Annotated in this window: 410 protein-coding genes, 1 other RNA gene, 22 pseudogenes and 1 riboswitch (2 of these 434 cut by a window edge); of the genes and pseudogenes, 231 read left to right on the plus strand and 202 right to left on the minus strand. The window is 63.1% G+C overall.

Going from position 1 to position 461,373, the window contains the following annotated elements; all coding sequences use genetic code 11:
- Together RX329_RS09160 and RX329_RS09165 are read left to right on the plus strand one after the other, a co-directional pair.
- Positions 1-1,488: the 3' portion of an ISL3 family transposase gene (locus RX329_RS09160; RefSeq protein ID WP_317245716.1), read on the plus strand. 69 nt of this gene lie to the left of the window's left edge; only the last 1,488 of its 1,557 coding nucleotides appear in the window; the start codon falls outside the window, past its left edge; it ends in the stop codon at positions 1,486-1,488.
- An 80-nt stretch (positions 1,489-1,568) separates the two neighbouring features.
- Positions 1,569-2,255 (plus strand): annotated as a pseudogene (locus RX329_RS09165) (cytochrome-c peroxidase); the annotation flags it as partial.
- Between the two features lie 86 nt (positions 2,256-2,341).
- Here the strand turns inward: RX329_RS09165 and RX329_RS09170 are convergent.
- Together RX329_RS09170 and RX329_RS09175 are read right to left on the minus strand one after the other, a co-directional pair.
- Positions 2,342-5,662, minus strand: a complete 3,321-nt coding sequence (locus tag RX329_RS09170) for an adenylate/guanylate cyclase domain-containing protein (protein WP_317245717.1) — start codon at positions 5,660-5,662, stop codon at positions 2,342-2,344.
- Positions 5,663-5,771: 109 nt separating this feature from the next.
- On the minus strand, positions 5,772-6,572 hold the full coding sequence (locus RX329_RS09175) for an ABC transporter substrate-binding protein (protein WP_317245718.1): 801 nt from the start codon (positions 6,570-6,572) through the stop codon (positions 5,772-5,774).
- 648 nt (positions 6,573-7,220) lie between these two features.
- On the opposite strand from RX329_RS09175, the gene RX329_RS09180 reads away from it, so the two are divergent.
- On the plus strand, positions 7,221-10,577 hold the full coding sequence (locus tag RX329_RS09180; protein WP_317245719.1) for an AAA family ATPase: 3,357 nt from the start codon (positions 7,221-7,223) through the stop codon (positions 10,575-10,577).
- Between the two features lie 345 nt (positions 10,578-10,922).
- Here the strand turns inward: RX329_RS09180 and RX329_RS09185 are convergent, their stop codons facing one another.
- From RX329_RS09185 to RX329_RS09215, 7 genes and pseudogenes are all read right to left on the minus strand, one after another.
- Positions 10,923-12,068: a response regulator gene (locus RX329_RS09185; protein WP_317245720.1), complete on the minus strand. Its 1,146-nt coding sequence runs from the start codon at positions 12,066-12,068 to the stop codon at positions 10,923-10,925.
- Positions 12,065-12,430: a response regulator gene (locus RX329_RS09190; protein WP_085394089.1), complete on the minus strand. Its 366-nt coding sequence runs from the start codon at positions 12,428-12,430 to the stop codon at positions 12,065-12,067. Before RX329_RS09190 ends, RX329_RS09185 begins: the two co-directional genes overlap by 4 nt.
- A complete protein-coding gene (locus RX329_RS09195) occupies positions 12,427-14,022 on the minus strand; it encodes an ATP-binding protein (protein WP_317245722.1) in 1,596 nt (531 codons plus the stop codon). Before RX329_RS09195 ends, RX329_RS09190 begins: the two co-directional genes overlap by 4 nt.
- Positions 14,006-15,019: an ABC transporter substrate-binding protein gene (locus RX329_RS09200; protein WP_317245724.1), complete on the minus strand. Its 1,014-nt coding sequence runs from the start codon at positions 15,017-15,019 to the stop codon at positions 14,006-14,008. The genes RX329_RS09195 and RX329_RS09200 overlap by 17 nt, the downstream gene beginning before the upstream one ends.
- 30 nt (positions 15,020-15,049) lie before the next feature.
- A complete protein-coding gene (locus RX329_RS09205) occupies positions 15,050-16,075 on the minus strand; it encodes an ABC transporter substrate-binding protein (protein ID WP_317245725.1) in 1,026 nt (341 codons plus the stop codon).
- A 508-nt stretch (positions 16,076-16,583) separates the two neighbouring features.
- A complete protein-coding gene (locus tag RX329_RS09210; protein ID WP_085394093.1) occupies positions 16,584-17,078 on the minus strand; it encodes a YybH family protein in 495 nt (164 codons plus the stop codon).
- Positions 17,079-17,341: 263 nt separating this feature from the next.
- Positions 17,342-17,576 (minus strand): annotated as a pseudogene (locus tag RX329_RS09215) (integrase core domain-containing protein); the annotation flags it as partial.
- Positions 17,577-18,754: 1,178 nt separating this feature from the next.
- On the opposite strand from RX329_RS09215, the gene RX329_RS09220 reads away from it, so the two are divergent.
- Together RX329_RS09220 and RX329_RS09225 are read left to right on the plus strand one after the other, a co-directional pair.
- Positions 18,755-18,958 carry a hypothetical protein gene (locus tag RX329_RS09220; protein ID WP_143275300.1) on the plus strand — a complete coding sequence of 68 codons (204 nt, stop codon included), beginning with the start codon at positions 18,755-18,757 and terminating at the stop codon, positions 18,956-18,958.
- 909 nt (positions 18,959-19,867) lie between these two features.
- Positions 19,868-20,065 (plus strand): annotated as a pseudogene (locus tag RX329_RS09225) (hypothetical protein); the annotation flags it as partial.
- A gap of 127 nt (positions 20,066-20,192) precedes the next feature.
- Here the strand turns inward: RX329_RS09225 and RX329_RS09230 are convergent.
- A complete protein-coding gene (locus RX329_RS09230) occupies positions 20,193-20,813 on the minus strand; it encodes an NYN domain-containing protein (RefSeq protein ID WP_317245727.1) in 621 nt (206 codons plus the stop codon).
- 528 nt (positions 20,814-21,341) lie between these two features.
- Entirely contained in the window at positions 21,342-21,779 is a 438-nt protein-coding gene (locus RX329_RS09235) for a response regulator (protein ID WP_317245728.1), read from the minus strand.
- A 129-nt stretch (positions 21,780-21,908) separates the two neighbouring features.
- Here RX329_RS09235 and RX329_RS09240 point away from each other — a divergent pair, with 129 nt between their 5' ends.
- Positions 21,909-22,118, plus strand: a complete 210-nt coding sequence (locus RX329_RS09240; protein WP_085393918.1) for a hypothetical protein — start codon at positions 21,909-21,911, stop codon at positions 22,116-22,118.
- Positions 22,119-22,372: 254 nt separating this feature from the next.
- Here RX329_RS09240 and RX329_RS41880 read toward each other — a convergent pair.
- Positions 22,373-22,441 (minus strand): annotated as a pseudogene (locus RX329_RS41880) (hypothetical protein); the annotation flags it as partial.
- A 536-nt stretch (positions 22,442-22,977) separates the two neighbouring features.
- Positions 22,978-23,514, minus strand: a complete 537-nt coding sequence (locus RX329_RS09245) for a site-specific integrase (RefSeq protein WP_161495081.1) — start codon at positions 23,512-23,514, stop codon at positions 22,978-22,980.
- A 97-nt stretch (positions 23,515-23,611) separates the two neighbouring features.
- Here RX329_RS09245 and RX329_RS09250 point away from each other — a divergent pair.
- Positions 23,612-24,678: pseudogene (locus RX329_RS09250) on the plus strand (IS1182 family transposase); the annotation flags it as partial.
- 1,266 nt (positions 24,679-25,944) lie between these two features.
- Here the strand turns inward: RX329_RS09250 and RX329_RS09255 are convergent.
- From RX329_RS09255 to RX329_RS09280, 5 genes and pseudogenes are all read right to left on the minus strand, one after another.
- Positions 25,945-26,163: a hypothetical protein gene (locus RX329_RS09255; protein ID WP_317245729.1), complete on the minus strand. Its 219-nt coding sequence runs from the start codon at positions 26,161-26,163 to the stop codon at positions 25,945-25,947.
- A 2-nt stretch (positions 26,164-26,165) separates the two neighbouring features.
- A pseudogene (locus RX329_RS09260) lies at positions 26,166-26,524 on the minus strand (hypothetical protein).
- A gap of 350 nt (positions 26,525-26,874) precedes the next feature.
- Positions 26,875-27,141, minus strand: coding sequence for a hypothetical protein (locus RX329_RS09265; RefSeq protein ID WP_317245730.1), 267 nt, complete (start codon positions 27,139-27,141; stop codon positions 26,875-26,877).
- A gap of 606 nt (positions 27,142-27,747) precedes the next feature.
- Positions 27,748-28,813 (minus strand): annotated as a pseudogene (locus RX329_RS09275) (IS110 family transposase).
- 443 nt (positions 28,814-29,256) lie between these two features.
- A complete protein-coding gene (locus RX329_RS09280) occupies positions 29,257-30,375 on the minus strand; it encodes an IS110 family transposase (protein WP_085362079.1) in 1,119 nt (372 codons plus the stop codon).
- 279 nt (positions 30,376-30,654) lie between these two features.
- On the opposite strand from RX329_RS09280, the gene RX329_RS09285 reads away from it, so the two are divergent.
- Entirely contained in the window at positions 30,655-33,705 is a 3,051-nt protein-coding gene (locus tag RX329_RS09285; protein ID WP_317245732.1) for a GAF domain-containing protein, read from the plus strand.
- Between the two features lie 1,304 nt (positions 33,706-35,009).
- On the opposite strand, the gene RX329_RS09290 is transcribed toward RX329_RS09285, so the two are convergent.
- Positions 35,010-35,462 carry a DUF992 domain-containing protein gene (locus tag RX329_RS09290; protein ID WP_245329383.1) on the minus strand — a complete coding sequence of 151 codons (453 nt, stop codon included), beginning with the start codon at positions 35,460-35,462 and terminating at the stop codon, positions 35,010-35,012.
- A 309-nt stretch (positions 35,463-35,771) separates the two neighbouring features.
- Here RX329_RS09290 and RX329_RS09295 point away from each other — a divergent pair, with 309 nt between their 5' ends.
- Entirely contained in the window at positions 35,772-37,763 is a 1,992-nt protein-coding gene (locus RX329_RS09295; protein ID WP_317245733.1) for a protein-L-isoaspartate(D-aspartate) O-methyltransferase, read from the plus strand.
- 305 nt (positions 37,764-38,068) lie between these two features.
- The gene (locus RX329_RS09300; protein ID WP_317245734.1) at positions 38,069-38,431 is read left to right on the plus strand and encodes a hypothetical protein; all 363 of its coding nucleotides are present in this window, start codon (positions 38,069-38,071) and stop codon (positions 38,429-38,431) included.
- Positions 38,432-38,519: 88 nt separating this feature from the next.
- Here the strand turns inward: RX329_RS09300 and RX329_RS09305 are convergent, their stop codons facing one another.
- The 4 genes from RX329_RS09305 to RX329_RS09320 form a co-directional block, all read right to left on the minus strand.
- Positions 38,520-38,846: an SPW repeat protein gene (locus tag RX329_RS09305; RefSeq protein ID WP_410706281.1), complete on the minus strand. Its 327-nt coding sequence runs from the start codon at positions 38,844-38,846 to the stop codon at positions 38,520-38,522.
- Positions 38,847-38,923: 77 nt separating this feature from the next.
- Positions 38,924-39,409 carry an Hsp20/alpha crystallin family protein gene (locus RX329_RS09310; RefSeq protein WP_085350910.1) on the minus strand — a complete coding sequence of 162 codons (486 nt, stop codon included), beginning with the start codon at positions 39,407-39,409 and terminating at the stop codon, positions 38,924-38,926.
- 99 nt (positions 39,410-39,508) lie between these two features.
- Positions 39,509-39,961 carry an Hsp20 family protein gene (locus tag RX329_RS09315; protein WP_317246398.1) on the minus strand — a complete coding sequence of 151 codons (453 nt, stop codon included), beginning with the start codon at positions 39,959-39,961 and terminating at the stop codon, positions 39,509-39,511.
- 344 nt (positions 39,962-40,305) lie between these two features.
- Positions 40,306-41,457 carry an MFS transporter gene (locus RX329_RS09320; protein ID WP_317245735.1) on the minus strand — a complete coding sequence of 384 codons (1,152 nt, stop codon included), beginning with the start codon at positions 41,455-41,457 and terminating at the stop codon, positions 40,306-40,308.
- Positions 41,458-41,618: 161 nt separating this feature from the next.
- Here RX329_RS09320 and RX329_RS09325 point away from each other — a divergent pair, with 161 nt between their 5' ends.
- Positions 41,619-41,924, plus strand: coding sequence for a hypothetical protein (locus RX329_RS09325; protein ID WP_317245736.1), 306 nt, complete (start codon positions 41,619-41,621; stop codon positions 41,922-41,924).
- A gap of 16 nt (positions 41,925-41,940) precedes the next feature.
- Here the strand turns inward: RX329_RS09325 and RX329_RS09330 are convergent, their stop codons facing one another.
- Together RX329_RS09330 and RX329_RS09335 are read right to left on the minus strand one after the other, a co-directional pair.
- Complete coding sequence (locus RX329_RS09330) at positions 41,941-42,138, minus strand: hypothetical protein (protein ID WP_085351032.1); 198 nt, start codon at positions 42,136-42,138, stop codon at positions 41,941-41,943.
- Positions 42,139-42,290: 152 nt separating this feature from the next.
- Positions 42,291-42,929, minus strand: a complete 639-nt coding sequence (locus RX329_RS09335; protein ID WP_317245737.1) for a MarC family protein — start codon at positions 42,927-42,929, stop codon at positions 42,291-42,293.
- Between the two features lie 14 nt (positions 42,930-42,943).
- Between RX329_RS09335 and RX329_RS09340 the strand changes: the two genes are divergently transcribed.
- On the plus strand, positions 42,944-43,075 hold the full coding sequence (locus RX329_RS09340; protein WP_317245738.1) for a hypothetical protein: 132 nt from the start codon (positions 42,944-42,946) through the stop codon (positions 43,073-43,075).
- A 178-nt stretch (positions 43,076-43,253) separates the two neighbouring features.
- Complete coding sequence (rpoH, locus tag RX329_RS09345; RefSeq protein ID WP_410706479.1) at positions 43,254-44,183, plus strand: RNA polymerase sigma factor RpoH; 930 nt, start codon at positions 43,254-43,256, stop codon at positions 44,181-44,183.
- 75 nt (positions 44,184-44,258) lie between these two features.
- Here rpoH and RX329_RS09350 read toward each other — a convergent pair whose 3' ends face one another.
- The gene (locus tag RX329_RS09350) at positions 44,259-44,423 is read right to left on the minus strand and encodes a hypothetical protein (protein WP_317245739.1); all 165 of its coding nucleotides are present in this window, start codon (positions 44,421-44,423) and stop codon (positions 44,259-44,261) included.
- Between RX329_RS09350 and ftsH the strand changes: the two genes are divergently transcribed.
- Positions 44,422-46,269 carry an ATP-dependent zinc metalloprotease FtsH gene (ftsH, locus tag RX329_RS09355; protein ID WP_317245740.1) on the plus strand — a complete coding sequence of 616 codons (1,848 nt, stop codon included), beginning with the start codon at positions 44,422-44,424 and terminating at the stop codon, positions 46,267-46,269. The two genes, RX329_RS09350 and ftsH, sit on opposite strands and share 2 nt — an antisense overlap.
- A gap of 33 nt (positions 46,270-46,302) precedes the next feature.
- Here the strand turns inward: ftsH and RX329_RS09360 are convergent, their stop codons facing one another.
- From RX329_RS09360 to RX329_RS09370, 3 genes and pseudogenes are all read right to left on the minus strand, one after another.
- Positions 46,303-46,524 (minus strand): hypothetical protein, encoded by a 222-nt coding sequence (locus RX329_RS09360; protein WP_317245741.1) that lies wholly within the window; start codon positions 46,522-46,524, stop codon positions 46,303-46,305.
- A 1,642-nt stretch (positions 46,525-48,166) separates the two neighbouring features.
- Positions 48,167-48,409: pseudogene (locus RX329_RS09365) on the minus strand (hypothetical protein); the annotation flags it as partial.
- A complete protein-coding gene (locus RX329_RS09370; RefSeq protein ID WP_317245743.1) occupies positions 48,354-49,343 on the minus strand; it encodes a tripartite tricarboxylate transporter substrate binding protein in 990 nt (329 codons plus the stop codon). The pseudogene RX329_RS09365 and the gene RX329_RS09370, both read right to left, overlap by 56 nt.
- 144 nt (positions 49,344-49,487) lie before the next feature.
- On the opposite strand from RX329_RS09370, the gene RX329_RS09375 reads away from it, so the two are divergent.
- The 3 genes and pseudogenes from RX329_RS09375 (at position 49,488) to istB (RX329_RS09385) (ending at position 52,853) form a co-directional block, all read left to right on the plus strand.
- Positions 49,488-50,309 (plus strand): IclR family transcriptional regulator C-terminal domain-containing protein, encoded by an 822-nt coding sequence (locus tag RX329_RS09375; RefSeq protein WP_317245744.1) that lies wholly within the window; start codon positions 49,488-49,490, stop codon positions 50,307-50,309.
- A gap of 253 nt (positions 50,310-50,562) precedes the next feature.
- Positions 50,563-52,045 (plus strand): annotated as a pseudogene (gene istA, locus RX329_RS09380) (IS21 family transposase).
- Positions 52,042-52,853: pseudogene (gene istB, locus RX329_RS09385) on the plus strand (IS21-like element helper ATPase IstB). The pseudogenes istA and istB (RX329_RS09385) overlap by 4 nt, the downstream one beginning before the upstream one ends.
- A 158-nt stretch (positions 52,854-53,011) precedes the next feature.
- Here the strand turns inward: istB (RX329_RS09385) and RX329_RS41885 are convergent.
- A complete protein-coding gene (locus RX329_RS41885) occupies positions 53,012-53,488 on the minus strand; it encodes a helix-turn-helix domain-containing protein (protein ID WP_410706481.1) in 477 nt (158 codons plus the stop codon).
- A gap of 68 nt (positions 53,489-53,556) precedes the next feature.
- Positions 53,557-53,946, minus strand: a complete 390-nt coding sequence (locus RX329_RS41890) for an AraC family ligand binding domain-containing protein (RefSeq protein ID WP_410706282.1) — start codon at positions 53,944-53,946, stop codon at positions 53,557-53,559.
- Positions 53,947-54,040: 94 nt separating this feature from the next.
- Here RX329_RS41890 and RX329_RS09390 point away from each other — a divergent pair, with 94 nt between their 5' ends.
- Positions 54,041-54,520: a YybH family protein gene (locus RX329_RS09390; RefSeq protein ID WP_161495083.1), complete on the plus strand. Its 480-nt coding sequence runs from the start codon at positions 54,041-54,043 to the stop codon at positions 54,518-54,520.
- An 843-nt stretch (positions 54,521-55,363) separates the two neighbouring features.
- Here the strand turns inward: RX329_RS09390 and RX329_RS09395 are convergent.
- The 3 genes and pseudogenes from RX329_RS09395 to RX329_RS09405 form a co-directional block, all read right to left on the minus strand.
- On the minus strand, positions 55,364-55,936 hold the full coding sequence (locus tag RX329_RS09395; RefSeq protein WP_317245746.1) for a hypothetical protein: 573 nt from the start codon (positions 55,934-55,936) through the stop codon (positions 55,364-55,366).
- Positions 55,937-55,964: 28 nt separating this feature from the next.
- A complete protein-coding gene (locus tag RX329_RS09400; RefSeq protein ID WP_317245747.1) occupies positions 55,965-56,921 on the minus strand; it encodes a hypothetical protein in 957 nt (318 codons plus the stop codon).
- Positions 56,922-57,156: 235 nt separating this feature from the next.
- Positions 57,157-58,340, minus strand: a pseudogene (locus RX329_RS09405) (helix-turn-helix domain-containing protein).
- A 349-nt stretch (positions 58,341-58,689) separates the two neighbouring features.
- On the opposite strand from RX329_RS09405, the gene RX329_RS09410 reads away from it, so the two are divergent.
- On the plus strand, positions 58,690-58,959 hold the full coding sequence (locus RX329_RS09410) for a hypothetical protein (protein ID WP_018453910.1): 270 nt from the start codon (positions 58,690-58,692) through the stop codon (positions 58,957-58,959).
- 104 nt (positions 58,960-59,063) lie between these two features.
- On the opposite strand, the gene RX329_RS09415 is transcribed toward RX329_RS09410, so the two are convergent.
- The 4 genes from RX329_RS09415 to RX329_RS09430 form a co-directional block, all read right to left on the minus strand.
- Complete coding sequence (locus RX329_RS09415; RefSeq protein ID WP_317245748.1) at positions 59,064-59,792, minus strand: DUF72 domain-containing protein; 729 nt, start codon at positions 59,790-59,792, stop codon at positions 59,064-59,066.
- Between the two features lie 43 nt (positions 59,793-59,835).
- The gene (locus tag RX329_RS09420) at positions 59,836-60,762 is read right to left on the minus strand and encodes a Ku protein (RefSeq protein WP_317245750.1); all 927 of its coding nucleotides are present in this window, start codon (positions 60,760-60,762) and stop codon (positions 59,836-59,838) included.
- Positions 60,763-61,730: 968 nt separating this feature from the next.
- The gene (locus tag RX329_RS09425; RefSeq protein WP_317245752.1) at positions 61,731-62,630 is read right to left on the minus strand and encodes an SMP-30/gluconolactonase/LRE family protein; all 900 of its coding nucleotides are present in this window, start codon (positions 62,628-62,630) and stop codon (positions 61,731-61,733) included.
- Positions 62,631-62,688: 58 nt separating this feature from the next.
- The gene (locus tag RX329_RS09430) at positions 62,689-63,348 is read right to left on the minus strand and encodes a GntR family transcriptional regulator (protein WP_085348502.1); all 660 of its coding nucleotides are present in this window, start codon (positions 63,346-63,348) and stop codon (positions 62,689-62,691) included.
- 226 nt (positions 63,349-63,574) lie between these two features.
- Here RX329_RS09430 and RX329_RS09435 point away from each other — a divergent pair, with 226 nt between their 5' ends.
- The 7 genes from RX329_RS09435 (at position 63,575) to RX329_RS09465 (ending at position 68,770) form a co-directional block, all read left to right on the plus strand.
- Positions 63,575-64,591: a TRAP transporter substrate-binding protein gene (locus RX329_RS09435; RefSeq protein ID WP_018453915.1), complete on the plus strand. Its 1,017-nt coding sequence runs from the start codon at positions 63,575-63,577 to the stop codon at positions 64,589-64,591.
- Positions 64,592-64,667: 76 nt separating this feature from the next.
- Positions 64,668-65,177: a TRAP transporter small permease gene (locus RX329_RS09440; protein ID WP_085383159.1), complete on the plus strand. Its 510-nt coding sequence runs from the start codon at positions 64,668-64,670 to the stop codon at positions 65,175-65,177.
- 61 nt (positions 65,178-65,238) lie between these two features.
- Positions 65,239-66,519 (plus strand): TRAP transporter large permease subunit, encoded by a 1,281-nt coding sequence (locus RX329_RS09445; RefSeq protein WP_085383158.1) that lies wholly within the window; start codon positions 65,239-65,241, stop codon positions 66,517-66,519.
- Between the two features lie 32 nt (positions 66,520-66,551).
- A complete protein-coding gene (locus RX329_RS09450; RefSeq protein WP_026232626.1) occupies positions 66,552-67,046 on the plus strand; it encodes a type II 3-dehydroquinate dehydratase in 495 nt (164 codons plus the stop codon).
- Positions 67,047-67,060: 14 nt separating this feature from the next.
- Complete coding sequence (locus RX329_RS09455; RefSeq protein ID WP_026232627.1) at positions 67,061-67,717, plus strand: hypothetical protein; 657 nt, start codon at positions 67,061-67,063, stop codon at positions 67,715-67,717.
- 335 nt (positions 67,718-68,052) lie between these two features.
- Positions 68,053-68,214, plus strand: a complete 162-nt coding sequence (locus tag RX329_RS09460; RefSeq protein ID WP_018453920.1) for a DUF2934 domain-containing protein — start codon at positions 68,053-68,055, stop codon at positions 68,212-68,214.
- 268 nt (positions 68,215-68,482) lie between these two features.
- Complete coding sequence (locus RX329_RS09465; protein WP_085394208.1) at positions 68,483-68,770, plus strand: DUF2934 domain-containing protein; 288 nt, start codon at positions 68,483-68,485, stop codon at positions 68,768-68,770.
- Positions 68,771-69,055: 285 nt separating this feature from the next.
- Here RX329_RS09465 and RX329_RS09470 read toward each other — a convergent pair whose 3' ends face one another.
- A complete protein-coding gene (locus RX329_RS09470; RefSeq protein ID WP_018453922.1) occupies positions 69,056-69,787 on the minus strand; it encodes a DUF3750 domain-containing protein in 732 nt (243 codons plus the stop codon).
- Between the two features lie 121 nt (positions 69,788-69,908).
- Between RX329_RS09470 and RX329_RS09475 the strand changes: the two genes are divergently transcribed.
- Positions 69,909-70,169: a hypothetical protein gene (locus RX329_RS09475; protein WP_007595982.1), complete on the plus strand. Its 261-nt coding sequence runs from the start codon at positions 69,909-69,911 to the stop codon at positions 70,167-70,169.
- A 160-nt stretch (positions 70,170-70,329) separates the two neighbouring features.
- Here the strand turns inward: RX329_RS09475 and RX329_RS09480 are convergent, their stop codons facing one another.
- Positions 70,330-70,560, minus strand: coding sequence for a hypothetical protein (locus tag RX329_RS09480; RefSeq protein ID WP_094183527.1), 231 nt, complete (start codon positions 70,558-70,560; stop codon positions 70,330-70,332).
- On the opposite strand from RX329_RS09480, the gene RX329_RS09485 reads away from it, so the two are divergent.
- Positions 70,559-73,675, plus strand: a complete 3,117-nt coding sequence (locus RX329_RS09485) for a DEAD/DEAH box helicase (protein ID WP_317245753.1) — start codon at positions 70,559-70,561, stop codon at positions 73,673-73,675. The two genes, RX329_RS09480 and RX329_RS09485, sit on opposite strands and share 2 nt — an antisense overlap.
- Before the next feature lie 3 nt (positions 73,676-73,678).
- On the opposite strand, the gene RX329_RS09490 is transcribed toward RX329_RS09485, so the two are convergent.
- The 4 genes from RX329_RS09490 to RX329_RS09505 form a co-directional block, all read right to left on the minus strand.
- A complete protein-coding gene (locus tag RX329_RS09490) occupies positions 73,679-74,950 on the minus strand; it encodes a DUF892 family protein (RefSeq protein ID WP_018453925.1) in 1,272 nt (423 codons plus the stop codon).
- Positions 74,951-75,097: 147 nt separating this feature from the next.
- Positions 75,098-75,391 carry a hypothetical protein gene (locus RX329_RS09495; protein ID WP_317245754.1) on the minus strand — a complete coding sequence of 98 codons (294 nt, stop codon included), beginning with the start codon at positions 75,389-75,391 and terminating at the stop codon, positions 75,098-75,100.
- A 105-nt stretch (positions 75,392-75,496) separates the two neighbouring features.
- Positions 75,497-77,734, minus strand: coding sequence for a glycogen debranching protein GlgX (glgX, locus tag RX329_RS09500; RefSeq protein WP_317245755.1), 2,238 nt, complete (start codon positions 77,732-77,734; stop codon positions 75,497-75,499).
- A gap of 43 nt (positions 77,735-77,777) precedes the next feature.
- Complete coding sequence (locus tag RX329_RS09505) at positions 77,778-78,035, minus strand: DUF3606 domain-containing protein (protein WP_018453928.1); 258 nt, start codon at positions 78,033-78,035, stop codon at positions 77,778-77,780.
- 278 nt (positions 78,036-78,313) lie between these two features.
- Between RX329_RS09505 and treZ (RX329_RS09510) the strand changes: the two genes are divergently transcribed.
- The gene (treZ, locus tag RX329_RS09510) at positions 78,314-80,125 is read left to right on the plus strand and encodes a malto-oligosyltrehalose trehalohydrolase (protein ID WP_317245756.1); all 1,812 of its coding nucleotides are present in this window, start codon (positions 78,314-78,316) and stop codon (positions 80,123-80,125) included.
- A 63-nt stretch (positions 80,126-80,188) separates the two neighbouring features.
- Entirely contained in the window at positions 80,189-81,046 is an 858-nt protein-coding gene (locus RX329_RS09515; RefSeq protein WP_317245757.1) for an SDR family oxidoreductase, read from the plus strand.
- Positions 81,047-81,137: 91 nt separating this feature from the next.
- Here RX329_RS09515 and RX329_RS09520 read toward each other — a convergent pair whose 3' ends face one another.
- Positions 81,138-81,653, minus strand: coding sequence for a ferritin-like domain-containing protein (locus RX329_RS09520; protein ID WP_317245758.1), 516 nt, complete (start codon positions 81,651-81,653; stop codon positions 81,138-81,140).
- A gap of 86 nt (positions 81,654-81,739) precedes the next feature.
- Between RX329_RS09520 and RX329_RS09525 the strand changes: the two genes are divergently transcribed.
- The 4 genes from RX329_RS09525 to RX329_RS09540 all read left to right on the plus strand — a co-directional run bounded on the left by RX329_RS09525 (position 81,740) and on the right by RX329_RS09540 (position 82,755).
- The gene (locus RX329_RS09525; RefSeq protein WP_007614011.1) at positions 81,740-81,934 is read left to right on the plus strand and encodes a hypothetical protein; all 195 of its coding nucleotides are present in this window, start codon (positions 81,740-81,742) and stop codon (positions 81,932-81,934) included.
- 119 nt (positions 81,935-82,053) lie between these two features.
- Positions 82,054-82,236 carry a hypothetical protein gene (locus tag RX329_RS09530; protein ID WP_143273038.1) on the plus strand — a complete coding sequence of 61 codons (183 nt, stop codon included), beginning with the start codon at positions 82,054-82,056 and terminating at the stop codon, positions 82,234-82,236.
- Positions 82,236-82,448 (plus strand): hypothetical protein, encoded by a 213-nt coding sequence (locus tag RX329_RS09535; RefSeq protein ID WP_143273036.1) that lies wholly within the window; start codon positions 82,236-82,238, stop codon positions 82,446-82,448. Before RX329_RS09530 ends, RX329_RS09535 begins: the two co-directional genes overlap by 1 nt.
- Before the next feature lie 121 nt (positions 82,449-82,569).
- On the plus strand, positions 82,570-82,755 hold the full coding sequence (locus RX329_RS09540; RefSeq protein WP_018453934.1) for a hypothetical protein: 186 nt from the start codon (positions 82,570-82,572) through the stop codon (positions 82,753-82,755).
- A gap of 47 nt (positions 82,756-82,802) precedes the next feature.
- Here RX329_RS09540 and RX329_RS09545 read toward each other — a convergent pair whose 3' ends face one another.
- A complete protein-coding gene (locus RX329_RS09545; RefSeq protein ID WP_085348497.1) occupies positions 82,803-84,590 on the minus strand; it encodes a peptide ABC transporter substrate-binding protein in 1,788 nt (595 codons plus the stop codon).
- A 390-nt stretch (positions 84,591-84,980) separates the two neighbouring features.
- On the opposite strand from RX329_RS09545, the gene RX329_RS09550 reads away from it, so the two are divergent.
- From RX329_RS09550 to RX329_RS09590, 9 genes are all read left to right on the plus strand, one after another.
- Positions 84,981-85,775, plus strand: a complete 795-nt coding sequence (locus tag RX329_RS09550; RefSeq protein ID WP_317245759.1) for a MetQ/NlpA family ABC transporter substrate-binding protein — start codon at positions 84,981-84,983, stop codon at positions 85,773-85,775.
- 136 nt (positions 85,776-85,911) lie between these two features.
- Positions 85,912-86,946, plus strand: a complete 1,035-nt coding sequence (locus RX329_RS09555) for a putative FMN-dependent luciferase-like monooxygenase (protein ID WP_204512174.1) — start codon at positions 85,912-85,914, stop codon at positions 86,944-86,946.
- A 28-nt stretch (positions 86,947-86,974) separates the two neighbouring features.
- Positions 86,975-87,601, plus strand: a complete 627-nt coding sequence (locus tag RX329_RS09560; protein WP_204513992.1) for a CMD domain protein — start codon at positions 86,975-86,977, stop codon at positions 87,599-87,601.
- Positions 87,602-87,613: 12 nt separating this feature from the next.
- Positions 87,614-88,198, plus strand: a complete 585-nt coding sequence (locus RX329_RS09565; protein WP_085348494.1) for an alkylhydroperoxidase domain protein — start codon at positions 87,614-87,616, stop codon at positions 88,196-88,198.
- Positions 88,199-88,258: 60 nt separating this feature from the next.
- Positions 88,259-89,416: an ABC transporter substrate-binding protein gene (locus RX329_RS09570; protein ID WP_026232631.1), complete on the plus strand. Its 1,158-nt coding sequence runs from the start codon at positions 88,259-88,261 to the stop codon at positions 89,414-89,416.
- 13 nt (positions 89,417-89,429) lie between these two features.
- Entirely contained in the window at positions 89,430-91,253 is a 1,824-nt protein-coding gene (locus RX329_RS09575; RefSeq protein WP_317245760.1) for an ABC transporter permease, read from the plus strand.
- The gene (locus RX329_RS09580; protein WP_162496263.1) at positions 91,253-92,095 is read left to right on the plus strand and encodes an ABC transporter ATP-binding protein; all 843 of its coding nucleotides are present in this window, start codon (positions 91,253-91,255) and stop codon (positions 92,093-92,095) included. The genes RX329_RS09575 and RX329_RS09580 overlap by 1 nt, the downstream gene beginning before the upstream one ends.
- A complete protein-coding gene (locus RX329_RS09585) occupies positions 92,092-92,832 on the plus strand; it encodes an ABC transporter ATP-binding protein (protein WP_085357560.1) in 741 nt (246 codons plus the stop codon). The genes RX329_RS09580 and RX329_RS09585 overlap by 4 nt, the downstream gene beginning before the upstream one ends.
- A 284-nt stretch (positions 92,833-93,116) precedes the next feature.
- Positions 93,117-94,148 (plus strand): HoxN/HupN/NixA family nickel/cobalt transporter, encoded by a 1,032-nt coding sequence (locus tag RX329_RS09590; RefSeq protein ID WP_247401791.1) that lies wholly within the window; start codon positions 93,117-93,119, stop codon positions 94,146-94,148.
- A gap of 13 nt (positions 94,149-94,161) precedes the next feature.
- Here the strand turns inward: RX329_RS09590 and RX329_RS09595 are convergent, their stop codons facing one another.
- Together RX329_RS09595 and RX329_RS09600 are read right to left on the minus strand one after the other, a co-directional pair.
- Positions 94,162-95,664: an ATP-binding protein gene (locus RX329_RS09595; protein WP_317245761.1), complete on the minus strand. Its 1,503-nt coding sequence runs from the start codon at positions 95,662-95,664 to the stop codon at positions 94,162-94,164.
- 282 nt (positions 95,665-95,946) lie between these two features.
- Positions 95,947-97,011 carry a ketopantoate reductase family protein gene (locus RX329_RS09600; RefSeq protein ID WP_317245763.1) on the minus strand — a complete coding sequence of 355 codons (1,065 nt, stop codon included), beginning with the start codon at positions 97,009-97,011 and terminating at the stop codon, positions 95,947-95,949.
- An 850-nt stretch (positions 97,012-97,861) separates the two neighbouring features.
- Here RX329_RS09600 and RX329_RS09605 point away from each other — a divergent pair.
- On the plus strand, positions 97,862-98,944 hold the full coding sequence (locus RX329_RS09605) for an alpha/beta hydrolase (protein WP_247337728.1): 1,083 nt from the start codon (positions 97,862-97,864) through the stop codon (positions 98,942-98,944).
- 97 nt (positions 98,945-99,041) lie between these two features.
- Here the strand turns inward: RX329_RS09605 and RX329_RS09610 are convergent, their stop codons facing one another.
- Positions 99,042-99,521, minus strand: coding sequence for a MarR family winged helix-turn-helix transcriptional regulator (locus RX329_RS09610; protein ID WP_247337729.1), 480 nt, complete (start codon positions 99,519-99,521; stop codon positions 99,042-99,044).
- A 505-nt stretch (positions 99,522-100,026) separates the two neighbouring features.
- Between RX329_RS09610 and RX329_RS09615 the strand changes: the two genes are divergently transcribed.
- The 3 genes from RX329_RS09615 to RX329_RS09625 all read left to right on the plus strand — a co-directional run bounded on the left by RX329_RS09615 (position 100,027) and on the right by RX329_RS09625 (position 103,374).
- Entirely contained in the window at positions 100,027-101,601 is a 1,575-nt protein-coding gene (locus tag RX329_RS09615; RefSeq protein WP_085348489.1) for a porin, read from the plus strand.
- A gap of 781 nt (positions 101,602-102,382) precedes the next feature.
- Entirely contained in the window at positions 102,383-102,544 is a 162-nt protein-coding gene (locus RX329_RS09620; RefSeq protein ID WP_317245765.1) for a hypothetical protein, read from the plus strand.
- A 299-nt stretch (positions 102,545-102,843) separates the two neighbouring features.
- A complete protein-coding gene (locus RX329_RS09625) occupies positions 102,844-103,374 on the plus strand; it encodes a DUF1269 domain-containing protein (protein WP_317245766.1) in 531 nt (176 codons plus the stop codon).
- A gap of 680 nt (positions 103,375-104,054) precedes the next feature.
- Here the strand turns inward: RX329_RS09625 and RX329_RS09630 are convergent.
- On the minus strand, positions 104,055-104,564 hold the full coding sequence (locus RX329_RS09630; RefSeq protein WP_317245767.1) for a hypothetical protein: 510 nt from the start codon (positions 104,562-104,564) through the stop codon (positions 104,055-104,057).
- A gap of 1,020 nt (positions 104,565-105,584) precedes the next feature.
- Here RX329_RS09630 and RX329_RS09635 point away from each other — a divergent pair.
- Positions 105,585-106,541 (plus strand): 2-dehydropantoate 2-reductase, encoded by a 957-nt coding sequence (locus RX329_RS09635; RefSeq protein ID WP_317245768.1) that lies wholly within the window; start codon positions 105,585-105,587, stop codon positions 106,539-106,541.
- Between the two features lie 192 nt (positions 106,542-106,733).
- On the opposite strand, the gene RX329_RS09640 is transcribed toward RX329_RS09635, so the two are convergent.
- Complete coding sequence (locus RX329_RS09640) at positions 106,734-107,159, minus strand: cupin domain-containing protein (protein WP_317245769.1); 426 nt, start codon at positions 107,157-107,159, stop codon at positions 106,734-106,736.
- Positions 107,160-107,462: 303 nt separating this feature from the next.
- Here RX329_RS09640 and RX329_RS09645 point away from each other — a divergent pair, with 303 nt between their 5' ends.
- Positions 107,463-108,509 carry a transporter gene (locus RX329_RS09645; RefSeq protein ID WP_317245770.1) on the plus strand — a complete coding sequence of 349 codons (1,047 nt, stop codon included), beginning with the start codon at positions 107,463-107,465 and terminating at the stop codon, positions 108,507-108,509.
- 129 nt (positions 108,510-108,638) lie between these two features.
- Here RX329_RS09645 and RX329_RS09650 read toward each other — a convergent pair whose 3' ends face one another.
- The 6 genes from RX329_RS09650 to RX329_RS09675 form a co-directional block, all read right to left on the minus strand.
- Positions 108,639-109,391, minus strand: a complete 753-nt coding sequence (locus tag RX329_RS09650) for a substrate-binding domain-containing protein (RefSeq protein WP_317245771.1) — start codon at positions 109,389-109,391, stop codon at positions 108,639-108,641.
- A gap of 211 nt (positions 109,392-109,602) precedes the next feature.
- On the minus strand, positions 109,603-110,379 hold the full coding sequence (locus RX329_RS09655; protein ID WP_317245772.1) for a hypothetical protein: 777 nt from the start codon (positions 110,377-110,379) through the stop codon (positions 109,603-109,605).
- A 165-nt stretch (positions 110,380-110,544) separates the two neighbouring features.
- Positions 110,545-110,895 carry a hypothetical protein gene (locus tag RX329_RS09660; RefSeq protein WP_317245773.1) on the minus strand — a complete coding sequence of 117 codons (351 nt, stop codon included), beginning with the start codon at positions 110,893-110,895 and terminating at the stop codon, positions 110,545-110,547.
- 335 nt (positions 110,896-111,230) lie between these two features.
- Positions 111,231-112,136 (minus strand): hypothetical protein, encoded by a 906-nt coding sequence (locus tag RX329_RS09665; RefSeq protein WP_410706483.1) that lies wholly within the window; start codon positions 112,134-112,136, stop codon positions 111,231-111,233.
- Entirely contained in the window at positions 112,136-112,675 is a 540-nt protein-coding gene (locus tag RX329_RS09670) for a hypothetical protein (protein ID WP_317245775.1), read from the minus strand. The genes RX329_RS09665 and RX329_RS09670 overlap by 1 nt, the downstream gene beginning before the upstream one ends.
- Before the next feature lie 533 nt (positions 112,676-113,208).
- The gene (locus RX329_RS09675; protein ID WP_317245776.1) at positions 113,209-113,520 is read right to left on the minus strand and encodes a helix-turn-helix transcriptional regulator; all 312 of its coding nucleotides are present in this window, start codon (positions 113,518-113,520) and stop codon (positions 113,209-113,211) included.
- 244 nt (positions 113,521-113,764) lie between these two features.
- Between RX329_RS09675 and RX329_RS09680 the strand changes: the two genes are divergently transcribed.
- The 13 genes and pseudogenes from RX329_RS09680 (at position 113,765) to RX329_RS09745 (ending at position 128,514) form a co-directional block, all read left to right on the plus strand.
- Positions 113,765-114,430, plus strand: a complete 666-nt coding sequence (locus tag RX329_RS09680) for a hypothetical protein (RefSeq protein ID WP_317245777.1) — start codon at positions 113,765-113,767, stop codon at positions 114,428-114,430.
- A 169-nt stretch (positions 114,431-114,599) separates the two neighbouring features.
- Complete coding sequence (locus RX329_RS09685; RefSeq protein ID WP_317245778.1) at positions 114,600-114,893, plus strand: hypothetical protein; 294 nt, start codon at positions 114,600-114,602, stop codon at positions 114,891-114,893.
- A gap of 6 nt (positions 114,894-114,899) precedes the next feature.
- Entirely contained in the window at positions 114,900-116,561 is a 1,662-nt protein-coding gene (locus RX329_RS09690; RefSeq protein WP_317245779.1) for a bifunctional DNA primase/polymerase, read from the plus strand.
- The gene (locus tag RX329_RS09695) at positions 116,558-117,643 is read left to right on the plus strand and encodes a DEAD/DEAH box helicase family protein (RefSeq protein WP_317245780.1); all 1,086 of its coding nucleotides are present in this window, start codon (positions 116,558-116,560) and stop codon (positions 117,641-117,643) included. Before RX329_RS09690 ends, RX329_RS09695 begins: the two co-directional genes overlap by 4 nt.
- Positions 117,579-118,865, plus strand: a complete 1,287-nt coding sequence (locus RX329_RS09700; RefSeq protein WP_317245781.1) for a hypothetical protein — start codon at positions 117,579-117,581, stop codon at positions 118,863-118,865. Before RX329_RS09695 ends, RX329_RS09700 begins: the two co-directional genes overlap by 65 nt.
- Before the next feature lie 157 nt (positions 118,866-119,022).
- The gene (locus RX329_RS09705; RefSeq protein WP_085393992.1) at positions 119,023-119,559 is read left to right on the plus strand and encodes a hypothetical protein; all 537 of its coding nucleotides are present in this window, start codon (positions 119,023-119,025) and stop codon (positions 119,557-119,559) included.
- 73 nt (positions 119,560-119,632) lie between these two features.
- Positions 119,633-120,199, plus strand: coding sequence for a hypothetical protein (locus RX329_RS09710; RefSeq protein WP_317245782.1), 567 nt, complete (start codon positions 119,633-119,635; stop codon positions 120,197-120,199).
- The gene (locus RX329_RS09715) at positions 120,162-120,347 is read left to right on the plus strand and encodes a hypothetical protein (RefSeq protein WP_143275309.1); all 186 of its coding nucleotides are present in this window, start codon (positions 120,162-120,164) and stop codon (positions 120,345-120,347) included. The genes RX329_RS09710 and RX329_RS09715 overlap by 38 nt, the downstream gene beginning before the upstream one ends.
- A gap of 1,958 nt (positions 120,348-122,305) precedes the next feature.
- Positions 122,306-124,549, plus strand: coding sequence for an adenylate/guanylate cyclase domain-containing protein (locus RX329_RS09725; RefSeq protein WP_317245783.1), 2,244 nt, complete (start codon positions 122,306-122,308; stop codon positions 124,547-124,549).
- Between the two features lie 47 nt (positions 124,550-124,596).
- The gene (locus tag RX329_RS09730) at positions 124,597-125,451 is read left to right on the plus strand and encodes an SDR family NAD(P)-dependent oxidoreductase (RefSeq protein ID WP_009859318.1); all 855 of its coding nucleotides are present in this window, start codon (positions 124,597-124,599) and stop codon (positions 125,449-125,451) included.
- 28 nt (positions 125,452-125,479) lie between these two features.
- Positions 125,480-125,866: a YybH family protein gene (locus RX329_RS09735; RefSeq protein WP_085393990.1), complete on the plus strand. Its 387-nt coding sequence runs from the start codon at positions 125,480-125,482 to the stop codon at positions 125,864-125,866.
- Between the two features lie 793 nt (positions 125,867-126,659).
- Positions 126,660-127,535, plus strand: a complete 876-nt coding sequence (locus RX329_RS09740; RefSeq protein ID WP_317245784.1) for a tyrosine-type recombinase/integrase — start codon at positions 126,660-126,662, stop codon at positions 127,533-127,535.
- 12 nt (positions 127,536-127,547) lie between these two features.
- Positions 127,548-128,514: pseudogene (locus RX329_RS09745) on the plus strand (IS91 family transposase).
- Here RX329_RS09745 and RX329_RS41895 read toward each other — a convergent pair.
- Positions 128,511-128,777 (minus strand): hypothetical protein, encoded by a 267-nt coding sequence (locus RX329_RS41895; protein ID WP_410706283.1) that lies wholly within the window; start codon positions 128,775-128,777, stop codon positions 128,511-128,513. The pseudogene RX329_RS09745 and the gene RX329_RS41895 sit on opposite strands and share 4 nt — an antisense overlap.
- Before the next feature lie 623 nt (positions 128,778-129,400).
- Between RX329_RS41895 and RX329_RS09750 the strand changes: the two genes are divergently transcribed.
- The 4 genes and pseudogenes from RX329_RS09750 (at position 129,401) to opgC (RX329_RS09770) (ending at position 132,822) form a co-directional block, all read left to right on the plus strand.
- Positions 129,401-130,213: a Crp/Fnr family transcriptional regulator gene (locus RX329_RS09750; RefSeq protein WP_317245785.1), complete on the plus strand. Its 813-nt coding sequence runs from the start codon at positions 129,401-129,403 to the stop codon at positions 130,211-130,213.
- A 537-nt stretch (positions 130,214-130,750) separates the two neighbouring features.
- Positions 130,751-131,188, plus strand: coding sequence for a hypothetical protein (locus RX329_RS09755; protein ID WP_317245786.1), 438 nt, complete (start codon positions 130,751-130,753; stop codon positions 131,186-131,188).
- Between the two features lie 510 nt (positions 131,189-131,698).
- Positions 131,699-132,423: pseudogene (gene opgC / locus RX329_RS09765) on the plus strand (OpgC domain-containing protein).
- A 13-nt stretch (positions 132,424-132,436) separates the two neighbouring features.
- Positions 132,437-132,822 (plus strand): annotated as a pseudogene (gene opgC / locus RX329_RS09770) (OpgC domain-containing protein).
- A 358-nt stretch (positions 132,823-133,180) separates the two neighbouring features.
- Here the strand turns inward: opgC (RX329_RS09770) and RX329_RS09775 are convergent.
- The gene (locus tag RX329_RS09775) at positions 133,181-134,533 is read right to left on the minus strand and encodes a transposase (protein ID WP_085384478.1); all 1,353 of its coding nucleotides are present in this window, start codon (positions 134,531-134,533) and stop codon (positions 133,181-133,183) included.
- 32 nt (positions 134,534-134,565) lie between these two features.
- Positions 134,566-134,775, minus strand: coding sequence for a hypothetical protein (locus RX329_RS09780; protein ID WP_317245787.1), 210 nt, complete (start codon positions 134,773-134,775; stop codon positions 134,566-134,568).
- 383 nt (positions 134,776-135,158) lie between these two features.
- Here RX329_RS09780 and RX329_RS09785 point away from each other — a divergent pair, with 383 nt between their 5' ends.
- Both RX329_RS09785 and RX329_RS09790 read left to right on the plus strand, forming a co-directional pair.
- Positions 135,159-135,422 (plus strand): hypothetical protein, encoded by a 264-nt coding sequence (locus RX329_RS09785; RefSeq protein ID WP_317245788.1) that lies wholly within the window; start codon positions 135,159-135,161, stop codon positions 135,420-135,422.
- Between the two features lie 58 nt (positions 135,423-135,480).
- Positions 135,481-135,711: a hypothetical protein gene (locus RX329_RS09790; RefSeq protein WP_007595383.1), complete on the plus strand. Its 231-nt coding sequence runs from the start codon at positions 135,481-135,483 to the stop codon at positions 135,709-135,711.
- A gap of 197 nt (positions 135,712-135,908) precedes the next feature.
- On the opposite strand, the gene RX329_RS09795 is transcribed toward RX329_RS09790, so the two are convergent.
- A complete protein-coding gene (locus tag RX329_RS09795; protein ID WP_085394024.1) occupies positions 135,909-136,868 on the minus strand; it encodes a c-type cytochrome in 960 nt (319 codons plus the stop codon).
- A 336-nt stretch (positions 136,869-137,204) separates the two neighbouring features.
- Between RX329_RS09795 and RX329_RS09800 the strand changes: the two are divergent.
- Positions 137,205-137,819 (plus strand): annotated as a pseudogene (locus tag RX329_RS09800) (transposase); the annotation flags it as partial.
- A 544-nt stretch (positions 137,820-138,363) separates the two neighbouring features.
- Here RX329_RS09800 and RX329_RS09805 read toward each other — a convergent pair.
- The gene (locus RX329_RS09805; RefSeq protein ID WP_085394022.1) at positions 138,364-138,543 is read right to left on the minus strand and encodes a hypothetical protein; all 180 of its coding nucleotides are present in this window, start codon (positions 138,541-138,543) and stop codon (positions 138,364-138,366) included.
- Positions 138,544-140,685: 2,142 nt separating this feature from the next.
- On the opposite strand from RX329_RS09805, the gene RX329_RS09810 reads away from it, so the two are divergent.
- Positions 140,686-141,492 carry a hypothetical protein gene (locus tag RX329_RS09810; protein ID WP_317245789.1) on the plus strand — a complete coding sequence of 269 codons (807 nt, stop codon included), beginning with the start codon at positions 140,686-140,688 and terminating at the stop codon, positions 141,490-141,492.
- Positions 141,493-142,365: 873 nt separating this feature from the next.
- On the opposite strand, the pseudogene RX329_RS41900 reads toward RX329_RS09810, so the two are convergent.
- Positions 142,366-142,701 (minus strand): annotated as a pseudogene (locus RX329_RS41900) (winged helix-turn-helix transcriptional regulator); the annotation flags it as partial.
- Between the two features lie 322 nt (positions 142,702-143,023).
- Here RX329_RS41900 and RX329_RS09820 point away from each other — a divergent pair.
- Positions 143,024-144,058, plus strand: coding sequence for an IS110 family transposase (locus tag RX329_RS09820; protein ID WP_247287488.1), 1,035 nt, complete (start codon positions 143,024-143,026; stop codon positions 144,056-144,058).
- Between the two features lie 351 nt (positions 144,059-144,409).
- Here the strand turns inward: RX329_RS09820 and RX329_RS09825 are convergent, their stop codons facing one another.
- Together RX329_RS09825 and RX329_RS09830 are read right to left on the minus strand one after the other, a co-directional pair.
- Positions 144,410-144,664, minus strand: coding sequence for a hypothetical protein (locus RX329_RS09825; RefSeq protein ID WP_317245790.1), 255 nt, complete (start codon positions 144,662-144,664; stop codon positions 144,410-144,412).
- 189 nt (positions 144,665-144,853) lie between these two features.
- Positions 144,854-145,126: pseudogene (locus RX329_RS09830) on the minus strand (transposase domain-containing protein); the annotation flags it as partial.
- Positions 145,127-145,143: 17 nt separating this feature from the next.
- On the opposite strand from RX329_RS09830, the gene RX329_RS09835 reads away from it, so the two are divergent.
- The 4 genes and pseudogenes from RX329_RS09835 to RX329_RS09850 all read left to right on the plus strand — a co-directional run bounded on the left by RX329_RS09835 (position 145,144) and on the right by RX329_RS09850 (position 148,321).
- Entirely contained in the window at positions 145,144-145,476 is a 333-nt protein-coding gene (locus RX329_RS09835; protein ID WP_317245791.1) for a Mu transposase domain-containing protein, read from the plus strand.
- A 20-nt stretch (positions 145,477-145,496) separates the two neighbouring features.
- Positions 145,497-146,241 (plus strand): annotated as a pseudogene (gene istB, locus RX329_RS09840) (IS21-like element helper ATPase IstB); the annotation flags it as partial.
- Positions 146,242-147,422: 1,181 nt separating this feature from the next.
- A complete protein-coding gene (locus RX329_RS09845; RefSeq protein ID WP_317245792.1) occupies positions 147,423-147,905 on the plus strand; it encodes a phasin family protein in 483 nt (160 codons plus the stop codon).
- A 206-nt stretch (positions 147,906-148,111) separates the two neighbouring features.
- A complete protein-coding gene (locus RX329_RS09850) occupies positions 148,112-148,321 on the plus strand; it encodes a hypothetical protein (RefSeq protein ID WP_085394021.1) in 210 nt (69 codons plus the stop codon).
- 119 nt (positions 148,322-148,440) lie between these two features.
- On the opposite strand, the gene RX329_RS09855 is transcribed toward RX329_RS09850, so the two are convergent.
- The 4 genes from RX329_RS09855 to RX329_RS09870 form a co-directional block, all read right to left on the minus strand.
- On the minus strand, positions 148,441-149,073 hold the full coding sequence (locus RX329_RS09855) for an NYN domain-containing protein (protein ID WP_410706284.1): 633 nt from the start codon (positions 149,071-149,073) through the stop codon (positions 148,441-148,443).
- A gap of 368 nt (positions 149,074-149,441) precedes the next feature.
- Positions 149,442-150,077, minus strand: coding sequence for a hypothetical protein (locus tag RX329_RS09860; protein ID WP_317245793.1), 636 nt, complete (start codon positions 150,075-150,077; stop codon positions 149,442-149,444).
- On the minus strand, positions 150,074-150,235 hold the full coding sequence (locus RX329_RS09865; protein ID WP_317245794.1) for a hypothetical protein: 162 nt from the start codon (positions 150,233-150,235) through the stop codon (positions 150,074-150,076). Before RX329_RS09865 ends, RX329_RS09860 begins: the two co-directional genes overlap by 4 nt.
- 29 nt (positions 150,236-150,264) lie before the next feature.
- Positions 150,265-150,624 carry a hypothetical protein gene (locus RX329_RS09870; RefSeq protein WP_317245795.1) on the minus strand — a complete coding sequence of 120 codons (360 nt, stop codon included), beginning with the start codon at positions 150,622-150,624 and terminating at the stop codon, positions 150,265-150,267.
- A 251-nt stretch (positions 150,625-150,875) separates the two neighbouring features.
- Here RX329_RS09870 and RX329_RS09875 point away from each other — a divergent pair, with 251 nt between their 5' ends.
- Positions 150,876-151,037: a hypothetical protein gene (locus RX329_RS09875; RefSeq protein WP_210192156.1), complete on the plus strand. Its 162-nt coding sequence runs from the start codon at positions 150,876-150,878 to the stop codon at positions 151,035-151,037.
- Here the strand turns inward: RX329_RS09875 and RX329_RS09880 are convergent.
- Both RX329_RS09880 and RX329_RS09885 read right to left on the minus strand, forming a co-directional pair.
- Positions 151,034-151,183, minus strand: coding sequence for a hypothetical protein (locus RX329_RS09880; RefSeq protein WP_161495085.1), 150 nt, complete (start codon positions 151,181-151,183; stop codon positions 151,034-151,036). The genes RX329_RS09875 and RX329_RS09880 overlap by 4 nt on opposite strands.
- A 352-nt stretch (positions 151,184-151,535) precedes the next feature.
- A complete protein-coding gene (locus tag RX329_RS09885; protein ID WP_085394020.1) occupies positions 151,536-151,730 on the minus strand; it encodes a hypothetical protein in 195 nt (64 codons plus the stop codon).
- A 1,109-nt stretch (positions 151,731-152,839) separates the two neighbouring features.
- Here RX329_RS09885 and RX329_RS09890 point away from each other — a divergent pair.
- Positions 152,840-153,043 (plus strand): cold-shock protein, encoded by a 204-nt coding sequence (locus RX329_RS09890; RefSeq protein ID WP_027520167.1) that lies wholly within the window; start codon positions 152,840-152,842, stop codon positions 153,041-153,043.
- A 261-nt stretch (positions 153,044-153,304) separates the two neighbouring features.
- Here RX329_RS09890 and RX329_RS09895 read toward each other — a convergent pair whose 3' ends face one another.
- From RX329_RS09895 to RX329_RS09910, 4 genes and pseudogenes are all read right to left on the minus strand, one after another.
- Complete coding sequence (locus RX329_RS09895; protein WP_317245796.1) at positions 153,305-153,511, minus strand: hypothetical protein; 207 nt, start codon at positions 153,509-153,511, stop codon at positions 153,305-153,307.
- A gap of 837 nt (positions 153,512-154,348) precedes the next feature.
- Positions 154,349-155,535 (minus strand): annotated as a pseudogene (locus RX329_RS09900) (alpha/beta hydrolase family esterase).
- 4 nt (positions 155,536-155,539) lie between these two features.
- Complete coding sequence (locus RX329_RS09905) at positions 155,540-155,959, minus strand: CopG family transcriptional regulator (protein ID WP_085394018.1); 420 nt, start codon at positions 155,957-155,959, stop codon at positions 155,540-155,542.
- Between the two features lie 245 nt (positions 155,960-156,204).
- The gene (locus tag RX329_RS09910) at positions 156,205-157,173 is read right to left on the minus strand and encodes an alpha/beta fold hydrolase (RefSeq protein ID WP_085394017.1); all 969 of its coding nucleotides are present in this window, start codon (positions 157,171-157,173) and stop codon (positions 156,205-156,207) included.
- A 151-nt stretch (positions 157,174-157,324) separates the two neighbouring features.
- Between RX329_RS09910 and RX329_RS09915 the strand changes: the two genes are divergently transcribed.
- On the plus strand, positions 157,325-158,002 hold the full coding sequence (locus tag RX329_RS09915) for a phasin family protein (RefSeq protein ID WP_245329373.1): 678 nt from the start codon (positions 157,325-157,327) through the stop codon (positions 158,000-158,002).
- Between the two features lie 1,984 nt (positions 158,003-159,986).
- On the opposite strand, the gene RX329_RS09920 is transcribed toward RX329_RS09915, so the two are convergent.
- On the minus strand, positions 159,987-160,301 hold the full coding sequence (locus tag RX329_RS09920) for a PilZ domain-containing protein (protein ID WP_085394172.1): 315 nt from the start codon (positions 160,299-160,301) through the stop codon (positions 159,987-159,989).
- Between the two features lie 547 nt (positions 160,302-160,848).
- Between RX329_RS09920 and RX329_RS09925 the strand changes: the two genes are divergently transcribed.
- Both RX329_RS09925 and RX329_RS09930 read left to right on the plus strand, forming a co-directional pair.
- A complete protein-coding gene (locus tag RX329_RS09925; protein ID WP_317245797.1) occupies positions 160,849-160,983 on the plus strand; it encodes a hypothetical protein in 135 nt (44 codons plus the stop codon).
- 248 nt (positions 160,984-161,231) lie between these two features.
- The gene (locus RX329_RS09930; RefSeq protein ID WP_085394173.1) at positions 161,232-161,441 is read left to right on the plus strand and encodes a hypothetical protein; all 210 of its coding nucleotides are present in this window, start codon (positions 161,232-161,234) and stop codon (positions 161,439-161,441) included.
- A gap of 111 nt (positions 161,442-161,552) precedes the next feature.
- Here the strand turns inward: RX329_RS09930 and RX329_RS41905 are convergent.
- A pseudogene (locus tag RX329_RS41905) lies at positions 161,553-161,765 on the minus strand (hypothetical protein).
- 37 nt (positions 161,766-161,802) lie between these two features.
- On the opposite strand from RX329_RS41905, the gene RX329_RS09935 reads away from it, so the two are divergent.
- Positions 161,803-162,306, plus strand: coding sequence for a hypothetical protein (locus tag RX329_RS09935; protein ID WP_317245798.1), 504 nt, complete (start codon positions 161,803-161,805; stop codon positions 162,304-162,306).
- A 173-nt stretch (positions 162,307-162,479) separates the two neighbouring features.
- On the opposite strand, the gene RX329_RS09940 is transcribed toward RX329_RS09935, so the two are convergent.
- From RX329_RS09940 to RX329_RS09990, 11 genes are all read right to left on the minus strand, one after another.
- Complete coding sequence (locus tag RX329_RS09940) at positions 162,480-162,920, minus strand: hypothetical protein (protein ID WP_143275336.1); 441 nt, start codon at positions 162,918-162,920, stop codon at positions 162,480-162,482.
- A 206-nt stretch (positions 162,921-163,126) separates the two neighbouring features.
- Positions 163,127-164,146: a calcium-binding protein gene (locus RX329_RS09945; RefSeq protein ID WP_317245799.1), complete on the minus strand. Its 1,020-nt coding sequence runs from the start codon at positions 164,144-164,146 to the stop codon at positions 163,127-163,129.
- Between the two features lie 16 nt (positions 164,147-164,162).
- Positions 164,163-164,300 (minus strand): hypothetical protein, encoded by a 138-nt coding sequence (locus tag RX329_RS09950; RefSeq protein ID WP_161495100.1) that lies wholly within the window; start codon positions 164,298-164,300, stop codon positions 164,163-164,165.
- 655 nt (positions 164,301-164,955) lie between these two features.
- Positions 164,956-165,126 (minus strand): hypothetical protein, encoded by a 171-nt coding sequence (locus RX329_RS09955; protein WP_201263783.1) that lies wholly within the window; start codon positions 165,124-165,126, stop codon positions 164,956-164,958.
- A gap of 176 nt (positions 165,127-165,302) precedes the next feature.
- Entirely contained in the window at positions 165,303-165,668 is a 366-nt protein-coding gene (locus RX329_RS09960) for a response regulator transcription factor (protein WP_410706285.1), read from the minus strand.
- Positions 165,669-165,760: 92 nt separating this feature from the next.
- Positions 165,761-165,967, minus strand: coding sequence for a DUF992 domain-containing protein (locus RX329_RS09965; protein WP_245329402.1), 207 nt, complete (start codon positions 165,965-165,967; stop codon positions 165,761-165,763).
- A 1,309-nt stretch (positions 165,968-167,276) separates the two neighbouring features.
- Entirely contained in the window at positions 167,277-167,483 is a 207-nt protein-coding gene (locus RX329_RS09970; protein WP_317245800.1) for a hypothetical protein, read from the minus strand.
- Between the two features lie 19 nt (positions 167,484-167,502).
- Positions 167,503-167,844, minus strand: a complete 342-nt coding sequence (locus RX329_RS09975; protein WP_317246401.1) for a PilZ domain-containing protein — start codon at positions 167,842-167,844, stop codon at positions 167,503-167,505.
- Positions 167,780-168,076 carry a hypothetical protein gene (locus tag RX329_RS09980; RefSeq protein ID WP_162496259.1) on the minus strand — a complete coding sequence of 99 codons (297 nt, stop codon included), beginning with the start codon at positions 168,074-168,076 and terminating at the stop codon, positions 167,780-167,782. Before RX329_RS09980 ends, RX329_RS09975 begins: the two co-directional genes overlap by 65 nt.
- A 655-nt stretch (positions 168,077-168,731) precedes the next feature.
- Positions 168,732-169,760, minus strand: a complete 1,029-nt coding sequence (locus RX329_RS09985; RefSeq protein ID WP_317245582.1) for an IS110 family transposase — start codon at positions 169,758-169,760, stop codon at positions 168,732-168,734.
- Between the two features lie 109 nt (positions 169,761-169,869).
- The gene (locus tag RX329_RS09990) at positions 169,870-170,070 is read right to left on the minus strand and encodes a hypothetical protein (protein WP_317245801.1); all 201 of its coding nucleotides are present in this window, start codon (positions 170,068-170,070) and stop codon (positions 169,870-169,872) included.
- Positions 170,071-170,241: 171 nt separating this feature from the next.
- Here RX329_RS09990 and RX329_RS09995 point away from each other — a divergent pair, with 171 nt between their 5' ends.
- From RX329_RS09995 to RX329_RS10010, 4 genes are all read left to right on the plus strand, one after another.
- Positions 170,242-170,430, plus strand: coding sequence for a hypothetical protein (locus RX329_RS09995; RefSeq protein WP_085394180.1), 189 nt, complete (start codon positions 170,242-170,244; stop codon positions 170,428-170,430).
- A 215-nt stretch (positions 170,431-170,645) separates the two neighbouring features.
- A complete protein-coding gene (locus RX329_RS10000) occupies positions 170,646-170,813 on the plus strand; it encodes a hypothetical protein (protein WP_161495101.1) in 168 nt (55 codons plus the stop codon).
- A 765-nt stretch (positions 170,814-171,578) separates the two neighbouring features.
- The gene (locus RX329_RS10005; RefSeq protein ID WP_161495102.1) at positions 171,579-172,118 is read left to right on the plus strand and encodes a hypothetical protein; all 540 of its coding nucleotides are present in this window, start codon (positions 171,579-171,581) and stop codon (positions 172,116-172,118) included.
- 68 nt (positions 172,119-172,186) lie between these two features.
- On the plus strand, positions 172,187-172,672 hold the full coding sequence (locus tag RX329_RS10010) for a hypothetical protein (protein WP_143275339.1): 486 nt from the start codon (positions 172,187-172,189) through the stop codon (positions 172,670-172,672).
- Positions 172,673-172,677: 5 nt separating this feature from the next.
- Here RX329_RS10010 and RX329_RS10015 read toward each other — a convergent pair whose 3' ends face one another.
- The 4 genes from RX329_RS10015 to RX329_RS10030 all read right to left on the minus strand — a co-directional run bounded on the left by RX329_RS10015 (position 172,678) and on the right by RX329_RS10030 (position 177,211).
- The gene (locus tag RX329_RS10015) at positions 172,678-172,965 is read right to left on the minus strand and encodes a hypothetical protein (RefSeq protein ID WP_317245802.1); all 288 of its coding nucleotides are present in this window, start codon (positions 172,963-172,965) and stop codon (positions 172,678-172,680) included.
- Positions 172,966-172,988: 23 nt separating this feature from the next.
- Positions 172,989-173,165: a hypothetical protein gene (locus RX329_RS10020; protein ID WP_201263784.1), complete on the minus strand. Its 177-nt coding sequence runs from the start codon at positions 173,163-173,165 to the stop codon at positions 172,989-172,991.
- 888 nt (positions 173,166-174,053) lie between these two features.
- Positions 174,054-175,457 carry a site-specific integrase gene (locus RX329_RS10025; RefSeq protein WP_317245803.1) on the minus strand — a complete coding sequence of 468 codons (1,404 nt, stop codon included), beginning with the start codon at positions 175,455-175,457 and terminating at the stop codon, positions 174,054-174,056.
- Between the two features lie 575 nt (positions 175,458-176,032).
- Positions 176,033-177,211, minus strand: coding sequence for an IS481 family transposase (locus RX329_RS10030; RefSeq protein WP_317244478.1), 1,179 nt, complete (start codon positions 177,209-177,211; stop codon positions 176,033-176,035).
- A gap of 112 nt (positions 177,212-177,323) precedes the next feature.
- Here RX329_RS10030 and RX329_RS10035 point away from each other — a divergent pair.
- Positions 177,324-177,758: pseudogene (locus RX329_RS10035) on the plus strand (dienelactone hydrolase family protein); the annotation flags it as partial.
- Between the two features lie 7 nt (positions 177,759-177,765).
- On the opposite strand, the gene RX329_RS10040 reads toward RX329_RS10035, so the two are convergent.
- A complete protein-coding gene (locus RX329_RS10040; protein WP_317245804.1) occupies positions 177,766-178,620 on the minus strand; it encodes an SDR family oxidoreductase in 855 nt (284 codons plus the stop codon).
- A gap of 144 nt (positions 178,621-178,764) precedes the next feature.
- Here RX329_RS10040 and RX329_RS10045 point away from each other — a divergent pair, with 144 nt between their 5' ends.
- A complete protein-coding gene (locus tag RX329_RS10045) occupies positions 178,765-179,481 on the plus strand; it encodes an HAD family hydrolase (protein WP_317245805.1) in 717 nt (238 codons plus the stop codon).
- A 68-nt stretch (positions 179,482-179,549) separates the two neighbouring features.
- Here RX329_RS10045 and RX329_RS10050 read toward each other — a convergent pair whose 3' ends face one another.
- On the minus strand, positions 179,550-179,957 hold the full coding sequence (locus RX329_RS10050) for a nuclear transport factor 2 family protein (protein WP_018453996.1): 408 nt from the start codon (positions 179,955-179,957) through the stop codon (positions 179,550-179,552).
- A 99-nt stretch (positions 179,958-180,056) separates the two neighbouring features.
- On the minus strand, positions 180,057-181,526 hold the full coding sequence (locus tag RX329_RS10055; protein ID WP_317245806.1) for a mannitol dehydrogenase family protein: 1,470 nt from the start codon (positions 181,524-181,526) through the stop codon (positions 180,057-180,059).
- A 145-nt stretch (positions 181,527-181,671) separates the two neighbouring features.
- On the opposite strand from RX329_RS10055, the gene RX329_RS10060 reads away from it, so the two are divergent.
- The 7 genes from RX329_RS10060 to RX329_RS10090 all read left to right on the plus strand — a co-directional run bounded on the left by RX329_RS10060 (position 181,672) and on the right by RX329_RS10090 (position 189,099).
- Entirely contained in the window at positions 181,672-182,481 is an 810-nt protein-coding gene (locus tag RX329_RS10060; protein WP_317245807.1) for a FadR/GntR family transcriptional regulator, read from the plus strand.
- A 105-nt stretch (positions 182,482-182,586) separates the two neighbouring features.
- Positions 182,587-183,546, plus strand: coding sequence for a sialic acid TRAP transporter substrate-binding protein SiaP (locus RX329_RS10065; RefSeq protein ID WP_018453999.1), 960 nt, complete (start codon positions 182,587-182,589; stop codon positions 183,544-183,546).
- Between the two features lie 136 nt (positions 183,547-183,682).
- Positions 183,683-184,261: a TRAP transporter small permease gene (locus RX329_RS10070; RefSeq protein WP_018454000.1), complete on the plus strand. Its 579-nt coding sequence runs from the start codon at positions 183,683-183,685 to the stop codon at positions 184,259-184,261.
- A 4-nt stretch (positions 184,262-184,265) separates the two neighbouring features.
- Positions 184,266-185,672 (plus strand): TRAP transporter large permease, encoded by a 1,407-nt coding sequence (locus RX329_RS10075; RefSeq protein WP_085351941.1) that lies wholly within the window; start codon positions 184,266-184,268, stop codon positions 185,670-185,672.
- Entirely contained in the window at positions 185,669-186,718 is a 1,050-nt protein-coding gene (locus RX329_RS10080; protein ID WP_085351940.1) for an L-idonate 5-dehydrogenase, read from the plus strand. Before RX329_RS10075 ends, RX329_RS10080 begins: the two co-directional genes overlap by 4 nt.
- Positions 186,719-186,733: 15 nt before the next feature.
- The gene (uxuA, locus tag RX329_RS10085) at positions 186,734-187,924 is read left to right on the plus strand and encodes a mannonate dehydratase (protein WP_018454003.1); all 1,191 of its coding nucleotides are present in this window, start codon (positions 186,734-186,736) and stop codon (positions 187,922-187,924) included.
- 263 nt (positions 187,925-188,187) lie between these two features.
- Positions 188,188-189,099 (plus strand): lipase family protein, encoded by a 912-nt coding sequence (locus RX329_RS10090; protein WP_085361526.1) that lies wholly within the window; start codon positions 188,188-188,190, stop codon positions 189,097-189,099.
- Positions 189,100-189,156: 57 nt separating this feature from the next.
- Here RX329_RS10090 and RX329_RS10095 read toward each other — a convergent pair whose 3' ends face one another.
- Positions 189,157-190,095: a LysR family transcriptional regulator gene (locus RX329_RS10095; protein ID WP_204512151.1), complete on the minus strand. Its 939-nt coding sequence runs from the start codon at positions 190,093-190,095 to the stop codon at positions 189,157-189,159.
- Between the two features lie 210 nt (positions 190,096-190,305).
- Here RX329_RS10095 and RX329_RS10100 point away from each other — a divergent pair, with 210 nt between their 5' ends.
- The 6 genes from RX329_RS10100 (at position 190,306) to RX329_RS10125 (ending at position 196,203) form a co-directional block, all read left to right on the plus strand.
- Positions 190,306-191,388 (plus strand): ABC transporter ATP-binding protein, encoded by a 1,083-nt coding sequence (locus RX329_RS10100; RefSeq protein WP_317245809.1) that lies wholly within the window; start codon positions 190,306-190,308, stop codon positions 191,386-191,388.
- Positions 191,389-191,424: 36 nt separating this feature from the next.
- Positions 191,425-192,141, plus strand: coding sequence for an HAD family hydrolase (locus RX329_RS10105; protein WP_018454007.1), 717 nt, complete (start codon positions 191,425-191,427; stop codon positions 192,139-192,141).
- Positions 192,142-192,156: 15 nt separating this feature from the next.
- Positions 192,157-193,464 (plus strand): FAD-binding oxidoreductase, encoded by a 1,308-nt coding sequence (locus tag RX329_RS10110; protein WP_317245810.1) that lies wholly within the window; start codon positions 192,157-192,159, stop codon positions 193,462-193,464.
- Between the two features lie 22 nt (positions 193,465-193,486).
- Entirely contained in the window at positions 193,487-194,536 is a 1,050-nt protein-coding gene (locus tag RX329_RS10115; protein WP_317245811.1) for an ABC transporter substrate-binding protein, read from the plus strand.
- Between the two features lie 72 nt (positions 194,537-194,608).
- Complete coding sequence (locus tag RX329_RS10120; RefSeq protein ID WP_039798931.1) at positions 194,609-195,421, plus strand: ABC transporter permease; 813 nt, start codon at positions 194,609-194,611, stop codon at positions 195,419-195,421.
- Positions 195,418-196,203, plus strand: coding sequence for an ABC transporter permease (locus tag RX329_RS10125; RefSeq protein ID WP_018454011.1), 786 nt, complete (start codon positions 195,418-195,420; stop codon positions 196,201-196,203). Before RX329_RS10120 ends, RX329_RS10125 begins: the two co-directional genes overlap by 4 nt.
- 83 nt (positions 196,204-196,286) lie before the next feature.
- Here the strand turns inward: RX329_RS10125 and RX329_RS10130 are convergent, their stop codons facing one another.
- Positions 196,287-196,412 carry a hypothetical protein gene (locus RX329_RS10130; protein ID WP_317245812.1) on the minus strand — a complete coding sequence of 42 codons (126 nt, stop codon included), beginning with the start codon at positions 196,410-196,412 and terminating at the stop codon, positions 196,287-196,289.
- Between the two features lie 204 nt (positions 196,413-196,616).
- On the opposite strand from RX329_RS10130, the gene RX329_RS10135 reads away from it, so the two are divergent.
- The 6 genes from RX329_RS10135 (at position 196,617) to RX329_RS10160 (ending at position 202,586) form a co-directional block, all read left to right on the plus strand.
- The gene (locus RX329_RS10135; RefSeq protein ID WP_085351933.1) at positions 196,617-198,278 is read left to right on the plus strand and encodes a thiamine pyrophosphate-binding protein; all 1,662 of its coding nucleotides are present in this window, start codon (positions 196,617-196,619) and stop codon (positions 198,276-198,278) included.
- Between the two features lie 3 nt (positions 198,279-198,281).
- Positions 198,282-199,547: an NAD(P)/FAD-dependent oxidoreductase gene (locus RX329_RS10140; protein WP_085351932.1), complete on the plus strand. Its 1,266-nt coding sequence runs from the start codon at positions 198,282-198,284 to the stop codon at positions 199,545-199,547.
- A 9-nt stretch (positions 199,548-199,556) separates the two neighbouring features.
- Entirely contained in the window at positions 199,557-200,300 is a 744-nt protein-coding gene (locus tag RX329_RS10145) for an aspartate/glutamate racemase family protein (protein ID WP_085351931.1), read from the plus strand.
- Positions 200,301-200,624: 324 nt separating this feature from the next.
- The gene (locus tag RX329_RS10150; protein WP_085351930.1) at positions 200,625-201,164 is read left to right on the plus strand and encodes a thiamine pyrophosphate-binding protein; all 540 of its coding nucleotides are present in this window, start codon (positions 200,625-200,627) and stop codon (positions 201,162-201,164) included.
- Positions 201,164-201,754: a thiamine pyrophosphate-dependent enzyme gene (locus tag RX329_RS10155; protein ID WP_143273367.1), complete on the plus strand. Its 591-nt coding sequence runs from the start codon at positions 201,164-201,166 to the stop codon at positions 201,752-201,754. The genes RX329_RS10150 and RX329_RS10155 overlap by 1 nt, the downstream gene beginning before the upstream one ends.
- A gap of 58 nt (positions 201,755-201,812) precedes the next feature.
- Complete coding sequence (locus tag RX329_RS10160) at positions 201,813-202,586, plus strand: SDR family NAD(P)-dependent oxidoreductase (RefSeq protein ID WP_085351929.1); 774 nt, start codon at positions 201,813-201,815, stop codon at positions 202,584-202,586.
- A gap of 1 nt (position 202,587) precedes the next feature.
- Here the strand turns inward: RX329_RS10160 and RX329_RS10165 are convergent, their stop codons facing one another.
- From RX329_RS10165 to RX329_RS10175, 3 genes are read right to left on the minus strand one after another with little or no spacing between them, the layout of a single operon-like run.
- Positions 202,588-203,382 (minus strand): IclR family transcriptional regulator, encoded by a 795-nt coding sequence (locus RX329_RS10165; protein ID WP_317245813.1) that lies wholly within the window; start codon positions 203,380-203,382, stop codon positions 202,588-202,590.
- Positions 203,383-203,399: 17 nt separating this feature from the next.
- Complete coding sequence (locus RX329_RS10170; protein ID WP_085351927.1) at positions 203,400-205,127, minus strand: FAD-dependent oxidoreductase; 1,728 nt, start codon at positions 205,125-205,127, stop codon at positions 203,400-203,402.
- Between the two features lie 7 nt (positions 205,128-205,134).
- A complete protein-coding gene (locus RX329_RS10175) occupies positions 205,135-206,349 on the minus strand; it encodes an ABC transporter substrate-binding protein (RefSeq protein WP_085351926.1) in 1,215 nt (404 codons plus the stop codon).
- Positions 206,350-206,701: 352 nt separating this feature from the next.
- On the opposite strand from RX329_RS10175, the gene RX329_RS10180 reads away from it, so the two are divergent.
- The 10 genes from RX329_RS10180 (at position 206,702) to RX329_RS10225 (ending at position 218,457) form a co-directional block, all read left to right on the plus strand.
- The gene (locus tag RX329_RS10180; RefSeq protein ID WP_247370136.1) at positions 206,702-208,003 is read left to right on the plus strand and encodes an MFS transporter; all 1,302 of its coding nucleotides are present in this window, start codon (positions 206,702-206,704) and stop codon (positions 208,001-208,003) included.
- Positions 208,004-208,198: 195 nt separating this feature from the next.
- The gene (locus tag RX329_RS10185; RefSeq protein WP_018454023.1) at positions 208,199-209,548 is read left to right on the plus strand and encodes a PotD/PotF family extracellular solute-binding protein; all 1,350 of its coding nucleotides are present in this window, start codon (positions 208,199-208,201) and stop codon (positions 209,546-209,548) included.
- 55 nt (positions 209,549-209,603) lie between these two features.
- The gene (locus tag RX329_RS10190) at positions 209,604-210,521 is read left to right on the plus strand and encodes an ABC transporter permease (protein WP_204512142.1); all 918 of its coding nucleotides are present in this window, start codon (positions 209,604-209,606) and stop codon (positions 210,519-210,521) included.
- Entirely contained in the window at positions 210,518-211,420 is a 903-nt protein-coding gene (locus tag RX329_RS10195; RefSeq protein WP_018454025.1) for an ABC transporter permease, read from the plus strand. Before RX329_RS10190 ends, RX329_RS10195 begins: the two co-directional genes overlap by 4 nt.
- 8 nt (positions 211,421-211,428) lie before the next feature.
- Entirely contained in the window at positions 211,429-212,535 is a 1,107-nt protein-coding gene (locus tag RX329_RS10200) for an ABC transporter ATP-binding protein (RefSeq protein WP_317245815.1), read from the plus strand.
- Positions 212,536-212,556: 21 nt separating this feature from the next.
- Complete coding sequence (locus RX329_RS10205) at positions 212,557-213,048, plus strand: (2Fe-2S)-binding protein (RefSeq protein WP_201263837.1); 492 nt, start codon at positions 212,557-212,559, stop codon at positions 213,046-213,048.
- Between the two features lie 2 nt (positions 213,049-213,050).
- Positions 213,051-215,438, plus strand: coding sequence for a xanthine dehydrogenase family protein molybdopterin-binding subunit (locus RX329_RS10210; RefSeq protein WP_317245817.1), 2,388 nt, complete (start codon positions 213,051-213,053; stop codon positions 215,436-215,438).
- Between the two features lie 11 nt (positions 215,439-215,449).
- Positions 215,450-216,247, plus strand: coding sequence for an FAD binding domain-containing protein (locus tag RX329_RS10215; protein ID WP_204512138.1), 798 nt, complete (start codon positions 215,450-215,452; stop codon positions 216,245-216,247).
- Between the two features lie 17 nt (positions 216,248-216,264).
- Positions 216,265-217,755 (plus strand): amidase, encoded by a 1,491-nt coding sequence (locus RX329_RS10220; protein ID WP_247475587.1) that lies wholly within the window; start codon positions 216,265-216,267, stop codon positions 217,753-217,755.
- A 240-nt stretch (positions 217,756-217,995) separates the two neighbouring features.
- On the plus strand, positions 217,996-218,457 hold the full coding sequence (locus RX329_RS10225; protein ID WP_018454031.1) for an Hsp20 family protein: 462 nt from the start codon (positions 217,996-217,998) through the stop codon (positions 218,455-218,457).
- 262 nt (positions 218,458-218,719) lie between these two features.
- Here RX329_RS10225 and RX329_RS10230 read toward each other — a convergent pair whose 3' ends face one another.
- Positions 218,720-218,929: a hypothetical protein gene (locus tag RX329_RS10230; RefSeq protein WP_317245819.1), complete on the minus strand. Its 210-nt coding sequence runs from the start codon at positions 218,927-218,929 to the stop codon at positions 218,720-218,722.
- Here RX329_RS10230 and RX329_RS10235 point away from each other — a divergent pair.
- Positions 218,922-219,047, plus strand: a complete 126-nt coding sequence (locus RX329_RS10235; RefSeq protein ID WP_317245820.1) for a hypothetical protein — start codon at positions 218,922-218,924, stop codon at positions 219,045-219,047. The two genes, RX329_RS10230 and RX329_RS10235, sit on opposite strands and share 8 nt — an antisense overlap.
- Before the next feature lie 27 nt (positions 219,048-219,074).
- On the plus strand, positions 219,075-220,187 hold the full coding sequence (locus tag RX329_RS10240) for a trypsin-like peptidase domain-containing protein (RefSeq protein WP_018454034.1): 1,113 nt from the start codon (positions 219,075-219,077) through the stop codon (positions 220,185-220,187).
- A 105-nt stretch (positions 220,188-220,292) separates the two neighbouring features.
- Here RX329_RS10240 and RX329_RS10245 read toward each other — a convergent pair whose 3' ends face one another.
- The gene (locus RX329_RS10245) at positions 220,293-221,192 is read right to left on the minus strand and encodes a LysR substrate-binding domain-containing protein (protein WP_018454035.1); all 900 of its coding nucleotides are present in this window, start codon (positions 221,190-221,192) and stop codon (positions 220,293-220,295) included.
- A 198-nt stretch (positions 221,193-221,390) separates the two neighbouring features.
- Here RX329_RS10245 and RX329_RS10250 point away from each other — a divergent pair, with 198 nt between their 5' ends.
- A complete protein-coding gene (locus tag RX329_RS10250; RefSeq protein ID WP_085361511.1) occupies positions 221,391-222,188 on the plus strand; it encodes a fumarylacetoacetate hydrolase family protein in 798 nt (265 codons plus the stop codon).
- Between the two features lie 186 nt (positions 222,189-222,374).
- On the opposite strand, the gene RX329_RS10255 is transcribed toward RX329_RS10250, so the two are convergent.
- Both RX329_RS10255 and RX329_RS10260 read right to left on the minus strand, forming a co-directional pair.
- Positions 222,375-223,226 carry an HpcH/HpaI aldolase/citrate lyase family protein gene (locus RX329_RS10255; protein ID WP_317245821.1) on the minus strand — a complete coding sequence of 284 codons (852 nt, stop codon included), beginning with the start codon at positions 223,224-223,226 and terminating at the stop codon, positions 222,375-222,377.
- Positions 223,226-223,678 (minus strand): MaoC family dehydratase, encoded by a 453-nt coding sequence (locus RX329_RS10260; protein WP_026232656.1) that lies wholly within the window; start codon positions 223,676-223,678, stop codon positions 223,226-223,228. Before RX329_RS10260 ends, RX329_RS10255 begins: the two co-directional genes overlap by 1 nt.
- Positions 223,679-223,908: 230 nt before the next feature.
- On the opposite strand from RX329_RS10260, the gene RX329_RS10265 reads away from it, so the two are divergent.
- A complete protein-coding gene (locus tag RX329_RS10265; RefSeq protein ID WP_085351921.1) occupies positions 223,909-225,075 on the plus strand; it encodes an acyl-CoA dehydrogenase family protein in 1,167 nt (388 codons plus the stop codon).
- Positions 225,076-225,144: 69 nt separating this feature from the next.
- Here the strand turns inward: RX329_RS10265 and RX329_RS10270 are convergent, their stop codons facing one another.
- From RX329_RS10270 to RX329_RS10280, 3 genes are all read right to left on the minus strand, one after another.
- Positions 225,145-226,728 carry an AMP-binding protein gene (locus RX329_RS10270; protein ID WP_085351920.1) on the minus strand — a complete coding sequence of 528 codons (1,584 nt, stop codon included), beginning with the start codon at positions 226,726-226,728 and terminating at the stop codon, positions 225,145-225,147.
- Positions 226,729-226,761: 33 nt separating this feature from the next.
- Positions 226,762-227,397 (minus strand): uracil phosphoribosyltransferase, encoded by a 636-nt coding sequence (gene upp, locus RX329_RS10275; protein ID WP_085351919.1) that lies wholly within the window; start codon positions 227,395-227,397, stop codon positions 226,762-226,764.
- Between the two features lie 214 nt (positions 227,398-227,611).
- Complete coding sequence (locus RX329_RS10280; RefSeq protein ID WP_410706286.1) at positions 227,612-228,079, minus strand: hypothetical protein; 468 nt, start codon at positions 228,077-228,079, stop codon at positions 227,612-227,614.
- Positions 228,080-228,569: 490 nt separating this feature from the next.
- Between RX329_RS10280 and RX329_RS10285 the strand changes: the two genes are divergently transcribed.
- The 6 genes from RX329_RS10285 to RX329_RS10310 all read left to right on the plus strand — a co-directional run bounded on the left by RX329_RS10285 (position 228,570) and on the right by RX329_RS10310 (position 236,718).
- Complete coding sequence (locus RX329_RS10285; RefSeq protein WP_018454042.1) at positions 228,570-228,659, plus strand: K(+)-transporting ATPase subunit F; 90 nt, start codon at positions 228,570-228,572, stop codon at positions 228,657-228,659.
- 31 nt (positions 228,660-228,690) lie between these two features.
- Positions 228,691-230,394 carry a potassium-transporting ATPase subunit KdpA gene (gene kdpA, locus RX329_RS10290; RefSeq protein WP_317245822.1) on the plus strand — a complete coding sequence of 568 codons (1,704 nt, stop codon included), beginning with the start codon at positions 228,691-228,693 and terminating at the stop codon, positions 230,392-230,394.
- A 49-nt stretch (positions 230,395-230,443) separates the two neighbouring features.
- Positions 230,444-232,558 (plus strand): potassium-transporting ATPase subunit KdpB, encoded by a 2,115-nt coding sequence (gene kdpB, locus RX329_RS10295; protein WP_085385319.1) that lies wholly within the window; start codon positions 230,444-230,446, stop codon positions 232,556-232,558.
- A 110-nt stretch (positions 232,559-232,668) separates the two neighbouring features.
- A complete protein-coding gene (locus RX329_RS10300; RefSeq protein WP_018454045.1) occupies positions 232,669-233,271 on the plus strand; it encodes a K(+)-transporting ATPase subunit C in 603 nt (200 codons plus the stop codon).
- Positions 233,272-233,308: 37 nt separating this feature from the next.
- Entirely contained in the window at positions 233,309-236,032 is a 2,724-nt protein-coding gene (locus RX329_RS10305; protein ID WP_085361509.1) for a sensor histidine kinase, read from the plus strand.
- Complete coding sequence (locus tag RX329_RS10310; RefSeq protein ID WP_018454047.1) at positions 236,029-236,718, plus strand: response regulator transcription factor; 690 nt, start codon at positions 236,029-236,031, stop codon at positions 236,716-236,718. Before RX329_RS10305 ends, RX329_RS10310 begins: the two co-directional genes overlap by 4 nt.
- Before the next feature lie 144 nt (positions 236,719-236,862).
- Here RX329_RS10310 and RX329_RS10315 read toward each other — a convergent pair whose 3' ends face one another.
- Positions 236,863-237,747, minus strand: a complete 885-nt coding sequence (locus RX329_RS10315; RefSeq protein ID WP_317245823.1) for a Ku protein — start codon at positions 237,745-237,747, stop codon at positions 236,863-236,865.
- 116 nt (positions 237,748-237,863) lie between these two features.
- On the opposite strand from RX329_RS10315, the gene ligD reads away from it, so the two are divergent.
- Complete coding sequence (gene ligD / locus RX329_RS10320; protein WP_317245824.1) at positions 237,864-240,551, plus strand: DNA ligase D; 2,688 nt, start codon at positions 237,864-237,866, stop codon at positions 240,549-240,551.
- Positions 240,552-240,654: 103 nt separating this feature from the next.
- Here ligD and RX329_RS10325 read toward each other — a convergent pair whose 3' ends face one another.
- Positions 240,655-240,819: a DUF3309 family protein gene (locus tag RX329_RS10325; RefSeq protein ID WP_007595743.1), complete on the minus strand. Its 165-nt coding sequence runs from the start codon at positions 240,817-240,819 to the stop codon at positions 240,655-240,657.
- 186 nt (positions 240,820-241,005) lie between these two features.
- Here RX329_RS10325 and RX329_RS10330 point away from each other — a divergent pair, with 186 nt between their 5' ends.
- A complete protein-coding gene (locus RX329_RS10330; protein WP_085351913.1) occupies positions 241,006-241,323 on the plus strand; it encodes a polyhydroxyalkanoic acid system family protein in 318 nt (105 codons plus the stop codon).
- A 3-nt stretch (positions 241,324-241,326) separates the two neighbouring features.
- Here the strand turns inward: RX329_RS10330 and treY are convergent, their stop codons facing one another.
- The 6 genes from treY to RX329_RS10360 are packed head-to-tail and all read right to left on the minus strand — an operon-like array spanning position 241,327 to position 255,330.
- Positions 241,327-244,113, minus strand: a complete 2,787-nt coding sequence (treY, locus tag RX329_RS10335) for a malto-oligosyltrehalose synthase (RefSeq protein ID WP_247370165.1) — start codon at positions 244,111-244,113, stop codon at positions 241,327-241,329.
- 1 nt (position 244,114) lies between these two features.
- Positions 244,115-245,869 carry a malto-oligosyltrehalose trehalohydrolase gene (gene treZ / locus RX329_RS10340; RefSeq protein WP_247370167.1) on the minus strand — a complete coding sequence of 585 codons (1,755 nt, stop codon included), beginning with the start codon at positions 245,867-245,869 and terminating at the stop codon, positions 244,115-244,117.
- Positions 245,866-247,944, minus strand: coding sequence for a glycogen debranching protein GlgX (gene glgX, locus RX329_RS10345; RefSeq protein ID WP_247370169.1), 2,079 nt, complete (start codon positions 247,942-247,944; stop codon positions 245,866-245,868). Before glgX (RX329_RS10345) ends, treZ (RX329_RS10340) begins: the two co-directional genes overlap by 4 nt.
- A 3-nt stretch (positions 247,945-247,947) precedes the next feature.
- Complete coding sequence (glgB, locus tag RX329_RS10350) at positions 247,948-250,086, minus strand: 1,4-alpha-glucan branching protein GlgB (RefSeq protein WP_018454055.1); 2,139 nt, start codon at positions 250,084-250,086, stop codon at positions 247,948-247,950.
- Complete coding sequence (treS, locus tag RX329_RS10355; protein ID WP_317245826.1) at positions 250,079-253,372, minus strand: maltose alpha-D-glucosyltransferase; 3,294 nt, start codon at positions 253,370-253,372, stop codon at positions 250,079-250,081. Before treS ends, glgB begins: the two co-directional genes overlap by 8 nt.
- Positions 253,373-253,383: 11 nt before the next feature.
- On the minus strand, positions 253,384-255,330 hold the full coding sequence (locus RX329_RS10360) for a maltotransferase domain-containing protein (protein WP_317245827.1): 1,947 nt from the start codon (positions 255,328-255,330) through the stop codon (positions 253,384-253,386).
- Positions 255,331-255,533: 203 nt separating this feature from the next.
- Here RX329_RS10360 and malQ point away from each other — a divergent pair, with 203 nt between their 5' ends.
- Together malQ and RX329_RS10370 are read left to right on the plus strand one after the other, a co-directional pair.
- Entirely contained in the window at positions 255,534-257,495 is a 1,962-nt protein-coding gene (gene malQ, locus RX329_RS10365; protein WP_317245828.1) for a 4-alpha-glucanotransferase, read from the plus strand.
- Positions 257,496-257,537: 42 nt separating this feature from the next.
- The gene (locus RX329_RS10370; protein ID WP_018454059.1) at positions 257,538-259,340 is read left to right on the plus strand and encodes a glycoside hydrolase family 15 protein; all 1,803 of its coding nucleotides are present in this window, start codon (positions 257,538-257,540) and stop codon (positions 259,338-259,340) included.
- 1 nt (position 259,341) lies between these two features.
- On the opposite strand, the gene RX329_RS10375 is transcribed toward RX329_RS10370, so the two are convergent.
- From RX329_RS10375 to RX329_RS10400, 6 genes are read right to left on the minus strand one after another with little or no spacing between them, the layout of a single operon-like run.
- On the minus strand, positions 259,342-260,154 hold the full coding sequence (locus RX329_RS10375) for an HAD family hydrolase (protein WP_085385328.1): 813 nt from the start codon (positions 260,152-260,154) through the stop codon (positions 259,342-259,344).
- Between the two features lie 34 nt (positions 260,155-260,188).
- Positions 260,189-260,719, minus strand: coding sequence for a gluconokinase (locus RX329_RS10380; protein ID WP_026232661.1), 531 nt, complete (start codon positions 260,717-260,719; stop codon positions 260,189-260,191).
- Positions 260,706-261,458: a 6-phosphogluconolactonase gene (pgl, locus tag RX329_RS10385; protein WP_317245829.1), complete on the minus strand. Its 753-nt coding sequence runs from the start codon at positions 261,456-261,458 to the stop codon at positions 260,706-260,708. The genes RX329_RS10380 and pgl overlap by 14 nt, the downstream gene beginning before the upstream one ends.
- The gene (gene zwf / locus RX329_RS10390) at positions 261,455-262,966 is read right to left on the minus strand and encodes a glucose-6-phosphate dehydrogenase (RefSeq protein ID WP_018454061.1); all 1,512 of its coding nucleotides are present in this window, start codon (positions 262,964-262,966) and stop codon (positions 261,455-261,457) included. The genes pgl and zwf overlap by 4 nt, the downstream gene beginning before the upstream one ends.
- 28 nt (positions 262,967-262,994) lie before the next feature.
- Entirely contained in the window at positions 262,995-263,993 is a 999-nt protein-coding gene (gene gnd, locus RX329_RS10395; RefSeq protein WP_085351901.1) for a phosphogluconate dehydrogenase (NAD(+)-dependent, decarboxylating), read from the minus strand.
- Between the two features lie 13 nt (positions 263,994-264,006).
- A complete protein-coding gene (locus tag RX329_RS10400) occupies positions 264,007-266,856 on the minus strand; it encodes a bifunctional transaldolase/phosoglucose isomerase (protein WP_317245830.1) in 2,850 nt (949 codons plus the stop codon).
- A 308-nt stretch (positions 266,857-267,164) separates the two neighbouring features.
- Here RX329_RS10400 and RX329_RS10405 point away from each other — a divergent pair, with 308 nt between their 5' ends.
- The 4 genes from RX329_RS10405 (at position 267,165) to RX329_RS10420 (ending at position 272,887) form a co-directional block, all read left to right on the plus strand.
- The gene (locus RX329_RS10405) at positions 267,165-267,815 is read left to right on the plus strand and encodes a hypothetical protein (protein ID WP_085351899.1); all 651 of its coding nucleotides are present in this window, start codon (positions 267,165-267,167) and stop codon (positions 267,813-267,815) included.
- Between the two features lie 299 nt (positions 267,816-268,114).
- Positions 268,115-270,058, plus strand: a complete 1,944-nt coding sequence (locus tag RX329_RS10410) for a PrkA family serine protein kinase (protein ID WP_018454065.1) — start codon at positions 268,115-268,117, stop codon at positions 270,056-270,058.
- Between the two features lie 19 nt (positions 270,059-270,077).
- On the plus strand, positions 270,078-271,355 hold the full coding sequence (locus RX329_RS10415) for a YeaH/YhbH family protein (protein WP_026232663.1): 1,278 nt from the start codon (positions 270,078-270,080) through the stop codon (positions 271,353-271,355).
- Positions 271,352-272,887 carry a SpoVR family protein gene (locus tag RX329_RS10420; RefSeq protein WP_007613791.1) on the plus strand — a complete coding sequence of 512 codons (1,536 nt, stop codon included), beginning with the start codon at positions 271,352-271,354 and terminating at the stop codon, positions 272,885-272,887. Before RX329_RS10415 ends, RX329_RS10420 begins: the two co-directional genes overlap by 4 nt.
- A 215-nt stretch (positions 272,888-273,102) precedes the next feature.
- On the opposite strand, the gene RX329_RS10425 is transcribed toward RX329_RS10420, so the two are convergent.
- The 6 genes from RX329_RS10425 to RX329_RS10450 all read right to left on the minus strand — a co-directional run bounded on the left by RX329_RS10425 (position 273,103) and on the right by RX329_RS10450 (position 275,744).
- Positions 273,103-273,540 carry a DUF1801 domain-containing protein gene (locus RX329_RS10425; RefSeq protein ID WP_317245831.1) on the minus strand — a complete coding sequence of 146 codons (438 nt, stop codon included), beginning with the start codon at positions 273,538-273,540 and terminating at the stop codon, positions 273,103-273,105.
- A gap of 2 nt (positions 273,541-273,542) precedes the next feature.
- A complete protein-coding gene (locus RX329_RS10430; RefSeq protein ID WP_026232665.1) occupies positions 273,543-273,761 on the minus strand; it encodes a hypothetical protein in 219 nt (72 codons plus the stop codon).
- A gap of 44 nt (positions 273,762-273,805) precedes the next feature.
- Entirely contained in the window at positions 273,806-274,237 is a 432-nt protein-coding gene (locus RX329_RS10435) for an SRPBCC domain-containing protein (RefSeq protein ID WP_317245832.1), read from the minus strand.
- The gene (locus tag RX329_RS10440; protein WP_018454071.1) at positions 274,234-274,560 is read right to left on the minus strand and encodes an ArsR/SmtB family transcription factor; all 327 of its coding nucleotides are present in this window, start codon (positions 274,558-274,560) and stop codon (positions 274,234-274,236) included. The genes RX329_RS10435 and RX329_RS10440 overlap by 4 nt, the downstream gene beginning before the upstream one ends.
- 81 nt (positions 274,561-274,641) lie before the next feature.
- Complete coding sequence (locus RX329_RS10445) at positions 274,642-275,091, minus strand: DsrE family protein (RefSeq protein ID WP_317245833.1); 450 nt, start codon at positions 275,089-275,091, stop codon at positions 274,642-274,644.
- 32 nt (positions 275,092-275,123) lie between these two features.
- Positions 275,124-275,744: a hypothetical protein gene (locus RX329_RS10450; RefSeq protein WP_317245834.1), complete on the minus strand. Its 621-nt coding sequence runs from the start codon at positions 275,742-275,744 to the stop codon at positions 275,124-275,126.
- A 297-nt stretch (positions 275,745-276,041) separates the two neighbouring features.
- Here RX329_RS10450 and RX329_RS10455 point away from each other — a divergent pair, with 297 nt between their 5' ends.
- Both RX329_RS10455 and RX329_RS10460 read left to right on the plus strand, forming a co-directional pair.
- Entirely contained in the window at positions 276,042-277,592 is a 1,551-nt protein-coding gene (locus RX329_RS10455; RefSeq protein WP_317245835.1) for an SUMF1/EgtB/PvdO family nonheme iron enzyme, read from the plus strand.
- A 17-nt stretch (positions 277,593-277,609) separates the two neighbouring features.
- Positions 277,610-278,053 carry a DUF4399 domain-containing protein gene (locus RX329_RS10460; protein ID WP_018454075.1) on the plus strand — a complete coding sequence of 148 codons (444 nt, stop codon included), beginning with the start codon at positions 277,610-277,612 and terminating at the stop codon, positions 278,051-278,053.
- A gap of 4 nt (positions 278,054-278,057) precedes the next feature.
- Here the strand turns inward: RX329_RS10460 and RX329_RS10465 are convergent, their stop codons facing one another.
- The 10 genes from RX329_RS10465 to pqqA form a co-directional block, all read right to left on the minus strand.
- Positions 278,058-279,113, minus strand: coding sequence for a 2-oxoacid:ferredoxin oxidoreductase subunit beta (locus RX329_RS10465; protein ID WP_317245836.1), 1,056 nt, complete (start codon positions 279,111-279,113; stop codon positions 278,058-278,060).
- Positions 279,110-280,957, minus strand: coding sequence for a 2-oxoacid:acceptor oxidoreductase subunit alpha (locus RX329_RS10470; protein WP_085385335.1), 1,848 nt, complete (start codon positions 280,955-280,957; stop codon positions 279,110-279,112). The genes RX329_RS10465 and RX329_RS10470 overlap by 4 nt, the downstream gene beginning before the upstream one ends.
- A complete protein-coding gene (locus tag RX329_RS10475) occupies positions 280,927-282,726 on the minus strand; it encodes an FAD-dependent oxidoreductase (RefSeq protein ID WP_317245837.1) in 1,800 nt (599 codons plus the stop codon). Before RX329_RS10475 ends, RX329_RS10470 begins: the two co-directional genes overlap by 31 nt.
- Positions 282,727-282,959: 233 nt before the next feature.
- On the minus strand, positions 282,960-283,637 hold the full coding sequence (locus tag RX329_RS10480; RefSeq protein WP_317245838.1) for a DUF4286 family protein: 678 nt from the start codon (positions 283,635-283,637) through the stop codon (positions 282,960-282,962).
- 12 nt (positions 283,638-283,649) lie between these two features.
- Positions 283,650-284,636 carry a prolyl aminopeptidase gene (gene pip, locus RX329_RS10485; protein ID WP_317245839.1) on the minus strand — a complete coding sequence of 329 codons (987 nt, stop codon included), beginning with the start codon at positions 284,634-284,636 and terminating at the stop codon, positions 283,650-283,652.
- The gene (gene pqqE, locus RX329_RS10490) at positions 284,626-285,825 is read right to left on the minus strand and encodes a pyrroloquinoline quinone biosynthesis protein PqqE (RefSeq protein ID WP_018454081.1); all 1,200 of its coding nucleotides are present in this window, start codon (positions 285,823-285,825) and stop codon (positions 284,626-284,628) included. Before pqqE ends, pip begins: the two co-directional genes overlap by 11 nt.
- Positions 285,822-286,133 (minus strand): pyrroloquinoline quinone biosynthesis peptide chaperone PqqD, encoded by a 312-nt coding sequence (pqqD, locus tag RX329_RS10495; protein WP_007613770.1) that lies wholly within the window; start codon positions 286,131-286,133, stop codon positions 285,822-285,824. The genes pqqE and pqqD overlap by 4 nt, the downstream gene beginning before the upstream one ends.
- 10 nt (positions 286,134-286,143) lie before the next feature.
- Positions 286,144-286,911: a pyrroloquinoline-quinone synthase PqqC gene (gene pqqC, locus RX329_RS10500; protein ID WP_377789043.1), complete on the minus strand. Its 768-nt coding sequence runs from the start codon at positions 286,909-286,911 to the stop codon at positions 286,144-286,146.
- Between the two features lie 20 nt (positions 286,912-286,931).
- Positions 286,932-287,861 (minus strand): pyrroloquinoline quinone biosynthesis protein PqqB, encoded by a 930-nt coding sequence (gene pqqB / locus RX329_RS10505; protein ID WP_317245840.1) that lies wholly within the window; start codon positions 287,859-287,861, stop codon positions 286,932-286,934.
- Positions 287,862-287,979: 118 nt separating this feature from the next.
- On the minus strand, positions 287,980-288,060 hold the full coding sequence (gene pqqA, locus RX329_RS10510) for a pyrroloquinoline quinone precursor peptide PqqA (protein ID WP_007595659.1): 81 nt from the start codon (positions 288,058-288,060) through the stop codon (positions 287,980-287,982).
- A gap of 250 nt (positions 288,061-288,310) precedes the next feature.
- Here pqqA and RX329_RS10515 point away from each other — a divergent pair, with 250 nt between their 5' ends.
- The 5 genes from RX329_RS10515 (at position 288,311) to tarD (ending at position 292,120) form a co-directional block, all read left to right on the plus strand.
- Entirely contained in the window at positions 288,311-288,568 is a 258-nt protein-coding gene (locus tag RX329_RS10515; protein ID WP_007613759.1) for a DUF6894 family protein, read from the plus strand.
- A 104-nt stretch (positions 288,569-288,672) separates the two neighbouring features.
- Positions 288,673-290,073 carry an amidase family protein gene (locus RX329_RS10520; RefSeq protein ID WP_085395718.1) on the plus strand — a complete coding sequence of 467 codons (1,401 nt, stop codon included), beginning with the start codon at positions 288,673-288,675 and terminating at the stop codon, positions 290,071-290,073.
- A gap of 2 nt (positions 290,074-290,075) precedes the next feature.
- Positions 290,076-290,552: a glutathione peroxidase gene (locus tag RX329_RS10525; protein WP_018454085.1), complete on the plus strand. Its 477-nt coding sequence runs from the start codon at positions 290,076-290,078 to the stop codon at positions 290,550-290,552.
- Positions 290,549-290,806: a DUF3297 family protein gene (locus RX329_RS10530; RefSeq protein WP_007613756.1), complete on the plus strand. Its 258-nt coding sequence runs from the start codon at positions 290,549-290,551 to the stop codon at positions 290,804-290,806. The genes RX329_RS10525 and RX329_RS10530 overlap by 4 nt, the downstream gene beginning before the upstream one ends.
- A 144-nt stretch (positions 290,807-290,950) precedes the next feature.
- Positions 290,951-292,120 (plus strand): D(-)-tartrate dehydratase, encoded by a 1,170-nt coding sequence (gene tarD, locus RX329_RS10535; protein WP_085361487.1) that lies wholly within the window; start codon positions 290,951-290,953, stop codon positions 292,118-292,120.
- Positions 292,121-292,309: 189 nt separating this feature from the next.
- On the opposite strand, the gene RX329_RS10540 is transcribed toward tarD, so the two are convergent.
- From RX329_RS10540 to RX329_RS10550, 3 genes are all read right to left on the minus strand, one after another.
- Positions 292,310-293,662 carry a malonyl-CoA decarboxylase gene (locus RX329_RS10540; RefSeq protein ID WP_085351884.1) on the minus strand — a complete coding sequence of 451 codons (1,353 nt, stop codon included), beginning with the start codon at positions 293,660-293,662 and terminating at the stop codon, positions 292,310-292,312.
- Between the two features lie 234 nt (positions 293,663-293,896).
- Entirely contained in the window at positions 293,897-294,913 is a 1,017-nt protein-coding gene (locus RX329_RS10545) for a methyltransferase (protein ID WP_085361486.1), read from the minus strand.
- Positions 294,914-294,934: 21 nt separating this feature from the next.
- Positions 294,935-295,915: a Bug family tripartite tricarboxylate transporter substrate binding protein gene (locus RX329_RS10550; RefSeq protein WP_085395684.1), complete on the minus strand. Its 981-nt coding sequence runs from the start codon at positions 295,913-295,915 to the stop codon at positions 294,935-294,937.
- A gap of 165 nt (positions 295,916-296,080) precedes the next feature.
- Between RX329_RS10550 and RX329_RS10555 the strand changes: the two genes are divergently transcribed.
- Entirely contained in the window at positions 296,081-297,631 is a 1,551-nt protein-coding gene (locus RX329_RS10555) for a winged helix-turn-helix domain-containing tetratricopeptide repeat protein (RefSeq protein ID WP_317245841.1), read from the plus strand.
- A 95-nt stretch (positions 297,632-297,726) separates the two neighbouring features.
- Here the strand turns inward: RX329_RS10555 and RX329_RS10560 are convergent, their stop codons facing one another.
- The gene (locus RX329_RS10560) at positions 297,727-298,527 is read right to left on the minus strand and encodes an AraC family transcriptional regulator (RefSeq protein ID WP_162496546.1); all 801 of its coding nucleotides are present in this window, start codon (positions 298,525-298,527) and stop codon (positions 297,727-297,729) included.
- A gap of 59 nt (positions 298,528-298,586) precedes the next feature.
- On the opposite strand from RX329_RS10560, the gene RX329_RS10565 reads away from it, so the two are divergent.
- Both RX329_RS10565 and RX329_RS10570 read left to right on the plus strand, forming a co-directional pair.
- Positions 298,587-299,759: an MFS transporter gene (locus tag RX329_RS10565; RefSeq protein ID WP_018454089.1), complete on the plus strand. Its 1,173-nt coding sequence runs from the start codon at positions 298,587-298,589 to the stop codon at positions 299,757-299,759.
- Positions 299,760-300,191: 432 nt separating this feature from the next.
- The gene (locus tag RX329_RS10570) at positions 300,192-302,459 is read left to right on the plus strand and encodes a cation:proton antiporter (RefSeq protein ID WP_317245842.1); all 2,268 of its coding nucleotides are present in this window, start codon (positions 300,192-300,194) and stop codon (positions 302,457-302,459) included.
- Here RX329_RS10570 and RX329_RS10575 read toward each other — a convergent pair.
- Together RX329_RS10575 and RX329_RS10580 are read right to left on the minus strand one after the other, a co-directional pair.
- Positions 302,456-305,614, minus strand: coding sequence for a multidrug efflux RND transporter permease subunit (locus RX329_RS10575; protein WP_317245843.1), 3,159 nt, complete (start codon positions 305,612-305,614; stop codon positions 302,456-302,458). The genes RX329_RS10570 and RX329_RS10575 overlap by 4 nt on opposite strands.
- A gap of 24 nt (positions 305,615-305,638) precedes the next feature.
- The gene (locus RX329_RS10580) at positions 305,639-306,832 is read right to left on the minus strand and encodes an efflux RND transporter periplasmic adaptor subunit (RefSeq protein WP_317245844.1); all 1,194 of its coding nucleotides are present in this window, start codon (positions 306,830-306,832) and stop codon (positions 305,639-305,641) included.
- Positions 306,833-307,087: 255 nt separating this feature from the next.
- On the opposite strand from RX329_RS10580, the gene RX329_RS10585 reads away from it, so the two are divergent.
- Positions 307,088-307,882 (plus strand): ABC transporter substrate-binding protein, encoded by a 795-nt coding sequence (locus RX329_RS10585; RefSeq protein ID WP_018454093.1) that lies wholly within the window; start codon positions 307,088-307,090, stop codon positions 307,880-307,882.
- A gap of 36 nt (positions 307,883-307,918) precedes the next feature.
- On the opposite strand, the gene RX329_RS10590 is transcribed toward RX329_RS10585, so the two are convergent.
- From RX329_RS10590 to RX329_RS10605, 4 genes are all read right to left on the minus strand, one after another.
- A complete protein-coding gene (locus RX329_RS10590) occupies positions 307,919-309,094 on the minus strand; it encodes a YncE family protein (protein ID WP_317245845.1) in 1,176 nt (391 codons plus the stop codon).
- A 154-nt stretch (positions 309,095-309,248) separates the two neighbouring features.
- Entirely contained in the window at positions 309,249-310,322 is a 1,074-nt protein-coding gene (locus RX329_RS10595; protein WP_085385345.1) for a hypothetical protein, read from the minus strand.
- 102 nt (positions 310,323-310,424) lie between these two features.
- Complete coding sequence (locus RX329_RS10600) at positions 310,425-311,915, minus strand: flavin-containing monooxygenase (RefSeq protein WP_085351881.1); 1,491 nt, start codon at positions 311,913-311,915, stop codon at positions 310,425-310,427.
- A gap of 106 nt (positions 311,916-312,021) precedes the next feature.
- Complete coding sequence (locus tag RX329_RS10605) at positions 312,022-312,471, minus strand: cupin domain-containing protein (RefSeq protein ID WP_018454097.1); 450 nt, start codon at positions 312,469-312,471, stop codon at positions 312,022-312,024.
- A 187-nt stretch (positions 312,472-312,658) separates the two neighbouring features.
- On the opposite strand from RX329_RS10605, the gene RX329_RS10610 reads away from it, so the two are divergent.
- Positions 312,659-313,678, plus strand: coding sequence for an AraC family transcriptional regulator (locus tag RX329_RS10610; RefSeq protein ID WP_317245846.1), 1,020 nt, complete (start codon positions 312,659-312,661; stop codon positions 313,676-313,678).
- 177 nt (positions 313,679-313,855) lie between these two features.
- On the opposite strand, the gene RX329_RS10615 is transcribed toward RX329_RS10610, so the two are convergent.
- The gene (locus tag RX329_RS10615; RefSeq protein ID WP_317245847.1) at positions 313,856-315,715 is read right to left on the minus strand and encodes an ATP-binding protein; all 1,860 of its coding nucleotides are present in this window, start codon (positions 315,713-315,715) and stop codon (positions 313,856-313,858) included.
- Between the two features lie 142 nt (positions 315,716-315,857).
- Complete coding sequence (locus RX329_RS10620) at positions 315,858-316,490, minus strand: cupin domain-containing protein (RefSeq protein WP_085385349.1); 633 nt, start codon at positions 316,488-316,490, stop codon at positions 315,858-315,860.
- Between the two features lie 218 nt (positions 316,491-316,708).
- Between RX329_RS10620 and RX329_RS10625 the strand changes: the two genes are divergently transcribed.
- From RX329_RS10625 to RX329_RS10655, 7 genes are all read left to right on the plus strand, one after another.
- Positions 316,709-318,400, plus strand: coding sequence for a peptide ABC transporter substrate-binding protein (locus RX329_RS10625; RefSeq protein WP_317245848.1), 1,692 nt, complete (start codon positions 316,709-316,711; stop codon positions 318,398-318,400).
- A 27-nt stretch (positions 318,401-318,427) separates the two neighbouring features.
- Positions 318,428-319,378: an ABC transporter permease gene (locus tag RX329_RS10630; protein ID WP_317245849.1), complete on the plus strand. Its 951-nt coding sequence runs from the start codon at positions 318,428-318,430 to the stop codon at positions 319,376-319,378.
- 2 nt (positions 319,379-319,380) lie between these two features.
- Positions 319,381-320,256 carry an ABC transporter permease gene (locus RX329_RS10635; protein WP_317245850.1) on the plus strand — a complete coding sequence of 292 codons (876 nt, stop codon included), beginning with the start codon at positions 319,381-319,383 and terminating at the stop codon, positions 320,254-320,256.
- Between the two features lie 58 nt (positions 320,257-320,314).
- Positions 320,315-321,643 (plus strand): FAD-binding oxidoreductase, encoded by a 1,329-nt coding sequence (locus tag RX329_RS10640; RefSeq protein WP_317245851.1) that lies wholly within the window; start codon positions 320,315-320,317, stop codon positions 321,641-321,643.
- A gap of 13 nt (positions 321,644-321,656) precedes the next feature.
- Positions 321,657-322,583, plus strand: a complete 927-nt coding sequence (locus tag RX329_RS10645; RefSeq protein ID WP_317245852.1) for a glyoxylate/hydroxypyruvate reductase A — start codon at positions 321,657-321,659, stop codon at positions 322,581-322,583.
- A 9-nt stretch (positions 322,584-322,592) separates the two neighbouring features.
- Positions 322,593-324,461: an ABC transporter ATP-binding protein gene (locus tag RX329_RS10650; protein WP_204512116.1), complete on the plus strand. Its 1,869-nt coding sequence runs from the start codon at positions 322,593-322,595 to the stop codon at positions 324,459-324,461.
- Between the two features lie 269 nt (positions 324,462-324,730).
- Entirely contained in the window at positions 324,731-325,657 is a 927-nt protein-coding gene (locus tag RX329_RS10655) for an AraC family transcriptional regulator (RefSeq protein ID WP_317245853.1), read from the plus strand.
- 2 nt (positions 325,658-325,659) lie between these two features.
- Here the strand turns inward: RX329_RS10655 and RX329_RS10660 are convergent, their stop codons facing one another.
- Entirely contained in the window at positions 325,660-326,586 is a 927-nt protein-coding gene (locus RX329_RS10660) for a catalase family peroxidase (RefSeq protein WP_317245854.1), read from the minus strand.
- Positions 326,587-327,148: 562 nt separating this feature from the next.
- Here RX329_RS10660 and RX329_RS10665 point away from each other — a divergent pair.
- Together RX329_RS10665 and RX329_RS10670 are read left to right on the plus strand one after the other, a co-directional pair.
- Positions 327,149-327,664: a hypothetical protein gene (locus RX329_RS10665; protein ID WP_018454109.1), complete on the plus strand. Its 516-nt coding sequence runs from the start codon at positions 327,149-327,151 to the stop codon at positions 327,662-327,664.
- A gap of 316 nt (positions 327,665-327,980) precedes the next feature.
- Positions 327,981-331,310 carry an adenylate/guanylate cyclase domain-containing protein gene (locus tag RX329_RS10670; protein ID WP_018454110.1) on the plus strand — a complete coding sequence of 1,110 codons (3,330 nt, stop codon included), beginning with the start codon at positions 327,981-327,983 and terminating at the stop codon, positions 331,308-331,310.
- Between the two features lie 127 nt (positions 331,311-331,437).
- Here RX329_RS10670 and RX329_RS10675 read toward each other — a convergent pair whose 3' ends face one another.
- Positions 331,438-332,661, minus strand: a complete 1,224-nt coding sequence (locus RX329_RS10675; protein ID WP_018454111.1) for a polyhydroxyalkanoate depolymerase — start codon at positions 332,659-332,661, stop codon at positions 331,438-331,440.
- 169 nt (positions 332,662-332,830) lie between these two features.
- On the opposite strand from RX329_RS10675, the gene RX329_RS10680 reads away from it, so the two are divergent.
- The gene (locus RX329_RS10680) at positions 332,831-333,487 is read left to right on the plus strand and encodes a glutathione S-transferase family protein (protein WP_085361466.1); all 657 of its coding nucleotides are present in this window, start codon (positions 332,831-332,833) and stop codon (positions 333,485-333,487) included.
- A 279-nt stretch (positions 333,488-333,766) separates the two neighbouring features.
- Here the strand turns inward: RX329_RS10680 and RX329_RS10685 are convergent, their stop codons facing one another.
- On the minus strand, positions 333,767-333,991 hold the full coding sequence (locus tag RX329_RS10685) for a hypothetical protein (protein WP_018454113.1): 225 nt from the start codon (positions 333,989-333,991) through the stop codon (positions 333,767-333,769).
- A 182-nt stretch (positions 333,992-334,173) separates the two neighbouring features.
- On the opposite strand from RX329_RS10685, the gene RX329_RS10690 reads away from it, so the two are divergent.
- Positions 334,174-334,530 carry a hypothetical protein gene (locus tag RX329_RS10690; RefSeq protein WP_018454114.1) on the plus strand — a complete coding sequence of 119 codons (357 nt, stop codon included), beginning with the start codon at positions 334,174-334,176 and terminating at the stop codon, positions 334,528-334,530.
- Positions 334,531-334,539: 9 nt separating this feature from the next.
- Here the strand turns inward: RX329_RS10690 and RX329_RS10695 are convergent, their stop codons facing one another.
- Positions 334,540-335,643, minus strand: coding sequence for a mandelate racemase/muconate lactonizing enzyme family protein (locus RX329_RS10695; protein ID WP_085385356.1), 1,104 nt, complete (start codon positions 335,641-335,643; stop codon positions 334,540-334,542).
- A gap of 177 nt (positions 335,644-335,820) precedes the next feature.
- Between RX329_RS10695 and RX329_RS10700 the strand changes: the two genes are divergently transcribed.
- The 4 genes from RX329_RS10700 to RX329_RS10715 all read left to right on the plus strand — a co-directional run bounded on the left by RX329_RS10700 (position 335,821) and on the right by RX329_RS10715 (position 340,090).
- On the plus strand, positions 335,821-336,654 hold the full coding sequence (locus RX329_RS10700) for an AraC family transcriptional regulator (RefSeq protein ID WP_162496389.1): 834 nt from the start codon (positions 335,821-335,823) through the stop codon (positions 336,652-336,654).
- 135 nt (positions 336,655-336,789) lie between these two features.
- Positions 336,790-337,716 carry an SMP-30/gluconolactonase/LRE family protein gene (locus RX329_RS10705; RefSeq protein WP_085385358.1) on the plus strand — a complete coding sequence of 309 codons (927 nt, stop codon included), beginning with the start codon at positions 336,790-336,792 and terminating at the stop codon, positions 337,714-337,716.
- Between the two features lie 117 nt (positions 337,717-337,833).
- Positions 337,834-338,427 (plus strand): GNAT family N-acetyltransferase, encoded by a 594-nt coding sequence (locus RX329_RS10710; RefSeq protein ID WP_018454118.1) that lies wholly within the window; start codon positions 337,834-337,836, stop codon positions 338,425-338,427.
- A gap of 16 nt (positions 338,428-338,443) precedes the next feature.
- Complete coding sequence (locus RX329_RS10715; protein ID WP_018454119.1) at positions 338,444-340,090, plus strand: GMC family oxidoreductase; 1,647 nt, start codon at positions 338,444-338,446, stop codon at positions 340,088-340,090.
- A gap of 408 nt (positions 340,091-340,498) precedes the next feature.
- Here the strand turns inward: RX329_RS10715 and RX329_RS10720 are convergent, their stop codons facing one another.
- Positions 340,499-341,341 carry an AAA family ATPase gene (locus tag RX329_RS10720; protein WP_007600695.1) on the minus strand — a complete coding sequence of 281 codons (843 nt, stop codon included), beginning with the start codon at positions 341,339-341,341 and terminating at the stop codon, positions 340,499-340,501.
- Positions 341,342-341,589: 248 nt separating this feature from the next.
- Between RX329_RS10720 and RX329_RS10725 the strand changes: the two genes are divergently transcribed.
- The 3 genes from RX329_RS10725 to sseA all read left to right on the plus strand — a co-directional run bounded on the left by RX329_RS10725 (position 341,590) and on the right by sseA (position 344,295).
- Positions 341,590-342,765, plus strand: a complete 1,176-nt coding sequence (locus RX329_RS10725) for a vWA domain-containing protein (RefSeq protein ID WP_018454121.1) — start codon at positions 341,590-341,592, stop codon at positions 342,763-342,765.
- 42 nt (positions 342,766-342,807) lie between these two features.
- Complete coding sequence (locus RX329_RS10730; protein WP_018454122.1) at positions 342,808-343,221, plus strand: rhodanese-like domain-containing protein; 414 nt, start codon at positions 342,808-342,810, stop codon at positions 343,219-343,221.
- 222 nt (positions 343,222-343,443) lie between these two features.
- Positions 343,444-344,295: a 3-mercaptopyruvate sulfurtransferase gene (gene sseA / locus RX329_RS10735; RefSeq protein WP_085361463.1), complete on the plus strand. Its 852-nt coding sequence runs from the start codon at positions 343,444-343,446 to the stop codon at positions 344,293-344,295.
- 2 nt (positions 344,296-344,297) lie between these two features.
- Here sseA and RX329_RS10740 read toward each other — a convergent pair whose 3' ends face one another.
- Entirely contained in the window at positions 344,298-345,140 is an 843-nt protein-coding gene (locus RX329_RS10740) for a hypothetical protein (protein WP_317245855.1), read from the minus strand.
- 321 nt (positions 345,141-345,461) lie between these two features.
- On the opposite strand from RX329_RS10740, the gene RX329_RS10745 reads away from it, so the two are divergent.
- Together RX329_RS10745 and RX329_RS10750 are read left to right on the plus strand one after the other, a co-directional pair.
- Positions 345,462-346,652, plus strand: coding sequence for a L,D-transpeptidase (locus RX329_RS10745; RefSeq protein ID WP_317245856.1), 1,191 nt, complete (start codon positions 345,462-345,464; stop codon positions 346,650-346,652).
- Positions 346,653-346,808: 156 nt separating this feature from the next.
- Entirely contained in the window at positions 346,809-347,777 is a 969-nt protein-coding gene (locus RX329_RS10750) for an NAD-dependent epimerase/dehydratase family protein (protein ID WP_317245857.1), read from the plus strand.
- Positions 347,778-347,781: 4 nt separating this feature from the next.
- Here the strand turns inward: RX329_RS10750 and RX329_RS10755 are convergent, their stop codons facing one another.
- On the minus strand, positions 347,782-348,744 hold the full coding sequence (locus RX329_RS10755; protein ID WP_317245858.1) for a D-2-hydroxyacid dehydrogenase family protein: 963 nt from the start codon (positions 348,742-348,744) through the stop codon (positions 347,782-347,784).
- A 104-nt stretch (positions 348,745-348,848) separates the two neighbouring features.
- A complete protein-coding gene (locus RX329_RS10760) occupies positions 348,849-349,064 on the minus strand; it encodes a hypothetical protein (protein WP_018454129.1) in 216 nt (71 codons plus the stop codon).
- Positions 349,065-349,296: 232 nt separating this feature from the next.
- Between RX329_RS10760 and ettA the strand changes: the two genes are divergently transcribed.
- Positions 349,297-350,946 carry an energy-dependent translational throttle protein EttA gene (gene ettA, locus RX329_RS10765; RefSeq protein WP_018454130.1) on the plus strand — a complete coding sequence of 550 codons (1,650 nt, stop codon included), beginning with the start codon at positions 349,297-349,299 and terminating at the stop codon, positions 350,944-350,946.
- A gap of 7 nt (positions 350,947-350,953) precedes the next feature.
- Positions 350,954-352,180 (plus strand): lytic murein transglycosylase, encoded by a 1,227-nt coding sequence (locus RX329_RS10770; protein WP_317245860.1) that lies wholly within the window; start codon positions 350,954-350,956, stop codon positions 352,178-352,180.
- Positions 352,181-352,267: 87 nt separating this feature from the next.
- Here the strand turns inward: RX329_RS10770 and RX329_RS10775 are convergent, their stop codons facing one another.
- Positions 352,268-352,552: a hypothetical protein gene (locus RX329_RS10775; protein WP_007613695.1), complete on the minus strand. Its 285-nt coding sequence runs from the start codon at positions 352,550-352,552 to the stop codon at positions 352,268-352,270.
- Positions 352,553-352,763: 211 nt separating this feature from the next.
- Positions 352,764-353,096, minus strand: a complete 333-nt coding sequence (locus RX329_RS10780) for a hypothetical protein (protein WP_317245861.1) — start codon at positions 353,094-353,096, stop codon at positions 352,764-352,766.
- A 132-nt stretch (positions 353,097-353,228) separates the two neighbouring features.
- Here RX329_RS10780 and RX329_RS10785 point away from each other — a divergent pair, with 132 nt between their 5' ends.
- From RX329_RS10785 to bfr, 3 genes are all read left to right on the plus strand, one after another.
- A complete protein-coding gene (locus RX329_RS10785) occupies positions 353,229-353,516 on the plus strand; it encodes a hypothetical protein (protein WP_317245862.1) in 288 nt (95 codons plus the stop codon).
- 161 nt (positions 353,517-353,677) lie between these two features.
- Complete coding sequence (locus RX329_RS10790) at positions 353,678-353,950, plus strand: bacterioferritin-associated ferredoxin (protein WP_317245863.1); 273 nt, start codon at positions 353,678-353,680, stop codon at positions 353,948-353,950.
- A gap of 133 nt (positions 353,951-354,083) precedes the next feature.
- Positions 354,084-354,572 (plus strand): bacterioferritin, encoded by a 489-nt coding sequence (bfr, locus tag RX329_RS10795; protein WP_018454135.1) that lies wholly within the window; start codon positions 354,084-354,086, stop codon positions 354,570-354,572.
- A gap of 83 nt (positions 354,573-354,655) precedes the next feature.
- On the opposite strand, the gene RX329_RS10800 is transcribed toward bfr, so the two are convergent.
- The 4 genes and pseudogenes from RX329_RS10800 to RX329_RS10815 all read right to left on the minus strand — a co-directional run bounded on the left by RX329_RS10800 (position 354,656) and on the right by RX329_RS10815 (position 357,147).
- Entirely contained in the window at positions 354,656-355,258 is a 603-nt protein-coding gene (locus RX329_RS10800; protein ID WP_026232674.1) for an MSMEG_1061 family FMN-dependent PPOX-type flavoprotein, read from the minus strand.
- A 51-nt stretch (positions 355,259-355,309) separates the two neighbouring features.
- Positions 355,310-355,501 (minus strand): annotated as a pseudogene (locus RX329_RS10805) (hypothetical protein); the annotation flags it as partial.
- 64 nt (positions 355,502-355,565) lie between these two features.
- Positions 355,566-355,910: a hypothetical protein gene (locus RX329_RS10810; protein ID WP_085351861.1), complete on the minus strand. Its 345-nt coding sequence runs from the start codon at positions 355,908-355,910 to the stop codon at positions 355,566-355,568.
- A 145-nt stretch (positions 355,911-356,055) separates the two neighbouring features.
- Positions 356,056-357,147, minus strand: a complete 1,092-nt coding sequence (locus RX329_RS10815; protein WP_018454138.1) for an alpha/beta fold hydrolase — start codon at positions 357,145-357,147, stop codon at positions 356,056-356,058.
- Between the two features lie 126 nt (positions 357,148-357,273).
- Here RX329_RS10815 and RX329_RS10820 point away from each other — a divergent pair, with 126 nt between their 5' ends.
- Positions 357,274-357,540, plus strand: coding sequence for a DUF2277 domain-containing protein (locus RX329_RS10820; protein WP_317245864.1), 267 nt, complete (start codon positions 357,274-357,276; stop codon positions 357,538-357,540).
- A gap of 96 nt (positions 357,541-357,636) precedes the next feature.
- Entirely contained in the window at positions 357,637-357,852 is a 216-nt protein-coding gene (locus tag RX329_RS10825; protein ID WP_018454140.1) for a hypothetical protein, read from the plus strand.
- Positions 357,853-357,861: 9 nt separating this feature from the next.
- Here the strand turns inward: RX329_RS10825 and RX329_RS10830 are convergent, their stop codons facing one another.
- The 3 genes from RX329_RS10830 to RX329_RS10840 form a co-directional block, all read right to left on the minus strand.
- The gene (locus RX329_RS10830; protein WP_085351859.1) at positions 357,862-358,377 is read right to left on the minus strand and encodes a collagen-like protein; all 516 of its coding nucleotides are present in this window, start codon (positions 358,375-358,377) and stop codon (positions 357,862-357,864) included.
- 111 nt (positions 358,378-358,488) lie between these two features.
- Entirely contained in the window at positions 358,489-358,737 is a 249-nt protein-coding gene (locus tag RX329_RS10835) for a helix-turn-helix domain-containing protein (protein WP_018454141.1), read from the minus strand.
- A gap of 216 nt (positions 358,738-358,953) precedes the next feature.
- A complete protein-coding gene (locus tag RX329_RS10840) occupies positions 358,954-359,721 on the minus strand; it encodes an SDR family NAD(P)-dependent oxidoreductase (RefSeq protein WP_317245865.1) in 768 nt (255 codons plus the stop codon).
- A 111-nt stretch (positions 359,722-359,832) separates the two neighbouring features.
- On the opposite strand from RX329_RS10840, the gene RX329_RS10845 reads away from it, so the two are divergent.
- Both RX329_RS10845 and RX329_RS10850 read left to right on the plus strand, forming a co-directional pair.
- Positions 359,833-360,318, plus strand: coding sequence for a J domain-containing protein (locus RX329_RS10845; RefSeq protein WP_317245866.1), 486 nt, complete (start codon positions 359,833-359,835; stop codon positions 360,316-360,318).
- Between the two features lie 61 nt (positions 360,319-360,379).
- Entirely contained in the window at positions 360,380-360,922 is a 543-nt protein-coding gene (locus RX329_RS10850; RefSeq protein WP_085361453.1) for an REP-associated tyrosine transposase, read from the plus strand.
- 229 nt (positions 360,923-361,151) lie between these two features.
- On the opposite strand, the gene RX329_RS10855 is transcribed toward RX329_RS10850, so the two are convergent.
- A complete protein-coding gene (locus RX329_RS10855; protein ID WP_007613673.1) occupies positions 361,152-361,412 on the minus strand; it encodes a hypothetical protein in 261 nt (86 codons plus the stop codon).
- A 151-nt stretch (positions 361,413-361,563) separates the two neighbouring features.
- Complete coding sequence (locus RX329_RS10860) at positions 361,564-361,950, minus strand: RidA family protein (RefSeq protein ID WP_317245867.1); 387 nt, start codon at positions 361,948-361,950, stop codon at positions 361,564-361,566.
- 450 nt (positions 361,951-362,400) lie between these two features.
- Here RX329_RS10860 and RX329_RS10865 point away from each other — a divergent pair, with 450 nt between their 5' ends.
- Both RX329_RS10865 and RX329_RS10870 read left to right on the plus strand, forming a co-directional pair.
- On the plus strand, positions 362,401-362,835 hold the full coding sequence (locus tag RX329_RS10865; RefSeq protein WP_018454147.1) for a hypothetical protein: 435 nt from the start codon (positions 362,401-362,403) through the stop codon (positions 362,833-362,835).
- A gap of 117 nt (positions 362,836-362,952) precedes the next feature.
- Positions 362,953-363,681 carry an SDR family oxidoreductase gene (locus RX329_RS10870; RefSeq protein WP_317245868.1) on the plus strand — a complete coding sequence of 243 codons (729 nt, stop codon included), beginning with the start codon at positions 362,953-362,955 and terminating at the stop codon, positions 363,679-363,681.
- Here the strand turns inward: RX329_RS10870 and RX329_RS10875 are convergent.
- Positions 363,678-364,331 (minus strand): glutathione S-transferase family protein, encoded by a 654-nt coding sequence (locus tag RX329_RS10875; RefSeq protein ID WP_204512105.1) that lies wholly within the window; start codon positions 364,329-364,331, stop codon positions 363,678-363,680. The two genes, RX329_RS10870 and RX329_RS10875, sit on opposite strands and share 4 nt — an antisense overlap.
- A 265-nt stretch (positions 364,332-364,596) precedes the next feature.
- Here RX329_RS10875 and RX329_RS10880 point away from each other — a divergent pair, with 265 nt between their 5' ends.
- On the plus strand, positions 364,597-365,034 hold the full coding sequence (locus tag RX329_RS10880; RefSeq protein WP_204512104.1) for a VOC family protein: 438 nt from the start codon (positions 364,597-364,599) through the stop codon (positions 365,032-365,034).
- Positions 365,035-365,227: 193 nt separating this feature from the next.
- Here RX329_RS10880 and RX329_RS10885 read toward each other — a convergent pair whose 3' ends face one another.
- The 8 genes from RX329_RS10885 to RX329_RS10920 form a co-directional block, all read right to left on the minus strand.
- Positions 365,228-365,740 (minus strand): mismatch-specific DNA-glycosylase, encoded by a 513-nt coding sequence (locus tag RX329_RS10885; protein WP_317245869.1) that lies wholly within the window; start codon positions 365,738-365,740, stop codon positions 365,228-365,230.
- 296 nt (positions 365,741-366,036) lie between these two features.
- On the minus strand, positions 366,037-366,345 hold the full coding sequence (locus tag RX329_RS10890; RefSeq protein WP_018454152.1) for a hypothetical protein: 309 nt from the start codon (positions 366,343-366,345) through the stop codon (positions 366,037-366,039).
- Positions 366,346-366,468: 123 nt separating this feature from the next.
- A complete protein-coding gene (gene thiC / locus RX329_RS10895) occupies positions 366,469-368,367 on the minus strand; it encodes a phosphomethylpyrimidine synthase ThiC (protein WP_247294956.1) in 1,899 nt (632 codons plus the stop codon).
- Between the two features lie 202 nt (positions 368,368-368,569).
- Entirely contained in the window at positions 368,570-369,178 is a 609-nt protein-coding gene (locus tag RX329_RS10900) for a thiamine phosphate synthase (RefSeq protein WP_085349131.1), read from the minus strand.
- The gene (locus RX329_RS10905) at positions 369,165-369,947 is read right to left on the minus strand and encodes a thiazole synthase (RefSeq protein WP_204512100.1); all 783 of its coding nucleotides are present in this window, start codon (positions 369,945-369,947) and stop codon (positions 369,165-369,167) included. The genes RX329_RS10900 and RX329_RS10905 overlap by 14 nt, the downstream gene beginning before the upstream one ends.
- A gap of 175 nt (positions 369,948-370,122) precedes the next feature.
- Positions 370,123-370,320 (minus strand): sulfur carrier protein ThiS, encoded by a 198-nt coding sequence (gene thiS / locus RX329_RS10910; RefSeq protein ID WP_085349129.1) that lies wholly within the window; start codon positions 370,318-370,320, stop codon positions 370,123-370,125.
- Entirely contained in the window at positions 370,311-371,336 is a 1,026-nt protein-coding gene (locus tag RX329_RS10915; RefSeq protein ID WP_085349128.1) for an FAD-dependent oxidoreductase, read from the minus strand. Before RX329_RS10915 ends, thiS begins: the two co-directional genes overlap by 10 nt.
- Positions 371,324-371,452, minus strand: a riboswitch (TPP riboswitch). Its footprint overlaps the gene before it by 13 nt.
- A 52-nt stretch (positions 371,453-371,504) precedes the next feature.
- A complete protein-coding gene (locus tag RX329_RS10920; RefSeq protein ID WP_166517604.1) occupies positions 371,505-372,053 on the minus strand; it encodes a lytic transglycosylase domain-containing protein in 549 nt (182 codons plus the stop codon).
- A gap of 235 nt (positions 372,054-372,288) precedes the next feature.
- Here RX329_RS10920 and RX329_RS10925 point away from each other — a divergent pair, with 235 nt between their 5' ends.
- Entirely contained in the window at positions 372,289-372,504 is a 216-nt protein-coding gene (locus tag RX329_RS10925; protein ID WP_018454159.1) for a hypothetical protein, read from the plus strand.
- A 372-nt stretch (positions 372,505-372,876) separates the two neighbouring features.
- Positions 372,877-373,422, plus strand: a complete 546-nt coding sequence (locus tag RX329_RS10930) for a PRC-barrel domain-containing protein (RefSeq protein WP_085349125.1) — start codon at positions 372,877-372,879, stop codon at positions 373,420-373,422.
- 100 nt (positions 373,423-373,522) lie between these two features.
- Here RX329_RS10930 and RX329_RS10935 read toward each other — a convergent pair whose 3' ends face one another.
- From RX329_RS10935 to RX329_RS10970, 8 genes are all read right to left on the minus strand, one after another.
- Positions 373,523-374,734, minus strand: a complete 1,212-nt coding sequence (locus tag RX329_RS10935) for an ABC transporter substrate-binding protein (protein ID WP_018454161.1) — start codon at positions 374,732-374,734, stop codon at positions 373,523-373,525.
- Between the two features lie 157 nt (positions 374,735-374,891).
- Positions 374,892-375,722 (minus strand): ABC transporter permease, encoded by an 831-nt coding sequence (locus RX329_RS10940; protein WP_018454162.1) that lies wholly within the window; start codon positions 375,720-375,722, stop codon positions 374,892-374,894.
- Positions 375,719-376,981 (minus strand): ABC transporter permease, encoded by a 1,263-nt coding sequence (locus RX329_RS10945; RefSeq protein ID WP_317245871.1) that lies wholly within the window; start codon positions 376,979-376,981, stop codon positions 375,719-375,721. Before RX329_RS10945 ends, RX329_RS10940 begins: the two co-directional genes overlap by 4 nt.
- A gap of 33 nt (positions 376,982-377,014) precedes the next feature.
- On the minus strand, positions 377,015-378,064 hold the full coding sequence (locus RX329_RS10950) for an ABC transporter substrate-binding protein (RefSeq protein ID WP_085361438.1): 1,050 nt from the start codon (positions 378,062-378,064) through the stop codon (positions 377,015-377,017).
- 80 nt (positions 378,065-378,144) lie between these two features.
- On the minus strand, positions 378,145-379,284 hold the full coding sequence (locus RX329_RS10955; protein ID WP_317245872.1) for an ABC transporter ATP-binding protein: 1,140 nt from the start codon (positions 379,282-379,284) through the stop codon (positions 378,145-378,147).
- Positions 379,285-379,419: 135 nt separating this feature from the next.
- Entirely contained in the window at positions 379,420-380,976 is a 1,557-nt protein-coding gene (locus RX329_RS10960; RefSeq protein WP_317245873.1) for a DUF4403 family protein, read from the minus strand.
- Positions 380,977-381,113: 137 nt separating this feature from the next.
- Positions 381,114-381,752 (minus strand): DUF5074 domain-containing protein, encoded by a 639-nt coding sequence (locus RX329_RS10965; RefSeq protein WP_085385379.1) that lies wholly within the window; start codon positions 381,750-381,752, stop codon positions 381,114-381,116.
- A 30-nt stretch (positions 381,753-381,782) separates the two neighbouring features.
- Positions 381,783-383,003, minus strand: a complete 1,221-nt coding sequence (locus RX329_RS10970; RefSeq protein WP_085385380.1) for a helix-turn-helix domain-containing protein — start codon at positions 383,001-383,003, stop codon at positions 381,783-381,785.
- A gap of 147 nt (positions 383,004-383,150) precedes the next feature.
- Here RX329_RS10970 and RX329_RS10975 point away from each other — a divergent pair, with 147 nt between their 5' ends.
- Positions 383,151-383,945 (plus strand): DUF899 domain-containing protein, encoded by a 795-nt coding sequence (locus tag RX329_RS10975; RefSeq protein ID WP_317245874.1) that lies wholly within the window; start codon positions 383,151-383,153, stop codon positions 383,943-383,945.
- Complete coding sequence (locus RX329_RS10980; RefSeq protein ID WP_039798961.1) at positions 383,938-384,231, plus strand: hypothetical protein; 294 nt, start codon at positions 383,938-383,940, stop codon at positions 384,229-384,231. The genes RX329_RS10975 and RX329_RS10980 overlap by 8 nt, the downstream gene beginning before the upstream one ends.
- Here the strand turns inward: RX329_RS10980 and RX329_RS10985 are convergent.
- Together RX329_RS10985 and RX329_RS10990 are read right to left on the minus strand one after the other, a co-directional pair.
- On the minus strand, positions 384,207-384,617 hold the full coding sequence (locus RX329_RS10985) for a c-type cytochrome (protein WP_039799008.1): 411 nt from the start codon (positions 384,615-384,617) through the stop codon (positions 384,207-384,209). The genes RX329_RS10980 and RX329_RS10985 overlap by 25 nt on opposite strands.
- Positions 384,618-384,730: 113 nt before the next feature.
- Positions 384,731-385,438, minus strand: coding sequence for a L,D-transpeptidase (locus tag RX329_RS10990; protein WP_085385382.1), 708 nt, complete (start codon positions 385,436-385,438; stop codon positions 384,731-384,733).
- A gap of 273 nt (positions 385,439-385,711) precedes the next feature.
- Between RX329_RS10990 and RX329_RS10995 the strand changes: the two genes are divergently transcribed.
- The 3 genes from RX329_RS10995 (at position 385,712) to RX329_RS11005 (ending at position 388,268) form a co-directional block, all read left to right on the plus strand.
- Entirely contained in the window at positions 385,712-386,764 is a 1,053-nt protein-coding gene (locus RX329_RS10995; protein ID WP_085385383.1) for a glycosyltransferase family 4 protein, read from the plus strand.
- A 30-nt stretch (positions 386,765-386,794) separates the two neighbouring features.
- Positions 386,795-387,484, plus strand: coding sequence for a class I SAM-dependent methyltransferase (locus RX329_RS11000; protein ID WP_085349115.1), 690 nt, complete (start codon positions 386,795-386,797; stop codon positions 387,482-387,484).
- A gap of 124 nt (positions 387,485-387,608) precedes the next feature.
- Positions 387,609-388,268, plus strand: coding sequence for a hypothetical protein (locus tag RX329_RS11005; protein ID WP_085349114.1), 660 nt, complete (start codon positions 387,609-387,611; stop codon positions 388,266-388,268).
- Between the two features lie 221 nt (positions 388,269-388,489).
- Here RX329_RS11005 and RX329_RS11010 read toward each other — a convergent pair whose 3' ends face one another.
- Complete coding sequence (locus RX329_RS11010) at positions 388,490-390,154, minus strand: aminotransferase class III-fold pyridoxal phosphate-dependent enzyme (protein WP_085385384.1); 1,665 nt, start codon at positions 390,152-390,154, stop codon at positions 388,490-388,492.
- 35 nt (positions 390,155-390,189) lie between these two features.
- Between RX329_RS11010 and asd the strand changes: the two genes are divergently transcribed.
- Complete coding sequence (asd, locus tag RX329_RS11015; protein WP_317245875.1) at positions 390,190-391,053, plus strand: archaetidylserine decarboxylase; 864 nt, start codon at positions 390,190-390,192, stop codon at positions 391,051-391,053.
- A 67-nt stretch (positions 391,054-391,120) separates the two neighbouring features.
- Positions 391,121-391,687, plus strand: coding sequence for an NUDIX hydrolase (locus tag RX329_RS11020; RefSeq protein WP_085385385.1), 567 nt, complete (start codon positions 391,121-391,123; stop codon positions 391,685-391,687).
- Between the two features lie 189 nt (positions 391,688-391,876).
- On the opposite strand, the gene RX329_RS11025 is transcribed toward RX329_RS11020, so the two are convergent.
- Complete coding sequence (locus tag RX329_RS11025; protein ID WP_085385425.1) at positions 391,877-393,295, minus strand: FecR domain-containing protein; 1,419 nt, start codon at positions 393,293-393,295, stop codon at positions 391,877-391,879.
- Positions 393,296-393,614: 319 nt separating this feature from the next.
- Entirely contained in the window at positions 393,615-394,385 is a 771-nt protein-coding gene (locus tag RX329_RS11030; protein ID WP_018454209.1) for a DUF2147 domain-containing protein, read from the minus strand.
- A 193-nt stretch (positions 394,386-394,578) separates the two neighbouring features.
- Here RX329_RS11030 and RX329_RS11035 point away from each other — a divergent pair, with 193 nt between their 5' ends.
- From RX329_RS11035 to RX329_RS11075, 9 genes are all read left to right on the plus strand, one after another.
- Entirely contained in the window at positions 394,579-395,427 is an 849-nt protein-coding gene (locus RX329_RS11035) for a DUF2147 domain-containing protein (RefSeq protein WP_085385426.1), read from the plus strand.
- Between the two features lie 305 nt (positions 395,428-395,732).
- Positions 395,733-396,938: an extensin family protein gene (locus RX329_RS11040; RefSeq protein ID WP_085385386.1), complete on the plus strand. Its 1,206-nt coding sequence runs from the start codon at positions 395,733-395,735 to the stop codon at positions 396,936-396,938.
- A 319-nt stretch (positions 396,939-397,257) separates the two neighbouring features.
- Positions 397,258-398,556 (plus strand): M20 family metallopeptidase, encoded by a 1,299-nt coding sequence (locus tag RX329_RS11045; RefSeq protein WP_085349107.1) that lies wholly within the window; start codon positions 397,258-397,260, stop codon positions 398,554-398,556.
- On the plus strand, positions 398,553-399,392 hold the full coding sequence (locus RX329_RS11050; RefSeq protein WP_085385387.1) for an ABC transporter permease: 840 nt from the start codon (positions 398,553-398,555) through the stop codon (positions 399,390-399,392). Before RX329_RS11045 ends, RX329_RS11050 begins: the two co-directional genes overlap by 4 nt.
- Positions 399,393-399,421: 29 nt before the next feature.
- Entirely contained in the window at positions 399,422-400,429 is a 1,008-nt protein-coding gene (locus RX329_RS11055; protein WP_026232686.1) for an ABC transporter substrate-binding protein, read from the plus strand.
- 62 nt (positions 400,430-400,491) lie between these two features.
- Positions 400,492-401,886: an amidase family protein gene (locus tag RX329_RS11060; protein ID WP_085385388.1), complete on the plus strand. Its 1,395-nt coding sequence runs from the start codon at positions 400,492-400,494 to the stop codon at positions 401,884-401,886.
- Positions 401,887-401,918: 32 nt separating this feature from the next.
- A complete protein-coding gene (locus RX329_RS11065) occupies positions 401,919-402,659 on the plus strand; it encodes a Crp/Fnr family transcriptional regulator (protein ID WP_085385389.1) in 741 nt (246 codons plus the stop codon).
- 271 nt (positions 402,660-402,930) lie between these two features.
- A complete protein-coding gene (locus tag RX329_RS11070; protein ID WP_085385390.1) occupies positions 402,931-403,119 on the plus strand; it encodes a hypothetical protein in 189 nt (62 codons plus the stop codon).
- 227 nt (positions 403,120-403,346) lie between these two features.
- Positions 403,347-404,132, plus strand: coding sequence for a potassium channel family protein (locus tag RX329_RS11075; protein ID WP_085385391.1), 786 nt, complete (start codon positions 403,347-403,349; stop codon positions 404,130-404,132).
- Positions 404,133-404,340: 208 nt separating this feature from the next.
- Here RX329_RS11075 and RX329_RS11080 read toward each other — a convergent pair whose 3' ends face one another.
- Entirely contained in the window at positions 404,341-404,682 is a 342-nt protein-coding gene (locus RX329_RS11080) for a DUF6665 family protein (protein ID WP_085385392.1), read from the minus strand.
- 53 nt (positions 404,683-404,735) lie between these two features.
- On the minus strand, positions 404,736-405,371 hold the full coding sequence (locus RX329_RS11085; RefSeq protein WP_085385393.1) for a TetR/AcrR family transcriptional regulator: 636 nt from the start codon (positions 405,369-405,371) through the stop codon (positions 404,736-404,738).
- Between the two features lie 193 nt (positions 405,372-405,564).
- On the opposite strand from RX329_RS11085, the gene RX329_RS11090 reads away from it, so the two are divergent.
- The 5 genes from RX329_RS11090 to RX329_RS11110 all read left to right on the plus strand — a co-directional run bounded on the left by RX329_RS11090 (position 405,565) and on the right by RX329_RS11110 (position 413,428).
- Positions 405,565-406,881 (plus strand): HlyD family secretion protein, encoded by a 1,317-nt coding sequence (locus RX329_RS11090; protein WP_085349099.1) that lies wholly within the window; start codon positions 405,565-405,567, stop codon positions 406,879-406,881.
- A 25-nt stretch (positions 406,882-406,906) separates the two neighbouring features.
- Complete coding sequence (locus RX329_RS11095; RefSeq protein ID WP_085349098.1) at positions 406,907-408,493, plus strand: DHA2 family efflux MFS transporter permease subunit; 1,587 nt, start codon at positions 406,907-406,909, stop codon at positions 408,491-408,493.
- A 326-nt stretch (positions 408,494-408,819) separates the two neighbouring features.
- Complete coding sequence (locus RX329_RS11100) at positions 408,820-410,619, plus strand: ABC transporter ATP-binding protein (RefSeq protein ID WP_085385394.1); 1,800 nt, start codon at positions 408,820-408,822, stop codon at positions 410,617-410,619.
- Positions 410,620-410,683: 64 nt separating this feature from the next.
- On the plus strand, positions 410,684-412,090 hold the full coding sequence (locus RX329_RS11105) for an MATE family efflux transporter (protein WP_085385395.1): 1,407 nt from the start codon (positions 410,684-410,686) through the stop codon (positions 412,088-412,090).
- A 69-nt stretch (positions 412,091-412,159) separates the two neighbouring features.
- Positions 412,160-413,428 carry an O-antigen ligase family protein gene (locus RX329_RS11110; protein WP_085349095.1) on the plus strand — a complete coding sequence of 423 codons (1,269 nt, stop codon included), beginning with the start codon at positions 412,160-412,162 and terminating at the stop codon, positions 413,426-413,428.
- On the opposite strand, the gene RX329_RS11115 is transcribed toward RX329_RS11110, so the two are convergent.
- Complete coding sequence (locus RX329_RS11115; protein WP_085349094.1) at positions 413,425-414,168, minus strand: sulfite exporter TauE/SafE family protein; 744 nt, start codon at positions 414,166-414,168, stop codon at positions 413,425-413,427. The two genes, RX329_RS11110 and RX329_RS11115, sit on opposite strands and share 4 nt — an antisense overlap.
- Before the next feature lie 230 nt (positions 414,169-414,398).
- Between RX329_RS11115 and RX329_RS11120 the strand changes: the two genes are divergently transcribed.
- Positions 414,399-414,656 carry a hypothetical protein gene (locus tag RX329_RS11120; RefSeq protein WP_018454225.1) on the plus strand — a complete coding sequence of 86 codons (258 nt, stop codon included), beginning with the start codon at positions 414,399-414,401 and terminating at the stop codon, positions 414,654-414,656.
- Between the two features lie 7 nt (positions 414,657-414,663).
- On the opposite strand, the gene RX329_RS11125 is transcribed toward RX329_RS11120, so the two are convergent.
- Positions 414,664-416,034 (minus strand): PLP-dependent aminotransferase family protein, encoded by a 1,371-nt coding sequence (locus tag RX329_RS11125; protein ID WP_085385396.1) that lies wholly within the window; start codon positions 416,032-416,034, stop codon positions 414,664-414,666.
- A 79-nt stretch (positions 416,035-416,113) separates the two neighbouring features.
- Between RX329_RS11125 and RX329_RS11130 the strand changes: the two genes are divergently transcribed.
- Positions 416,114-416,548, plus strand: a complete 435-nt coding sequence (locus tag RX329_RS11130) for a DUF983 domain-containing protein (RefSeq protein WP_240543943.1) — start codon at positions 416,114-416,116, stop codon at positions 416,546-416,548.
- A gap of 72 nt (positions 416,549-416,620) precedes the next feature.
- Positions 416,621-417,334, plus strand: coding sequence for an alpha/beta fold hydrolase (locus RX329_RS11135; protein WP_085385427.1), 714 nt, complete (start codon positions 416,621-416,623; stop codon positions 417,332-417,334).
- 53 nt (positions 417,335-417,387) lie between these two features.
- Here RX329_RS11135 and rnpB read toward each other — a convergent pair.
- Positions 417,388-417,867, minus strand: an RNA gene (gene rnpB, locus RX329_RS11140) — RNase P RNA component class A.
- Between the two features lie 149 nt (positions 417,868-418,016).
- Here rnpB and RX329_RS11145 point away from each other — a divergent pair.
- Positions 418,017-418,385: a YciI family protein gene (locus RX329_RS11145; protein ID WP_085385398.1), complete on the plus strand. Its 369-nt coding sequence runs from the start codon at positions 418,017-418,019 to the stop codon at positions 418,383-418,385.
- Positions 418,382-419,614, plus strand: a complete 1,233-nt coding sequence (locus tag RX329_RS11150) for an RNA polymerase sigma factor (protein ID WP_085395660.1) — start codon at positions 418,382-418,384, stop codon at positions 419,612-419,614. Before RX329_RS11145 ends, RX329_RS11150 begins: the two co-directional genes overlap by 4 nt.
- Positions 419,615-419,733: 119 nt before the next feature.
- Here RX329_RS11150 and RX329_RS11155 read toward each other — a convergent pair whose 3' ends face one another.
- Complete coding sequence (locus RX329_RS11155) at positions 419,734-420,516, minus strand: N-acetylmuramoyl-L-alanine amidase (RefSeq protein WP_085385400.1); 783 nt, start codon at positions 420,514-420,516, stop codon at positions 419,734-419,736.
- 523 nt (positions 420,517-421,039) lie between these two features.
- Between RX329_RS11155 and rsmH the strand changes: the two genes are divergently transcribed.
- The 19 genes from rsmH (at position 421,040) to ligA (ending at position 446,924) form a co-directional block, all read left to right on the plus strand.
- Positions 421,040-422,029 carry a 16S rRNA (cytosine(1402)-N(4))-methyltransferase RsmH gene (gene rsmH, locus RX329_RS11160; protein ID WP_085385401.1) on the plus strand — a complete coding sequence of 330 codons (990 nt, stop codon included), beginning with the start codon at positions 421,040-421,042 and terminating at the stop codon, positions 422,027-422,029.
- A gap of 3 nt (positions 422,030-422,032) precedes the next feature.
- Positions 422,033-422,425 (plus strand): hypothetical protein, encoded by a 393-nt coding sequence (locus tag RX329_RS11165; RefSeq protein WP_007600843.1) that lies wholly within the window; start codon positions 422,033-422,035, stop codon positions 422,423-422,425.
- Complete coding sequence (locus RX329_RS11170; RefSeq protein ID WP_085385402.1) at positions 422,422-424,176, plus strand: peptidoglycan D,D-transpeptidase FtsI family protein; 1,755 nt, start codon at positions 422,422-422,424, stop codon at positions 424,174-424,176. Before RX329_RS11165 ends, RX329_RS11170 begins: the two co-directional genes overlap by 4 nt.
- Before the next feature lie 84 nt (positions 424,177-424,260).
- Positions 424,261-425,733: a UDP-N-acetylmuramoyl-L-alanyl-D-glutamate--2,6-diaminopimelate ligase gene (locus RX329_RS11175; protein ID WP_085385403.1), complete on the plus strand. Its 1,473-nt coding sequence runs from the start codon at positions 424,261-424,263 to the stop codon at positions 425,731-425,733.
- Positions 425,730-427,109, plus strand: coding sequence for a UDP-N-acetylmuramoyl-tripeptide--D-alanyl-D-alanine ligase (locus RX329_RS11180; RefSeq protein ID WP_085385404.1), 1,380 nt, complete (start codon positions 425,730-425,732; stop codon positions 427,107-427,109). The genes RX329_RS11175 and RX329_RS11180 overlap by 4 nt, the downstream gene beginning before the upstream one ends.
- A 163-nt stretch (positions 427,110-427,272) precedes the next feature.
- The gene (mraY, locus tag RX329_RS11185) at positions 427,273-428,376 is read left to right on the plus strand and encodes a phospho-N-acetylmuramoyl-pentapeptide-transferase (protein ID WP_007600847.1); all 1,104 of its coding nucleotides are present in this window, start codon (positions 427,273-427,275) and stop codon (positions 428,374-428,376) included.
- Between the two features lie 7 nt (positions 428,377-428,383).
- Positions 428,384-429,784, plus strand: coding sequence for a UDP-N-acetylmuramoyl-L-alanine--D-glutamate ligase (gene murD, locus RX329_RS11190; RefSeq protein WP_018454237.1), 1,401 nt, complete (start codon positions 428,384-428,386; stop codon positions 429,782-429,784).
- Between the two features lie 238 nt (positions 429,785-430,022).
- Positions 430,023-431,174, plus strand: a complete 1,152-nt coding sequence (gene ftsW, locus RX329_RS11195) for a putative lipid II flippase FtsW (protein ID WP_018454238.1) — start codon at positions 430,023-430,025, stop codon at positions 431,172-431,174.
- Between the two features lie 111 nt (positions 431,175-431,285).
- On the plus strand, positions 431,286-432,386 hold the full coding sequence (gene murG, locus RX329_RS11200; protein WP_085385405.1) for an undecaprenyldiphospho-muramoylpentapeptide beta-N-acetylglucosaminyltransferase: 1,101 nt from the start codon (positions 431,286-431,288) through the stop codon (positions 432,384-432,386).
- Between the two features lie 139 nt (positions 432,387-432,525).
- Positions 432,526-433,929: a UDP-N-acetylmuramate--L-alanine ligase gene (gene murC / locus RX329_RS11205; RefSeq protein WP_085385428.1), complete on the plus strand. Its 1,404-nt coding sequence runs from the start codon at positions 432,526-432,528 to the stop codon at positions 433,927-433,929.
- Between the two features lie 4 nt (positions 433,930-433,933).
- Positions 433,934-434,854, plus strand: a complete 921-nt coding sequence (gene murB, locus RX329_RS11210) for a UDP-N-acetylmuramate dehydrogenase (protein ID WP_085349084.1) — start codon at positions 433,934-433,936, stop codon at positions 434,852-434,854.
- A 22-nt stretch (positions 434,855-434,876) separates the two neighbouring features.
- Complete coding sequence (locus RX329_RS11215; protein WP_085349138.1) at positions 434,877-435,863, plus strand: D-alanine--D-alanine ligase; 987 nt, start codon at positions 434,877-434,879, stop codon at positions 435,861-435,863.
- A gap of 350 nt (positions 435,864-436,213) precedes the next feature.
- A complete protein-coding gene (locus tag RX329_RS11220; protein ID WP_026232695.1) occupies positions 436,214-437,242 on the plus strand; it encodes a cell division protein FtsQ/DivIB in 1,029 nt (342 codons plus the stop codon).
- A complete protein-coding gene (ftsA, locus tag RX329_RS11225; protein WP_018454244.1) occupies positions 437,239-438,561 on the plus strand; it encodes a cell division protein FtsA in 1,323 nt (440 codons plus the stop codon). Before RX329_RS11220 ends, ftsA begins: the two co-directional genes overlap by 4 nt.
- A gap of 87 nt (positions 438,562-438,648) precedes the next feature.
- Positions 438,649-440,454: a cell division protein FtsZ gene (gene ftsZ, locus RX329_RS11230; RefSeq protein ID WP_018454245.1), complete on the plus strand. Its 1,806-nt coding sequence runs from the start codon at positions 438,649-438,651 to the stop codon at positions 440,452-440,454.
- Positions 440,455-440,811: 357 nt separating this feature from the next.
- Positions 440,812-441,774: a UDP-3-O-acyl-N-acetylglucosamine deacetylase gene (gene lpxC, locus RX329_RS11235; RefSeq protein WP_085385406.1), complete on the plus strand. Its 963-nt coding sequence runs from the start codon at positions 440,812-440,814 to the stop codon at positions 441,772-441,774.
- Positions 441,775-442,070: 296 nt separating this feature from the next.
- Positions 442,071-442,976 carry an outer membrane protein assembly factor BamD gene (locus RX329_RS11240; RefSeq protein WP_026232697.1) on the plus strand — a complete coding sequence of 302 codons (906 nt, stop codon included), beginning with the start codon at positions 442,071-442,073 and terminating at the stop codon, positions 442,974-442,976.
- A 13-nt stretch (positions 442,977-442,989) separates the two neighbouring features.
- The gene (gene recN, locus RX329_RS11245; RefSeq protein WP_085385407.1) at positions 442,990-444,663 is read left to right on the plus strand and encodes a DNA repair protein RecN; all 1,674 of its coding nucleotides are present in this window, start codon (positions 442,990-442,992) and stop codon (positions 444,661-444,663) included.
- Positions 444,664-444,770: 107 nt separating this feature from the next.
- On the plus strand, positions 444,771-446,924 hold the full coding sequence (gene ligA, locus RX329_RS11250) for an NAD-dependent DNA ligase LigA (RefSeq protein WP_085385408.1): 2,154 nt from the start codon (positions 444,771-444,773) through the stop codon (positions 446,922-446,924).
- Between the two features lie 174 nt (positions 446,925-447,098).
- Here the strand turns inward: ligA and RX329_RS11255 are convergent, their stop codons facing one another.
- Complete coding sequence (locus RX329_RS11255; RefSeq protein WP_085361400.1) at positions 447,099-448,373, minus strand: multidrug effflux MFS transporter; 1,275 nt, start codon at positions 448,371-448,373, stop codon at positions 447,099-447,101.
- 381 nt (positions 448,374-448,754) lie between these two features.
- Complete coding sequence (locus RX329_RS11260) at positions 448,755-450,584, minus strand: aminopeptidase P family protein (RefSeq protein ID WP_085361399.1); 1,830 nt, start codon at positions 450,582-450,584, stop codon at positions 448,755-448,757.
- Between the two features lie 188 nt (positions 450,585-450,772).
- Between RX329_RS11260 and RX329_RS11265 the strand changes: the two genes are divergently transcribed.
- Entirely contained in the window at positions 450,773-450,952 is a 180-nt protein-coding gene (locus RX329_RS11265) for a hypothetical protein (protein WP_085385409.1), read from the plus strand.
- A gap of 24 nt (positions 450,953-450,976) precedes the next feature.
- Here the strand turns inward: RX329_RS11265 and RX329_RS11270 are convergent, their stop codons facing one another.
- The gene (locus RX329_RS11270; protein ID WP_085385410.1) at positions 450,977-451,864 is read right to left on the minus strand and encodes a 50S ribosomal protein L11 methyltransferase; all 888 of its coding nucleotides are present in this window, start codon (positions 451,862-451,864) and stop codon (positions 450,977-450,979) included.
- 162 nt (positions 451,865-452,026) lie between these two features.
- On the opposite strand from RX329_RS11270, the gene RX329_RS11275 reads away from it, so the two are divergent.
- Positions 452,027-452,182, plus strand: coding sequence for a Flp family type IVb pilin (locus RX329_RS11275; RefSeq protein WP_085395715.1), 156 nt, complete (start codon positions 452,027-452,029; stop codon positions 452,180-452,182).
- Positions 452,183-452,458: 276 nt separating this feature from the next.
- On the opposite strand, the gene RX329_RS11280 is transcribed toward RX329_RS11275, so the two are convergent.
- On the minus strand, positions 452,459-454,069 hold the full coding sequence (locus RX329_RS11280; RefSeq protein ID WP_085385411.1) for a phytoene desaturase family protein: 1,611 nt from the start codon (positions 454,067-454,069) through the stop codon (positions 452,459-452,461).
- Between the two features lie 168 nt (positions 454,070-454,237).
- On the opposite strand from RX329_RS11280, the gene RX329_RS11285 reads away from it, so the two are divergent.
- Complete coding sequence (locus tag RX329_RS11285; protein ID WP_018454256.1) at positions 454,238-456,517, plus strand: spermidine synthase; 2,280 nt, start codon at positions 454,238-454,240, stop codon at positions 456,515-456,517.
- A 9-nt stretch (positions 456,518-456,526) separates the two neighbouring features.
- Here the strand turns inward: RX329_RS11285 and RX329_RS11290 are convergent, their stop codons facing one another.
- Positions 456,527-457,462, minus strand: coding sequence for a glycerophosphodiester phosphodiesterase (locus tag RX329_RS11290; protein ID WP_244561296.1), 936 nt, complete (start codon positions 457,460-457,462; stop codon positions 456,527-456,529).
- Between the two features lie 220 nt (positions 457,463-457,682).
- Here RX329_RS11290 and RX329_RS11295 point away from each other — a divergent pair, with 220 nt between their 5' ends.
- Genes RX329_RS11295 through RX329_RS11305 form a run of 3 tightly spaced genes read left to right on the plus strand, consistent with a single transcriptional unit; the run spans position 457,683 to position 461,058 of the window.
- Positions 457,683-458,642 carry an acyl-CoA desaturase gene (locus RX329_RS11295; protein ID WP_244561297.1) on the plus strand — a complete coding sequence of 320 codons (960 nt, stop codon included), beginning with the start codon at positions 457,683-457,685 and terminating at the stop codon, positions 458,640-458,642.
- Between the two features lie 45 nt (positions 458,643-458,687).
- Positions 458,688-460,070 (plus strand): MBOAT family O-acyltransferase, encoded by a 1,383-nt coding sequence (locus RX329_RS11300; RefSeq protein ID WP_085395657.1) that lies wholly within the window; start codon positions 458,688-458,690, stop codon positions 460,068-460,070.
- Between the two features lie 25 nt (positions 460,071-460,095).
- A complete protein-coding gene (locus RX329_RS11305; protein WP_244561298.1) occupies positions 460,096-461,058 on the plus strand; it encodes a hypothetical protein in 963 nt (320 codons plus the stop codon).
- A gap of 6 nt (positions 461,059-461,064) precedes the next feature.
- On the opposite strand, the gene RX329_RS11310 is transcribed toward RX329_RS11305, so the two are convergent.
- On the minus strand, positions 461,065-461,373 hold the 3' end of the coding sequence (locus RX329_RS11310; protein ID WP_085385416.1) for a fatty acyl-AMP ligase. The gene runs 1,389 nt beyond the window's last position; only the last 309 of its 1,698 coding nucleotides appear in the window; its start codon lies off the right edge, out of view; it ends in the stop codon at positions 461,065-461,067.

The following is a 461,373-nucleotide window of genomic DNA, read 5'->3' on the forward strand; positions in this document are numbered from 1 at the left end:
ATGGATTCGGTTATTCTGGCTGTTCGGTCAGAGGGTGCGGAGGCCCAATGCCCTTTGTGCGCGACAGCGTCGCGCCGAATCCATAGCCGATACATCCGGCACGTGGCTGATTTGCCGTCAGCGGGCAGAAGGGTGCGCCTCCGATTGCTCACGCGGCGCTTCACATGTGAGGTGCCGCATTGCCGCCGGCGGATCTTCGCGGAGCGGTTTGGAGAAGACATCGTCCCGCTTCGACGGCGCCGGACGGCACGGTTGGAATACATCGTCCATCACTTGGGGTTGGCGCTCGGCGGCCGGCCGGCGGCAAGCTTCGCCAAGCGGCTCATGCTGCCCGTCAGCAACGATACCTTACTGCGGGTGGTCCGCCGGCGGACGGCGATGCCGACAGATCCATTGCTTGTTGTGGGCATCGATGACTGGGCGTTCCGGAGAAATCATCGATACGGGACGATCGTGTGCGATTTGGAGCGCCGGCGGATCGTTACCCTGCTGCCCGACAGGGAAACTGCGACCGTTCGGGCGTGGCTATCGAAGCACCCAGCGATCAACATTGTGTCGCGAGATCGCGGTGGTGGATACGGCGAGGCAGCAGCCAAGGCGCTGCCGAACGCCATCCAAGTCGCCGACCGCTGGCATCTGATGGAAAATGCGAGCGCGGCCTTCCTTGATGCGGTGCGCCGCTCCATGAACAGAATCCGAACCGCAATTGGAGCGACGACGATCAACCCGGAATTGCTGACCTGTGCGGAAAAGCTGCGCTATCAGGGCTATTTGCGGCGGCAGGACAGCCATGCCGTAATTACGGCTCTCGTCAGCGACGGTGTGTCGCTCAAGGAGATCGTCCGCCGCACAGGACATAGTCGCAATCTGGTTCGCCAAATTAGCCGCGGCGGCGGTACGGATATGTTCCGCACCCGTCAAAGCACCCTGGACGGGCATCTGCCGTTCCTGGACGCGCAGTGGTCAGTCGGCTGTCGCAACGGTGCCGAGCTCTGGCGCCGCTTGAAAGGACAAGGCTTCAAGGGATCGCTGCGCGTCGTGGCGGAATGGGCGACGCGACGGCGACGTGCCGAGACTATCAGCCATCAACAATTGCAGAAGGTCCCCGCCGCCAGGACGATAGCGCAGCTGATGACGACGAAGCGCGACCACCTAACCAAAGCCGAGACCGTCACGCTTGCGGTCATCGAACAAAACGTTCCTATGCTGGCCGATGCCCAAGCTCTCGTTGGCCGCTTCCACGCGATGATCCGAAAGAAGGCCGAGATGGAGCTCGAACCTTGGATTGATGACTCCAAGCGGAGCCTCATTGCCTCGTTCGCGAATGGCATTGCCAACGATAAGGCCGCGGTGCACGCGGCTATCACGCAACCATGGTCCAATGGCCAAGTGGAAGCTCAGATCACCAAGCTCAAGCTGGTCAAACGGCAAATGTACGGGCGCGCTAAGCTCGATCTCCTTCAGGCTAGGCTGATTGGCGCGCCATAAAAACAATCACGATCATCGAATATGCGTCAGAGCCCCGATTGGATGCCGATAGGGGGTCCCAGTCGAACGCCGATTGACACCACAATCCGTCGCTGTCGTGGGGAGATGGCCTTGCGCGTGCGGTCGGGGAGGATCCGAAAGGCCTGCCGCTTCGTTCGCCCACTCTGATCGATGTGGCGTTCACCCAGCCGTTGGGCTGCGACGGGAAGTTCAGGGATATCGAATCCGTCACGTTTGGTCCGATCACGGGTCTGGCAAACATGAATCTGACAGAATCGGAGTTGATTGACCGTCTGTCGACCAGCCCGGCCTATGTCGATGCGTTCGCAAGCGCCTACGGGGATAGTGCGATCACCCGGCCCAGGATCGAAGCTGCCTTGGCGACCTTTGAACGCACCATTGTCGCGGACGAGTCCCCGTTCGACCGCTGGATCGCTGGGGATGAAACCGCGATCAGCGCGGCGGCCAAACGCGGCTTTGCGCTCTTCAACGGCAAAGCGCGTTGCTCAGACTGCCGCAGTGGGCCGTCTTTTACCGATGGATCGTTTCAGGATATCGGCACCGCGAAAGACGGTGATATTGGCCGCGGCCGGCTGTTTCCGACGTCACAAAAGCTCCGATACGCATTCAAGACGCCGACATTGCGCAACGTTGCGCAGCGTGCGCCCTACATGCATGATGGATCGGTCGCAACGCTCGAAGAGGTCATCGAACTCTATGACCAGGGTGGGATTGACCGTCCAAGTCGGTCCCCTTCGATAAAACCCGCTTGTCCCCAATAGCGGCGCGAAAGCGGATGTTGTCGGACTTCCAAGAAGGCCAAGCTCAGAAGTCGCTAGACCATTCGACTGGCTCACGAGGTCAAGTCGTCGAGCAACGCCTCGGCTTCTTTCAAATCGAGCGTGTCGAACCCTTCAGTGAACCAGCCGTAAACCGGAGCCAGCAGATCACGTGCCGCGGTGCGTTTGCCCTCATCGCGCCATAAGCGGGCAAGGCTCGTCGCTGCCCGGAGCTCAAGTGATTTCGCCCGTTGTTGCCGAGCGGTTTGTAGGGACTTCAGCAGCCATTTGCTCCCTCCGAGCTGGCCGCGAGATAATGCCACCAACCCTCGCAGCCGAGAGATTTCCGCATCCCACCAGTGCTCGCCGCTTTGTTCCGCAATGGCAGCAGCACCCGTCAGGGCTTCGGCTCCGCCGGGGTGGTTTCCTGTGCGACAAAGCACTTCGCAAAAGAGCGCAAAGCTATAGGGAGCGTACTGGATCGTGCCTCGCTTCGCCGGATCAGCAAGCGCGGCGCGGTAGGAGGCAATCGCCGGCTCAATCCTATCCGGTGCCAACAACGCCCAGCCGCGGAGAACTCGTGGATCGAGCGGCAAGGCAAGGCGCTTCTCCGCCGCTAGGGTCTCTGCGCTCTCAATGCACTGCAGCACCGAAGGTGAGTCACGTCGGAACTGGTGCAATATCGACGCATGCAGACGCGCCATAGCAAGGCTGAAGGGATGGTTCACCCGTTCCGCAAGCGCCAATGCGTCATTCACGCGAGCGAGCGCCGTGTCAGGGTAGCCGAGCAGCCAGGCGCTCCAGGCACCTAGCGTTCCTGCACACACTCCAGGGTCGTGGCCGTAGATGTGTGCGTGCGTCCGGTGCTGCTCGAACTCATAAAGGGTTCGGCCCTTATCGCAATGCTCCTGCGCCGGAGCGAGTTCGCCGCAGAAGAAATGTGTTGTCCAACCCGTATGATGAGCCTCGAGGCGAAGGCCGACATTACTACTCTTTTCCACCAGGCTCAGGAGCCTATCTGAAAGCTGGCGCGCCGCATTCCAATCCGACGTACGTCGGAAAGTCCACAACCCCCATATCGCGGTGAACTGAGAATCGATGTCCCCTATCTTATCGGAAAGCTCGTGCGCACGAGCGTGCGCTTTTGCTGCTTCGGCCGAGGAGAAGCCGTTGGCGTTACTAAGAGACACGCCTTTAGCGAGTTGCAGCTTGATCTCCTGCTGATCGCGCTGCGCATCCAAGAGAGATGGCAGCAGGGACAAACCACGATCGAAATGACTGACCGCCTCGGCATACGCGGAGCGGGAAGCCGCAAACTGGCCCGCTTTTAGCCATTGATCAGAGGCTCGTTCCGCCTGTCCGGCACCCGTCAAATGATGAGCCAGTATCTCTGGCTGCCGATCGACCAGATCTGCGAAATGCTGCTCCAAGGTGGTGGCAACTCGTGCATGCAACTCTTGCCGTCTTGGGCGCAGCAGCGTGCCATAGGCAGCGTCCTGCACCAGCGCGTGCTTGAATAGATAGCTGGAATACGGAGGCACACCTTGCCGGAACAACAAGCCAGCGGAGATCAGACGGTCCAAGGCGGATGCCAACTCTGGCTCCGGCTTGCTCGCAACGGAAAAAAGCAGGGTGTGAGAGAACTCTCGCCCAATCGCGGAACCGATCTGGGCCACCTCCTTGGCGGGCCCGAGCTGGTCGAGCCTCGCCATAAGCGAGGCGTGCAGGCTTGCGGGGACCGCCGCCGCAGGTGACGGAATATTGCCTGTAGTTCGCCGCGTTTCGCCCTCGCTCGTGGTCTCCAGGACCGCCTTCGTCATCTCCTCCACAAAAAGGGGAATCCCGTCCGTGCGCTCAATGATGTCCTGCCGCACGCTCGCCGAGATAAGCTGGTTGCCCACGATCTGATCAATCACCGTCTCGATTTGGCGCTGCGCCAGCCGATTGAGGGTCAGAGCAGAGACGTAGGGCCGTCCGATCCAGTGCGGTTCGAACTCTGGACGAAACGTCACAATCAACAGCACACGGTAGGTCCGAAGCCGGTCAACGACCCCGCTGAAAGCTTCTTGACTCGTGGGATCGGTCCAATGTGCATCCTCGACGATCATTAGCACAGGTGTGGAGCGCGACAATGCCTCCACCTGTGACCCGAGCGCTTCAAATGTCCGCTGGCGGTGCTGTTCGAAGGGTATGTCGAGCGCCGCGTAGCGTCCGTCTTTTGGCAGCGACAGCATGTCGGCGAATAGCGCCATATCCTCCAAAGAGGTTGAAGTCTGCGCCAATACTGTCTCGAGCTTGTCCAGCTTCGTTTCCAGCGGGTCGTCATGCGCAAATCGTGCGGCCCGTTCCATCTGGCCGATGATCGGATAAAAAGCGCTGTCGGTATGCTGCGGCGAGCAGAAATAGCGCAATCGGGTATGCGGCTCGTTAGCGATGCTTTCCAGCAGCGCCACCGTAAGCCGCGATTTGCCAATACCAGCCTCGCCGGAGAGCAGCACTACTTGGCCTTCACCACTCTTTGCCTTGGACCAGCGTCGCAACAGGAGTTCGAGTTCTTCGTCGCGCCCAACAAGCTCGGTCAATCCGTTCGCGTGCAAGGCCTCGAAGCGGCTTTCGACTGAAGCCGGCCGCAACGCAGCCCATGCCCCTACGGCGCCTGAGATACCTTTGAGCTCTTTCGGCCCAAATTCTTCAAGCTCGAACAGATTGCCCAAGAGCTTCCGAGTACTCTCCGCAATGACGACGCTGTTCGGCTCAGCAACGCCTTGCAAACGTGCCGCAAGGTTTGGCGTTTCACCGATTATGGCGTGCTCCTGAGAAGCGCCGGACCCGATGAGGTCGCCGACAACCACCAGTCCCGTTGCGATGCCGATACGCGTCTGCAGGGGCGCACGGATCTTCAGAGCACCTACGCCAGCCACCAACTCCAGCCCCGCCCGGACGGCCCGTTCCGCATCGTCTTCGTGCGCCTGCGGATACCCGAAATACACCAGTACCCCATCGCCCATATACTTCGCAACAAAGCCGCCGAACCGCCTCACGATGTCGGTGACGCACTTCTGATACGCGGAAATGATCTCGCGTAGGTCTTCAGGGTCCATGCGTGCTGAAAGTGCTGTTGAACCCACAAGGTCCGAGAACATCACAGTGACTTGGCGACGTTCGGCGGCATCGTGGGGCGTCAACTCGGCCATAACGCGTTGAGCTACGTCAGGGCTCCCAAGCTCCTGGATAGCCGCAAGCATTATGCGCCGATGCCCGAGCAGCACGCCGATGTCCTTAAGGTCCTGATCAGTCAGATGGCGAAGTGCTGCGAAACCAATCCCGTTTTCAGCAAAACGTCGCGCGTACTCGGACATTCCGAGCTTTTGGAGCCAGTCGGCAATTTGCTGCATCGCGGCCCCTCCGGATTTTGTGTAACCCACTCTGGACCGATAGGACCGAAAGTCTACCACGCGCGCCGACTTATTCCAGCACCCGCCGCGAGGTTGTCACCTGATCGGCCTATGCAAGGAAGGATGGTGAGAGCTGAAGACCTAGCGCCCTGACAGTTTTTGCATTGATGGCCAAGTCAAACTTAGTCGGCTGGTAAACCGGGATTTCAGCGGGGTTTTTTCCGTTCAAAATATCAGCAGTTTGGGAGGCCATAAGGCGCATGACGTCGGCCAGATCGACGGAGTAGGACATCAGTCCCCCGATATCTACGAATTCTCGGAAAGGATAGCCCGCGGGAATGCGCTGTGCCGCAATCAATTCCACCAGGATCTGACGAAATGCAAGATGCTCGCCTTCGTCGGATACCATGATGGCACTGCTTGGACTGTTCGGTATCGCTGCCAAGGTCCGTTGGTAGGATTCTCGCGAGACATTCCCGCCCAACGGCGGTTCGACAATAGGAATGCCCGCTTGCCGAGCCGTTAACCGCACGCCAGCTCCCGCCGCCCGCTCCCAGTAAGCTTCGGTCGCTAGGTAGTGCACGATCGAAAGGTTCGGCATCAACTCCGCAAGTAATTGGATGCGTTTACCGTGAAGCTGCAATCCAGCATCGATGCTCACACCTGTGATATTCCCACCAAGATGCGCGAGCGTCGATACAATTCCCATAGCAACCGGATCGCCAAACATTGACACAACCGGTATGTCGCGCGTCGCGGTTCTTAGTCGCATTGCTATGAGTGTACCTGTCGCAACGATTAGATCAGGTTGTGTTGTCACGACATCGGCGACGAGCTGAGCGTATCGGGCTGTTTCACCTCCTCCAGAGTATCGCTCGACAATGACGTTCTGGGTCTCGACGTATCCCAATCGCCTTCAGCTCTTGGAAGAAGGCTCGATAGTAGCCAGTGCTGCTATCGGCGTTCATATCCGTAGTTTTGGCAGCGGGAGACACCATCGCTATACGCTTCGGCTTCAGCCGTTGTTGCGCGACGAGCGGCGAAGCAGCTGATGCGATCGTCATTCCCAGAATGAAGTCGCGGCGCCTGATCCCAATCCTTTCCTCGCCTTAAGCCTTGAAACATTTGATCATAGCTCGATACGGCGGGCCAGAACTTCCGCAACGGGTCACGCCGGACTGGCAACCGGCTGCAAACTTCCGGTCTACCTTTATGAGCCGACATGCCGCGACACCGCGCCAACGGAAGCGGTGGGCCAACAACGGAAGTAGACTTCTCACCCGTTCACCCGGTCGGCGAGCGCGAGAAGCGTCGGTGGGATCGTGAAGGTGAGTGTCGCGATCACTGGGGAGTCCTCACGGGCGCTACCGGGTTGGTCTGCGGGTTCCAGCGATTCACGAGGCAAAAAGGCGTGTCTCGCCCCATGGGGTGGGGTAAACTGGCTATCTCATTCTGGTGCGGCTGGTCCGCGAGCGGCTCGATCGACGGGGCGCGTTGCGACCGACGTGACTGCGGCCATCGCCAGTGATGAGTGCGGCCAAGTGTGCGTGTGAACGCCATGAATATCTCTGCCTGGCTGCGCAGCCTCGGCCTGGAACGCTACGAGCAGGCATTCCGGGAAAACGCGATCGATGAGGCAATCCTGTGCAAGCTGACCGCCGAGGACCTCAGAGACCTCGGCGTGACGGCGGTTGGCCATCGCCGTATTCTCCTCGATGCGATTGCCGTGTTGCGTGCCGAACCGATTGGCGAGACGACCGAGCATTCGGTCCACCCAGACCGCTCCGGCGGCAAGGCTCCAGAAGCCGAACGCCGCCAGCTCACGGTCATGTTCGCCGACCTTGTCGGTTCCACGGCATTGTCGGCGCGGCTCGATCCTGAGGAGCTGCGCGACATCATCGGCGCCTATCACCGTCGTTGCGCCGAGGTGATCACCATATCCGGCGGCTTTGTTGCCAAGTATCTAGGTGACGGCGTGCTGGCCTATTTCGGATATCCGCAGGCCCATGAGGAGGACGCCGAACAAGCGGTGCGCGCTGGCCTCGCCTTGATCGAAGCGGTGGCCAAGCTCGAGGCGGGCCACGCGACCACGTTGCGGGTGCGTGTCGGTATCGCCACGGGCCTCGTAGTCGTCGGTGACCTGCTCGGGGAGGGGGCTGCCCGGGAACAAGCGGTTGTTGGCGAGACCCCTAATCTTGCCGCAAGGCTTCAAGGGCTTGCCGAACCGAATACGGTGGTCATCGCAGACAGCACGCGCCGCCTGCTTGGCGGGCTGTTTGATTATTGCGATCTGGGCACATTGCCGATCGCGGGAATTCACTATCCGGTGCGTGTCTGGCGGGTCGTGGGCGCGAGCCTGGTCGGCAGTCGGTTCGAGGCCCTACGCGCCGCCAGCACGCCGTTGATCGGTCGCGAGGAAGAGATCGCATTGTTGACCCGCCGCTGGGAGCGGGCCAAGGCCGGCGAGGGTTCCGTCGTCCTGATCGTGGGTGAGCCGGGCATCGGTAAGTCGCGCATCGCACAAACCCTACTGGAGCAGTTGGGCGAGGAGCCGCACACGCGGTTGCGTTATTTCTGCTCGCCGCACCATCAGCACAGTGCGCTCTATCCCAGCATCACCCAGCTCGAGCAGGCGGCCGGCTTCCGACGCGAGGATACCGCCGAGACCCGCTTGGATAAGCTTATTGCGGTGCTGGCTCTGGCCAACCAGGAGCTGAGCGAAGCTGTCCCGCTCTTGGCGGACTTGCTGTCGATACCGACCGGCGACCGCTACCCGCCGCTCAATTTCACGCCGCGGAAGCGCAAAGAGAAAACGCTTCATGTGCAACTTGCGCAGGTGGAAGGACTCGCGGCGCAGCAGCCGCTGCTGATACTATGGGAAGATATCCACTGGAGCGACCCCACCACGCTGGAGTCGCTGGATCTGCTCATCGACCGCGCCGCGACGCTGCGGATCTTGGTGATTCTTACATTTCGGCCGGAGTTCACGCCGCCCTGGGTCGGCCGTCCACACGTGACGTTGCTCAGTCTCAACCGCTTGCCCCCTCGGCACCGCGCCGAGATGATCGCGCACGTAACCGGGGGCAAGACATTGCCCCCGGAGATTGCCGATCAGATCATTGATCGCACGGATGGCGTGCCGTTATTCATCGAGGAGCTGACCAAATCTGTCGTCGAGAGCGGATGGATAACCGATGCCGGCGACCATTACTCCGTGACCGGGCCGCTGGTTCCTTTGGCGATCCCAACGACGCTCCAGGCCTCGCTTCTGGCGCGGCTCGATCGATTGGCGCCCACCCGAGAAGTGGTGCAGATCGCAGCGACGCTCGGGCGTCAGTTTTCGCACGAACTGATCAATGCTGTCGCGGAAATGTCGCAACCGCAGCTGGAGGGCGCTTTGGAGCAGCTCATTCGCGCCGAGCTGGTGTTTCGGCGCGGGACGCCGCCTGATGCCGCCTACACCTTTAAACATGCGCTGGTGCAGGACGCCGCCTACAGCACCCTGCTGCGTCCGCGGCGGCAGCACCTGCATGGCCGGATTGTCATCACGCTGGAACGCCAGTTTCCGGAGATTGCAGCCGCTCAGCCTGAGCTGATGGCACAGCATTGTGCCAAGGCCGGCCTCGTTGAACAGGCAATCGAGTATTGGGACAAGGCTGGGCGCCTGGCCGTCGAACGTTCGACGATGGCCGAAGCCGCTGCGCACTTTGGCAAGGCGCTCACCTTGCTTGGCCGCCTGCCGAAAAGTCAGCAGCGCCAGTCAAGCGAACTTTCTCTTCAGCTTGCGCTTGCCGGTGCCCTAACGGCAGCCAAGGGATGGGCATCGCCTCAGGCCGGTGAAGCGTATGCCCGTGCCCGAGAGCTGTGTCGTGAGGCCCCGGAGGGGGCACAGCTTGCGAGAGCCTTGGCCGGCGCCCATTCGTTCTTGCACAATCGCGCGGAGATTCGGGCCGCGCATCAACTGGCGGACGAGTCGGCGGTGCTTTCCGAACACCGAAATGACAGCGACATCAAGCTGATCACGCACCGGTGCTTGGGCGTCAGCCTAATGTTTCGCGCCGAATACAATCGCGCGCTCCACCACCTGCGGCAGTCGCTCAACCTTTATAACGAGGCTGAGCACCGACCTCCGAAGCTGACGCCCCACGACGTTCGCGTCACCAGCGAGAGCTTCGTCGCCTGGACAGTTCTCCTGCTAGGACAACCGGATCAGGCGCTGGCGGAAAGCCAACGCGCACTGGCTTGGGCGCGCGAGCTGTCGCAGCCCTATACATTGGCGTTTGCTCTGCACGTCAACTGTGTCTTTCACCAACTTCGCGGCGACGAAGCGATTCTTGAGGAACGAGCCGACGAGCTGGTGCCACTTGCCACCGAGCATGATTTTCCTCACTTCGTTGGAACAGGAACCTGTTTCCGAGGATGGGCCTCGCTCGCGATGGGAGGATCCATCGAAGAGGCCATCAGCAGGATGCGATCGGGTCTGGCGACAAAGCGGGCGACGGGGGCCGAGATCAAGGTACCTTACTATCTTGGTCTGCTGGCGGAAGCGTACCGGCGAGCGAACCGAACCGCCGACGGGATCAGCCTGTTAAATGAAGCCCTGGAGCTGGTCGAGCGAACCGACGAGCGGTGGTACGAGGCGGAGCTGTATCGGCTCATGGCCGAGGCGCTGATCACCAACTCGGATCGACACGATGCCGAACGCTGGCTGGGCCGCGCGCTTCGAACAGCGCAGAAACAGGACGCGAAGTTTTGGGAACTGCGCGCCGGCACAAGCCTAGCCCGACTTTGGCTCGATCAAGGCAAGCGTAGCGCAGCCCGCGACCTGCTCGCGCCGATCTACGGCAGCTTCACCGAAGGCTTCGATACGGGTGACCTCAAAGAAGCCGCCGCGCTACTTGCTGAACTGACCTAGTGAGGCACTGCTCATCGGCGATCGGACGTTTATCGGTCCGGAGTCCGCAAGGCCACCACAACCGCGTGTCCTGTTAGACACCCATCTTCTGCGACTTCTGCTCCGGGGGTCAAAAGCGGGCGTAGACGCAAAGCTGGATAAGCGTCCGGTTTGCCTCTGAGAGCCGACACGACGCGTGTTCAAGCGATGTTCGGCTAAGGCCAAAAGCTGACAAAGCTGATCCGTTCGATCGCTTTGGCGCGGGTCAGAGAAAGTCAGGGGGCGTAGCCCTTTCAGATAGTTAGCGGGATCAACTCTGGTCGGCCGGACAAGAGCCGGACCCCTAGCCGCGCCGGTTCGAGCGGACTAAGTCATCTCAAGGACGTTGTATGCCGCTATCGGACGATGCAACCCCTTGAGCGTCAGTTCACCCACGGGCTCCGCGGTCACCCTCGCGTCAAGCGCTTCCCGTACCTTGCTATCGACGAGAATCTGACTGTCGCGCGCCTCCGCGCAAAGACGGGCAGCCAGATTTACCACGGTTCCGATCGCGCTGTACTCAGAACGTCCCTCAAAACCGATAGGTCCGAGGGTCGCATATCCAAATGCAATACCGACTCCAAAACCAAGTTCGTGTCTTGCACGCCGCCATTTATTCGATAATTCCAACAGCCGGCTTCGCATCGCGATAGCCATTTGGACAGCTCGCTTGCATGGATCTGCACAAGGAATCGGATCGCCGAAAATCACCATGATTCCGTCGCCCAGGAACCTCTCCAACGTGCCTTCAAACTCGTGGACAAGGGAGCCTAAGGTGGCATGATATTCCTGCATCACCGCCATCACCTCTTCGGGCTCGGCAATCTCTGCGAACGCCGTGAAACCTCGGAGGTCACCGAAGACTATTGTCACCTGTCTGCGGTGGCTCGCTAACGGCTCATATGTCGATGAAGAAAGAATCAATTCCGCTATCTGCGGCGAGACAAAGCGCTTTAGACGGCTGACCCGTTCAATTTGCACAACCTGCTCCGCAACACGCTGCTCGAGCGTTCTATTCCACGTGGCGAGTTCGATCGCCTGAGCTTCAACTCGGTCATGTAACTCTTTAATGCGTAACATGGAACGGACACGCGCAACGAGAGCGGCATGGTCGACCGGCTTGGTCAGATATTCGTCGGCACCCGCGTTAAGTCCAGTGACGACATCCTGTGAGTCGGTTCGCGCCGTCACCATGATGATCGGAACAAATCCAAGCGTCGTATCGACCTTCAGTCGCCGGCAGACCTCAAAGCCATCGATCTTCGGCATCATGACGTCGAGGAGGACAACGTCCGGCGCGACTTCGCGCACGACCGCGAGCGCCCTCTCGCCGTTTTCAGCCTCCATGGTCTGATAACCCTCGGCGTCAAGGCGAGCTGTAAGAAGGCAGCGGTTCGTTTCGTTGTCATCCACAATCAAGATTCGGGGTGGGACATGCATCTCTGCTCCACTCAGCATGCGCTGGAACTTCATGTCAGGTATCGATTGATCGTCTCAAGTAGCTTTCTTGCGCTGTAGGGCTTTGCGACATAGGCATCGCAGCCTGCCGCGCGTGCCTTTTCTTCATCGCCGCCAAGCGCATAGGAGGTAACGACGATGATTGGGATATGGCGGAGATCTGACTGCGCCTTTATGCGCCGTGTCGCCTCGTATCCGTCAAGAATAGGCAGTTGGATATCCATAAGGATCAGGTCCGGGCTTTGGGTTCGCGCCGCCACGAGCGCTCCTTCGCCGTCGTGCGCCTCGATCATTTCGTAACCGACGCTTGTAAGCAGATCGCGCAGAATCTGCCGATTGTCCTCCTGATCCTCGACCACCAGCACGCGCTTGCTCATGTCTGCATCGCCTGCTGCTCGAGCCGAGCCGGCACCAGAAAAGAGAATCTCGCCCCGTGGCCGAGGCGGGATTCTATCCAGATTCGACCACCATGCATCTCCACAATGCGCTTTACGATGGCGAGCCCCAATCCCGCGCCTCCCTTCGTCTTGGTGATCGAGTTATCCACCTGCTGGAATTCTTGGAAGATTCTGACCTGGTCGGCTGAGTCGATGCCCGGTCCCGTGTCCTGAACGGAAAAGACGTAGGAATCTCCCCTCGTTTCCACTTCTATCCGGACCTCTCCAGCGTCTGTAAATTTGATCGCGTTACCAACGAGATTGAACAGGGCCTGGGCGAGCCTGCGTTCGTCTCCTCGCGCCGGCGGCAAGCCAGGCGGAACAGCAATTCTCAAACTTAGCTTCTTCTCCGCGGCGAGCGACTCAACGGAGGTATGAACAACGTTTATCAATTCCTCTACCGAATAGTCGGTCAGAGAAAGTCGAAGCTGTCCGGCTTCAATCTTGGAGAGATCGAGGACATCGTTGATGAGCCCGAGCAGATGTCTGCCGTTTCGTTGGATGCGTTCGACGGCGGATCGCATTTTCTCCGGAGGATTGCCGTATATGCCGTCGAGCATGAGCTCCGAGAAGCCGAGTACTGCGTTCAGTGGCGTCCGCAACTCATGACTCATGTTTGCGAGGAATTGCGATTTGTGACGGCTGGCCTCCTCAAGACTTCGGTAGAGCTGCTGCAGCTCTTCGCAGGTCGAATTGACGTGCGCCGCAAGCTCCCCGAGCTCGTCCCGATTGGGAAGCTCGATACGCTGGGCGAAATCGCCAGCGGCTATCCGATTCAGTCCGTCATGAATGATGCGCACTGGTTCGATCACAGACCGGGAGATCGCGTGTCCCAGGACCAGCGTAAGCACGAAGCTTGCGAGCGCGACGGCAGCGACAAGTATCTGAGATTTGGTGTAGGTTTGTCGGCTCGCATCTATCCCGGCCACCATGTCCGCTTCAGCCCGGTTGACCAATTGATTGGTCAGTCGTTCGAGCTTGTCCGCGAGAGGCCCGAGCTCCGCGAGTTCGCTCTGTTTGGCCTCAGCCCCTCGTCCGCCGCGGATGAGATCGACGATGTGTGAAACGACGGCAATAAACCGCGCATATTCTTCGCGCACCTGGTTGAGCAGCGTCACCTCGTCCTTTGCGACGAACGAGACACGGTCAAGGTCGTACCCAAACTGGTTGATCTGCCGCAGCACAACTGCCAATGTCGTTTCGTTCGGAAAAGCGAGCGCTGTGGACACGCCATAAAGTTGTCGAAGCGTATTGTGCTGCATCTGCCGATATGCCTCGATCTTCTGCTGCAGGCCAACAACCTGGTTCGCCCGCTGGTCCGCTTCGCGGAGCGAAAGGAGGCCGATTAGCCCAACCGAGACCAAGAGCATTTCGATGACGAAGAAGGCCATCAGCAATTTCGTGCGCAGCGAGGGGCGCAGCTCAAACCCGAAAAGACCGCTCTTCGCTGACGTCTCGTCACCACTTCCTCGGGACGTTGCAGGGAGCGGGCGCTGACCAAGAAACGACGTCGAATCAGCTTCCAAGTTCACGTCGAACCTCGTTCAGAAACCGCCAGTCGGCTGCGTCCGCGATAATCTTTGCAGGATTCGATTTCAGCATCCTCGCTTCGCGCAGGCGAAGAGCGTAGAAGCGGATTGTGTCTTCGGGATCAAACTCGCGCCAGCGGTTGTACGGCACATCCGCAAGCGTCTGAGCCGCATAGTCGTGGCGAGGCGTGAAACCCCCATCAACCATTCGCTGCGCAACAAGGGCCGGCGCGCTTACGCACAAATCCGTCGCCCGAAGCATGGCGCGAACTACACGTTTGGTGGCGATGGGATTCTTTCTGACGAACTCCCGATTCCCCGCCAACATGCAGCAAAAGTACTGCGACCATGGGCGATCCTGCGCACTGTTGACGATTACATCTCCGATGTTCTTGGCACGCAGACGCTGTGGCTCCGGAGGGAAGCCAAGGAATGCGTCAATCTTACCCTCAGCAAATAACTCGATCGGTTTGACCGACGCACTGGTCACCCACTCGATATCCTTGGCGGGATCAAGTCCGACAAGCGTCGCCATCGCGCTGATGAAAACGTGCGGGCTACTGCCAACCCCCTGCTGGCCGACGGTTCGCCCCTTCAGATCGGCAACGCTACGTATGCCTTCCCTGGCGAATAGCTCGAAGCAGCCGACATGAACCCCAGCCACAACAGTAATGCTCGCGCCGCGATCGATCTCAAGAAGAAGCGGGCCGGAGAAATGCAGGGTGAAGTCGATGTCGCCCTTCGCGATTGCTCTGGTTTGCTCCACGCCGGCGTCAGATTCGACGTAAACGACGTTTGTAAACCCCTCGGCATTCAATAGGTCGCTCACCACGTACTGCGGAGCGATACAAATGCTTGCGTTCTTCGCAAGGCGGATTGTCGTGGTCTCTGGCGGCGGAGTGGACTCTTCGGCCTTCAGGCGCGCCGCCGCGATCCCAAACAGGGCAGTGGTAGCGGCACAGGCCCCAGCCAACAGCAAGTCGCGACGCTTCGTATTCATCGGGACCTCCTCGAAAACGCTTTAGATCAATCAGCCTCCCAGTTCAGGTCGAGCCGCGTTAAGGAACCCCCAGTCAGCTCCATCCGCGATAAGTTTCGCCGGGCTCGACTTAATCATCCCAGCTTCGCGCAGGCGAAGCGCGTAAAAGCGGATTGTGTCCTCAGGATCGTACTCGCGCCAGCGATTGTACGGCACATCCGCAAGAGTCTGAGTCGCGTAGTCCAGGCGAGGCGCGAAACCCCTATCCACCATGCGCTGTGCAACGAGGGCCGGCGCGCTCACGCACAAATCCGTGGCCCGGAGCATGGCGCGCACCACGCGCTTGGTGGCGATAGGATTCTTTCGAACGAATTCGCGATTGCCCGCCAACATGCAGCAAAAGTACTGCGACCATGGGCGATCCTGTGCGCTGTTGACGATGACGCGGCCGATGCTCTGCGCACGCAAACGTTGAGGTTCTGGGGGAAATCCAAGGAAGGCGTCGATCTTGCCCTCCGCAAACAATTCGATAGGTCTGACCTTCGCACTCGTCACCCACTCGATATCCTTAGCGGGATCGAGCCCAACAAGTGTCGCCATCGCGCTCAGAAATACATGCGGGGGCGATTCAAGCGATTGGATGCCGACGGTCCGCCCCTTCAGGTCGGCGACGCTGCGTATGCCCTCCTTGGCGAAGAGCTCGAAGCAGCCAACGTGAACCCCGGCCAGAATGGTAGTGCTCAAGCCTCGGTCGATCTCGAGAAGAAGTGGCCCAGAGAAATTCAGATTGAAGTCTGCATCGCTGTTTTTCCAGATAGCTTTGTCTTGTGCAGCGCCGCTACCGACGAACCCGGTTTCGACGTGAGCTACATTTGTAAATCCCTCGGCATTCAGCAGGTCGCTTACTACGTACACGGGCGCGATGCAGATACTCGGGCTCTTTGCGAGGCGGATCGTGGTGGTTTCTGGCGGCGGATCGGGCTCTTCGGCCCTGAGCTGAGTGGTAATGCTCCAAAGCAGCGGAGTGGAGGCGGCGCAGCATCCCGCCAACAGCAAGTCGCGACGGTTTGTATGCATCGGGACCTCCTCGAAACCTTAGGATTGCTTCGGGGGCCGAACGTCAGGCCGCGTGATTGCGGGAGCCCCGCTCTCGATAAACATATCACTGCTGCGCTAGGTCGGATATGACCGAGTACCTGACGTGTCTGCAATTCCAGACAACGCTCGGCCGAACTAACTTAGCTTTCTTGGGTCCCCGTGGTCGGCTTAGAGTCAAAGGCAACCGTCGCGCAGCTTGTGGGAGTTGGTCGGCTCACCTCCCGGAAGCGGCCGTCTCGGCGTTCTGAGCTGAGGTCAGTAACGGGCCAGACTCGGTCCTGCAGGCTGTCCTTGCTGCAGTCCGGTCTTCACTCAGAAGCTGTTGTCCGGTCGGATCGAGGAGCCGCGCCGTCCCGTCATTTTCGAGAGGCGAGGCCCCTTGATCTATGCGAGTCGGCTTCCGTGGCCGAAAGATCCACGTTTCAGTTGCTGGCTCGGCCCATTTGGGTGCGAGAGCCGGCTACGACGAACTACTCTCGGGTAGGCACTATTTTCCACTCGGCGCGTTTCCCGTTGTAGTCGCCGTGGTCCCCGCTTGTTGCGGCTGCGGCGGCGGTGCCTTAGGAGCCGACGTCAGCATACGAATCTTCCATTGCCCATTCTCACGAACATCAACAGCAGTCCAAATAGCGGTTATTTCTAGGGGGGCGCCTTTCTCACTCTTACCGGTAATGTGAGCTTCGCCAGTTGATAGAGCCATGTTTTCTGACAGCGGCTGAACTTCGGTCACCTTCACCTCGAGGCGACTAAGTCCAGCTTTGAAACCGTCTTCGTAAAACTTGGTATTATCGGGCTCAATTCCATTCTGAGTAACACGCAGGTAGTTCTTCGTATAAAGTGACGTAATCCCGGCAGCATCTTGTTTGTTGAAGTGCTGCTCGTATGCTGAAGCTATCTTCCCAATTTCCTCCTTCAGATCTGCTGCACTCGCAGGAACAGCCGACAGTAATAGTGAGAAACATACAGCTCCAAATGCGCGCATGATGTTAGCTCCCTGCTGTTAATGCCTCCCTAGAACAGAGGATGGAGACGAGGCTTACCTCCGTCCTTTTGAACAACGTCGATCGGGCGGTCGCCGGGCTTCGAGGAAGAGTTCCTGTCAGTATTACGGTTGGCACACCTCAGGCGCACTAGCGCCGACCTGCCACTTTCTTGCTGACTCATCGGATGATCGCGAAGTGACGTTGGCTCCTGCAATATAGCTCAACACCGCGATGTCGGCCATGGTGACCTTGCCCCCGAGTTTTATCCAGTCCTGAGTTCGCCCGTGCCGTTGGATGTGCCCGGTTGGGCGGTGGCAGCGACGGCAGCTGGCGCGGAGCCTTCGGCAGCGTCAGATCCCGGCGCGGGCGGCAGGTCATCGCGAACTCGGACGGGGTTCTCCATCCGAGCTGCGAGTGTGGTCTTGTGTCGTTGTAATCGGCCCGCCAACATTGACGCGGGCTTGTGCCAGTGACCTGAACAACGTCTCCTTTATCAAGCGACCGCAGCACGCACATTCCGATCCGGCTAGTTGTGCGCGACCGCACCGATCGACAGGCCTGTTAGTGAGAGGGAGTCTCGGAAGCCGGCCTGCGGGACGCATAGTGCGTTGCGCTGTCACCGATCTGGTTCGGGACCCATTCCTGGGCGGTTGAGTTCCAATGATGAGTGTCGTCGAAGTGTTTCCAGAGTGGCCGCCTTGGCCTGCTTTCACACTTCTGTCGGTTTGCATTCAGTGCGCGGAGTTGGACGACGAGTACCCCAGCCGTCGTCACCCATTCGCGAGCGCTATATCGGGAGTTCCATTTGATTGCCGCGAACATTGGATGCCTCCTTCAAGTGAGAAGCCCTTACCACACTAGCCCGGGCAAGAACGCTGGGATGTAAACTACTTCACAGTCAGCCAAGATCTTCGACGTAGCCGCGTGCGATCTGACGGAGCGGCGACCGTAATCTACGTTCACTCGATATCGGGCGTCATTTTGCCGCGCGATCAATACGCACGCGACGATGTGTAGGATTGTTTTTTGGTGGCAAAGGCACGTCTCTCTTAGAGAGTAATCGTAGGTGCGCTCTCGATAGAGGCCAGCGCATGCTTGAACTTTGGAACAAATGGTACGATAGCTTGGCTTCGATCGAGGCGCTCGCCACTGTTGTCGTTATTGCCGTCGTAGCTGCCGGCATTATTACGAAAGTGGAAGGTCGGCGGCGTCCGACAAAACATTGATGGGGGACACGTGGGCGAACAAGGGCTGCTCTCTCCACACCTCGTCTCCGGGTCTTGGAACGCCAAGACGCTTGAGTGCGATAGAAGAAGTTACTTGCTCAAGACCATCTGCGCGGTCAAGCGGGCTCGCACCCTCAAGCAGGCACTCGGCACCCGTGAGCTACGGCGCGTCGAAGGCTGGGGAAGGATTGGCCGTGGTGAACTAGCGATCTCCGCGACGCCTCCGAACGAACTCCACGCAACCCTCTCGGGGCGCCGGTTGGTTCCGTACAACTTAAGTCGATCTAGGGAGTCTTGTAGTTCGTCCTAGATTTTTAAAGTTTGGAAAAGAGACTTCCGGCGCCGACACGGGAGGAGCGGGCGCTCGTCAAGAGGCTCGAACGGAAAATGAACTAAGGCCCCCTCAGTTGGCGGAGCCGTATTGTCGCGTCCGGCACTTGGGAACTGTCATGCGGTACGTTGCGTATGTGGTCGATTTATCCGGCGTTGCTCGTGCGGCTTATGAAATCGATAGTCCAACCGACCAAGACGCCAAAACGCGAGCCGAGAAATTTCTCGATGCGTACCCCGCCGTAGAGGTGTGGGATGGTCCGCGCAAAATTGCCCGCCTGGTGCGTGAGAGCGCGGACTGCGGTCAAGAAAAGCGCAGCTAGGAGGACGGTGTCCTCGCGAGCTGCTTGGAGTTTTCGCCTAGCCACGACTCATCCAACAGTAGGGCCGCGGCCGTGGGACGCCCTGACGCCGATCCTGCAGATGCTGATCGCGGGCCGGTTCAAGTTCGTCATGATGCGAGGAACCAGGATTCGGCATCGCAGCGCCAGGCTGAGGAGAGCCTTCGCCTCGAGACCAAGCTCACCCAGGATGACGTGCCGATGGTGGAGGAGGCGACGGGCTGACCAATTTGGCAACAGCCTGTTGCCAAATTGCCTTTGCGCCCGCTGCGCCAGGCCGATGTGACCCGCGCCACTTCGGGCGTCAGGCCCCGCCCGCCCGGAGAAGATCGAAGCCGGCGGCGTCGTGCGCGGTGCCGGCAGCGGCCTGTCGGTGGCTGCCGGTCGCGAGACGCCGCCCTTGGCGTCGTACCGCTTGGCTAGATCCAGCAGGCGACGACGAGTGAATGGGTCGGCCCTATCGGCGATGGCCCGGACCCGCTGCGGGAGACCCTGATAGAATTCCTGCTCCGTGACGCACCATACAACATCACGAGCCAGAGTCGAGTAACCAAAGCTCTCGGAGTCAAGAAGCGCCGGCACTAGCGTGCAATTTTCCGCGGGGTGTTGAGATCGCGATATTGGAAGGAGTAGACCGGCCATCGCAGGCGAAATCAGATGGCAGTGTTGGATCCGGTCCGGAAGGCATGCCCGGCGTGCGGCAGGCCGATCAAGGCTGTGCCCGACGGAGCTCTGGAGGGAGGGCTGCGGTACGTGTGCACCAATTGCGATGATGACCCGCTGCACGACCCGACTCCGCGGAAGTGGGCGCGGATTTTTCGTCGCCATAACTTGCGTGAATCTCAGGTTGGGAATTCTAGGCATCATGCTGCATCGCTGGTGAGATCTCCGATGTTCGATGCCGCAACCACGGCGCTGCTGCGCGCAGTCCTCGACGAGGTCTGCGAGAACGTTTGTCGCTATGAGGCCACCGCTCGCACGCACGTCGCCTCGAAAATCCTCGAAGCCGCGACCCGCGGCGAGACCACGATATCGAACCTTAAGCACGTCGGCCGCAGGGCCTTGAACGAGGCGCCCACGAGGTCGCGATGGCAGCCGGAGAGCAGCCCGCGCTCGGCGACGGACGCGACGCGTTATGATCGAAGCTCGGCCTGCGCAAAGGGCCTCGCGAGGGGCGTCCCGCGCTCTTGCGCGCCCGGTCGGTGAGCTCCATGACCTACGGAATGAGTTCGTCGGGTTCCGCACGCGGCGCGGCGGTCGTACCGCGCCGCAGCGGCGTACTACGGACGTCGCCGCGCTCGCGGGCTGGCGGGCGATCCCGGCCTATCTTAGCTTGCAGCTCCACCAGGTCGGTGAAGACGTCCGCCTGGCGGCGCAGCTCGTCGGCAATCATCGACGGCCGGCTGGCCATTGTCGAGACCACCGTGACCCGGACGCCACGACGCTGGACGGCCTCGACCAAGGAGCGGAAATCGCCGTCGCCGGAAAACAGGACCATCTCGTCGAGCTTGCCGGCGAGCTCCATGGCATCGACCGCGAGCTCGATGTTCATGTTGCCCTTGACCTTGCGCCGTCCGGAGGGATCGACGAATTCCTTGGTGGGCTTGGTCACGACGGTGTAGCCGTTGTAATCGAGCCAATCCAGCAGCGGCCGGATCGAGGAGAATTCCTCATCCTCCACGATGGCCGAGTAGTAGAAGGCGCGGAGCAGGGTACCCCGGCTCTGAAAGTCCTCCAGAAGACACCGGTAGTCGACGTCAAAGCCGAGCGTCCTGGAGGTGGCGTGAAGATTGGCGCCGTCGATGAAAAGGGCAATCCTACTGGGCGAAGGCGACATGTTGACGGCCCGAATGACCCGAGCGGAAGCATCGCTCCCGTCCGGCGAATGGTTTGCTCAAGCGATGGGAGTTGGGGTACGGGGCGGCCTTGGCCCGCCGCTCACTCGCATTCCGTGCAACCGAGCAGGAATCCGAGCTCCGGACTCGAAGCTATCTCCAATGCCTCAAGCTATCAAAGCCTTTTTCATTAACAGTGAACCTCGGTCATCAAGCAAAGACAAACGAGAGTCATGCCGCATCAGCTCCCGCTTTTTGAGATCCACCTGAGACAGCGCCGCCGCACGTTCCAATGGTGTCTCTGCACGACTGAGGGCCGCCCGGTCATGCAGGGGGCGGAGGGCAGCCGGGTGGCCGCCAAGTACCAGGCCGATCGCGCGCTGTTTCTGATGCTGCTCGCTTCCGCCTACCGGCCGCAGCTGCCGGGAGCAGGTCGTTTTGAGTCGTCGGGTCGCACGAGACCAGAGGCATGATCGAAGACCGGCGGAGAACGCATTAGCGTTGGACTGATCTCCCCAAACGGCTCTCCCTCAAGTCGGCGAAGCTCGCCTGGCCATCGTCTTCACGGCTCTGACGATCTCCGCAGGATCATAGGGTTTTTGCAGGAACAGACTGCCGGATACGGGGCGCGGCGCGACGGGCGAGAAGCCGCTTGCATAGATCACCGGGAGTTCAGGATCCTGCTCGCGGCAACGCTCGGCGATCTGCCAGCCGTCGACGCGCCCTGGCAGCGTGACGTCGGTGACGAGCACGTCGGCGATCCGCTTCCCGCACCATTCCAGCGCATCTTCGCCATTGGCGGCGTGGATGACCTCGTAGCCCTCCTCCCGCAGAGGCCTCCACGACGAATTCGCGTATGAGGGGGTCGTCCTCGACGACGAGTATTCGCAATTAAATGCTCCTCGAAACCTCACATCTGATGCCAATCTGCGAACTGCCGAAGCTTTGGACCGTTCCCGCATCCCCATCGGGCCGGCCGATCGAGCGGGTCTTTGAATTCAAGGATCGGCGAGGGGGCGTTTGGGAAGCCAACTCCGTGCGTACGCGTAATCGGCGAGCATCGGCCATCCGGTCCTGAACGGGCCCCTCCAGGCGACTTGATCTCCCGGAACGAGCAACTCGGAGCTTTGGCGTCGCCGGCGGAAGCCAAAGGATGCATCAAGGGGGCGATCGTCGGCGGCGTCGCCAGCCATATGGCGGGGCACGGCAAGCTTGGCGCCGCGGCGGGATGCCCGATCGGACACCACGAAGCCAACAAGCAGAACCAGAACAACTCGAACGCCCAGGCTCCGTCAGGGCAGAAGTAGTGCGCGAGCGCCCGGGCCCCGCCACGAAGATCGGATCGCATTCGGTGCGGCCGGCACTCAGCTTAACGCCACTCCACGCGGGTGATCCTGTAGGCTTTCGCCCCGCGAGGCAGCGCGCAACGGCCCACCGGCCGGCATTGCAACGCGCCGGCCGCCCTTAGATTGGCGAAGGCGGATATAAGGGCTGTCGTAGGCGGATCCTGCTCCCACTGTATCGAAGGATTACCATGTCGGACCAGATCCCAACCGTCTGTTGCCAGAAGCGCGGCTTCATTGACGAGATTGGCAAGATCGGCACCGGTAAATCCGGGCGTCAGGCTTGCCCGCCGGTCTCCGATACACATTTCGTGATTGAACTGCTTAACTCTCTAAATGGACTAATAATTATTTCGAGAATTCATAGGCGCCGCAATGTCCTCTCCAGAAGAAGACGATCGGCAGGAATTCTTAAGATCCTGCGGCAGACGCCTCCGTAACACCTCCGACTATTACAGCGTTGCTTTCGACCTCACTTTGTAGCAACGCAATTGCCAGCTCCGACGGCCGGCGTGGTGTATGCCTAATAACTATCGCTGAGAGCAGAAGGCCGCCTGAGAGGGGGCCTTAGACTGTCACCAGCTGTTTGCCGCTGGGTAATGAAGCGAGAAGCTGGACATCGCGGCGATTTGCACTTTCGGGTTTTGGCCCGCGAGCATCTGCCGCATGTGCTCTACGAGCGCGTCCGATTGCCATTCGTCTTTGCGTTCATGGTTGCCTCTCGTGGGGATTAGAGGAAGTCGCCGCTGAAGTGATCTTCGAGTTCGTTGTCGCGGCGGTCGTAGATCAGCAGCGTGTCGAGCTTGGCGTGCCGTGCTTGCTTTTAGACCAGCAGCGGATCCACGCGATTGCCCAGCGACGACGTGATGAAGCCGGCGCGCATCGAATGTCCGGCGAAGGCCGCCTCGTCGGGACCGGCGGCCGCGATCGCGCGCTTGACGATCCGCGCCACGGATCTGCCGGAGAGCGCGCTGGCGCCGACGCGACCGTGTCGATCGACTTCTCGGAAGACGGGTCCGGACGTGATGCCGGCGGCTGATAGCCAGGCGTCCAGGCCCTCGACCGGGCGGAGCTTCGTACCGTTAGGGACCGGCAGCGCTGCGCCCTTGCCATCCTGGTCGGATTTGGAGTGGTCCAGATGCAGCAGGATTCCGCCATTGCGGCGCTCGATGTCCTCGAGCTGGAGCGCGACCAGCTCGGATCTGCGCAGCGTGCCGCCAAAGGCGACCAGCACGAGCGCGCGATCACGTACGCCGGCGATGGTTTTTGGCAGGTGTCCGAGCACGGCGGCCAGCAGCGCGGTCGTGGTCGGCTTCTTGCGCGTCGGCTTCGATCGCAAGGTGCGGCGAATGCCGCGCACCGTTGCCTTGACGCCTTCGGTGTTGGTCGGTGGCTCGAAGTTAGCGGCCTTGTGCGCGCTCCGGATCGCCGCAACGCGCCGCTGGATCGTCGAGGACTTCGTCGAGGTGTGCCGCAAGATGGGCTTGCTCGCGACAGCCAGCGTTGCGATCGAAGGCAGCAAATTCAAAGCAGTCAATAATCGCGATAAGAACTTCACGCGCGGCAAAGTCGAGCGGCGGCGCACGCAATTGGAGGAGAGTGTTGCGCGCTATCTCGCTCAGCTCGATACCGCCGACCGGCAGGAGCCGTCGGAAACACTGGAGTTAAAAAAGACGCGGATCAAAGAACGGCTCAAAAATCTGACCGTTGAAATGGCGAAACTCGCAGCGATTGAAAAACAGGTTCTGGCGTCGCCCGATCAGCAGATATCGTTCACTGATCCCGACAGCCGTTCGATGGGCACGAGCGGCCGTGGTTCTGGCGTCGTCGGCTACAACGTGCAGACGGCGGTCGATACAGAAAACCATCTGATCGTCGCGCACGAGGTGACAACAAGCGGCTCAGACCGGACGCAACTTGCAAACATAGCCCGGCAAGCCAAAGCCGTTCTTGAGGCCGACACGCTCGATGTTGTCGCCGATCGCGGCTACTTCAACGGTGAAGAAATCGTGGCGTGCGAGCAATCTGGCATCACGGTGACTTTGCCCAAGCCAATGACATCGGGTGCGAAGGCTTCGGGACGCTTCGGCAAGCAGGACTTTGCTTATCTGCCAAATGAGGATGTTTATCGCTGCCCTGCCGGTGAGAAACGCAAATATTATTATACCAACACGAAGACGGCCAGAAGCTGCGCAACTATTGGACGAACGCCTGCAAAACCTGTCCACTCAAATCGAAGTGCACGCCGAGCCCACAACGCCGTATCAAGCGATGGGTGCACGAGGACGTTCTCGAACGCGCTCAGGCGCGGCTCGACAAGAATCCAAACGCCATGCGCACACGCCGCGAGACCGTCGAGCATCCGTTCGGCACACTGAAGATGCGCATGGGCGCGACGCACTTCTTGTGCGTGACGCTGCCGAAAGTTGCGACCGAGATGGCGCTGTGCGTGCTCGGCTACAATCTGACACGCGTGCTGAACATCGTCGGGATGAAACCGCTGCTGGCGGCGGCGAGGGCGTGATACGGCGTTGCCGCGCGCCGTTGCGGTTCATGGGGCGCTTAAAAGAGCCCCGACATTGCCTCAGGTTGAGTTCTGGTCGAGCGGCCGTAAAACTTGCCCAAATTGATCGGACCGCGATAGCCTGAGTTCGACCGCGCCGGTCCGCGTCATGCAAGAGCGTTTTTATACGACCAAGACCCGAAGCGGACTCCAGACATCGCGCTGCCCCTGAGGGAGCGGCGTGCGTTAATCGCGCTGAAGCAGCGACACCCTGCCGCAGTGAGGCTGACGTATTAATCCGCTATTTTACCTCTGGTAGTCTTTTACTTTTGCTACTCGCACTCTTTTGATCTGACGCCGTCCTGATAGTGCTTTTTGTGCTGCGGAGGACATTTATGCGAGGCTCTCGCGCAATCCTTTACGTCGAACAACTTAGCGAACTCACTTCTCAGCTCTCAGAATTGGAAGATCTTCGAGGTCTGGTCGAAGAAGCAGAGCGAAGCGCCGGCGGTGTGCCTCGATTACGCTTGATACATCCTGGTTCGCGCCGCCTTCGAAGTCGTGAACCAGGCGCCCTGTCTGTTCGCCTCCGTCGCCGCCCGCCACCAAGCTGGAATGCAGGAGCTATCAGCCCCCCTGACAGCGACAACCAAGTCAATCGGACTTTGCTGGAGCCATTCCCGGATGGAGGGGGTGGGCTTCCTCCTAAAACCTGTCCAAAGGCTGGCTTATCGCGCCTTGACTCCCCCTGAGGGGGAGTGGACGAGAGCCAGGGAACCGCCAGCAACGATAGGCGGCTCCGCACGTTGATACGCATCGCCGGCCGAGGGTCTAACCGTAGGCGTCGGTGGCTGAGAGACAATTCCGCGCTCCCGCCTGCATGTTAGGAGCGCAAAATGCCCGAAGAATTCAGCGCCGAGACACGTCGCCTGCTCGAGCGAGCCGACGAAACCATGGCTCAAAGTCGTCAGTTAGGCAGGGAACATCGCGCACTCGTCGCTGAGTGCGAACTAAATCTCCGACATAGGCTGCTCAACATAGTCACCCTGCATACTGGTGACCGGAGATTGCCGGGTCCGCGCACCTGAGGAGAGTGGACTGCACCACTTGTGGTCCGTTTGAGATCCTGCGATGGACGTCGAAGATGTCTGCTCATCGGGGCTAACCGGAAGTCATCGCGGGAGGACCGCTCGTCCCGCTGCGCCGCAGCCGCAGGCGTGCGGCCATCCGAAGAGCGGTCCTGGTGGGCTTCGCAGACCCAGCCAGTGTCTTCGCAGGCGGCGCAGTTCATTGGTTGACCTTCGGAACGTCCGACCTCGGCCTGGGATGCGCCCGCGCGTCGACCAGGACCTCGGTGATGGCGTCCCGCAGGCTGTCGCGGTCAAGGATGCGGATGAGCCGGTCGATGGTGGTCGCCGCGTCGTGCTCTTTCGTTAGGTAGTCCGCAATCGCCATCATGGCGAGGTCGTAGCTCTGCTCGATCTGTTCGGCGTTCAGGCGCACCATGCTCAAGCGGCTCCACGCAGTGGCAGCGCCAATTGGATACCGAACGGGCGCGTCACGTTTGCCTCGTGAAGGCCTGCAAGGCCGGCGTGATCTCGTCGCGGCCCCTGACGCGCTCGGCCAGCTCATCGGCAATCTCGCTGGTGGCATCGCGAGCCCAGCCCTTGACGGCATTGAAAGCGACGATCCGGACGGGATAGGCGTACTGGGCAGACAGGAGGTCTCGAAGGATGGTCTTCCGGTCGGTGTCCTGCTCGTCGGTCTCGCGCCAGGGGCAGCCGGCGCGGGCGCCGAAGTCTTCCAGGACCAGATAAATTTCCCGATCGAGACGATCCAGCGGCACGATCGACGGCGCATGACGCATGACGCAACTCCTACTCAAAGAGGAGCAATCGTCCGATCGTGAGATCCGTTCCGGGCGCCAGTTAGCCAAGGACGGGACGGGGAGGGCCGCCGACGTGATGGCCCTTAATCGTCCCAGGTGAGCTTCTGGCAATCCGTACATTTGAAGATGCGGACCGTTTTGCCGGACGGGACGTGGAGAAAGCTGTCCACCCGCAACAATGACCCGCCGCAGTGCCGGCAGTTCTCGAACCGCCTTCGGCTGGGGGGTAGCTTTGAACCGAGGCGCACCATTCGCATCGTCAGCATTCACAAACAGCTAACACGAAGATGGCGGAAGAGCGTTCCTATAACGGGGTACGCAAGGCTGCCTTAGTTCATGCGGTGAGGAAGCTGTGTCGCGACGGCGCGCTGGTCGCCGGCATGTTCCCGCACCACCCGGCGAGCCTGCAAGTTGCGCTCGTCCAGCTCAGCGAGGGTCACGACCTGCTCGGCCCTCCGGGCCAGCTCCTCGTAATTTTCCGCGACCTTGCGCAGCGTGTCTCTGGTTTCAGGAAACTGGCAGTTATCCGGCTTGGTGCGGAACTCCTCCGCACGCATACGCCAGTACTTCGGAGGGCGCATTCGCTCGATGCCCACGACCAACCCCTCATCGACTGCTTCACTTTGATGCAGGTGAAGTCCGCTGGTTCCCGAAGTTTCTTAGGCGCCGGTGTCTGAGAGACGGGACCGTGCTCCAGCCTCAACTGCTCATCGGGGCTAAGGGGAGGTAATCACGGGACGATTAAACCGACGGATTGACTCGTGTATGGTCCGGCCGTGCGTTGCAAGTGGTTTGGCCGAGTTGGCGGTAAGCGGTCTTGCATCAATGTATCCGGCCTCTGATTGGAGTATTTGCTCCGGGCCATCATGGATATCAGCGCGCGTGCGTTCTCATTAGCGGACAGGCCTCGATTGGGGCCATTTGGGTCACCAGTGTTCGCATGCGCCGGAAAGACCGAACCTCCATCTCGTCTCATCCCCTCGCAGACCTCGGCTGGGAACGATTGATAGAGTTACGTCATCGCTTGCTCCTCTTATCGCTCAGTTCCTTTGTTCGAGCCGATGGCCGTTCCTTCGTCCCGGCCCGCAGAGCGTCGATCGCGTCGCGCGCCGGGGCGGTCAAGGCCGGCCGTCGCGCTTGGCTTGCGGCCGGCTCCGGCGCTGCCAGGCTGCGCCTTGACCGCGCCGAGCACGGCGCGAGGATCAAGCGGGTCGGACGCCTGCATCGTCGGTCCTGGTCAGCTCGAAGGCGCGTCCATTAGCCAGCACCGCCCAGGCGATGCGGGCAAGCTTGTTGGCGAGCGCGATCGCGAGCACGTTGTGGTGCAACCGCCTCTTGGCGGCTTCGATCCAGGCTTTGAGCCCGTAACGTTCCCAGTTCTTGATCCTGACCAGAACAACCCATGCCGCCTGCACAAACAGAACGCGCAGGTAGCGATTGCCGCGCCTCGAGATTTTGCCGAGGATCGTGCGGTCTCCCGTCGAGATCTGCTTGGGCACCAGTCCGAGTCAGGCGCCGAAGTCGCGGCCTTTGGAGAAGACGTCTCCAGTGCCGATCGCGGCCACCATGGCGCTCGAAATGATCGGTCCGATGCCAGGCACCGTCATCAGGCGCGAACATGCCTGATCTTGACGGGCCCAGATCTTCGATCTCGCCGGACAGGCCATCGATACGCTGATCCAGCCGGCGCCAGTCACCTACCAACTCCTCTATGACACGCAACATGCGCGGCGACAGGGCATCGGTGCGCGTCGCAAGGATGGTGGGCAGTTCCGTGCGGAGGAAGCCGATACCCTGGCGCACGGCGATTCCGCGTTCCAGCATGAAGGCGCGAATCTGGTTGATGATGCCGGTGCGTTGCGACACCAGCCGCTCGCGCGCCCGATGCAGCGCCTGCAGATCCAGTTGCTCCGCGGTTTTGGTCGCCACGAACTTCATCGTCGGGCGCTGCACGGCTTCGGCAATCGCTTCGGCATCGTTGAAGTCGTTCTTCTGTCCCTTGCTATAGGGGCGGACATATTTTGCCGGCATCAACCTGGCATCGTGACCAAGCGATGCGAGTTTGCGGCTCAGGTGATGTGCGCCGACGCAGGCTTCCATGCCGATCAGGCAAGGCGGTATATTGGCGAGCCGCGCTTCAACCTGGCCCCGCGACCACTTTTGCCGCAGCACGATGGCGCCGCGCGTGTCGTGGCCCACGACGTGGAACGAGTTCTTGCCGATATCGATGCCGATCACGGCGATTGCGGTATTGGGTGTCTGAGACATGGCGTGCTCCTTGTTTTGGCGCCCCTGGCCAGCTTATCGCTGGCGGGGCAGGAGCACGGCCGGACCATCCCATTCTGATGTCCCCAGTCAAGCACACAGCGCACGGTTTCTCATCTCCACGAGGACTCATCGTGAAGTTCTTGTGCCGATGGATCGTGCAGAGGAGAAGGCGGGACTCAAAGACGTCGGTGAACAGGCTCTGATGCGCGGGTTGGATACCGCATTTCCGTTTTTTCGTCTGGGGCTGTCCCTGGTCTAGCGTCGGGCGTCGATCGGATGATCGGCCACATAATGGATTTCAGGATTTCCCCTGCCGTGGTCCCGCCTTCACTTCTGCACGATTAATGTCTGCGACTGCCCCCTGATCTTGATTGCAACAAAAGGGGGCTGTGGGCCGGTCGAGCGCACCTCACGACTCGAGCGGTCCACAGCCCCCAACGATGTCACGCCTGTCGAGGTGGCATGAGCTCGCGATTGATCGCCCAAATGAAGGCGGATAGCTCTCGGGCAATCGCCGTGACGATTACGGTTCGCCGCTTGCCCTTCCGCTCGAGTGAGCGGAAGCGTCCGCACAGCCTGGTTTGCGCTTTCCACGCAATCTCGCGCGCGACTCTCGGTGCGGCCTCCACCTTTGGCTGCTTGTCTCGGCTCACGCGCGGCGGATATCGATAGCTCCAGGCCGCCTCTACAAGAATACGTCGCGCCCGCCCATTACCGGCTTTGGTGATGCCGCCTCGCTTGACTTGGTCGCCAGTCGAGTTTTCTGTGGGCACCAGACCCAGATAGCCCATCAGCTCGCGCGGATTTTGAAAGCGGGATAGATCACCGATCTCAGCCAGCACCCCCACAGCCGCAATGAGATCAATCCCGCGCACCGCCTGCAGGGCCGACACAACCTCGGCGAGCGACCACTCGGGTACTACCTCGCGGATGGCATCTTCCAAACGCTCCAGCCGCTCACTTTCCTGGCGTACCCCCTCAAGTAACTCTTCGAATGCGATGCGCTGCTCGCGATGCTCGAGCTTCTGCGACATGAGCCATCTCATGTGGGCTGGTCCCCACGTTGTCTTGCCCGGATAGATGCGTCCCAGCCGCAGCATCAATGACGAGATCTGTTGACGCTTGCCCTGGAGGTCCTTCTTCACTGCTTGACGGGCGCGCGAGAGATCGCGCATAGCCTCATGGCGCTCGTCCGGCACCCATACCGCCGTGAGCTCGTCCGCGCGCAACAGCTTGGCGAGGCTTACCGCATCGCGCCGGTTCGTCTTCACTCGATCGCCGGCCTTCTTCGGAACGAGCGAGGGGGCCACCACCAGGCAGTCATGGCCGAGGCTCTTGAGCAGTCTGTAGAGACCGTATCCTGTTGGCCCTGCTTCGTAGCAAAACGTCAACTGACAGCATTTCGCTGCAAGCTTTGCCACCAGCTTTCGGATTGCTGCCTCCGTGGCAGGAAACTCCCCGAGATATCGTACCTCGCCGCCACGGCCGCCATCGGCAATGGCTATAGCATTGCGCGATTTTGACGTATCGATTCCGACAAAGACCTCGGTATGATGACCCACGACTCGCCCTCCTTGTTTGAGGCTCTACCCGTCCATCCGGGCAACCCTCGTCGCAACATCGAGGGTGAGTCGCCTCATTTTGTGGGGGGACATACAGTCTAGCGGACTTGGAACGTGGTGGGGAGGCCGAGTTGCCTCGGCCCGGAACCTGAACCGTACTGACTGCTTAGTCCCATCTGCAACGATATCGCCGGCCGGCTCAGCTTGACCGTGAAGCAATTGGGTTTTTAGATGATTTTTGCGCGGCGCCGGCGGGCGCTGGGCGATGTGGATTCATCGATGACCAGGCTGTCCCAAGACGCCGATCTTGCGCGCAGGATCGCCGAGCTAGAGCAGAAGCTCCAGTCGCGCGCCGCCGAGACCGAACGCTTGCAGCGCGAGCTGGCACAATCGCGGGATTGCCACAAGGCCAGCGCGGATCTCCTCGCAACAATTGCGAGCACCTCCGGTGACGCCGACCGAGCTTTGGAACAGATAGCGGAGACTACCGCCCGGCTGATCGGTGCCTCCAGCGTCTCGATCCGGCTTGCCGAGAACGGCGAATGCGGCAAGGCCTACCGGTATGGCGCGAGCGAGCGGCTCGTCTGCGCGGACTTGCCGCTGACCAGCATCAACGTCGGCGCGCGCAACATGCCAGGCGCGGTGGTCGGGCGAAACCGGCAAATCCATGTGCCGGATCTCCGTGATCCCGGTCTAGCCGAGTTTCCCGGCCTGCCGCAAGCCCTAGCCGCCGGCGCCCGAACCATGTGTGGCACGCCGCTGCGCATCCAGGGCAAGGCGATCGGCGCTCTGATCGTTTATCGCGACCGGCTTGATCCGTTTTCCGATGATGAGCTCGTGTTGCTGCAGAGCTTTGCCGGTCAGGCAGCGATGGCGCTCGAGAATGCGCGCTTGTTCAACGAGACCAGCGAAACGCTGGAGCGGCAGACCGCCACTGCCGACATCCTGAAGGTGATTGCCTCCTCGCCGTCCGACGTACAGCCGGTGTTCGACGCCATCGCGAGCAGCGCCAAGCGGCTGATTGGCGGCTTTTCGACAGCGGTTTTCCGCTTCGTCGACGACACCGCGCACCTTGCGGCCTTCACGCCAACGAACTCGGCCGCTGACAAGGTACTGAAGGCGGGATTTCCGACCCCGGTCGTCCGGTTCGAGCCGTTCAGGCTGGCACAGGCTGGCAAACCGGTTCAGATTGGCGATATCGAGACGCTTCCCGACTCGCAGATAAAGCAGATCGCTCGGGCGCGCGGTTTCCGCAGCATGCTGCTCGCGCCGTTGATGAGCAACGATGTGCCTATGGGCCTGATCAGCGTGACGCGGCTCAAAGCGGGCTCGTTCGTGGATCACGACGTGCAGTTACTGCAAACCTTCGCCGACCAAGCAGTGATCGCTATCGAGAACGCGCGTCTGTTCGAGCAGGTTCGGTTCAGGACCCATGAATTGAGCGAGGCCTTGCAGCGGCAGACCGCGACCGCCGATGTACTCAAGGTGATCAGTCGCTCGGCGTTCGATCTACGGACCGTGCTGGACGCCCTGCTCTCGTCAGCCTGTCGGCTGTGCGACGCCGACATTGGAACGATCCGTTACGAGCACGAGGGCAATTACCGGCTTGCCGCGACCTATGGCTGCAAACCCGAATGGATTGCGCACTTCCAGACTTACACGACGAAGGCAGACCGTGGCTCGATTTTCGGCCGAACAATTCTCGATGCTCGTCCCGTGCACGTCCCGGATTTACTCGCTGATCCCGACTTCACGCGCCCGCAAGCACAAAAGCTCATCGGCATGCGGGCCGCACTTGGTGTCCCGCTCGTCCGGGAGGGGCACGCCTTCGGTGTCATCAACCTGTTTCGCTTCGCCGTCGGCGCTTTCGAGGACAAGCAGATCGAACTGGTGGCGACGTTCGCCGATCAAGCGGTGATCGCGATCGAGAACGTCAAATTGTTTGAACAAGTGCAGGCGAAGACGCGCGACCTCTCCGAGGCCCTGACCTATCAGACCGGAAGTGCCGACATCCTCAAGGTGATCGCTTCCTCGCCGACCGACGTTGAGCCGGTCCTGCGCACCATCGTGGAGAGCGCCTGTGAGCTCTGCGATGCCTATGATTCGGTGGTAGTCCTGAAGGAGGGCCAGGGTCTCGTCGTTCGCGCGCATCACGGACCGATCGGAATGGGAACTCATACGTGGACCGCCGACCGCAACTCGGTGTCGGGTCTCGCAATTGCCGAGCGGGTGCCGATACATTTGCATGACGTCCTCTCTGATCAAGGCGGCAACTTTCCTATTGCGCAGGCGACGTCACGACAGGATGGTTGCCGGACCCTTCTTGCCGTGCCGATGCTAAGCGACGGTGAGAGCATCGGTGCCATCGTACTTCGTCGCACCGAGGTGCAGCCCTTCAGCGACAAGCAGATCACGCTCCTGCAGACCTTCGCGGATCAGGCGGTGATCGCGCTTGGCAACGTCCGCTTGTTCGAGGAGGTTCAAGCTCGCACCCGGGAACTCGCCAAATCACTCGATGAATTGCGCGCCGCCCAGGACCGCCTGGTGCAGACTGAGAAGCTCGCATCGCTCGGCCAGCTCACTGCCGGCATCGCGCACGAGATCAAGAACCCGCTCAATTTCGTCAACAATTTCTCTTCTCTGTCCGCCGAATTGATCGGCGAGCTCAACGAGCTGCTCGGAAAGGCGGAACTCGATGAGGAGATCCGTGCAGACGTAGACGAGCTTGCGCAGATGCTGAAGGGCAACCTCGATAAGGTCGTCCAGCACGGCAAACGGGCCGATTCCATCGTCAAGAACATGTTGCTGCATTCGCGCGAGGGGGTCGGCGAACGTCGCCCGGCCGACATCAATGCGATTGTCGAGGAAAGCCTCAACCTTGCCTATCACGGCGCCCGCGCGGAGAAATCCGGTTTTAGCGTCACGCTCAAGCGCGACCTCGACCCGAACGCCGGAACAGCGGAGGTTTATCCGCAGGAGATCACGCGGGTGCTCCTCAACCTGATCTCCAATGGCTTCTATGCGGCTCACAAGCGCAAGGAAGCTGCCGACGACGACTTCAAGCCGACATTGAGCGCCGCCACGAGAGCTCTGGCGAATGAAGTAGAGATTAGGATCCGCGATAATGGCCTCGGGATTCCGGAAGAGGTCAAAGGGAAGATCTTTAGTCCTTTCTTTACGACTAAGCCCGCCGGCGAAGGCACCGGGCTGGGCCTTTCGATGAGCTACGACATCATCGTCAAACAGCACGGCGGCAGGATCGCCTTCGAGACCGAGCCGGGAGCATTTACGGAGTTCGTGATCACCTTGCCGCGGATGGTGGCAGTATAAGCTCGAGTTGAGTGTTTCCGTGCCCATCGTCGACGGTGAGCCCAACCTGAGATGTCGCGGCCTGACGCGAGCAGCCGGTCCAGGGCCGCTTGTGACCCGTAGGCGGATATATCGTGCGAGTGCCGATAACGTCGTATCCTGCAAGGATAACCGACATTCGAACTGCGTCGCTTAGGGCCCGATTGTACCCGTTGCGGATTACGTGGTGCGAGTTTTTTGAAAGATGCAGTCGCGCTGTCCTTTTGACCCCCAAATTCATGGTGATAGTGTCGCAATTGCGGCCCGTCGGGGAGGACATCATGGGATGGTTTGACCGACTGTTTGGAAGGGCGTCTTCGCCCACTGCGAGACTCTTTGTGAGATTTAGGCGGAAATCACGGGCACCGACCGATCCTGATCTTCTGCAGATTGCCAAAACCCGAAGAGGGCATATTTCGCGGAAGGCCGTGAGAGAGGAATATAATCGGCTGCTCCTGGAGAAATACGAACACGATAAGTCATGATTTCCAACCCCATCCAATAGTGCCCCTACGTGGAACCTGGCGCTCGCCTCTAGCGATGTCGGCACGTGACCCGAAGTTGCTCCTGCGGCCTATACCCGCAGCTGGCCGCTGTGGGTGCACCAACTAACGAGACGTGATACCCTGCCTCCCATCGTCCTCAGGCGTCGATGAGGTACGAATGAAGCGGCGGGAGTTCATAGCGGGCACTGCGGTGCTGCTCGTTCGCCAACGCCTTTGCGGGGCCCAAAGCGCGCCTCGCCGGATCGGCTTCTTGGGCGGATTCCTAGATTCTCAGGGTCGCAACGCGTGGCGCAGTGGCTTGCGCGAGAAGGGCTGAATCGAAGGCAAGAACCTGCTCTTTGAATATCGATCGCATGGCAACCCAAGCTGCGGAGTTGGTGGCGCTAGGCGAACAGCACTAATGCAGCGCCGGTCGATCCGGCGCCAGGACAACCCACATGGCCATAGCATCTTCGAATGCGTGCTTTTGATCGGGACCTGATCCGCGGAGGGCATTATGGACAGCGGTCATGAGTACCGCACAAGAAGGCCGAACACATGGCTGCTCCGACACCCAGTGAAGATTCTCTTGCCAACCCGGAGCTGATCTCGGACATCCTGAGCGGCGCCGTTGATGTCCGTTCCCGGAGCTCAACCTGACGTAAGCACCCGGGACACCGAAGGTCGCTGGTAACACCCGCTCTAACGTCAGCTGCTTCAGGACCGCCTTCCCCTTGAGAGCGCACCAGCGGCGCGCGAACAGTTGCTTTGGAGTGGAGCGCCGATCCGTTTTGCGCAGCATCACCGAACTGCGCGACGTGCAGGCGCTGTGGCCGGCTGGAGCTCCATCGTGGAGATACCCGCAGCAATGTTCACACCCATCTGGGTCTGCAGGGATATCGGCTGCAAGGCGACCGTACGGTCCGAGCCGCCGACCAGGAGGTTGGCACCAACTCCGACTCCCACCGTGCCTCCGGCGGTTGCACCCGCATACGTGCCTGCCAGCGCTGCCCGGCGCAACGTGGTCGGCGCGAAAACCGCCCAGGTGAGCTGGCCCGCGGACGTGGCGCCGATGTCGAGGCCGATGTTCGTGACTGTACCGACATAAGCCTCGCGGGTCCTGCCTTTCGCCGACGTGTACGTGCAGCTCAGCTGCCGCTGTCCTGCGACAATCATCCCGACTCCGGGCGATAGGTTACAGGTGAGTGTACCGACTCGCGTTCGCGGCCCTTCCTGAGCCGTGGCCGGAAGCATGCCAAATGTGAGTGTCAGAGCGGCGCAAACCGTCGCCAACTTGTTCATGGGTCTGCTCCATTCAAAGATCCGCAACGATTCCTAAATGCGAACGGACCTGCGGTGTTCCCGTTTTCGAACGAAGCTGGGAGGCGAGCGGTCGTGGCTCTTCCAGGAGATGCTTGCTTCGGTGGTGCGCCGGCCCGCAGGTTTGAAAACTTCTGCCGTGGGAAACCTCTTTGAGTCATGCCCCGCTTCGCTCTGAGGAACCGGTTCAGCCCGTCCTGATTGGCTACAGATCAACAACTGCCTTCGACGAACGGTGCAGCGATGGCGGATTTCGCACGACTTCGCGACCGTATGGTCAGGGTTCAGCTTGCTGGCCGCGGCATCCGGGACCGACGCGTTCTGGACGTGATGGGGCGCGTCCCACGGGAGCAGTTCGTGGAACCCGGGTTTGAGGAATTCGCCTACGAAGACGGCGCGCTGCCGATCGCGCACGCCCAGACTATCTCGCAGCCCTACATCGTCGGGTTGATGATCGAAGCCGCCGAACTGCAGCCCGCCGACAAGTTACTCGAAGTTGGAACGGGCTCAGGTTATGCCGCGGCGGTGGCCTCACGCCTCGTCGGAACTGTCCACACCATCGAGCGGCATGGCGATCTGGCCAAGGTCGCCGCCGACCGTCTTTCGACCCTCGGATACACCAACTGCATTGTCCATACGTCGGATGGCACAGGAGGCCTGCCCGAGGAGGCACCATTCGACGCGATCCTGGTCGCTGCCGGCGGACCGGCGATACCGGAGCCGCTCAAGCGGCAGCTCGCGATCGGCGGGCGTCTCGTCATCCCGATCGGTGATGTCGAACACGAGCAATCGTTGCTGCGGCTCACGCGCCGGAGTGATCTCGAATACGAGGAAGAAACCTTCGGAGCGGTTCGTTTCGTGCCCCTGATCGGGGAGCATGGATGGGCCGAGGACGGGACGCGCTCTGCCAGCAATCACGTCCCCGGACACACCCATTTCCGTTCGCTCCCTGATATGATCCGGTCCGCTCTCGAACCCTTGCCACCTTTCGACGATCCCGCATTCGGTGCACTGTTCGATCGCTTCGCATCCTCTCGTGTCGTCCTGCTCGGCGAAGCCAGCCACGGCACGTCAGAATTCTACCGGGCGCGAGCCGCGATCACGCGTCACCTGATTGAGCAGCACGGCTTTACGGCCGTTGCGGTCGAAGCGGATTGGCCTGACGCCGCCGCGATCGACCGGTACGTTCGTCGGCGAGCGTCCCGCAGCTCGAGCGGGAAGCCGTTCGAGCGCTTCCCGACCTGGATGTGGCGAAATACCGATGTCGCCGCTTTCGTCGAGTGGATGCGCGAACACAACGACAGCACGCCTGCAGGCGAGCGCGCTGCATTCTTCGGCCTCGACATCTACAACATGCGAAGCTCGATCGCGGCCGTCCTCGCCTATCTCGATAAGGTAGATCCTGCGGCAGCGGCAATTGCGCGCGAACGTTATGGGTGCCTGACCCCTTGGCAGCGCGAACCATCGACCTATGGCCGCGCCGTGCTCACCGAAGGCTATCGGAAATGCGAGGCGGAGGTGGTCCGGCAGTGCCAGGACATCCTTGGAAAGGAATTCGATTACGCCACGAACGACCCGGACAGCTTCCTCGACGCCGCGCAGAACGCCCGTCTTGTCACCTCGGCCGAGCGCTACTACCGGATCATGTATTACGGAGGCGCCGAATCCTGGAATCTGCGCGATACGCATATGTTCGAGACGTTGCAGCACATCCTCGAGGCCCAAGGTGCCCGATCAAAGGCGGTGGTCTGGGCGCACAATTCTCATATCGGCGATGCCCGGTTCACGGAGATGGGCGTCGTCCGCGAGGAGCTCAACATCGGGCAGCTTTGCCGAGACAAGTTCGCCGGCGCAGCGAGCCTGGTTGGATTTGGCACCCATACCGGCACCGTGGCCGCCGCATCGGACTGGGACGGCGAGATGGAAGTGATGCAGGTGCGGGCCTCTCGACCGGACAGCTACGAGCGCCAATTTCATGAGGCGGGTGTGGCGCGCGGACTGCTCGAGTTTCGCCGCGACGAAAGCCTTCGCCGTCGGCTGCTCGAACCGCGACTCGAACGCTTTATCGGCGTCATCTACCGCCCGGAGACCGAACTGCAAAGCCATTATGCGGAAGCCTCGTTGCCTCAGCAGTTTGATGCGTTCTTGTGGCTTGACGAGACTCACGCGGTGCGGCCGCTGGGACCGGACCATCACCGTGCCGGCGTCCCCGACACTTACCCTTTCGGCCTGTGATGACGCCGCGAGGGCGGGCCATATCGAAGCTCCAAATGTTGTCCTGCTATATCGCGACGTTTGCGAGGAATCTAGGGCGTGCGATCACACGAAGGCGCTATAGCGCAGCGGACATTCCTGGCCGTCCTGAGAGCAACCCACCTGGCTCGAAGCGACGGCACAGTCCGAGTGGACGAGGCGACTGCCGCCCGTTGACGATCCCCGCAGCGGCGGAAACGCGTTTGATCGATTCAGTTTGGCGCGAGTTCGAGTCCAGACATCGCAAACGCGGCGCGGCTGGAGCGCAGTCCTTCCAGAGATCATCGATGGCAAGCATCTGCCCTTCATTCATCTCTGCTTGGCGGCGCGCCTCGGCGGCGATGCTGATTGTGCTGGTTGCCTTGCCCTGCCACTCCGAAAGCGCACGTGTCCGCATCAACATTGTGGGCCTAGGGACCGAACGCTGCGATGTTATCGAGACCGGACGCGCCAGTAAGGACGACGTGATGAAATGGATTGAGGGGTTCTGGAGCGGGCTCAACTACGTGGCCGCCGCAAGCGGCCAGAAGCAGTCGATCGTCGATACCGAGTTGATGTTGGCTGAACTCGAGAAGGCTTGCCGGCGCCGTCCGTCGCAGATTTTGGCGACGGCTGCCTGGAACGCATTCCTTGCGCTGAATCAAAGGTAAGCAAAGCCTTGGGTGCAGCTAGTTGAGCCGATTAAATGGAGGGAGGCCAAGAAGTACGCCGGCCTCCCTCCAACAGTTCGACTAGGCGTCACGCCGTAACCTGCGGATGGCCGCTATGCGTGTACCAGATCCGAATCGCAGCTATCAGCGCAACCACGGTGCCGGCGATGACATGGACCGGCGTCGCTGCAGCGCTGTTCGAGAACTGCATCAGCCAGGGCGATAGTGTGACCCAAACGCCGACGGCAAGAGCGATCCACTCCTCCCATTCGGCGAAAGCGGTCAAAGCGGCCAGAGCCAGCGCGGCGATGGCGATGCCGCTGCCCCAGGCGTTCCAGCTCGGCGTACGCTCGCCGGAAAAGCCCAGGAGCCAGGGCGATATGAACAAGCCGACCCCGAGCAGAAGATTGAGCACGTCGGGTATCAGCTCCTTTCTCTCTCCTTATGATCCAGGTGACCGGCGGGAAGCCCAGCCTCCCGCCAGCTCAACGCTCATTTGCCGTTGATTGCGATCCGTTTCACCTTCTGCTGAGCAGTGGGCGACTTGGGCAGCGTCACCGTCAATACGCCGTTTTTGAACGACGCAGCGACCTTGTCCTGGTCGATATCGTCAACCGGGATAGCTCGCTCGAACCGTCCATAATAGCGTTCGCTGAAGCGACGCTCTTTGTCCTCGGTCTCGCTCTTCTTTTCGCCGCTGATGGTCAGCAGACCATTGCGCAGCTCGACGTTGACGTCCTTTTCCTCGAGACCGGGCAGCTCCGCCACCACCTTGACGTCCTTCTCGGTCTCATTGACCTCGACACTCGGCCAGCCGAGCCCGTTTGACTTAAACGGGGCGATGTCGAACGCACGAAACGCATCGTCGAACAGCCGGTTCATTTCGCGGTGAAGTGCGAAGAAGGGATTGGCCTCGTTGCGTTGCAAGGCCATGTCCCGTGAGCCGTTGCCGAATGGAATGAGGTCTCGCAGTGCCATGGTATTCTCTCCTTTCTCTTTGCTTTTTGCCATTCCCGTGGGCGCTGCGCGCGGCGACGCCGCGCGCAGCCATCACCCGCAGCTCTGACCGGCGGACCGTCAGGCTACCTGCTTCTGCTCGATTTGCTGGTTGTCATTGCCGGCGACGCCGATCTCGATGCGACGCGGCTTCATCGACTCCGGCACTTCCCGGACCAGATCGATCTTCAGCATACCGTTCTCGAAGTTCGCATTCTTCACCTGGACGTAGTCGGCCAGGTTGAACACGCGGCGGAACGGCCGCATGGAGATGCCCTGGAACAGGAAGTTGTGATCACGTTTGTCGGCCTTACGGCCCTCCACCGTGAGCTTGGATTGCTCTGCAGTGATCGTGATCTCATCCGGGGTGAAGCCGGCCAACGCCAACGAGATCTGGTACTGATCCTCGCCGGTACGCTCGATGTCGTACAGGGGATAATTGTCCCTGTCGTTCATCGCATGATTGGCCAGGTCAAGCATTCGGTCGAAGCCGATGCTCGAACGCCAGAATGGGGACAGATCATAGGTCCTCATAGCCACATCCTCCTTTGAGCAACATGGATAAGAGCAGCGCCGGGATGTTCCGGCGGCATTTGCCGGACCGTAAAAACGCATCCGGCACCACATCCGTGGCAAGCAATCAATTAGAAGCATCATTTTTGACGTCAAGAGGCGCGGCCGCTCGTCTGCTGAATTTTCGAAGTCATAGCGTTTGCTGCTCAGCAACCTGTACGCCGGGGCCGCGGAAATGGCCTGGGAGGAGCCGAACCGATGGATTGGCGGGAACCAGGTTGCTGTTTGTCTGGCTTTGACGAGGCTCCAGAGTTCTTCAGGCGGTGTCTCAGTTCGATTGGCGGATCAGACGCTCCGGTCGTTTCTCAACCGAAGGTTCCGGACCGCGCCGTCCGTCGGACAAACCCGGACCAGGCGAATGGGACGGCGATCACACAAAGACCTGCCATCGGAATGAATGCCGCGCCGCCATACGTCCCATACAGAAAGCCGGAGACCAGGGTCAGCAGCGCGCTCACCAGTCCGGAGCCGAACGCGTACAGGGCCTGAGCCGTCGCGGCGATAGTTATGGGGACTATGGCCTGCATGAGGCGCATACAAGCGAGATGCAGCAGCGCAAAGGTGAGTCCGTGCAACGGCTGTATCACGGCGAGCAACAAGACCGATGTTGTCAGGCTCGCAACGGACCAACGCACGGCGCCGGCCGCTGCAGCTACGACAGCGGCACCACGGGCGCCAAGCCGGTCAAGGATCGCCGGACCTATGAGCAAAAACACCACCACCTCCGCAACGACCGCTTCGGACCATAGGAGGCTGATTGTCGGCGCGCCCAAGCCAGAATCGCTCCACCGGATCACCGCGAACGCATCGTGCATGGCGTGGCTGCCGTAGACCAAGGCTGAAACCACTATCACCGATCGAAACCCCGGAATCTTGAGAACTGCGAACCTTCCGTCCCGAGCGGAGCGGAGTCCGCCCGTCGATGCCGCTTGAGCCGCCGGACCGGGAACCCACACCATTGCGACGGCCGCTGCGATCAGGAGGATCGCATTCAGCCACGCGACCGGCGCAAGGTCCGCAGGACCTATGAGTTGCCCAACTGCCAACGTGCCCAGCACGAAGGCCGCCGAGGCGCCGCCTCGTATCCAGCCATATTCGAACGCCCTCCCCGCCAGCTGCGGGCGCGCGGCATTGACCGACAGCGCATCGGCAATTGCGGTCGTAGGAGCAAGAGCGACCGCCTGAACCAGCGCGACAAGCAGCAACAGCAGGAATGTATCCGCCCGGAGCAAGGCAGCGGCAGCCGCAGCGGCCACGATCGCACAGCCTGCGAGCACAAGGCGCAACGATCCGAGCAGGTCGGCCAAGGCTGCGACCAATGGCAAGGAGACGAGACGCATCAGCATCGCAGCGGTGAGCAGCCAGCCAATCTGCTGAGCAGTCAGGCCCTTGGTTTCGAAGAACTTTGGCCAGAACGGTGATGCGACGCCGAATGCTGCGTAGAGCGCAACATACAACGCTACATAGGCTCCAGGTCCAGCTACGCGCACCGCTCGATCCCGTCGTCTTAATGGTATGGCCGGCGTGAGCCGGTGAGGTCAGTTACGCACGCCACTTGCGGCCAATAATTCGGCATTCTCGAACGGCTCGCCGGTATCCGCAATGGCTGGATTCGGCCTTGTCGATCCAAGACGCGAACCAGCATCTCGCGACCTCGTTATTCCGGCACCTGAGCATACCGGCGAACGCCGGTCCTCGAAGCGGAACAGCCAGCATGCCGAACAATGAGGAACAGACCTACCTGGAGTCGCTCGTCCGCGAGGAATTCGAGCGGTGCCATCCCGACGATACGTTCGAGGATCTCAAGCGGCGAGCGGCCTTTTCTAAGGAAGACAAGGGGCTGCTGCGGGACTGGATGGCCGTCGCGAGGGCCCGTGCCGCAGCGGAACGCGCCAAGCCGACAGCGATGGACCCGGCCGCATGAGCCAGGAGATCCGACGCTACTCGGCGCCGGCACGGAACATGGCGCGCGCGACATCGAGCTCGCTGATTGCCCGGCGCAGTGCTTTGCGCGCGGCGGCCTTGTCGCCTTGGGCGGACGCGTTACACACCTCGTCAAGATGGCGCATCGCTGCCTTGGCGTGCAGGACCAACTCTCCGGCACCTGCAAAGCCAGTTCGGCGTTTGGGGTCCTTCATCGAATCCGCTCCACCGCTGGTGCTGCGCTTCGGGCCAGGACTCTGCTCCGGCTCGCCCGACCTTGCCCCAAAATGCCACTGTGCGCAGCCCATCCGGCCCTTTGAGCAGATCAGCTAGGAGTGCGCCTTCACGTTTCAAGGCTGCCGGGCCGCTATGGGCTTGCCAGGCCCGGCAGTTCATTTCGAATGCCCGTCATGATGAAATTTACGCCGATCGCGGCGACGATGAGGGCCATCACGCGGGTCATGACAGTGATGCCGGTACGACCCAGCACCCGCTGAATCGCCGCCGCCATCCATAACGTCAGCCCGATCAGGAAGGTGGCCAGGAGCGCTGCGGCCGCCAGGAATGCCTTGGCAAGCCACCCCGGATTGTCGTTGGAAAGAGTGATCATGATTCCCATCTCGGCCGGCCCGACCAGCAAAGGGAAGGCGAAAGGCGTGATGGCGAGCCCGTGGACATCGACTTCACTGGGGCTCGGGCCATCCGAGCGCGGTATCAACTTGCCATATTGCGCCTGAAACATTTCAAACGCGATGACCAGCGCGAGCAGCCCGCCCGCAATGCGGAAATCGTCCAGTCCGACGTTGAAGAACCTCAGGATCTCCTTGCCGAGGAGTACCGAGCCGATGAAGAACGTACCGACCGCTGTGCAAGCCAGGAGTATTAGCCGGTGGGTCTTTCCGGCGCCTGCGTGACATGTGAGCGCCAAGAAAATCGGAATGGCGCCCACAGGGTTGCTCAGTGCGTACAGGAGCATGGTAATTCCGACGAACTGATTCCAGGCCATGGCTCGTTCCCACGATGGCTTCCGCAAGGACTGCAGCTATCGATCTCGCCTATATGGATGCAGGAGTTCGGATCGTCAGCACCAAGCTCTCGGGCACCTTCGAGATTGTCTGCCACCGCGCCGCCTGCCTCGGTGCCGCCGACTGAGGGCCTGCCCCGATGGTCTTTTTCTAAGGTGCGAAGGAACAATGCGAGGGCTCGTGATTTGTGAGCGCGACCGATGCGCTTGGGTGCCGTTACCGGGCCAAAGGCGCACCCTCGGTGCTCCAACCCACTTTGCTCTCAGGAGGAATTGGATATGAGCTCCCTGTCACTTCCATCAACTATGCCCACCGTCTATTCCGAAGGCGGGCTCTCGCGGTACCTAGCGGCCATCCGCAATTTCCCGCTGCTCAATGCGGCCGAAGAAGCCAAGTACGCCGAACGATGGCGCGAGCACGGCGATCGCGAGGCCGCATACCGGCTGGTCACAAGTCACTTGCGGCTGGCCGCGAAGATAGCGCTGCGCTATCGCGGCTACGGTCTGCCCGTCGCCGATCTGATCTCGGAAGCGAATGTCGGGCTGATGCTGGCTGTGAAACGGTTCGAGCCCAAGAAGGGTTTCCGTCTCGCGACCTATGCCATGTGGTGGATCAAGGCAACGGTCCAAGAGTACGTCCTGCGATCGTGGTCATTGGTGAAGATCGGCACGACGGCTGCGCAAAAGAAGCTGTTCTTCAACTTGCGCAAGCTCAAGAACCGAATAGGAGCGAGCGACGAAGGCGAGCTGTCGCCGGAGCAGGTCGCGTACGTCGCCAAGGAACTGAAGGTCGACGGCCGCGATGTTGTCGAGATGAACGGAAGGATCCGGGGAGACGTTTCGCTCAACGTGCCCATGGCGCAAGCGGACACCTCCGAGGAGATGCAAGACCGTCTGGTCGATCCCTCGCCCGATCCCGAAACGCTGGTCTCCGACGCACAAGATCGCGAGCGGATGGGGAGCGCCTTGAAGGATGCACTCGCAGCCCTGACTTCGCGAGAGCGCAGTATCATCGAAGCGCGATTCCTGACGGAACAGCCGCAGACATTCGACGAGCTTGCTGCCGAATTTGGCGTGTCGCGCGAGCGCATTCGTCAGATTGAAACGCGCGCGCTGCAAAAGATAAAAGGCGCGGTCTGCGCTCGCTTGGACGCAATTCCGTTGGGTCCAACGCGCCTGCGCATGCCGAACTTGGGGGCTGTCGAGCCCTCCCTCCGAGCCGGCTCCCAAGCCTGACCTGCCCGAGCCGGCCGAGGCATCTGGAAGGTCGGAATCTCGGGAGAAAGTGGCTAAACGGGTCCTACTCCACGCTTAGCGGAGCAGGACGGCGAGCAGATCGTCGACGGCGCCCGCCGAAGCCTCAATGAATCCACAACGCTCCTCGCGGTCGGCGCGTTGCTGCCCGTGAAACCAAGCTCCTTCCGTCTGGTTGTTCCCGGCGCCCGACCGCGGCGCCCGCAATTCGAGCTTTCGCATGACCAAGAACACCCGCTTCAACGTGGCGTATGCCATCTTCGCACTTCTTGCGCTATCGTTCATCCAGTACGTCTTCGCAACCGCGCACGCCATCGCTGTTCTTCCCTACAGCGAGTACCAGCAGCTCCTCCGGCAGGGCAAAGTCGACAGCGTCGGCATTTCCGACCGGCTCGTGCAGGGGACGTTGAAGGAGCCCTTGCCCGGCGGTCAGAAGCAATTCGTGACGACGCGTGTCGACCAGGATCTCGCGCAGGAGCTTGAAAAATACCACGTCCGCTTCACCGGACAGATCGAGAGCACCTTCCTGCGCGATCTGCTCTCGTGGATCATGCCGGTGCTGCTGTTCTTTGGCATCTGGTGGTACATCGGCCAGCGCGTCGCCCAGGGCGGTCTCGGCGGCGGGCTGATGCAGATCGGCAAGAGCAAGGCAAAGATCTATGTCGAGGCCAATACCGGCATCACCTTCGCCGATGTCGCCGGCGTCGATGAAGCCAAGGATGAGCTTCGCGAGGTCGTGGATTTCCTGAAGAACCCCACCGATTATGGTCGGCTTGGCGGCCGCATGCCGAAAGGCGTGCTGCTCGTTGGGCCGCCCGGCACCGGCAAGACCTTGCTGGCGAAGGCGGTGGCGGGCGAGGCCAAGGTGCCGTTCTTCTCGATATCGGGCTCGGAGTTCGTCGAAATGTTCGTCGGCGTCGGCGCAGCCCGCGTGCGCGACCTGTTCCAGCAGGCGCACGAAAAGGCCCCCGCGATCATCTTCATCGACGAGCTCGATGCGCTCGGCCGTGCGCGCGGCATCGGCCCGTTCGCCGGCGGGCATGACGAGAAGGAGCAGACCTTGAACCAGCTCCTGGTCGAGCTGGATGGTTTCGACTCGCGCTCGGGCCTCGTCATCCTGGCTGCGACCAACCGGCCGGAAATCCTCGATCCCGCCCTGCTGCGCGCCGGCCGCTTCGATCGACAGGTGCTGGTCGATCGGCCCGACAAGAAGGGCCGCCGTGACATTCTCGCCGTGCATATGAAGAATGTGCGGCTCGCCCCCGATGTCGACGTCGATGCTGTTGCCGGCTTGACGCCCGGATTTACCGGTGCCGATCTTGCCAATCTCGTCAATGAAGCCGCGCTCCTGGCAACACGCCGTGGCGCCGAGGCGGTCGGCATGGGCGACTTCAACAACGCCGTCGAGCGCATCGTGGCGGGATTGGAGAAGCGCAACCGCCTGCTCAATCCGAAGGAGCGCGAGATCGTCGCCTATCACGAGATGGGTCACGCCCTCGTCGCGCTATCGCTCCGCGGGGTCGATCCCGTGCACAAGATCTCCATCATCCCGCGGGGTGTCGGCGCGCTCGGCTACACCATTCAGCGGCCGATCGAGGATCGCTTCCTGATGACCAAGGAAGAGCTGGAGAACAAGATGGCCGTTCTGCTCGGCGGCCGGGCGGCAGAGTTGATCGTGTTCGGTCATCTCTCCACCGGCGCCGCCGACGATCTGCGCCGCGTCACCGACATCGCGCGGAGCATGGTGACGCGCTACGGCATGTCGGAAAAGCTCGGCAGCGTCGCCTATGAGCGCGATCCCGGCAATTTCCTGGCGAACGCCGACCGGCCGTATCCGGTTCGCGAGCGCGACTATGCCGAGGAAACCGCAGCCGCCGTCGACCGCGAGGTCAAGAATATCGTCGATAGGGTCCTTCAACGCGCCGAAGCCATGCTGACGGCCCGCCGCTCGATTCTCGATGATGCGGCCAGGAAGCTGCTGGATAAGGAGACGTTGGAGCAAAGCGATATCGACGCGCTGATCCGCGAGATGCCCAAGGACTTGAAGGAAGACCAGCAAGCCGCCTGAGCAGCCGCCGCGTGCTACCAGAGTGCTGGCGCGCTAGGTCCGACGGTTCTTGTCAGGCGCCTCCCGAGGCTCGACCATGTTGGGGCGAGGGGAGGGTGCGCGGGAAACCATCGGCGAGGAGATTTCCGGCGCGCCCGGTGCGTTGTTTGGCGGATGCGCCGTTCCGTGTTCGAGATAGAGCTGGCCCGCGACCAACATGATGCCGGCGCATAGCAGTGTAAGGCTTACGCTCACGAGATCTCGATAGTCATCCATTCGATATCACCAGCCCCGTCGATCGATCAGAGAACGTCGGCGCCTGAACGTCGTTCCGCAAAACAGACGGCCCATTTGCGTGGTCTGCCGGCAAGAAAAACTTCGTGCTCGTACCTCCTTGAGCAGCCGCGCTGGCCACAAGACTGCGATCAGCGCGACTTACAACCACAGCAACCGTTAGCCATTCTTCTCGCCGGCGGCCGATATGCTCGGAATTCAGTCGGGATGCTTGAGGCGTCGCCGGAGATCTCCTAGATTATTCGTTGCCAATGCCTCGGCAGGATTGGCGCGGTCACCAGGCAAGAAAGCTTGGATCCACGTTGCTTTTAGGAGGATGTGGTTATGAAAACTACGTGTCATCTCTCAACCGGCGCTTCGTTAGAGCGCATTATGGGCCGAACTCTACGGCGCTCAGCCCGGCGCATCGCTGCGTCATCTAGGATTCGCAGCGCCGGGCTACTTTCCGCGATGGCTGAAGCCGGCGCGCGAGCGTGGCGCCCCTTGGCTTCAGCCTTACTGGCGCTGGCACTGCTGCTGAGCGCGACTGAATTGGCCGGCGCAGAGCAAAAGCCTTCGAAGCGGCCGGACGGCGCGAACGCAGTCGTTCAGGCCCCATCGCGCGAACGAACGGTGCATGGCCAGAGTACCAGAACCAGACGTAACGTCAGTATGGACACGTTCCGGGCGGAGGAGATTGTTCCCGATATCTGTAGGGGCTGCTCCTCTTGAAAACGGGGGATGGCGATCGAATGGGGTCGACCTGCGTGCGGCGCGAACCGCACGCCCTCTCGCCCAAGAAGCAGGACTACAGCGGCCACAAGTTAAGCAGCATTACAGAGGACGGCAGCGGCATCGTCCCCGCGACCGACGGCTGCCGAGTTGTTCTCGGGACGGGTTCATGCCCGAGATCGTGCCTCCAGATCGCTCGTCTCGAAATCGCTCTGGCACGGTTGGGCGCACATGGCCGGCCGGCATCAGTCATTCTCGAGCGACCACCTTCAAACAACTTCTTCGGGCCCTTGCGAAATCCTGGGCTGCAATCCCATTTTCTTGCTGCAGGCGGCATCTAGCCGCCGAGCAATGAATTCCAATCGGAGCAAGCGAGAGTTACCATGACCACCTCGCAAGACGACCTGGTCGATACAGCGCTTCTGGAGTCCTTCCCAGCCAGCGACCCGCCGAGTTTTGTCGCTCGCGGGGTGGCGATTGGCGCACCTCAACGAGGCGATGCCGCCCCGGATGGAGTGCTCGGAGCCAAGCGTCGAGGCATCCCAATGCCGGACAGAACGAAATCAGCGCCCCGTAACCGAGTCTCAAAGCGGCGCTGGCCAGCAACCATGCACAATGAGTCGAAGCCGTTTGCCAGAACGAATGCAGCGGTTTGAGCTTCGCAGATCTGCACGTACCGAGCTTGTCAGGGCGGTTCAAAGCACTTGTGCATACACGGAGGATGGAAATGAGGATTGCGCAGATTGCACCACTGTTTGAAAGCGTCCCACCGCGGCTTTATGGCGGTACGGAGCGGGCCGACCGGGCCGATCACGTTGAATGGTCGCCGACGGTTGCCAAAATGCGAGCTTAGCCATCCCGTCAGCCAGAGATCTGGAATGCCGACGGTGTGATCGGAATGAAAATGCGTGAGCAACAGCGCATCGATCCGGCCGATCGGAACGCCGAGCTGAAACAATCGCATGGCGGCGCCTCGGCCGGCATCGATCAGCACAGTGTGACTGCCCGCTTGGATCAGCGTGCTCGGGCCAAAACGATCAGGACGGGGGATTGGCGTCCCCGTCCCGAGGAGCGTCACGCGAAAACCTGATGTCTCACCGTTACTGGACCTTGATGCCGGCGTCGGCGACGACTTTGTGCCAGTGCGAAACCTCATCGCCGACCAGCCGGCCGAATTGCTCGGGCGTGCCGCCCGCCGGCTCGGCGCCGATCTTAGCAAGCGCCTCGCGCACTGACGGCTTCTCCAGCGCGTTGTTGATGGCAGCGTTGAGCCGCGCGACCGTCTCCTTCGGCGTGCCATGCTTGACTGCGAAGCCGGTCCAGTCCTCGACCACCAGTGAGGGATAGCCGGCTTCGACGATGGTCGGCACATCAGGGAGAAGTGGCACACGCTTCGGTCCGGTCACCGCAAGCGCCCGCAGCTTACCGGTCTTGATCAGGTCGACGACCGGCAACATGGTGATGAACATGAAGGCGTTGGTGCCGTTGAGCAGGTCGCCGATCGCTTGCGGGAATTGCGCGTAGGGAACGTGCTGGGCACGCGTGCCGGTCTGCTGCTTGAATTGCTCGCCGATCAGGTGGGCGGGCGTGCCGAAGCCGCCGGACGAGAACGTCAGCTTGTCGGGCTGGCTCTTCAGCAATGCCACCAGGTCCGCGACCGTCTTGGCCTGCACCGAGGGGTTCACCACAAGTACGTTGTAAGAGACTGTCGCCTTGATTACCGGGTCGAAATCCTTGTCCAAATCAAACGAGATGTTCGGGACCAGCGAGGGTGCTGCAACCGACGGCACCGACAGCGCATAGAGGCTGTTGCCGTCCGCTGGCTGGGTCAGGACATCGGTCGCCGCGATGGTGGTCACGCCGCCGGGCCGGTTCTCGACGATGACGCGCCAGCCTTCGGCTTCCGTCAGCTCCTTGGAGACGATGCGGCTGATGATGTCGGGCGGCGTACTGGCCGAGAACGGCGCCACGAAACGAATCGTCCCCGTCGGGAACGAGATCTGCGCTGATACTTGTGATCCTGAGGGTGCGAGCAGGGCTAGGATCGCGACGGACAATGAGGCACTGCGGAAGAACAGGTGGGGTCTCATGGAAGTCTCCATCAAAAGCTGAAATTTCGATGCCAATTCCAAAGTGCGACCTGCAGGCACGCCACCTTCTGACGCGCTATCTGGATTTGCCACAAAAATCGACGTATGTTTCACGATGTGGAATGACGCGTTCCACATTGCGGAATGGAGAATGGCGCGGTGGCGGGTCCGAAAATCATCAAGAGCCTGGAGCGGGGTCTTCGTGTCCTGCAGGCTCTGCAGATGCAGCCCGATTCCTCGCTGCAGCAGCTTTACGTCTTCACTGGTATCTCCAAGCCAAGCCTGCTCCGCATTCTTCACACGCTGGCGCGGTCCGGCGTGGTCACCCGGCGGCTTGCGGATGGGCGTTATCGCATCGGCGCGACGCTTTCGCGCGCGCCGTCACGCCGGGAGCGTCGCGATCGGATCGCGGAAGCCGCCGCTCCGGTGCTCGAGCGGCTGTGTCGGCGCGTTTCGTGGCCTTCGGATCTCATGATGCCGGCAGGAGACCACATGGAAATCCGAGAGACCACCCGTGCGCGCAGCCCGATCCTGTTGCAAGAGGAGAGGGTTGGTCTGCAGGTGAACTGGTTGCTGACCGGTGTTGGACGAGCCTATCTGGCCTATTGTCCGGCCAAGGAGCGGCAGGAGATCATCGAGATGCTGCGGACTTCGAACAAGGCCGAAGATCGTCTGGCGCGAGAGCCCGCGCGTCTGAATACGATTCTCGCGGAAGTGCGAGCACGCGGCTACGCAACGCGCGACCCTACCCATGTCGGCGGCTGGTATGGCAAGCCGCCGCATGCGGATGGCTTGATCTCAATTGCTGTTCCCCTGCGCGATGGCGCGCGCGTTCTGGGCTCGATCAACATTGTCTGGCTCAGGACCGCCTTTTCGGTGGAGGTCTTCGCCGCCCGGCATCTCGAAGAACTTCAGGACGCGGCAGCGGAAATTGTCAGTTCGGTGCGAGGTCGCAGAGCGCGCTGAGGGCGCTTTTGGTTCAGAACGGACCTCTATGCGGCGCGGCAATCAGGATGGAAGTGCAGCGTCAATCAGGATGAGAGAGCTTCGCCGGGCTCGTGACGCAGGGAGGGCGTAGCCCGACCGGAGTTACGAGCCCGGCGACGGCGCGATCCGAGCGGACCGCGCCGTCTGGTGATCGCGGCTGGCCGGTGATGGATAGTTCTTCTCGCCAAAGAGGAATCAGCCGTTGCCAGGCTGCCATCTCACCGATCACCAGATGAGGCTCTACATGAAGTTCCGTCAAACCAATTCGCCGCCAGTGGCGGCCGCGAAGGTGTCGTTCAGTTCGTGGACCGCTTATCGGCTCGAGAAAGATCTGCGTCTTCCGTCGCAAAAGAAGTCACCGCGGCAAAGGCGCCGGCCGGATCCCTTGGCCAACGTCTTCGACCTGGAGGTCGTGCCGATGCTGAAGGGGGCTCCCGGCGTGCGGCCCGTGGCTATCTTCGAGGAGATACTCCGACGCCATCCTGAGCTGGGGGCCGGAATCCGCCGCACGCTCGAGCGCCGGATCCGCGCCTGGCGGGCGATCCACGGCGAGGAGCAGGAGGTCATCTTCCGCCAGACCCACGAAGTGGGCCAGGTCGGCCTGTCCGACTTCACCGATATGGGCGAGCTTGGGGTCGCCATCGCTGGCGTGCCGCTCGATCATCGCCTGTATCACTTCCGGTTGGCCTATTGCGGGTTTGAACACGCCCATGTCGTGCTCGGTGGCGAGAGCTTCGTCGCATTGGCCGAAGGGCTGCAGAATGCCCTGTGGTCGCTCGGTGGGGCACCGCGGGAGCATGGACCGACAGCCTGTCGGCGGCCTTCTGCAATCTCGACCGCAATGCGAGGGACGATCTGACCCGGCGGTACGAGGACCTCTGCGCCCACTACGGCATGCGGCCTTCCCGCAACAATCGCGGCATCGCCCACGAGAACGGGGCGATCGAGAGCTCGCATGGTAATCTCAAGCGCACGATCGCCGATGCGCTGCTGTTGCGCGGCACTGCCGACTTCGATGATCTCGCCGCCTATCGCGGCTTCATCGACGAGATCGTCAGCCGCCGCAATGCCCGGAGCACCAAGCGCATCGACCACGAGCGCGCCACCTGCAGGCGCTGCCAGATCGCCGCACCTCGGACTACGAGGAGGTGATTGTCCGCGTGACGTCAAGCGGCGGCTTCACATTGCGCAAGGTGTTCTACACCGTGCCGTCGCGTTTGATCGGGCACCAACTGCGGGTGCGCCTTTACGACGATCGTCTCGACGTGTTCGTCGGCGGCACCCATCTCGTCACCTTGCCGCGTGGGCGGCCGCATCCCAACGGCAAGCACGACCAGGTAGTCGATTATCGGCACGTGATCCATTCCTTGCGGCGCAAGCCAATGGCGCTGCTCAATCTCGTCTACCGTGATCGGCTGTTCCCGCGTGATGCATATCGCCGAACCTTCGATCGCTTGCGCGAACGGCTGCCGGACAAGAAAGCCTGCCGGCTCATGGTCGATCTGCTCGCTCTGGCGCACGAGCGCGGCTGCGAGGCCGAACTCGCCGATCAGCTCGCGGCTGACCTTAACGCTGGCCAACTGCCCGACCTCGGACGGCTGTGCGCTTACTTCGCGCCCGATCCCGCCTGCATGCCGCAGGTCGTGGTGCAGCTCGCCCCGCTCGCCAGCTATGAGTGCCTCATCGGTGCCGGCGAGATCGGAGGTGCCGCATGAGCACGGCCAACACAGTCGACACCGCGCGCCTCAATCTGTTGCTCAACGAGTTGCGGCTGCCCGCCATTAAGGTGCTGTGGCCGCAATTTGCCGAGCAGTCCGACAAGGAAGGCTGGCCGGCGGCCCGCTTCCTCGCCACCATTGCCGAGCACGAGGTCGCCGAACGCGGTCGCCGTCGGGTCGAGCGCCATCTCCTCGAGGCTCGGCTGCCCTCTGGAAAGACCTTCGACAACTTCGACTTTGAGGCTGTGCCGATGATCTCCAAGGCGCAGGTGACCGCGCTCGCCGCCGGCGATGGTTGGCTCGGCAAGGGCGCCAATCTGCTGCTGTTCGGGCCGCCCGGCGGCGGCAAGAGTCACTTGGCGGCAGCCATCGGCCTGGCCCTTATCGAGAACGGATGGCGCGTCCTCTTCACCCGCACCACCGACTCGTCCAGAAGCTCCAGGTGGCGCGGCGCGAGCTCAATCTCGAGGCCGCCATTAACCGCCTCGACCGCTTCGACCTCCTGATCTGCGGTGATCTTGCCTACGTCACCAAGGACCAGGCCGAGACCAGCGTGCTGTTCGAGCTCATCAGCGCTCGCTACGAGCGGCGTTCCATGCTGATCACCGCCAATCAGCCCTTTGGAGAGTGGAACAGGGTCTTCCCGGATCCTGCTATGACGCTCGCCGCCATCGATCGCCTCGTTCACCACGCCACGATCGTCGAGATGAACGTCGAATGCTATCGCAGGCGCACCGCGCTCGAGCGGAAGCGTGGTCCAGGGCGACCATCCTCGCACGCGACACCAAAAACACTCGCTGATTGACGCTCCGCGACAATCAGAGCGAACAAAACTTTTGCACGCGACAATCATCGCGGCAATCATCACTTCGCCGCGACACAGACTCGCCATCCTGATTGTCGCGCGCTTCCCATCCAGATTGTCGCGCTATACCTCTAAGCCGTTGAGCAGTAAAGACGGTGTCAGCCTGATTGAGCGCCCGGGAACTTTGCTCGAAAGTCAAGCGGTCGCATGCCTCCGTGCCGTCTGAAAAACTTCACGAAGTTTGTTGGCTCACTGAACCCTACCTCGGTGGCAATTACTTCAACCGTGAGGCCGGTGTGTGCAAGCAATCGTTTCGCTTCCAAGATCAGGCGTTGCTCTATCAGAGCTTTGGGTGAGGAACCACACGCCATCATGCAAGCCCGGCGGAGTGACTTCGCTGAGCATCCAATAGCTTCCGCGTAATCTTCAACGGTCCGCGTTTGTGCGAACTTTGCGTCGACAGCTCGACGGAATCTCCGGAACGTCCTGCGATGACTATCCGTCATGGAGGGCGCGTCGCTCTTGCCGTCACAGCCTGCGATCGTCAGGAGCATTGCGTAGAGGAGGTGCTGGAGGATAGCGGCCGATAGCTTCGAGCCATCTTCTTTATGATATGCCCGCTTTATGGCCGACATGACGCTGACGACGCTCTCCAATGCATCAGGCCGTAGGTCCGTGACGTCTTCGGGAACGATATCATCGATCAAGGTTCCAAAAGCCGCTCCGTCCGCCACCGAAAACGCGGGAAAGATGAATTCTGACGTGAACAGCAGGATACATCCGCCTCCAGTTTTTGCCCAAGGACGAACTGCTGAACTTGACCCGGGCGAGCATGGACAAGCGTACCTGCCTTGCACCTCACACGGCGAAAATCGAGGAAGTGATCTCCCCTGCCGGCGGTAAATAGCATCAACAGATGGAAACTGGGCCGCTGTGGCGAGGCAAAGTGGCCTGGCGGTACGCGTCCTAAAAGCTCAGACAAGCGCAATGATTCAATGCCAAGCCTCGGAAACTTGGGATTGTTATACTCGACTCCGAATATCGACTGTTCCGACAAACCTTTCACGGCGCACGCATGTCCGTTTTTGACCATCGATTGGTATCAGCTTGACCTGTCGAGGCACAACGGGGCAGGCATGGTAGCTCGCAGAAATCCGGGCCTGACTGCATCTTTTCAGGAGAAGGCGATGATCTGGAGCTTTTCCTTACGGCAATTGGCGATGGCCACCGCTCTCATTTTCATTTTCGGAACGGTCAATCTCCACGCAGAGCAAAAGTCCGAAATCGAAGCTGTCACTGCGGCCAATCTAGCTTTCGATACGGCCCTTTCAGCTCGCGACATTAATGCGATGGAAAGGGTTTGGGCAGCTGAGCCCTACGTCATTGCCGTGCATCCATCCAGCAAAATTGTGATTGTCGGATGGGACGCGGTTCGCAAGAGCTGGGAGGGGACTTTTGCTCGCTTCGCCGAAATTTCAGTGTCGATGAAAGAGCCGCAAATTCATGTGGCCCAGAACGTGGCATGGGTTGTCGGAATCGAGAGTGCTGAAGGGAAATTCAAGAATGGGGATGCCGTGAGCTTCACGGCCTTCACAACCAACATGTACGAAAAACGGGATGGACGTTGGTTCATGGTGTTGCACACCACGTCACGAGTTCCGCAATAGCGCAACAACACGTGCAGCGGCGGGCCTGTCAGACCGCGCACTTCAGCTCATGGCCCATACTGCGCCGCGGCACGAATTTGGCCGCTATAGGAGCAAAGCGGACGTGGTCGCCAGTCACATGATGCCCCCGGGTTTATCAGTATACGGCCTAGTCTAGGCCAGCTATGGGTCGTCAGCGCAAGTTTCGGCTGTGGGCCGTCAGGTCCTCTACCAGTAACCTTGGAAGTGGCCGGGCGGCGCTCAACCGGCGCGCACGGCCATTTCCTGAGTCCGAAGCGCGCCACGACAAACGCCCTTTTCAACTGGTTGGCACGCCGGTAGCCTCTAGCTCCGAAGCTGAGGAAAGGGGGGACTCATCATGACTGGACTGAAAATTTCTCGCCGTCTGCTCGGCAGTGCCGCAGCCGGGGCCTCGTCGCGGCAACGGGCATCGGGGCCGCCCGCGCTCAATGAGCGCAAAACACAATCGTCTTTCTCAGCGGGACTTGTATGAAACCATTCAGTCGCGTGCTCAACGTGAAGACATCCGACGGAACATCGAATGCGGCGCCAATCATAAAATGATTGGAACGCAATGGCGTTTTGGTGTTGGAAGTCTGGCGATCGTCCTGCCCCGGCAAATCGCTCCGACGCGCAAAAATTGTTGACGTCTTCTGGAAGTCTCAGGAGCTGTCAAAGATGAACCGTGACTGAGGAGAAAGGTTTCCACCGCAGAAATCGTGAGCAGCAGATCACGATCGGCAGATTGCCCGCGAGCGTCTCGAGGCGATAGCCGGTCTTATCTTTCACATCACCGAGAGCGGAGAAAGAACAGCGAACTGGACTACCTACCGAATGCCAGCATCAGTCCTGGTGACGCTTCTTAGCCTTGTAGTATCTTGCGCGCGGGCCAGCGCTCGGCGTCGGCATTGTACCGCCGGCTTTCAGAAAGGAATCGATGAGCGCCTCGGACCAGGCTCGCATAGCTTCACTTTTTTCCTCCATCCGCTGCGACACGGAGTAATACTCCCGCGTAGTTGGCGACATCTCGCGGTCTGAATCCGGCAACGAATGCGCAAGTACTAGCGAAGCCGCAACAGGGCTAATGTGCTTCTCGAGAAATTTCGTCATGGCTGCGCGAGCCAAATGCAAGCTGAAATATGGAAGCCCATCGAGAGCGCGGTCCTTCCGCATTCGGAGCAGGTGCCGATTCAGCGAGTTCGGATAGACGGAGACGTCATCGTTTTCCGGGTCACGGCCCTCGCGCCGCGTCGATGCAAACACCCATTGCGACGGCCATTCGCCGTGCCTGTTCTTCACTAGCTGGGTGTAATCGGCGATTGAACCCAGCGCGATGTCTACAACCGAACGCGGCAGCGGAAGCCAAAACGGCTCTTTTGCCTTCATCGTGTCGGCTGGCCACATCGCGCGTCCCATCCAAGTTCTCCGAACTCGTCCTGTTCCATCAGCTCAGCACGGCGGAGTTTGACTGTGCTGAAGCGCCTGTTCGCTGTGAAGCAGACCCACCACAATCCAAATCTGATGCAGGCGAAATCTTGTCCTCGGCACTGCGGCCGGAGCAGTAGGTTTCATGTCGTGCCAGGACGGCACCAATGTGCTCGACAGTGATCTTGTCCTTGCGCTCGCGATGGAGTGCTTGCCTGGCCATAATCTCTGCCATTTCTTCCGGCTTCGGCTCGCCGGCGCTCAGCCGTTCCCACCATCGGTCGACATCCTCAGTGAGACCGGATTCATCGGGATGCTTGTCGGCAGCCCAAGACATCGCGGCACGGAAATAGGTAACGCACTTTTCGCGCTGCCGATGCACGCCAGAGCGCTTGTCGGGATCTCGTGGCACAACACCGTTCCGTGCTTCGTTGAGCAGTGGCCTGTTAAGCTCTGTAAGGAGCAGGGGGTGTAGCGCTTGGTAGGACGGCTTGGCGAACGCAAGGCGGACGTCGTCACACGTGCCCTTGCTCGCCGGCTTCATGCGTCGGTTGATCCATCGCGGCTGGGCGATCATGGCCTGGTACTCGCGATCAAGATCGGCCCACGTCCAGGTTGTCGGCTTGAGTGCCTCCGGTGCTGCCTCCGGAGGCGCCTCGTCAAGCTTGCCGCCAGCCATGTCGGCGTAGACCTGCTTGGCCTTCTCGCGGGCGTCCCGAAGCGAGAGATAGGTTGGGTCGACATGGATCCCTGTCGCGGATCCGATCTTGCGCGAGAGGCCGTACGCTCGCACGATCCACCGCACTGAGCGCCCGCGTTGGCGCAGGGTCAGATAGCGCTGCTCGGTATCGTTCCAATCGGCGATCCGGCCGCTGTCCGTTGCCTTCTTGGCAGCGGCAATCGCTTCGTCGACGACTGCCGGCGTGATCCGCTCCCGGACTTGCTGTGCCTTCTTCTCTGTCGCTGCGTCGGCCAAAATGCCATCAATCCGTACAAGTTTCGTACAAACGATAGCAGGTTAACTTGGTCGGTGATGAGCGAGATGAAGCCATTTTTGGGCAATTTCGCCACAAAGAAGAAGGTAAAGTTACTGGGATGGCTCCATAATCCCTAAAACACGGGAATCATAATCCTGGGGTCGGGGGTTCGAGTCCCTCTCCCGCTACCATTGACTGGGTGTCCGGCCCGAAGACATGGGTAACGGAACGTACCTAAGACAAGGGTGACAGCCTCGTGCCGAACGGGTTGTCGAGAGGTTGCAGGGTTTTCTGCTCCAGGTCGAAGTATCCCAGATCATAGTGCATGAAGCTGACGAGCCAAATGCCCCCGTCGACCTCCTTGATGCCGAGCTTCTGGCCCGCCAGCACGGTTGAGATGTTGATCCGCTTGCGGTGCAGGCAAAGGCGGCCGCACGCGGTTACAAGGACCTCGCGATCGTGGAACGGATAGGTCAGCTCCGGCAGGCCGGCATAGGAACGTGCTGAGGCGACGTAGAGATCGGCAGGACATTTCATGTCGAGGGCCTCGTGCGGGCGTTCGGAGTTGAACTCGCGGACAAGGCATCGAAGCGTTCCTGCTGCTGCAAGCTATTGCCGTCGGGCGGCCGGGTGGTTTCCTTTTTGAGGGTGAGGTGCATGCGCTCATGACGTCCATTCTGTTGCACGTGACCCGGCTTGATGCGTTCGATTGCAATACCAAGTCGGAGCCACCACACCGAGAGCTTGGAGAGGTTGAACAAGGCGTTGGGACTGGCGAAGGGCACGCCGTTGTCGGAGCGAATGGCGAGCGGCAGGCCGCGCTCGAGGAACAAACGCTCGAAGGCAGTAATTACAGGGTCTTCACGCGTTGAATCGAGCGCTTCGCACAACAACAGGAAGCGCGAGGCATGATCGGTAACGGTGAGCGGATAGCAGTAGCGGCCATTGCCGAGCTTGAACTCGCCCTTGAAGTCGGTGCACCACAAATCATTGGGTCCGGTACCCGTGGACAGCGGCGTGCCGCGCGCGCGGTGGCGCGGCCCGCCGCCACGCTTGACCAGGCCATGGCGATCGAGCACCGCATGGATGGTGCTTTTGGCCGGAATCCTGACATCGCCATCGAGCCGCCGGACCAGCAGTTCGCGGATCTTGCGCGCGCCCCAGTGCGGTTTCTCGGCTTTGAGGCGGACAATCAGACCCTCGATTTGCTCCGGGAGCTGATTGGCATAGCGTACCGGCCGTCTGGACCGATCGCTCGGGGCGGCCAGCCCCTGCTCTTTGTAGCGATCGAAAATCTTATAGCCGGTCTTGCGGGATACGCCGAACTCCCGGCACACATCCGTCATGGCTTCCCCATCCAGAAGCCTGGCCACAAAGCGAAGGCGTTCTTCCATGACCGAACTCGCTTTCCACGGCATCCACACCTCCCGCAGAACAAAAGCGGAAAGTGTAACCCATGTGTCCGGTACGTTTTGTCACCGTACCACATTAGTCCCACCAATTCGCAAGCTGGCGAGCATGAAGCTACGCGCTGCGGAGGGGAAGACGGCGGGGTACATTTAGCGGTTTAGCGCCCGGAGTCGAAGCGTGGCCGCTTCTCAGCGGGCAGAACCCTACGGCTGAGCCGTGCTGCAGCCGACGCGATTGTGCCAGAGCCGCGGAACACGGGGACAAACCTCAGCTCTGCCGATTGCGAATCCCTGCTGCGTGCTAACCGCTCGGAACGAGAAGACGGGCCAACGATTCGTCCGGGCAGGAGCAAGCTCGATGCTGATGACGAAGGAAAGACGGCCGGCGATCCGAACGCTGCGGGGCTGGGCGCTCAGCGTGCTGCAGGAGGCGGGCGCCATCCACGAATGCGAGGAGCATGGCTGGGCGAAGGACCGGGCCGACCCGCATGCACGCGAGCACGCATTGGATATAGCCAGGCAGGAGCCACCCGAGGGCTTATCTCCGGATCAGGCCGTCGGGCAAGTGCGCGAGGTTTTGCATTCGATCGGCGATACGTGCCCGGAGTGCCCGCCACGTCCCGATTAGGTCTCCTGCGCTGTCGCGCCGCTCGAATGGCGTGCGAGCCTCAAACGCCTTCGGCAAACTTGGACGACGTAAGGGATATCAGCGGACTATTGCCAAAAGGCCCTTCAAGCGAGCAAGTCTAGTGCGTTCTCGATCGCTGCGCCGGCTGCGGTGTTGTCGAAGATGCACCAGGTCTCACTAGATGACGACGCAGCACCGAGCCGCAGCTTCAGCGATCGCAGGAACGCCCCGTCGTACGCGGAGTAGTAAATGCGCGGCGCTCCATGCAATCGAAAATAGCGCAGACTAGGCCACCCGCCCGGCAGGTCGGCATCGGGCCCCCGCGCCGGATCCGCGGCGACACGGGCAATCCGACGTTCCCCGAGCCAGGCGCCGACCTCGGGCGTAAACCAGCTGACGTGACGCGGCTCGCAAGCGAGAGCGGCTGAGGTCTTTTCCTGCAGCGCGCGGAACAGGAACTCCGCATCGGACTCAACGAACATTTTGCGAGGTGCAAACTGAACGAGCAAAACCCCGAGCTTCGCACCAAGTCCGGCGCTCTCTTCGATGAACCGATCGAGTTCACCCTGCGCAAGCTGTGACGAGTGAGTAACAGACTTCGGCACCTTTACCGAAAAGCGGAAATCATCGGGCGTCGCGTTCGCCCATTTCTCATAGGTCGAACGCCGATGCGGCTTATGAAATGATGAGTTGATCTCGGTGGCGTTCAACACCCGCGCGTAGCGTTCAAGCTGGCTACCTACCCCGCCAACTCTTTCCTTGCAGACTCGCGGAACATTCCATCCCGCTGTGCCGAGCCGCAGCTCAGTCTTGACATGCGCGGCCTCTTCCATGTCAGTCCGTGACTGCCATCGGGTATCACCGGATGTTTCAATCTCACGCCGACTTCCGCCGCGCCCCTGCTGTCGGCTTCTTCGCCGCCGCTTCCTTAGCCGGCTTCTTACCGGCGATCGGCATCAGCATCTCCTTCTGAGCCGCGGCAGCTTTCTTCGTCTTCTTGGCAGGCTTTTTTGGAGCCTCGGTCTTTGCTGCCCCGCCGACGCTCTTGCGTAGCGCGTCCATCAGATCGACGACGTTCTCGCCTTTCGGCCGATCCTTCGGGACGATCGGCTTACCGGCGCGCTTCTGGTTGATGAGCTCGATCAGCGCGCTTTCATAATGGTCCTCGAACTTCTCCGGCTCGAACGATCCAGCCTTCTGGTTCACGATGTGCCTGGCCAGATCGAGCATGTCCTTCGTCACTTTGACGTCCTGGATATCGTTGAAGTATTCCTGCTCACTACGCACCTCGTAGGGATACCGCAGCAAGGTGCCGACCAGGCCCTTGTCCATTGGCTCGAGCGCAATGATGTGCTCTCGGTTGGTGAGCACCACGCGCCCGATCGCAACCTTGTTCATCTCGCGGATGGTCTCGCGGATGACCGCGAAGGCGTCGTGGCCGACTTTTCCGTCCGGACGGATGTAGTAGGGGCGAATTAGATAGCGCGGATCGATCTCGGCCTTGTCTACGAACTCGTCGATCTCGATGGTACGCGTGGATTCCAGCGCGATCTCCTCAAGCTCCTCCTTGGTCACCTCGATGAACTGGTCCTTCTCGAGCTGGTAGCCCTTAACGATGTCCTCGTTGGGCACCTCGTCGCCGGTGTCGGCGTCGACTTTCAGGTACTTGATCCGATGACCGGTCTGACGGTTGAGCTGGTTGAAGGAGATCTTCTCGCTCTCCGAGGTAGCTGGGTAGAGCGCCACGGGACAGGTGACCAACGAGAGACGCAAAAAGCCTTTCCAGTTCGCGCGGGGGGCCATGGTACGCAAAACTCCATAAGGGGACTTGGACTCAAGACGAACGGCGCGACACAGTTCCGACACCGCCCGCAGGTGTCCACCGCAAATTGATGCCAGATCCCGGTCAAGCGCCCGGAATAGATGGCGGGCAGTCTTAACCCAACGAACAAAATAAGAACATGTATCGGTGACGCAATCCCTGGCACTCCGCGGTGATTAGACCTCTGTGGAAAACGGCCAATCCCTTGCTCTAGGGAAGCGGCAACCCAGCCCGTCGGGCAACACACCCTTCTCCCGTCAATCCCTCTCCGCAAAAATATTCCACTTTACCGAAATTCGGAAAGGGCGTATGTGTCGCTCATCCCGGCTCATCCTTGAGGGGCGATCTCGTTGTCGTCTTGATTGCGAGCCGGGCTTGCGATGGACGCGGCAGCGTCGGTACGAGATGGTGCGGGCAGGGCGGGTAGACCCTGTGAGCCCGCAACCGCGTGCGGACGAGCGGCGCTGCTAGGCTTCGTCTCGCCTGTAAGTTTTCGGCTTCGTCGACAGGGCTGGAAAAACTGCGGCGAAATGGCGGGCCGTGCGTACGGCAAAACCGTGTGGTCCTGGCCGTCGTTGCTACGGTCAAGCTTTCGCGGAGGTGTGTGCGAGCCCAACCGGGCAGACAGCATCATCCAAATTCGCGAGGCGAGGGAGGCCAAAGAGAACTCGGCTCCCGGGAGAGCACGGCATAAGCCGTCCAACCGTCGCGCAGGGAAGGCCGAGTGATTGGCTACACCTGTATGCTGCTGTGCGGTTTTCCTGCGTGTGCTTTTCGCGCAGCGGACCGCGGGTGCCAGCCGGCACCCGGCCTTCCCTGCGCCCTCTTGGATATGAGGGCGGAGTGACGAAGCAAAGCTCGGGCGAAACGCGCCGCGAGAACGAGAAATCATGTCCGCTGTTTGAATGCCTGGTCGCGTCATGTGCCGCGACGTCTCGGTGGCAGGCGCTCAGGATGAATTGCCGAAGCGGTGTTCTGGAAGTCCCTGTGCAATGCCATCAATGGCCAGAACATGACCGGCCTGGGGTTCGCGGCCCAGTTGCTCGCGATCAAGAAACTTTCTCGCCGTCGTCACGAACAGGGTCTTCAGATCGGCTCCGCCGAAGCATACGCAGGTCGGATTGGTCGCCGGCACCGGAATGACGGTATCGATCCGGCCGTCCGGCCGATAGCGCACCACCCGGCCGCCGGAGAAGAATGCGGTCCACAGTCCGCCCGCAATGTCGATGCACGCGCCGTCGGGCCTCTCGCCGGAGGCGCTGTAATCCGCGAACAGCCGTCTGTTGCTAATCGCGCCGTCATCGAGATCGAAGTCGAACTGCCAGGTGCGGTAACGCCTCGTATCCGTGAAATAGAGCGTGCGATTGTCGGGTGAGAACGCAATCCCGTTCGTCACGATGACGTCGCCGAACATGCGCACCGTCCGGCCGTCCGCCTCCACACGATACAGCGCTCCGTTCGGCCGATGCAGCTGGTTGTCCATGGTGCCGATCCATAGCCGGCCCCGGGCGTCGACGCGCCCGTCATTCAAGCGGTTGTCGGGGCCGCTTTCGACCTCGCAGAGCTGACCTGGAGGATCGTCATCGGACGCGCGGCGATAAAGCCCCAGATCCTGCGCGAGCAGGTGGGAGCCATCTGCCGTCAAGGCCTGACTGCCGAGGAAGTTGCACGCGTACGGAACAACCTGATGCGCGCCGGTCGCCGGATCGAAGGATTGATGCAGCCGCCGGTCGATGTCGACCCACCACAGCTTGCGGGAGCGGTCGCACCACAATGGCGTCTCGCCGAGGATGTCGCCTGCGGCGACCGCGGTCTCGACCCGATATGCGGGAATCATGTCAGGAGTCATCCCGAAATCCGATTGCAGCGACGAGCGCTGTCTCCGAACGACGTCAGGCCGCGGACGATCAATCCTCGTTCCAGGAGGCGAGGGCGTGCGCGACGCACCCGTTGATGTGATCGGTAAGCACGGTTTTGGCGCTTTTGATGTCGCGCTTGAGGGCGCATTCGAGCAGCGCCTTGTGCTGGTTGATCGTCTCTGCGCCGCGGTAGCGCAGCGCATAGCGGAAATATTTGTCGAACACGATCGCGTGGGTCTGCATCAGCTCGCGCGAACCGCAATTCGAGATGAGAGCCTGGTGGAATTCGCCGTCGTAGCGTTTGCGCAGCTCGGGATCGTCCCCCTCCTTGAGGACGGTGCGTTCGGTGGCCGCCAGCTTGTGATGCGCGGACACCACGCGGCCCTCCCACTCGACGTCGCCGGCACGAAACGACTCGGCCATTGCATGCTGCTCCAGCAGGATGCGCAGGCCGGCGAGTTCACGCAGGTTCTGGATGGATATCGGCGCCACCTCGAAGCCGCGCTGGCCCTCCGCGACCACGAATCCCTCCGAGGTCAGCCGATTGAGGATCTCGCGCAGCGTGGAGATGCTGACGCCGTAGTCCTCTTTCATGGCGTCGAGCTTGAGACGTCCGGACGGCGTCAGCACGCCGAAAATGATGTCGGATCGAATCCGCTGATAACCGCTGTCGCCCGCCGACAAGGGGCGCCCCTCGAGTGACGTCATGCTCTCCGATCCCGCAATATGCGCGCAACGCCCGTGGTGGGCGGCCGAACCATCAATGTTACCAGCAATATAGCAGACGCCTAACAACAGACGTAATCAAAAATATCAGATGAATTGCGATTTATCATTTGACCAAGAAATGTAGTTATGTTTTTTGATTGGCCTGAGGGTGCAGAAAAGAATGGCTGAAGCCGCCGTCGTGCCCCGATCGAACAGGGAGGTCAAAATGAGCTTGTTGGTACGGGCGCTGTCTGCGACGGCGATCTGCGTGGCGCTGACGGTCGGTGCATCCGCTGAGGACATTCAGGAGCGCACGATCAGGTGGGGACACCTGAACAACACCGATCACCCCGTCAGCGCGGGGGTGCAGAAATTTGCGGAGATCCTGCTGGCGAAGAGCGGGGGCAAGATGAAGATTCGTGAGTTCGCGGCCTCGCAGCTCGGCAACGAGCTGCAGCAGCAATCCGCGCTGCGCGGCGGCACGCAGGAAATGCTGTCGGCCTCGACGACGTCGCTCGCAACCGTCGTGCCGGAGTTCGGCCTCATCGACTTTCCATTCATCGTGAAGACCATCGAGCAGGCGGATGCTCTCGGGACCGGCAAGTTCGGCACGTCGATGCTCGATACGTTGCCGTCGAAGGGGCTGATCGGTCTGGGCTATTGGGGCCTCGGCTTCCGCAACGTCACCAACAGCACGCGGCCGATCACCAAGGTCGAGGATTTCAACGGCCTCAAGCTCCGCGTCATTCCGAACCCGGTCTATCTCGAGACCTTCGGATCCTTCAAGGCCAATCCCGTTCCGATGGCCTTCGGCGAACTCTATTCGGCGTTGGAGACGCGCACCGTCGATGGCGAGGAGAACCCCTTCACGGTCATTCTCTCCAACAAGTTCTACGAAGTGCAAAAATACGTTTCCGCCACCAATCACACCTTCACCCTGAACATTATCCTGGTGAGCAAGGCGTTTTGGGACAAGCTCTCGCCGACCGAGCAGCGCCTGATGCGCGAGGCGTATGAGGAAAGCCGAGGCTATCAAAAGGAGCAGACCCGCCTTCAGACCGAAAAGGCCCTCTCTGAATTACAGGCGAAGGGCATGCAGTACAACACCGTCGCGCCGGAAGAGCTCGATCGCATGCGCAAGACGGCGCAGCCGGTGGTCGACAAGATTGCCGCCAATCTCAAGCCGGAGGCGGTCAAGCTGTTCAACGACGAGCTCGATCGCATCCGCAAGGACGTGAAATAGTCGACCTCGTCAGCATGCAAGAGGCAGAGCCGGCCAGTCGGCCGGCTCTGAACCCGACTTTGCCCGGACGACACGCATGGCGCGAATTCTCGACCTCTATTGCACCCTGCTGAAGGGCATCATCGCCGCATGTCTTGCGGTGATGGTGGTGCTGGTGTTCGGCAACGTTGTCCTGCGCTACGGCTTCAACTCCGGTATTGCGATTTCCGAGGAGCTGTCGCGCTGGCTCCTGGTCTGGCTGACTTTCCTCGGTGCGGTCGTGGCAATGCGTGAGCACGCCCATCTCGGCGTCGATAGCCTTGTGCGGATGCTGCCGGCTTACGGCAAACGCATCTGCTTCATCGTCAGCTACGTCCTGATGCTGTTCGCCGACTGGCTTCTGCTCTCGGGAAGTTGGCGGCAGACGATCATCAATATCGACGACCGCGCGCCGGCGACCGGCCTCTCGCTCGGCATTTTCTATGGCGTCGGCGTGATCTTCGGCGTTTCGGCCGGAGTGATCCTTCTCTACGACCTGTTCCGCGTCGTTTCCGGACAGGCCAGCGAAGCCGACATGGTAGCCGTCAGGGAATCGGAGGAGCACTGATGCTGTCTCCTCGTATCGTGCCGCCCGGCGCTCACATCCTGAAAATCACCGGGATCATGCCATGACGATTGCCGTCTTCACCCTCTCGCTGCTCGGCGCCATGGCGCTGGGCATGCCGATCGCCTTTGCGCTGATCGTCTGCGGCGTGGCCCTGATGAGCACGATCGACATGTTCGACGCGCAGATCGTGGCGCAGAACGTCATCAACGGCGCGGACAGCTTTCCGCTCATGGCCATTCCCTTCTTCATGCTCGCCGGCGAGGTCATGAACAAGGGTGGTTTGGCCAAGCGAATCGTCAACGTTGCGCTCGTCGCGGTCGGCCATTTTCGCGGCGGCCTTGGTTACGTCACGATCCTCGCGTCCTGCATCCTTGCGTCGCTCTCGGGCTCCGCGGCAGCCGATGCCGCGGCACTGGCTGCCCTGCTGGTGCCGATGATGGTTGCGGCGGGCCACAAGAAATCCTATGCGGCGGGTCTGGTCGCGGCCGGCGGCATCATCGCGCCCGTGATTCCGCCCAGCATCGGATTCGTCATTTTCGGTGTCGCCGCGGGCGTGTCGATCTCGAAACTGTTTCTGGCCGGGATCGTCCCCGGGCTGTTGCTCGGGGCGGGGCTCTGCCTGGCCTGGTGGTGGGTGGTCCGCCAGGAGAACCTGACGCCCCCGCCAAGAGCATCGCTCTCGGAAATGGTGAAAGCGGTGGTCGACGGCTTCTGGGCGTTGATGCTGCCGGTCATCATCGTGGTCGGCCTGCGTTTCGGCATCTTCACGCCGACGGAAGCCGCAGTGGTCGTCGCCGTCTATTCGCTGTTCGTTGCGACCTGCATCTATCGGGAATTGAAGCTGTCGCAGCTTTACGAGGTGTTCGTCTCCTCGGCCTTGACGACGAGCATCGTCATGTTTCTCGTGGCAGCCGCGCTGGTGTCGTCCTGGCTCATCACCGTGTCCGAGATTTCGGCACAGATCGTCACCCTGCTCAAGCCTTTCATGGGCAACAACACGCTCCTGATGCTGGCGATCATGGTCGTGGTGGTGATCGTGGGGACGGCTCTCGACATGACGCCGACCATCCTCATCCTCACGCCGATCCTGATGCCGATCGTCAAGGCGGCGGGCATCGATCCCGTCTACTTTGGTGTCCTCTTCATCATCAATAATGCGATCGGCCTCATCACGCCACCGGTCGGTATCGTGCTGAACGTGGTTTGCGGCGTCTCCAGGATCAGCATGGAGGACATCATCAAGGGCGTCTGGCCCTTCTTGATTGCGCAACTGATCGTCCTGTTCGCGATGGTGCTATTCCCGGGGCTGGTGACGATCCCGGCCAAGTGGTTCAGCGGCTAGACGCGTCGGCAACAAAAGAAGGACAAGCCAAAATGGCCGCAAGGATCATGATCCTCAACGGACCCAATCTCAATTTCCTCGGCATCCGCGAGCCCCACATCTACGGCTCGACGACGCTCGGGGAGATCGAGGCGAGCTGCAAGGCGCTGGCCGACCAGCTCGGGGTTTCGATGTCGTTCCATCAATCGAACATGGAGGGCGAACTCGTCAGCCTGATCCAGTCCGCCCATGGCAACGCGGACGCCATCATCATGAACCCCGCGGCCTATTCATTCACCTCGATCGCGCTGATCGATGCGCTGAAGATTTTCGAGGGTGTAAAGATCGAGGTGCATATCTCGAACATTCACGCGCGGGACGAGCTGCACCGCCACTCGATCACGTCGAGCGCCTCCACGGCAGTCATTTGCGGCCTGGGTCCCTATGGTTATCTCGCCGCGATGCTCGCGGCGGTCCAACGGCTAGGGCAATTGCCTGCGACCATCGCACCGGCTCTGCACGGGCTTGCGGCCGGCGGCAAGGCGTAGGCATGGAGGGCGGGATGCGCGGCACGGGATTTCTCGCCATCTGGAGCGACGTCGAGGCTCACGACCTGACCGACTACCGGCACTGGCTGACGCGTGAGCACACGACCGAGCGCGTGACGACGAAGGGCTTCCTGGCATCGCGTGTCTTCCGCGCGGCAAGGGACGACATCAACCGCTTCTTCATTCTGTACGAGCTGGGGACGCCGGAGGTCCTCGACGGCGAGGCTTATCTGGCGCGCCTCAACGCACCGACGCCGTGGTCCCGGCGAATCATGCCGAAGCTTGGCAATTTCATGCGGGGCGGCGGCGTCATGATTGCGCGGGGAGGGCGGGGCGAGGGCGCATCGATCGTGGCGCTGCGGATCGAGACGTTGCCGAAGGATCCCCAGGGTCTGGCTCAGGCGCTCGTTGCGTGCGACGGGGTTGCCGCGGTGCAGATCGGCGCGACCGACGAGGCGCGGACATCGGTCCGGACGACCGAGAAGGGCATGCGGAAGAACGAGGGCTTTTTCGCCGGACTTTTGCTGATCGAGGCGCTCGACGTCGCGTCGTTGCAGGGCGCCTTGCGGAAAGCCGCGGAAATTGCCCCCGACGTCATGGCCGGGGCGAGCGAGCCGGAAGTTTATCAAAGCATGTTTGCGCTCGAGGCCCGTATCGCAGATTTCGGCTGATGACAACGTTCTCGCTCGCCGCGGTGACTTGCTCGAGCTTGCGCCGCCTGCTGCCCGACGTCAGATTCGTCTGGATTGCTGGCTCACGTGGCATCCCGATACCTGAGGAACGCTCCGCGTCAGGAGTGCACCGCTCCATCCCGAGGCCTGTAAAGGCGGCGAGAGCGGGCTTCGTTCGAGCTCGCGTGTTCGCCGCTCCGGGCTAGGAACTCTTGCGCACCATCGAGGGTTGACTCAGCGGGCCAGCGTCGCCGCCGATTTGCTGGCCTGCACGGCCCCGCCTCCAAGCCCCCATACCCCCCAGGGTGGGGCCGTGTCTCTTCGCAGGAGATGCAATGCCGGAGCCGACCGATCACGACATCAGAGAACGCGCGCACCGCTTGTGGGAACAGGCGGGCAAGCCGGAAGGCCGCGAGGACGAGTTCTGGCACGCGGCCGAGCAGGAGTTGCGCAACGAGGACAAGTCGAACCCGATGCGGACGCCGGATACGCTGTGACCAACAAGGGCTGCCCATTCTGCCACGGTCTGGGATGGGTCTGCGTAAACCATCCGCTCCGCGCCTGGAGCGAGGGATTGGGCGGCTGCCGCTGTGGTGAGGGCATGCCCTGCACCTGCAACACGACGGAAGATCCCGAAACAAGAGTGGTGATCGTCGAAGCTGACACGACCTGGCATTGAAGGCGGAACAGAAGCCTTCCAGCAGGAATTGAGGTTGTGAGCAGCACGGGCTGCGACGCAGGCCGGTGGCTACGGCGGGGTTTGCGGTGGATGAGCAGCAAAAGATAGAGCACCAGATCGAACTCGCAACGCGAGCGGCTGCGCTCGTTAAAGACGAAACCACCGTCCAGCGATTCAGGAGTTTCGCCGAGGAGCTGAAGCAAAAGCTCCTTCGCATGATGCGGCGCGGCAAGGTACGAGCGCGCGCGTACGAGCTCTGGGAGCAGGCCGGTCGCCCGGCCGATCGCGATGTGGAGTTCTGGGTCGAAGCGGAACGGCAGATCGAAGAAGAGCGCGATCAGCGGAAGCTTTCGGACTCCTCAGACAAACGATAGTAGCTGGCGCTGCCGGTAGCCACATCGGCAGCGAACAAGCTCGGCCGCGCGTTCCTGGACAGAGAAAAAGCCGCCGAGCTCTTCACCCTGGCGGCTTCAAAAGTTCGTAGCTGTTGGTCGCCTCTCCAGCCTCATGCGTACCGCCGTTACCTTGTTTGCGGCCATGCAGGATCAATCTACGCGACGGCGCTCGATTCTGCTGTGACCTGAAGCACACATTGGAAGGACGATGTGTCGGGAAGCCTGGGAGGGCACCGACTTTGATGGGACGGCCCCGTCATTGGCCTATGCGCCGGCCGCGACACCGAGGCGGCCTATGCCTGGAAGCTTCAGCGCGGGGCGGCGGATGTCGAGGCCGAGCACCGCGCCGAGGAAATTGATCTCGACCCCTTCGACCCAGCCGATGGTCATGCCGAGATAGCCCGACAGCGAGGCGTAGAGCCCGGTGCCGGACGCCGTGATGCCGGCCCAGCGTCCGCTGTAGGGAAAGTCCTTGCCGATAGCGGTCGGCGGCAGCACGGCACGCAGCTCGGGAACAGCATCCAGCGCCGCCTGCACGAAGGTGTTGGAATTCGGTCCCGGCCAGGCGCTGTAGTCGCCATAGGCGCGGAACTTGTAATTCTCGATGACGGCACGGATCTTCGGAATCAGCGCTTCGGCCCGCGCGCCATCGACGGCGACCACCGTTTCCGGGAGGGCTCCGAACCAGCGGCCGTCGGGCGGAAAGCCGTTGCTGCGAACAGGGTCGCCCCAGGCCGTGTAGTCGTATCGGCTATAGGTTGTGGCGCCCTTCTCCTTGACGACGATCCAGGTGTGGACGGCAAAAATACTGCGCCAGCGCACGGTGCGCGCGGCGAACACTCGGATCAGCGCATCCGGATTGGCCGATGCGGGCGGCAGCAGGCCGGCGCTGGAGCGATCCGCCGTCTGCCAATTGCCGCGGCCGTCGCCGCGCAAATAATAGCGGCCGGCCGACACGCCGATCGGCAGGAAGATCAGCAGCAGGAACAGAATCAAGGATTTCCTCAAGGGCAAACGGCGATCAGGCGGGACGATGCCACCAATATAGTTCGCAAGGCACGCCGCGCCAGCGCTCTCCTGCTCTTGCATTCGGGTGGTGCGGCCATATGTTGCGTCCATGAGGAAGTTGTCGCTCGTCGAGGACCAGGCCATCCAAGCGCGAATCGCGTACATCGCGGGCGCCGAGATTTTCGATCGCCTCTTCGCCGGCATCCGGTTCGACGAAATCGACGGCAATCTGCTGTTTGCCATTGCCAGCGACGAAGACTGCGCGGCCGAGATCGAGGACGAGTTCTCGCACCAGCTCGCTGTGGTCGCCACGCACATCCTCGCGCAGAGCGTGGACGTGGTCGTCGTGCTGCCGAAGGTTCTGCAATAGCCGCCTGCCCGTTAGCCTTCTGCCCGTTCAGGCCGCTTGCCTTTGCCCCCTGTCTCTGCTTTTCAACGCAATTGCAAAATTGTAATGACGTCAGTGGGCGCTCAAGCCCGAAGGCGCGTTATCGACGGAGCTCGACGGGAGGGCTCGTCGTCGCTCGCCTCTATTTGCGAAACAAAGTTGGATACACATTGGCGCCCACCAGCAAAGCCCGGGCCACGACCGGCGCGATAAAGACAAAAAGCAAGAGCTCGAAAAGCGTAGGCTCGATAAGCAAGAGCGCGAAGAGCACGAGTTCGAAAAGCAAGAGCTCGAAAAGTACCAGCTCGACAAGCAAGCGCCCGGACAAGAGCGCCTCGCGTTCCGCGGTCGCCTCCTCATCGCCGCTCGGCATGCTGGCGCTGCATCTGCTCGAGCAGTGGGAGAAGTCCGGCCGCGACGGCCTCGTCTTCCTCTGCGACGACGAGAGTAGGGCGGAGCGGCTGGGCGGCGTGATCCACGCCCTCGATCCCTCGGTCGACGTGCTGGTGTTTCCGCGCCTGAACACGCTGCCCTTCGACGGCCTCGAACCCTCCCGCGAGATCGCGGGCCGGCGCAGCTCGGTGCTGCGGCGTCTCGCCAAGACAAAGAAGCCCGTCTTCCTGGTGTCCACCGCGGAAGCCATCATGGAACGGCTGCCGCTGCCGGCGAGCTGGTCGCGGTCGAGCCTCACGCTGAAGGTGGGCGCGCCCTATTCCGAGACCGAGCTGGAGACGCGGCTGGAAGCTCTCGGCTACGATCTCGACGAAGAGGCGGAGTATCCGGGCGGTGTCCTGTTCCATGGCAAGACGTTCGAAGTGTTTCCCGCCGGCGCACTCGCTCCCTTCCGGATCGAGCATTCCGGCGACACGATCCGCAAGATCGTCGCGGTTGATCCCATCGAGCACGAGGTCGTCTACGAGACCCCGGAATTGATCATAGATCCCATGTCCGAGCGGATCGCTCTGGGAGCTACGCGCGGACAGCGGGCGACACTGCCTGATTATTGCAGCCGCGCGCGATGGATCGCGGATGCCGGGGTATCGGCTCACGCCGAGAGCTGGCAGGGCACGATCGAGGACGCTGCCGGCCGCAGGGATGCGGAACGCGAATATCTGGGGCAGGCGGACTGGAAGCAGCTGAAGAAGCGCATCAGCGTGCTGCCGCGCAAGGCGGCCTTCATCTCGACGCCGGAGTTCTCGAAGCTGGCCTCGCCTCGCAAGGCGCTTCGCGCCTTCGTCGCCGACATGCAGCGCGGCGGATCGCGGCTGCTGTTCGTCGCGGCCGTCGAGGACGACCTTCGCGCGATGGAGCGCATGAGCGGCATCAAGGCGGAGCGCCTGGCCGATTGGAGCGAGGTGACGAAGGCACGGAGCCGCGAAGGCGCGCTGCTGGCCGATTTCGACGCGGGGTTCATTGGCGCCGGCCGCAAGCCGCTCGTCGTCGTGACCGCGTCCGACGTGCTCGGCAGCCGAGCCCATCATCCGCAGCCGATGGCGCGCGCCTGGAATCCGGCTTTCGATCATCCCGACGTGCCGGAAAAGGGCGCCGCGATCGTCCATCTGCAACGCGGGCTCGCCGTGCTCGATGGCTTGCAGACCCTGGATATGGGCAAGGGATCGCGACGCGAGATGATCAGGCTCAAATTCGCGGGCGACAATGCCGTGCTCGTACCGCCCTCCGATCTTGCCGTGATCTGGCCTTATGCCGGCGAGCCCGGGAAGCTGACGCTGGACAAGGCGGACGGCAGCAGCTGGTGGGCGCGGCGCACCGAGGCGGAAGCGGAAATCCAGGTCGCCGCTAAGGCGCTCGCCAAACACATCAGCCAGCGCCTCCGCCGTCGTGCACCCAAACTGGTGCCGCCGGGGCCGGCTTACGAAAAATTCGTCGCCCGGTTCCCCTATTTCACGACAGTGGACCAGGCCCAGGCGATTCAAGACGTCCTCGACGATCTTGCGGCGGGCCACCCCATGGACAGGGTGATCTGCGGTGACGTCGGCTTCGGCAAGACCGAGGTCGCGCTGCGGGCGGCGGCCGCAGTGGCGCTGTCCGGCAAGCAGGTGGCGATCGCGGCGCCGACGACCGTGCTGGCGCGGCAGCATGTCGAAACCTTCCGCAAGCGGTTCGGCCCTCTCGGCATCGAGGTGGGAAGCCTGTCACGAGCCAGTTCAGGCCCGGAGACGCGAGAGACCAAGGAGGGGCTGCGGCGCGGCATGCTGAAAGTCGTGGTCGGCACGCAGGCGCTTGCGGCAAAGGACGTGAAGTTCGCCGACCTCGGCCTCGTCATCATCGACGAAGAGCAGCACTTCGGCGCGGCCGAGAAGGCGAAGCTTTCAGGCCTCGCCAAGGGTGTCCATTCGCTGTGGATGAGCGCCACGCCGATCCCGCGCACGCTCGCGGCGGGTCTTGCCGGCTTCAGGGATCTTAGCGTCATCGCCTCGCCGCCGGTTCATCGCCTTCCCATCGTGACCAGGATCGCGCCGCTGTCCGATGCTGCCATTGCCGCAGCGCTGCTCCGCGAGCGCAGGCGGCACGGTCAGAGCTTCCTGATCTGCCCACGCATCCAGGATCTGGAGCCGATGCTGGCGCGGGTGCAATCGGTGGCGCCGGAGCTGCGCATCGTCTGTCTTCACGGCAGACTGCCCGTGGACGAGATCGACGATCGCATGATGAGTTTCGTCGATGGCGAGGCGGATGTGCTGCTGGCGACCAATATCGTGGAAAGCGGTCTCGATATTCCGCGCGCGAACACCATCGTGGTGTGCTGGCCCGAAAAGTTCGGACTTGCGCAGCTGCATCAGCTCAGGGGGCGAGTGGGACGCGGCGGCACGCGCGCCTTTGCTCATCTGCTCACGGAAGCGACCTCGGAGCAGTCCGAGAAGCGTCTGGCGGTATTGGAGGAGTTCAGCAAGCCGGGCGCCGGCTTTGCGATCAGCGAGCGCGACCTCGACCTCAGGGGCGCCGGCGATCTGTTCTCGGAACAGCAGTCCGGCCACGTCCAGGTGTTCGGACCCGTGCTCTACAGTCATCTGCTGAAGCGGGCGTCCGAGCGAGGCAGCGATACCGGGGCCGATCTGTGGGTGCCCGATCTCAATATGCCGCTGGCCGACATGCTGCCTGAAGGCTACGTGCAATCGGAAGCGGTCCGGCTCGAGATCTATGGCCGCGCTGCCAGGTGCCGAAGCGACGACGATCTGGAAGATCTGGAGGAGGAGATCTCGCGTCGTTTCGGCAGGCTGCCGCCGGAGGCCCGCGACTTCTTCGCATCCGCCAGGCTCCGGATCGATTGCAAACGGCGCGGCATCGTCAGGCTCGATGTCGGGCCCGAGGCCGTCGCCGCGACATTCCTGCCGGGGCGGCTGCGGAAATTCAGCGGAAAGTCCGAGGCACGATCGCTGCAGCGCGACGGCGACCGCGTTGTTCACGCCGGCCGCCGCGACCAGGATCCGTTCAGCCGGGTCGAGGAGTTTCTCGACCTGCTGGACGGCTAGGGATCATTCGGTCTGCTCGACTGCCGCGGGCATTTTCGCCACCGACATCAGCGAGCGAGCCACCTGGTTGAGAAGCTGATCGGCGTTCTCCTCCTCGGCGAGCGATTTCGACAGCAGGGCGACAATGGCACTGTGGCGAAGCTGCTGGGCGAGGTTGCGCGCCGTGGTATAGCCCGCGATCTCGTAATGCTCGACGCGCTGCGCTGCGCCGATCAGGGCGAGGTCGGCCGCCGCGTCCTCCTTGTCCTCGCCCTCGGCCATGATCTCCTGGCCTTCCTCGACGAGGCCCATCATGCCCTTGCAGGGCTTGGCGCGGGCGGATTTACCGAGCATTTCGAAGCATTCGTTGATGCGCTCGACCTGCGCTTCGGTCTCGGCGAGGTGCTGCTCGAACAGCTCGCGCAACTGATCGAAGCGGGCGGCCTCCGCCATCTTGGGAAGCGCCTTGGTCAATTGCTTCTCGGCATGCAGGATATCGCGCAGCTCGTTGATGAGCAGATCGCCGAGACCCGCTTCGTCCGCGGGCGGCGAGCTCTCGGTGACGATGGCCGAGGCCGGACCCGGTTCGCCCGCCTGGATCGCCGGCGACTCCGTGAACACCCAGTCGCCGCCCTCGTTCCACGGGCCGCGCGTGTCGATCTCGCCATGGTCGCCGGCGCCGGTGGAATCGTTGAAGAACTGGTCCACGAGGCCGGGCGTCGGCGCGATGCGGCCGATGCTGAACGCTGGCTTGCCCATGCTCTCGAGCGCGAGCGCGAACGCCTTCATGTGCGTGATCTCGCGGGTCATCAGGAACTGCAGCGCGTCCTTGCTGCCGGCGTCGTCGCAGAAATTGATCAGCCGCTCGTAGACGATCTTGGCCCGCGCCTCCGCGGCGATGTTGCTGCGCAGATCGACGTCAAGCTCGCCGGTGATCTTCAGATAGTCGGCGGTCCAGGCATTGCCCTGGGAGTTGAAGAGATTGACGCCGCCGCCGCCGGCGATGGCGATGAGGGGATCGGCTTCGGCCGCCTGGCGGTCGAATTTCGACGGCTTGAGATGCATCCGCGCCAGCGTGCCGACCACTTCCAGATGGCTGAGCTCTTCGGTGCCGATGTCCATCAGCAGGTCCTTGCGATCGGGATCCTCGCAGTTCAACCCCTGGATCGAGTACTGCATCGCGGCGGCGAGCTCGCCATTGGCGCCGCCGAACTGCTCCAGCAGCATGTTGCCGAAGCGGGGATCCGGCTCGTCGACGCGAACGGTGAACATCAGCTTCTTGACGTGGTGATACATGGTGGGGACTCTCGTATTGGGAGGACAGGAAAGAGGATGTCTTCCGAACGGGCGGCTTTAGCGTTCGTTCCTCGCGAAACGACCTGCGCCGATGATATCGGGCGCAGGTCGTTCGAAGTCGATCGGCAGGATCGTGGGCGTATTCGCTTAGCGCTGGTCCGGACGCTTGGCGGGCGGCCCATTCTTGTTGCCTGGCGCGCCCTGAATATTCGACGGGTCCTGCGACTGCACGGCGGTGTTGCCAGTGGAGCTCGTCGAACTCGATCCGACGGTCTGACCAGGCTTGGCGGCCGGCCCGTTCTTGTTGCCGGGCTGCCCGGCAATGCCGGCACCCGAATTCTGCGCGCTCGGCGCGGACGAAACGTCAGGCTTGCTGGCCTGCGCCCAGGCTGCTCCAGGCAGCGCGAGAGCGGCGAGGATAACGGCACCTGTGAACTTCATCTCGGTGTTCTCCGACTGATGCCCCATCTACTCGAACGCCGATAACCTGCGTGCGTTCCCTGTCGTCATCAACTCGAAAGCGTCGGCTCACCGTGTCACGACCAATTACCCCGGCAGCGGCGCCTCCACGACGTCCAGCAGCGCGCCGAGGCCCTGGCGCAGGCGGCGCGTGGCGATGGTTTCGGTGGCGAGACCGAACACCACGAGGGATCGCCCCGTCATCGCATAAACGTGCCCGAACTCGAATGCGGGCATTTGCCCCTCCGGTTGATTGGTGTCGATCAACCCGATCCAGCTGCGTCCCTCGGCGACTGCGGGCAAGGTGAAATTCACGACGTCGTAATGGGCGTTGTAGATCAGCAGCATGGTTGCGTCCGAGCCGCGGCGCTTGATCCCAGTCTCCTGGGCGCGGCCGTCGAGCAGCAGGCCGAAACATTTGGCGTTACCGTCCTGCCACTGGTCCGTCGTCATTTCCTCCCCGGACGGCGCGAGCCACGTCACGTCCTTCACGTCCAGCTCTTCATTGTGGGAGCCGACCAGGAAGCGGCTGCGGTAAAGAATCGGAAATGCCTTGCGCGTGGCGATCAGCTTGCGCGTGAATTCGCGCAGGCTGCGGCCATTTGCGGTGATGCGGAGCCAGTCGAGCCATGTGATCTCGTTGTCCTGGGCGTACGCGTTGTTGTTGCCGTGTTGGGTGTGTCCGAATTCGTCGCCGGCAAGCAGCATAGGCGTGCCGTGCGACAACAGCATGGTCGCCAGCAGATTGCGCTTTTGGCGCTCGCGCAGCGCCGTGATGTCCGGATCGTCCGTCGGTCCCTCGGCGCCGCAATTCCAGGAATGATTGTTGCTGTGGCCGTCGCGATTATCCTCACCATTGGCTTCGTTGTGCTTGTCGTTGTACGAGACGAGGTCATTGAGATTGAAGCCGTCATGGGCTGTGACGAAGTTGACGCTGGCCCATGGCCGGCGGCCGCGCTTGTTGAAGAGATCGCCGGATCCGGACACGCGCTTGGCGAAGTCCGCGATCGATCCCTCGTCGCCCTTCCAGAAGGCGCGCACGGTGTCCCTGAACTTGTCGTTCCACTCCGCCCATCCCGGCGGAAACTGACCGACCTGATAGCCGCCCGGACCGATGTCCCAGGGCTCGGCGATCAGCTTGACGCTGGAAAGCACGGGGTCCTGCCGGCAGGCATCGAGGAAGCCGCCGCCTTCATCGAACCCGTAAGGTTCGCGCGCCAGGATGGTGGCGAGATCGAAGCGGAAACCGTCGACCCGCATCTCGGTCGCCCAGTAGCGCAGGGAATCCGCGACCAGTTGCAGCACGCGTGGATGCGACAGGTTCACCGTGTTCCCGGTACCGGTGTCGTTGATGTAGTAGCGCTGCTGGTCCGGCAGCAGGCGGTAATAGCTGGCGTTGTCGATGCCCTTGAACGAGAGGGTTGGGCCGAGCTCGTTTCCTTCAGCGGTGTGATTGTAGACGACGTCGAGGATGACCTCGACGCCATGGGCGTGGAACTGGTTGACCATGGCCTTGAATTCGTTCGCGAACGGCGTCCTGAGGTAACGCGGCTCCGGCGCGAAGAAGGCAAGGGAGTTGTAGCCCCAGTAATTGCGCAAGCCTTTCTCGACCAGATAGCTGTCGTCAACGAAGGCATGGATCGGCAACAATTCTGCACTGGTAATGCCAAGCGAGCGCAGGTAGGCCGGAACTTCCGAGTGCGCGAGACCGGAGAACGTGCCGCGGTCTGCGTCGGGCACCAGCGGATGCAACTGGGTAAACCCCTTGACGTGCATCTCGTAGACGATCGTCCGCTCCCACGGCACTTCCGGCTTGCGCGCGGCGCCCCAGGTGAAGGCCGGGTCGATGACACGGCATTTCTGCATCAAGGGCGCGCTGTCGCGTTCGTCGTAGGAGAGATCCTTGTCGGCATGGTCGAGCTGGTAGCCGAACAGCTCCGGTCCCCAGCGCAACCGGCCGACCAGCTGCTTGGCGTAGGGATCGAGCACGAGCTTGTTGGGATTGAAGCGGTGTCCAGCGTCGGGTTCGTAGGGGCCATGGACGCGGTAGCCGTAGACGGTGCCGGGGCGGGCCGAGGGCAAATAGCCGTGCCAGACTTCGTCGGTATATTCGGGGAGTTCGATCCGCTCCAGTTCGGTTTCGCCGCTGTCGTCGAACAGGCAGAGTTCGACCTTGGTGGCATGGGCTGAAAACAGCGCGAAATTGACGCCGAGCCCGTCCCAGGTGGCGCCGAGCGGAAACGGCTTGCCCTCGCTGATGCGGGAGCGGCGCAGGCTCGAGGCCGCCCGCGTCAGGGTGTCGTCTGAATGTACCGTTTGATCCATCGCTGCCCCCGAATAGCCCCTGAAGAATTTGGTGAGGTTGCCGTCACTTCCGCGTCGCCTGCTCGCCGACGGTCGCAGAAGTAATCACCGCGACAGGAGGCACATCGTCCGGCTTCGGCAGCGTGGTTGCCCTTTGCAGCGCCGCCTCCTTGCTGATAGCCGCAATCGAGTTGCCAATCCGCTCGACGATGCTGGTCAGCTCTGCGTCGGATAGTCCGAGACGCTTTCTGACGAGGCGCACCTGAGTACGGTCGGCCAGGTCGAGCTTGTTGCGGATCGGCTGTGGCTTCGAGCGGCGCATGACGAAAACTCCCGTGTGGAGTTGCAACCGTCGCCCCGGCGATTCCGTTCCCTGTTTGCAACTTGATCTTCCCCAACCCATCGTCGCCGCACCTCGGCCCAAAAGTGCACACAACGCACATGGCGCATCGGTGTGGCGCCGGCCTGAGGAACGAATGCCCACATCTCGGCTTCTCCCGTTGAGCATGCTCAAGCGATCGTAAAATCGAGCCTCGCGAAGCGTGCCGTAACTTCCAGCCATGCACGCAAAGGCGGCCAGGTTTGAGTCACAGTTTGGGAATGGCTGGGCCAGCGCGACACCACGGCCCTCGATGCCTCGACCACGGGGTCTGCTTCAATCTGTGGGCGCCGACGGCGCAATCGGTCGAATTGCTCGAAGCCGGCCGGCCGCCACTCCGGATGATGCGCGACCACGATGGCTGGTACCAGGCGTTGAGTCCCGCCGCGCATGTCGGCACGCGCTATCAGTTCAGGATCAACGAAGACCTGGTCGTTCCCGATCCCGCCTCGTTCTTCCAGCCGGACGACGTCGGGGCCTCGAGCGAGGTGGTGGACACTGCGGCGTTCCGAGACTCGGTGCTCTATCCCGGCCGCCCTTGGGCGGAGGCCGTGATCTACGAGTTGCACGTCGGCACCTTCAGTGAGGAGGGCACCTATGCCGGCGTCGAGAAGAAGTTGCCCTATCTGCGCGATCTCGGCATTACCGCAATCGAGCTGATGCCGCTCAATGATGTCCCCGGCCGGCACAATTGGGGCTATGACGGCGTGCTGCTGAATGCGCCGAATGCGCGCTACGGCAGGCCGGAAGACCTCAAGCGGCTGTTACGCGCGGCGCATGCCCTCGACATCATGGTCTATCTCGATGTTGTCTATAACCATTTCGGACCGCAGCTGAACTATCTGCACCTCTATGCGGAAAGTTTCTTTACCGCGCGCCACAGCACCGGCTGGGGCCCTGCCGTCAACCTCGAGGGACACGACGGCGCGTTCGTGCGCGAGTTCCTGATCGAGAACGCGTTGATGTGGCTGCGCGACTACGGGTTCGACGGCTTGCGGCTCGACGCCGTTCACGCCCTGAAGGACGATTCCGACCGCCATTTCCTGATCGAGCTTGCCGAGACGGTTCGCAGTCAGCTGCCGGACCGGCGCGTGCATCTGATGCTGGAGAACGAGGCCAATCAGGCCCGCCTGCTCGACCGTGCTCAGGGGCGAACCCGGCTCTATGACGCGCAATGGGGCGATGATTTTCACAACGCGCTCCACGTCCTGTTGACGGGCGAGGACGAAGGCTATTATCGCGCGTTCGCAGACAGGCCGCTTGAACATCTCGCGCGAGCGCTCACCGAGGGCTTTGCCTACCAGGGCGAAATCTTTCCGCTGCATGACGAACCGCGCGGCGAGCCGAGCGCGCATCTGCCGCCTGATGCCACCATCTTCTTCGCCCAGAACCACGACCAGATCGGCAACCGCGCGCTCGGGGAGCGGCTTTCCGCGCTGGTCGGTCCGGAGAAGCTGGACCAGGCCATGGCACTGGTTCTCTTGAACCCGCATATTCCCCTGTTGTTCATGGGTGAGGAAGCCGCGGCCGAGACGCCATTCCTGTTTTTCGCAGACTGGTCCGGCGAAGCTGCCGAGCTGACGCGGGAAGGGCGGCGCAAGGAGTTCGCGCACTTCAAGGCGTTCTCGACGCCCGGCATGCGCGCCAGGATTCCGGATCCGTGCGATGAAAAAACCTTCGGGGCATCGAAGCTCGACTGGGCCGGCATCGACCGCTCTCCCGCCAGCGCCAGGTTTCGCGGCCTCACAGCCCGATTGCTGAAGATACGGCGCGAGAAGATCGTTCCGCTGATCAAACGGGGTTTCGTTTCGGCTCATTGCAGGTTGCTGGGGGAGAACCAGCGTAAGGGCGGCCTGGATGCCCGTTGGCGGACGCAGAAGGGAGACATCTTGCAGATTGTTGCCAATTTCGCCGACCACGAACTGCCCATGCCGGCGCTGGTCGCGGGCGAGAACCTATGGCGATTGGGCGCCGCCGACGCGCCAGCGCTGTTGCCGAGCGACATCATCGTGCGGCTTGGCCACGAGGCGTGATGGAACCGCGAGGAACGCTTCCGAAAGCTTTCCGTTAGCGGAGTAAATCCCTGGAGCCACTCCATGACCGAATATCCAAAGCCGCCTTATCCGTCCCAGCAGCAATCGATGCCCGGTTCGACCCGCGCGATGAATCCACGACCGGATCACGGCGAAGAGAGTTACAAGGGCTCCGGGCGACTGTCCGGAAAGAAGGCAATCATCACCGGTGGCGACAGTGGCATCGGCCGCGCGGTCGCGATCGCCTATGCCCGGGAAGGTGCCGACATCGTCATCGCCTATTTGAACGAGGACGAGGATGCCGCTGAGGTCAAGTCGCTGGTGGAGCGCGAGGGACGCAAGGTCGTCCTGATCCCCGGCGACATCCGCAATCCCGATCATTGTCGCGCGATCATCCAGCGCACCGTCGAGGCGTTCGGCGCAATAGACGTCCTCGTCAACAACGCGGCGCATCAGGACACGTTCAAGGAGATCGCTGAGATCAGCGACGAGGAATGGCAGCGGACGTTCGAGACCAACATTCACGCCATGTTCTATCTCACCAAGGCTGCGGTCCCCCACATGCGCCCGGGAGCGGCGATCATCAACACCGCGTCGGTGAACTCCGACATGCCGAATCCGACCCTGCTGGCCTATGCCACGACCAAGGGCGCCATTCAGAACTTTACCGGCGGGCTCGCGCAGATGCTGGCGGCGAAGGGCATTCGGGTCAATGCGGTCGCTCCGGGTCCGATCTGGACGCCGCTGATTCCGTCGACGATGCCGGAGGACAAAGTCAAGAACTTCGGCAAGCAAGTGCCGATGCAACGGGCCGGCCAACCGGCCGAACTTGCGACCGCCTATGTCATGCTCGCCGATCCACTCTCGAGCTACACGTCGGGAGCGACCCTGGCGGTCACCGGCGGCAAGCCGTTCATCTGACCGAACCTGCAACGAGAACGTGGCAGCCCCGCGGGTGGGGCCGCCACGTCTAGTACGTCTTCACCAGCACGCCTTGACCAGCAGGTCTCGATCAAGCCGCGCTGGACGCCTTGGCATTGACGCCCTTGCGAAGCGCCACGGTGTTCAGCTTGGTGTTGGCGGCCTTCTCTTCGTTCAGGTTCGTCGTGAGGAAGCGCGCGATGTCGTCGTGCCCGAGTTCCTCCGCCCATGCGATCAGCGTGCCGTAGCGGCACATCTCATAATGCTCGACGGCCTGTGCGTTGGCCACGATCGCGGCATCGAGCACGGCCTTGTCCTCGATTTCGCCCGCGGTCTCATCGGCCTCCTTGATGAGGCCGTCGATGGCGGGACAGTGTGTCCCGCTGGGCTCCTTGCCGAGCTTCGCGAATGCCTTGCCGAGCCTGTCGACCTGCTTGTTGGTCTCCTCCAGATGGGCTTTCAAGCCGGCGGCAAGGTTCCTGTTTGTCGCCTTCTCGATCATCTTCGGCAGAGCCTTGAGGATCTGCTGTTCCGCGTAATAGATATCCTGCAGGCCGTGCAGCAGCAGGTCTTCCATCGATTTGATGTCCTTGGTGAAGAATCCCATAAACGACGTCTCCTTTGACAATGATGGAACTGGAACGCTGCACAGCCCTAGCTGTTCCATTCCCGTGATCAGATCAGGAGAGCCGAATGAGCGATGGTGCGGATCATCTTGCGGGCTTGCTCGGACGAGCGGCCATGGACGTGTGGGGTGACATGCCTCGCGACATCCAGGAAGCGCTGTTCGAGACCGCCATGAAGGGGCGTCCTGCGGAGCGGGAAGAGCTCGCGCGACTGCTGCACGAGCGGCATCCCCGTACGCTTCATCCGGCACGGCCTGGCTGAGCCGCGGCAGGAACGATTGTGTCAGAAGCCGATTTGTAAAATGGGCGAGGCGCGGTGAATGGGATTGACGAAGCCCGTGAGCCGTAGCTCGCCAGGATCAAATCGGTGAGTCGATCGGCGTGACTGAAATGATGATCGGAAAATGGTACGACCCGATCTCCCAGCGATGGATCGTGCCTCGCGAGGAACGTCCGGTGGCGGACTATTCGCAGTCCAACCCGGAGAAGGGGCCGGAAAGCAGCGCATCGCGCGAGGCGCAGCGGATCTGGGACCTGTTGGTCGATTGCTGCGCACGCGGTTGATGTCCGAGCCGCACCATCATTCGCTTCTACTTGGCAATTCAGAGAGTGATGACATAGACCGCGAAGGCAATGATGAGCGCCAGGCTTACGACGGCGGTGCTGATCAATATCTTGCCCATGGCGCGTCCGTGCTGTCTCGCCGCGTCAATGTAACAGCCGCCATTTTCGTTCCGGAGCGGCAGGTGAAGGTGGCTCCCACTGTTCACATGTGAACAAAGGGTGTCGGCACCAATGGCGTGAACTATATCATTTGATACAGACATGGCTGCGCTCGCACTTATCATCGGCAATCCGGAAAGGCACCGCATGGTGCCATGAGATGGAGACCCGATCGTGCTCAGGCGGCGTCGCGTTCAGCAAACCACCACTCTGCAAGAACGGCTTGCGGAGTTCACCAGGACCATCCGTGAAAAGGCCGAGGCGTTGCCCGACGGCAAGGAGCGGGATGAGCTGATGAAACGGCTCAGAAGCGCCGACGCGGCGTCAAACCTCGACCGTCAATTCGCCGGCAGGGATTGAGCTGGTGGTCTGCCGAGGCGGAGTTTGCGCGTTCAGCCTCTCCGGCGTCAGCTGCGATACCAACTCGCCAGATTCCAGGTCGTGACGTCCCATCCCGACATGTCGACCATGAGGTTGTTGACCCCTGCGTTGACGATGTTGCGGGATAGAAGCGGCAGGAACACGTTGGCCTCGCAAAAGGTTTCGTCGACCTTGATCAGCAGCGCGGCCCGCCTGACCGGATCAAGCTCGTTCTGCGCAGACTTGTAGGCCTTGTCGGCCTCGGGATCGGACCAGCGCGAGACGTTGCGGCCGAGCCATTTGTTTTCCTTGTTGGAGATCTCCCAGGAGACGCACTGGTTCAGGAAGCGCTCCGGGTCGGGCTGCGGCTGCGTGGTGTTGTACATCTCCATGTCGGCATAGAACTTAGAGTAGGTGTCGGGGTTGCCGACGTCGGACGAGAAGAACACCGATGCCGTGACCGCCTTGATTTCGATCTCGATCCCGGCCTTCTGGCAGGCCTGCTTGATGATGGCCTGCGTCTTCTGACGCGGCGCATTGGTCGAGGTCTGGAAGACGAATTTGAGCTTCTTGCCGTCTTTCTCGCGGATGCCGTCCGCGGCCTTGGCCCAGCCGGCCTCGTCGAGGATCTTGTTCGCCTTGTCGACGTCGAACTCGTATTTCAGCTTCGGCGACTTGAACTGTTTGGGCGCGTTGACGAAGCTCGCGGTGGCGACGCCGCCGCGCCCGTAAATGAATTTCTGAATCGACTCGCGGTCGATCAGCAGATTGATCGCGCGGCGAACGGCGGGATCGGACAGCGTCGGGTGCTTGGTCTTGGGGCTTGAGCGCTCGCCGTCCACCTCGGTCCAGGGGTCCGTCGTGTTGAGGATGATGAATTCGACGTTGCCTGATGGCGTGACGTCGAGCTTGCCCTTGCCGCTGGCCTCCATGCGTTTGAGGACCTCCTCCTCCACCTGCATGTTCCAGGCATAGTCGTATTCGCCGGTCTGCAGCACGGCGCGAGCCGCGGACACCGCATCGCCACCGCCCTTGATCTCGAGCGTGTCGAAATGCGGCTGGTTCTTGACGTGATAGTCGGGATTGCGTTCGGCCCGGATCAGGTCACCCGGCTTGAACTCGACGAATTTGTAGGGACCAGTGCCGACCGGCTTCAGATTGCCGGGCGCTTCGCGCGACTTCGCGCCGACATAGTCGCCGAAATGATGTTTCGGCAGGATCGGACCGACCGAGCCGACGAAGGGATCGGCCCAGAACGGCGTCGGCGCCTTGAACAGCACCTTGACGGTGTGGTCGTCGATCTTCTCGACCGTGATGTCTTTGTAAGACCCCGTAGTGTACGCCGCCGTGGCGAGATCCGAGGCGTATTGCCAGGTGAACACGACGTCGTCGGCGGTGAAGGGCTTGCCGTCATGCCATCTCACGCCCTGCTTCAGTTTCCAGGTCACGCTCAGGCCGTCCGGCGAAAGGCCGCCGTTCTGCTTGGACGGAGCCTCGGCCGCGAGGCAGGGGACGAGGTTGCCGTCCTTGTCCCAGCCGGCGAGCGGCTCGAAGAAGACGCGCGAGGCGATCTGGTCCTTGGTCCCGAGCGCGAAATGCGGATTGAGCAGTGTAGGGGCCTGCCAGAGCAGGATCTTGAGTGGGCCGCCGCCGCCGGCCTTGGTCGGCTTGTAGGGCAGGGTGGCGTCCGCCATCGCCACGTCGTTCCAGACCAGGATCTGGCTCGCGACAGGCGCCGCGATCCCGATCGCAGCCATCGTCTGCATGAACGAGCGTCGCGACAGGGTGCCCTGCTGCACCTCAGTGATGGACTTGCGGATTTCGTTCTCGTTCATCGGATGATCCCCCACTTCAAGGACAAGTCGTCACCGGCCAAGGCCCATCATGTTTGATCATGGGCGAGGCGGCAATGCCACCAAGGTCAGAAAACCCTGCGGCGAAATGACGAATGTGCGGGGAGAGGTCTGACGCCCGGATGGAGCCGAGCGCAACCAGGATAAGTCCAGCCGCGCTGGCGGCGCCCCGGATTGCGCATCGCTCCATCGGGCTACGGGCAACGATCCGTGGGTTTTGTCGTGACGCGTCTCACGCTTGCGCAGATGCATTCGTTCCCCGCATGCCGTCGAACGGAGAAGCGTCGTCCGCGTCAATCGGTCAATATGGATTTACATTTCATTGATTTCGCGCCGTGGAGAAGCGAATACGGTTCCAATCATTGCCGAGTCATGGAGACCAAGATGTCGTTCTGTTCCACCCTGATCCTTGCGACCGTGCTCGCCGTCTGGTCGGCCGCCGCTTCAGGCGAGACCATCAAGATCGGCGTGACGCCGGGGCCGCACGCCCAGATCTTCGAGGCGGTGAAGCCGATCGCCGCCAAGCAGGGTCTCGACATCCAGCTCATCGAATTCTCCGACTACGTCGTGCCGAACGCAGCGCTCGATGCCAGTGAGATCCAGGCCAATTCGTTCCAGAACCAACCATATTTGGACAATCAGAAGGCGGACCGTGGCTACAAGATCGAAGCCGTCGGCCTGACCGTGAATTTCCCGATCGGCGTCTATTCCAAGAAGCACAAGGCCTTCGCCGATATCCCCGAGGGCGGCAAGGTCTCGATCCCGAACGATCCGACCAATGGCGGCCGCGTGTTGCTGCTGCTGCGAGACAAGGGCGCGATCAAGCTGAAGGACGGCACGGGTTTCAAGCCGACGGTGCTCGATATCACCGAGAATCCCAAGAAGCTGAAGTTCATCGAGGTCGACGCGGCGCAGGCGCCGCGGGCGCTCGACGACGTCGACGCCGCCGCGATCAACACCAATTATGCAACCCAGGCTGGCCTCGATCCCGTCAAGGATCCGATCCTGCGCGAGGACCCGAAGGGTCCCTACGTCAATCTCATCGCCGTTCGCACGGTCGACAAGGACAAGCCCTGGGTCAAGATCCTGGTGGACAGCTATCACACGGCGGAGGTCAAGGAGTTCATCCTGACCAAGTTCAAGGGCGCGGTTCTGCCGAGCTGGTAGGCAGTCTGCCCAGCCAAAGTTCAGCTCAGGGCGATCCCGGCGGGCGGGCTTGCGTACTAGCCCTGCGCAATGCCCGCTTGTCTGGAGCTGCGGCAACCGACATCATCGGGACCTATCCTCGTCCGACAGGGGTCGTATGAAACGCTTAGCAAACCTGAAACGCCTGGGGTTTTTCACACGGCTTCTCGACGAGGCCCCGCCGGCCGACCGATATCGCTTCGCGGCCGAGCAGATCGTGCGCGCCGAGACGGCGGGCCTCGATTCCGCGTGGATCGCGCAGCACCATTTCCACGAGCGCGAGGGCGGCCTGCCGTCCCCCTTCACCTTCCTCGGTTATGTCGCAGCCCAGACCTCGCGCATCAGGCTCGGCACCGGCATCGTCACCTTGCCGCTGGAGAACGCGGTGCGGGTGGCGGAGGATGCCGCGGTGCTCGATCTGCTCTGCAACGGTCGCTTCGAGCTCGGTGTCGGCACCGGCGGCAATCCCTCGGCCTTTGCCGCCTTCGGCCTCGACAGCGCCCAGCGCAACGAGATCTTTGCGCGCAATCTGGACGTCGTCCGCACCGCGTTGGTCGGCAAGCCGCTCGAAGGTGGTGACACGCTCTATCCGCAGCGGCCGCAATTGGACGACAGGATCTGGCAGGCGACGTTCTCTGTCGCGGGCGGCGCGCGTGCCGGCAAGGCAGGCGATGGCCTGTTGCTGTCGCGCACCCAGCCTCGAACCAAGGAGGCGCCGAAGGCAACGCTCGCCGAGATTCAGAATCCGGTGATCGATGCCTATCTCGAGGCGCTGCCGCCGGGACGGGAGCCCCGCATCATGGCCTCGCGCACCGTCTTCGTTGCCGACGACCGGACTGAGGCGATGCGTCTTGCCGATATCGGCCTGCGGCGCGCGCTCCCGCAATTCCTCAAGGGCGGCCACGCCAAGCCAGGCGAAACGCTCGAGGAGATGATCGCGGCGTTCGACACCCATGTCGGCGCGGCCGACGACGTCATCGCTTCGCTCCGCGCCGACGCCACGCTGGAGCGGGTGACCGATCTCGTCTTCCAGGCGCATTCGGTCGATGCCCCGCATCCCCATATCCTGCGCTCGATCGAGCTGGTGGCGGAGAAGGTCGCGCCGGCGCTGGGCTGGGCGCGGACGGCGCCCGACGTGGCGCTGGCGGGTTAGTCGGAATGAGGTTGCAAGAGGCTGAATGATGGCTACGAAAGATATCATCGACACGCTCGCCGGGATCGAACCGGGTTCGGCTCTGGACGGCATTCGGGCCAAGCGCATCCAGGCGCGCGACAATGCGCAGAAGAGCTATCTCTCGCTGTTCGAGCCGATCGACGCCGGCGATGTCTCGCTGGTGGAGCGCGCCGCGGTCGCGCTCTTCGTGATCGGGCTTCACCGCGAGCCCACGATGGCCGGCTTCTATCGGGCGAAGTTAGCTGCGACCGCCGATGGCGCGCGCCTGGTCGAAGCTGTCGATGTCGAAATCGCGCGGGGCGAGACCTCGGGCCCCTACGGTGCCTTTCCAACCGGCCCCCTGTCTGTCGAAAACAAGGCCGGCTTGATCTACCGCGTCAGCGCGGAGCGCAAGCCCGATCTCGGGGACCGGCTCGCTGCGGCGTTCGAACATGCGCATCTGCTGGTGTTCCGCCCGCGCGATGCGGCCGCCGCCGACATGAAGGCTCTGCTCGCCGCCGGTTGGTCGAACACCGGAATCGTCACGTTCTCTCAGCTCGTTGCGTTCCTGTCGTTCCAGGTGCGCGTCGTCACCGGACTGCGCGTGCTCGGTGCCTCGCTCGGGCGCACCACGAACGCCGCGGCCGGCGCGTAAGGAGGCTGCATCATGAGCGCTGCAAACAATGCCAATCCGCCCGTCGTCTTCACCCAGGACGAACTGGGCTGGGTGTCCTGGATCGACCCGCTGCTCGAAGCCGAGCTGACCGAGCGGCATTTCGCGGGCCTCGTCGATCGCTCCCGTTCCAAGTCCGAGTATTTCCGCCTGCTGGTGCGCGACCCCGAGGTGCTGGAAGCCCGCACCAAGACGGACAAGGACATCTTCTACAACGTCGCCGACGGCCTGCCGCGCGCCGAGCGCGAGCTCGCGGCGGCTGCGACCTCGCGCTACAACGGCTGCATCTACTGCGCCTCCGTGCATGCGCGTTTCGCCAGCACTTATTCCAAGCGCCGCGACGATGTGCAGCGCCTGCTCGACGAGGGCGTCGGCGCCGATCTCGGCGAGCGCTGGAATGCGGTCGTCAAGGCCTCGGTGGCGTTGGCTGCGACGCCGATCGCGTTCAGCCCCGACAATATCGATGAGCTGCGCCGCGCCGGTCTCGACGATGCCGAGATCGTCGACGTCATCAACGGCGCGTCGTTCTTCAACTGGGCGAACCGGCTGATGCTGTCGCTTGGCGAGCCCTCGAAATAGCCAATCTCACCGGCATGGAAATTGCTAGTTGTTTCAACGCCTGACAGGATGGAGCCGTCCATGAGCAACATCGATCGTCGTACCCTGGTCAAGGGCTCGCTTGCCGCCCTGATGGCGGGGGCAGCCTTCTCGCGCGCCGCGCTTGCGCAATCGTCCGAACCGATTTTGCTGGGCGTCAGTGGTCCGTTGACCGGGCCGAACGCACAATATGGCACGCAGTGGAAGCAGGGCTTCGATCTCGCGCTCGACGAGATCGAGGCAGCGGGCGGCATCAACGGCCGCAAGCTCGCCTATAATTTCGAGGACAGCCAGAGCGACCCGCGCCAGTCGGTGGCGATCGCCCAGAAATTCGTCTCCGATCCCAGGATTGTCATGGAGCTCGGCGACTTCTCCAGCCCCGCCTCGATGGCGGCCTCGCCGATCTATCAGCGCGGCGGGCTGGTGCAGTTCGGATTCACAAATTCGCATCCCGATTTCACCAAGGGCGGCGACTTCATGTGGAGCACCTCGGTCAGCCAGGCTGACGAGCAGCCGCTGCTGGCGGCCTATGCCGTCAAGCGCCTCGGCCTGAAGAAGCTCGCCGTGCTGCACCTCAACACCGATTGGGGCCGTACCAGCCGCGACTATTTCGTTAAGGCCGCGAAGGAGCACGGCGCCGAAATCGCCGTCACCGAAGGCTACATCGCGGAGGAGCGCGACTTCCGCTCCACGCTGGTGCGTGTCCGCGACGCCAATCCCGACGGGCTGATCCTGATCTCCTATTATTCCGACGGTGCGCTGATCGCGCGCCAGGCGCGCCAGGTTGGGCTGAAGCAGGTGATCTGCGCCGCGAGCTCGGTCTACTCGCCGAAATTCCTGGAGCTCGGCGGCGAGGCCGTCGAGGACGTCCATGTCGGCACGCGCTACTTCCCGGAAGACCCGCGCCCCGAGGTGCAGACGTTCATCGCCGGCTTCAAGAAGAAATACAACGGGGTGGAGCCCGACGCGTTCAACGCCTACGCCTACGACGCGATGAACATGGCGGCCGCCGTGGTGAGGATCGGCGGCGCCGACCGGCGCGCGATCCGCGACGCCTTCACGAAAGTGAAGGACGTCTCGAGCGTGATCTTCGGCAAAGCGACGTTCGACGTCGAGAGCCGGCGCGTCAAGGGCGCCATGAATGCGGAGCTCGTCGTGCGCAAGGGCCAGTTCGCCCTCTGGGACGGCAAGCCGACCTGAGGGGATCTCCTGCGTGTCTTCCTGGCTCGACTACACGATCAACGGGCTGATCGTCGGTAACGTCTACGCCCTCGTTGCGGTCGGGCTCGCGCTGATCTTCGGCGTCAGCCGGCTGATCAACTTTGCGCAAGGATCGATCTACCTCGTCGGCGCCTATATCGGCTGGGTCGCGGTGGTGCAGCTGCATACGCCACTGCCGCTCACCATCATCCTGGTCGCGGTGGCGGCGGCGCTGGTCGGCTTGATCATCGAGCGGTTCGGCCTGCGCCCGCTGCAGAACTCGGTGCGCATCGCACCGCTGCTGGCGACCATCGGCATCAGCTTCGTGCTCGATCAGCTCGTGATGCTGACTTTTTCGCCCAATCCGCGCGCATTGCCGAGCCAGTTGCCGGATGTCCGCTTCCAGATTGGCGGCGGCACGATCGGCCCGCTCGATCTGCTCATCGCCGGTGTCGGCCTCACCAGCGCGTTGCTGCTGTTCGTGTTCCTGCGCTACAGCAAGCTCGGCTGGGCCGTGCGTGCCACCGCGCAGGACCGCGACGCCGCGATGCAGATGGGCGTCGACGTCAACCGCGTCAATCAGGCCGTGTTCGGCATTGCGGCTGCGCTCGGCGGCGTCTCCGGCCTGCTGGTCGGTATGTACTATAACCAGATCGACACCGCGATGAGCCTGCAGGCGACGCTCAAGGGCGTCGTCGCCGAAGTCGTCGGCGGTGCCGGCAATGTGCCGGGTGCGGTGATCGGCAGCCTGCTGCTGGGATTGGTGGAGAGCTACGGCGTTGCCGTGTTCGGCACCAGCTACCGCAACCTGTTCGCGTTCCTGCTGCTAGTCGTGGTGCTCGTGCTGCGCCCGAACGGTCTGTTCGCCAGCGCGCGGCAGGCGCCGCCCGAGCCGCTCACCGGCACTTTCATCGCGCCGAGCCGCCCGGTCTGGATTCCGCGCTGGGCTCTGCTGATCGCTGCCGTCGTCTTCGCGATCCTGCCGCTGTTGCCCGTGTCGTTCTACGTGCTCCAGACCCTGATTAACGCCTGGCTGCTCGGCATGCTCGCGCTGAGCCTCACCCTGGTTGCAGGCACGATTGGTCAGGTCTCGCTGGGACACGCCGCGCTGCTCGCGATCGGCGCCTACACCTCCGCGCTGCTGTCGCTCACGTTCGCTGTCCCGGTCGGCCTTGCCATCATCGGCGGCGGCCTGATGAGTGCTGCGCTGGGCACGGCGCTGATCTCGCCGTCGTTCCGGCTGCGCGGACATTATGTGTCAATCGCGACGCTCGCGATCGGCGAGATCGTCTCGCTGGTGATCCTGAATTGGGAGAGCGTCACGCGCGGGCCGATCGGCATCTCCGGCATCCCGCCGCTGTCGCTGTTTGGCTATGAGCTGGTCAGCCCGATTTCGATCTACTGGTTCAGCTTCATCGTGATGCTCGTGCTGGCGCTGCTGCAGGGACGCCTGCTCGGCTCGCATCTCGGCCGCAGCTTTCGCGCCATCCGCGACGACGACATCGCCGCGCGGGCCTATGGCCTCAGCCTGAATCGCTACAAATCGCTGGCCTTCATCTTCGGCGGCTTTGCCGCGGGGGTCAGCGGCGGCATCGCCGCGCATCTCTATTCCTATATCAACCACGAGACCTTCAACACGCAGCAATCCATCCTGGCGCTGACCGTCGTCATCCTCGGCGGTCTCGGCAATGTCGTCGGGGCGATTCTCGGGGCGGTCGCGCTGGTCGGCCTGCCGGAAGTGTTCCGCATCGCGGCGGAGTATCGCATCCTGATCTACGGCATCGTGCTGCTGCTGCTGGTGCGGTTCAGGCCGCAGGGCCTTTTGGGGACGGTGTGATGATGGACGCACACACGGCGATGCTGTCCCTGCGCGGGCTGACGCGGCGCTTCGGCGGCCTCACCGCCGTCGACGCCATCGATCTGGATCTCGCCAAAGGCGAGCTGATCAGCATCATCGGCCCGAACGGGGCGGGCAAGACAACGCTGTTCAATCTCGTGACCGGGCTTGACCTTCCGGACGCCGGGACGGTTCGCTTCGAAGGTCAGGACATCACAGGTTTCTCGCCGGAACGGCTGGCGGCCGGAGGCATCGCGCGGACGTTCCAGCTCGGCCGCGTCTTCGGCAATCTCAGCGTGATGGACAACGTCCTGATCGGTGCGCATACGCGCTTGCGCGCGGTGAAACCGGCAGTGCCGGTGATCGGCCCGCTGCTGGAATTGGGTCTGGCGCTGCTGCGCCCCGCCAGCGTCAAGGCGGAGGAAGAGCGGCTGCGCGAGGAGGTGAAGGTCATTCTCGCGCGCTTCGGCGAGCGGTTGCTGCCGCGTATCGATCAGCCGGCCTACAGCCTCTCTTACGCCAACCGCCGCCGCGTCGAGATCGCGCGCGCGCTCGCCTTGAAGCCGCGCCTGCTGCTGCTGGACGAGCCGACCGCCGGCATGAATCCGACCGAGACCACGGAGATGCAGGGGCTCGTCGCCGAGCTGAAAGCCGAAGGGCTGACGATCGTGCTGATCGAGCACAAGCTCGAAATGGTGATGCGCCTCTCCGATCGCGTCATCGTCATGGACGAGGGCAAGAAAATCGCGGAAGGCCCGGGCGAAGCGGTGCGCGGTGATCCCAAGGTGATCGAGGCCTATCTCGGCCACGGCCTGACGACGAAGCAGGAGAGCGCGGCATGACGAACCCGCCTCCCGATGCGCTGCTCGCGATCACCGACGTCAATACCTTCTATGGTCAGGCCCAGGTGCATTTCGACCTGTCGATATCAGTTCCGCGCGGCCACATCGTCTGCCTGCTCGGCGGCAATGCCAGCGGCAAATCGACCACGATGAAGATCATTCTAGGCCTCGTGAAGCCGCGCTCGGGCGACGTGACGTTCGACGGCACTTCGCTACTGGGACTTACCACGCCGCAGATCGTCCGCCGCGGCATCGCCTCGGTGCCGGAGGCACGGCGGCTGTTCGCCGACATGAGCGTCCGCGAGAACATTTTGATGGGCGCCTTCGTGCGCGACGACCGCGAGGCGATCGCGCAGGATCTCGACAAGATGCTCACGCTGTTCCCGAAGCTCGGCCAACGGCTGTCGCAGCGCGCCGGCTCGCTCTCGGGCGGCGAGCAGCAGATGGTCGCGATGGCGCGGGCGCTGATGAGCCGTCCCCGGATGATCGTGATGGACGAGCCGACCATGGGCCTGTCGCCGCTTTACGTCGACCGCGTGCTGGAGCTGATCCGCACCATCAACCAGGAGGGCGTCTCGGTCTTCATGGTCGAGCAGAACGCCAGCCTCGCGCTCGAGATCGCGCACGAGGCCTATGTGCTCCAGACCGGCAAGATCGTTCTCTCCGGCTCCGCCCGCGCGCTGAAGGACGATCCCCGCATCCGCGATGCCTATCTCGGCGGCTCCGAGGCGGCGTAGCGCCATCTCGGCCTGCATGGTTCGAGACGCCCGCCCTCGGCGGGCGCCTCACCATGAGGGTCTGGCAACCTCGCGGCGAAGCAAGACCTCATCCTAAAGGAGCCCGCGCAGCGGGCGTCCCGAAAGACGCCGCAAGCACTGCTGCAGAACCGTGCCGCCCCTCCGGGATTGCACTGGTCAGTATGACCACCTTATGAAAAGATCATACCGCTCGTGCGATGGGTCGTGCAGCGGACGGAATGATTGGCGTGACGAAATTATCTTTGCGGGCGGTCGATCCCGGAATGATGCTGCTGTTCGGCGGGTTGATCGCGGCCAACATCGCGGCGTGGGCTTGGGCGTTCGCGGCGTTCGGTGACCGGCCGACGGTGATGGCGACCGCGCTGCTTGCCTGGGTGTTCGGCCTGCGCCACGCCGTCGATGCCGACCACATCGCGGCCATCGACAACGTCGTGCGCAAGCTGATGCAGGCCGGCGATGCGCCGCGCAGCGTTGGTCTCTATTTCGCGCTTGGTCATTCCACCGTGGTTGTGGTCGCGACCATGCTGCTCGCGCTGGGCTTGGTGAGCCTTGGCGGCGACAGCCTGCTCAAGGACGTCGGCGGCTTCATCGGCACGTCGGTGTCGGCGCTGTTCCTGCTGGTGATCGCGGCCATCAACCTGGTCATCTTCGCCGGCCTGTGGCGGACGTTCCGGATCGCGCGCGCGCAAGGCATTCACGACGCCGCGCAGCTTGATGCGCTGCTCGCCAGCCGCGGATTGCTGGCGCGGCTGCTCGGCCCGATGTTCCGCCTGGTGACCAAGCCGGCGCATATGTACCCGCTCGGCTTCCTGTTCGGCCTCGGCTTCGACACCGCCACCGAGATCGGCCTGCTCAGCATCTCCGCCAGCGAATACGCGCTTGGTGCATCGCTGGCCGACGTCATGGTCTTTCCCGCGCTGTTCGCATCAGGCATGGCGCTGGTCGATACCGCCGATTCCGCGCTGATGGTCAGCGCTTATCGTTGGGCCTTCGTCGATCCCTTACGGAAGCTCTGGTACAACCTCACGATCACCGGTGCCTCGGTCGCGGTGGCGCTGTTGATCGGCGGCATTGAGGCGCTTGGCCTGATCGGGGATCGGCTCGGCCTGTCTGGCGGTGTGTGGACGCTGGTCGACGGCCTCAACGATTCGCTCGCGAACGTCGGCTTCGCCGTGATCGCGCTGTTCGCGATTGCATGGCTGGTTTCGGTCGTGCTCTATCGCAGGCTATTCGCGCTCGAGCGGCGGCGCACGCCTGATGTGCTGGTGGGCGCCGATGCTACCGAGACAGCGTGAGTCAATCGTGGGCTCAAGCCGAAGCTGCGCTCTCCGCCGGCAGATCGTCGGCATTGGGATCGCCCGGCGCGGTGGCCCAGGCTAATTCCACCAGCGTCACGAACCGGCGGCCGGCGCCGTCGAGCTGGCAGACGATTAGGCCCTGCTCTTCCATGTAGCCGAGCAGGCGCTGCGCCCGGCGCAGCGAATGCGAGCCGTAGGCGCGGGCGATCGCGGCGTCGCCGGGGCAGGGCCAGCCTTCTTTCGCCGCGCGCGCGATCATCATGAACACGCCTTGCATGTCCTCGGGCAGGATCGAGGCGCGCAGCGACACGTCCTGCCAGGCGTCGTCCTCGGCATGCTCGGCGCCGAGCCCGGCGCGTGCGCGTGTCAGCATGCGGCGGAATTCGGTGAGGTCGGGCACCGCCGAGCCGAGGCCCTCGATGCGGCAGCGGACCACGAACTCCTGGTACAGCACGCCCACCGCGCGGAAACCGGCATCGGGCGCGGCGAGCACGGCACGAAGGGTCCGATCCACGCGTTCGCGCCGTTCGGCGAGCTCTTCGGCACTAATCGGGACCTCGATTATTTCGGGGCCGATCTCCGGTGCCGCAGCCTTCGCGGCGCGGAGCTGCTCGAGCAGATCGGGCGCGGGCCGCCGCTGCGGCCGGCTGGCATCGGGCGGCGGCGCGGCCAGGATCACGGCGCGCATATTTTCGAGTGCGGCTTCGGGCATCGGCATCAGCCGCGGCGTGGAATTGCGCGGCTGGGTTTCGGTCGCGCCGATGTTCAAACGCAGCGGCCGGCGTGACAGCGCGGGGCCGAGCGCCATGAATTGTCCGCGTTCGAGATCGCGAAACGATTCGGCCTGCCGCCGCTCCATGCCGAGCAGGTCGGCGGCGCGCGCCATGTCGATGTCGAGGAAGGTGCGGCCCATCAGGAAGTTGGACGCTTCCGCCGCGACGTTCTTGGCGAGCTTTGCCAGCCGCTGGGTCGCGATGATCCCGGCAAGCCCGCGCTTGCGGCCGCGGCACATCAGATTGGTCATCGCGCCGAGCGAAAGCTTTCGCGCTTCGTCCGAGACTTCCCCCGCGACCGCAGGCGCAAACAGCTGCGCCTCGTCGACCACCACCAGCATCGGATACCAGTGGTCGCGGTCCACGTCGAACAGTCCGCCGAGGAAGGCTGCGGCGCGGCGCATCTGGTTCTCGGCATCGAGCCCTTCGAGATTGAGCACGGTGGAGACGCGATGCAGCCGCGCGCGCTCGCCGGCAACCTGAAGGCCGCGTTCGGTGTGATCCTCGGCCTCGATCACGAGATGGCCGAAATGCTCCGCCAGGGAGACGAAATCGCCTTCGGGATCGATGATCGCCTGCTGCACCCAGGGTGCGCTCTGCTCCAGCAGCCGCCGCAGCAAATGCGATTTGCCGGAGCCCGAATTGCCCTGCACCAGGAGGCGGGTCGCCAGCAGTTCCTCGAGGTCCATGGCCGCCGCGGCGCCCGCCGTGGTCTGCCCCATCTCGATCGCAACCGTCATGCCCGACTCAAGTCCCATCATTCGCGGACAGGGGCTTACCAATCCGGCCACGGCGCGTCGAGCGCCATGGCGAGAATCATGCGTTGTTGCCCACGGCGGAGTTCAGGCGTGATTCGATTGCCGTAGAAGTGCGGGCCGATAGGGAGCTTGCGGATCGTCGTCCTGGGGTTATCGCTTGCGCGAGTTCCCCGCTGATGTACGAAACCGGCATTGCGCCGTGCGCTCGGCATGCGCCCAGTCAATGATGGATGCGCGAAGTCCGGCAAAGGGGATCGTGGCCCGTTACAGCGCGCCCGATCCGCCCTGCACGATCTTCTCGTTGAGCTTCAGGTCCACAGTCTCGACGGTGCGGTCGATCTCTGCATTGGGCGCGCCGAGCTGATGCGAGATCAGCTTGACCAGCAGGTCGACGCGCTCGATGAAGGGTGCGCCGCCGGCCACCGCGCGCGCGGCCGATGACGGCTTCAGCAGGCTCTCGGCAGCCTTGGCGTATTTCGCGAACGGCACCTGGTCCTGCGGATCGGCGCCGAGACGCCGGGCGATGGCGTCGACATGCTCATAGATCGTCTGCGAACGCGCGAGATCGCCGTGCACGGCGTCGCGGATCGACTGCGGCTCGTGCGGCGTGATGCAGCGGTAGTTGCCGGTCAGCAGCATCGACCATTTCGCCAGCGGCACGAACAGGGAATCGAACACCTTCAGCTTCACCGGCACGTCGTGGCCGTCGAGGGTCACCGCGTCGATGTCGGCTTCGAGCTCGCGCAGCACCTTGTTGTGCTTCTCGTCGCCGAACACGGAGGCCTTGAAATTCGTGGGCAGGCCGACGTGCAGCACGTTCGCAGCCTCTTCCGGCGGACGGAACGCCTGCGGGTCGGGCGAGCACAGCGTCACCAGCCCGGGCTCGAAGCGCTCCCACACCTGCGCATTGGTGTAGGCCTCCTCAAGATCCATGTCCGCGAGCGAGGGGATCCGCTTCAGATAGGGCAGCGGCGGCATGTTCATGATGGACAGGCACGGCAGCTTCGCCGCGGCGATCCTGACCATGAGAACGCGCACCGTGTGGTTGGTGTATTGCGGCTCCTGCATCGCAAGGCCGACCATGTCGTAACGCGGCAAGTCCACATTGGCCGGCGTCACGGCGTCGAGCTTGCCGGGCAGGTCGCGCGAGAAGATGGCGCGGTGAACAGCCTCGTCACGCAACTTGATGCGCACCTCGGTCCCCTCGCGGTTGATCAGCTCCGCGGTCTTGGTGCGGCAGACCAGGGTCACGTTGTGCCCCGCCATCAGCAGCTTCGTGCCCAGCAGGGAGCCGTAGGAAGCCCCAAGAATCAGGATGTTACGCGCCATGTCTCGTCCCTTTGACAATTGTGATTTTTGAGCCCGGCCGTCATCCGCGGGCGAGTTTGGCGGGCATGTAAGGCAAAGTGCGTGAGGATGGCAACTGGGATAATGGATACAAGGCGCGGATCAGCGGGCGGCCCGCCGTGTTGCTTGACGCCGAAAGCAAGACGACGCCAAACCGGCGGCGGTTGTGCAGGGTCGTTGAGTTGCTCAAATAACTGGCTTACCGAAGTAAGAAATGTTGCACATCTCGATCGCCCAAGCTCTCCCAGAACGCGATCATACCTCGTCACGTCTCGCGCGCCGGGTGCGGATGAGCGACTTCGAGGATTTTGTCGCGCCGGTTTTCCTGCGACATTGACTAGCGGAAAGTCCTTTGGCGAAGGCCGTCGGCATCGATCAGGCGGTAACCTGCCGCATTTTTATCGCTGGCGTGATTGGTGGCGCGCCGGATCAGCGTCATGAGGAATCATGATGGAAGCCGACACAGGCGATGCCTTCTCCCTCGTTAAATGAGCTCCAATTTTAGTCGTCCACCGCAACAAAAAACTGCAAACGCGGGACAGCAAAAAATGGCAGAGTGGTGCGGGCCTAAACTGTGTATCAGCAACGGAGCTGAGACGTGACGATTGAGTTGGAGTCGGCGTGCGACTTGTTTTGCGACCGGTTCGTTCGGACTGTAGTCCGTCCGGTCCAGTGCCCCCGCCCGCGAAGGGAAAACGGAACGATCATCGGGACGGCAGACGCAAGCGCGATCACGCACGCGTGCCATCGCATCGAGCAGACATGCAGGGCGTTGCGCTGACAGCGCTGCGCCGAGTCCAAGCAACCGCCGACGCGCCGTTCGGGGACGGACATGGAAGATGATCATTGGCCTCACGGCACGTGCGACGGCGCCGGTCGAAGCCTGGCGTGCTTGCGAAAACGTGCGTCCCATTTTTTTGAAAGCTTGTCCGTCGGGGAACTCGTGCGCGAGGCGCACAGGCATCGGTGGATTTCGGAGTGGTTGAGGATCTCAGGCGAGTACCGGATATTCGCCGAATCGGCGCGCGTAACCAGTTCAGCTCAGATCGTGCGGGAAGCGTGGCTGTGCTCGCTGACGGCCCTTGAAGTCGCGAGGAACCTGTCTTGGCCCGGAGATCCCGGGGGTACCGACCTCGTAGACAAGGTCAGACTCTGCCTCCGGGGCTTCGAGGAGGACGCCGGTTCGGCGATCGAGCGTGTGGAGATCGACTGCTTTGATCAAGGCTCGCTTGCGGGCTACTTTCTGCCGGCGTTCCCCGATCGGTCTTTCGCACCCGCGGTTATCTGCGTCAGCGACGAGGACATCACCCTCGGCTCGATGATGAGCAGGCTGTTGCCGGCTTCAGGGCGACGGAACGTGTCACTCCTGCTCGTTGATGCCGGCGATTCATCCGGTCGTAGCCCCTTCAAGCCGGCGCATATTCTTCAATGCTGGCTGGATTACCTGGAAGCTCGTCCGGACGTCGATTCGCAGCAGATCGCGGTCTACGGCGAGGGGGCGGCCGCCAGTCACGCATCCCGTCTTGCCCTCGTGGATCGCAGAATGGCTGCCGCCGTGTGCGACGGCGGCATTGCGACGCCGGTCATGCGCCGGGCATCGCTGCGCTGGATGATCGGCGTCGAGCAGGCGGTCCGTGACGGGCCCTCGACGGGTTCGTTGCTGCCGTTGTGTCGGATACCTTGCCCGCTTCTGATGGTCGTCGGCAGCCGCTCAATGGTTTGGGAGGAGGATGCTCTCGAACTGCAAGCCGGCTATCGGCAGGCCGGAGCCGATTGCGCGACCGTCGTGCCGAACTGCATTCCGTACCCTCTGGGCGAGGTCGAGAATTTCATCGCGGTGGACGATTTCATTTTCGAATGGCTCGACAGCAAACTTGGAATTGCCCGCCAGCTGGATTCCGTGACCTACCTCTAAGGCGCCAAGAGATTGGGGGAAGGCGAGAAAAGATTGGGAAGGCGAGGAGAGATTGGGGATGAATCGAGGCGCGCGTTCCGCGCCTGACGTCAGGGAGTCAGGAAGCGTCGATGGCCAGCAACCGTGCGGCCAGCCGGGCATTCTTGGCAATCGTTGCGAGCGCGGCATTCAGATCGGCCAAGGTCGTCTCGTCGAGCTCGTTGAACATGGTCGAGTTCAAGGCGAGCTTTCTCTTCGACAGTTTTTCGATCTCCGTCGTTGCTTTCGCCGTCAGCGACATCAGGACGTAGCGTGCGTCGTCTGCGGCCGGCCGTCGCGACAGGAAGCCGCCCTTTTCGAGACTCTTGGTCTGGTTGGTGACGAAGGCGGGGTGGACGCGCAGCTTGTTCGCGATGTCGATTCCCGCGACACCTCGCCCCTGGTCCAGTTCGGTGATGGCCATCAGGATCAGCCACTGCGGCTCGGTAATGCCCAGCAGTCCGGCCCAGCTGGTGTGGATGTCCTCCAGCTGGGAATGAATTTCGACGACGTTCCAGATGAAGTCCGTAATCGCCCTGTCGAGTTTCTTCTCGATCATGTGGCTCCCTCCCCGTTTATCCCTTGCCTATTCTTAATGGGATATCTTGGAAGCGTCTCGAAAATCGCGCGTCGACCAAAGGGGAGATACCGCGCGGAAGAAATCGTAGGCTCAATTATTACTTGAAAAAAACAATTAATTTTATCATCTACTATCGCACTCTATTTCGCTGCTCTTGACCCACGCGACGGACAGCGATGCGAGACCTCCAAGAAGCCCTCGGGATGCCCCCCGAGGGCTTTTCTGGTTTTTCTATAGTGACCTTCCGGGGTAATATCGCCGCTGTTGCCCTCAAGCCACATCGCGACCTGAAGTATCGATTCATCAAAGCAATAAATTGAGACCATTGTTTTTATAAACTATATGTGAAGCCGCGACGGAGGGGGCACCTCGCTGTCGTTTCAGTCCGAACCTTCGGTGCGGGCCTGAATTGAACGGAAATTGAGAGGGTAAAGCGGCGTCCACCGAGGACCCGAGCCCCCTGAACCGACCTGGAGGTTTACTAATGAAGTTGACGAAGACACTCTTTCTCGGCTCGGCTGCCGGCCTGATGGCCGCCTCCGGCGCGTTCGCTGCCGATCTTCCCGTGAAGGCCAAGGCGGTCGAATACGTGAAGATCTGCTCGCTGTACGGCGCCGGTTTCTACTACATCCCGGGCACTGACACCTGCATCAAGCTCGGTGGTTACCTGCGTGCCGATGCGAACCTCAATACCAATTCGGACTTCAACCCGAACCAGAGCGGTGTTGCCGGTGCACGCAACCGCCTGATGAACTACTACACCTTCCGCGCTCGTGAAGACCTCAACATCGACACCCGCACCGCGACCGAATACGGCGTGGTCCGCACGTTCTTCGACGGCGTCTTTACCTGGACGACCGGCAACTATTCGGGCACCGGTTCGGCAACGGGTGGCACCCAGTACAGCGGTACGCTCGGTCTCAACGCTGCGGGCACAGGCCTCGTCGGTTCGGGTAGCGGCAACGTCAACGGCACCGACGGCAATACCTCGGCCGGTGCGCTCGGCGTATACTACGCCTTCATCCAGTTCGCCGGCTTCACGATGGGTAAGGCCGTGTCGCAGTTCGACGCGCCCTGGACCAACTATCCCGGCAACATCACCGACAACCTCGTCGGCGGCAGCGGCACCGTTACCGGCGTTACCCAGTTCACCTACACCGCCGACTTCGGCCAGGGCGTCACGGCATCGTTCTCCGCTGAAGATGCGACGGCCTACTATCAGGCCGGCAACCTCAACATGACCGGCGCGACCGCAGGTGGCATCATCGGCGGTTCGTACGGCACCAACGCCCTCGGCGGCTCGCGTTCGCCGAACCTCGTCGGTCAGCTGCGTGTCGATCAGGCCTGGGGTCTCTTCCAGGCGTCAGTGGCTGCGCATGACAACCATGTCGCCTATTACGGCGCGACCGAAGCCACCGGCCATCCCGACGACAAATGGGGTTGGGCTGTTCAGCTCGCTTTGTCGATCAAGAACATCCCGACCGGCGCGGGTGACACGATCAACATCCAGGGCGTCTACACCGACGGCGCGACCCGCTACAACTTCCAGAACCTGTCGGGCAGCAGCTACTCGCTGTTCGGTAGCTCGGGTGTTGCCTACCAGAGCGTTGGCTTCGCCAATGCTCCTGACACGGTGTACGTGACCGGTAGCTCGCAGGAAACCGTCAAGACCTGGGGCTTCCGTGGCGCTTACACCCACAACTGGGATCCCAACTGGAACTCCTCGCTGTACGGTGCTTACGCTCAGGCCCAGTTCGGCACGCTGGCCAAGACCACCATCTGCGGCGCCGGCGGCGGCGCCGGTGTGTTCGGAGCCCTGGCAGGTGTGACGGGTTGCAACCCTGACTTCGCGATCGGCCAGCTAGGTGTCGTCACCCGGTGGACCCCGGTCAAGAACCTGACCTTCTCGGCGGACGTGTCCTGGACCCATCTCGATCAGAAGTATTCTGGTACGGTTGGCGCCTCCCCGAGCGTCGCGACCGCCAAGCCAACCGCGGCCTACGAGCTGAAGGATCAGGACTCGGTCGCCATGATCCTCCGCGCTCAGCGCAACTGGTAAAATCTATCGAAACACATGAACGAACACCCGGCGGGAAACCGCCGGGTGTTTTTTTGCGCAAGGCAGATGATATAGGGCGGCGAAGCCCCGGTGCCCGGATGGAGCGCAAGCGTGATCCGGGGGCTGCTCGCGCTGCGTCTGGCACCTTCCCGGATCACGCTTCGCTTCATCCGGGCTACGGGACCGCGCCTGTGTCGCCCCCGTGTCAATCCGCGCTCACAAAAATATTCCGCTTTACCGAAATTCGGAAATGGCGTATGTGTCGTCCATCCCGGCTCATCCTTGAGGGGCGATCTTGTGGTCGTCATGTTCGCGAGCCGGGCTTGCGGTGGACGCGGCAGCGTTCGGGTGCGAGAGGCCAAGGGCAGGGCGGATTGCTCTCCGTGAGCCCAAGGCTGCGTTCCGACGAGCGGCGCTGCTAGGCTTCGTCTCGTCTGTAAGTTTCCGGCTCCGTCGACAGGGCTGGAAAAACTGCGGCGAAATGGCGAGCCGTGCGTACGGCAAAACCGTGTGGTCCTGACGTCCAGTTATTTCGGGCGGGCGAGCAAAGCAAAAAGCCTCGACCGATGAAGGGCTTATCAGCACCGGCGCACGGCGCTGCGTCCGCCTCGAAACCGCCGGGCCCTATTAGGCCCTAGTTTCACATCCGGCGGCCCGTAAGACGGCCGGACGCGGTTTCGAACGGGTCGCTGTGGGTCGTTACCAGCCGCCGCTGAGCCGGCACAGCTCCTGTTGCTTGGCCGAATGAACGGCCTACTTCTTCTGCTCTGTGGTGGTCGTCGTGCTTGAGGTGCTGCCTATCGGGGTGCCGACGGTTATCGCGGCGGTGCGGTCGCAGTTCGAGGACCGCGAGGCGGCGGCGCTGTTGCAGTGCGCGGCGCAGGCTACCGGGGCAACGGCTATCATGGCTATCGCGGCTATGGCTATCGCCGTTACGGTGTAGGAGCGGCAGCGGTAGGCGCGGCTGCCCTTGGCACTGCGGCGTACCGCAGTTGCTACGATGCTTACGGGAACTACATTTGCGCCTATTAATTCGTGGCAACGCGCGCTTGGCCCTCTGTGCGTGCAAGCGCTGACGGTGACCGTCCGACGATGGCGAGCCTGCGTCATCGGTCGGCAGGTACTCTGGGCGACGTGGCCTATCGCGGAGACTGGCCGCCCAGCACCTCATTGATCTGCATCAAGCGATTTTGCGGTGCCGCTGAAAAGATTTAGGAATCGTTGAGTAGAGGAGCAGTACAGATGAGTGACCTTGTCGTAATTGCATTTCCGACCGAGGCGAAGGCGGAGGAAGTTCGTCAAAAATTGCTGGCCATGCAGAAGGAGTACTTGATCGAACTCGGCGATGCCGTGATAGCGGTCAAAGACAGCAACGGAAACGTCAAACTAAACCAACTAATCAATACCACCGCTGCTGGTGCGGCTACTGGCGCCTTTTGGGGCACGCTGATTGGCCTGATCTTTCTGATGCCACTCGCTGGTGCTGCCCTTGGCGTCGCGTCCGGCACGCTCAGCGGATATTTAACGGATGTGGGCATCGACGACAAATGGATGAAGGAGACCGCTGCCGCCGTTCAACCCGGAACCGCAGCGCTCTTCGTACTGGTGCGCAAAGTCACGGCAGACAAGGTTCTTGAGAGGCTCAAAGGCGAAGGCGGCACGGTGCTAAAGACTTCTCTCGACCACACCAAGGAAGCCGCCTTGCAAGCGGCGCTTGCGGAGGTCAAAGCGACGGTACCGGCGGCTGCGCCTCCTGATTTGCCCGGCGCTTGAAACGATTACGACCGCCTGCCGACGACCGCTCTCGGGATTACCGCAGCCCTCTCTGACCCAATTTCGGTTTGGGCCCAATCAGCTTCGGCGGTGACGCCGCGCCGGGTGCGGTCATTGGTGCGGCTGCCGTGGGACATCGAGGTGGGCTAGGCGGTTGAACCTGTAGCTCAGCTCGCTGCCCCATCCTCCGGCCATGGTCGTGCAGCGCCCTCCGGCTTCATTGAGCCTTGCCTGCCGTCGAAGGCGGCGCGGCCACCGTCCGGCCCGCAAGACACGAAGAACCCGGAGAACGCGGCGGTGCGCCGGGAGCGGGAGGAGAAGTTGCGATAGGCCTGGCGCACGCAGCCTTCATGGTTCTGCCAAGATGGAAAACCCGACGAAGGCGACTATAGCCAAGCTGAGTGCGATGATCACAATCGCAGCCACTTCGATCATAGAAACCCGTCTTGCCATGTGCCAGCTTTCTCGACAGCTGAGCGAACAGCGTTGATCTTGGTCAAGCCGCCTTCTCGGTCGCTGGAGTGGTTCCCAGGTGCTGGAGCGGAGACTTTTGGATGCGGGCGCGGTGGGACGGGGCCAAGGCGCTGCAGCGGCCATTGCCGGATGACGCGCTCAGGAGGTCGACAAGGACGATCGCGGCGGCCGCATGATTGCGATGGGTGGGGAAGTGAAGTTTCGAGCTACGGTCGTGTCTGTGATGCCGTCCACAGCGTGCGCAGATGCTTCAGCACAAGTTCAATGTCTCCGATGAACTTGACCATGATCGGTACCAGTCGCGGTGCGTGCTGACGGATGTGGCTCACCTGCGTCGGCCCGAAATCGTGCGACAGGCGATTGCGGATCGTGATCGCGCTCGACGGCAGCGGAAGGCGTGATTGATGCTCGAATAGGGCATCAAGTTCGGCTTCCGAAATTGTGAGCTTCATCTTGCGTGCGGAAGATTTGGATTCCGGCAACCTGACACCCATGCGATGATGAAATGCACCAGGCGCTGGTTGGTTAAGATCGATGCCAACAATGGCTTTCGCCAGTTTCTCGGCCCCGAAATAGTAGGCTACAAATTGCGCAGGCGAATTGGTTGGAAGCGCCGTCACATCGAACTTAGCAAGAGCCAACGGGATATCCTCCAACCTTCGATAGTAGGATCCCTTCAGTTCCGGGTCAGGCTCGAACGACCGATCAAGCGCCATCGGGAAACTCCATATTGAAAAGCCGAGTTGTAAATGCAGGGATGGCTTACCGGCGGATGGTGCGCCGGGCTGGCGCGCGGGTCCACTTTTTCACCTGCACGGGTCATGACTGCACGGATCGCTTCTCACGATGGAACGAGTGATGGAGCAGTTCCGTTCACGTAGATGAACGTGAGGTTTGACCCAGGTCAAGAGCGCGCAGCTCCCGCGCGCGAGCTTCGGATAGACCGCGGTTCGGCGCGCTGCGCAATTGTCCCGCGGCTTCCTCTCCAGAAAAAGGAGTACGCCTAACATTGCGCCGAATTCTCATCGCTTCGGCAGCTGCGGCCATGCTGCTAGTCACCTTCACTCCCGACGACGCTGATGCTCGCAGTCGCGGGGGGGCGCCTATCGGGGCGGTGGAGGCTACCGTGGCGGCGCGGTAGCAGTTCGAGGGGCTCGGGGTGCGCTGTCGCAGTGCGCGGCGGGCGCTACGGCTATCGTGGTGAGGCCTATCGCGGCTACGGCTATCGCGGCTATGGTGTCGGCGCGGCGGCGATAGGCGCGGCTGCCGTTGGCGCTGCTGCTTACCCCCGCAGTTGCTACGATGCGTACGGCAACTATATCTGCGCCTATTGATCCGTAGCGACGCGCGATAGCGCGGCTTGGTCTTCTGTGCGCGCAAGCGCTGGCGGTGACTGTCCGACGATGGCGGCCCTGCGCCATCGGTCGGCAGGTTCTCCGGCGACTATGGCCTATGGCGGGGACCGCGAGACCGCCCCGTGCGAGGATATTTGCACTTTTTCAATCTGCTATAAATTATGTAGCACTTCGTACCCAAGGCGGTGCGCCGACGGGCCAGAAGCAGACCTCAAACTGCGAATGCTTTGCCCGCTTCCGCCGCGTGAGCCGACATTATCAGCCAAGTCTGTCAGGTCCGAAAGGGCCAACTGCGGCCGTTCGACGGGTCACTCCCCGGTCTATTGCGTGGTATCGTTCGTCGATCGTGCCTTGAGGGCGTTGAGCTAGTGGAGGCGGCTAATGCGTATCGCTGTGATGGCAGCCGGCGCCCTCGGTGGTTATTTCGGTGCACGTATGGCTGCTGCAGGGCACGATGTGGTCTTTATCGCGCGCGGCTCCAATCTCGACGTTATCAAGAAGAATGGCCTCAAAGTCGAGAGCGTGCATGGCGATCTTCATTTGCCTAAGCCGAACGTGACCGACGATCCTGCCAAGGTCGGTCCGGTCGATATCGTTCTGTTCGCAGTCAAGCTATGGGACAGCGAGAAAGCGGCCGAGCAAGCTCTCCCGTTGGTCGGGCCCCGCACCCGTGTGATCCCACTGCAAAACGGCGTCGACAGCGCGGAGCGGATTGCCCCTATCCTCGGCACCGACAATGTGGTTGCTGGCAGTGCTTATATTGCTACGGTGCTTTCCGCACCTGGCGTCGTTACCCACACAAGCAAGTTCGCACGTATGGTCTGCGGGCGCATCGACGGTAAGCCCGATGCGCACCTCAAGGCCTTTACCGACGCCGCTCATGTGGCCGGGATCGACATCATGCTGTCCGACGCGATTGACCGAGAGCGCTGGCAGAAATTCGTATTTCTGGTCGGATTATCCGGCGCGACCGCTACGACTCGCCAGCCGCTCGGGCCCATCCTGGCGGACCCCGACACGCGGTCATTCTTTCTCAGCCTGATGCGCGAGGTGGTGGCGGTTGGCCGTGCCAAGGGCGTTCCTATACCGGAGCATTTTGCCGACGACAGACTGAAATTCGGCGATGCCTCGCCACCCACCTTCAAGGCCTCGATGCTGCACGACCTCGAACGAGGCAACCGGCTCGAACTCGACTGGCTTGCCGGAAAGGTGGTCGAGTTCGGTCGCGAGATTGGTGTGCCTACACCGGCAAACCAGGCGGTTTATGCCGTGCTCAAGCTGCACCGAAATGGGAGCGAAAACCTCCTTGAAAGTCGTAGGGCCGCGGCCGCCGACTGAGGCAGCCGCGCAATTCTCGGATGTCCGTGATGGGTCAAAATGCGAAGAACTCAACGTGAGCAAATCTGGTCCGCCATGCCTCGGTGAGCGGACCTCGTGGAACGCCGCCGCCACTTCGCTGATGGGCCAACAAGCGGCATTCAGAAATAACGAGGTTCGCGCGCAGAGCGCGAATGCAGCCGGCCCACTCAATTAAGATGGCGCAGGTATCAGGCCGTGACGTTTCATGATCTCGCCCATCCGGGCAGGATCAGGAGGCGGAGGGCCGCCGATGGCTATGGCCATTTCTCGGAAGTATTCCGGCCCGAGAACGCCTGGCGTGAGAACGCAAAGCATTTTCGCAATCGCCTGCGTCTCGTTGACGAACCCGTGGACAACACCGCGCGGGATGAAGAGATCGTCTCCCGGCTTGATCTCGATGCACTTGCCGGCGACCGTCCAAGTGATGACGCCCTCAAGACCATAGATCGTTTCTTCCCAGTCACGGTGATGGTGCGGGACCGGCATACGGGAGTTTGGCGGGATCACCACCTCAAACATATCAAGCGCCCCGCTGGTATCATACTTGGTGCGTAAAAACCGTAATTGCATTGCGCCAACCTTGATAAGTTCAGCCATTGTCGTGCCTTCCGTTACGCCATAGAAAAGATCGCGGGACGGCTCAGCTCATCCGCACCGAAGTATCAGCAGCAAGCCTATGGCCGGACCTTGGGCATGTCTATTGAGCAATGATGTCTGGCATGGGTCAATCGCGTCGGATTGGCGCTCAGCGACAAGCTTCCGGTCCGCGCCCATCATCGGACATATAGCTGCACCGCCTCAACGGAAGCGATGGCCAACAGCTGAAGTGACAGAATTAACGTACAATGGACGACGCGCGTGACATCAAGGGGTGGACAATGATCAATCGAGTCTCGTTCATTGTGGCTCTGGTCGCATCGACGGCCATCGGCGCATCATCCAGGCATCGGCGGCATTGGCGGTGCTGGCGGCATTTTCACCATTGGCGCCGGCACCCTCGATCAGGGGCAGTTCGCCTTTTCCGCGTTCGTTGATTATCTCCGGCTGAAGCAACTGAGCGATCCGACTCTGCTCGCTAATATCGGCAAAGACGTCCATGGCCTGCAAACGGTAGAGAGTCGGGCGCTTGCGTTTGCCTACGGCATCACTAACGACTTGACGGTGTCGGTGCGCCTGCCATGGGTGCGCCGCACCGGCATCCTCGAAGGCGTGCAGGAAGACCCGGCTGATCCCGCCACGGTGCCTGATCGCGGCATTACTTCTGGCTTTGGCGATGTGACCTTGCTTGGCCAATATCGCTTCTTGAACAATCAGGTAAGCGGAACGCAAGCGGCGATGCTGTTCGGCGTCAAGGCACCGACCGGCGCGACCCACTTGGTTGACCCGTTCGGTGAGCTATTCGAGGCCGAATTTCAACCTGGATCGGGCTCTTGGGATTGGTTGTTTGGCGCCGCCTTCAGCCAGCGATTGAATCCGGCCTTGAGCTTTCACGCGAACATACTCGCGATCGCAAGCGGGACCGGGACGCAAGACACCAATCTCGGCAATCGGTTTCTCTACAATGGCGCGCTTTCCTACCGGCTGTTCGGCGAGACCGCGAGCGAGCCGCATTCGCATGACCCGCGGAACGCGTATGCGCATGCCGGCCATGATCATTCGCGGATGGTGACCAAGGCTCCAATAACGGCCGCTCCGCACGGACATGTTGCCCTCGACGCTTTGCTTGAGATCAATGGCGAGTGGCACGACAAGCAGCGAACCGCCGGCGTCACTGATCCAAATTCAGGCGGCAACACGATATTTATTTCGCCGGGTTTGCGCCTGACAGTCGAGAACTGGTCGAGCTACGTGATGGTCGGCATCCCGGTCGTCAATGACTACAAAGGGATTCAAGCGACCCCCACGTGGCGCGTCCTGGCCGGGGTCTCCGCCGTCTTCGGGCCCTGATCCAGCGGACCTTGTGGAGAGGTGCCGCCACTTCGCCGATGGCCATCAGCCGACATACACCAGTGGGTAAGGCAATCCGCTGTAGCAGCGTGGCTTGAACGTCGTTGTCCCACGAAGCAGCTGATTCTTTCACCCTGGCCTCATACCTTTGCTCTTGATCACCGATATGGCGTCCGACGTTCTCAGGTAGTCGACGAGCGCCTTCGCGGCTGCGGCTTCCTTCGTGCCCGCACCGAGCGCGGCCGTGAATACGACATCCTGCTGCAAGTGAGCAGGGAACGGGCCAACCACATCGAGGCCCGGCACCGTCAAGACGTTCATCAGGAACAGCGCGAGTTCAGCCTCGCCCTTGGCGACCACAGCGACGACCTGTGCCGGCGTCGGCTGCGCTCTCATCTTGGCATTCATCTGCTCGGTGATGCCGAGGCGCTCGAATACCTTCGCTATTGAATAGCCGGTTGCGCTTTCCGGAATCGAGGCGACCGATTCCGCCTTGAGCAAGGCAGCTTTTAGCGCGTCGGGCGTGGAGATGTTGGGCTTCGGCGCACCGGCGCGAACCGCGACGCCGAGGCCGACACGAGCTATGTCCAGCGTCGGCCCGGCTGCGAAATGTGATCGCGCGCCAGCGTCCCCCATCACCTCGACCGGCACGACGCCGACATCAAACGGCTTGCCGGAGGTCGCTTCCTTGATCAGGTTCGGAGTGGTGCCGAAGAAGACGTCAAGCTTGTGGCCTGAGGTTTGTTCGAACTTCGGCTTGAGACTCGCCCACACTGCTGTCATGGCGCCGCCGGCCAGAACCCTCAACTCAGCTGCGGTCGCAGCCGATGACAGCATCATCACGGCCAAGATGCCACCTGCCGCGAAAGAAAACGTCCTCATGTGCCCCCCACAAGTTAATATGAACTGAGCGTTTGATCGCACGTCGACGCTACGCCATTCTAGGTTAAAGGCCTAATGTCTCAGATGGGTCAATCACGTCGATTTAGTCCTCCCGCGATGATTCTCGGTCAGCCCCGATGAGCGGACATCTTGAGTGCCCATCGTAAGGGCTCAAACGGGCCAGCAACCGAAGTTGCCGAACAAGTCTGGACTATGAACGCGGGAGATCGAACTCGAAAATTCGGCCGTAGTTACGTACGGGTGCGCGAGTGCCGGATAGACGCAGTGCACACCAAAAAGCGACTTGGTTTGCAGTCAGAACTGGGCGATCAAGACTTTCCTCCAAAGCCTTAATCACCCCAATGGCCCGGAAGCCGTTGCCACCAATGAATACGGCTTCGGCGTTTGTCGGCACATGCGAACGGACCCAGTCATAGAGTTGGTCTGGCTGTATAGCCTGCTGATCCGATGGCAAGCTCGCCGGTCCGCTGTAAACAACTTCCAGCCCTTGGCTCCCGAAGTAGGCAACACCCTGCTGATCCATTTCGGTTGAGAACCATGGTGGACTGATGAGCGCAACCTTTGTAGCGGAGAGCGCACCCAATGCGGCAGCAGCAGCAGCGCACGGAACGACCACCGGGATGCCTCGCGTGCGAGCTTCTAAACGGGACTTAAGCGTCGCATCATCGGCTGCGCCTCGAACATAGCTGCTGCTAGTGAAACCGAAAGCGATTGCGTGGAGCGGAGCCATCGCCAGCATCTCGGCAGCATCATCCACCGCAGGCGGATCGGCAATAGCGCGAACAGGGTCATTCGCGATGGTCGGGTCCATCGTTCCGCCCGGACTGTAGCCACCAAACGGAATGCGCGCGGCGTGTATCGAAATCCCATCAGGAGCGAGCGCATTGAATTCCGCTTCTGGAACTATATCAGCGTGGGGTGTGAGAACGCCAATCCGTGTCTGGCCCCATCCATCCGGTTGCCACATGATGATCTCCTGCCACAGAAGTCAGTCCCAGAAGATTAACCCGAGGTTACGTCCTTTGCTACCGCATGGTTCTGCGATTTGATGACCGCTTCGGGTCATTCGCGTCGTCTTGACCCTGCGCTGACTACTTCCGGTTTCCATCCAACACCGGACATGCCCGCGCCGTCACTTCCCTCGCTGCTTGATCGCCCACAGCCGGTAGGCTTCGTCCTCGTAGGGATCATCGCCTGTCGGCGGCGGGACCAACTTCGCGCCTTCCTCACGGAAATGCTGGAGACCACGGCCCAGCCTGCGACCTTCGAGCGTGTGCTGGTCGTTCGCCCAATCAGGCACCTCCGGCGCGAAGCCCTCCAGCATCGACCTGAGCCCGATGGCCGCCGCGAACTGGGTGCCAGCGCGGGACTTCGGCGACCGGCACATGATCCTGATGCAGTTGCCGACGATGAGGCGGGCTTCGCCGATGCTTTGCTGCAGCGCCTCCCTCGACTGCGCCAGCGCCATCGCGACGAACGGCACGACCCATGGCGCCGCGATCGTGTCGAGGTTTTCACGGCAGATGACCCCCGGCCGACTGCAGACCATGCTGTGGAATGCCTAGCTGGTGTGGATCAGTTCGCGGGCGAACTCCATCCTTCGCGCTCCATGCCGCGCCTGATCCCCTTCTGCATCGCTGCGACGCAGGCCATCGCCGGAAGGCCGCCGCGCGTGTCGGGGATCATTGGTCCGCTCCGTCGCGCGAGGCGGGGCCGACGATGATGGTCTCGCCTGCGACCTTCGCTGCGACGATCGCGCCGGCCGGTTCGAGCGAATATTCCCCCCGAGCAGAGCACCACACGGCCAAAGGTTGAGTGTTAAGGCGAAGAACCCCGAGAGCGATGTGGTGTGTCGTGAGCGCGAGGAGGAGTGGCGCTAAGTGCTCTGCATCCTCGCCAGTTCGCTTGCGGCCTCCTCAATGAGGTCCCGCCATTTCCGGTCGGACTGCCGCTTGAACAGTCGCGCGATGTCTTGCGCCAGCTTCGCACCGTCGGGCGTCTCGATCGCGGCGAGGGCCACGGCAACCTGCTCATCAGCTTGGCCTCACGCAAGATGCGCTCTCTGATCGCCGCGCGGATCGTGCTCTCGATGTGATCGGCCAGCTCCTTCTCCAGCACATGTGTCGGCGGGATCAGCTTGCCTTTGCCGTGGTCTGCCAACTTCTGGTCGAGCCACTCTATCAGTTGCGGCGTCGTCATCGCGTTCAGCTCGACGCGACGGGTCTGCAGCCATTGTTCCCAACGGTGACCGTCTCGCTCGCGGATGTAGTCAGCAACCGGCTTGAAGCGCTTCGCCGCATCCACCGCCTCGACCTCAAGCCCCATCTCGACGGCCTCCCAGGGTTCGAGACCGAGATTGATGATCCTGATCTTGCGCGCACCACGCGCCTTCGTTGCTTCCTGCAGGGTCTGGTAGATCATCGTCCCGCTTGCGTCGGCGTCATGGACGCAGAACACCTCGACGGGCTCATCGTGATCGACCAGTTTGTCGATCAGGTCGCGCGCGGCTCGCGTCGAAAAACCCTTCGAAGACATTACGGCGCAGTCGTTCCGCTCCATCCAGCGATCCTGCTTCAGCGCCTCCTGTGCGCCCTCCTTCTCGATGTACAGCAGCTTGTTGAAGGTCCAGGCCGGTCGCACGTACTCCTCGACCATGAGGGTGCCGAGCGTGATGGTCTCGTTGCAGTGCGGATGCGTGATTGAGCCGCGCGGCTCACGGTACATCAAGGCAATCTCGCCGTACTTGTTCTCGTAGTCGGTCCGCGGGTGCCGACTGGGAAGTCGATCGGTTCGACGCTCACGACGGTCGTCGCGCCCTCGCGCTCTGGGCGCAACTCGATCCGGCGATTGCGCGTGATGACGACAAGGCGTCCTTCCGGAGCTAGCACCGCGCCGGCGACCACCCGCAGGCCGTTGCCGAGCGCGCCCCGTTTGGGCAGCCTCAGCAACTTGGTCGAAATCATTGGCCTGTTGATGCTGAACAGCCGGGCGATCTCCTCGGGCGACCCGTCGATGCCGGGGCCATCATCCTCGACGAAGTAGCCACCGGAGGACAGTTGGCCGATGTCAACCTCGGCTCCGGTGTCGAGCGCGTTGTCGGCCAGCTCCTTCAGAACCAGACGGCGGAGCTTGCTCGCCGCCACCCCAGCCTTCTGCTGCAATCCCTCGACGGTGCGGAAGTGGGTCCAGTCTTCCCGCTCAAATTTTAGATTCTTGGCCGATGGTTGGCTTGGTAACTGGCGATCCGAATTGTTAAAGCCCATGGTGGCCTCCCTACGACGGTTAGTAGGGCAGGGGCATTCGGCTCGTCGCGCCGGCGCGGTGCGGCGCTGCGTTCATGGGTTTTCAGTGAGGCGGGGGTAGTCTTATCGCGGGCAAGCCGCATCGGCCAAGCTCCATTTGGCGTTGATGTCTGTGCTTGTTCCACAGAAGGCCGGACGTTAGCGCGTCGCGGCCTTCATCTATTTCACCCCAGCAAATCACGCATGGCAACCCCCCTGTAGATGGCGCGCACGTCCTCGCCGACAGCCGTGCGCACGCCGACGAGGATGTCGAGTCAGGTTCGTGGACGAGATCAACTGTTCGCGCGCTTGATGGTCGCCCCCCGATAGGCGGCCGAGTGACCCGGCGCGGGCGCCGCTCGCCCAGCTTCGAGGCGTTCTAACGCGATGTCAGCCCGAAGCCATGTTCGACCTCTGGCTTGCGCTCGAGATTGATCAGCGCGTCCTCGAGCATTTCCAGCGGCTTGTGCAAACGTCGCTGCCTGAAGGCTGCTATGGGTAGGACAACCCCATCCTCAGCGCGTTTTCGAATCGTCCCCGCCAGGAGCAACCGTGCGCACGCGCCGCGCCTTGCCGCGCCCCCGACGCGGATCGAATTCGTCAACAGCGTTCTGCCACGCGATGATCTCGTCCTCAAACCAGACGCGCCGGTTCGGGCTGATGTAGGTCGATTTGGGGAAGCGGCCGGATTTCTCCATGCGGTAGAGCGTGGTGCGCCCGACCGGGATGATCTCCAAAACCTGCTTTTCGTCGAGCATGCGGCGAGGACGAGATTTAGCCGGTGCTACGTCCTCCGTTTCAGCTTCGCGTTGATTGGCTTCTATCATCACCATCTCAAGGTAGTTCCAGCGGTGCCGCGCCCGCTATACCTGCCCGACCGTAGGTTTCGTGAGGCCAGCGATCCTCCCGGGCGAGTAACGCTGCTGTAACGATATTTGCGCTTAACCTGGGAGTCTCTCAACAAATGCGAAGTGCGAGCTTGTTCTGCGTATAGAATGGCGCATTTGCTGCCAACGAAAACCGGCGGAGCATTTTCGTGCTGCAGACTAGCGTTCCAAGCGGCCAGCCCGAATGACAAAGCACAGGCGACCGCTTATCAACGTAAATAACCGTGAGCAGCAGTTCGCGAAACTGCTTGCGGCGATGGGTCTGAACGAGATTGGCCCCCACGGGGAGTATGCACTGAAGGTCGCTCTTGAGCAGATCGAACTCGATTACCAACGCAGTGTTGCGGATCCTTCAAAACTATTGGTCCCGAAGCGGGTACGACAACTTCGCGCGGCCATAGCGAAGGTGCTCGAGCTTCATAAAGCTGCGGGGTCCGATACCTTGGACAGCGAAATCGTGTTGGCTAGCATGCAGCTGCTCAACCCCAACGCGGATGCTAGTACGTTGCGGGGGCTCATTGCCGACTACCGTCTTGAACGCCGCTTGGCTGTCGAGTTATCGCCCTACATGCAGGACATCGACCACTGGCTAACGGCCAATCAGGAGGGCTACAAAAAGCGCCAGGTGCGGACAGTAGTGGTCGAGCCATTTCTAAAGCTGATGGCCGCGTACGAGATCACCACCAGTCGCAGGGAGCGGCCGCGCAAGCAGATATTCGATGCTTTGTTCGACTGGCTCGGGGTCGAACAGAATATCCGAGCATCCAACGCCAATATTAACACGATTGCCGCAGAACTCGCCGGCGCAGGTCCCAAGAAATCAAAGGCAAATCGGCGCCCCAAAAAGTGACCGCCGCCTTTCCTGTAATTTAGCCAGACCAAGTCCCAGAATGAATAACCCCAACGCGCCGCCGCGTCGGGGTTTTCCCTAAAACTGGGTTTGCATCCCGGTCTTGGCTCGATTGCACAATGACGATGCCATGCCGGTGCGACCCCGCAGGAGCGGAGGTCTCCACGCTATGAATTTCACCATCGTGCCGCGCGGTCCCAAACCCAAGCCGCCGATTCCGTTGCGCCGGTACGTGTACCGCGCATGTCGCGACATTGAGCAGATCACGCGCACGGCGCTGACCTGTACGCCGACTGACAGCTGGTCGCAGACGCTTTTCACCAACATCATCCGCGCGATGCGCAATGCGGCGGACGAGCTTGAGCGTGCCGTCGAGCTGCGCGTTGCCGAAGATCGCGCAGCTCATCAAGAAAAGCTCGCCGATACGCGCGAACGCGAACTTGAAGCGCGCAACCGCAAGTAAGTCGTGATGACGAAAGTGAATGCGGTTGTGAACACGACTATCTCCAAGTCCTGGCGCGACGTGGTGCTGCGCGCACGTCCCTTGAGCACGCGCGGCGCCGCCGCGCTCCAGTATGCGGCCATGGGCTGGGAAGTCTTCCCCGCGCCGGCCGGACAGAAGAAATCGCACAAATCGGAAAAGCACAGCGGGGCCAAATGGGGCAAGACCACGGACCCCGAGGAAATTCGCAGCGATTTCCGCAAGTGGCCCGACGCCAACGTGGCTATCGTCACTGGCGAGACATCTGGCATCTTTGTCATTGAGGCCGATACTGTCGAAGGCCATGGCGTCGACGGTCTCGCGTCGATCCGAGAGCTGGAGCGCGAGCACGGCCCTTTCCCTGAAACCCGTATCGCGGTGAGCCCCAGCGGGTCGGTCCACCGCTATTACCGGCATCCTGGTGCCGGAACCTACGTCAAGAACAGCACAAGCGAACTTGCGCCGGGCGTCGATGTTCGCGGCGATGGTGGCATGGTCATTGCTCCGCCCAGCATCAAGCCGGGCGTCGGCGAATATCGCTGGCTGAACGATCTGCCGATTGCGGATGCGCCGGTTTGGCTGATCGAAGCAGCGACCAAACAGAAGGAAGGAAAGAAGTCTCCGTCGCGCGCACCTGCACCTAAACAAGCGCAGGCGGAGAACGGCCTCGAAGAGCGCGGTAAGGGCCGCCAGCAGCTCAATGTCGGTGGCGACCTCGACGAGATCCAAGCGGCCCTGATGGCCATCCCCAACCATGCGAGCGTGAACTGGGCGGAGTGGAACCGGCTCGCAATGGCTGTGTTCGCTGCGACCGGCGGGTCAACAGCTGGGCTCGCGATGTTCGACAACTGGTCGCAGAAGTATCCGGCCTATGATGCCGATGCGACCGAAGCGAAATGGAACGCGCTCGAAACGTGCCCGCCGACCGAAATCGGCGTCGGCACCCTTTTCTATCTCGCAGATCAGGCGTCCCCGACGTGGCGGGCCGACTACCGGCTGGCGGCCATCGCCCCTGATCCCATCCGTGTGGGAGCCGCGAGCATCAGCGTCGTCGAGCATGCAGTTGAGCTGTTCGATGATGCACAGCCGCTGCGCGGATCGCTCGCCGAAAAATATCTGGTCAGTCTTGGCCTCACGCTCCCGGATGCTGCGCATGACGTTCTGCGGTTTCACCCTGCTTGTCCGTTCGGCGAGTTCACTCTGCCTTGTCTTGTCGCTTATGTGCAGGACGGCGTGACCAACGAACCTGTCGGGCTGCATCTCACGGCCCTGGGTCCCGATGCGACCGTGATCGAGCGCAAGACCATCGGCACGATCGATTGTTACAGCGTCATCAAGCTCGGCGGTGAGCCTCCCTATGACCGCGGTGAACTGACGATCGCGGCGAGTCTGGAGACCGCGCTGGCCGCGATGATGTCCGACTTCAGTCCGGTGTGGTCGGTTCTGTCGTTGGATGGTATCGCAACTTTTCCGAAGCCGCGCTATCACAACATCAAGCGACTGACGGTGATCGTCGATTGCGAAGATGGGATTGAGGCCGCCAAGAAATGCACGAAAGTCTGGGGTGATCTGGTTCACATTGCCGCATCGGCGCGCAAGTCGGCCGATCTGTTCCCGTTCGATCTGGTGCTGCCGCTGGTGCAGCGGTGAACGATACGTTTGTCGCCATTGATCAAGCTGAGAAGCCCGGCGATGCTGTGCCGGTGGACGTCGCGCGCGAGCAGATGCGTGCGGCCGTGGATGTGTTCATCGAGCAGGCACTGCGGTTTCACGCGACACCGGCTCCCCCGGCAGGTGTGATCGACCTCAATTATGAGCCCGCGCTGCATGCCGCCATCAAGTTGACAACTGGAGACGGGAAGTCCGAGCAGATGCGGCAGGGCGCCGCGAAGTTTGTGCTGGAGCAGAAGCGCCGGCGGCATCAACTGTATCGTGTCATGTTTCTGGTGCCGACTCACCGGCTGGCTGAGGAGGCCAGCAGCAAGCTCATGGTCGTGTTCGGTGCGCACGGCATCTCGACAGCAATTTATCAGTCGCGCGAGGCGAAGGATTTGAAGACCGGTGAACCGCTGTGCCGCAATATTGAAGCGGTCAAGGCGGCGCAGAGCATCGGCGCCGATGTGCACAAGACTTGTTGCGACAATGGCAAGATCACGTGCCGGTTTTTCCGTAGCTGTGCGTTTCAAGCGCAGCGCGAGAAGGCGAAGTGCGCCGATGTGGTCTTTGCCGCGCATGAGTTGATGTTCGTTACGCTCAACCGGTTCGGCAAGGATACGTTTGGCCTGGTGATTATCGACGAGGGCTTCTCGTTGAAAGGAATTCTGCAAGACCCGCGTCAAACACGGATTAAACTCGGTGAGATCTGGGACGAGAGTCTGACGAGGTATCCCGTGCGCAAGAAAGAAGAGATTCTAAAGGAGGATACCAGACAACTGGGTGAAATTAGCAAGAAGCTGCAGGCTTCGTTGATGCAGATGCCGGACGGCCGGTTGATGCGGGAGGCCCTGATCGACGCTGGTGACGTGAACATCAGTTATGCCGCCGCTGCCAAACTCGAGTTCAAGCGCATGGTCAAGATCGAGTTGCGGCCGGATACGGGCGCCGAAGAGCGACGCGACTTTGGTCGAGCAGTACAAGTACATGCGACAAGTCCGGCGCCGTGCCCGGATGTGGAAGACGCTGGAGGAGTTCCTGAACGGGCACGAGGACATCGCCGGCCGTTTGATCCTTGAGACCGTCATCGAAAACGGCGTCGCTGCGCGATATCTTCGCGTGCTCGGCAAGAAGGAAATTCACAAGACGGTCACCGCACTGCCGCTGTTGCATGGCGACGCGACGATGGAGATCGAACTGGTCCGGCATCACTTGCCGTACCTGACAGTGCTGCAGGAAATTGATGTGCTTGCGCCGCACGAGCGCATCACGCAGATCGTTGGTCTCGCGGTCGGCAAGAAAATTCTCGCGTTGCCGGATGAGGCAAAGCACCCGGCCGCCTACGCCAAACAACAGGCCCGGCGTAATCGGTTGCGGGCGCTGGTGATCCATCTCGCGCGGGGGCGTCGCACCCTCGTGATCTCTCAGAAGCATGTCGAAGACGTTTTTGACGAGATTCCAAATCTCGATGCGGCCCATTTTGGCGCTATCGAGGGGCTGGACACCTACGGCAATGTCGAGGTGCTGATCACCATCGGTCGGCCGATGCCGAGCCCGTCGGCGATCGAGATCTCGGGATCGGCGCTGACCGGCAAGCCGGTGATGGTCGGGAAACGGGAAAAGCAGCAGCGGCCGGTCCGGTTCAAGGACGGCACCGAGCGCCTACTGCAGTGTAATGGATACGAGAACGACACTGCCAATCTGATCTGTGGCGCTATCGCCGAAGGTGGCGTCTTGCAGGCGCTCGGCCGGTCGCGTGCGGTGAACCGGACGGCGGAGAACCCGGTCGAAGCATTTGTGATCCTCGACGACCTGACGCTGCCGGTGCCCATCGATGCGCTGGTGCACGTGGCCGATGTCGAGCCCAATGAGATCGATGCGATGATGGCGCGTGGCCTGGTCCCGGAATGGCCGGCGGACGCCGCCAGGCTGTATCCGGACCTGTTCAAGGACCGGAAAGCCGCCGACTACAGGTACCGCCGGGACGGTCGGGTTCCGGCGATGTTCGCCGCCACGTCTTATAGTGCGAACGGGCACACTTCGTCGGCCGGCGCTTATAGCGATTTTGGGCGCACCTCGGCGCGAGGTGAGCCGAATGACGCTAAGAATAGATATTCTTATAGCGCCTTTTGGCTCACCTCGATGTTGTGCCGCTTCAAGGTTAGCGGGCGCGGACAACGCGAACGGCGGGCGCTGCTGTCTGCCGAGATCGTTCCGAATGCGAAGGCGCAGATCGAAGCTGCACTGGGCGAATTCGCTTTGTTCGAGCTGATCACGGGCGATGGCAGGTCGAGTTACTGAATTTGGTTTGAGGTGCGGGTGGGAGCAGCTTTCGATCCGCCTCCAGCACGTCAAAAGAAGGGCGGGTGCGACGGATGCATTGGCGACCAGGAATGTTTCATCGGCCGCCCCGGCGGGATTGCTGTCCGCTCATAGTTCAACAATGTGGTGATCAAAAATGGACGATTTTGTTCTGATCGAAATGCCAGATGAACCGGACTGCTGCTTTGTCGCATCTTGGCTAATAAAGGCGGCGGCAGCTCAGACCATCTGGTCGGACGAACTTCGCAATCCCGCTTTCGAGAATCGAGTGATGGATCTGTGTGCGTTTTGTGAGCCTAACTTGGAAACTGCCGCGCTCGAGGTCATTGGGGCATTGCTGCACCGGAATCATGTGATGGCGGCTGATCTCAACGACGAAAAGACTATCGTGTTCGGCACTGAGTTTGGCCTGATGGCGCAACTCGGTTTCTTCGCATACAATGGTCGGAGCTATCGGATCACCGTTCCAGAGACTGTTACGCTTGAGGGCGTTCGGCAGGCCGCTTTGAACCTTCTCTCGACGGCGAGCGATGTCGGGGATGGTGTCGAGGTCGTTCAGCCGGAGCGCCTGCTGCATACGCTGCCTAAAACGGATGCTGAAGCATGGCGGACGAGGTTGATCGAAATGCGCCGTTTCAATGCCGACCCTCCTCGCGGCCAAACAGTACAGTGACAATCTGAGCTTCGTCTGGGTCCCTCTTGGAGGGGGACACATGCGGGGTTGCGTTAGCCGCCCTATTTATGTAATGATCACTACAAAATTAGGGTTGGAAGGAATGGCAACAATAGCTCAAGCGGCAGCTCACATTTGCTGCTCGCGCTCTCAGTTTGATCAATATTTGGCGGAAGGCATAGTCACGCGTCAGTCGTCCGGCGAGTACGATTTCGACGAGGTGCGGCGCGAAGTTCTAGCCCACCTGCGCTCGGTTGCTGCCGGCCGCGGAGGTTCAGCTGGCAGCAGACTCACCGAGGAGCGCACGCGCCTTGTCGCCGCGAAACGTCGCCGCGAGGAGCACCAGGACGCCATTGAGGCAGGCGAGGTTGTGCAGCTTGACTTGATTTGCCGCTGCCTCGAGCAAACTCTCTTGGGCATGCGCAATCGTCTGCTCAACCTGCCAGGCGAGACTGCCTATTTGCTGGCATTGCGTCCGCAGGCCGAATGCTACGAACTTATGAACGACGCCGTGCGCGTCGCACTCGAAGAGATTGCCGATCCGGCTTGGACTGCGGCTCAGATCGCCTCTGCAGGCCTCGTGAGCAAGGGAGTGAAGATCGATGGCAAAGAAGAAGATGACGTTGCCGATGTTGCTTGAGAGTGAACCGCGCGCCGGCTTTCGGATTCTCGCCGATGGCGAGGTGGAGATAATGAGCGAGACTGAAACGTATGCGCTGGTGATGCGCGCTATCCGCGACGGTATGCGGCGTACTGGCTGGTCGGCGTTGAAGCGGGCACTGCACTGATACGCCTGAGCGGTTCTATTGGTCACAGCCATGCGGTGGAAGGAGTGATGTTGACCAATGGTCAGCTCGCATAAGCCCGCGCGCGCAGGCTTTGCCAGGTGGTGAGCGGAGCCAGCTACGTCGGGCGGGCGATCTCGGTTGGTCCGCATGATGGAAGGAATTCTCTACGAGAGTGCCGAGGGCGACTTCTGGCGGCTGGTGCGTGGTCAGCGGTCCGGAGCCGCATTGGTGGAGCTTCAACCGAACGTCGGTTCCGGCGGGCGGATGTCCTGATCGAAATCGGAATGACGATTCCGAGCTCATCGCTGCGACGATCTGGAAATCGGCATCGCGAAGGCTGGGCTACTACAGAAGGGGAGGCGGCAGCAGCCAGAATGACGGGATTGGCCTCAGGCTTCGCCTGGTCCGGAGAAGATCGACGCCGGGAGCGTCGTGCGCGGCCCCGGGAGCGGCCGTTCGGGTGCTCCCGATCGCGAAGCCGGGCTGCCTTCGCATCGTACCGCTTGGCAAGATCCAGCAGACGACGGCGAGTGAAAGGGTCGGCCCTATCGGCCATGGCCCGGACCCCGCTGCGCGAGACCTTGCTAGAACTTCTGCTCCGTGACGCACCCCACAACATCACTGCCGTGAGTTGAGTAGCCCGCGATCGTTGAGTCAAGAAGCGTCGACGAGCGCTCGCAACTTTCCGCGACCGTCTTGAGATCGGTACGGCGGCGGACGTAGACTGGCCGTCGCAGGGGAAAATCAGATGCCAGTGTCCTATCCGGTTCGGAAGTCGTGCCCGGCGTGCAGCAGCCAATCAAAGCTGTGCCCGACGAAAGCGCCGATGGGAAGCTGAGGTATTTCTGCATGAATTGCGGCGACGACCCGCTGCAAGACCCCACGGCCCGCAGATGGGCGGACAGCCCGCTGCGCCCGCCGTGGAAATAGAGATTTCCGCGCGACCTCGGCGTTCTGGTTATGATGCGTTGACGCACCACAGCCGGGATTTGCTCGGATGCGAATACTGACAGCTGCTGTTTTCGTCACCAGCCTCTTCACCTTGCCGGCGTCCGCGGCGACGTGCTCAACGCAGGCCTCAGGGAGAGGGGGCACGCTCGATCTACGAGGGCGCTCGCGACATGGCGCGCCAGATCGCAAAACGCGCGCGACGAGTTCACCCTCGCAGCCACCGCCCAGAACCTCCGCCAAAATGGCCAAGCTGATCCCAATGCCAACCCCAAGGCTCGCATAAGAACTGGTGAGCCCTTCGTCGGCATCGCAACTCGTACCATTACAGCGAACTACTTCGGGCCTTTTTCAACGGAATCGGTCGGAAACTGACGGCAAGCTTCATTCGGATATGAGACATTATGGAAAAGCTCGGCCGCTGGGCTAAGCCATAGGCCGCCAACCCGCGCTGCTTCTTCTTGTAAGCCGCTCTAACCCCGATCTAGGGATGATGGGCTTCGACGGACGCCTTCGCCATTGCGGGCCTCGCTGCGAGTCTTGCGGTGAAAATCGGCGATCGGGAATTAGACGAACCAATCCAACGAGCTTGCGGGTTGGGATCTAAATCGGTCTAGACTGATGCCGATTTGTCAGCTCGATTCGATGGGAGTGGCGAAGCGGTTGGCTGCCTCTGCATCTGGCGCTGCGCGTCTTCTGACGACGTTGCTGTATGCTCCGAGGCTTTCCTCATCGAAGATGTCGGTGGTTGCTGCTTTCGGTTGCAGTGGAGCCAGTGGTTTGTCCGGTATGGCCCGGGACATTCCCTGATCCTGCATCGCGGCTCGCCGTGTGGGGGGACCGGCCACAGAGCTGTTACTGAAGGCGAGCACGGCACTCAAGATCATAAGTCTGTAAGTAATCATGCCTTTCTCAATTGTTGGGGGGCGCACCGTCCGGCGGACAAGTGGCTATTTTTGACGGTTTTGCTAAAATGGCACGCTAACCGGGCACGCTTGGGCGGGGTCGAGATGTCCCAACCAACTTCGATTGCCGAATGGCTGACGACCGTCGGGATGCCCGAATACGCGACGCGGTTCGCCGAAAACGACATCGACGTCTCAGTGCTCGGCCATCTCACCGATCGCGACCTGAAGGAGCTGGGCGTCTCGCTCGGTCATCGGCGCAAGTTGCTGGCGACCATTGCCGAACTTCCGGTGGCGTCGGGCGCCCGTCCGATGGCAACTGCACCGGCGCCACCCGACGACGCCCAGCGCCGTCATCTGTCGATCATGTTCTGCGACCTCGTCGGATCGACCGCGTTGGCGACCAGGCTGGACGTCGAGGACCTGCGCGCCGTCGTCGCCGCCTACCACCAGTGCTGCGCGGAGACTATCGAACGCGAAGGCGGCTTCGTCGCCAAATACATGGGCGACGGCGTACTGGCCTATTTCGGGTATCCGCAGGCGAGCGAGCACGACGCCGAGCGCGCGGTCCGCGCCGGCCTCGCCCTGGTCGAAGCCATACCGGGTCTCGAGACCCCCGCCAACGCGCCGCTCGGGGTCCGGGTCGGGATCGCCACCGGGCTCGTGGTCGTCGGCGACCTGCTCGGCACCGGCGCGGCGCAGGAGCAGGCGGTCGTCGGCGAGACCCCGAACCTCGCCGCCAGACTTCAGGCGCTGGCCGAACCCGGCGCCGTGGTCATCTCGTCCGGCACCCGCGACCTGACCGGCGGGCTATTCGAATACCGCGATCTCGGCACGGTGGCGCTCAAGGGATTCGACCGCGACATGCGGGCCTGGCAGGTGCTGGGCGGCGACGCGGCCGAAAGTCGCTTCGAGGCGCTACGTGCCGCCGGCACCCCGCTCGTCGGCCGGGACGACGAGGCCTCGCGGCTAATGGGCTGCTGGGAGCAGGCGAAAGCGGGAGAGGGCCGCGTCGTGCTGCTGTCGGGAGAGGCCGGCGTCGGCAAGTCGCGCATGACGCAGGTACTGCTTGAATGCTCCGCCCAGGAGCCGCATGCGCGGCTGCGCTACTTCTGCTCCCCGCATCATCAGGACAGCGCGCTCCACCCGCTGATCGCGCAGTTGAACCATGCGGCCGGCATCCGCCGGACCGACACCGATGGCGAACGCCTCGCCAAGCTTGAAGACGTCGTCGCACAGGCGACCGACCGGATCGCCGAGACCGCTCCGCTCTTCGCCGATCTCTTGGGCATCCCCATCGGCGACCGTTATCCGCCGCTCGATCTGACGCCGGCGGCTCGTAAGGCGAAGACTCTCGAAGCGCCGCTGACGCTGGTCGAGGGACTTGCCGCGCGGCTGCCCGTGCTCATGATCTTCGAGGACGCACACTGGAGCGATCCGACTACGCGCGCGCTGCTCGACCTCCTCGTCGACCGGCTCGCGGTTCTTCGGGTCCTCCTCGTCGTCACGTTCCGCCCTGAATTCGATCCGGTATGGCGTGACCGCGCTCACGTGGATCTGCTCGGCCTCGGCAGGCTGGCGCCCGATCAGTGCGTGGCCATCATGTCCCATCTCACGGGCGGTCGGGTGCTGCCGGCAGAGATCGCCGACCAGATCCTAGACCGCACCGACGGCGTTCCGCTGTTCGTCGAGGAACTGACCAAGACCGTTCTCGAGAGCGGCCTGGTCAGGAAGGCCGGCAACGCCTATATCGCGACCGCTCTGATCGGGCGGACGGCAATTCCGGAGACGCTGCTCGCCTCTCTGCTCGCCCGTCTCGACCGGATGCCAGAGACGCGCGATCTTGCTCAACTGGGCGCGGCGCTCGGGCGGCAATTCTCCTACGAGCTGATCGCCGCCATCGCGGAACTGCCGCCGGCGGTGCTGGAGCGCTCGCTGGAGCGGCTCGAAAGCGCCGAACTGATCTCCCGGCGCGGTGCGCCGCCCGACGCCGAATACACCTTCAAGCACGCGCTCGTGCAGGACGCCGCCTACGGCATGATGCTACGCGACAGGCGCCAGCGGTTGCATGGTCGCATCGCGGCGGTGCTCGAGACTGATTTCTCGGAGATCCCGAAGCGCCAGCCGGAGACGCTGGCCCGTCACTGCGCCGAAGCGGGTCAGACCGAGAAGGCCGCGGAGCTGTACATCGCGGCCTCCGGCCGTGCCACCGCGGCCAGTAACAACGTCGAGGCAGCGGCGCACCTCAAACGCGCGCTCGCACTCGTGGCGACGCTTCCGCCGCGCGCCCCGCGAACCGTGGAGCTCAGGAACCGCATCATGGTCGGCGGATGGTGGTGGTCCGCCTGAATCCGAGGAACCAGCTGTAGAAAGCAAGCACAGAGAGGAGAAGGGACATGATCGAAAGCTTCGACGGAAAGACGGCCTTCGTCACCGGCGCCGCCAGTGGCATCGGCCTCGCCTTGGCCCGCGCCCTCGCCTCGAAGGGCGCCAAAGTGATGCTCGCCGACATTGATGAAAACGCGCTCGACGCGGCCCTGCGGGATCTGAGAGATTCCGGAGCGAATGCACGGGCCGTCGCCTGTGACGTGTCCGCCCCGATCTCCGTGATGAGCGCGGCGGACGAGGCCTTCGCCGCTTTCGGCAACGTCCACGTTGTCTGCAACAACGCCGGCGCCGGCATCGGCGGCCCCATCGAGGCAATCGCCGAGACGGACTGGAACTGGCTCACGGCCGTCAACCTCATGGGCTCCGTCCATGGCATTCAGGCATTCCTCCCACACATCAAGGCGCATGGCGAAGGCGGCCACATCGTGAACACCGCGTCCTTGGCTGGCCTGATTGCTCAACCCGGGACGGGCCCGCACAATGCCACCAAAGCCGGCGTGATCTCCGTGACGGAGACCCTCGCAGCCGAGCTCGCCGGCACCAAGATCGGGGTTAGCGTTCTGTGTACGGCGTTCGTGCGAACCCGCATCGCCACCAGCGTCCGCAACCGGCCATTGCGCTTCGGCGGACCGTCCGACGAGCCGGCAAACCCTCAGATGGCTATACTTGTTGCCGCCGGAATCGATCCGGCCTTCGTGGCCGAGCGCGTGCTGGTCGGGATCGCGGACAACGACCTCTACATCCTGACGCATCCGGAACTGCGCGACGTCATTGCCGGCCGCTTCGACCGGATCCTAGCCGCCTTCGATAAGGCGGCGCTCCTCGAAACCGCGCCTCCGGAGGCGATCGCCGCGCGCGCCTAATCACCTGCACTCAACACAGGAGGCGACTATGGGTTTTTCCGAAGCATTTACCGACTTGAACGCCAAGTTTATGGAGACCGTCAACGGCCATGACCCCCGTCGCTGGGCGGCCTTGTTCTCCGAAGATGCCGTTCTTATTCCCGCCGGACAACCGAGCGTGACCGGACGCGCGGGCATCGAGACATGGGCCGAGGGCGCCATGAAGATCTGGAACCACCTCGACATTCACGACGGAGGAAGCTGCTCGACGGAGGGAGAAGTGGTTTGGGAGCAGGGCACCTGGACCGGCAATATCAACGTGCCCGACGCGAAGGAGACGATGGATATCAGCGGCAACTTCCTGCTCGTCGCCGAGAAGGAGGGCGCCGACCTGCGGATCAAGGCCCATACGTGGAGCGTCAACTCGCCCACCTGACTCGGGTGAAAACCAGCAATGGACGCCCAAGAAGCACCAAGCGCAACAAGGCGGCAGCGCGATAAATTGGTCATCATGGGCTGATTGATCGAGGACGGGGGCACTTTGGCCTCGAGCTGACCACGGCTGTCGCGAGCGAGATCCGGTCGAAGGGAACGAGCCCGGAGATCTCTACCCTCATCTCGTCACCGAGCTCGACAAGCTCTAGCTTGGCTTATTTTCACCTGTTGCATACGGGCGACGAGAATCTGCCGCACGATATCGCGCGCGCTTGTCGAGCCCCTACTCTTCTTGCAATCTGGACGCACATCGACACGATGAAAGACGACCTGACGCCGGATCGCGCAGACGTGCTGCCGATCGGTGCCGGACAACCCCGACTTTGTCGAGCGTTATCACAAGCGCGCGCCGCTCAACGACGCCGATCGTGCGACCTTGTACAGCGGCGGCGGCTATCGACTATCCCAACTGGCTCGCGCGAAGACATTACTCTGGGAAATCGCATAGGAAGCTACAGCCCGCTCGGACAGCATCGGTTTGGATTCTGCGCTGATCTTGGACCGATGCAAGTGCTCGCTCGCTTCAAGGGTTTATGTTCACTGCAGATCTGCCAAAGGGACTTTCCTGGAAACCAAACCTCACGGTTATTTCGATGTTGGCTCGGGGTCAGGAGGACTAAACCGCTCGCGCGGTAGGCACGACGGCCGGCAGCGCGGCTGAGAGGATAGCGCAACGAGGCGTCCTGTCTTGAGATGAGGGGTTCGCAACCTTCACCCAAGACAGGAGCATCCCCATGACCGACGAGGCCACGAGCCCGTTGCGGCGGCGCATGATCGAAGACATGACGATCCGCAAGTTCGCGCCGAAGACCCAACATGACTATGTGCAGAGGGTCAAGAACTTCACGGTATTCCTCGGGCGATCGCCGGAAACGGCGAGTTTTGAGGACGTGCGGCGCTACCAGCTGCATCTGGCATCGAGCGGCGTTGGCGTGCCGACTATCAACCAGACCGTCTCGACGCTGCGGTTCTTCTTCAAGGTTACGCTCAAGCGCAACGAGATCGTCGAGCACACCCACGTCATTCACGAGCCGCGCAAGCTGCCGGTGGTGCTGAGCCCGGAAGAAGTGGCGCGCCTGCTCGATGCGGCACCGGGGCTCAAGTACAAGGCGGCGCTCAGCGTAGCCTATGGCGCCGGCCTGCGGGCCAACGAGGTCGTCTCGCTCAAGATCTCCGACATCGACAGCAAGCGGATGATCATCCGGGTCGAACAGGGCAAGGGCGGCAAGGACCGTAACGTCATGCTCTCCCCACACCTGCTCGATCTGCTGCGCGCCTGGTGGAAGACGGCACGGCCACAGGGCTGGCTCTTCCCTGGCCGCGATCCGGCCCAGCCGATGACCACGCGCCAGCTCAACCGCGCCTGCCACGCCGCTGCCCAGATGGCGGAGATCAACAAGCGGATCTCGCTGCACACCTTGCGGCACAGCTTCGCCACTCATCTCTTGGAGCAGAACATCGACGTGCGCGTGATCCAGGTTCTGCTCGGTCACGCCAAGCTCGATACGACCGCGCTCTATACCCGCGTCGCCACCAAGACGATCAGCGAGGTCATGAGCCCGTTGGAGCACATCGCGATCAAGCTGAAGGAGGCCCGGCCGCCCGGCTGACGCGAGGCCGGCGTGTCTCGTCCGGCTCTGGAGGTTGCGGATATCTTCCGCGACCGTGGCCCGGCATGGCGGCAGGCCCATGACGGCCGTGTCAGCCTCGACCAGTTGAAGGTGATGTCGGCGATCGAGAGCTGCCGCACGGCGGTGCTCGGCGGCCATGTCGCGCGCTGCGAGCACTGCGCCTACACGTCCATCGCAACTCCTGCCGCAACCGGCACTGCCCGAAGTGCCAGGGCGCCGCGGCGAAGCAGTGGCTCGCCGATCGCCAAGCCGAGCTGCTGCCGGTGCCATATTATCACGTCGTGTTCACGCTGCCGGCCCGGATCGCCGACATCGCCTACCAGAACAGGGCCATCATCTACGATCTCCTGTTCAAGCTCTCGGCCGAGACGATGCTCACGATCGCCGCAGATCCGAAGCATCTCGGCGCCAGGATCGGTATCACGTCCGTGCTGCACACCTGGGGCTCGGCCATGACCCACCACCCGCATGTGCACATGATCGTGCCGGGCGGCGGCATCTCGCCCGACGGACAGCGCTGGGTGTCCTGCCGGCCGGGGTTCTTCCTGCCGGTGCGCGTGCTCTCACGCCTGTTTCGGCGGCTGTTCCTAGGTCGCCTCGCCGCCCTCCACCAGGCCGGGCGCCTGAGCTTCTTCGGCAACGACGCTCATCTCGCTGCAGCGCAGTCATTCGCCGCATTGCTTGCAGCGTCGCGCAAGACGGAATGGGTCGTCTATGCCAAGCGTCCGTTCGGCGGACCACAAGCCGTGCTGGCCTATCTGTCGCGCTATACTCACCGCGTCGCCATCGCAACAGCCGCCTGATCGCCCTCGACCAGCACGATGTCACCTTCAGATGGAAGGATTATCGGGTCGAAGGCCGCGACCGGCAAAAGCGGATGACGCTCGCCACAGACGAGTTCATCCGCCGCTTCCTCATCCACGTGCTGCCAAAAGGCCTTCACCGCATCCGCCATTAGGGCCTGCTCGCACGGGGCGTCTGCGCCGACAATGTCGCACGCGCGCGCGAACTGCTCGCCGTCAGCGATCGTGAGGATGAACCGACCGAGACCATCGTCGACAGCGGCAAGCCACCGTGTCCATGCTGCGGCGGCCGCATGATCATCATCGAGGTTTTTGAGCGAGGTGCAATGCCGCACCGCCAATCGACCGCGCCAATCAGCGCCATCAGGATCGACACCTCATGACCGCGCATCGGCCATTCCGCAAAGCTGTTCGTCATGCCCGCCGCTCATCGACCGGCCACGGCGCAGCGCACCCGAACGCTCATCGGTCGTCGCCCATCCGTCGATCATTGATCGCGTTCGACAACGTCCACCGCCCATTCGATGATAGCGACAGCGTCGTGCCGGGCGCTGCACCGGTTCGAACTCCATCACCAAGCTCGCCTGCAGCGCTCAAATCCCCATAGAGCCTGCCGCATCAGTCCTGCCCACCATGCGCGGTTTCCTCCCTTGGAGGCTTTCAGACGCCGGCCGCCCGAATGTGCCGCGCCGTCAATCATGCGGCCGGCATCCGAAACCCTTCACAGAAGCCGTCCACGACCCACACCGCTGAAGACGTCAGCTCGGAAGCCAAGAGCGGGCGCTGCCGGAACCATCATCTCGATCATCCGGCAGGCCCCGCTCGCCGAGTCGCCCAACGCGCGTGAATAGTATGATGTATGCAAGATCCTGCTTGCGCGGCGAGACGCCGGCACCGTCTCCGCAAATGTCCGTCCTTGATCTCGATCAATGGCTCTGTTTGGATAGTTGCGTTTCGCGCAACTCGTATTCGGATAATCAAAGTGAATGAAAGAGATGGATACCGGCGTTCAATGGATGCTTTTTCACAAGAGAAAGCATCGTGACCCTCTACCGTACCGGCATCGGGAATCGGCTATTGGCGGCGCTGCCGCCGGCGGATCTCGGCTTGCTCACGCCTCACTTCCAGAAGATCTCCTTTGAGCCAGATGCCGTTCTGGTGCGCTCGGGCGATGAGATGGACCCGGTCTATTTTCCCGATAGCGGCGCAATCGCCTTCATGCTCGATATGCCGGACGGGCAAACGGTCGCAACCACCTTGATGGGACGGGAAGGCGCTTTGGCCTCTTTCTCCGTACTCGGCCCATCGCTTTCATCCGTGACCGCGATTGCACGCATGGCTGGCACAGCATCATTGATTTCCGCCGCCAAATTTCGAGATGCCTATGCGCAAAGCGCGGCCATCAGGAATGTCGTTCAGCTCCACGCCCGCGCGGTGTTATTGCAACTCCAGCACGTAGCCGCTTGCAACGCGCTGCACCGGGTGGATGGCCGCCTGGCGCGGTGGCTTCTGCAGCTTCACGACCGGGTTCCCGATGACCTCCTCCCGGTGACGCAGGAGGCGCTTGCGCAATTGCTTGGGGTGCGGCGGACGACAGTGACTCTGACGATGAGCAAGCTACGCGAGGCCGGAGCCGTCCCCTCCGACCGGCGCGGATTTGTTGAGATCGATCGGGCGCGGCTCGAGAGGGTCGCATGCGACTGCTATGCGCTTATGCAGCGCAAGATCGATCGGATGTATTGCCAGGAATTGTCGGCGCCCCAGCCTACCCGTGCGCCGATCCGGGAAAGCGCCATCGTCTCGTCCGGCGGAGCAAGGAGTGAATCCAGAGCCGTTTCGGGGGCGGAGAAGTAGAGACCATGCGATGACCACCTTCGGTCAGAAGCCGCCATTAGGTAGCAGGCTGGCGACATTTATCTCGCGCTGCGCGTCATGCGATCTGAGCCCGTCTCGCGCGCCGTTGCCCTTCTATGCCTCAGCGGTTGTGTGAAACCTCCGCGCGTTCATAAATCGTGAGTTGTGTTTGCCGTTGATCAGATCATGCTCTTCCAGTCGACTAGGTAAACGTGTGCCCGAATCCGACATCTAGTGCGCTGCCAGGCTCGCCGCTCGGCACGCAGTGACACGCAAGGCTCGAGCCGAGCTGACGCGGCTTTAAACGGTATCAGTCAGCCCCACCTTGACATCTTTTCGCGACAGGTCAGTGCCGCTGCTTGAACCCGCTGCCGCTGCTGCACTCCCCGCTGTGCCACTGCTCATCGTAAGGTAGGGCTCAGTTCCTGGGCGGTTGCAGCGATCAGCGCCGTTCACGACGTACCATATTTCGTTAGGTTTCTCGGGCCTCGCGACGCCGCAATGGCCGCAATGTCTCGATCTCTGGGAGGGAGAGACATGATGAAGCGATCGCCTATTCTCTCTCTGGTGGCTGTCGCGAGCTTCACCGTCCTATGGTTTGTTCTGGATGCCGATCTGCATTTTAGAAGGGCGGCTGCCACTACAACAACAGCCATGCCACCCGAGGTCGTAGCTGCCGAGCCTTTCAGAACGGCCCACGCCGCTAACAAAAGGTCGATGAGGATACTTGCACTGGATCAGGCTAAGCATCTCGCTTTCTGGACGTCGGTTTTGAAGAATAGAAAGCAGGCCTGTGGAGCTGTTGTTCGGACCATGTATCAAGGCGGCACCGAATCTGGGGTCGATGCTTGGCGCATTGGCTGCCGGGACGGCAGCGAATATTCGATAACAATTAATCCGGACGCGCATGGCTCTGAGGCGGAGTTTCCGGTTTCGGTTTGCAGTGGAATCGCTTTCGCCCGAGGTGCTGAATAGCCCCGTCATTGAGCGTTCAGCACCTGCGAGATCGCCTCTTTATGCCAGCTGTTATCCGCTGTCCCGGCGCGTCCTCGCCAACATGCGAGGATGATCATGACGATTACCCGATCACGACGTGAAACGGTGGAGTTCGAGCACCCATTTCGGATCACAAGCTTCGAGCGGATACTACCGGCTGGCTCCTATGAAGTGATTACCGACGAAGAATTAATGGAAGGAATGGAAGGATTATCATTTCCGTCCTTTCGGTCCGTCGCCACCATGATGATGGTGCCTGCGCCGCCGCCGCGCAGCTCTTTCGTCGAGATGGTGGCGATCAGTTCGATCGATCTGTCCGATGCCCGGGAGCCGATGCGATCGTATCCCGTTAGTGACGCGCCGGCCCACCTCGACAAGCATCGGACTGCGCTGAACATTGACAGTCGCCGGATGCTGGCGGAGATCGAGCGAAACGCGTTGCGCGGACTGCATCCGCAGCCCGAACCCGAGTTGCTCGCGGCGCCTGCGATGCCATTGGCGGGCCCGCGGCCGGAGCCGAAAGGGCTAGGCCGCGACCTACGCATCGATGCTTGCCGCGGCCTCGCGCTCTGGTGCATCTTTTTGAATCATTTCCCCAACAAGATCGGAAGCTGGCTGACGCTGCGGAACTACGGCTTCAGTGATAGCGCGGAAGTATTCATGTTCGTCTCGGGTGTGACCTGCGCACTGGCTTACGGCAGCGCACATTCGCGCGATGGCTGGCCGGGCGTCATCACCCGTACGCTGTGGCGGAGCTGGGACATTTATGCTGCATTTCTATTGCTCACTATAGCTTGCGCCATCATGGTCTACCTAACCGGCGGTGGCCGGATCGCCGACGAGAGCAACACGCGCCTTTTGCTGGAACATCCGGGTGCGGCGCTCGCGCATGCGGCGATCCTGCATACCGTCCGGTCAATACCGACGTCTTGCCGATTTTCGTGGTTTATCATCTTTTGTTTGCACCACTATTGTGGTTGCTGTTGCGAGTGCCGAACGTGACACTCGGCGCGTCGCTCTTGCTTTATGCGCTGGTACACGTCTTCGGCTGGACCGTCCCGGCCTGGCCCGACAACATGTGGTTCTTCAACCCGCTGGCTTGGCAGCTGCTGGTTGTGCTCGGCGCCTGGTGTGTCATTGCGGGCAAGGGAGTCTGGCCCTGGATGACCTGTCGCATCGCGCTTGTACTTGCAGTTCTCTATCTGACTTTTTAGCCTGATCGTCGCATTGAGTTGGTGGCTCACGACCCTGGAAGATCTGGTCCCACAAGCGCTCGCCAGTGTGGTTTACCAAGTCGACAAATCGGATCTCGCTCCCTTGCGGTTGCTGCATTTTTTAGCGCTTGCATTTTGGCGGTATGGCTCGTACCCCGCGATTGGCAAGGACTGCCGATGCCGCTGATGCGCGCAGCGATCCGCTGTGGGGAGAATTCGCTGGCAATCTATTGTCTCGGTGTTCTGCTGGCGCTCGCCAGCCAAATAGCGCTGGCCGACATCTCGAATGGTCTTGCGATGCAGATCGCGCTCAGCCTCGCCGGCATCCTGCTGATGATCGCCGCCGCGACGCTGCTGAACTCAATCAGGATCAAACCCAGGCAGCCACGATTGATTTGAAGACTTGAGGAAACTTGTTGGCTAGAGAGGCGAGCAGGCAAAATTCGGGAGAAGGCTGCCAACGGCCAGCCTCCACGTCTTCTCTTCCGGGAGGCGATCAAGCTGCGAACTTCACGCGATGACACGATTTGCAGCGTGTTGCTAACGTTGAGATGCCTCATCCCAAAATCGCAACATGACCGCTTCGGGTCATGAATGTCGATTTGAACCAGCGCCGTTAACTTCCGGATTGCCCCCGAGAGCCGACGTCGAGCCAAGCGTCTAGCGCGGACGAAAAGGGCCGATTCCGTTGAAAAAGGCCCGAAGTAGTTCGCTGTAATGGTACGAGTTGCGATGCGGACGAAGGGCTCACCAGTTCTTATGCGAGCCTTGGGGTTGGCATTGGGATCAGCTTGGCCATTTTGCGGAGGTTCTGGGCTGTGGCTGCGAGGGTGAACTCGTCGCGCGCGCCGTTCGGACCCCTTAGTCGCAGGCGATCGAGCTTGAGAATGCGCTTGAGGTGCGCGAACAGCATCTCGATCTTCTTGCGGAGCCGACGAGAAGTGCGACCCTCCCATGATCTTGCGATCTGGCGCGCCATGTCGCGAGCGCCCTCGTAGATCGAGCGTGGCACCCTCCGTGAGGCCTGCGTGGGGCAGCACCGGAGCTTCAATGCGCAGCGATCACAATCGCGCTTACTGGCCAGGTAAAGCATGGTGGCACCATCATTCACCAGCGTTCCGGTCGTGGTAAGAACTTTGCCATCGGGGCAACGATAGACGTCTCCGGTATGGTCATAGGTGAAGTCGTCGCGCGAGAAGATCCCGTCTGTGCGGGCCGACTTGTCGAACACTGTAACGTGGGGCTCGATGCCGTGCTCATAGAGCAGCCAGGCGAGCATCTCGGCCGAGCCATAACCGCTGTCGCCGAGGAGCCGGCTTGGATAGAGATCGAACCGTTCGAGCGAGCGCTCAATCATGCGCTTGGCAGCCAGCACCTCCGCCTGCCGAATCGCCGTAGTCGCCTCAACATCGACGATGATCGCGTTCTCGACGTCGATCAGGTAGTTCGTGGAGTAGGCGAAGAAGGCTTGGCCACCGTGAGCCCCCGTCCAGCGCGCCGCCGGGTCGGAGGGCGACACGAACTTGGGGGTGACTTCGGTCGCTGCCCCGAAGGCTGCATCGTCGAGGACAGCTAGATACTCATCGATGGCTCGTCCGGCCGCCGCTGGCGGAAGTCCCTTGTCGCCTTCGATGCCCTTCTGCCGATTGGCATCGGCCTTGATCAAGCTCGCATCGACTGCAAACCCTTCACCGCCGACCAGCCGCTCCTCGATGCAGCGGCGCAACACGCACTCGAACACGCGTCGGAAGAGATCGCTTTGCCGGAAGCGGCCGTGCCTGTTCTTGGAGAACGTCGAGTGATCCGGCACCGCCCCCTCGAGACCGAGCCGGCAGAACCACCGGTAGGCCAAATTAAGGTGAACCTCATCGCACAGGCGCCGCTCTGACCGGATACCGAAGCAGTAACCGATCAGCAGCATCCGGATCATGAGCTCCGGATCGATCGAAGGCCGACCGATGTTGCTGTAGAAAGGTGCCAGGTCCCGCTTGATCTCTCCGAGGTCAACAAACCTGTCGATCGACCTGAGCAGGTGATCGGCGGGAATATGCTTCTCAAGTGAGAACTCATAGAACAAAGCGGCTTGCTCGACTTGCCGATGCCCCATCATGATCTTCAGTCCTGCCAACTAGACAGACTGAATCACTGATCTATCTGCGCCGCAACAGCCGACTTTTTCAACAGAATCGGCCAATACCAGAAATCATTCCGAACGGTGTTTGCTGATCCAATCCGGGTTACCGCGCGGGCGCGTTTGGGCGCTTCGTCTGAAAGCCGACGCTGGTTCGGAAGATTATCGGCTTGAGAATGGCCAACCTCATTAACGAGGAAGTTATCATGATCGATGTCCAAGATTCAATGAGAACGTCTCGAAGCACCTCCGTGGAACAAGGGAAAGATCGGCGGCGTAAATCCCCCGCTTCGCCCAAAGTTGCGTGTCCTCTCCTTTCGGTCAAGCCGAGATGGGGCTGACTTCGTGATCAATCCGGAAGCCATCGCATTGCAACGTTAACGCCGCGCGAGCGGTAGGTTCTTTGACCTTGTCATTTGCGATAAAAATCGACAAGGAGATCGCCGGCTTTAGGCGCAACAGAGCGCACGATGACGTGCACACCGCCACTACCACAGCACTCTTCGCGAAACACCTTGCGGCGCGCCTACGGAACAGCATTACATCGGAGAAATTCGCGGGACGAAACGGCTCATCAGTCTTTCTCGACCTTCGGGAGGTGTCCATGACTTCTCAAGCCATAGAAGGCGCATGTGCGTTGGCCTGGCGGAACTACCTGCTGCGCCATAGTGGTATTAGTGAGAACGATAACAGGCGTTCCGCCCTCTTTCGCGACGTCACCAATCTTCGCGATGCTGGCGAATATGATTTCGATCTCTTGCAGATAGCAGCGGTCGCTTACCTGAAAAAGCTGGACGAACTGCATGACGACCGACATGCGAGACTCGCCGCAGATCAGGCTTTAGCCGAGGGGTTAGCATCACGGTAGTGCACAACCTGGCAGGTCGCTTTGGGCTTAATCACCCGAGCAGAAGGAGCAAGCAGCCATGGCAGACAACATCTCTAACTCAGGCCGTTTCGCGCGCGACGCCCAAAAGCGCACAACCGCAGCGACAGAAATCGGTATGATTGCCTTGAAGCCAATTATGCATTTTCAGGTCTCAATTCTGAGGATGTGGGCCGACAGCATCGAAAGGTTTGCGGGCAATTACGAAAAGGGATTCGAAGAAACCGTGACGGCAGTCGAGGAACAGTCCGACAAGGATCGCGTCGCGTAAATCAACGCAATCGTTCGGCGGAGTCAGAGTTGGGCCATTCGCGTCGATTTTGCCCGCGTCTTCTCGATGTCCGCTCTGGCCTCGACTGCCGACTTGCCGGACACGATGGCGATCTTTGCCGTCGGGCCATGTTAGGTCGCGCTGCGGGGCGAAAGGACGACAGGCTGGCTCACCGTCCAGCAAGCAGCCAAAAAATGTTACGGCATGAGAGAGGCCGTATAGGCGACCAGCGCGACCATGTCCTCAATGCTGAGATTTTCAACAACAGGTTTCATGAGTTCGCTATTGGCGCCCTTCCGTGCGCCCGACCTGAAGTCGTAAAGCTGCCGGAACATGTAGGTGGGCGAACGAGCCGCAATCCTCGGCGCTGCGGCGGTCCCTTTGAGGTCGGCACCGTGACAAGCGGCGCACTGAACGCGAAGATCGCTGCTCGCGGCCAACCCCCGCCCTCTCTGAATACTGCCGACAGGGACATAGGCAACGAAACGAGCGTGCGAGTCTCGGCTGACAAAGTGTTCGACGTTTTCCGGAATCTCGATGATGCGCTGGCCGATGGGCTCCCTCTCGCTGCCGTCAATCGGGGCCAAGAACAGGTCCCTGACATGTGTCTTCGGGACAGTGTCGGTTTCCACGACCTCAACGTTCGACCTCGGCTTGATTGACGCAAAATAGTCCGCAGCCGCCTTGAGTTCTTGATCGGTAACTGCTTTGGAAGCTTTGATCATCAGGTCGGTGGCAACACGAGGCGCCGAATTCGTACGCCGGCCGGTCTTGAACTCCAGCGTTTGCTGGATGATGTATTCCGCAGAGAGGCCAAACAGGCTGGCATTCTCAGGGCCGCCCGGTCCGTCTGCCCGGTGACAGACGCCGCACGCGAATACGTCCGGCTTTCTCCCCGTTGCCACGACTTCTGGCATTGGCGGATGCTCTTCGGGATGCCAATCGGGCGCGGCAAACAGATCGCGCACTTGAGTGAGCGTAAAACCGGCAACGCTGTCCGGGACGCGCCTGATGCTGCCATCGTCGGGGGCACGTTGAAAGTTTGGCGGGTTTACCGGATAGGCCCATACCGGTGGGCCGTCTTGGCTTTGTGCAGGCGTCCCCGCTGCAGCCAGCGATGCCAGCGAAAGCGCCGAAAGCGCAGTGGAAATTCTCATCGCTTACCTCCCTAGGCCTAGGCGAAACCAGACTGTTCTTTCCGAAGGCAAAGGTCAGGGGTGATCACTGAGCGTTCGCGAGGCGATGGCCCCCGGGAAATCTGCAGGCACCGCAATTCCTCGGCCCGCACTCCAAGAAGCATTCAAGGCCCGGGGCTCTCTGGCGTCAATAGGTGCGCTTGGGTCACAAGCGGTCCTCGACCGCCTGCGCGCCCCAGGTCAGCAATGGGCCACAACCGGGCCTCAATCTATCACCTTATCGGCTCGGCTGAGCAGCGTTGGCGGGATGGACACACCAAGAGTTTGGGCCGCTTTGAGGTTGATGACGAGAACGAATTCAGTCGGCTGTTCCTGGAGAAGCTGATCGCGACCCATCAGGCAGGCTGCCTGAAGTTCTTCGGCGATCATGCCGCTCTCGCCGATGCGCAGGCATTTGCCGCCTATCTGGCACCGCTACGCCGAGCCGAATGGGTCGTCTATGCCAAGCGCCCGTTCGGCGGACCACACGCCGTGCTGGCCTATCTGTCGCGCTATACCCACCGCGTTGCCATCGCCAACAGCCGGCTGATCGCGGCCGACCAGCACAACGTCACCTTTCGATGGAAGGACTATCGCGCCGAGGGTCGCGACCGCCAGAAGCTGATGAAACTCTCAACCGGCGAGTTCATCCGCCGATTCCTCATCCACGTCCTGCCGCACGGCTTCCACCGCATCCGCCACTACGGCCTGTTGGCCAGCGGCACGCGCGCCGACAACATCGCCCGAGCGCGTCTGTTGCTCGCCGTTGCAAACTCCCAGGCCGAGCCTGCCACTGTCGCCGACGATCAAACCAAGCCGACTTGTCCATGCTGCGGCGGTCGCATGATCGTCATCGAAGTCTTTGAGCGCGGTGCCACGCCACGGCGTCGCCCAACAACTCCACCGATCGTCATCAAGATCGACACCTCATGACCGCGTCACAATCCTGCAAAATCGCTCATCGCGCTCGCTGCCTCTCGACAGGCCACGGCAGAGCGCGCTCGGACATCCGGCTGTCGTCTCAAATCGTCCGGGAATTCTTCGCGTTCGACGCGATCCACCGCTCATGCATGAGCCGCTTCACCGCCGGCCAGATTGCTGGATCGCCTCAACTCCAATCATACACCTCATCCGCGGCGCCCAAATCCCCATAGCCCTCGCCGCGCCACCTACCTGCCCACTCCCGCGGTTTCCTCCCTTGGAGGTTTGCGTACGCCGGCCCCCGGTCCGTGCGCCGCGCCACCTTCATGGGGCCGACATCCGCAAACCTTCACAAAAGCGGCCGGCGAGGCAAGCGCAGCTCGGCGTCCGGTTTACCAGCGACAGCCGACATCACGGCGGCTGAACCGCTCTTCGGCTTAGGCCACGAACAGATTCCTTTGCTCTTGCCGTGTCCAAGAAAAGCCGCCTCGCGGCGGCCAGATGTCGGAAATACATTTCGATCACTACGCTAGTGCGGACTGCCGCAGAGCCTAGGCTACAATCGGCCGGTGATCCGGTAGACTCGCGCCTCGCCTTCGACGCCGCGCAGCGGCGCCTCGAACTCCTCGACATGGTGGCCCGCCAGCAGCTGGCGAACAGCGGGCGCGGTGTAGAGTGCTTTTCTGGGTGGGAAAGTCAGGGCCGGAAGACCGCTGACGGTGGACGACCTCAGCATTCATGCCGTCGCTGTCTAGGATATGGTCTTATTGGCGGTCCTCGTACCTGTCGCAGCGACGATCGCTGCGCTTCACCGTCGCAAGCTCCTGGAAGTTATTCTTCGGGTCACAGTAGACTAGCGAAGCAAAAGCGAAGAACGCGACGGACAAGGCGCGCATTGTTTGTCTCCTCTCGGTTTCGGTCGCGCTTCCGTGCAGCGGCCCGGAGGTACGCCTCAGTCGTCCCAGAGGCGCTTGCCGCATACGCATTCGAACATGTGAGTGATGCCTCCGCTCTCAGCGTCCACCACCGTTCGTACAAGCTTCATTTTCTTGCCGCAGATACGGCAGGCTCTGCTTGAGTTGTCCTCGACAACGCAAATCTTCTGAGCGCGAAATATTTCCATGACTCTCGTCCCCGTCCCCAAGGTGAGAAAGCGAGACAAGAAGCATGTAAAATGGAAGAAGTGGGTACGAAGCGCGACAAATTTGCGGCCGTCCACGGTGCAAATCAAGATGCGCCAGCTGTTCTGCCCGTCGTTTTGGGTTCCTCATTAGGGGTGGGCCGAGTAACGTAGGGAGCCGTCCCCGCCGATCCTCTCAGTTGCTGGGCTGATGTAATCCCTATGCAAAACGGTTGGCCGCCGGGCACCATCGAACAGAACGGTGATGCCGGTGGTACGAGCGCTGACCATGACAACAACACCGCCAATCTTGCCAGCCAGATCTGGGCAACGGGTTATTCCGAGCTTGCTGAGCTTGAAACGCGCGCCGACCGCTATCCAATCTATGCCAACATTCATCTTCTTGCGCCCCGTAAGAGATCGTGGCCGAGTAGAAAAATTGTTGCGAAGTTTCAGGCCGCGCCGCAGATTTCCCTTGTGTTTAGGTTCCGGCACTCACCTATGTGTCCGGAACGGACAGGACAGCGCTTCCCACCACCAAATAATCGCCGGCTGCTCGAATGGTCCCTATTTACAGGAGCGGGGCTGGCTTCAAGCGGCACACACCCTATGTGCGCTGCGGAGAGGCGGAGGATCACACCATCGCCCTGAGCGCCATAACTTAGATCATTTTCGCGCAAGCTGTCGCCATACCGTGCCCGCACTGGCGAGGTTCAATCTTGAGGAGGCTGGCACTTCTATCCAAATGGTTGTGTCGGAAAACTAGAGCCCCAGTCGGGAAGCCCCCCGGGCTGGGGCCTTTCTCTTGTGATGGTGCCGAGTCTACGCTGAGGCGGGCCTACCTTGAAACTTAAACGGCCCCATGAGGGGGCCGCCAACCCGCTTGATCGGGTTTTCCTCCAGCAGCCGGGGGGCACCTGTCTGGTGGGGGCTCCACACAACGCGCTGCCAAGTGCATTGTTCCACTTACGTTGGAGCGCCCGCGGCGATCAGACCTCTATGAGCCGTGAAGGCATACATGCCTACTACAAGGATTGTCGGCAGTCATAGCGACGTCATTACCCGCTCCTCTGCCAGCCGAATGCGGAAGGTGAGCACGCCCAAGAGTACCGCCCAGATTAAGAAATGCTCAACGATCATGTCCCCCTTCTCTTTGCCTGTCCGAGAAGGCACAAGACGGGCCAATACCGCCGGCCGGTTTAACATCCTGGCGGGGATCAGTCACAATAGTCGGAAAATCTGAGTTAAGCCCACTGCACCGATCGCTTCAGCGCTGTTCGGGGCGCATGTTTAATTCCTGGACCGTGCGAAAGCCTCGAAGCGGTCCGGCGCCTCGGCCTCAGCTTCCACCCCCGTAGAAGTTGGGGCCGATCTTTTCCGGATGCGGCCGACTAGCTGCCGGTCCTCTTGGACGCTACTGGACAACACTCCGAAGAGGTGCCTCTTGCGGGCAGTCTTCATTCCCGGCGATGGAGCGGCCTCCGGGCTTCAAAGCCCCCATGCCCTTCTGGTCCGGAAGCGCAGGCGGCCGTGAACATGGTTCCGCCTCCTGGCTGGGCTAAAGACCCGGGGACAGTTCAGGGGTGAGTTCATAAAAAAGACGATGTGACGTGCAGGCTACATGCTCATCCCTAGGAAGCTTCAAGGCTGCAAAAACCATCTGCGTTCCGTTGAATGTTAGCTCATCGTAGCGCAGATGCGCGGATCGCTTTCAGGCGGGTGACATTGCGTTTGATACAGAGCATGCGGAGCACCTAAATGGATTTCACGCTGGACGACAAACTCGCGGAACGGCAGTTCGCGAGCTTGGAGCAGCAGCTTTCGAACCTGGCGCGCGAAGTGGAAGTCAATCCTTCGGACCCGCCGGCCAGCATGAAAACGTTGGGCGCTCCGCCTACAACAATTCATGGATTGGCGGATTGGCGCTACTTGGCCTGCGTCGGTTCTCTGTTGGCGGCATCCATTGGTGTCGCTGCCTGGTGGTGGTCGTCCTCTGTTCATACGGAGACGATCGCCCCCTCAGACCCAGCACCTCTGACAAAGGCCGCGCCGAAAGACGCCGCACCGGCTAATCTCGCGCCGACTGCGGTCGCCCTGTCGTCCGACTTCGCGCAGCAGCTCCAACCGATGGCGCGCGATCTCGCTGCCTTGAGGCAAGCGGTCGAACAGCTCGACGTGAGGCAAAAACAATTGGTCCGCGACAATGAAAATGTTGCGAGCCAACTCAAGGCGAGCCAGGCAGAAATGGCACGCAACAACAATATCATCGACCAGATCAAGGCGACCCAGATACAGATGGCGCGCGAAAGCGAGACGGTCACCGAGCGGCTCAACGCAAGCCAGGAACAACTGGCCCGCGTCATCGCCAACGCTTCAGAGCCAAAGGTGATGCCTGAAGAGCCAAAGGCGAGCCCCAAAGAGCCACAAGTGATGCCCGAAATACCAGTGCCGCGTCCGCGGCGGTCGACCAATGTCGCCCAGACGCCGAAGCCGACGCCAACCCCAGGCGCGGCCGCAAGCCAAAAACCGCAATCGTCATCGGCATGGCCATGGTCAGTGCGCTAATGCGGTGACGTACCTACTTCCTGCCGCGCCTCATCCTGTCGCCGCCCTGCAACATGCGGAATGTTCCGCTTGCGAGAACAGAGATAAGGCCTCCAACTGAGATCGTGAGCTTACCGGGGCTAAAAGTATTGTCATTGCACTGACATTACAAAGGCCAGGTCGTGTTCCTTCGCTGAAGCGCACGGTTGCCGCCATTGTCGGGCTGGATGAAGTTGTAACCTTTGGTCGGGTTGAACCACTTTAAAGTACCTATCACCACGCACGTCTCTCCTAAAAAATGAAAACGTCCCAGCCTGCCAGAAGCTGATTGCATCGAAAAGAGGCCGGCGGCCCCTTCCGCGTCACGGCAAGAAGTGACTCAACCCGCAACCCGGTTCTGGAATCATAACCGATAGCTGGGGCTGGAAGTCTCCATTACGTAAGCACTCAATTTTCCCGGAAAAACAAAGGCCGCAGGAGCTGAACTGATCCTGCGGCCCTTTTCATCTCAGCGGCGCATCTGGCAGTTTCAGCAGCGCAGCGGAGGGCGGAGAGTGACGACAGTTACCAAGAACTTGCTTGCTTGAAAGGAAAAGCTCCTCGAGCGACTTAGAGCTACTGAAGACGCCGATCAGCGAAACGATATCCGACGCCAGCTTGAGCAGGTCGATACCGCGCTACAGCTCCTGGGCGTGCCGAAACAGACGAGCGAATAAGGACGGTCTTTCGTGCCGCTATACGCCGCTAAGGTCGCATGCAAGAGCGGAGCTCCATACGCAACCGAGTCATAAAGCCGGGCAGCATTGAGTTTGGCATCAACTCAGTGGCTTACATGGTCCGCAATCTTTCCGAGAATGGCGCCGCGCTCGACGTAAGCAGTTCGTTCGCCTTAAGCGGATTGCCCGCGCCGTCGTTGTAGCCCTTATTGAAGGGCAAAAACCAAGACGCCTTACCCCTGAGCTCGGTGCACATACGCACCTCACTGTCGTCCACCGCGAAATGCACCACGCTCGAATAGCTTTTCGCGCGGGGGCGAAGTTCCAGAACCGTGTCGGTGACGTCGTCTGGCAACGGCCAGCTCAAGCCCGCGGCCTCGAACCGCCGGAGCGCCAGGCGCACCGTCGAGGGCGCCGCGCCCACCCGTCGCGCAATCTCGCGGCTCGGCAGCCCGGCCACCTTCATTCTGATCACATCGCGCACACGGCGCATCGCAAGCCTCTCCGTCGGCATCCAGGGTCCCCTTCGCAAAGCCGAAAGAGTTGACCCTATGGGAGCCAGAAGAGGCCTCGTCACCCGGGCGACATCATCCCGGAATGGTGGGCGACATCATTTCGGAACGGGTGGGCGACTTCAAATCGGAATGGTGGGCGAGATCATCTCGGAATCCTGGGCGACATCGATCGGAATGCGCACTTGGGCGTTTCCGGGCATTTAGATGCCGTAATGGGCCCTGCTCCGAGGAAGGGGTCATGATGGTGGCTGTCCCCCGATAGATGATGAGACGGGGTCACGACTTGAGTCGGCCCCAAGCATCTAGAGACGGAGGACAGCCGTGGAGAACTATGCCGGAATCGACGTGTCATTGGAACTGTCGAGCGTGTGCGTTGTGGATGCCCAGGGTAAGATCCTGAGAGAGGCGAAGGTCGCAAGCGAACCCGACGCCTTAGTTGAGTTTTTTGAGACGCTCGGCTTTGCAGTGGAGCGGATCGGGCTGGAGGCTGGGCCGCTATCCCAATGGCTGCATGCGGGGCTGAGAAAAGCAGGATTCGAAACGGTTCTGCTGGAAACACGGCACGTAAAGGCCGCATTATCGGCGATGACGGTAAAGACTGATCGCAAGGATGCCCGCGGGATAGCCCAGTTGATCCGGATGGGCTGGTTCCAGCCGGTGCACGCAAAGTCGGTCGGTGCGCAGGAGATCCGGGCACTCCTGATCGCGCGCAAACAGCTTCTCGGGCGACTTATCGATGTGGAATTAAGTATCCGAGGGATTTTGCGTGGCTTCGGGCTGAAGGTTGGCCCGGTGACGCGGAGGAATTTCGAAGCGCGGATCCGAGAGTTGGTTACTGGTCAGGCGACATTAGAGCGCATTGCCGGTGCGATGCTTTCGGCGCGATCTGCCTTGAAGGCAGAGTACGGAAGGCTGCACAAGGCTGTGCTGGCAACTGTGCGTGACGATGCGGTCTGTCGCCGGCTTATGACCGTGCCGGGGGTTGGTCCCTTGGTGGCCATCACCTACAAATCGGCGATTGATGACCCTCATCGCATCGCGAAATCGAAGGCGGCAGGTGCGCTGTTCGGGCTCACGCCAAAGAAGTACCAATCGGGAGAAAAGGACGTCACGGGCGGAATCACGCTGGCCGGTGACGAGATGGTGCGCACGGTATTGTATGAAGCCGCCAACGTTTTGCTATCGCGCATCACGCGGTTCTCAAAACTTAAGCGCTGGGGGATGGACGTCGCCAAGCGGCGAGGCTCGAAGCGCGCAAAAGTTGCCTTGGCACGTAAGCTTGCAGTGATCCTGCATCGGATCTGGGTCGACGGCACAACTTACCGATGGGCTGAAACGGGCCCGATCGCAGCATAGAGCACGAGGAGAAGAGCCGGAATGCAACCGGGCTGAACAGAAGCCCAGTGCCCGAAGTCCCGTCGCCGGGACGGTGGATGCGGTGAAGCCGTTACACGCCCAGTGGCCGTCGTCCGACGAACCACGCGTATCTAGATAGGCTCACCGCTCCCTCTGACAGCATGATGTGGCGGCCAGGCGTTGACCACGGACAGAAGCATGAGCTCGGCGGCGCGACGTTCACCGGGAGGCTTGACATCATCGGGCCCATTACAGAAGGGCGTGTAATGATAACTGCATCAGCCGCGCAGATGCCACCTGAGTCCGATCAGTCTTCATAACCGGACATACGGTTAGCTGTAAGGTAGGCGGCTAAGGGTCATTCGTAAGCGCGTCCGTCAGTTTTTCCACTGCGAACTCTGCATTGCGCGGGACGCCGGGCATCAGATAGTTGCTCAATACGGAGCGGGCTTCCAGGAACGCAGATATCAACGTCTGAATATCTGATCGCTTCGGTAAGATTGATGGGGCGCGCTCTTCCTCAATCGGATATTCGACGGTCGCACCTTCGGGGTCGTTCTCGGGGAGCCATTCGATGGCAGCGTCACAAGAGGCGAAGACCTTCACACAATCGTTTGAGACGCCGACATATAGCTAAACCGAATTACTCATGGCGTCGCCTCGCGCTGATACCCGAACCCCATGCCCCTGAGGTGACTGCGTGCGTCGATGCGGGACAACGCTGCCTCGACCTCACCGCTGTCCCGCAAGTCGATAAGGCGGTCCAGCACCTTCACTGAATCGTAAGCGTCGTTGTCAGGCCACGGCTTTGAGGGCTTGAGCGCGGTAGGCCCAGGGCAGTAGCAGGTCGATGTCGCGGTTTGGATGTCCGTTGACGATTCTGGTCAGGACGTCGGTGAGGTAGGCGAGCGGATCGACGTCGTTGATCTTGCAGGTCTCGACCAAGGAAGCGATGACCGCCCAATGCTCGGCGCCGCCGTCGGATCCTGCAAATAGTGCATTCTTGCGGCAAAGTTTGATACCGCGGATTGATCGCTCGATGGTGTTGTTATCGAGTTCGATCCGGCCAGCCGTCGTTCGGATCGTTGCGTGAACTGACCCGCGTCGTCGGCAATGATTGCGCCGTCGAGATCGACACGAACAGCTACTCGGTCCCGTGGCGCCTTATTGGCGAGCGCGTGGCGGTAACGATCGCGCCCGGCGAAGTGCGGATCCGCCATGGATTGCACCAGGTAGCAGTGCACAAGCAGTCCGAGGGGCGCCGGCTTCGGATCGTCGACGCCGCCCATCTCGATGGTGTCGCTGGGCGCAATGGCGCGGTCCGCCAGGAGATCGCGGCACTGCTGGATCCGTCTCCACCGCCGTCGTTGTTACGCTCTCTTGCCGAATACGAAGCTCTGGTCGGAGGAGGCTTCTGATGGCGTGGGGAAAGAAGATAATGGAAGAAACGATCGATCCGCTCGATGCCATGCTGGCGCGATTGCAGCTCTCCTGCATCCGCGATCAGCTCGACAGCCTGCTCGACGAGGCGGCGCGCGCGAACCTGTCGGCGCGTGAGACGCTGATCCTGCTGTGCGAGCGCGAGATCGCACGCAAGGATCATCGCCGCATCGAGATGGCGCTGAAGCTCGCACACTTCCCAGCCGTCAAGGAACTGGCGGGCTTCGACTTCGAGGCGCAGCCCACGATCGATCCCAAGCAGATCCGTGACCTTGCCGCGTCACGTTGGATCGCCAACGGAGAGAACGTGCTGCTGCTCGGGCCACTTGTCGATCGCGCTGGGGCGAGAGGCGATCCTGGCCGGGTACACGGTGCAGTTCACCACGGCGACGACGCTGGTCGCAGGCCTTGCCAAGGCGCATGGCGAACGGCGTCTGGACGAGAAACTGCTCGCGCTATCGAAGCCAAAGCTGCTGATCGTCGACGAGCTCGGCTACCTGCCGCTGGAACCTGACGCGGCACATCTGTTCTTCCAACTGGTCAGCCGGCGCTACGAAACTGGCGCCATGCTGATCACCTCGAACCGCAGTGTTTGCCGAATGGGGCACCGTGTTCGCTGATCCCGTGGTCGCCACCGCGATCTTCGACCGGCTCTTGCACCACAGCCACGTGCTGACGATCGCGGCGACAGCTACCGGCTCCGAGCCAAGCGCAAGAGCGGCCTCATCAAGACGCCGACCGCCGGTGACGGCCAGGCTCGCATCATCATCGACCACGATCACAACTCTTCGCTGTGCCATGCATTCGTGTCCAGCCCCTTAGGCGTACATGGCACCGGGTGTCTGCCGACCGTTGATCTGGATCAACACGATCTAGTCCGACAGCATGCTTTGCGCCAGGGCGGCTCTTGCTCTGTTGCCTGCTCGTCTTCTGCCGATTGTTCTCGCCTCCACGAGTCGGCATTTCGAAGCTTCTCCACCTCTCTAAGCTCAGCGATGAGCGCTTGGAGGCGTGCGTGCAGAACAGCACAGCTGTAAACCTGGCATTGCTCATTACCTGCCCCCGAATATAACTCGAATTAAGGAGCCAACGATAAATAGGTAAAATCGAGTAATCGCTACTTGGTGCGCTTAGTGGGCTAGAGCTGTAGCCGCCAGATGCTCCCAGTACTCTGCCTCTGCGAGCAGCTTCCAGCTTCTCTCGGGATCACGCACAGCGGCCTGTCGGCATAGCAACGCCATCGCGCGAAAGCGGCGCATAGCTTCCATCGCAAAACTCCCTGCTTCTGTTTTTCCCCAACCTATTTTTTATTGTTGCGGTAGAGTCATCATGATTATTGCGCATAACTAAATTTCTCGTTCAGCGACAGCCGGTTAAGTTCCGCCAGCGCGTCAAAGCGGAACTATTTTCGCTTGAGGCTTCACATCAGTTTCGAATGCTACTCTGTGCGGTCTTGTCGCGCGCGCAATGTGCAGCTCCGCATCATCGAGCGCAGCGCCCTGAAGCATACTCGGGCAGCAACATGCATGCGACGCGGCCTGAGTAGACATGCAATGTCGGAAACCGAACTGACCGACCGCGAAGGGTCTTTTCTAGTTGGTCGGTTGCTGAGCACCTGAACCTTACTGGCGATCAGCCCGGCGCAAATGCCGGGCTTATTCGCTAAGTGGAAACCACGGTGACCCGCACGCCACGGCGCGGCAAGCATACTGTTGATATGACGACGGTGTGTATTGACATCCTCGGAAGAATTTTTTGCCGAGAGTCACAAACCGAACGGACAGCTCTCCTGTCGTTGGACATAGTGGTATCGGGGCTGGATTGAAGCTCATCAAAATTGAACGGTCGCTAAGGAGGAAAACTTTCCACCTTCACGAACTCCTGTGACGCAAGCCAGCGTTTCGGGAATGATTTCGCTTGAGAAATGGGGACAGCAGCTATGAGTGAAAGTAAAGAGAAAGCTGAAGTGAACGGAACGAACGGCTTCGCGATGCCACCGTTCAGATTGCCGAAGTTTGCGTTGCCCGGTGTGCTCGGTGAATTTTCCGAGCAGGGCGTCGCCCGCGCACGGGAAGGCTGCGAGAAGATCAAAGCCGCGTCAGAGGATATGGCTGAAGCGCTGCGCGAGACCTATTCGGGCAATGCCAGGAGCGCGACAGACTACGGGCTCAAGGTCATCGAGATCTCGAACTTTAATACCGCCTCTGCGATCGATTTCTTTGTCCAACTCTTGGGTAGCAAGTCGGCGGCGGATATCGTCACCTTGTCCGCGGAGCAGGCGCGCAAGACTTTCGATACCGCATCCGCCCAAAGCAAGGACTTGTGGGACCTTACCCAGAAGCTTGCAACCGCAACCGGCGAACCGCTCAAGAAGCACGTCGCCAAGGTCCTTCACCAAGGCAACTAAGCGGCACTCAATTTACATCCAGGTTCGTTCAAGAGGGAGATCCGGCCGGTTGGACCAAGCCCCCCGCGAGCATGCCCACCCATGCTCGCAGGTGCGCGATGCCCCCCAACCAGCGCACGAACAAGAGGCGCGATCCAACCGGCCGGTTGCTTTTCAAAACCGAATAGGAAATCGAATTCAAGAAAATTAAAGTTGAGGAGGCCCAGATGAGCATGGTCATGGTCAAATGTCCGCAGACGGGACGCGCGATCCCCACCGGCATCAAGACCGATCGCGAGAGCTTTCGGCGCAGCCCGGTTTTCTTCGCGCACACGCGCTGCCCGATCTGCCAATCCAATCACGTCTGGTTTGCACAGGAGGCTTGGGTCGACGAGCCCGGCGCCTGCGCGCGTCATGGCGTGGGATCGCTGGCCTAATTATCCACACAGGCATCGATGATCGCGATGGAGAGACACCATACGCACATGCAACTCTCCATCAAACAGTTCGCGACTCAGCCAGGCGGCCGCTTGCTCCAGAACGGTCTCGCTCGGGATTACTTTTCGAAAACGCTATCGTTTCCCGTCGGTCCCGCGACGGTCTGACGCTCTGGGGCCTGCTGCGGGCGATACCGCGACTCGCGCTCGCGCGGAGGCGGGCGTTCGGACGGATCGCGGCCGATCTTAGCTCGGAGCTCGATAAGGTCGGTGAACACGTCGGCCTGGCGGCGCAGCTCGTCGGCGATCATCGGCGGCTGGCTCGCGATCGTGGAGATGACGGTGACTTGAACGCCGCGGCGCTGTACCGCCTCCACCAGGGACCGGAAGTCGCCGTCACCGGAGAACAGCACCATTTGGTCGATGTGCTCGGCGAGCTCCATGGCATTGACCACGATCTCAATATCCATGTTGCCCTTGACCTTGCGCCGGCCGCCGGCGTCAACGTACTCCTTGGTCGGCTTGGTGACGACCGTGAAGCCGTTATAATCAAGCCAATCGATCAGCGGACGGATCGAGGAGTACTCTTGGTCCTCGATAATGGCCGTGTAGTAGAACGCGCGCAGAAGCGTACCCCGGCTCTGAAATTCCGTCAGCAGCCGTTTGTAATCGATATCGAAGCCGAGCGTCTTGGTGGTCGCATAGAGATTGGCTCCGTCGATGAAGAGCGCAATCCTGTTGGGAGACGACATTGTAATCTCGGAAGCACGAAGTGCCATGCTGCGGGGAATATGAACCCGCCAATGAGGCGGCACTTCCAAAGCTTTCATCAAAGCCGGACCTTCCGATGCTATACCGGGGTCCTTTAACCTTCAAACAGTTTTGCTCCGACCGAAAATTAATTCGTAACTCCGCAAGGCGAGGAAAATTCCAACTGGCGGCATTGAAGGGGCATGTACGCGACTTGTGGATTGGGTCAACGCTTTCGATTATTCTCGACTGGCCGGAATTGTTGTGCAGCGCAATGCCTGACCAATTCGAATTCTTTGATATCGCCTTTGAACGGCGAAGCCGAAGGTGGACCTGGCGCGTGTGCACTTGCGAAAAAACGACCGTGATGTCAGGACGGGAGACTAGCAGAGCCGCCGCCAGATACAAAGCAGCGAGGGCGCTTTTTCTGATGCTGCTCTCGGCTCCCTGCCGATCTTCGAGATCGAAAGGGTTCAACAGGGGGCCGGTTCAAAGGGCAAAACCTTCGCCCAACTAAGGAGCTGCCGGGCTGAGGTCTCAGAACTGGCCCATTAAGCGGCTGAAGGCGGGATGTGGCCCAATTCTTTACCTTGACCCAGTCGCAGGTTCGCGGCCGGTACCTCGCGGTGCTTGGAGACCAAACCCTCAAGGCCGATACGACACGCCGCATCGAACAGGCTCGGCCGATCTCGCCGCGCTCGAACGGAGCCACGAAGATGCCCTCGGGGCGACGCTGCAGGATCTTGGCAAGTTTTTCCTTGCGCTCGCACAGCGGCAGTCGGCGGAGGTCATCGCCATCGAGCGCCAGGATGTCGAAGGCATAGAGCTGGGCCTCCTCGTTGCGCCGCCCGGAGTGCAGCCAGTCCAATTGAGATATCCCCTGCAAGTCGAGGACGCAGATCTCGCCGTCAATGACGAAGCGTTGCTGCTTCATCCGCCGCGCCGCCTTGGCGATCTGCGGGTAGCGCCAGCTCCAGTCGAGGCCGGCTTTCGAGAGGAGCTTCACCTAGGGCCGTTGCGGATCACGCGCCCGCGATAGCCGTCATATTTGATCTCGCGGAACCAGTTGGGGCCGGCCGGCACGGCTTTGGCCGCGGCGGGCAGGCAAAACTCGAACGCTGTACGCTTGTACGGCAGATAGGGACAGGCAGTGCCGATTGCCAATCCGGAACCTGCGCGCGACTGGCCGACTATCAGGGTCTGGTGCGCAAGGGCAGGGCGAGCTGTCGCCTGGTGTCGCCCGCGTTGGCGGTGATGAAGGCATCGAGCGCCGGCGAGATGTCGAGGGCCTCCTCGTCGGCGCGTTGTGCCACCGCGGTCGCGACCTCGGCGGTCGCGTCCCTGGCCCAGCCCTCGATGGCGTTGAAGGCGACGATCCGCACCGGGTAGGCATATTGTCCGGAGATCAGGTCGCAGATCACGGTCTCAACATCGGTGTCCTGCTCGTCCGTCTCACGCCAGGCGCAGCCGGCGCGGGCGCCGAAGTCTTCCAGGACCAGATAGATATCCCGGTCGAGGCGATCGCGCGGCACGATCGAAGGAGACGCACGCATACGCAACAACTCCGAGTGACGCCTTCTTAATCGATCGTCACCGTTGTCGTTCCGCCTTGGCGTTGGGGTGCCGATAGGGGGCGGCGCAACCTTTTCGACTTTTTTCCTGATCGTATTAACCTATGCAAATGCAGGTTGCACGGCGAATGGGGTTCGCTGCGCGCTCTACGTGCGGATCGGGGGCGTTGATCGTGAATGACCATGTGCCGTCGCAGAGTAGATTTGGTATTCGCGCAGGTGGGAAAGGTTGGATGGTCTACGACCGGGAGCGTAAGGGCCCGGCACTGATCCGCGCCGAGGTGGGCTTTGCGGCCAATTTGACAAGGGAGCAGGCTGAGCGAGTGCATCGCACATTGACCGGCGCGAACAGCTGCTCGCACCGCGCGACCTGCCGCGCCTCTTCCAAGGCCTAGTCGCGGGTCAGGATCTCCGGCGGCGACCGGCGGCTCGGCACATCCTCCCCAATAGACGAAATGCTCGCCCGGCCGTCGTCGAAATACACCTCGCAACTGCCGGTGTTGGGCACGGCCTCGTGCTTGCGGATCCTGATGGCGGTCATGCGACCTATGTAGTCAGGTGTCTTGGCGGTGGCAATGTGTGAGCTGAAACGGCAAGCGTGAGGAAGGCCCCAGCGGCAGGTTCCTAGCAGGGGGCGCGCGCGCTGGGGCCAGAAGCCTGCCGGAAATTGGCGGCCGCAGGCTCGGCCGTATCATTCACCAGAATCGAAAGCCGCGCATTGACGCAAGTGAATATGTTCAATCCAGGAGGAGGTGGTACCTCTTCACTGACCGCCTTGCGACAATTGGGCTCTTCACACGCCTCGCGGTGCGCCTATGTCGAGAGTGCGACCGCGCCGCCGCCATGATGCCAGAGCGGCGCGAGCCGACGAAGGGGGACCCGCCCGAAAGCTGTTAGCGTTGATGCCCCAAGCCAATGCCCAGCACCAAGGCTTTCTGACGAAGGGCGCCAACGGTGCGCTTCATCTGCTTGGATATGTTCACCACGGGTGTCCGTTGCTTCGAATGACCCTTCAGCGCTTTTAGGTCAGTCGCAGTCCATTCGCGGCGAGCGCGCGTCTTGGTCTTCTTCGTCTTCGCTGTTCTCACTGATGGCTTCCATTAACGTGATTGGAGCGAGGCTGTTAGCACATCGCGTGTAGTCGTCAACTAACTAATAGGTTAGCAAAGCGAAACGATGCAGATCAACGTGACTGTTGATGCGACCAAGCTGGAACAGTGGGCAAGAGAGTTGTCTGTTCGCGGAATGCGCAGTGCAGTTAGATGCGCAGCCGATAAAGGCGCTAGGCGGTGCGGAAGATCGCTGTCGAATCATCGCCAAAGACATGGAAGGCGCGCATCAAAGACGGCGTGACCAACGTCAAGCGCAAGACGCTAACCGATCTCTCAGCGTCGTTCGCTGCCAACAGGACGCGCATCAACACGCTTGCATTGGCGCGACCGCTAGCCGCCATGGCGCCATGACCGGAAGCACATATCGACTGCGTCGAGCCTCAGCATCCGCCATGCGTTCTTAGTATCGGCAAATAATGGCGCATTCATCGCCATAAGGTGCAGTAAGTCGAGACTCCAATTCGCGGCGTGGCAGGGAAATGCAAAACCGAGCGGGACAAGACGGCGCAGCCGCCCGCAAGGTTGCGAGAAGGCGGCAGATAGCGAGCTCGCAGTGCGCCTGCCGCAAGAGATTCAGAAGCAGCGCGCGATCTCTCCACGAATTGGCGGCCTTGTAAGCAGCGTCTCGCGCGGCCCTGTTTGCGCTCTGTATCAGCGAACTCTCTGGTCGCTGGAGCTATCGCTTCGCTGATCGGCATGTTCAGTCGCTCCAAGTTGCTTAAGGAGCTTTTCCTTTCGACCAAGCAAGTTCGTTATAACTGTCGTCACTCTGCGTTCTCCGCTCCTTAAGACACTAGATGCGCCGACGAGATGGAAAGGGCCGCAGGATCTTTCACGGTCCTGCGGCCTCTATTTTTCCGGGAAAATTGAGTGCTTACGGAATGATCACTGCCAGCCCCGGGTAGCGCGATGATTCCAGAACTTGGTTTGCGGGTTGAGTCTCAAAACATCTGTTCCAAGGCGGAACATGGAAGACGTTGCGCTCGGGCAACAGCTTCCCGCGGTGCGGGCGAGGGCCGCCGGCCTCTTTCGTTGTGATCAGATTCTGGCAAGCTGAGACGTTTTCATTTTGAGGAGAGACGTGCGTGGCGATAGGTACTGTAAAGTGGTTCAACCCGACCAAAGGTTACGGTTTCATCCAGCCCGACAATGGCGGCAAGGATGTTTTCGTTCACATCTCGGCCGTCGAAAGGGCGGGACTGAGCACGCTCAGCGAGGGTGCGAGGGTGAGCTACGAGGAAATGAGCAACAAGGGCAAAATGTCCGCTGAAAATCTGAGGGTCGCCTAGCGATATGGAGCGCAGGCGCTTCAAGGTAAGGCGGTGCGCAACTGAGCCCTGCTTCGTAGCGTCACAACTCAAAGCCTGCTGCCTCGCGCTCGGCCGGCGACTCTGCTAGCTCGATCCAGTGATCGGTGCCCGCCGATCGCCAATAATCTCAATCAAACTCCGCCGGCTCCCGAGCCGGCGGGTTTTTGCGTGCCAATTACTGCGGTAAGGCCTTGTTCGCGGCGCTTCGAGACAAGCCCCTCCAGGTCCATCACCCGCCCGTCAGGTCGGTTTGTCCGGACTTGTGGAGTTGAAGTCCCGGGCAGCGAGCTCCAGCTCAAGTTCGGTAATCGTTTCGAATATGCGGGTAGCAATCGCCTCTGATTCGTCGATGGTCAGCGATCGGATACCGCGCAAGGCAAGCTCGTCTCTGAGGAGTTTCGCCACAATCAAATGCACGGCCATCGGATTAAAAATCCCGAAAGTCATGCTCCGATCGCAACTTTAGGCTGAGCGCAACGGCAATTAAGGGGAGACCGCGGCCATAGCAGCGGCCGTGTCGAGGTCCGATCGCGCTTCCCCCGGTGTGGGACTCCGTAGTCAAACGTAAGTGGAACGATCTGCGTGGCAGCGCGTCTGCCTGAGGCCCCCAGCCAGACAGGTTGCCCCCCGACTGCTGGAGGAAAACCCGATCAGCGGGTTGGCGGCCCCCTCGTGGGGCCGTTTGAGTTTCAAGGTGGCGTCTGAGCCTGAGACTCGGCACCAAGAGAAGAAAGGCCCCAGCTTGGGGGGCTTCCCAACTGGGGCTCTAGTTTTCCGGCACAACCATTTGGATAGAAGTACCAGCCTCTTGAAGATTGAACATGGCCAGTGCGGATATCGTATGGCGGCAGCTTGCGGAAAAAGAATCTAAGTTATGGCGCTCAAGGGCCTGTTGATCATCCCGCCACTAAGGTGCGGGCCGCAACTCGCAATTTCGTCAGTGCTTCAGGCGCGCCCTGCCGCAACGCAATTGTGCGCGGTGCAAGGTGAGCATGCTGGCAGAGACGGTTCTCAGACTTTAGCCGCGCTCGCCTGGCTTTGCTTGCTCCGCCCGCGCTAACTTTTTCCTCTGCCGTGGTGCTACCAAGGGCGGCACCGCGCGATCCGGAGCAACCGAACGAGCGCTTCCGGTCCCCCGCACCGCGCTGCCGGCTTCCGTCTTCTCCGGACCGGGCGAGGCCTGACCTCATTCTCCCCACCGGCCGGCCGCTCCGTCGCGTTCAGCCAAACCGGAGATCCGGCGAGCGGTGAATTCAGGCCGCCCGATCTCCAGGTGAAGCTCGCCTAACGAGCAAGCGAATGCTCGAGGAAGAAACGCAGCATCTCCCTGGTCGCGTCCGGCCCGCGCGGATCGGTGTAGGACCCGGCAGGACTGCCTCCTGACCAGGCATGGCCGGCGCCGTGGACGATCCAGTGCTCGGACGTCGCCCAGCTGCCTCCATCGGTGAGGATGGTGCGGGTATAGGCGTGCCCCTCGGGCACTCGCCCGCGAAGAATCTTCGTGCTCGGGCTCGCAGCTTCGTCTGGCCGACCGAGAATCCGGTCAGCATTGCTCGGATGCACCGTGCTATCGCGATCGCCATGGAAGACGATGGTCGGCACCGGCAAGCCGGCCCTTCCGATCGCTCCGGCGTTGCCCTGCCGCATCGCGGTGAGCGCAGAGGGAAGGTCGCTGGCAGCTCCGCAGGCGAGGCCAGAATGGACGCCGACGGCGGCATACAGGTCGGGGTACGTCGCACCCATGATTGCGGCGGCAGCGCCACCAGCCGACAGGCCTGCGACGTAGACGCGCTTGGGATCCACATCGTGATCCCGCATGACCTGGCGGGTGATGCCCGCGATCAGCGAAGGCTCGCCGCCATCCCGCTGCTGGTCGCCGGTACGAAACCAGTTCCAGCATTTCGCCTGGTGGGCTCTGCGTGGCTGCTCCGGATAGACCACGAAGCAATTCCGCTCGTCCGCCAAAAAATTCATCCGAGTCCCGGCGGCAAAATCGTCCGGTGATTGGGTGCAGCCGTGAAGCATGACGATGAGCGGACGCGGTCCTCCATCAGCGCGGCTCGGGAGAACAGCTTGTAGGTCCGGCTTCCCGCCGCGTTGCTGAAGCTGGCAGCGACGAACCTTGTGCCGTCCGGTGCGATATGTCCTTTGGACGGTGGAGCGCGTCCGACCGGACTCGGCAGGCTAAATCCGGAAAGATCTTTCATGCCGCCGAATGGCGCAGGGCGTTTGCGCGTTTGGCCAGAAGTTGCCCGCGTGGACTGGCTTCTCTCCCTCTCCTCGACGACGTTGGCCTTCAGGTCGATTGTCGGCGGCTCGAGCCTCGCCGGCTTGACATGCACAGCACCGCCTCTTGTCGCTGCGGGGGCGCCATCGCCGCGCAGCATTCGCTGCAGGAGTGCAGTGGCCTCGACCAGTTGACCGGCACGCGTGAGGCGGGTTGCTTCGCGAACCATATCTGGATTCAGCATCGTTTCACCTCGTTCTGTCGGCGAGAGCGGCCTTGACCGCGGGGGTGGCATGAAGGGCTCCGAGCACCGAGACCGAGGCAATCGTGGCGCGAGCCAACTCGGGCGTGACGTCTTGGTCGATGGTCGCCAGACCGAGAACGTTGATGTGCAGCATCTCGCCGGCGCGCCGCGCCCTTTCGAGATCGACGCGGGTATAGTTTCGTAGCCCCAGGTCCAAACTCTTCCGGGCCGTCGATTGTTTGACCACATCCGCGTGTCGCTCGAGCTGGTTGCGGATCGCCGTCCGGATGAAATCGGTTCGGTTCGAGTAGAACCCTTCCTGCACCATGAGATCGACATGACCGAGGTCGACATAGCCAAGGTTGATCGTGATCTTCTCGGTATCGGGGGCCTTGGGGCGCAGCTCGTGCACATTGGTGGCCATGAGCGAAAGTTTCCATTTACCAGCCAGGTGGATGGTTACGGATGTTATGTGGATGCTATGGGTGACTTTCAAGGGATGGAACCACGAAGAGCGCGAGTGTTGCCGATCCGCTCCGCGCACCAGCTACCAGACGACGCGCTCAAGATCGTTGCGGCCCGGCAAAGAAGACGCGCCCGCTACGTGACCGCGACATGGATTCATCAGCCTAAGCATTCTAATGGCTGACATAAGTTTTGGGTCGAAGTTCAGCGGTTGATCCTTGATCTTGTTGACTTTGAGCTTGGCATTGTATTGGCGGCCTGGGCAATCGCGTCCGGATCGGCATGCGTCACCATATGCCCCGCATTCGGAACGAGATGGAAGTCGGAGTGATGCAGCGCCTGATGCAGATCGCGCGCCTGCTTGGGTTCGATGATTTGGTCGTCGGCACCGTGAAAAATGTGTACTTGACAGTCAATGTTTGAGTAAGACGCTTGTAATTGTGCCGCGGTCGGAATGAGGAGCGCACTTTCCTCGGCAGCCGCCCTTAGCTGCTTTGGTCTGAGTGAGAGCGACGCTGGAAATTCGCTCTTGAACGTTTGCGGGACCGAGCGGGGCGCAAAAATTTTGCGGAACGCTGCCGGGAGAATGGCCCACGAGACAATGGGCGCGATGGTATAACTCAACAGATCGCCCAGCACCGGTACAGCTGGACTTGACATCAGCCACACGTCCAATCGCGTCGTGGGGAAGTAGTAACCGGACGCAAGCACAAGGCGGCGGATCGGATAGTCGCTTCGTAAGCTCAGAGCAATAGCAACGAGAGCGCCCCATGAATGACCCAGCACTACGGGATCGCGCACCCCGAGTTGATCGAGTGCCTTCACAAACAATGCCGCTTGAGCAGTTGCGGTCCAGATTCGGGACCGTGGTCGCTGACTGTACCCAAAGCCTGGGCGGTCGAAGCAAACAACACGATTATCATGAGCAAGTCTTTCGATAATCCCGCTGATCACGAAGTCCTGGATCATCGATCCGTTGCCATGGAATAGTACGACGCAAGGAGCTGATGGATCGCCGCGCTCGATGTAGTGCAGCAGCACGCCATCGCTGTTGAGGAACTTGCCTATTGCCGGATTCCTCCGCTCCGCCAGTCGGGAGAAGAGAAGGTTGCTGGCAATGGCGAGAATTAGAATTGCGGCCGTAATGAGCAAGGCCGTTTGAAGAGTCGTCATAACACGAGCCTCGATTATAATGTCGCGAACTCCCGCAGCTGGACGGGCTGCTGGAGCAACAATTAAAAGTCGAACCGCTCGTTCCTGCGCGCCATCTAACAGGATTCATTAAAACTCAGCCGCTCGCGGAACGACCAAAAAGCAACCACGTTTGTTTGAGCAGGATCTCACCTGCGACGACGACGCACAGGAATCCGACTTCACCAGCAAAAGCATCAATGGAGCAATAAAAATGGCCGATCCACGCCAGGAGGAAAAGTCTGCCCAAAAAGCCGAGGATACAGTTCGACGCGCCGGAGAGAAGACAGCCGAGCAGACCAGACGAATTGGGTTAGCTGCTGCCCAAGCCGGCGAGGAAGTGGCCCAAGCAAGCAGCCATTTGCTGCAACAAAATGCCGAGATGCTGCAAAACAGTTGGCGTTTCGGGGTTGACGTAGCCACCGCCATGATGGGCCGCTCCACTGACCAGCTTGGCCGCACGTTCGGTTTGACGGGCGATGAAGCGCAGCGGGCGACGGAACGCTCGGTCCGCAACGCCGAAACCATCATGTATTCCGCGACTGCCGTCGCCAAAGGTATGAACGGGGTCTCGCGAGAGTATTTTGAGTTCGTTCGACAACAGATTGAGAGGAGCATGGACAGAATGAATGAACTCTGGCGCTGTCGAACTCCTCACGATTTGGCAGCCGTTCAGACGGATCTGGTGCGCGACACGATCCGCAGCGCGATGGACAGCAGCCGTCGGATGGCCGACATGTCCCTCAAGGTAGCAGACGATGCCGGGAACCATATAGCGCAGAGCGTCGAACGGATGCAGCGCGCTGCGTAGCCGAGCCTCTAGGGTCTAGCGTTTACGTGGGCGGCCGGATCTCGAGCCGCTCACGTAAGGCTCACCAGGTCCGCTGGGCTTCGACGCTGCGGAAACCGAAACCGGGCTTTTCGTGGGCTGTAACGTGGGTCTGTCCAGGTCCGACGGGTTCAGCCCTCATGCCCGATCGCTGGGGCGATCTGCATCTTCCGTGCCAAACCACCGCTCTGCTGTGCGCGGTGGTGAGACTAGGTCCTGCGCACGTTCCCCTGAAGATTCTAGAAGCCGCGAGCCGCGGCTAGGCGCGTGATCTCAAGCACGTCGGCCGGATAGATCCCCCGGCGCAACAGCTTCTAACTTCGACGGGAATGCTCCCATTGTTGGCCTGCTTAACGTCAGCAAGGACGGCAGCGGCTATGCTGAAATCCTCGCGCTGGGAACATTGTTGAGCGAGAGCGGCAAGCAGGTCGCCGGGCGCCCTCTTCAACCAACCCGCCTAGCTCTCGCTTTTCTCGACCGGTCAGTTCGAGCTCTCACGCACCAGCCGGGCAATTCTGCGCGGGCCATCCCACACCTCTACGGCAGGGTACGTGTCGAGAAATTTCTCGGCTCGCGTTCTGGCGCCTTCATCGGTCGGACTGTCGATTTGATAAACCACGCGAGCAACGCCGGATAAATCGACCACATGCGCAAACGTACCGCATGGCAAACTACCGGAAGCTACAATACGACTCCGCCAACTGAGGCGGCCTTACTTCATTTTCCCTTGGACTTTTTGACGAGCGCCCGCTGGTCGCCGATGTGCTCGTGACAACCTGCGGCGCCTCTCCTCTCTTGGAAGGGGTCAACTCCCTTTCGGGATTTTATTCTCCGTCCCGAGCATTCCATAACGAAGTACGACAGTGCCAAGATGGACCCAAGCCTTAGGAGCCAACCGCGTGAGTGGCGAGCCAACGCCTTCGGGCTCGAGAACGCGCGCGAGAAGGATTCGAATCCCCTGCCGGTTGCGCTGCGTGTTCGTTCCAACATCACAGATCCGGTCCCATTGGCCGGCTCTGGTTCTTAAGCCTTTGATCCAGTGCTTCTGCAGCTGCCGCACTACCGGCGTTGGTGGCCTTTCTTGGAAATTTAGGACAGTGCTCCAGAACGGGGCGGCCCGTTTCGATTTCCGACGCTCGCGATCTGCGGTTTTAGCGCTGTGCCGCGCCTCAATTCTCGGCAGATATTAGACGTGGTGATCCGCTCTCAGGGAACGCATTTGTAGACGCGCACGGCTCTGCGACTGCTACCGGACGCAGTTCTCCGAGCAGCATCATTTCGCAATCGCATTTCTCGCACGCGGGCGGTCGCTGAATACGGTTGTTGGTTCGCATGGCCGTTGGAGCGGTACCCGATCCTCGGGCGGGCGGGACACTTGGGAATCTACGGGGATGCCTAAGACCATAGTCGCGCCAGGACGCTCCATTACTGTTTTGGCCGCGCTGCGATGGGCTACTTGTTCAACAATATCCCCATTGTTCGCGTCATTCGCCTCACTGATCCGGCGTGACGGCCCAGTCCGGCGGCAATCTTCGACACGCCAGCTCGCGCCGGGCCAGCTTGGACAATTGCACCTCCCGGTCGGTCCATTCTTTTGGCTTTGGTGTTTTCATGTTGCGGGACTTGGGGGAAATTTACGGGTTGAAGTCGCCGTTGGCCAACACTGCGAGTACGGACGGGTATCGGGATTGTCGGCTCGGAACGGAAGTCAGAGAAGGAAGGGGCTCTGTCCGAAACGGCTACTCGGAGAAAAGAGCTATATAGATTCGGTCTAGGACGGTCGGTCTTGCGGCACCATTCGAACAGCACCGTCAGGCCGGTGGTGCGAGTGCTGACTTCGATGACCGTACCGGTCTTGTGGGTCAACTCTGGGAATTGAATGATCCCCAGCTCGCTCATCTTGAAACGCGTGCCGACAACAAACCTATCGGTCCTCGGAGCGGTCATGGCTTAATCCAAACTTGTCTCATTGCGAACCGACGAGACGCTTCTCTGCAATGGTGCCCTTTGCCTTTCCGATGACAAACTGAACGCCGACCTGAGCCCCATCGACCCAAATCAGCTCGCACCGCCGAAATGCCAGACCGGTGGAGGATAGGACCAGAAAGAATTCCTGCGCCTTCAGGGGCTCGACTGAACCCTCGACCTCAAGTTTGGCGCCGCTTCCAGAGGCGTCGAGAAGAATGCAGGTTCGCCGCCATGTCCCATCGACACCCATGATGCTGACGATATGCTTGTGCTCAAAGCGAACACGGTTCGCTTGTCGATTGTCTCTCATCATTTGCAATCCCCAATCCAAATTATTTGGTTCGAAATAGGTGCGCCGCCTCCCTGCGTGCGGCCTGAATAAGGTCGCCAAAAATGTCAGGCAGTCTCTGGCACAAGGGACTTGTCTCAGATTTCCCCGGTAAGGCCCGGCGAAATCGCAGTAATGACGACGTCGTCACAAATCGTTTGCAGGTCGGCCATTTTGATGTTGGTTCGTCGAAACGTTGATCAAAAAGCGATTACGAAAAATATAGCTACACGCGAGGGACTGCCATGACAACCATGGGCCACGCCGACCTCTGTAGAATGTCCGTGTTCAGAGTTTCACGCCGAAGCGCTTAAGAAAAGTTTATCCGATTGTGAGCAGCCTGGTTATATTATACAAGTTGCATACAGAACGCTATCGAAATTCGGCAAAGCATTGGTTTGCGACCCGGTTAAGGGCTTGGTTACTGGTCAGTGTCACCATTACGCATAGGCCGCCATATGCGGCAGCGCATTCTGAAAACAGTCAAATACTTCGACGCGCCCGGTCGGCGGTCTCTTGTAGGAGAGGCCCAATGTTTAAGGGCTTCATGGTGGCAGTTGTGGCGCTGATCAGTACAGCGCAGGTGGATCAACACCTAACCCACGGTCGGTACACCGACGCGGCGATCGCTATACTGCGGCAAATTCGTCATGCGTTTGGATTTTAGATAGTTTTTTTGCAACGGAGACGCATCATGGACGGCCTCTCATGGGCCGATCTCGATAGCGATGAACAACGCGCAATTGCGATATTGGGAGCCGGTCTTTCCATCGAGCTTTGCCAGCCACTTGCTCTCCGGACGCTAGGTCGGCTCGGTCTGACCATAGGGTCTCATTTGACGGTTGCTGGAGACGCTTTGCGGAGAAATGCCGTTTTGAAGCGTTTAGCAGGGTAAACATAGGACTGCGCTCGGGCATGCCAAACGCGATTGAACTCATCGTAGACGGTTACGTTAGCTTGAATGACCGGGGGGCTCTTGACGATTTGCGCATGCAGCGCCGGAAGCTGGCCGTAGACCTAAAGGCGCGCACAGGTTTTGATTATCAAGCAACGATCCAGCAGATCGAAGACGATATCATCGTGATCGAGGCTGGGCTGGCGCGGTTGGATGCGGCAACGAGCTAACCTCCCGAAGCCGTTCGTGTTCAAATCTGCGATTGAAGACGCGCAAGAGCGCGGGCGATGGCCCCTTGGTTGCTGGGTGAAAGTTGCATATGGAAAACACCGGCTCGCGACCTACTCGACGTCAATCATTCCCGCCTTAGTAATGCGCAGTTTTCCGGACGTAGTAATACCCTTGTGCCTGAACGGCCGCTTTGATTCGTCGCTGACCTTGAGAACTCTTGCTCTGCTCTTGCGCCACTTGTGTGTAGAGTAAAGCAGGGGTACGGCAGAGCCTGTACTCAGAACGAGCAAGTCGCGCTTGCTGCTGCGATAGACATCATACATTTCGCCCCCGCGATCATGTTGAAGTAAGCAATACATTTTGGTCGTCTCCCTGGACGAGCTTAGTATCTCGAATGGCTGCGCGGGTTGTACATCTGCAACGCCCTGCGGCGGCGCTGTCGCGCGCAGGCGATTGCGGTGGGCACGCGCTCTACCGTTGCGTTGGCGGCTGCATCAGTCGCAGGGCGCATGCTTCTGCCGGGCGAGCCTGTGCCGTCCGTCAGCTGAGCAAGCGGTCGCGCTTGCGTCATTGGTCTGCAAGTCGGCTGAGGCGCTCGAGCGGTTTCTCGCTTTCGCCGAGCAGCAGGCCCGTGATCTGCTCGCACCTCATGTGCCGATCATCATGGCCTTGAGCATCGTGCTGAAAATTCGCCGGACGTTGACGGGCGCGGAGATCGACGACGTGATCGCAACGACCGTCGCGGGTCTCCAGTTGGCGGCCGAGCGGAAGCGCCGCGCCGACTGGCGGAACGCCGAATTGACAGCTGCGCGCTTTCGCGCGGAATGTGATCCGCTTGATGCCGCAGCCCGTGCCACATTCTGAACCAGATCGGATGCGGTAATCGGCGACATCAGTGATCAGAAGGCGCGGCGGATGTAAACCGGCCTGATGATCTTGAAGGGCCACGACGTGCAAGATCGTCGGGGCCTTTGTTGTGTCGGCGTCGTTTCCATCAGTTGATCGGCTCAATGAGCGGCTTGCCAAGACCGTGCGGCCTACTTCCGCCGAAACACCTCCGTACACCACGCCTGCTGATCTTCGGGCTTGCCCACAAAAGCACACGCAAAAGGGCCGCCGGTTATTCCGGCAAGTTTTCCAGTTCCCGTGACGGTGTTCTCGCCTGTTGCCTTGCCGTCGATAACCGCGATCGTAAACGGCCCCTTTAGTTGGTCGTCGCCCTCGCCCCACGTGAGTTCGCCCTCACCCTTACCGGTCTGTTGCGTAAGACTATAGGTCCCCGAGGCAGGTGCCATGTGCAGAGGACCGCTGCCCGTGTCGTTGAAGGTGATCCCCCACAGAGTGCCGTAGGCAACACCTTTTTCCACGCGTTCTTGGATCAGCTTCCACCCAGCGTGGATTTTGATTGTGCCCGCGTCGTCCGCCAATGCCGGCGTTACCGAAGCGGCGACTAACATTGAAGCAAGAAAAGCCTTCATTTTGCAGTCTCCGTTGGACTTGGGTCCGTGCAAACGCACACGGTCCATATGGTATTTCCACCTGAATGACGCGCCCATGACCTACAGCAAAAAGTCCGAGGCGCTGAGATTGAGGTTGGTGCCAGTTAACTGGATCAGAAAGTCCGCTGTCGTATTGCCATTCACATCGGCCTGCACGAAGGTATTCCCGCCGCTCTGGCACCAAGTCACGCTGTTAGCAACGGCGCCGCTGGTTTGACCGGCGAATGCAAATGCCTGGTTGCCGTTCTGGAAGCGTTTGCGTCGATCCCGGCAAGATCAATCTTGTCGATGCCATGAACGAAACCTTGTACGATATCAAGCTCGGCGGGCGTGCTGTCCGCGAAGGCGGAAAAGACAAACCTGTCGGCTCCGGTGCCACCGGTCAGGATATCCGCTCCAAGACTGCCGATTAATTTATCGTTGTCGCCTCCTCCATTGAGCACATCGTTTCCGGCAAGGCCGGATAGTGTGTTTGCTCCGCCATTGCCGATGATGTTGTTGCCCAGAGCATTGCCGGTTCCCCGGCTGCCGCTAGTAAGCGTCAGGTTCTCAAGGTTTGCACCCAGCGTAAAGCTAACAGAGGACAGCACGGTATCAGTGCCCTCGCCGGAATTTTCTATTACCACGTCAGCCGCGTTATCGACCACGTAGGTGTCGTTACCTGCACCGCCCGCCATAATATCCTGCCCCGACCCGCCGTCGAGGTAGTCATTTCCCGCTAGGCCCTGAAGTTTGTCGTTACCGGCCAGCCCGTACACGAAATGTGCGTCGCCCGTTACGGTGAGTGTGTCTGCCCTGTTGGTACCGGTGATCTCAACGTGAACCTGGGCAATTTCCACGTTGCCAGTGTATGGGGCCCAAATCGGACTCGATGGGTCACCAACTGACTGTAGGTTAAAGGATATAGTTGAAGGATGCGAACTTACGAGGCCGCTTGTATCTTCAAAGCCCAATTCTTGCCAGACGAAGCCTCCACCACTTCCGTCAAAGTTGAAAAAGAGCCCGCTGTTTGTCGCTGACAAGTCCGTCCCAAACAACGAAAAAGACTCCGTTCCCGTAATCGTCCAGGTGTAGGAGCCATTAGTCAAAGTCAGGTTCGCATTCGCGATATCAGCCTGGGATAAAACGCCCAAAGCCCCATCCGTTTGAATCGATCCCTCGACCGTACCGGTCCCAACCGAGAGGTCTACATCGTAAGTGGTCATGGTTACGCCCTCCATTTTATGAGATGGGTTGGTTGTAGTTGCCGGCGTGCCACGTGACCTCGAAATGCCCGTGAGGCAGCGTCGTCACCGTGGGCCTAGTCTGATCTCCGGCCGTCGTGCTGTTGACGATGAAGTCGCTTGATTGAACGGCCATGCAGACCTCCTGAACAGGGAAATGGCTATCAGGTCCGAGGGCGCACACCTATACGCACGCGAATGCGGGGACATTCAGAAAGGCGTGAAGTTGTGAAAGGGCCTGCCGATGGCACCAGCGCTGCCACTTTGAAGAAACGGAGAGTTCGGTATGTCGCCGTTTTGCGGACAGCAGATGGCAGGAAATGCCTGCCTCCCAGCGCCTGTACTCTCGGTTTAGCTGGAAGACAATATGCCGAATGCACACACAAGAAGGAATACAGTTCCCGCTTCGGAACTGTAGTGGCCATCTATCCCGCTACTTCTAGAAGTTTATCCAGATCGCCGCTGTATCGCAGGATGCCGCGGGTTCTTGATTTTGATTCAGTGTTTACATCGGCCGGTGACGTAAGGTCGGCCTCGACGCTTAGACACCAGTCCCTCAAGCCCAAGTTTGCAGGCAGTTCGAAACAGATCAGGCCCAAGTTCGCCGCGTTCAAAAGGATTGATGAAGACACCTTCAGGACGCCGCGCCAGCAGACGTGCCAAGTTGCTCTTTCGCAGCGAGAAGGGCAGCATGCGAAGGTCATCACCTCCTTCGGCGAGAACACGATAAATGAAGCCTGCTTGTGCAACCAATCGCCAAGTATTCTACGGCTGTTCTTCAAGGATCAAGTTCACCGTCTCTTCTTGCCTGCTCGCCTTTTTGACTTCAGAACGTCGGCTTGGCTTGTGAAGGCGCGTGCTAAGGCTTGTAGTTCCTGAGATACCTCAGCATCCGCGACTGTCTTTGCAGCGCGCGCGGCCTTTTCAGCTTGCTTCCGCAGTTGTTTGATCTCCTTCACCATCGAACACTCCGTTGCGCATCAGACGTTTGGCCGCAGATGATTATATCATCCCGCCGCCCGTGGATAAGTCGGGTGTCAGGGTTAGACCGGACCCGGCGCCGCGCAAGGTTGGACCGCTGCTTTTGGACCCCAAACCGACGTAGCGCCCCCGAACGTTCTTGTTCTGGCTGCGCCCGCTAAGCCTGAGCTTTCGATAGGGCATTCAGCAAGTCGTCCTGTGCGAACGGCTTGCGCAAATAGGCGATGCATCCGGCGTCCATCGCCTCGTTGCGCGTGGCCTCGTCGTCGCTCGCGGTCATGAAGATGACCGGCCACTTCGATCCCGATGCCGCAAGCCGGCGTTGCAGCGCGATCCCCGAAATTCCCCCGAGGTGAATGTCAAGCAGCAAGCAGGTTGCCGTCTGCACGCTGTCGCTCTCAAGCAGCGCCTCGGCCGAGGCAAACGTACGGCTCTCGATGCCGTGGCGCGCCAATAGCCGCGCCACGCTCTTAAGAAGGCTCGCATCGTCGTCGATCACGACCACAACTGTCCGCTGCGCCATCATATCCGTGCCCAGCCTCTAGGCGTAGATGACCTCCAAGGGAGCGACCAACCCTTGATCTGCATCAACGGAAAGTCCGCCGGGCGCTGATGTCATCGCTGGGGCTTGGGGCGCGCAGACGCAGTGGCCGGCCGCAACTCCATGCTGGACACGCCCGCTGTAATGTTCACGCCCGTTTGACCCTGCACGGACAGTGGCTGCAAAGCGACCGTGCGGTCCGAGCCGCCGATCAGGAGGTTGGCACCCACTCCGGCGCCGACCGTACCGCCAGCGGTCGCACCCGCATAGGTTCCCGCCAATCCGCGCGGCGCAGTGTGGTCGGGGAGGTGATCGCGGCCCGGTGGGAAGGCCGCTACAGGTCACCTCCGCGCGGCCGAAGTCTCTCCGCGAGATCATGAAGGAAGGAAAGCAATGAGCGCGACTGACCACTGGTAAGTCGTGCGACATGCGGATCTTTTCTTTACAGGCGTCTCTGGTTGCTCAAATATCTTCTACGGTGGGTCTCAGGGTATCCACCTGGTGCCCCCTCCACATCTGTTACAGGTAGGGAGGCTTCTATGATCCTATTCAGGATAGTCTTCGCACTAACCGCTATCTTGCTAAGCAGAGATGCATTTGCGGAGTCAGGGATGTGGATCGGGACAGCCCCATTTTGCTATGGGTCGCCAGCAGACTGCACTGATCTGGGAATGACATACGTGAAGAGTGATTCAAAAGGGAACGGTGGCAAATGCTGGACTGGAACGAAAGTGTATTGTTCAGGTTATCCCGCCCCTGAAATTGCATTCATGGGTTATGATGCTTGTGACGGTTTTCAATGTCATCGAACGATGTGCGGTTACAATCCCAGTCCGGGTCCGAGGGTAATCGCAAGTGAGTCTTGGTTCTTCTGTCCTGTCTGCGTCAGTGCAAATGTTAGAACGATCATGAGATTGAACAAAGTTCCTAGCGCACAGATTGCGCGTGCTTGTCCGTGGCGATATTTCTAGGTTCGTGATCATCGGGCAGTGCGTAGGTCAGCCACATGATTCCCTTTTTCTCCGATGCAGGTCCGATCCTCGTCGCCGCCGTTGTGCTTGCAATCGCGGCATTTGGATAGGTAGTCACCTAGCGTGGGGAAGATGATGCCGGGAGCGGCATCGCTCGAATTTTCGCCGACGTTCAGCGTTCGCATCGACAGGGTGATCGAACAAGTTGGCTACTTCCGGTATTGGTCCATCTGCGACCTAGGACCCCATCCTTAACGAGTACGTGCCCTAGTCCGGCGCCGGACCGCGAAATAGTCTGTTAGCTTGTGCGTGTGAAACTTGGGGCGTGCCGATGACCGCCGATTGCGGCACATGGAATGGGAATGCACGGCCCCGGCTGTTCCTCCCAACCTGCGGCTGGGGCCTTTTGAACTTGCGTTGCATCGTTCAACCCGGTCCACAGCCATGTTCAGAGGCATTGTTATCGCGCTATTTGGGCTGACCATTCTTTCGCAGATCGATCAGGCACTCTTCTAGGGCCGCAACACCGACGCCGCGCTTAGGCCTGTACGGGAGATTAGTCGCGGGTTGGGGCTGTAGGTCAGCCGTGCTGCGCTCATCGGATCGTCGTCCGAAATTGTTACTCGGACAGAGGAGCTATATAGCTTTGGTCTAGCACGGTCGGTCTTGCGGCACCATCGAACAGCACCGTGATGCCGCTGGTGCGGATGCTGACTTCAACAACCGTGCCGGTCTTGTGAGCCAGATCTGGGAATTGAAGTACCCCAAGCTTGCTCATTTTGAAGCGGGTGCCAACAACAAACCTGTCGGGCATCTGAGTGATCATCGCTCGATCCGAACTCGTTTTATTGTGAACCAACGAGACGTTTCTCTGCGCTCGTCTTGCCCCTCGCGTTTCCGGTGACAAACTGAACCCCGATGTGAGCTCCATCGATCCAAATCAGATTGCATCGCCGAAATGCCAGACCAGTCGCGGAGAGAACCAGGAAGAATTCCTGCGCCTTTAGAGGTGCGATTGACCCTTCCACCTCAAGCTTGGCACCGCTTGCAGAGGCGTCCAGCAGAATGCAGCTTCGCCTCCACGTCCCATCGATGCCGATGATGCTGACCGCATGCCTGTGGTCAAACCGAACGCGGTTCGCCTTTCGATTGTCTCCCAACATCTGCAATCCCCAATTCAAAATCATTTGCCTGAAATAGGTGCGCCGCCTCCCTGCGCGTGGCCGCAATTAGCAAATCGATCCTCTCCGACTGAGCCAGTAAAGTCGTTCTGGTTGTTTCATTCAATTTGGCCTGCCCGAGGATCAATCGGATACAACCGTTGGCGAGTTCAAGACTGAAGATGGCCTGACGGATGTCATCCGTTGTTTGAATTTCGAGAGCCTGAACTTGCGACAACAGAGCAGCGATGTTCGCCAAAATGTCAGGGGGTTTCTGACACGAGCGATCTCTCCCAGATTTACCCCTGAAATTGCAGTACTGACGACATCGTCGCAAATCTCTTTGGCGGGTCGGCCGTTATGACGTTGCTTCTTCGAAAGTAGTAAGGAAAGCACAGATGAAAAATGCAGGTGCACGCGAGAACAATGGGACAGGCCCACTCGGACTATCTTGCCATGACAAACACGGCCACCGCCGTCTGCAAGGAATGCTCGTGTTCAGGATGTTACGCGTGCACGGTTAACAAACAATTTGTAAGGTTGCGAGCAGCGGGTATTGTAGTATGCAAGTTGCATAGAGAAACCTATCGGAATTTGGCAAGACCCGAGGATGGCGGGTTGGTTAGCCGTGATGCTGTAGAGATTGCAGATGTGGACGGCCCCCCACTTGTCAGGATTGTAGCAGACTTCTGGCCAGATCGCTTGCTATCAGATGTCCGGCCTGTTTGCGCGGACAAAGTCCGCTGGCCAAGATGGTGTTCGCTACGCACGCTCCAAGCACATGGGCGACACTCGTGGTGCCAGTGTAATCTTCGGAAGCTCGCGCGTATCGACCGATCGGTCCTTCCATCTACTGCGTCCTGCAAGTTCGTGGTTAATCCGACGAGCAACCTCGCTCGCGGTCCGATTTCAGATCAAGTCGGCATGGCTGCTACCCGCTGATTGTACACGCCGCCCGATATCATCAAGCGCCAAGCGATGCGGGCAAACTTGTTGGCCAATGCCACCGCAACCAACTTCGGCGGCTTTCGCTCCAGCAGTGAGGCGAGCCATGGTGTTGGCTTATGACGACCCTTGCGGACGTGCCTCAGCAGTGCGGTGGCACCGACAATCAACGTCGATCGCAGTACAGAGTCTCCAGCCTTTGTGATTCCGCCGAGTCTTTGCCGGCCGCCAGTTGAATGATCCTTGGGTGTCAGTCCGAGCCATGCCGCAAAGTCGCGCCCCGATCTGAACGTCTCGGGCGGTGGTGCCTTCATGCTGAGCATCGACGCCCCAATCGGACCGATGCCGGGAATTGTCGCAATGCGCCTGCTGATCTCATCCTCGCGATGCCACTTCATCAGCTTGGCCTCGATCTTCGCCAGGCGGGCTTCAACCGCGGCATACTCGTCCGCCTGAAATCGGAAGAGATCCCGCGCCATTTCCGGCAGGCTATCGTCTTCCAGCACACGTTTGATGAGTGCGGCTACGTTCTGCCGGCCAGCGGGGCCGACGATACCAAACTCAGCGGCATAGCTTCTGAAAGCATTGGAGAGCTGAGACTTCACGGTGACCAGGCGTTCTCGGACGGTCATCAACATGCAAGCCGCTTGCTGTTCCTTCGATTTTACCGGTACGAACCGCATGCTGGGCCGGGTGACCGCCTCGCACAGCGCCTCGGCGTCGGCCGCGTCGTTTTTGCCGCGCTTCACGTAGGCCTTCACATACTGAGGTGGGATTAGCTTTACCTCGTGTCCAAACGATTGCAGCAGGCGCCCCCAATGATGCGAGCTGCCGCAAGACTCTATGGCGACGAGAACTGGCGGAATCCGTTCGAAGTAGCGGATCATCTCGGCTCGCCGAAACTGACGCCGAACGACCACTACCTCATTCTCATCAACACCGTGAAGCTGGAACACCGACTTCGAAGTATCCATGCCGATACGAACGGGAATATTCATTAGACTTTCCTCTCATCTTCTGTGACGCCGAGAGCGCCATCAAACCGTGGGGATGCGAGGCCGTCCACACCAGCACATGGAGAGAACACCAGCCGCCGACCTACTCGACCTAGATCATCCGCTCCTTGGTGACCCGCAAGCTGCGAACGTAATAGCCCTGTCTCTGAACGGCTGACTTGATTTCGTCGTTGACCTTGAGAACTCGTTTCCTGCTCTTGCGCCACTTATGTGCAGAGTAAAGCACGGGTACGGGAGAGCCTGAACTGAGAACGAGCAAGTCGCGCTTGTCATTGCGATAGACATCAAACATCTTTCGCCCCCGCGATATCATGTTGAAGTAAGCATCAAATATTTTTTTGGTCGTCTCGACTGACGAACTTAGTACCTCGAATGGCTGCGCGGGGTTGTAAATCTGCAACGCCCCCGAGTTTTGGCCCGATGCATCCAAATGAGGGCAAACCTGAGATAGCCCCGGCAGCCTGTGAATTGCGGGGACCAACGCACCAACTCTGCTCTAGATCAATACGAGCTGGCTGTCGATGAGATCGTCGCCGCTTGTGACGGTGATCTGCGCGGCGCGCTGCGAGCGCTGATGCTCCTGAATGAGCAGTTAGAGCAAGAGCTGGCGCTCATGAGCGGGGTCCGTCCTCCTAACCGGCGACTTCATTAAAGTAAGTTGTGCTTGCGTATTGACATGCCCCACCACGCATCCGGCGTCATCCTGCTCTCAGCTTGGGTCCCGCCGATCGCCGGTTGATCCAGAAGCACGCCCGGCATCGGCGCGTGGTTGCCGGCATAGCGGTTGACTGGCCCCATGAGGCGGGAGGACGCCGGAGACCACCGAGCGGCCGTGGCTGCGAGACGACGACAAAGACACCGTCCGCCATGACAACTGAAGACGAGCGCGCCGCATTCTTCGCGCTGATGGAGCGCGCCAACCGCATTGGCGCCCTGCCGGAGCACGTCGAGGACATCGATCTGGACGACCTGCGCGCCGTCGCTGATCTGAAGATGGTGCCGGCTGAATTCCTCATCGCGATGAGGCGCGATTGATGCGTGGACGGAGTGACGCTGCACGGTGAGTGAGTTGCCGGATGGCTGATCCCCGGTAATGCCCGGATGTTGCGGCGAAGCGGCACGGGCGGGAATCTGGTGGGTTTTTCATACAGATCCGGCACGATTAACAGGTGGGGGCCTGTTAGTAAGTCTTTCACGTGCCTGCGATGTGCGTTGCGTCGAGTCGGCCCCCGGGTGTCCAATGACCCTCATGTGCTCACGCTGATTCGTAACGGCCTGAGGAACGGTCCGGTAACTGCTCTCGTTTCAGCTCTTAGAGGAAGAACGGTTACAGCGCATGCGCCGCAATTCAGCGCGCATGACGGATGGTGGAGACTTGATCGATGGGATGACGTTAGCCGCGTCAGGGGCGTGCGGTCGGCCCCTGATAGCGTAAAGGCCTGCATCACCTTGCTCGTGATGCAGGCCTCTGACCGCGCAAACCGGTTCCGGTTGGGACTCGGCACGACGCGGGGGCGCACTTAAAACTCGCATGTTCGTCCGAGCTTTTCAATCGGACCTCCAAAACAAATCCTGTGTGGAGGTTTACGAATGCGTAAACGCCAAAAGCACTGGGTGCGTTCCTACGTTCGCGTTCGCCATCGGCGGCCCGAGCATGTGCGCGCTCACTATCGGCCCAAGGACTAGGTCCTGAGCTGCTTGCGGTGATGGGCTTGCGTCGGCGGCTCTGGACAGTCTCACCAATAGTGATTCCTCTTTCGGAGCGCGGGATTCAGGCCCCGCGCTCCGTGCAGAATGGGGTTGACCGTGATGCTCGATTGGACGTTTTCGAACAAAGAGTTTCACAACGGGAGAAAGGTGAAGGGAACCTATTTTCGGAGGATCAACGATATTGACGTTGCCCTCGATAAGTATGGGGCTCACCATCTTCCGCCCGCTGCCAAATTTGTCGCGTACTACTGGGCTTGCGAAAAGCTCTGTCGAGCGATCATTGGAATCGCAGATGAGATTCCGGCGGCCGAACAAATGCCCGAGGACAAGCTGGCCAAGCCGATCAAAAGCCACTTTCACGTTCAAAGCAGGCTATTGAAGCTCAACATGCCGTTCGATATTGAGTGGCTGAAGCTGCTGTTTGAGCGACAGCAGAATGCAGTGCAGCCTACGTCGGCCAAACGAATACGCGATCGGCTCTTTCATGATTTCGGACCGACGCAGGTTGACCACGTCCTGCAAAACGAGCCGACGCTATTGCCGATCATGCTGGAATTTTTGAACCTTCGAACTCAGATCATTCATCATTTGGAATCGTTACAGTCTGTCGTGGCAGACCCTCCATGGTGAGTGTGCTGAGCCGGCACCTGCGTTGCCTAACCTCTTGAGCGTTCCCCGAATCGAAGAGGAGCTTGATTGTGAGCCGCTATGCGTCTGCGTTCCGAGCTTCGTTGTCATCGCTTGGAATTGACACTGGTCCGAGAGCTTTCGCAAAACTAGGCAGCACCGCGTTGGCCACGATACTACTCGCGTGGTTGGCTCCGACCGACAACATTTGGGTAAAGGCTGCGGTGGGTGGGATAGCCTGGATCATCATTCTAGCAGCCGTCTTTTGGTGGTCGTACTTGAGATACAAGCCCGAGCCGATCAAGGCTGAGCTAAGTCCACTTTATACTTCAGCAGGCTTGAACCATTTCAGATCGATACAGCGCGCTGAATTCGACGAGATATCGCGACTTACCGAACAATCCGCGCGGCTTGGTGCAGCAATGTCAAAACATGACGTCACCACTGAAGCGGGCCAACGTGCGTTGCGAGACTTAGCGCTTCAGAAGAAGCCGATCGATGAGAGACTTGCAGTCCTGAAGAAGCAGCAGCGCCGCATCGGCTTCTTTCGCGGGTGACGGCATTATTGCCGATATCGATCCGGCCGGTTGGCATGGTTCATCTCGGCAAACACCTTCGTCAGCTTTTCCGCACCCTGCCTCGCTTTGAACGCTACCCATACCGACTTGAACCGCGCCATGGCTTCGTCCAGCGTCTTGGCATCACCGGAGGATGCACCCGGGATCGGGACGATGATGGTCCAGAGCCACAGGCCCGCCGCGTGCTCGCCCGTGTAGCGGATGCGGCCGATCAACTGGCCGTCATCGTGGACCGTGTAGTCGTCGGGATCGATCAGACGGAGGGTGAGCATTGGTGGTCGCGCTAGGCGATTTGCTACCTGGCCTTCCGTTCATTCATGGCTGTTTCAACTTGGTCTGCGAGGACGTTCAGATGATCAGCGAGGCGGCCAAATAGCTCCTGCTTCGCCTTGTCGGTCGTGAGATCACGGATGAGCGCACAATCCGCTGCATCTTTTCGGAGCTTTTCGAGCTGAGTTTGATAGTCCTGCATGGTCGAGGACTTAACATTTGTTGTGGCAGGAATTTGTTAACCGGGAAAATCTGGTAGCCCGGGGCTGGCAAAGCCATTTCAGTTCGGATTTATTGAAACCCGGAAGCATGAGGGGCCGCTGTCTCACGACGGCGGCCCTTTATTTTGCGGCCCTCGTGGCCGACTTCCCTTGATCCACCTTAACAGTTCAGCGGCCGCCCGTCGCGACCATCCCGTCCATGAACCGCCGCCCCAACGAACCGCCACCCAAGCCCAAGCCCCCCGCCCAAGGCGTGGCGGATGGACGAGGCGTTGCGCAACATCGAGGACTATGTCGCCGATCTGCGGGAACTCAGAAAGCTGAGAGGGAAGCTGCATTGATCCCGGCAGGGCGATCATGCACGTCTCATTTAGCTTCGATGTCGTTAAGGGAAGCTGGCATTCTTCTCTGCGTCGCCCACGGCTTCTATCAGGACCGGGCATTTTTCATAGGCCTTAGCCTCGCCTGCCTCAGTCCCCCGAAGTTCTCTGCACTCACCGCCGTCAAAGAACCACTTGGTCTTTCCAATGGCGACAATCACTTTGCATTTGGGGCATTGCACCTGCATCTGTTGATTATGCACGCGAGGCGGGAGGGCATCAAGCCGCCGCCATCCGCTCCTCAAGCATCCGCTGCGGTCCTGATGATGATCCGCCGCAAGCTCGGCCGCCCATGGGTCGAGCATGGGTGAGGCGTATGGATGCAAAATATTTTTTGGATATCGGATCGGGACACAACGGAGGACACAGCCGCGCCGTTGCGTTGATTTCGTTAGGTTTTTTGCCCTCCGCGAAGCCCTGCGCAGTGAAATGCCAAAGACAGCCAGCGCGATAGGTGCTGGGCTGACACCCCCAGGTTGGGGATATCCGTCACGCCAGAAGACATTGGACCTGTTCGATGGCTTGCCTAGGAACATTCTCGATGATGCGCCGCAACTCGGCCGCAACACCATCCAACACCGCGCGCTTTTCCTTCATGCGCTTACTGTGATTGTAGACCTTGCCGGTGACGGTTGGCACGATCTGTTCGGATTTCTTGCTCGCGGCGTGATCGAGGCACTTCGCGATCCAGGCATCGTCAAAGCCGAGATCGCCGGCCAAGGTCGCTGCCGTCCGGCGGAGGTCGTGCGGCGTGAACGGCTCGAGGCCGAGCAGCTCGCAAAGGCCGGCGGTTTTGGTCTTGTCTTTGTTCGTCTCGTGCTTGGTGCCACGCAGCGCGTCGGCCATTGCTTTGCGATGAATCGGCTGGCCCTTGTACATGGGGCTCTCAAAAACAAACTGCTGATCATTCGAGGCGAGCGCCTCCTTGATAATCTCGATCGCCACACCAGACAATGGCTGCTGGATCACCCGCCGCTTCTTGACCCGCTTGAGGGGCACGTCGAAACGTGGGTTGTCGCCGTCGAGGTCGAATAGCTCATCCCGGCGTGCACCGAGCAGCTCGCGGGAGCGCAGCATGGTTACGAGTTCGAACTTGAGCGCCAGCCGGGTCCGGCGGTCCCAGGGTAGGTCGTCGCGATCAAGACCGTGCCAGAAGACCCTGATCTCCTCCTCCGATAGGACTCGGGTGCGGGGGTGTTCCGGGTCGAGCTTTGGGAGATTGACGCACGGGCTGGCCGTTACGTAGTCGCGTCCTGCCTCCGCCGCCCAGTTGAATAGGCCCGAGGCGGCCTTGCGCATATGACGTGCGTTGCTGACGGAGGGCTTGCCGAAGTTCCCCGTGACGATGTCGTTCGACAGCGTCGCGATGTCATGCTTGGTGACGTCTCTCGCGAGTGTTTTGCCAAGCCTCGTACCGAGAAACCGGCGCAGGTGGCTCGCCGTATTTTCCCAAGCCTCCAACCGGGGCCGCATCTCGCCATCCGGCTTCTTGACTGGCGTCTTCATCCAGTCGATCCGCTCCTCAATGATCTCGGCGACTGTCTTGCCGCGCTTCGCCGCTTTGGCCTTCTGGTCCCGGAAATTCTCGGCGAGGGCCCCGGCACCCAGTCCCTTGAGGCCGTAGACCTTGCTGCGGGCGTCCTCGACGGTGAAGGTCTCGGGATTGTAGACGCCGAGCCAGCCGGTACGCTGCTTCCCGGTCTGCCTGTTGGTGAACTTGTACGAGAAGGTCGCCACGCCCGCCGCCGTGATGCTGACGTAGAGACCAGGACACTTGCGGTCGTAGAGCTTGGTCCGCTTGGCGACCCGCTTCTCGCAAAGGCGGTCGGTCAGGATGACGCTGCTATTGCGGCCGCGCTTGCCAGCGGTGTCCGCGATGATGGTAGTATCCATGTGGTTTCGGCTCCTAAGGCTTGGGACCAAAGGGCTCGGCTTTGAGGCTTTCAGCTTGTCGTGCGGACCGCTGGAAGGCTTAGGGCCGGGCCCTTAATTTGGTGAAGCCCGCTGAAACAGCCTGCATCAGGGTAGTCGAAAAACACTTGTTTCAAAGTCTTTTGTTAGTTTCGGCGTGTTTCACCGGATGCCAAAATATAGACGTGTGGTCCTGGCCGTCGTTGCTACGGTCAAGCCCTGGCGAATGCGGCATCCGCGTCAACCGGCGCGGTGCCGGTGACTTTCGTTGGGGTGAGGGAGGCCAGCAGGAACTCGGCTCCCGGGAGAGCACGGCATAAGCCGTCCAACCATCGCGCAGGGAAGGCCGAGTGATTGGCTACACCTGTATGCTGCTGTGCGGTTTCCTTGCGCTACATTTTCGCGCAGCGGACCGCGGGTGCCAGCCGGCACCCGGCCTTCCCTGCGCCCTCTTGGACAAGAGGGTGGAATGACCAGGCAAAGCTGGGGCGAAACGCCGCGAGGACGCGAAGGCGTGTCTACGGCTACACACTCTCTGTCATCGCCCGGCTTGATGTTTAGACCGGAGACATAGCTGACGCCTGTTCGGACACATCACTGACAGTTTGGCTGCGCGTCAAGTCGATTGATCCGACCTGCCAACTGGCAAAGAAGATTCCGTAGCGGCCGTCGCGGTCGAGCGGCCTCACGGCCAGCTGCTCGCCGCAGAAGGCTTGAGGGACTTTCCACATTTGCCCTTTGAAGGCGATGTAGCTCCGCGTCGAGGAGACGGTGCGAACGATCTCCCCGGCGTCGTATTGGATCTTCGGCACACGATCCGGCATGGCGCGTAAACTGGGCCGGTAGCGATCGGCGGGAATGCCCATGCCCAAGCTCTCGTGGGGCCGCTCCAGATTGTAGACCGTTCGCCAGCTATCGAGGGCACGCTGGACTTCCGCCAAAGTGCGGAACGTGCGCAGAGCGAACACTTCTGCTTTCAAGCTGCGATGGAAGCGTTCGTTCTTGCCTCGGCCCTGAGGATGACGTGGCCTGGCATGGACCACCCTGACGCCGAGCTTGAGCAGCCATACCTTCAGCGCAGTCCAGCGAACGCCCGAGGTGTCGCCCCAGGGAGAACCGTTGTCGAGGTAGAAGGCCTCCGGCAGCCCATAGCGTCGGAAGGTGTCGGTCAGATGCCTCTGCACATCAGGTCGCTGCTCGTTGGCGCACGCCTTCAAACACAGCGCATAGCGGGAGTGGTCATCGACCATGGTTAGCGGATGGCAACGCCTTCCGTCGGCAAGCGGCATGTGGCCCTTGAAGTCCATCTGCCAGAGTTGATTGGGCGCGTCCCTCTCGAACCGGTGGCCTGAAGGGCTCGGCGCGGCTTTCTCGCTCGGCTTGATCCGTTCGTTCCGGCACAGGATCCGATGCACTGTGGAGGGCACCGGTACGGTCTGGCCGCCGCGCTTCAGGCAATGGGCAATCTTGCGCGCTCCCCAAGCCGGATGCTTGTCACGCACAGCCAGAACCCGCGCCTCGACCTCAGGCACGCTCCGCTTGGGCATGCTCTTGGGCCGGCGCAACTGATCCGCCAGTTCATGATCTCCAGCCTGCCAACGCCGCAGCCATTTGTAGCCCACATCAGGACTGATCCCGAACCGCCGGCACAACTCCCGCCGGTTCGCCCCTTCCTGCAACGCAAGCCGCACAAACTCCCGTCGCTGATCCATCACCGACACCTCGTTCCAGGGCATGGAAGGCCTCCCGAATCGACCATTCCAGCCCAGTTTGAAGTGTCAGCTATGTCTCCGAACACCTGTCAGTGATCTGTCCGGTCTAAACACAAGCCGGGCGATCCAGTATTCCGCGACGGTGGCGTGGGCGGGATCGCAAGGCGGCGACACCGGTAAGCTCGGCATCATCGGCTTCTGCCGCGGCGGACGCACCGTCTGGGAATATGCCGCTCACAGGGGCAGCCTCAAGGCCGGCGTCGCCTTCTACGGTCCGCCGGTCGATCCAGCCAATCGGCCGTGGCCGAAGAGCCCGATGCAGCTCGCGCCCGAGATGAAGGCACCGGTGCTCGGCCTCTATGGCGGCGCCGATACCGGCATTCCCGTCGCCCAGGTCGAGCAGCTCAAGACAGCCTTGGAGCAGAACAAGAAGACGGCCGAGTTCAAGATCTATCCGGAAGCGCCGCATGGCTTCCATGCCGACTACCGCGGCAGCTATCGCAAGGACGCAGCAGAAGATGCCTGGAAGCAGGCCCAGGCCTGGTTCAAGAAGTATGGCGTGTTGAGCTGACGCTTGATCATGATCCTCCTTCCCCCGCTTGCCACAACGCATCCAGGGCGTGGCGGTAGGTCGGATAAGCAAGCGTGACGCCGAGCTCGCACTTCATTTTCGCGTTGGAGACGCGGGCGCTGCTCGCATAGAAGCTGCGGGCCATCGCCGACATCTCGGCCGTCTCGAACGGCTCTTCCGGCGGCGGTGCAACATTCATCAGCTTCGCCGCGTAAGCGATCACCTCCTGCGGCGGCGCCGGCTCGTCGTCGCAGACGTTCCACGTGCCGCCGCTCGGGTGATGAATCGCAGCCATGATCGCGCTCGCGATGTCGTCGACGTGGATGCGGTTGAACACCTGTCCCGGCTTGATGATGCGCCGCGCCGTTCCAGCGCGCAGCGTCACCAGCGCGTTACGGCCGGGGCCATAGATACCCGCAAGCCGCAGGATCGCGGCGTCGCCACCGGTCGTGTCGGTCCATGCCTGTTCCGCCGCGACCCGCATGCGCGTCCGGTCGAGGTCCGCCTTCGGCGGCGTGCTCTCGTCGACCCAGCCGCCGGCGTGATCACCATATACGCCGATCGTGGACAAATAGACGATCTTGCGGTCGCCGCCCGCCGCCAGCAGGCCCGAGAAGGCCGCGATTGCGGGATCGCCGGCACTGCCGGGCGGGATCGAAACGAGAAGGACATCCGCGTCCCTCATGCGTTCGATCGTCTCGCGTGCCGGACTGCTGCCGGAGAAAGCATGCACCTCGACGCCGGCGAGAGCGCCCCGCTGCGCGGGATCGCGCACCGTGCCGGCGATATGCGAGAAGCGGCCACCGAACAGGCGGACGAAGTGCCGCGCACTGTAGCCGAGGCCAAGGATAAAGAGCGGCATACATCTTCCTTGCAGGTCGGAGTTCCCGTTCGCGCCGCAGCGCGCCTCCGCTCATAAGAGATTTTTGGGTCCGGCAAAAGATATTGCAATTTGTCTCGCCCGCCTGTGCAGGCGATGGTCGCTCACCGGAGGGACGCATCGATCATGCAGGCAGAAGCGCCAGCCATCATGCTATCTGACGCGGCTGAGCTAGTCCGCCGCGCCGCCGCGCTGATCTTCGACGTCGACGGCACCTTGGCTGAGACCGAAGAGCTGCATCGGCAGGCCTTCAACCATGCCTTCGCCCGCCACGGTCTCGATTGGCAATGGGATCGGGCCGTCTACAAGGACCTGCTGCGGGTCACGGGCGGCAAGGAACGCATTCGCGCCCACCATGAAAGGCTGAGGATCGCCGCGCCATTATCGGATGTGGACATCGCGGAACTCCACCGCATCAAGACCGCGCATTATGCCGAACTGGTCCAAACCGGCTGCTGCCCCTTACGGCCCGGGGTGACGGATCTCCTCGTCGCTGCCAAGGCGCGCCGCCAGCGGCTCGCAATCGCGACGACCACGTCGCACGCCAACATCGACGCGCTGCTGTCGCGCGCCCTGGGAAAGGGCTGGGCCGCGGATTTTGATGCGATCGTCGCCGGGGATGACGTGCCGCACAAAAAGCCTGCGCCGGATGTCTATGTCGAGACCCTGGCGCGGCTGAAGCTCAACGCGTCCGACTGCGTCGCGATCGAGGATTCCGCTAACGGCCTGACCGCAGCCTCGCGGGCGAACATTCCCGTGCTCATCACCAGAAGCATGTTCTTCCGGGACGACGATTTTAGCCAGGCGCGGGTCGTGCTGGATGATCTGTCGGGGCTCGGGTGAGGCGGCAAAACAAAAAAACTGAAAAACAACCCCATGCACAGTAGAATGTGCCTGCGGGCCGGGCGCCCTCAATGGACGCGGTGGCTCGCTCTATCGTCCTCAGCTTGCTCGACAATCTGCGCGATCGGGCTGGACTGGTGGTGCACCAGGCGCCAGTCGTCGCCGACGCGCCGAAAATGGTTGGCCGCAGCCAATGCCGTGCCGTCGACGATCTCGATGCAGAGCACGCGCGCGCTGTCGCCATCGACGATGGCCTGCGGTTCCGCGCAGACGATCTGCGGCCGCTCCGGACTCTGCAGGATGTCGCGCCAGCTTCCGATCACCGTGGCCCGACCGATGATGGCCGGCCAGCCGGGATGAATGCAGGAAATGGCGTCATCGTCCGCCCACATCCGCTCCATTTCGTCGAAATCGCCGGTCGAAAAGGCGGCGTAGAACGCTGCGTTCGCGGCGATCACCTTGCTGTCCTTTGCCATGCCTCTCGGGTGGGGCAATGACAGGCAAAAATCAAGCAAGACTTCCGTCGACTTTCCGTCGATCTGGACCGCAATGCAGCATCGCTGCCCGTTTTGTGATCACACCGAGACCAGAGTCTCCACCGCACGCCGCGCGCCATCCTTGTAGAGCCGGCCGAGCGCAGCGGTCACGGCTTCGCGCAGGCGCGGCTCGGCGCCCAAGGGCCCGAACACTTGTCCGACGCCGAGCAGCGCGGGTGCCAATCGTTCGGCGACGGGACCTGCCTCGCGCGCCAAGCCGGCGAACTCGGCTGCGAGCGGATCGCGCACGTCGATGGTGCGGCCCTTCTCGTCAAGGCCGCTGACGTAGCGCATCCAGCCGGCCACCGCGAGCGCATGCGTCGCGATCGGCAGGTTCCTGGCGAGACGATCCTGGATCGCGCCGAGCAGGCGCTGCGGCAGCTTTTGCGAGCCGTCCATCGCGATCTGCCAGGTGCGGTGATGCAGTGCCGGATTGGCGAAGCGCTTGAGCAGTGAGGCGCGATAGGCGGCCAGATCTGCGCCTGATGGCATCGTCAATGTCACCGCGGCCTCTTCCATCACCTGCGCGGCGAGGCGCGCGAAATGCGGATCCAGCATGGTGTCGGCGATGGTCTCGTAGCCTGCGAGATAGCCGAGATAGGCCAGCGCCGAATGGCTGGCGTTGAGCAGCCGCAGCTTCATCAGCTCGAACGGCTTGACGTCGTTCACCAGTTCGACGCCCGCGGCGGCAAGATCGGGCCGGCCGGCCGTAAAGCGATCCTCGACCACCCATTGCGTGAAGGGCTCGGTCATGACGGGCCATGCATCGCGTAAACCGAGCGCCGATGAAACCGCATCGCGGTCACTATCCGTCGTCTCCGGCACGATCCGGTCGACCATGGTCGAGGGGAAGGCCACCGTATCCGCGATCCACTTGCCGAGATCCTTCGAGCGCAGCGCGGCGAATTGCGTCACGATCCGCTGCACGGTGTGGCCGTTGGCGGCGAGGTTGTCGCAGCTCAGCACGGTGAAGGGCGGGGCGCCCAGCGCCCGCCGGCGCGCCAGCGCGGCGATGATGAAGCCGGGAGCCGAGCGCGGCGCGTCGAAATTGTTGAGGTCGTGCACGACATCAGGATGCCGTTCGTCGAGATCGCCGGTCTGCGGCGTGTGGCAATAGCCCTTCTCGGTGACGGTGAGGGAGACGATGCGAATGGCGGGATCGGCCATTCGCTCGACCAATCGTGCGGGGCTTTCGCGCGCGACCACGCTGTCGAGCAGCGCACCGATGATGCGGTGTTCAGTGCCTTCGGCTGCACGGATGGCGACCGTATAGAGATGATCCTGCGGGGCGAGGGCGTCGCGTGTGTCCGGGCTGCGCAGGCTGGCACCGACGATGCCCCACGAGGTGGCGCCGGCCGCAAGGCAATCATCGATGACGACGGCCTGGTGGGCGCGATGAAACGCGCCAAGGCCGAGATGCACGATGCCAGAGGTGACGCGCGAACGGTCGTAGGCCGGGCGGCGGATGCCGGGTGGCAGCCGGTCGAGATTGGCGCGGCCGAGGCGCATGTCGTCTCTCCCCTTGTTTGGCCGCTGCTTGACATGGCGCCCGTCCTCGGTCAATGCTTGCGGTCAATTGGTAAGACCAATTTTCCAAAATTGGCGGGCCGCGGGCAGCGAGAGCTGCCGGCATGACCCTTTCGGGAGGACCAGCGTGCCGCTGGAAGCTGTGGAGGCGAGACGGCTTTATCGCCAAGTCGCCGATCAATTGCGAAGCCTGATCGACAGCGGTGAGTACGCGGTCGGCAGCCGCTTGCCGACCGAGCGCGAACTCGCCGAGCAGCTCAAGATATCCAGGCCGACGGTGCGCGAAGCCCTGATCGCGCTCGAAGTCGAGGGCCGCCTTCGTATCCGCGTCGGTTCCGGCATCTATGTGATCGAGCCTGCGGCGGTTGCGGCGACCGCGCCTGCTTCCGTCATCGAGGGCCCGTTCGAGCTGTTGCGTGCCCGCGAGTTCCTGGAAAGCGCCATCGCCGAAGAAGCCGCGCGCGTGGCGACGAAGGACGACCTTGCCCGCATCGATGCGTCCCTTGTCGCGATGGAGAATGTAGAACACCCCGGCGAAGCCTCGATGGTCCACGACCGCGCCTTCCACGTCGCGATCGCCGGAAGCCTCGGCAATGCCGTTCTGGTGCGCGTGGTCGGCGAGTTGTTCGACCAGCGCCTCAATCCCTATTTCGCGCAGCTTGCGCATTATTTCGAGAGCCCGGGCACGTGGCGCACTGCACTCGACGAGCATCGCGCGGTGCGCGACGCGATCGCGGCGCATGATCCCGGGGCCGCGCGCGAAGCCATGCGCGATCATCTCGCGAGATCCCAGGAGCGCTTTGCGCAGAACTTCGGCGCCGAGAGCGCGGCAGGACCGTCCTCCGGGCGCGCGGCGCGATCGACGGCAAAACCGACAAAACCGGAACGTGCGCCGAAGAAGAAGCGAGCTGCGAGCAGCAGCGCGCGACCGCGATGAGATCGTGCGGCCCGCACCCGCGTTTGGGGGCGGGCGGACAAGAAGCAGACTTAAAAGAAGCAGACTTGAAAAATGGAGGAAAAGTCAGTGTTGAAAAAGATGACAATGGTGCTGGCGGTCTCGGCCGCGGCGATGATTGCTACGGCTGGCGCCGGCATGGCGCAGACCAAGCTCAAATGGGCCCATGTCTACGAGACCTCGGAGCCCTTCCACACTGCTTCGGTCTGGGCCGCGCAGGAGATCGGCAAGCGCACCAACGGGCGCTATGCGATCGACGTCTATCCAGCGTCGCAGCTCGGCAAGGAGGCCGACATCAACCAGGGCCTTTCGCTCGGTTCGGTCGACATCATCATCTCCGGCTCGAGCTTCGCGGCCAAGAGCTTTCCGCCGATCGGCGTGACCTATTATCCCTACACCTTCCGCGATGCCGATCATCTGCTCGCCTACACCAAGAGCGACATCTTCAAGGAGCTCACCAAGGGTTATGAGGACAAGAGCGGCCACCACATCGTCGCGGTGACCTATTACGGCGTGCGCCAGACCTCGTCGAACAAGCCGATCAAGACCTGTGCCGACCTCAAGGGTCTGAAGATGCGCGTGCCCGATGTGCCCGCCTATCTCGCCATGCCGCGCGCCTGCGGCGCCAACACCGCGCCGATCGCGTTCGCCGAAGTCTATCTGGCGCTCCAGAACGGTACCGTCGAAGCCCAGGAGAATCCGCTCACCACGATCGAGGCCAAGAAGTTCTACGAGGTGCAGAAGCACATCGTGCTGACCGGCCACATCGTCGACCATCTCAACACGGTGGTGGCCGGTGCGCTCTGGAAGAAGCTCAGCGACGAGGACAAGAAGACCTTCACCGACGTCGCGCAGGAGGCCGCCGCCAAGGCGACCGCGGAGATCAAACAGAACGAGGCCAAGCTGGTCGCCTTCTTCAAGGAGAAGGGCCTGACCGTCACCGAGGTCGACAAGAGCGAGTTCCGCGACACCGTGCTGAAGAACGTCGCGTTCGAGACCTTCGGCTACCGCAAGGCCGACTGGGAACGCATTCAGGCGGTGAAGTAATGACGTAGTCGCCATCCCGGGGCGGTCCGCTGGACCGAACTACGGTGTGCAATTGCGCACCTGAAAATCTCGAGGTTCCGGGTCTGGTGCTGACGCACCATCCCGGAACGACGTGATCAGTTTGAGGAGCACACCCATGTCCACCGCCGAAACGCACCGGCAGATCACCGCGGACGAGATCGCCCACACCTTCGAGGAAGAGGCGACGCCCAAGGTCGATCTCGGCATCTACGCTTTCGAGGACTGGGTCGCGCTGGCGATCTTCTGGGTGATGGCGCTCGCCGTCTTCCTCCAGTTCTTCACCCGTTACGTCCTCAACGACAGCTACGCCTGGACCGAGGAGATCGCGACCTACTGCCTGATCGGCGTGGTCTTCATCGGCTCCTCGATGTGCGTGCGGCTGTCGCGGCACATCCAAGTCGACCTGCTCTATCGCTATCTTCCGCACCTTGTGGCGCGCGCATTGTCGACAGTGATCGATCTGATTCGGATCGTCTTCTTCGGTTACGCCATCAAGCTGGTCTGGGTCTACATCCAGATCATCGGCGACGAATCCATGACCACCATCAATCTTCCCAAGGACTACGTCTATTACGCCGTGCTGGCGGGCTTCGTGCTGATGTTCGTCCGCTCGGTGCAAGTGGCCATACAACATTTGCGGCAGGGCTACTCGATCCTCGAACGTCCCGGCGCCTACGACGGCTTTGAAGGGTAATTCCATGTTGCTGTTGCTTGGAGGCTTCCTCATCCTCATGCTGCTCGGCGTTCCCGTGGCCATCGCCATGGCGGCGTCGTCGCTGCTCTACATCCTGGTCAGCGGCGTGACGCCCGACGTCACGCTGGCGCAGCGCATGATCGCCGGTGTCGAGAGCTTTCCGTTGCTCGCCGTGCCGTTCTTCATCCTGGCCGGCAATCTCATGAACATCGCGGGCGTCACCGGGCGCATCTATAAATTCGCCGTCGCGCTGGTCGGCTGGATGCGCGGCGGCCTCGGCCACGTCAATATCATTGGCTCGGTGATCTTCTCCGGCATGTCTGGCACCGCGATCGCGGATGCCGCCGGTCTCGGTACCATCGAGATCAAGGCGATGAAGGACCACGGCTACTCCACGGAATTCTCCGTGGGCGTCACCGCGGCCTCCGCCACGCTCGGGCCGATCATCCCGCCGTCGCTGCCTTTCGTGATCTACGGCATGATGGCCAACGTCTCGATCGGCGCGCTGTTTCTGGGGGGCGTCATTCCAGGCGTCGTGCTGACGCTCCTGATGATGGCCACCGTCACCTACTTCGCGCACAAGAACAAATGGGGCAGCGATACGCCGTTCTCCTGGCCGCAATTGGGATCGGCGGGGCTCGAGATCCTCGTCGTATTGAGCTTCCCGATGGCTGTCTGGCTTCTGACGGTCGCCGGTCTCTCCACCAATTGGGCAGTTGGTCTCGGCCTGTTCGCGCTGCTCGCGATCGACTGGTACTTCGACTTCTCCGCGGTGATGGCGCTGATGGCGCCGGTGATCCTGATCGGCGGCATGACGCTCGGCTGGTTCACCCCAACGGAAGCCGCGGTCGCCGCCGTGATCTGGTCGCTGTTCCTCGGCCTGGTACGCTACCGCACCATGACGATGAAAACGGTCGCGAAAGCGACTTTCGACACCATCGAGACCACGGCTTCGGTGCTGTTCATCGTCACGGCAGCCTCGATCTTCGCCTGGCTGCTGACGGTGTCGCAGGCAGCCCAGATGCTGTCGGACTGGATGCTCAGCATCACCCACAACAAATGGGTGTTCCTGGCGCTCGCCAACGTCCTGATCCTGTTCGTCGGCTGCTTCATCGACACCACGGCGGCGATCACCATTCTGGTGCCGATCCTGTTGCCGATCGTGCTCAAGCTCGGCATCGACCCGATCCATTTCGGTCTGATCATGACGCTGAACCTGATGATCGGTCTGCTGCATCCGCCGCTCGGCATGGTGTTGTTCGTGCTCGCGCGCGTCGCAAAGCTCTCGGTCGAGCGCACGACGGTGGCGATCCTGCCGTGGCTGGTGCCGCTGATGGTTGCGCTGATCGCAATCACCTACATCCCCGAACTGACCCTCTGGCTGCCGAAATACATGGGACTTTCCAAATGACCTCAACTGCTCTCGCCGCAACCCTGTTTGGCCCCGAAGATCTGCGCATGGTCGAGCATCCGCTCGACAAGCTCGCTGAAGGCATGGTGCGCCTCCGTTTCGGCGCCGGCGGCATCTGCGGCTCGGACATGCATTATTTCCGTCATGCCCGCACCGGCGATTTCGTCGTGAAATCGCCGCTAGTGCTCGGTCACGAAATTTCAGGCGAGGTCGTGGAGATCGCGGGCTCCGCGGCGAACCTGAAGCTCGGCGACCGTGTCGCCGTCAACCCGTCGCGCTGGTGCGGCCATTGCGTCGCTTGCCGCGAAGGCCGGCAAAACCTCTGCGAGAATATCTACTTCATGGGCTCGGCCTCGAAGACACCGCACATGCAGGGCGGCTTTGCCAACTATTTCGACGCGATCCCGGCACAGTGCGTGAAGATTCCCGATCATGTGTCCTATCAGGCCGCGGCGCTCGCCGAACCGCTCGCGGTCTGCCTGCACGCCGTCGCGCGTGCCGGCAACATCGATGGCAAGCGCGGCATCATCTTCGGCGCCGGTCCGATCGGGCTTCTGACCATGCTCGCCGCGCGCCGCGCCGGCATGACCGACATCACGGTGGCCGACATCGCGCCGGCGCCGCTGGCCTTTGCGACCCGGCTCGGCGCCTCTCACGTCGAGAATGTCGCAGCCGGCGAGGAAGGCCTGAAGGCGCAGGCCGCCTCGCGCCCCTACGATGTCGCTTTCGAAGTCTCGGGCACGGCTGCAGGCCTTGCCAGTGCGATCGGTATCGTCAGGCGCGGCGGCGTTGTGGTGCAGATCGGCAATTTGCCGGGTGGCCAGATTCCGGTGCCGGCCAATGCGGTGATGGCCAAGGAGATCGACCTGCGCGGCTCGTTCCGCTTCGGGCTCGAGTTCATGACGGCGGTGGAGCTGATCGCGGACGGCAGCGTCGACGTGCTGTCGCTGGTCACCGCCGAGCGGCCGCTGTCCACCGCGCCGGACGCGCTGCGGCTGGCGCTCGACCGCTCGCAGAGCGTCAAGGTCGTGCTGACCGCGAACTGATCCGGGAGAATTCCTATGATGCTCGAGGGATGGCGCTGGTATGGGCCGGACGATCCGGTCTCGCTGGATGATGTCAGGCAGGCCGGCGCGAGCGACATCGTCTCGGCGCTGCATCAGGTGCCGATCGGCGAAGCCTGGACACGCAAGGCGGTCGAGGAGCGCAAGAACTTCATCGAGAGCGGCCAACCCGGGCGCTCGCGGCTGACCTGGTCGGTGGTGGAATCGATTCCGATCCCCGACGACGTCAAGCGTCTCGGGGCTAAAGCGACGCGCTCGATCGAGACATGGATCGCCAGCCTGGAGGCGGTTGCCGCGGCCGGCATCAAGATCATCTGCTACAACTTCATGCCCGTCGTGGATTGGTGCCGCACCGATCTCGAATGGGAGCTGCCGAACGGCGCCCGCGCCATGCGCTTCGATCAAGACCGTTTCGCGGCCTTCGAGCTGCACATCCTGAAGCGTCCCGCCGCCGTCCAGGAATACTCGCCCGAGCAGCAGGCCCGCGCGAAAAAACTGTTCGAGCAGATGAGCCAGGCAGATATCGACTATCTCGTCATGGTCATCGCCAGCGCGCTGCCGGGCTCGACCACCGAGCCGATGACCATCCCGCAATTCCGCGATCGGCTCGAAACATATCGCGACGTCACGCCAAAAATCCTGCGGCAGCATCTCGCCGAGTTTTTGGGCCGCGTCACCCCCGTCGCCGAGCAGCTCGGGGTCTCATTGACGCTGCATCCGGACGACCCGCCGCGCCCGCTGTTCGGTCTGCCGCGCGTCGCGTCCAGCGCCGATGACTATCAGGCGTTGTTCGATGCGGTGCCGTCAAAGGCGAATGGTATCTGCCTGTGCACGGGGTCGCTTGGCGTGCGCGCCGAGAACAATCTTCCCGCGATGGCCGAACGCTTCGGCCCGCGCATTGCCTTTGCGCATCTGCGCGCGACCAAGCGCGAGGCGGATGGCCTGTCCTTCTACGAGTCCGATCATCTCGACGGTGACGTCGACATGGTCTCGGTGCTGAAGGCGCTGCTGAAGGAGAACGCGCGGCGTTCGCCCGGCCAGAAAATTGTGTTCCGGCCCGACCACGGCCATCGCATGCTCGACGATCTCGCGGCCACCAAGCGCACCAATCCGGGCTACACCGCGATTGGCCGCCTCCGCGGCCTGGCCGAGCTCCGCGGCGCGATCCGCGCGATCGAGCATCGATAGAGGCCAAAACTTTATCCATACCGTCATTGCGAGCGTAGCGAACCAAACCAGAATTCCTCCGCGGAAGGACTCTGGATTGCTTCGCTACGCTCGCAATGACGCGGAGGGAGAGGTGCCTCGTCTCAACCTTGTCCCCTTAGGCGCAAAGGCAGAATACGTCCCGGGCACGCGCACAGATTGTCAAAATTCCAGCCATATGCGAAGGTAGCGTCATTCCGTTTTCGATCGACGCATTGCAGCAATAAGCCATTTAGGAGCTTGATGTGAGCATTCTGGTCGAACTTCCTCCCGATCAATATGACCGACGGGCATTTGCAAAATTCAACGAGACATCAACCGGCTTTGATCTCGACATCGCTCGCGCGATGATGTGGATGTCGCAACTCGCCTACGAGACCCATGTGCCGGACACGATCAACAGGGTCTCTCCTTTCTGGGATCTGTCCGGCGTCAAGTTGCTGAGCCAGCCGGCGCATTCGACGCTGCCGCTGACCGACACGCGCGGGATCATCGCGAGCAAGGGTGACGCAACCATTGTCGCCTTCGCCGGCACCGACCCGCTTCATCTCCTGAACTGGGTCAGCGATTTCACGCTTGGCCGACCGAAGGCGCCCGTGCACCAGGGGTTCGTCGATGCCGCGGCGGCCGTGTGGGACGACGTGAAGAGCGCACTGGCGGCAGCGCTGGCGCGCAAATCACCGATCTTCATCACTGGGCACAGCCTCGGCGCCGCGATCGCGGTGGCAACGGCGGACTTCGCGCGGGAGCAGCTCCAGCTCGCGGATGCGCAGATCTATCTTTACGGTTGTCCGCGCGTGGGCCGCGACGATTTCGTCGCCCTCTACAACGGTACGTTCGGCAGGACGACCTATCGTCTCGTGCACGGCACCGACATCGTCCCGACCGTGCCTCCGCCCGGGCTTGGCTTTCATCACGTCGGCCGTTATCTCGCCTGTGCACGCGGCGCCAAATTCAGCGCCAGCCAGCTCACGACGAATGTTGGTTCGGATGAGCCAATGGCGAATGCTGGAATTGGTGAGCAGGTCCGCAATCTCCTCAGCGGCGTATCCGAGAACACGCGGACGGATGTCGTCGGCAGGCTCACGGTGCTGCTGCCGGCAGGGATCGGCGATCACCTGCCCGATCGTTACTGTGCCGCGCTGACACCCGCCTAGACTCCGGTTTTGATGCGTTTTCTTCACGTGAACCGGTCCACTTCGCCCGAAAACGCTCTAGTAGCAAGCCGCCATCGCGCCGAGCTTCGGATAGAGCCGGTCGATCGCGGCGATCTCGCTTTTCATCTGCGCGGTGATCCAGTCGCGGATCTCGGCGGCGATGGGACGCATCGGCCGGTTGCGCGGTGGCAGGAATTCGCAGATGCGGCGTGTGGTGGTGAGCGTGTCGGAGGCGGGCACCAGCGCGCCGGTCAACAGCCAGTGCGAGGCGACCGTCAGCCAACCGAGCGCGATGCCCTGGCCGAGCAGGGCGGCCTGCATCACGACGGCATAGTCCGTGAAGCTCAGCGCCTTGGCCGCACCGCGGCGCCCGGTGAGAAGCGATGCGTAATCCGCGGCCCAGTCGCCCGGCGTCTCGGCGAGCCGAATGATGGTGTTGCCTTCGGCGGGATCGGTTTCGCCGAGATAGGCAGGGCTGCACATCGGCAGCATGACCTCCTTCATCACCAGCGTGCCACCGGATGACGGCTCCTCGCGATCGCGGAAGCGCATGCCGAGGTCGACATTCTCCACTGGTCCGCGCAGCGCGCCGGAGATCAGCTGAAAGCGCAAATCGACCTGAGGAAATTGCTTCTGCAGCTTGTCGATGCGCGGCATCAGCCAATGCGTGGTGAAGGCGGAGGAGACCGACAGTGTCACCGTCTCGGTGCCCTTCCGGCGCCGCTCGATCTCGACCAGCCCGCTTTCGATGCTGCGAAAGCCTTCGAGCACGCGGCGATACAAGAGTTCGCCTTCCTCAGTGAGCACCGCGCGTCCCGCCTTGCGGTCGAATAGGCGAACGCCGAGATGGTCCTCGAACTGACCCAGCATCCGGCTCACCGCAGGCTGGGTGACGTTCAGTTCGGCGGCCGCCGCCGTGAAGCTGCCATTGCGCGCCGCTGCGTCGAAGACGAACAGGGCGTTACTTGAGGGCAGCATCCGGCGCAGCTCGGGCATAACACCATGTTATGACCCAGGTGAGAATTTGGCAATTGCCGAGTTTTGCCAAGTCTGGTGTCATTGGCGTCATAGCCAAAAGACAGGGCCTGCGAGCGAAGATGTTGGTGCGGTGCACGCTTCGACCAGGAGTGCTCAAATTCCTGTCTATAAAGCAGGCTTATGGCGCGCAGTGAAGCACGCCGGCTCAGGACATGGCGAGGTCGATCGTTGGACAAACGAGCGGAAAGCGTCGAGATCAGATCCGCGAGCAAGGCCTATGGCGCCGTTCGTGCCCTCGACGACGTGTCCCTCAATGTCGCCGCCGGCGAGTTCGTCTCGCTGCTGGGCCCCTCCGGGTCCGGCAAGACCACATTGCTCGGCATCCTCGGCGGCTTCATCCTGCCATCGAGCGGAACGATCCTGTTCGGCGGCCGCGACGTCACCTGGATGCCGCCGCACAAGCGCGACATCGGCGTCGTGTTCCAGAACTACGCGCTGTTCCCGCATATGAGCGTCGGCGAGAATGTTGCCTTTCCCTTGCGCGCGCGACGGCTGCCGAAGGCGGCCTGGCCGGATAAGGTGCGCGCGGCGCTTTCGATGGTCGGTCTTGTCGGCTACGAAGAGCGCGGTATCGCGCAACTCTCCGGCGGCCAGCGCCAGCGCGTGGCGCTCGCACGCGCCATCATCTTCGAGCCGCGGCTGATCCTGATGGACGAACCGCTGTCCGCGCTCGACAAGCAACTGCGCGAATCCATGCAGATCGAGCTGCGCGCGCTGCACAAGCGCATCGGCGCCACCATCATCTACGTCACCCACGATCAGCGCGAAGCGCTGACCATGAGCGACCGCGTCGCCGTGATGAAGGACGGCAGGCTGATCCAGATCGACGCGCCCGAGCGCCTGCACGATCATCCCGCGGATTCCTTCGTCGCGAGTTTCATTGGCGAGGCCACGATGCTTCCCGTGCGACGCGTCGATGCCTCCGGCGTTGCGCTCGGCAATGTGCTTCTGCGCAGCGCCCGCGCCATTCCCGACGGGGACGCGCTGATGCTCGCCGTGCACAGCGAAAAACTGCTGATCGACGATGGTGCGCCGGACACCGCCTGCAATCGGCTCACCGGCACGGTCACCGACATCGTCTATCAGGGCGAGAGCCTGCGCATCTTCCTGGCGCTCGCCGATGGCATCGTGCTCAGCCTGCGCCAGGCGAGCTATCACCAGGCCTACAGCCGCATCCCGCCGCTGGGCGGCAGCCTTACCGTGACCCTTCACCCCGAGGACACCATCGTCGTGCCCAGGGTGAGGGACTGAGCCCAAGCCTTGTCCAACCGAGAGAAGAAGCCAAAAATGTCGTCAGCAGCCTCGTTCAGCAATTTCAAGGTTCTCACCTTCGACGTCGTCGGCACCTTGATCGATTTCGAGACCGGCGTGCTCTCCGCGGTGCGCCGGATCTCGGGCAAGTCGCCGGCCGAGCTCAGCGACGACAAGATCTTCGAATCCTACAAGCGCGGTCGCGACAAGCACCACGAGCGGTCGAGCGAGGTGATGTTCCATGTCTATCGCTATCTTGCCAAGGAACTCGGGCTGCAGGCCGATGACGCCTCCTGCGACGTGTTCCAGCTCGCGGTGCTGCGCTGGGGACCGTTCCCAGACTCGGTCGAGGCTCTGAAGCGCCTGAGAACCAAATTCCGCCTGGTCGCGATGACCAATGCCGACCGCGTCGCGCTGTCCTGTTACGCGCACGCGCTCGGCAATCCCTTCGACGATACCGTTTGCGCCGACGAGACTGGCGTTGCGAAACCCGATCCGGAGTTTTTCGCCTACAACAAGGGCCGCCAGTCCGCTTTCGGCTACAAGCAGTCCGATATCCTTCACGTCGCGCAGAGCCAGTATCACGACATCGGGATTGCGCGGAAACTCGGCTACAAGGTGTGCTGGATCGAGCGCCGCCAGGGCATGGCCGGTTTCGGAGGCACACCGGCCGTGGAGACGCTGACCAAGCCGGACTTCCATTTTCCGACGTTGAAGGCGCTTGCCGATGCGGCCATCGGGCCGGCGGCGTAAGGCATGAGCGGTGGCATGACACGGGACTGGAAGGCGCTGCCGTCGGCCAACTCGCTGTGGGCCGCCACGGCCGAGCCGGCGCGCGAGTTTCCGGTCGTGTCAGGCGAGCACCAGGCGGATGTGGTGATCATCGGTGCGGGCTACACGGGCCTGTCTGCTGCGCACCACATCGCCAAAAGCGGTTTGTCGCCGATCGTACTCGAGGCCAACCGCCCGGGCTGGGGCGCGAGTGGACGCAATGGCGGCGTGATCACCGCAAAGTTCCGCCTCTCGTTCCGCGAGATCGACGCCGTGCACGGCCGCGCCATGGCGCAGCGCATGTACGGGATCGCGCATGAATCCACTGATACCGTCGAGGAGCTGGTCTCCGAATTTGGCATCACCAGTGCCGCGTTGACGCGCACCGGCCAGGTCAAGGCCGCTCACAACGAGACGACCCTGAAGGCCGCGATCGACGAGGCCAACTGGATGAAGCGCGAGATGGGGGATGCGGAGGTCCGCATCCTCGACAAGGGGCAAGTGCGCGACGAGACCGGCTCCGACATCTTCGTCGGCGGCGTGCTCAATCCCGGCTCCGGCGGCATCCATCCGCTGAATTATCTGCGCGGCCTTGCCGATGGCGTGGCGCGCCGCGGCATCCCGATTTTCCAGGAGTCGCCGGTCGTAAGGCTCCGCCGCGACAACAGCGGCATCGCCGCTGAAACGCCGCAAGGCGCAGTGCGGGCAAAGCAGGCGATCATCGCCACCAACAGCTATTCCGACCTCACCGGCGCGACGACGAACATGCAGCGCACGCTGATCCCGTTCCGCAGCGCCATCATCGCGACCGACAGGCTGCCGCGCAACCTCGCGGGAAGCCTGATGCCGACCGGGCGCACCTACACCGAGACCAAGCGCATGATGCGTTGGTTCCGCATGGTCGACAATCGTGTGATTTTTGGCGGCCGCGGCGCCTTCGGCAAGCAGGATTCGGAAACCGCTTTCGACGCGTTGCGCAAGGCGATGGTCGGAATCTTTCCCGACCTTGCCGACGTCCCGCTCGCCTACAAATGGTCGGGCCTGGTCGGGATGACGTTGGACTCGGTGCCGCATATCGGCCGGCTCGACGACCGCACGCTGTTCTCGATGGGCTACAACGGCGCGGGCGTGGCGATGTCGAGCCTGATGGGCCGCTATCTCGCCGCCTTTGTGCGCGGCGAGACGCCAGAGGTCGGGCTGCTCGACGCGAGGCGATTGAAAGCCATCCCGTTCTATCCGTTGCGCGAGCCCGCCGTGCGCATGGTCGCCGGCTGGTACCAGTTTCTCGATGCGATCGGACAGTGACATTTATCTGGAGGAGGCGAGGATGAATACGAATCGGATTTTTGGACTTGGCTACACGCTGGTTGGTGCGATCGCGATAAGCGGCACGGCTGCCAGGGCTGCCGAACAGATCACCTTCGTCTCGCAAGGCGGCGCCTATCAGCAGGCGCAGACGGTGGCGATCCTCGATCCCACGGCAAAGAAGCTCGGCATCACAATCAACCAAGATTCGATTCCCGACGCCTGGCCTGCGATCAAGACGCAAGTCGGCAGCGGCAAGCCGATCTGGGACGTCGTGGATACTCCGACCGGCAACTGCCTGCGTGGGGGCGAGCAGGGGCTGATCGAGAAGCTCGACTTCTCGAAGATCCCGAATGGCGCCGCGATGCCGGAGTCCTATCGCAGCCCCTATTCGGTTTCCTACGAGTTCTATTCCAGCGTACTGGCCTACAGCCAGAAGACCTTTCCGAAGGACGCGCCGAACAGCTGGGCCGATTTCTGGGACGTCAAGAAATTTCCCGGGCGCCGCGCACTGCGTAATCACCCGTTCGCGACGCTCGAGGCGGCACTGATGGCCGACGGCGTCGCGCCCGACAAGCTCTATCCGCTCGACGTCGACCGCGCCTTCAAGAAGCTGGAAGAGATCAAGCCGAATATTACCGTGTGGTGGACCTCCGGTGCGCAGTCGGCACAGCTTCTCAATGATGGCGAGGTCGACATGGAGATGGCCTGGAACGGCCGCGTCAGCGCGGTCGCGAAGGAAGGCGCCAAGGTCGCCTTCACCTACAACCAGGGCGTTTTGCAGAGCACCTCGCTCTGCATCCTCAAGGGCGCGCCGAACCTCGAGACGGCAGTCAAGTTTCTCAACGAGGCCGTCGATCCCGTGCACCAGGCCAATCTGCCGCTCAATATCGATTATGGTCCGGGCAATCCCAAGGCGTTCGAGACCGGCGTGATCAAGCCCGAGCGCGCCGCGCAATTGCCGAGCGAGCCCGCGAACGCGGCGAAGCAGGCGCTGATGTCCTACGCCTGGTGGTCCTCGCCGGCGGGCGAAGCCGCCGAGAAGCGTTGGGCGTCGTTCATGCAGAAGTAGGCGAAGCGGGCCGCGTCGATGACATCCGTGCCGGATCCCTCCCAAAAGCATCAGCGTCGCGAACACGGCCTGATGCTGGCATTGGTGTCGCCGGCGCTGCTGGTGATCTTGGCTCTGATCGTGCTGCCGGTCGGCTGGCTCGCCTGGCAGTCGATCTACCATGACGGCTTCACGCTGGAGAATTATCGCCGCGTCTTCACCGAAGACATCTACTGGCGCAGCTTTGCGCTGACCTTCGAGATCAGCCTCGTGGTCACGGGAATCGCGCTGCTGCTTGGCTATCCCGTGGCCTACCTCGCCAACTCGGTGCCGAAAGGATGGAGCATTCTCATCCTGTCGCTGGTCGTGCTGCCATTCTGGACCAGCGTGCTGGTGCGGGCCTATGCCTGGCTGGCGCTGCTCCAGCGTACCGGCGTGATCAACCAGCTTTTGCGTTATCTCGAGGTGACGAGCGAACCGCTCGCGCTGGTGCACAACACCTTCGGCACGGTGGTTGCGACGGTACACATCCTCTTGCCGTTCATGGTGCTGCCGCTCTACGCCACCATGCAGAAGATCCCGTCCGACCTCATGCAGGCCGGCGCCAGCCTGGGAGCGAGCCCGTCGCTCACCTTCGTCCGCGTCTTCCTGCCGCTGTCTCTGCCGGGCGTGCTGGCAGGCTGCACCATGGTGTTCGTGCTCTGCCTCGGTTTTTACATCACGCCGGAACTGCTCGGCGGCGGCCGCACGGTGATGGTGTCGATGCTGGTGAGCCGCAATGTCGAGCTCTACAACCAGTTCGGCGCGGCGAGCGCAGTCGCCGTCGTGCTGCTCTTAAGCGTGCTCGCGATCTTCTTCGTCGTCAGCCGCTTCATCTCGCTCGATCGCATATTGGGGCAGAAATGACGCGATTGTCACCCGCCCGGATCGCCCTCTATGTGATCAGCGCGCTGGTGCTGGTCTACCTGATCCTGCCGGTGCTGATCATCGCGCCGATCTCCTTCTCCAGCGCGCGTTTTCTGACCTTTCCGCCTCCGTCGTTCTCGCTGCGCTGGTATCAGCAGTATTTCTCCAACGCGGCCTGGATGCAGGCGACGCGGGTAACGCTGACGGTCGCGCTCCTTACCGTGCTTATCGCAACGCCGCTCGGCGTCTCCGCCGCCTATGCCATCAGCCAGTCGAAGCTGCGGATCATGCGGCTGATCCACATGATGCTGCTGTTGCCGCTGGTGGTGCCGATCATCATCACTGCGGTGGGGATCTTCTTCCTCTATGCCAAAATCGGCTTGGTCGCGACGCTGCCGGGCCTGGTGCTCGCCAATGTGATGCTGGGGCTGCCTTACGTGATCATTTCGGTGCTGGCGGGCTTGCAGAGTTTCGATCCGGCGCAGGAGATGGTCGCACGCAGCCTCGGCATGAATCGCCTGCGTAGCTTCTTCGCGGTGACCTTGCCGCAGATCAAGTCCAGCGTGGTCGCAGGCGGCATCTTCGCCTTCATCTCGGCGATGGACGAGACCATCGTCGCGCTTTTCATCTCCGGCGGCCAGTATCAGCCGCTGACCAAGCGCATGTTCACCGCCCTCCGCGACGAGATCGACCCGACCATCGCTGCCATCTCGACGCTGATGACGGCGGCCTCCTTCGTGCTGGTACTGCTGGCGAGCGCGCGGCAGAAAAAGGGCGGGTGATTTTTGTTCATCGTCCTGGCGAAAGCCAGGAGGTCCTGGCTTCGCCAGGACGACACCGAATGCTTGGCACGAACCTCGCCGTCTCACGCTTTCGCCGCCAGCCACGCCAAAATCATGTCCACGATCTGTGCCCTGCTGTTTGCCGGCACGTCGGCCTCGCTGAGGTCGCGGTCGAATAGGGCACCGATCTGGTTCGGCCAGGTCGTCAACGAAGGCGTCGAAGCTCGCCACCTCTCGTCCGGCAAGCGGCTGCGACATGGGCTGCAGTGCAACCAGCAGGGGCGGGCATGACGCCTGCGCAGGGTGCGAGGAGCCTTTCGATCTTGCGCGCCCTGTCGGCCTGTCCTACGCCAGCTCCGAGCAAAATTTCGCGAAGCTGCGAAACGCATCGCCAAAGCCTTGAGGGAGCCGTCATGACCATTCGCAACGCCCGCACCGGGGGCCAGATCCTGATCGATCAGCTCGTCGCCCAGGGCGTCGAGCGCGTCACCTGCGTGCCGGGCGAGAGCTATCTGGCGGCGCTGGACGCGCTGCACGACAGCCCGATCGACGTCATGATCTGCCGCGCCGAAGGCGGTGCGGCGATGATGGCGGAAGCCTATGGCAAGCTCACCGGGCGTCCCGGCGTCTGCTTCGTCACCCGCGGCCCCGGCGCCACCAATGCGAGCCACGGCGTCCACATCGCGATGCAGGATTCCACGCCAATGATCCTGTTCGTCGGTCAGGTCGACACCGGCATGCGCGAGCGCGAGGCGTTTCAGGAACTCGACTACAAGGCGGTGTTCGGCACCATGGCGAAATGGGCGGTCGAGATCGATCGTCCCGACCGGATTCCGGAGTTGGTCGCGCGCGCTTTCCGCGTCGCCATGCAGGGCCGCCCCGGTCCCGTGGTGATCTCGCTGCCCGAGAACATGCTGACCGAGACCGCAGCCGTTGCGGACGCCATGCGCATCGAGCCGGCGGTGAGCTGGCCGGCGCCTGCCGATATCGAGCGCGTCGGCGCCATGCTTGCGAGCGCCAAGGCGCCGCTCGTCATTCTTGGCGGCTCGCGCTGGACGGATGAAGCGACCCGGAGCATCGCGCGCTTTGCCGAGCGGTTCGACCTGCCGGTCGCGACCTCGTTCCGCCGGGCCTCGCTGATCGACGCCGATCACTCGCATTATGCCGGCGATCTCGGCATCGGGCCGAGCCCGGGCCTGAAGGCGCGCATCGACCACGCCGACGTCATTTTGCTGATCGGCGGCCGCATGTCGGAAATGCCGTCCTCATCCTACACGCTGCTCGACATTCCGACCCCGCGGCAGAAGCTGATCCACGTTCATCCCGGCTCGGAAGAGCTCGGCCGCATCTATCAGCCTGAGCTCGCGATCCAGGCCACGCCCGCCGCCTTCGCGGCCGCGGTCGAGACGCTGAAGCCGGCAGGCGCCGTTGCCTGGAAGGGCGAGGCCGCCAAGGCGCATGCCGACTATCTCGCCTGGACCGAAAAGGCGCGCGAGCTGCCGGGCACGTTCCAGTACGGCCAGGTCATGACCTGGCTGCGCGATCGCCTGCCCAAGGACGCGATCGTCTGCAACGGCGCCGGCAACTACGCCGGCTGGATCCATCGCCATCATCGCTTCCACAGCTTTGCCGCCCAGCTCGCGCCGACCTCGGGCTCGATGGGATATGGCGTGCCGGCGGCGGTGCTCGCGAAACGGCAATATCCGGATCGCACCGTTATCGCGTTCGCTGGCGACGGCTGCTTCCTGATGAACGGGCAGGAATTCGCGACTGCCGTGCAATACGATGCGCCGCTCGTCGTCATCATCGTCGACAATGCGCAATACGGCACCATCCGCATGCACCAGGAGCGCGACTATCCGGGACGCGTGGTCGGCACCCAGCTCAAGAACCCGGATTTTGCGATGTACGCAAAAGCGTTCGGCGGCCATGGCGAGCGCGTCGAGCGCACCGAAGAGTTCGCGCCGGCGTTCGAGCGTGCGCTCGCCTCGGGCAAGCCGTCGATCCTCCACTGCATCATCGATCCGCGCGCGATGTCGGTCGGCAAGGACTTCGCCCCTGCGGTGAAGGCTTAAGCGATGTCGGAGGGCCGCCACGTCGCCATCATCGGTGCCGGCGCGGTCGGCGTGATCAGCGCCATCGAGGCGCTGCGCGAGGGATATCGCGTCACGCTGATCGACGCCGGCGAGCCCGGTGGCGAACAGGCGGCGAGCTACGGCAATGCCGGCTGGCTCTCTTCGCATTCGGTAATCCCGCCGGCCGAGCCCGGTGTCTGGAAGAAGGTGCCGGGTTATCTGGTGGACCCGCTCGGGCCGCTCGCGATCCGCTGGTCTTATCTGCCGAAGGCGCTGCCCTGGCTGGTCAAATATCTGCTCTCGGGCTGGACCGAGGCGCGGGTCGAGACGACGGCCTTCGCGCTGCGCGGCCTCCTGAAGGACGCGCCGCAGTTGCACAGGAAGCTCGCGGAGGAGGCGGGCGTCCCTGAATTGATCGAGCGTAACGGCGTGATGCATGTCTTCCCGTCACGCGGCAATTTCGACAACGATCTCGGTTGGCGCGTGCGCAAGCGCGTCGGCGTCGAATGGCTTGAGCTTTCGTCCGACGAGATGCGTCAACGCGAGCCCGATTTGCATCCGCGCTACACTTTTGGCGTGGTGGTGGAGGAGGCCGGGCGCTGCCGCGATCCCGGTGCCTATGTCGCGGCGCTCGCGCAACATGCCCTAGCAAGCGGCGCCAAGCTCGTGCGGGCCAAGGCAATTGGGCTGAAGCTATCCGGCAACAAGCTCGTGGCTGTCCTGACCGAGACCGGCGAGATTGCGTGCGATGCCGCGGTGATTGCCGCCGGTGCGCATTCGAAGCGGCTCACGGCGTCCATCGGCGATCCGCTGCCGCTTGAGACCGAGCGCGGCTATCACGTCATGATCGAGAATCCGGAATCGGGGCCGCGCAGCTCGATGATGGCCTCGGATGCGAAGATGGTGGTGAACTGGACCGACAAGGGTTTGCGCGCCGCCGGCACGGTCGAGATCGCCGGCCTCGAGGCCGCACCGAACTGGAAGCGCGCCGAGATCCTGCGCAACCATCTCGTCAGCATGTTCCCGAAACTGCCCACGGACATTCCGGCTTCGCGTATCAAGACCTGGTTCGGCCATCGGCCGAGCATGCCGGACGGACGTCCCTGCATCGGTTACGCGCGGGCCTCGCGTGACATCGTCTATGCCTTCGGCCACGGCCATATCGGCCTGGTCGGCTCGGCCCGCACCGGTCGTCTCGTCGCCCAGCTTCTGAGCGGCAAGCCGCCGGAAATTCCGCTCGCACCGTTTTCGCCCGATCGTTTTCTCTGAGATCGCATCATGACCGCTCCAGCCAACTCGTCCCCCCGAATAGCCCGCGGCGGCAAGGCCATCTATGGAGCGCCGCTCGGCATCCTGATGCTGGAGGCGCGCTTTCCCCGCATTCCCGGCGACATGGGCAACGGCACCACCTGGCCCTTCCCCGTGCTCTATCGTGTGGTGAGCGGGGCTTCGCCCGAGAAGGTGGTATTGAAGGGCGCCGCCGGTCTGCTGCCTGATTTCATCGACGCGGCAAAGGACCTGGTGCGGCTCGGGGCCGAGGCCATCACCACCAATTGCGGCTTCCTCTCGCTGTTCCAGAAGGAGATCGCGGCCGCGGTCGGCGTTCCCGTTGCGACCTCGTCACTGATGCAGGTGCCGTGGGTGCAGGCGACCTTGCCGCCGGGCAAGCGCGTTGGCCTCGTCACGGTATCCGGTTCGACCTTGACGCCGGCCCATCTCGCAGGCGCCGGCGTGCCGCTCGATACGCCGCTGGTCGGCACCGAGCACGGCAAGGAATTCTTCCGCGTCTTGATCAAGGCCGAGAAGGAGGACATGGACATTGCGCAGGCCGAACGTGATGTGGTCGAGGCCGGCAAGGAGCTGATCGCCAGGAACCCGGATGTCGGCGCGATCGTGCTGGAATGCACCAACATGCCGCCTTATGCAGCGGCGCTTCAGGCCGAGGTCGGACTGCCCGTCTACGATATCTATTCCATGATCACCTGGTTTCATGCCGGGCTGCGGCCGCGCCAGTTTGGCTAGAGGTCGAGAAGTTGTCTATGACTCCTCTTCCTTCTCCCCGTGCGGGAGAAGGTGGCGCGAAGCGCCGGATGAGGATATCTCTCCGCGCATATGGATGCGGATGAGTTCGCGGAGAGATACCCCTCACCCAAATGAGTTTGTATCTGTCAGCGGTGATGTCCTCTCCCGCAAGGGGAGAGGGCGCAGCCATGCGCATCGTGCGCTGTCCCACCGGCAGCGGAAGAGGCAGCTATACAATCCCTCGATACCTGATCGCGCCAGACGGTCAGAGCTTTGGCGCCTGAACATCGCTAGAGTGCCTCTCGAAATCCACGGAGACCAGCGGTGCACAGCCTTCAATCCAATCCCGACACGCGCGCAGACGATTGGCCGTCCGAGCTCTACCGCATCCTGAAAGCCGCCGACGTGCGGCAGATGTTCTACGTTCCCGATGCCGGTCACAGCCAGCTCATCCGCCTGTTCTCCGCCGACCGCGACGTCACCACCAACGTGCTGACGACGGAAGAGGAGGGCGTCGCCATCGCCGCAGGCGCCTGGCTCGGCGGCCAGCGTAGCGTGCTCTTGATGCAGTCGAGCGGGGTCGGCAATTGCATCAACATGCTGTCGCTGTCGGCGATCGGACGATTTCCACTGCTGATGCTGGTGACGATGCGCGGCGAATGGGCCGAGTTCAATCCCTGGCAGGTGCCGATGAGCCGTGCGACGCAGCCCTCGCTGGAAGCGATTGGTTTGAAGGTGATGCGCGCGGAGACGGCGGAGGATCTGGTCGAGACCGTGGAATCGGCCGCAGCGCTCGCCTACGATTCCGATCAGCAGATCGCGGTGCTGATCGGGCAACGCCTGATCGGCAAGAAGAAGTGGTGATGCCAATGCAAGCTCAGCTCGACCGCCGCGCCGCCGTCGCCGCGCTCCTGAAGAATCGCAAGGACACGCTGGTCGTGTCCGGCCTCGGCTCGCCGACCTATGATCTTCATTCGGTCGGCGACCATGACGGCAATTTCTATCTCTGGGGCGCCATGGGCGGCGCCGCGCTGATCGGGCTTGGCCTCGCGCAAGCCCAGCCGGGAAAGCGCGTCCTCGCTTTGACCGGGGATGGCGAGCAATTGATGGGCCTCGGCGGCATCGCCACCATCGGCGTCGCGCGCCCGCGCAATCTCGACATCGTCGTGATCGACAACCAGCATTTTGGCGAGACCGGTATGCAGGCCAGCCACACCGGGCGCGGCGTCGATCTCACTGCGATCGCTGTGGCCTGCGGCTTTGCCGCGACCGGGACCGTGCGGACGCTCGAGGAGGTGGAACGTCTGGCGACGCAGCTCGACGAGCCGGCCGATGGCCCGCGCCTTTTTGTCATCAAGGTTCTGGCCGAAAATCCGCCGCGCTCGCTACCCTCGCGCGATGCCGTCTTTATCAAGAACCGGTTCCGTGCTCATCTTAGCTTCGCGTCGGTCTGAGCCGGGTTTCTCGCCCGGCGACAGTCTGCTGTCGGAGCAGCTACTCTGGAGTGAGACCATGAAACTATCCGGCAAGGTCGCCGCCATCACCGGCGCGGCGCGCGGTATCGGCAAGGCTTGCGCAAAGCGATTCCTGGACGACGGCGTCAAGGTCGTCATCTCGGATGTCGATGCCGAGGGCTTGGCCGCGACGGCCGCCGAACTCGCGCGACCGGATGCCTTGCGCACTGTCGTCGGCAATGTCGCAAAGCGTGCCGATGTCGACCAGCTGGTCGCAACTGCCGCAAAAGAGTTCGGCCGGCTCGATATCATGGTCAACAATGCCGGCGTCGCTCGCAACCGGGACCTCCTGGAGATCTCCGAAGAGGAATTCGATGAAATCATCGGCATCAACCTGAAGGGCGCGTTCTTCGGCGTGCAGGCGGCGGCGAAGCAGATGATCGCGCAAGGCGGCGGCGGGGTCATCATCAACATGTCCTCGGTCAATGCACTGCTGGCAATCCCGGCGCTTGCGACCTACGCCATGTCCAAGGGCGGCATGAAGCAGCTCACCTCGGTCGCTGCCGTCGCACTCGCTCCGCACAATATTCGTGTCGTCGCGGTCGGGCCGGGCACGATTCTGACCGACATGGTGGCATCGTCCATCTACACCTCGGAAGATGCCCGCAAGACCGTGATGTCACGCACGCCGGCCGGCCGTGGCGGCGAGCCGAGCGAAGTTGCCTCCGTCGTCGCGTTTCTTGCGAGTGACGATGCGTCCTACATCACGGGGCAGACGATCTATCCAGATGGTGGGCGGTTGATTCTGAATTACACGGTGCCGGTGAAGTAGATCACTCCGCCGCAGCCGTCATCCCGTGACCCAGTCGTTTCGAAATGCCGCCCGCGCAATCGCGTAGCGCATGGGCGATCGGGCTGTCCCAGCGCGCGTCAAAAGTGCCTTCCGGCCCCATCGCGGTGATTACCAGCGCGACATGGCCGGAATGGTCGAACACCGGCGCAGAGAATGCGTTGACGCCGGGCAGGGGGTCGCCGAGCGCGCGGGCGAGGCCGTGCTTGCGGACCTCTGTGAGCATCTCAGTGACCTTCGCGCCTTTCACAGCGCGCTTCGGATTATAGCCGACGCCGTAACGATCGAGGCCGCTTTCGAGTGCGGCGTTGATCGTCTTTTCCGGCAGGAAGGCGGAAAAGGCCCGGCCCGTGGCCGTCTCCAGCAGCGCCATCACCGAACCGGCGCGCATCACGATGTGAACGGGCTGGCCGGGTTCTTCGAGCTGCACCACGGTGGGGCCGTGCGTGCCCCAGACCGCGAGCGAGACCGCATGCCCGATCTGGCTTGCGAGCGCCGCGATCTTCGGTCCTGCGATGCGTACGCCGGACAGTCGGCGCAGGCTGATCAGGCCGAGCTCCAGCGCCAGTGCGCCGATCTCGTAACGGCCGGTGGTCTCGTCCTGCTCGATCAGGCCGATGCGGGAGAAGCTGGCGAGATAGGGATGCGCCTTGGCCGGCGTCATGCCGGCCTCGCGTGCAAGATCGCGCAGCATCATCGGCTCGCCGCTGCGGGCGAGGGCGCGGAGCAATTCGCCGCCGACCTCGATCGACTGGATGCCGCGGCTTTCTCTCTTCATGCGCTTCCTGGCGTGGCTTACGCCGCGTTGCGCTTGGCGGCGCTGTCGGCGAGGTGACGGCCGGCAATGTAGCCGAAGGTCAGCGCCGGCCCAAGCGTGATGCCGGCGCCCGGATAATTGCCGCCCATGATGCTCGCCATGTCGTTGCCGGCGGCATAGAGCCCGGGAATCACCCGTCCCTCCGCATCGAGCGCCCGCGCGTTCTCGTCGGTGACGATGCCGGCATAGGTGCCGAGATCGCCGACCACCATCTTGATGGCGTAGAACGGGCCGTTCTCGATCGGCGCGACGCAGGGGTTCGGGCCGTGCAGCGCATCGCCCTGGTAGCGGTTATAGGCCTTGGAGCCCTTGCCGAAGGCTGCGTCGTGTCCCTGTGGTGCGGTCGCATTGAACTGCTTGACGGTCTCGGTAAACGCGCTGGCATCGATACCCGCTTTTGCCGCGAGTGCCTCCAGTGTCTCGCCGCGCATGAGATATCCCGTCTTGAGGTGATGACCCAGCGGCATCGGGAACGGCGGCACGCAGCCGAGGCCGTATTTGCGCAGGGTCTGGTGATCGCAGACCAGGTACGCCGCGATCTCCTCGCCGGGTTTCGCCGCCTTGACCATGGCCTGGACGAAGTCGTGATAGGAATTGCCCTCGTTGGCAAAGCGCTTGCCGTCACGCATCACCGCGATCACGCCGGGTTTGGCGCGGTCGATGAAATGCGGCATCACGCCGTGTGAGCCGTCCTTGCGCTTGGTGACCGAGACCGGGACCCAGGCTGCCGCGTTCGGCAGCCTGTCCTCGACATGTCCGCCGGCGCGTTCTGCGAGCCGCAGCCCATCGCCGGTGTTGCCGGTCGGTCCCGGCGAAAAATGCTCGTTCCCGGTCGGCGCGTGCGGGAACATCTTCTTGCGCCGTTCGACATCATGCGGGAAACCGCCGCAGGCGAGCACGACGCCTTGTCTCGCACGAATGCGGACGTCGCGTCCGTCGCGGGCGACAATGGCGCCCGTGACAGTGCCGTTCTCGACAGTGAGCTCGCGCACCGGCGAGGACAGCCACATCGGTATCTTCAGGTCCTGGGCCGATTTTGCCAGGCGCCCGGCGAGCGCATTGCCGTTGGTCAGCGTCATGCCGCGGCCATAGCGCAGTACGTCCATCAGATGCCGCGACAGGCGCTTTGCGACATAGACCGCCGAGCTTAGGGACTTCGTCGCGCGCATGAAATGGACGATGTCTTTGCCGGATCCGAGCATCATGCCGAATACGGTCAGCTCGGGCAGGGGCATGCCGAGGGTCTTGATCTGGTCGCCGAGTTCGCGGCCGTCGAACGGGCGCGCCACCATCGAACGACCACCCTGGGCGCCGCCGGGCGCCTCGGCGTGGTAGTCCGGGAACACCAGCGGCATGTCGAAACGGAGCGCCGTCTTGCTGGTGAAAAAATCGATCGCCTCGGGCCCGGCGCTCAGGAATGCATCGACGCGCGCGGCGTCAAAGTTGTTGCCGGCTTCGTGCCGCAGGTAAGTCCGCGCCTGCTCCGGTGTCTCCTCGATGCCGTAGGCCTTGGCCAGCGAGGTACCGGGAATCCAGAGCCAGCCGCCGGAGCGGGCGGTGGTGCCTCCGAAGCGCGGCTCCTTCTCGACGATCAGCACGTCGAGGCCGTGATAGCGCGCGGTGATGGCGGCCGACATGCCGGAGCAGCCCGATCCGGCCACGAGCACATCGCACTCGTAAGTCTCGTTGCGCTCGTTGCCGGTCATGCAGGCCTCACTTCTTGAGCAACGGACATTTCGACTCGGAGACCGGGCGGAAGGCGTCCTCGCCCTTCACCGTCTTGATGATCTCCAAATAATCCCACGGTTCCTTGGACTGCTCGGGTGTTTTCACCTTGGCGAGATACATGTCGCGAATGACGCGGCCGTCCTCGCGCAAGCGTCCGCCATGAACGAATGTATCCTCGATCGGCAGCTCGCGCATCTTGGCCATGGCCTTGGCGGGATCATCGGTGCCGGCGGCCTTGATGGCCTTGAGATAATGCAGCACCGAGCCGTAGACGCCGGTCTGAATCATGGTCGGCATCACCTTGGTGCGCTCGTAGAATTTCCGCGACCATGCCCGGGTCGCCTCGTCCATGTTCCAGTACGAGGCCGTGGTCATGTAGGTACCCTGCGCGGATTTGAGGCCGATCGCGTGGACATCGGTGTCGAACATCAGGAGGCCGACCAGCTTCTGGCCACCCTGCACCAGGCCGAACTCGCCGGACTGCTTGATGGCATTGTCGGTGTCCTGGCCCGCATTGGCGAAAGCGACGACGTCCGATTTCGAGCTTTGCGCCTGGAGTGCAAAGGACGAGAAATCGGCCGTATTGGTGGGGTGCTTCACGCCGCCCAAAACCTTGCCGCCCATCTCGTTGATGAAGCGCGTGGCATCCTTCTCGAGCTGCTGCCCGAAGGCGTAGTCGGCCGTGATGAAGTACCAGGATTTTCCGCCTTCCTTGATCACGGCGGAGGCCGTCACCTTCGACAGCGCGTAGGTATCGTAGGTGAAGTGCACGGTGTTCGGGCTGCAAAGCTCGTCGGTCAGCGAACTCGCGCCGGGCCCGGAGAGCAGCGCAATCTTGTTGCGCTCGCGCACCATATTGTGGACGGCGATCGCGATGCCGGAATTGGGGATGTCGACGACGGCATCGACCTTGCCGTTGTCGAACCAGCCGCGCACAATCTGCACGCCAACATCGGTCTTCATCTGGTGATCGGCGCTGATGATCTCGATCGGCTTGCCGAGCACGGTGGGCCCGAATTCCTCCAAGGCCATTTTCGCGGCCTCCACGGAGCCCGGCCCGCTGTTGTCGCGGCCCCAGCTCGACAGATCCGTCAGGACGCCGATCCGCACGGCGTCGTCGGAGATTTGCGCGTTCGCAACGGTGGTCATGGCAGCCGAAGTCATGGCCGCGAGCATGGCGCAGGCCAAAAACCCTCTCATCGTCGTTCCCTCTCGTTTATGGGCGCGCTTGGCGCGGCCGGCTATTGTGGCAGCAAGTTAGATATTAGCAAATAAGTTTGTCAATGGAGAATAAAGGATCCGCGTCGTCTTGGCGAAGGCCGGGACCCATACCGCGTGATCTCTCGAAGTCGGGCGGTCGCAGTACCAGGGCGCCGGTCTTTGCCAAACTCCTCCCTGTGATTATGGGTCCCGGCCTTCGCCGGGACGACAGTGAGGAGGCAGTGGCGCGAAAATCTCGCATTCTGATCTTGGGAGAACTAACACTCCCGCAAGTTGCAACCGCCACAACGATTGGCCATCATGTCGCCCAGGAATCTTGGGGCGGATGGCAATGACGGCAGCATCGGGAGTCTCCACTGCGGCGGAGAAATCGACGACGGCGCATGTGGTGTGGGCAGCCGCGCTCGGCACCGCGATCGAGTGGTACGACTTCCTGATCTACGGCACGGCGGCGGCGCTCGTGCTGAACAAGCTGTTCTTCCCGAGTTTCGATCCCATGGTCGGCACGCTGGCGGCGTTCTCGACCTATGCGGTCGGCTTTGTCGCGCGGCCGATCGGCGGTGCGATCATCGGGCATTACGGCGACCGGCTCGGCCGCAAGAAGATGCTGGTCGCGACCATGTTCGCGATGGGACTGGGCACGTTCCTGATCGGTTGCCTGCCGACCTACAGCCAGATCGGCGTCTGGGCGCCAATCTTCCTCGTCATTTTGCGCTTCGTCCAGGGCATCGGGCTCGGTGGGGAGTGGAGCGGCGCGGTGGTCATGGTGGCCGAGCACGCCGGCAACCGCCGCGGCTTTTACGGCAGTCTGGTGCAGATCGGCTTCCCCGTCGGCGTCGCCGCGTCCACCGGCATTTTCGGTCTGATGACGCAGCTGCCCGAAGCGGACTTCCTGAGCTGGGGCTGGCGCGTGCCGTTTCTGATCAGCATCCTGCTCGTCGGTGTCGGCTTCATCGTGCGGCTGAAACTCGCGGAGACGCCGCACTTCAAGGAGGTGCTCGAGCGCAAGGAGGTGCTGGCGCAGCCGGTGCTGGAAGTCCTGCGCCGCGACTGGCGCAGCTTCCTGCTGGCGATCGGCATCACGGTGTCCGAAGTCGGGCTCGCTTATCTCCTCACTGTTTTCACCGTGGTCTATGCCACGACGCAGCTCGGCCTTCCGCGGCAGGTGATCCTCAACGCGGTGGTCTATGCCGCGCTCGTCGAGCTCGCGACGCTGCCGCTCGCAGGCTGGCTGTCCGACATCTTCGGCCGCAAAGCGCTGTATCTCGCCGGCGGCGTGTTCTCGGTGGCGCTGGCGTTTCCGTTGTTCTGGTTCCTCGACACCAGGGAGCCGGCGCTGATCACGCTCGCGCTCGTCGTGACGATGACACTGACGCATGCGCTGTTGTTCGGGCCGAAGGCGGCCTTCATGCCGGAGCTGTTCCGTACCCAGGTGCGCTATAGCGGCGCATCGCTGGGAGCCAACGTTGCCGCCGCGCTCAGTGGCGGCTTCTCGCCGCTGATTGCGACGGCACTGCTTGCATGGGCCGCCTCGTACTGGCCGGTGTCGGTGTATATCATCGCACTGTCGGTCATCACCATCATCGCAACGTTGATAGCGCCGGAGACCGCGCGGGACTCGCTCAAGTCCTGAGGGCCGCCTTCATCTTATGCGCGTTGCCAAAAGCCGGTGCAGCGGGGCGAATCATTAGCCGCGTTTATGCAGCGAATTTTTACTTCCAATTTTACTTCACGACATCCCGCCCATAGCCTCCCTCGCAATTGATCACATCCGCAGCCGGTCAATGGCGACCGGTGCGCACGTTCATTGTAGCCAACGAGGGTTGCCATGCTTGACAGGGACAAGGGGACATCCACTGCCAATCCGGCGGGGACGAGCGACAAGTCTGCGAAAAAGCTGAGCAGGCGCACGCTGTTGAAGGGCGCCGCGGCGGTGGCCGGCGCGGCTGCAGGATCGGACGCGATCCGCGGATTCCCGACCATCTGGGCGCAGGAGATCAAGGATATCGAGCTGCGCCATGTCGGCGTGTCCTATTCGGTGGTGAAGGCGATCGGCGACCAGGCGGCCAAGGATCTCGGCTTCAAGGTGACGATGCAGAACCTCGACACCTCCGCCGCCATCAACCGCTTCATAAGCCAGCCAAATACGGTCGATATCGCCGATCTCGAGGGCTGGCAGGCCAAGCTCGCTGCCAAGCGCGGCGTGATCCAGGGCATCGAGGTCAAGAAGGTCAAGGAGTTCGACAACATCCTGCCGATCTTTACCAAGGGCGAGATCGACGGTCACAAGATCCCGCGCCAGGGCATCTCGCCCTACGAGGCCATGTATATCGCCAAGCCCGATTCGACCGATTTGAGCGACGGCGTGACCGAATGGGCGACCTTCCTGCCGCAGGTCTACAACGCCGACTCCATCGGCTATCGCCCCGACCTCGTCGGCCATGAAGTCACGGAATGGAAGGATCTGATCGATCCGAAATTCAAAGGCAAGGCCGCGATCCTCGACGTGCCCGCGATCGGCATCATGGACGCCGCGCTGTGCTTCGAAAGCGCCGGGCTGATCAAGTACGGAAACAAAGGCAACATGACCAAGGAGGAGATCGACTTCACCTGCAACAAGCTGATCGAGCTCAAGAAGCAGGGCCAGTTCCGCGCGACCTGGACCACCTTCGACCAGTCGGTGCAGCTGATGGCGGCGGGCGAAGTGGTCATCCAGTCGATGTGGTCGCCGGCGGTTGCCGCGGTACGCGTGAAGGAAATCCCCTGCGTCTACGCGCCGGTCAACATCAAGAACGGAAAGGAAGGCTATCGCGGCTGGTGCAACGGCATGGGCCTGATGAAACATCTCTCCGGCAAGAAGCTGGACGCGGCCTACGAATATCTCAACTGGTATCTGTCGGGCTGGCAGGGCGGTTTCGTCGCGCGCTACGGCTATTACAGCCCGGTCCCCTCGACTGCGAAGAAATTCCTCACGGCGGCCGAATGGGCATTCTGGTACGAGGGCCAGCCCGCGCCCGAGGTGGTCAACGACCCCTATGGCGTGCCGATGGAGAAGAGCGGCACCAAGCGTGACGGCGGCTCGTTCCTCGACCGCGTCAAGAACATCTCCTGCTGGAACACGCTGATGGACGAAGCCGCCTACATGAACAAGCGCTGGAACGACTTCAAGGTGGCCTGAAACCTGCTTTCCCTGACGTGAACGAAACGCCGGCGCGGCGATGCGCCGGTGCCAAATGACCGACTTCGAGGCGTTTGCCGACATGCAGCCAAGTCTTAGTCCAGCTCAAACCCCACCACGCGCAAATCTCGCCGGCTGGCTCTACGTGTCGCCGCTCGTGCTGGTGCTTGTACCGTTCTTCGTGGCGCCGATCCTGGTCGTGCTGGCCGCGAGCTTCTTCGCCACCGACGGCTTCGGCGGGCTGACGCCGGGCTTCACGCTCGCAAGCTATGTCGAGGTGCTGCATTCGGCGCTGACGCTGAAGCTGTATCTGGCGACGATCAAGTTCACGTTGCTGACCTGGATCCTCACGCTGATCATCGGCTTCTTCGTCGCATACTTCCTGGTTTTCCACGTCCGCAACCAACTACTGGCGATTGGCCTGTTCCTGCTCTGCACGGTGCCGTTCTGGACCTCGAACATCATCCGGATGATTTCCTGGATTCCGCTGCTCGGCAAGGAAGGCCTGATCAACCAGGCGCTGCTGGGACTCGGTGTGATCCGCCAGCCGCTTGAGGTGCTGCTGTTCTCCGACCTTGCGGTGGTCATCGCCTATGTCCATCAGCTCACCATTTTCATGATCGTGCCGATCTTCAATTCCATGGCACGGATCGACAAGAAGCTGATCGAGGCCGCGATCGATGCCGGCGCCAGTCGTTTCGACATCATGCGGCTGATCGTGGTGCCGATGTCCAAGAGCGGCATCGCCCTCGGCACCATCTTCGTCGTCTCGATCGTGATGGGCGATTTCTTCGTGGTCAAGGTGATGTCCGGCGGCGGCTCGGCCTCTGTGGTCAGCGCCTTCTACGAGGATGTCGGCGTGCTGCAATATCCGACCGCGGCGGCGAGCGCAGTATTGCTGACGCTGGTGCTGGTCGCGATCGTCTCGCTGATCCTGCGCACGGTCGACATCAGGCAGGAGATCACGCGATGAGTGCGGTTCTCGCCGACATGCCCAAGGCTGATGTGTCAAAGGCGATCGCGCCGGTGACAAAGGCGATTGCGCCGAGCAAGGGCGGTCGGCCGTGGACGTTCTATGTTCTGGCGACACTGTTCGCGTTCTATGTGATTGCGCTGTACGGCCCGATGTTCTGTATCTACGTCCTGTCGTTCCAGGACATCCGTGGCGGCCTCGTGTTCCCGATGAAGGGCACTTCGCTGCACTGGTTCGTCGATCTCTTCACCCAAGTGCGGACCGGCGACGTCAAGGGCTCGTTCGATCGTTCGATCAAGCTCGCGATCATCGTCACTATCATCACGGTGGTGGTGTCGTTCCTGGCCGGGCTCGGTTTTCGCAAGCGCTTTCGCGGCGACACCGTCGTGTTCTACATGATGATCGGCAGCCTGGTCGCACCGGGACTCGTGCTCGGCCTCGGTACCGGTCTGTTGTTCCAGGCCCTCGGCCTCAATGCGAGCTGGTACACCTCGGCGCTCGGCGCGCAACTGTCATGGACGCTGCCGTTCGGCGTGCTCGTGATGTTCGCGGTGATGTCGCGCTTCAACCACGTCTGGGAGGAGGCGGCCTACGACCTCGGCGCCAGCCGTTGGCAGTCGATCCGGCTGGTGATGATCCCGGTGCTGGCACCCGGCCTGGTGGCGGTCGCGCTGTTCGGCTTCACGCTCTCCTACGACGAGTTCGCCCGCAGCCTCCAGACCGCGGGCTCGCTCAACACGCTGCCGCTGGAGATCTGGAGCATGACGCTGAACGTCACCTCGCCTTCGCTCTATGCGCTCGGCACCGTGACTACCATCGTCTCCTTCATTGTCATCGGCGCGAGCCTGGGCAGCATCGTGCTGATCCAGAAGAAGCGCGGCAGCAGCACAAAGGGTTGAGCTGGGAAATGAAGAGCGATCGCGGCGATATCGAACTGGCGGGCGTCTGCAAGAGCTTTGACGGAGTCGGCAATGTGGTCGACGGCGTCAACCTCAAGATCGCCGACGGCGCCTATTGCTGCTTCATCGGCCCCTCCGGCTGCGGCAAGACCACGATACTGCGCATGATCGCCGGCCACGAGGACCCGACCGCCGGCGAGATCGTGATCGGCGGCCAGAACGTCGTCGGGCTCGCGCCGGTGCAGCGGCGCACCGCGATGATGTTTCAGTCCTACGCGTTGTTCCCGCATCTCACCGTGCGCGAGAACATCGCCTTTGCGCTCCGCGTGCGCGGCATGTCGAAGGCCGATCGCCTCCGCGCAGCCGATGCCATGATCGAGAAGGTGCATCTGACGCAATTCGCCGACCGCCTTCCAGCGCAGCTCTCCGGCGGCCAGCAGCAGCGCGTGGCGCTGGCGCGTGCCGCGATCACCGAGCCGAGGGTCCTGTTGCTCGACGAGCCGCTGTCCGCCCTCGACGAGCAGCTCCGCGTGCAGATGCGCCAGGAGCTCAGGCGGATGCAGCAGGAGCTCGGCATCACCTTCATCCACGTCACCCACACCCAGCTCGAGGCGATCGCGCTCGCCGATCTCGTGGTGGTGATGGAGCAGGGCAGAATCAAGCAGGCGGGCGCGGCGCGCGACGTCTATGCCCATCCGCACGATCGTTACGTCGCCGAGTTCATGGGCGGGCAGAACGTGCTGTCGGGGCGGGTCGAGAAGGTCAACGGTTCGACCTTTACGCTCGCGCAGGCCGCGCCTGACGGCATCGAGGTCCCGCTTCAGGCGCGGCCCACGGTCAGCGTCGGCGACAAGATCGACATCGCCGTGCGCCGCGACGATGTCGCGCTGGTCCGACCGGGCAGGGAGCTGCCGCCGGGCTGCTCCACCTCGCTGCCGAGTCGCGTGCTCGCGATCGAATACCAGGGCTATTTCGTCAAGGTCATGCTCGACACCGTGCCGGACGACGCGTTCGTGGCCTACGTGCCGGAAAAGACTTTCTTCGCGGATCCCTTCACCGTCGGCGATGTCGTGATGGCCACATGGGCCACCGGCAGCGCGCTTCCACTCGCCTAAAGACCCGTCGCGCACAGGAGTATGATCGTGCAGATATCCTTCACACTCAACGGACGGCCGACAACTGTGGATGTCGAACCGGCGACGCTGGTCGCCGAGCTGCTGCGCGAGCGGCTCAACCTCACCGGCACCCATATCGGCTGTGACACCAGCCAGTGCGGCGCCTGTGTCGTGCACCTCGACGGCCTGCCGGTGAAGAGCTGTACGCTGCTTGCGCCCGCGCTCGACGGTGCGACGCTGCTCACCATCGAGGGCCTGCAAGGTGTGCCGGGTTCGAACCGGCTGCATCCGATGCAAGAGGCATTTCGCGAGCATCACGGTCTGCAATGCGGCTTTTGCACACCCGGCATGCTGATGACGGCGGTGGCGCTCGCGGCCGAGAAGCCGAACCTGACGGAGGCCGACGTCCGTCACGGCCTCGAAGGCAATATCTGCCGCTGCACCGGCTATCAGAACATCGTCATCTCGGTCATGGCAGGCGCCGCCGCCATGAACGCGGCCAAGGGAGAGTGACCATGGGCCATGTGATCGGGATCGGCGCTTCACCTAAACGGAAAGAGGACCAGCGCTTCCTCACCGGACGCGGCAGTTACGTCTCCGACATCAAGCGTCCGGGCATGACGGCGGGTGTGTTCGTGCGCTCGCCGCACGGACACGCGATCCTGCGCGGCATCGACAAGAGTGCGGCCCTGGCATCGCCCGGCGTCATCGCGGTGCTGACCGGCGAGGATGCCGCCGCCGACAAGCTGGGGTCGCTGCCCTGCGGCTGGGGTATCTCGGATGCCAAGGGCGTGCCGATGAAGGAGCCGCCGTTCCCGATGCTGGCGCAGGGCAAGGTGCGCTTCGTCGGCGACATGGTGGCCTTCGTCGTCGCGGAGACGCCGGCGCAGGCCGGCGCGGCAGCCGAGCTGCTGACAGTCGATTACGAGGTGCTGCCCTCGGTGGTCGGCGTGCTCGAAGCCGTGCGGCCCGGCGCGCCGCAACTGTTCGACGACGTTCCGAACAACATCTGTTGCGATTGGGAGCTCGGCGACAAGGCCGCGGTCGAGACCGCCTTCCGGAAGGCGGCCCATGTCGCAAAGCTCAGCCTCGTCAACAACCGGCTGATCGGCAACCCGATGGAGCCGCGCGCGGCGATCGCCGAATACGAGCCCGGCACGGATCGCTTCACGCTGTGGACCACCAGCCAGTTCCCGCATGTCGTGCGCTTCTTGATGGGCGCGCTGGTGCTGAACATTCCGCAGCACAAGCTGCGCGTGGTCGCGCCCGATGTCGGCGGCGGCTTCGGCGTCAAGCAGTTCCACTACGGCGAAGAGGCCGTGATCACCTGGGCCGCCAAGCGCGTGATGCGGCCGATCAAATGGGTCGCGAGCCGGTCGGAAGGCTACGTCTCCGATCGCCACGGCCGCGATCACGTCACCGAGGCCGAACTCGCACTGGACGAGACCGGAAAGTTTCTGGCCTTCCGTGTCAACACGCTCGCCAATATGGGCGGCTATCTCTCGACCTTCGGACCGAACATCCCGACCAATCTCTACGGACCGTTGCTCGGTGGCGTCTACACCACGCCGGCAATCTACTGCAACGTGAAGGTGGTGTTCACCAACACCGTTCCGGTCGACGCCTATCGCGGCGCAGGCCGGCCCGAGGCGACTTTCGTGTTGGAGCGCATCGTCGACGTCGCAGCCAGCGAGATGGGCATCGACCGCGTCGAGATCCGCCGACGCAACATGATCCCGAAGGAGGCTTATCCGTACCAGACGCCGGTGCTGGTGCAGTACGATTCCGGCGATCCGATGGGGTGTCTCGACGGCGCTCTTGTCGCGGCCGACGTCAAGAATTTCGGTATCCGCAAGGCGGAGTCGGCGCGCAGGGGCAAATTCCGCGGGCTCGGCTACTCGACCTATGTCGAGGCCTGCGGCCTCGCGCCGTCGCGCTTCGCGGGACGATTGGGCGCGCGGGGCGGGCTCTATGAGAGCGCCACGGTGCGGGTGCATCCGACCGGCCAGGTCACGGTCATGATCGGCACCCACAATCACGGCCAGGGCCACGAGACGACGTTCGCCCAGATCGTCTCGGAAAAGCTCGGCGTCGCGTTTGACAATGTCGACATCGTGTTCGGCGATACCGATCGCGTGCAGTTCGGCATGGGCACCTATGGCTCGCGTTCGCTGGTGGTCGGCGGCGCGGCGCTGTCGAAGGCGACGGACAAGGTGGTCGCGAAAGGCAAGAAGATCGCGGCGCATCTGCTTGAAGCGGCCGAAGTGGATATCCAGTTCGAGGCTGGAAAATTCTCGGTCGCAGGCACCGACCGCATGAGGACGTTCGAGGAGATCGCGGGCGCCGCCTACGTGCCGCACGACTATCCGCTCGAAGTGCTGGAGCCGGGGCTCGAAGAGCAGGCTTATTATGATCCCGTCAACTTCACCTATCCCGGCGGCTGCCACATTGCCGAGGTCGAGATCGACCCGGAGACCGGCACGGTGACGCTGGTCAATTACACCGCGGTGGACGACGTCGGCACTGTCATCAACCCGATGATCGTGGAGGGCCAGTTGCACGGCGGCATCGTGCAGGGCGTCGGTCAGGCGCTGTACGAGAACGCGGTCTATGACGAGGGCTCGGGCCAGCTGCTATCGGGCTCGCTGATGGACTATTGCATGCCGCGCGCCGACCACATGCCGATGATGAACATCGCGACCCATTCGACGCTGTGTACGCACACGCCGATGGGCGTGAAGGGCTGCGGCGAGGTCGGCACCATCGGTTCGCCGGCCGCCGTCATCAACGCGGTGGTCGATGCGCTGTCGCATCTCGGCGTCACCCATGTCGACATGCCGGCAACGCCGAACCGGATCTGGCGCCTGCTGCAGAACGCGTCGCTGCCGGTCGCTGCGGAATAGGGAGGATGACAATGAAGCCGTTTGCCTATCACCAGCCGGACCGGATTCCCGACGCTGCCAAACTGCTGACCTCGATCGAAGACAGCAAGCTCCTCGCCGGCGGCATGACGCTGATCCCGACGCTGAAGCAGCGGCTCGCCAGTCCGCCAGCCCTAGTCGACCTGTCGAGGCTCGGAGATCTGAAGGGCATCACCAACGACGGCGGCACCATCACCATCGGTGCAATGACGCCACATGCCATGGTAGCAGCCTCGAAGCTGGTGCAGACGAAGATCCCGGGTCTCGCCGCGCTAGCCTCGATGATCGGCGATCCCGCCGTACGCATCCGCGGCACTATCGGTGGCTCCGTCGCGAACAACGATCCGTCGGCCGATTATCCGGCAGGTGTGCTCGGATTGGGCGCGACCGTCGTCACCAGCACGCGCGAGATCGCGGCCGACGGGTTCTTCCGTGGTCTGTTCGAGACCGCGCTTGAACCTGGCGAGATCATCACGGCGATCCGCTTTCCCGTGCCGCTCAGGGCGGGCTACGCCAAGTTCAAGGCGCCGGCGTCGCGCTATGCGCTGGTCGGCGTGTTCGTCGCGAAATTCGCCGATGGTGTTCGCGTCGCCGTGACCGGCGCGGGCTCCGGCGTATTCCGCGTTCCCCCGATGGAAGAAGCACTGTCGCGAAATTTCGATCCGTCCGCGATCGCGGCGATCAGGATCGACACCGACGGTCTCACCTCCGATATCCACGCCGAAGCCGACTACCGTGCACATCTCGTCACGGTCATGGCCAAGCGCGCCGTCGACGCGGCGCTCAGCTAGCTCTTTTAGGGTTGATGATGACTGATGGTTCCGGCCGAACGGCCTTCCCGCCGGTGCCGACTGGCCTTGGCTCGCTTTCCGCAACCGAGATCCTGGCCGGCTACCGGCGCAAGGCGTTCACTCCGCGCGATGTCGTCGACGACACCATTGCCGCACTGGAGGCGACGAACGAGGCCTGCAACGCGGTGGTGACGCCGATGTACGGGCAGGCGAGGGCGGAGGCCGACCGTCTCACCAGGGAGATGCGCGCCGGCGAGACCAAGGGAGCGCTCGCCGGTGTCCCCGTCACGATCAAGGACCTGGTCTTTGTCGCGGGCGTGCCGGCCTATGGCGGCTCACCGATGAACAAGGCGTTCGTGCCCGATGTCGACGCGGCGGTTGTCTCAGCGCTGAAGGAAGCGGGTGCGATCGTCACCTGCAAGACCACGACCTGCGAGTCCGGTTACAAGTTGACGGCGGACAGCCCGGTCACCGGCACCACGCGCAATCCCTGGAACCCGGGTCGCACCAGTGGCGGATCGAGCGGCGGCGCGGCGGCGGGCGTTGCCGCCGGCTGCGGTCCGATCGCGATCGGAACCGATGGGGTCGGCTCGATCCGCGTGCCCTCGTCCTTCTGCGGTGTGTTTGGCCTGAAGCCGACCTTTGGCCTGGTGCCCCGTTCGCCCGGCTTCTCGCCACCGTCCTGGGGCTCGCTCGCGCATACCGGGCCGATTACGCGCACGGTCGCGGATGCCGCGTTGACGCTGGAGATCATCGCTGCTTACGATCTGCGCGATCCCGCAAGCCTGCCGGTGGCGGCGCGTCGGTTCGATACGAAGGCCGCGCCGTTGAACGGCATTCGCATCGGCGCCAGCGTCGATCTCGGCTACGCCGCGGTCAGCCCCGATGTGCGCGCGGCGTTCGGCAAGGGGCTGGCCATTCTCGATGCCTGCGGCGCGCAGGTCACCATGGATGGTCCGGGCCTCGATCCCGGGATCCTGGAGCACACGCTGAAGCCGATCGCCTTTACCGAACAGGCGGGCGCGGTCTCGAGCAAGACCACGGCCGATCTCGCCAGCTCCGAAGCAGATTATCTTGACGTCATCAGTGCCGGCAGGCGCTACAGCGGCACGGACTATATCGAAGCAGGGTATCGCCGCGCCCAGGCTCGCAGCAGCTTCCTGAAGCTGTTCGAGCGAGTCGATGCGCTGGTGACGCCGACCGTCGCGGTGACCGCGTTCGAGGCCGGCCGCCTCGGCGTCGACACGATCGACGGCGGCAAGGTCGATCCGCATCTCGGCTGGTCGCCCTTCACCTGGCCGATCAATCTCGCCGGCCTCCCGGCCGCGACGCTGCCCTGCGGCTTCGATCGCGATGGGCTGCCGATCGGCTTGCAGATCGTCGCTCCCTGGCTCGACGAGCCCATGATCTTCCGCATCGCCGCTGCGTTCGAAGCGGCCCAGCCATGGGCGGCGTTCTGGCCACAGCTGACGTTGCGCGAACCGGACCGTGCCCGCGTGAAGGCGTGAGCCGAACCCGGCCTGGAACCGGCCGGCCGCGTCCTCCCGGTTGGCCTCTGCGCCCCAAAAAATTTTTCGAGGGGCCCTCTTGAAGTCGACTTGCGTTCTTCTAAGTCATTTTCGCCGCGAGAGCGGTGTGCCGGGTGCCCGCGAGGGGCCCGGAGCGGGCGCCGGGCCGGTGTCTTTGGACCCGTCTAAAACCCTGTCCTGCGCTCCTTCGTATCCATCTTGCTCTTGGAGGACTTGGTTATGAGGACCACGTTTGACTTCGCGCCCCTGTGGCGCTCCACCGTCGGCTTCGATCATCTGGCCGGTCTCGTCGACAGCGCGCTGCGCCAGGCGAGCGAAGACAACTATCCCCCCTATAACATCGAACGCTCCGGCGAAGATCACTACCGGATCAGCCTCGCTGTGGCGGGCTTTGGCGTCAACGATATCACGGTGACGGCCGAACAGAATGCGCTGACCGTCGAGGGCAAGAAGCCCGAAGGCGCGACGGGCGAATATCTGTACCAGGGTATCGCCGCACGGCCGTTCCGGCGCGTGTTCAACCTGGCCGATTATGTCCAGGTGAAGCAGGCGTCCTTCCAGGACGGCCTCTTGATCATCGACCTCGTCCGTGAGGTTCCGGAAGCGATGAAGCCGCGCCGGATCCAGATCGCGGGCGCGGCCTCTCCTGCAACTCAGATCGAGCAGAAGAAAGCAGCCTAAGCGCTCGATCGAGGGGAATGGTGGAACGCGGCGCTCAGATATGCGCGCCGCGCTCCCACATGCATGAGAGAACGGCCATTCGATCATCAGCACATCCATCCCTTCGAAAGGAGCGTCAGGGGAGGCCCAACCGATGACAAACGTGAATACGAATTCCGGAAATCTCAACCCGCTGTTTCATCCCGCGGTTCACTACGGTTCGCCCGCGGATGTCCTGAATGCAAAGGAGCTCTCCACGCCGGAGAAGCGGATCATCCTGTCGTCATGGGCGTCCGACATGTACGCGGTCGAATCCTGTCCCGCTTTGCGTGAAATTCCCGGCATGAACCATACGATTCGGCTCGCCGATATTCTCGCGGCCCTGCGCCGGCTCGACGGCGACAATGACGACGACCCGCCGCGCGGCGGCGGCGTCCCGATGCGCCTGCGGCGCCTTGGGCCGCCGCAGAACGGCGAGGCGCGTGATGCTCACGCAGGAGGTTCTTGCTCTGGTGCTGGTCGGCCAGGTCTCCGCGGCCTGGGCCATTCCATTTTTAGCCTTGCAAGGCTGGCTCGACGTGCCGCCAGACAAACGTGAAGCGGCTCTCTGATTTCAATCTCAGACGATGCGACAGGTCATGAAGACGATTGCAATGCGTTCGTTCTCGCTTGCGTTGCTGGTGCTGATACTGACGGCGTCACATCCCGCCGCAGGCCAGATCCCCGATCTGAAGCCGGGCGGCTCGGTGCCGACTTTGGCGCCTCTGGTTCGGCAGGTGACGCCGGCGGTGGTCAACATCTCGGTGCACGGCCGGGTACGCGAGGACAATCCGCTCTATCGTGACCCGCTGTTCCGCGAATTCTTCGACGTTCCGAGGCAGATCGAGAAGGAAGTCAGCGCGACCGGCTCCGGCGTGATCGTCGATGCCCGGAGCGGCTACGTGCTGACCAACAACCACGTGGTCGAAGGCACCTCCGCCCTCCAGATCACGACCAAGGACGGCCGGCAGTTTTCCGCAAAGGTCGTCGGCCGCGACTCGCCGACGGACGTCGCCGTGCTCCAGATCCAGAATCCGACCGGACTGAAGGCGCTTCCCCTCGGTGACAGCGACGCACTGGAAGTCGGGGACTTCGTGCTCGCGATCGGCAATCCCTTCGGCCTCGGCCAGACGGTGACGTCGGGCCTCGTCAGCGCCCTAGGCCGAACCGGCCTCGGCAAGCAGGGTTATGAAGACTTCATTCAGACCGACGCCGCTATCAATCCCGGCAATTCCGGCGGCGCGCTGGTCAGCCTGCAGGGCGAACTGGTCGGCATAAATTCGGCCATCATCTCGCCCGCTGGCGGCAATGTCGGTATTGGCTTTGCCATTCCCGTCAACATGGCGCGCAAGGTGATGGAGCAGATCATCGCCACCGGCAGGGTCGAGCGCGGTCGCATCGGCATTTCGCTGAAGGACCTCCACCCGTCCGTCAACAAGGGACGCACCGAAGGCGCGCTCATCGCCGAAGTTGCCGCGGATTCGCCGGCCGAGAAGGCTGGCCTGCACAAGGGCGACATTGTCACCACGGCGGAGGGCCGCCCGATCCGCACCGCCGCGCAGCTGCGCAATACCATTGGTCTTGCGCGGGTCGGCGACGAGGTGAAGCTCGCTCTGCTGCGCAACGGCACACCGCTCACGGTCCTCGTCCGAGTGGCTCCAGCAACCGAGCCGCGCAATGCCAATGCAGGAAGCAACCGCCTCGTTCGCTAGGCCAATCAAAGAGGATATCACCGCAGCAAGCCGGTCGCTCTTTGTCTGCGATCGTGGACCCGGGACGCAGTTTGGGACGACCGCTGCGCGAACGTCCGGATGGCTTTATCCCAGCTCGATCGGCTCGCCGCGGCCGCTGAGCTCCTCGTCGAGGCGCAGATAGTGCGCGAGATAGTCGTGCAAGGCGGTCGCCGCCTTCGAGGTCGCGCCGCTCGACTTGTAAAGCAGCAGCTCGATCTTCGGCAGCGGCGGCAGGCCCTCGTTCGGGCCGATCTCGCGCATCGCCGGCACCAGCGCGCTGCGGCCGAGTACGGTCACGGCCATGCCGGCGAAGGCCGCCGCCTGGAGGCCGCCGACGCTTTCGCTGACGCAGGCGATGCGCCAGCGCAGATTCGCACGTTCCAGCGTGTCAATCGCGTAGTCGCGATAGATGTTGCCGGGCGGCAGCAACGCCAGCGGGATAGGCCGTTCCTGGTGCGCGGAGGACTGCTCGCCGGTCATCCAGACCAGTTGCTCGCGCCGTACCACCTGGCCGCCCGTAAAATCGTTCATGCGGGTGACGAGCGCGATGTCGACATCGCCGCGCTTGACGAGGCCCACCAGCGGCGTCGAGAGCGCGCAATTGAGCTCGACCTGGACGCGCGGGAATGATTTTCGGAACACGCTGAGGATCTGCGGCAGCATGAAGGCGGCATAGAGGTCGGGCGTGCCGAGCACGACCTGACCCTCGATCTCCTGTGACGCCAGCTGCGAAATCAATTCGTCATGCAACCTCAGGATGGATTTGGCGTAGGTGAGAACCGTGGTGCCGTCCTCGCTCAGCGTGAGCCGGCGCCCGACATGCTCGAACAATTGCTTGCCGGTGAGCTCCTCCAGCCGCTGCAATTGCAGAGTGATCGCCGGCTGAGTGCGGCCCAGCCGCCGCGCGGTCTCGGTGATGCTGCCGGTCTCGACCACGGAGATCAGCGACCGGAGCATGCGGATATCGAGGCTGATGAGGTTCATGCGGCGTCCATGTCGCCCAGAATTTATGCAAGTTCCATGCTAGGGTGAAAGGGAGCCGGTTCGGAAGGCTCGGCTGCAGCCGGCCTGTTCTAAATTAGTCGACGTGCCGGTCCAGCATTGCTGGCATACTGAATATTGATTATCAGGCGGCTCGGCGCGCATTATGCGCCCAACGAACATAAAAAGGGAGCACAAGCCATGAAAGAGACATCAGCAACGCGACGGGAGCTGCTCGCAATTGCCGCGGCGGCAAGTGCTGCCTCAATCGCGGAAGTTGCGCCGGCCGCGGCGCAGGCCGGCCCGAAGCCGATCTTTCCAGTGCCGATGGTCACCATCCCGATCGTCGGCGAAACTCAGGTGTTCCAGGTCCGCCGCATCTACTGCATCGGGCGCAACTACGCGGCGCACGCGATCGAGCGCGGCTCGGACCCGAACCGCGAGCCGCCGTTCTTCTTCCAGAAGCCCACCGACGCGATCCAGAACGTCGCCGTGGGCGAAGTCGCCGATCATCCCTATCCGTCGCTGACCAAGAACTATCACCACGAGGTCGAGCTGGTCGCCGCGCTGAAATCCGGCGGCAGCAACATCCCGGCCGAGAAGGCGCTCGACCACGTCTATGGCTACGCGCTCGGCCTCGACATGACCCGGCGCGATCTCCAGAACGGGATGGCCGCGGAGAAGAAGCCGTGGGAGATCGGCAAGAGCTTTGACCACGCCGCGGTGATCGGCCCGATCCACCCGGCCAGCAAGACCGGGCATTTCGACAAGGGCGCCATCTCGCTGGCGATCAACGGGACGGTGAAGCAGAGCTCGGATCTCAGCAAGATGATCTGGAGCGTGGCCGAGCAAATCGCAAAACTGTCGGAAGCGTTCGAGCTGAAGGCCGGCGACATCATCTATTCCGGCACGCCGGAGAATGTCGGCCCGGTCGTGAAGGGCGACGTGCTGTTGTGCAAGCTCGACGGCTTGCCGGATATGTCGATCAAGATCGTCTAACGCTCCCCTCTCCCCGCCTGCGGAAAGTGAGGGGCCGGACGTTTCGCTTCGTCATGCCCGGGCTTGTCCCGGGCATCCACGTTTTGGGTGCCGGTTGCGTGGAAGCCCTGGATGGCCGGGACAAGCCCGGCCACGACGACGCTGAGAGTGGCTTCGATCCCATCTGTCGCAGCGCGGCGTCCTGATCTAACTCTGGCCGAGGATCTTCTTTGCGGCGCGAAGATGCGGCTTGTCGATCATCTGGCCGTCGAGGCGCAGCGTGCCGGAGTTCGGATTGCTCGCGAACGCCGCGATCACCTTCTCGGCCCAATTGCGCTCGGCCTCGGTCGGCTCGAACGCCGCGTTGACCACGTCGACGTGCTTGGGATGGATCAGCGCTTTCGCCGAAAAACCGTCACGCCGCGCCGCGCGCGTTTCCTGTTCGAGTCCGGTGAGATTGTCGATGTCGGTATAGACGGTGTCGATCGGCGCGACTTCGGCCGCGGCGGCCGCCATCAGGCAGAGATCGCGGGCCAGACGATAAGGGCTGTGGAACACGCCGCCCGCCGCTTTCTCGGTCGCGCCGAGCGAGGCCGAGAGATCTTCCGCGCCCCACATCAGGCCCGCGAGGCGAGGAGAGCAGCCCTTGTAGCTGCCGAGCCCGAAGATCGAAGCTGCGGTTTCGGTCGCGACGCAGACGATGCGTGTTGAGCCAATGGCGATACCAGCCGCAGCTTCCAAAGCTTCCAGCCAGGTCGCGACCCGTCGCACGTCGTCGCCGCCCTGCGATTTCGGCAGCACGATGCCGTCGGGCTGGCCCGGAATCACCGCGGCAAGGTCGGCGAGCGTCATGCCGGTGTCGAGCGCGTTGACGCGGACATAGAGCTGGTGGGGCTTGTTGCGGCCCTTCAGCATCGTCAGCGTCAACCCGCGCGCCTCCGGCTTCTTGTCGGTGACGACGGAATCTTCGAGATCGATGATCAGCGCGTCGGCGTTGCCTTCGCTGGCCTTCTCGAATTTGCGCGGGGAGTCGCCCGGCACGAACAGCATCGAACGCATCAGACCGGCCTCTTGTGCATCATCGCCATGCGGCGGCATTTGCCGACGATCTCGTCGTTCTGGTTGAGAGCGTGGTGCTCGAACTCGACGATGCCCGCCTTGGGGCGCGATTTGGATTCCCGCAACGAAAGCACCTTTGTCGTCGCCCGCAGCGTATCGCCATGGAAGACCGGTTTCGGAAAAGTGACGTCCGTCATGCCGAGATTGGCAACGGTGGTCCCCATGGTCGTATCATAGACCGTCATGCCGATCATGATGCCGAGGGTGTAAAGGCTGTTGAAAATGCGCTGGCCGAACTCGGTCTGGGCCGAAAAATGTGCGTCGATGTGCAGCGGCTGCGGATTGAGCGTCAGCAGGCTGAACAGGGTGTTGTCCATCTCCGTGACGGTCCGCGTCAGGGGATGCCTGAACTCCTGGCCCACCGAAAACTCCTCGAAATAAAGTCCGGCCATCGCGGTTTCCTCCCTGCGAAATAACGGCGCGCTCGCATCCTCGCGCCGCATGACCCTATGCATGCTACACACAGTTGATAGGGAAATTCACGTATCTGTACCCTGCTTTTCAAGTTAAAGAACGCAAGCGAAGGCACGTTCGGGCGCACCAATCCGCCACGGCCTTCGCGTGGGGAACGCGACGAGGGGGAGATTGCGCGGTCGCTTCTCCCAAGAAGGAGATCAAGAATATGGATTTCGCGCTCACCGCTCAGCAGGAAGCCATTCGCGACGCCGTCGCAAAGGTTTGCGAAGACTTTCCCGATGCCTATTGGTTGAAGAAGGACCACGACGGCGGTTTCCCGCACGACTTTCACAAGGCCATGGCGGACGCCGGCTGGCTCGGCATCTGCGTGCCGGAGGAATATGGCGGCTCCGGCCTCGGCATCACCGAAGCCGCGATCATGATGCGCGCCATCGCGGAATCCGGCGCCGGCATGTCCGGCGCCTCCGCGGTGCACATCAACGTGTTCGGTCTCAATCCAGTGGTTGTGTTCGGCACCGAGGAACAGCGCAAGCGCATGCTGCCGCCGATGGTCGAGGGCCGCGAGAAGGCCTGCTTTGCCGTGACTGAGCCTAACACCGGCCTCAACACCACCCAGCTCAAGACCCGAGCGGTGGCCAAGAACGACCGCTATATCGTCAACGGCCAGAAGGTGTGGATCTCCACCGCGCAGGTCGCGCACAAGATCCTGCTGCTGGCGCGCACCACGCCGCTGGAGGACGTGCGCTCGCCGACGCATGGGCTGAGCCTGTTCTATACGGACTTCGACCGCAACAGGATCAAGGTCCACGAGATCGAGAAGATGGGCCGCAAGGCCGTCGATTCCAACGAGCTGTTCTTCGAGGATTTCGAGATCCCCATGGAAGACCGGATCGGCGAAGAAGGCAAAGGCTTCCAGTATATCCTCGAAGGCATGAACCCGGAGCGCATCCTGATCGCAGCGGAAGCCGTCGGCCTCGGCAAGCTCGCGCTGTCGCGCGCGACCGAATACGCCAAGACCCGCGTGGTGTTCAACCGGCCGATCGGCAAGAACCAGGGCATTCAGCATCCGCTGGCTGTAAACTGGGTCGAGCTCGAGGCGGCCTGGTTGATGGTGATGTCGGCGGCCTGGCAATACGACAAGGGCATGCCTTGCGGTGGCGCCGCCAATGCCGCGAAATACATTGCGGGTGAGGCCGGATATCACGCCTGCGAGCAGGCGGTGATGACCCATGGCGGTTTTGGCTATGCCAAGGAGTTTCACGTCGAGCGTTACTTGCGTGAAGTTCTGATTCCGCGCATCGCGCCGGTCAGCCCGCAGCTTGCGCTGAGCTTCATTGCGGAAAAGGTGCTTGGACTGGCCAAGTCATACTAAGCTCGAACACGTACCATTGCCGGGCGCCGCGATATTCGCGCCCGATCACCGCGACGCGCTACGGCAGAGCTATTCGGCCGCGATCCGCTCCATCGCCATGGCCCGAAGCCGGGCGCGCTGGATCTTGACGCCGTTGGCGCTGTCGGTGACGGGGAAGGCCTCCACGACATAGATCCGCGCCGGGACCTTGTAGCCGGCGAGCCGCTCGCGCAGGCGGGCGATCAACGCGTCCTGCCGCGGCGGCTCGTGGGGTTGCTGGGAGGGGATCACGAAGGCAACGCAGCGGGCGTTTCCCTTCAGATCGACCGCGACGACCTGGGCGTCGGCCACGCCAGCGCACGATTTGAGTTCGTCCTCGATCTCGCCGGGCGCAACCAGGAAGCCGCCGAGCCGCATGGCGTCGCCCGCGCGGGTTTCGTAGACGAACGAGCCGTCGCCGCGCAGCTGGCCGATATCGCCGGTGCGGAAGAAGCCGTCCGCGGTGAAGGCGTCGCGCGTCGCGTCGGGATTGTTGTAGTAGCCGAGAAAGAGTGATGGCGCACGGATCTCGATCTCGCCGGAGACGCCGCGAGGGGCGGGTTCGCCGGTCTCGGTGTCGCGCACCCGGACCTTGGCCTCCGGCGACATCGGCCAGCCGCCGCCCTCGATGCGATCGGCGAAGCCATCACTCGAGCGTGCGATCGAGAACAGCGCCTGCACCTCGCTCGAACCGTAGAGGCCGTGCAACGGCATACCGCGCGCTTCGGCCTCCGCCGCAAGCTCGCGCCAGCCGGGCTGGAACGCGGCAAAGCCGCATGCCTCGACATGCGGAAATGGATGCGGCGCGTCGGTGAGGGCGAGGATGCGGCGGAACATCTCGTCGGAACCAAAGGCGTGCGTGATCCCGCACTTGCGGAGAATCTTCAGCGCCGGCGCGGCCTCGAAGGCGTCGAGCGCATGGACGGCCGCGCCCGCTGCGACGAAGCCGAGCAAGCTCGTCATGCCAAAAGTGCCGCAGAACGGCAGCATCGCCAGCAGCGCATGGCGCTGCGGCGAGAGTTTGAGCGCCTTGGCAACGGCGGCGGCGTGCGTGGCCAATGTTCGCTGTGAATGCGCGACAAGCTTCGGTCCCTTGGTGGTGCCCGACGTCGTGTAGAGCAGCAGAGGCAGATCGACGTCCTCCTCCTCCGGCGTAGCCGGCGGATAAGGCTTGTCGAAGGCGTCGAAACGTACGCATGGCCATTGGGCGGGAATCTCATCCGCGCCGACCACCGCGAGTTCTCGTAGCGCGGGCACCTCGTCCTTGGCGACGTCGGCGAGAATAGCGGCAAAGTCGATCGAGCGGAACGCGGCTTCGATCACCATCACACGGGCGCCGGACAGCTTCAGGAGATGCGCGACCTCCGCGCTGCGGTAGCGTGTATTGACGGCGGCGACGATTGCCCCACGCCGGGCGGCGGCGAACAGCAGTGCGATCCATTCGATTCGGTTGACCAGCCAGACCGCAACGACGTCGCCCTTGCCGATACCCTGCGCGGCAAGCCAAGCGGCGGTCTGCTCGATCTTTTCCGAGAACTCCGCGCGCGAGACCGGCGTGCCGTCGAACACGAAGGCGGGATCGGCGGCGGCCTCGGCCCGGATCAGCGATTGCAGCGAAAATTCGTTGGCGCCCATGGCAATCGAACTAACCCGATCGCGCGCACCTGTCTACTTGGTGCCGAACATCCGGTCGCCGGCGTCGCCCAGCCCCGGCACGATGTAGCCGTGGTCGTTGAGCCGCTCGTCGATCGCGGCGGTCCAGACCGGCACGTCCGGATGCTCGCTCTGGAACTGCGCGATGCCCTCAGGCGCCGCCAGAAGGCAGACGAAGCGGATGTCGCGGGCGCCGCGCGCCTTCAGCAGCGAGGCGCCGGCGCAGGCCGAATTGCCGGTCGCCAGCATCGGATCCATCAGGATCACGGTGCGGTCCGACAGGTCCTGCGGCGCCTTGAAGTAATACTCCACGGCCTGCAACGTCTCAGGATCGCGGTAGAGCCCGATATGAGCGATGCGCGCCGAGGGCATCAACGCCAGCATGCCGTCGAGGAAGCCGACGCCGGCGCGCAGGATCGGCGCCAGCGTGAGCTTCTTGCCGGCGATCTTGGGCGCCCGCATCGGCGCAATCGGCGTCTCGATCTCGACCAGCTCCAGCGGCAGGTCGCGCGTCACCTCGTAGCCGAGCAGCATCCCGATCTCGTTCAGGATTTCGCGAAAGCTCTTGGTCGAGCGGTCCTTCTCCCGCATCAGGGAGAGCTTGTGCTGGACCAGGGGATGGGCGACCACGTTGACGTTGCTGATGCTCATGAAACCGATCTACACGGTTCCGTGAAACTGCGCCAGATCGGCCGAGTGTTTTTGGTGCGGGAGACGTGCCCTCAGCCGGGCGTCGCGACCGCGCTGCGGAGCCGGTTGCTCGCCCCGTAGGCAGCCATGGTCAATTCGCGGTCGATGGGCGTGACGGTTTATGCTCCGAGCCCGCGCGCCACGAGTGTGATGACGAGCGTCAGGACCGCGCCCACTAGCCGAAATTTTCGCAGCCTACCGGCTCGTAGAGCGGGTCAGGCGCGGGGCGAACAGTGGGAACACTCGGACGCGAAACTTCCAGGGCCAATGCCTGAACCTCGATGAAAGCCGACAGCAGTGCGAGCGCGAGATCGGAGTAGCGCGCCTCGACCGCGGCGTCGAGCCAGTCCGGCAATTCGCGCTCGCGCGAGAGAGCGCAATGCCATTCACCCTCGTCATAGGCGATGCGGCGGACTTGCCAGAGCGGCAGCTCCAGCTCCATCAGTGCGCGGCATCGGCCCAGGCCTCTGCTTCGATCAGGCGCGTGACGCGCGCGGTGGGCTCGATCTGTCCGAGCTGAAGGGAAGTGCCGACACGCCTTGTCGATGATCTCGAGCATCAACGGTTGCGTCATCACCTGCGCATTGCGCAAGCGGTTGCCAAGTGACGGTGGATCGTAGTGTCGGAGAGCGGCGGTGGTCATGTCAGGCCTCCTGGAGGTGGCGTCGGTCAGTCGGCCGGCCTCTCCAAGATGGCCAAAACGGCATTTGAAAACGAGATGGGGGCGGGGCGGGAGATATAGGGATTTCATAAGTGCGGGATGGGGGCGGTCGCGCGCCATTCTCCGCCTTCGCCGGGACGACGATGTGATGTGCCTCGCGAGCGTTGTCCGACCAGGCCAGCCTCGGCCTTTTATGAGATTCCTATAACTTCGCCACGGCCCTCGTCTCGAAAACCTATGCCTGGGGTGGCACTTCAGCACGGTCAAAGGTCCCGGTGGGCGCGGTGGAAATGCACTGGCATTTCCTTTCACGCGCCGACCGGGACTCCCCCGAGAAACGGTTGCGTCCAAATCAATGGCGCAACGAGGAGTATCTCCATGATGGACATTCTGATGCTGGCGCTGGGCTTCGGCTTCTTCGCCCTTGCGATTGGCTACACCTACGCCTGCGAACGGCTTTGAAGGAGCGGCCATGATCTTCGATTATTCGCTCGCCGGCGCCGTTTCGCTCGGCCTCCTGTTCTACCTCACTTACGCGCTGCTGCGGCCCGAGCGGTTCTGACCGTGCTCACGAAGCCTGAAGGGTTGATATCATGACTATGATCGGTTGGCTCCAGATCATTCTCTTTTGCGTCATTACCGTCGCGCTCACAAAACCGCTCGGCTGGTACATGATGCGCGTGTTCAACGGCGAGCGGACCTTCCTGTCTCCGGTGCTGCGTCCGATCGAGGCCGGCATCTACCGGTTCTCCGGCGTCGACGAGAAGCGCGAGCAGCATTGGCTGACCTATACGGTCGCCATGCTGTTGTTCCATGTCGGCGGCTTCCTCATCATCTACGGCGTGATGCGGTTGCAGGCCGTCCTGCCGTTCAATCCGGCCGGCCAAAGCGCTGTCGCCGCGGATCTCTCCTTCAACACCGCGATCTCCTTCATCACCAACACCAACTGGCAGAATTACGGTGGAGAGAGCACGCTGTCCTATCTCGTGCAGATGCTCGGCTTGACGCACCAGAACTTCTTGTCGGCGGCAACCGGCATCGCGCTGGCGGTCGCCCTGATCCGCGGCTTCTCGCGCGCGTCGGCGCGCACCGTCGGAAATTTTTGGGTCGACGTCACCCGCTGCAGCCTCTATGTGCTGTTGCCAATCTGTATTGTCTATACGCTGTTCCTGGTCTGGCAGGGCATCCCGCAGACGCTCGGTGACTATGTCGAGGCCACCACGCTCGAGGGTGCCAAGCAAACCATCGCGGTCGGCCCGGTCGCCTCCCAGGTCGCGATCAAGATGCTCGGCACCAATGGCGGCGGCTTCTTCAACGCCAATGCGGCGCATCCGTTCGAAAATCCGACCGCGCTGTCCAATTTCATTCAGATGCTGTCGATCTTCGTTCTGGGTGCGGCGCTGACCAACGTGTTCGGTCGCATGGTCGGCAACGAGCGCCAGGGCTGGTCGATCCTGTCCGTGATGGGCGTGCTGTTCGTCGCCGGTGTCGTCATCACCTATTGGGCGGAGGCCAACGGTACTTCGACCCTGCACGCGCTCGGCCTGACCGGCGGCAACATGGAAGGCAAGGAGGTTCGCTTCGGCATCATCGCGTCCTCCCTGTTCGCCGTGATCACGACGGCCGCCTCCTGTGGCGCGGTCAACGCCATGCATGACAGCTTCACGGCGCTCGGCGGCATGATTCCCCTGATCAATATGCAGCTCGGCGAAATCATCGTCGGCGGCGTCGGCGCCGGCCTTTATGGCATGCTGCTGTTCGTCGTGCTCGCGATCTTCGTGGCAGGCCTGATGGTCGGCCGCACGCCGGAGTATGTCGGCAAGAAGATCGAGGCGCGCGAGGTGAAGATGGCGATGCTCGCGATCCTGGTGCTGCCGCTGATGTATCTGGGATGGACCGCGGTCGGCGTGGTCTATCCGGCGGCGGTCGCCTCGATGGCGAATGCCGGGCCGCATGGCTTCACCGAGGTGCTCTATGCCTTCACCTCGGCGACCGGCAACAACGGCTCGGCATTCGCGGGCCTCACCGGCAACACCTTCTTCTACAATCTCACGCTCGCAAGCGCGATGTTCGTCGGCCGCTTCTTCATGATCATCCCGGCGATGGCGATCGCGGGTTCGCTGGCCGCCAAGAAATCGATCCCGCCGTCCGCGGGCACCCTCCCGACCACGGGCGGGCTGTTCGTCGGCCTCGTCGTCGGCGTGATCCTGATCATCGGCGGCCTCACCTTCTTCCCGGCCGTCGCCCTCGGCCCCATCGTCGAGCATCTCGCGATGAACGCCGGCCAAGTGTTCTGAACGACTAGTGTTCTGATCGACCGCCTTCTGATTGTTTGGAGTGACCTCCATGGATACCACGAAACTGCAAAAACGCGCGTCCGTCTCGGCGATGCTCGATCCCAAGATCGTCGTGCCTGCGATCCGCGCGTCCTTCATCAAGCTCGATCCGCGCTTGATGATCAAGAATCCGGTGATGTTTGTGGTCGAGATCGTGGCCGCGCTCACCACTGTGATCTTCCTGCGCGATCTCCTCACCGCCGGTGAGAATCTCGGCTTCACCTTCCAGATCATCGTCTGGCTCTGGTTCACGGTGCTGTTTGCCAACTTCGCCGAAGCGGTAGCAGAAGGCCGCGGCAAGGCGCAGGCGGAATCGCTGCGCAAGACCCGCACCGAGAGCCAGGCCAAGCTACTGACCGGCTCTGACCGCACCTTCAAGTTGGTGCCCGGCACCAGCCTCAAGGTCGGCGACATCGTGCTGGTCGAGGCCGGCGATACCATTCCCTCCGATGGCGAGGTGATCGAGGGCGTCGCGTCCGTCAACGAGGCCGCCATCACCGGCGAGTCCGCACCCGTGATCCGCGAATCCGGTGGCGACCGTTCGGCGGTGACCGGCGGCACCCAGGTGCTGTCCGACTGGTTTCGCGTGCGGATCACGGCAGCGCAGGGCTCGACCTTCATCGACCGTATGATCAAGCTGGTCGAGGGCGCCGAGCGGGCGAAGACTCCGAACGAGATCGCGCTCAACATCCTGCTGGCGGGCCTCACCATCATCTTCGTGTTCGCCACCGTCACCATCCCGAGCTACGCGGCCTATGCCGGCGGCTCGATCTCGGTGGTTGTGCTGGTCGCGCTGTTCGTGACGCTGATCCCGACCACGATCGGCGCACTGCTGTCGGCGATCGGCATCGCCGGCATGGACCGTCTGGTCCGCTTCAACGTGCTGGCGATGTCCGGCCGTGCGGTCGAGGCCGCCGGAGACGTCGACACGCTACTGCTCGACAAGACCGGAACGATCACGCTCGGCAACCGCCAGGCGACCTCCTTTCGCCCGGTGCGCGGGGTCACCGAGCAGGAGCTGGCGGACGCGGCCCAGCTCGCCTCGCTCGCCGACGAGACCCCGGAGGGCCGTTCGATCGTGGTGCTGGCCAAGGAAAAATACAGTATCCGTGGCCGCGACATGGCCGAGTTGGGAGCCACCTTCATCCCGTTCACGGCGCTGACCCGCATGAGCGGCGTCGACGCCGGCGGCTCGTCGGTGCGTAAGGGCGCGGTCGATGCGATCCTCAACTATGTCGGTGGCGGTGGACCGCTGGTGGTCGCCTCCGGCAACACGGCTCGTTCCATCCAGCCCGCCGGGCTCTCGGACATCGGCCGCGAGATTCAGACCATCGCCGACGACATATCGAAGGCCGGCGGCACGCCGCTGGCGGTCGCCCGGGACGGCAAGCTGCTCGGCATCATCCAGCTCAAGGACATCGTCAAGGGCGGTATCCGCGAGCGCTTTGCCGAGCTGCGACGCATGGGCATCCGCACCGTCATGATTACCGGCGACAATCCCATGACGGCGGCCGCGATTGCAGCGGAAGCCGGCGTCGACGACTTCCTGGCGCAGGCAACTCCCGAGGACAAGCTCAAGCTGATCCGCGACGAGCAGGCCAAGGGTAAGTTGGTGGCGATGTGCGGCGACGGCACCAACGATGCGCCGGCGCTCGCGCAGGCAGATGTCGGTGTCGCCATGAACACGGGCACCCAGGCGGCTCGCGAGGCCGGCAACATGGTCGACCTCGACTCCAATCCGACCAAGCTGATCGAGGTGGTCGAGATCGGCAAGCAGCTCCTGATGACGCGCGGCGCGCTGACTACATTCTCGATCGCCAACGACGTCGCGAAATATTTCGCGATAATCCCGGCGATGTTCCTGGCGTTCTACCCCCAGCTCAATGTGCTCAACATCATGAATCTGTCGAGCCCGCAGAGCGCCATCCTGTCGGCGATCATCTTCAACGCGCTTGTTATCATCGCGCTGATCCCGCTGGCGCTGAAGGGCGTCGCCTATCGCGCGGTCGGGGCCGGCGCACTGCTCCGGCGCAACCTGCTGATCTACGGCCTCGGCGGAATCGTCATTCCCTTTATCGGCATCAAGGCGATCGACCTCGTGGTGACCGCTTTGCATTTGGCCTAACCCCGTCATTGCGAGCGAAGCGAAGCAATCCAGAATTCTTGCCGCGGTTGAGAGACTGGATTGCTTCGTCGCTTCGCCCCTCGCAATGACGAAAGAAATAGGAGAAACACATGCTCAGAGAAATCCGCCCCGCCATCGTCCTGCTGCTGGTGCTCACCGCCATCACTGGCTTAGCCTATCCGCTCGCGATGACCGCTATTGCCGGCGCGATCTTCCCCGCGCAGGCGCAGGGCAGCCTGATCGAGCGCGACGGCAAGGTGGTCGGCTCCGCCCTGATCGGGCAGGAGTTCAAGGACGACAAATATTTCCACGGCCGTCCCTCGGCGACGGTGGCGCCGAATCCGAACGATTCGACCAAGACGGTACCGGCGCCCTACAACGCCGCGAATTCGGGTGGCTCAAATCTCGGCCCGACCAGCAAGGCGCTGGCCGACCGGCTGCAGGAAGACGTGGACAAGCTCAGGGGCGAGAATCCGAATGCCGCCGTGCCGGTCGACCTCGTGACGACCTCAGCCAGTGGCCTCGATCCGGATATCTCGCCGGAAGCGGCGCAATTCCAGGTGCCGCGCGTCGCGAAGGCGCGAAACGTGCCGGAGGATCAGGTCAAGCAACTGGTGGCTTCCAACACCCAGGGCCGCCTGCTCGGCCTGATCGGCGAGCCCCGGGTCAACGTGCTGACTCTGAATCTCGCGCTCGATCGTGCCACGAAGTAGTCTAGGCTAGGTCCGCGCGGATGATTATATTGATCTGATGGTCCGAGAGCGCCGCGATCCCGAACAACGTCCTTCGCCCGAGGCGCTGCTGGAGGCCGCGCGCCGGGAGGAGGGCGTGAGCGGCAAGCTGAAAATCTTCGTCGGCGCCGCTCCCGGCGTCGGCAAGACCTACGAGATGCTGCAAAGCGCCCACGCCAAGCGCAAGGCCGGCATCGACCTCGTGGTCGGCTTCGTCGAGACCCATGGCCGGGCCGAGACAGAGGCGCTGGTGCGTGGGCTGGAAGTGATCCCGCGCAAGAAGCTCGACTACCGCGGCCAGATTGTCGAAGAAATGGATCTCGACGCCGTGATCGCGCGCCGCCCGAAAATCGCGCTGGTCGACGAGCTCGCCCACACCAATGCTCCCCTTTGTCGCCATCCAAAACGCCATCTCGATGTCGAGGAGCTGCTGTCCCACGGCATCGACGTCTACACCGCCGTCAATATCCAGCACATCGAGAGCCTGAACGACGTTGTCGCGCAGATCACCCATGTGCGGGTGCGCGAGACCGTGCCGGATTCGGTGTTCGACCGCGCAGACGCCATCGAGCTGATCGACCTCACGCCCGACGACCTGATCCAGCGCCTGAAGGAAGGCAAGGTCTATGTCCCCAGGCAGGCCGAGCGGGCGCTGGAGCATTATTTCTCGCCGGGCAACCTGACCGCGCTGCGTGAACTCGCGCTGCGGCGCACGGCCGAACGGGTCGACGAGCAGCTACTCAGCCACATGCAGGCGAACGCGATCGCCGGTCCCTGGGCCGCAGGCGAGCGCATCCTCGTCTGCATCAGCGAAGATCCGCGCGCGGCCAGCCTCGTGCGTTACACCAAGCGGCTGGCCGACCGGCTGCACGCGCCGTTTATCGCGGTGTCGATCGAGACGCGGCGGTCCCTGCAAATGTCCGATGAGGAGCGCGACCGGCTCGCCGATACGCTGCGGCTCGCGGAATCGCTCGGCGGCGAGGCACTGACGATTCCGGGCGTCGGCCGCCGCCTCGCCGACGACGTGGTCAACTTCGCGCAGGGCAACAACGTCACCCAGATCGTGATCGGAAAGTCCACGCGCTCGCTCTGGTTCGAGATGACGCGCGGCTCCGTCGTGCACGATCTGGTGCGCCGCGCCGGTAACATCAGCGTGCATGTCATCCCTGGCGACGAATTCACGAACGAGCCGCCGCCGAAGACGGCGGTACAGACCGCAACGCGATCGGACCCGTTCGATGGGCGGCCCTATCTGAAGGCGGTCGGGATCACCGCGCTTGGCCTCGCTGCCGCCGTGGCGATCAAGCCGTATTTCGGCATTGAGAACGTCGACCTGATGTTTCTGACCGCCGTGGTGACGGTTGCCGTGCGCTACGGATTGTGGCCGTCGTTGCTTGCGAGTGTCGCGGCGTCCCTCGCCTACAATTTCTTCTTCCTGCCGCCGGTCTATACCTTCACCATTACCGATCCGACCAATGTCGCGGCGTTCTTTTTCTTCATGCTGATTGCGTTCGTGGTGTCGAATGTGGCGGGGCGGGTCCGCACCCAGGCTGATGCTGCGATCGGCCGCATCCGGACCACCGAGCAGCTCTATGCTTTCAGCCGCAAGCTCGCCGGCACCGGCACGCTCGACGACGTGCTGTGGGCGACCGCCTACCAGATCGCGCTGATGCTGAAAGTCCGCGTGGTGCTGCTGTTGCCGGACGAAGGGCTGCTCACGGTGAAGTCGGGCTATCCGCCCGAGGACGATCTCGATCAGGCCGACCTTGCGGCCGCCAACTGGGCCTGGAGCAATGACCGGCCTGCAGGCCGCGGCTCGGACACGCTGCCTGGTGCAAAACGGCTATTCCTGCCGATGCGCACCGGGCGCGGCCCGATCGGGGTCATCGGAATCGACAACGACCGCACCGGTCCCTTGCTGACGCCGGACCAGCGCCGGCTGCTCGACGCGCTGGTCGACCAGGGCGCGCTGGCGATCGAACGCGTGCTGCTGGTCGAGGACGTCGATCGCGTCAAGCGCTCCGTCGAATCCGAGCGGCTGCGTTCCGCATTGTTGACCTCGATTTCACACGACCTGAAGACGCCGCTCGCATCCGTGCTGGGTGCGGCCTCGACCATGCGCGATCTCGCCAGCGCGCTCTCCGACACCGAGAATCGCGACCTGCTCGCGACGGTCATCGACGAATCCGAACGGCTCAACCGCTTCATCGCCAATCTGCTCGACATGACCAAGCTCGAATCCGGCGCCATCGTGCCCAACGCTGCGTTGCACGATCTCGGAGAGATCGTCGGCAGCGCGCTCCGGCGGGCAGCCAAGATACTCACCGCCCACAAGGTGGAGCTGGAGTTGGCCGCAGACCTTCCTATGCTCCAGCTCGATGCGGTGCTGTTCGAGCAGGTGCTGTTCAACCTGCTCGACAACGCCGCCAAATATTCGCAGCCCCACGCGACGGTCTCGATCCGCAGCCGGCGCGACAGCGATCATGTGGTGCTCCAGATTGCCGACGAGGGCGACGGCATTCCGTCTGAGGAGCTCGAGAGGGTGTTCGACAAGTTTTATCGCGTGCAGAAGGGCGACCATGTCCGTCCCGGCACCGGGCTCGGGCTCGCCATCTCCCGCGGCTTCGTCGAGGCGATGCGTGGCACGATCTCGGCGGCGAATCGCAGCGACCGGAGCGGCGCGGTTCTGACCATCCGTCTGCCCATTCCCGCCCGGACCCGTGCATTGGATACCGCCGCATGAGCGCCGCCCCGATCAAAGTGCTGGTCATCGACGACGAGCCGCCGATCCGCAAATTGCTGCGGATGGGGCTCTCGACGCAAGGCTATGAGATCCTGGAGGCGTCGAACGGCAAGACCGCGCTGGAGAAGCTCAGCGAGGATCCCGCGCTGATCATCCTCGATCTCGGCCTGCCCGACATCCAGGGCCATGAGCTGTTGCGTACCATCCGCGCCCGCAACGAAGCTGTGCCGATCGTGGTGCTGTCGAGCCGTGGCGATGAGGCCGGCAAGGTGCAGGCGCTGGATCTGGGTGCCGACGATTACCTGACGAAGCCGTTCGGCATGGACGAGCTGCTGGCGCGCCTGCGCGCCGCGCTGCGCCACCAGCTTCAGATCCAGGGCGAACGGCCGGTGTTTCGTGCCGGCGATCTCTCGGTCGATCTGGTGCGCCGGGTCGTCAGGGTCGGCGAGCGCGACGTCAAACTGTCGCCGAAGGAATATGACCTCCTGCGTGTGCTGGTGCAGCACGCCGGCAAGGTGCTCACCCACCGCTTCCTGCTGAGGGAGTTATGGGACGAGCTGACCGACGCGCAATATCTCCGCGTCTATGTCCGCCAGCTCCGGCAAAAGATCGAAGCGGATCCGGAACGGCCGCAACATGTGCTGACGGAGACGGGGATCGGCTATCGGCTGAAGGCGGGGGATTGACGCTGCATCCCTCATCCTGAGGAGCGCGGAACGCGCGTCTCGAAGGATGAAGGTCCCGACTGTTGCAGCGAGGCCTGCATGGTTCGAGACGGCGCTTCGCGCCTCCTCACCATGAGGGAAGAGAGTGAGGTGCGCGGTGGAGAGCTAACCCGCCTTCCTCTGCCGCGCTGTCGACCGATGCGTCTTCTTCGCGGCGCCCGTTCGCCCCGACGCCCGGCGCGCATGGGACTTCGCCGCCGTCTTCTTCCCGCCGCGTCCCTTCAAGCTCTGCTTCAGCGCATCCATCAGGCTGACCACATTGCTCGGCTTCTCCTCGGGCTCCGGCAGTTCGATTGTCTTGCCGCTGGCCTTGCGCTTCACCAGGGCCTTCAGCGCGGTCTCGTAGTCGTCCTTGAACTTGCTGGGATCGAAATGGGAGGTCTTGGTCTGGAGGATATGGCCGGCGAGCTCAACCATGTCCTTGGTGATCTTCGGGCTCTTGATGTCGTCGAAGAACTGGTCCTCGTCGCGCAGTTCGTAGGGGAAGCGCAGCGTGGTGCCGAGCAGGCCCTTGCCGAGCGGCTCGATCGCGATGATGTGCTCGCGATTGGTGAGCACGATCTTGGCGAGCGCGACGCGATCCTGGTCCTTCATGGCGTCGCGGATCACGGCAAAAGCATCGAGCGCGGCCTTGCCGTCGGGCGCGATGTAGTAGGGGTGGTTGAGATAGCGCTGGTCGATCTCGTCGCTCGGCACAAAGCTCTCGATGTCGATGGTGTGGTTGCTCTCGATCTGGACCGCTTCGAGCTCCTCCGGCTCGATCTCGACATATTTGCCCTTGCGCAGCTCGTAGCCGCGCCCCTTCTGGTCGCTCTCGACGACGTCGCCGGTCTCGGCGTCGATCATCTGCTGCTTCAACCGGTTGCCGGTCTCCCGGTTGATCATGTGAAACCGCGTCTTCTCGGCCGCGGTGGTCGCCGGATAAAGCACAACGGGGCAACTGACCAGCGAGAGCTTCAACGTTCCCTTCCAATAGGCGCGCGGTGCCATTCCGTTCTCCAGCGTCTGCGAGTCATTTTGGAACCCCAACCGTCCCGCGGGGTTTTGGTTCCGGGTGGGATGCGGGCCGTGATAGGCTTCACGCCAAAGAGAATCCGGGACCAGTCGTGCTGCAAAAGCTCTCCAAGTATCGACAGAAACGTGATTTCGAGAAGACGCCCGAGCCATCGGGCAAGACCGCGGTGGCGCCGTCGAAGCAGCGCCGCTTCGTGATTCAGAAGCATGACGCTTCGCGGCTGCACTACGATCTGCGGCTCGAGTTCGATGGCGTCTTCAAGTCCTGGGCGGTGACAAAAGGGCCCTCGCTCGATCCGCACGACAAGCGGCTGGCCGTCGAGGTCGAGGACCATCCGCTCGACTATGGCGACTTCGAAGGCACGATTCCGGAAGGCCAGTACGGCGGCGGCACGGTCATGCTGTGGGATCGCGGCACCTGGGAATCCGATGATCCCGAACGCGGTTTCAAGAAGGGCGATCTGAAGTTCACGCTGCACGGCGAGAAGCTGCACGGCAGCTGGGTCCTGGTGCGCATGCGCAACGACCGCACCGGCGGCAAACGGACCAATTGGCTCCTGATCAAGCATCGCGACGAATATGTTCGCGAGGGCGCAGACAACGACATTCTCGAGGAGGACAAATCGGTCGCCTCCGGCCGCGCGATGGATCAGATCGCCGAAGGCAAGGGCCGTGCGCCAAAACCGTTCATGCTGGCGAAGGGCACCAAGGCCAAGGCCGACGCGGTCTGGCAGTCCAACCGGGCGGACGAGGCGAAAGAGCGCACGGTCAAGCCGGCGCCCCGCGCGGCGTTGAAAACCGGCAAAACAGTCAAGAAGAAAGCGACGACCGCGACGACCGCGAACAAGGCGGCGGAGATGCCGGATTTCGTGGCGCCGCAGCTCTGTACGTCGGTCGAGCGCCCGCCGGGCGGCGACGGCTGGTGCCACGAGATCAAGTTCGATGGCTACCGCGTGCAGCTGCGGGTCGAGGGCGGCAAGGCGACGTTGAAGACGCGCAAAGGCCTCGACTGGACCGAAAAATTCGCAACTATCGCGAAGGAGGCGGGCGCGCTGCCGGATATGATGGTCGACGGCGAGATCGTCGCGCTCGACCACAATGGAGCACCCAATTTTTCGTCGCTCCAGGCGGCGCTGTCGGACGGCAAGACCGAGGAGCTCATCTTCTTTGCGTTCGACCTGCTGTTTGCGGAAGGCCTCGATTATCGCCGGCTGCCGCTCGGCGAGCGCAAGGCGCGGTTGAAGGAGCTGCTGGAAGCGCGTAAGCGCAAATCGAGCCAGATTCGCTATGTCGAGCATTTCGAAAGCGGCGGCGACGCCGTGCTGCAATCCGCCTGCAAGCTCGAGCTCGAGGGCGTGGTGTCGAAGAAGCTGGACGCGCCCTATCGTTCGGGGCGGACAGAAAGCTGGACCAAAGCAAAATGCCGCGCCGGCCATGAGGTCGTGATCGGCGGTTACAAGACCACCAATGGCAAATTCCGTTCGCTGATGGCCGGCGTGCACCGCGGTGATCATCTCGCCTTCGTCGGCATGGTCGGCACCGGCTTCGGCGCGGACAAGGTCAAGCGCATCATGCCGTCCTTGAAGGCTATGGAGGCGAAGCAAAGCCCCTTCGGCGGCAAGAACGCACCGAAAAAGACGCGCGAGGTGCACTGGCTGAAGCCGGAGCTCGTGGCGGAGATCGAGTTCGCCGGCTTCACTGCCGACGGCAATATCCGCCAGGCCGCCTTCAAGGGTCTGCGGCAGGACAAGCCGGCGGAGGAGGTCGAGGCCGAGACACCGGTCGATACCGAGCTTGCCGAGCCCTCGACGAAGCAGCGCGCGAAGCCGCGCGCGCAAGCGAAGATCGGTGCACGAACAGCGCAAGCCGGCACTGCCGAAGTGATGGGTGTCGTGCTCTCGAAGCCGGACAAGGCGCTGTGGCCGGACGACGGCAATGGCGATCCCGTTACCAAGCTGGATCTCGCGCGCTACCTCGAAGCCGTCGGCGAATGGATGATCGTGCATCTCAAGGGCCGGCCGTGCTCGCTGATCCGCGCCCCTGACGGCATCAAGGGCGAATGCTTCTTCCAGCGCCACGCCATGCAGGGCACCTCGAACCTTCTGGAGCTCGCGCGGGTCTCCGGCGACCGCAAGCCCTATTTGCAGATCGACCGCATCGAAGGGCTCGCGGCCGTGGCGCAGATCGGCGGCGTCGAGCTGCATCCCTGGAATTGCGCGCCCTACGCCTACGATACCCCGGGCCGGCTGGTGTTCGATCTCGATCCCGCGCCCGACGTCGTCTTCGCCGAGGTCGTTGAGGCCGCCAAGGAGATGCGGCAGCGGCTGACCGACATCGGCATGGAAAGCTTCTGCAAGACCACCGGCGGCAAAGGTCTGCACGTCGTGGTCCCGCTGCGTCACGGCGCGCGCGACCAGGTGAGCTGGAAGGAGGCCAAGGCCTTCGCGCAAGGCGTCTGCCAGTGGATGGCGGACGACGCTCCCGAGCGCTATCTGCTCAACATGTCGAAGAAGCTGCGCAACGGAAAGATCTTCCTGGACTATCTGCGCAACGATCGGATGTCGACGGCGGTGGCGCCGCTGTCGCCGCGTGCGCGAGATGGTGCGACTGTGTCGATGCCGGTCACGTGGGCGCAGGTGAAGAGCGACCTCGATCCGAAGCGGTACACGGTGCGGACGGTGACCGGCTTGCTGGCGCGATCGAAGGCGTGGGATGGTTATGACGATGCAGCCGCGTCGATCAAGGCGGCGATCAAGAAGCTCGCCGGGAAAACGAAGTAGGGTGGGTAAAGTGAAGCGTGCCCACCATCTTCTCTCAGCCGAGCAAAAAGGTGGGCACGGCGCATTGCGCCTTTGCCCACCCTACTAGATCTTCGTTTGGTGGCTAGATCCGTCCCAGCAGGAGCAGGATCAGCAGGATCACGATGACGAGCCCGAGACCGCCGCCGCCGTAATAGCCGGTGCCGTAGAACGGGCCGCCGCCGATGCCGCTGAAGCCGCCGAGCAGCGCGATGACCAAAATGATCAGAATGATCGTACCGATAGACATGCGGAAATCTCCTCCAGCCCTTCGTTAGAAGGGTCGTTTGCAACCTGTCCCGTGGTGCGAGGGCAACTTGCCGCAGGTTCTAAAGTTCCGCCAATGAAACACCGGGTGCACGCGCAACTTGCATGGAACCTTTGTGGTACCGCCGGGCATGACTATGTGAGGTTCAATCACTAACCAGGCAGAGCCATGTCAGCACCGCTTGTCGTCTCCATTCCCCACCGCTTGGGCCGCGAGGAGGCGGTGCGCCGGCTCAAGACTGGGCTAGGCCGCGCTGCGGCGAGCATTCCCGTGATGCAGGTCGAGGAGGAGAGCTGGAGCGGCGACAGCATGAATTTCCGCATCCGCGCGCTCGGGCAGATCGCGACGGGGCAGGTCGACGTCGCCGACGACCATGTCAAGGTGCAGGTGGTGCTGCCCTGGCTATTGCAGCGCTTTGCGGAGATGGCGCAGGCCACGATTCGCAAGCGCGGCCAGCTGCTGTTGGGCAAGGACGGGAAAAGCTAGCGTTCAAGCGCGGGTGCGCTGTCGCACCGGCTTCGCCGCGCCCGCTGGGCGCGCGGGGATGACCGAAGCGGGAAAACCGCGAAGCGCCTGCGCGAGCGGCAGATCGTTGCCGGCGAAACCCGGCACATTATAGCCCGTGACGTCAATAGTGGCGTCGGCCCCATCGAACGCCGGCCATTCGCGGCCTGCTTGCGTGAAAGATGCGAACTGGCGCCCGACCACGACGATCGCCGCAGCCCGGCCGTGGCGGCGGGCAAACGCTACGACATGGTCGGCATGTGCGCCCCGCACCTGAAGCGGCTGGTAGTCACCTCGCGCGAAGACGTCGGGCAGCTCGTTGCGCAGCTTGAGCAGGTGCCGCGTCCAGGCCAGCTTGAGCTGACCGTCCGGCCAGCTCTTGATCAGGTGATTCCAATCCGGGTTGTCCAGCGTGCCCAGCGCCGCGTGTCGCGCGGAAAAATCCACCGGGCGGCGGTTGTCGGGATCGACCAGCGACAGATCCCAGAATTCGGTGCCTTGGTAAAAGTCGGGCACGCCCGGCAGTGTCGCCTTGAGCGTGAGCTGGCTCAGCGCGTTCAGCGCGCCGAGCAGCGCGACGCGGCGAGCCAGCGTGTTCAGCGCCTCCAGGAATTCGCCTGATTGCGCGGGATCGAGGATCTTCGCGATGAAGCTCTTGACGCCGTTCTCATAGGCCTCGTGCGGGTTGAGCCAGCTGGTCTCCTCCTTGCCCTCGCGCGCGGCCTTGAGCGCATAGGCCTGGATACGCGCGACGAAACCGGCATCGGCCGGCTCCACGAGCGGCCAGGCGCCGAGCAGGGTCTGGTAGAGCATGTATTCGAACGTGGCCGACGGAGCGCGCAGATTGCCGTCGAGCGCGAGGTGCGGTGCGTTCAGGACTTTCCAGCGTGCCACGGCGCTGGTCCATTCGCCGGGAATTTCACTTAAGGCCGCGATCCGCGCCCGGGCGTCCTCGCCACGTTTGGTGTCGTGCGTGGCGGTCGCCGTCATCCCTTGCGGCCATTCCCTGGCGCGGGCCTGCATGGTGTCGTGGAAAGCGGGAATGGTGAGGCCCTTGCTCGCGGGATCGCCGCCGACCTCGTTTAGGGCGAGCAGCCGGTGGAATTGATAGAAGGCGGTGTCCTCCAGCGACTTCGCCATCATCGGCCCGGTGAATTGCTGCACCTTCAGCGCAAAGCGGCGCACCCGCGGGGCGCTGTGCGGGGGACGGCCAGGCTTGAGCAGGTCCATGGTGAGCGCGTCGCGCAGGAAGTCGAAAATGCCTTCGTCCGCGGCGAACCATTCCCGGCGCGCTTGCTCGATGGTGTCGTCGATCAGCTTGCGATCGTTCGCCGTCGGCGCGCCTGTCGTGAGGTAGGTGCGGTATACCGGGAAATGCAGCACATAGAGCTCGAGCGCCTGCCGCAGGCTGTCGGCGGAAAAGTCGCGGGTCGAGTAGTGCCCGTTGGCGATGCGCGCAAGCAGGCGCGTCAGAACCGTGAATTCGCTGGTCAGCAGCGTCTCCAGCACGCGCCGTTTGGCATCCTTGACGTAAGGCGCGAGCCGCGGCGGCCGGTTGCTGATCTGTCGCCAGGTCTCGTCCATGGCCTCCAGCCCCTTGGCGTCGACCAGAACGTGAGTGATGGCGTTCATCCACTCATAGCCGGTGGTGCCCTGGACGCCGGCGAAATGCGGCAGGCGCTCGTGCTCGCACAGGATTTTCTCGATCACCGTATAGAACGGCTTTGTGGTGCCCTGAGCGTCGCGCACCAGCCGGCGCAGCCGCTGGCAATATTGCGCGGGATCGCGCAGGCCGTCGATATGATCGAGCCGGATGCCTTGCAGTTTGCCGTCGGCAATGAGTTGCTTCACCAGCCGGTGCGTGGCGGCGAACGTGCCGGGATCCTCGACGCGCATGCCGGCGAGCCCGTTGACGTCGAAGAAACGTCGATAGTTGATGTCGCTGGAGGCAAGCCGCCAGTGCCCCAGCTTGTAGTGCTGGCGCTCCAGCAAATGATGCAGCGCCAGCGTCTGCGCGGGACGGTCCTTGGCCGCGCGATAGGCGCCGAGGCCGCGCCCGATGATATCGGCGCTGCCTGCGATCTCCCTGAGCTCCGCCTTGAAGCCGGGTGCTTCCTTGCGGTTGGGGCGGCGCAGTCCCGTGTAGCGCGCCGCGAGCGACAGCAGGCGCTTGCCCGTCTCGGTCTCGGCGGCGTCGGCGTCCTTCACGATCATCCGCAGCACCTCGCCATAGCGCTCCGGCGCGATCGGCAATCGATGTTCGAAATACCAGGCGGAAAAACTACCTTCGTTGGGATCGTAGCGCAGCTCGATATCGCCGCTCTCGAGCGCTTCGCCATAGGACGCTCCGAGGATCGGCAGCAGCACGCCGCCGCGGGCGCGGAAGGCCAGTTGATCCCAGTCGATATCGAAGGAGACGGCGTGCGGCGAGGCCTGGCCCCATTCCAGCACGTCCAGCCACCAGGGATTGTCGGCGAAGTGCACGCCGACATGGTTCGGTACGAAGTCGATGATGAGGCCGAGGTCGTGTCGCGTCAGCGCCTCGCTCAGCCGCGCGAAGCCGGCCTCGCCGCCGAGCTCCGGATTGAACTGGCTGTGGTCGACGGTGTCATAGCCGTGCGTCGAGCCCTTGCGGGCCTTCATCACCGGCGAGGTGTAGAGATGCGTGATTCCCAGCGCCTTCAGGTAGGGCACCACCGCGGCGGCCTTGTCGAAGTCGAAATCCGCGGTGAGCTGAAGCCGGTAGGTTGCGAGAGGAATGGCTGGAGGCATCTCAACCTCCGAGGCGCCAGACCACCGACCAGGGCGCAAGCCGGTCGCCGGTTGCGCCGCCCCAGATCAGGGTCCCCACACCGCCGTCGGAACACGCGATGTCCTTGTCGGAGAGATTGGCCACGAGGCGCAACGTCGCGCCATCTCCCATGTGCCAATGTGCGGTGAGCAGGCCGCTATCGGCCACGGCGGCATCACCGAAGCGCGCACCTTTCAGTCGTGGCGCGATCTCCTTGTGGCGGAGTGCGAGCAGCTCCCGCACCAGCGCGAGACGCGCATCCTGCTCCGGCGTGTGGTCGGTCCAGTCGAGCACGGCCGATTGCAGTGTTGCCGGATCGAGCGGGTCGGGCACCTCGTCGCCGTACTTTTCATAGGCCCAGGCGTATTCCTGCCTGCGCCCCTTGCGGACGGCATCAGCCAGTCCGCCCTGGAAGTCGCAGAAGAACGGGAAGGGCGCGATGGAGCCCCACTCCTCGCCCTGGAACAGCATCGGCACCATCGGTGCGAGCAGGGTCACCGCGAGTGCGGCTTCGATCTGCTCGGGCGATGCCAGGCTTTCGAGCCGGTCGCCAAGCGGCCGGTTGCCGATCTGGTCGTGGTTCTGCAGGAAGTTGACGAAGGTTGCCGGCGGCAGCTCGCCGCTGTTCTCGCCCCGCGGCTTCTTGCCCCAGAATTCCGAGATCTCGCCCTGATAGACGAAGCCGGAGGCGAGCGCGCGTGCGAGATCGAGCCGCGGCGTTTGATAGTCCGCATAATAGCCGGCGAGTTCGCCCGTCAGCATCACGTGCCAGACGTGGTGGTAGTCGTCGTTCCACTGGCCGCGATATTTGCCGTTCGGAGGCTCCTGCGCCGCGTCGAGCAGGCTCGCGCGGTTGTCGCCGTTCTCCAGCACGAGATGGATATGGCGCTCCGTCGCCTTGGCAAGCTCGCCCGCGGCGACGCTAAGGTCTTGCAGCATCGATTGCTCGCCGGGGATCGCCATGATGTGATTGGCGGCATCGAGCCTCAGGCCGTCGAAGCGATAGTCGCTGAGCCACGACAGCGCGTTCTCGACGGCAAAAGCGCGAACCTGCGGCACGCGATAATCGATCGCACTGCCCCATGGCGTGTGCGCGTCGGTGAAGAAGGCCGGCGCGTAGCGGCCGAGGTAATTTCCCTCGGGGCCGAAATGATTGTAGACGACGTCGAGGAACACCATCAGCCCGCGCAGATGGGCTTCGTCGATCAGCGTCTTCAATTCATCGGGATGACCATAGGCGCTGTCGGGCGCGTACCACAGCACGCCATCATAACCCCAGCCGCGGCGACCGGCGAAGTCAGCCAGCGGCATCAGTTCGATCGCGGTGATGCCGGTCGCGACGAGATGATCGAGCTTGTCGATCATGGCACGATAGGTGCCTTCCGCAGTGAAGGTGCCGACATGCGTCTCGATCAGCACCGTCTCTTCCCACGGGCGGCCGCGCCAATCGGATGCGCGCCAGGCGAAGGCGTCATGATCGATCACCTCGCTCGGGCCGAACACGTCGTCGGGTTGGAATGCAGACGCCGGATCGGGCACGTCGATCTCGTCATCGATCCTGAATTTGTAGTTGCTGCCGACGGGCAGATTGGCAATCTCGGCGACATACCAGCCATCCTGCCGGCGCTGCATCGCGTGTCGTCTGTCGAGCAGGAGATCGACACGGCGCGCGGCAGGCGCCCACAGCCGGAACGATACGCCGTCCTTCGTCGGCCTCGCCCCGAAGGATGGCCTCATAGCGCCCCCGCGAAAGCGATCACGGAGCGCGGCGGCGCCTTGCTGTCGCTCCCGGGCTGGAAGTCGATCGTATTCAGCTTGGCGTCGGTCGTGTTCAGGATCTGCTGCCAGCTCTTGTATTCAGTCATTTTTGGCAATTTGAATGCGATCTCTTCGGGGGCTGCGTTGAGTACGATAAAGATCGCGGCGCTGCCCGGTTCCATCGGCCCCATCACATAGGAGAGGAACCGCCCTTCCGGGAATTTCCAGTCGCTTTCCGTCATTTCGTCGCCGGCCGGCGTCAGCCACAGCGCGCCATAGGAGATGCCGTCCTTGGGGCGGCCGTCGAGCCAGCGATGGCTGCGAAGCTGCGAGAACCGGCTGCGGATATCGGCGAGTTCGGCGACAAAACCGACCATGTCGTCGCCGTCCTTGCCGAGATTGTCCCAGCCGACCCAGCCCACCTCGTTGTCCTGGCAATAGGCGTTGTTGTTGCCTGATTGCGAATTCCCGACCTCGTCGCCTGCGAGGATCAGCGGAATGCCCTGCGCCAGCATGAGGCAGGCCAGTACGTTCTTGCGAAGCTGCCGGCGCAAGCTGACGATTTGGGGATCGTCGGTCGGACCCTCGACACCGCAATTGTTGCTGTGGTTGTCGTTGGAGCCGTCGCGATTGTCCTCGCCATTGGCCTCGTTATGCTTCTCGTTGTAGCTGAAGAGATCGGCCAGGGTGAAGCCGTCATGCACGGTGATGTGGTTGATGCTGGCGCGCGGCCGCCGTCCGTCGTGGTTGAACAGGTCGGAGGACGCCGTCATGCGGCTGGAGATATCGCCGATCAGGCTGCCTTCGCCGCTCCAGTAGCGGCGCATGGCGCTGCGGTAACGGTCGTTCCACTCCGACCATTGCGAGGGAAATGCGCCCACCTGATAGCCGCCAAGGCCGAGATCCCAGGGTTCGGCGACGAGCTTGACGCTCGCCAGCACCGGGTCCTGGCGGATCGCGGTCAGGAACGAGCTGCCTCGATCATAACCGTTCGGTCCGCGGGCCAGCGTGGTGGCGAGGTCGAAACGGAAGCCGTCGACGTGGCAGACCTCGACCCAGTAGCGCAGTGAATCCATCACCATCTGCAGCACGCGCGGGTGGGTGAGGTTCACCGACGAGCCGCAGCCGGTAAAATCGTCGTAGTAGCGCGGGTTTTCGCGGTTCAGCCAGTAATAGGAGGCGTTGTCGATGCCGCGATAGCACAGCGTCGGACCGAGATGATTGCCCTCGGCGGTGTGATTGTAGACGACGTCGAGCATCACCTCGATGCCGGCATCGTGCAGACGTGCGATCGTGGTGCGGAAGGAATCGAGAGCGTTGTCCTGGGCGTAGCGCTGCTCGGGCGCGAAGAAGGACAGGGTGTTATAGCCCCAGTAGTTGACGAGCTTCTTCTCCACCAAGATGCGGTCGTCGACGAAGCTGTGCACCGGCAGAAGCTCTACCGTGGTGACGCCGAGCTTCTTCAGGTGCTCGATCATCGCGGGCGAGGACAGGCCGCCATAGGTGCCGCGCAAATTCGGCGGCACGTCGTCGCGCTTCTGTGTCAGTCCCTTGACGTGGGCCTCGTAGATGATGGTATCTTCCCAGGGAATGTTGGGCCGGATCTCGCGGCGGCCCCAGTTGAAGGTCTCGTCGACGACGACGGCCTTCGGCATGCCGCGCGCGTTGTCGCGCCGGTCGAACGACAGGTCTTCGCGCGGGCTTCCGGTGCGATAGGCGAAATGCGCGTCACTCCAGACCAGCCGCCCGGAAAGCCGCTTGGCATAGGGGTCTAGCACGAGCTTGTTGGCATTGAAGCGGTGGCCGTGCTCCGGCTCGTAGGGGCCATGCACGCGGTAGCCGTAGAGCTGGCCGGGCGAGACGTCGTTGAGATAGCCGTGCCAGACATCCTCGGTGCGCTCCGGCAGCTCGACGCGCTCGAGTTCGCGGCGGCCCTGCATGTCGAACAGGCACAGCTCGACCTTCTGCGCGTTGGCGGAGAACAGCGCGAAATTGGTGCCGCGTCCGTCCCAGCTTGCGCCGAGGCGTGCGGGCGATCCAGCAGTCAGGCGCATCGTTCAGCTTTCCGGAACGAGGAAGATCGCGGCGAGCGGCGGAATGGTGAGGCGGAGCTCGCCATTGACGGCGTGGACTTCGCCGATGTTGCCGACATTGCTGCCGCCGTAATGGGCGGAGTCCGAGTTGAACACTTCCTTCCACTTGCCACCGAACGGCGCGCGAACGCGGTAATTGCGATAGACATTGGGTGAGAAGTTGACGATCACCATGCACCGGGCGTGCTCGTCAAATCCCTTGCGCAGCCAGGCGAACACGTTGCGGTTGGCGTCGTCGGTGATCAGCCATTCGAAGCCGGCCTGCTCGCAGTCCATCTGGTGCAGGGCGGGCACCGCGCGATAGAGCCGGTTGAGATCGCGGATCAACGCCTGGATGCCTGAATGGGGCTTGTACTCGAGCAAGTGCCAGTCGAGCGATTGGTCGTGATTCCATTCTCGGCTTTGCGCGATCTCGGCGCCCATGAACAGCAGCTTCTTGCCGGGATGGCCGAACATGAAGCTGTAATAGGCGCGCAAATTCGCGAAGCGCTGCCATTCGTCGCCGGGCATGCGCCCGAGGATAGAGCGCTTGCCGTGCACGACTTCGTCGTGCGACAGCGGCAGGACGAAGTTCTCCGAGAAGGCGTAGTGCAGGCCGAACAGGATGTCGCCGTGATGATGCTTGCGGTGGATCGGGTCCTTGCTGATGTAGTTCAGCGTGTCGTGCATCCAGCCCATATTCCACTTGTAGCCGAAGCCGAGCCCTCCGAATTCGACCGGGCGCGAGACCTGCGGCCAGGCGGTGGACTCTTCGGCGGCCGTGGTCGCCTGCGGGAAACGCGCGAACAGCTCGGTGTTGAAGCGGCGCAGGAATGCGATCGCCTCGATGTTCTCCCGGCCGCCATGCTGGTTCGGAATCCACGCCCCGGGCGGACGGCTGTAGTCGAGGTAGAGCATGGATGCGACGGCATCGACTCGCAGTCCGTCGATCGCGTAGCGCTCGAGCCAGAACAGCGCGTTCGAGACCAGGAAGTTCGTCACTTCGGTGCGGCCGTAATTGTAGATCAGCGTGCCCCAATCGAGATGCCGGCCCTGGAGCGGATTGGCGTGCTCGTACAGCGCTGTGCCGTCGAAGCTGCCGAGCCCGTGCGGATCGTCCGGGAAGTGGCCGGGCACCCAGTCGAGCAGCACGCCGACGCCCTCGCGGTGGCAGGCATCGACCAGCGCGGCAAAATCCTCCGGCGTGCCGAAGCGGCTGGTCGGCGCATACAGCCCGGTCGGCTGATAGCCCCACGAGCCGTCGAAAGGATGCTCGCTGACGGGGAGGAATTCGAGATGGGTGAAGCCCATGTCGCGGGCGTAGGCCGGCAGCTGCTCGGCCAGCTCGCGATAGGTCAGCCATTCATTGCCGTTCTTGCGCCGCCATGAGCCGAGATGGACCTCGTAGATCGACATCGGCGCGGACAACGCGTTGATGCCGTCGGGCGCCGGTCGCGGCCGCGGCAGATGCGCTTCGTCGAACACGATGGAAGCGGTCTTCGGGCGCACCTCGCTTGCAAAGGCCATCGGATCGGATTTCAGCGGAAGCAGATGGCCATGCGGTCCGATAATTTCGAACTTGTAGTGGTCGCCGGCCTTGGCGTGCGGGATGAACAATTCCCAATAACCCGCGCCGCGCACCCGCATCGGATGGCGCCGTCCGTCCCAGAAATTGAAGTCGCCGACCACGGAGACACGCCGGGCGTTGGGCGCCAGCACCACGAAGCCGATGCCATCGATGCCTTCGAGCCGCATCGGATGCGCGCCGAGCTTGTCGTAAAGGCGCTGGTGGGTGCCTTCGCCGAGCAGATAGAGGTCGAAATCGGTCAGGATCGGCGGAAAGCGATAGGTGTCCTCGAATTCGATGACGTTGTCGCCGAACTTCGCGCGGAGCTGGTAGTGCTTCGCGCCGTTCGGCAGAGCGCCGATGAACAGGCCGGCATCATGGACGCGATCGAGCTTCGCCACCTCGCCGTGCTCGCCCACCGCCTCGACGTTGGAAGCATCGGGAAGAAACGCGCGCACCACGCTCTTGTCGCCCTCGGGATGCAGCCCGAGATAGTGGAACGGATCGGAGTGGCGACCCTCGATGATCGCATAGGCCTCGGCAGGGAGTTTAGGCATGGGCTTCGCTCTCGATACTGGACAGAATGCGAAGCAGTCCGGACAGCGGCGCATGGAGCCCCTCAGGCCGGTGGGACAGCTCGTACTCTACTTCCTCGAACGCTTGATCAAGCAGGAAAAACCTTAACAGGCCAGCCGCAGATTGCGGATCTTCCGGCCACAGCCGCCGATCGGTCATGGCTTCGCGGTAGGCGGTGAGGAACGTCGCGGTGGTGCGCTCGCGCCATTCGTCGAGCGCAGCCGTGAGACGGCCCTGTTCGTCGGAGGCGCCCGTGAGCGCGCGGTGAAGCGCCGCGTTAACCGAAAGATCAATCGAGCGGATCAGGCCGGCAACGTCACGCGCCGCAGGCAGCTTGCGCCGCTTGTCGACCAGCGGCAAACGCGGATCTCCGTCGAAGTCGATGATGAAGATATCGTCCTTCACAATCACAGTTTGCCCGAGGCGGAAATCGCCATGATGACGGATGTTCAACCCGCCGAGCTCGGAAGGTAAGAGCGCGTTGAGCCGGCCGGACAGGGTCGCGCGCTCCGCGGCGAGCTGATTGATCAGCGGTCGGTCCACCTCCCGCAGGCGGTCGGTGCTGGCGGCCAGCCGCTCGAAAACCCGCTCGGCCCGTGTCTCGAGCTCGGATGACCAGCGCTTGACGTGTGCGGAGCCAATGGGCTCCGGCGCGAGATCTCCGGGCTTTGCAGCGGCCAGAGCCACATGCAGCTCGGCGAGCCGTCGGCCGATCTGCGTAATGAAGTGCAGATAGGGCGCTTGCTCCTGGGTCTCGCGGGGCATCTCGCCCGGTGGCAGCACCCGTTGCTCGTCGATATAGCGGTCGAGATAGCCCGCGGTGACGCCCCAGCCGTCGCCCTGGTTCTCGACATAGGCGTGCAGCACGCCGACTGCGCTGCGACGGTCGTCTTCGACCAGCTCGACGCTGCCGAGCAGTGCCGGCGTATTGGCAAAGCGGGCGATCTCGGTGAGGTAGGAGCCGATCTCGATCTCGGGATTGATGCCGGCTTCGAGCTGACGATAGATCTTGGCGACATACTGGTTGTCGACCAGCGCGGTGCTGTTCGACTGCTCGATCGTGCGGATGCGTTCGGGCTCCTTGATGGTGTACTCGGCAAACCGGCTGGTCGCCTTGAACTCCAGCCGCAGATTGTTTTCTTCCACCACCAGGTTCTGCGACAGATTGCGCAGGAACAGGCCGATGAAGATCTGCTCGGTTGCCACGTCCAGCAGCGTCCCTTCGCGGGCCCCCTGACGCACGGCGGCGAGCGCCCTCGGATTGAAGCGTTCGCGGTCGAAGCGCACCCATTCGATCTGCATCGGCAGCACGTAGCGCGTGGTGACGTCGCCCTGCGCCGCCTCGAAGAACGCGATCCAGGGCCTGTTGTCGCCGATGTCGCAGAACGGCACCGCCGAGGTCAGCGTCGGCTTGATGTGCTTGGGATTGTGCTCCGGATACCAGCGCGTGCGCGACAGGAATCCCGGCAGCACCTCGTGCTCGAACACGCCGCGCTCGCGCGCCAGCGACACCCAGGTCGAGTTCACCGGCACCACCAGCGTCTCGAATTCGGGCACTGCGCGCGGCGTCACCGGCTCGGACTTGTCGCGCTCGGTGAGCTGGAACCAGTAGAAGCCATAGGGCCCCAGCGTGACCATGTAGGGCAGTTCGCCGATCGCCGGAAAACGCGTGCGGCCGAGCATCTCCTGCGGGATGCGGTCCTTCCAGGGCGACAGATCGAGCTCGGTCGCCTGGGCCGCGCGCGACAGATTGGCGACGCAGAGGATCACCTCGTCGCGGTACTGCCGGACATAGGCCAGCACGGCGCGGTTGGCCGGGCGGATGAAGGTCATGGTGCCGCGGCCGAAGGCGAGCGTCGATTTGCGCACCGAGATCAGACGCTTGGTCGCGCTGAGCAGCGAGGACAGGCTGCGCGACTGCGCCTCCACGTTCACCGATTCATAGCCGTAGACCGGATCCATGATCAGCGGCGCGTAGAGGCGGGCCGGGTCGCAGCGCGAGAAGCCGCCGTTGCGGTCCGGGCTCCACTGCATCGGCGTGCGCACGCCGTTGCGGTCGCCGAGATAGATGTTGTCGCCCATCCCGATCTCGTCGCCGTAGTAGATGATCGGCGTGCCGGGGAAGGACAGCAGCAGCGAGTTCATCAGCTCGATCTTGCGCCGGTCGTTGTCCATCAGCGGCGCGAGGCGCCGGCGGATGCCGACATTGATGCGGGCGCGCGGATCGTTGGCGTAGGTGGTCCACAGATAGTCGCGCTCGACGTCGGTCACCATCTCCAGCGTCAGCTCGTCATGGTTGCGCAGGAACAGCGCCCATTGGCAGCTCGCCGGAATATCCGGCGTCTGGCGCAGAATGTCGGTGATCGGGAAACGGTCCTCCTGCGCGATCGCCATGTAGATGCGCGGCATCAGCGGGAAGTGATAGGCCATGTGGCACTCGTCGCCGCGGCCGAAATATTCCTGCACGTCCTCCGGCCATTGATTGGCCTCGGCCAGCAGCAGCTTGCCCTTGGAGTAGGAATCCAGCTCGTGGCGGAGCCGCTTGATGATGGCATGCGTCTCGGGGAGGTTCTCGTTCGAGGTACCTTCGCGCTCGCAGAGATAGGGAATGGCGTCCAGACGGAAGCCGTCGACGCCGGCGTCCAGCCAGCGCTTCATCACCTGGATCAGCGCGCTGACGACGCGCGGATTGTCGAAATTGAGATCCGGCTGGTGCGAGAAGAAGCGGTGCCAGTAGAACGCGCCGGCCTCGTGATCCCAGGTCCAGTTCGACTTCTCCGTGTCGGTGAAGATGATACGGGTGCCCTGGTATTTCTGGTCGGTGTCGCTCCAGACATACCAGTTGCGGGCGCTCGAGCCTGCCGGGCTGCGGCGAGCACGCTTGAACCAATTGTGCTGGTCCGAGGTGTGGTTGACGACGAGCTCGGTGATGACGCGCAAGCCTCGCTTCTGGGCCTCCTGGATGAAGCGCTTGAAATCCTTCATCGTCCCGAAATCGGGATTGACCGAACCGTAGTCGGCGATGTCGTAGCCGTCGTCGCGGCCGGGCGAGGGATAGAACGGCAGCAGCCAGAGCGCGGTGACGCCGAGCTCCTGGAGATAGGGCAGCTTCTCGGTCAGCCCGGCGAAGTCGCCGATGCCGTCATTGTTGCTATCGGCAAACGCCTTGACGTGAAGCTGATAGATAATGGCGTCCTTGTACCAGAGCTCGTCCACGATCTCGGCAGCCTCGGCTTTCTTGGTGTCGACGGAAGACAATACATTCATGGCGTGCGCCCTTACGCCAGGCAGCGGAACAGCAGCGCGGGATCGCGCTCGGGATCGATACGCAATTTGATCCCGCCCCATTCGATGCGGGCCTGTTCGCCGGTGAGGAGGTTTTCGAGTGCCGACACATGGTGTCGCTGCCCGCCGGCGTCAACCTTGACGTCGCCGAGCGGCAACCAGAATTCGCGCACGTGGCACGAGAGCGCAACCACGGCCACGACGATGTTGGCCGGGTCGGTCGCTTCCTTGACGAAGGCGATCGTCTCGCCGTCTTCGATGCCAAGGAAGCGCAGGTTCGCCGTCCGCTGAAGCGCAGCATTCTCGCTGCGGATGCGATTGAGCTGCGTGATGTAGGCCTTGATGTTGCCGGGCTTGTTCCAGTCGCGCTGCTTGATCTGGTATTTCTCGGAGTCGAGATATTCCTCGCGGCCGGGGATCGCCTCATGCTCCAGCAGCTCGAACCCGCTGTAGACGCCATAATTGCCGGACAGCGTCGCCGCCAGCGCGACGCGCGATTTGAATGCCCATGTCTCGCCGCCCTGGAGATGATAGGGCAAAAGATCGGGCGTATTCACGAACAGGTTCGGCCGATAGAAGTCACGTTCGGGATAGCGCGTCAGCTCGCCGAGATATTGCTCCAGCTCCCACTTCGCCGTGCGCCAGGGGAAATAGCTGAACGATTGCGCAAAGCCGAGCTTGGCGAGGCCCTTCATCAGCTTCGGGCGCGCGAACGTCTTGGAAAACAGGATCACCTCGGGATGCCGGCGGCGGATGTCACGGATCAGCCACTCCCAGAAGGCGAGCGGCGCGGTGTCGTGATTGTCGATGGCGAAGATGGTGACGCCGTGGTCGATCCAGAACAGCATGGCGTCGCGAAACGCGTTCCACAGTCCAGCCCGGTCGACGGACGCGAAATCGGGGATGACGATATCGGAATAGGGCCCGTCAGCCGTCCGCACCGACCGATCCGGGCGCCATTTGAACCATTCCGGATGCTGCGTCAGCCACGGGTGGTCCGGCGAGCATTGCACGGCGAAGTCGAGCGCGAGTTCGAGGCCGTATTCCAGGCAGGTCGCGACCAGCGCGCGAAAATCCTCGATCGTGCCGAGTTCGGGGTGCAGCGCGTCGTGCCCGCCCTCGATGGCGCCGATCGCATAAGGCGAGCCGGGATCGCCGTCGCCCGCCACCGGCATGTTGTTGCGGCCCTTGCGCCGGGTGCGGCCAATGGGATGGATCGGCGTGAAGTACAGGACGTCAAAGCCCATCGCGGCGATGTCGGGCACGCGCGCGATGCAGTCGCGGAGCGTGCCATGCTGTCCTGGCACCACGCTCTGGCTGCGCGGCATCATCTGATACCAGGCGCCGAAGCGTGCCTTGTCGCGGTCGACGAACAGTGGGAATAGCGCCGAGCGCGTGAGATCAGGCCGCAACTGGCTCTCGGCCATGGCTGCGCCGAGCTCGGTTGCCAGCAGCGGGGCAACGTCGCCGGTCTGAAGATAGTCCTCGCATCGCCTGACGATGACGGCGGCGGCGTCCTGCTGCGCGCCATGCGCCTTGGTCAAAAGGCCGGCGCCCTCGATCGCATCAAGCGTGACGTCGGCACCGGAGCGCTGCTTGCGCGCGAACGCGTGCGACCAGGTGGCGAATTCGTCGGTCCAAGCTTCGATCGCATAGACATATTTGCCGGGCTCGACGGGTGTGAACGCGCCGGACCAGCGGTCATTGCCGTGAGGGATCATCGGCTCGCTCTGCCATTCGCGGTCCTGCTCCTGTCGCCAGATCAGCGCTGCGCCGATCACGGCGTCGCCGTCCCGGTAGATGTCGGCCCAGACCTCGACCGGTTCGCGCGCGATCCGCTTCACGGGGAAGCGCCCGCCGTCGATCAGGGGATAGACGTCCTCGATGAGGAAAGTGCTGCCGGCTGCGGCACTCTCGACAGTTTGAATTGTCTTGTTCACGGTGATGCCATTGACAAGAAAGCAGGAGCCCGTTTCCCTTGCCGGGAACCTACGCTTGATACCACTATAGAAAGCCGCTTGTGTGTCATTGGTTCCCTGGGGAACGGCAGGCGCGGCTCGCGAGTTAACCCTGACTAACCTCTTCCGCGACCTCGTTAAAATCGATGCCCCGGCCACAAAATGGCCTGCAAGCTGCGTGCCGAATGGATCTTTTAGCTCAAGCCCGGATCAAGGGCGTTCAATCCGAATTCGTCGATGCCCTCGGAAAGCTGCGGGTCACCGATCCCGTGGCCCTCAAATCCATCCTCGACGCCTTGCCGGAAAAGCGGGTTTACCGCTTCGTCAGCGGGCCCGTGGTGGTACGCGCCTTGGGCCATCCGCGCACCGAATTGGTGACGATCGGTGCGCCGCCGCTCAAATGGAAGATGACCGGCAACGGCAATTTGATCGCGCAAGGTGAGACGCGCGAGCCCGTAATTGCCTGGCCGGCCGGCCTGCCGCTCGGCTATCACCGGCTGACGCTGACGGATGCCGGAGGCGTGACGGAAGAGGTGCCGATGATCGTAGCGCCGGAGCGGGCCTTCGGCGGCGATTTCGACCGGGGCTGGCTGCTTGCCGTGCAGCTCTACAGCGTCCGCTCGGACCGCAATTGGGGCATCGGCGATTTCACCGACCTCGCCGGTCTGGTCCGGCTCGCGAAGCAGTTGGGCGCCGACGGCGTCGGGCTCAATCCCCTGCATGTGTTGTTCGATGACCATCCGGCCGATTGCAGCCCCTATTCGCCGAACAGCCGGCTGTTTCTCAATCCGCTCTATATCGACGTCGAGGCGATCCCGGAATTTTCCCCCGACCTCGTCCCCGATGCGGCCGCGACCGCCGCGCGGCTCCGCGACGGTGATCGTGTGCCCTATCCGGACATGGCGGCCTTGAAATGGTTGGCCTTGCGTGCCGCCTTCGACAGCTTCGTGAAAACCGCGAGCGGCGTCCGCCGCAACCAGTTCGACGCCTTCCGGGCGGCTCGCGCGCCGCTGTTGTCCCGTTTTGCCTGTTTCGAGGTGCTCCGTCATCGCTTCGCGGCGCCGTGGTGGGAATGGCCGGAGGAATGGCAACAGCCGGACGAGACGAAATGCGCCGAGCTGCGCAACGGCCCGGACAAGCACGACGTCGAGTTCGTCGAATTCGTGCAATGGACGGCCGATAGCCAGTTGCATGCGGCCAAGGAGCTGGCCGGCCAGCTCGGCATGCGGGTCGGTCTCTATCTCGACGTTGCCGTCGGCGTGCAGTCGAACGGCTTCGATGCTTGGAACGAACAGGGGGCGATCTCCCGTCATCTCGCCGTCGGCGCGCCGCCGGACGTGCTCAATACCATTGGCCAGGATTGGGGCTTGGCCGGCTTCAATGCCGGCGGCCTGGAGGCGCAATCCTTCGTGCCATTCGCCGATATGCTCGCGGCTTCGATGCGCCATTCCGGAGCCATCCGTCTCGATCACGTGCTCGGCTTGAAGCGGCTGTATCTGGTGCCGCGCGGCTTCAAGCCCGACAACGGCGCCTATGTGCAGATGCCGTTCGAGGCGCTGCTGGCGACCGTGGCGCGGGAGAGCGCGGCCCATAAGTGCATCGTCATCGGCGAGGACCTCGGCACGGTGCCGGAAGGTTTTCGCGAGACCATGCAGGATTTCGGCATCTGGTCCTACCTCGTCATGATGTTCGAGCGCGACGATGCCGGTCACTTCCGGCCCGTCGATCACTACCGGCCCAACGCGCTGGTGACGCTGAACACGCATGATCTGTCGACCTATGCCGGCTGGCGCTCTTTCAGCGATCTCAGGATGAAGCGCTCGCTCGGGCTCGATCCCGGCGAGAACGATCAGGCCCGCTGGGATGCGCTCGGCCTGCTCGACGAGATCCTGCGTGCCAACGGCATCCGTGCCAATGATGTCTATTCGGTGCTCGCCTTCCTGTCGCGCACGCCGTCGCGGCTGCTTGCGGTGTCGCTGGAGGATCTGCTCGGCGTGATCGACCAGCCCAACATTCCCGGTACGATTGACGAGCATCCGAACTGGCGCCAGCGCCTGCCTGTGACGCTCGACAAGATCGTTTCGAAGGTCGATGTCGCAGCCTTGAAGGCCGCGACACGGGAACGCTCGTTGCCCGGCGGGCGTTGATCGCCGGGGTCTCCGGACGTCGTTTTCGAGGCTCGCACGACATTGTCTCAGAGGATTGAAGATTATGCGCTGATCGGCGACTGCGAGACCGCGGCGCTGGTCGGCCGCAACGGCTCGATCGACTGGCTGTGCTGGCCGGCCTTCGATTCCGATGCCTGCTTTGCCGCGCTCCTCGGCACGCACAAGAACGGCCGCTGGCTGATCGCGCCGAGCGAGGACGTCACCGCGACGTCGCGCCGCTATCTCGGCGACACCCTCATCCTCGAAACACGCTTTGAGACTGACGGCGGCACCGTTGCGCTGATCGACTTCATGCCGCCGCGCGGCAAGGCCTCCGACATCGTGCGGCTGGTCCGCGGTGTCAGCGGCACGGTGAAGATGCGGATGGAACTCGTCATCCGCTTCGGCTTCGGCGTCGACATCCCGTGGGTGCGGCGGATCGACCATTCCCTGCTGGCGGTCGCCGGGCAGGACATGACCGTGCTGCGGACACCGGCCAAGACCCGAGGCGAGGATCTGACCACGGTTTCCGATTTCGAGGTGAAGGCCGGCGAGACCGTGCCGTTCGTGCTGACCTACGGCCCCTCGCATCTCGAGCCGCCCGCGCCAATCGATCCGGAGGTCGCACTCAAGGAGACCGAGAAATTCTGGCAGGACTGGTGCAGCCACTGCAATCGCGATGGCGACTATCGCGACCTGATCGTGCGCTCGCTGATCACACTCAAGGCGCTGACCTTCGCTCCGACCGGCGGGATCGTCGCGGCGCCGACCACCTCGTTGCCGGAGAAGCTCGGCGGCGCCAGGAATTGGGACTACCGCTTCTGCTGGCTGCGCGATGCCACCTTCACGCTGCTGGCGCTGATGAACTCGGGTTACACCGAGGAAGCCTCGGCCTGGCACAATTGGCTGTTGCGTGCGGCGGCAGGCTCACCGGCGAACATGCAGATCATGTACGGCATCTGGGGCCAGCGGCGGCTGCTGGAATGGGAGGCCGGTTGGCTCGATGGCTACGAGGGCGCACAGCCGGTGCGCGTCGGCAATGCCGCGCATGCGCAGCTCCAGCTCGACGTCTACGGCGAACTGATCGACGCCTTCCACCAATCGCGGATGGCCAAGCTCAAGCTCGACGACGAGAGCTGGGCGCTGGAATGCGCCGTGCTCAAGCATCTCGCCGAAGTCTGGGACCAGCCCGATCACGGCATCTGGGAGCGGCGCGGACAGCCGAAGCACTATGTCTTCTCCAAGGTGATGACCTGGGTCGCCTTCGACCGCGGCATCAAGAGCGCCGAGACCTTCGGCTTCAAGGCGCCGCTGCTGCACTGGCGCACCTTGCGCGACGCCATTCATCGCGACGTCTGCAACCGGGGCTTCGACGCGGAGGAGAATGCCTTCGTGGAGTCCTACGGCTCGAAGCTGCTCGATGCCAGCGTGCTGCTGCTGCCGTCCGTTGGCTTCCTGGAAGCGTCGGATCCGCGCATTCGCGGCACCATCGCGGCGATGGAAAAGCACATGATGCCTGACGGCTTTGTGCTGCGGCACGATCCGCGCGAAGTGTCCGAGGAGAAGCAGCCGATCGAGGGCGCCTTCCTCGCCTGCAGCCTGTGGCTGGCCGATGCCCATGTACTGGCGGGCGATCTCGACAAGGCGCAAGCCTTGTTCGATCGCGTGGTCGGTGTCGCGAATGATGTGGGACTGCTGGCCGAGGAATATGATTCAGGCGCCAGGCGTCAGACCGGCAATTTCCCGCAGGCGCTGACTCATATCGCGCTGGTCAACACCGCGCATAACCTGTCGGCCGCAAGGCAGGGCAGCAAGAAGCCTGCAATGCAGCGGTCGAAGCAGTGACCTAGGCGACCTCGTTCCGCTTCAAAATCATCTCCATCGCTTCCGCAAAACCGTCGTGCTCGTTGGTCGCGGTGACGTGGGTGGCCTGGTCCTTGACGTTGTCGGCCGCATTGCCCATTGCGATCGAAACGCCGCTGACGCGAAACATCGCGAGGTCGTTCTGCATGTCGCCGATGGTGGCGACCGCGTCCGTTGAAATGCCGAGGCGCTTGGCCATGGCTTGCACGAATGTGCCTTTGTCGAAGCCGGGCGGGGTGATGTCGAGGTAATAGGTCTGCGAGCGCACCGCCATCGCCTCGCTGCCGAGCGCCTTCTGCATCGCCTTCTCGCAAGCTTCGAGGCCGGCTGCATCGGCGCTGGCCCCGACGATCTTGCAGGCGCTCGCGAGATACGGCGAGAAATCCGTCACGATGGTCGGGTCGGAGCGGATGGTGTGCTGCTCATGTGCCACGTATTGGCCATCAGGCTTGTCGATCAGCCATTTGTCGGTGGTGAACAGCCAGATGTCGGCGCCGAAGTCCCGCAGAATTTGCAAGCTTCGCTCGGCCGCCGCGGCGGGGATGAGATGCTGTTCGACCGGAGTCATCTCGGGGTCGACGATCGAGGAGCCGTTGAACGGGCCGACCGGCAGCCAGAGCGCCAGCGGTTCGATCAGGAAACGCATGCCGATCGCGGGGCGGCTCGACGTAATCGTGAAGCCGATACGGGCCTGGTGCAGACGCTGAACCGCGGACCTCGCGCGGTCGGTCAGCGTCTTGTCCTTGGTCAGCAGCGTACCGTCGACGTCGGAGACGACGAGCGAGATTTTTGTCATGACGGTCCCTTGGGTGTTTCTTGGGTGTTTGGCCTCAGCGTTTCGCGCCGCCCAGTTTCAACTGCCGCACCGCGCCGTCTACGATCGCTTCCACGGATTCGTCGATCGAGACTGTGATCACGTGCTCGCCAGCCTCCGGCGGCTCCAGCGTGTTGAACTGGCTCGTCAGCAGGCCGGGCGGCATGAAGTGCCCCTTGCGTTGCGCCAGGCGAGCGGCGATCAGCTCCTTCGTGCCCCTCAGGAAGATGAAGCGGACGTCGTCGCGTCCGCGCAGGAGCACGTCCCGATAAGTATGCTTCAGCGCCGAGCAGGCGATGATGACGTGCTCGCCCTTGTCACAGACCCTCGCGATCTCGTCGGCAATGGCGTTGAGCCAGGGCCAGCGGTCCTCGTCGGTGAGGGGATGGCCGGCCCGCATCTTCTCGACATTGCTGGCGGGATGAAAGCTGTCGCCGTCCTCGAAACGCCAGCCGAGGCGCTCGCCGAGCGCTTTTGCAACCGTGCTCTTGCCCGAGCCCGACACGCCCATCACGATCAATGCACAAGGTGCTTCAACGCCCGCCACGAATTCCCTCCGGAAGCGCGGCCTGGTCGACCAGCCAGACGGTCTCGCCATTCGAGCGCGCGCGTACAGCCGGCAGAGTCTCGCCATTGAGCAGGCGCGTCAAGATCGGCTGCTTGTCGTGCCCCGCTATCTCGAACAGCATTTCGCGGCAGGACGCCAGTGCGGGCAGGGTGAGCGAGACCCGCGGCACGAAGGGGGCAACATTGGCCTTGGGGACGCCGACCACCCAGCGTCCCGTCTCCTCGATCGCGGGGTAGCCCGGGAAGAGCGAAGCCGTGTGGCCGTCCGGCCCCGCGCCCATCAAGACCATGTCGAACAGCGGCCGTGCCGGATCCAGGCTTTCCGCGCCGTAGAAAGACTGCAGCTCGCGCGCATAGGCCTCGGCGCTCTGATCAGGGTCGTCAGCCGTCGTCGGGATCGGGTGAACATGGCCGGAGGGCGCGTTGCGATCGAGAAAGGTCGCGCGCGCGACCGCCATGTTGTTGAGGGGATCGCTTTCGGGCACGAAGCGCTCGTCACCGATGAACCAGTGCACGCGCTCCCACGGGATTTTTTCGCGCCAAGCCTCGCTGCCCAGCAGCTGGTAGAGCCTCTTTGGGCTGGAGCCGCCGGTCAGGCAGATCGCAATGCGCCCGGGATTGGCCGCGATTCGCGCCATCACCCGTCCGGCCGCGGTCCGCGCGAGAGCCTCGGCGTCGGCCTCGACGATCAGCTTCGGCTGTCCGGCCGTCGCCGTCACGAAAATTTACGCCAGCTTCGGCCGTCGCGGCGGAGCAATTCATCGGCGCAGGCGGGGCCGTCGCTGCCGGCTTGATAGGTCTCGATGCCGTTGCTGCCCGCGTTCTTCCAGGCGTCAAGGAACGGCTGCACCGCCTCCCATCCGGCTTCGATGCCGTCGGCACGCTGGAACAGGATGTTGTCGCCGATCATACAGTCGTAGATCAGCGTCTCGTAGCCGGTCGAGGGATCGGCCCGGAAATAGTCGCCATAGCGGAACTTCATCTCGACGCCGTCGATGGTGACGCTCGGCCCCGGGATCTTGGCGTTGAACTGGAGCTCGATGGTCTCGGTCGGTGCGATGCCGATCGTGAGGAAGTTCTGAGAGAGACGATCGACAGCCGTGCCTGAGAACATCGACAGCGGCGCCTGCTTGAACTTGATCGCGACTTCGGTGCGCTTGTGGCCGAGCGCCTTGCCGGTGCGCAAATAGAACGGCACGCCGGCCCAGCGCCAATTGTCGATCATCAGCTTCAGCGCGACATAGGTCTCGGTAGTGCTGCCGGGTTTGACGTCCTCGGTCTTGCGATAGTCCGGGATCTCATCGTCGCCGATGCGCCCTGCGAGATATTGGGCGCGCACCGAGCTCTTCAGCGCTTCCTCTTCGCTCGGGCGCTGAATCGAGGTCAGAATCTCGGCCTTCTCGGAGCGCACGGAATGGGCGTCGAAACGCGCCGGCGGCTCCATCGCGACCAGCGACATCAGCTGGAACAGGTGGTTCGGCACCATGTCGCGTAGCGCGCCGGTGGCGTCGTAGAAGCCGCCGCGATGGCCGACGCCGAGCTTTTCCTCCACCGTGATCTGGATGTGATCGATATGGTTGCGATTCCAGATCGGCTCGAACATGCCGTTGGCAAAGCGCAGCACCAGGATGTTCTGCACCGTCTCCTTGCCGAGATAGTGATCGATCCGGTAGATCTGGTGCTCGTCCATGATCTTCAGCAGCTCGCCATTCAGCGCGCGCGCCGAGGCGAGGTCGGTGCCGAACGGCTTTTCGATCACCAGGCGCCGCCACGCCCCGTTCTCCTTCATCATGCCGGTGCGGCCGAGCTCGCGCGCGGTCGGCGCGAACGCAGCCGGCGGGGTCGCGAGATAGAACAGCCGGTTGCCGCCGGTATCCTGCGCGCATTCCAGGGAATCCAGATGCTCACGCAGGCGATCAAAGGATGGCGGATCCTTTGCGTCGGCTTCGACGAAGGTCACGCATTCCAGCAGCTTCTTGGCAATGTCGTCGTCCACCGGCCGGGTCGCGAACTGGCGCAAGCCCTTCAACAGGCTGTCGCGCAGCTCGTTGTCCGACTGGCCCCGGCGGGCGACGCCGACCACGCAGAACTTTTCGGGTAACAGATGCTCGGCCGCCAGATTGTAGAGCGATGGCATCACCAGCCGATGGGTGAGGTCGCCGGTGACACCAAAGATGACGAAGGCGCAATTTTCCGGCTTGCGCTTGGCTTGCGGGTCTTTTGTCACGAACTATTGGCCTTCGTTCTGCTAATTGCTATTTCGGCTTCGAAGCAGCCGGCTGCTTCGGCTCCTTGTGGCCGCCAAAACCGGCTCGCATCGCTGAGAGAATTTTCTCGGCGAAAGTGTGTTCCTTGCGGGAACGGAAACGTGCGAACAGCGCCGCGGTCAGGACTTCGGCCGGCACGGCCTCGTCGATCGCCGCGTTCACGGTCCAGCGTCCTTCGCCGGAATCCTCCACGAAACCCGAATACTCCGCCAGTGCAGGGCTATCCGCGAGCGCGGTCGAGGTAAGGTCGAGCAGCCAGGACGGGATCACGCTGCCACGCCGCCACACCTCGGCGATATCGGCGAGATCGAAATCGTAACGATGATCCGCCGGCAAGGCCTCGATGTTGGCGTTCTTGAGGATGTCAAAACCTTCGGCGTAGGCCTGCATCAGGCCGTATTCGATACCGTTGTGGATCATCTTGACGAAATGACCGGCGCCGACGGGGCCGGCATGGATGTAGCCCTGCTCGATGCGGGGATCGCGCCCCTCACGTCCCTCCGTGCGCGGAATGTCGCCGGCGCCGGGCGCGAGCGCGGCGAAGATCGGATCGAGCCGATCGACGACCTGTTTCTCGCCGCCGATCATCATGCAATAGCCGCGGTCGAGGCCCCAGACGCCGCCGGAGGTGCCGACGTCGACATAGTGGATGCCGCGCTCCTTCAGCGCCTTGCCGCGGCGGACGTCGTCCTGCCAGAACGTGTTGCCGCCGTCGATGATGACGTCGCCTTCCTGCATCGCGCCCGCGATCGTGTCGATCGTGGTCTCGGTGATGTGGCCGGCCGGCAGCATCACCCAGGCCGTGCGCGGCCGCTCCAGTTTCGCAATGAACTCTTCGAGCGTCGCCGAGCCGACCGCGCCGTCTGCCGCAAGGCCGGCGACGGCCTTGGCGTCCTTGTCGTAGACCACGGTCGAATGTCCGTGGCGCATCAGGCGGCGAACGATGTTGCCGCCCATCCGGCCGAGGCCGATCATGCCGAGTTGCATTTGAGGAATTCCCTTAGTTCAGTGCCTCGTTGAGCGCCGCATTGAGCGCCGCGAGACCCTTCTTGAGCCCGCCCTTCAAGTGGACCCGCAGCGCGCGCCGGCCGCGCTCGGTAAGCACGTCGAAGTCGCCGCGCGCCTGCGCGGCCTTGATGACGCCGAAGCTGGCCTTCTGGCCCGGCACCGGCAGGTCCTTGGCATCGTCGGCGGTGATCTGGAGGAACACACCGCTGTCCGGCCCGCCTTTGTAGGCTTGCCCCGTCGAGTGCAGGAAGCGGGGGCCGAACTCGGCGCAGGTCGCAACGTGTCGTTTCTCGCGCACCTCGAGCCGCATGGCCTGGAGCGCGTCGATCGTCGCCTTGTCGCGGGCGATGTAGCCGAGCAGGGCGACATAGTCGCCATGATTGGAGCGCGACAGATGCGCCTTCAGCCAGGAGGTGAGGTCGCCGTTGGCGCCGGCAGCGCGCAGGGCTGCGGCATTGGTCTCGTCGGTGTAGAGATCGGCCTCGGTGGTGCTGACCACCGGCTGCTCGGCCGGCAGCGCGCCGGTCTTTTCGAACGAGGCGGTGAGCTCTCGGGTCTTGATCTTGGCCGCTTCCACGTCCGGCTGGTCGAACGGGTTGATGCCGAGGATGCTGCCCGCGACCGCCGTTGCCATCTCGAAGCGGAAAAACTCCTGGCCGAGATGGTCGATCGACTTCATCACGATGCGCACGACGGGATGGCCGGCCGCTTCGATCGCAGCAAGCTGCGAGTCATGGGCGGCGTCCGCTTCGCCATCGATACGGATGTCGATGAAGAGCCGGTCATTGCCGTAGACCGCCGGCTCGCCCAGCGGCTCGCCGTCGATCGGGATCAGGCCCTTGCCGTCCTTGCCGGTCGATTCCGCGATGAGCTGCTCGGCCCAGGCGCCGAAATCGGCAATCTTCTTCGACGACAGGATCGTCACCTTGTCGCGGCCTTCGAGCGCTGCATGGCCCATGGCAAGGCCGAGCTGCACGCCGGGGTTCTCGGCCGGCGGCACGTCCGGTCCGCAGGAGCGGGCCATCGCAAGCGCGTGCTTGATGAAGGTCTTGATATCGACGCCCGCGGTTGCCGCCGGCACCAGGCCGAATGGCGAGAGCACCGAATAGCGTCCGCCGATGGAGGGCTCGCCGTGGAAGATGCGCGCATAGCTTAGCGTCTTCGCCGCCGTCTCCAGCGACGATCCGGGATCAGTGACCGCAATGAAGCGATGGCCGGTCTTGACCTTCGGTCCGACCGCCTGCGCGACGCGCTCGTGGAAATAATCCTTCATCGCATTCGGTTCGGTGGTGCCGCCGGACTTGCTGGAGACGATGAACACGGTGTTGGCGATGTCGATCCTGGCCTCCATTGCCCGCACCTGCGCCGGATCGGTGGAATCCAGCACGTGCAGCTTCGGGAACCCGGGCTTCTTGCCGAAGGTCTCGGCCAGCACCTCCGGCCCGAGGCTTGACCCGCCCATGCCGAGCACGACGGCGTCGGAGAATTTCTGGCCTTTCACGCGGCTGGCATAATCCTCATAATCGGCGACGTCGGCCTTGGCGGCGCTGTCGAGCCAGCCGAGCCATTTGTCCTCGTCGGTGCCGGTCCAGACCGATTTGTCCCGTTGCCACAGCCTGCGGATCTTTGCCGACGCGCGCCATTCCTCGGTGCTCTTGGTCACGGCCTTGCCGAGGCCGTCGCCGAGCGAGAGAAGCTGGCGGTCGATCGCAGGCCCGAGCACGGTGGCGCGCTTGTGGGCGACAGCGCCATAGAGCTTGTCGGCGGCGTCGGCGAACTGCTTGACGCCGTCCTTGACGAGTTCCTCGGTGATAGCATCGAGCGAGACGCCGGAGCGCTCCAGTTCTTCCAGCACGCGCCTGGCGTCGTCGACATTCTCTTCCAGGCTGTCCCGCGGCGTGCCGTGGTCGCGGAACGCATCCAATGTCGCCGGCGGCACGGTGTTGATGGTGTCGGGACCGATCAATTCCTCGACATAGAGGACGTCGCTGTAGTCCTTGTTCTTGGTGCCGGTCGAGGCCCACAGCATGCGCTGCGGCTTGGCGCCCTTGGCCGCGAGCTTGTCCCAGCGCGGACCTGAGAACAGGCGCTTGTAATCCTGGTAGGCGACCTTCGCATTGGCGATCGCGACCTTGCCCTTCAGCGCGGCGAGCCGTTCCTTCTCACTCGGGTCGTTGGCGCGGGCGATCTTCTCGTCGAGCTGTTTGTCGACCACCGAGTCGATACGGCTGACGAAAAAGCTCGCCACGCTCGCCACGTGCAAGGGGTCGCCGCCGCTTGCGACGTATGTCTCCAGGCCGGCGATATAGGCCTCGGCAACCTGCAGATAGACGTCCCTGGAGAACAGCAGCGTGATGTTGATGCTGATGCCGTCGCCGATCAGGGTCTCGATCGCCGGCAGGCCCTCCGGCGTCGCCGGCACCTTCACCATCAGGTTCTTGCGGTTGACGTCCTTCCAGAGCCGCCGCGCCTCGGTGACCGTGCCGGCGGTGTCCATCGCCAGATAGGGCGAGACTTCCAGGCTGACATAGCCGTCGCCGCCCTTGAGGCGGTCATAGACCGGGCGCAGCACGTCGGCGGCGTTCTGGATGTCCTCGACCGCGACGGCCTCGAACAGGTCGGCGACCGACCGATCGCCGCGCTTCAACGCCTTGCCGATCGGCGCGTCGTACTCGTCCGAGCTCCCGATCGCTTTCTCGAAGATCGACGGGTTGGAGGTGACGCCCTTGACGCCGTCGGTATCGATCAGCCGCTTCAGGTCGCCCTTGGCGATGAAGCCGCGGGCCAGGAAGTCCAGCCAGACGGCTTGTCCGTGCTTTTCCAGTTCTTTGACGGGATTCATGATGCTAATTTATCTCCAAGCCTGCGGGCGAGGGGTTTCCGCGCCGGTCCTGACGCGCTATCCTCTAGCTTACATGCTTCCTTGAGGGAACCAATCAAGGGTATGGGCGTCATATCCTCCAGTGTAACTCCGTCGCGATCATGGCGATCCGCGTAGAGGGAGCCGAGTTGCGTAAAAGGTCGTTGGCCGTGAGGAATCGGCTAGGCCCTTGTTGTGTAACGCCAGCTGCCTCGCCTCGCCGCCAGCGGCTGCGTGGAGTACTCATCAGCGGATTCCGGTCCGCCTGATGCATCGTGGCTCGGTCGCGAATGGCCATGCTGGGGGAAAGCATGCAAGCACATCATGACCGTCTGGCGCTCGCTGTCACAGACAGCCCCCAGTCGGTCACGTCGACCGGATGCGTCGATGCGTCCCACGATCTCGAAATCGGTCCATGTACGACCCAACTGCGGTTGCTGATCGTTGCGGGTTTCGCCATGACGCTGCTCAGCGCAACCCTCGCCTTGGGCTGGTGGAACGCTTTTGGCGATTACGACACGACGGTCGGCTATGCCGGCGTGGTGGCGTTCGCCGCGATGACCGGCCGGCTGATCTGGATGCTCCCCGCCGAGCGGGCATCGGTGGTGATCGTCACCCCCTATGGCATTCGCGACCTTCGCATCGGCAATGAATTTCTGCTGTGGGACTCGATCGCGGAGATTTCGGCTGAAGAACGCCGCGGGCGCAAGGTGATCGTGCTGACGCCGACGCCGGCCTTGCAGAGGCAGCTCTGCAGCATCCGCGGCTTGGCCCGCGGTGTGACGGACGATCGCATCGTCATCCGGTCGGAGGGCCTGGCGACCGATTTTGATACACTGCTGCGCGTTTGCCGCGACTGTCACGCCGCCGGCGGTCCACGCACCGCATTGCAGCAGGAAGATGAACGCGCCACGCAAGGCTTCGCCGCACAAGCGTCATAAGATCGCCGTTCGCAGACGGCTATGATGCGGCGCCGGATGAACGCATCTCCGGTAATGCCCGGATGTTGCGAGCGAGTGACATTTTCTGGAAATGAGCCAATATAGACAAAGATTCGCTCAAATATCAGGCAGGTGCCTGTTCGTAACTCACCCTGTGCCTACGTTGTGCGTTGCGCCGAGAAGGCGCCCGGGTGTCGAATGATCGTCATGTGCTCACGCTGATTCGAGAGTGGCGCTAAGGAACGGTCCGGTCGCTGCTTTCGTTCAATTGTGTAGCGGAACTCACGCGGAGAGGGATCATGTACAACGATTCTCTATTCAACGCTTTCGCTAAGTCGTTCGAGGCGAGAAGCCAACACGACATGTCGATGGCGGAATATCTGGAATCGTGTCGAAGCGATCCCATGAAATACGCAAACGCGGCCGAACGACTGCTAGCAGCGATCGGTGAGCCCCAGACGATTGACACGGCCAAGGACCCACGCCTTGGCCGTATTTTTTTGAACCGCACGATCCGTACCTATCCGGCCTTCGCCGGTTTCTACGGCATGGAAGAAACCATCGAGCGCATCGTCGGTTTCTTCCGTCACGCGGCGCAGGGCCTCGAAGAGCGCAAGCAGATCCTGTATCTGCTCGGTCCGGTCGGCGGCGGCAAATCCTCGCTCGCTGAGCGGCTCAAGTCGCTGATGGAAGTGCATCCGATCTACGTGCTCAAGGCCGGCGACGAGCTCTCGCCCGTGTTCGAAAGCCCGCTCAGCCTGTTCGATCCGGATCAGCTCGGCCCGATGCTGGAAGAGAAATACGGCATTCCGCGCCGCCGTCTCACCGGCCTGATGAGCCCGTGGTGCTACAAGCGGCTGGAAGCCTTCGGCGGCGACATTTCCCAGTTTCGGGTTGCAAAGATCCAGCCGTCGCGGCTGCGCCAGATCGGGATCGCCAAGACCGAGCCGGGTGACGAGAACAACCAGGACATCTCCTCGCTGGTCGGCAAGGTCGACATCCGCAAGCTCGAAACCTACGCGCAGAACGATCCCGACGCCTACAGCTATTCCGGCGGCCTCAACCGCGCCAACCAGGGCGTGCTCGAATTCGTCGAGATGTTCAAGGCGCCGATCAAGATGCTGCACCCGCTGCTCACCGCGACGCAGGAAGGCAACTATATCGGCACCGAGAACATCGGCGCGATCCCCTTCACCGGCGTCATCCTTGCGCACTCCAATGAAGCCGAGTGGTCGAGCTTCAAGGCCAACAAGAACAACGAGGCCTTCATCGACCGCATCTGCGTGATCAAGGTGCCGTACTGCCTGCGGATCACGGAGGAGCAGAAGATCTACGAGAAGCTGATCCAGGGCTCCGAGCTCGCGGCCGCGCCTTGCGCGCCCGCGACGCTGGAAACGCTGGCGCGGTTCTCGGTGATGTCGCGCCTGCGCAAGCACGAAAATTCCACGATCTACGCCAAGATGAGGGTTTACGACGGTGAGAGCCTGAAGGAGACCGATCCGAAGGCGCGCAGCGTCCAGGAATATCGCGATGCCGCCGGCGTCGACGAGGGCATGGACGGTGTTTCCACCCGCTTTGCCTTCAAGATCCTGGCTGCGACCTTCAACCACGATCCGCAGGAAGTCGCCGCCGACGCGGTGCATCTGATGTACGCGCTGGAGCAATCGATCAAGCGCGAGCAACTGCCCGAGGAAGTCGAGAAGCGCTACCTCGAATTCATCAAGGCCGACCTTGCGCCGCGTTATGCCGAGTTCATCGGCAACGAGATCCAGAAGGCTTATCTCGAATCCTACTCGGATTACGGCCAGAACCTGTTCGACCGCTACGTCGACTACGCCGATGCCTGGATCGAGGACCAGGATTTCAAGGACGCCGACACCGGCCAGCTGCTGGATCGTGAGCTTTTGAACCAGGAGCTGACCAAAATCGAGAAGCCGGCGGGCATCGCCAACCCGAAGGATTTCCGCAACGAGGTGGTCAAATTCTCGTTACGGTCGCGCGCCCAGAACGGCGGCAAGAATCCGACCTGGATCTCCTACGAGAAGATTCGCGATGTGATCGAAAAGCGGATATTCTCCCAGGTTGAGGACCTGCTTCCGGTCATCTCCTTCGGGTCGAAGAAGGACGGCGAGACGGAGAAGAAGCACGGCGAGTTCGTCGCACGCATGGTGGAGCGCGGCTACACCGAGCGTCAGGTTCGCCGGCTCGTCGAATGGTACATGCGCGTGAAGCAGGCCGGTTGAGGCGGATGGAAAAGTGCCGATTCACATTATTGACAGGCGCCTGAATCCAGGCGGCAAGAGTCTCGAGAACCGGCAGCGGTTCTTGCGTCGGGCCAAATCCCTGGTGCAGGGCGCCGTCAAGAAGACCTCGCAGGAACGCGACATCAAGGACGTCCTGGAGGGTGGCGAGGTCACCATTCCGCTCGACGGCATGCACGAGCCGCGTTTCCGCCGCGACGGCGGAACGCGCGACATGGTGTTGCCCGGAAACAAGAAGTTCATCGAGGGCGACTATCTCCAGCGCTCCGGCCAGGGCAGTGCCAAGGATTCCGGTCCGGGCGAAGGCGACAGCGAGGACGCCTTCCGCTTCGTGCTCAGCCGCGACGAATTCGTCGATCTCTTCCTCGATGACCTCGAACTTCCTGATCTCGCCAAGCGCAAGATCGCGCAGACCGAGAGCGAGGGCATCCAGCGCGCCGGCTACACCACGTCGGGCTCGCCATCCAACATCTCGGTGAGCCGGACGGTTCGGCGCGCAATGGCGCGCCGTATCGCGCTCAAGCGTCCCAGCAAGGAGGAGATCGAAGAGCTTGAATCCGCCATCGCTGCCTGCGCAGATGAGGACGAGCGTCTGCTGCTGCTAGCCCAGCTCGAAAAACTGAAGGCGAAATCCAAGCGCATTCCCTTCATCGATCCGCTCGACATCCGCTACCGCCGCTTCGAGACGGTTCCAAAGCCCGTTGCCCAGGCTGTGATGTTCTGCTTGATGGACGTGTCGGGCTCGATGTCCGAGCACATGAAGGATCTCGCCAAGCGCTTCTACATGCTGCTCTACGTATTTCTGAAGCGCCGCTACAAGCATGTCGACATCGTCTTCATCCGCCACACCGATCGCGCCGAGGAGGTGGATGAGCAGACCTTCTTCTATGGCCCGGCTTCCGGCGGCACGCTGGTCTCCAGCGCGCTGCAGGCCATGCACGAGATCGTGCGCGAACGCTTCAGCCCGTCGGACTGGAATATCTACGCTGCGCAAGCTTCCGACGGCGACAATTCCTATTCCGACGGCGAGCTCGCGGGCATGCTGCTGACCGACAAAATCCTGCCGGTCTGCCAGTTCTTCGCCTATCTCGAGGTCGGCGAGTCCGGCGGCAGCGCCTTCGATCTGTCCGACTCCTCGCTCTGGACCCTCTACGAGCGCTTGCGCAACAGCGGCGCACCGCTCTCGATGCGCAAGGTCAGCGAGCGCAGCGAAATTTTTCCGGTGTTCCACGATCTGTTTCAGCGCCGCGACACTGCCCAGGAGAAAGCCGCTCCATGACGGAACGCTTGTTCGAAGGCGCCGATTGGGATTTTCACACCTTGCAGCGCATCACGGATGCCTGCGAGGAGGTGGCGACGAAAGATCTCGGGCTCGACGTCTATCCGAACCAGATCGAAGTCATCACCGCCGAGCAGATGCTGGACGCCTATTCGTCGGTCGGCATGCCGCTGTTCTACAAGCACTGGTCGTTCGGAAAGCACTTTGCGTATCACGAGGCCTCATACCGCAAGGGCCTCATGGGCCTCGCCTATGAGATCGTGATCAACTCCTCGCCCTGCATCTCCTACCTGATGGAAGAGAACACGGCGACGATGCAGACCCTGGTGATCGCGCACGCCGCCTTCGGCCACAATCACTTCTTCAAGAACAACTATCTGTTCAAGCAGTGGACCGACGCCGACGGCATCCTGGACTATCTGGATTTCGCCAAGAACTACGTCATGCAATGCGAGGATCGCTACGGCCGGGTGGAGGTCGAGCGCACCCTCGATGCCGCGCATGCGTTGATGTCGCATGGGATCGACCGCTATCCCGGCAAGAAGAAGCTCGACCTCCGCGCCGAAGAGAAGCGGGCAGGGCGCCGCCGCCAGCACGAGGAGGAGGTCTTCAACGACCTCTGGCGCACCGTGCCGGCGGGAAAGAGCAAGACCCGGTCCGCGCTCAGCATCGAACGCCGCCGCAAGCTGCTCGGCCTGCCGCAGGAGAACCTGCTGTATTTCCTCGAGAAGAGCGCGCCGCGGCTGGCGCCCTGGCAGCGCGAGCTGTTGCGCATCGTCCGCCACATCGCGCAATATTTCTATCCGCAGAGCCAGACCAAGGTGATGAACGAGGGGACGGCGACCTACGTCCACTATCGCATCATGACCAAGCTGCATCAGCAGGGCCGCATCAGCGACGGCAATTTCCTCGAATTCCTGCAGTCGCACACCAATGTCGTGTTCCAGCCCGAATTCGATGACCAGCGCTTTTCCGGCTTTAATCCCTATGCGCTCGGCTTCGCCATGATGCAGGACATCGAGCGCATCGTCACCAGGCCGGAAGACGAGGACCGCGAATGGTTCCCGGACATCGCCGGCAAGAACGACGTGATGGGCGTGCTGCGCGACGTCTGGGCCAACTACCGCGACGAGAGTTTCATCGCCCAGTTCCTGAGTCCGAAGCTGATGCGGCACCTCCGCATGTTCCACCTGCATGATGACCCCGAGGAACGCGCCGGCATCCGGGTCGACGCCATTCACGACGAGCGGGGCTTCCGCCGCGTTCGGCGCGAGCTGGCACGGCAGCACGATGTCGGCTACATCGACGCGAATATCGAGGTGGTCGACGTCGATCTCTCCGGCGACCGGCGGCTGATCCTGCATCACCATGTCATCAAGGGCGCGCAGCTCAACGAGACCGACGCCAAGCGCGTGCTCCAGCATCTGGCCGATCTCTGGACCTACGACGTCGCACTGATCGAGGTCGACGCCAATGACAAGGTGCTGCGCGAATATGTCGTGAGCCCGCGCCCGATCTCGGCGGTGGCCTGACGCTGCTGACTATGCGGAGCAATACGGCGAGATGCGCGTTGATGCGCCCTCGCCCCTTGTGGGAGAGGGCGGCGACGCTCGGAGACACAAGCTCACTGCGGTGAGGGGTATCTCTCAACGTTTCCCGTGTCGATAGAGACCCCTCATCCGGCGCTTCGCGCCACCTTCTCCCACAAGGGGAGAAGGAAAGCGTTCGTGGCTCCACAACGGCTGTTCTATCCGGAACGTTTCGCCGGCTTCTTCTTGGACGCATTCAGCGCCACGGCTGCGCGGATCAGCGCCTTCAACGCCTTCTCGTTGATCTTCTCGCCTTCGCGAATATCGATCGCGCGCCGCACGTTGCCGTCGAGGCTCGAGTTGAACAGGGCGGCTGGATCGTCCAGCGCTGCGCCCTTGGCAAAGGTCATCTTCACCACGGCCTTGTAGGTCTCGCCGGTGCAGATGATGCCGTCGTGCTCCCACACCGGAACGCCGCGCCATTTCCATTCCTCGACGACGTCAGGATCGGCCTCCTTGATCAGGCCGCGGATTCGTCCGAGCATGTCGCCGCGCCAGTCGCCGAGCTCCTTGATCCTGCCGTCGATCATCCTGGATGGCGAAGCGCCATCCGCCTTCGTCGCGCTGCTGTTTTTCACGGTGACGGCCTTCTTCATGTTCACGCCTCTTGTCGGGCGCCGCGGCTGCGGCCGAGATATGGCAGCGCGAACATGTAGAGTCCGGTCGCAAGCAATGGGATCAATGGGACGAAGGCGAGCAAGCCGATCCACGTCGCCTGGACTTGCAGCGTCAGGGCGACGATGTTGGCGATGACGGCAAGCGTGAAAGCGATCGACAGCCAACGATGGATCTGTCGAACCCACATGTTTCCGGTCAATGAAACCTCCTCTTGAGATGATTGAATGAAGGCCGGCGGCCAAGCTAGTCTGCCCTTGCCAGCAGCTCGTCCAGCTTGGCGAGAAACTGCTTCCAGCCGGCATGCGCGCCGCCAAAAGCCTGCTTCTGCGTCGGGCTGAAGCCCGCTTGCTCGACGCGCAGATGCGTGCCTGCGCCCGCCGGCGTCAGCGTGAAGGTCACGACGCTCTTGAGATCGAACGCCGCGTCGTCATGCGAGAAATTCCAGGTGTAGGCGAGTGTCTTCTGCGGCTCGATGGTGAGGACCTCGCAGTCCAGCACGCCGCCCCACTCGCCGCGAAGGTTGAAGCGGTGGCCCACGTTCGGCTTGAAGTCGTTCTTCATCAGCCATTCCTCGATCAGATGTGGCTGCGTCAGCGCGCGCCAGATCCGCTCTGCCGGAAAGGCATATTCGCGCTCGACGACGACAGATCGGGTTTCGGTGGGGGATTCGTTCATTGGTCCATCCTCTTCAGGAGATCGTCGAGCGCATCGAGCCGGTTCTGCCAGAATCCGGTCATCTGGCTGGTCCAGTCGATCAGCGGATTGAGCGCGCCGGGCTGGGCGCTATAATGCGTCTGCCGCCCTTGATGCCTGTCGCGCACCAGGCCAGCCTGCTTCAGCGCGCCGAGATGTTTTGAGACCGCGGGCTGGGAAACGCCCGACAGTGCTGTCAGGGCCCCGACCGTCTGTTCGCCCTCGCGGCACAATCGCTCGAAGATCGCCCGACGGGTGGGGTCGGCGAGCGTCCTGAACAAAAGGTCGTGGGCGGTGGCGGGCATAAAATCCATAACCTGCAAGTTATGGACATATTCATAACCCTGGGGTTATGTGTACGTCAAGGGGGTGTCGAGCGCCGGCCCCTACGGCCGCAGATAGAGATAACCCTGCGACTGGAGCTCGGCCAAACGGACGACGCCACCCTTCTCCGCGCTGACGAAGCCCGGCAGCAGATCCGTGAGCGTGACGCTCTGCGCCTTCATCGTGTTGCCGCAGGCGGCAAGCTCGACGCCATCCTTGGAAAAATCGCCGACGCGCTTGCTAATGTCAGGGTTGGCCTGCGCCGAGTGAAACGCCTTCAGTGCCGGGCCGTGGATCACCAGCGCGATCGTCACATGGTCGGGGCCGCCGACGCCATCGATGTGGTTCTGGATGTTGCCGAGGACGAAGTTGACCTTCTCGGCATCGCTCAGGTGATAGACCACCTTCAGCTTGTTGCCCGTGCCGGCCTCGGTCGCGGCCTTCGCGCTGGAGGCGCCAAGTGCCGCGCCCAGGCCTGAGACGGCGCTCCACAAGATGTTCCGGCGGTTCATGACGATCTCCCCTCGATTGTGCCGGACACATATCATTTGTGGCGAAACGCGGCGAGTTCCTTGCGGTCGGTCACGAGCGAGGCGCATTCCTTATTGTCCGTTCGATCTAGGCGGAAAATCCCGTCGTCGGCCCCGGCGACCAGTGACAGTTCGGCATCCTCGTCCGGCTTGTTGTTCTGCCAGACCCTGACCCGCGCCAGCCGCACGACCGCCGATTTGTCGTCCTTCGAGAGCGCGACGCCGATGCCGCCGCCCTCGCAGTCGACGCCGCAACCGAGGCGGATTTCGGTGCCGTCCTTGGTGAACACGGCGTGATGACAGGAGCCGCTGGAATCGAAATCGCCGGAGCGGTGACGATATCTGAAGCCGAGGCGGAAGGAGTTGTGGAGCTGCTTGTCTTCGGTGTCCATCTCCGCCGAGATCAGCAGCTTCATCGAGGCGACCTTCTGCTTCGGATGGTGCGCCAGATGCTCGGCATCGTAGCGGCGCACGAAGCAGGCATAGGCCTTGTTGCCGGGTTCGCCGGCATACATGCGCACGTTGAAGGTTTCGGCTTCGGCCTTGCTGGCCTCACGGATATCGTCGGCCTCGTCGGCGTGAGCGGCGCCGCCGAGCGCGGCAAGGAAGACGGCCGCAACGAGAAAAGACTTCATGATGGCCGCAGCAGCTGAGCTGTACGCTGTAGACGCAGCCCCGGTGCGACGCGTTCAACGTCCGCACAGCTGACAGCATCATCGCAGGGCGGAGCGAGGTGATTAGTTCCACGCCGGGCATTAGTCGTCGGTGGGGTCCTGAAGGTTCATTCGACGTGACGCCTTCGCCTTTCGGAACTCGGCGCCTGCGATTCCACGGACATTGCCCGATTCCATCGATGTGATAGCCTTCACAGACGATCGCCTTTGGCAGTCGTAGGCTGGGGTCTGCCTTTGCAAGTTTGTGGAGTCCCCGCAATGGGCGAAATTCGCAACTTCAGATCCGGGAATGACGAGCCGCCTTCGCACGGCCCTATGCCTCGTCGCCTCGCGGCCATCATTGTCGGTGACATCGCTTCCTACAGCCGCCTGATGCAGGCCGACGAAGAGGGCACGCACGTCCGCGTCAAGCGGATCGAGCGGGATCTCATCCAGCCCAGCATCGTCGAGCACAACGGAAGTCTGGTGAAGACGACGGGCGATGGCTTCATCGCGATTTTCGACAGTCCGGTCGAGGCCGTCCGATGCAGCATCGTCATCCAGCAGAATCTCATCGGCCGCAACGCCTCGCTTCCGAAGAACACCCGGATCGAGTACCGGATTGGCGTCAATCTCGGTGACGTCATCGTGGAGCCTGACGACGTCTACGGCGACGGCGTCAATATCGCCACGCGTATCGAGGGCATCGCCGAGCCAGGCCAGGTCTTTATCTCCGGCGCGATCTACGAGCAGATCAAGCACAAGGTCGTGTGCGGTTACGAGTCGCTCGGGGACCGCAAGGTCAAGAACATCACCGATCCCGTGCGCGTTTATAAAGTGCTGCCGGATGCAGACGCGGTCGGCAGGACGCGGGGGCGGCGCGAGAATGCCCTGATCTTTCTCCTGGGTATCACGCTGTCGGTGATGGCCGCCGGCGTGCTGTGGTATCTTCTGGCTCAGGCGCCGGGCAGGGTGGGCGAGCAGGCCGCCCTCACTCCCGCTTCTCCTGCCGCATCGCCGAGCCCGCAGCCTCCGCCGCGCGAAGCGGCGCCGCAGACGCCGCAGCCTTCTCCCTCGTCGGCCTCGTCATCTCCATCGCCCGCTCAGGCGCCAAGTCAATCGACGAGTCAATCGGTAAGTCAATCGCCCATTCCCGTCCGCGAACCCGAGATGGTCGCCATTCGCGGCGGCAGCTTTGCGATGGGAAGCAACGACGACCCGACCGAGCGTCCCGTCCATCAGGTCACGGTCAAGCCGTTCTCGATCGGCAAATATCCCGTGACCGTGCAGGAATGGAACGAGTGCGCCGCTGCAAAGGCGTGCAGCTTCACCGCCATCGGCAAGGACGATGCGCCGGTCAGCAATGTGAGCTGGACCGACGCGCAGCAATATGCGGCCTATCTCGCCAAGGCGACGAAGAAGACGTATCGGCTTCCGAGCGAAGCCGAATGGGAATATGCCGCGCGGGGCGGAACGCAGACCAGATATTGGTGGGGCGACAAGCTGCAGCCGGGCATGGCCGGTTGCAAGGATTGCGGTGATCTCGCGGCCGAGCAGCCAGCGAAAGTCGGCAGCTTCAAGCCGAACCCGTTCGGGCTCCACGACATGGGCGGCAGCGTCGATCAGTGGGTCGAGGACTGCTGGCACAAGACCTATCAGGGCGCGCCCACCGACGGCTCGGCATGGAGCAGCGGGGACTGCAGCGCTCATGTCCTGCGCTCGGGCTCCTGGAAGAACGATTCGAGATATGTGCGGCCGTCCAACCGCGATGGCTACGACACCAATGTTCGTTACCCCACGCACGGATTCCGCGTGGCGCTCAGTCCTTAAGTGGTGGAGTTGGTTTGATGCAGATCCTTCGTTGCGTCGCGCTGGCGGCGGCGCTCGCATTGCTTCCGGGGGCAGCCTTTTCGCAGGGCAAGGCAGCGCCCAAGGACGCAAAGCTCTATTTCATCACCCCGCGTGACGGGCAGAAGGTGCGCGGCGGATTCTGGGTCCGGTTCGGCTTGCGCAACATGGGAGTGACCCATGCCGGCGACGAGTACCAGAACGCCGGTCACCATCATCTGCTGATCGACGTCAACGACCCCATCGATCCCAAGGAGCCGATCCTGCAGGACAAGTCGCATCTGCATTTCGGGGCAGGGCAGACCGAAACGCTGCTCGAGCTTCCGCCCGGGACGCACACGCTTCAACTCGTGCTGGGCGATGCCAAGCACTATCCGTTCGAACCGCCCATCGTGTCGGAGAAGATCACCATACGCGTCCGGCAGCCGGCCGCGGCACGATAGGCAATCACCGCAGGCTGGCGTTGAACTTGTCCAGCGCCGCCGAGCCGGGGCAGAGCGTGTCGGCTTCCAGCGTGTTGAGCGGCGTTTCGACCGTGTTGAGATGCTCGTGCAGGTCTTCCGCGTCGGGATCGACATAGAGCAGGCCGGTGACGATCTGTCCCTTGGCGGCGTGCTTTTGCAGGAAGGTCTGGGCGCCGAGCCGGTCGTGCGGATCGTAGTCGGCATCGATCTTGCGCAGCGCGATCCTGCTGCCGTCATGCTGCTCGACCATTTGCACGGTGCCGGGTGCGTAATCCACCGCAATCGGATCGCGGCTGACCAGCACGTCGAGCCGGTTCACCGCGTCATTGTGCTCGCGGACATAGTCGAAGCTCTTGGTCGAGCCGGCATGGTTGTTGAAGGCGATGCAGGGGCTGATGACGTCGATGAACGACACGCCCTTGTGGCGGATCGCGGCCGCGATCAGCGGCACGAGCTGGGTCTTGTCGCCGGAGAACGAGCGCGCGACGAAAGTCGCCCCCAACTGCAGGGCGATCGCGACGAGGTCGATGGCGTTGTCGGTGTTGGTGACGCCCTTCTTGGACTTCGAGCCGCGGTCGGCGGTCGCCGAGAACTGGCCCTTGGTCAGGCCGTAGACGCCGTTGTTCTCGACGATATAGGTCATGTTGACGCCGCGCCGGATCGAATGCGCGAACTGGCCGAAGCCGATCGAGGCGGAATCGCCGTCGCCGGAGACGCCGAGATAGATCAGGTCGCGATTGGCGAGATTGGCGCCGGTCAGGACGCTGGGCATGCGGCCGTGCACGGAGTTGAAGCCGTGCGAATTGCCGAGAAAATAGTCCGGCGTCTTCGACGAGCAGCCGATACCCGAAATCTTGGCGACCCGGTGCGGCTCGATCGAAAGCTCATAGCAGGCCTCGATGATGGAGGCCGTGATCGAGTCATGGCCACAGCCGGCGCACAGCGTCGAGATCTTGCCCTCGTAATCGCGATGGGTGTAGCCGAGCTCGTTCTTCTTCAGCCCGGGATGGTGGAATTTCGGCTTTGCAATGTAGGTCATGACACGGCCTTGCGGAGCGGGGTCACCTTGATGTGATCCTGGTGGTCGCCAATGGCTTTTGCGATGAAGCGGGCGGTGATCGGCGAGCCGTCGTAATGCACGATCGGCACCAGCCGCACCGGGTCGATGCCGTTTTCGTTGACGATGAGCTGGCGCAGCTGGCTGTCGCGATTCTGCTCGACTACATAGACGAAATCGTGCTCGGCGAGGAAGCTCGCCACGCTGGAGTGGAACGGGAAGGCGCGGATGCGCAGGCGGTCGAGCTGATGCCCGCGCGCTTCCAGCAATCCGATCGCCTCGTCCATCGCCGGCGTGGTCGAGCCGAAATAGATCACGCCGTATTTGGTTGGCCGTTCCGCATTGGCCTGGAGCGGCCGCGGCACCAGATCCTGCGCGGTCTCGAACTTGCGCATCAGGCGCTGCATGTTGTCGGCGTAGACCGAGCCCTCTTCGGAGTAACGCGCATAGCGGTCACGCGACGTGCCACGGGTAAAATAGGAGCCCTTGGTCGGATGCGTGCCGGGATAGGTTCGGTAGGGGATGCCGTCGCCGTCGACGTCGAGATAGCGGCCGAAATCGCGGCCTTCGTCCAGCATCTCCGCGGTCATCACCTTGCCGCGGTCATATTGCTTGGCGTCGTCCCATTTCAGCGGACGGCAGAGCCGGTGGTTCATGCCGATGTCGAGGTCGAGCATCAGGAAGATGGTGGTCTGGAGCCGCTCGGCGAGATCGAAAGCCGCGGCCGCGAACTCGAACGCTTCGGCGGGATCCTCCGGGAACAGCAGCACATGCTTGGTGTCGCCATGTGAAGCATAGGCGCAGGCGATGATGTCGCATTGCTGGGTACGGGTCGGCATGCCGGTCGAGGGACCGGCGCGCTGGATGTTCATGATCACGGCCGGGATTTCGGCGAAATATGACAGGCCGATGAACTCGGTCATCAGCGAGATGCCGGGGCCGGAGGTCGCGGTGAAGGCGCGCGCGCCGTTCCAGGAGGCGCCGATCACGATTCCGATCGAGGCGAGCTCGTCCTCGCCCTGCACGATGGCGTATTTCGCCTTGCCGGTTTCCGGGTCGTGCCGGTACTTCTTGCAGTGCGCGGTGAAGGCCTCGGCCACGGACGAAGACGGCGTGATCGGATACCACGCGCACACCGTGGCGCCGCCATAGACGGCGCCGAGCGCGGCGGCGCTGTTGCCTTCGATGAAGATGCGGTCGCCGACCTTGTCGGACTTCTTCACCCGCAGCCCGGTCGGGCATTTCAGGTTTTGCAGTGCCCAGTCGCGGCCGAGATGCAGCGCGTGGACGTTGGACGAGAGCAGCTTCTCCTTGCCCTTGTACTGCTCGCCGATCAGCTGCTCGATCAGCTTCGGATCCATGTCGAGCAGCGCCGAGAGCGCCCCGAGATAGATGATGTTCTTGAACAGCTGGCGCTGGCGCGGATCGGTATAGGTCGAGTTGGTGATCGCGGTCAGGGGGACGCCGATCACGGTGATGTCGTCGCGGAATTTGGTCGACGGCATCGGCTTGGTGGAATCATAGAACAGATAGCCGCCGGGCTCGATGCCGGCGACGTCCTTGTCCCAGGTCTGCGGGTTCATGGCGACCATCATGTCGACGCCGCCGCGGGCGCCGAGATGGCCGTCTTCGGTCACCCGCACCTCGTACCAGGTCGGCAGGCCCTGGATGTTGGAGGGGAAGATGTTACGGGGGCTCACCGGAACGCCGTGGCGCAGGATCGCGCGCGCAAACATCTCGTTGGCGCTGGCCGAGCCGGATCCGTTGACGTTGGCGAAGCGGACGACGAAGTCGTTTACGCTGCTGATCGGCTTTTTGTCGGACATGCTGAACCTGCGTAAGTCATCTCGATCAAATATTTCTGCATGTCCCAGGCGCCGGTGGGGCAGCGCTCGGCGCACAGCCCGCAATGCAGGCAGACATCCTCGTCCTTCACCATCACGCGCCCGGTCTTGAGGTCGCTGGACACATAGAGATCCTGGTCCGGATGCAGCGAGGGTGCTTTTAGGCGCTGACGGAGATCGCCTTCCTCGCCGTTGTCCGTGAAGGTGATGCAATCCATCGGACAGATGTCGACGCAGGCATCGCACTCGATGCAGAGCGAGGTCGAGAACACGGTCTGGACGTCGCAGTTCAGGCAGCGATGAGCTTCGCCCAGCGCCAGCTTGACGTCATAGCCGAGCTCGACCTCGGTGCGGATGTCCTTCAGCGCGATCACCTTGTCGCGATGCGGCACCTTGTAGCGCTTGTCGTTGGAGATGTCGTTGTCATAGCTCCATTCGTGGATGCCCATCTTCTGCGAGGAGATGTACACGTCGGGCAATGGCCGCTCGGTGATGTCCTCGCCCGAGAGCATTTTGTGGATCGACAGCGCGGCGTCATGGCCCTGCGCCACCGCCCAGATGATGTTTTTCGGCCCGAACGCGGCGTCGCCGCCGAAGAACACCTTCGGGTTGGTCGAGACGAAGGTTTGCGGATCGACCTTGGGCATGTGCCATTTATCGAACTCGATGCCGCAGTCCTGCTCGATCCAGGGGAAGGCGTTCTCCTGGCCGACCGCGACCAGCACGTCGTCGCATTCGATGGTCTGGTCCGGCTCGCCCGAGGGGACGAGGTTGCGGCGGCCCTTGGCGTCGTATTCGGCCTTCACCTTCTGGAAGGTGATGCCGGTGAGCTTGCCGTTTTCGTGGACGAACGCTGTGGGAACGAGGAAATTGAGGATCGGAATGTCTTCGTGGAGCGCGTCTTCCTTCTCCCAGGGCGAGGCCTTCATTTCCTCGAAGCCGGAGCGCACGACGACCTTCACCTCTTCGCCGCCGAGGCGACGCGCAGTGCGGCAGCAATCCATCGCGGTGTTGCCGCCGCCGAGCACGATGACGCGCTTGCCGATCTTGTCGGTATGACCGAACGAGACCGAGGACAGCCAGTCGATGCCGATATGGACGTTGGCGGCTGCTTCCTTGCGTCCGGGGATGTCGAGTTCGCGGCCGCGCGGTGCGCCGGAGCCGACGAAGATTGCGTCGTACTTCTCCGCGAGCAGCGCCTTCATGCTCTCGATGCGATGGCCGCCCTTGAAGTCGACGCCGAGACCCAGGATGTAGCCGGTCTCCTCGTCGATGACCGAATCCGGCAGGCGGAATTTCGGGATCTGCGAGCGCATCATGCCGCCGGCTTGGGCATCGGCGTCGAACACGGTGCAGTGATAGCCGAGCGGCGCGAGATCGCGGGCGACCGTCAGCGAAGCGGGACCACCGCCCACGAATGCAACGCGCTTGCCGTTCTTGGCCGAGGGGCGCGGCAAGCGCTGCGTGATGTCGTCCTTGAAGTCGGCGGCGACGCGCTTCAGGCGGCAGATCGCGACCGGCGTCTCCTCGACGCGTCCGCGGCGGCACGCCGGCTCGCATGGACGATCGCAGGTCCGTCCCAGAATTCCGGGAAACACGTTCGATTTCCAATTGATCATATAGGCGTCGCTGTAGCGGCCTTGGGCGATCAGTCGGATGTATTCGGGAACGGGAGTGTGCGCAGGACAGGCCCATTGGCAATCGACCACTTTGTGAAAGTAGTCGGGGGCCGCAATATCGGTCGGTTTCATTCCTACCCTGTCCGCGCAGGCTCAAAGACCCCGCGGCCTTTTCTTGAGCTTGCGAACGCTAACGCGCGGCGATCTGGTTTCTGAATGACGTCATTGGGTTAGCTTATTAGAACCGCTCCGAAGTACAACGGCAAATTTCGCGCTTCCCCTCTTTCATGGGAGCTACGCGCGCACAGCATTAACGGCCGTGCGCAGTATGTGGCGGTGCAGCATGTTGCGATGCGTCCGATGGCTTAGTTGCGCGCGATGTCGCTCTTCGCGAGGTCCCACATCAGGCAGTAGGAGCCGACCGACACGGGAAGCGGGAATGGCGAGGCGGCAGGGCCGGTGAAGCGCTCGGCGATCACGGACGAGACCGTGCCGACATGCGTGCCGTCGATCAGCACGAACCAGTCGCGCGCGCCTTCGTTGCGCACCGCCGGAATATCCGCGGTCGCGCCTGATATTTCCGGCTCGCTTTCGAGCAGATGCATGGAGATGATGCCGTCGTGTTTTTCCGGCGCCAGCCGTTCTTGCAGTGCGTCACGCCACGCGACTGCATTGTCCGGCGTCGGCCGCAGCCGCACGAGGCCGAGCGCCGCGCCGCGTCCGGTACCGTTGCTGATCGTGATGCGGGCGACCACGCGGAGCATGTCCTTGAAATGCGCCATGCTCCGCCGCGACCATTCGGTCTGACTGGCGAGCCTCGCCCGGTAGGCGGGACTGTCGAGCACGTCGAGCGTCGCGGTTGAATACAGCGAGAGATATTTGGGATTGGCGGCGTGCGCGACATAGCGCCGCGCTTCGAGAAAGCCCTCGATCGCAACGCGCTCTTCCAGATGCTCGCGATCGTACCAGCGGTTGAAATCGGGTTCATTTGGAACGTCGATATTCATCGACGTGAGCAACATGCCCTTCCCGGCGAGTGGCATTTTCTTGTCCCGCTATCGCGAAATCTTCGAAGCGATATCTGCGATCGACTTCATGACCGCGTCCCGCACGCCGGTATCATAGAGCGAATGGCCGGCTTCTTCCACGATGCGAATCTCGGAACCCGGCCACACTTTCGCGAGCGCCTGCGATGTCTCGGGAGGGCACAACAGATCGTAGCGGCCCTGGACGATGATGCCGGGAATGCCGTCGAGCTTGCCGGCGTTCCGCAACAACTCGTTCTCCGTCATGAAGCTGTCTTGGACGAAATAATGCGCCTCCATGAACGGCGTCGCCGGCAATGTGCGCCACACGTTCAGCGACGCCAGATCCAGCCGTGTCTTTGCCGCCTTGTGCTCCGACAAGGCGCGTTCGGTATCGTGCCAGGCGCGCGAGGCCGGGCCATGCACCGCCGGATCGGGATCGAGGATGCGGCGATAGTAGGCTTCCACCGGTTGCGCGCGCTCCTCGACCGGCAGCACGCTCAGAAAATCGTCGTAGAGCGCGGGGTAGAATTGCGACAGGCGGGAGGTGAAGGCGATCTCGACTTCAGCACGCGTGCCGAGAAAGGTCGCGCGCAGCGCAATTCCGGAGACGCGCTCGGGATGCGCCTGCGCATAAGCCAGCGCCAGCGTCGCGCCCCAGGAGCCGCCGACCACCATCCAGCGCGCGACGCCGAATTTCTCGCGGATCTTTTCCATGTCCGCGATCAGATGCTGCGTGGTGTTGTGTGCGCGCGATCCCTTCGGCCGGCTGCGACCGCAGCCGCGCTGGTCGAACAGCACGGCCTGAAAACGGTCGGGATCAAACAGCCGGCGGTGGTCGGGCTGGCAGCCGCTGCCGGGGCCGCCATGCAGATAGACCGCCGGGATTCCGTCGGTGCGGCCGACGCTCTCGACATAGAGCTCGTGGCCGTCGCCGACGTCGAGCATTTCGGAGGTCAGCGGTGCAAAGGGATCGGCGCGCTTGACTGAGCTGGCCGCGTCGGCGTCAGGCACCATTCTCGGATTCCAGGGTGCCGCCAGCGAAATTGCGATAGAGGAAGCGGTTGGTTTCGCCCTCAGCCTCGCGCTCGGCCTGCTTGAAGATGGTCTCGTGCAGCGGCGACAGCGCGCAGGCGGGATCGGTGTTGGCGGCGTCGCCGGTCAGCGCAAAGGCCTGGCAGCGGCAGCCGCCGAAATCGATCTCCCGGAATTCGCAACTCTTGCACGGCTCCTTCATCCAGCCGGTGCCGCGGTAGCGGTTGAAGGCGTCCGAGTTCTGCCAGATCCAGGCGATCGAATGGTTGGAGCGCACGGATTCGAAGTCGAGCCCGGTGATGCTCTCGGCGGCGTGGCAGGGCAGCACCTTGCCGGCCGGCGAAATGTTGAAGAACTGCCGACCCCAGCCGCCCATGCACTTCTTCGGCCGCAGCGCGTAATAATCGGGCACGACATAGTCGATCGTGAGCCGGCCCTTCAGCCGCTCGCGCGCCTCCTCGACGATGCGGGTGCACTCGTCGAGCTGCGCCACCGTCGGCATCAGCGCGGCGCGGTTCTTTAGCGCCCAGCCGTAATATTGGACATTGGCGACCTCGAGCCGGTCGGCGTCGAGGTCCACCGACATCTGGATGATATCAGACAGCTGGTGCAGGTTTTGCCGATGCATCACCGCATTCACGGTGAGCGGCAAATCGAGCTCGCGCGTCCATTTTGCGACTTCGAGCTTCTTGCGGTGCCCGTTTTTGTAGCCGCCGACGCGGTCGGCGAGGGCTTCTTCAACGCCCTGAAAACTGATCTGGACGTGGCAGAGCCCGGCATCGGCAAGTTCGCTCAACCGCTCACGCGTCAGCAGCACCGCCGAAGTGATGAGGTTGGTGTAGAGCCCGACGTCGCTCGCATGCTTGACCAGCTCGACGAGGTCCTTGCGCGCCGTCGGCTCGCCGCCGGAGAAATGCACCTGCAGCACGCCGATCTCGGCGAGTTCGCTCAATACCTTCTTCCATTCCTCGGTCGTCAGCTCCTTGCCCGAGCGGTCGAGCTCGACCGGGTTGGAGCAATAGGGACATTGCAGCGGGCAGCGATGGGTGATCTCGAGCAGCACGGCGAGCGGAATGCCGAACGTCTCTGCCGTCGAGCGGCTCTTCTCCAGCACCGCGAGGCTGTCGCTGGCGTCGGGCGGGATGGTCGGATTGCCGAGCACATCGCTCATGACGTCTTCTCCCGGGCCTCCGTGAGAAAGCCCTTGTCGGCGAGATCCTGCAGCATGACAATGACGTCGGCCAGGATCGCCTCGCGCGGCGCGGCGTATTTTGCCGCGAGTTGGTCGGACATTTCGCCGACATTGCGCTCGCCGTCGCAGAGCTGCAAGACCTCGACCGCGATCTCGTCCGGCGCCAGCACGCGTTCGGGCGCCAGGATCACCCAGACTTTTCGCGTCTCGTCATATTTCAGCTTGGCGTGCCGCGGCAGAACCGGCCTGCTCGTCTCGCTGACGCTGATGTGACGCGGCCCGGCCATCGCTCGTTCCTCAGCTCGCCTTTTGGTGTTCTTGGGGCACGAACGCGCCCGGCGGAATATGGCCCTCGACATAGGCGTGTTGCAACGCGTCGAGCTGCACCCATAGCACGTTGGTCTTGAAGATCAGCGCATTGCAGACGGACGCGCGTTGCTCGGGCGTGACGGCATGTGCCTTGACATAGTCGAGCGCAAAGCCGGCGTCGCGCGGCGCCTGCGCCAGCCGGCGCTTGAAGTAGCTCATGATATCAGGATTGACGAAGTCGTAGTGCTCCAGCATCCCGGAGATGCGCTCTTCGTGCAGGTTCGGCGCGAACAATTCGGTGAGCGAGGACGCGATCGCCTCCAGCGGCGACTTCTCGCGGCAATAGTGCACATAGGCTTCCACCGCAAAGCGCGTCGCCGGCAGGATGCCTTCGGTCGATTCCACGTAAGCTGTGTCCAACCCGAGGCCTTCGGTCAGCTTCAGCCAGCGCTCGATACCGCCTTCGGAGCCGATGTCGCCGTCATGATCCTCGATGCGGTGGCGCCATTCCAGCCGCGTGGCGCGGTCGCGGAAGCGCGAGATCACCACCGCGTCCTTGATCGGGATGGTGCTCTGGTAATAGTAGCGGTTCAGCGCCCAGGCCTGCACCTGGCCCTTGTTGAGCTTGCCGCCATGCAGCAGTCTATGGAACGGATGCAGGCTGTGATAGCGCGTCGCACCGATGTGGCGCAGCGTCGCCTCCAGCTCCTCGGCGCTAGTGAGCCTGATGTCCTTGCCGATCGAGAGCGCGGTCATTCCAGTCAGTGACGCGGCATTCACAGCACGATCTCCGTTCCGTCCGCGGGTATCTGCCAGCCCGCCGCTTCGGCCGCCTTGCGCTCGGGGGAAGCGGGCAGCAGCGCCGGGTTCGAGTTATTGATATGCAGAAATATCTTCCTGTCGAGTGTGAGGTCGGCGAGCCGCGCGATGGCGCCGTGGTCGCCGGACATTGCGACATGGCCCATGCTCTTGCCGGTCTTGTGGCTAAGCCCGGCCTTGATCATCTCGTCGTCCTGCCACACCGTGCCGTCGAAGAACACCAGCGCAGCGCCGTCGATCTCGGCCTTGAGCGCGTCGGTGACCTCGGCGCAGGCGGCGATGAAGTAGAAGCATTTGCCGGTCGATTTATCGGTGATCTTCAGCCCCAGCGTATCGCCATCGCCGCTGTCGCCGCCCGGATGCGCCTTGCCTTCCAGGTACCAGGCCGATTTGCCCGAGACCGCGAAGGGCAGCACCTCGAGTCCTGAGCGCGCCCCGTCCGGCAGCCGCGGCTCGAACGGCTCATTGATGCCGATCGGCTGGCGCTGCACGTTCCTCTCGTTCAGCACATTGAAGATGCTGTTCGCCTTCAGGATCGCCAGCACCTTCTCATGCGCATAGACCGTGAAGGGCGAACCCTCGCGCATCGACAGCAGGCCGGCCACTGCGTCCACCTCGCTGTTGGTCAGGATCACGCCTGCGATCGGCGTATGGCGCAGCGCGCCTGCCTTCGGATGCAGCTGTGGCGTCGCATTCAATTGCTGGCGGAGGTCGGGGGAGGCGTTGATCAAGAACCAGTGCTCGCCGTCGCCGCTGAAGGCGACCGAGGCTTGGGTCCGTTGCAGCTCTTGGCCGTTATCACGGGCCGTCCGGCAGCCCTCGCAGCCGCAATTCCATTGCGGCACTCCGCCGCCGGCTGCGGCGCCCAGGACGACGACGCGAAGCATGATCCGTCTCCTGGAGGCAGTGTCGCGAGGTGGACCTCACGCAAACACAAATCCTGTCTTCCGGACATGCATCGTGACCGAAAGATCCACCTGCGCAGAACGCGAACTCACCAACCGCTTACTTGCGGGTGGCGCTCACATACATGTTGATTTCCATGCCACAGGGCACTTCGACGATCTTCGGGGCTTTCCAGGCCATTTTCGGCTCTCCATTTTCGAGAATTCGGACGTATCCGCCCAATCCTTAAGTTAGTGCGGGTGGAAAAGTTCGCCAGTGAAATTTTCCCGAGAAAGCCATGTTGCGGCGCAAAAAATGCTGCCGGAACGATACTTGCTGGTGATGCTGCCTTGCGCCCGGCGCATTCGGTCGCGAACCCTGTCCTGATAAAGCGGTTGTGAGTGCAGTGCAGCTTTCAATCCGGTACAGGCGACCCAACTGGAACTTCGTGATGCCCAGATATTTCTTCAACACCCGTATCGGCGACGAACTGATCGTGGATCCTGAGGGAGAGGATTTGCGCAATCCCGATCGCGCCTGGGAGGTTGCCCGCCAGATGATTCTGGAGGTGCTGAGATCGGAAGGCACCCAGCCGGCCCTGCTTGAGGCCGTCATCGAGGTCACCGACCGGGAAGGCGAGATCGTGCTCGAATTCCCCTTCACCGAGGCACTCCTGGACATTCCGGACCAGTCCGCCACCCGGCATTAAGGCTTGCTCTCGCCACCGTCGCAATGGCGGAGGAATCCCTGCGAAATCCGCATGGCTTTGCCGCGTTCCCGGGGCTAAAAGACGCCGGTTACACGGAGCAAGTCATGCAAGATCTCTGGCGCCTGTCGGCGGCCGACCTCGCCGATCTCGTCAAAACCAAAAAGGTCTCCGCCAGGGAGGCCGCGCAGGCCGGCCTCGGCCGGCTCGACGCGGTCAATCCGAGCCTCAACGCCGTGATCGACCACCGGCCCGAGGACGTGCTCAAGCAGGCCGACGCCGTCGATGCCGCCATCGCCAGGGGCGAGGACCCCGGCGTGCTGGCCGGAGTGCCCGTCACCATCAAGGCCAATGTCGACCAGGAGGGCTTTGCCACCACCAACGGCCTCAAACTCCAGCGCGACCTGATCGCGCGCGAGGACAATCCGGTGGTCGCCAATTTCCGCAAAGCCGGCGCCGTTCTGCTTGGGCGCACCAATTGCCCGGCCTTTTCCTATCGCTGGTTCACCACCAACCTGGTCCACGGCGACACCAAGAACCCCCGCGACGCCTCGCTGACGCCGGGCGGCTCGTCCGGCGGCGCGGGCTCGGCGGTCGCGGCCGGCATCGGCCATATCGCCCATGGCACCGACATTGCCGGCTCGATCCGCTATCCCGCCTATGCCTGCGGCGTGCATGGCTTGCGCCCGACCTTGGGCCGCATCCCGGCCTTCAATCCGGCCCTGCCGGAGCGCCCGATCGGGCCGCAGATCATGGCGGTGTCGGGGCCGCTGGCGCGCACCGTCAACGACATCAGGATTTCGCTCGCGGCCATGTCGGCCCGCGACATCCGCGATCCCTGGTTTGTGCCGGTGCCGCTGGAAGGCCCCGCGCGGCCGAAGCGCGCCGCGCTCTGTCTCGACCCGGACGGCCTGGCCAGCGCGCCCGAGGTGAAGGCCGCCGTCATCGACGCCGGCAAGCGGCTCGAACGGGCCGGCTGGACCGTCGAGACAATCGAGAACACCCCGCCGATGCGCGAAGCGGTCGAGTGGCAGATCAAGCTCTGGCTCGGCGACGGCTATGAGGCGCAGCTCGAGATGGCCGAGCGTGAAGGCGATCCCGGCGCGCTGGCGTGCCTGCGTGGCAACCGTGCCAGGGTCACGCCGATGGACCAGGCCAATTACGCCAAGGCATTGACCCGCCGCGCCACGCTGACCCGCGACTGGATGCTGTTCTTCGAGACCTATGCCGTGCTGCTGACGCCGGTCTCCGGCGAACTGCCGTTCCCCGATCATCTCGACCGCAAGGACGACTCTTCCTTCAAACGCGTCTGGGAAGCGCAGTTGCCGCAGATCGCCATTCCCTTCATGGGCCTGCCGGGCCTCGTGGTCTCCACGGGCCTCGTCGGCAAGGCGCCGGTCGGCGTGCACATCGTGTCGGGCCGCTATCGCGAGGATCTCTGCCTGCTCGCAGGCGAGGCGATCGAGGCGGGCGGCGTGCCGCCGTCGCCGATCGATCCCGTAGGTTAGCGATGTCCGCGATCTACGACTTCAAGGCCAACTCGCTTCTCGGCGAAGAAGTGCCGATGCGCAGCTTCGAGGGGCAGGTGCTGCTGATCGTCAACACCGCGAGCAAATGCGGCTTCACGCCGCAATATCGCGGGCTGGAGGATCTGCATCGCGACCTGTCCCCGCGCGGCTTCTCGGTGCTCGGCTTTCCCTGCAACCAGTTCGGTGCGCAGGAGCCAGGGCAGGCGAGCGAGATCCAGGCGTTCTGCTCGACCAATTACGACGTCACCTTTCCCCTGTTCGAGAAGATCGACGTCAACGGCAGCAATGCCCATCCGTTGTATGAGTACCTGAAACGCCAGCAATCCGGCCTGCTGGGCGCCTCCATCAAATGGAATTTCACGAAATTCCTGGTGGACCGCGCCGGCAAGGTGGTTTCGCGCTATGCGCCGACCGCACGGCCCGAAGGATTGCGGCAGCAAATCGAGACCCTGTTATGAGCGAGACAATCATGAGCGACGAATTTCCGGACCGCCTCTCGGTCGATCCGAACAGCCCCTTTTACAATGCGGACATCCTGGCGCGCGACGTCGGCATCCGCTTCAAGGGTGTCGAGAAGACCAATGTCGAGGAATACTGCATCAGCGAAGGCTGGGTCCGCGTCACCGCAGGCAACGCCAAGGACCGCCACGGCAACCCGCTGACCATCAAGGTGCACGGCCCGGTCGAGCCGTATTTCAGGGATAAGAAGTAGTTTTGGAATGCGAAGCGTGCTTGGGGCACGCCGTCATGCCCGGGCTTGTCCCGGGCATCCACGTTCTTCGAGCGGCTAAGACGTGGATGGCCGGGACAAGCCCGGCCATGACGAGAGGAGGGAGCCCGCAGAAAGCCAAACCCCATGTCCGTCCGCATCGTCGACGTCCGCGAGATCACGAAGCCGATCTCTTCGCCGATCCGCAACGCCTATATCGATTTCACCAAGATGACGACGAGCCTCGTGGCCGTCGTCACCGACGTCGTTCGCGACGGCAAGCGCGTCGTCGGCTACGGCTTCAACTCCAACGGCCGCTACGGGCAGGGCGGCCTGATCCGCGAGCGTTTTGCCTCGCGCATCCTGGAGGCCGATCCGAAATCGCTGCTGAACGCGGCCGGCGACAATCTCGACCCCGACAAGGTCTGGGCCGCGATGATGACCAACGAGAAGCCGGGCGGTCACGGCGAGCGCTCGGTCGCGGTCGGCACCATCGACATGGCGGTGTGGGATGCGGTCGCGAAGATTGCGGGCCAGCCGCTGTTTCGCCTGCTGGCTGAGCGTCACGGCGTCAAAGCCAATCCGCGCGTGTTCGTCTACGCTGCCGGCGGCTACTACTATCCCGGCAAGGACCTCTCGATGCTGCGCGGCGAGATGCGAGGCTATCTCGATCGCGGCTACAACGTCGTGAAGATGAAGATCGGCGGTGCTGATATCGAGGACGACCGCACCCGCATCGAAGCGGTGCTGAAGGAAATCGGCAAGGACGCGCAGCTCGCCGTCGACGCCAACGGCCGCTTCGATCTCGAGACCGGCATCGCCTATGCCAAGATGCTGCGGGATTATCCCTTGTTCTGGTACGAAGAAGTCGGCGATCCCCTGGATTACGCGCTGCAGGCAGCCCTCGCCGAATTCTATCCGGGCCCGATGGCAACAGGCGAAAACCTGTTCAGCCACCAGGATGCCCGCAATTTGATTCGCTACGGCGGCATGCGCCCCGACCGCGACTGGCTGCAATTCGATTGCGCGCTGTCCTACGGCCTGTGCGAATACCAGCGCACGCTGGAGGTGCTGAAAACTCATGGCTGGTCGCCGAGCCGCTGCATCCCCCACGGCGGCCACCAGATGTCGCTCAACATCGCAGCCGGCTTAGGCCTTGGCGGCAACGAGAGCTACCCCGACCTGTTCCAGCCCTATGGTGGCTTCCCCGACGGCGTCCGCGTCGAGAACGGCCACATCACCATGCCGGAGCTGTCAGGCATCGGCTTCGAAGGCAAGTCGGATCTCTACAAGGAGATGAAGGCGCTGGCGGAGTAGGGGGCGCGACGGCCACGCCATGCTTTCCGCTGTCATGCCCCGGCTTGACCGGGGCATCCAGTACGCCGTGGCGAATGTGGCGAGAGCGAGCGCTTCAACGGAGGCCTCTGGAATACTGGATCGCCCGGTCAAGCCGGGCGATGACACCGAGATTGTGGACGAACCAACGCAATCAGCCGAGGTCGTCCCTTACGACAGTCGCATATCCAACAGCCGCCGCCCTTCGCCCTTCAAGAGCTTCTTCACCGCGCTCGAGGCCACGACTTCGCCGTCATTGGCGTAGGCTTCGTGGTTCTTCTCGATGTCGTCGAGGCGGTAGAGGTAGTTGACCATCACGCCGGCGGACTCGCGCACGCCCTTCGGCGAGAGATCGCCTAACCAATTGATGCGCTCGAGGCGGGCGCCATTGCCGAGATGGAAGCGCGCGACGGAGTCGATCAGCTTGCCTTTGGGTGTGCGCGCCTTCAGGAAATAGTGCGCCGCGAGCGGTTCGATCACGCCACGTAGCAGTGTCGTTGTCTCGGGGTTCTCGAACCATTTGGGATCGTCGAGGCGCTTCAGGATCTCGCGGTCCTCGTCCGACAGCGGCAAATCCTTGTCCTGCTTCACCCATGGCATGAAGCCCGGCACCGGCGACAGCGTCACGAAATTGTCGAGCTTGGGCAATTCGCGGCGCAGCTCCTCCACCACCTGCTTGATCAGGAAGCTGCCGAAGGAGATGCCGCCCAGACCGCGCTGGGTGTTGGAGATCGAGTAGAACACGGCGGTACGGGCGCGCTCGATCGGGACGGATGGGCGATCGACCGCGAGCAGCGGCGCGATCGCGCCGGGGATCGTCTCGGTCAACGCGACCTCGACGAAGATCAGGGGCTCGTCCACCATCGCGGGATGGAAGAAGGCGTAGCAGCGGCGGTCGACCGGATCGATGCGGCGGCGCAGATCGTCCCAGTCGCTGATCTCGTGCACGGCCTCATAACGGATGATCTTTTCGAGGATGTTGGCCGGGGTCGACCAGTCGATCCTGCGCAGCACGAGAAACCCCCTGTTGAACCATGACGAGAGAAGATGCGAAACGTCGCGATCGAGTGCGGCGAGATCGGCGTGCCTGTTCATCATGTCGAGCAGGTCGGCGCGCATCTTGACGAGATCGCCGGTGCCGCCGGGTGCGCGGTTGAGGCGGCGGATCAGCTCCTGCCGGCGCGGCTCGGAGGCGAAGTGCAGGGCGCTGGCATCCTCGTCGGCCGGCTTGGCGCGCCATGTCTCGATCGCCTTGGACAGGCGTTCCCGATCCGGGCCGAAATCGCGCACCAGGGCTTCGAAAAAGGCGCGACGTCCCGCCGCATCCAGGTCCTGGTAGATGTCGAGCACCTCACGCGCCATGGCGGTGCCGGAAGCTTCACCCCGGCCCGACAGCAGCGCGCCACAGAGCTCGATCAGCCCATCGGCGTCCGGCTTGGTGTCGGCAGAATCCCCGCGGCGAAGCAGCGTGCGGCCGCGCTCGGAGATGGTAGTAAGTAAGTCGGAGAAGAAGGCGTTGGCCATCGGGGCTTTCGTGTCGGGTTTGTGCGGTGCGGGAATCTTACACGGGATTTGGGCGGAATCCGATCACAATCAAGCGGGGGATTTTGGCAAGTTTAGCGGGGGGTGTGGATTTCCAGAATGCCGTCATGCCCGGCGAAGGAGGGACATCCAGTACGCCACGGCCTGCGTGCCGCGGGTGGCAGCCAGGGCGTCCCTGATCCGGGCCCCTCCTGCCAGCGCAAGGAGACAGCCTGCTCAGTGACCGGATTTCCTGAATTGGACCAGGCTGAACGAGCCGATACCGGTCGTCCGGACGAAAGCGAAGCCGGCCGAGTCCGCCAGCTTGCGATACTCGGCTTCGGTCCGCTCGCAACCGCCCGGTCCTCGCAGCATGTTGAGGTCGCTCATGACGCAGGAACGATCCTCGGGCGCCGTCGTTGCGCGCTCCGGCATGATCCGCTCGATCACGATCAACGTCCCGTCGGACGGCAGCGCGTTCCGGCAATTGCGCAAGATGATCCGGCAACGGTCGTCGTTCCAATTATGGAGAATGCTCTTCATCACGATCGTGTCGGCGCCGCTCGGAATATCTTCAAAGAAGCTGCCGGTGACGAAGCGACTGCGGCCGGCGATCCCGAGACGATCGAAATGTGTGCGCGCATCTGTCTCGCAACGCGCGAGATCGAAGACGATGCCCTCAAGGTGAGGGTTGTGCTGAACTATGGCGCCGATCAATTCGCCGGTGCCGCCGCCGATATCCATGACGAGGCGCGCTGCGGCGAACTCGTGGGCCGTAACGATCTTCGGAACGATGGACCGCGTGAGGCTGACCATCGCAGCGTTGAACCGGCGGTTTGATTCCGGCGTATTGCCTGTGGCCGCATAACGGTCGTCGCCTTCTCCGCGCAGCTGGGTCGCGGTCTTTCCGGTGCGAACCGAATCGACCAGTCCGCTCCAGGATTGCGCGAGCATCTCGCCCTCAAAGAGAACCCAGTCCTTGAAGGATGGGTCGGCCGTCTCGCCGAGCTGCAGGCCGAGATCGGTCATAGCAAACCGGTCGTGGTCTGCCTGCCTACAAAGACCAAGTGTGGTCAGACCAACGAGCAGTCTGCGCAGAGCCCTTTCGTCGGCGGACACCAGCCGGGCAAGCTCAGCCACGGATTTCGCCTCGTCTCCGACGGCCTCCGCGAGACTAAGCTTCGCCGCAGCATAGATCACCGCGGTGATGCGATGCGACTGCACGAGATCAAGGACGGACGCTGGCCGGCTCATCTGTTGCCTCCGTTGCTGCGATCAATCGGTCGGGACAAACCCCGTTTCATGCACGATCGCCTTCCACCGGTCGGATTCGGATGCGATCAGCCGGGCGAAATCGTCCATCGCGATCACGTCCGGCTCGACGGCCAGCTTTGCCATACCGGCCCTGACCTCGTCGGTGCGAACGGCCGTCTGGATCGCGGCGCTGAGCTTATCGACAATCGGCGCCGGCGTCTTCGCTGGAACGAAAAACGCAAACCATGTGAGGTCCTCGAGCGAGGGGTATCCCGCCTCCCGCACCGTCGGTACCGCCGGAACGAACGGGCTGCGGCGCGGTCCAGTGGTCGCCAGCGCACGAAGATCTCCGGATTGGACAAGTCCGAGCGAGCTGCCGATCGGCATGACGGTCGCTGCAATCACGCCCTTGACCAGATCCTGAATCGCGCCACCGCCCTGATAGGGCACGTGGAGAAAATCGAAGCCTGCGCTGCGGCCCAGCATCGTACCGAGAAAATGCAGCGTGGTTCCGGCGCCCGGCGTGCCAAAGGTGGCAAGCTTCGGATTGGCTCGGCACCAAACAACGAAATCCGCCAGTGTCCTGACGTCGGCCGGAACCGCCGGGCCGACTGTCAGCAATGTCGGGGTCGAGGCGACGGTCGACACCGGCGTGAAATCGCGCGGCTGGTACCTCAGCGTCTTGTAGACGTGCGGAAAAAACATCATGAAGCCGAGCGGCGAGAACAGCATGGCCGATCCGTCGGCATCGGCGTTCTTCACCGCCTCCACCGCGATACGGCCGCCTGCTCCTGGCCGATTCTCGACCACGATGGTCTCCGCATAGCCGCTCATCTGTCCGGCCACGAGCCGCGCCATGGCGTCCTGCAGTCCGGGCGAGAAGCCCGTCAAAATGTGCGCGGTTTTGGAGAGCGGCTGTGCGAGCGCGCGCGACACGCGGTACGAGGCGGAGCTCGCCACACAGGCCGCAGATGCGGCCAATACGCTACGACGCGTGATCATTCCCTGTCTCCCTGATCCATTTGGCGCTCAGAGCGGGTTCTACCGGCGGATGTATCACATGAGGGACGAACGGGCTTGGTCGCCGGCTTACATTTTCCTTACCGGCAGCTTACTCTTACGCATCGCACGGATTTTGACGACGGACGGCGGTCTCGGGGAAGTCGCTTGCGCTATTTCTTCAACGATTTTTCACTCGACACTGAGCGGCGCGAGCTTTGTCGCGGGCCGGAGGTTGTCGCCATCGCGCCGCAGGTGTTCGACCTGCTTCGTTATCTGATCGGCAACCGCGAGCGCGTGGTCAGCAAGGACGACCTGATCCGCGCCATCTGGCATGGTCGCGTCGTCTCCGACGTCGCCCTGACCACGCGGCTTAATGCGGCGCGCAAGGCGATCGGCGATTCCGGGGACGCGCAGCGCTTGATCAAGACATTTCCGCGCAAGGGCGTCCGCTTCGTCGCGGAGGTGCGCGAAGTGCCTACAACTGCGACTGTCGCGCGCTTGCCGAGGCCCGCCGCAGGCAAGCCGTCGCTCGTGGTTCTGCCTTTTGCCAATCTGAGCCCCGATCCCGCCCAGGACTATTTCGTCGACGGCGTGACCGAGAGCCTGACCACGGATCTGTCGCGAATGGCCGGTATCTTCGTGATCGGCCGCAACACCGCCTTCACCTACAAGGGCGTGCATGTCGATCTGAAGCAGCTCGGCCGCGAACTCGGCGTTCGCTACGTGCTCGAGGGCTCCGTGCAACGGGCCGGCAGCCGGATGCGCATCATCGTCCAGCTCATCGATGCCGAGACCGGAAATCATTTGTGGGGCGACCGTTTCGACAAGCAGGTAGCAGATCTTTTCGACATGCAGGACGAAATCGGTGCGCGTCTTGCCAATCAATTGGGAACCGAGCTCGTCAGGGTAGAGGCACGGCGCGCTGCGCGTGCGCCACATCCAGATTCGACCGACCTTTATTTCCAGGGCATGGCGTATCTGAATCGCGGGACGGATCCCACGAGCCTGTCGCAGGCTCGCCCGTTCTTCGAACAAGCGCTCCTGCTGGACGCTTCAAACGTTGAAGCTATGGTGGGAATCACAGACGTCGATACGATGCGGGCGACCTCCATGCTGATCGACCGCACGGCGCCTCTGCAAGTGGTCGAAGCGTCCTTGACCAGGATACTTGGCCACACGCCCAATCACGCGAGGGCACATTGCCTGATGGGCGTCGTCCAGATTTTCACGAACCGCGCCGCCCAAGGCATCGCCGAGTGTGAGCGGGCGTTGGTGCTGGACCGGAATCTTGCCACGGCCCATGCGTGGATCGGACTTGGCAAGTGCAATCTAGGCCGAGCCGAGGAGACCGAAGCGCACGTCATGGAGGCTTTCCGACTCTCTCCCCGCGATAACAAGGCCTCTTCCTGGATGAATACGGCAGGAATCGCGCAATCATATCTCGGCGCCGATGAGGCTGCCGTTCGCTGGTTCAAGCGCTCGATCGAGACCAACCGTAATATTGCACCCTTTGTCCATTTTTATCTTGCCGCCGAGCAGGCGCATCTCGGTGAGATCAAGGAAGCGCGGACTCATATGCAGGCGGGGCTGACGCTCGCTCCGGACTTCAGCATCGCCCAATTCCACGCCAGTTCGCCAACGGATCATCCAACCTGTCTTGCGCAGCGAGCTCGTATCGCCGTGGGGTTACGCAAGGCAGGTCTTCCTGAAGAATAGATGTTGCGCGGCTCGTCGAGGCCAAAGGGGCCGCCGGCCATCGCGTTATTCTGGCGAACCGGCCCCGCAGGACGATCGGCAGCCCGCCTCTGCGCTTACCCCTTCCCCGCAAACTCCGTCGGCGTCCGTCCCGTCACCTGACGGAACGCCGCCGAAAACGCCGGCACGCTGGCATAGCCGAGCTGGGTCGCGAGCTGCTTCACGGACACATTGGCATCGGTGGACAGCCGCTGGATCGCCGCCGCAATCCTCGCACGCTGGCACCAGCTCTTGAAGCTCAGCTGCGTCTCTGTCGAAAACAGCCGCGACAGCGTGCGCGCGGAGGTTCCGACCTCGCGCGCCAGCGCGTCGATGTCGTGCAGGCCGGTGGGATCGTCGAGCACGATCATGGCCGCGCGCCGGCAGCGCGGCTCGTGTGGCAGCGGCACGAAGGTCGCGGAATCCTCGGCCCGGACCAGTTCCAGCATCACTAGCCGAACCAGCAGATCGGTCCGCTCCTCGGTATTTTGCGCGTCGAACAGCGCGAGGATCGCCTGGTTCAGCAGCGGCGACACCCGCACCACGAATTCCTTGGTCAGTCCCTCATGGCGCTGCGCGCGCTTCAGCCAGGCCAAGTCGAAATACAGCGTCCGCATCTCGATGTCGGCGAGCAGATCGATGGCGTGCTGGAGCCCGGCGGGGACCCAGACCGCGCGGTCCGGCGGCACCAGCCAGCGCCCTCCGGGCGTCGTCACCTGCATGGTGCCCCTGGCGGCATAGATCAGCTGTGCCTCGCGGTGCATATGCGGATCGATCCGCATGCCCTTGGGATAGTCGCGTGCGACCAGATGCACGCCCGCGGGCGAGCGATGATTGCTCCGGACCGCCCGGAGGATTGGCGTCTCGACGACAGTCATTGGCAGCATCCCGTCATGCCCAAGACATATAACTCATTTCGGAGCAGGAGAGGATTCCCATGAACAGCCCCAGCCGGGTGATCAGTTTCGTCAACGCGGGCCATTTCATCGACCATTACGCGATGCTGATTTTCGCCGCCGCGGTGATCATCATGGGACCGGCGCTCGGCATGGCCTATTCGGAACTCCTGCCTTACGCGACGCCGGGCTTCGTCGCCTTCGGCGCGGGCTCGCTGCTCACCGGCTGGCTCGGCGACCGCTGGAGCCGTCGCCACATGATGCTGATCTTCTTCGTCGGCATCGGCGCCTCCATGATCTCGGTTGGCTTCGTGCAGACCCCGGCCCAACTCGGCGCGGCGCTGTTCGCGATCGGCATTTTTGCCTCGATCTATCATCCCGTCGGCACTGCCATGATCGTCTCCTACGCTGACAGGCTCGGCCGCGAGATGGGCATCAACGGCGTCTGGGGCAATCTCGGCGTCGCTTCGTCGGCGCTGGTCACCGGCGTGATCGGCCAGTATCTCGGCTGGCGCTTCGCCTTCATCGTCCCCGGCATCGTCACCATCCTGATCGGCATCGCGTTCGCGACGATGGTCGTTCACGAGGACCGCAAGGGCTCGAAGCAGGCGGCAGCGCAGGCGCGGGTCGCCAAGCAGGACATGTGGCGCGTGATCCTGTCGCTGCTGATCGTGGTGATCGCGATCTCCACGACGTTCAACGCCGTCACCGTGGCGCTGCCAAAGCTGTTCGCGGAGCGGCTTGCCGATCTCACCAAAAGCCCGGCGCTGCTCGGCGTCATCGCGGCCTGCGTCTACGTGTTCGGCGCGATGACGCAGTATACGATCGGCCGGCTGCTCGACCGCTATTCGCTGAAGACAGTGGCGCTGCCGCTGTCCTTCATGCTGGCGCCGTTCCTGTATCTCGCCGCGAGCCTGTCCAATCTGCCGCTGATCCTGGTCTCGATCGGCATCGTCATGGGCGCGTTCGGACAGGTCACGGTCAACGACGCCATGGTCGGCAAATACACCAGCGAGGAATGGCGCTCGCGCGCCTATGCCGTGCGCTATTTCATTGGCTTCACCGCGGCCGGCGCCTCGGTCGGCCTGGTCGCCTGGCTCTACGAGCAGGGCGGCTTCGTCACCATGCTGCATGCCTTCGCCGCACTCTGCCTGCTCGCGATCGCAGCCGCGATCATTCTCCCGCGCGAGATCAGGACACCGCAGGCGGTGTGAGGGATCGGCGTGAGGCGCGCGCCCGTTTCAATCCCGTCATTGCGAGGAGCGTAGCGACGAAGCAATCCAGAATCTTTCGGCGGACGGATTCTGGATTGCTTCCGCCTTCGCTAAAGGTTCGGCTGTCAAGTCGCCGCGCCCGCAATGACGTGGGAGTGGCGGCGGCTCGCGTAGTCTGCCGATGATGCCATCATGCCAGTGTTTTGCCCGACGGGGCAAGCATTTTCGGCAAAGCGAAATTAGATTTCGGCAAAGACGAAATTTTCTCCAGTCTTTTCAACCTCATCTCTACTGTGCATGGGGTTGTTTTCGCGTTTTTTTGTTGAGGCCCCTTACCCGCCGCGAAGTCAAGGAACTCCTGTTGCCTGCCGCGGGTTCTATCCCCGTCATCCCGGCACCTCGCCGGGGCAGATGAAGGGGTAAAATTCCTGCATGCAGTGGAGCCTGCTCCGACCGGTCGGCCTTGTCCCCGCGGCGCTTGTCCTCACCACCGTTGCGGCCAGCGCCGAGGGCGGCAAATCGGCCGGTCCCTCGGAATTCCTGCTGCTGGCCCAGATCGTGCTGTTGATCGCGGTCGGCCGCGGTCTCGGCGAGATCATGCAGCGCCTCGGCCAGCCCTCGGTGATCGGCGAATTGCTCGCCGGCATCCTGCTCGGTCCCTCGCTGTTCGGTTGGGTCTGGCCTGACGCACAGCAGGCAATCTTCCCCAAAACGCCCGAGCAGAAAGCGATGATCGACGGCATCGCGCAGTTCGGCATCCTGCTGCTGTTGCTGCTGACCGGCATGGAGACCGACCTCAAGCTGGTCAGGAAGGTCGGCAAGGCCGCGATCGCGATCTCGATTGCCGGCATCCTCGTGCCCTTTGCCTGCGGTTTTGCGCTCGGCGAATTCCTGCCAGATGCGCTGTTGCCGAATCCGCAAGCCCGCCTGGTTGCGTCGCTGTTCATGGGCACGGCGCTGTCAATCTCCTCGGTGAAGATCGTCGCGGTGGTTGTGCGCGAGATGAACTTCATGCGCCGCAATGTCGGCCAGATCATCGTCGCCACCGCCGTCATCGACGACACCATCGGCTGGATCATCATCGCCGTCATCTTCAGCCTCGCCTCGCACGGCGCGCTGGATATCGCCTCGGTGGCGAAAGCTGTGCTGGGCACGCTGGCCTTCCTCGCGATTAGCTTCACCATCGGCCGCCGCATCGTGTTCCAGCTCATTCGATGGGCCAACGACAATCTCGTCAGCACCGCCCCGGTCATCACGGTGATCCTGCTGCTGATGTGCGCGATGGCGCTGGTCACGCATCTGATCGGCGTCCACACCGTGCTCGGTGCCTTCGTCGCCGGCATTCTGGTCGGGGAGTCCCCGATCCTAACGCGGCAGATCGACGAGCGGCTGCGCGGGCTGATCTCGAGCTTCTTCATGCCGGTGTTCTTCGGTTTGGCCGGCCTGAGCGCCGACCTCACGGTGCTGCGCGATCCCCATCTGCTGATGCTCACCGGCCTGCTGGTCGTGATCGCCAGCGTCGGCAAGTTCGGCGGCGCCTTCGTCGGCGGAACCGTGGGCGGGCTGAACACAAGGGAGTCGCTGGCCCTCGCAAGCGGGATGAACGCGCGCGGCTCGACCGAGGTGATCATCGCCACCATCGGTCTTTCGATCGGCGTGCTCAGCCAGAACCTGTTCACGATGATTGTGACCATGGCGATCGTGACCACGATGGCGATGCCGCCGATGCTGCGCGCCGCGCTGGCAAAGCTGCCGATGAACAAGGACGAGCAAGAGCGCCTGGAGCGGGAAGAATTCGAGAAGCGCGGCTTCGTCGCCAATCTCGAACGCCCCTTGCTCGCCGTGGACGAGAGCGTGAACGCCACCTTCGCTGCCCACATCGCCGGCCTGATCGCCGGCATGCGCGGCTTGCCAATCACCGTGCTGCACATCGGCAAGCGCGCCAAGGATCAGGAGAAGGGCCGCGATGAAGAGGAAAGCGCGGAAACCGTGGTGAAGAAGGCCGCCGAGATCGTATCGGCCCATGGCGATGGCGATGTCGGCAGCGTCGACGTCGTCACCCGGGCAAGGCGTGCGGAGCTCGGCGAGTCCATCGCCGACGAAGCGCGCAAGGGCTTCGATCTTCTGGTCATCGGCGTCGACAAGGTTGCTGCCGCCAAGGATCGCTTCGATCGGAGGATCGAGGACATCGCAGCGAAGTTCGAGGGACCGCTCGCGGTCGTGGCGGCCAAGGGCAAGCACCTGAAGCAGCCGACGCCCGAGGCGCTCAACATCCTCGTTCCGGTCTCCGGCAGCGGCGTCTCCAAGCGCGGCGCCGAGGTCGCGGTCGCGCTGGCGCAGGCGGGATCAGGCTCGCTCCGGGTGATCTATGTCGCGACGACGCGCGACAAGGGCGCGCAGCGCGGCGCCTCGCGTGGTCTGAACCAGGAGGCCGGCATCCTGAAGGACGCCAGCGATCTCGCCGCCCGTTACGAGGTCGACATCACCACGACCTTGCGCGCGAACCGGGCGCCTGAAGCGGCGATCCTGCGCGAGATCGAGACCACCGCCGTCGATCTCGTGGTGATGGGCGTCGATCGCATCCAGGCCGATCACCTCTCCTTCGGCGGCGTCGCCGACGCCGTGCTCAGGCAAGCGAAGGTCTCGGTGCTCCTGGTCTCGAGCGGCGAGGCGCGTCCGACGTCCACGGAGAAAGCCTAGGACTTCACTTCGGCCACTGCCACCGCCTTCGGCGTCTTCTTCGACGCACGCCAGTTCTCGAAGCGCTGCACCACCACGAAGAACGCCGGCACGAACAGCACCGCGAGGCAGGTCGAGGCCAGCATGCCCGAGAACACCGTGATGCCGATCGACTTGCGCGCGCTGGCACCGGCGCCGGTCGCGATCACCAGCGGCACCACGCCGAGGATGAAGGCGAACGACGTCATCAGGATCGGGCGGAAGCGGGCGCGCGCAGCTTCGACCGCGGATTCCAGCACCGGCTTGCCATCGCGGCCGTGCAGCTCGAGCCCGACCTCGACGATCAGGATGGCGTTCTTGGCCGACAGCGCGATCAGCAGGATCAGGCCGATCTGGCAATAGAGGTTGTTGTCGATCTTCAATGCGTTGAGGGTCAGCATCGGGCCGAGCAACGACAGCGGCACCGCCAGGATTACCGAGATCGGCGCATACCAGCTCTCGTATTGGCCGGCGAGCACGAGATAGACCAGCAGCATGGCGAGCCCGAACACCCAGTAGATCTGGTTGGAGACGGCCTTCTCCTGATAGGACATCGCGGTCCATTCGAAGCCGGTGCCCGGCGGCAGCGTCTTGCCCGCGATCTCCTCCATCAGCTTCAGCGACTGGCCAGAGGAGTAGCCCTGCGCCGGCAGGCCGATCACGGTCGACGATGGATAGAGATTGTAGAGGCTGATCAGCGACGGGCCGGTGGCGGGCGTGATCGTGGCAACCGTGCCGATCGGGATCATGTCGCCGTTCGAGTTGCGCACCATCATGTTGGCGATGTCGCGCTCGGTGACGCGGAAGGCGGGATCGGCCTGGGTGTAGACCTGGAACACGCGGCCGAACTTGTTGAACTGGTTGACATAGGACGAGCCGAGATAGGTCGAGAGCGCCGCGAACACCTGGTCCGTCGTCACGTGCAGCGTCTGGGTCTTGATGCGGTCGATCTCGACGTTGAATTGCGGCACGGAGGAGCGGAACGAGGATTGGACGCGCTGCAGCGCGCTCTGGCTCTGGCCATTGCTGACCATCGCGCCCGTGATGGCCTGGAGCTTGGCGAAATCGCTGTTGCCGTCGCGCAGCTCGACCTGCATCGAGAAGCCGGCCGCGTTGCCGATGCCCTGGATCGGCGGCGGCGGCAGCACCAGCGTGCGCGCTTCCATGATGGCCGCGAGCTTGTCGTTCAGCCCGTAGACCAGTGAGCGCAGATCCTCGCCGGGGCCTTTGCGCGCGTCCCAATCTTTCAGGATAATGTAGGCGACGCCGGCATTGGCAAGGCTGGCGCTGTTGTCCAGCGCGGAGATGCCGGCGATGGTGATGACTTGCTGGACTCCGGGCGTGTCCTTGATCAGCTCGCTCGCTCTGTCGAGCACCTTCTGGGTCCGTTCCAGCGCGGCACCGTCAGGCAGTTGCACGGCAGCGATCAGATAGCCCTGGTCCTCGATCGGCAGGAAGCCGGTCGGCACCCGGGACAGGCCGTAGCCGCCGATCCCGATCAGCACCAGCGCGAGCGCGACAGAGATCGTGCTGTTCCTGCACAGCACGCCGATCAGTCGGGTGTAGCCGCGCTCGACGCGGTTGTAGACCGCGTTGAAGCCGCGATAGAAGAAGTTGCGCTGCTCCGGCGGCACCGTCGGCCGCAGCCAGAGAGCGCATTGCGTCGGCTTCAGCGTCGCCGCGTTGATGGCGGACAGAAGCGCGGTCGCCGCGATCACCAGCGCAAATTGCGAATAGATGCGGCCGGTGAGCCCGGCGAGGAACGACGCTGGCAAAAACACCGAGATCAACACCAGCGTGATGCCGACGATCGGCGCGAACAGCTGGTCCATCGCCTTGATCGCGGCGTCATGGCCGTTCATGCCCTGCTCGATGTTGTGGGCCGCGCCTTCCACCACGACGATGGCATCGTCGACGACGATGCCGATCGCTAGCACGATCGCGAACAGCGTCGACATGTTGATGGTGAAGCCGAGCGCGGCCATGGCGGCGAAGGCGCCGATGATGGTCACCGGCACAGTGGTCGCCGGCACCAGCATCGCGCGCCAGTCCTGCAGGAACACCAGGATCACGACCAGCACCAGCAGGCCGGCCTCGATCAGCGTCATGTAGACCTCGTGCACCGAGGCCTGCACGAATTTGGTGGTGTCGAACGGCGTATCGTACTTCATGCCCTGCGGGAAGGCCTTTGCGAGCTGCGCCATCTTCTTCTCGACGGCCTGCTCGACCTGGAGTGCGTTGGCGCCGGGTGACTGGAACACGCCGATGCCGGTGGCAGGCTGCTTGTTGAGCGAGAAGATCTGGCTGTAGGTCTGCGCGCCCAATTCGACCCAGCCGACGTCGCGCACCCGCGTGACGTCGCCGCTGGTGCCTGATTTGACAATGATGTTCTCGAACTCGGTGGTATCGTCGAGCCTGCCGTTGACGTTGAGGGTGTACTGGAACGCCTGACCCCGCGGCGTCGGCGGTGCGCCGACCTGGCCGGCGGAGACCTGCTGGCTCTGCTGCTGGATCGCCTGGATCACGTCCTGCGGCACCAGGCCCCGGACCTGCAGCTTGTTCGGATCGAGCCACACCCGCATCGAATATTGGCCGGCGCCGAACACGGTGACGTTGCCGACGCCGGGCAGGCGCGAGAGTTCGTCGCGGAGGTTGATGGTGGCGTAGTTGCTCAAATAAAGGCTGTCGAACGTCTTGTCGGGCGAGGTCAGCGTCACGAACAGCAGGATCGACGTCGACCGCTTCTGTACGGTGACGCCCTGGTTCTGCACCGACTGGGGCAATTGCGACAGCGCGCTGGAGACGCGGTTCTGCACCAGCACTTGCGCGAAGTTCAGGTCGGTGCCGATCTTGAAGGTCACGGTCAGCGTATAGGTGCCGTCGGAGCCGCTGTAGGACTGCATGTAGAGCATGTCCTCGACGCCGTTGACCTGTTGTTCGATCGGCAAGGCAACTGTGTCGATCACGGTCTTGGCGCTGGCGCCGGGATAGCGTGTGGTGACCTGCACCGTCGGCGGCACCACGTCGGGATATTGCGCGATCGCGAGGTTGAACAGCGCGACGCCGCCGATCAGGATCATCAGCAGCGCGATGACGTTCGAGAGGACCGGCCGCTCGATGAAGAATTTTGAGATCATGGCCGGCGCTCCTACTTGCAGATCTTACTTGGCAGACGCCTGCGGCTGCTCGATCTTCGTCACCTGCGGGTCGATCTTCTGGCCCGGAATCACCCGCAGCAGTCCCGCGGTCACCACGCGGTCCTCCGGCTTCAAGCCGCTTTCGATCACGCGCAAGCCGTTGTCCACGGGACCGATCTGCACCTTGCGCTGCTCGACAACGTTGTCGCCATTGACGACGAGGAGATAGCGGCCGCCCTGATCGCTGCCGAGCGCGGTGTCGGGCACGAGCAGGGCGTCCTTCTCCTGAGTGAAGGGCACGCGAACGCGGACGAAATAGCCGGGCAGCAGCACCCGCTTGTCGTTGGGGACAAGGCCCCGCACTGCGAGCGTGCCCGTCGACTGGGTGAGGGTCGGGGCGACATAGTCAAGATTGCCCTCATGCGGATAACCGGCCTCGGTCTGCAAACCGACTTGAATCGGAAATTGCTTCATGTCTGCGGCGGTGAGCCCGCGGCGGGCGGCCTCGGCACGGATGCGCAGCACGTCCTGCTCGTTGACGGTGAAATTCACATAGATCGGGTCCATCGCGACGATGGACGCGAGTTGAGTTGGAGAGGAGACGCCGACGAGTTCGCCGACCGAGACCATGTGAGCGCTGACGATGCCGTCGAAAGGCGCGGTCACGTTGGTGTAGCCGTAGTTGACCTGGGCGAGCTTGGTGTTGGCCTCGGCCTGCTGGAGATTGGCCTGCGCGTTATCGCGCGTCGATGTCGAAGTGTCGAGCGTGGCCTGCGAGACGGCCTGGCGCTGCACCAGCTCAGCCTGCCGTTTGTAGTCGGCTTCCGCCTGCCGGACTGAGGCCTGCGCGCCGGCCTCGGCCGCCCGCGCCTGGTCGAGCTTGAGCTTGTAGGTCTCGGGCTCGATCGTGAACAGCTGGGTGCCCTGCTTGACGAAGGCGCCGTCCTGGTAGTCGATCGATTGCAGGAATCCCTGCACGCGCGCGACGAGATCGACATTCTTGATCGGCGCGGTGTTGCCGGTGGCCTCGACATAACGGGTCACCGGGCGCTGCACGGGCGCGGCGACGTCCACCTTGGGCGGCGGCGGAGCGACGAAACTGTTCTTGTCCTCGCAGCCGGCGAGCGCGGCCACGGCCATCGCGGCGGCCAGTGCCTGCCCGACATGTCTCCACGCTTCGTTGCGCCGTGCGGGAGATGCGGGATTCGCGCAGGTCATTCGGTGGCCCCCGGTTGCTGTCTGTCGAGGCGGGAGGCTACCAACAAATGCCCGGACGTGGAACACCATAGCCATGGCAGTCGTCGGCCTTGCGCTGCGGACCGCGCTGTGGCCTTTGGCAGTTTTGCCATCACAAACCGCTTTTTATCGCGCACCCGATCGACCAGAATTATGTCACAGGCCGAGCGACGGCGCGCGAAGCGGTCGGGACGAACAAGAGAAGAATACAAGAAGAAAAGGTCGGGAGATCATGACATGCCCACGTCGGTCCTTAAGTCGGTCCTTGCCGGCCTCATTCTCGCCGCGGCGGTCGTCATGCCCGCGCTAGGCGATGGACTTAAGGACGAGATCGCACCGACCGGCAAGCTGCGGGTCGCGATCGCGATCAGCCTGGCTGGCGGCGCGTTCTGGTCCACCAAGACCGGAGACGGCTATGCCGGCGTGCCGGTCGATCTCGGCAGGGAGATGGCCGGGCAACTCGGCGTGCCCGTTGAATATGTCGTGTACCAGAATTCAGGGCAGATCACTGACGCGGCATCGAACGGCAACTGGGACGTCACCTGGTTGCCCAAAGATCCTGAGCGCGAGAGCAGGATGATGTTCGGCCCGATCTACGAGGTCGCGGACGCCACCTACATCGTCAAATCAGGCTCGAACGTCACCAATTTCGCCACGCTCGATCAGGTGGGCATCAAGGTCGCGGCCGTGAACGCCACGACCACGATGCGCGGCGCGGCCGCGCATCTGAAGAATGCGAAGGTCACGGGCTATCAGACCTATGACGAGATCTTCGGCCTCCTCAGCAGCGGCCAGATCGATGCGTTTGCGCTGTCGCGCGACCAGCTCAACAAGATGGCGCAGAAGATCCCGGGCACGCGCGTGCTCGACGAGACCTTCAAGAAGACCGTCACGGCGGTCGCTGTGCCGCTCGGCCACCCCCAAGCGCTGACCTTCGTCACCAAATTCATGAACGAGGCGGTGACGAATGGCACCTTGCGCAAGGCCTATGACAGCAATGGCCTGAAGGACGCGCCGATCCGCACCGAATAGGATGGCGGCGCAGGATGACTGCGCCGCGCTCCGGCCCTACGGCTCCGCGGTGCGGATGCCCGCGGGGCTCACTTGCATCTTGAGCGTGGATGTCTTGTTCAGCGCGTTGCCATCGAACGAGAAGGCGATCAGCTCGTTTTCGACCATGCACTGGGCCACGACATATTTGGAGTCCTTGGACCACACCATGCCCTGGCACCAATGGCCGATCTTCGCTTCCGTCACCGGCGTAAGGTCAGTGCCCGAAATCTTGTAGACCTTGAGCAGGCCGAAATCGTTGAAGAACGGCGACGCCGACGGCTTGTTCGAACCGTTCATGACGGTCACGGCCACGTAGTTGCCGTCCGGGGACATCTTCACGGCTTCCGGCGTCTGCCCGACGGTGACTGTCGTGACGACGCGGATCGGTTTCGCCGTCATGTCGATCAGGCTGATCGAGTCGTTGTCGCCGCTGCTGGCGCCGACATTGCCGACGATGGCGGCGGCGCTGCCGGTGAGATCGATGTCGTAGGGGCGGATGCCCGCGGAGAGATCGCGCTTGGCGTACTCGACCTTGCTCCCGTCCACAGTCAGAAGCGAGATCTTGCTGTCTCCGTCGCGCGTGACCAGCGCGGTCGCGCCGTCATGGGAAAAGACCGCGTGGCTGGGGCCTGATTTGGCGTCGCCGAGCTGGATCTTGCCGACGGGCGCAAGCGTGCCCCCGCTGATGGTGAAGACCGAGACCGTTCCTTCGCTGCGGTTCGCAACCAGCGCCAGCGTGCCCGCGCGGTTGATCGAAACGCCGGCAGCGCCCGCGCCGGCTTGCAAGGTCGCCAGTACTTTGGGCGGCGTGGATTTCAGGTCGATGACCGAAAGCTTGTCGTCGGGCACCGTCTTGGTCGGATCCGCGGGATCGAGCTTCATCGCGCCGGTGACGAGGGCGAACGCGCCATCCGGCGCAATTGCCACGCTCGGCGGCGGTCCGACGACGCTGGCCGGGGCGGGCACCTCGCCTAGAAGTTTCAAGGCACCGTCGGTGAAGTCGATGACGCTCACCGTGTCCGGCAGTGGTTGCTTGCGCACCACGGCGCTGCCGTTCTCGAGCACCATCTTGCCGTCATTGGCCGTGACGACGATCTCGGCGTGCGCGGCGAAATTGGCGAGGCCCGCCAGGGATGTTGAGATCAAAGCACATGCGGCACGGCGCGTGCGCTTGCGAAGAGCGGCTGTCATATGTCCCCCCGAGATTTGTTCTTGTCCGGAGAAGCTAAATGCACCGGGCGCAGGACGCAATGACCAGGTGGCGAGCGTTTGCCTTTGAAGACGCCGACGGACGGCTACAAGGCGGGAGCTAGCCTCTCAGTCGCGTGCCACGCGGCGAGGCCCCTCAGCGTGGCTTGATCTCCGCGTATTTCGCCATCGCCTTCTCGAACTTCCGCTTGAACAGCCACATCGCGCCAAGGATTTCCCGGAAGCTTGCCGAGGTGCGCGCCCGGTCGGCCTGTCCGAATGCGAAGATGCTGTTGTTGCGCAGGTGCTTCATGATCGTCGGACTGGACACCCTGTAGTTCAGGAGATCGCCGGACTTGAGCGCCGCCCGCGTCGGCGTGGGAACGATCTGGATCAGCTCGAACAGCTTCATTTGGTCGATCGGGTCGGGCAGCGTCTTCACGATTCCTGGGATCTCCCGGAAAATATCCGCATGCGCGTTCATCAGGCCGTCGCGCACGTTGGTCCAGTGATTGAAGCGATGATCGGTGCCGCGGGCCCGCGCCTCCTCCTTGTCGTCGCGCGCGCTCAACCCGGGATCGGCGGCCGCGATCTCGCCCTTGATGGCGTCCCATTTCCTATGGCCGTTGCGGTCCTCGGACGGGCCGGTCTGGAAGCTGCCCATATAGGTGTTCGAGCGCCCGTTGCGGACGTTCTGCTTGCCGTTGGTCTCGGCGAAGAACAGCCCCAGACTGATCCGGCCCGCGGCTTCGGCGTGGTCAGGCGCCAACCCCTTGGCGCGTGCGATCGCGACCGCGAGATCCACCACGTCCTTGAACGGTGTCGCCGAGTTCTGCGCGCCGGCCGGCGGCGCTTCCATGATCTCGAACAGCTTTGAGTATTCGTCCACCAGCGGTTCGATGTCGGCATCGAAATAGGCCGGCGGGATCTCGAACTTGTTGGGCCTGCCGGTCCGCGACGGCATGACGTCGGTGAGATCCTTGTAAGCACTGATCACGGCGACGCGTGCCAGATAGAGCGCCTGGCCCGGCAGGTTCGGCAGCGGCTGTTTGGCGTCGATCTGGCGGCGCCGCTCGGAGAGAATCGCTTTGAAATCGCCGAGCGCACGCTCGTAGGTCGCAACCGCCTCCGATTGCCTGGCCGTGAGCGTTTGCGCCAGGCTCGGGACGAAGGTCGCAAGGATCAGCCCAAGCGCCGTTATGACTGCGGCGGCGCGATGTCGTGCTCTCATGGCCGGTTCCCTGGGCCTGTCGATTCGATGGCCAAGGGGATCGTAAGCATCGGAGGCGAGGGCTGGCGAGCGGCAAATTCCACTCGGCCCGAATTCGCGGCCTCACGCCGCTTGGTAATCCGGCGCGGAGGCGAGAAATCGCGCATAGGCGTCCGCGTCCGGCGGCCGGAAGTGGCCCGCGAGCCCGCCGCGCTTCTGCTCCTTGGCGCCGATGTCGGCCATCAGCTCGTCGAAGTGACGGTAGTGATAGGGCGCGACGCAGAGGCCGCCATAGACGCCCGCAGCCGGCCGTTCGACCCGCTTGAAGTGCAGCATCATCTCGATGTTGTCGCGCATCTGTTGCGCGGTCGGCTGGCGTGCGAGCTGTCCGTCGGCGTAACGGACCAGCCAGTTGGCGGCGAGGTCGGCGCAGAGCACGGTGCAGAACGAGGAGTTGAAACCGACGAAACCGAGCTCCGGCAGGTCGGGATTGGCGATCAGGCGATAGAGCCGGTACTGCCCATCCGCATCGACCAGCTTTGCCTGGTACGCGGCGGGCAGGAATGGCACGCCGAGCTTGTAGCCGATCGCGAGCACCGCGACATCGGCCGCCACGCGCTCGCCGCCGCTCATCACGATGGTGTCACCGTCGTAATGATCGAAGCTGCCGAACACGGCCTTGATGCGGCCGTCGGCCACCATCGGATGGAAGCCGGGTGTTGCGATCGGCACCGAGCAGTTGACTCCGTCCTCGATCCGCTCCTTCGGCACCATGTTGCATTGCTTCAGCTTGAGCTGCGCCTTCAACAGGCTTTCCAGCCCGCGCCAGTTTGCCCAGACGAACGGTGCTGCGATGCGATGCGCAAGGCGCGACATCGCGCCGATGCCCCAGCCCGGAAACATCTCCTCCTGCGCACGGATGTAGAGGATGCGCTTGAAGTTCACGAGACCGCCGATGAAATAAGGAATGCGCCAGACCGGCTCGCGCATCACGATCGTCACCTCACGCGCGCCCGCTTTCACGGCGTTCACCGCGATGTCGGTTGCCGATTTCGATCCGCCGAGCACGACGACGCGCCGTCCTTTCACCACTTGAGGATCGTTGTATTTCGATGAATGCAGGATCTGCCCGCCCTGTGCTAGAAAGCCGTCTTCGCCGGGGCAGTGCAGCTCCCGCGGCTCGTTGAACTGTCCGGTGCAGACCGCGACGAAGTCGAAATCCTCAGCTGTGCTGGCGCCGCTCTTGTCCGAGAGCGCGAGCGTCCAGCCTGGTCTGCCGTCGGCGCGTCGCGCCATGCCCGACACGCTGGTGTTGAAACGCAGCATACGGTCGAGGCCAAAAATTCGTGCGTAGTCGGCGAGGTAGGCGTGGACTTGCGATCCGGTCGGCCATTCCGGATAGGCTTCGGGCATGGCGCGGTCGGTGTAGCGGTAGAGCTCCTTCGGGCTCTGGGTCTGCACCTCCGGATAGGAGCGCGCCGGCTCCCAGACGCCGCCGAGATCGGCGCTGCGTTCAATGATGGTGACCCGGTGACCGCGGGTCGAGAACGCCTTTGCGGCGGCAAGGCCGGAGACGCCGGCGCCGATCACGCAGACATGCTTTGGGTTGACCATGGGATTGCTCGCGAGCTCGAATGTTCTGGGCACAGCAGGCCGCGTTCGGCCGCGCTGCGCGGCCGCTGGACCTGCGAGGAAACAGAAATGGGAGTGGGGCGGCCGCCTAGTCGTTGGCTTCAGGCGGCAGGAAGTCGACCTCGTGCAGGGCCGAGATGCGCACGACCTCGGCGGGGTCGGCCAGATTGTGGAGCTGGTTGAACAGCGCCTCCAGCTTCTGCATCGGCGAGACCCAGAACAGCGCGCGGGCCGGCTTGTCGGACTTGTTGAAATAGCCGTGCGGGATGCCGCGCGGCAGGCGCACGAGATCGCCGGCGTTGGCCTTGACCCATTTGCCGTCGAGCTTGAGGTCGAGCGTGCCCTCCTGCACCAGGATGAATTCGTCCTGGGTCGGATGGATGTGCACTGGCACGAACTGGCCCGGCTCGCTGTTGGTCTCGAAGGCAAAGGTGGAATCGGTGACGGCCTTGGGAAAATAGACCTGGCCCAGAATATTCCAGGTCTTGCCGCCATAGCCCGTGCCGTTCGCGGTAATGCCCTTCTCGAGTGCAGTCATGGCTCGCCTCCATCGTGGATCCCGACGAGGGTGGAGCTTCGGTCAGGCGCGGGCTGCTGTCTATCCGCTAAACGAATCCGGACACGTCCTGTGCCGTGCGGCACGACGTTTTTGCGACAGGGCTCTTTCCGGGGACGGGGAACTATTATAGGTTTAAAATATTCCGTGATGCCAAGCGTGGTCGGCGATGTCCGCAGCCGAGCTGGAAATGAGCACGCCTCGATCCGCGGCCGAAAGGCTCGCGGCTTTCGCCCGCGTCACCACCGACGACGCCGACGAGGCGGCCGAGCAGGTCGGGCGCATCTTCTGCCCGCATGATCTGACGCCGATGCGGAGGTCGGGCTTCTCGGCCAGGCACAATTGTGCCGCCTTCGACGGCTTTTCCATCAACTATGTCGCCTATGGCGGATCCGTCACCATCGATCCCGGCTGCCTCGACCGCTTCTTCCTGGTGCAGATCCCGCTCGCCGGCACGGCCCGTATCCGCGCAGGTACCCGCGAACTCGACACAGCGCCGGAACGGACGGCGTCGCTGTTGTCGCCGACCATCCCGACCCGGATGATCTGGACCGAGTCGGCGCAAGCGATCCTGCTGCTCGACCGCCGCATGGTTGAGCAGCGCGCAGCGGCATTGTCGGGCAGGGCGACCCGCGCGGTCGAGTTCGACCCTACGCTCGACCTGAACGCGCCGGCCGCGCGCGGCCTCGCGGCGAAGCTCGTCGAGCTGATGATGCTCGCCGAAGGTCTCGGACCGTCCGGCAGGCTTTCACCGGTCGCGACCGCGGGCTGGCGCGAGGCGCTGCTTCATTACCTCCTCGACGGCCAGCGGCACGGCCTGTCCGACGCGATCAGAACGTTCTCGGGCCAGGGCGAGCGTCTGCCGCGCGCGCTGCACACTGCGCGGGACTGCCTCGCGGCGAATGCCTGCGACCCGCTCGACCTTGCGCACCTCGCCTGTGAGTCCGGGATCGGCATCCGCGCGCTACAGCTCGGTTTCCGCCGTCATTTCGGCGTGTCGATCTCGCAGATGCTGCTCGACATGCGCCTCGCCAATCTCCACACCCGGCTCACGCAAGCCGAGCTGGACACTTCGATCACCGAGATCGCCTTCGATCTCGGCTTCACCCATCTCGGCCGCATGGCCGGCGCCTATCGCGAAAAATTCGGCGAGACGCCGTCAGCGACGCTGCGGCGGAAGATGAGCTGATGCGCCGGCGGCTTCCCGATGTCGGTTGGGGAGCGCGCGGCGCGAAGATGCGGCATCATTTGAACATCGTCGCCTGAGTAACATCGCCCCAGCAATAACTGATCGTCGCAGTCTTTTAGCCTGTCGTTGATTGACCATTCAACCATGCCACCCGCGTTGGAATTCGCAGCGGATGGCCTAGGTCTTCCGCGACCTTGTCGCGCCATCGCGTTCAGCCGCCTGCCTGCGCAGAAAGCCTTCGAGATCGGCCTGCACGGAATAGGGCGTCGGGATCGGATCGCCCGCGTCGTCGACAGCGGTGTCGAGAGAGCGGCGCAGCATGCGCGCGAGCTCGGCCTTGCGGTAGGGCTTTGTCAGAAGCGGTGCGCCCTTGGTGGCGCGCCCCTGCGCATGCGGGGCGTCGTAGGCATAGCCCGACGTGAAGAGCACCCGCAGCGAGGGGCGCGATGCCACCATCTCGTCGGCGAGCTCTCGTCCGTTCAAGCTGCCGGCCATCACGATGTCGGTGAAAAGCAGGTCGAAGGGCGTGCCTTCGGCCGCGATGGCCAGTGCCTCGGCTGCATTGGCGGCCGGGATGACCTTGTAGCCGAGGCTTTCGAGCTGAACCGTGACGTACTGGCGGACGTCGCGGTCGTCCTCGACACAAAGAATGGTTTCCGTCCCGCCCACGACCTTGCGCTCGTCATAGCTGGTGGGGCGAAGCGTGCTCGCCTCCGCCTTCGGCAGATAGATCGTGAAAGTCGTGCCGCGTCCTTCTTCGGAAGCGACCTTGATTCCGCCACCGGACTGCTTGATGAATCCGAACACCATGCTGAGCCCGAGCCCGGTGCCCTTCCCGACGTCCTTGGTCGAGAAGAAGGGATCGAAGATCCGCTCCAGAATGGCCGGCGGAATGCCAGTTCCGGTATCGCCTATCTCGATCTCGACATAGTCGCCGGCATAGCCGGCCCCGACCGCCACGGCCTCGCGGACGCCGAACACGACGTTGCGCGTCGTCAACGTCAGTCTGCCGCCGTCCAGCATCGCGTCGCGGGCGTTGATCGCGAGGTTGAGAAGCGCCGAGCTCAATTGGCCGCGATCGACGAGGGCGAGCCAAATGTTGCCGTCGAGCCGGGTCACGATCTCGATCTTCTTGTCGAAGGTTGCCAGCAGCAGCTTTGCGAGCTCTTCGAGCAGCTCGTTGATGTCGCTCTCGGCCGGCTTGAGCGCCTGCTTGCGGGCAAAGGACAACAGGCTCGACGTCAGCGCGGCGCCGCGATCGGCGGCGTCGCTGATCAGCTTGGTGATGGTCGCGAGCGGCGGATTATCCTTCACGGCGTCGGCGAGGATCTCGATCGTGCCCGTGATCACGGTGAGCATGTTGTTGAATTCGTGCGCAATGCCGCCGGTGAGCTGACCGATCGCCTCCATCTTCTGGGCCTGGATCAGCTGCTCCTCGGCGGCGCGCTTCTGGGTGACATCCTTGACGAAATTGTTGATGAGGGTGCGCCCCCCGATGTGGAGCGCCGTGCTGGAGGCCTCGATCAGGATCTCGTCGCCGTCCCGGTGCAGCAGGGTCGCTTCGAACCGGATGCCGATCGGCGTATCCGACAATTCCGGCAGCAGCCGCATCATGCGTTGCCTGAAGCCGTCGCGCAGCGGCTCGGCGATGAGGAGATTGACGACGTCCGTGCCGAGCGCCTCCTTGCGCGTCCATCCCGTCAGGGCCTCGGCCTGAAGGCTCCATTCCAGCACGATGCCGTTCTGGTCGGTCTGAACGAAGGCATCGAGCGCGGTCTTGATGACCGCTTGCGTCATCTGTGCGCTGGCTCGCGCCTGCTCGGTCAGTAGCGCGGCGGCGCGTTTTTCCTGCGCCGTTTCGATCGCGCGCGTGCACAGACGAGCGATCAGGACCGCAATGGCGCCGCTTGCGAGCATGGCGACGATCTGGGCAATGCCGAACCCGGTTCCGGTCGCGGCATAGGAGACGAGGAGAGCCGCCGCGGTCACGATGACCTGCGCGGCCATCGCGAGTGTCAGAAGCCGCCTGAGTTTCATGGTCTCACACCAACGCGTCAGTGGCAGACCCTCGTGTCCGCCCTGTCAATGACCGGCTCCACGTGAGCTACAGATGTGAGCTACAGATTCCGCGCGGCAGCGTCGAGGGGCAATTTGCGGTGGTGCCGGGCTGGCGGCGCTTTCAACCTGCCGGCGAATCGGTCTGGCGCAGCGTCGTCACCCAGATCACGCGGGCCGTCTGCTGGGTCGGGTTGTCGAACATGTGCGGCACGATGCTCGGAAAGCGAAAGCTGTCGCCGGCGTCGAGCAGATGGGCCTGGTTGTCGAGCCACAGCCGCAGGCTGCCTGAGAGGATGTAGCCCGCCTTCTCGCCGGTGTGCTGCAGGAAGTCGGTGCCGGACGAGGCGCCGGGATTGAGCGTGAGCTCGTAGAGTTCGAGCTGGCCCTTGTCTGCCGGCGTCAGCGCTTCCTTGACGACGCCGCTGGCGGTGAGCCGCAGCAGGCGCCGGCTGTTCTTGCGGACGATGTAGCGCTGCACGTCGCCGGGATCGGTGGTCTCGAAGAAATAGGAGATGGGAACGTCGAGCGCGATGCTGAGCAGGCGCAACGTGCGTATCGACGGCATGGCACGCGCGCGTTCGAGCTGGCTGATCATGCCGTTAGAGAGGCCGGTCTTATTGGCGACGTCCTGGATCGACAGGCCCGCACGCTGCCGCAGCAGCCGCACGGTCTCGCCCAGGCGCTGGTCGACGGCATCGTCGGCCTCGGTCGCCGGGGCATCCTTCGGATCGTTGATCTCGCCGCGACCATCCATGTCGCTCTCCCGTGCATCATCTCAGCCCCGGACAACGACGGTCCGGAGCTTCAGTCGGAGTGAAAAGGTCGCGCATCCTAGCAATATGATTGACAGCTGTATTTAGTCGTGATGAACTTTTGATAGAAAAATTTAGAAGCACTAAAACCCACTCCTGTCCCTTTGCCGGGGTCTCGGGGCGCGGGAGACGGTGCCGCGTGCGACAACGGAGAGTGGTCATGGCGGACGACACCGGGAAGTTCGGCGTTGGGGCACTGCATCTCGGCAATCCGAATCGCCGTCAGATCTTTCAGCTCGGGGCGGGCGCCGCGGCGGGATGGACGCTATCGGGCAACGCATTTGCGCAGACAGAACGCCCGACCAATCCGCCGGACAAGCCGCGCGGGCAGGTGATCGCGGCGCTGTCGCAGGAGCCGACGGTCTTTCATCCCCTGATGCCGGGCATCGAAGTCGATCAGGGCATCTGGTGGCAGGTGTTCTCGCCGCTCTGGTTCATCGATCCCGACGGCAAGTTCGTTCCCGACCTCGCCCGCGAAGTCCCGACGGTCGAGAATGGCGGCCTCTCGGCCGACGGCCTGACCTGGAAGATCAAGCTCCGCAGCGACGTGAAATGGCACGACGGCACGCCGTTCACGGCCGAGGACGTGAAGTTCTCGCTTGAGCTGATCAACAACCCCGATTTTCGCGCGCGCAGCCGCGTCGGCCATAGTCTCGTCAAGGACATCAAGATCGTCGCGCCCGACGAGATTCACTGGCGCATGGAAGCTCCCTATTCGCCCTATATGTCGATCTTGGGATCGCTGACCTTCATCGTGCCCAAGCACATCCTGGAGAAGGTGACCGATCCGAACGCCTCGCCGTTCCACAATGCGCCTGTCGGCACCGGACCGTTCCGCTGGGGCGAGCGCGTGCCGGGCGACCACATTCAGTTGAATGCCCATACCGGCTATCACGCCAAGGGACCCTACGTTGAGCGCGTGGTGTTCAAATACATTCCAGACCTGACCGTGCTCTACACCCAGTTCCGCACCGGCCAGGTCGATTACACCGGCCTGCAAGGCATTCTGCCGAACTTCGTGCAGGAAGCGAAGACGCTGAAGGGCCGCAAGATCTTCGTCTCATCCACGTCGTCGGTGGAGCACATCGCGCCCAATCTGGAGTTCGGCGCGTTGGCGGACCGCACGGTGCGCGAGGCGCTGTATCTCGCGATCAACAAGCAGGCGATCATCGACGCGCTGAACTACGGCTTGCCGACGCAGACCGAAAGCTTCGTGCCGCAACAGGCCTGGTCGTTCCAGCAGGGACTGCCGCAGCACAAATACGATCCGGCCAAGGCCAACACGCTGCTCGATGCGGCCGGTTGGGTCCGCGGCGCCGGCGGCGTGCGCGAGAAAGGCGGCGTCAAGCTCGAATTCACCAATTCAACGACGTCGGGCAATGCGGTGCGTGAGCAGACCCAGCAGCTGCTGATCCAGGACTGGCGCGCGATCGGTGCCGCGATGCGCGTCAACAACATGCCGGCCGCCGTGATCTGGGGCGACTTCTGGCAGCAATCGAAATTCAATTCGGTGATCGTGGGAGTGAATTTCATGCTCGGCAGCGACCCCGACGTGACGCCCCGCTTCGGCTCCGGCGCCATTCCTGCCAAAGGTGGCCGCGGCTACAACACCTATCAGTATCGCAACCCGGAGGCGGATCGGCTTCTCGCCGAAGGTGCCAAGCAGTTCGATGTGGCGCAGCGCAAGACGACCTATGGCGCTCTGCAAAAGCTCATCCGCGACGACCTCGCGATCCTGCCGCTGTTCCAAGGCTTCATCGCCGAAGGTGTGAAGGAAGGGCTGCAAGGCTTCCGTCCCAACATCAACATGTCGATCAACTGCTGGAACATTCGCGAATGGTATTGGGCCTGATGGTTCAGGCGCGCGAGATCGCCTGAGATGGCCCGTTACGTCGCCAATCGCCTGGCGCAGGCGATCATGCTGCTGGTGATCGTGTCCGCGATCGGCTTCGCCATCCTGCATCTGGCGCCCGGCGGTCCGCTCTCGCAATTCGCGGCGTCCGCGCAGATGACGCAGGAGGATCTCGACCGCGTCACGCGGCAGCTCGGCCTCGATCGTTCGCTGCCGATCCAGTATCTCGATTGGTTCGGCCGGATGCTGAGGGGCAATTGGGGCCGCTCGTATCGTGACGGCGAGGCGGTGCTGGCGGTGATCTCGTCGCATCTCGGCGCCACGCTGGAACTGATGGCGACTGCGACCATCATCGCGGTGCTGCTCGGCTGCTGGATTGGCGTACTCGGTGCGCTGCGCCGCTATTCGCTGTTCGATTCGCTCGCAACTGTCGGCGCCATGATCGGACTGTCGATCCCGACCTTCTGGTTCGGCCTCGTCACTATCTATGTGTTCTCGGTGAAGCTCGGCTGGCTGCCGGCCGGGAACCGGCAGACCGTCGGCGACGGCTCCCTGCTCGATCTGCTCCATCATCTCATTGCGCCGGCGCTGGTGCTGGCGCTGGTGGAGACCGCGATGTGGGGCCGCTTCATGCGCTCCTCGATGCTCGAAGTCATCAATCAGGACTACATTCGCACCGCGCGCGCCAAGGGCATGCCGGAATGGCGAATCCTTACGGTTCACGCCTTGCGGAACGCGTTGCTGCCGATGATCACGGTGGGCGGCCTTCAGTTTCCGACGCTGCTCGGTGGTGCGCTGGTCGCCGAGACCGTGTTCACCTGGCCCGGCATGGGCCGGCTGTTCCTCGATTCCATCGGATATCGCGACTATCCCGTGGTTATGGGCATTCTGATGTTCTCGGCGATCATGGTGCTGATTGGGTCGCTGCTGGCCGACATCCTCTATGCCGTCGTCGATCCGCGCATCCGGGTGGGCTAGGGATGACGACCGTAGACTTGTCCAGCGCTCAACCCGCACCCGGCCAGGCCGCGTGGCGGCGATTTCGTCGGCACCGGCTTGCGCTTGCAGGCGCGGTGATCATTCTCGCCCTTGTTCTCGGTTCGGCATTCGGCCCGTACCTCCTGCCGTTCGACGACACCTACATCGATATCATGAAGCGGTTCGCACCGCCGCTGTCGGGCGCGCACATCCTCGGCACCGACGAACTCGGCCGCGACGTGCTGGCGCGGCTGATGATGGGCGCGCGCGTCTCGCTGTCGATCGGCTTCGTCGCGATGGTGATGGCGATGGCGGTGGGCATCGTCGTCGGGGCCTTCGCCGGCTTCTATGGCGGCGTGGTCGGCGCGGTGCTGATGCGGCTCGTCGATGCCATGCTCTGCTTTCCGACCATCTTCCTGCTGCTTGCGCTCGCGGCGCTCATCGAGCCCGGCTTCATCACCACCACCGTGCTGATCGCGGCAACCGCCTGGATGTGGGTGGCCCGCGTCGTCGAGGCCCAGGTGCGCTCGCTGCGGGAGCGCGAGTTTGCGGTTGCTGCACTCGCGTTCGGCTCGTCGAATCTGCGGATCATGTTCCGCGAGCTCGTACCCAATGCGATCGCGCCGATCGTGGTGGCGGCGACGCTGAACGTGGCCAAGGCCATTCTGCTCGAATCCTATCTCAGCTATCTCGGTTACGGCATCCAACCGCCGGCCGCGAGCCTCGGCAACATGCTCAATAACGCGCAGATCTATCTCACCAGCGCGCCCTGGCTCGCGATTGCACCGGGCCTCGCCATCACGCTTGCGGTGACGAGCTTCAACTTCCTCGGCGACGGCCTGCGCGACGCGCTCGATCCGCGGATGAACATCCCATGATCTGCAAACTAGCGACGAGCCGAGCTGTCTCGATCGAACTGAATATCTGGAGTTTCCCATGTCCCCGCCGCTCACCCGCATAAACAGTGACGAGCGCCTGCCAGCGCAGGTGGATGTCGTCGTCATCGGCGGCGGCGTCATTGGCGTCTCCGCGGCCTATCATCTCGCAAAGAAGGGCCTCTCCGTCGCCTTGGTCGAGAAGGGCCATGTCGGCGGCGAGCAGTCGAGCCGCAATTGGGGCTGGTGCCGCCAGCAGGGCCGCGCGCGTGAGGAGATCCCGCTGGCCCGCGAGGCGCTGCGGCTGTGGGAAGACATGCAAAACGATGCCGGCGTCGATGCCGGCTTCCGCCGTACCGGCGTGCTGTTCCTGACCAAGAGCAAGGACGAGCTCGCCAGCTGGGAGCGATGGGCCGCAACGGCGCGCGAGATGCAGGTTCACTCGACCGTGCTGACGCCGGCGGAGGTCGCCGAGCGCCTGCCCGGCAATGCCGAGACATGGGTTGGCGGATTGCAAACGCCGAGCGACGGGCGCGCCGAGCCCTCAATGGCCGTGCCGGCGCTTGCGACCGCCGCGCGAAAGCACGGCGTCACGATTCATCAGGGCTGCGCCGCGCGTGGGTTGGAGACGCAAGGTGGACGGGTGAGCGCCGTCGTCACCGAGAAGGGCACCGTTCGCACGCAATCGGTGCTGCTGTCCGGCGGCGCCTGGTCGTCGCTATTCTGCCGTCGCCACGGCATCGAGCTGCCGATCGGCCTCGTCAATGCGACCGCGTGCCGGACCACGCCGGGGCCGGAGATCACCTCCGGTGCGCTCGGCACCGATTTCTATTGCATCCGCCGCCGCCTCGACGGCGGCTTTACCCTGGCGCTACGCAACCGCGGCACGGTCGAACTGTCGCCTGATCTGTTCCGGTACGCGCGAACTTTCTGGCCGACCTATCTGCATCGCAAGAACGGGTTGAAACTGTCGTTCGGCAAATCCTTCTTCGACCAGCTCATGCGCGGCACGAACTGGAGCTTGGACAAGCCGTCGCCATTCGAGACCGAGCGGGTGCGCGATCCCGCGCCTGACATGTCGCTGGTCAATGCCGCGCTGGCTTCGCTGATCAAGTCGAACCCTGAATTGAAGGACATCGAGATCGCGGAAGCCTGGGGCGGGACGATCGACTGCACGCCGGATACCATTCCGGTCATCTCGCCGGTCGATGCCATGCCTGGCTTCTTCCTTGCCACCGGCTTCTCCGGCCACGGCTTTGGCATCGGTCCTGCGGCCGGCAAGCTCGCGGCGGACATCGTGACGGGCGCGACGCCGCTGGTCGATCCCGCGGCCTACAGCCACAAGCGCCTGATCGACGGCCGCCGGCTCGCGCCGGTCAGCCCGTTCTGAGAGTTTTGGCGGCATGACGGTTCTCTACAAGGCCAACATGGTTCGGGGCGCTGAATGGGCGGGCTTCTTCGCCGAGCGCGCGCCCGATGTGCCATTCCGGCTCTGGCCCGACATCGGCGATCCCGCCGACATCCGCTATCTCGTGGCGTGGGTGCCGCCCGACGACATCGCGACGACTTTCCCAAATCTCGAGCTGGTCTTCTCGGTCGGTGCGGGTGTCGATCAGTTCGACGCGAAAAAACTTCCAGCGCACATTCCGCTCGTTCGCATGCTGGAGCCTGGCATCGCCGAGACCATGGTCGAATACGTCACCATGGCGGTGCTCGCCCTGCATCGCGATCTCCTGCACTTCATCGCCCAGCAGAAGGCGCAGGTCTGGCGCGAGATCCGGATCACGCCGGCGAAGCGGCGGCGCGTCGGCGTGATGGGTCTCGGCCAACTCGGCCAGGCCGTGCTCGAACGCCTCACGGCTTTCGACTTTCCACTACTCGGCTGGAACCGATCGATGCGCGAGATCGACGGCGTCACCTGTTATACGGGCATGGGGACGTTGCCGGATTTCCTTGCGCAGACCGACATTCTCGTCTGCCTGTTGCCTCTGACGGATGAGACCCGCGGCATCCTCAATGCGGACTTGTTCGCGCGCCTGCCGCGCGGCGCGTCGCTCGTCAACGTCGGGCGTGGCCCGCATCTGGTCGAAGCCGACTTTCTCGCGGCGCTCGACAGCGGCGCGTTGTCGGGTGCTGTCCTCGATGTCGCCGAGCCGGAGCCGCTGTCTGCGGGTCACCCTTTCTGGAGCCATCCGCGCATCCTGGTCACGCCGCACAATGCCAGCATGACGACGCCGGATACGGCGGTCGATTTCGTGCTGGATGTGATTTCGCGCCACCGCCGCGGTGAAGAATTGCCGGGGCGTGTCGATCGTAGTCGCGGCTATTAGGACACTGGCATGAGCATGGGCGCAAGCGGAGCTGATCAAATCGCTGCCAACGCGCAGTCGCCGGTGCTGTCGGTTTCCGGCCTGACGACGTCCTTCCTGCGTGAGCGGCGATGGATTCCCGTCGTCTGCGACGTGTCGTTCGATATTGCCTCGCGGGAAACCGTGGCGATCGTCGGCGAGTCCGGTTCGGGCAAGAGCGTCACTGCGCTCTCGATCATGCGGCTCATTCCGAAGGAGAACGGCCGCGTCGAAGGCAGCGTCCGGCTTGCCGGTCGCGACCTGCTGACGCTGCCCGAAGCGAGCATGAAGGATGTTCGTGGCAACGAAATCGCCATGATCTTCCAGGAGCCAATGACGAGCCTCAATCCGGTGCTGACCATCGGCTTCCAGATTGCGGAAGCACTGATCCAGCACCGCGGCCTGTCGCGCGCGGCGGCGGAGGTCGAGACCATATGCCTGCTCGACCGCGTGCGGATACCTGCGGCGAAATCGCGCTTCCACGAGCATCCGCATCGCTTCTCCGGCGGCATGCGCCAGCGCGTAATGATCGCGATGGCGCTGGCCTGCAAGCCGAGGCTGCTGATCGCAGACGAGCCGACCACCGCGCTCGACGTCACGATCCAGGCCCAGATCCTGGAGCTTCTGAAGGAGCTTCAGCAGGAAGAGGAGATGTCGATCCTCTTCATCACCCACGACATGGGGGTGGTGGCCGAGATCGCGGACCGCACCGTGGTGATGTATGGCGGCCAGGCAGTGGAAACCGATGCGACCGCGCGCATCTTTGCTTCACCCTCGCATCCTTATACCCGCTCGCTGCTCGCGGCCGTGCCACGCCTCGGCTCGATGGACGGGCGGACGCGGCCGATGCGTTTTCCGACCGTCGACAAGGTGACGGGGACCTCTGACGAGCCGGCGGAGACGCCCGATACGGTCTCGATTGCCGAGCGACCGCTGCTCGAGGTCTCCAACCTCACGACGCGCTTTCCAATCCGCTCGGGCCTGTTCGGCAAGGTCTCGGGCCGCGTCCATGCGGTCGAGAACATCTCCTTCACCTTGCGCGCCGGGGAGACGCTGGCGCTGGTCGGCGAATCCGGCTGCGGCAAGTCGACGACGGGCCGCTCCATTCTCAAGCTGACGGAGCCGGACAGCGGCACCGTTCTGGTGGACGGGCAGGATGTGCTGGCGATGAATGCCCGCACCTTGCGTGACTTTCGCAAGCAGATGCAGATCGTGTTCCAGGATCCGTTCGCGAGCCTCAACCCGCGCATGTCGGTGGGAACGGCGATTGCGGCCCCATTGCTCGCCAACGGGCTCGTCACGGCGTCGCAGGCACGGGAGAAGGTCGCCGACCTGCTTGTCCGCGTTGGTCTCACCGCCGACATGGCCGCGCGCTTTCCGCACGAATTCTCCGGTGGCCAGCGCCAGCGCATCTGCATTGCCCGCGCGCTCGCGCTCGGACCGAAGCTGATCGTCGCGGACGAAGCGGTCTCGGCGCTCGACGTTTCGGTCAAGGCGCAGGTCGTCAATCTGATGCTGGACCTTCAGGCCAGCATGGGACTTGCCTATCTCTTCATTTCCCACGATATCGCGGTGGTCGAGCGCATGAGCCATCGCGTCGCGGTGATGTATCTCGGCGAGATCGTCGAAACCGGTCCACGCGCGGCCCTGTTCGGAAATCCGCAGCATCCCTATACGAAGAAGCTGATGGCGGCCGTGCCGGTGCCCGATCCAGCGCGCCGCGGCACCAGGCGCGAGGCCACGAATGACGAGATCAGAAGCCCGGTGCGCGCGCCCGATTACCAGCCGCCCGTGCGTCAATTTCGTGAGGTGTCGCCGGGCCATGTCGTCCAGCTCTGGGGCGAGGAATGGTCCAACTGACGTGCGCAGGCCGCAATTATTTCCAAAATGCACGATGAAGTCGCCCCGCGATCTGCCGGGCAGGTCAACGGTGGTGTCCTTCGCGACGCCAGGCCGGTGACATCACGCTGAAATCACAATGAAATCATCGCGGCACGGCCCGGTGCGACGGCTGGCCGCGCCAGCTTCGTGTTATGCGCTGCAGCTGGACCGTCGGCCGGCGATCTCCGATAATGCGCGGATCTCGGGAAGGCCGGCGAAGACGTGCCTTTACGGATGGATTTACTAGAATGACACAAGCAGGCGTCTACGGGCAGAGGCTCGGGCAGGGCTTTCGCTCCAAGCAAGCACCGGTCCTGATCACGCGTTCGCTGCACAGCGCCGAGCTCGCGGTCACCGAAGTCCGCAACGACGATCCGACACCGGATATTTCCGGATCGCTGGCTGCGGAAGATGCCTATCTCCTCAGCCTGAAACTCCGCGACTATCCGGATTGCGAATGCTGGGAGGAGGGCCGCTGTGTCACCAAGGCGGATGTTCGCGCAGGTGCGACTTATCTGTACGACCTCAAGCGTGACCCGCGCTATGTGATCGACAAGCCGTTTCACTCGCTCTTCTTCTATTTGCCGCGCTCGGCGCTCAACAGCGTTGCCAGGCAACCGGGCGGGCCGCGCGTAGGCGAGCTCAGCTACGAGCCCGGTGTCGGTCATGACGACGAGGTCGTTCGACATGTCGGTGCCTCGTTGCGGCAAGGACTGTGTCGGCCCGACGAGACCAACCAGCTTTTCGTCGATCACATGATGCTCGCGCTCACCGCCCATGTCGCCCAGACCTATGGTGGGCTGAAGCCAGCCGCGGAACCGAGCCGCGGCGGTCTTGCGCCATGGCAGGTGAAGCGTGCATGTGACCGGCTCGATTCCGATCTCTCGGGCAAGATCGCGCTGCAGCTGATCGCGACCGAGCTTGGGCTGTCAGTCAGCCACTTCTCACGCGCGTTCCGGATCTCCACCGGCCTGCCGCCGCATCAATGGCTGCTCCAGCAGCGCGTCAAGGCGGCCAAGCAACTGATGACAGTCCGCGACCTGCCGTTATCCGAGATTGCCATCTCGGCCGGATTTGCCAATCAGAGCCATTTCACGCGGGTGTTCTCGTCCATCGTCGGCGTCAGTCCGGGCGCGTGGCGCCGCGAAACGGATGGCGGACGGGACAAGACTTGAAGTTACCGGCGCTTTGCCAGCGAGATCGTGTAGGCCGTGCGGCGCGCCGCAAAGATCTCGTCCGGCGGATGGCCGATGCCGTCGGCAAGATTGACCGGATTGAAGATGGAGCCGTCGCAGGCCGCGTTGGCCTCGAGTCTGGTGATGACGATCGTCCCCAGCCGCACCTGCTCACGGTTGTCCTCGTCCGGCCATCGCAGGGTCACGTCCATGGTGGGATCGCCGGGACGGTCGAGCAAGGCCAGCACGTTGAATCGGACGTCGCCGGCTGCGATCCTCCGCGCGAGATCGTCATGCAGGAAATCGGCCGACTTCGCCCTCGCTTCGTCCTCGCTCAAGGTGACGTCGCCGCCGACCGGCGAGACCTTGAACTTGATGAAGCGGGTCTCATCCTTCGCGTTCGTCGCGGGAAACGAGTGCACGCCCCAATAGGTCGTGCCGGCAAAGCTGCCGGGCAGCCGGCGTGCCGCGACGTAATTCGCCTGGTTCAGTGTTTCAGGATTGGCCGCCGAAAAGGCCCGGACCTTCTTGATGTCGGGCTTGCCGTCCGCACCCGGAATGCGCGCCTCGAGGAAGGCGAGCATCTGGTCGAGCGTCCGTGCAAAATGCACCGGAGCGGTTTCCGTCAGGATGTCCGAGCGATGGGCGTCGTCGCCCAGCCTGAAGCTGAAGCCGCGCAGCACGAGGTTGTTGGTGTCGGTCATCCCAGGATTGCCGCCGCCGACGGAGAAGCGCGCCAGCACGCGCGACGGTTTTGTGAAGCTCAGCGATCGCGTAATCTCTGCCGCGCGGTCGGACGGGGCATAGGTCCCGCGCACACATCGACCTTTGGCGAAGCTCGCGCGCACCTTCGGCGGATTGCCTGCGACCGCCTTCAATGCATCGACGACCGCGGCGGGTGTTGCAGCGGGGGTGGGAAGTTCGGACATGGCTTGGCCTCCGGCAAAAGCGGCATGTCCGTGTGTTAGGGCTGGCGGAGCGCCGGCGTCTTTCCTAAAGCCGCGCTGCCTTGTCCGATCCTGCTGATTGCTTGCTCGCGCTTCAGGAATTCACGTGCACGAAACACGGTATGAGGGGATAGATCTGATGTCGGCGAGACGCGGGACAACTTGTTTACTGATTCAGCTCCCGTGCTTCCGGGTCTCGCGACGATGCAGACTTGTCCTCCGGAAATTGTGATCGGATAGAGCGACGGGGAACCGCGTTATGTGAACCGTCTCATATTTCATCACTCTCTTTCGAGCTATCACTCCCGCAAGAAATTGCCGCACCCGGACCTAACTGACCGACACGGGTGAGATGCAATGCCTGCGTAGCCGCGTGCTCGCAGCTTTGGATTGGCTCTCGTCTTGCTCACGAGCAAGCCAGCCCCATCACTCAGCACAGATTTTTCAGAAATTGGAATCAAGGCAATCGCAAAACGCGTCCACGAGGCTGCCTCTATTCGGGGTCGGCTGGTAGGCCGCTACTTACCTAAGAAGGAGACCCCCAATGAAAATTAGTGATGCAGTTTCCAGCGCATTTTCCCTAACGAGGGGCTCCGGCAATCTTCGGATCGCTCGTTCCGGTCTGATCAGGTCGGCCCATCTTCTTGAAAGAATTGGGCTCGCAGCCGTTGGGGCCTCCTGTGGCCTCTATGTGGGTGCGACCCTGTTGCGTGAGAAAGGCGGACTGTTTGAAAGCGGCTGGATCGTGCTGATAACGATGCTCTACGGAGCTCTCAGCTATTATGTCGGAATTGATTTGTCTCGCAGTGTCGCGCGGAAGTCGATCTCGAGCAACTTGGAAGAGTGGAATGGTTCCGAGCCGGCTGAGATCATGAGTGCGGCTGGAACGTTCGGCGCCGCGATTGCCGCAACTCTGTCCGTCAGCATCCTTGTCCTTGATCAAAACCCAGCCAATGGCCTGATAACCTTTGTTGCCGGCTGTTGGGTGGTTGGTTCCTCGCTCCAAGTTGCGGCGGGCATGATGGCTCGCAACTACGAAGCGCGCATGGACAAGCAATGAAGGAATTGTGCTCACGCAAGAACGTCTGCTTGGCGTCATGACGAGTGCACAAGCCGCAGTGTTGGATTCGATTTCAGGTCCGGAGTGAGTAGTGACCACTCATCGCAACCTCTGTCGTCCAACGCTGCGGGAAGACGATTTTGGTAGCGCAGTCGTTCGCATCGGGCGGCGACCCGGCTTGGAAGCCGTGTCGGTACTGAGTAACCTAAATTATCGCACAACAAACAAGACGTGCCATCATGGCGGTGTTGGGATATCGTCCCCGCGCCGTGGTCCAAAATCCTGCTAACCGCCAACCACACGATCGGTGGAGCCAATGCAGATTGCGGAGTGGCTCGAGAAACTGGGGCTTGGGCAATACGCAGAGCGTTTTGCCCAGAATGGAATCGACGTGGGCGTCCTCCCCGAACTGATGGACGAGGACTTTGAAAAGCTCGGAGTCCTGCTAGGCCATCGCCGCAAAATGCTGCGTGCTATTGCCGACCTCGATCCAGCCGCGTTGATCGCATCGCCGACCCCTCCTCAGGACGCCGAGCGGCGCCACCTCACTGTTATGTTTTGCGATCTGGTCGGCTCGACCGCGCTCTCGGCGCGTCTCGATCCCGAGGATATGTGGGAAGTGATCCGGGCCTACCGCGCCGCCTGCGCGAGCGTCATTGCCGCTTATGACGGCAGGATAGCCAGGTTCGTTGGCGACGGAATACTCGTCTATTTCGGCTATCCTCGCGCGCATGAGGATGATGCGGAGCGCGCAGTACGAGCTGCCCTCGACACTATCTCCGCAATTGGGCAGCTCAAAACGGGCGCCGACGAACGGGTTGAACTGCGCATCGCAATTGCGACAGGGCTTGTGGTGGTCGGTGACCTCATCAGTGGAGATGCATCAGAGGAGCAGGCAACCGTCGGCGACACACCAAACCTCGCCGCTCGGCTCCAGAGCCTGGCGGAACCGGGCGCGGTCGTCGTTGCTTCGTCGACGCGCCGGCTGCTTGGTGATCTCTTCACGTTTCGCAATCTCGGCCGCCGTGAGGTCAAGGGGATAGCCGAACCAATCGCAGTCTGGGCGGTGGAGGGGGCGATCGCATCCGAGAGTCGCTTCGAGGCGGTCCGCGCGGTACGCTCGATCGGTTTTGTCGGCCGCAGGGACGAGATCGAGTTCACTCTCTCGCGCCAGCGGCTGGCATGGCAGGGGCAGGGCCAGATGGTATTGATTTCTGGCGAAGCGGGCATCGGCAAGTCGCGCATTGTCGCAACCCTGTCCGAAAGCCCCTCGTTGGGGGCGCACCGCCGGGTGCGATATCAGTGTTCGCCCTACCATACCAACAGTGTGCTCCATCCCTTTGTCGCGCAGCTCGAGCGCGCCGCCGGCATCCGGTCGCACGACACGCCTGGGCAAAAGCTCGACAAGCTCGAGGCAATGCTGTCGCTTGGAACACAGCAGGTCGCCCAAGCGACACCGCTCATTGCGGCTCTCCTTTCGATTCCCACCGGCGACCATTGTCCGCCGCTGGCTTTGAGCCCGGCGCAGCAGCGGCGACAGACATTTGCCGCCCTTCTGGATCAGCTTGAGGGGTTGGCGCGAGAGCAACCCCTGCTGATTATCTGCGAGGATATGCATTGGGCCGATGCCACGACACTTGAACTGTTCGATCTCGCGGTCGATCGTATCAGAGGACTGCCGATACTCGTGCTCATGACATCCCGGCCAGAGTTCGAGCCCTCCTGGTCGGGCCTTGCCAACGTCAGTCTGTTGCGGCTCGACCGACTCGATCGGCGGGACTCGCGCGCGCTGGTCGAACAGGTGGCCGTTGGTCGCCAGCTGCCACGCGAGATGATGAAGCAGATCATCGATAGGACGGATGGCATCCCACTATTCGTCGAGGAATTGACCAAGATGGTGCTGGAGTCCGGGCTACTCGTCGAAGATGCCGGGCGCTATCGTCTCGATAATCCGCTCCCGCCGCTCGCTATTCCCGCGACGCTGCAGGATTCGCTGATGGCGCGGCTTGACCGGCTGGCCCCCGTCAAGGAGTTAGCGCAGATAGGCGCCGCCATCGGTCGCGACTTTTCATACGCGCTGCTGAGATATGTGGCGGGACGCGATGATCTGACGCTGAGCGCTGCGCTAGCGCAACTCGAAGAGGCCGAACTGCTGGTGCGTCGCGGGGCTCCGCCCGAAGCAAACTATAGTTTCAAGCACGCCCTCGTTCAGGAAGCGGCCTACGAGAGCCTGCTCAAGAGCAAACGGCAGGTGCTTCACAAGCGCATCGGCGATGTCCTGCGCGAGAAGTTTCCAGTCGTCGCCGAGACTGAGCCGGAAGTTCTGGCACACCACTTCACTGAGGCGGGGCTGAGCGAGGTCGCCCTCGAATGGTGGCGCAAGGCGGGCCTGCAGGCGCTGAAACGCTCCGCTTATTCCGAGGCGATTGCACATCTCGGCAAGGCGATTGCCATCGCCGATGACCTGCCCGATGAGCACGACCGGATGATGGGTAGGCTACATCTTCAAATCGCATATGGCCGTGCATTACGGGGCAGCCTCGGGCACAGCGCTCCCGAAACGGTCGCCGCATGGACGCGCGCCCGACAGTTCGCAGCCGACATCAATGATCCGGTTGAACTTGCGCCGGTCCATTCGGGTCTCTTCAATGCCTGCCTGACACACGGCGAACTCGCGCCGATGCAGGCGCTGGTGGATGCCATCGTGAACGCCGCTGACCGGCGACCGGCCTCACCGGTGGCCGCCGTCGTTGCACATTGGACGGGCGGGGTTACCTGCTGGTTCGGGGGCGACTACTTGAACGCGAGAGTACATCTTGAGAAGGCACTAGAGATCTATGGTGACGAGCCGGATCCCGCGACGTTCAGGGGCTCGGCGCTGGATCTCCCATTCGTGATCATGAGGTTTCTTGCCCTGGTGCTTTGGCCGCTTGGCAGGATCGCCCGCGCACGCCGCCTCGCCGCGGAAGCGATAAGTGCTTCCGGAGAAAAACGGGCGCTTTCTCAGGCCAATGCGCTTGTTCATCGAGCTGTGTTCGACGGACTATGCGGGGGCATGTTGCAGCAAACAGAGACGATCCTGGCGCTTGGTCTCGCTCGCGACCACACGATGCCGCTGTATGTGGCCGCCGGCACCTACCTGAATGGCCTGGCCAAGTGGCGCGCCGGCGACGGAATGGCCGGGCTAACGGAAATGCGTCGCGGCTGGACCTTGCTGCACGAGAATGACTGCTACCTCTGTGAGCCGTTTTGGGGGATGCATGTCGCTATGGCGGATGCAGAGTCGGGCCAACTCGAAAACGGGCTGGAAATCTTGAGCGGATTGATCGCATGGGCGGGGCAATCCGGTCAGCATTGGCTTGATGCCGAGCTGCATCGCGTCTACGGGGAGCTTTTGTTGCGTCATGATCCTTCGGACCTAGCCAGGGCCGAAACTGCGCTAAGCCGAGCGCTTGAAATCGCACGGCACCAACGGGTGAAGACTTTCGAGCTGCGCAGCGCCATTGGACTTGCACGCCTGCATAAGACAAATGGCGGAGCGGGCGCGGTATCCGAGGTGCTCGCTCCCGTGCTCGCTGAATTCGATGCGGAGCGCAATCTTCCCGAAGTCGTTGAAGCCAGAGAGCTGCTCAAGCAAGTGCATTAGGCACGTGCGGTTTGTTTAGCTAGCCGTTTGGTCAGGAGAGACGTCTCGATCCTGACCCATCTCCGGTCGCCTCACTGCAATTGCGCGTTGAGGTTCGCACGTGACGTACGGGCCAGGGGCTGACGGGTTACGAATTCACGTGCACGAAATCCCGCAAGAGCGGGTAGATCTCGTTGTTCCAGCGTTTGCCCGAGAACACGCCGTAATGGCCGACGCCGGCCTGCATGTGGTGGACGCGGCGGTAGGCGCGTACGCCGGTGCAGAGGTCTTGCGCGGCCAGCGTCTGGCCGATCGAGCAGATGTCGTCCTTCTCGCCCTCGACCGTCATCAGCCCCATGCGGCTGACGGCCTTGGTGTTCACCGGACGTCCCCGATGCATCAGCTTGCCCTGGGGCAGAAGATGCTCCTGGAACACGTCTCGCACGGTCTCGATGTAGAATTCCGCGGGCAGGTCCATCACGGCGAAATATTCGTCGTAGAAGGTCTTGATGCTGGCCGCCTTCTCCTTCTCGCCCTTGGCGATGTGATCGGCGAGATCGATGTGCTGCTTGATATGGCGCTCGAGATTCATCGAGACGAAGGCGGTGAGCTGCACGAAGCCGGGATAGACTTTCCGCAGGGCACCGCGGCACTGCATCGGCACGTAGTTGATCAGGTTCTGCTCGAACCAGTCGATTGGCCTGCTCTTGGCGAATTCGTTGACCCTCGTCGGCTGGATGCGCGTGTCGATCGGGCCGGCCATCAGCGTCAGCGTCGCCGGCCGCGAAGGATGGTTGCCCTCGCACATGATCGCGGCGGCCGCGAGTGCGGAGACCGAGGGCTGGCAGATCGCGACCATATGCGGGCGGGGGCCTAATTGGCCGAGGAAGTCGATGAGATGCTCGGTGTAGTCGTCGAGCCCGAAACGGCCCTCGCTGCGGGGAATGTCGCGTGGATTGTGCCAGTCGGTGATGTAGACGTCGTGATCCTGCAGCAGCGTCTTCACGGTGCCGCGCAGCAGCGTCGAAAAATGGCCGGACATCGGCGCCACCAGGAGCATGCGCGGCTGCTCGCCCACGCCTTCCTTCTTGAAACGCAGCAGCGAGCCGAACGGGGTCGCGTAAGCGATCTCCTCGGTTACGGCGACCTCGCGATTGCCGACCATGACGCTGTCGATGCCGTAGGCGGGGCGGTGATAGGTGAGGGTGGAGCGGGAGATCAACTCCAGCGCGGCCGACAGCCGGCCGACGACCTGATCCGATAAGCCCTGCGGCACCAGATTGAGGAATTTGAGTGCGGACGAAGCCCCCGACCGCCACGGCGCCGTCAGGTCCATATGGTTCTGAAAGGCCTGATAATACATCGACATCATACTGAAACGCCCACCTGTCCCCGTGCTGCTATGCAATATCGGAGCCAAACCGGAGATGGGCCGTCCTCAAGATTGGCACGTCGCTTGCTGCTCTTTTGGCGGGAAGCACAGGCGGTGCGCACTCCCGCAGTCCAGGCGGGTGCAAGTCTTAGGCGTGAGGGAAGGCCATATGGCGAAGGCGACACTGACCATCAGCAGCAAGAACTATTCGTCCTGGTCGCTGCGTGGCTGGCTGCTGACGAAATTTTCCGGGCTCGATTTCGATGAGATCGTCACCGCGCCGGACGACGCGTCGGCGCGTGCCGAAATCCTGCTATTGTCGTCGTCGATCCTGGTGCCGTGCCTGCGGCACGACGGCGCGATCGTCTGGGATACGCTGGCGATCGCCGAATATCTCAACGAGGCGATGCCGGATGCCGGGCTGCTGCCCGCGGATCGCGTTCAGCGCGCGCATTGCCGCTCGATCTGCGGCGAAATCCATTCCGGCTTCACCACCTTGCGCGCCTCGCTGCCGGTCAATCTGAAGGGGCACTTCCCCGGCTTCAAGATCTGGTCGCGCGCGCAGGCCGACATCGATCGCGTCTGGGCGATCTGGCGCGACTGCCTGGACAAATCGGGCGGGCCCTTCCTGTTCGGCGAGACCCGCACCATGGCTGACGCGATGTACGCCCCGGTGGTGACGCGCTTCGTGACCTATAACGTCAAGCTCGAGCCACAGCTGCAGGCCTATGCCGATACCATCATGGCCATGCCGGAGATGAAGGAATGGATCGCGGCGGCACGGGATGAGCCGGCCGAGATCGAGGAGCTCGAGGTCGAATATTAGGCAGGCCGGGTGCCATCTGCCTGTTTTGGGAGCGAGCATCCAACCGCCGCACCCCGCGGTCATGTCATTGAAGGCGTTAACGTTTGACGCCCGTGGTGGGCTGAGCCCGCTCACGCGCTGTGCAGATATTGTATGCGCGCGCTGGCCGGTTGCGACATCTAGCCGTGAACAGGCGCGTACGGGGCGCTACGGCTGATTCGGACGTGATTCGTTCGGGCCGCGTTCCGAAGGTTAAAGCCGGGACGCGGCCCCGTTGCATTTTGAGACAGAAATCAGTGCTCAGGCCACGCCCGAATGCTTCATGCGCGGGACGCGCCAGCCGATGACGGTTGCTTCAACTGCGACGCCGGCCGCGTGGTTCTGCCAGCGTCCCTCGATATAGCGGCAGGCGAACGGCAGCTGATACGTTCCGCTGTGGTCCTCGCACAGCACTTCGACTGCAAGGCCGGGCGGCGGTTCTCCGGCGCCGTCGAATTCCGCCAGTCGTCTGTCGCGCGTTGCCATCAAAAAACTCCCTTAAACAAAGCCGCGGAAAGAGTGCCCATTTCCTCCGCGTGCAGATCATCGCTCCCCGTGCGAGGGAACAGCCGCAAGCTCAACGCGAGAATGCGGTGCGAGTGTGGTAGCCTCGACAGGCTGCGTGCAAAAAGCGCACATTGCCGTGATTGATTTGACGAGGAACCTGTATGCTGCTTCGAAGCGCCGTCGTTTGTTTCGCGATGTTGCTGCTCGCTACGCTGGCGATTGTGCCGGTCCGCGCGCAGGACGTGCCCGGTATCGAGATCTGCACCGTCGAGAAGACCATGGAGCGCCGCACCAGCTGCCTCCAGAGCAACGTCGACTTCCTCCAGAAGACGATCACCAAGCTCAACCTCGATCACCAGCAGAAGCTGGACGCCGCGGCTCGCCAGATCGATGCGTTGAAGACGACCGTGGCCGGCTTGCAGAAGATGCTCGGCGATCTCCAGGCCGCGCAGGCGAAGACCGCGGAGGATGTGAAGAAGAAACAGGATGCGCCGCCGCCGAAGGATGCGGCGAAATAGGCGCCGCGCTCAGGCGACGCGATATCGCTCCATGACGCTGCGGTCGGGCTCATAGCCGAGCCCAGGTCCGGTCGGCACCGCGACATGGCCGGTGGCATCGACATCGGCGCGGCCGCCCCAGAGGCAGGCCTCGCGCTTCAGGTAAAACATCTCGACCAACCCGTCGTCGCGCCCCGCCAGGAGATGCAAGGTCGCCAGCAGGCCGGGGCCGAAATACGGGGAGTGCGGAACGATCTTGACGCCTTGCCGATCCGCGAGCGCCGCAACCTTCAGAAATTCCGTGATGCCGCCGACCTTGATCACCGACGGCTGGGCGTGGCTGACCGCGCCCGCCTCCATCATCTGGCGGAATTGATATTCCGTGCAGGCGTTCTCGCCGGCGGCGACGCCGAGCCCGCCCTTGCTGCGGACCTCGGCGAGCGCCGCAAAATCCTCCGGCGGCCAGACCGGCTCTTCCAGGAACATCGGCTGCGCGTCCCCGCATGTCCTGGCGAACGCGACCGCCTGCTCGCCTGACAGCGGGCAGTTCATGTCCACCATCAGCGGAATGCCGGGCCCGATCGCCGCGCGCGCGGCAAACACCGCCGGCGCCGTGGTCTCGTGCAGCTTGATGGCGCCATAGCCGAGTGCGAGCGCCTTCTTGCATTCGGCGGCGATGTTGTCGGGCGAACCGATCCGCAACAGGCTCGCATAGGCCGGAATGGCCGAGCGCCTGGTGTCGCCGAGCAGGCGGTTCAGCGGGACGCCCTCGATCTTGGCGGCGAGGTCCCACAGCGCGATGTCGAGCCCGGAGATCGCGAACATGGTGATGCCGTAACGGCCGAACAGATGCAGATTGCGCTGGATCTGGTCCATCACCGCGGGGATGCCGGCGGCATCAGGAACCTGCAGCCCATGGGCTTGTGGTGCGATCATTTCCTCGACGGCACTGCGCGTGGTGCGGGGGCAGACATAGGCGAAGGCATCGCCCCAGCCGGTGAGCCCGGCGTCGGTGGTGACCTCGAGGATCACCATGTCGAGGGCGGTGATGGCGGAGGCGCCCTGACGGAAGCTCGCGACACCAGCGTCATAGGGGATGCGGATATGGTGCGCCCGCACATCGGTGATTTTCATGACGCGGTTCCTCCTGCTTTCTTGTGAGCGGTTTCAAGGACGTCCCGAGTGTAGCCATGAACGCCCGGACGTTGCCAGTGGCTGTTCCGGCGTTATCCTCCTGCGGGACCGCAACGCCGATCAAGCGAAACCCGCGGACTTCCGTGCATCATGGTCGCGCTTCGAACGAGAAACGCCATGAACCCAGCCCAGCGCGCGCTCTGGTATGTCGAGAGCCATCTGGCCGAGCCGATGACGCTCGACGAGATCGCTGCGATATCGGGCGTGTCGCGGTTCCACATCGTGCGCGCGTTTGCCGTAGCCACCGGCCTGCCGGTGATGCGGTACGTGCGCGCGCGGCGGCTGAGCGAAGCGGCGCGCAGTCTTGCGAATGGCGCGCCGGACATCCTGTCGCTGGCGCTGGAGGCCGATTACGGCTCGCACGAAGCATTCACCCGCGCGTTCCGCGACCAGTTCGGCACCACGCCCGAAGCGGTGCGCGCCGCGCAATGCACCGGCCATCTCAAGCTTCAGGAGCCGATCCTCATGGATTCAACCATCTCGGACAAACTCGCCAACCCGCGCTTCGAAACCACAAAGGCCTTCCTCGTCGCAGGCATCAGCGAGCGCATCTCCTGCGACAACGGCGCGGCCATTCCTGGACTGTGGCAGCGCTTCCACCAGGAGGTCGCCGACATTCCCGCGCGCGTTGGACCGGTCGCCTATGGCGTCTGCTGCAACGGCGACGATGCCGGCAATTTCGACTACATTGCCGGCGTCGAGGTCGCCGATTTCTCCGAACTGCCGCGCCCCTTCGGCCGTATCCGCATCCCCGAGCAGCGCTATGCGGTGTTCACCCACACCGACCACGTCGCCTCGATCAGGCGCACCGTCAACGCGATCTGGAATCAGTGGCTGCCGGCCTCCGGCCTGAAGGCTGCCGATGCGCCGAACTTCGAGCGCTACGACGAGAAATTCGATCCCGCCACCGGCAATGGCGGCCTGGAGATTTGGATACCCGTGCGAGATTAGCGCGCAACGCTGGCATACCATCCGGCTTGCTTGGCAAGCCCCGGTGACTTTGTCATAACCGCAGGCAATCTTGCGTGTGGGGCCCGTGCCGGACATCCCGCGCAAGTCATAACAAGCAGCCGGGAGGGTCCCCACATGTCCAACGTCCGCGTTCTCGCCACCGACCTCGAATTTCCCGAAGGGCCGGTCGTGATGCCGGACGGCTCGGTCGTGCTGGTGGAAATCCGCGGCCAGCGCCTGACCCGAATCCATCCCGACGGGCGCAAGGAGGTCGTCGCGAAGATTCCGGGCGGCCCGAACGGCGCAGCCCTCGGCCCCGACGGCAAGATCTACATCTGCAACAATGGCGGCTTCTCCTGGATCCCGACCCGCAACATGATCATGCCGGGTCCGCAGCCCGACGACTATCTCGGCGGCTCGATCCAGCGCGTCGATCTGCAATCCGGCCAGATCGAAACCGTCGTGACCAGATGCGGCGAGCACGATCTGCGCGGGCCGAACGATCTGGTGTTCGACAAGCAGGGCGGCCTCTGGTTCTCCGATCTCGGCAAGCGCCGCGCGCGCGAGATGGACGTCGGCGGCATGTACTATCTCAAGCCCGGCATGAAGGAGATCGTCGAGGTCGTCCACGGCGTGTTGCCGGCGAACGGCATCGGCCTCTCGCCGGACGAGACCACCGTCTACATCGCGGAGACGCCGACGGGCCGGCTCTGGGCCTACGAGCTCTCCGCGCCCGGCACGCTCAAGCCGCGCGACGCGATCTATCGCGGCGAGCGGGGCAAACCGATCTGCGGCCTCGGCGGCTACCAGATGTTCGATTCGCTGGCGGTCGAAGCCAACGGCAATGTCTGCGTCGCCACCCTCGTCTCCGGCTGCATCTCGGTGATCGCGCCCGATGGCACGCTGGTCGAGCAGATCCCGACCGGCGACCGCGTCACCACCAACATCGCCTTCGGCGGCCCCGAGCTGAAGACCGCCTACATCACCCTCTCCGGCAAGGGCGAGCTGATCGCCATGGACTGGCCGCGCAGCGGTTTGCCGTTGAATTTCCTTAACAAGTAAACGGTGCTAGTGACCATCATTGCAACCGAAGCGAAGCAATCCAGGAATGCGTCCGCGGTGACAGTCTGGATTGCTTCGTCGCTTCGCTCCTCGCAATGACAAAGGAGAGAGTTTCAAATGCCCTGGCCTGATCCCATCACCCTGCGCGGACAGCATGCCGCTCTGGAGCCGCTGTCGCATCAGCACCGCGAGGGGCTGAGCGAGGCCGTGAAGGATGGTGAGCTCTCCACCATCTGGTACACCGCAATCCCGACGCCGGACAACATGGGCAAGGAAATCGACCGCCGGCTCGGTCTTCAGGCCGCCGGCTCGATGCTCCCCTTCACCGTATTCGATGGCAGCGGCAAGATCGTGGGCATGACGACCTACATGAACATCGATGCGGCCAACCGCCGCGTCGAGATCGGCTCGACCTGGTATGGTAAGAGCGCGCAACGCGGCCCGCTCAACACGCAGTGCAAATTGCTGCTGCTCACCCACGCCTTCGAAACCCTGGACTGCATCGCGGTGGAATTCCGCACCCACTTCTTCAATCACCAGAGCCGCCGCGCCATCGAGCGCCTGGGCGCCAAGCAGGACGGCATCCTGCGCAGCCACCAGGTCGCGCCGAACGGCACGCTACGCGACACCGTGGTCTACAGCATCACCGCGGCCGAATGGCCTACGGTGCGAACGCATTTGAATTATCAACTCAACGACAAGCCGCGCTAGAGGCGGCCGAGGCACCATGGACAGATTTGATTATGTGATCGTCGGCGCGGGCTCCGCCGGTTGCGTGCTCACCAGCCGGCTGAGCGAAAACCCTGCGACCAGCGTTTGCGTGCTCGAGGCCGGCCCGAGCGACTGGCATCCCTACATCCATCTGCCGGCCGGCTTCATCAAGACCTTCCACATGAAGAGCATCAACTGGGCCTACCAGCAGGAGGTCGGACCCTGGACCGGCGGCCGCAGCATCTACGCGCCGCGCGGCAAGACGCTCGGCGGTTCGTCCTCGATCAACGGCCACATCTACAACCGCGGCCAGCGCATGGATTTCGACACCTGGGCGCAGATGGGCAATCGCGGCTGGGGCTATGCCGACGTGCTGCCCTACTTCCGGCGGCTGGAGAAGCGGGTCGGCGAGGGCGAGGACATTTATCGCGGCCGCGAAGGCAATCTCACCGTCACCACCATGAACTGGCGCGATCCGCTTTGCGAAGCCTTCATGGAAGGCGCGGTGAGCCTCGGCATTCCGCGCAACCCCGACTACAACGGCAAGACCCAGGAAGGCGTCTCCTATTGCCAGCGCACCATCGACAAGGGCTTGCGCGTCTCCGGCGCCACCGCTTTCCTCAAGCCCGCGATGAAGCGGCCGAACGTGCATGTCCGCACCCACGCGCATGCGACCGAGATCATCTTCGAGGGCAAGCGCGCCGTCGGCGTGCGCTACATGAAGGGCGGTCATGGCGGCACGCCGGTCGAGGTCCGCGCCAACAAGGAAGTGATCCTCTCCGGCGGCACCTATAATTCGCCGCAGCTGCTCCAGTTGTCCGGCATCGGCTCACCGGATCTGTTGCAGGCCCACGGCATCGCCGTGCGTCACGCGCTTCCGGTCGGCGAAGGCCTGCAAGATCACTACGCCCCGCGCACGGTCGCGCGCGTCAAGGACATCAGGACCATCAACGAGCTCCGCCGCGGCTGGCGTCTCTGGGTCGAGGCGATGAAATGGGCGACCGCGCGCAAAGGCCTGCTGTCGCTGTCGCCGACCATGGTCTACTGCTTCTGGCACTCCGGCGAGAGTGCGGAGAGCTCCGACCTCCAGCTCACCTTCACACCGGCGAGCTACAAGGAAGGCGTGCAGGGCCAGCTCGAGGACGAGCCCGGCATGACGGTGGCGTCCTGGCAGCAGCGCCCCGAGAGCCGCGGCTATGTCCGCATCCGCTCGGCAGATCCGTTTGCGCCGCCGATCATCCAGACCAACTATCTTGACGCCGAGCTCGACCGCCGGGTCATCGTCGGCGGCATGAAGCTCGCGCGCAGGCTTTTGAAGAGCGCGCCGCTGTCGCCCTATTACGCCTACGAGGATTTCCCCGGACCCAACGTCAATACCGACGACGAGTTTTTGGCGGCCGCCACCGAGCGCGGCACCACCACCTTCCACCCCGGCTGCACCTGCCGCATGGGCCCGGCGGATTCCACCTGGGCGGTGGTCGACGATCAGCTCCGCGTTCACGGGTTGCAAGGTCTCCGCGTCATCGATGCCTCCGTGATGCCGCGCATGATCTCGGCGAACCTCAATGCCTCAACCATGATGATCGCCGACCGCGCCTCGGACTTGATCCGCGGCAAGAAGCCGATGGAAGCCGCGCGCGTGCCGGATGCGGCGGTGGCGTAGCAAGGTCTCGTGCTCCGGACGCAGCGCTGCGCTTCCCCGGCGATGCGAAGCATCGTCCGGTGCAGCTGTGCGCTGCAGAGCCGGAGGCCCATCTCACGCGACCTTGGTCGCCCCTCGCGATTTGAAGCGCGAGTTGGAGAGGGCGATGCTCACCCTTGCTCCGTCATCGCGAGCGCAGCGATGCAATCCAGGATCTTTCCGCGGAGGCAGCCTGGATTGCTTCGCTGCGCTCGCAATGACGAGGTGGAGAGAGTGCGCCACACTCTCGGTGTCATCGCCCGGTTTGACCTGGCGATCCAGTATTCCAGAGGCGGTTATGATTGATTCGAGAAGCCGCGGCGTACTGGATTCCCCGCCTTCGCGGGGAATGACACCGGAAGGTGGGGCGGCAGCGGAGTGCGCTCGAACCTACACTTCCCTCCGGCTCAGGAACGCCAATCGCTCGAACAGATGCACGTCCTGCTCGTTCTTGAGCAGCGCACCGTGCAGTGGTGGGATCAGCTTGCGCGGGTCGCGCTCGCGCAACTGCTCGACGCTCATGTCTTCGTTGAGCAGCAGTTTGAGCCAGTCCAGAAGCTCTGAGGTGGAGGGCTTCTTCTTCAACCCGGGCACTTCGCGGACCTCGAAGAAGATGCGCAGGGCTTCCTCGACCAGCCGCTTCTTGATGCCGGGGAAGTGGACGTCGACGATCCGGGTCATGGTGTCGGCATCGGGGAACTTGATGTAGTGGAAGAAGCAGCGGCGCAGGAACGCGTCCGGCAGCTCCTTCTCGTTGTTGGAGGTGATCATCATGATCGGGCGCTGCTTGGCCTTGATCGTCTCGCCGGTCTCGTAGACGTGGAATTCCATGCGGTCGAGCTCAAGCAGGAGATCATTTGGGAATTCGATGTCGGCCTTGTCGATCTCGTCGATCAGCAGCACCGGGCGCTGCTCGGCGGTGAAGGCATCCCACAGCTTGCCGCGCTTGATGTAGTTCTTGATGTCGGACACGCGGGCATCGCCAAGCTGGCTGTCGCGAAGGCGCGATACCGCGTCGTATTCATAGAGGCCTTGCTGTGCCTTGGTGGTGGACTTGATGTGCCAGGTCAGAAGCGGGGCGTTCAGCGCCTTCGCCACTTCCTCCGCCAGCACCGTCTTGCCGGTGCCGGGCTCGCCCTTGATGAGCAGCGGGCGCTCCAGCACGATCGAGGCATTGACCGCGACCTTGAGATCGTCGGTCGCAACATAGTCCTTGGTGCCGGTAAATTTCATCGCGCGTCCTTGTTGGTCGTCGTCCCAGGAATTGCCAGTTTCATGGCCCTGGTCCAACAAACGGAACGGCCGCGCGTGGCGGCCGTTCCTGGTTCGGTCAGGCTTTCAGACCCGTTTTATCAGCGAAAGGATGACGAGCACAATCGCTCCGCCAATCCCGCCTGGCGGACAATCCTGCCCAGAGCTCGTCGGGTGGGGTCTCCGAGGCGCCCCTTGACGCCGACAATCCAAAGGGCAATCTGTCACCCATGTTCCTGCAATTCTTCACTTCTCTGCGCGATGCGCAGGTCCCCGTGACGCTGCGCGAATACCTCACGCTGATGGAGGCGCTCGACGCCGACCTCGCGGACTACTCGGTCGAGAACTTCTACTATCTCTCGCGCACCTCCCTGGTGAAGGACGAGCGCAACCTCGACAAGTTCGACCGCGTCTTCGGCACCGTCTTCAAGGGGCTGGAAAGCCTGCTCGACGCCATGGAGGGAGCCGAGATCCCCGAGGAGTGGCTGAAGAAGCTCGCCGAGAAATACCTGACCGACGAAGAGAAGAAGCAGATCGAGGCCATGGGCTGGGACAAGCTCATGGAGACCCTGAAGAAGCGTCTCGAGGAGCAGAAGGGCCGTCATCAGGGCGGCTCGAAGTGGATCGGCACCGCCGGCACCTCGCCGTTCGGCGCTCATGGTTACAATCCCGAAGGCATTCGCATCGGCCAGGACAAGAACCGCAACAACCGCGCCGTCAAGGTGTGGGACAAGCGCGAGTTCAAGGATCTGGACGGCAATGTCGAGCTCGGCATCCGCAACATCAAGGTGGCATTGCGCCGCCTGCGCAAATTCGCGCGCACCGGCGCGCCGGATGAACTCGATCTCGACACCACCATCCGCGAGACCGCCAATCACGGCTATCTCGACGTGCACATGCGGCCCGAGCGCCGCAACGCGGTGAAGCTGCTAGTGTTCTTCGACATCGGCGGCTCGATGGACGCGCATATCGAGCAGGTCGAGGAGTTGTTCTCGGCGGCGAAGAGCGAGTTCAAGCACATGGAGTATTTCTACTTCCACAATTGCCTCTATGAAGGCGTGTGGAAGCAGAACAAGCGGCGCTTTACCGACCGCACCCCGACCTGGGACGTGCTGCACAAATACCCGCACGATTACAAGATCGTGTTCGTCGGCGACGCCTCGATGTCGCCCTACGAGATCATGGTGCCCGGCGGCTCGGTCGAGCACGTCAACGAGGAGCCCGGCTCGGTCTGGCTCGACCGCATCATCCGTACCTATCCGCATTCGGTGTGGCTGAACCCCGTGCAACAGAAGCACTGGGACTATTCGGAATCCACCACCATCATCAAACGCATTTTCGCCAACCGCATGTATCCGATCACGATCGAGGGACTTGAAGGTGCGATGAAGGAATTAACGCACTAGCTCGCGCTCCGCGCCGGGAATGACTACAAGAGGGAGAACCACGTGCCCCAGACCATCACCCGTGGCATCAAGGCGCTGATCGACGAGGCCAATGCCGAGATCGAGACGCTCACCGCCAAAGACGCCATCGAGATCTCCAAGAACGGCGACGTCGTCATCGTCGACATCCGCGATCCCCGCGAGATCGAGCGCGACGGCCGCATCCCCGGCGCGTTCGCCTGCACCCGCGGCATGCTCGAATTCTGGATCGATCCGCAGAGCCCTTATGCCAAGCCGGTGTTCCAGGAGGACAAGAAGTTCGTCTTCCATTGCGCCGGCGGCTTGCGCTCTGCGCTCGCCGCCAAGACTGCGCAGGACATGGGCCTCAAGCCCGTCGCCCACATCGCGGGCGGCTACGCCGCCTGGCGCGACGCCGGCGGGCCGACCCAACAGTGGGAGCCGAAGAAGAAGGGGTGAGGGTGCTGCGCTGCCGCTCCAATCTCCGGCGTCATTCCCCGCGAAAGCGGGGAATCCAGTACGCCGCGGCCTCTCGGCTCAATTACAATCGCCTCTGGAATACTGGATCGCCCGGTCCTAGTGCGCAATTGCGCACTGGCCGGGCGATGACAGCGGAGTTGGATGCGCACTGCTTCAACCTCGCTCACGTTGCGCTCGCGCGGAATAATAGAAAGATCTCGCATGCCCACCGATCCCCTCGTCTCTACCGAATGGCTCGCCGCCCACATCAATGACGCCAACGTCAAGGTGCTCGACGCCAGCTTCAAGCTGCCGGGTGTGCTGCCATTGCCGAAGGACGATTATCTCGCTGCGCATCTGCCGGGCGCGGTGTTCTTCGACGTCGATGCGATCTCGGACCATTCCAACCCGCTGCCGCACATGTATCCGAGTGCCGAGCAGTTCGGCCGCGACGTCGGTCATCTCGGCATCTCCAATGCCGACACCGTCGTGATCTATGATGCCGGCGGCTGGGTCGCTGCTCCCCGCGCGTGGTGGATGTTCCTGGCTTTCGGGCACGGCAATGTGCGCATCCTCAATGGCGGCCTGAAGAAGTGGCGCGCCGAGGGGCGTCCGGTCGAGAGTGGCGAGGCGAAGCCGAAGCCTGCGACGTTCACGGCCAGCTACGATTCAAAACGCGTGCGCAGCATGCAGCAATTGATCGCCAACGTCGAAAGCCGTGCCGAGCAGGTGATCGACGCGCGCGCCGCCGACCGGTTCGAGGGCCGGGCGCCGGAGCCGCGCGCAGGCATCCGCTCCGGCCATATCCCGGGCGCGCGCAACGTGCCCTACAATCTCCTGTTCGACGCCGCGACCGGCACGATGAAGCCGCTTGATGATCTCCGCGCTGCCTTTACCAACGCCGGCGTCAGGCTCGATGCGCCGATCGTGACGAGCTGCGGCTCCGGGGTCTCCGCCGGCGTGCTGACATTGGCGCTCTATCGCCTCGGCATCACCGACACCGCGCTCTACGATGGCTCATGGTCGGAATGGGGCCAGGAAAAGGGACCGCCGATCGCAACCGGGCCGGCGTAACCCTACTGACGTGCGCGCGCGGTCGTCGTTGCGGCGAGCGTGGGTTGCGGTTGTCCGAACGGATCGAGTTGCTGAACCGGCGGCGGCGCGCGCCGGACAATGCGGCGGCGCTTCTTGACGCGATGCGCCCGCGGCTTGGTCGCCTTGCTCTCCGGCGACCTGCTGTCAGCCTTAGAGCCGGCCTTGGCCTTCGCCGGCGGACCCTCCCAAGCCGTGGTCGCCGGGTCGTTCAATGCGGCGAACTTCGCGCTCGCCATGTCGAACCTGGACGAAGCCGAGGCTCCGCTGGGGGCGGCAGGTGTTGGTTTGCTCGCGAGAGCGATCGAAACGGGCTTGGCCTCGGCGATGGATGCGCTGGCGTCGGCCGGAGTAAGCGTGTTGCTTGAGGCCTGCACCGCGGCGTCCGTCGTCGTCTCGGCCTTGGTCTTCGCATTGGCCGGTTCGGCCGGGACGTCAGCCGGAGGGGCAACGACCTGCGGCTGACCGTCGGTCTCAGTCGTCAGCGCGACCACTTGTTCGGGCTCGCTCATCGGCAGTGCGATGGTCGGGACTTGATCGCGCAGCGACGGCGTCGGATCGGTGGCCGCTTCCGGCTCGGCGCGGAGGACCGCGAGCACCGGCTGGGCCGGCTCGGGAGCTTGTGCAAACACCTGCTCCTGCGGGCCGTTCCGCCAGGAGGGGTTGCTGACATACTGCTCGTGGCTCGCCCGCAGCAGCGCGGCGGCGCCCAGGCCGAATACCAGGATGGAGGCTGACAGCAGGATCGCGGCAAACAGGAAGCGAAAGCCGGGAAGCATCGAGGGATTGCGAATTTCCGCCCCGGCGGTGAAGTGGCCAGGGCCCATGAGCCATCTGAACGCGGTGACGGTACTGCTTGCCGCGTTCGCCACGCGGGGATCGAAGCTCAAAGCGGAGGCGAATCAGGCTGATTCGAACATACCGCAACGATTCCGCGCCGTTCCGTAAAAAACGGAGCCGGCGACTCCGGCGATCTCGGGCGTGGGCTGATTTTCGCCCCATGATGCAAGGAGGCAACGGTAGTCTTGCGGATCACAAATCGGCAAATCAGGCACAAATCCGCCTGTAATGTCTTGAATGTGCCGCTATCTTCCGTCATCTGGCCGTTAACGGTCCGGACGGGGCCCGGGGACTATACAAGAGCGATGATGATCAAACATTTTCTGACGATATGCGCTGCCGCAACAGTCGCTGCGGCGGGAACCTCGCTCGCACAGGCCCAGAGCTATCCGGTCCAGCAGGCGCCGAGCTATGGCGGGCCGCCGGCCGAATATCGGCCCGGCGACCGCGCGCCGAGTTTCGACGCGCTCGACGATGAAGATGACGCGATGCCGCAGGCAGCGCTGCCGCCGCCCGGTCCGGATCCGCGTTACGGCCGTCCGCCCGGCGCTCCCCCGGTGTATTCCGCCGCGCCGCCGCAGGGTCCGGTGATGTCGCCCGATGATCCCCGTTATGGCCGTCCCGCAGGTGCCCCCGTCTACTCGGCCGCGCCACCGCAGGGTCCCGTGACGTCGCCCGACGACCCGCGCTACGGCCGCCCTGCCGGCCCGCCCGCGGTGATCTACGCCGATCGTCCGGCTCAGGCGCCCGGCAGTGACGGCCTGCGTCCGCCCGAGGCGGTCGGTGGTCCCGCCGCGACCGGAACGGTCCAGGCCGGGCAGCCGCCCGTTGGTGCCGACGGCCGGCCGATGGCGATCGCCTCGCTGCCGCCCGAGGAGCAGCCTGACGCTGCTCCGGCGCAGCTGCCGCAGAACCTGCGCCGCCAGGAGGTCTCGCTGGCGACCAAGGAGCCGGCCGGAACACTCATCGTCGATACCCCGAACACCTATCTCTATTACGTGCTGGGCAATGGCCGTGCGATCCGCTACGGCGTCCGCGTCGGCCGCGACGGCTTCACCTGGACCGGCGTGCAGAAGATCACTCGCAAGGCCGAGTGGCCGGATTGGCATCCGCCGACCGAGATGATCGAGCGCCAGCCCTATCTGCCGCGTTTCATGGCCGGCGGTCCCGGCAATCCGCTCGGCGCCCGTGCGATGTATCTCGGCTCGACCGTCTACCGCATCCACGGCACCAACCAGCCCTCGACGATCGGCAAGTTCGTGTCGTCCGGCTGCATCGGCATGCTGAACGAGGACGTCTCCGACTTGTTCGATCGCGTCAAGGTCGGCACCCGCGTGGTCGTGATGCCGGGTGGTCCGCCGCCGGGAACGGCGACCGCATCCGCCGCGCCCATGCCCGGCACTGCCGGCCCCGCACCAATGGCCGCGCAGGCCGGCCCGGTCGGAGGCACCCAGCCGACAGTGGTGCCGCCGCTGCCCGCGCCCGTCACCGTGCGCTGAATCGGCTTCGCAAGAATTGATCTGATGACGGCGCGTGGCCTTCGGTCACGCGCCGTCATCATTTGACGCATGCGTGCAAGTCTCACTTGCGCATACTTGAACGGCTCCGCACCTCGATTACGTCCGGGAGGATTGCAACGAATTGAGGAGCACAGGATGCGCATCTTTGTTGCGGGCGCGACCGGCGCGGTCGGTCAGTATCTTGTTCAGGCGCTGGTCGCCGCGGGTCATTCGGTGATCGGCACGACACGGAGTGCGGCAAAAACAGACCTTGTGCGGCGATTGGGTGCGGAGCCGGTCGTTGCCGACGGCCTCGATGCCGACAGCATGCGCGCTGCGGTGATTGCGGCAAAGCCCAACGCCGTCATCCACCAGATGACAGATCTCGCGGCCGCCACGGACCTCCGGCATTTCGATCGGGCTTTCAAGCGAACCAACGAGCTCCGCACCCGCGGAACCGACATTCTGCTCAACGCCGCGCGCGAGGCCGGCGCCAAGCGCTTCATCGCGCAAAGCTTCTGCGGCTGGACCTTCAGTCGCGCCGGGGGAACGGTCAAGGCCGAGACCGATGAACTCGACTCGAATCCACCGCGAGAGCTGCGACGCACGCTTGAGGCAATCCGCTATCTGGAGCGAATCGTCACCGCTTCGACGAAGCCGGAGGGCATCGTGCTACGCTATGGATTCTTCTATGGACCCGGCACCGGCACGCTCTCGCCGGCGATGATCGACCAGCTGCGCCACCGGCGTGTGCCGGTAATCGGTGACGGCGGCGGCACGTGGTCGTTCATTCACACCGAAGATGCAGCCTCTGCCACGCTCGCCGCGCTTGAACGCGGACGCACCGGCAGCATCTACAATATCGTCGACGATCATCCGGCGCCGGTGAAGGATTGGTTGCCCGCGCTGGCCGAACTCCTCGGTGCCAAGCCGCCGCGTCACATCCCCGCCTGGCTCGGGCGCCTGCTTGCGGGCGAGCATATGGTTGCGATGATGACGGAGGTGCGTGGAGCCTCCAACGGCAAGGCCAAGCGCGAGCTCGGTTGGCTGCCGGCGCATGCCTCCTGGCGCGACGGCTTTGCCGATGCGGCACGGCAGCCCACCAGCCAGCGCTCGGCGGCCTGAGGCTTCAGGCCAGCTTGCGCGGCAGCTCACCGCCCTTGGTGAAAGCGTCGATCGCCTCGACCATCTGGCCGTAATGGATGCGCAAGCCGTCCGCGGTGGCGTAGCCGAGATGCGGCGTCAGGACGAGATTGTCGAGCTTGCGGAAGGGATGGTCCGTCGGCAACGGCTCGACCGAGAACACGTCGATGCCGGCGCCTGCAATCCTCTTCTGCTGCAACGCCTCGAGCAGTGCCTGCTCGTCCACGATCGGCCCGCGCGCGGTGTTGACGAGGAAGGCCGTCGGTTTCATCCGCGCGAGATCGGAAGCCCCGACCAGCCCGCGCGAGCGCTCGCTCAGCACCACATGGATGCTGACGATATCGGCCTTGGTGAACAGCTCCTCCTTGGTGGCATAGTCGACCCCGACGTCCTTGCACTTCTCCGGGGTCAGGTTCGGGCTCCAGGCGATCACGTTCATGCCGAACGCCTTCGCGATATCAGCCATCTTGCTGCCGAGCTTGCCGAGCCCGACGACGCCGAGCGTCAATCCCTCGATCTCGACGCCGGCAAAGGCCTGCCAGGGCTCGCCCGCATGCATGCGCGCGTTCTCGCGGCCGATGCCGCGGGTCAGTTCCAGGATCAGGCCCATGGTGAGGGGCGCGGTCGGATCGCGCGAATATTGCGTGCCGCCGATCGTGACGCCCCGCGCCTTGGCGGCCTCCATGTCGATCGAGGCGTTGCGCATGCCTGACGTCACCAGGAGCTTCAGCTTCGGCAGGCTTTCGAACAGGCTCTTGGGGAACGCGGTGCGCTCGCGCATCGCGCAGACGATCTCGAAATCGGCCAGCGCGCTCGCCGCGGCCTGCTCGGAGACGAAGGGATGGCTGAACACGGTGACGTCGATGCGGTCGGACAGGCTTTGCCAATCGGCGACGTCGAGGGCGAGGTTGAAATAGTCGTCGAGAATTGCACAGCGCAGCCGCGTCATCAGCGTTCTTCCATGGCGAGAGGTGGAACCAGGCCATGGTTGCGCGCAATCAGGACCGTGCGCAAGCCGTGCGCGTCTTCAAAAATCCGACAGGTGATAAAGGCTCAGAGGTCGCGGGGCTTGAGCCGGAACGGCGCATTCATGCCGTGCTTGGCGCGCCAGGCCGGGCCGGGGCCGCGCATGTAATGCAGTTCGGGCCGGTAGGGGTTGAAAGCGGTGGCAAAGAAGCGCTTCCAGAAGCCCTTGATCTCCGAGGCAAATGCGGAGGCGCTGCCGGCTTCCGCCGGAACGGGAAGGGAGTTGGTCTCGATCATGGCCATGACGCTGTCTCGCTGTGCTCCCGTTCATTCTGAGCGGGTGGCGCTGTTTCCGCGCGAAACCGAGCTTTGGCCTGATTTATTAAAAGATGGTTTCAATTGTCCGGATCGGCGGCGGGATGGTGTCCGTCCCGTATTCATCCGTGGTGAACGGAGGGAAAACATTGCCCTTTCGGGGCGGGATCGCTACATCGGCGGCAAGCAAATTTCCTCAAATCGAAGGTTTTCGGGACCGATGGCGCGCCAGTTCATCTATTTCATGCAGGGCCTGACCAAGAGCTACCCGACCCGGAAGGTGCTCGATAACATCCATCTGAGCTTCTATCCGGACGCCAAGATCGGCGTGCTCGGTGTCAACGGCTCGGGCAAGTCGACGCTGCTCAAAATCATGGCCGGCCTCGACAAGGAGTACAACGGCGAGGCCTGGGTCGCCCAGGGCGCCCGCGTCGGCTATCTCGAGCAGGAGCCGCATCTCGATCCGGCATTGAGCGTGCGCGAGAACGTCATGCTGGGCGTCGCCAAGCAGAAGGCCATCCTCGATCGCTACAACGAGCTGGCGATGAACTACTCCGAGGAGACCGCCGACGAGATGACCAAGCTGCAGGACGAGATCGAGGCCCAGGGCCTCTGGGATCTCGACAGCAAGGTCGACCAGGCCATGGACGCGCTGCGCTGTCCGCCCGACGATGCCGACGTGTCGAAACTCTCCGGCGGTGAGCGCCGCCGCGTCGCGTTGTGCAAGCTGCTGCTCGACCAGCCTGAGTTGTTGCTGCTGGACGAACCGACCAACCATCTCGACGCGGAATCGGTGTCGTGGCTGGAAGGCCATCTGCGCAACTATCCCGGCGCGATCCTGATCGTCACCCATGACCGCTACTTCCTCGACAACGTCACGAGCTGGATTCTCGAGCTCGATCGCGGCAAGGGCATTCCCTACGAGGGCAATTACTCGTCCTGGCTGCAGCAGAAACAGAAGCGGCTCGAGCAGGAGGGCCGCGAGGACGCTGCGCATCAGAAGACGCTGGCCCGCGAGCAGGAATGGATCGCGTCCTCGCCGAAAGCGCGCCAGGCCAAATCCAAGGCGCGCTATCAGCGCTATGACGAACTGCTGAAACAGGCGAGCGAAAAGCAGACACAGACCGCGCAGATCACGATTCCCGTGGCCGAGCGACTGGGTCAGAACGTGGTCGACTTCGAAGGGCTCAGCAAAGGTTTCGGCGATCGCATGCTGATCGACGATCTCACTTTCAAGCTGCCGCCCGGCGGTATCGTCGGCGTGATCGGCGCCAACGGCGCCGGCAAGACCACGCTGTTCAGGATGATCACCAAGCAGGAAGAGCCGGACAAGGGCACCATCACGATCGGCGAGAGCGTTCATCTCGGTTACGTCGATCAGTCCCGCGACGCGCTCGATGGCAGCAAGAATGTGTGGGAGGAGATCTCCGGCGGCAACGAGCTGATCCTGCTCGGCAAGAGGGAAGTCAATTCACGCGGCTATTGTTCGTCGTTCAACTTCAAGGGCGCCGACCAGCAGAAGAAAGTCGGCGCGCTCTCCGGCGGTGAACGCAACCGCGTGCACCTTGCGAAAATGCTGAAATCCGGCGCCAACGTTCTGCTGCTCGACGAGCCGACCAACGACCTCGACGTCGACACCCTGCGTGCGCTCGAAGAGGCGCTGGAGGATTTCGCCGGCTGCGCCGTCATCATCAGCCATGATCGCTGGTTCCTCGACCGCATCGCGACCCACATCCTGGCCTTCGAAGGCGACAGCCATGTCGAATGGTTCGAGGGCAACTTCCAGGACTACGAGAAGGACAAGATGCGCCGGCTCGGCCAGGACAGCATCATCCCGCACCGCGTGAAGTACAAGAAGCTGACGCGGTGATCTCAAAATGATGCGGCGGGTGCTGATAGCTGCGGTGATCGCTATCACCTGCGGCCTGTCGCCCGCCGGCGCTGCCGACGCCGCCTTCGCGCAGTTCATCGCCTCGCTGTGGCCGGAGGCGGAGGCCGCCGGCGTGTCGCGCGCGACGTTCGAGCGAGAGACGCGCGGGCTCGAGCCGGACTACAAGCTGCCGGATCTGATCCTGCCGGGGCGTCCCGCAACGGGGGCGCCGTCACAGGCCGAGTTCGTGCAGGTGCCGGCCGACTATGTCAGGGAAGCCTCGATCGCGCGGCTTGCGGGCGAGGGGCAGCGGTTGCTGCAAAAATATCGCCCCGCGCTGACCGAGATCGAGAAAAACTCCGGCGTGCCTGCTACCGTGATGCTGGCGATCTGGGGCCGCGAGACCGACTATGGCCGCTATACGCTGCCTTACGATCTCGTCCGCGTGCTGGCGACGCAGGCCTATGTCGGCCGCCGCAAGGACAGCTATCGCAACGAGTTCATCCTCTCGCTGAAAATTCTCGGTGACGGCGTAGTGACACGCAAGGACATGCGCTCGTCCTGGGCCGGTGCGACCGGGCTCACGCAATTCCTGCCGTCCGAATATTACAAGCATGGCGTCGATTTCGACCGCGACGGCCGCATCGACATCTGGCACTCGGTGCCGGATGCGCTGGCCTCCGCCGCGCAGCAGCTCGTCAACAAGGGCTGGCAGAGCGGTGTACGCTGGGCCTACGAGGTGCAGGCACCGGCCAAAGTCGATTGCACCGCCGGCGTGCCCGAGGTGACGAAGCCGATCGGCCAATGGCTGCGCGAAGGCTTTGTACCGGTGCGTGGACAAAAGCTCACTGCCGCCGAGCAGGCACAGCCGGCGTCCCTGCTGCAGCCTGAAGGCATCTACGGCCCGTCCTTCCTGACCACGAAGAACTACTTCGTGATCAAGGAATACAATTTTTCCGACCTCTACGTGCTGTTCGTCGGACATCTCGCCGACCGCATGACGAGCCCGCAACCGTTCGCGACCCCATGGTCTGCCTCGAAGCAATTGCGGACCAAGGACGTCGAGGCGATGCAGCGGGGGCTCACGCACGTCGGGCTCTACAAGGACAAGATCGACGGCAAGGCGGGCATGCAGACGCGCGCTGCGCTCGGCGCCTACCAGAAGTCGGCAGGCCTCAAGGTCGATTGCTGGCCGAGCGAAGAGGTGCTGCGCTCGATCCAGGCGGCGCGATAGGCGCAGGGCTGGCTAAAAGAAAAAAAGCCCGGCCGAGGTGCTCGGCCGGGCTTCGATCGCGGCGCTCATGAACGCCATGCGGTCAGATCAGTAGCAAACGCGAACCGGGCGGACGGTCCAACCGTAGCCATCCCAGTAGCGCTGGCGCTGCCAGTAGCAGGGCGGGGGCGGCGGGCCGGGCTCGGCCACATAAACCGGTCCACCATAGGCGGGACGGCTCGATGCGATGGCGCCGCCGACGATCGCGCCGCCGATCAGGCCGGCTGCGATGCCGACGCCGACCCCGTCATGGGCCTGGGCGGACGGCGTGGCGGTCACCAGCGAACCGGCGATCGTCGCAACCGTGAGGGCGGCAACTAAAGTCTTCTTCATACTCTTGGCTCTCCTGAGAGATGGATGCTCCTTGTTAGGAGCGCCCGGGGTTCAAAGGTTCACGCAGACTCTGATGGAATTGGCCTTGCAGCTAGGAAGCGCGCAAATGGTCAATCCGCGGTAAACGCACACGGAGCTGTGACGAGAAAAAGCGGTCTTTTTCAGGCCCCTAAATGAACGGCGCATCTGGAATGAGCCGGTTGGGGCGACTTCAGCCACAGACTCTGGCGCGGCGGACGCGCCAGGCATAACCGTCCCAGAAGCGCTGCTTCTGCCAGACGCAGCCGTTGCCGTAATAGTCGTCCGCGACGTAGCCCGGGCCCGGCGCATAGTAGCGCGGCGGATAGTATCCGGGACCATATGCGTAGCCCGGGCCAGGGCCTGGACCGTAATAATACGGAGAGGCCAGCGCCCCACCGACAATGGCGCCGCCGATGATTCCGGCTGCCACACCCGCGGCGACGCCGCGTTGCGCCTGGGCTGGTGTAATGGCGCTAAGGGCCACAGCGGCGACGGCAGCAATTGCCAGGAGCGACTTCTTCATTGGCTGACCTTTCGAGCAAACACGCGGGAACTCTTTGAGGGTAAAGTTCCATACTTCGTTTGAATGATCAATGAACGGCACCTTTGCCGGGCGACCAATCGGTAAGGACCGCAGCCCAGCCAGGGGAGGGCGATGATGGGTAACGCGATGATAAATGCATTGATCGCTGCCGGGATCGTCTCCGCGATCGGCTACGGCTGGATCACCCATCTCCAGAACCGCGGCCAGCGGCGCTCCCGCGCCGGGGCCAGCGGCAATAGCGGTGGCGACACCTCCGCGGGCACGAGCGACGGCTTCTCATTGGGGAGCTGGTTTTCCAGCGATAGTTCCAGCAGCTCGACCGACGGCGGCAGCTGTTCCAGCAGCGATGGCGGCAGTAGTGGCGGAGATTGCGGGGGCGGCGATGGTGGAGGCGACTAGATCTGCCGCAATCTTGATCCAGAGCAAGGCCCTGTTTTAGAGCCGTTCTAGGCTGTTTGCGGGCTAGTTTGGAATAGCTTCAAATTCCGCTTTTTCCTTTTGCATCCGGCCGGCCCCTTAAATATCGATGATGGCGCATCACCAAAGGGCCTGCCGCTTCCATGATCGTTTGTTCCTGTAACGTGCTGAGCGATGACGACATCCGCGCCGCCGTCGCCGAGTCCGACGACGCCGTGCGCCATGCCAAGCAGGTCTATGGATGTCTCGGCTGTAGCGCCGAATGCGGCCGCTGCGCCCGGACGATCAAGACCATTATCGATGAAACGCTCGGCCCCTGTGCCTCGTCCTGCTGCTCCGGCTGCCCGCACAACCACACTGTGGCTGCCAATGACGAGACGGCCCAGCCGGCCGAGTTCGCCCTCGCGGCCTGCTGAAATCTTCCGCAACCGTTACTGAGCTTTTCCCCGGCTGCGTCTCCGTAGCCGGTTGCCCCAGTCTTCAAACTCATTTAGAAGCGTTCTAAATTCGGTTTACGGCCGATTTGGACTGCAAGAGCTGGAGTGAACCATGCAGGGCGACGCAAAAGTTATCGACTATCTCAACAAGGCGCTGCGTCACGAGCTGACTGCGATCAACCAGTACTGGCTGCACTACCGGTTCCTCGACAATTGGGGCCTGCGGGACATGTCCAAGGTCTGGCGCAAGGAGTCCATCGAGGAGATGGAGCACGCCGATAAGCTCACCGAGCGAATCCTGTTCTTCGACGGCTTCCCGAACATGCAGGTGCTCGATCCCTTGCGCATCGGCCAGAACGTCAAGGAGATCATCGAGTGCGATCTCGCCGCCGAGATGAGCGCGCGGGCGCTCTATCAGGAAGCGGCGACCTACTGCCACAGCGTCAAGGACTACGTGACGCGTGATCTGTTCGAGAAGCTGATGAGCGACGAGGAGCACCACATCGACTTCCTCGAGACCCAGCTCGACCTGATCGGCCGCATCGGCCTCGAACTCTACACCCAGAAGCACGTTGGCGGGCTCGAGGGGGACGGGCATTAGTTCGGCGCGTTAGCGATGGCACAACTCCGTATCGGCCTGATGCGCGATTCCGCACCAGGCCGGGACGACAGCCTGGACGCCAGCTACAACTGCGTCTTGTAGAGCTCTTCCACGATCTCCTGACTCTGCGGCTCACCAAGGCCGGTCTGCTCGTGGACCACCTCGACGATGCTCGGCATCACCGAGCGCGGCACCTTCTCGGACGACCAAAGCTTCGAGCGCATCAGTGCCTTGCCGCAGTGGAAATAGACTTCGCTGACGGCGACGTTCAGCACCGCGCGCGGCGACTTGCCAAACTCCACCATCGAGGCGAGCAGGTCCGGATCGGCGGACAGCGAGCCGCGGCCGCCGACGCGCAGCGTCTCGTCGATGCCGGGGACGAAGAACAACAGATGCACGAAGCCCGAGCCCTCGACGACATTTCGAAAACTGTCGATCCGGTTGTTGCCGGAGCGATCAGGCATCAGCAGCTGGTTGGGGCCGGCGACGTGGACGAAGCCAACGCCGCCGCCGCGTGGTGAGGCATCGACGCTGCCGTCCGCTCCCGATGTCGCGAGCACGCAGAACGGCGACATCTCGATGAATTTCTTCGCATGCGTGTCGATTGCGGGGCGCGCTTTCGCGATCACGCGCGGGCTCGGCTGGGCATAGATGGTGGCGAGGTCTTCGGCGCAAAGATCAGTCACGAAGGTCTCCCTGGTGGAATGCCCCGAGAATATCATCTCTCGGCCCGATCGCTATCCCCCTTTGTCACGCCGCCGCGTCCAGTCGATCACGCCAGCGCAGTTCAGAGCCCACCAGATCAGGACTGGCTGCAGCGCCAGCCGCGGCCCGTGATAGAGCCAGCTGTTGGGGATGGGTGGAAGGTCGATGCCCTCCAGGACCTGCTTGATGCTTGCCGCCCACACGCAAGGCGGATAGAGCGCGAGCTCGCGTTCTGTCGTTCACAGGAGCTATCGGCCGAGCTAGCACGCGCCGCGTCGAGGGATCGCGCTACACCGCATCCGCCGGCACGAAGCAACTGATGATGATGGCGCCGCGGTGACGGACGTACCACACCACGGCCTGGCCGACCGGATTGCCGCGGTCGCGGATGATGGCGCGCTCGGGCACCTCCATCCATTGTCCCTCGATCGGCACCCAATAGGCACCGCTGCGCACGTCGTACTCCGTGCGATGGCCGTCGGAGACGTCACAGCAGGGCACGCCGTTCGGTGCGATCACGCTCTTGAACCAGGCGCGGATGTCGGGCGGGACGTGATCATATTGCCCGTTGTCGAACGCGAACGCGGCGCCCGTCAGTGCGGCCAGCCAAACGCACAGTGCGAGCCTGTGCATGCGATCCTCCTCATCGCGTGTCGTGCCGTTGGCGCGCGATTATCCCGCGCGTCGATTCGGACATCGACGCAATTAAGCCCGAGCCGTCAGCGTAATGCATGCTCAAATAATATGCGGGCTAGACGGCCGTTGATGCGATGCAAAATCAGCGGCGCGCAGATTCGATCGTTTGCTGCGGCGCGGCTTGCAGAAATTGCTGGACCTGCTCGCTGTAGAATTTGGCGTTTCCGGTGGTGCCGTGGCCGCGCGTCTCGGTGCTTGCCGGAATGAGATACAGTTTGCTGTTCTTGACCCGCGTCATCGCAGCGTCCGTGATGCCGGTCTCAGGCGGGTTGCGTTCGTCGTCGGCTGAATTGATCAGCAGCAGCGGCGCTTCGATGGCCTCCAGCTTCTCGCCGGCATTGTAGTTATGCGAAGACTCCCACTGGTAGACGAAGTCGTTGGCATCTGCCGTGATCGGCATGGCCAGCCGCTCGTCGACGATCTTGTCGGCCTTCGCCGCCGTCGGCGCCTGCGATTGATAGGCCAGCGTTCCACCGATGCTCGCGATGCCGTAGGCGGTGATGGCGTATTTCATCATGCGCGGCTGGCTGGTGTAATTCCCGCCGTTGTAGTCGGGGTCGCTGCGGATGGTGTCGAGCATGATCCGCCGCAGCATCCAGTTTCGGGATGCCATCTCGGTCGGCTGCGAGGCCATCGGGATCAGCGCGTCCATCGCCTTCGGATATTTCTCGCCCCACAACCAGGTGTGCATGCCGCCCATCGAATTGCCGATGACGAGCCGCAGATGCTTGACCCCGAGCCCTTCCGTCACCAGGCGATACTGAGCTTCGACCATGTCGTCGTAATCGTATTTCGGGAAGCTCGTCTTCATCCCGTCGGACGGTTTTGACGATTTGCCATGGCCGATGTTGTCGGGGATGATGATGTAATATTTGGAGGCATCCAGTGGCTGCCCCGCGCCGAACAGCTCGCCGCCGAAGGCCGGCGACAGCATGCTCGCGCCCGAGCCGCCGGTGCCGTGCAGCACAAGGACCGGCTGGCCGCTCGGCTCCCCCACGGTGGTGTAGTGCAGCTTCAGCTCCGGCATGGTCTCGCCGGTGTGGAACTTGAAATCCTTGGCGATCCAGTCGCCCTGCTTCGGCGCCGGATAATCGGCCGCCCATGCGGACGTCGAGATGGCCGCCAACGAGACGGACAACAGGATGGCTGACAGCGCCGCGCAGGAAGCTTTCATGTCTATTTCCCCCGTGCGGCTCTGGTCGGCGGCCGCGTTGCGGCGGAACTTAGCAGAACTGTGCGGAAGGATGTAGGATTTCGTTTTCGCCGGTCGTCCTTTGGGGGAAAGGTCAGGAGAGACTGCATGTGCCGCAACATCAAGACGCTGTTCAACTTCGAGCCGGAGGCGACCGAGGATGAGATCCACGCCAGCGCGCTCCAGTTCGTTCGAAAACGGTCCGGCTTCAACAAGCCGTCGCAGGCCAACGAGGCGGCCTTCGATCGTGCGGTGGCGGAGGTCTCGGAGGCTGCGCGAAAACTCCTGACGTCGCTGCACACCCATGCGCCGGCGCGTGATCGTGAGGTCGAAGCGGAAAAGGCCAAGGAACGTTCGCGGCTGCGGTTCGGTTAGGCGGCTCGAAGGTCCGTTCCGTGACCTGCCTCACGGTGACAACGGTCTCAGCGCGCGATGATGTTCGCCGGGCTTTTGACACCCCGGAGCACGACCATGAGCCGCCCCCTTCTTCCGCTGAAAGCAGGTGCCATCGTTTTCACGTTGCTGTGGACCGCGTGGATGACGTGGTGGAGCGGCTCGTTCTCGAGCGCGAACGTCGTGATCCTGGCCTTGTGCGGCGCAGCGGTCGGCTATCTCTGGTACCGCGCCATGCGCTGGCAGTTCGAGCGCATGGGCATGCTGCCGCGACGCGAGAATGGGACGAAATAGATTCGTCCGTCAGTCCTTGTGGCCGTGCTTCTTCTTTTTCTTCTTCTTCCTGTGATCGCCTTCGCTGTCCTCGTCTTCGTCATCGAGGGGCGCGTCGTCGGTCTCCTGCACCGCGGCTTCCAGCGCCTCGCGCTCGGCAGCCTCATGCTCGCGCTGGCGGCGGCGTTCGTCCCAGGCGTCGAACAGCTGATCGAGCCACGGCAGCACCTGTTCGATCGACGGCAACTGGCCGGGCGGACCGGCCTCGCCGCGCGGGCCCTGCGGCCCCGCCGGCCCCTGCGGTCCGACAGGTCCCTGTGCACCGGCCGCCCCGCGCGGGCCGGCTTCGCCCTGCTTGCCTTGCGGACCGGGCTTGCCCAGCGGTCCAGGCTTTCCGATCGGGCCCGGCTTGCCCTGCGGACCTGGCTTGCCACGCGCGCCATCGGGCCCGCGCTTGCCTGGATGACCCTGCGGTCCCGGCCGCCCCGGTTCGCCCTGCCGTCCGCGCGGTCCCTGAGGTCCCTGCCGTTTTTGTTCGTCTGCCACGCCGCTGCTCCCTTGACCGGAAGCAAGTAATTAGCGGCGTTTGACGACAGCAGCAATTCCACTCGGACAGCGCGCCGGCTGGATCAACATCAATCGGCGGCACGTCGCGCGCTAGTCGTGATAGGCCGGCACCTCGATGCCGGAGGCGGCGTAGAGCCTGATTTTGTTGCGCAACGTGCGCACCGAGAGGCCGAGCACGCGCGAGGCGCGCGTGCGATTGCCGTCGCAGCGGGCGAGCGTCTGCAGCACGAGCTCACGCTCGACCTCGTCGACGGTCGCGCCGATCAGCAGCGGAACGATCTGGTTCGGTGAAAGGACATACGCGCCCGGTTCGGACGCAGCGACATGAACAGTGGTCATCGACACACTCCCCGATCAACGCCGCTTCCGTCTTTGGAAGCGGATCGAGAACAAACGACCCCCAAGCCGTAGATCTACGGTGGGCGGGTTTGGTTAACGAAACGTTAACCGCGGGCGATCGCACGAATTGACCTTGGGAATGCCGCCGCACCGCCGCGATTGGCACGGATTGCATATTCCTGCGAGCATACCCCGCAAAGCAGGCATCCCTCCCGCTCACACCGTCCGGTATCCGCCATCCACCATCACGATCGTTCCCGTGACGTAGGCCGACATGTCCGACGCAAGGAAGATCGCGGGACCGACGATGTCCTCGGGCTTGCCGGTGCGCGCCAGCGGGGTGTGATCGACGAAAGCCTGCACCAGCGCCGGATTGGTCGCACGCACATTGGCGTTGATGTTAGTCTCGATGAAGCCCGGCCCGATTGCATTGACGCGCACGCCCTCCTTGCCGAGCTCGACCGCGAGCGCCTTGGTGAAGCCGAGCACGCCGTGTTTCGAGGTGGTGTAGGCCGCCGAGCTCGGCGTGCGCAGATGCACGAAGGACTGGATCGATCCGATATTGACGATGCGGCCCTTGGCTGCTCGCAAGGGCGCGAGGAACGCCTGCGTCATGTTGAAGACGCCGTTGAGGTTGAGCGAGATGATGTCATTCCAATCCTTCGCCACCGTCTCGGTATCGGCGGTGAAGGCGTTGCGGCGGGTGATGCCGGCATTGTTGACGAGGATCGAGACCTGCCCGACCTTGTCGGCGACTTGCCTGGCGAGCGCGAAGCAGTCGTCGCGTTTGGTGACGTCGAGTGCAAAGCTCTCGGCCTTGCCGCCGGACTTGCGGATCCCCTCGGCGGCTTCCGCGACCGTGTCGGCGTTGACGTCGAGCAGCACCACTTGCGCGCCCTCGCGGGCGTAGCCGGAAGCGATGGCCCGGCCGATGCCCGAACCGGCGCCCGTGATGACGGCGATATGGTTTGCGAGCAATGCCATGACAATTTCCTCCCGATTTCTTTTCGAAGTTTCATGAAAGGCTAACTCGAAATTAAGGGGTCGGAAACGGCGCCCTTGGCATACTGATCTTGATTGCTAAACGTTGCGCGCATGATGGAACGGCTCGAATCCTGGAAACTCGCACTCGAACGCCTGCGGTCGGCGGACGGCGCCGGTTGGGCCGAGGCGGGCCGGCTGGCGGCCGAGATCGCGCGGATGAGCACCGGTACCATGCTGCGTCAGGCTGCCGAGCAGGCGCTTCCGGTGCTGCGCCAGGCCGTGGACAATGACGATCACAGCGTCACGCTGGCGGCCCGGCGCCGTCTCGGCGTGGTGCTCGATGTCGTTCACGACCTGACCGCGCCGCGCTTCGGGCGCCGCAATGCTGCGCCGAAAAAATTGTCCAGCGAAGATCGCGCCCGCAAGGTGCTCGGCCTGCCGCTCGCGGTGCAGCTCACCTGCGAGGACATCAATCAGGCCTATCGCCGCGCCGCCAAGGGCATGCACCCCGACCGGGGCGGCAGCGCGGAAGCCTTCATCGACCTCGCCGCCGCGCGCGATATCCTGATCCATCCCCGCGCGTACAAGGACGCGTGAGGGCTCATGTGCTATCCTGTAGCCCGGATGAGCGAAGCGACATCCGGGACGGGTCTAGCCCATGGTTTTGTATCGCAGAAATTTTCTTCCCGGCGGCACCTACTTTTTCACTGTAGCGCTCTTCGACCGCAGATCGACCATTTTGATTGAAAACGTTGGCGCCCTGCGTGATGCCTTCCGGGCCGCTCGCAGGGAGCGCCCGTTCGAGGTCGATGCGATCGTGATCCTTCCGGACCATTTGCATGTCGTCATGAGCCTCCCGCCGCATGACGCCGATTTCGCGGGACGTTGGCGAAGGATCAAGGGGCATTTCAGCAGCGCACTACTGCATGCGGGTATCGACGTAGCCCGCCACTCCAATGGAGAATTGGCTCTGTGGCAACGACGCTACTGGGAGCACACGGTTCGCGACGAAGATGATTTCGCCCGCCACGTGGATTACATTCACTTCAACCCCGTCAAGCATCGCTACGTCCAGCGCGTTTGTGATTGGCCGCATTCGTCCTTTCACCGATATGCGCGGGCGGGATTGCTCTCGGAAGACTGGGCGGGCGATGCCGGCGAAAGTGGGATTGCTTTCGGTGAGCGAGCCGAGGGAGGCTGACCGGGAATTCCCGGATATCGCTTCGCTCATCCGGGCTACGGACGTCAGACTTGGAGTCGGACGCTGGTGCGCCCCGGACAAGATCTGAGTGGGTCCGCCAACCGGCCAGGTTCAAAGCGTGTGCGCGGAAAATGCGTGACGTCGGCCGAAAAACCGGTGGTCCGTCCAAAAGAAAAGGGCGGACCGCTTGCGCGATCCGCCCTTTGAAATCCGGTCTGTCGCCTCACGCCTAGAGCGTGCAGCGGCGCTCCGCGCGCAGCTTGATCTGGAGCTCCGAGGCGGCCGTGAAGGTCGGGAGCGGCTTGCTGACGACCTTGTAGGTCGACACGCCCCACTGGAACGGCTTGTACTTGAGGTCCTCGTTCCAGACCTGGCAGATGCCGGTGTTGTCCCAGCGGATCACGTAATAGCCGACTGCCGCGGAGGCCGGCACGGCGAACACGGAGGTGGCGATGCCGGCAACGGCACAAAGGGCGAGAACGCGACGCATGAAATATCTCCTGATGGGAACGTGAGAGGAAACTGGTGCGGCAAATCTGCGTGGCTGGCAAGCGGGGCGGCGACCGTTCACGGATATGTCAGCCGTTGGTCGGCTGTTCGGACGACCCTTATCCCTTGACTATCGCCTGACGATCACACGTCTAACTCTTGGCCAGCGACGCCACCGCCTCGATCTCGATCAGCATCTTCGGATCAGGCAGTGCGTGGACCACGCAGGTGGTGCGGGCAGGGTAAGGCGGCGGGCCGAAGGCGCCGGCATAGAGCGCGTTCATGGCGGCCACGTCGGAGGCGCGGGTCAGCAGCACGTTGACCTTGACGAGATCGCGGATCTCGGCGCCGGCCTCCGCCAGCACGCGCTTGATGTTGACGGCGACGTTGGCGAACTGCGCCTCGAAGCCGTCGGGCAGCGCGCCGTTCGCGTCGAAGCCGGGAATGCCGGAGACGAACAGGAGATCGCCTGCGCGCGTGGCAAAGGACAGCGGCGGCGCCTTGACGTGCGGCGGGGGCGCGAAATGCTGGATCGGCATGGGATCACCTCGGATGGAGGGCTGGAAGCGCAAGCGTAGCGGCAGCTCGGGGCGCCTCCAACAAAAAACGCGAAAACAACCCCATGCACAGTAGGCATCCAGCAGGAATCGTTGAGCTTTCTTTTTCACTTCGGGAAAAACAAAATAATCGTTGCCCCGTCGGGCAAAACAGGGGCAGAATGGCATGATGGCGGGTGAGCGTCTTGTCGCGCCAAACTCCGCCGTCATGCCCCGGCTCGACCGGGGCATCCAGTACGCCGCGGCTTTTCGGTTCACTATCGCTCTCTCTGGAATACTGGATCGCCCGGTTGAACCGGGCGATGACAGTTGAGTGTGTTGCTACAGACCGCGACTCACGCCCATCCCATCATGTTGCCGCCCCGATCCATCGGATAGATTCCGCTCGTTCGATTCGTTTCCCTCCTTGAAGAATAGCCCCCGGAGACTCCCATGAAGTTCGCATCCACCCTCCGCGCCGCGCTGGTCGGCATTGCCGCGCTTGCCGGCCTCTCGACCTCGGCTCTGGCCGACGGCGGCACCGTGGTGCTGACGATCTACAAGGCGGGCTGGATCATCGGCGGCTCCGGCGGCTCGGGCGTGCTGAACTTCCGCGGCCGCGCCTATTCGCTCTCGACCGGCGGGCTCGACTACGGCCTCGTCTTCGGCGGCTCCAAGACCGTGCTGCGCGGCCGCGTCTCCAACATCAACCGGCCCTCCGACATCGCCGGCGTCTATGGCGCCGCCGGTGCGGGCATCGCAGTGGGCCGCGGCGCGCGTGCGATCGTGCTGACCAACCAGAAGGGCGCCGTGCTCGAGCTGTCCGGCACGCAGGTCGGCCTGATGGCGAATGCGGATCTGAGCGGGCTTGCGATCACGCTGCGGTAAGGCCGATGTCGTAGGGGGAAATGGGGCGCAAGCGCCGCGCCCACCATCTCTTCCCGACTATTCCGGCCGGGGTCGCTATACTCACGATCCCAGTGACCTCGGCAAGATGGGGATCCCATGGCGAGAGAGTTGGACGGCAAGGTGGCGGCCGTGACCGGGGCTGCGTCGGGCATCGGATTGGCCAGCACCGAGGCGATGCTGGCCGCCGGCGCGCGCGTGGTGATGGTCGACCGCGATGAGGCCGCGCTGAAGGCGCTCCGCGACAAGCACGGCGACGCGGTGATCCCGCTGCTCATCGATCTGCTGGACCCAAAAGACTGTGCAACGCTGCTGCCGCGCGTTCTGGAGCAGGCCGGCCAGCTCGATATCCTGCATGCGAATGCCGGGACGTATGTCGGTGGCGATCTGGTCGATGCCGACACCATGGCGATCGACCGGATGCTGAACCTGAATGTCAACGTCGTGATGAAGAACGTACACGACGTGCTGCCGCACATGATCGCGCGCGGGACCGGCGACATCATCGTCACGAGCTCGCTGGCGGCGCATTTTCCCACGCCATGGGAGCCGGTCTATGCGTCGTCCAAATGGGCGGTGAACTGCTTCGTCCAGACGGTGCGGCGCCAGGTCTTCAAGCACGGCATCCGCGTCGGCTCGATTTCGCCCGGTCCGGTCGTCAGCGCCTTGCTCGCGGACTGGCCGCCGGAGAAGCTGAAGGAAGCCAGGGACTCGGGAAGCCTGCTGGAGGCCGGCGACGTGGCTGAGGTCGTGATGTTCATGCTGACGCGGCCGCGCGGCATGACCATCCGCGACGTGGTGATGCTGCCGACCAATTTCGATCTTTAGGGCGCCAAGCGTGCCCCGGTGAACACCGCCAATTGCGCATCGAACGCCCGCCTGAAAGCCGGCCGCGCTTCGCCGCGGGCGACATAGGCGGCGATATCTGGATATTCGTTCAGCAGGCCCGATGTGTGCAACCGGCGCAGCACCGTCACCATCATGAGATCGCCGGCGCTGAACGCACCGTCGAGCCAGTTGGCATCGCCGAGTTGGCGGGACAATTCACCGAGCCTGACACGGACGCGATCCTGCAGCATCGGCAGCCGCGGCGCGTACCAGCTCTTGTCGCGCTCGAACAGCATGGCCATCCCGAGCTCGACGATCGGCGGCTCCAGCGTGCTCAGGGCGGCAAACATCCACGCGATCGCGCGGGCGCGGGCGTGCGGCTCCATCGGCAGCAGCCCGGCATGGCGGTCGGCGAGATGGAGTACGATCGCGCCGGACTCGAACAAGGCGAGGTCGCCGTCCTCATAGGTCGGGATCTGCCCGAACGGATGTAGCGCGAGATGCGCGGGCGCCTTCATGTCCTCGAACGAAACCAGACGCACATCGTAAGGCTGCCCCACCTCTTCAAGCGCCCAGCGCACTCGCATGTCGCGCGCCTGTCCCTTGCCGCGGTCGGGCGAGTTTGCGAAGGCGGTGATGGTGGGGGGCATCGGGAGGGGCTCCGGGGTTGATCGCGTTTTGCGTTCGGAGGACGAATGGAATGAGTGGATTCCGACAGGTTAATGGGTTTTCGTGGACCCCGTAGCCCCATGAGCGATAGCGATATGCGGGGCAGCTGGGGGCCCCGGATGTCGCTGTCGCTCATCCGGGCTACAAGAAAATCCCGCGGCCACTGTCGGATCGTTGCCCCCTGCCTCGTCCTTGGAACACTGGCACCCTGCGGCGCGTCCAGCCGAGGCGAAAGGATACACGTTAATGACCTCCATCACGCCGTTTCTCTGGTTCGACAACAACGTGCCGGAGGCCGTCGCCTTCTACAAATCGGTGTTCCCCAACGCCAAGGTTGAGACCGTCAGCGACTTCATGGCGGTGTTCGAGCTCGAAGGCCAGCGCTTCAACGCGCTCAACGGGGGCCCGCAATACAAGTTCAACGAAGCGGTGTCGTTCTTCATCAGCGTAGAGACGCAGGCGGAAGTCGATTATTTCTGGGACAGGCTCACCGCCGACGGCGGCGAGGAGTCCCGCTGCGGCTGGCTCAAGGACAAGTTCGGCCTGTCCTGGCAGGTGATCCCATCAGCGCTCGGCCGCTACCTCGGCGACCCCGACCGCAGCAAGGCGAACCGCGTCATGCAGGCGATGATGCAGATGAGAAAGATTGTGATTGTGGATTTGGATAAGGCGTATGCGGGGTGAACTTGTCGCGGGATACGTTGCCTATTAGGCAGCGTCGTCCCGGCGAAGGCCGGGACCCATACCGCGGAATCCATCGATTACGAATGGTCGCTGTACCGGACCTCGAGTCCCCGCCAAACCACTCCCTGGGGTTATGGGTCCCCGCCTTCGCCGGGACGACGCCTGAGGGGGCGAGCGCTATCGCAAATTCACGCTACGCCGCGATCCACGCCGCAAGCTCGCGCCACGGCTCGAGCGTCCAATGCCCTGACGCAGCACCCGACGGCGAGGGCAGGACGAAAATCTCCGGCAAACTCTCATCGCGTGGCTGCCGCCCCAGCGCAATCACGCTCGACGGCTTGCCGTAAAACAAGCTCGCGGCCTTCTTGCTCGCGAACGCAATTGTCCGCGGTCGATACTTCTCGATCTTGGCCCTGAACCCCGGCACGTCGATTGTCTCAGCCGCGATCTGGTGATCCATCCCGGCGCCCGACTTGGAGAGATCGGTGAAGCCGATCCCGAGCTCCAGCAGCGCCGCAAACTCGCTTGGCTGATAGCGCCGCGGCGTGATCCCGGCCTCATGAATCGCGCGCCAGAAGCGGTTGCCGGGATGGGCGTAGTAATGCCCGAGTTGGGCCGAGCGCGTGCTGGCGGCAGTGCCGACGAAGACGAGGCGGAGGTTGGGACGGAGCTGGTCGGGGAGGCGGTGAGGGGATGTATCGGGCACGTCAATTATCCGCGGCTGTAGCCCGCATGAACGGAGTGATATGCGGGGCGGCAAAGACCCGGATGTCGCTGCGCTCATCCGGGCTACGCTTGCCCGCGCTAGTCCGATTTGCGCGTCACACGCACCGCCCGAGCCGCATCTAACTCATAAACTCCGTCGGTGCAGTGGTCTGTCAAAAGATCGAGGCTGAATGATACCCAAGAGTCTCCAATTGCAGACCATGCTTCGCCGGTAAGTTTGGTTTCGTGGACATTGATACTGCGGAAGCTATCCCACGAAATCCGCGGACTGATCCATCACAGGTCATCTGACCGAACCGCGCTAAAATCGACCAACCCTTGGAAAACCACCAGTCCAAGAGCCGGTACCGCAATCACTTGTCCGGTGTCACTTGCAATGTGATCTCTAACTGCACGGTCTTCCGGATCGATAATGCAGGTGTCGCCACACGCGACAACGATCACGTCCCTTCCGTTGGGATGATCGAGCACAGTGGTGCAATCGAAGATGCCTCCCACGAAATTGCCGATCCATGGATCGGAACCCTTGGGATAGAAGCGGACAACCAAACCTTCCCGAAATTCGCGCTCACCGTGTCCGGTCAAAGAGATGGCCGGAGGTCCGTACGGTGGTAGTCCTGGTAGTATTTCAGACCGCATGGGCCGTTCGCATTGCGTTTCCAACTTTGGGGGCGACGATCGTCGCCCCCAAAGTTCGCACGGGCCCGCTCACAACACCCGATTGCTCTCCTTCACCTTCTCCGCATCCAGATACAAGTTCTCGCCCATCTCCTTGAACTTCGCGCTCATCTTGGCCATGCCGTCCTCGGCGGTGCCGCTCATCGACATGCCCACGCCGTTCGGGTCGTTCAGCGTCGCCGCGTAGTCGCGGACGTCCTGGGTGATCTTCATTGAGCAGAACTTCGGGCCGCACATCGAGCAGAAATGCGCGACCTTGTGGGCTTCCTTCGGCAGGGTCTCGTCGTGGAAGTTCTTGGCGGTCTCGGGGTCGAGGCCGAGGTTGAACTGGTCGCTCCAGCGGAAGTCGAAACGGGCGCGGGAGAGCGCGTCGTCGCGCAGCTGCGCGGCCGGGTGGCCCTTGGCGAGATCGCTGGCGTGGGCGGCGATCTTGTAGGTGATGACGCCGACCTTGACGTCGTTGCGATCGGGCAGGCCGAGATGCTCCTTCGGCGTGACGTAGCAGAGCATGGCGCAGCCGAACCAGCCGATCATGGCGGCGCCGATGCCCGAGGTGATGTGGTCGTAGCCCGGCGCGATGTCGGTGGTCAGGGGCCCGAGGGTGTAGAACGGCGCTTCGCCGCATTCCTTGAGCTGCTTGTCCATGTTGATCTTGATCTTGTGCATCGGCACGTGGCCGGGGCCTTCGATCATGACCTGGCAGCCCTTGTCCCACGCGATCTTGGTGAGTTCTCCGAGCGTCTCCAATTCGGCGAATTGCGCGCGATCGTTGGCATCGGCGATCGAGCCCGGACGCAGGCCGTCGCCGAGCGAGAACGAGACGTCATACTTGCGCATGAGATCGCAGATCTCGTCGAAATGGGTGTAGAGGAAGCTTTCCTTGTGATGCGCCAGGCACCACTTGGCCATGATCGAGCCGCCGCGCGACACGATGCCGGTGACGCGGTTGGCGGTGAGGTGGATGTATTGCAGGCGCACGCCGGCGTGGATGGTGAAATAGTCGACGCCCTGCTCGCACTGCTCGATCAGCGTGTCCTTGTAGAGCTCCCAGGTCAGCTTGACCGGATCGCCGTCGCACTTCTCCAGCGCCTGATAGATCGGAACGGTGCCGATCGGCACCGGCGCGTTGCGCAAAATCCATTCGCGGGTGGTGTGGATGTTGCGCCCGGTCGAGAGGTCCATCACGGTATCGGCGCCCCAGCGGATCGCCCACACCATCTTCTCAACCTCTTCCTCGACCGATGACGTCACCGCCGAGTTGCCGATATTGGCGTTGATCTTGGTCAGGAAGTTGCGGCCGATGATCATCGGCTCGAGTTCGGCGTGGTTGATGTTGCAGGGGATGATGGCACGTCCCCGCGCGATCTCGCTGCGGACGAACTCCGGGGTGATGAAGGCGGGCACTTCCGCGCCAAAGCTTTCGCCGTCGGCAAGGGCTGCTTCCGCACGCTCGAGCTGCTCCTTGCGGCCGAGATTTTCGCGTGCCGCGACGTAGATCATCTCCTTGGTGATGATGCCGGCACGGGCGAATTCGAGCTGCGTGATCTTGTGGCCGTCGCGGCCGCGCAGCGGCTGGTGATAGGCCGAGAAGGCGCGCGCGGCCTTGTCGGTGGAGACGCTGCCATTGTCCTCCGGCTTGATCTGCCGGCCCTGATATTCCTCGACGCCGCCGCGCTCCAGCACCCAGGCCTTGCGGCCGCGCGCCAGACCGGCGTTGACGTCGATGGTCACGCTAGGGTCGGTGTAGGGGCCGGAGGTGTCGTACACCGGCAGGTTCGGTTCGCCGGCGCCTTCGGACAGGATGATCTCGCGCAGCGGCACGCGCAGGTCGGGCGCGGCATCGGGCGAGGCGAAGATTTTTCGCGACGAGGGCAGCGGGCCGGTGGTGACGGCGGGGACGGTCTTGTCGGGATTGGAGCGGATGTTCATGGGATCCTCCGGTTTAATTCGTTGATGTCGCTGTGCGAGAGGCAAATTCGGCTGTCATCCCCGCCTAGTGCGCAATTGCGCACGGGAGCGGGGATCCAGTACTCCGAGACGGTGCGGCTCAAGCCGAGAAGCCGCGGCGTACGGGATCGCCCGGTCGAGCCGGGCGATGACAGTGGCGTGCGGGGTGAGAGAGTGAGGCGCATCACGCCGCCTCCGCGGACAGGCCGAGCCATTGCCGCACCCGCGCATCCGGGTCGGCATTCTGGGTGACGTCGCTGACGACGGCGATGGAATCCGCGCCCGCGGCAAAGATCTCCGCGGCGTGCTCGAACTTGATGCCGCCGATCGCGACCAGCGGGATGTGGCCTACGCGCTTCTTCCATTCCGTGATCTTCGGAATGCCCTGCGGTTCGAAACGCATCGATTTGAGCGTGGTGAAGAAGATCGGGCCCAGCGCGACATAGTCGGGCTCGGCGGCAAGCGCGGTGTCCAGCTCCGCATCGTCGTGGGTGGAGACGCCGAGCGACAAGCCGGCCTCGCGGATGGCAGCGAGGTCGGCGTCGGCAAGGTCCTCCTGGCCGAGATGCAGATATTTTGCGCCGGCGACGATCGCCGCGCGCCAATAGTCGTTGACGACGAGCTTGGCTTGCGTGCCCGCGGTGATCGCCAGCGCGTCGGTGACCATCTGCAGCGATTGCGAGTCGTCGAGGTCCTTTGCGCGCAGCTGGATGGTGCCGACGCCGAGCTTGGTCAGGCGCTCGACCCAGGCGAGGCTGTCGACGACGGGATAAAAGCGATCAGGATACGGCATGCCAGAACGGTGTCCCAACGACAGGGGTGGAAGGGGAGGCGAAATCGCGGGCGTTCATCAGCCCGGCCTCAAAAGCGGTGCGGCCGGCCTCGACGCCGAGGCGGAAGGCGTTGGCCATGGCGACGGGATCGGCGGCTTTTGCGATGGCGGTGTTGAGCAGCACGGCGTCGTAGCCGAGCTCGAGCGCCTGTGCCGCATGCGAGGGCGCACCGATGCCGGCGTCGACCACCAGGGTGATATCAGGCAGCCGCTCGCGCATCAGCTTGAGCGCGTCACGGTTGGTGATGCCTTTCGCGCTGCCGATCGGCGCCGCCCACGGCATCACCACCTTGCAGCCGGCATCGACCAGGCGGTTTGCGACCGAGAGATCCTCGGTGCAGTAGGGGAACACTTCGAAGCCGTCCTTGATCAAAATGGCGGCGGCTTCGACCAGTCCAACGACATCGGGCTGCAGCGTGTCGTTGTCGGCGATGACTTCGAGCTTGATCCAGCTCGTGCCGAATAGTTCGCGCGCGAGCTTGGCCGTCGTCACCGCCTCGCGCACGCTGCGGCAGCCGGCGGTGTTCGGCAGCACGGTGACGTCGAGCTCGCGGATCAGATTCCAGAACGCATCGCCGGTCTTGCCACCAGCGGATTCGCGCCGCAGCGACACCGTGACGATGTTCGAGCCCGAGGCGCGGATCGCCGACTGCATGATCGCAGGCGAGGGATAGAGCGCGCTGCCGATCAGGAGGCGGGAGGGGAAGGTTTTGCCGTAGAAGGTCACCATGGGGTGTCTCTCCAAATGACACTGTCATCCCCGCCTAGTGCGCAAATTGCGCACGGGGGGCGGGGATCCAGTATTCCAGAGGCGGTGCGGTTAGAACCGAGACGCCGCGGCGTACTGGATCGCCCGGTCAAGCCGGGCGATGACAGCTGAGTGTTCGGCGAGCGCGCCATCATCATCACCCTCCCTGCCGCGGCGTGATGATCTCGATCTCGTCGCCGGGCTTCAGCGCCGTCTCGGCCCAGCGGCTCTTCGGCACGACGTCGTAGTTGAGCGCGATCGCGAAATGGGTGCCCTCGTAGTCGAGCTCGCTGAGCAGCGCGTCGACGCTGGCCGAATTCACCTCGCGCTGCTCGCCGTTCACGATCACGCGCATTGCATCACCTCATTGTCGATCTGGCCGCGCTCGACAAAGCCAAGCGTCAGCTCGGCCAGCGCCGGGGCGATCAGGAAGCCGTGACGGTAGAGGCCGTTCACGCTGATCGTGTTGCCGCGAATGCCGATGCGCGGCAGATTGTCGGGAAAAGCGGGGCGCAGGCCGGAGCCGAATTCGACGATGCGGGCCTCGCCGAAGGCGGGATGCACGGCATAGGCCGCGCCCAACAGCTCCAGCGCCGAGCGGACGCTGACGCCGGTGTCCTCGGCCTCGATCGAGGTCGCGCCCAGCATGAACAGATTGTCCTCGCGCGGGATCACATAGAGCGGCCAGCGCGGATGGATCAGCCGCACCGGGCGCGCGAGCTGCACCTCGGCGGTTTCGATCAGGATCATCTCGCCCTTGACGCCGCGCAAGCCGGGCTGCTCGTCGCGCGCAGAAAGGCCGCGGCAGTCGATCACGATGCCTTTAGGATCAAGTTTTGCGAGTTCGGCCGCGGCGACGTCGCTTTCGAATTTGATGGTGCCGCCGGCGGCGCGGATGCGCTCGTGCAGTTTCGGCAGCACGCGGCGCGGCTCGACATGACCCTCGGTCGGGAAGAACAACGCGTCGCGGAAGCGGCCTTCGAGCGACGGCTCGAGCTCGGCAAGGCCGGCGGCATCGAGCCGGCGATGGCCTTCGGTCATCCGGGCAAAACGCTCGAAGTCGTTGCGCTCGCGCGGGTGGGCAACGACCAGCGAGCCGTTGAAAGGCGTGTCGGGCAATTCGCGCCGCCAGATGTCGAGCGAGCGCAGGCCGAGGCGGCTGATGATGGGTTCGGAAACCTCCGCCTCGCAATAGGGCGCGAGCATGCCGCCGGCCCAATGGCTGGTGGCGTCGGTCATGTCGGCGTCACCGCGCTCGTGCAGGGTGACGGCGTGGCCGGCCTGCGCGAACAGCAAGGCCTGCCAGGCGCCCGCAATGCCTGCGCCGATGATGGATACCGGGGAATCCGGTCGCTTGGTCGTCTGCAACATCCCTGTCCCTTCGCCGGCATGACCCGGATCAGGTTCAAAGGGTCACCGCGGTCCTGGGCGGATTTGCCCATTTAGCGGTATCTCAGCTCCTCCTCGGAGCACCCCTCGGAACGGCTCTAATGTATGCCAGCAGGACTGGGTGGTCAACGCGTTTGGCGGGAACCGCGCTTACCTGGGCGCCTGTGCCCGGGCGTTGCGGACGCGCTGGGCGAGCTTGCGGTGCGGGACCGTGCCGAACATCGGCTGCGGATTGCCGTTCGGCTCGAGCCAAGGAGCGCCCATATTGGCCTCGCTCGTATTGGCGACCTGCACGGCCTCCTGCCGCTGCCGCTTTGCGGCGTAGTAATAGCCGCCGGCGAAATAACGCACGGCGCGGGCGTGATCGCCATTGGCGGCGTGATAGGCGCCGGCGAGATATTTCACGGCATAGGTGAGGTTGGTATTGGGATCGCGCAGGCCGGCGGCGTCGCCGGTGTAGCCGACCCCGCGCGCGGTCGCGAGCTTGATCTGCATCAGCCCGATGGTGCCGCCATGGCCGACCAGGCCGGGCTGATAGCGGCTTTCGCGCATGATGACGCGATGCACCAGCGCCTCCGGCACGCCGTTGGCGCGGGCATGGGCCGCGACCATCTCGGCGTACTCCGCTTGGCCCGCGAATGCGGCCTGTGGCAACGTCAGTCCGGCCGCGAGCAGCGCGGCGACATGTAAAATTTTCATCAAATGTTCCTCGGCACCGCTCACCTGCGCCCGCTCGCGTTAGGCCCCGCGAACGCGGCGATGATGTGGCGAAACGCCTCCGATTACGTTTTTGCAGCGCAGAGCCGTCATTCGGACGCAAGGCCGGCGTAGGGCTTGTCATGCAGACGAAGCCGTCATTCGCGACAGCGGGCCTGTCTATTCGCGTGCGGGCCCGAAAGCGAGTAAGAGAGCGGCGCAAATCGGGAGAGGTGCCATGACAAAAGCAAACGTGGTGAAGGCACACATCGGCGACATTCCCAGGCAAAATCCCTGTGCGCAATGCGGCGCGCCGATCCCCCAACCTGATTGGATCGAGGCGGGCGACGGACGCATCTCCTATCTTTGGACATGCCGTGCTTGCAATTATCGCTTCGAGGCGGTTGCGATTTTTGATGAGGGAGCCGTCGCGCACCCGCCGCTTGCGGCCTGAGGTTTAGTCTTCGGGCATGATCTTTTCGGAAAACCGCTGCACACTTTGCGCTGGCGCGGCCCTTCGGGTCCGGATCATGGCTTAAGCCGCAAGCTGCGGCTGCTGCCGTACCGGCAATTGCATCCGCACGATCAGCCCATGCGGCTCCCGGTCGTGCAGCGACAGCTCGCCGCCGTGGGCGATCGCGATCGCGCGCGCCGCATGAACTTATCGACGAAATCGTGCGCTGCGAAATGTTCCTGAGTGACTTAGGAACAATTGAACGCAGCCCAGATACTCGCGCAGCACGCGACGAAATTGCAGCACGCGCGGAACTGGGACTGATCCGAGCTGTTTTCTCCGCACAAGTTTTCTGCTGAAGGAGAGGACAATATGTTGATGAAATCGATCGCGGCCGGTCTTGCCGGTACCGCACTGTTCGCAACCGTTGCTTTCGCGCAAAATCCGACCGCCACCACCGACAAGGCGCCGGCTGCCGCGGCGACGACGACCACCACGTCCGCGTCGGGACAGTGGCGTACGTCCAAGATGGACGGCATCAAGGTCTATAACGACGCCAATGAGAACATCGGCTCGATCAACGATCTGCTGATGGACAAGAGCGGTAACATCAAGATCGCCGTGATCGGCGTCGGCGGTTTCCTCGGCCTGGGCGAGCATCTGGTTGCGGTGCCCTTTGAGAAGCTGAAATTCGTCAACGAGGCGGTTGCCTACACCGGCGCTGCCGGGAACAACCCGAACAGCGCAGCCAACCGGCCCGCGGCGACCACCACGACGGGTGCCGCGACCGGCACCGACAACAAGCCCGCGACGACAACGACGGCCACGTCCGCGTCGAAATGGTATCCGGACCACGCCGTGTTCAATGCGAGCAAGGATGAGCTGAAGAACATGCCCGAGTTCAAATACTCGGAGTAACGCGGCTCTGAATGGCTAAACGAAGCGCGCCCGGTTTTCACTGGGCGCGCTGTCGTGCTTTTCTTCCCTCTCTCCGCAAGCGGGAAGAGGGAGAAGAACTTCAGTGCGTCACCAGCGGGCAGCCGCCCTTGTCGAGCGGACGGAAGGCTTCGTCGCCGGGAACGGTGGCGATCAGCTTGTAGAGGTCCCACTCACCCTTGGAGTCCTCGGGCTTCTTGACCTCGAACAGATACATGTCGTGGACCATGCGGCCGTCGATGCGGATCTTGCCGTTCTTGGCGAAGAAGTCGTTGACCGGTGTCTTGCGCATCTGCTCCATCACCTTCGGTGCCTCGTCGGTCTTGATGGCGTCGATCGCCTTCAGGTAATGCATGGTCGCGGAATAGAGCCCCGCCTGGATCATGGTCGGCATGTGACCGACCTTCTCGTTGAAGCGCTTGGAGAAGGCGCGCGTCTCCTCGTTGGTGTCCCAGTAGAACGCGTCGGTGATGATCAGGCCTTGCGTCGACTTGATGCCGAGCGAATGAACGTCGGTGATCTCCATGAGCAAGGCGATCATCTTCTGGCCGCCCTCCGTCAGGCCGAACTCGGCCGCCTGTTTCAGCGCATTGGTGGTGTCGCCGCCGGCATTGGCCAGTGCGACCACCTTGGCCTTGGAGGCCTGGGCCTGGAGCAGGAAGGAGGAGAAGTCCGACGAGTTGAGCGGATGGCGGACCTCGCCGAGCACCTTGCCGCCGCTCTCCTTGACGACGTTGGCGGCGTCGCGCTGCAGCGCCATGCCGAAGGCGTAGTCGGCGGTGACGAAGAACCAGGTGTCCTCGCCGCGCTTGACCATCGCCTTGCCGGCGACGTTCGACAGCGCATAGGTGTCGTAGGTCCAGTGCACCGTGTTGGGCGAGCAGGCGACGCCCGTGATATCGGATGAGCCGCCGCCGGAATTGATGTGGATCTTGTTCTTCTCGCGCGTCAACGCCGAGATCGGCAGCGCCACCGACGAGGTCGGCACGTCGAAGATCGCGTCGACCTTGTCGTTGTCGTACCAGTTGCGGGCGATGTTGACGCCGACGTCGGGCTTGTTCTGGTGATCGGCGGAGACCACCTGCACGGGCTTGCCCGCGACCTTGGCACCGTAATCGGCGACCGCCATCTCCACGGCGGCGAGCGAGCCCTTGCCGGTCGCGTCCGCATAGAGGCTCGACATGTCCGTGAGCACGCCGATCTTGACGACGTCGTCGGAAATCTGCGCCTGGGCGGCGCCTGACGTGGCGGCGAGCGCGAGACCGGCCGCGATCGCGGCGATGAGCTTTTGCATTTTGTTTCTCCCTCAGCGTTGTTGTTTGGGTTTTGTTGCGGGGACCGTTCTAACGACAATCGGTCCCCGGAGCAAAGCCCGAGAATGCGCGAGGAGGGTTGAGAAATAAGCAGGGCGCGGCAGTGTTTTCACCCTCTCCCCGGGAGAAGGAAGAAGCTCACGCGCTGCTGCCCTTGAGCCGTTCGTTGCGCCGGCGCAGGCCTTCCAGGGTGGCGAGCAGGATGACCGAGACCGTCGTCAGGATCACCGCCGCCGCCGTGATGGTCGGGCTGATGTTCTCGCGGATGCCGCTGAACATCTCGCGCGGCAGGGTGCGCTGCTCGGGACCTGCCATGAACAGCACGATCACCACCTCATCGAAGCTGGTCGCGAAGGCGAACAGGGCGCCCGATGCCACGCCGGGCAGGATCAGCGGCAGGATCACGCGGCGGAAGGCGTCAAGCGGCGAGGCACCGAGCGAGGCGGCAGCGCGGGCCAGATTGGTGTCGAAGCTCTGCAGCGTCGCGCCGACCGTGATGACGACGAAGGGCGTCGCCAGCGCGGTGTGGGCCAGGATCAAGCCGAGATAGCTGCCGGTCAATCCGATCGGCGCGAAGAAGAAATAGAGACCGACCGCGGTGATGACCCCGGGCACGACGACCGGCGACAGCACGAAGGCCAGCACGAGCGGCTTGAACCGGCTCTTCCACTGCGCCAGCCCTAACGCCGCCAGCGTGCCGAGCACCATCGACAGCAGGGTCGAGGCGACACCGATGATCATGCTGTTCTTCAGCGAATTCATCCAGCGCGGCGAATTGATGAAGTCGTCGTACCAGCGCAGCGAGAGGCCCGGCAGCGGATAGGTGAGGTACGAGCCCGAGCTGAACGACAGCGGCATGATCGCAAGGATCGGCGCAATCAGGAAGATGAACACCAGCGTGGAGATCACGATGGTCGCGGTCCACGCAATGCGCTGGCTCGGCGTGCGGATGGAGGAATTGTCGCTCAATTCTTCATCCCTCCCGTGACCTGCTGTCCCTGCACCAGCTTTCCGTAGACGAGCGCGAGCAGAATAGTGGCGAGCAGCAGCACCGCACCCAGTGCCGAAGCAAGGCCCCAATTGGCCGTCTCGGTCGTGTAGAGCGCGATGAAGTAGCTGATCATTTGATCGGCGGCGCCCCCGACGAGTGCCGGCGTGATGTAATAGCCGAGCGCCAGGATGAAGACGAGCAGGCTTCCCGCGCCGATGCCCGGCAGCGTCTGAGGCAGGTAGATCCGCAGGAAGGCGGTGAGGGGTGGTGCACCGAGCGAGGCGGCGGCACGCATGTAAGCAGGCGAGATCGCCTTCATGCTGCTGTACAGCGGCAGGATCATGAACGGCAGGAGAACGTGGGTCATGGCCACGCAGACACCAAAGCGGTTGTAGATCAGGCGCAACGGCTCGTCGATGATGCCAAGCCAGAGCAGGCTGTCGTTCACGACGCCTTTGCTCTGCAACAGAACGATCCAGGCGCAGGTGCGGACCAGCAGCGACGTCCAGAACGGCAGCAGGACGAAGATCATCAGCAAATTCGACCGGCCGGGCGGCAGCGCGGCCAGCAAGTAGGCGACCGGAAAGCCAAGGATCAGGCACAGCACCGTGACACTGAGGCTGATGAGGAAGGTGCGGACGAAAACGTCGCGGTAGATGGCCTGATCCGGCGGGGCTGCGACGATCGCGCCGTCCACGTTCCGCGTCAGATCGAGCGCCGACAAAAGATAGAAGCCGGTCATGGGACCACTGGCGTCCTTGATCGTGGTCCAGGTGGCGCGTTCGCGCCAGGCCGGGTTGATCTTGCCCAGCGTCTCCCTGGCCGTGCCGGGCTCGGGCGCAGTCTTCAGATTGCGTGCGGTGCTGGTCAGGATCGTGCGGAAGCCGTTCAGTGCGTAGTTGAGCCGCTTGGCCGCAATCGCAATGGTGCCGGAATCGCGCGCCGCCATGATGTCGCCCGCCAGCGCCGCGTAGGCCTTTTCGTCCGGCAGATTCCTGCCGTCCCAACTGGCGAGAGCCGCGATGGTCTGAGGCAGAACCAGACGCACCTCGCGGTCATCGACGGCACGCCACAGCATGCCGGCGATGGGCCCAGCGAAGGTGAAGAGCAGGAAGACGAGAAGCGGCAGAACCAGCGCCAATGCTTTGACCTGGCGTGCTCGCTCCGCCCGCCGCAATCGGCGCTTGAGCGGCACCTCGGTCGGGCCATGGGCGCCGGTCAAGAGCGCATCCGTCATTGGTCTAACCTTGGGTCGAGCTTTGTGGGGACGCTATTTCGCGGCCCATTTGTTGAAGCGCTCGGTCAGGCGGTCGATGTTCTCGAGCCAGAAGGCAACATTGATCTCGACCGCATTCTTGATGTTGTCAGGCGCTGTCGGCAGGTCCTTCAGAACAGCAGGCGCGAGCAGGGCGGCTGCGTCCTTGTTCGAGGTGCCATAAGCAATGTTCTCCGACAGTTTCGACTGGTTCTCAGCCTTGCCGACGAAGTCCAGGAACTTGTAGGCCGCGTCCTTGTTCGGGCTGCCTTTCAGGATCACCCAAGTGTCGAGGGTGAAGAGCGCTCCGTCCCAGACCATGCCAAAATTCTTCTTCTCGTTCTTGTTCGCGGTGTCGATGCGGCCATTGTAGACCGAGGTCATTGCCACCTCGCCGGAGGCGAGCAATTGCGGCGGCTGAGCGCCGGCCTTCCACCAGACGATGTCGCCCTTGATGGTGTCCAGCTTCTTGAACGCGCGCTCGACGCCCTCGTCGGTCGCCAGCACCTTGTAGACGTCCTTTGGCGCGACGCCGTCGGCCATGAGGGCGATCTCCAGCGTGGTCTTCGGCCCCTGACGCAGGGCACGCTTGCCCGGGATCTTCTTGGTGTCGAAGAAGTCGGCCCAGCCCTTCGGGGCCTCCTTCAACTTGTCCTTGTCGTAGCCGAGAACGAAATCGTAGAGGATGGCGCCGACGCCGCAAGGATTGACCGACGGTGGGATATAGGCGGCCTCGCCGCCGATCTTCGAATAGTCGAGCTTTTCGAACAGGCCTTCCTCGCAGCCAACCGCCAGCTCGTCGCTCTCGACCTGGACGACGTCCCAGGTGGCGGCACCACCCTGCACCTTGGCGCGCAACACGCCGACGCCGCCGTCCCAGGACTCGTCATTCAAGGGAACACCGGTCGCTTTCTTGAACGGCTCGAAATAGACCTTCTTCTGGGCATCCTGATAGGCGCCGCCCCACGACACAACGGTGAGGTCACGCGCCTGCGCGACCGTGGCCAGCGTCGCGCTGGCAGTGAATGCCGCGGCGAAACCCAGAATAATCTTGCGCTTCAGCATGGTCTTTGTTCCTTCTTCACGTGACGTTGAGCTTGGTCGGTGCAGGTCCGCCCGCCTTGGAGCGATGCTGCATGGTCGGATCAGACGGGATCGAGGGCCAGGCAGTCCTCCGGGCGGAAGGTGATGAACACGTCATCGCCAGGTCTCAGGCTGCCAGCTGTAAGGCTGCCAGCTCTCAGGCTGTCATGTGTCCCCGGCTGAAGCTTGACCATGAACTCCTTGTTGTCGGCGACGTCGAGCACGGCCAGCGCGTGGTCGCCGAGATAGATGGTGTTCTGCACCTTGGCCGGCAGTCGGTTCGGTTCGTCGCCGGAGGTGCCATCCGGGATGATGGCGATCCGCTCCGGCCGCACCGACAGCGAGGTCGATGCGCCGGCGCCTGATACGTTGACCGCTCGTGCGGTCACGGCGCCGCCGCCCGCCAGCGCAACGCGGCAATATTCCTTTTCAAGCATCTCGACGGTGCCGGACAGCACGTTGTTCTCGCCGATGAAATGGGCGACGAAGCTGTTCACCGGATGCTCATACAGCGCGTCGGGCCTGTCGATCTGCTGCACGATGCCGTCGTTGAATACGGCGATGCGATCCGACATGGTGAGCGCTTCACTTTGATCGTGGGTGACGTAGACGACGGTGATGCCCATCGTCTCGTGCAGTTGCTTGATCTCCAGTTGCATCTGCTCCCGCAGGCGCTTGTCCAGGGCGCCCAGCGGCTCGTCCATCAGCACGAGTTGCGGATTGAAAACAAGGGCGCGGGCCAGCGCCACGCGCTGCTGTTGACCGCCGGACAGCTGCCCGGGCCGCCGCTGCGCCAGAGTTTCCATCTTGATCATGCGCAATGCCGCTTTGACACGATCCTGCGCTTCGGCCTTGTTCGCGTTGCGAACGGAGAGCGGGAAGGCGATATTCTCCGCAATCGTCAGGTGCGGAAACAGGGCATAATTCTGGAACACCATGCCGATGTCGCGCTTGTGTGCCGGCACGTTCTTGATCGGTCGGTCCGCGAGGAAGATCTCGCCATGGGTCGGAACCTCGAAACCCGCCAGCATCATCAGGGTGGTCGTCTTGCCCGAGCCCGACGGACCAAGCAGGGTGACGAACTCGCCCTTCCTGATGTCGAGATCGAGGTTTTTCACCACGAGGTGCTCGCCATCATAGGTCTTCTGAATGCCGGAAAAGCGCACCAGCGCCGGCGCAGGCGTAACCATGCCGGCTTCCATGTCGTCCTCGCGTTGTCAGCCACAGTGCTGTCAGCACCCCGTCCCCGGGGTGCGAGGAACAGCTTAGCATCGTCCGACCAGATTGCCAGCGGCGCAAGCGACTGCGCGCACGGACCCGTCGGGAAAAGGGGCGCGCTACATCCCCGACAGCTTCGTCACGGATACATTCAGCGAGCCCCCGGCTTCCGCGATCACGCGCAGCGTCTTGGAGTCGAAGGCGATGTCGGCGAGGCTCAGGCTGTCGATCTTCGCCTCGACCTTGATGCCATCCTCGTTCTTCTGATAGTCGGCGATCGCGGCGGCGATCTTCTCGCGTGCGTTGGCGGCAATCGGCTTCAGATCGACCGTCGCTTTCTGCACCAGCGCCTGCTGCATCTGCGGCACCACCGCGCGCGCCGCGGCACCCAGCAGGCCGAAGGCCGCCTCGGATTCCACGGCGAGCTGGATGTCGGCGAGCCGCAGCGTCTGCTGCGCCTGGTCGAGCATCGGCCGGCCCCAGATGTGCACGGTCGCTTCGGCGCCGAGACCAAGCCAGCTCTTCTTCTCCTTGGCGCGCACCAGCAGCGAGATCAGGAGGCGCTCGCCCGACGGGATCACGTTGACGCTCTTGACGGTGACATCGACCGGGCCGGAGCCGTCCTCGGGATAGGTGTGGCCGACCATCTGCGCCGCGATGAGCTTGTTGATCTCGGTGAAGGGCACGTCGATCGGCACGCCAATGTTCACACCGGTGCCGGTCGGCGGCACGATCGAGATCTTGTCGGGGAACGGGCAGTCGGGCTTGGTCGGCGTCGAGATCACGCGCGTCTCGAGCTCGAGGCCAAGCAGCAGCGTCACGTTCTGTGCGTCGACGCGCGGCTGTGCCGCGATGGCGCGGGTCGGCTTCATCTCGAGCCAAAGCGGCGGCAGCGCGGCGGAAGACCCCGAGCCTTGCAGCGGGATCGAGCGGCAGGCCTTGGCCCATTGCAGCTTCGCGTTGTCCCGCAAGGTCGGATCGTTGCGCATGCGTTCGGAGACGGCGTTGATCTGTTCGCCGACGGTCTTGTCGATCAGCGGCTTCACCTGCGCAGGCACGTTGACCTTGGCGCCCGAAATGTTGAGGTTGGTATCGCCAAGATTGACCTGGGCGCCGAGATTGGGCTCGAGATGCCAGTTGGCCGCGAGCTTCGGCCGCGAGGTGACGACGACGTTGCCCTTGATCTCGGCGCTGGCGTTCAAATTCTTGATGTTGACCGCGCCGATCTGTTTCGCGGCATTGCCGCCGAGCACGCTGCCGAGCGCGCCGGTGGCTTTCGAGGACAGCGAGCCCGTCACGTTCAGCTTGCCCGTGAGCGGAGTCGAGATCGTCAGCACGTCCTTGTCGCCGGCAGTCGCCATCGGCCCGCGTACCGCCGACCAGCCGATGTCGGCGTTCTCCAGGATTTGCGAGATCGGGTTCTCGGCCTTGCCGGCGAAATTGCGCGGAGCGGCCTTCTCGGCCTGCTCGCGGATCGCCGACAGCGCGATGGCGACCGGCGCCACCACGATCGAGCTCTTCGAGACCGGCGGCAGCGGCGGCAATTGCGCGACCGGCGGCGCGGAATTCGTCGCCCGCGGCGACAGCCAGTCCATCGCCTTCAGGCTGATGAAAAACGACGCCGCGAGCACCGCGACGGCGATCAGGACAGTTTTCAAGTTCAGCGTCAGTCGCATCAATCCCCCAGGCCGCCCCGGGGCAGAAGTCTACAGGGCAGGCAAGGAGGGCGCTAGAGCCCACCGATGGGGTGGAATTGGGGCAAACATATTAACGGCCGCGAACGCACCGTTGCCGCGCATTCGTCCTCGCGTACCTAGCCGCGCTTCGGACGGCGCACCGCCCTCACATTGCCGCGATCTCCGCCACCGCAGAAGAAACGGTCGCCGCCATCGGACTCCAATCCTGACACCATCGTCCCGGCGGGCAGGTCGAGCTGCTCCAGCACCTTGCCCGTCTCGGGGTCGATCCGCCTGATGTCGCTGTCCTCGCCTTCCCAGGTGCCGTGCCAGAGCTCGCCGTCGACCCAGGTCACGCCGGTGACGAAGCGCTTGCTTTCGATGGTGCGGAGAATTTTTCCCGTCTGGGGATCGACCTGATGGATCTTGCGCTCCCGATACTGTCCGACCCAGAGCGAGCCCTCGGCCCAGGCCAGTCCGGAATCGCCGCCGCCGCCGGGTGCCGGGATGGTGGCGAGCACCTTGCCGGTCACAGCGTCGATCTTCTGGATGCGGTCCTCGGCGATCTGGAACAGGTGGCGGCCGTCGAACGCCGTTCCCGCATGCGCGGCGACATCGATGGAGCGGGTGATCTTGCCATCGGCCGGGTCGACCGCGTTCAATCTGTCGCCGGATGCGAACCACATAAGGCTGCCGTCATAGGTGACGCCGTGCACGGCTTCGACGCCTGCATAGGGCCCGTATTCCCTGACGATCTCGGCGGCTGAACGTTTCATCTGCTCGGTCCCTGCGGTGTGAATCCCACTTTACGTCTTCATGAGCGGTCCGGGGAGTAACAAGCCTGTCGGGAAACCCGGCACGGGCGGCGTCATCCAGCGCCGCGCCCGTCCGTGTCCGAAGGACTGCACCTTGTTCGATCGCGCCAGCTCTTCGAGGGCCCGTTGCACGGTGCGCGCGCTCGTTCCCAGCGCCAGCGCGAGCGCCGAACTCGACCAGGGCTCGCCATCAGAGAGGAAGGCGAGCACATTGGCGTGCTTCTCCTCGACGGGCCGTGCGAGGACGAGAACCTGCCGCGTGTTGCGCGGCGTCAGCGCAAAACCTTGCCTGGTCGCGCTGACGTCGGCCAGAGGCTTGAGCTTGGTGCGGAGCCGCCCGATTTCGACGCGCAGCCGGGCGCGATGCGATTCATCGACGTGCCTTGCCTGAAACGCTCCCGTGATCAACCCTTCCCGCGAGACATCGGCCGGCCAGGCCTGCGCCAGGATGCGCGCGAGTGCGAACAGCACCGGCCGCGTTCCGAGCGGCACGAGGATGCCTCGCCTGCGAACCGCGTGATGGAACGTGTCCACCACGAGCGCCTCCGATGTCACGAGGTCCTCGACCTCCTCGAGCAGTAGCGGCCGTTCGTGCCCGCGCGTGATCAAGCGCGCTGCGGGCGTGTCGAGCACGCGGCTCGTGCCTTCGACCTCGGCCGCAAGCGCGGGAATGCCGGCCTGTCGTGCTGCGCTCGCCGCGCGCCCGAGCGCCGCGCGCGCGTCTTTCGTTCTGAGCCGCCGGATCGCGATGCCGGCAATCACGAGTTCGCGGCCGACCTGCGCAGCCGGGGGCAGCGGCGTGGACTTGATGTCGGCCAGCGTGCGTTCGGCCTCGTCAAGGCGCCCGAGAAGGAGAAGTCGGCGCGCCTCGATGTGACCCGCATGGGCCGCGTTGGCGAGGTCACCGTGGCTTGCGAGCGTCGCCCGCGCGGCCACGAGCGTGTTGGCCGGCCAATTCAGGTCGCGCGAGACGAGTGCGATCTCGGCCTCCGCGACGACGCATCTTGCCCGCGCGACCGCCTCTCTCGGGCCGAAGGCACGTGCGGCGCTGCGCAGCAGCGTCTTCGCCTTGGCGAGATCGCCGAGTTGCGCCATCGCGATGCCGCGCAGCGCCAGCGAAGGTGCATCGTTGCGCAGCGCAACGCGGTTCAGCGCGCCGAGCGGATCGCCGGCTTGGAGCGCGCGCGCCGCGGCCGTGATCAGCGACTCCATTCAAATCCCGCCACACTTGTTACTCCCACCACGCAACCGTCCGGTGCGAGAGATCGTTGACGGCCGACAATGTGCGGCGAGGGGCGAGCGGTTCCGCATCTTGCATAGCGAGATACGGAACGGCCGCCCGGGAAAAGTTGGAGAGCCATGATGACATCAGCTGACAACGCAGGAAATAACGGACAAGCCGCCATGCAAACACCGCCGGTGGTGTCGCCGCAGGACTGGGAGGCCGCCCGTCAGCAACTGCTCGTGAAGGAAAAGGCGCATACCCGTGCCCGCGATGCCCTGGCGGCCGAGCGCCGGCGCATGCCGTGGATGGAAGTGACCAAAACCTATGCGTTCGAGGGGCCGGGCGGCAAGGTCAGTCTGCACGACCTGTTCCAGGGCCGGCGGCAGCTGATCGTCTACCGTGCGTTCTTCGAGCCGGGCGTGTTCGGCTGGCCGGATCATGCCTGCCGCGGCTGCTCCATGGTGGCCGACCAGGTCGCGCATGTCGCGCACCTCAATGCCCGCGACACCACGCTGGTGTTCGCCTCGCGCGCACCGCAGGCCGATATCAGCAGGCTGAAGCAGCGGATGGGCTGGACCATGCCATGGGTCACCGTCACCGACAGTTTCGATGCGGATTTCGGCGTCGACGAGTGGCACGGGACCAACGTGTTCTTCCGCGACGGCGACCGGATCTTCCGCACCTATTTCGTCAAGAGCCGGGGCGACGAGCAGATGGGCGGCACCTGGAATTACCTCGACATCACGCCGCTGGGACGGCAGGAGGTCTGGGAGCATTCGCCGAAAGGCTATCCGCAGACGCCGACCTACAAATGGTGGAACTGGCACGACAGCTACACCGAAGGTGCGGCGCCCGACAAGAGATGGGTCGAGATCTCGACCGCGGGCGAGAAGGCTTTTCGCGAGGAGGCGGCTGAAGGACGTGACTAGTCCCGTCAGCGCAATGGCCGGCGCGAGCCGCAACGGTGTGGTGGCTGCGCGCCACCTCGCCAGATGGTTGGGGCTGGCGGCGACGCCGACCTTCGCGATCATGGCCGTACTGACGGCCATGCTTGATGGCCCGGCGGACATGCTGTGTGGCTCCGGACATGGGGCGATGCTCGGCGGGATGGTGCCGATGTATCTGCTGATGAGCGCGTTTCATTCGGCGGCGTGGCTGAGGCTGATCGCAGATCGGCGGGGCCGGTGGCCCTACTGCGAAGCCGCCTGCAAATAGGCAACGATCTTGCCCGCTTCCTCCGCCGAGACGCCGCCATAGGGCTGCATCTTGTTGCCGGAGACGACCTCGTCCGGCTTGAGCATGAAGCGGGTGAGTTTGTCCTGGTCCCAGACGAAGCCGGCTTCCTTCATCGACGAAGAATAGTTGTAGTTCGGCAGCGCGCCGGCCTTGCGTCCGACGATTTTGTTGAGGTTGGGGCCCAGACGATTGTCGCCCTCTTTCACCGAGTGGCAGGTGCGGCAGGAATTGTTGAAGGCTTGCTGGGCTGCATCGTCGCTCCCCGGCTGCTGTGCGCGCGAGGTGGGCACGGTCAGCAGCAGTGCCACGGCGGCAGCGATCGCGCGCAGGCATTTGCCTTGCGGCGTTTGCGGACGTGATTGCATTCGCGCCTCCATCGGGGATCGCGCCGCAGCACGCGCGCGCATCGGTATGCAGAGGGCCAACGAAAACGGCCCCGGTGGGTTCCGGGGCCGCTTGCGTCACAATGTCCTGTCGCTTACCGCGTTGCGGCTCCGAGTTCTGCGCGGCGCTCCGTCATCGGCAGCACGATCACCTTGGTGCCGACGTTGACGCGGGAGTACAGGTCCGCGACATCGTCATTGGTCAGGCGGATGCAGCCGGAGGAGACGTGCTTGCCGATGGTGTCGGGTGCGTTGGTGCCGTGGATGCGGTAGATGGTGCCGCCGAGATACATGGCGCGGGCGCCGAGCGGATTGCCGGGACCGCCGGCCATGTGGCGCGGCAGATAGGGTTGGCGGGCGATCATCTCCGGCGGCGGGGTCCAATCCGGCCACTCCGCCTTCTTGGTCACCGACTGGGTGCCGGACCAGGTGAAACCGTCGCGGCCGACGCCGATGCCGTAGCGCATCGCCTGGCCATTGCCGAGCACGAGATAGAGATAGGTGTTGGGCGTATCGATGATGATGGTGCCCGGCGCCTCACGCGTCGCATAGGAGACGGTCTGGCGGCGGAAGCGGGCCGGCGTTTCGACCGCGTCCTGCTCCTCGGACGGCGCGGCCCGATAGGGCGTCGCTTGATAAGGCTGGTACGGCTGCGGCGCTGCGATCGGCGGCAGCGGCTGGAAGAAGGGGAAGAGCTGCACAGGCGCGGCCTTGGCCGGGCCGGCGAACGCGATCGCGGTGACAGCCACTGCGCCAAACGCAACGGCGCGCGAATAAGTCTTCAACGTCTCCAGATTGATCATCGGTCGCCCCTGTTTGCGCGGTGTTTCTTGGTCACCCGGCACCGTTGCGGTGCTCTGTTGCCTAGATCACTAACGGCAAGAAGTTTCGGGACGTTTGCGCGGAAAACCGAAAACGGTTTCATGGCGGAAAGGATTGTTTCATGACGGTTTCGTGGCTGCGCGGACCCGTTAACGAACAAAACAGCGGGCCGACACTTCCATGACGTCACACGCCTGAAATATCCGTGGTTGATGGTCCTAAGCCGAGAATCATAAAAATCTCGGGATTTCCCCATGCGGGTATTAATCGCGACTGACGCCTGGCATCCGCAGGTCAACGGTGTGGTGCGGACGCTGACCTCGCTGGCTGGCGCGGCCAAGGCATTGGATGTCGAGATCGACTTCCTGACGCCGGACGGCTTTCGGTCATGGCCGTTGCCGACCTATCCGGGGCTGCGCATTGCGCTGCCGAGCGGCAGGGAGATTGGGCGGCGGATCGAGAGGGCGGCGCCGGAGGCGCTGCACATCGCGACCGAAGGGCCGATCGGCTGGGCGGCGCGGGCTTATTGCCGTCGCAACCGGCTCGCCTTCACCACCTCCTACACCACGCGCTTTCCCGAATACGTCTCGGTGCGAACCGGCATCCCCGCGAGCGTCGGCTACGCCGTGCTGCGCCACTTCCACGATGCCGCCGTCATGACGATGGTCGCGACGCCCTCGCTGCGGCAGGAGCTGTCCGAGCGCGGTTTCAAGCGGCTCGGCTTCTGGACCCGCGGCGTGAACACCGAGCTGTTTCATCCGGACTCTCCAGCCAAGCTCGATCTGCCCGGGCCGATCTTCATGACGATGGGCCGCGTGGCGGTGGAGAAGAACCTCGAGGCTTTCCTCTCGCTCGACCTGCCCGGCACCAAGGTCGTCATCGGCGACGGTCCGCAGAAGGCCGGCCTTGAAAAGAAATTTCCCGACGTGGTCTTCCTCGGCGAGAAGAAGGGCGCTGACCTCACCGCGCACCTCGCCGCCGCTGACGTGTTCGTGTTTCCGAGCCTGACCGACACGTTCGGCGTGGTGCAGCTCGAAGCGCTCGCCTGCGGCACGCCGGTTGCGGCGTTTCCGGTGACGGGACCGAAGGACGTCATCGCAGATCATCCGATCGGCGCGATCGACCACGATTTGCGCGAAGCGTGCCTGCGCGCACTGACCATGTCGCGCGAGACCTGCCGCAACTTCGCGCTGGAGCGCTCCTGGGAAAACAGCGCGCGCCAATTCGTCGGCAACCTCACTTCACTTCAGCCCAGCCGCGTCTTGCGCGCCTCGCCTCGCATGGCGCGGCGGCCGGTGCGCGGCTGATCCCGTTCGACCACAGCGAGAACCTCATCGATGGCTAAGATCATGAACCTTGACGGCACCCAGCAGCTCGACCTCACCCGTGGCACGGTCGAGCAGGCCTATGATCGTTGGGCACCGGTCTACGACCTCGTGTTCGGAGGCGTGTTCGCAAAAGGCCGGCAGGCCGCGATCGCGGCCACCAACAAGATCGGCGGCCGGGTGCTCGAGGTCGGCGTCGGCACCGGCATCTCGCTGCCGCTCTACGCGCCGCATCTGCGCATCTTCGGCACCGACATCTCGGAGGCGATGCTCGACAAGGCGCGCCAGCGCGTCGTCGAGGGCGGCCTAGAGAACGTCGAAGGCCTCGCGGTGATGGATGCCGAGAAGCTCGAATTCCCCGACAACTCCTTCGACGTCGTGATGGCGCAATACGTCGTCACCGCCGTGCCGAATCCGGAAGTTGCGCTTGACGAATTCGCCCGCGTGCTGCGCCCGGGCGGGGAGCTGATCATCCTCACCCGCGTCAGCGCCGATACCGGCATGCGCCGCTTCATCGAGCAGAAGCTGCAGCCGGTGGTACGTCCGCTCGGTTTCCGCACCGCCGAGTTCGCCTGGTCGCGTTATGCCAAATGGCTGGCCGGTGCCGACGGCATCGAGCTCGCCGAGCGCCGCCTGATCCCGCCGCTCGGTCATTTCTCGCTGGTGCGATTCCGCAAGATCGACGTCGCCAAGGCGGCTTGATCCAAGCTCACGTAACCCGTGCGTCATCGCGCCGCTGCGCATCGTCACATGACAAAATGATGATGTCACACGGCCTACATCGAATCCCTGTAAATCCTGAACCCGAAAGCATTTGGGGGAGAGCATGATCAAGAACTATCTCGAGCAGCTGCGGATCCAGCGCTGGGACGACCATCGCTACTATCACCACAGCCGCATCAATCAGAGCCTGCACTTTGTCAGCGCGCTGAGCTTCCTGTTCGCCTATGTCTGGCTGTTCGTCGACCCCATGGTCTCCGCGCTGGTGGGCTGGCTGGTCTCGATGACCTCGCGCCAGGCCGGCCACTTCTTCTTCGAGCCGCATGGCTACGACCAGATCAACCAGGCGACGCACGAGCACAAGGAAGAGATCAAGGTCGGCTACAACCTTCGGCGCAAGGTGGTGCTGATGTCGATCTGGGCGCTGTCGCCGGTGGTGCTGTTGGTCGATCCGACTCTGTTCGGACTGTTCACGCCTTGGGCGGGCGCGACCGACTTCATGCGGCAAGTGGCCAAGATCTGGCTCGTCGTCGGCGGCGGCGGTCTCATGTTCCGCACGGTGCACCTGTTCTTCATCCGCGACGTCGAGACCGGTCTCGTCTGGATGACGAAGATCCTGACCGACCCCTTCCACGATTTGATGCTCTACCGCAACGCGCCGCTGGCGCTGATGCGTGGCGAGCTGATGGATCCCGGCCTGCATCTCAAGCCCGAGCACACGCTGGGCCTCATCGGTGAGCCCACGCTCGAAGAGCAGCACGCCTGAGCGCGCCGTTCTCACCAAGGCCTCCGATGTCTGATGGTTGCGTCATGCCCGGGCTCGTCCCGCCTGCGCGGCCGAAGCCGCTTCGGCGAGGCGAAGGCCCGGGCATCCACGTCTTGGAGGTCTCGCGCGGAGACGCGTGGCTGGCCGGGCATAGGCGAGCGGAAGCGACGCCGTCCTTCGGACGGCTGTGCCCGGCCATGACGCCGTTGGAGGAACCAGCCTCAGCGCCCGAAGCGCTTGGCCAGCATCTCTTTCAGGATCTGCCGCTTGATGGTCTTGTTGGTGAGGACGCCATCGTGCCACCAGAAGCCGTCGGCCTTCATCTTCTCGGCCGCGCGGACGAAACGCTCGGCGACCTCGGTGAAATCGGCGTCGGTGTAGTTCAGGCTGAAGATCAGCCTGCCGGTGCCGACCCAGCTCAAGGACAGGCCTTCAGCGCGCAGGTAATATTGCAGCATCCAGTTGTAGCGGGACGGCGTGGTGTATTTCACCGTCCAGATCGACGAGAAGTTTGCGAACCGCACCGGCAGGTCGGCATCGCTCATCATTTGGTTGAGCTTTTGCGCGCGGCCGTTCCAGGTCTCGTCCAGTCCGTCATAGACGGCGCGGAAATTCGGGCTGGCGAGCCGGCTCAGAAACTCGTCCATCGCCGTCATGACGTAGGGGTGCGAGTTGAAGGTGCCGCGGGCGAAGCAGACGTCGGCGGGGCGGTCGTCGCGGAAGCGGCGCATCAGCTCGCGTTTGCCGCAGACCACGCCGACCGGCAGGCCGCCGGCGAGGCTCTTGCCGTAGGTCACCATGTCGGCCTTGACGCCAAAGTATTCCTGGGCGCCGCCGGCAGCGAGACGGAAGCCGACGAAGACCTCGTCGAAGATCAGCACGATGTCGCGCTCAGTGCAGACCTCGCGCAGCTGCTTGAGCCATTCGGTGTAGGCCGCGCGGTCGAAATTACCGCCCCGGGAGGAATCGACCAGCGAGGAGTCGCCGGGCGCGTTGGCGTTCGGATGCAGGCCCTGCAGCGGATTGACCAGCACGCAGGCGATGTCCTTGCGCGTCCGCAGCACATGCAGCGTCTTCTCCGACATCTCGGCGAGGGTGTAGGTCTCGTGCGCAGGAATCGGATTGCCGACGCCGGGCTGCACGTCGCCCCACCAGCCGTGATAGGCGCCGGCGAAACGGACCAGATGCGTGCGCCTGGTGTGGTAGCGCGCGAGCCGCACTGCCTGCATCACGGCCTCGGTGCCGGACATATGGAAGGACACTTCGTCGAGGCCCGAGATCTGGCACAGCCGCGCCACGTTCTCGAGGATGATGGGATGGTAGGGTCCGAGCACCGGTCCGAGCGCGTGCGCCCGCTTCTCGGAGCCCTCGATGCACTCCTTGTAGAAGTCGTTGCCGAAGATGTTGACGCCGTAGGACCCCGTGAGGTCGTAGGAGGTGTTGCCGTCGACATCCGTAATGGTGACACCGCGCGACGACTCTACGAATGTCGAAGTGCCCAAATGCTCGCGGACGAGACGCGAGAACTGGAATGGCACGCGGTATGTTTCGGTGAAGTGCAGGTCGGAGATCTTTTCCGCCGCGTCCTTCGTCATCGCGCGGCCCTTGGGGTAGCGCTCGGCGTAGAGGCTTGCGAGGCGGAAGAAGCCGTCCCTGCGCAGGCCTGCGATGTTCGCCGGCGCGCCGTCGCAGGCGAAGTACGCATCGCCTTCGAATTCGTAGAACGGAAGCAGCTTTGCCACCCGGCGGGACATCTTGGAGTGCCCGGCGAGCGAGCGGTGCTTGGCGCGGGACAATTCGATCCGCGCCTTGATCTTCGGGAAGGCGGCGGCAGCGGACGCTGCGGCGGCCACGGACAAAGAAAGAATCGGGAGTGTCGTTTCCATGACAACAAGCGCTAATACTGTGAGCTGACAGATTCATGACAGTCAAAGCCCTCATCGCCTCTTTCACCCAGCAGGAAGACCTCAACTTCCTGTTGACCAACCGCATCCCGCGCGCCGCGTTGACCCGGTTCATGGGCTGGTTCTCCAAGATCGAGAACCCGCTGGTGCGGGACGGCTCCATCGCGCTGTGGAAGCTGTTCTCCGACCTCGATCTCACGGAGGCGCGCAAGACCCATTTCGGGAGCCTGCACGACTGCTTCACCCGGGAGCTCAAGCCTGGCTTGCGGCGCTTTGATCCGGACCCCTCCATTGTCGCCAGTCCGTCCGACGGCATCGTCGGCGCCCATGGCCGGATCGCCGATACCGAGCTGTTCCAGGTCAAGGGCGCGCCGTACTCGCTGCTCGATTTGCTCGGCGATTCCGTGCTGGTCAACCAGCACCGCAACGGCTCCTTCGTCACGCTGCGGCTGACCTCGAGCATGTATCACCGCTTCCACGCGCCCTTTGACGCGCATATCGAACGCGTCACGCTGATCCATGGCGATGTCTGGAACGTCAACCCGATCGCGCTGAAGCGGGTCGAGCGTCTGTTTTGCAAGAACGAGCGCGCGGTGATCCGCACGCATTTGTCCACCGGCGAAGCTGTGACGCTGGTGCCGGTCGCCGCGATCCTGGTGGCAAGCATCCGCCTGCACTTCCTCGACATGGTGCTGAATGCGCAGGCCAGGGGGCCGGTCAATTTTCCCTGCGACGTCAACGTGAGCAAGGGCGAGGAGCTCGGCTGGTTCGAGCACGGCTCGACCATCATCATTCTCGCGCCCGGCGATTTCACCTTCTGCGACGGCATCGCCGAAGGCACGCGCATTCGCGCAGGTCAAGCGTTGCTGAGAAAAAACTAGCCTTCAATCCGCCGCGGCGGCCGCTTATATCGTCGGTGGGGACGTTTCTACGACGACGGATGTGGTGATGGCACGGGCGCCGGTCATGGCGGCGGGTGGTATTGTGCTGCGGCGAGGTGCGCCGCCGCTGATTGCCGTCGTGCGCCAGCGCAAGCGCAACGAATGGGTTTTGCCCAAGGGCAAGCTCGACGACGGCGAGACGCCGAAGCAAGCTGCGCATCGCGAAGTGCGGGAAGAGACCGGCCACGACGTCGCCATCCACGAATTTTTGGGTACGCTCGTCTATCAGTCAGGTGGCCGCTCCAAGGTCGTGCATTTCTGGCGCATGGAGGCCGGGGGCGGTCCCGTCCGCAAGCTGATGAACGACATCAAGGTGGTCGACTGGCTGCCCCTGGAAGACGCGCTCGCGCGCCTGTCGCGCGAGTATGAGCGGGTGTTCCTGACCCAGGTTGGCCCGATTGCGCTCGCCGCGGCGGGGCTTACATCTTCGCCTGCGCCCGAGCCGCCACCGCTGGCGACCGACGATGTCGATGCGGCTTTGCAGACACTGACACCGGCTGAAGCAGGCTCGGTGGGCGAGTTGCGGCACGGTCTGTTGCAGAAGATGAAAGCCTGGCTACGCGGAGAGGCGTGAGTTTTCTTCACCTCGCCCCGCGTTGACGGTGCACCCTCGCCCCTTGTGGGAGAGGGTGGCTCGCCGCGAAGCGGCGAGGCGGGTGAGGGGTGTCTCTCCACGCGCGAAGCTGTCGCAATGGATTCGCGGTGAGAACCCCTCATCCAGCGCTTCGCGCCACCTTCTCCCACAAGGGGAGAAGGAAGAAAGTCATCGCCGCTCCTTCTCCTTCGGAACTGGAGCTGGCCTTCGCGGCGCTGCGGGGCGTTGTGCGGCGGGGAGGCGCTGCTGGAATCCGCCCGGGCGCTGCATGCCCGGCTGTTGAGCAGCGGGCGGCTGGCCGGGCTGCATGCCGGTGCGCGGAAGTTGCGGCTGCGGACCGGGCTGCTGTTGCGTGCCGCCCGGCTGCGGCGGCGCGACTCCGCCGGGCTGCGGCGGAATCTGCCCACCGCGCTGCGGCTGGTTTTGTGGCGTGCCGTTAGGCTGCGTGCCTTGCCCGATGCGCGGCGTACCTCCCGCCGGTCGCCGAGCGCCTTGCTGTTGCTGACCTTGACCCACGCGCGGCGCGCCTGGTTGCACTGCGCCGCCTTGGCCCTGCCGCTGTGGCTGGGCGCCTTGACGGCTTGGCGTGCCTGGCTGTTGCTGCCCTGGACGGTTGTTCTGACCGGGCTGGCCGTTCGGCCGCTGCGGCTGTTGCGGCTGTTGTCCTGGCGCCGTGTTCGGCCGCAATTGTTGCTGTTGCGGCGGCTGGAACGGCCGCGGAATGCGCGGGCTCGCGGTCGGATTGGCGCGGCGGAAGTCGCGCTGCTCGGTGACGATCTGCCGGCCCGTGGTTTGCGCCAGATGCACCTGGCTGACGAAGCCGCGGTCGCGCGCGATCTGCTGTGCGGGAATCGTGATCGGCACCGCGGCAAAGCGCATGACGCCGGCCGCGGCTGCGCCCGGCCGGATCGCAAAACCGCTCGCGCCTTGCGTCAGCGCGCCGAGCCGGGTCCCACTTGTGCGGTCGTCGACGTCGATGTGTCCGACCCGGCCATCGGCGTCGGGATAGAGCTTGATGTTGACGTTGTTGGTCTTGTTCGCGGCCGCGCCTTCCGGCACCTCGACCACGCCCGTGGTGCCGCGGATGCCGAGCGTGGCCGTCGGCGTCGTGATCTTCATGTCGCCGGTCTTTGCCACCGCCGCCGCGACGAAGGCGACCGTGCCCTTGCCTATGTCGAAGATGCCTGCGTTGTGCTTGCCGCCGTCCTCATAGACGTAAGTGTCGATGGTGATCTTCGTGCTGGCGGAGAGGTTGAACGTGGTCGCGTCGTCGAAGGTGATGCCGAGCGATGAGTTCGACGAAGTCTGCACGACGTCGTTGAGATAGATGTCGTCGCGCCCGCGCAGCGGATAGGAATTTTTGTCGCGGATCACGGTCGCGATGCCCGTCACCGTCGCAACGTTGCCGATCGGCTCGACGGCAGCGGGCTGCGCCTCGGTCGCGGGAGCGGGTGAAGCCGATGGCGTCGGCGAAGGGGCGGGCGACGGCTGCGCTTCTAGCTGCGCCTGCGCAAGCTCGATCGCATCGAATCCGAACGCAACGCTCGCGCCGGCCGGCGGCGACGCCAGCAGCACAAGCGCGAACATGAAGCGCCGCCAGGCCACGGTAAGAGTCACGAAGAATCCCGGTGAGAGATCGACCGATATCAGCCGCGTACAGCTGAACGGCGGATGAATGTCTATCGCACGGAGGCGGTGAACGTTCAAACGGTACGCGATGCTAGCTTGCGGCCAAGCCTCTCCACCGTCATGGCCGGGCTTGCCCCGGCCATCCACGCCTTGAAGCGCGGGACTAAGAACGTGGATGCCCGGGCCTTCGCCTCGCCGAAGCGGCTTCGGCCGCGCAGGCGGGACAAGCCCGGGCATGACGAAGAATGTGCATGTGTTGGAGACGACGCCTGCGGCGTCAGCTCACGCGCTTCCAGGTCTGGCCGCCGCAGAACATGCCGCCGAAGGCGCAGCCCTGCACGCGCATTGCATTCGGGCCCTTCATCGCGATCGTCGAGTCGTAATTGCGGCCGGAGTCGGGATCGTGGATACGGCCGCTCCACTTCGCGCCGTCGGGCTTCATGTTGATCAGGATGCGCTCGTTGGTCTTTGCGGCGTAGCCGCAGAGATTGACGCCGCACTGTTCGACGCGGACATTGCCCTTGTTCTCTTCGGTGGCCCAGACGCCGATCGGTGTGTTGGCAACCGCGACAGGCGCGGCGGGCACCGGGGCCGGAGCAACCGCGACCGGCGCGGGCGCAGGAGCGGGAGCCGCAACGGGCGCGGTCTGCGTCGTGGCGTCGTAACCGACGGACGGAACAGCGGCAACCGTCGTGCTCGGTGCTGCGATAGCGGGCGCTGCCGGCGCAGTCGCCTGCACCGGGGGCTGCTGCACGGGATGCTGCTGCACCGGAGCCGGCGCGGGCTGCGCGGTCGTGGCAGGAGCCGGCGTGGTGTCGACGTCATCGTCTTTGGAGCCAAGGCCCTTGAGGTTGATGTTGTTCAGCTTGATCGGCTTGTCCGAGAGGCCCGGCGCGACGATGGTCACGCAATTGAGCGAGGCGCAGTTGCGTGGCGTCTCGATGCGGATGTTCTGGCCTTCGATCTGGAACGAGATCGCATTGCCGGCATGCGCGGCGGCGGTGGACGCGAGGAAGAGGGCGGTGGCGGCGATGGTGAGCTTGTTCATGACAACCTCCGAAGATGTGTGGTCCCGATGGGACTGAAGTCGCGGGTGGATGAAGCGTGGTTCGACCCTACGCCGGGCTGGCCGGACGTTCTGTGATAGACGTCACAACGGCTCGCCGCGGCTGGGTGACGCAGCGCACATTCGGTCGCGATTCCATTTGCGTAACGTCGTCGCCACACAGAGGGAGGCGCCGATGACGCGGCTTGTGACTTCGCTTGGCACATTGATCGCGCTGCTGGCGATTGCGCCCGCAGCCGAGGCCGGGTCTTACGCGTTCTCGATTGGCGGTCATCGATTTCAGGTCGAGGCGCCCAGGGATTGCCGATCGGCTTCCTGTGTCTCGGTTTCCTCCCATCGCAGCTTTCGGCCTGACGTCGACACGACGCCAGCCCCTGCGCCGGTGCTTCCGCCGCCGCAGCCGCTCTATCCCGTGGCTCCGGTCAGGCCAGCGCAAGCGATTGCGGTCGCGCCTGCGACGGCGCAGACGGCTCCTGTCCTTGCCTCAACGACCTCGCAGCCAATTGTCCTGCCGCAGGCGCCAAGCTCCAATCCGCCACGGGTGGAGCTACCGCAGACGGATCCGCCGAAGACCGTCGCGCTCGATCCGCCGCGCATGGAGGCACCCGTCGTCGCGCCAAGGCCGCAGCTCGAGCAGACCGTGACGAGCCCTGAGCGCGGCGACGACGAACTCTCCTATTTGCCGCTCGGCGAATGGGAGAGCGCAGGCGCCAAGGGCACGGTCCGCATCGAACGCTGCGGTCCTGCACTGTGCGGCTTCGCGCTGACTGAAGCATCGACCAGGGGCGAGAGCGTGCTCGTCAACATGAAGCCGAAAACGCACGACGTCTGGACCGGCAACATCTACAGCCGCTCCAGCGGCAGTACCTATTATGCGAGGATGACGCTGAAGAGCTCCGGCAAGCTTCACGTCGAAGCCTGCGCACTGGGCCATTTCTGGTGTTCCGGCAACGACTGGACGCGAGCCGAAGAGCGGCCGGAGAAGCTGATCACGACGTCGCGGCAGTGGAGCGCGCGGTCGTAAGGGAAGCGTTCGATACCTCCGGCTGAAGCCGCTAGATCATGCCTAGCACGATGGCACCGACAAAGGCCATGGCGAGGTACGCGGTGATAACGCTCAGTCTCCCGGCGAACGTCATGAGGTCGCTCCCGCTGTCGCGCCGCCTTGCGCGAGAGGATCATGGTTAACAGAGAGTCTCTTTTCGAAAAAGTCAGCCTTGCTGTCGCTCGTCACCGGCAGCGCTCCTGCTGGCGCCGGCCGACATGGTTAAAGAACACTGAAATCAACACGTTGAAGAGTCTTTAAGTAAATTCACCGAACGTGCGTGCATGACGCGCGGAGTTCGTTTGTATCTCGTCGGCTCCATCGTCCTTGTTTCGTTAGCGGGTTGCGGACGCGGCGTCTTCCAGGCCGAACGTGAACCGTGGCGGGCCGAGGCCGAAGCCGCATGCCTGAAATCAGGCGCGGTGAAAGAAGGGCCGGATCTCGTCCGCATCGACCCGATTTCCGGGCCGGGCATGTGCGGCGCGGAGTTTCCGCTCAAGGTCGCCGCCCTCGGCGAAGGCTCGAGCAGTTACGGCTTTGCCGATGAGGATTTGCGACCACCCGGGAGCATCGGCAACCAGCCGCGCTGGCCGGTGACGCAGCCCCGATCGAATTACCCGCAGAGCCAGAACTATCCGGCATCGTCCTATCCGCAACGCTCAAACTATCCCGAGACCGCGGTGCGCCAGCCCTCCGGCTATGGCGCTTCCCCTGGTCCAATGCCTCTGAATGCGCCCGGTGTGGCGCAGCAGGAAGACGAGATCGATCTGCCGCCTGAGGGCACCGATGCCGCAGGCGCGTCGCGCTACATGAATGCGCCGAGCTATCCGGCGCGGCCGGCGCCCTACTCGCAGGCGCCCGCGCAGCAACCGCCGCCGCGTCTTGGTCCGGCACAGGGCAATCCCGTCACCGCCGTCGGCCCTGTTGCGATCAAGCCGGTTGCGACGCTGGCCTGTCCGATCGTGTCCGAGCTCGACCGCTGGCTTGCCGACACCGTGCAGCCCTCGGCGATGCGCTGGTTCGGCAGCCGCGTCGCGGAGATCAAGCAGATCTCCGCCTATTCCTGCCGCGGCATGAACGGCAATTCGCATGCCCATATTTCCGAGCACGCCTTCGGCAATGCGCTCGACATCGCCGCCTTCGTGCTCGCCGACGGCCGCCGCGTCACCGTGAAGGATGGCTGGCGCGGCATGCCGGAAGAGCAGGGATTCTTGCGCGACGTGCAGTCGGGCGCGTGCGTGCATTTCACCACGGTGCTGGCGCCGGGCTCGAACGTCTATCATTACGATCACATCCACGTCGATCTGATGCGCCGGGCCAGCCGCCGCCTGATCTGCCAGCCCGCCGCCGTTTCCGGCGAAGAGGTCGCCGCGCGCGCGGGCGGGCGCAATCCCTATGCGAATGCGCGCGATCCCTCCGTGACCGGCTCGCTCGGTACGCGCAAGAGCATGGCGCGAAAACACGAAGAGGACGAGTACGCCGACGATTGAGGATTGCGCGTGGAGCCAGCCTGGATGGAGCGAAGCGCAATCCAGGCAAGGCGTTCCCGCATTCAGCTTCGCTCCATGCAGGCTACGCCCCCACGCCGGACGGCCTCGCGCTGACCCCAGCCTGTTCAGCCGGCGTCGCGACTTCAGCAGAGCGCAGCTCGGGCGCAAAAATTTGCGCACCCGCAATTCCTGCCTAAGCTGTTGAAATTAAAGACACAGTTGTGCCGCGGCCGGCATTTCCGGTAGTTGGCACGGTCGCTGCAATGAGGAGGCTGCCACGAAGCGGCGCTGCCGGCGCCGTGAGCCAGCGGATCCCGTCATGCAGATGCCTGTCACCCCTCCTTATTCGGATCTCGAACAGCGCGTGCTGTCGCGCATCACGGAGGAGCGCTGGCTTGAACTCGCGTCCGAGCTGATCCGCACCGGCCAGCCCCGTTCCGGCAATCCGCTGGATCCCGATTTGCCGCCCGCCGAGGAAGAGGCGATCTCGATGCTGGTCGCGGGCAAGCTCGAAGCGCTCGGCATGGAGGTCACCAAGCACAGCGCGCAGCCGCACCGGCCGAACGTGCTCGGCGTGCTCAAGGGACGGGACGGCGCCCCCTCGCTCATTCTCAACGACCATCTCGACACCTATCCTGCCGTCGAGCCCGAGAAATGGCACATGACGGATTTCGATCCGTTCAAGGCGACGCGCCACGGCGATCTGCTCTATGCGCGCGGCACGTCCGACACGCGCGGAAACCTCGCTGCATCCTTGCTCGCAGTGCAGGCCCTGACCGAAGCGGGCGTGAAGTTCGATGGCACCTTGATGTGCTGCTACACCGTCGATGAGGAGCGGAACGGCACCGAGGGCTCCATCTACATGCTGAACAAGGTCGGCCTGACCGCCGACTACGAGATCACCGCCGAGCCGACCGCCTGGGGTGACGTCAACAAGGACTGGGGCATGAACCTGTCGGTGGCCAATTCCGGCCACTGCCTGATCGAGCTCACCGTTCACGGCATCAAGTCGCACATCTGGCGGCCGGACATCAGCGTCAACGCCATCATGGAAGCGGCAAAGCTGTTGCCGAAACTGAAGGACATGGCGTTCACGCATGTCCCCAGCAAGTTCATGGGACATACGCCGCCCTGCTGCGCCGTGGTGCGCATTCGGTCCGGCCTGCCTGGCGAGATGCAGTTCTCGCCGGATGCCTGCACCATCACGCTTGCCGTGGTCGGCATCGTGCCCGGCATGACGCTGTCGAGCGTGATTGCGGATATCGAGCGTCTCGGACGGGACACTTTTGGGGGCGTGAACGACGTCAAGGTGGAGGTGCGCCAGGTGCCGGGCTCGCTGTTCGTCAACGCCACCGAACCGGTGCCAATCGAGGAGGAGCCCTGCCGCTCCCTCCGCGCGGTTTACCGGCGTCTGATGGGCCGCGAGCCCGGGGTCAACCGCAAGAATGCCTTCAACGACACGATCCGCTTCCGCGAAGCTGGAATCAATGCGGTGACGTTCGGTCCCGGAGAAGACGGCTGGGCCGTCGACAACGAGAACATCTCGATCACCAAGTCGGTGATGGCGACGCGGATCTACGCGCTGACCATCATGCAGATCCTGGGAGTGCGGACATGAGCGTCGAGGCGACCCACATGACGATTCCAATCTCGCCGGATCGCACCCGACGCGGCAGCTTCCGGCTGCGGCTTCCGAAGGTCTCGCGATCGGTGCTGCTCTCGACGCTGACCGTGGCCGTGCTGCTGGCCGGCTGGGCCATCGTCACGGAGATGGGCTGGGCCAACGAGCTGTTCCTGCCGAAGCCGCAGGCGGTCTGGGCCGCGTTCGTCAAGACGATCACGAAGGGATATCAGGGCGCGACCCTGCTTCAGCATCTCGGCGCAAGCCTCTATCGCATCCTCACGGCCTTCACGCTGGCCTGCCTGATCGGCATCCCGCTCGGCGTCCTCATGGGCGTGTCGCGCAACGCGCGCGCGCTGCTCAATCCGCTGATCGAGTTCTACCGGCCACTGCCGCCGCTCGGACTTTATACGCTGCTGGTGATGTGGCTCGGCATCGGTGAGAGCTCGAAGCTGTCGCTGCTGTTTCTTGCCGGTTTGCCGGGCATCGTCATCTCGACCATCCAGGCCGTCACCAGCGTGGACCCGGTCTATGTGCGCGCCGCCCAGTCGCTCGGCGCGACCCGGCGCCATTTGCTGTTTCACGTCTATTTGCCGGCGGCGGGACCGCTGATTCTCGCCGGCATGCGCATCTCGCTCGGTTTCACCTACACCGTTCTCGTCGCCGCCGAAATCGTCGCGGCCTCCGCCGGCATCGGCTGGATGATCTGGGACGCCGCAAAGTTCCTGCTGTCCGACGTCGTGATCATGGGGCTGATCGTGCTCGGTCTCACCGGCGTCGTGCTCGACCTCATGATGCGCGGCATCGCGAAACTGTTGATGCCGTGGGCCTGAATCCAATTCTGATCGTAGGGGAGACCTCCATGAAGAGACTGATTGCGACGCTCGCGGTAACCACGTTGGCGCTCACGGCCGCAGTCCGCGCCGAGGACAAGCCGGCGAAGGTGACCGTCGGCTATCTGAACCTGGTGAATGCGCAACTGGTCACCAAGCATCTTGGCCTGCTCGCCAAGGAGATGCCGGGCGTCGACATCAAATACGTCAAGATCGGCGGCGGCGGCGACATGCTGCGCGCGATCGCCGGCAGCGACGTCGACTTCGGCGGCCTCGGCAACCCGCCGACCGCGATCGGCGCGACGCGCTCCCTGCCGATCAAGGGCATCCTGGTGATCAACATGCTCGACTACGTCGAGTCGATGGTGGTCCGCGCCGACAAGAACATCACCTCGCTCAAGGACCTCAAGGGCAAGACGGTGGCGGCGCCGTTCGGCTCCACGACGCACTACCTCCTGCTCCAGGCGCTCAAGGAGGAGGGTGTCGATCCCGCCTCGATGAAGATTCTGGACCTCGCGCCGTCGGACATCGCGGCGGCCTGGCTTCGCGGCGACATCGACGCGGCCTGGTTCTGGGAGCCGAATCTCGGCAAGGCCGTGAAGAACGGCGGCAAGATCCTCGTCACCTCGGGCGAGATGGCCAAGCGCGGCTACCCGACCTGGGACATCGGCGTCGTCATGAATGCGTTCGCGGAGAAGTATCCATCCTACGTCGACAAGTTCATCAAGGCCGAATGCGAAGGCATCGATTTCTGGCTGAAGAACCCGGAGAAGACTGCCGAAATCATCGCGGAAGAGCTTTCGCTGCCTCTCGAGGACGCGCAGCGAATGATGAAGGGCACCGGGATGATCCCCTGCAGCACGCAGCTCACGGAGGAGTATCTCGGCACATCCGCGAAAAAGGGCAAGTTCGTCGACACGCTGATCTCGACCGCCGATTTCCTGGTGAAGCAGGAGCGCTTGCCGAAGCTGCTGCCGCGCGCCGACTTCGAAGCCTTCATCCAGCCCGCCTATCTGGAGAAGGTGATCGGCCGCTAGGGTCGGTGCCGGCGGGCTTGCCTCGCCGGCACATTGTCAATTCCTGCAAGCACGTGACCGACATGAATCTCGCACCTCGCCACCTCCGCGCCGCCTATCGCCGCGGCGAGCTCAAGCCGTCCGATGTCGCCGCGCACGTGTTGTCGCGCCTCGATGACGCCGACCAGAGCGGCGTCTGGATCTCGACGGCAAATCCCGAAAGCGTCATGGCAACGGCGTGCGCGCTCGATGCCCGCATTGGCGAGATCGGCGAGCTGCCGCTCTACGGCCTCGTGTTCTCGGTCAAGGATTGTATCGATGTGGCCGACGAGCAGACCACCTCGGCCTGCCCGGAATTCGCCCACACCGCGAAAGACACGAGCCCGGTTGTTGCCGACGCCATCGCCGCCGGCGCGATCTATCTCGGCAAAACCAATATGGATCAGTTCGCGACCGGCCTCGTCGGCGTGCGCTCGCCCTATGGCATCGCCCGCAACCCGCACAACCCCGACTACATCCCCGGCGGCTCCAGCTCGGGCGCAGCGGTATCGGTCGCGACGGGCACCTCGTCCTTTGCGTTCGGCACCGATACCGGCGGATCGGGCAGGGTGCCGGCGTCCTATTGTGGCGTGACCGGCTTCAAGCCGGCGCCCGGCGCCTTCAGTCAGCGCGGCATGGTCTACGCGTGCCGTAGTTTCGATACCATCTCGCTCTACACGCGCGATCCCCGCGATGGCCACGAGATCTATCGCGTGTTGGCGCGGCGCGATGTCGAGGACTGTTTCTCACCGGTGGATTTCGCCGGATGGACGGAGCAGGCATCTCCGGCGCGGCCGCTCAACATCGCAACGCCGCGTCCGGATCAGCTCAGGTTCTTCGGCAATGCGGAGACGGAGGCGCTGTTCGGCGATGGACTCCGCAAGCTGCGGCAGCTCGATCTGTCGGTCGCATTGGTCGATTTCGCGCCGTTCATTTCGGTCAACGATTTGATGTTTTTCGGACCTTTCCTCGCCGAGCGGGACGTCTCGGTTGGCGCATTCCTCGACGCCAACCCGGAGGCGGGCGTGAAGATCGTGCGCGACCTCGTCATCGGCAGCCGCAAGTTCACGGCGGCCGACGCCTATCGTGCGCTCTACAAGGTCAAGGAGGTCCAGCGGTCGCTGCGCGATTTCTGGCAAGTTCATGATGCGCTGGTCGTGCCGACGGTCGGCACCGTGCTGAGCATCGACGACGTCGCGCGCGATCCGCTGACGGCCAACTTCAACAACGGCTATTACACCAACTACGCCAACCCGCTTGGGCTGGCCGCCATCGCCGTTCCAAACGCCGTCACCGTAGCCGGCGTGCCCTATGGCATCACGTTCCTGGCGCCGGCCGGCCGGGAGCGCCTGCTCACCGATCTGGCTTGCGCTTTCATGGGGGCTTCGGCCGAGCCAGAACATCTGCGCCGCGTTGCAATCCGAGCGGAGACCTCCTAGCCTTCGAGCCGTCACTCGAAGGGAGACCGATCGTGGGGCGCAGCGATGCGCATGAGGTGGCCGATCCAGCTGAGCCGCGCGCCGAACTGCCACGGCCCGGGACCGGACGTTATGTGCTGAAGGCGTTGGACAAGCCCGATCTGGAGCTGGTGATGCGAACCGGCAGGCTCGCGACCTACCAGAACCGCGAATATCTGCTGCGGGAGGGCGAGCCCGCAAACGGCATCCACATCATCCTGAACGGGATCGTCGAAAGCACCCATGCCGGCACGCAGGGGCGCGAACTGATGCTGTCGACCTGGGAGGCCGGCGACTTCGTCGGCGCGCCCTATATCCTCGGCGATCACCGCCACAGCTGGTCGGCCCGCGCGCTCGGGCGCGTCGAAGCACTGCATCTCGACCAGGATGCGGTCCGCCGGTTGATCGCGCAGTCGCCGCCGTTCGCAGTCGCGCTGATCGAGTGCCTCGGCTTCAAGGGCGAGACCTATTCGATGCTGGCGCAGACGCTGGCCGGGCAGAAGGCGGCGGAACGGTTGGTGCTGCTGCTGGTCAAGCTGTGCGAGAACGCGGCCCAGGACGAGAGCGGCCCGATATCGCTCGGCCGCATCACGCAGGCCAATCTCGCGCGCATGATCGGCGCGACGCGCCAGTCGATCAGCCTGATCCTCAGCCGCCTCCAGGACGACGGCATCATCTGGACCGGCCCGACCAAGATGGTCGTCAACGATCTCGCCGCGCTCCGCAAGCAGGTAGCAGTAGGCGTGGACCAGTAGGGTCAGCTTACCGACGCAACGGAAGTCTCCGCCTTGAGCATGATGAGCGCCTGTGACCGGAGCGCACGTGCTGTTTGTAATCTTCGATAGTCCTTTAGCGCACAGGGACTGCGCGGCTCGTCTGACATCAGCTTTGGGCCAGCAAACGCACTAGCTTCAACCGAACTGGAACAATCTCCAAGCGATCCGGTTGAAGTTTGTTATGGCCAATCTGGGACAGGCACGGATTAGTCCTGGAGAAGCGTGTTGTTTATCAGGAAAGGTGCTTCACATGGATGACGAACGAAAATCATCAAAAGCTGGGGAACGCGCCGCTGAAGGCCTGCGCGAGGCGGCTGCTAAGGACGAAGCGAAAAACGAGAGCAAGACGGGACACGATTTAGCGAAGGGCGCTGACCGCTTCGAAGAACGCTCCAAAAGCTCGGATGGAAGAAGCGCGGAAGAGAAACAAAAAGGGTGAATGTCTACAGCAGATCCGGCGCTGCGTTTCAGTGGAAGAAAGCAGGCGAACTTGTAGCCGATAGCATCGAGGTTGTGCCGACGACAATCCATCCCGGTAACAGCCACCTGACGCTGGTGCTGCGGACTGTCACGGAAGCGTCAACTAGCTCGAACTCGTCGCACTGACTTAGATCTCCCAGGGTGCGAGGGTTGTCCCAGCTGCAATCATCTGTGCAAACTGCGAGCATGGCAGCTGTGAACCACACCTCCCTGAGAAGCCGCGTCCGTCGCCTCTACGAGGGTACAACGCCCAGCGCCGTTGGTTTCCGCTATGCTTTGCTCGCGTTTGATGTTGTGACCATACTGTTCATCATCGGGACGTCGTTCCTGCACCCCAGTGAGATCATCGAAACCTTCGACCTGCTATTCGGCGCAATGATATTGGCCGATTTTTCAGCACGGCTACTCGCCCACCGGCATCCGCTTCGAAAGTTTGGCCGCCTCTCGACATGGGCTGACATGGTCGCCATCGTTTCATTCCTGGCGCCCCTCGCTGGCGAGGCTGGCGGCTTTCTGCGGATTTTGCGGACACTGGGACTGCTTCGTGACTACCAGATGCTCGCCAGGTTGCGCATGGATTCCTCATTCTTCCGTCGCAACGAGGAGGTCATCTTTGCCGTCACCAATCTTGCGGTTTTCATATTTGTCATGACGGGGATAGTCTACGAGACCCAGAAGTTTCGTAACGATCAGATTCGGAATTATGCTGACGCGCTGTATTTCACTGTGACCGCGCTGACGACGACTGGATTTGGCGATATCACCTTGCCAGGCACAATAGGTCGTTTGATAACCGTCGTGATCATGATTTTCGGCGTAACCCTGTTCTTCAATCTTGCGCGCGCATTGTTGAGTCCGAACAAGGTCAGATTTCCTTGCCCAACTTGCGGACTGCAGCGGCATGAGAGCGATGCCGTGCATTGCAAAGCATGCGGCGCTGTTCTCAATATTCCCGATGAAGGTTTGGCGTAGCTGTTGCTACCTCGGCGATCGAAACGTATTGCCATCATCAGGAGCGGTGCCGAAGCGGCCGTTCGGAGTGGATGGCGTTTTCGGTCGTGGGGGCCCGCTCGCGAGGCGCCCGCACATGATAGAGCTTTTGGCCTCTTTCTAGGCCCTTGCATCCATCGTAATCATCGCCGTGGTAACGGCCTTGTCTAGCGCCAGGCACCGTAGAAAATCACTTTCGAGCCGGCTTCGACGCTGCCGGCACCAGCCCCATGCAGCACTGCACCTCGGCCGGGACATTGTAGGTCCGCATGATGTGGCGGCTGTCGCGCAAGCCGGATGCCTCACGCTGCACCACCAACATCCAGAGCGCGTGGCCGGCTTCCATCACCAGCTTGCGTCGGGCCGGCTGCATCGCGGCCGGCACCTCGGGGAGGGCATGGGCGGCGTCGAACTCGCGCAGGCGCGCCAGCGCCTGTTCGAGCGTGCGGCCCATCCGTCCGAGCGCGGAGGCCTGTTCCTGGACAATCTCGTAATGGAGGATATCGACGGGCGGGCGGAGATCACGGGACATGAGCCCGAATATAATGCCGCCGGAGCGGCCTGCAACGCAGGCCCGACTTGCCGCTACTTCGCCCCGTACGCCGCGAGGAACATCCGCGTCGCGCTGTCGACGACTTCGCTCATGCGCTCTTCCGACGGTGCGGGCGCGGCCTGGAAGACGAAGGGCAGGAACAGCGAGGCCTTGCACAGTTCCATGAACTGCGACGCCGCCAGATCGCAATCGTCGATTTCGAGATCGCCGGCGGCGGCGTGGGCTTTGAGATAGTCGGAGAGGCGGTTGATCGACTTGTCCAGCACCCGCGCATAGTAGCGGCGGCCGAGATCGGGCATTCGCTCGGCGATCGCCATCACGGTGCGGATCGCCGATCCGCCGCCGGGCCGGCACAGCAGACGGTTGTAGGCCCGGCCGAAATCCTTCAGCGTGGTTTCAACATCGCGTGCCGGATCGAAATTGAACGCGACCTGACCGTGCTGGAGCGCCTCCTGTTCGAGGATCGCTTCGAACAGCGCGCATTTGTCGGCGAAGTAGACGTAAAGCGTGCCCTTGGAGACCTGCGCCGCGCGGGCGATCTCGCCCATGCTGGCACCGTCAAACCCGAGATCCATGAACACCTTGCGGGCCCCGTCCAGGATCTGGCGGCGTTTGGAGCTGTCCTCCTCCTGGACGACGTGGAGATGTTCGCGGCCGGCTACAACCATTGGTTCAGGGTCTCGGAAAGTTTTTGCATCGGTCCAAGGTGATGAAACCGAAATAAAGGATTCGGGCCGGTAGGGTCCGTTCGGGTATTATCTATATTGACCGAACCGTTCGGTCAATGATATTTGGGATGGGTGAGAGGGAACCGGCCGTAGGGCGGGTTGTCCCTCATCGCGCTTTTTTGGGGAGGCCTCCATGGCCGTAGTGAGAGACCAGGCTGCGCGCGTCCTTCGCCCGGACGCCGTGGAGACGCCGGCGCCCGCGGGTGGTGACGCTGCCACCGAGACGTCTGTGGCTCTCGCCGAGCAGTTGCGCTCTCATGTGGCCGAGGAAACCAAGCGCCGTCCCAGCGAGGCGCCGGAGAAGCCCGTGACCGACAAGCCGGCCGCAGCCCCAGACGCGCCCGCCGCCGGCGCGCCGAAGTCCGGCAAGCGCAAATTCGTGATGATGGGAGTAGGCCTCGTGCTGGCGCTCGCGGCCGCGAGCTATGCCGGCTACTACACGCTGGTCGGCCGCTTCTACGTCGCGACCGACGACGCCTATGTCCGCGCCAACAACACCATGCTGGGCGCGCGCGTGGCTGGCCACGTCTCCTCGATCCTCGCCGGCGACAACACGACGGTGCGCGCTGGCGACATCGTCTTCCGCATCGACGACGGCGACTACAGGATCGCCGTCGACGCCGCCGCGACCAGGATCGCGACCCAGCAGGCCACCATCGATCGCATCGGCCGCCAGGTCGCGGCGCTCGACAGCCAGGTCGCGCAGGCCAAGGCGCAACTCGTCTCCGCCGAAGCCGGCCTCAAGCGCGCCGACCTCGATTATGAGCGCCAGCAGGCGCTGAGCAACAAGGGTTTTGCCTCGCGCGCCACCTTCGAAAGCTCCGAAGCCGGACGCGACCAGGGCGCTGCCGCGGTCAAGGCCGCGCAGGCCGCCTACGATGTCGCGCTCAGCAATGTCGACGTCGCCAAGGCGCAGCAAGCCGAAGCGCAGGCGCAGCTCGCCGAGCTCAAGACCACGCTGGCCAAGGCCGAGCGCGATCTCGCTTTCACCGCGGTGCGCGCGCCGGTCGACGGCACGTTCTCGAACCGCCTCGTCAGTGCCGGCGATTTCGTCGCGGTTGGCCAGCGGCTCGGCAACGTCGTGCCGCTCGATCACGTCTATATCGACGCCAATTTCAAGGAGACCCAGCTCAAGCGCATCCGCCCCGGCCAGCCTGTGACGATCAAGGTCGATGCCTACGGCATGCGCAAGTTCTCCGGTGTCGTCGACAGCATCGCAGCGGGCGCGGGCTCGGTGTTCACGCTGCTGCCGCCTGACAATGCCACCGGCAACTTCACCAAGATCGTGCAGCGCGTGCCGGTCCGCATCCGCGTGCCGAAGTCGGTCGCGAAGCAAAACCTGCTCCGCGCCGGCATGTCGGTCACTGCAACGGTCGACACCAACAAGGGCGCGGCCGACGCCGACAGCGAGGTCGATCTCGACGACGCCACCATGATCCATCCGCAGTAGCGCGCCTGCGCCGCGAGGTCAGACCATGGCGAACGCCACGACCGCTTCACCTGCCATGATGGCGGACCCCGCTTCGGAGCGCATCGCGCCGAAGCGGCTGTTCGCTTTCATCATCATGGTGTTCGGGATGTTCATGTCGATCCTGGACATCCAGATCGTCTCGGCGTCCCTGAGTGAAATCCAGGCCGGCCTGTCGGCAAGCTCTAGCGAGGTCTCCTGGGTCCAGACCGCCTATCTGATCGCCGAAGTGATCGCGATCCCGCTGTCGGGATTCTTGTCGCGCGCCTTCGGCACGCGGCTGTTGTTCGCAATCTCGGCGGCAGGCTTTACCGCATCGAGCCTGCTCTGCGGCTTCGCCACCACCATCGAGGAGATGATCCTGTGGCGCGCGCTGCAAGGTTTTCTCGGCGCCGGCATGATCCCGACGGTGTTCGCCTCGGCCTACACCGTCTTCCCACGCACCAAATTCCACATCGTCGGTCCCATCATCGGGCTCGTCGCAACGCTGGCTCCGACCATCGGGCCAACTGTCGGCGGCTACATCACCGACCTGATGTCCTGGAACTGGCTGTTCTTCATCAACATCGTGCCTGGCATCGGCATCACCATCGGCGTGCTGGCGCTGGTCGATTTCGACGAGCCGCATTTCGAGTTGCTCGACCGTTTCGACTGGTGGGGGCTGCTGTTCATGGCCGGCTTCCTCGGCACGCTGGAATACGTGCTGGAGGAAGGCCCGCAATATGAATGGATGCAGGACCCCTCGGTCGCGATCTGCGCCTGGATCTGCGGCATCTCGGCGATCGCCTTCTTCTGGCGCGTCTTCACGGCGGCCGAGCCGATCGTCAATCTACGCACCTTTTCCAACCGCAATTTCGCGATCGGCTGCGTCCTTCAGTTCTGCATCGGCATCGGCCTCTACGGCCTGACCTACATCTATCCGCGCTACCTCGCCGAAGTGCGTGGCTACAGCGCACTGATGATCGGCGAGACCATGTTCGTCTCGGGCATCACCATGTTCCTGATCGCGCCGGTGGTCGGGCGTCTCATGGCGAAGTACGACATGCGCTACATGATCGCGTTCGGGCTCGTCGTGTTCGCGCTCGGCTCCTACCAGATGACCTGGATCACGCGCGACTACGATTTCTATGAGTTGCTGATTCCGCAGATCCTGCGCGGCATCGGCATGATGTTCGCGATGGTGCCGACCAACAACATCGCGCTCGGCACGCTGGCGCCCGACCGGGTGAAGAACGCCTCGGGCCTCTTCAACCTGATGCGCAATCTCGGCGGTGCCGTAGGTCTCGCCGTCATCAACACCGTGCTCAATGACCGCACCGATCTGCACATTACGCGCCTGCAGGAGCGTGTGACCTGGGGCAACGCGACCGCGACCGAAACCCTGACCATGTTCATGCAGAAGTTTCAGGGGCTTGGCGATTCCACGCTGATGGCGATGAAGCAGCTCAGCCAGCTCGTGCATCGCCAGGCCGTGGTGATGGGCTTCGGCGATGCTTTCTTCATCCTGACGCTGTTCTATCTCGGCCTCACCCTGCTCGTCACACTGTTGAAGAGGCCGGCCTCGCCGTTCGGCGCCAGCGGCGACGCGCACTAATTTGCAACACTCGTGCGTGATCTCGCGCGAGCCCCGTTGCAAATCACCGCTGACACATCTATAAAGCGCACCTCATTCCATCGAACCGGGAGGATTTGCATGATTTCGTCGCATTCGCAGATCGCACGCCCGCGCTCGATGATGTTCTGGCTCGGTATGTGCTCGGCCTCCTAGAGGCCTCTTCCGCCAGCTTCGATTGGGCTCCTGGTCCCGATCGCCCCGCTTCCCAAGTCAAAACCAACTTTAAGTGACGCCGTCTCGGCCCTCGCGGCCGGCCTGCGTCCATCAATGGAGCCGGCCCGCGCCATAAGCGGCCGGATGATGCCATGACCGCTCTGTCAAAAAGGCCCGCGGCGATACGCGTGGTGCTGCCCTTCGTGTTCCGGCACTGGCTGAAGCAGCCGGGGCGTACCCTCATCGTCGCCGGCGGCTTGTTGGGTGCGACCATCGCCGACCTGTTCATGCCGGTCTTCTCCGGACATCTGGTCGACGCCCTGACGCGCGGCCCATCCGATTCCGCCGCGCGGCACGCGGCGCTGATGGCATTGGGCGGTATCGTGGCGCTGGGCGCAGCCTCCATGGTGCTGCGGCTGACCGGCCTCCAGGCCATCGTGCCGTTCTCGCTAAAGATCATGTCCGAGGTCGCGCAGGAAGCCTTCATGCGCGTGCAACGGTTCTCGACCGACTGGCACGCCAACTCCTTTGCGGGATCCACGGTGCGCAAGGTCACCCGCGGCATGTGGGCGCTCGACCTGTTGAACGACACCATCTTGATGGCGCTGGCGCCGTCGCTGCTGGTGCTGATCGGGTCGATGATCCTGCTCGGCCTGCACTGGGCCTCGCTTGGCGCGGTGATCGCGCTGGGCGCGCTGGCCTATGTCACGATGACGGTGCTGTTCTCGACGCGCTACATCGCGCCGGCCGCGCGCATCTCCAATGCCTGGGACACCAAGGTCGGCGGCACGCTGGCGGATGCGTTGACCTGCAACGCGGTGGTGAAATCGTTCGGCGCGGAAGCGCGCGAGGATGCGCGGCTTGCCCGTGTCGTCAACCGCTGGCGCGTGCGCGTGCGGCGGACCTGGCTGCGCTACAACTACACCAACCTGGCGCAGCTCTCGGTGCTGCTGGCCCTGCGCGCCTCCGTGATCGGCGGCGCCGTGCTGCTGTGGATGTCGGGGCGGGCCTCGCCCGGGGACGTCACCTATGTGCTGACGAGCTACTACGTCATCCATGCCTATTTGCGCGACGTCGGAATGCACATCAACAACCTGCAGCGCTCGGTCAACGACATGGAGGAGCTGGTGGCGATCCACGACGAGCCAATCGGGATTGCGGATGCGCCGGACGCGCGGTCGATCGCGATCGAGCGCGGCGAGCTCGTGTTCGACGACGTCACGTTCCATTATGGCGGCCATCACGCGCCGCTCTATGACGGATTGTCGGTCACGATCCGCGCCGGCGAACGCGTCGGTCTCGTCGGCCGCTCCGGCTCCGGCAAGACCACCTTCGTCAAGCTGGTGCAGCGGCTCTACGACGTCACCGGCGGCCGCGTTCTGATCGATGGGCAAGACATCGCCAAGGCCACCCAGCATTCGCTGCGCAGCCAGATCGCGATCGTGCAGCAGGACCCGATCCTGTTTCACCGCTCGCTCGCCGAGAACATCGCCTATGGCCGGCCCGGCGCCAGCCTGGAGGCGATCGAGCAGGCGGCACGGCTGGCCAATGCGCACGACTTCATCGTGCGCCTGCCCAAGGGCTACGGCACGCTGGTCGGCGAACGCGGCGTCAAGCTCTCCGGCGGCGAGCGACAGCGCGTGGCGCTGGCGCGCGCCTTCCTGGCGGACGCGCCGGTGCTGATCCTGGACGAAGCGACCTCGAGCCTCGATTCGGAATCCGAGGCGCTGATCCAGCAGGCGATGGAGCGGTTGATGCGAGGCCGCACCTCGATCGTGATCGCGCACCGGCTCTCGACGGTGAAGAGCCTCGATCGCATCCTGGTGTTCGACCGCGGCGAGATCGTCGAGCAAGGCACGCATGCCAAGCTCGCGGCCAGGCCCGGCGGCATCTATCGCGGCCTGTTCGAGCGCCAGGTGGTGGAGCTCGGACAGGTCGCAGCAGCGGAATGAGTGGCGCGCGGCCGGCGGACCAATGTCGGCCGCGTCGCCAAGGAATCGGTCAAGGATGGGTGACATGAAAGACCTGACCAACGGCTCCGTCGCGAAGCACATTCTGGGCATGGCACCGCCGATCATGGTCGGTATGGTCACGATCATGCTTTGCCAGCTGGTCGATCTGTACTTCGTCTCGGGCTTGGGCGATGCCGCGGTCGCGGGCGTGGCGGCGGCCGGCAATGCCGGCTTTCTCATCAACGCGCTGATGCAGGTGCTCGGCGTCGGCGCGGTGTCGTTGATCGCGCATGCCGTGGGACGCAAGGATCGGCCGGATGCCAATTTGATCTTCAATCAGGCGATCGTGCTGTCGGTGCTGTTCGGACTGTTGACCCTGGTCGCAGGCGCGGCGCTGTCGCGCGCCTACATGCATGCGATCGCCGCGGACGAAGCCACGATCGAGGCGGGGACCACGTATCTGCTGTGGTTCATGCCGGCGCTCGCGTTGCAATTCGCGAGCCAGGTGATGGGATCCGCGCTGCGCGCTACCGGCATCGTGCGTCCCACGATGCTGGTGCAGGCGCTTGCGGTGGCCATCAACATCGCGCTGGCGCCGGTTCTGATCGCGGGCTTGGGCACGGGCTATGCGCTCGGCGTTGCCGGTGCGGGGCTGGCGAGCTCGATCGCGGTGTTGATCGGCGTCGTGATGCTGCTTGCGCATTTTCGTAAGGTCGAACGCTATGTCGCCTTCAATCCGGCGCAGTGGCGTCCGCAGGCGCAGCATCTGAGGCGCATCCTCAATGTCGGCCTGCCTGCCGGCGGCGAGTTCGCGATGATGTTCATCCTCATGGCGGTGGTCTATTTCGTGCTGCGCGATTTCGGTGCGGCGGCGCAGGCCGGTTTCGGGATCGGACAACGGGTCCTGGGCCTGATCCAGATGCCGGGGCTTGCAGTTGCGCTCGCCGCTGGGCCGATCGCCGGCCAGAACATGGGCGCCGGAAAAGGCGAGCGCGTGCGCGAAACCTTCGTCAAGGCGGCGCTGATCACCAGTGTCGTGATGATAGGCTTCATGTGCCTCGCGCAGTTGAAGCCGCAGCTCCTGCTCTCGGGGTTCTCGAACGACCGGGAAACCATGGAGATCGCGTTCCTGTTCCTGCGGATCATCTCGCTCAACATGGTGGCGCAGGGCGTGATCTTCACCTGCTCGAGCATGTTCCAGGGCCTCGGCAATACCAAGCCGGTGCTGTGGAGTTCGGCAACGCGCGTGCTCACCTATTCGCTGCCGACGATCTGGCTGTCGACGCGGCCGGGCTTCCGGATCGAGCACGTCTGGTACCTGTCGATCGCGGCAACCACGCTGCAGGCGGCCCTGAGCTTGTGGCTGCTACGGCGTGAATTCAGGAAGCGCCTTGCCACGCTCCGGCATGAGAAGTCCCCGGAGCCGGCTGCGCCCAAGCGCGTGGCGTCTCCTGTACGCGCGCCAGCGTAGCGTTCGCTTGTCCCCGCCCCACGGCTCCGGCAAACTTGCCGCGCCGTGGGGATCGGCTGCAGGGGCCAAATGACCGAGGTGTTGAACGAGCAGCGGCCCAATTCCTGGCTCGCCGCGATCTGGGCGGCACGCTATCGCACGCCAGCCCGCTCCGTCGCGCTGATCGCGTTGCTGTTGCCGTGGACCACGACCGGGCTCATTTTCGCGCTCATTCCCTGGCTGATCGCGTTCGCGTTCCTCGACCTTCGCGAATTTCCGCGTTCGCTGCTTCGGGCAATCTGCCTGCTGCCGATTGCGCTGGTCCTACTCGCCGCTATCGGCACGCTCTGGTCGGATGCGCCGTGGCCGGACCGAATCCATGCGATCGGCCCGGCGGCGAAGCTGCTGGTAATTCCGCTTCTGATCTACCAGTTCGAGCGTTGGCCGTTTGGCGGCTGGGTGTTTTCCGCGTTCCTGGTATCCTGCACGGCACTGATGCTCTATTCCTTCGCCGTCGCCGTCGATCCCGCATTGTCGCTGAAACTCTATCTGTCGCGCGGGCCCTACAAGGTCGAAAGCGGGATCGCGGTGCGCAATTATATCGACCAGAGCCAGGAGTTCGCGCTCTGTGCGATCGCGCTGGTCTACCCGAGCGTGTCGCTGCTGCGACGAGGCCGCTACCGCGTCGCGGCGCTGTTCGTGGCGCTCGCGATCGGATTCCTCGCCAACATGATGTTCGTCGTGGTCTCGCGGACAGCGCTGGTGACGCTGCCGATCCTGATCGTGGTCTTCGCGCTTTTGCATTTGCGCCGCCGCACCGCACTCTTCGCCGTCGGCGCGATGGGGCTGTTGACCGTGCTGCTGTGGACCGCCTCGCCGCGTCTGCGCGCAACAGTCGCCAAATTCAACGGAGACTATGAGGTCAGCATCGCCGGCAATGATGTCAGCGGCATGGGGTCACGACTGGAGTTTTGGCGCAAATCGCTGGCGTTCACCGCGGACGCGCCGCTGCTCGGTCACGGCACCGGGGCGATCCGCGGCCTGTTCGCGCGCGCGGCTGTCGGCGAGAGCGGGGTTCGAGCGGAAATCGTCGGTGATCCCCACAACCAGACGCTCAATGTCGCCGTGCAGTGGGGCGCGTCGGGCGTCGTGATCCTCTATGCGCTCTGGTTCGCGCACCTCTCGCTGTTTCGCGGAGAGGGGCTGGCCTGCTGGGTCGGCCTTCTGGTCGTGGTGCAGAACATGCTGTCCTCGCTGCTCAATTCGCATCTGTTCGATTTCGCCGAGGGCTGGATCTACGTGCTTGGCGTCGGCATTGCCGGCGGCATGGCGCTCGCCGCGAAGACAATACGGAGTTAGTGCGTGCCCAAACTGTTCCAGACCAGGCCGAGGCCCGACAGGAACAACAGACCGAGCACGACATCGCCGAAATGCTTGTCGCTCAGCGCATGATAGACGCGCGCGCCGGCCCATGCGCCGATCAGCGTGCCCGGAAATGCGATCACTGCGAGCCAGACCACCTTGAACGCGACGAGGCCCGAGGCGGTCTGCAACACCAAGGCGGCGCCGAGCACGGTGAAATTGAAGAGCTGGAAGATGCCGCGCCGCTCGTGCTTGTTCCAGCCTCGGATGTTTGCCCACAGGATCGGAAGTGGCCCCGACAGTCCGGCAAGGCCACCCAAGATGCCGCCGGCAAAACCGATCGCGCCGTCGGCAATGCGGCCGCCGAACGTGACGGCGAGCGGCCGCTTGTTCAGATAGAGAGCCGTCGAAAAAACAAGGATCAGCACGCCGACGCTCAGCTTGAACACTTTTGGATCGGCGGAGGCGACCAGCATGGTGCCCAGCGGCACGCCGATCAGTCCTCCAATCAGGAACGGCCAGACCAGCGAGAGATCAAAACTCTTCCACATCGACGGCAGCGTCGAGCTCTGCGCGATCACCGAGCAGATCAGCACCAGGGGCACCGCGAGCGAGGGCGGCAGCACGTAGAGCCAGATGCCGAGCGCCATCAGCGCCGTGCCGAAACCGGCAAGGCCCGAGACGAAGCCCCCGGCCAGTGCGCCGAGCAGCAGCAGCCCGTAGGTGAGTATTTCCAACAGATTGTCCCTGTTATCTTGACGATCCCGAACTGTTGATCGCCATCGCTCGCATAGCACAGCTGCGGCCGTGCAGGTCAATTTCAAAACCGCACGCAAGCGTGATCCCCAGCAGCGGGCGTTCGCGAAAGACAGGCCTACATGACGCTCGTACTTCAAACTGGGGGCCCGCTCGACGCCATCATGCGGTTCGATCGGCCAGTCTCCCGAATGAGATATGGAGAAGGACGATGACCCGCACGAAGATTGCCGTCGCGGCCGCACTAGTGTCGGCGGCGGCCTTGATGCCGACCATGGCGCAGGCCCAGTTTTCCGAGCCTGCGGCCTATCAGGCTGCCCATCCCGACCGCGACGTTCTGAATGGCGGCCAGCTCACGCCCGCCGCGCGCGGGGCTCTCGGCCAGCCGAGCGATGCCTACGCATCGCAAGCTTATCCATCGGCTGTTGCGCCGGTCGTGCGCTCCCACCATCGCCGGCAGCATCGATAGGTATTTGCTAGACGATCTGCCGGGTGTCGGCGGGCCTGTGCAGCGCGCTCATGAGGATGCGCAGCGCCTCCGTCAATTCCGCCCGGTTGCGCGCCGCGCCTAGCGAGACGCGTGCCGCGTGTGGTGCGGTCCCGTCGACGGTGAAGGCCTCGCCGGCGACGACTGCCAGTCCATTCCGCAGCAGATGCGCCGCGACATCGGGACGGTCCTCCGGCAGCCGCAGCCACAGATGATGCGCGGCGGGCTTGGCCTGGAACTCAAATCCCTTGAGCGCCCGTTGCGCGAGCTGCTGGCGGCCGATCGCCTCGCTTCTGATGGCGGTGATGATGCGGTCGGCGATCCCGGTCTCGATCCAATGCGTCACCAGCGCGACCATCAGCGGCGCCGGCATCTGCACCGTCGCCTGCAAAGAGCTACGCATCTCCCGCTGCGAGCTGCCGTCGGGCGTCACTAGATAGGCGACCCGTAGTGCGGGCGCCATACATTTTGACAGCGTGGTCGCGAGATATGTCTGATCCGGAATGAGATTGGCGATCGGCGATGCCGAGCGATCGAGCAGCCCGTAGGCATCGTCCTCGATCAGAATCGTATCGGCATCGTTGATGATCTTGGCGATGGCGCTGCGGCGCTCGGGGAGAAGCGTCGCGGTGGTCGGATTGTGCAGCGTCGGAATGAGATAGACCGCTTTCGGTCTATGCGTGCGGCAAGCCTTTGCCAGCGCCTCTGGCAGGATGCCGCCGTCATCCATCGCGACGCCGACGAGTCTGACGCCGAGGCGCGCGGCGGCGGCCCTGATGCCGGGGAAGGTGAGGGCTTCCGTCAGCACGATGTCGCCGGGCCGGGCGAGGTGGGCGAGCAGGTTGAACAGGATCGTCTGTGCGCCGGGAAAGATCACGAGCCTGTCGGCATGGGCATGCGGCACGCGGGGGCGCATCCATCGCGCCGCGACCTCGCGCTCGTGTGCGCTGCCGCCGGGCGGCTGGTAGTTGAGATGCGCGGTCAGGCCCGATTGCGCGCGGATGGCTTCCATCCCGGCGATGATGCGCTCGTCGAGCTGCGCTTCGAGAGGTTGCGGCGGCACGTTCATCGAGAGGTCGATCGCGACGGGATGCGGCAGATCGACCACGCGGCGCGCGCTGGTCTCCGACACGAACGAGCCCTGGCCGACCCGGGCCTCCATGATGCCGCGGCGCCGCGCCTCGGTGTAGGCGCGTGTCACCGTGGTGAGGTCGATGCCGAGCGCCTTTGCCAGCGCCCGCTGCGTCGGCAATTGTTGGCCGCGCACCAGCCGGCCGGCGGCGATATCGGCCTCCATGGCTTCGACGATGCGCTGATAGCGCGGCCCGCTCAGCTCCGAGATTGTAGGGGTCCAATCCATGCAATGAAGGCCCATATCCTTTGAATGTATGGATACAAGATATTATTGTATGGATCGTAGAAAAGGAAGAGGTGGGGTCATGGCGACCGGTTCAGTCTCTCTCACGAAAGCGATGTGGCGCGGTTTCTTGGGCAAATGCCCCAATTGCGGCGAGGGGCACGCGTTCGGCCGTTTCCTGAAGGTGGCGGATACCTGCGACCATTGCGGCGAGGAGCTGTTCCACCAGCGCGCCGACGATTTCCCGGCCTATCTCGTGATGGTCGTCGTCGGCCATCTCGTGGTGCCGGCAATCCTCGCGGTCGAGACCGCCTATGCGCCGGCCGTCTGGCTGCAACTGGTGGTGTGGCTGCCGGTGACGTTGTTCGCTTCGCTCGCGCTGTTGCAGCCGACCAAGGGTGCCATCGTCGGGCTGCAATGGCAGATCGGCATGCATGGTTTTGAGGCGGGCAAGCTGCGGCGCGAAGCCGGTCGGCCTGCAGCCGTCCTCGTGAAGGTGAACGCGCGCGCGGCTTAAGGGGCCGTAGCGTTTACATCGCGGGACCGGCCGCTACACTCCATCGTACAAACAAGAACGATGGAAACGCCGATGGCCGCACGCTCAAAAACCTTCCTGCTTTGTCACGGCGCGTGGTCCGGCGGGTGGGCCTGGAAGAAGATGCATCCGTTGACGGCAAAGGCCGGCCATCGCCTCATTGCGCCGACCTATACCGGGCTCGGCGAGCGCGCGCATCTGGCCAGTCCCGCGATCGATCTCAACACGCACATCCAGGACATTCTCAACGTCATCAGGTTCGAGGATCTCGAGGACATCGTGCTCCTCGGCCACAGCTATGGCGGCATGGTCGCCACCGGTGTCGCCGATCGCGCGCGCGAGCGGGTGACGCAATTGATCTATCTCGACGCCTTCGTGCCGCGTGACGGCCAATCGCTGTTCGATCTCCATGAGGGCGGGCGCGAGCCGATGCGCAAGGCAGCTGGCTCAGGCGACGGCTACCGCATCCCGCCGAACCCGCCGCCGCCGGACACGCCGCCGGCCGATCTCGACTGGCTCAACGCCCGCCGGATCAACATGCCGATCAAATGTTTCGAGACGAAGCTGAAACTCGAACATGGCGAGCCGGCGATGCCGCGCAGCTACATCTATTGCACGCGCATTCCGCCGGGCGACGTGTTCGGACAGTTTGCGAAGCGCACCAAGAGCGAGGATGGCTGGCGCACTTTCGAACTCGACGCGAGCCATGCACCGAATGTCACGGCGCCGGAGGCGTTGATGGCGGTCCTGGAGAAGATCGTCGGATAGAGAGCCAAAATGGTGAGGGGCCCGATGCATTAACACCGAGCCCCTCGTTGAAAGATATCAGCCGGCCTGTAAGCCGGGTTCTGTAAGGCACCGTCCGCTTGCGCGAACGATACGTGACGGCCATTCCTCTGGGACCATGTTTGCACAGGGCCTCGAGCAACCTACCCGGACGGCGGGCCTGACATCGCCCCGCGGCGTTATCGCTTTCGCGAACAGCCCGCTACGCCGTCCCTATTCGGTTTTGCTCCCGGTGGGGTTTACCATGCCGGCTCCGTTGCCGCAGCCGCGGTGCGCTCTTACCGCACCTTTTCACCCTTACCTGCCTACGCAGCTTGCGCTGCTACGGCACGGCAGGCCCGAGGGCTTGCCGCGCCAAAGCCCCGAAGGGGCGACGGCGGGCGGTTCGTTCTCTGTGGCACTTTCCCTGGGGTCGCCCCCGCCGGACGTTATCCGGCACCGTATGTCAAGGGAGCCCGGACTTTCCTCCCCGGCGGCCTTTCGGCACTTGCCGGAGCGGCCGTCCGGCCGACTGACGGCTTACGCATGAAGCATTTGTGTCGGTTCCGCAAGCCGATAACGCCATGCACGGTTCGCCCGAAATAATTTATCCTGAAGATGTCGTTGGGTGCGTGTCCCGTTCGACTGGATGTCGGCGATCCAGCCGTGCAACAGGAGTTAACCGATGCAGTATTTGCTGATGATCTACCAGAACGAAGCCGAGTACGCGAATATGCGTCCGGCGGCCGGCCAGCAGATGACGGCGGAATATCAGACCTTCACGCAAGGCATCATCCAGAGCGGCAATTTCAAGGCCGGCGACCGTTTGCAGCCGACCACGACCGCGACGACGGTCCGCGTGCGCGACGGCAAGACCCTGACGACCGACGGCCCGTTTGCCGAAACGCGCGAGCAGCTCGGCGGCTATTACCTGGTGGAGGCCAAGGATCTCGATGCTGCGATCGAGATCGCGTCGCGGATTCCGTCGGCGCGTATCGGCTCGATCGAGGTGCGGCCGATCTGGGTCTACGACAAGTCGCGCATCGGCGCATGACGCTGTCCGAGATCGACAAGATCTTCCGCGACGAGGCGGGGCGGGCGCTGGCCACGCTGATCCGCCTCGTCGGCGATTTCGATCTCGCCGAGGACGCGCTCCAGGACGCCTTTGCGGTGGCACTGGCGCGCTGGCCGGCGTGCGAGGTCCCCGACAATCCGCGTGCTTGGCTGGTCAATGTCGCCAGGCACAAGGCGATCGACCGTATCAGGCGCCAGGCCGTTTTCCGCGGCAAGGAGCAGGCGCTCGTGCACGAGCTCGAGCTGAACGCGCAGGCGCCCGCCGAGCCGCCGGCAATGCTCGACGGCGACATGCTGCGGCTGATCTTCACCTGCTGCCATCCTGCGTTTGCGGCCGAAGTCCAGGTCGCGCTGACGCTGCGGACCGTCTGCAGGCTCTCCATGGCGCAGGTCGCGCGCGCCTTCCTCGTCAGCGAGGAGGCGATGGCGCAGCGTCTCGTCCGTGCCAAGCAGAAGATCCGGCTCGCCGGCATTCCCTATGAGGTCCCCGAGCGCGACACGCTGGTGCCGCGGCTCGAGGGTGTGCTTGCCGTGATCTATCTGGTCTTCACCGAAGGCTATGTGGCGACGTCAGGTGCGGATTTGATGCGGCCCGATCTTGCGGTCGAGGCGATCCGGCTTGGCCGCTTGCTCGACCGGCTGTTACCCGATCGCGCGGGGATCAAGGGCCTGCTGGCGCTGATGCTGCTGCACGATGCGCGCCGCGCAGGGCGCCAGACCGCCGCCGGCGACATCGTGCTGCTGGAAGAGCAGGATCGTTCGCGGTGGGACCGTGCACAGATCGAGGAGGGTCTCCATCTGGTGGACGACGCACTGCGCGTGCCCGGCCGGCCGCAGCCCTATGCAGTCCAAGCCGCGATCGCTGCGCTGCATGCGCGCGCGCCGAGCTATGAGCAGACAGACTGGCCGCAGATCGCCGGGCTCTACGAAGTGCTATTGCGCATCAACCCGTCGCCGGTGATCGAGCTCAACCACGCGGCGGCGGTGTCGATGGTCGATGGGCCGGCACGTGCGCTCGATCTCGTGGATGCGACTACTGCGCGCGGCGGGCTTCGTGGCTACGAGCTGTTGCCGGCCGTGCGGGCCGATCTGCTGCGGCGGCTTGGCCGGAAGGAGGAGGCACGCAAGGCCTATCGCGCGGCGACGGAGGCGACGCTGCTCGAGCCGCTGCGCCGGCTGTACGCGCGAAGGATGCGGGAGATGGAGTAGTCGCCACATACTCCGTCATTGCGAGGAGCACTTGCGACGAAGCAATCCAGACTGCTTCCGCGGAGGCAGTCTGGATTGCTTCGCTTCGCTCGCAATGACGGGGTGTGTGGCAGTCGTCGTCACTTCGTCGCGACGGTCGTAGCCTCCTGAGGGAGACTCCCCAACAGCGCCTGCAAGGTCGACAGCGTCGAGTGATCCGCGACCCCATCCAGGCGCGCCGGGCGGAAATGGCGCTGGAAAGCGGTGACGACTTCCATGGTCGCGGCGTCGTATTTGCCGGTGAGGGGAACGCCGTAGCCGTATCTGGCGAGCGCCTGCTGCAAGCTCAGCACTTCGTCGCTGATGGTGCCGAGCATCAGGCTCTCGCCGCGCACCACCGGCGCGGGCGTGACCCAGTGGCCGACCCCGGAATTGGCCAGCGAATGCCACGGAAATTTTTCGCCGGGATCTTTCTTGCGCGCCGGCGCCACGTCGGAGTGGCCGAGCACCCGGTGAGCGGGCACCTTGCGGCGAAGCATGATGCCGCGGCACAGCGCGATCACGGCGGCGATCTGGCGCAGCGGAAACTCCGGATAGCCCCAATCGTGGCCGCGATTGACGATCTCGATCCCGATCGAGCAGGAATTGATGTCGTCCTCGCCGGACCAGGACGAGACGCCGGCATGCCAGGCGCGCCTGGCCTCCGGCACGCATTGCACGATGCGGCCGTCTTCCAGCACGACATAATGGGCCGACACCTCAGTGCCCGCGGAGCAGAGCCGCGCCAGCGCACCTTCGACGTCGGGCATGCCGGTGTAGTGCAGCACAATCATATCGGGTTGGCGGCCCTTGTTGCGGTCGCCATGGTTCGGCGAGGGGATGATGTCGGAGACGATCGAGGAATCCGGCTCGAACGTCCGCATGTTCGCGGCGGCTTTGGGAACCGGCAGAACGCGTTGACGCTTCGAATCAGATCCAGAGGGCGTGGACGAACCGGACGACATAAATAGCTCGAGACAGACAGAGAGTGGGCCAAGCCCTTCTCTTTACTATTCCTTTACCCTCCACCGTGCGCAACCGCGCGACGAGGTTAACGGATGCATTTTGGCGCATGTGTGTGGATGAAGCATCACCGCCGCGTCAGCTTTTCGACTTGTCGCGAGCCGATCAACGCTTTCTTAACGCTAAGGGCCGTTACTGAGAGATGAAGAGCCGACCCGCGTCCGGAGGCGGCCAAAGCGTATTTTGGCTCGAAATCCCATGGCTGCCCGACAAATTCCAAGGGGAATACTGGGTTGGTGGCCCGGGACGACCGGGCACGGTAACCATATCGGACGGGGGTTGGGTCGTGGAACCGCCGCGACGCGGAATCATTCGAGGCGTTATGAGCTTGTTCGTCCCCGATCTCACTTGGGAGTCCGGCGGGGCGATCGGCAGGCCTGGCGCATGAGCTCGGCTCCGCACATCCCCGTTCTTGGCCGCGAGGCCATCGACCACCTCGCCCCGCGCGAAGGTGGCCTTTATATCGACGCGACCTTTGGTGCCGGCGGCTACAGCCGCGCGATCCTCGACGTGCCGGGAACCCAGGTGATTGCCATTGATCGCGACCGTACTGCGATCGAGGGCGGCGCCGAGCTCGTCGCACGCTCGGCGGGCAGGCTGACCCTCGTTGAAGATCGTTTCTCCAACCTCGCCGAGGTCTGCGCGGCTCAAGGCATCGATGGCGTCGACGGCGTCGTGATGGACGTCGGGGTATCCTCGATGCAGCTCGACCAGGCCGGCCGCGGCTTCTCGTTCCGCCTCGATGGTCCGCTCGACATGCGGATGGGGCAGGCAGGCCCCACTGCGGCCGATGTCGTGGCGCGCGCCTCGGAAGGCGATCTCGCCGACATCATTTATCTTCTCGGCGAAGAGCGGCAGTCGCGCCGGATCGCCCGCGCTATCGTCGCGGACCGTCAGGAGACGCCGTTCACGACCACGCGCGCGCTCGCCGAGCTCGTCGGCAGGGTGGTTCGGTCCAAGCCCGGCGATATTCACCCGGCGACGCGGACGTTCCAGGCCCTGCGCATCTTCGTCAACGAAGAGCTCGAGGAACTCCAGAGCGCGCTCATCGCTGCCGAGCGCGTGCTCAAGCCCGGTGGTCGCCTCGTTGTCGTCTCGTTCCATTCGCTGGAAGACCGCATCGTCAAGAATTTCCTTAGCCTGCGCAGCAAGACGGGTGGCGGCTCACGCCATTTGCCGGAAGTGTCTCAGGCGGTGCCGAGTTTTCAGCTGCTGACGCGGCGGCCGGTGATCGCGGGCGAAAACGAAGTCGCGCATAACCCGCGTGCGCGATCGGCAAAACTGCGCGCCGGCGAGCGCACCTCGGCGCCGGCGCATGACGAGCGCGAGCAATCGTCCTGGCCAAAACTCTCCGACGTCATGAGAGGTGGCTAGCGCATGCGCTTCATCCACCTCCTCGTCATCGGCGCGCTGATCTTCGCGGCAGCCTATGTCTATAGGATCAAGATGGACTCCACGGCGCGCACCGAAAAGGTGCTGCGGCTGCATGCGGAGATCCGCGAGCAGCGCGATGCGATCGCGGCGCTGCGCTCCGAATGGGCCAAGCTCGATGCGCCCCTGCGCCTGCAGGGCCTGTCCGATCGGCATCTGCAGCTCAAGCCGGTCAACGGCACGCAATATGACTCACTGAAGAATCTGCCCGAGCGCCCGCCGCGGATGTTCAGGCCGGGCGAGCCGGATCCGATCGGCGCCATGCTCAACACCATCGAAGCCGCCAGCGATCCCGATAATGTGACGGGCTCCGTACCTCAGCCCGAGGACAAGCCATGAATGCTGTGACCCCGGCCAAACCGGCAGAAAAGCCGACTGAGCCTTGGCGCCAGCGCCTGATCCGCAGCCTGCTGTACGGGCGCAACGTCGATCGCGCGGCCAAGGCGCGGGCGCGCGTCGGCCTGGCGATGCTCGCCTTTGGCGCGGTCTACGCCCTGATCGGCGGCCGGCTAGTGATGTTCGCGATCGGCGCCGACGCCCACGGCGCGCGCCGCGCCGCGGCGCAGGAGGTGGTCGCGACCGCGCGGCCCGACATCGTCGATCGCAACGGCGCGATCCTCGCGACCGACGTCAAGGCGTCGAGCCTGTTCGGCGAGCCGCGTCGCATCATCGACAAGGACGAGGCAATCGAACTTCTGACCGCCACGGTGCCCGACCTCGACGAGGCCGAGGTGCGCGAGCGCCTGAAGACGCGCAAGGGCTTCGTCTGGCTCAAGCGCGAGATTACGGCAAAGCAGCAGCAGGACATCCACAAGCTCGGCATTCCCGGCATCGGTTTCCTGCGCGAGAACAAGCGCGTCTATCCGACCGGCAACGAGGTCGCCCACCTCATTGGTCTCGTCAACATCGACAACCAGGGCATCGCGGGCATGGAGAAGTGGCTCGACAATCAGGGGCTCGCCGATCTCCACCGCGCGGGCTTTGCCACCGACCGGCTGCAAAAGCCGATCGAGCTGTCGGTCGATCTGCGCGTCGAGCACGCCCTGCGTGACGAGCTGCTGAAGGCCAAGGAGAAATACCACACCAAGGCTGCCTCCGGCATCGTCTCCAACGTCAAAACGGGCGAGATCGTGGCGATGGTCTCGCTTCCGGACTTCGACCCCAACAATCCGAAGGAAGCGCACGACCCCGACCGCATCAATCGCCTGACCACCGGCGTCTACGAGATGGGCTCGACCTTCAAGGCGTTCACGCTGGCGATGGCGCTCGATTCCGGCAAGATCAATCTGAACACGTCGTGGGATGCACGCGGAAACCTGCACTACGGCAAGTTCACGATCCACGACAGCCATCCGCTCGGACGCTTCATCAACACCAAGGAAGTGTTCACGTTCTCGTCCAATATCGGCGCCGCCCGGATCGCGCTCGGACAGGGCGTCGAGGCCCACAAGGCATTCCTCGGCAAGATGGGCCAGTTGACGCGGCTGCGCACCGAACTGCCGGAAAGCGCGGCTCCGCTGATACCGCGCCGCTGGGGCGAGCTGAACACCGTGACCATCGCGTTCGGCCAAGGCATGTCGGTGGCGCCGCTGCAGGCGGTGATGGGCATCAACGCGCTGGTGAACGGCGGCTATTTGATTCCGCCGACCTTCATGAAGCGCAGCGAGTCCGAAGCGGCGGCGATGGCCAAGCGCGTCATCAGGACGGAGACCAGCGACAAGATGCGGTTCCTGATGCGGCTCAATGCAGAAATCGGCACCGCCAAGACCGCCGACGTCAAGGGTTACTACGTTGGCGGCAAGACCGGCACGTCCGAGAAGGTCATCAACGGCCGCTATGCCAAGAAGCGGGTGCTCAACTCCTTCACCGCGATCATGCCCTGCGACGATCCGAAATATCAGATCCTGATCATGCTGGACGAGCCCCAGGCCATTCCCGAAACGAAGGGTTTCATCACCTCGGGCTGGAACGCGGTGCCCACGGGCGGCAAGGTGATCGAGCGGATCGCGCCGCTTCTGGGTGTCGAGCCGCGATTCGACCTGCCGCCGTCCGAGCGCCTTATTCTTGCAGCATCCAGGACAACCCAGTAATCAACCGGGTGGGCCGTTGCCGCTGCTGAGTCGGGATTTCCCTGCAGATTCGGCGATCCGGTCCGGCATGTCGACTGGAAGACCATGAAGCTGCGCGACCTCCTCGATCAGGACGTTCAGGGCAATGACGCCGCAATCGAGCCCGCGGTCGCGGCGCTCGACGTGACCGGCGTTGCGCTCGACAGCCGCGCGGTCAAGCCAGACGATCTCTTCTTCGCACTTGCGGGCAGCAAGACCGACGGTGCGCGCTTTATCGATGCCGCGATTGCCGCAGGCGCGGTGGCGGTCGTCGGCGACCATGCGCCTGACGGCTGCAAGGTGCCGTTCATCACAGTTGCCAATCCGCGCCGCGCGCTGGCGCTGGCCGCGGCAAGATTTTTTCCCGCGCAGCCTGCGACAATTGCGGCGGTGACCGGCACCAGCGGCAAGACCTCGGTCGCCGCATTCACCCGGCAGATCTGGGAACGGCTCGGGCACGCCTCCGCCAGTATCGGAACCATCGGCCTGGTCTCGCCGAAGCGTACCGTCTACGGCTCGCTGACGACGCCCGATCCGATCGCGCTGCACCGGCAGTTGGACGAGATCGCGCGCGAGGGCGTCACGCATCTCGCCTTCGAGGCCTCTTCTCACGGGCTCGACCAATATCGCCTCGACGGCGTGCGCGTGTCCGCCGGCGGCTTCACCAATCTCTCGCGCGACCACATGGATTACCATCCGACCGTCGCGCATTATCTCGCGGCCAAGCTCAGGCTGTTCCGCGAACTTGTCCCGCCGGGGGGCGCGGCCGTGATCTCCGCCGATCATGATTGCTCGGCGGAGGCGATCAGTGCTGCGAATTCGCGCGGCTTGCGCGTGATGGCAGTCGGTCGCAACGGCGACGGGGCGGGCGAGGGCATTCGTCTCGCCGGTGCGGAGGTCGAAGGATTTTCACAAGTGCTCGCGCTCGAACATCGCGGCAGGCGGTATACGATCCGGCTGCCGCTGGTCGGCGAGTTCCAGATCGAGAATGCGCTGGTGTCGGCTGGCCTCGCCATCGGCACCGGCGGCGACGCCGCGGACGTGTTCGCGAGCCTCGAACATCTCGAAGGCGCCAAGGGCCGGTTAGAGCGCGTCGGAGAGCGCAACGGTGCGCCGATCTTCGTCGACTATGCGCACAAGCCCGATGCGCTGGCCAAGGCGCTGCAGGCGCTGCGTCCCTACGCCAGGCGCAGGCTGGTCGTCGTGTTCGGCGCCGGCGGCGACCGCGATGCCGGCAAGCGTCCGATCATGGGCGAGATCGCCGCCGGCAACGCCGACGGTGTCATCATCACCGACGACAATCCGCGCAGCGAGAAGCCGGAATCGATCCGCGCCGAAATTCTCGCCGCCGCCAAGGGCGCCCGCGAAATCGGCGACCGGGCCGCGGCGATCCGCACCGCGATCGCCGAATTGGAAGATGGCGATGCGCTGCTCATCGCCGGCAAGGGCCACGAGACCGGGCAGATCGTCGGCGGAGAGGTTTTGCCCTTCAGTGATCACGAGGCGGTCGCCGCCGCATTAGCGTCGAGGATTGCATGAGCGCGCCCATATGGACGGTGGCCGAAGTGGCGCGCGCGCTGGGCGCCGCCGGATCGTTCCCGGACACGCCGATCGACTTCGTCACCCAGGACAGCCGGCTGGCGAAGCCGGGCAGCCTGTTCGTCGCGCTGAGCGGCACGCCAAGCGGCGGCTTCATTTCGGCCTTCGCCAGCGCGCGTGACGGCTGGGAGTTCGCGGACAAGGCGGAAGCCTCGGGCGCGGTCGCGATGATCGTGCCGCACGAGATCGCGGGCATCCGCATTCCCCAGATCGTCGTCAAGGACACGCTGATCGACGGCCTCTGGGGCCTTGCGCGCGCGGCACGCGCGCGCTTCAACGGGCCGGTGATCGGGCTCACCGGCAGCGCGGGCAAAACCAGCACCAAGGAATTCCTCGCGGCCTATCCCAATGCCTATGCCAGCCCGTCGAGTTTCAATAATTTCTGGGGCGTGCCGCTGACGCTGTGCAATGCGCGCCCCGACGCCAGTCTCTGGGTCGTCGAGATGGGCATGAACCAGGCCGGCGAGATCGCGCGGCTCAGCGAACTGACGCGGCCGACGGTCGCGCTCGTCGTCAACGTCCAGCCGGTGCATCTGGAGAAGCTCGGCTCGCTCGAAGCCATCCGTCGCGAGAAGGTGTCGATTGCACTCGGCCTGCCCGCGGAAGGCGTGCTGGTGCTGCCCGCCGGGATCAAGGCGCCGGACTGGAAGGGCAAGGTCATACGCTTCGGCGACAAAGCCGAGGTGCACGAGGTCGCGCACGCGCCGCATGGCGACAGCTGGCAGGTCGTGGCCGCGCTTGGCAAGAAAGAGATCGCGTTCAGCCTGACGCCGGGCGCGCCGCACCGCGTTCAGAATGCGCTGGCCGCGCTCGCATCGATCCGTGCGGCCAACCTCGATGCGGCGACGCTTGCGATCAAGCTCGACCGGGTCGGTATCATGAGCGGCCGTGGCGTCGAGCAGGCGGCCGGTGGCGTCACCGTGATCGACGACAGCTTCAACGGTAATCCGGCCAGCGTGGCTGCCGCGCTGCAAAGCTTGCAGGCGCGCAACACGACCGGTGGCCGCCGCATTGCCGTGCTCGGCGACATGCTGGAGCTGGGCGACGGCGCACCAACCTATCACATCGACCTCGCCAGGCATCTCGACGGCATCGACGGCGTCTATTGCGTCGGACCCCTGATGCGTCACCTGTTCGAGGTGCTTCCAGCCGGCAAGGGTCTCGGTTGGCACGACGACCCCGTCACGCTGAAGCCGGGCGAGGTCGCAAATCTGCTGAGGGCAGGCGATGTCGTGGTTGTCAAGGGCAGCAAGAAGATGTTCTGGGTCAACAAGTTTGTGCCGGGCCTAGTGGCCGCCTTGCAGGCAAGGGCGTAAACTGCTTGGAAGGCGCTGTTCCCGAATCCCCCCTTTCCGGCGCGAAGCCGTTCGTTTTCTTTAGAGGTCGCCCGACCCGATGATGAAGACCAGCGAATGCGCGTGAGGCAGGTTGACAAGGCCAAGATCAAGGCGCGTGCAAAGGCGCCATAGGACCGTCTGAATGTTTTACTGGCTGATCGAGCTCTCCAACACATTTCCGGGCTTCGGTGCCGTTCGCACCTTCCTGAACGTCTTCCGCTACATCACCTTCCGCACCGGCGGCGCCGTCGTCACCGGCGCGCTGTTCGTGTTCCTGTTCGGACCCTGGATCATCGACCATCTGCGCATCCGGCAAGGCAAGGGCCAGCCGATCCGGGCCGATGGTCCGCAATCGCATCTCGCCAAGAAAGGCACGCCCACCATGGGCGGGCTGATGATCCTGTCCGGTCTCACGGTCGGCACGGTGCTGTGGGCCAATCCGCTCAACCCTTACGTCTGGATCGTGCTGGCGGTGACGCTTGGCTTCGGCTTCGTCGGCTTCTATGACGATTATCTCAAGGTGACGAAGCAGACCACGACCGGGTTCGGCAGCAAGCTTCGCCTGCTGATCGAGGCGGCGATCGCGCTGGTGGCCTGCTACGCGCTGGTGCGGCTGAACCGCGATCCCGCGTCGACCGCGCTGACGATTCCTTTCCTGAAGGACACCGTGCTGCATTTCGGCTGGTTCTTCGTCGTGTTCGGCGCCTTCGTCATCGTTGGCGCCGGCAACGCGGTGAACCTGACCGACGGTCTCGACGGCCTTGCCATCGTGCCGGTGATGATCGCGACTGCGAGCTTTGCCATGATCGCCTATCTCGCCGGCAACGCGGTGTTCGCCGATTATCTCCAGATCAAATATGTCGCCGGCACCGGCGAGCTCGCCGTGCTCTGCGGCGCGCTGCTGGGTGCGGGCCTGGGCTTCCTCTGGTTCAACGCGCCGCCGGCCTCGATCTTCATGGGCGACACCGGCTCGCTCGCGCTCGGCGGCATGCTGGGCGCGATCGCAGTGGCGGTGAAGCACGAGATCGTGCTCGCGGTGATCGGCGGCCTGTTCGTGCTGGAGGCGGTCTCCGTCATCGTGCAGGTGGTGTCGTTCAAGATGACGGGAAAACGCATCTTCCGGATGGCGCCGATCCATCACCATTTCGAGCAACTCGGCTGGACCGAGCCGCAGATCGTGATCCGGTTCTGGATCATCTCGGTGATGCTGGCGCTCGCTGGCCTATCCACGCTGAAGCTGCGGTGAACGATCGATGATCCCCGTCACGTCCTTTGCCGGCAAGACGGTCGCGGTGTTCGGCCTCGGCGGCTCGGGGCTCGCCTCCTGTCACGCGTTGAAAGCGGGCGGCGCCGAGGTGATCGCCGCCGACGACAGCGCCGAGAATGTCGCCAAGGCTGCGCAAGCGGGCTTCATCACGGCTGATTTGCGCAACGTCTCATGGGCGAATTTCGCCGCGCTGGTGCTCGCGCCCGGTGTGCCGATGACCCACCCAGTCCCGCATTGGAGCGTGCTGAAGGCGCGGGAGGCCGCTATCGAGGTGATCGGCGACATCGAGCTGTTCTGCCGCGAAAGGCGCCGGCACGCGCCGGATGCGCCGTTCGTCGCCATCACCGGCACCAATGGCAAATCGACGACGACGGCTTTGATCGCGCATCTCACCAAGGTCGCCGGCTATGACACCCAGATGGGCGGAAATATCGGCACCGCAATCCTGTCGCTGGAGCCGCCGGGCATGGGCCGCGTCCACGTCATCGAGATGTCGTCCTATCAGATCGACCTCACGCCTTCACTCGATCCCTCCGTCGGCATTCTGCTCAATGTCAGCGAAGACCACATCGATCGCCACGGCACCATCGCGCATTACGCCGCGGTGAAGGAGCGACTCGTTGCCGGTGTGCAGGCCGGCGGCACCGCGATCGTCGGCGTCGACGACGGCTTTTGCCGCGATATCGCCGACCGGCTCGATCGCGCCGGCAAGAACGTGGTGCGGATCTCCGTCAAGAATCCGCTGGCCAGCGGCATCCATGTCGAGCACGGCCATATCGTGCGCAATTCGGGCGGCGCGCGCAGTGAAATCGCGGCGCTCGGCGGCATCGGTTCTCTGCGCGGCTTGCACAATGCGCAGAACGCGGCGTGCGCGGCAGCCGCCGCGCTCGCGATGGGCATCGGCCTCGACGTCTTGCAGAACGGCCTGCGCAGCTTCCCCGGCCTTGCGCATCGCATGGAGCAGGTCGGCCGCCGCGGCAACGTGCTGTTCGTCAACGATTCCAAGGGCACCAATGCCGACGCCACCGCGCATGCGCTGTCGTCCTTTTCGGACATCTTCTGGATCGCGGGCGGCAAGCCGAAGGCCGGCGGAATCACCGGCCTCACCGGCTACTTCCCGCGCATCCGAAAAGCCTATCTGATCGGCGAGGCCGCGCAGGAATTTTCGGGCACGCTCGGCACGAAGGTGCCGCACGAGATCAGCCAGACCCTCGACGTCGCCGTCGAGCAAGCCGCATGCGATGCGGAGGCGTCAGGCATCGCTGACGCGGTCGTCCTGCTGTCGCCCGCCTGCGCCTCCTTCGACCAGTATCGCAACTTCGAAATTCGCGGCACCAGGTTCCGCGAGCTGGTGCAGGCGCTGCCGGGCATGAAGCCGGTGGTGTAGGGACGCTGCTGGTTGTTGCTCCGCTGTCGTCGCCCGGCTTGACCGGGTGATCCAGTACGCCGCGGCTGTGGTTATGAACCCTCGACGTCTCTGGAATACTGGATGCCCCGCTTTCGCGGGGCATGACGGGCATTTGAGGTAAGCGCTCGCCTTCATCTCCAATCATCCCCGTTTCCTTAACCCCCCGGTAACCAACCTCGGCGACCAATGGACCGACCTCTGTCCGAAAGCGGCCGCCATGCTCTCCCGTGAAGAACGCACCCCCTTTTCCGAGTGGTGGTGGACCGTCGACAAGCCGCTGATGGGTGCCATCCTGGCGCTGATGCTGACCGGCGTGATCCTGTCGCTGGCGGCGAGCCCGCCGGTTGCGACCCGCATCGGGCTCGATCCCTTCCACTTCTTCAGCCGCCACGTGCTATTCCTGGTGCCGTCCTGCATCGTGCTGCTCGGGGTGTCCTTCCTGTCGCCGCGGGCGATCCGTCGCTCGGCGCTGATCATCTTTGCGGTCAGCATCGTCCTGATCGTGCTGACGCTCGCGATCGGCCCCGAAGTAAAGGGCTCGCGGCGCTGGATCACGCTACTCGGCCTCAATATCCAGGCCTCCGAGATCGCAAAACCGTCGTTCGTCGTCATGGCCGCCTGGCTGTTCGCGGAATCCACTAGGCGGCCAGAAATGCCGGCGACCTCGATGGCGCTGGTGCTGCTCTTGATGCTGGTCTCGCTGCTGGTGATGGAGCCCGACTTCGGCCAGACCATGCTGATCCTGATGGTGTGGGGCTCGCTGTTCTTCATCGCGGGCATGCGGATGATCTGGGTGTTCGGGCTCGCCGGCCTCGGCGCCGCCGGACTGTTCAGCGCCTATCTTTTTGTTCCCCACGTCGCCGGCCGCATCAAGCGCTTCATGAATCCGGCCTCGGGCGACACCTTCCAGGTCGATACCGCCATGGAGGCCTTCTACAATGGCGGCTGGTTCGGCCTCGGACCGGGCGAGGGCATCGCCAAGCGCAGCCTGCCCGACAGCCACACCGATTTCGTGTTCGCGGTTGCCGCCGAAGAGTTCGGCATCATCCTGTGCCTCGCGATGCTGGCACTGTTTGCTTTCGTCGTCATCCGGACGCTGTCGCGCGCCTATGCCAACGAGGACATGTTCTCGCGCTTCGCGGCCTCGGGCTTGGCGATCCTGTTCGGCGTGCAGGCCGCCATCAACATGTCGGTCAATCTCCAGCTCATCCCCGCCAAGGGCATGACGCTGCCCTTCATCTCCTATGGTGGCTCCTCGATCGTGTCGCTGGCCTATGGTGTCGGCATGATGCTCGCGCTGACGCGGCTGCGCCCGCGCACCGAAGTCGAGGCGAGCGGCCACGCCGAGGCGATGCGCAGCTACGCATAGTTTTTCGTCATTGCGAGCGAAGCGAAGCAATCCAGAATCTCTCCGCGGTGGCAGTCTGGATTGCTTCGCTGCGCTCGCAATGACGAAAGAGTCCTTGTAAAACTCGCCACCATGGACACCTCCCCCCTGATTCTTCTCGCCGCGGGCGGCACCGGCGGCCATCTGTTTCCGGCCGAGGCGCTCGGCGTCGAGCTGATCCGGCGCGGCTTCCGCGTCCGCCTCGTCACGGACGAGCGCGCGCTGCGCTACAGCGGACTGTTCACCAAGGACATGATCGACGTCGTCTCGAGCGAGACTGCGCGCGGACGCAATCCGCTGCAGCTCGCCTATGCCGGCCTGACGCTCGCGGCCGGCACGCTGTCCGCCTACAGCATGATCAAGCGACTGAAGCCGGTCGCCGTCGTCGGCTTCGGCGGCTATCCGACGCTGCCGCCGCTGGTCGCCGCAAAATTCGCCGGCGTGCCCGGCATCATCCATGACGCCAATGCGGTGCTCGGCCGCGCCAACCGGTTCCTGTCGAGCCGCGTCCAAGCCATCGCGACGTCGTTGCCCGGCGTGCTCGATCGCGATCCGGCGCTATCAGGCAAGACCACGACGGTCGGCACGCCGATGCGTCCGGCGATCCTCGCCGCAGCTGGCGTGCCATATGCTGCGCCTGAAGTGAACGGTCCGCTGCGCCTGCTCGTCGTCGGCGGCAGCCAGGGCGCGCGCATCATGGCCGACATCGTGCCGGGCGCGATCGAGCGCCTCGAGCCTGCGCTGTGGAGCCGGCTCGTCCTCACCCAGCAGGTGCGCGACGAGGATATGGCGCGCGTGCGTGCGGTCTACGACAGACTGAAGATCAAGGCCGAGCTCGCGCCGTTTTTCACCGATCTTCCGGCACGGCTGGCCTCCAACCATCTGGTGGTGTCGCGCTCGGGCGCCGGCACCGTGGCGGAACTTGCCGCGATCGGGCGGCCCTCGATCCTGGTGCCGCTGCCGGGCGCGATCGACCAGGACCAGTTCGCCAATGCCGGCGTGCTGGCCAAGGTCGACGGTGCGATCCGCATTCCGCAGACCGAGTTTTCCTCCGATCGCCTCGCCGCCGAGATCTCCGCCTTCGCCGCCGAGCCCGCGCGTCTTGCCGCCATGGCGCAGGCCGCCCGCGGCGCCGGCCGGCTCGACGCAGCGGAGCGGCTGGCCGATCTGGTGGCCAAAATCGCGGGAATCTGACGCGAAATCGGCCGGAATTCCTACTTTTGCCGTCATGGCCGGGCTTGTCCCGGCCATCCACGTCTTGCAAGAAGTGGTAAGGATTCGTGGATGCCCGGGACGAAGCCCGGGCATGACGAAGGGAACTGCGGGATACACCATGAGACTGCCGCGCGAGATCGGACCTATCCACTTCATCGGGATCGGCGGGATAGGCATGAGCGGAATCGCCGAGGTGCTGCTCAATCTCGGCTATTCCGTGCAGGGTTCGGACGCCTCCGACAATTACAATCTCGACCGCCTGCGCAAGAACGGTGCGAGGGTCTCGGTCGGCCACAAGGCGGAGAACGTCGACGGGGCCGAGGTCGTCGTGGTTTCTACCGCGATCAAGCGCGACAATCCGGAACTGACGGCGGCGCGCGAACGGCGCATCCCCGTGGTGCGCCGCGCCGAGATGCTGGCCGAGCTCATGCGGCTGAAGAGCTGCGTCGCCATCGCCGGCACCCACGGCAAGACCACCACGACCACGATGGTCGCGACGCTGCTCGACGCCGGCGGCCTCGATCCCACCGTGATCAACGGCGGCATCATCAATGCCTACGGCTCCAATGCGCGTCTCGGTGCGGGTGACTGGATGGTGGTCGAAGCGGACGAGAGCGACGGCACGTTCCTGAAGCTGCCGACCGAGGTCGCGATCGTCACCAATGTCGATCCCGAGCATCTCGATCACTTCAAGACCTTCGAGGCGGTGCAGGACGCCTTCCGCCATTTCGTCGAGAACCTGCCGTTCTATGGCTTCGCCGTGATGTGCATCGATCATCCCGTGGTGCAAACCCTTGTCGGCAAGATCGAGGATCGACGCATCATCACCTATGGTGAGAATCCGCAGGCCGATGTGCGCTTCGTCGACCTGACCCCGGCGGGCGGCGGATCGAAGTTCAAGGTTGCCTTCCGCGATCGCAAGACGGGCGCCGTGCACGAGATCTCCGATCTCATGCTGCCGATGCCGGGGCGCCACAATGCCTCCAACGCGACCGCCGCGATTGCGGTCGCGCGCGAGCTCGGCGTGTCGGACGAGGCGATCCGCAAGGCGATCGCCGGCTTCGGCGGCGTCAAGCGCCGCTTCACCAAGACCGGCGAGTGGAACGGCGTCACCGTCATCGACGACTACGGCCATCATCCGGTCGAGATCGCGGCGGTGCTGAAGGCGGCGCGGGAATCCACCAACGGTAAGATCGTCGCGGTGGTGCAGCCGCATCGCTACACCCGCCTGCAGTCGCTGTTCGAGGAATTCTGCACCTGCTTCAACGATGCGGATGCGGTGATCGTCGCCGAGGTCTATGCTGCGGGCGAGACGCCGATCGAAGGCATCGATCGCGACCATTTCGCCGCGGGCCTGCGCGCCCACGGCCACCGCGAGGTGATCCCGCTGCCCGCGGCGTCCGATCTCGCTGGCATCGTCAAGGGCGTGGCGAAGTCCGGCGATCTCGTCGTGTGTCTGGGCGCCGGCAACATCACGCAATGGGCGTATGCCTTGCCCGGCGAATTGAAGGCGCTGGGGTAGCGCAGTGAGCTTCCCCGACATCACACCCGACCTCAAAGCCGTGATGCCCGATCTTCGCGGCCGGCTGCTGGCGAACCAGTCGCTCGCCGAGCTCACCTGGTTTCGCGTCGGAGGTCCCGCGCAGGTGCTGTTCACGCCGACGGATGAGGACGATCTCTCTTATTTCCTCGCGCATCTCGCAAGCGACATTCCCGTCTATGTCGTCGGCGTCGGCTCCAACCTGATCGTGCGCGACGGCGGCATGGCGGGCGTGGTGATCCGGCTTGCGCCGCGCGCCTTTGGCGAGGCGAGCGCGAGCGGCGATGTCGTCACCGCGGGCGCAGCCGCGCTCGACAAGCGCGTGGCGGAAGTCGCCGCGTCGGCCAATATCGGCGGGCTCGAATTTTACTTCGGCATTCCCGGCACGATCGGCGGCGCGCTGCGCATGAATGCGGGCGCCAATGGCGGCGAGACCAAGGACGTGTTGATCGAGGCGCGTGGCGTCGGGCGCGACGGCACGAAGCACATCTTCTCCAATGCCGACATGAAGTTTGTCTACCGCAACAGCGGCGTCGATGCCTCCATCATCTTCACCTCCGCGCGGTTCCGCGGCGAGCTCAGGGATGCCGAGGCGATCCGCGCGCGCATGGCGGAAGTGCAAACCCATCGCGAGACCGCGCAGCCGATCCGCGAAAAGACCGGCGGCTCGACCTTCAAGAATCCGCCCGGCCATTCCGCCTGGAAGCTGGTCGATGCCGCCGGCTGCCGCGGTTTGCGCGTCGGCGGTGCAGAAGTCTCCGAGATGCACTGCAATTTCCTGATCAACACGGGCAATGCCACCGCGCACGATATCGAGACGCTGGGCGAGACCGTACGTGAACGGGTGAAGGCAAATTCCGGAATTGAGCTACACTGGGAAATCAAGCGGATCGGAATTCCCGGCTAATTTGGACAAGCGACGAGAGAACATGCGCATCACCATCCTCTTCGGCGGCTCCAACCGCGAACGTCTGGTTTCCGTCGCCTCAGCCCAGGCGCTGCATCAGGCGCTGCCCGAGGCCGATCTCTGGTGGTGGGACGTCGAGGACAAGGTGCATGTCGTGCAGTCCAAACAGCTGCTCGAACATGCCCGCCCGTTCGAGGACGAGTTCAAGCCGGGCACGTCGGGCATTCCGTTGGAGCAGGCGCTCGACCAGGCCAGGGCGGAGGACCGCGTGCTGGTGCTCGGCCTGCATGGCGGGCGTGCCGAGAACGGCGAATTGCAGGTGATGTGCGAAGCGCGCGGCGTGCCGTTCACCGGATCGGGCTCGGCCTCCTCGCATCTCGCGTTCGACAAGATCGCGGCCAAGCATTTCGCCGCGCTCGGCGGCGTGACGCCGCCGGCCAACATTGCGCTGGACCAGATCGACGAGGCCTTCGCCGAATACGGCCGGCTGATCGCAAAGCCCGCCAGGGATGGCTCGAGCTACGGCCTGATCTTCGTCAACGCCAAGCAGGATCTCGTCGCCGTTCGCAATGCGGCCAAGCACGAAGAGTACGTGATCGAGCCCTACATCTCCGGCGTCGAGGCGACCTGCGGCGTGCTGGAGCGGCCGGACGGCTCGATCATCTCGCTGCCGCCGATCGAGATCATTCCGGGCGAGGGCAGTTTCGACTACGCGGCGAAATATCTTTTGAAGTCGACCCAAGAGATCTGTCCCGGCCGTTTCGCACCCGAAATCACCGCCGCGCTGAAGCACCAGGCGATGCTGGCGCACCGGGCGATGTCGTGTACCGGCTATTCCCGTTCGGACTTCATCGTCTCGGACAAGGGGCTGGTCTATCTCGAAACCAACACGCTGCCCGGCCTGACCAAGTCCTCGCTCTACCCCAAGGCGCTGAAGGCCGAGAGCATCGAGTTCGTCGACTTCCTGCGCGGCCTGATCGAGCTCGCTGTGGCCGGTGTGCGAAAATAATTAGGACTGGTTAACGGCCGAACTGGCGAAACGGCCGGTTTTGGAACCCAAAACCGGTAAAATGCCGGATATTGCGGCATAAATGCCTCACAGGCCTGGGCAAAAAGCTCACGTCGTTAACGAACTTTACCTTTTGTTTACCAGGACGTCCGAAGGTTAACGCTGGCGGCGCATATGACGCTTTGGCTGCCGGCGCGTGGACCGTTGCGGGTGTTGTCACCCCCAGCGAACGCTCTGAAGGGGAGAGGTTTTCTTCTGCTGAAGACCAGCACCCGGCCCGGCAAGTCCGAGACGTCATGTTCGCCAGGACCCGCGCGATGTCGCGGGCAAACTGTTGACGAGCTCGTGCAATGGATGGAGCAGGAAGCCTCACTCGGTCGCTTTTCAGATCGCTGAGGCCCCAAGCTGACCTGAAGGCGGCCGCTATCGGAGCGGTCGTGCTTCTGCGCGAGTGGGTGCAGGACAAGCGTCAGGAAAGAGTTCTCGGCGCCCGTGCTGCCGCCAAGGAAAAGACCAGGGCCAAAGCCATCGTCGAGCGCGAGCCGCCGCCGCGGTTGGTCGCGCTGGTCGAGCGCTATCTGCCGCGCCGGGTCGGGATCAGCATGACGGTGCTGCTCCTGATCGGAAGCTGCGGCTTCGGTATCGTCAAGGGCGGCCATCTCCAGGATTTCATCACGGCGGTCAACGACACCCGCAACGCGCTGGCCAATTCCGCCGGCTTCCGCATCACCTCCGTCGTGATCAACGGTCGCAAGCAGCTCAGCCAGGACGAGATCCTCGCGATCGGCGGCGTCAGCGGCCGATCCTCGCTGCTGTTTCTCGACGCCGACGCCGTGCGCGACAAGCTCAAGGCCAATCCCTGGATCGCGGATGCGACCGTGCTGAAGCTCTATCCGGGCCAGCTCATGATCGAGCTCACCGAGCGCAAGGCGTTCGCGCTGTGGCAGGAGGCCGGCCGGCTCTCCGTCATCGCCGATGACGGCGCCGTGCTCGAACCCTACGTCTCGCGCCGCTTTCTGTCGCTGCCGCTCGTGGTCGGCAAGGGCGCCGAGACGCAGGCCCGCGATTTCCTCGCTTTGCTGGCGCGCTATCCGCAGGTCAATTCCATTACCAAGGCCGCGATCTTCGTCGGTGAGCGGCGCTGGAACCTGAGGCTCAAGGACGGCCTCGACATCCGCCTGCCCGAACAGGACGTCGGCAACGCGCTTGCGATGCTGTCCAGGCTCGACAAGGAGGACAGGCTGTTCTCCCGCGACATCGTCGCCGTCGACCTGCGCCTGCCCGATCGGCTCGTCGTGCAGCTGTCCGAGGACGCCGCCAAGGCGCGCGACGATTTGTTCAAGGACAAGAAGAAGAAAAAGGCCGGGGACGCTGCATGACCGGTCTTGATCGCACCCAGACACCGAAGACACGCCCGATGCCGCACAAGCGCGGCGGCCTCGTCGCCTGCCTCGACATCGGCACCAGCAAGATCGCCTGCATGATCGCGCGGCTGAAGCCGTCGGCGCCGAGCGAAGCCCTGCGCGACCGGACCCATGCGGTGGAGCTGATCGGCTACAGCCAGATTCAGTCGCGCGGCATGAAGGCCGGCGCCGTGATCGATCTCGGCGAATGCGAGCAGGCGGTGCGACAGGCCGTCGGGCTTGCAGAGAAAATGGCCAAGGTGCGGGTCGAGTCCGTGCTGCTGTCGGTCTCCGGCGGCCGGCTCTCCGGTCAGCTGGTCGAAGCTGCGGCCGACATCCGCGGCGGCGCCGTGACACCGGCCGATGTCAGCCGCGTCACCTCCACCGGCATGCGCCACGCCACCGGCGAAGGCCGCACCGTGCTGCACGCGCTGCCGGTCGGCTACACGCTTGACGGCGTCAAAGGTATCCGCGACCCCCGCGGCATGGTTGCGCATCAGTTCGGCATCGACATGAATGTCGTCACCTGCGACGCCACGGTGGCGCGGAACCTGATGCTGGCGGTCGAACGCTGCCACATCAACGTCGAAGCCATGGCGGCAAGCCCCTATGTGGCAGGCCTGTCGGTGCTGACCGACGACGAGGCCGATCTCGGCGCCGCCGTGGTCGAAATGGGCGCGGGCACCACCACGATCGCGGTCTTTTCCGGCGGCCACTTCGTGCATGCCGCGGGTTTTGCGGTCGGCGGGCAACACATCACGATGGATCTGGCGCGCGGACTCTCCGCGACCATTGCCGATGCCGAGCGAATCAAGACGTTATACGGGACCGTCATCACCGGCGGATCGGACTCGCGTGAGCTGATGTCTGTACCGACAGCCGGTGACGAGCAGGATCTGCCGCAGATCGTCTCCCGCGCTACCATCGCCAACATCGTCAAGCATCGTGCCGAGGAAGTCTTCGAAATGGTTCGGGACAAGCTGAAGGATTCGCCCTTCGCCTCGGAGCCGAACGGCCGCGTCGTGCTCTCGGGCGGGGCCTCGCAGCTCACGGGTCTCGTTGAGCTCGGAACGCAGATTCTCGGCCGGCCCGTGCGGGTCGGACGTCCGCTCGGTTTCGGCCGGCTGCCCAACGAGGCGAAGAACGCCGCCTTCGCGGTGCCGGCCGGACTGCTCGTCTACCCGCAATATGTTCACCACGAACATGTCGAACCGCGGCATACGCGGCAGCAGGTCAGGACGGGGACCGGCGGGTATTTCGGAAAGGTCGGACGATGGCTACGCGAGGGCTTCTGATGACTCCTTCCCGCAATATTCGATTTTCACCAACTCCCGCGGCCGCCGGCCGGGGCGAACCCACGCGCGCGTGATCGAGAGGCAAACATGACCATCAGCATCAATGTTCCTGATATTCACGAACTGAAGCCCCGCATCACCGTGTTCGGCGTCGGCGGCGCCGGTGGTAACGCCGTCAACAACATGATCACGGCGGGCCTCCAGGGCGTCGACTTCGTGGTCGCCAACACTGACGCGCAGGCGCTGACGATGTCGAAGGCGCAGCGCATCGTGCAGATGGGCACGGCGGCCACGCAAGGGTTGGGCGCAGGTTCGCAGCCGGTGGTCGGCGCGGCCGCGGCCGAAGAAGTCATGGACGAACTCCGTGACCATCTCTCGGGCGCCAACATGGTGTTCGTCACCGCCGGCATGGGCGGCGGCACCGGCACCGGTGCGGCTCCCGTGATCGCCAAGATCGCGCGCGAGATGGGCATTCTCACCGTCGGCGTCGTGACCAAGCCCTTCCACTTCGAGGGCGGCCGCCGCATGCGCACCGCCGAAGCGGGCATCAACGAGCTGCACAAGGTCGTTGATACGCTGCTGATCATCCCGAACCAGAACCTGTTCCGGGTCGCGAACGAGAAGACCACCTTCGCCGACGCCTTCGCGATGGCCGACCAGGTGCTCTATTCGGGCGTTGCCTGCATCACCGACCTGATGGTCAAGGAAGGCCTGATCAATCTCGACTTCGCCGACGTTCGCGCCGTCATGCGCGAGATGGGCAAGGCGATGATGGGCACGGGCGAAGCCTCCGGCGACAAGCGCGCGCTGACCGCCGCCGAAGCCGCGATCGCCAACCCGCTGATCGACGATAGCTCGATGAAGGGCGCCAAGGGCCTCCTGATCTCCATCACCGGCGGCAAGGATCTCACCCTGTTCGAGGTCGACGAAGCTGCGACCCGCATCCGCGAGGAAGTCGATCAGGACGCCAACATCATCGTCGGCGCCACCTTCGACGAAGCCCTCGACGGTCTGATCCGCGTCTCGGTCGTCGCCACCGGCATCGAACAGGCCGCGATCGCGCGCAACAGCCAGGCCACCAGCGCTCCCGTGGCGAATCCTGCTCCGCAGGCGCAGCAGGCTCCCGCCGCTCCCGCCGCGGCTGCCGAGAGCCGTCTTGCCGATTTGACCGCGCGGCTGCGCGCTGACAATCAGCGCATGGCCGAGCGCGCCCAGAAGTTCGAAGGACAGACCCCGGCCACAGGAACGGGCCAATTTGCCGCCGCTCCCACGGCTCCGCGTCCGAACGTCGAGCGCGCTGCGCTTGCCGCCATCGCCGCCGCCGTTGCGGACGTTCCGCAGGCTCCCGCGCCGATGCAGACCTATGGCGACGTTACCGTGCGCCCGATCGCGCAGAAGCCCACGCTGTTCCCCGAGCCCGAGCAGGCGCCGATGGCCATGCAAGAGCCGATGACGCCGGAAACCTTCATCCCTCCGCAGGCCGAGCGTGCACCGGTCCGCACACCGCGGATGCCGCGGATCGAGGAACTTCCGATGCCCGCCCAGGCCGAGCTTCGCCAGGCCCGCGGCGAGGTCGAGGAGGAGACCCCGCAGAAGACCCGGCTGTCGCTGCTGCAGCGCCTCGCCAATGTCGGCCTCGGCCGTCGTGACGAGGAGACCGAGGCGCCGATCGCGGCCCGCACCGCCGGTCCCGCGATGCCGCCACTGCCCGATCGCCGCCCCCAGAAGACCGTGGCGCAGCAAATCGCTTCTACCGAGCCGGTGTCCGAGTATGCACGTCGTCCCGCGCCGCAGGGCCTGGACATGCACGGCCGTCCCGCGCCTGTTGCCCCGGCGCCACAGGGAGATGACCATCTTGATATCCCGGCCTTCCTGCGGCGGCAGGCGACCTGAGGATTGTTACAATAAGGCGGACGAAAAAAGGTCCCGGCGGGAAGCTTGCCGGGGCCTTTTCTTTTGCCCCGTGCATATCCGGATTGCGTGGCCAAACAACTGATTTTAAATCATTAATTACGTATTCGATGGTTCAGTAAAACTACCGAAAACGGTCCCGAACTCCGGTCCAATTTGGTTAAGCCTTGGCGCGAATACGGCGGGTTTGGGGTAACAATCGGTAAAAAAGCGTGAGTTGGCGCTGTTTAGGGCAGTGACTATGGTTTGCCGTGACTTGGGGATACGGATTCGGAACAGCGGTCTAGGCCGCAGTCGGGTTCAGTATAAGTCGCGATGGTCGTAGTGGGGCGGTTCCTGATGAAATTTAGCCGGCAAACAACGCTTCGCGCGCAAGCCAGTGTGGCAGGCGTCGGCGTTCATTCCGGTCTTCCCGTCACGCTCACGCTTGGACCCGCGCCTGTCGACGCGGGCTTTGTTTTTATCCGCACCGGGCTCGAGGGAAGCGACCGCGAAGTTCAGGCCACCGCCGAGCAGGTGATCGCGACGGATTTCGCCACCGTCCTCGGTGATCGCAACGGTCCGCTGGTTTCCACCGCCGAGCATGTCCTTGCTGCGCTGCGGGGAATGGGCGTCGACAACGCCATCATTGAGATCGATGGGCCGGAAGTGCCGATCATGGACGGCAGCGCGGCAGCCTTCGTTGCGGCGATCGACCAGGCCGGCATCGTGACCCAGCCGGCGCAGCGCCGCTTCATCCAGGTTTTGAAGCCGATCTCGGTCAAGATCGGCGACTCCTTCGGTGAGATCAGGCCCTATGCCGTCGGGTTCCGCGCCGAGGTCGAGATCGACTTCACCAATCCTGTCATCGGCCAGCAGAGCTATGCCTTCGACCTCAACCCGGAGCGTTTCCGCCGCGAAGTCGGCCGGGCCCGGACTTTCGGTCTGATGTGCGACGTCGCGCGGCTCTGGAGCGCCGGCTATGCGCTCGGTGCCTCATTCGACAACACCGTCGTGTTCGACGAGGAGCGGCTGCTCAACACCGAGGGCCTGCGCTACGCCGACGAATGCGCCCGCCACAAGGTGCTGGACGTGATCGGCGACCTCGCGCTGGCGGGTCTGCCGCTGCTCGGCGCCTACCGCTCGGTACGTGGCGGCCACAAGCTCAACCACACCGTTCTGACCGCGCTGCTCGCCGACCGCACCGCTTGGCGGGTGGTCGAGGGCGAGGCAGCCCGCCGCACCACGCGTCCGGTGGCCGAAACCGGTCGCGGCATCGTCGGTGGCCGGATCGCCGCGGTCTACGGGCCGGACGTTTCCTGAAGAGAGACGTTTCCTGCAGCGGACGTTTCCTAGACGAGAGACGCGTCCTGAAGAGACCCGTCGCCGCGGGCGTTTGGCGGCGGCTTTCCCCGGGAAACTCCTGGTAACGATGATCGGCTAGGATTGCGGCGCGTTCGCCTTAATCCGGGCGGAATGCCTGCCTATCCGGTTGGTTGAAGATCGTTTTTCGGTTACACCGGCGTGGTCGCACGGCAGGCACCACGGCTATATTTCGCGCCCAGGACGGGGTTCATGGGCTGGCGGACACCGCACCACAGGGCGTCAGGGCAATACTCATGTCGGCACAGCGTATGACGCGCGGATATCTTCAAGTCCCGTCTCGAGAAGTCTCGTCTCGAGCCCGTGGGCTGCTTCAGGTTGTCGCCCTCTTCGTGCTCGCGCTGCCGCTGGCCGGCTGCGGCACCGGCGCGCTTTGGGACAAGTTCACCGCCAAGGACGACACCTTCGTCGAGGAGCCCGCCGACAAGATCTACAATGAGGGCCTGTACCTCATGAACGAGAAGAAGGACATGAAGGCGGCGAACAAGAAGTTCGAAGAGGTCGACCGCCAGCATCCTTATTCCGACTGGGCCCGCAAATCATTGCTGATGTCGGCCTACGCGTCCTACCAGGGCGGGGATTATGACAATTGTATCGGCGCGGCCACCCGCTACGTCACGCTGCATCCCGGCAGCCCGGATGCGGCCTACGCGCAATATCTGATCGCCGCCTCGCATTACGACCAGATTCCGGACATCAGCCGCGACCAGACCCGCACCGAGAAGGCGATCGCCTCGCTGGAAGAGGTGGTGCGCAAATATCCGACCTCCGAATATGCGACCTCGGCCAAGGCCAAGATCGAAGGTGCGCGCGACCAGCTCGCCGGCAAGGAAATGAACGTCGGCCGCTATTACGCGCAGAAGCGCGACTACACGGCGGCGATCAACCGCTACAAGGCCGTGGTGACGCAGTACCAGACCACCCGCCATGTCGAGGAGGCGCTGTACCGCCTGACCGAGGCCTATATGGCGATCGGCATCGTTGGCGAGGCCCAGACGGCCGCCGCCGTGCTCGGGCACAATTTTCCTGACAGTCGCTGGTACAAGGACGCCTATAATCTTGTAAAATCAGGCGGTCTCGAACCGAGCGAGAATCAGGGGTCCTGGATTAGCAAGACCTTCAAGAAAATGGGTCTCGGCTAGGAAATAGAATTCCATGCTGGCGCGTCTGTCGATCCGTGACATCGTCCTGATCGAACGGCTCGATATCGAATTCGCACCGGGCCTCGCGGTTTTGACCGGCGAGACCGGTGCGGGCAAATCCATCCTGCTCGATGCCTTTGCGTTGGCGCTCGGCGGCCGCGGCGATGCCGGCCTCGTGCGGCATGGGGCGGAGCAGGGGCAGGTCACTGCCGTATTCGATATCCCAAAAAACCATCCCGCGGCCAAAATCCTCGCGGAGAACGGGCTGGACGATACCGGCGAGATGATTCTCCGCCGGGTCCAGCTCGCCGACGGCCGCACCCGCGCCTTCATCAACGACCAGGCGATCAGCGTGCAGACGCTGAAGGGGGTCGGGGCCGCTCTGGTCGAGATCCATGGCCAGCACGACGAGCGCGCGCTGGTCGATGCCGCCACCCACCGCCGCCTGCTCGACGCCTTCGCCGGTCTCGAAAAGGACGTCTCGGCGGTCGAGGCGCTCTGGGACGCACGCCGCACCGCCAACACCGCGCTGGAGGAGCATCGCGCCGGCATGGAGCGCGCCGCGCGCGAAGCCGATTACCTCCGCCACGCCTCCGACGAATTGAAGCAGCTCGCGCCCAAGGACGGCGAGGAGACTTTGCTGGCCTCCCGTCGGACCACGATGATGCAGGGCGAGAAGATCGCCTCCGACCTGCGCGAGGCGCAGGAGGCGGTCGGCGGCCACCATTCGCCGGTCGCCTCGCTGTCGGCGGCCGTGCGGCGGCTGGAGCGTCGCGGCGTCAACTCGCCGGCGCTGGTCGAACCCGCGGTGAGGGCGATCGACATCGCCATCAACGCGCTGGAGGAAGCCGACCAGCATCTTCAGGCGGCGCTTGCCGCAACCGATTTTGATCCCTCGGAGCTCGAACGCATCGAGGAGCGCCTGTTCGCGTTGCGCGCCGCCTCGCGCAAATATTCGACGCCGGTCGACGGGCTCGCCGCGCTGGCCGCAAGATACGCCGCCGATGTCGTTCTGATCGATGCCGGCGCCTCACGGCTGAAGAAGCTGGAGCAGGCCGCGATCGAGGCCGATGCGCGCTATGCGGCGGCTGCGAAGAAGCTGTCGATGGCGCGGCAGAAATCGGCGGAGAAGCTCAACAAGGCCGTCAATGCCGAGCTCGCGCCGCTCAAGCTCGAGCGCGCAAAGTTCATGACCCAGGTCGAGACCGACGAGGCAGCTCCGGGCCCGCAAGGGTTCGACCGCGTCGAGTTCTGGGTGCAGACCAACCCGGGCACCAAGCCGGGGCCGCTGATGAAGGTCGCCTCCGGCGGCGAGCTGTCGCGTTTCCTGCTGGCGCTGAAGGTCGTGCTGTCCGACCGCGGTTCGGCGCCGACCCTGGTCTTCGACGAGATCGACACCGGCGTCGGCGGCGCGGTCGCGGACGCGATCGGCGGGCGGCTGGCGCGGCTCGCCGGCAAGGTCCAGGTGATGGCCGTCACCCACGCCCCGCAGGTCGCCGCTCGTGCCGACCAGCATTTGCTGATCTCAAAGGACGCACTGGACAAGGGCAAGCGCGTTGCGACCCGCGTCAATGCGCTTGCCGCCGACCACCGCCGCGAGGAGATCGCGCGGATGCTCGCCGGCGCCGAGATCACCGCCGAGGCGAGGGCTGCCGCGGACCGTCTGCTCAAGGCGGCGACGGCTTGATTTCGTGTCCCGGACGCGCGCAACCGCCGGGGCCCTAAACGTTAAGTGCGGGGTACGAAACTGTAACCGCCTTTACCCTCCCGCCCGCTCCATCGTATCCAAGCACCATGGCCAGAGCAGCAAAATCGAAACCAACACCGCTTCGCGACGTCGCCGACCTCACCAAGGCGCAGGCCAAGGTCGAGCACATGCGGCTCGCGCTCGAGATCGAGGGGCATAACGAACGCTACTACCAGGACGACGCGCCCACCGTCACCGACGCCGAGTATGACGCGCTACGCCAGCGCTTCAACGCGATCGAGAAGCGCTTTCCGGAATTCGTCAGCGCGGACTCTCCGTCGCAGAAAGTCGGTGCTGCACCATCAGGCCGCTTCAAGAAGGTGCGGCATGCCGTCCCCATGCTGTCGCTCGACAACGCCTTTGCGGAAGAGGATCTGCGCGACTTCGTCGGCCGCATCGTGCGCTTCCTGAAGCTCGACGACGACAAGATCGATTTCTCGGCCGAGCCGAAGATCGACGGCCTCTCGATGTCGCTGCGCTACGAGGGCGGTGAACTCGTCACCGCGGCGACTCGCGGCGACGGCGCGGTCGGCGAGGACGTCACCGCCAACATCCGCACGCTCGAGGACGTGCCGAAGAGGCTGAAGGGCCGCAACGTCCCCGACATCTGCGAGGTGCGCGGCGAGGTCTACATGACCAAGAAGGCCTTCCTCGCGCTCAACGAACGGCAGAAGGCGGAAGGCATCACCATCTTCGCCAATCCGCGCAACTCGGCCGCGGGCTCGCTCCGGCAGAAGGATCCGACCATCACCGCCTCGCGCCCCCTCGGCTTCTTCGCCTATGCCTGGGGTGAGATGAGCGCGATGCCGGAGGCCACGCAGAGCGGCATGATCGGCTGGTTCGAGCGCTGCGGATTCAAGACCAACCCGCTGACCAGGCTCTGTCACTCCGTCGAGGAGCTGCTGGCGTTTCATCATGCAATCGAGGAGCAGCGCGCAAAGCTCGACTACGACATCGACGGCGTCGTCTACAAGGTCGATCGCATCGACTGGCAGGAACGGCTCGGCTTCGTCTCGCGCACGCCGCGCTGGGGCATTGCCCACAAATTCCCGGCCGAACGCGCCACGACGGTGTTGCGCGACATCGAGATCCAGGTCGGCCGCACCGGCTCATTCACGCCGGTCGGCAAGCTCGAACCGGTCGGCGTCGGCGGCGTGATCGTGCAGAACGTCACGCTGCACAACGAGGACTACATCAAGGGTATCGGCAATAAGGGCGAAGTGCTGCGCGAGGGCCGCGACATCAGGATCGGCGACACCGTCGTGATCCAGCGCGCCGGCGACGTCATCCCGCAGGTGGTCGACGTCGTCCTCGACAAGCGGCCGAAGGCTGCCAGGGAATTCCAGTTTCCGAAGAAGTGCCCGTGCCCGTTGCACACCGATGTCACGCGCGAGGAGACGGCGGCGGGCGAAGAGGGCTCACGCGCTCGCTGCACCGGCGAGTTCGCCTGCCCCTATCAGAAGATCGAGCATCTGAAGCTGTTCGTGTCGCGGCGCGCCTTCGACATCGACGGTCTTGGCGAGAAGCAGCTCCAGTACTTCTTCGACGAAGGTTTTGTGAAGGAGCCAGCCGACATCTTCACGCTGGAAAAGCGCAACGCAAAGCTCAAGCTGGAGGACATCGAGGGTTACGGCGCAACCTCGGTGCGCAATCTGTTCGGCGCGATCGAGAGCCGTCGCAAGATCGCGCTGGAGCGTTTTATCTACGCGCTCGGCATGCGCCATATCGGCGAGACCACGGCGCTGGCGCTGGCCCGCGGCTACGGCTCCTGGGACGCCTTCCACGATGCCAGCCTGAAGGTCGCCAAGGGCGGCGAGGAGGCGATGGCCGAGATGGACGCGCTCGACCAGATCGGCGAGACCGTGATCAAGAGCATCGCCGATTATTTCGGCGAGAGCCACAATCGCGGCATCGTCGAGCGGCTCACCAGGGAGGTCGAGATCATCGACGCGGAGAAGCCGAAGAGCAACTCCGCCGTCGCCGGCAAGACCGTGGTGTTCACGGGCTCGCTGGAGAAGATGACGCGCGACGAGGCCAAGGCCACCGCTGAGCGGTTAGGCGCAAAAGTGTCCGGCTCGGTGTCCAAGAAAACCGATCTCGTCGTCGCAGGCCCCGGCGCAGGTTCGAAGCTCGCGGAGGCCAACAAGCATGGCGTCAAGGTGCTGACCGAGGACGAGTGGCTGCAGCTGATCGGGGAGTGACTCTTCCCTTCTCCCCTTGTGGGAGAAGGTGGCGCGTAGCGCCGGATGAGGGGTTCTATTCTCGAGTTCAAGCTTTGAGAGGGGACCCGCGCGGAGAGAGACCCCTCATCCGGCGCGCTACGCGCGCCACCTTCTCCCACAAGGGGAGAAGGAAGAAGGCCTCACCGCGCCCGATCACATCATCCCGCTCTCTTCCTCTTCCGCCTGCTCGATCAGCGTCTCGCTCATCATGACCTCGCGGCGGGGGACGACGAAGATCATCGTGCAGGCGCAGAGCAGGGAGATCGCCAGTACCGCGGCGGTGAGCGGCAGCGTGGTCGCGGAATGGCCGCCGAGATAGGCGCCGAATTGCGACATCAGCGCGCCGATGCCTTGCTGGAGAAAGCCCATCGCACCTGATGCGGTGCCGGCGGCCTCGGGACGGATGCTGATCGCGCCGGCGGCCGAGTTCGCCATCACGAAGGCATTGCCGACCATCACGATCATCTGCGTGCCGAACAGCCAGGCGGGCGCCTCGTTCCAGCCGGTGAAGCTCCAGAGCAGGTTCAACAGGCTGCCGCAAAGCTGAAGCGCGAGGCCGAACCAGATCAACTTCTCCAGCGAGTGCCTGGGCGCGAAGCGCACGCAGAGCAGATTGCCGACGAGATAGGCAAAACCCGTCGTCGCGAACCACGCGCCGTATTCGGCGCTGGTCCTGCCCATCTGCGTCACCACGATATAGGGGCCGCCGCCGGCGAAGGTGAAGATGATCTGCGAGGCCAGCACCTGGCACATCACGTAGCCGACGAAGGCGCGGTTGCGGATCAGGATGCCGACATCGCCGCGAAAGCCGCTGCCGGCGGCGCGATCTCGGCGCGTCTCGGGCAGCGCGAATGCGATGCCGACGGCGACAATGATCGCGGCGACGGTGATGGCGTAGAAGATCGCGCGCCAGCCGAACGCTGTCTCGATCAGGCCGCCGCTGAGCGGAGAGACCATCTGCCCGATCATCAGCGCCGCGACCACGAGGCTGATCATCGAGGCGACGCGGTCGCGCTCGTAGATGTCGCGGATGATGGCGCGGCTCACCACCATGCCCGCGGCGCCGCCCAACGCCTGGAAAAAGCGCGCGGCGATCAGCTGCGGCAGGGTTTCCGCGAAGATGCAGGCGGCGCTGGCGACCACCATCAGCGCCAGTCCTCCGAGCAGCACCGGTCGCCGCCTGAAACGGTCCGACAGCGGGCCCATGATGAGTTGCGACAGCGCGATGCCGACCATGTACAGCGACACCGTCATCTGCGCGACCGAGATGTCGCTGCCAAAGGTCGTCGCCAGCACCGGCAGCGCCGGAACCAGCATGTAAAGCGAGATCGGCGCGATGCCGGTCATGACGACGAGCAGCAGCAACACCACGCGCGAGGTCGCGAGGTTCTTCGCCGTGTCCGGCGGCTGGCTGATCATGCCGTGCATGCGTGTCCGTCTCGTAGAAATTCGAATCGGACTGTAGCGCGCTCGCGCAAGACGCATATCGGCGTTTCGGAATGCGGCTATACGGATTCCGGGACGGTTATGATGAGGGCGCCATAGCGCCGATTGGGCGCGTTGCTCGCGTCAAAAAGTCGGTGTCATCGCCGGCTTGACCGGGCGATCCAGTACGCCGCGCTTCTTCGCATGCGTTTCCTGTCTCTGGAATACTGGATTCCCCGCCTGCCGCCTTCGCTAAAGCTTCGGCGCCCCTAGACCTCACCCCGGCGAAGCCTTGGCGTAGCCGGGTCGCGGGGCATGACAGCTGTGGTGGAGAAGCAGCCTTGCGCAAAGCGCGTGGAGCCATGCGGCTTTGCGACGACGCGCTTACGCCTTCAACTCCGCCGTGGCCTGGTCCAGCCAGGCCTTGGTCGTCTCGTCCAGCGCCGGCCGCACCTCGGCCCTGACGCGCGCGTGGTAGGCGTTGAGCCAGTCGAGCTCGTCCTTGCTGAGCATGCCGACATCGATCAGCCGGCGGTCGATCGGCGCCAGGGTCAGCGTCTCGAAAGCGTTCATCGATTTTTCCGCGCCCTTGATATCGGCTTCGACCACCAGTTCGAGGTTCTCGATGCGGATGCCGAAACCGTCTGTCTTGTAGTAGCCGGGCTCGTTGGACAGGATCATGCCGCGCTTCAGCGGCGTAGTGCCGAGCTTCGAGATTCGCGCCGGCCCCTCATGCACGCTCAGATAGCTGCCGACGCCGTGGCCGGTGCCATGCTCGAAATCGACGCCGGCGGCCCAGAGATATTGCCGTGCGAGTGTGTCGAGCTGCGCGCCGGTGGCGCCGTCGGGAAAGATCGCCCGCGCAATCGCGATGTGGCCGCGCAGCACACGCGTGAAGCGGTCGCGCATCTCGTCGGTCGGCTCGCCCACGGCCATGGTGCGGGTGACGTCGGTGGTGCCGTCTTCGTATTGTGCACCTGAATCGATCAGCAGCAGATCGCCGGGGACGATCCGCCGGTTGCTCTTGCGGGTGACGCGGTAGTGCACGATCGCGCCATTCGGGCCGGTGCCCGATATGGTCGGGAACGACACATCTTTGAGCGCGCCGGTGTCGCGGCGGAATGTCTCCAGCGCCTCGACCGCGTCGATCTCGGTGAGCTTGCCGCTTGCCGCCTCGCGGTCGATGAAGGCGAGGAAGCGTGCCAGCGCCACGGCGTCGCGCCGGTGCGCCGATTGCGTGCCCTTGATCTCGGTCGTGTTCTTGACCGCCTTGAGCAGGGCGATCGGATCGCTGCCGCGGACCGGCTTGCCGCCGGCGCCCGTGATCAGCCGGCTGAGGGCGTCGGCCGCGGTCGCATTGTCGAGCGCGATCGATCCACCGCTCTTGGCGAGCGCCATCAGCGTCGGCGCCATCGCATCGGGCTCGCGCACGTCGGCGGACTGCTCGAGATGGTCGCGGGTCAGATTTGAGAGCTTGCGGTGATCGATGAAGATGGTGGGACGGCTGTCCTTCGGCACCAGCGCATAGGACAGCGGCAGCGGCGTATGCGCGACGTCGGCGCCGCGGATGTTGAAGGTCCAGGCCACGGCATGGCTGTCGGACAGCACCAACGCATCGACGCCGAGCTTGCCGATCTCGCTCCTGATCTGCGTCAGCTTCTCGGCTTCAGTCACGCCGGCATGTTGCATTCCGTGCACCGTGACCGGCGCAATCGGCGGCTGTGGCCGGTCTTGCCAGATCGCATCGACCGGATTGCTGTCGACGGCGACCAGTTCGGCACCGGCCTTGGTGCAGGCGGCGGCCAAACGCTCGGCTGCTGCAAAAGTGTGCAGCCACGGATCAAATCCTAGGCGGTCGCCGGCCTTCAGGTGTGCCGACATCCAGCTTTCCGGCGGGGGATCGATCAGAGATTCCACGGCCCAGGCCCTTGAATCGACCTGCTTGGCCGCTTGGATCGTGTAGCGGCCGTCGACGAAGACCGCGGCCTCGTGCGTCAGCACCACCGCCAGTCCCGCCGAGCCCGTAAAACCGGTCAGCCAGGCGAGACGTTCTTCGGACGGCGGCACGTACTCATTCTGCTGCTGATCGGCGCGTGGAATCACGAAACCGGTCAGCTTGCGGCGGGCGAGTTCTTCACGGAGCGCGGCCAGCCGGGCTGTCAATGCGACGCCGGCCTCGGGCTCCTCGAATGTCTGGAAATGCGCTTCGAACATGGTGGATCACTTTAGGATCATGCGGATCAGTCCGCAATGTAGACGCATTTGAGGTCGCATCTGGCATGGACTGTGCTTGAACAAGTTCCATTCGAATTGAGTGGAGTACAGGATGCGGCAGTTGCGCTTCGTCCGGATAACAGGGAAATTCGAGCAAGTTGTTCATCTCAACGACGAGGGGACACTCGATGCCAGCGTTCACGTTTGAGAAGATTACGCCGCCGGTGCGCCGCGCTCCGGCTGCGGCGACACCGAAGAAACCGCGCGGCCTGATCAGCCAGATGATCGAGCGTTTCGCCGAACGCCGCGCGAGGCGTGCCTCGCAGGCCGAGCGCGCGATGCGCCGGGACGACAAGGCGGCAAAGTAGCGGCATCTACGGCAACACCCGTACTCACCCCATCTTCCGCAGCAACACGCTGCTCCATCCTTCGATCCGCAAGTGCTTCAGAGGCACGAGGCCGCGCGCGCGGTAGGCGGCGATCACGGCGGGGACCTGGGGCGTCAACAGGCCGGAGAGGATGACGCGCCCGCCAGGGGCGAGGTGTCGCGTCATCGGGCCCGCCAATTGCCGTAACGGATTGGCAAGGATGTTGGCCAGCACCAGGTCGAACGGGCCGCATCTGCCGAAATCAGCTGCAGCGAAGCCGGTGGCGCGGATCACGCGCACATGGTGACCCACCTCGTTCAACAAGGCGTTCTCGGCTGCCACCTTGACCGAGGCCGGGTCGATGTCGGAGGCTAGCACCGCGCGATGCAGCGCCTTTGCCGCCGCAATTCCCAGTACGCCGGTTCCGGTGCCGAGGTCGAGCACGCGGCCGGGCCGGGTGCGTTTCAGGACATGGTCAAGCAGGAGTAAACAGCCGCGTGTGGTGCCGTGATGGCCAGTGCCGAAGGCGAGAGCCGCCTCGATCTCGATGGCGAGCTTGTTTGGCGCCACGCGGTCGCGGTCATGGTTGCCGTGGACGACGAAGCGCCCGGCCGGCACCGGGACGAGATCTTCCAGGCTCGACTTGACCCAGTCCCTGGCTTCGACGGTGTCGAAGGCCAGCGTGTCCGCGATCTCATTTCCTGCTGATGTTGCAACGAGTTCGCGCAGCCACGCCCGGTCCGGTGCGTGCGCGAAATGCAGCGCGACGTCCCACTGTCCGTTCGGCTGCTCGAAGGCGGCGACCGCCGCATCGTCTTCGAAGAAAACCTCGGTGAGGACGTCGACGATGCGCTTGGCAGCGATCTCGCTGCCGATCGAAAAACTGGCGCGATGGGTGGGGGCAGGCTGCATCTCAGGGTTCCGTCCGGTTCAATTTTTGGAACTTTTGTTCCCGATTTTTCTAATAACTTGCATTTATGAGGTTAACCCGACCGCAGGTTGTGCCACGTAGAATTGCGGGTGTTGGGCAACCCACACAGCTTGAAATGGAAAAGGAGGCGAGACTTGAAGCGCATGATTTTGAAATTCTGGACCGACGATTCAGGTGCAACCGCAATCGAGTACGGCCTGATCGCAGCCGGCATCGCGCTGGCGATCATCACCGTCGTGAACGGACTGGGCACCACCATGAACGACAAGTTCACTTCGATTAGCAGCTCCTTAAAGTAATTTCCGCCTCCCATTTCCCGGCGGGGCAATTCTCCATAGCACTGCTTTCGAGCCGCGCCCGCCGGGGGAATTGCCCCCTGGCGGGCGAAGTCGTTTTGGGGAGAGGTTTTCACAGAATGCCCACAGGCTACCCGCTGGTTTGTCCGGACTTTGTCCACGGATTATCCCGCCGCTCATTCCCGGATTTTCCACCGATTTGTAGCAGGCTTTGAAGGGGCATAACCCACCGCCCTTTCACAGCTTTGCCAACAGTCTGTCCACAGCCCATCCACAGGCTTATCCACGGCTTCCGAACAACGACCGGTGATCCCTCAGGATTGCCTGGGCGGCGTTGTGGCCAGGCGCGCCGGTGACGCCGCCGCCGGGGTGGGCGCCGGAGCCGCAATGATAGAGGCCCTTCACGGGCCCGCGATAATCGGCGTGGCCCAGCATCGGCCGCGCCGAAAACAGCTGGTTCAGCGTCAGCGCGCCGTGGAAGATGTCGCCGCCGAGAAGGCCGAACTGCCGTTCGAGGTCGAGCGGTGACAGGATCTGGCGGCCGAGCACGCTTGTCGCAAAACCCGGCGCGTATTTGTCCACCGTCGCGATCATGAGGTCGGCAACCTCGTCGCGATGGTCGTCCCACGACTTCCCATCGGGAAGCTCCGGCGCGACGTGCTGGCAGAACAGGCTTGCGACGTGGTGTCCTGCGGGCGCGAGCGTGTCGTCGAGCGTCGAGGGGATCAGCATTTCCACGACCGGCTCCCGGCTCCAGCCGTGCGCGCGGGCATCGAAAAAGGCGCGGTCCATGTAGCCGAGATCAGGGGCCAGGATAATGCCGGAGGTGAGATGATCGCCGTCGCCCGGCAGCGCCGTGAAGGAGGGCAGGCGGTCCAGCGCCACGTTCATGCGGAAGGTGCCGGAGCCGTTCTTCCAGTGCCGGATGCGGGCGAGGAAGTCTTGGGGAAGCGCATCGGCGGCGACCAGCCGCGTGTAGAGCAGTTTCGGATTGACGTTGGCTGCGACATATTTCGCGCGGATGGTCGTACCGTTCTCCAGCGCCACGCCGACCGCGCGATCGCGCTCGACGATGACCTCGCGCACGCCTGCATCGGTGTCGATCACAACGCCGCGGTCGCGTGCGGCGCGCGCCATGGCCTGCGTGATCGCACCCATGCCGCCGATGGCGTGACCCCAGACGCCCTTCTTGCCGTTCACCTCGCCGAAGGCGTGATGCAGCATCACATAGGCCGAGCCCGCGGCGTAGGGGCTGGCATAATTGCCGACGATGGCATCGAAGCCGAACAGCGCCTTGACCAGATCATGCTCGAAACGTTCGTCCAGCATCTCGCCGGCCGAGCGGGTGAAGAGATCGAGCAGGCTGCGGCTCTGCTCCAGCGACAGCCCGCGCAGGATGTTGGCGCTCTGGAATGCGTTCACGGCTTCGCGGATCGAGGCCGTGCCGAAACCATCGAGCAGGTTTGGCGGCGCGCGCAGCACGAATTGCCGAAGCACGTCGGCGATATCTTCCAGTTCGCGCGAAAACCCGTCGAGTGCATTTGCGTCATGCGGGCTCAGCCGGGCGACGGACGCCTGCGTCCGCCCCTCGCCGGTGAGAAGATAGCTGCCGTCGGGGGCGGGCAGAAAATTCTGCGCGCGCCGTTCGACGATGCGCAGGCCCTGTTCGGCCAGCTTCAAGTCACGGATCACCAGCGGATTGAGCAGGCTCACGGTGTAGGCCGCGACCGAATTGCGGAAGCCGGGATGAAATTCCTCCGTGACCGCGGCCCCGCCGACCACCTTGCGGCGCTCGACCACGCGCACGCGCAAGCCGGCCATCGCGAGATAGGCCGCGCAGGTGAGGCCGTTATGGCCAGCGCCGATGATGATGACGTCGGTTTCGATCATGAAGGGGTCAGCTGTTCCACGCCCATTCCGGGATGGTCTGAACGACCGGGCTCGGGACATCTGTATATCAAGCATTCCCCGCTGCAACATCACGAGACCCTTTATTGCCCGTTCAGGCGCCTTGTGCTCCATTGCGCGCGCCCGGCGCCCGCCGGGGCTGGAGCTTCCATGGATTCGATCGTGCAACCCGCCGCCACGGAGCAGCCGTCCTCGTCACGCAACCGGCTGCTGCTGACGGTCTACACCGCCGCGATCTTCGTCAGCGCGCTGTTGCTGTTCTCGGTGCAGCCGCTGTTCACGAAAATGGTCCTGCCGCGGCTCGGCGGCTCGCCGGCGGTGTGGTCGGTGGCGATGGTGTTCTTCCAGTCGCTGCTGCTGGCGGGCTACGCCTATGCGCATTTGTTGATGCAGGTGAGGAACCGCATCGTTCCGGTGGTGGTGCATCTCCTGCTGCTGATCACGGCGTTCGTCACGTTGCCGCTCGGCATCGCCTCGGCCTATGGCGATCCGCCCGCTTCGGGCTACGCGATCTGGCTGCTCGGTCTGTTCGTGATCTCGATCGGGCTGCCGTTCTTCGCGCTTGCCGCCAACAATCCGTTGCTGCAGGCCTGGTTCGTCCGCACCGGGCATCCTGCCGGACACGATCCCTATTTCCTCTATGCGTCCTCCAACATCGGCAGCTTCCTCGCCCTGCTGTCCTATCCGTTCCTGCTGGAGCCGATGTTCACGCTGCACACGCAGAACCGGCTCTGGACCGGCGGTTACGGCATTCTGATCGTCCTGATCGCCGCCTGCGGCGTGCTGCTGTTGCGCTCGCCGAAACTGGCCATGGTCGATGCGCGAACCGAGGATTTGAATGCGCCGGCGCCCGGTCTCATGACGCGGCTGCGCTGGATATTCCTCGCCGGAGTGCCGTCCGGCCTGCTCATCGCCGTCACCGCGCACATCTCGACCGATGTCGCGGCAGCGCCGCTGCTGTGGGTGCTGCCGCTGTCGCTGTATCTCCTGACCTGGGTGGTGGTGTTCCAGTCGCGGCCGTTACTGCCGCACAAATGGATGCTGATGCTCCAGCCGGTCGCGATCGCGGGCGTCGTCTTCCTGCTGGCGTTCGGCGGCGAACAGAACCTGCTGCTGACGCTCGGCGGTCATCAATTGTGCTTCTTCGTCATCGCGATGGCCTGCCACGGCGAATTGGCGCGAACCCGGCCGGCCGCCAAATATCTCACCGGATTCTATGTCGCGCTATCGTTCGGCGGCATGGTCGGCGGCCTGTTCGCAGGGCTCCTTGCGCCGTTCACATTCTCCTGGATCGCCGAATATCCGATCCTGGTTGCGCTTGCCGCGCTGTGCCGGCCGCCCGCGAACGAGCGGCTGGCGGGCATCGTCAAATGGTACTGGCTGGCGCTTGCCGCGCTCGCCGTCGTGCTCGTTGTGCCGTCCACCACGACGGGCGGGCTATCGACCTGGTTCGAGGATCACCGGGTCTGGATGGCCGGCGGCGTCGGCGTGCTCGCCGCGCTGCTGGCGCTGGCGGTCAACGCCGGCCGCTGGAAGATATTCGCCACCGTCGCGCTCGCGCTGGCGTTGATCCGGGTTTATCCGGCGGACGAAGGCCGCGTCACCACGGTGCGCAGCTTCTTCGGCGTGCACAAGATCGTGGTGACGCCCGGCGGCTATTTCCACGTGCTGATGCACGGCACCACGATTCACGGCGCCGAGCGCTTCCTCAACAATGACGGCACGCCGGTCACCGGCCGGCCGGAGCCGATCACCTACTATCACAAGGACGGCGGCATCGGTCAGGCCGTGACCGCGATGCGCGAGCGCAAGGGCGCGCCGCTGAAGGTCGCGGCGATCGGCGTCGGATCGGGCACGCTCGCCTGCGCCGCCGAGCCCGGCGAGAGCTGGACATTCTTCGAGATCGATCAGTCCATGGTCGACGCGGCAAGCGATCCGAAGAATTTCCGCTACATCTCGAGCTGCATGCCGGGCCTGAAGCCGGTGATCGGCGATGCCCGCCTCACCTTCGCGAAGGAGCCGGACGGTGCCTATGATCTCATCATCGTCGATGCCTATTCGTCGGATGCGATCCCGATCCATCTTGCGACCGAAGAGGCGATGAAGATCTACAAGGACAAGCTCGCTCCGCACGGCGCCGTGGTGATGCACGTCTCCAACCGCCACCTCGATCTCGAGACGGTCGTGGTCGGTATCGCCGATGCCAACGATCTCAAGAGCTGGGTCTACAACGAGGATTCCGGGCGCGATGGTGACTACATCTTCTCGACCGACGTCGTCATCTCCGCCCGCGAGGATGCCGACGTCGGCAGGCTCGCATCGTCGAAAACATGGGAGCAGACCGAAGCCGACGACCGGGTGCGGGTCTGGACCGACGATTACTCCAACATTTTGGGCGCGCTGTACCGGCGCTTGCGGGACGGGGAGTAGGGCCCGCTTCTACGGCTCCACCGGCGTCCCCGCGGGCAACGCGATTGCCTTCTCGCCCGCGACCTGCCGCAACAAATCGGGCCTGTCGGAGATGATCCCGTCGACGCCGATCTCGATCATGCGCGCCATGTCTTCGGGTTTGTTGACCGTCCAGACCACGACACGCAGCCCGAGCGCATGGGCCTCGGCGATCAGTGCCGCGGTCACATCGCCGAAATAGGGTGACCAGACCGCGCCGCCCGCAGCCTTGATGGTCCGCGGCAGCGACCCGCCGTGATCGGCCGGGCTGAAGCCCGCCGTCCAATTGGTCGCCTTGTCCAGCGCCACCGTCTGGCCCGAGCCGCGCTGGAGCGTCAGGTACACCGTCGGCATCTTTGGTGCCCGCTGCTGGACGAGCAGCAGGGTCCGCCAGTCGAACGACTGGATCATGACGCGGTCGGAGAATTTCTCGGCTTCGATCACGCCGAGCAGTTTGGTGACGAAAGATTGCGGATCGAGCGTCTCGTCCGGATGGTTCGGATCGATCTTGGTCTCGACGTTGAAGCGCACGCGCGTATTGCCGGATTTGCGCACCAGCGCGAACAGCTCGCTCAAGGTCGGAATACGGGTCCCGGGCATGGCGCGCTGGTCGGGGAATTGCTTTTCGTAAGGGCTGTCTGACCGGATCTGGCCGACGTCATAGGTCCTGACGTCGGCGAGCCGCAGTTTCACGAAGGGCGTGCCGGGAGGCGTGACGTAGGCGCCGTTCGCATCCCGCGTGATATCAGGATTGAGCCCGCGCTCATGCGAGACGACGACTTCGCCGTCGGCGGTGATGCCGACATCGAGCTCCAGCGTGTCCACGCCGATCGACAGCGCGTTGGCGAAGGCCGGAAGCGTGTTTTCCGGCAGCAGTGCCCGCCCGCCGCGATGGGCCTCGAGGTCGAAAGCCGAATCAAATGCCATGGCCGGTCCCGCAATGAGAAGTGACAGTACGGTCAAGATCGTCGCAGCACGTGACGGCATGGTGGCTCATGGGGCAAGGGGAAAGGGGCGATATTTCAACGCGTTTGGCGCGTCCGTCCTATTGTATAGGCTTTCCTGGCTGTTGAAACCTTGGGCGGCGGCTTGGGTTGCGGCCGCCGCGGGGGTATGTACTCATAGTCGGTGCCCTGGAATCCCGCCCGTGCAGCAGCAACGCGATCATCGAATTATCCGCAGCCGGCATTTTCGCCGGATGCAGCGCCGGCATTTCATGATCTTCGACGTTTTGCCCTTCGTCGGCACGCTGCTGGCGCTGGTCCTTCTGTTCTACCGCCCGATCGGCGCGATGGAGCTTGGCCTGTTCGTCGGCTTCTGGCTGGTCACCGGCCTCGGCCTTACCGTCGGCTATCACCGGCTCTTCACCCACCGCGCCTTCGCGACCTCCACGGCGATGAGTGCGATCCTGGTCGTGATGGGATCGATGGCCGGCCGCGGCCCCATGCTGTCCTGGGCGGCAATGCACCGCCGGCACCACGAATTGTCCGATCACGACGGCGATCTGCATTCGCCGCGGCTGCACGGCGAGGGCGCATTCGGCCGCCTGCGCGGCTTCCTGCACGCGCATTTGACCTGGATGATCGCGCACGATTATCCCAATGTTGCGCACTATGTCCCGGACCTGATGGCGGATCGCAGGCTGGTTGCCGTCAACAGCTACTATTACAGTTGGGTCGGTCTCGGCCTGGTGCTGCCGGCCGCGATCGGCGGCCTCGCCACCATGAGCCCGTGGGGCGCACTGACCGGCTTGCTCTGGGGCGGCGTGGTGCGCATGTTCGTGGTCGAGCAGACCATGTCGGCCATCAACTCCGTCATGCACAGCTTTGGCGCGCAGCCGTTCGTCACCCGCGACGACAACAGCCGCAATCTCGGCGTGGTGGCCTGGCTTGCCTGGGGCGAGGGCTGGCACAACAACCACCACGCCTTTCCCTATTCCGCGGCCTTCGGCTTGCGCTGGTTCGAGTTCGATCCGGGCTTTGTCTTCATCCGGGCGCTGGAAGCGCTGGGACTGGCCTGGGACGTCAAGGTGCCGAGCGAGGAGAAGATTGCGCGACGCATGCTGCGGCAGCCGGGTGACGCTGCGCCCGACCTCGAAACGGGCTGAGCATCATCCGCCGGCTCACGCCGGCGATGGCGCGGCTGTGAACCGATGCTGTTCAACGACTATCCCTTTCTCCTGGTCTTCCTGCCCGCGGCGCTGCTGATCTATCGCTTGGCCGATCCCTATCCGGGCTTGCGTATCGGCGTGCAGGTCGCGCTGTCGCTCGCCTTCTATGCCTGGGGCAGCCCGTCCTTCATCCTGCTCCTGATCGGCTCGATCGCGATCAACTGGCTCGCCTCGGTTGCCTATGGGCGCGTGAAATGGCCGGCGCTGCTGACGCTGGTGATCGGGCTCGATCTCGCGGTGCTGGCGCTGTTCAAATACGCCAACTTCGTTCTCGCTAATCTGGGTCTCGTGCTCGGTGCGACGCTGCCGGTGCTCGACGTCGGGCTGCCGCTCGGCATCTCCTTCTTCACCTTCCATCACATCATGTATCTGGTCGACCTGAAGCGCGGCAGGGCGCCGCTCTATGCGTTCGACCGCTATGCGCTCTACATCGCCTTCTTCCCGCAGGCGATCGCCGGCCCCCTGGCGCGCTGGTCGGAGGTGATGCATCAGTTCGGCAGGCAGGTCTACGTTCCGGGCTGGCAGCGTCAGTTCTGCATCGCCACCTGCTTCATCGCGATCGGCCTGTTCGAGAAAATCGTGATCGCCGACGGCCTCGCGCATCTGCTCGATCCCATCTACGCGCAGGCCGCGAACGGGCCGCTCGCGGGCGGTGACGCCTGGCTCGCCTTCTGCTTCTCCTTCCAGATCCTGTTCGATTTCTCCGGCTATTCCGACATCGCGATCGGCCTCGGCCTGCTGTTCGGCGTGCAGCTGCCGTACAATTTCGATGCGCCGCTGCGCTCGACCAATATCCAGGATTTCTGGCAGCGCTGGCACATCACCCTGATGCTGTTCCTGCGCGATTACGTGTTTTATCCGCTGGTCAATCTGCGCCTGCTGCCGCGGCGCTGGCTGCCGGTGCAGTTTTTCGGCGCGATGATGATCACGATGGCGCTGTGTGGCCTCTGGCACGGCGCGAGCTGGACCTTCGTGCTGTGGGGCGTGCTGCACGGGCTTGCGCTGGTCGCCTGCACGCTGTGGCGTCGCTATGGCCCGGAGTTCCCGTCATGGCTCGGCTGGGCGCTTACCGTGCTGTTCGTGCTCGCGACCGGCGTGATCTTTCGTGCGGGATCGGTGGAGGCGGCCTGGCATGTCTTCGCCGGACTGGCTTCGCCGCTCCCGCTCGAGCGCGGAAAGCATTTGTGGCCGCTAATCGCAGCGCCCCTGTTCGCCTTCCTGCTGCCGGCGAGCCAGGACATCGTGGCGGTGCTCACGCGCCGTCCCAATCCGTGGCTCGCGGGTCTGCTCGGTCTTGGGCTATTCGCATTGCTGCTTCACATGGGTGGTCGGGATCTCCATGAGTTCGTCTACTTCAAGTTCTGAGACCGACTCCGGCTGGGGCCGGAGCTTGCTTGCGTGTCTGGGCACGCTGATCGGGGCTGCGCTGCTGGTGCTCGCACTGATGGTGGCGGTCGATCCCTATGACAGCGGCAAGCTCGGCCTGCTCGGTATCGACGGCGTCGATAATCGTCTGACCCAGATCACGGCCGCGAGCCGCGCGCGGAATCCGGATTTCAATGCCGCGATCCTGGGCAATTCGACGGCGCAGATGGTCGAGCCGGCGGAATTGTCGCGCGCAACCGGCCTGCGGTTCGTGCAGCTCTACATGACCGGTGCATTTCCCCGCCAGGAGCTCGCAGTGCTGGACTTCTTCCTGCGGAATCACCGGGAGGTCGGCGCACTGGTGATCGTGACCGACCCTGGCTGGTGCACGCATGCACGGGCGAAGGAGGAGGGCGGCGTCCCGTTTCCCGACTGGCTCTATGACAGAAGCGTCGTCACCTACGCCGCACGGCTGATCTCCTGGCAGGCAATCGAGCACGCCTTTCAACGCATCAGTATCGGCCTTGGCCGGCGACCACGGATGAACCCTGACGGCTTTGTCAGCTACGAGGACATCTGGCCGCCGGGCCAATTCAAAGAAGTCGGCTGGCCCAGGGATCCGGCGCCGGCCTCGTCTGCCGAGATGCGGGCGACATTTCCCGAGATCGCTGCGCTGGCAGATATCGTCAGGGCATTGCCGGCCGATGTGCCCGTCGTCATCATCGTGCCGCCGACCTTGGCGACCACCGTGCCGAAGCCCGGTACGGAAGCCGCCCTGGAGCGCAGCGCCTGCGATGCCGCGCTGAAGAAAGTGGTCGCGGGCCGACCGCGCAGCAATTTCATCAGCCATCGCGTCGACAACGATCTCACGCGCGACCGCGCCAATTTTGCCGACTTCATCCACTATCGCCCAATCCTCGCGCGCAAGATCGAGCAGGGGATCGCCGTGAGCCTGCGCGATGGGGAGCGCGCGAAGATCGATTTCTGAGTGGTCTCAGCCGAGCTGCTCGAAATCGCCATCGAGCCAGAGCTTGCGCGCCAGCTTGCGCTGGATCTTGCCGCTGGTGGTCTTCGGCAGCGTGCCGGGCCTGATCAGCGCGATGTGGCGCGCGAAGAGTTCGTGGTTGTCGGCGACGGCCTCGCGAATTCGGCCCTTGATCGCTTCGGTGTCGATCGAGTGGCGCGCGGTGCGCTCGATTTCCTGGACGATGACGAGCATTTCTTCGCCGGTCTCGTCCGGCACCGAGAACGCCGCGCCGCAGTTTTCGCGCAAAGCTCCATCGAGCGATTGCACCGTGCGCTC

Origin of the sequence: Bradyrhizobium sp. BWC-3-1, from assembly GCF_032917965.1 — a bacterium.
GTDB classification, from domain to species: Bacteria; Pseudomonadota; Alphaproteobacteria; order Rhizobiales; family Xanthobacteraceae; genus Bradyrhizobium; species Bradyrhizobium canariense_D.

Coding starts and splice junctions, on each gene's coding strand:
- RX329_RS09170 (WP_317245717.1), bottom strand. CDS start 5,662: ATGCAGCAAATTGCCGACTGGCTCCAAAAGCTCGGAATGTCCGAGTAC.
- RX329_RS09180 (WP_317245719.1), top strand. CDS start 7,221: ATGAATATCTCTGCCTGGCTGCGCAGCCTCGGCCTGGAACGCTACGAG.
- RX329_RS09185 (WP_317245720.1), bottom strand. CDS start 12,068: ATGAAGTTCCAGCGCATGCTGAGTGGAGCAGAGATGCATGTCCCACCC.
- RX329_RS09190 (WP_085394089.1), bottom strand. CDS start 12,430: ATGAGCAAGCGCGTGCTGGTGGTCGAGGATCAGGAGGACAATCGGCAG.
- RX329_RS09200 (WP_317245724.1), bottom strand. CDS start 15,019: ATGAATACGAAGCGTCGCGACTTGCTGTTGGCTGGGGCCTGTGCCGCT.
- RX329_RS09205 (WP_317245725.1), bottom strand. CDS start 16,075: ATGCATACAAACCGTCGCGACTTGCTGTTGGCGGGATGCTGCGCCGCC.
- RX329_RS09210 (WP_085394093.1), bottom strand. CDS start 17,078: ATGCGCGCATTTGGAGCTGTATGTTTCTCACTATTACTGTCGGCTGTT.
- RX329_RS09220 (WP_143275300.1), top strand. CDS start 18,755: ATGCGGTACGTTGCGTATGTGGTCGATTTATCCGGCGTTGCTCGTGCG.
- RX329_RS09230 (WP_317245727.1), bottom strand. CDS start 20,813: ATGTCGCCTTCGCCCAGTAGGATTGCCCTTTTCATCGACGGCGCCAAT.
- RX329_RS09235 (WP_317245728.1), bottom strand. CDS start 21,779: ATGGGGATGCGGGAACGGTCCAAAGCTTCGGCAGTTCGCAGATTGGCA.
- RX329_RS09255 (WP_317245729.1), bottom strand. CDS start 26,163: ATGGTGCGCCTGAACGCCGAACAGATCGAGCAGAGCTACGACCTCGCC.
- RX329_RS09285 (WP_317245732.1), top strand. CDS start 30,655: ATGACCAGGCTGTCCCAAGACGCCGATCTTGCGCGCAGGATCGCCGAG.
- RX329_RS09290 (WP_245329383.1), bottom strand. CDS start 35,462: ATGCTTCCGGCCACGGCTCAGGAAGGGCCGCGAACGCGAGTCGGTACA.
- RX329_RS09295 (WP_317245733.1), top strand. CDS start 35,772: ATGGCGGATTTCGCACGACTTCGCGACCGTATGGTCAGGGTTCAGCTT.
- RX329_RS09300 (WP_317245734.1), top strand. CDS start 38,069: ATGGCAAGCATCTGCCCTTCATTCATCTCTGCTTGGCGGCGCGCCTCG.
- RX329_RS09310 (WP_085350910.1), bottom strand. CDS start 39,409: ATGGCACTGCGAGACCTCATTCCATTCGGCAACGGCTCACGGGACATG.
- RX329_RS09315 (WP_317246398.1), bottom strand. CDS start 39,961: ATGAGGACCTATGATCTGTCCCCATTCTGGCGTTCGAGCATCGGCTTC.
- RX329_RS09330 (WP_085351032.1), bottom strand. CDS start 42,138: ATGAAGGACCCCAAACGCCGAACTGGCTTTGCAGGTGCCGGAGAGTTG.
- RX329_RS09335 (WP_317245737.1), bottom strand. CDS start 42,929: ATGGCCTGGAATCAGTTCGTCGGAATTACCATGCTCCTGTACGCACTG.
- RX329_RS09340 (WP_317245738.1), top strand. CDS start 42,944: ATGGCTTCCGCAAGGACTGCAGCTATCGATCTCGCCTATATGGATGCA.
- rpoH (WP_410706479.1), top strand. CDS start 43,254: ATGCCCACCGTCTATTCCGAAGGCGGGCTCTCGCGGTACCTAGCGGCC.
- ftsH (WP_317245740.1), top strand. CDS start 44,422: ATGACCAAGAACACCCGCTTCAACGTGGCGTATGCCATCTTCGCACTT.
- RX329_RS09350 (WP_317245739.1), bottom strand. CDS start 44,423: ATGCGAAAGCTCGAATTGCGGGCGCCGCGGTCGGGCGCCGGGAACAAC.
- RX329_RS09360 (WP_317245741.1), bottom strand. CDS start 46,524: ATGGATGACTATCGAGATCTCGTGAGCGTAAGCCTTACACTGCTATGC.
- RX329_RS09370 (WP_317245743.1), bottom strand. CDS start 49,343: ATGAGACCCCACCTGTTCTTCCGCAGTGCCTCATTGTCCGTCGCGATC.
- RX329_RS09375 (WP_317245744.1), top strand. CDS start 49,488: ATGGAGAATGGCGCGGTGGCGGGTCCGAAAATCATCAAGAGCCTGGAG.
- RX329_RS41885 (WP_410706481.1), bottom strand. CDS start 53,488: ATGTCGGCCATAAAGCGGGCATATCATAAAGAAGATGGCTCGAAGCTA.
- RX329_RS41890 (WP_410706282.1), bottom strand. CDS start 53,946: ATGGTCAAAAACGGACATGCGTGCGCCGTGAAAGGTTTGTCGGAACAG.
- RX329_RS09390 (WP_161495083.1), top strand. CDS start 54,041: ATGATCTGGAGCTTTTCCTTACGGCAATTGGCGATGGCCACCGCTCTC.
- RX329_RS09395 (WP_317245746.1), bottom strand. CDS start 55,936: ATGGGACGCGCGATGTGGCCAGCCGACACGATGAAGGCAAAAGAGCCG.
- RX329_RS09410 (WP_018453910.1), top strand. CDS start 58,690: ATGCTGATGACGAAGGAAAGACGGCCGGCGATCCGAACGCTGCGGGGC.
- RX329_RS09415 (WP_317245748.1), bottom strand. CDS start 59,792: ATGGAAGAGGCCGCGCATGTCAAGACTGAGCTGCGGCTCGGCACAGCG.
- RX329_RS09420 (WP_317245750.1), bottom strand. CDS start 60,762: ATGGCCCCCCGCGCGAACTGGAAAGGCTTTTTGCGTCTCTCGTTGGTC.
- RX329_RS09425 (WP_317245752.1), bottom strand. CDS start 62,630: ATGACTCCTGACATGATTCCCGCATATCGGGTCGAGACCGCGGTCGCC.
- RX329_RS09430 (WP_085348502.1), bottom strand. CDS start 63,348: ATGACGTCACTCGAGGGGCGCCCCTTGTCGGCGGGCGACAGCGGTTAT.
- RX329_RS09435 (WP_018453915.1), top strand. CDS start 63,575: ATGAGCTTGTTGGTACGGGCGCTGTCTGCGACGGCGATCTGCGTGGCG.
- RX329_RS09440 (WP_085383159.1), top strand. CDS start 64,668: ATGGCGCGAATTCTCGACCTCTATTGCACCCTGCTGAAGGGCATCATC.
- RX329_RS09445 (WP_085383158.1), top strand. CDS start 65,239: ATGACGATTGCCGTCTTCACCCTCTCGCTGCTCGGCGCCATGGCGCTG.
- RX329_RS09450 (WP_026232626.1), top strand. CDS start 66,552: ATGGCCGCAAGGATCATGATCCTCAACGGACCCAATCTCAATTTCCTC.
- RX329_RS09455 (WP_026232627.1), top strand. CDS start 67,061: ATGCGCGGCACGGGATTTCTCGCCATCTGGAGCGACGTCGAGGCTCAC.
- RX329_RS09460 (WP_018453920.1), top strand. CDS start 68,053: ATGCCGGAGCCGACCGATCACGACATCAGAGAACGCGCGCACCGCTTG.
- RX329_RS09475 (WP_007595982.1), top strand. CDS start 69,909: ATGAGGAAGTTGTCGCTCGTCGAGGACCAGGCCATCCAAGCGCGAATC.
- RX329_RS09485 (WP_317245753.1), top strand. CDS start 70,559: ATGCTGGCGCTGCATCTGCTCGAGCAGTGGGAGAAGTCCGGCCGCGAC.
- RX329_RS09480 (WP_094183527.1), bottom strand. CDS start 70,560: ATGCCGAGCGGCGATGAGGAGGCGACCGCGGAACGCGAGGCGCTCTTG.
- RX329_RS09490 (WP_018453925.1), bottom strand. CDS start 74,950: ATGTATCACCACGTCAAGAAGCTGATGTTCACCGTTCGCGTCGACGAG.
- RX329_RS09495 (WP_317245754.1), bottom strand. CDS start 75,391: ATGAAGTTCACAGGTGCCGTTATCCTCGCCGCTCTCGCGCTGCCTGGA.
- glgX (WP_317245755.1), bottom strand. CDS start 77,734: ATGGATCAAACGGTACATTCAGACGACACCCTGACGCGGGCGGCCTCG.
- RX329_RS09505 (WP_018453928.1), bottom strand. CDS start 78,035: ATGCGCCGCTCGAAGCCACAGCCGATCCGCAACAAGCTCGACCTGGCC.
- treZ (WP_317245756.1), top strand. CDS start 78,314: ATGGCTGGGCCAGCGCGACACCACGGCCCTCGATGCCTCGACCACGGG.
- RX329_RS09515 (WP_317245757.1), top strand. CDS start 80,189: ATGACCGAATATCCAAAGCCGCCTTATCCGTCCCAGCAGCAATCGATG.
- RX329_RS09520 (WP_317245758.1), bottom strand. CDS start 81,653: ATGGGATTCTTCACCAAGGACATCAAATCGATGGAAGACCTGCTGCTG.
- RX329_RS09525 (WP_007614011.1), top strand. CDS start 81,740: ATGAGCGATGGTGCGGATCATCTTGCGGGCTTGCTCGGACGAGCGGCC.
- RX329_RS09535 (WP_143273036.1), top strand. CDS start 82,236: ATGTCCGAGCCGCACCATCATTCGCTTCTACTTGGCAATTCAGAGAGT.
- RX329_RS09545 (WP_085348497.1), bottom strand. CDS start 84,590: ATGAACGAGAACGAAATCCGCAAGTCCATCACTGAGGTGCAGCAGGGC.
- RX329_RS09550 (WP_317245759.1), top strand. CDS start 84,981: ATGGAGACCAAGATGTCGTTCTGTTCCACCCTGATCCTTGCGACCGTG.
- RX329_RS09555 (WP_204512174.1), top strand. CDS start 85,912: ATGAAACGCTTAGCAAACCTGAAACGCCTGGGGTTTTTCACACGGCTT.
- RX329_RS09560 (WP_204513992.1), top strand. CDS start 86,975: ATGGCTACGAAAGATATCATCGACACGCTCGCCGGGATCGAACCGGGT.
- RX329_RS09565 (WP_085348494.1), top strand. CDS start 87,614: ATGAGCGCTGCAAACAATGCCAATCCGCCCGTCGTCTTCACCCAGGAC.
- RX329_RS09570 (WP_026232631.1), top strand. CDS start 88,259: ATGAGCAACATCGATCGTCGTACCCTGGTCAAGGGCTCGCTTGCCGCC.
- RX329_RS09580 (WP_162496263.1), top strand. CDS start 91,253: ATGATGGACGCACACACGGCGATGCTGTCCCTGCGCGGGCTGACGCGG.
- RX329_RS09585 (WP_085357560.1), top strand. CDS start 92,092: ATGACGAACCCGCCTCCCGATGCGCTGCTCGCGATCACCGACGTCAAT.
- RX329_RS09590 (WP_247401791.1), top strand. CDS start 93,117: ATGATGCTGCTGTTCGGCGGGTTGATCGCGGCCAACATCGCGGCGTGG.
- RX329_RS09595 (WP_317245761.1), bottom strand. CDS start 95,664: ATGACGGTTGCGATCGAGATGGGGCAGACCACGGCGGGCGCCGCGGCG.
- RX329_RS09600 (WP_317245763.1), bottom strand. CDS start 97,011: ATGGCGCGTAACATCCTGATTCTTGGGGCTTCCTACGGCTCCCTGCTG.
- RX329_RS09605 (WP_247337728.1), top strand. CDS start 97,862: ATGGAAGATGATCATTGGCCTCACGGCACGTGCGACGGCGCCGGTCGA.
- RX329_RS09610 (WP_247337729.1), bottom strand. CDS start 99,521: ATGATCGAGAAGAAACTCGACAGGGCGATTACGGACTTCATCTGGAAC.
- RX329_RS09615 (WP_085348489.1), top strand. CDS start 100,027: ATGAAGTTGACGAAGACACTCTTTCTCGGCTCGGCTGCCGGCCTGATG.
- RX329_RS09625 (WP_317245766.1), top strand. CDS start 102,844: ATGAGTGACCTTGTCGTAATTGCATTTCCGACCGAGGCGAAGGCGGAG.
- RX329_RS09630 (WP_317245767.1), bottom strand. CDS start 104,564: ATGGCGCTTGATCGGTCGTTCGAGCCTGACCCGGAACTGAAGGGATCC.
- RX329_RS09635 (WP_317245768.1), top strand. CDS start 105,585: ATGCGTATCGCTGTGATGGCAGCCGGCGCCCTCGGTGGTTATTTCGGT.
- RX329_RS09640 (WP_317245769.1), bottom strand. CDS start 107,159: ATGGCTGAACTTATCAAGGTTGGCGCAATGCAATTACGGTTTTTACGC.
- RX329_RS09650 (WP_317245771.1), bottom strand. CDS start 109,391: ATGAGGACGTTTTCTTTCGCGGCAGGTGGCATCTTGGCCGTGATGATG.
- RX329_RS09655 (WP_317245772.1), bottom strand. CDS start 110,379: ATGTGGCAACCGGATGGATGGGGCCAGACACGGATTGGCGTTCTCACA.
- RX329_RS09665 (WP_410706483.1), bottom strand. CDS start 112,136: ATGTACCGTGAGCCGCGCGGCTCAATCACGCATCCGCACTGCAACGAG.
- RX329_RS09670 (WP_317245775.1), bottom strand. CDS start 112,675: ATGGGCTTTAACAATTCGGATCGCCAGTTACCAAGCCAACCATCGGCC.
- RX329_RS09675 (WP_317245776.1), bottom strand. CDS start 113,520: ATGATAGAAGCCAATCAACGCGAAGCTGAAACGGAGGACGTAGCACCG.
- RX329_RS09680 (WP_317245777.1), top strand. CDS start 113,765: ATGACAAAGCACAGGCGACCGCTTATCAACGTAAATAACCGTGAGCAG.
- RX329_RS09685 (WP_317245778.1), top strand. CDS start 114,600: ATGAATTTCACCATCGTGCCGCGCGGTCCCAAACCCAAGCCGCCGATT.
- RX329_RS09690 (WP_317245779.1), top strand. CDS start 114,900: ATGACGAAAGTGAATGCGGTTGTGAACACGACTATCTCCAAGTCCTGG.
- RX329_RS09700 (WP_317245781.1), top strand. CDS start 117,579: ATGTGGAAGACGCTGGAGGAGTTCCTGAACGGGCACGAGGACATCGCC.
- RX329_RS09705 (WP_085393992.1), top strand. CDS start 119,023: ATGGACGATTTTGTTCTGATCGAAATGCCAGATGAACCGGACTGCTGC.
- RX329_RS09710 (WP_317245782.1), top strand. CDS start 119,633: ATGATCACTACAAAATTAGGGTTGGAAGGAATGGCAACAATAGCTCAA.
- RX329_RS09715 (WP_143275309.1), top strand. CDS start 120,162: ATGGCAAAGAAGAAGATGACGTTGCCGATGTTGCTTGAGAGTGAACCG.
- RX329_RS09725 (WP_317245783.1), top strand. CDS start 122,306: ATGTCCCAACCAACTTCGATTGCCGAATGGCTGACGACCGTCGGGATG.
- RX329_RS09730 (WP_009859318.1), top strand. CDS start 124,597: ATGATCGAAAGCTTCGACGGAAAGACGGCCTTCGTCACCGGCGCCGCC.
- RX329_RS09735 (WP_085393990.1), top strand. CDS start 125,480: ATGGGTTTTTCCGAAGCATTTACCGACTTGAACGCCAAGTTTATGGAG.
- RX329_RS09740 (WP_317245784.1), top strand. CDS start 126,660: ATGACCGACGAGGCCACGAGCCCGTTGCGGCGGCGCATGATCGAAGAC.
- RX329_RS41895 (WP_410706283.1), bottom strand. CDS start 128,777: ATGACGAACAGCTTTGCGGAATGGCCGATGCGCGGTCATGAGGTGTCG.
- RX329_RS09755 (WP_317245786.1), top strand. CDS start 130,751: ATGATGAAGCGATCGCCTATTCTCTCTCTGGTGGCTGTCGCGAGCTTC.
- RX329_RS09775 (WP_085384478.1), bottom strand. CDS start 134,533: ATGATGGGGCATCGGCAAGTCGAGCAAGCCGCTTTGTTCTATGAGTTC.
- RX329_RS09785 (WP_317245788.1), top strand. CDS start 135,159: ATGACTTCTCAAGCCATAGAAGGCGCATGTGCGTTGGCCTGGCGGAAC.
- RX329_RS09790 (WP_007595383.1), top strand. CDS start 135,481: ATGGCAGACAACATCTCTAACTCAGGCCGTTTCGCGCGCGACGCCCAA.
- RX329_RS09795 (WP_085394024.1), bottom strand. CDS start 136,868: ATGAGAATTTCCACTGCGCTTTCGGCGCTTTCGCTGGCATCGCTGGCT.
- RX329_RS09805 (WP_085394022.1), bottom strand. CDS start 138,543: ATGCTGAGGTCGTCCACCGTCAGCGGTCTTCCGGCCCTGACTTTCCCA.
- RX329_RS09810 (WP_317245789.1), top strand. CDS start 140,686: ATGGATTTCACGCTGGACGACAAACTCGCGGAACGGCAGTTCGCGAGC.
- RX329_RS09845 (WP_317245792.1), top strand. CDS start 147,423: ATGGGGACAGCAGCTATGAGTGAAAGTAAAGAGAAAGCTGAAGTGAAC.
- RX329_RS09850 (WP_085394021.1), top strand. CDS start 148,112: ATGAGCATGGTCATGGTCAAATGTCCGCAGACGGGACGCGCGATCCCC.
- RX329_RS09855 (WP_410706284.1), bottom strand. CDS start 149,073: ATGTCGTCTCCCAACAGGATTGCGCTCTTCATCGACGGAGCCAATCTC.
- RX329_RS09870 (WP_317245795.1), bottom strand. CDS start 150,624: ATGCGTGCGTCTCCTTCGATCGTGCCGCGCGATCGCCTCGACCGGGAT.
- RX329_RS09875 (WP_210192156.1), top strand. CDS start 150,876: ATGGTCTACGACCGGGAGCGTAAGGGCCCGGCACTGATCCGCGCCGAG.
- RX329_RS09880 (WP_161495085.1), bottom strand. CDS start 151,183: ATGACCGCCATCAGGATCCGCAAGCACGAGGCCGTGCCCAACACCGGC.
- RX329_RS09895 (WP_317245796.1), bottom strand. CDS start 153,511: ATGACTTTCGGGATTTTTAATCCGATGGCCGTGCATTTGATTGTGGCG.
- RX329_RS09905 (WP_085394018.1), bottom strand. CDS start 155,959: ATGGCCACCAATGTGCACGAGCTGCGCCCCAAGGCCCCCGATACCGAG.
- RX329_RS09910 (WP_085394017.1), bottom strand. CDS start 157,173: ATGACGACTCTTCAAACGGCCTTGCTCATTACGGCCGCAATTCTAATT.
- RX329_RS09920 (WP_085394172.1), bottom strand. CDS start 160,301: ATGATGAGAGACAATCGACAAGCGAACCGTGTTCGCTTTGAGCACAAG.
- RX329_RS09925 (WP_317245797.1), top strand. CDS start 160,849: ATGTTTAAGGGCTTCATGGTGGCAGTTGTGGCGCTGATCAGTACAGCG.
- RX329_RS09930 (WP_085394173.1), top strand. CDS start 161,232: ATGCCAAACGCGATTGAACTCATCGTAGACGGTTACGTTAGCTTGAAT.
- RX329_RS09940 (WP_143275336.1), bottom strand. CDS start 162,920: ATGAAGGCTTTTCTTGCTTCAATGTTAGTCGCCGCTTCGGTAACGCCG.
- RX329_RS09945 (WP_317245799.1), bottom strand. CDS start 164,146: ATGACCACTTACGATGTAGACCTCTCGGTTGGGACCGGTACGGTCGAG.
- RX329_RS09950 (WP_161495100.1), bottom strand. CDS start 164,300: ATGGCCGTTCAATCAAGCGACTTCATCGTCAACAGCACGACGGCCGGA.
- RX329_RS09955 (WP_201263783.1), bottom strand. CDS start 165,126: ATGGTGAAGGAGATCAAACAACTGCGGAAGCAAGCTGAAAAGGCCGCG.
- RX329_RS09960 (WP_410706285.1), bottom strand. CDS start 165,668: ATGGCGCAGCGGACAGTTGTGGTCGTGATCGACGACGATGCGAGCCTT.
- RX329_RS09970 (WP_317245800.1), bottom strand. CDS start 167,483: ATGATCACTCAGATGCCCGACAGGTTTGTTGTTGGCACCCGCTTCAAA.
- RX329_RS09975 (WP_317246401.1), bottom strand. CDS start 167,844: ATGATTTTGAATTGGGGATTGCAGATGTTGGGAGACAATCGAAAGGCG.
- RX329_RS09985 (WP_317245582.1), bottom strand. CDS start 169,760: ATGAATATTCCCGTTCGTATCGGCATGGATACTTCGAAGTCGGTGTTC.
- RX329_RS09990 (WP_317245801.1), bottom strand. CDS start 170,070: ATGTTTGATGTCTATCGCAATGACAAGCGCGACTTGCTCGTTCTCAGT.
- RX329_RS10000 (WP_161495101.1), top strand. CDS start 170,646: ATGACAACTGAAGACGAGCGCGCCGCATTCTTCGCGCTGATGGAGCGC.
- RX329_RS10015 (WP_317245802.1), bottom strand. CDS start 172,965: ATGCTCACCCTCCGTCTGATCGATCCCGACGACTACACGGTCCACGAT.
- RX329_RS10020 (WP_201263784.1), bottom strand. CDS start 173,165: ATGCAGGACTATCAAACTCAGCTCGAAAAGCTCCGAAAAGATGCAGCG.
- RX329_RS10025 (WP_317245803.1), bottom strand. CDS start 175,457: ATGGATACTACCATCATCGCGGACACCGCTGGCAAGCGCGGCCGCAAT.
- RX329_RS10030 (WP_317244478.1), bottom strand. CDS start 177,211: ATGCCCTGGAACGAGGTGTCGGTGATGGATCAGCGACGGGAGTTTGTG.
- RX329_RS10040 (WP_317245804.1), bottom strand. CDS start 178,620: ATGCCGCTCTTTATCCTTGGCCTCGGCTACAGTGCGCGGCACTTCGTC.
- RX329_RS10045 (WP_317245805.1), top strand. CDS start 178,765: ATGCAGGCAGAAGCGCCAGCCATCATGCTATCTGACGCGGCTGAGCTA.
- RX329_RS10050 (WP_018453996.1), bottom strand. CDS start 179,957: ATGGCAAAGGACAGCAAGGTGATCGCCGCGAACGCAGCGTTCTACGCC.
- RX329_RS10055 (WP_317245806.1), bottom strand. CDS start 181,526: ATGCGCCTCGGCCGCGCCAATCTCGACCGGCTGCCACCCGGCATCCGC.
- RX329_RS10065 (WP_018453999.1), top strand. CDS start 182,587: ATGGTGCTGGCGGTCTCGGCCGCGGCGATGATTGCTACGGCTGGCGCC.
- RX329_RS10070 (WP_018454000.1), top strand. CDS start 183,683: ATGTCCACCGCCGAAACGCACCGGCAGATCACCGCGGACGAGATCGCC.
- RX329_RS10075 (WP_085351941.1), top strand. CDS start 184,266: ATGTTGCTGTTGCTTGGAGGCTTCCTCATCCTCATGCTGCTCGGCGTT.
- RX329_RS10080 (WP_085351940.1), top strand. CDS start 185,669: ATGACCTCAACTGCTCTCGCCGCAACCCTGTTTGGCCCCGAAGATCTG.
- uxuA (WP_018454003.1), top strand. CDS start 186,734: ATGATGCTCGAGGGATGGCGCTGGTATGGGCCGGACGATCCGGTCTCG.
- RX329_RS10095 (WP_204512151.1), bottom strand. CDS start 190,095: ATGCCCGAGCTGCGCCGGATGCTGCCCTCAAGTAACGCCCTGTTCGTC.
- RX329_RS10105 (WP_018454007.1), top strand. CDS start 191,425: ATGTCGTCAGCAGCCTCGTTCAGCAATTTCAAGGTTCTCACCTTCGAC.
- RX329_RS10110 (WP_317245810.1), top strand. CDS start 192,157: ATGACACGGGACTGGAAGGCGCTGCCGTCGGCCAACTCGCTGTGGGCC.
- RX329_RS10115 (WP_317245811.1), top strand. CDS start 193,487: ATGAATACGAATCGGATTTTTGGACTTGGCTACACGCTGGTTGGTGCG.
- RX329_RS10120 (WP_039798931.1), top strand. CDS start 194,609: ATGCTGGCATTGGTGTCGCCGGCGCTGCTGGTGATCTTGGCTCTGATC.
- RX329_RS10125 (WP_018454011.1), top strand. CDS start 195,418: ATGACGCGATTGTCACCCGCCCGGATCGCCCTCTATGTGATCAGCGCG.
- RX329_RS10135 (WP_085351933.1), top strand. CDS start 196,617: ATGACCATTCGCAACGCCCGCACCGGGGGCCAGATCCTGATCGATCAG.
- RX329_RS10140 (WP_085351932.1), top strand. CDS start 198,282: ATGTCGGAGGGCCGCCACGTCGCCATCATCGGTGCCGGCGCGGTCGGC.
- RX329_RS10145 (WP_085351931.1), top strand. CDS start 199,557: ATGACCGCTCCAGCCAACTCGTCCCCCCGAATAGCCCGCGGCGGCAAG.
- RX329_RS10155 (WP_143273367.1), top strand. CDS start 201,164: ATGCCAATGCAAGCTCAGCTCGACCGCCGCGCCGCCGTCGCCGCGCTC.
- RX329_RS10160 (WP_085351929.1), top strand. CDS start 201,813: ATGAAACTATCCGGCAAGGTCGCCGCCATCACCGGCGCGGCGCGCGGT.
- RX329_RS10165 (WP_317245813.1), bottom strand. CDS start 203,382: ATGAAGAGAGAAAGCCGCGGCATCCAGTCGATCGAGGTCGGCGGCGAA.
- RX329_RS10170 (WP_085351927.1), bottom strand. CDS start 205,127: ATGACCGGCAACGAGCGCAACGAGACTTACGAGTGCGATGTGCTCGTG.
- RX329_RS10175 (WP_085351926.1), bottom strand. CDS start 206,349: ATGAGAGGGTTTTTGGCCTGCGCCATGCTCGCGGCCATGACTTCGGCT.
- RX329_RS10180 (WP_247370136.1), top strand. CDS start 206,702: ATGACGGCAGCATCGGGAGTCTCCACTGCGGCGGAGAAATCGACGACG.
- RX329_RS10185 (WP_018454023.1), top strand. CDS start 208,199: ATGCTTGACAGGGACAAGGGGACATCCACTGCCAATCCGGCGGGGACG.
- RX329_RS10190 (WP_204512142.1), top strand. CDS start 209,604: ATGACCGACTTCGAGGCGTTTGCCGACATGCAGCCAAGTCTTAGTCCA.
- RX329_RS10195 (WP_018454025.1), top strand. CDS start 210,518: ATGAGTGCGGTTCTCGCCGACATGCCCAAGGCTGATGTGTCAAAGGCG.
- RX329_RS10200 (WP_317245815.1), top strand. CDS start 211,429: ATGAAGAGCGATCGCGGCGATATCGAACTGGCGGGCGTCTGCAAGAGC.
- RX329_RS10205 (WP_201263837.1), top strand. CDS start 212,557: ATGATCGTGCAGATATCCTTCACACTCAACGGACGGCCGACAACTGTG.
- RX329_RS10210 (WP_317245817.1), top strand. CDS start 213,051: ATGGGCCATGTGATCGGGATCGGCGCTTCACCTAAACGGAAAGAGGAC.
- RX329_RS10215 (WP_204512138.1), top strand. CDS start 215,450: ATGAAGCCGTTTGCCTATCACCAGCCGGACCGGATTCCCGACGCTGCC.
- RX329_RS10220 (WP_247475587.1), top strand. CDS start 216,265: ATGACTGATGGTTCCGGCCGAACGGCCTTCCCGCCGGTGCCGACTGGC.
- RX329_RS10225 (WP_018454031.1), top strand. CDS start 217,996: ATGAGGACCACGTTTGACTTCGCGCCCCTGTGGCGCTCCACCGTCGGC.
- RX329_RS10235 (WP_317245820.1), top strand. CDS start 218,922: ATGCTCACGCAGGAGGTTCTTGCTCTGGTGCTGGTCGGCCAGGTCTCC.
- RX329_RS10240 (WP_018454034.1), top strand. CDS start 219,075: ATGAAGACGATTGCAATGCGTTCGTTCTCGCTTGCGTTGCTGGTGCTG.
- RX329_RS10245 (WP_018454035.1), bottom strand. CDS start 221,192: ATGAACCTCATCAGCCTCGATATCCGCATGCTCCGGTCGCTGATCTCC.
- RX329_RS10250 (WP_085361511.1), top strand. CDS start 221,391: ATGAAAGAGACATCAGCAACGCGACGGGAGCTGCTCGCAATTGCCGCG.
- RX329_RS10255 (WP_317245821.1), bottom strand. CDS start 223,226: ATGCGTTCGATGCTGTTCGTGCCGGGCGACTCCCCGCGCAAATTCGAG.
- RX329_RS10260 (WP_026232656.1), bottom strand. CDS start 223,678: ATGGCCGGACTTTATTTCGAGGAGTTTTCGGTGGGCCAGGAGTTCAGG.
- RX329_RS10265 (WP_085351921.1), top strand. CDS start 223,909: ATGGATTTCGCGCTCACCGCTCAGCAGGAAGCCATTCGCGACGCCGTC.
- RX329_RS10270 (WP_085351920.1), bottom strand. CDS start 226,728: ATGGGCGCCAACGAATTTTCGCTGCAATCGCTGATCCGGGCCGAGGCC.
- upp (WP_085351919.1), bottom strand. CDS start 227,397: ATGAGCATCAGCAACGTCAACGTGGTCGCCCATCCCCTGGTCCAGCAC.
- RX329_RS10280 (WP_410706286.1), bottom strand. CDS start 228,079: ATGACCACCGCCGCTCTCCGACACTACGATCCACCGTCACTTGGCAAC.
- RX329_RS10285 (WP_018454042.1), top strand. CDS start 228,570: ATGATCTTCGATTATTCGCTCGCCGGCGCCGTTTCGCTCGGCCTCCTG.
- kdpA (WP_317245822.1), top strand. CDS start 228,691: ATGACTATGATCGGTTGGCTCCAGATCATTCTCTTTTGCGTCATTACC.
- kdpB (WP_085385319.1), top strand. CDS start 230,444: ATGGATACCACGAAACTGCAAAAACGCGCGTCCGTCTCGGCGATGCTC.
- RX329_RS10300 (WP_018454045.1), top strand. CDS start 232,669: ATGCTCAGAGAAATCCGCCCCGCCATCGTCCTGCTGCTGGTGCTCACC.
- RX329_RS10305 (WP_085361509.1), top strand. CDS start 233,309: ATGGTCCGAGAGCGCCGCGATCCCGAACAACGTCCTTCGCCCGAGGCG.
- RX329_RS10310 (WP_018454047.1), top strand. CDS start 236,029: ATGAGCGCCGCCCCGATCAAAGTGCTGGTCATCGACGACGAGCCGCCG.
- RX329_RS10315 (WP_317245823.1), bottom strand. CDS start 237,747: ATGGCACCGCGCGCCTATTGGAAGGGAACGTTGAAGCTCTCGCTGGTC.
- RX329_RS10325 (WP_007595743.1), bottom strand. CDS start 240,819: ATGTCTATCGGTACGATCATTCTGATCATTTTGGTCATCGCGCTGCTC.
- RX329_RS10330 (WP_085351913.1), top strand. CDS start 241,006: ATGTCAGCACCGCTTGTCGTCTCCATTCCCCACCGCTTGGGCCGCGAG.
- treY (WP_247370165.1), bottom strand. CDS start 244,113: ATGCCTCCAGCCATTCCTCTCGCAACCTACCGGCTTCAGCTCACCGCG.
- treZ (WP_247370167.1), bottom strand. CDS start 245,869: ATGAGGCCATCCTTCGGGGCGAGGCCGACGAAGGACGGCGTATCGTTC.
- glgX (WP_247370169.1), bottom strand. CDS start 247,944: ATGCGCCTGACTGCTGGATCGCCCGCACGCCTCGGCGCAAGCTGGGAC.
- glgB (WP_018454055.1), bottom strand. CDS start 250,086: ATGCCTAAACTCCCTGCCGAGGCCTATGCGATCATCGAGGGTCGCCAC.
- treS (WP_317245826.1), bottom strand. CDS start 253,372: ATGAATGTATTGTCTTCCGTCGACACCAAGAAAGCCGAGGCTGCCGAG.
- malQ (WP_317245828.1), top strand. CDS start 255,534: ATGGATCTTTTAGCTCAAGCCCGGATCAAGGGCGTTCAATCCGAATTC.
- RX329_RS10375 (WP_085385328.1), bottom strand. CDS start 260,154: ATGACAAAAATCTCGCTCGTCGTCTCCGACGTCGACGGTACGCTGCTG.
- gnd (WP_085351901.1), bottom strand. CDS start 263,993: ATGCAACTCGGCATGATCGGCCTCGGCCGGATGGGCGGCAACATCGTT.
- RX329_RS10400 (WP_317245830.1), bottom strand. CDS start 266,856: ATGAATCCCGTCAAAGAACTGGAAAAGCACGGACAAGCCGTCTGGCTG.
- RX329_RS10405 (WP_085351899.1), top strand. CDS start 267,165: ATGGCCATGCTGGGGGAAAGCATGCAAGCACATCATGACCGTCTGGCG.
- RX329_RS10410 (WP_018454065.1), top strand. CDS start 268,115: ATGTACAACGATTCTCTATTCAACGCTTTCGCTAAGTCGTTCGAGGCG.
- RX329_RS10420 (WP_007613791.1), top strand. CDS start 271,352: ATGACGGAACGCTTGTTCGAAGGCGCCGATTGGGATTTTCACACCTTG.
- RX329_RS10425 (WP_317245831.1), bottom strand. CDS start 273,540: ATGAAGAAGGCCGTCACCGTGAAAAACAGCAGCGCGACGAAGGCGGAT.
- RX329_RS10435 (WP_317245832.1), bottom strand. CDS start 274,237: ATGAACGAATCCCCCACCGAAACCCGATCTGTCGTCGTCGAGCGCGAA.
- RX329_RS10440 (WP_018454071.1), bottom strand. CDS start 274,560: ATGCCCGCCACCGCCCACGACCTTTTGTTCAGGACGCTCGCCGACCCC.
- RX329_RS10445 (WP_317245833.1), bottom strand. CDS start 275,091: ATGAACCGCCGGAACATCTTGTGGAGCGCCGTCTCAGGCCTGGGCGCG.
- RX329_RS10450 (WP_317245834.1), bottom strand. CDS start 275,744: ATGAAGTCTTTTCTCGTTGCGGCCGTCTTCCTTGCCGCGCTCGGCGGC.
- RX329_RS10455 (WP_317245835.1), top strand. CDS start 276,042: ATGGGCGAAATTCGCAACTTCAGATCCGGGAATGACGAGCCGCCTTCG.
- RX329_RS10460 (WP_018454075.1), top strand. CDS start 277,610: ATGCAGATCCTTCGTTGCGTCGCGCTGGCGGCGGCGCTCGCATTGCTT.
- RX329_RS10465 (WP_317245836.1), bottom strand. CDS start 279,113: ATGACCTACATTGCAAAGCCGAAATTCCACCATCCCGGGCTGAAGAAG.
- RX329_RS10470 (WP_085385335.1), bottom strand. CDS start 280,957: ATGTCCGACAAAAAGCCGATCAGCAGCGTAAACGACTTCGTCGTCCGC.
- RX329_RS10475 (WP_317245837.1), bottom strand. CDS start 282,726: ATGAAACCGACCGATATTGCGGCCCCCGACTACTTTCACAAAGTGGTC.
- RX329_RS10480 (WP_317245838.1), bottom strand. CDS start 283,637: ATGCCACTCGCCGGGAAGGGCATGTTGCTCACGTCGATGAATATCGAC.
- pip (WP_317245839.1), bottom strand. CDS start 284,636: ATGGTGCCTGACGCCGACGCGGCCAGCTCAGTCAAGCGCGCCGATCCC.
- pqqE (WP_018454081.1), bottom strand. CDS start 285,825: ATGAGCGATGTGCTCGGCAATCCGACCATCCCGCCCGACGCCAGCGAC.
- pqqD (WP_007613770.1), bottom strand. CDS start 286,133: ATGGCCGGGCCGCGTCACATCAGCGTCAGCGAGACGAGCAGGCCGGTT.
- pqqC (WP_377789043.1), bottom strand. CDS start 286,911: ATGACCGCGCTCTCGATCGGCAAGGACATCAGGCTCACTAGCGCCGAG.
- pqqB (WP_317245840.1), bottom strand. CDS start 287,861: ATGCTTCGCGTCGTCGTCCTGGGCGCCGCAGCCGGCGGCGGAGTGCCG.
- pqqA (WP_007595659.1), bottom strand. CDS start 288,060: ATGGCCTGGAAAGCCCCGAAGATCGTCGAAGTGCCCTGTGGCATGGAA.
- RX329_RS10515 (WP_007613759.1), top strand. CDS start 288,311: ATGCCCAGATATTTCTTCAACACCCGTATCGGCGACGAACTGATCGTG.
- RX329_RS10520 (WP_085395718.1), top strand. CDS start 288,673: ATGCAAGATCTCTGGCGCCTGTCGGCGGCCGACCTCGCCGATCTCGTC.
- RX329_RS10525 (WP_018454085.1), top strand. CDS start 290,076: ATGTCCGCGATCTACGACTTCAAGGCCAACTCGCTTCTCGGCGAAGAA.
- RX329_RS10530 (WP_007613756.1), top strand. CDS start 290,549: ATGAGCGAGACAATCATGAGCGACGAATTTCCGGACCGCCTCTCGGTC.
- tarD (WP_085361487.1), top strand. CDS start 290,951: ATGTCCGTCCGCATCGTCGACGTCCGCGAGATCACGAAGCCGATCTCT.
- RX329_RS10540 (WP_085351884.1), bottom strand. CDS start 293,662: ATGGCCAACGCCTTCTTCTCCGACTTACTTACTACCATCTCCGAGCGC.
- RX329_RS10545 (WP_085361486.1), bottom strand. CDS start 294,913: ATGAGCCGGCCAGCGTCCGTCCTTGATCTCGTGCAGTCGCATCGCATC.
- RX329_RS10550 (WP_085395684.1), bottom strand. CDS start 295,915: ATGATCACGCGTCGTAGCGTATTGGCCGCATCTGCGGCCTGTGTGGCG.
- RX329_RS10560 (WP_162496546.1), bottom strand. CDS start 298,527: ATGACTGTCGTCGAGACGCCAATCCTCCGGGCGGTCCGGAGCAATCAT.
- RX329_RS10565 (WP_018454089.1), top strand. CDS start 298,587: ATGAACAGCCCCAGCCGGGTGATCAGTTTCGTCAACGCGGGCCATTTC.
- RX329_RS10570 (WP_317245842.1), top strand. CDS start 300,192: ATGCAGTGGAGCCTGCTCCGACCGGTCGGCCTTGTCCCCGCGGCGCTT.
- RX329_RS10575 (WP_317245843.1), bottom strand. CDS start 305,614: ATGATCTCAAAATTCTTCATCGAGCGGCCGGTCCTCTCGAACGTCATC.
- RX329_RS10580 (WP_317245844.1), bottom strand. CDS start 306,832: ATGACCTGCGCGAATCCCGCATCTCCCGCACGGCGCAACGAAGCGTGG.
- RX329_RS10585 (WP_018454093.1), top strand. CDS start 307,088: ATGCCCACGTCGGTCCTTAAGTCGGTCCTTGCCGGCCTCATTCTCGCC.
- RX329_RS10590 (WP_317245845.1), bottom strand. CDS start 309,094: ATGACAGCCGCTCTTCGCAAGCGCACGCGCCGTGCCGCATGTGCTTTG.
- RX329_RS10595 (WP_085385345.1), bottom strand. CDS start 310,322: ATGAGAGCACGACATCGCGCCGCCGCAGTCATAACGGCGCTTGGGCTG.
- RX329_RS10600 (WP_085351881.1), bottom strand. CDS start 311,915: ATGGTCAACCCAAAGCATGTCTGCGTGATCGGCGCCGGCGTCTCCGGC.
- RX329_RS10605 (WP_018454097.1), bottom strand. CDS start 312,471: ATGACTGCACTCGAGAAGGGCATTACCGCGAACGGCACGGGCTATGGC.
- RX329_RS10610 (WP_317245846.1), top strand. CDS start 312,659: ATGTCCGCAGCCGAGCTGGAAATGAGCACGCCTCGATCCGCGGCCGAA.
- RX329_RS10615 (WP_317245847.1), bottom strand. CDS start 315,715: ATGAAACTCAGGCGGCTTCTGACACTCGCGATGGCCGCGCAGGTCATC.
- RX329_RS10620 (WP_085385349.1), bottom strand. CDS start 316,490: ATGGATGGTCGCGGCGAGATCAACGATCCGAAGGATGCCCCGGCGACC.
- RX329_RS10625 (WP_317245848.1), top strand. CDS start 316,709: ATGGCGGACGACACCGGGAAGTTCGGCGTTGGGGCACTGCATCTCGGC.
- RX329_RS10630 (WP_317245849.1), top strand. CDS start 318,428: ATGGCCCGTTACGTCGCCAATCGCCTGGCGCAGGCGATCATGCTGCTG.
- RX329_RS10635 (WP_317245850.1), top strand. CDS start 319,381: ATGACGACCGTAGACTTGTCCAGCGCTCAACCCGCACCCGGCCAGGCC.
- RX329_RS10640 (WP_317245851.1), top strand. CDS start 320,315: ATGTCCCCGCCGCTCACCCGCATAAACAGTGACGAGCGCCTGCCAGCG.
- RX329_RS10645 (WP_317245852.1), top strand. CDS start 321,657: ATGACGGTTCTCTACAAGGCCAACATGGTTCGGGGCGCTGAATGGGCG.
- RX329_RS10650 (WP_204512116.1), top strand. CDS start 322,593: ATGAGCATGGGCGCAAGCGGAGCTGATCAAATCGCTGCCAACGCGCAG.
- RX329_RS10655 (WP_317245853.1), top strand. CDS start 324,731: ATGACACAAGCAGGCGTCTACGGGCAGAGGCTCGGGCAGGGCTTTCGC.
- RX329_RS10660 (WP_317245854.1), bottom strand. CDS start 326,586: ATGTCCGAACTTCCCACCCCCGCTGCAACACCCGCCGCGGTCGTCGAT.
- RX329_RS10665 (WP_018454109.1), top strand. CDS start 327,149: ATGAAAATTAGTGATGCAGTTTCCAGCGCATTTTCCCTAACGAGGGGC.
- RX329_RS10670 (WP_018454110.1), top strand. CDS start 327,981: ATGCAGATTGCGGAGTGGCTCGAGAAACTGGGGCTTGGGCAATACGCA.
- RX329_RS10675 (WP_018454111.1), bottom strand. CDS start 332,661: ATGATGTCGATGTATTATCAGGCCTTTCAGAACCATATGGACCTGACG.
- RX329_RS10680 (WP_085361466.1), top strand. CDS start 332,831: ATGGCGAAGGCGACACTGACCATCAGCAGCAAGAACTATTCGTCCTGG.
- RX329_RS10685 (WP_018454113.1), bottom strand. CDS start 333,991: ATGGCAACGCGCGACAGACGACTGGCGGAATTCGACGGCGCCGGAGAA.
- RX329_RS10690 (WP_018454114.1), top strand. CDS start 334,174: ATGCTGCTTCGAAGCGCCGTCGTTTGTTTCGCGATGTTGCTGCTCGCT.
- RX329_RS10695 (WP_085385356.1), bottom strand. CDS start 335,643: ATGAAAATCACCGATGTGCGGGCGCACCATATCCGCATCCCCTATGAC.
- RX329_RS10700 (WP_162496389.1), top strand. CDS start 335,821: ATGAACCCAGCCCAGCGCGCGCTCTGGTATGTCGAGAGCCATCTGGCC.
- RX329_RS10705 (WP_085385358.1), top strand. CDS start 336,790: ATGTCCAACGTCCGCGTTCTCGCCACCGACCTCGAATTTCCCGAAGGG.
- RX329_RS10710 (WP_018454118.1), top strand. CDS start 337,834: ATGCCCTGGCCTGATCCCATCACCCTGCGCGGACAGCATGCCGCTCTG.
- RX329_RS10715 (WP_018454119.1), top strand. CDS start 338,444: ATGGACAGATTTGATTATGTGATCGTCGGCGCGGGCTCCGCCGGTTGC.
- RX329_RS10720 (WP_007600695.1), bottom strand. CDS start 341,341: ATGAAATTTACCGGCACCAAGGACTATGTTGCGACCGACGATCTCAAG.
- RX329_RS10725 (WP_018454121.1), top strand. CDS start 341,590: ATGTTCCTGCAATTCTTCACTTCTCTGCGCGATGCGCAGGTCCCCGTG.
- sseA (WP_085361463.1), top strand. CDS start 343,444: ATGCCCACCGATCCCCTCGTCTCTACCGAATGGCTCGCCGCCCACATC.
- RX329_RS10740 (WP_317245855.1), bottom strand. CDS start 345,140: ATGGGCCCTGGCCACTTCACCGCCGGGGCGGAAATTCGCAATCCCTCG.
- RX329_RS10745 (WP_317245856.1), top strand. CDS start 345,462: ATGATCAAACATTTTCTGACGATATGCGCTGCCGCAACAGTCGCTGCG.
- RX329_RS10750 (WP_317245857.1), top strand. CDS start 346,809: ATGCGCATCTTTGTTGCGGGCGCGACCGGCGCGGTCGGTCAGTATCTT.
- RX329_RS10755 (WP_317245858.1), bottom strand. CDS start 348,744: ATGACGCGGCTGCGCTGTGCAATTCTCGACGACTATTTCAACCTCGCC.
- RX329_RS10760 (WP_018454129.1), bottom strand. CDS start 349,064: ATGGCCATGATCGAGACCAACTCCCTTCCCGTTCCGGCGGAAGCCGGC.
- ettA (WP_018454130.1), top strand. CDS start 349,297: ATGGCGCGCCAGTTCATCTATTTCATGCAGGGCCTGACCAAGAGCTAC.
- RX329_RS10770 (WP_317245860.1), top strand. CDS start 350,954: ATGATGCGGCGGGTGCTGATAGCTGCGGTGATCGCTATCACCTGCGGC.
- RX329_RS10775 (WP_007613695.1), bottom strand. CDS start 352,552: ATGAAGAAGACTTTAGTTGCCGCCCTCACGGTTGCGACGATCGCCGGT.
- RX329_RS10780 (WP_317245861.1), bottom strand. CDS start 353,096: ATGAAGAAGTCGCTCCTGGCAATTGCTGCCGTCGCCGCTGTGGCCCTT.
- RX329_RS10785 (WP_317245862.1), top strand. CDS start 353,229: ATGATGGGTAACGCGATGATAAATGCATTGATCGCTGCCGGGATCGTC.
- RX329_RS10790 (WP_317245863.1), top strand. CDS start 353,678: ATGATCGTTTGTTCCTGTAACGTGCTGAGCGATGACGACATCCGCGCC.
- bfr (WP_018454135.1), top strand. CDS start 354,084: ATGCAGGGCGACGCAAAAGTTATCGACTATCTCAACAAGGCGCTGCGT.
- RX329_RS10810 (WP_085351861.1), bottom strand. CDS start 355,910: ATGCACAGGCTCGCACTGTGCGTTTGGCTGGCCGCACTGACGGGCGCC.
- RX329_RS10815 (WP_018454138.1), bottom strand. CDS start 357,147: ATGAAAGCTTCCTGCGCGGCGCTGTCAGCCATCCTGTTGTCCGTCTCG.
- RX329_RS10820 (WP_317245864.1), top strand. CDS start 357,274: ATGTGCCGCAACATCAAGACGCTGTTCAACTTCGAGCCGGAGGCGACC.
- RX329_RS10825 (WP_018454140.1), top strand. CDS start 357,637: ATGAGCCGCCCCCTTCTTCCGCTGAAAGCAGGTGCCATCGTTTTCACG.
- RX329_RS10835 (WP_018454141.1), bottom strand. CDS start 358,737: ATGACCACTGTTCATGTCGCTGCGTCCGAACCGGGCGCGTATGTCCTT.
- RX329_RS10840 (WP_317245865.1), bottom strand. CDS start 359,721: ATGGCATTGCTCGCAAACCATATCGCCGTCATCACGGGCGCCGGTTCG.
- RX329_RS10845 (WP_317245866.1), top strand. CDS start 359,833: ATGATGGAACGGCTCGAATCCTGGAAACTCGCACTCGAACGCCTGCGG.
- RX329_RS10850 (WP_085361453.1), top strand. CDS start 360,380: ATGGTTTTGTATCGCAGAAATTTTCTTCCCGGCGGCACCTACTTTTTC.
- RX329_RS10855 (WP_007613673.1), bottom strand. CDS start 361,412: ATGCGTCGCGTTCTCGCCCTTTGTGCCGTTGCCGGCATCGCCACCTCC.
- RX329_RS10860 (WP_317245867.1), bottom strand. CDS start 361,950: ATGCCGATCCAGCATTTCGCGCCCCCGCCGCACGTCAAGGCGCCGCCG.
- RX329_RS10865 (WP_018454147.1), top strand. CDS start 362,401: ATGAAGTTCGCATCCACCCTCCGCGCCGCGCTGGTCGGCATTGCCGCG.
- RX329_RS10870 (WP_317245868.1), top strand. CDS start 362,953: ATGGCGAGAGAGTTGGACGGCAAGGTGGCGGCCGTGACCGGGGCTGCG.
- RX329_RS10875 (WP_204512105.1), bottom strand. CDS start 364,331: ATGCCCCCCACCATCACCGCCTTCGCAAACTCGCCCGACCGCGGCAAG.
- RX329_RS10880 (WP_204512104.1), top strand. CDS start 364,597: ATGACCTCCATCACGCCGTTTCTCTGGTTCGACAACAACGTGCCGGAG.
- thiC (WP_247294956.1), bottom strand. CDS start 368,367: ATGAACATCCGCTCCAATCCCGACAAGACCGTCCCCGCCGTCACCACC.
- RX329_RS10900 (WP_085349131.1), bottom strand. CDS start 369,178: ATGCCGTATCCTGATCGCTTTTATCCCGTCGTCGACAGCCTCGCCTGG.
- RX329_RS10905 (WP_204512100.1), bottom strand. CDS start 369,947: ATGGTGACCTTCTACGGCAAAACCTTCCCCTCCCGCCTCCTGATCGGC.
- thiS (WP_085349129.1), bottom strand. CDS start 370,320: ATGCGCGTGATCGTGAACGGCGAGCAGCGCGAGGTGAATTCGGCCAGC.
- RX329_RS10915 (WP_085349128.1), bottom strand. CDS start 371,336: ATGTTGCAGACGACCAAGCGACCGGATTCCCCGGTATCCATCATCGGC.
- RX329_RS10920 (WP_166517604.1), bottom strand. CDS start 372,053: ATGAAAATTTTACATGTCGCCGCGCTGCTCGCGGCCGGACTGACGTTG.
- RX329_RS10925 (WP_018454159.1), top strand. CDS start 372,289: ATGACAAAAGCAAACGTGGTGAAGGCACACATCGGCGACATTCCCAGG.
- RX329_RS10930 (WP_085349125.1), top strand. CDS start 372,877: ATGTTGATGAAATCGATCGCGGCCGGTCTTGCCGGTACCGCACTGTTC.
- RX329_RS10935 (WP_018454161.1), bottom strand. CDS start 374,734: ATGCAAAAGCTCATCGCCGCGATCGCGGCCGGTCTCGCGCTCGCCGCC.
- RX329_RS10945 (WP_317245871.1), bottom strand. CDS start 376,981: ATGACGGATGCGCTCTTGACCGGCGCCCATGGCCCGACCGAGGTGCCG.
- RX329_RS10950 (WP_085361438.1), bottom strand. CDS start 378,064: ATGCTGAAGCGCAAGATTATTCTGGGTTTCGCCGCGGCATTCACTGCC.
- RX329_RS10955 (WP_317245872.1), bottom strand. CDS start 379,284: ATGGAAGCCGGCATGGTTACGCCTGCGCCGGCGCTGGTGCGCTTTTCC.
- RX329_RS10960 (WP_317245873.1), bottom strand. CDS start 380,976: ATGCGACTGACGCTGAACTTGAAAACTGTCCTGATCGCCGTCGCGGTG.
- RX329_RS10965 (WP_085385379.1), bottom strand. CDS start 381,752: ATGAAACGTTCAGCCGCCGAGATCGTCAGGGAATACGGGCCCTATGCA.
- RX329_RS10970 (WP_085385380.1), bottom strand. CDS start 383,003: ATGGAGTCGCTGATCACGGCCGCGGCGCGCGCGCTCCAAGCCGGCGAT.
- RX329_RS10975 (WP_317245874.1), top strand. CDS start 383,151: ATGATGACATCAGCTGACAACGCAGGAAATAACGGACAAGCCGCCATG.
- RX329_RS10985 (WP_039799008.1), bottom strand. CDS start 384,617: ATGCAATCACGTCCGCAAACGCCGCAAGGCAAATGCCTGCGCGCGATC.
- RX329_RS10990 (WP_085385382.1), bottom strand. CDS start 385,438: ATGATCAATCTGGAGACGTTGAAGACTTATTCGCGCGCCGTTGCGTTT.
- RX329_RS10995 (WP_085385383.1), top strand. CDS start 385,712: ATGCGGGTATTAATCGCGACTGACGCCTGGCATCCGCAGGTCAACGGT.
- RX329_RS11000 (WP_085349115.1), top strand. CDS start 386,795: ATGGCTAAGATCATGAACCTTGACGGCACCCAGCAGCTCGACCTCACC.
- RX329_RS11005 (WP_085349114.1), top strand. CDS start 387,609: ATGATCAAGAACTATCTCGAGCAGCTGCGGATCCAGCGCTGGGACGAC.
- RX329_RS11010 (WP_085385384.1), bottom strand. CDS start 390,154: ATGGAAACGACACTCCCGATTCTTTCTTTGTCCGTGGCCGCCGCAGCG.
- asd (WP_317245875.1), top strand. CDS start 390,190: ATGACAGTCAAAGCCCTCATCGCCTCTTTCACCCAGCAGGAAGACCTC.
- RX329_RS11020 (WP_085385385.1), top strand. CDS start 391,121: ATGGCACGGGCGCCGGTCATGGCGGCGGGTGGTATTGTGCTGCGGCGA.
- RX329_RS11025 (WP_085385425.1), bottom strand. CDS start 393,295: ATGTTCGCGCTTGTGCTGCTGGCGTCGCCGCCGGCCGGCGCGAGCGTT.
- RX329_RS11030 (WP_018454209.1), bottom strand. CDS start 394,385: ATGAACAAGCTCACCATCGCCGCCACCGCCCTCTTCCTCGCGTCCACC.
- RX329_RS11035 (WP_085385426.1), top strand. CDS start 394,579: ATGACGCGGCTTGTGACTTCGCTTGGCACATTGATCGCGCTGCTGGCG.
- RX329_RS11040 (WP_085385386.1), top strand. CDS start 395,733: ATGACGCGCGGAGTTCGTTTGTATCTCGTCGGCTCCATCGTCCTTGTT.
- RX329_RS11045 (WP_085349107.1), top strand. CDS start 397,258: ATGCAGATGCCTGTCACCCCTCCTTATTCGGATCTCGAACAGCGCGTG.
- RX329_RS11050 (WP_085385387.1), top strand. CDS start 398,553: ATGAGCGTCGAGGCGACCCACATGACGATTCCAATCTCGCCGGATCGC.
- RX329_RS11055 (WP_026232686.1), top strand. CDS start 399,422: ATGAAGAGACTGATTGCGACGCTCGCGGTAACCACGTTGGCGCTCACG.
- RX329_RS11060 (WP_085385388.1), top strand. CDS start 400,492: ATGAATCTCGCACCTCGCCACCTCCGCGCCGCCTATCGCCGCGGCGAG.
- RX329_RS11070 (WP_085385390.1), top strand. CDS start 402,931: ATGGATGACGAACGAAAATCATCAAAAGCTGGGGAACGCGCCGCTGAA.
- RX329_RS11075 (WP_085385391.1), top strand. CDS start 403,347: ATGGCAGCTGTGAACCACACCTCCCTGAGAAGCCGCGTCCGTCGCCTC.
- RX329_RS11080 (WP_085385392.1), bottom strand. CDS start 404,682: ATGTCCCGTGATCTCCGCCCGCCCGTCGATATCCTCCATTACGAGATT.
- RX329_RS11085 (WP_085385393.1), bottom strand. CDS start 405,371: ATGGTTGTAGCCGGCCGCGAACATCTCCACGTCGTCCAGGAGGAGGAC.
- RX329_RS11090 (WP_085349099.1), top strand. CDS start 405,565: ATGGCCGTAGTGAGAGACCAGGCTGCGCGCGTCCTTCGCCCGGACGCC.
- RX329_RS11095 (WP_085349098.1), top strand. CDS start 406,907: ATGGCGAACGCCACGACCGCTTCACCTGCCATGATGGCGGACCCCGCT.
- RX329_RS11100 (WP_085385394.1), top strand. CDS start 408,820: ATGACCGCTCTGTCAAAAAGGCCCGCGGCGATACGCGTGGTGCTGCCC.
- RX329_RS11105 (WP_085385395.1), top strand. CDS start 410,684: ATGAAAGACCTGACCAACGGCTCCGTCGCGAAGCACATTCTGGGCATG.
- RX329_RS11110 (WP_085349095.1), top strand. CDS start 412,160: ATGACCGAGGTGTTGAACGAGCAGCGGCCCAATTCCTGGCTCGCCGCG.
- RX329_RS11120 (WP_018454225.1), top strand. CDS start 414,399: ATGACCCGCACGAAGATTGCCGTCGCGGCCGCACTAGTGTCGGCGGCG.
- RX329_RS11125 (WP_085385396.1), bottom strand. CDS start 416,034: ATGGATTGGACCCCTACAATCTCGGAGCTGAGCGGGCCGCGCTATCAG.
- RX329_RS11130 (WP_240543943.1), top strand. CDS start 416,114: ATGGCGACCGGTTCAGTCTCTCTCACGAAAGCGATGTGGCGCGGTTTC.
- RX329_RS11135 (WP_085385427.1), top strand. CDS start 416,621: ATGGCCGCACGCTCAAAAACCTTCCTGCTTTGTCACGGCGCGTGGTCC.
- RX329_RS11145 (WP_085385398.1), top strand. CDS start 418,017: ATGCAGTATTTGCTGATGATCTACCAGAACGAAGCCGAGTACGCGAAT.
- RX329_RS11150 (WP_085395660.1), top strand. CDS start 418,382: ATGACGCTGTCCGAGATCGACAAGATCTTCCGCGACGAGGCGGGGCGG.
- RX329_RS11155 (WP_085385400.1), bottom strand. CDS start 420,516: ATGCGGACGTTCGAGCCGGATTCCTCGATCGTCTCCGACATCATCCCC.
- rsmH (WP_085385401.1), top strand. CDS start 421,040: ATGAGCTCGGCTCCGCACATCCCCGTTCTTGGCCGCGAGGCCATCGAC.
- RX329_RS11165 (WP_007600843.1), top strand. CDS start 422,033: ATGCGCTTCATCCACCTCCTCGTCATCGGCGCGCTGATCTTCGCGGCA.
- RX329_RS11170 (WP_085385402.1), top strand. CDS start 422,422: ATGAATGCTGTGACCCCGGCCAAACCGGCAGAAAAGCCGACTGAGCCT.
- RX329_RS11175 (WP_085385403.1), top strand. CDS start 424,261: ATGAAGCTGCGCGACCTCCTCGATCAGGACGTTCAGGGCAATGACGCC.
- RX329_RS11180 (WP_085385404.1), top strand. CDS start 425,730: ATGAGCGCGCCCATATGGACGGTGGCCGAAGTGGCGCGCGCGCTGGGC.
- mraY (WP_007600847.1), top strand. CDS start 427,273: ATGTTTTACTGGCTGATCGAGCTCTCCAACACATTTCCGGGCTTCGGT.
- murD (WP_018454237.1), top strand. CDS start 428,384: ATGATCCCCGTCACGTCCTTTGCCGGCAAGACGGTCGCGGTGTTCGGC.
- ftsW (WP_018454238.1), top strand. CDS start 430,023: ATGCTCTCCCGTGAAGAACGCACCCCCTTTTCCGAGTGGTGGTGGACC.
- murG (WP_085385405.1), top strand. CDS start 431,286: ATGGACACCTCCCCCCTGATTCTTCTCGCCGCGGGCGGCACCGGCGGC.
- murC (WP_085385428.1), top strand. CDS start 432,526: ATGAGACTGCCGCGCGAGATCGGACCTATCCACTTCATCGGGATCGGC.
- RX329_RS11215 (WP_085349138.1), top strand. CDS start 434,877: ATGCGCATCACCATCCTCTTCGGCGGCTCCAACCGCGAACGTCTGGTT.
- RX329_RS11220 (WP_026232695.1), top strand. CDS start 436,214: ATGGATGGAGCAGGAAGCCTCACTCGGTCGCTTTTCAGATCGCTGAGG.
- ftsA (WP_018454244.1), top strand. CDS start 437,239: ATGACCGGTCTTGATCGCACCCAGACACCGAAGACACGCCCGATGCCG.
- ftsZ (WP_018454245.1), top strand. CDS start 438,649: ATGACCATCAGCATCAATGTTCCTGATATTCACGAACTGAAGCCCCGC.
- lpxC (WP_085385406.1), top strand. CDS start 440,812: ATGAAATTTAGCCGGCAAACAACGCTTCGCGCGCAAGCCAGTGTGGCA.
- RX329_RS11240 (WP_026232697.1), top strand. CDS start 442,071: ATGTCGGCACAGCGTATGACGCGCGGATATCTTCAAGTCCCGTCTCGA.
- recN (WP_085385407.1), top strand. CDS start 442,990: ATGCTGGCGCGTCTGTCGATCCGTGACATCGTCCTGATCGAACGGCTC.
- ligA (WP_085385408.1), top strand. CDS start 444,771: ATGGCCAGAGCAGCAAAATCGAAACCAACACCGCTTCGCGACGTCGCC.
- RX329_RS11255 (WP_085361400.1), bottom strand. CDS start 448,373: ATGCACGGCATGATCAGCCAGCCGCCGGACACGGCGAAGAACCTCGCG.
- RX329_RS11260 (WP_085361399.1), bottom strand. CDS start 450,584: ATGTTCGAAGCGCATTTCCAGACATTCGAGGAGCCCGAGGCCGGCGTC.
- RX329_RS11265 (WP_085385409.1), top strand. CDS start 450,773: ATGCCAGCGTTCACGTTTGAGAAGATTACGCCGCCGGTGCGCCGCGCT.
- RX329_RS11270 (WP_085385410.1), bottom strand. CDS start 451,864: ATGCAGCCTGCCCCCACCCATCGCGCCAGTTTTTCGATCGGCAGCGAG.
- RX329_RS11275 (WP_085395715.1), top strand. CDS start 452,027: ATGATTTTGAAATTCTGGACCGACGATTCAGGTGCAACCGCAATCGAG.
- RX329_RS11280 (WP_085385411.1), bottom strand. CDS start 454,069: ATGATCGAAACCGACGTCATCATCATCGGCGCTGGCCATAACGGCCTC.
- RX329_RS11285 (WP_018454256.1), top strand. CDS start 454,238: ATGGATTCGATCGTGCAACCCGCCGCCACGGAGCAGCCGTCCTCGTCA.
- RX329_RS11290 (WP_244561296.1), bottom strand. CDS start 457,462: ATGGCATTTGATTCGGCTTTCGACCTCGAGGCCCATCGCGGCGGGCGG.
- RX329_RS11300 (WP_085395657.1), top strand. CDS start 458,688: ATGCTGTTCAACGACTATCCCTTTCTCCTGGTCTTCCTGCCCGCGGCG.